Genomic DNA, 335,537 nt, shown 5'->3' with positions numbered 1-335,537 from the left:
GCGTTAAGTGGTGAACAACGCCAACCACCAAACCTAAGCCATTGTACCTTAAACACTTAAGTTAACTTGAACTGAAATCGCCAAGCGTTGTGAATCCGTCTTAAACGCCTTGTTAGGCGAAGTTGCCCAGTAATGTTTAAGTTTGTTTGAAAGCAGATTACCCGAAACCATATAAGCAACCAAACACCTACTGACTTTTTGTGAATCAAGAATCACAAAAGTCACTATGTTTCAGCCAAGGTTTCAACAACCACGAAATACAGACTTTCAGCGATCAAATTGCTTTTGAGGAAGCGAAACGTAAAGCTGCAAACTTAAAGCGAGGACGAAAGCCTCGATTAACTTGCCCCTTCCACACTTTGAGCCAGTGAGATTTACAACTAACCGACTGTGAAAACCAATGAGGCAACCCGCGAACCTTTGCATGTTTTACGGCCAGAGAGATTCAAGAATTTGAGCCGATAATGCTGAATTGCCGAATTAGAAAACGAATGCTAAAAGAGAATTAAGAAGATGAGAACAAAGAAATTTCCTGCCCGTCGCCTAACGCTTTCTATCAAACAACAAGCCGAACTAATCCAGCACTCTTACGTTTCGCCACTCATTTAATAGAACAAAATACTATCACATAAGCCTATGAAAATAATCAACTTGTTGGCGTAGAGATTGTATGCGAGATCCCAATTAGACGGCAAAGTGTCAACTAATTATTGATTCCTGCCAAATTAAAGATAACTGTATATAAACACAGTTTAAATAACTAAAAAATTACCAATGAAAAGCCAGTTTTTACTAAGTGTAAAAGAGCATATGATTGGTCGACATTATGCTCCCAAAACGATTCAAGCATATCTACTCTGGATCACAAAGTTCATCTTATTTAACGACAAAGCTCATCCATCCAAATTGAATGAAAGTCATGTGGAAGCTTTTCTAACTCATTTAGCGGTTGACTGCAAAGTAGCTGCCAAAACACAAGCTCTGGCACTCAACTCTATTAGCTTTCTTTATAGGGAATATTTTCGAACCCCACTTTCAGTGGAAATGAAATTTCAGAAATCGCAGTTAGATAGGAAATTGCCTGTTGTGCTAACCAAAGACGAAATGCGGCGCTTTCTGATGCATATAGATCCTAGATATAAGTTACACATTATGTTGCTTTATGGCTCAGGTTTACGTGTTATGGAGTGTGTCCGCCTGAGAGTTCAAGACATAGATTATGATTATAAGGCACTTCGTGTGTGGCAAGGAAAAGGAGGAAAAAATCGCGTTGTGACGCTAGCGAGTGAAGCTATTTCACTACTAAAAGAGCAGCAGGGCATCGCGTTAAGATACTACAAGAAGGATATCAATTCGCCTGGATATGCTGGTGTCCACATACGGCCGTCGTTGCAAAGAAAATACCCTGAAGCAGAGTTAGACTTTAACTGGCACTTTTTATTTCCCTCCCACCGGCTATCAGTTGACCCAAATACTGGAGAGCTTAAGAGGCACCATATAAATGAAACTTCTCTACAAAGAGCAGTCAAGCGTTCTGCCAAAGAAGCAGGGATAACTAAGGCAGTGACATGCCACACATTGAGGCATAGCTTTGCGACACATTTGCTCGAGTCAGGAGCAGATATTAGAACGGTTCAAGAGCAGCTCGGTCATAGTGATGTAAAGACGACGCAGATATACACTCACGTGATAGAGCGAGGAGGCGGAGGAGTTAAAAGCCCGCTATCAAACTTGTAGTTGAATAGATAAGAAAAAAGGAGAGCCTAAAGCTCTCCTTTCCTTAATCCTAATAACTGACTCTAATTAAAGAGCAGCTTTCGCTTTTTCAACTAGAACTGCGAATGCAGCTTTGTCGAATACCGCGATGTCAGCAAGGATCTTACGGTCGATCTCGATAGATGCTTTCTTAAGACCGTTGATGAAACGGCTGTAAGATAGACCATTTTGACGAGATGCCGCGTTGATACGTGCAATCCATAGTTGACGGAATTGACGTTTCTTGTTGCGACGGTCACGGTAAGCGTATTGACCAGCTTTAGTAACTGCTTGGAAAGCTACGCGGTAAACACGTGAACGTGCACCGTAGTAACCTTTAGCTTGTTTTAGAACTTTCTTATGACGTGCACGAGCTTGTACACCACGTTTTACGCGAGGCATTATGCTTCTCCTAAACTAAACGATTAATAAACTAAAAAGAATTATGCGTATGGTAGCATACGAGCAACTGCAGCCACTTCACACTTAGGAAGGATTGCATTTGGACGAAGCTGACGCTTGTTCTTAGTAGTACGCTTAGTCAGGATGTGACGTTTAGTAGCGTGCTTAAACTTAATACCACCAGCAGTTTTCTTGAAACGCTTAGCAGCACCTTTGTTGGTTTTCATCTTAGGCATGATGAATAACTCCGCATTGTTGAGTTGTATTAAACAATAGTAATTAGGGCGAACAAAACTCAGCTACCTTACGGCAGCTGAGTTTTATTACTTGCAAAGCCGTTAATTACTTCTTTTTAGGGGCAAGAACCATGATCATCTGACGACCTTCGATCTTCTTAGGGAAAGATTCCACTACTGCGATTTCAACAGTGTCTTCCTTAAGACGATTTAGAACGTCAACACCGATGTCTTGGTGTGCCATTTCTCGGCCACGGAAGCGAATTGTTACCTTCACTTTGTTGCCTTCTTCAAGGAAACGCGTCAGGTTGCGTAGTTTTACCTGATAGTCTCCAATATCAGTTCCAGGACGGAATTTTACTTCCTTAATCTGAACCTGCTTTTGCTTTTTCTTCTGCTCTTTAGCAGATTTGCTCTTCTCAAAGAGGAATTTACCGTAGTCCATTACACGACATACTGGTGGCTCAGCGTTTGGACTGATTTCTACCAGATCCATACCAGCTTCTTCAGCTGCGGCTACTGCTTCTTGAATAGAAACAACGCCAACTGATTCGCCATCAGCGCCAGTTAAACGAACTTCACGAACGCCACGAATTTCACCGTTTAAACGATGAGCATTTTGTTTGGCCGGTACTTGGCCGCGTCTTCCGCCTTTAATAGTTTATTCCTCCAGATTGAGCTTACGGGTAGAGATCTCGTCTTGGATGTAAGAAATAAAATCATCCACTTTAAACTTACCGAGGTCTTTACCTTTACGTGTACGTACTGCGATTTCACCGGCTTCCATTTCTTGGTCACCACAAACAAGCATATATGGTACACGCTTCAAAGTATGTTCGCGGATTTTAAAGCCTATCTTCTCATTTCTCAAGTCCGCTTTTGCTCTAATTCCAACTTTTTGTAGTTTTTGAGCAACTTCTTGTGCGTAATCAGCCTGTTTGTCAGTGATATTCATGATAACAGCCTGCTCTGGCGACAACCACGTAGGGAAGAAGCCAAAGTATTCTTCGATAAGAATACCAATGAAACGCTCAAGTGAACCTAGAATCGCACGGTGAATCATAACAGGAACTTGGCGTTCATTGTTTTCATCAACGTAAGATGCGCCTAAGCGACCAGGCAAGTTGAAATCTAGCTGAACCGTACCACATTGCCATGCGCGATCGAGACAGTCATATAGAGTGAACTCAATCTTAGGACCGTAGAACGCACCCTCACCTTCTTGAATCTCGTATGGAATGTCCATCGCTTCGAGAGAGTGCTTCAGCGCTTCTTCTGATTGGTCCCAGATCTCATCAGAGCCAACGCGCTTTTCAGGGCGAGTAGATAGCTTCACAACGATGTTATCGAAACCAAATGTTTGGTATGTATCGTATACCATCTTGATACAGCCCGTCACTTCCTCTTGGATTTGACTCTCGGTACAGAAAATATGAGCATCATCTTGAGTAAAGCCACGCACACGCATAATACCGTGTAGTGCACCTGATGGCTCATTACGGTGACATGAGCCGAACTCAGCCATACGTAACGGTAAGTCACGGTACGATTTTAGACCTTGGTTAAAGATCTGAACGTGACCTGGACAGTTCATCGGCTTCAGAGCGTAATCACGGTTTTCAGACGCAGTTGTAAACATCGCATCTGCGTACTTGTCCCAGTGACCAGAACGTTCCCAAAGCACGCGGTCCATAATGAGAGGACCTTTAACTTCTTGGTAGTTGTATTCCGTCAGTTTTTCACGCACAAAGACTTCTAGATCGCGGAAGATAGACCAACCGTTATGATGCCAGAACACCATACCTGGTGCTTCTTGTTGCATGTGGAACAGGTCTAGCTGCTTACCAATCTTACGGTGGTCACGCTTCGCTGCTTCTTCAAGGCGAGTTAGGTGAGCTTTAAGTGCTTTCTTATCATGGAAAGCGGTACCGTAGATACGTTGCAGCATCTTGTTGTCGCTGTTACCACGCCAGTATGCACCTGCTACGTTTAGTAGCGTGAAGTGCTGACAGAATCCCATATGCGGTACGTGTGGACCACGACACATATCTAGGTATTCTTCATGATGGTATAGACCCGGACGATCATCACGAGAGACGTTTTCGTCTAGGATTTCCATCTTGTACGTTTCACCGCGAGCTTCAAATGCATCGCGAGCTTCCTGCCAGCTAACCTTTTTCTTGATAACTTGGTATTTGGTCTTCGCAAGCTCTTTCATACGCTTTTCAATCTTTTCAAGATCTTCTTGCGTTAGAGACTGCTCAAGGTCGATATCGTAGTAGAAGCCGTTGTCGATGGTTGGACCAATCGCCATTTTCGCTTCAGGGTAAAGCTGCTTAATTGCGTGACCAAGAAGGTGAGCGCATGAGTGACGAACGATTTCTAGACCGTCTACTTCATCTTTTACGGTGATGATTTCAAGGCTTGCATCTTGTTCGATAAGGTCACATGCATCAACACGCTCGCCGTCTACACGACCTGCGATGGTTGCTTTCGCAAGACCTGGACCGATAGATTGAGCAACTTCAAGAGTAGAAACAGGGTTGTCAAATTGACGCTGACTGCCGTCAGGAAGGGTAATAATAGGCATTAAAATATCCTTTACAGTGGTGTTGCACACCAAGCAACACATGCAATTCAAATTATGTCTTTAATATCAAATTCAAACGATTAAAGACCAGAACCGGCTCCTTTTATATGCAAATACGGATGCACAACTCAGGAGCGAACGAGCATTGTAACGGAATCAGATAAAATAACAATCGAAGTCACAAAAAAGCATCATATGCGATTTAGTACTAAGACTTGTGGATACCATTGAGGAGACGACGGATCTGCGGACCTAGATCACTTGCAGTCAGACCAATCTGGCCATGGGTCGAGACCAAATCATCTGCGGCTTGGCTATGGACGAGAACCCCAAGTCGAGCTGCTTGCGAGATAGATAGCCCTTGTCCGATGAGCGCCGCTATGACTCCCGTTAACACATCGCCCATACCACCAGAAGCCATACCCGCATTGCCTGCGGCACAAATAAAAACAGTCTGACCATCGAATATCAGCGTACCCGCGCCTTTTAGCACAACCACACCACCGTACCTCTGATGGAGCGCTTTCACCGCAGCGTAGCGATCACTCTCGATATCGTTGATACTTACAGCTAGCAATCTTGCTGCTTCTCCAGGATGAGGCGTGATCACTCGATTTCCATCACGGTTTGGACTTTGCGCGAGAAGATTAAGGGCATCCGCATCAACCACCTTAGCTATCTGGAGCTGGTTAACGGATTGAACTGCTGTTTTGGCCCAATCGTCCATGCCTAGACCAGGGCCTATCGCAACCACATCTTGACCGTTTAGCCGATCAGAGAGAACACGCTTACTCCCATCCCAATCTCGCGCCATCACCTCTGGACAAACAACTTGGAGAGGAAAAATCGAGGCCGAGTGGCACAAGGCACTGATCAATCCTGCCCCACTTCTCACTGCAGCTTGAGCGCAAAGCCGAATAGCGCCCGCATAGCCAAGGTTACCACCAATACAAGTGACACGTCCGTGATCTCCTTTATGGGCCACCGGGGATCGCTGTGGCAACAGCTCCGCTACGCTTTGGTAATCAAGCAGCTGCGCCGATGGAGAGTAAAGCTCGATAAATTGCTCTTCGACTTCTAAGCCAGCAAAGTGAAGTCGACCTGTCACCGACCTTGCGTCCCCCGTGAAGAGCCCTTGCTTTAATCCAATAAACGAAATGGTGTGATTCGCACAGATGGCAGCCCCAAGTATTCTCCCGGTATCTGCACATAGTCCCGAAGGGAGATCAATCGCGACGATTGGTTTATTTGCTTGGTTGATGGTTTGAAATAGAGACACCAAATTAGCCCGAACGTCTCCTTTTAGACCCGTTCCTAAAATACCATCAACAATAACGTCACAGCTCTGAAGGCTCGTCTCAAATTTGTCGAAAGACGTTAGCCTACCACCAGCAGTTAGCCATGCCTGATAGGCTTGAGCGGCATCGCCCAATAAACGGGTCGCATCGCTTGTGAGAAAGAGGTCAACATCAAGGCCCGCCTCCTTAGCCAAACGCGCCACCACAAAGCCATCACCGCCGTTATTACCAGCACCGCACACCACCGCAATGTGCGCAATCTTGGGGTACTGCTCTTGCAACAGCGCAAAGGTCGCTTCCCCCGCTCGTAGCATCAATTGATATAACTCGATTCCAGCTTGCTGAGCCGCGACTACTTCGCCACGTTTAACCTGCTCTGCGGTATAGAGATAAAGAGGAAGTGTCATTACAAGCGTCCATGAAAAGAGAACCGCTATTGAGCATAAACCACAACGCCAAGAAAAACCTTGGCGTTGTGGTCAAATTAGCTGTTTTTAGAGACGAGTGCTTCCGCTGTCGCATCTTGTATTGATAGGAATAAAGAGCGCACCTCACCAGTCGGGGTTCGCATTGGGTTCAGCGTGATATTTTGGTACATGAAATCGGCTTGTTGAGTGACAGGTCGCACGTTTCGGCATTTGAATAGGTATGGACGTTGCTGCCAGGTAATAAAACTGCGACAACCTAAGTCGTAGACTGGCTTAGTTTTGAGCTTGAACCAATCTTGCGGAATTTCGGGGAACAGCTCAAAGATAGACTTATCGATGGCTTCATGGGCTTGAATCCCGCTGTGATGGGTCATAAACCCGTTCCAAACTTGAACCTTGTAATCGCGATCCAACACCACCAGACCTAAATCGACATTTTGCACCATGTCTACCATCCAGTGGAATTGCTCGAATTCTGCAGGAAGAGATATCATTAAAAGTCCTCCATGAGGTAGGCCAGCTTGTTATCGAGAAGTGGTAATGATTCATCGACAAACATAAACAGAAGATCACAACGTATAGACGTTCCATCGATGTTGTAGCTGACTTCAAATGTCATTGTCTTTTTAAACGAGCCGGTCGTAGACTGAATAACAGAGTCGATCGAAATATGTTGCCCTAACAACACTGGCGAGCTTTGGAAAAAACGAACCTCAGCCTGTTGCCCTAAGCCATTTAGAAACGAACCAACGAGAATATTAGAGACATCCATCAGCAGCTCAAGCTCTTCAAGCTCTTCACTGTCTGCTGGCACTTTCATCAGCTTTTTAAGGTCAGAGACACTGGAGTCACTTAAAAGGACTAGCGCCTCCCCCGCGATACCTTCACCACTAAAGCCTTGGCATACTCCTGACACTTGATCGTTTTCCGCTAAGTCTCGCAGCGCCATGTGAAGCTCACTGACTTCAAAGATGTTTACGTTAGGAAGCGGTAAGTGAACAAATACATCAAAATGACGAGCGAGAGCGTCAGCAGCGCGGCCAATCGATACGTTGGCGACTTCCATATAGATGTCGCGGCGACGTAGAATCGGCAACTCAATAGAGACGGGCGTGATGACTTGAGGACGCTCAGCAGGCTGAACCAAGCTTCTAAGCACTTCGTTTAGCGCATCTTTATCGATCGGCTTTTGAATAAAGGCTTTTGCTCCAAGCCCCATCACACGCTCTTTGGCTTTAGGCTGAATATCGCCCGAGACCACAACGACTGGCACATCAATGCCACGTTTACCAATCTCTTCAAGGGTACCGAAGCCATCGAGTTCTGGCATCGTCAAATCGAGGAACATCAGCTTAAATTGATGTTGCTCTAACTGCTCAAGTGCATCCAAACCATGAACAGCGAAGGTGATATCGGCATTTAGCGAAGCGGGCAATGAACGAGCCATCTGTTTTCTTGCTAAGGCGGAGTCATCACATATTAAAACTGGGTAAGACATTCGTACACCTACTGCCATTCGTACAATTAATAAATTCAGTTTAACAGATAGTTAGCGCATCAGGTACGGGAAGTTGTTGAATTATTAACTTTATCAAAGGTCGTAAAAACGCTGGCCAAACGGTTTACTCACCGACCACTTTGACCCAAAAACCTTCACTAGCCCTAGCCGCTGCTATCTATTTTAAGGGTAGCTTAAAACTATCGAATTTCAGCAAGTTGCAGCGCCAATTTGATCCAGCGAGAGAAGAGGAAAATTGGCTAATGGGCGCAACCATACCCAAAACCACGTACTAGAACGAGCCAGTTCAGCAGTAAACCTTTGCTCTAGCCTAGATACAAAAAAAGCCTTCAAGTGAAGGCTTTTTCATAGCGATAGTACGACCTAGACCATACGAACCAGCGATTTACCAATCAGCCATTCCAGCTCTTTCTCGCTGCCTTGACCAAACTGAGTTTCAGTCATTTTGTACAAACGCTCAATCCCATTTGTCGCAAACTCGTGAGTGCTTTGAGAGGTAACGATATGGTGGAAAAGCAAACGCAAAATCGCGCGAAACTCTTCATTGTCTAGCGCTTTCACCCAGCTTGAAGAAAACGCTTCTAAACCGTTATCAAAATCAACATGCTCAACAAACATCTTGAAAATGCGACCGTCTAACGCGGCAGTGAAGTCCGTTTTCTTTGGAAAGTGGTGGCTAATGCCCGTTCTAGAAACGCCAGTCTGCTGGCTTAGAGTGGTGTAAGACATTTTGTCATAACCAAGACGCAACAGTTGATCAACAACCGCGTCCATGATCTTTTGTATAGTGATCTCAGTATCTTCTTTACTACGCTTTGGCATGTTCAGGCTCTTCTCTTTGTAAATCCGTCTGTCTAACTCAATAAGAGTCATGCATAAAAAAACCTCTTCTCTGTCGCCTACCTATACTGCGCTTGCATCAGATAAACCGTACAAGCAATCTAATTATGGTGTAAGCTAACCAACACAAGTACGCATTCCACGAACTTATGAAATGAAAAGGCATCATCTTTTCTAGATATAATTTGATTGCCGATAGTCTAATAATTTACTTTAGCTGACAACTAACTGAATGGCATTCTGACGCGTAAATGACATTAAATTTCGCCAATTAGTGATCTAGATCTCATGGCGTAGATCCTCCGTTCGAAATCCATCCAGTTAGTAACTTGGAAACAACATAAAACGCAGCCTTGAAACAAATTCAACACCCTTTGCTTTTTATAGATAAACCGATCATTAGTCGCTAAAATGACCCTAATTTAAGTAAGAGGATATATTGAGATGAGCACTGAACAACAAGACGTTTGTGAAGCTTGCGGTTGCGCTGGAGAAATGGGTTTCATCATCAAAGAAGGCGACGATGTCGCTGAGGTGACAATCTATGCGCAAGGCAAAGCACTGCTTGAGAGTGAACTGGCTAAATACATTGAACTGGCGCAACAAGTCTGCGCAGCAGTGCAATATGAAGTGTCCCCTATCGAAGAAGAGTCAAACGAGCTAACCGCGCGTTTTAAGTTCGAAGTCAGCGCAGAAAAACTGATCTTCGAATTGAAAACTCGCTCACTGGCACGATAACTTTCCAAGTGGACTATAAAACGGGCATCACGCCCGTTTTTTTATGTCTGCAGCCCTCTCAGATTGACCCAAGGTTGTGAGTCAATCCATACTTAACATAGTTTGAATCGTAAAGGCAAGGTATGCGCACAATAGCTCTGGCGATGTTGTTAACCCTCACGACGGGCTTTAGCCACGCCGCTCCATTAGATCAGTTTCGAATACTCAATCATCTTGATAACTACGGCAACCTTGATCTGCGAAATAAGCCTTATGATGAGCTCCCTCCAGGTCTTGTCGTAGATGGAAACTTAAACATTGCAAAGACTGGTATTAAAACGCTCCCTGAAGGATTGGAAATTCATGGCAGCCTTGATGCGTCAAATAGCGCCCTGAGTCGATTGGAGAAAGGGGTGAACATCAAAGGATTTGCCAACTTACTCGGCGCCAATATCAAACGCTGGCCGCCCGGTATTCAACTTGGGGGTTACCTCAACCTAACTGATACGCCGCTCACCTCTCTGCCACCAAGACTCAGAGTAAAAGGCGATTTGAGTGTCATTCGCACGCCATTAACGAAGCTCCCTGAAGGATTGGTCGTGGAGGGTAATTTGTACATTGGTGGCTCAAAAATTACCGAGTTCCCAAATACAATGACGGTACGGGGAAACATCTTTTTAGGTGGTAACCGGATCAGTAAATGGCCAACCAAACTCAACCTTGGTGGTGCTGTTGCTCCCTAATGGGGTGGTTAAACGATAAAGGGATGCGCTGCGGCATCCCTTTATTCATTTTTGTCACTAATTTTGGTTATTCACCGGATTCGCATAGCTGGCAATCAAATAAGGCTGAGCAGCTTCTGGCAATTGGACCAACTTATCTTTCAGGCTCTGCTTGACGCCTTGATCAACGTCCTCATTTCCTGCTGCCAGTTGGTTGATCGGAAACAGCTTGTAGTGAAGATGAATTTGGCGATCAATTTCTTCTGCGAGCGCTTCTGGCGTGTCATAGGTCTGGTCGATAACGTCACCAAACGCAACGTGGACACGCCCCTTTTCTCCCACGATGCCTTGAATGATGCTCTCGATGTCTTCGAACTCACCTTTTTCGTAGCTTCCGTGCTCTGCTTTTTGCCATAGCTCTAACGCTTTTGCGATGTCACATGGATCATTTTCGTAAGAAATAGACACCGGAACAATCTTCAACGATTTAATGTACTCAGAAAACTCAATTTTCTGCTTACGTCCTTCAACGTGGAACATCTTTAAAATCGCTGGATCGGTAAAGTCATTGCCATCTTTCGCGCGTCCTTCTTTTTGCGCAATCCAGATCGAATGCCCCGTATCCAACGAGTGCTTGATATAAGCAGATAATGTTCCAAGCGCCTTCATCATTTCACGCGGGCCTTTCGCTGAGCGTTTCACGATAAAACTCTTGTTCAAACGCATCAGTTCTGTTGCACACGGTTTTTTCAGTAAGTTGTCGCCAATCGCGATACGAACCGTTTTGTGTTCGCTTTGGTACAAACCGTAGTTAACTAAGGCAGGATCCATCGCAATGTCACGGTGATTGGAAACAAATAGATAGGATTCCTGCTTATCAAGCTTCTCCAAACCGCTATAAGTCACCCCGTTTGTTGTGGTGCTAAGGGTTTGTTCAAGATATTTTTTTACTTCAAACTGTATCGCTTCAACGGAGTTGAGCTTGGACCATTTCATTCTTAAGTACACTTTCACCAACGGTGACATCAGTGCCTTAAACCAGCCAGCGTGGTTAGAGAAACGGTGCTGTAAAATAGCGCTAATAAATTCTTCGTCGTTTACCAGTCGATCAATCGCCGCTGGAATCTCGTCATCATTGTAAGGACGGATATCAATAAATGGATCGTTAGTTTTAGTCATTTCTAGTTACATCAAACAAAAAGCTGGCCTATTCTACGCATAGATGGCGATCTTAGCAGCTATACTTCTCTCAGATTTACAAAGGTCAGACCACGTTTTTACCTTAACTTGATTTGATATTGGATTTTGAGACGAAACACGTTACTCTTAGCGCCCCATTTGTAATGAGTATTCCCATGCACTACGCCATCTCACATCAGACTTCGCGATACGACTTTCTCCACTCCACTGCAAGACGAAAACTGTTAAAGCACACTCTTTTTCAGGTCAAAGAAGGTTTGGTATTGGTCAAGTTAGGCAAGTTAGAGTATGCCGTAGAACCTGGCCAGAGCTTCTGGTTGCCGTTTGATACTTTATGTGCAGTCAGCTACTTCCCAAACACTCACGTTCAATGTATTGACATCTCGAGTCGAGTCCAAGTGTCGTTGCCGAAACAAGGTGGATTTGTGTCCCTGACTGAACTTGCTCAGGCGATCATCAGCCGCTTATCGGACGACTCACGAAACCCTCAAAACGATGCCGATCTGCTCACCGTTCTGAAAGCCGACATCGCTCAGTTAACCCCCGCGCTGCAAGAGAGTACATTGACCCAACAGATCAATCAATGGGCGTGGGATAGCTCAGATTCTGCACTGCTAAATGAGCATCAGTTGGTATTGAAAATCCGTGAAGCGAAAAAGAGACTTCTATCAGGTAACAAACGAGCGCAAGTTATCAAGCAAATGTTTGATGGAAACGAAGCGCTATTCACGCAACTGGAATCCATCACGCTAGGTGACTAGTAGAAAAGTTTAACGAATTACTGGCTGAATAGTCATTTACTAACTATAAATCTATGAGTAACTGCTCATTTTTTATAGATAGGGATGACCGAATGAAATTCAGCCATAAAATCGTGGCAGCATCATCTGCTCTCTTGCTTGCCACTGTCACTTTGCTTACGCTCCAACAATATTACACCGTTAAAAGTGAAATCCGCTCGCAAGTCACCTCCAGTGTCAACGAAATCGTTGATGGGGTAAGGGACACGACTGGTGCAGAAATCAACGGCCGTAAGGCGATCGCGGCATACGCGACAAGCATGCTTGAAGTCGACTTGTCGCCGGATGCGATTGAAGCGGTGCTAACAAGACCCGTAGTCAAAGAGACATTTTTACTGGCCGGTTTAGGCTTCGAGAAAGATGGTTCGAACATCAATAATGACCCTTCTTGGAACCCCGGACCAACGTGGGACCCACGCGTTCGCCCTTGGTATATTGACGCTAAAAACTCCGGCAAACTGATCATTACCGCGCCCTACGCCGATTCTGCTACTGGCGAGATTCTGGTCTCGATTGCCACCCCTGTTCGTGATAACGGCCAGTTCATTGGTGCTATTTTCTATGACGTAAGCTTGGCCGCCCTTGCCGAGTTGGTTAATCGAGTCCAACTTTTCAACGCCGGTTATGTATTTATCGTATCTGGAGACGGTACGACCATTGCCCACCCTAAAACGGAGCTAAACGGTGCTCCGATGAGAGATTTCCTCGGCGACGCTCAAATTAAAGAAGAGCCCCAACAAGTCATGTTGGATGGAAAGCAGTTCACCCTCGACTTTTCTAAAGTGTCCGGTGAAGACTGGTACATTGGTGTGATACTTGACGAGGAAGTGGCGTATCAATCCCTCGCAGACTTACGAAACAGCTCGATTGTCTATTCGATTATCGCGCTTGTCGTCAGTGTCTTTTTACTACTGTTGCTGATTCGTGTTCTGATGAAGCCTCTAGATACATTAAATGATGCTATCCAAGACGTTGCCTCTGGGCAAGGTGATTTGACCAAGCGCCTAGACACTAAAACAGACAAAGAGTTTTCAGTGCTGGCTTCTGGTTTTAATGATTTTACAGGAACCCTGCAACAACTCATCACCCAGTCGAAAGCCATCGGCTCTGAAATTTTGCGTGGCTCGGAAATGACATCAATGGGCCTGCAAGAGTCAGCAGCTGCAATGCAAGATCAACTTCATGAGTTGGAACAGCTTGCCACCGCAATGCACGAAATGGCCACGACCTCTGGTGAAGTCGCCAACAATGCCCAAGGCGCAGCGGCAGCGGCAAAAGAAGCCGACGACGCAACGAGCTTGGGAACATCGGTTGTCAGCGATACGACAGGTGCAATTGATAACCTGTCGCAAAAAATCGATGAGGCAGTAGAAGAGGTCAAAGTCTTAGAGTCAGCGACTGATAACATTGAAACCATTCTGAAAGTGATCAATGACATTGCCGATCAAACCAACTTACTTGCCCTTAACGCGGCGATTGAGGCGGCTCGAGCGGGCGAATCTGGTCGCGGCTTTGCGGTGGTTGCCGATGAGGTGCGAACCTTGGCTCAACGTACCCAAGAGTCGACCACTGAAATCCGCAATATGATTGAACAACTTCAAGCCGGTGCAAGCTCAGTCGCCAACGCAATGAACATGAGTAAATCCACTGCGACCGATGCCGTTGCACGCGCGCAAGAAGCCAATGTCGCGCTCAACAGTATTCGCGATGCTATTCAACGCATTAGCGATATGAATATCCAAATCGCCTCTGCGGCAGAGGAGCAAAGTTTGGTCGCAGAAGAAATCAATAACAACACTGTGAAGATAAAAGATCTCTCCACACAAGTGGCGGATGCGGCTGAAAACGCTAACATCGCGATGCAAGCCCAAACAGAGAATATTCGTGAGCAGGACTCTATATTGAACAAGTTCACCGTCTAAGCTCGACGCTAATCAACCCTATATTAGGGCGCAATCTATGCGCCCTTTTTGATTTATTCAGTGCTGACCGCCATTATGCTGCTTATGCCAGAAACACGCATTTCGACACATCCTTTCGTCGAGGAGTACTCGCGTCCGGAGAGCAAATCAGTCCAATTGTGCTCAGAGGTCAACTCTATCGTTTGCGCCCGTTTCGATTTGTTGATGATAACAACGCCCTTCTCCCCGCGAGAGAAGACCAAGACGTCATCCGATGCTTCAATAACCTTCATAGGTTCACCGTGAACAGAGTTGTGGAACCTGATCGCGGCGACCATCTTAGGGTCATTCCACGCATTTAACCATCTTGGGTTGCCGCATTTATCCAAGTAACCACTGGTATCTAGGTCAGTGTAGATGAGTGGCACCCCACCATCTCGCCCCAATATATAGCTGTAGGCTAGCCACTCCAACGCTTCGTCCATCACGAGGTTTTCAAAAACTTGGTTATTGGGGATATCATGTGTGATGGCAAAAGTAATGGCACGTCTTTGTGATAGCGCCTGCCCAAAACAGTATGGATCAACCCAGCTTTTCAGACTCCCGCCGGCTTCGAGCGCGTCGTACGTCACCTGGAACAATGGAAAATCGTAAGCACCGAAGCGGGTATGAGCGAGAAAAGGCTCCAAGAATAACTCGTACTCAGGTTTAGTCGCGCCGCCACTGGTAATGATCTCACCGAAAATATGCGTGTCTTGGCAAATATCCTCAGTCCAAACTTGTTGTAGATGCTCTAGAGTCATGTGCTTTGCGGCATCAATGCGAAATCCTTTAAACCCTAACTTTTTGAGCGCTAAAAGGTAGTTTTGCTGTTGGGTCACAACGTTGTCGCAGACTCGTAAGGTCGGTAATCCTGGATCTTGCGGGCCTCCAGTAATACGACCATTTTGGACTTGCCATTTATCTTCCCAGTCCTTGATGCCGAACGCTTCAACAAAATCAGGATAGTCAAATAAAGGCTCAGTCAGATCGCCAAACAGCTTCTGTTGTTCGAAGTAGTCCGCTTCTGTTTGATAGTCTGCTAACTCTTTATCACTTGGGTATTGTAAATCGGTGCGTACGGACGACTCATTGGCCATGTGGTTAAACACCACATCGGCATAGACGCGAACGTCGTATTGCTTTAACTCTGCAATCATTGTCTTGACGTCGTCAGTATTACCTAGCTGGTTATCAATAACGCGATAATCTTGTGGTTGATAACGTTGCCACCATTGAGTTCCCGCCTTTGTTTTTAGTGATTTCATTGGTGGCGAGACCAATACGGTTTTATATCCAGCTTGGGCAATTTCTTTCGCTCGCTTGGTCACCAGTTCGTAGGGCCAATCAAACGCATGCAAAATGACATCAGTTGCGTGAATGTTACACATCACCTGTTCCTTTGGTTGTTCTTCTTTATTGAACGTAATCATTTCATTGTCATCATAGTAGCAAACAGGATAACCCTTCCTATCCCCCTAAGATGCACTTTTTGCGTAGTAGCCATAAGGCGTAGAGATAGCGAAACAGTGACCCTTCCAATAAAATTGCCTCCAAGACGAGGCTATACTGATAGAGAAGTTAAGTAAGGGAAGCACAATGAACAAAGTTCGTATTGATATCGTCTCTGATGTGGTTTGCCCATGGTGCATCATCGGCTACAAACGTTTAGAGCAAGCCTTGATGACACTGTCTGATGAAGTGGAAGCCGATATTAACTGGCACCCTTTTGAACTCAACCCAGCAATGGGCGTAGAGGGGCAAAATCTCAAACAGCATTTACAGGAAAAGTATGGCACCAACGATGAAGCGAGTGACGCCGCAAGACAAACATTGACCCAACTTGGGAATGAAGTTGGATTCCCATTCCATTTCACTCCGGATATGCGTATCTACAACACGCGCAAAGCACACCAGTTGCTAATGTGGTCATCGAGCGAAGAGAAACAGTTGGAGTTACAACTTGCACTTTTCCACTGCTACTTCACCGACAATCAAGATATCGGAGACGGAGAAGTCTTGATCCAATGCGCTCAAAGCGTCGGTCTAGACCCAAGTGTGGCCGAAGAGGTTATCCGTGATGAAGGCTGGGCAGAGAGTGTTGCCACTACGGAGCAGCAATGGCTTGAAGCCGGGATCAACGCCGTACCTGCGATTATCATTAATCAAAAACATCTGATCTCAGGGGCGCAAACAACCGAACTCTTGATTTCAGCGTTACAACAAATCACACAAGAGTAAAAAGGAGAGCCTTGGCTCTCCTTAGTTTATCGGTTTTTAACTCGCCCAATCAGCCACCAAACAGAGACCACGGCCAAGCCAGCAACCACACCAATTAAGCCATTTAACAAACTAGGAAACAGCGCTTTTGCCAAAGAGATATTGGGAATGTCCATAATAATCGGCTCTATCCAGTGGTGAATCATCGGAACGTTGTGGACTACAATCCCGCCACCAACAAGAAACATAGCCGCTGTACCGACGACCGCCAGCACCTTCATCAGTTTAGGGGCAAAAGCTATCAAACTTCGTCCGACTGTCGCCATCATCCCTTTGCCTTGGCTTCGGCGCTCTAAGTAAAAACCAAGATCATCGAGCTTAACGATACCCGTAACTAGACCATAGACACCGATGGTCATCAATACCGCTATTAAGCTCACCACCAGCACTTGGGTAAGTGTGGACTGACCTTGCACTGTCCCTAACGCAATCACAATGATTTCCGCTGAAAGGATAAAATCAGTTCGAATTGCACCGGCGATCTTTCGCTTCTCATATTCTTCAATGGACAACTCATTGTCCAGCTGCGTTTTCTCTTGCTCAGGATGCTTACTATGAAACAGCTTCTCAATGATCTTCTCTGCACCTTCAAAACACAGAAATAAGCCGCCAAGCAATAGCAACGGCATAATCAGCCAAGGGACAAAAGCACTAATCAATAGCGCCGCAGGAACCAAGACAAGCTTGTTGCGAAATGACCCTTTCGCCACACTCCAAACAACGGGGATCTCACGCTCTGCTGTCACGCCCGATACTTGCTGTGCGTTTAGCGCAAGATCGTCTCCTAGTACTCCTGCGGTTTTCTTCGCCGCGACTTTCGACATTAATGCAACGTCATCAAGAACGGTTGCAATGTCATCCAACAAGGTTAAAAGGCTTGCACCTGCCATAAGTCCATTCTCATTAGGATCGTCAATCAATGTAAGCAAATGTAACACTAGAATTAGAAAGGACAAATCCAATTGACGCTCAGACGGGGAAAAACTGGCCATTCTTACCGCCTAGTGATTGCGAGACTGCGCATTGCACACTATGCTGTGGCGGTATTTTAATAACCTCAAAGGCAAGGTAATGCGCAGTTCTTACACCTACCCTATCGGCACCCCAGGACAAAAATGGGGAGATGCGGAACGAATCGCTTGGCGTGAACAGACCACCATCAAACGCGAATACCAACAAGAAGTCGTGCCTAAAATTCAAGCGCTAGCTGAACGTTTTAATGTTGAGCAATATGGCGCGCTCTCTTATGACCCAGAGCGCTACCCTCTTTTGTGCATCAAGAGCAAACAATGGGACGCAGCGAAACCGGCGGTTTTGATCACAGGCGGCGTCCACGGCTACGAAACCAGCGGCGTACATGGCGCTCTGCTGTTTGCTGATGAACAGATGGAGAAATATAGCCAACATTTCAATATCATCGTCGCACCCTGTGTTAGCCCTTGGGGTTATGAAACCATCAATCGTTGGAACCCACTGGCCATCGATCCAAACCGTTCTTTCTACGCAAACAGTCCTGCTGAAGAGTCTGCAAACCTAATGGCTCTTGTTACGACAATTGAAGGCGATGTGCTGGTTCATATCGACCTGCATGAAACAACGGATACAGATGAGAGTGAGTTTCGACCAGCGCTCGCTGCAAGAGAGGGTATCGAATACATCGAAGGCATGATTCCTGATGGGTTCTACACCGTGGGCGATACGGAAAACCCACAACCTGAGTTCCAAGCCGCAGTGACTGCATCGGTGAGCAAGGTCACTCACATCGCACCTGCCGATGACCAAGGCGAAATCATCGGTTCACCGGTTGTCCAACATGGCGTGATCAATTACCCGATGGTGAAACTTGGTCTGTGCGGAGGCGTAACGACCTGCACCTATGGCACCACAACCGAAGTGTATCCAGATAGTGACAAAGTCACAGACAACGAGTGCAACCGCGCGCAAGTCGCTGCGATCATCGGTGGGCTAGATTTTGTATTAGAGCAGCTATAGAGATCGACTCACTACAACAAAGGCGCAGACATTCTTGCGCCTTTTTGGTATCTAACGAACGTACCTAGCCTGCGTACAAACCACAGACTTACAGCAGTTTGTTTTTGTACTGCTCTGGTGTCTGCCCAGAGTACTTTTTAAACATGGCAATGAACGGACTCGCTTGGTTATAGCCTAAGGTGAGCGCCACCTCTTTTACCGAGTGACCTTTACGCAAAAGATCCATCGAATAGAGATAACGAACACGCAACCGCCACTCCGTAAAGCTCATTCCCAGTTCAGATTGGCAATGGCGCGCGAGCGTACGCTCCGTGGTGTGAACGTGCTCCGCCCACTCCGATAGGCTGCGGTTGTCGATGGGGTTTTCTTCTACCGCTGCTAATATCGTCGCCAGATACTTATTGTCCGTAGACGGAAGAAAGTGATGTTGCGTATCCCGCGTAGCGAGTTGATCAAGCAGCACTTGAACCAATCGCCTATCCTGCTCAGTCTGCGCCACATTGACCCCACGCTGACGAAAATCGTCGATAATCGCCGACACAATCGGCGTCACTTTGATCAAGCTTGTACAATCAGGAAAATTTGTGGTGAGGGTATGATCGATGTTCAACGAGCAATAGGATAAGGGCTTTCGGTTATAACTTGTGTGTTTTACCCCCGCAGGTACCCAAATCGCTAAATGAGGCGGCGCGAGAAATCGAGTATCTTCCGCCTCCATCTCTAAAATACCACCACTGATCAATTGCACCTGCCCCCACGGATGGCTGTGCATTCGGGTTTCTGTGTTGGACAAAAACGCCTCAAAATTCATAAATACATCGGATGGTGCTTTATCGATTGATAAAGACGGATGAAGATGTTTCGCTGACTTTCTCAAACTTGTCTTCCTACAACGCCTAATGTCTTTTTAAAGATATTTGCAATCATATAGACCTGTCACACTATATTCCATCAAAATAACGCGATGGCAGTCACATGGTTTACCTGTTACCCCTCATTACCGTTTTCATTTGGGGCGGAAATGCAATCATTAACAAGATGGCGTCAGAGGTCATTGAACCAAGCTCAATGGCTTTTTACCGTTGGCTACTGGCGATTTCCTTGTTGACCCCTTTTTGCCTAATCAAAGTGATTAAGCAGTGGGGCGTCATCAAACCTTACTTGGCAAAAATCGCGTTTTTGGCATTGCTTGGTATGGTACTCAACCAGACCCTAGCGTACTACGCCGGACTAACCACCAGCGCATCAAACATGGCACTGATTTCATCACTGGTTCCTTTACTCAGCGTTTTCCTAAGCGTGCCATTATTGGGTAAATCCATCTCACCTTTAAGCATCATAGGGGGCGTTTTGGCGCTCGCTGGGTTAGCGCTGATGCTGGGTCAAGGTGATGCCACCTTCTTCTTGCATAACTCTATTTCGTTTGGTGACGGGCTGATGGTGATCACCGCAGTATGCTACGCCGCCTACTGTGTCCTGCTTAAGCGTTGGAAAATGCCAATCTCGAATTGGACTATGGTTTACATGCAAGGCGTATTGGCACTGTTGATGCTCACTCCACTCTGGTTAACCAGCGATCAACTACTGCCGGCCACTGAATCTTTACCACTCATCGCGTATGCAGGCGTTGCGGCGTCGGTTCTTGCACCTTGGATGTGGGTTAAAGCGATTGACATCATAGGCGCAGATTCAAGCGCGATGTTTATGAACCTAATGCCGGTCGTAGCGATAACCCTTGCAGCAACGTTACTTGGTGAAACTATTCAACACTATCACCTGTTTGGTGGGTTGATGGTGATCTCTGGCGTACTACTTTCTCAGTTAAAACTCAAACGTAAGACACAACAAGCGCTACAAAACGTTAACCAGATATAGGTAGTTACTGACAATTCGGTATATGGTTAAAGGGCGAGCTAAAAATGTACTTTATAATTAGATAAGATTATTAGTTGCACAAACGTCAGTAAAAATGGGCTAGACCTCACTCACGTTGGGAGGTTTTATGATAGAGCTGGAGCGCATTGAAGACATCTACAACCATGACCACTTCACATTGCATGAAGTGGTCTTGAATGAAATAGGCTCTTACGTGTTCGTCAAGAACCGTCATGGAGAGTACCTATACGCCAATCAACTCACGCTGGAGTTATTCAACACGAGCCTTGAGACGCTAAAAGGGAAAACCGATCATGACTTTTTCGACCCCGAACTGCTCGACGATATTCTTACCAGCGACCGAACCGTGTTTGAAACGGCGAATACGGTCATTCACGAAGAGCACACCAAAGCCATTCCCGACGGCAAACTGCGCATCTACCGAGCCATCAAAAAGCCCATAATTTGCATCAACACGAAGAAGGTCATTGGCTTAATTGGCGTTTCAACGGATATAACCGATTTGGTCAACATGCGGGAGAAATTAGCGGAACTCGCCAATACCGATGAACTCACCAAATTGTGCAATCGACGTAAGCTGTGGCAGTTTTTTTCCAGCGCTTACCACCAAGCGTCTGAGTTAAATACACCGCTCTCTTGTATCCTTATCGATATTGATCATTTCAAGAAAATAAACGACGCACACGGACACGATTTTGGCGACAAAGTGATTGTCGAGCTAGCTGATATTATTCGCCGCAACTTGCGCAGTGCTGACTGCTGTGGACGAATTGGCGGTGAAGAGTTTTTGATTGTATTGAGCAACACCTCAGCACAAGGTGCGCATGAGATTGCTGATCGCTTACGAGTTAACTTTCAGAACTCGCCGATCAATCATGTGACTGCTCCGTTTACCATTTCATGCGGAGTGACTGAGCTCACCCCCGAAGACTGCGATTTTTTCGCGTTGTACCGACGCGCCGATCAAGCGCTTTATGGCGCGAAGCACAACGGACGCAACAAGAGTGCGATCCGCTGATTATCGAGATGAAAACGAAAAGCGCCTCAAAAAGAGACGCTCATCTTGGTTAGTTAACGATATCAAGGTCGGTTTCTGGGACGCAGCAACAAGCTAACGCGACCCCCATATTGCGCTCTTCCTCTGTGATAGCTGGCACATCAGGTTGATGCACTTTCCCTGACTCTACCGTCACCTTACAAGCGCCACACAGCCCCGCACGACAACTGTTTGCGATGGGTAAACCGGCATCTTCAGCTTGCTCAAGCAACGTTTTTTGGTTGTCCCCTGTAAACATATTGCCATTTAACGAAATCGTGACTGACTTGTGCTCTTTCACGGCGACAGTCGCCACACCAAATGCTTCTTGGTGATAACAAGACTCAGGCAGCCCCTGTCTTAACAGCAAGTTCTTCGCTTTTTGCATGAAGCCATCAGGACCACACACAAACACCTGACGCTGATCTGGATTTTTAATTTGCTTGAGGTGAGAAAGGCTTAATCTTCCTTTCAAGCCAAACCAGTCAATCGGCGCTTGAGTCAACGAGATAAAGACAGTCAACCCTTCATGCTTGCGCTTTAACTCATCCAGCTCTTCTTTATACGGAATGTCTTCCACACTGCGACATTGATGGTAGAACACGACATCATTGACTTGGTCATGATCTGAAAGATAACGAAGCATAGACATCATCGGTGTAACGCCACTCCCAGCCGATAGCAACAACATCGGTAAACCTTGCTTATTGCCAATATGAAAACGTCCATCAGGGTCTTCGCAGCTCAATGTATCGCCGACTTGGAAGTGGTCGGCTAGCCAGTTAGACACACGACCACCGTTAACTCGCTTAACAGAGATAGCCAAACGACCAGGTCTTGATGGACTAGATGACAGCGTATAACGGCGCGCCACTTGCTCACCGTCAATCTCCAACGTAATCGGCAGATGTTGACCCGGTTGATAAATCGGCATGTCTCCGTGCTGAGGCTCTAACCAAAATGTGGTGAAATCTCGGGCGATATCTTCTCGCTCTACGCATGTCATGAGACGCTGTACCGGAGAATTGTCTTCGTAGACCTCTTTCTCTTTATACTCGAGGACCTCGACTTGATCGCCCTGGCGAATCATTCCTTCATTCTTCGCCACTAAGTTCTGACCAAAGAAAACGCCACCCCGTTCGTTCGCTCTGAACTGTGACAAAGTACTTAACGGCTCTTTGGACGCACGAAACTGGCCTTTCTCAACGTCTACCGTCGTCAAAACGCAGCGCTCACAAGGCTTTACCGCTTCAAACTCGACTTCGCCAATGCGAATTCGCTTCCAGCTATCTTCAACAAAAGGTTCGCTGGCACTGACCACCAAATTAGTACGAAACTGGTCCATCGAATGTGTCTCTGAACTGCGTCGGTTCAACTCATCCAATGACGCTTCGCTGATCACCAACAGCGGATAACCATCAGCAAAGCTCACGTTATGTCCGAGCTTTTCCCTGACACGGTTCGACTGTTCACCTGTAAACAGTAACTCCACACGCTGGCCAAGTACTTCACTGAACCAATCATCTGCGTCATCCGTCGTTGTGTAAGCAATAAAATTGTCTTTCCAGACCTGAGCTGGCGCCTCTTGCATTTTAAAGTCTTGATAACGCAAGCGTAGCGGCTCGTATCCTGCAGCGGTAAAAATCAACCCGTCCGGTGTTAATGTTGAGGTAACAAGTACCATTTGAGGGTATTTACGCGCGGTCACCATAGAACCATCAGAAAGGGCAAGCATAAAGCGGCGATCAAAGGCGAGACCTTGCTTTTCCACCCATGCAGAAGAGAGTGAGATACCACCAACAGATTTAACCGGAAAAACATTGATTTGAGAAAGAGTTGAAGCTGACATTGCTAATCCTGAGCTTGTAATAATTTGGCTATATTATACTCATCTCGACTCGACTGTCTTGGAATAGATAATTCCCTTAGATTGTCGTCATTGTTTTGTACAGATAAGGTTTGCGTTTCAATCTATCTTAAGTTTGAGACAGCATTGCTTTCTCTAAACAAAAAACACCAAATATTTAAAAAACTCTATAGTGTTGTTATCTATTCTATCAACAAGGAAACTCTTATGAACAAACTGGTCATGATTCTACTTTGTATCTTCTTGCCGCCACTCGCGGTATTTCTCGACAAAGGACTCAATAAAGACTTCATCATCAACCTCGTGTTAACGATCTTTTTCTTTCTGCCCGGTAGCATCCACGCATTATGGCTTACGATGAAATAATCGAGTAAAAGCCCAGCGATTATTTACGCCCGCAAAAAAAGGGGTGAAATACAAAGCTGATTGCTCTATCATCCTGTCGCCTAAGCGTAAGCGTTTGCTTTCACAGTTTTCGCTGGCTTGGGCTCCAATCAGACAACTTACTAATGGTGGGAGCAATAATGACAACACTTACGATCACACGTCCTGACGACTGGCATGTTCATCTTCGTGATGGCGACGTTCTAAAGGATACCGTGCGAGATATTAGCCGCTACAATGGCCGCGCGCTAATCATGCCAAACACTGTCCCACCTGTGACCAACACTGAAATGGCGCTTGCGTACCGTGAACGTATCATGGCAGAAAAACCAAGTGCGCAGTTTGAGCCTCTTATGGCGCTCTACTTAACGGATAACACAACGCCAGACGAAATACGCAAAGCGAAAGAATCCGGTGCTGTAGTTGCGGCTAAGCTCTACCCTGCGGGGGCAACAACCAACTCCGACTCTGGTGTGACTAACGCCAAAAACATCTACCACGTGCTAGAGGCAATGCAAGAAGTCGGCATGCTACTGCTCGTGCATGGCGAAGTGACTCACCATGATATTGACATTTTTGACCGTGAAAAAGAGTTCCTTGATACGGTTTTAGCGCCTATCGTCAATGATTTCCCAAATCTTAAAATTGTTTTAGAGCATATCACGACCGCAGATGCGGCAACGTTTGTGAAAAACGCAAATGACAATGTGGCAGCGACGATCACCGCCCATCACCTGCTGTTCAACCGCAACCACATGCTGGTTGGCGGAATCAAGCCACACTTTTACTGCCTACCTATTCTAAAACGCAATACTCACCAAAAAGCGTTAGTTGAAGCCGCGACGAGTGGCAGTAAAAAGTTCTTCCTTGGTACAGATTCAGCGCCACATGCGAAAGGCATGAAAGAAGCGGCTTGTGGCTGTGCGGGTTCTTACACGGCGCATGCAGCGTTAGAACTTTACGCAGAAGTGTTTGAGTTGGAAGGTAAACTAGAGAATCTTGAAGCGTTTGCCAGCCATAATGGCCCAGATTTCTACGGCGTGCCTCGCAATACAGATACCGTAACGCTTACTAAACAAGAATGGTCTGTCGCTGAATCTATGCCATTTGGCAATGATATCGTTGTGCCGATTCGCGCAGGCGAAACCATCGGTTGGACCGTTAAATAGAAAACCAATCTTGTAAATAGTTGAAAGCCCCTTAGCCATGCTCGGGGCTTTTATTTATTTACGGCGACTGCCAAAATCAACTGCTCACATTCTTCTTGCTGCATATACTTGGGCACAGGGTAATTCCACCTCGCCTCATGTAGAGATTGCTTCGCCAATTCCGTAACATGCTCTTGCAAAATTTGGTCAAAACTTGACGGCAGATCTAGCTGCTTCTGTAAACGCTTAACATAGTCAACCAACGCTTGCGCCTTTAACGAGTCTGAGACATGGCTGTCGGTTAATGCCAAGGTATCGGCCAACTTCGCCATTCTTTCTTTTGCCGCGCACTGAGAAAACGCGAGTACGTGCGGCAGTACGACTGCATTTGCTAACCCATGAGGAATACCGTATTTCGCCCCGAGCGTGTGAGCAATCGCATGAACATACCCAAGACTGGCTTTGGTAAACGCGAGCCCCGCATAGTAAGAAGCCAGCGCCATGTTCTGCCGAGCTGTCGCGTTTTGGCCAAACTTGACCGCTTTTTCGAGGTTTTCATCAATCAAGGTAATAGCCGCTAACGCGTAGCGATCGGTTTCTTGAGTAGCATTGCCTGAAAGATAAGACTCAATAGCATGAGTTAGTGCATCCATCCCAGTTTGCGCAGTGATAGTCGAAGGTAAAGCGAGCATCAAACTTGGATCCAGAGCTGCTGCAATTGGCACAAGTTTCGGGTCCATGATGGGTGTTTTTTGGTGAGTATCAGGATTAGATACCACAGCAGCAACGGTCACTTCTGATCCTGTGCCTGCCGTTGTCGGAATGACGAAGATTGGGGCAGGTGCCTTCCATACCTTGAGCAAACCGACCAAACGTCGAATCGGTTTATGGTTGGTTGCACAAGCAGCAATCACCTTCGCGCAATCGATAGGAGAGCCGCCGCCAAGCGCCACAACAGCTTGACATCGATGCTTTCGATACAGAGACAGCCCTGCTTCCACATGATTGTATGTCGGGTCAGGCTCAACCCCATCATAGATATCGCAGTGCACACCGACACGTTCAAACTCAAACGCGAGCTTTTTCGCTAAGCCGAGTTTTATGATCCCCTTGTCGGTCACAATCAGCACTTTTTTGATGTCCATGATAGAGACACTGTGGCAAAGCTGTTTAAGCGCTTCTTTACCCAAGAAAAGGGTCGGTTTGGAGATAGGAAGCACTTTGGCTGCCACTTTTAGCCCCAACATGTAGGCTCGATGTAGCCAGTAATAGAGCTTTTGTTCCATTATCGGTCTCTTTGTGATGAGGGATATACTGATAGCCTAGTCTTTACAAAGAGTTATCTCTAGTCTTGAAGCAAAACTTTTGTCGATAGTTTGTACGCAAGCCTAAAACTGGGCAATGAGCCGACTTACCCAAGTAATTTCACCGAAAGCGATAAGATCATAAAGGGTAAAAAAGACCGCACAAATCACGGCTAACTTAATCAATCGATAAACAATAAACATTTCTGTCGTCCAAATAATAAAAGCCGCCATTGGCGGCTTTCGAAATGCAATCACTACGAATTAATGAACAGGTCTGTCGTTCTTCGCGTAAAACTTACCAAAGTACTGTTCAAGTACTTCCGGAGTGAGTTTGCCTTCTGCCTCAAGCTGTTTTAGCTCTGCTGCAATCGCCTTTTGCTCGTCAATTGTTGGCAGCGCGACTTCTGGCTGGTCACCCATTTCTTGAGACATTTGCTCTAGTTCTTTCTCGAAATCACTCATGATTCAACGACCCTATATTTCAAACTTACCTAAAAATAATGGGGCTAAGTGTAACCCACTTAGCCCCATTTTTTCTAGCTTGGCGTGCAGTTTACAGTTTAAAACTGCCAACCATACGATCAAGACGCATCGAGAGATCTTTCAGCTCCGCACTTGCTGCCGCCAGTTCTTCTGCCGTGCCCGTGGTCACTTCGTTGATTGCATTAATCTCTTCGATATTTTGGTTAATGGTATGAACAACCGTTGACTGCTCTTCGGTCGCCGTTGCCACTTGCGTGTTTCGATCTGAAATATCATGAATACGTTCAGAAATAGAGATCAATACTTCCACCGCTTCATCGGAAGAGGAAACGCCCTCACCCGTTACCGCTTTACCTGCTTCCATCGCGGTTACCGCATCTTTTGCGTCGCTTTGCAGCTGGTTAATCATCTTCTGAATTTCTTCTGTCGAGTCTGCGGTGCGGCTAGCAAGGTTACGAACTTCATCCGCAACCACCGCAAAGCCTCGACCTTGCTCACCAGCACGCGCAGCCTCGATGGCCGCGTTAAGTGCAAGCAGGTTGGTTTGCTCTGAAATGTCACGAATTACGTCTAAGATTGAGCCAATATCCTGCGTGGTAGACGCTAGCTGCTCTACAACTTGGCCGGTACTCTCTATATCTGAAGCAAGTCGACTGATGGCATCTTTGGCTTTGTTGACCACATCTTGACCCACTTGAGTGTTGTCTGATGCTTGTGAAGCCGTTTCAGCAGCGGTCGCGGCATTCGAAGCAATCTCGCTGATCGTCGCGCCCATTTGGTTAATCGCTGTCACTACTTGGATTGTTTGATCGCGCTGCATCTGACTGTTGTTGTGCGTAGTATGGGCTTTGGTTGAAACCCCATCCGCAGCCGACTGAAGCGCACCACTGGTCGATGCCACTTCTTTCATCGATTCGTGAATCTTCTCGATAAAGCCGTTGAAACCTTCCGAAAGCTGGCCAATTTCATCGCTGCCTTTCACTTCGATACGCTGAGATAAATCACCATCGCCTTTTCCGAGGTCACTGAAACGCTCTGCAATCGCTCGAATTGGGCTCGCAATGCTGTTGGCAAGGAAGATACCCATAAAGATAAACAAGCCAGCTACCACAACAGTCGTTACCATCATTTGCTTAGCAACACTGTTTAGATCGGCGAACACTTCATCGACAGGTACAACACCAACAACAAACCAATTCATTGAAGGTATGTAAGTGCTGGCAACGAACACGCTTTGTCCATCTGAATCTGCCTCGATGAGGTTAAAACCTGATTTGCCTAATAGATCTGCCGATTCACGACCAAACAACTGAGACAGAGAAGATTTTGCTTTGCTGCTGTCACGGTGGATTTGAACGTTACCTTCTGCGTCTGTCAAAAAGACATAACCAGTTTTCTCAATCTTAAAGCCGTTTAGCAAAGAGACCATATCGTCCATTGATTTCGACAAGCCGGACATGGTCAACCCATTGGTTAGCTGGAAATTGGTGAACATTTTCACGTCGCCATTCGCCTCTTGGAAAATGCTGACCGACGTCGGCTTACCTGACTGCGTAAAGCCAAAGAACCAACCATCTTGTTGTTGGTTTAGTTGGCGTAAGAAGCCGTTTTGATTCCAATAGTATGCGGTGTTTCGGTTCGCGACAGACGCATCATTCAACTGATATTGACTACGTACGTTATTAAGCTCTTTCACCAACAAGGCTTCGGTTTGCGCATCAATGGATGTGGTATTGACCGCTTGCTTAATAAATTCGTTGTTCGCGACTTGTTCTGCGGCTAACAAAAGCTGCATAACTTCGCGGTCAATCTGCGCGTTGATTTGCTCAAGCATTGACGGGAGTTCGATGTCAATAAGACGATGTTCAAGAACGCTTCGCGCTTGTCGTTGCGCCATAACACCAACAATAATGGTGGACGCTAGTACAGCGAAGGTAATCCCTGCAACGACCTTTTGCTTGATACTAATGGAGTTAAATTTCATTGGTTCTCTGCCTTCTGAAAGCAATGGTTGTAAATGTTTGGCCTTCACACTGACGACATTCGCCGATGCTCTCCCCACGTGAGGCCTATCCAATCTTCTAAGTATATCGACGTTTTGACACATTCCTTTACTAATTTGTAGTTAACCGGACATTTTTCCTGCAAAACTTTGATATCTAGTTTGAGATTTGTGATTTCACTAATGAAATATTGTTTCTCTAAATTTTAGCCCCATATCTTAAGCTGCTGACCGATAAGGCTTTATCGACATGGCTTGTTCTTATTGATGCTTTTATCGCCAAGTGAGGTAAAAACACCTTAAGGGACGGAACTTTTCTAAGTTGCAAATCACTAAGTGAAAAAATGAGGAGAAAATGGAATGCAATCACAGGCACTTTTACAGCTAAGAGAGTACTTAAACAGCCAAGTTATTGGTCAAAGTGAATTGGTCGAGCAATTGTTGGTCGCACTGTTGGCAGATGGCCACATCTTAGTTGAAGGGCCTCCTGGCTTAGCCAAAACTCGCGCAGTAAAATCACTCGCCGACTGTATTGAAGGGGATTTTCACCGTATTCAGTTTACCCCTGACCTCCTCCCCGCCGACCTAACGGGCACCGACATTTATCGCCCTGAAACTGGCGAGTTCACCTTTCAAGCGGGTCCGATCTTCAATTCGCTCATTCTGGCTGACGAGATCAACCGTGCTCCGGCAAAAGTGCAAGCAGCCATGCTCGAAGCGATGGCAGAAAAGCAGATCACCGCAGGGCGTAAAACCTATACCTTGCCAGCGCTCTTTTTGGTTATGGCGACTCAAAACCCGATCGAGCAGGAAGGCACCTACCCACTCCCAGAAGCTCAGTTGGATCGCTTTTTGATTCACCTTGATGTCGACTACCCAGACGCAGAAAGTGAATTGGCTATATTGCGCTTAAATCGAGGCGAAGCGAAAGGTGACAGCAGTGCTAAGCCGCCAAGATTGAGCCAAGAGGATATTTTTGCTGCGCGCCAAGAGGTGCTGAATATTCATATGGCTGACACGATTGAGCAATACATCATTCGCTTAGTTATGGCGACTCGCCAACCGTCGCAGTACGACGATACATTGAACCAATGGCTTGAAATGGGTGTCAGCCCGCGCGCGACCATCGCCTTAGACCGCTGCGCTCGTGCTCACGCTTGGTTAAACGGACGTGATTTCGTCTCACCTGAAGATGTCCAAGCGATGGCATTCCCTGTCTTGCGTCATCGTCTGCTACTCAGTTACCAAGCACAAGCGGAAGGGATACACCCGAATCAAGTCATCAACAAGATTTTATCGTTAGTCGGCAGCGCATAGAGGTGAGTATGACACCAGAACTCGCGCCTTACAGTAACGGCGTTAACCTCAACTTGGATGAGTTGCTTTACTATAAGCAGCAATGTGTCCAATGGTTGCCCCCCGCCAAAAGTCTGTGGTCACAGATGCTTGGTCAACACCAAAGCCGACAACTTGGTCGGGGGATGGATTTTAGTGAGGTTCGCCAATACCAAAGTGGTGATGACATCCGCGCGATTGATTGGCGAGTAACCGCTCGCACCGGAAAACCTCATACCAAGCTGTTTACGGAAGAACGAGAAAAGCCAATAGTGCTCTACCTTGATTTAAGTGCAAGTATGCTATTTGGTTCTCAGCTAATGCTTAAATCGGTCCAGGTGGCACACATGGCGAGCCTAATCGCTTGGCTGAGTGTCTCTGCGCAAGACAGAGTTGGCGCATTGTTGGATTTGGGAAACCAGCTTATTGAGCTAAAACCGACATCGCGTAACAAAGGGGCATTGGCGATTGCCCAAGCCCTAGTGACGCACCATCAAGCTCAACTTACCGACCCCAGCAGCGCTGACGAAAACATGGCCAAAGGGCTTCAAGCCTTGGCGCGCATGTGTCCGAAAGGCAGTGAGATTGTCCTGTTAAGCGACTTCATTCGACTCAGTGAAGAAGATCAAAACCTGCTTCGCCGTTTGGGTCAGCATAATCGGGTTCGTCTGATTCAAATCTGTGATCCGCTTGAGCAAGGCATTACGGCTTTTCGTGGCACAGAACAAGTATCAGACAGACACACAACACGTTGGCTCGACTTCTCATCAAAGAAAACGCGCCAAGGTATTGAGTCTGCCTTCAATCAACAGCAGCAGCAACTCAAGCTCCTTGCCCATCGCTTGGGCATGAGTTTTTCGACGCTCTCTAGCGACACTGCGCTTATTCACCAGCTACATGGATTCCAATCATGAGTACAGATACTCAAGCTTCACCACTCTCACTCCAACCTCTGCATTTACCAGAGGCCCCAGCTTGGTTTCCACTCGCATGGGGATGGTGGGCAGTTTTTGCAGCAGTCCTTTTATGCTTGCTCGTTATGTGGCTACTGCTGCGTTGGAACAAAAAGCGCCTTGCGCCCAAGAAAACGGCTTTGCGACTGTTAACTCAAGGAACTAAACCGTCAGAAGCGATTGAACTCGTTAGGCAAGCGGCACTTTGTTACTACCCTCGTGAAGAAATCGCCCAGTTAACCGGACCAACTTGGTATGAGTTTTTAGACAGTCAACTCAAGGCACCGCGCTTTACGCCCAATCAAACACAATGGCAGCAGGCGCTGTACAGCAAGCAGCCTATCTCTAATGGCGATGAACTGCTCCAAGATTGCAAAGATTGGGTAGAGCAAGCACTGCCACCGAAAAGAAGGAGAACATAGTTGGCTAGTTTTGATCTTGTTTGGTGGTGGAGCTTATTGCTACTACCTTTGCCACTGGTCATTTACTACTTTGCGCCAGCGGCTAAACATCAATCACCCATTTATCTGCCGTACGTCCCAAGTCATGGGCAAGGAAACGCGCCGAAAAATGGGTTGGCAAAAATCATCGCCGCCATTGTTTGGGTTGCCCTGGTTGCCGCAATGGCAAGACCCGTGTGGTATGGAGAGCCGGTCACCACTCAACCGAAGCATCGAGATTTGATGTTGGTCCTCGATCTTTCTTACTCCATGAGCAAAGAAGATATGCTTGATGATGGTGACTACGTCGATCGCCTCACCGCGGTAAAAAAGGTCGTAAGTGACTTCGCGAGCAAACGAGAGGGAGATCGCTTGGGATTGGTCTTATTTGCCGATCACGCCTATTTGCAAACCCCTCTGACTCTCGATAGAAAGACCATCGCCGAGCAGGTCAATCAGTTGGTATTGCGCTTAATTGGGGAAAAAACGGCCATCGGTGAGGGCATTGGTCTTGCCACCAAAACCTTTGTCGATAGCGATGCGCCGCAACGCGTAATGGTTTTGCTTAGCGATGGTAGCAATACGTCAGGCGTGCTGGATCCGCTAGAAGCCGCCAAGATCGCCAAAAAATACAACGCAACGATCTACACCATAGGCGTGGGCGCTGGAGAAATGGTCGTGAAAGAGTTTTTCATGACCCGCAAAGTCAACACCGCCCAAGACCTTGACGAAAAAACACTGATGGACATTGCACAAGTGACTGGCGGGCAGTACTTCAGAGCCCGTGACGCCAAAGAGCTCGCGACAATTTACGACACCATCAACAGTTTGGAGCCAATTTCTCAGGCAACACAAACTTGGCGTCCACAAAAAGAGTGGTTTCCACTGCCGCTGAGCATTGCCTTGCTTGGCTTTGTTTTTCTGATCTTATTGAGGAGAAATCATGTCTAATTTCGTTCTCCTTAACCCGATGTGGTTAATCGCATTGCTACCATGGTTCGCCCTCATATTCTGGATAAAGAGTAGAGCGCAAACACAAACCTTAATCGCGCCCCATCTAGCAAAAGCGATGGGAGTTCAAGCCACAACGCTCAATCGCCGCCGATTCGCTCTCATCGCATTGAGTGGGGTGGTTGCAATAGTTGCGCTGTCCGGCCCTAGTTTTCACGCCCTTGAGCGTCCAAGCTTTGCCAACACCAGTGCCCGTGTCGTTGTGATGGATATGTCGATGTCTATGTACGCCACCGACATTAAACCCAACCGACTCACTCAAGCACGCTACAAAGTGACCGATATACTCTCTCACTGGCTAGAAGGGAGCACGGGTTTGGTCGCTTATGCAGGCGACGCCTATATGGTTAGCCCAATGACAAGTGATGCCAACACCATCGCCAACTTGGTGCCTAACTTATCACCTGAACTTATGCCCTACCCCGGCGCGAATGCCGCCAGTGGTGTAAAGCTCGCCATCGAGATGATGCAAAACACTGGCCTCGCAACCGGTCATATCGTATTGGTTACTGACGATATTGATGATACCGAGCGAAACGCCATCGAATCCCTGCTGAGCAACTCAAACTGGCCCCTATCGATACTCGGCATAGGGTCTCGTGCAGGCGCGCCAATAAAACTGGACAATGGCAGCCTAATGACGCTAGACAACGGCCAACCTGTTGTTGCGAAATCCAATTTTACCAATATGCAAACACTAGCTTTCGAGACGGGTGGTCAATTTGTTCCCGTGCAAGTTACCAACAATGATGTGTTGCAAATTGCTCGCTCCACATCCCAAGTCGATGAAGCAAGTGCAACCAAAAGCGATCAAATGATTGAAGAACGAATCAATCAAGGGTTTTGGTTGATTCCACTGCTGATTATTCCAGCGTTGATGATGTTTCGCCGAGGAGTCTTCTTTGCGGTTGCACTGGTAGTTTTGCCACTTGCTCACTCACCGTCGGCCCAAGCGAGCCCATGGTTAACAAAAGATCAGCAAGCAATGCAGCATTTCGAAAACAAACAATACCAACAAGCCGCAGACTTGTTTGAGGATCCTAATTGGAAAGGCATTGCCCAATATGAGTCGGGCGACTACCAAGGCGCAGCAGAAACCCTAGCGCCACTCTCTGGCCCGCAGGCAATGTACAACCGAGCAAATGCCTTGGCTCAACTCGGAAACTATCAAGATGCGATTGACCTCTACGAATCGGTTCTAAAACAAGAGCCCGATAATCAAGACGCACGCACCAATTTAGAGTGGGGAAAGAAGCGCCTGCAACAGCAACAGCAACAGCAACAGCAACAGCAACAGCAACAGCAACAGCAACAGCAACAGCAACAGCAAGGCGATTCTAGCCAGTCACCTGAACAAAACAATCAAAATGCTCAGCAAAACCGTTCATCTTCAGAGCAGGAAGAAGGTCAACAAACGCCCTCTGAGCAGCAGTCGAACCCTGAGCAAGCCTCTGACACAGGAGAGCCACAACAGCAATCGACACAAGAGGGAAAAGCCCGACCTCAACAAGGTGAGCAAGCGCATGATGACCAAGATGGCATGCAAAAAAGCAAGCCAAGCGGTCAACAAGAAGATAAGCCACAAGGTCAACAAGAGGACAGTGAGCCAAGCCCTCAATCGCAGGCTCAACCCTCAACCAACGAGCCGCAAACAGACTCTGACGCTCTTGCTGCCGAGCTCAGCCAAGATAACCAACAACCGATTGATCCCGAGTTGAGAAAACTCCAGCAAGTGGAAGCAGCAAGAGATCCAAGCCGTTTGCTGCGAGCGCAAATGCTGCTACAAGCACAACAAAAACAACCACCACAACAAACAGGTAAGAAATGGTAATGATGAACCTCAACACACGCATTTTTATCAGCTTACTCGCCACCTTACTCGCGTTGGTGAGCGCTCCGTCGTCTGCCGCGAACATTTGGGTGACGGTCAGCAAAAACAAAGTGGTTAAAAACGAAGTGTTTCAACTGCGTATTGTGGTAGACGAGAAAGTCGACTCAGATGAGATTGACTTTAGCGTATTAGAACAAGACTTTTACGTCGGTCGACCAAGTTTTGGTACCTCACTCAACATTATCAACGGCAGCCGAACAACGAGGAGCGAGTGGAATGTGTCTCTCGCCGCTCAGCGCTTAGGTATCACCCAAATCCCGTCATTTTCAGTCGAAGGGGCGAAATCTGATCCTATCGCCATTGAAGTAAATATGGACAGTGAAGCGCCAAAGGCTAGCGATCTTGTCGAACTGCAGAGCACCCTCAATAAACAAACTCTCTATCCAAGTGAGAGCGCTCTGCTCAAAACGCGATTGATCATTAAAGCGGACCCAAGAAGGCTGCAAAACCCAAGCGTACTTCCGCCGAAAGGCGAAGGGTTAACGTTGGACGCGATCGGGGAACCGAATCAGTACCAAAGCGTTTTAGACGGTGTTGAGGTGACGGTTCTCGATCAAAACTACCGTATCACCGCAGATAAGCCCGGCGACTTTGTTCTCTCTGGGATTGGCTTTGCAGGTAGCGTGATTGTTGGCGACAATCGTAGCGGCACCACCAAACTGGTATCGGCCAACACCGAACCAAAAACCTTCACTATCAAGGTTCACGCGATCCCAGATAGCTTTCAAGGACACTGGTTACCCGCGTCGAAACTATCAATGACCCAACGTTGGATGGACAGTGAGGGCAACAATCTCACCTCCACAACTCTAGACACCAAAGTAGGAGACTCCATTAGCCGCGAGATTACCCTTGATATTCAGGGGCTTTCTAGCGAACGCTTCCCCGACATCAAGGTCAACTACCCAAGCTCTGTGCGTGTGTATCAAGAAAAACCGCAGTTTTCCGCCTTAGGTGACGACCTCACGCGTATGACAGTCAAGCAGGTGTTGATCCCTCAGCAGCAAGGAAGCATTGATCTCAACGCGATTCAACTCAATTGGTGGGATAGCCAAAAAGAAGCCGCTGCAACGGCCAGCATTGAAGGTATCACGCTAAATGTAGGCCCAGGCGAGCAAATCAATACTGGTGAACCAGTTTTACTCAATACACCGCAAGTGACGCAAGAGACAGTGACGATTGTTGACCGAGGCTATTGGCCCCACGCAACAGCCTTGTTTGCCTCTCTTTGGTTGATGACTCTTGCATGGTTATTGAAGCTGAAACGAGCGCCGCGCCAAGCTCAAGGCACCTCGCCAAAAGCGCAATCGAGCCTCGACACATTGATGGATGTAATTAAAACCCAAGACTTGGTTCAGGTCGGTTACCGCTTCAATCTTTGGTGGTCAGAAATTCAAATTCAAGATGACGATTTGAAACGCCAAATCGATTTAGAGCTTGAGGCAATGAACCAAAGCCAATACTCGTCAAGCTGCGCAACCTGGGATAGCCGTCAGCTTGTGAAACTCATCAAAAAGGTGGAAAAAATACAAAAGAAAAAGCTAGCAGCTAGTACAGAACTTGCATCGTTGTAATAACGAGAAAAATAGAGGCAGCCATCTAGAGGCTGCCTTGCTATTCTCGGGGCTCAGTTACGCAACTTCAATCAAACTCACGCTACCACTAACCGTATTTCTGCCTAGCTCTTTTGCCCGATAAAGCGAGTCATCAGCTTCGACATACAAACGGTCGAAACTGAACTCGCTTTGATCAAGCTCCAGAACCGCATACCCTACAGAGACGGTGAGAAACTCGCTGCACGTATTGAGGTGATGCGGGATTTGCTCATCCTCAATGCATCTTCGGATACATTCCGCCAAATGGGCAACACGTTCTGGAGATTGATTTACCACTAGCAAAGCAAACTCCTCGCCACCAATTCTGCAAAACACTTCGTTTTCTGACTGAGTATGATGCTGCAAAATATTGCCAATTCGCATCAATGCGATATCGCCTTGCATATGGCCGTAATGATTGTTGTATAAACCAAAATGATCGATGTCGACCAGGATTAAACCGTAGTGTTGGCTCCCATCCTCGCAACTCGTACACAACTCTTCTAACGTCGTTTCGAGCATGCGACGGTTACCCAATCGCGTCAACGGATCCATCTTTGCCATCATTTCAAGCTGTTCGTTCGCTTTCTGTAGGTCCCGAGTACGCGCTTTCACTTCTTGCTCTAGATTCTCATTCATCTGATGGATCTCTTCTTGAGCCCGAATGCGCAACAGAACTTCCGTCAGATTGGACGCAAACATACGAATGACCTCTCGCAGTTGGTGTGTGAGAGGGGTTCGCTTAATCAGGTTATCTGCTGCGATAAACGCAATAGGCTCCCCGTTGTTGTCGACAAGCATCGTCATCGCAGTCCAACCAAAACCTACAATATGGAAGTCATGGTAGATGGGAACCGACTCTTCAAACACCACATCGTTTGGGCTGACTTTAGCCGCATTAACGATTGAGCGCTCGACCGTATCTGAACGGTAGTAGGATTCGTCCACCACATTGCCTTGAATATCAGTACCCCAAGTACCTTGCATGTGGGTACACTCTTTATCGGTCAAAAATACCGCAAAACGATCAATACCCAAGCGGTTAATAGCAAACGTGACCGCAGATTTGCACACTTCGCTCACCGTCATACAGCGCGACAACTCAACCATACTGGCGTGTAACATGCGCACATTTTGTTCTTGACGTTTACGAATATAAATCTGGGAAAGGAGCGAGCCAAATGACTCGAGCATTTGGCGTTGATAGGAGGTAATAGGGTTACGATTAATATAATTGTCGAGCGCAATCCAACCAATGATCTCTTCGCCATCACGGAGGATGAGCATGCCATTCCAGCCCTGACCAATCACGTTGCCAGCGGTGTACAATGGCGCACCGTCAACAATCACTAGGTTTTCTTTCCCTTCAAACAAGGCATTAATGTAGGTTTCTTCAAGCTGATGCAAATCATATTGGGTATGGTGCTCACTGGCTGTGTTACCGAACTCGTCGGTGCCGTAAGTCCCACTAAAGCAGCGCTTTTTAATGTCGAGCAGCATAAACACAGCGCGGTCAAACCCTAGTTTATCTCGCACTGACTCAACAGCCATTCGATACAACTCATCAAGATTAGATGGGTTAGAAATGTCCACCGCCACTTGCTGGACAAGTTTCATATTCTCAATAAATAGCTCGCGCTGTTTGATGACATCTAAGTATTTGGCTTCTTTAATGTCTCGCTGTTTGAACTCTTTCGCGGCTTCGGTTTCTGCGCGAACACATTGCCAGCGCGCGGCGATAATCTGTAGCGCCTCCAGTTGATTGCTCTCATTCGACTGGCTGATACGCTGAGGATCCACATTCTCGGCAATAAGGTAGGTACGCATTTCAGGACGATTGTCGAGCATAAACACATAGCTCTCAGATGACATGTGCTGTTCGTATGCCCATTGACACGTGTTCATTTTTAGAGGCAGAAGACCATCAGAGGTGTCAAATTGCGATACCCAAGTCCAGAAGGTTTTAGGGTATAGTTCTAAGTCAGCGGGTTCCCCTTTCTTGTAAAGGAATTCGGCGGAGTTGCCGCCTTTCGGTTCGCTGAACACACCGATGTGCTCTACACCCAAGAGTTCATCGATATACTGGAACAACGAATTAGCGAGAAACCGTTGGTTCCTAGCTGATAAGATGTTTTTGAGTAGCATTCGTGGGAACATAATCCTAGCCTGGACCTTTTTTATTATCTTTTTTCGATTAAAAAAGTAACAGTTACCAAGGTGCAATCAAATGTTATTCAGGGCCATTGTTAAGTGCCTCGCATTTCATATGAAGCAAGTTTACGAGATATGATACGACTTACATTTTTTATGATCTTATTTCCAAAACTTACATCAGTGAGCAAGATGTAATTTGTTTATCCGATACGACCTCGAAGAAAGAGGATCATCCCTAAGTTTGGATCGGTATAAAATAAAAGTACCAAGGGCGCACACCCCCAATACCTCTGGAGAGACCATTGAAAAAGCTATTGTTGATGACGTTACTGACTCTGTTTTCAGCGGTGTCCATCGCAGGCGTAGACTTAGTTAAAGTGGATAAATCTAAACGCCGAATGTACCTGATGGATGGCAAAGAGGTAGTGCGGGAGTATAGAGTCGCTCTGGGGCGATCACCAAAAGGGCATAAGAGACAGGAAGGCGATCAAAAAACCCCAGAAGGTCGCTACTATCTCGATTTTGTTATCGAAGACTCGCAATATTATAAGTCGATCCATATTAGCTACCCCAACCTACGGGATAGAACGTATGCAAGGGTGCACAACCTCGATCCAGGCGGAGACATCAAGATACACGGTTTGAAAAACGGAGAGCGTCGTCCAGCCAATTATGTGCAAAGCTTTGACTGGACGGATGGCTGTATCGCAATTACTAATCAAGAAATGGACGAGTTACTCAGCCTAGTGACTATTGGCACGCCTATCGAGATTGTTTGGTGATCGGTTTATCTCGTGTCACCCACCAGCACATCAACGACCCCAAGGTCACCATCACGACACCCTGTAGAAAACTAGACGACAGTGCAATCCCTAAAATAATCGACGAGATAATGGTCGATAAGACAGGGGTAAAATACGACAACGTCGCCAGTAGCACCATGTTCCCACCAATGATGGCGTAGTTCCATAACGCATAGCCACTGCCCATAAACACCCCAGCCACTAAGAGTAAGCTGCCCGACTCTAACGTCACACTCATTCCAGTTTCAGCGCTTAGGGCGTATTTAATCCAGAGAGAAATCGCCGTCATGATGAAAAACAGCGTGATAGCATTTTGCCCGTTAGAAATTCGCTTGGTCAAGTTACAGTAGATTGCCCACAGAAAAGCGCCAACAAACGCCATCGCGTAGGTCGTCGGGTTAGTGGCAATGTTGGCACTGATTTGGGTTAAAGAGAGTCCTTGATCGCCAGAAATACTCCATGCAACGCCAACAAACGCCAGTGCCACGCTTGGATAAACCAGCACATTGGTTTTCTTGCCACTCACCAACACCGCTAAAAGCACGGTTAACGCTGGCCACAAGTAATTAATCACCAACATTTCAATGGCTTGTTGGCGATCATTCGCCATTGCCAAAGCCAGAGCTAAACACATCTCATAGGCGACAAAAAGCCCGCCGCCGAGCAGCACGTAACGCAGAGAATATTGGCGCCATTTGGGCACGCCCATCACCGCGACAAGAAAAAGGGCAGCAACGGTGTAAATCGACGCGGCTCCACCAACAGGGCCAAGCATTTCCGTCACCGCACGGGCAACGCCCATCACACTGCTCCAAAGCAGAATGGCCGCAATACCGGCGATGGTAAATTTATGGGTTTGAAACATAGTGATTATCTTCGTCAAAAAAGCCGAGCTAATTGCTCGGCTAGTTATGAGGTGAGCGTGAAACTAGATGATTTCCCAACTGTGTGTCATCTCCACACCTTGGCCAAGCATCAAACACACTGAACAATACTTTTCCAGAGAATCGGCAGCGACTTTGGCGACAACCTCTGCATCTAGGCTCTCTCCAGACACTTCAAAATGAATATTCACCTTAGTAAAAATACGTGGTGCCGTTTCACGACGCTCTGTGGTCAACTTGGCAATACATGCTGTCACAGCTTGGCCCGCTTCTTTGAGCCCATCGACAACGTCTACCGAGCTACAACCACCAGCGGCCATCAACACCATTTCCATTGGGCTCGGCGCGGTCGCACCTCCGTTGCCATCCATTACCACGGAATGCCCCGACTGGGAGTGACCTAAAAACTTAAACTCATCAATCCATTTCACTTCAGCTTGCATCTGTTTTTCTCTTATTTGGTTGAGCTAATCGTATCTGTAGGGAACTTCACACCGGTTTGGCGGCGAATTTCCTCAAGTAATTTTGCCACAATCAAAGATCGTTGCGTGCACTTTTCATCTGCTGATTTCTGCTTGAACTGCCTAGCAAACTCTTGTGCTTCGTAATACATTGGGTTGGTCTCTTGCTTAACGCTCAGATCCACTCCTAAATCACTGCCTCGAGTGAATTTGGTGAGCTTCTTCGCTGTCGAGATCATATCAATCAACAGTGCCCCCTCTTCCCCTTGAATTTCACTCGGTAAGTAGGAATCACTGATTTTCGAGTGTTGCAAGACCACTTCAAAGCCATCGTAGCTCATAGTGACACTGCCACTGCCGTCCACTCCTGATTCCAAAAGGTGCGCTTGCGCATTTACTGCCAAGGGCTCACCAAACAGCGCAACCGCCGAACTCAAACAGTAGAAACCAATATCCATGATGGAACCGTTGGCAAACGCTGGATTGAACGTATTGGGATTTTCTCCCGCGAGGTACTTTTGATAACGCGACGAATACTGACAATAGGTGATCAAACCTTTGCGAATCTTACCGATTGACGAGAGAGCGTCTTTCAAACGCTTAAAGTTAGGCATATGACAAGACATAAAGGCTTCAAACAGAATCACATTGTGTTCTTTTGCCACCTCAAACATCTGCTTTGCGAGTGCAAAACTTGAGGCCATCGGTTTTTCAACGATGACGTGCTTACCCGCTTTCATCATTTGAATTGCTTGTGGGCCATGTAGGCTATTGGGGCTCGCTATGTACACAACATCGACTAAAGGTGATGTCGCTAGCGCATCAAGATCATCAAACAGTGCAGGGTTGTCATACTTTTCCGCGAATTTTTCTGCACTTTCGAGTGAACGCGAATATACTCCTGAGAGTTGATACTCCCCAGATTTCAATGCCGCTTCAACAAACTGGTCTGTGATCCAGTTGGTTCCAATGACCGCAAGTCTTATCATTATTTTCTCCCTGATTGCCCATTCTAACGTGGGCATGGTTGTTATCTAGACTGTGAGCACGACTCGGATAGCAAGCAATATGAGTACCGCGCCAGACAATCTGTCGATCAACTGTGCTTTGGAACGAATTCTATCAATTATTTTCGGGCTGGATAGTAAAAAAGTAATCAAGGTATACCACAAGCCATCAACCACCAGAGGTGTAGCAACGATCACCGCTTTTGCCGCATAGCCATCCCCAACTGCAACAAACTGGCTAAACAGTGCGATAAAGAAAAGAGCAATCTTCGGGCTAAGCAGTGAGATCAAGAAGCCTTCTCGCGCCGACTGCCAAAGGCTAGTTTGCTCACCCGATTCCAGCTTAGCGGCAACACCACCTTTCGAGCGCAGCGCATTGAATCCCAAGTAGGCTAAGTAGCCTGCGCCCGCGTAACTGATACTCTTAAACAATAGTGGGGATTGCTGCAGCACCACAGCCAAGCCGATAAGGGTAATAAACGCATAGATACCAATCCCTGTCGCGTGAGCCCACGCCGCCGCGAGCCCATTCATACGGCCTCCTGCCAAGCTGTGTTTCGCCACGAGCGCCAAACTTGGCCCAGGCGACATCGCACCTAATAGGCAAATAGTAAACAGTGAAAGCCAAACCGTCAGAGTCATCTTTTTTTCCTAATTGTTGTGTCCTTTTATCAAGGTAAATGACACAGGTTATGATTTGAAATTGTCATTAATCATACCAATCATGATGTCAAATCATACCTATCGAATAAGGGCATGTTTGCATGACATGGAGGACCCGCTCTCTCATCCATTGATGCGCGCTATCGAGGTCATATTTAGGGTGCCACATCAGCCAATACTGGTGTGCCTGAGTATCAAAAGGGAGAGTCGCGTAAGTAAGTGGATACTCACGTGAGAGATTAATCGCAATATGCTCAGGTACAATCATCAAATAATCACTCGCAAGTAAGGCGTTAATGGCAGCCGAAAAGAACGGCACTTTAAGTGCAATTCTGCGCTGATAACCCAATGCATTCAGGGCAATATCTGCAGGGCTGTCTTTGTCTCCTCCCCCCGTCACTTTGAGATGTGAATACGCCGTTATCTGGTCACAACTCAGCGATTCAATGCTCGCCAATGGGTGGTTTTTTCGCATCAAGCAAAGGGATTTATCTTCGCCAATTTGAACACTGCTCAGATGTTTGGGCGGCTCTGGCAACATGGTCGATGCTAAATGTATGCCTTGCTCATTCATTTTGGAAAGATAATCAGGCTGCCATAGACGATACGCCAGATTCACCTTCGGCGCATGCTCAGCACCGAGGGCGACAATACTTGGCAGAATATACTGCGCCACATAGTCACTCGAGGAAATGACAAATTCTTGTTGCCACAGCAAAGGATCAAATGGTTTATCATTGAGCAGTTGGTCCACCTCACCCAGCAGTTGAGCCAGCTTTCCTCTCATAGCCATCGCCTTTGGTGTCGGGATCAACTGATTGCCATCACGAACTAATAGGGAATCACCGCACAGTTCTCTCAGTTGGGACAGCTGTCTGCTTACTGCCGATTGAGTTAGATTAAGCTTCTGGGCGGCGCGACTCACATGGCACTCATCTAACAGCACTTGCAATGAGCGAAGCAGGTTTAGGTTGATCTGGTCAATGGCCATGGGTATTGAAAAACTCCGTTAAGACGGTATGGGTCATTAAATGTCGTAACTCAGGGATGGTTTGCAGTTCATCACGGACTTCATTCAACTGCTGCATGGTTGGCACTTCCACAAAGAGCATCATGTCAGTCTCGCCACTGATCGCATGACACCACTTCACCCCATCAATCTGATAGATCTTTTCTGCGTAAGTCTCGCAGTACTGAGTCGTCGAGGACATATCGAACTTAAGCGCCAAATAGGCTTGAATTTTAGGAGCGTCGCTTTGTTTGTCTGCAAGTTGAGCGTGATAGCCCAAAATAACCTTTTCCTGCTCCAGCTTAGCAATGCGTGCCGTCACAGCCGAACGCGACAGATTGACCTGACGAGCAATGTCACTTACGGAGGATCTCGCGTTGCGTTTTAGTATCTCTATGATTTGATGATCAAATTTGTCCATATTCTTCCAGCTCATTACCCAACTTATCCTGTTGATTAAAAGTAATGTGACACAAACGCCCGACAGGGGAAAGTGATCAATTTGACTTATCTAACAGGAATTTCCGTCATATTGACTTTTATCTACGACGAATTGATGGCTGCCATCATGCGGGTAATTGATTAAGCTGTAATTCACTAGCACAGGAAGCAATGCAATGAGCGAACTCAGAAGGGACATCACCTTAATCTCTGGCATAGGCCAACTCTCAACCACGTTACTCGGCACGGGTCTATTTATGGTGCCTGCCATCGCCGCGGGTATTGCCGGCCACTTTTCTCTCTGGGCTTGGTTGATTCTGTTTGTCGCCATTTGCCCAATCGCCCTAACGTTTGCCCAACTTGGAAAACGTTACCCAAATGCAGGCGGCACTGCCTATTTTGTCAGACAAGCGTTCAATAAACGGTTAGAAAAAAGCGTCGCTTGGTTGTTTGTTAGCGTCATTCCTGTTGGCGTTCCCGCTGCGATTGCCTTGGCGGCCGGTTTTTTACAACAGCTTCTTCCACAGCCAATCAATAGCTCTCTTATGGCGCAAATTATCACCGTCGGCCTGCTTGTCGCGGTTAACCTCGCGGGGACCAAATCCTCTGGAAGGTTACAAACGGTCATCGCGCTGAGTATTTTCGCTCTCATCGCGAGCTTTTGGTGGCAAGGTTCAATTGATACATCAGACATGGTTATGCCAGAACTTACTCAAGAGTCCCTCTGGAGTATCGGCGCGGCGCTTGGTGTGATGTTTTGGTGCTTTGTCGGTATAGAAGCATTTGCGCATATGGGAGAAGAGTTTAAAAACCCACAACGTGATTTCCCTATCGCGATCTTGATTGGATGTTTTATTGCAGGCGCAACGTACTGGGCTTGCTCGGTCGTGATTCTTAAATACCAAGCCTATGGTTCAGCGGGCTTTGACAGCGCCTCGATTCCTTGGCTGTCTGAGCAACTGTTTGGTGAGAAATTTAAGCTGTTGATCAGTGGACTTGGATTCGCAGCCTGCTTTGCTAGCGTCAACCTTTATACACAAAGTTTGTCGAGAATGGTCTGGGCGCAAGCAAGGGATTACCGCCCAAATAGTGCACTGGCAAGACTCTCCATTCGTGGCGTCCCAGCGAATGCGACGATTGCGATTGCAGTCGTGCTGCTCATTTCCTGCGTGATTGGTGAAATCTCAGGACTCGATTTGGAGTTTTTCCTCAAGCTAGCTAATGGCATCTTCGTTCTGGTGTATCTGCTGGCCATGCTCTCTGCGTTCAAACTTTTGACAGGAGCTGGCCGTTGGCTAGCTGCGGTTTCGCTAATGCTTTGTGTGCTCGTCTTCGCTTGTTTGGGTTGGTCCATGCTTTACGCTTTGTGCGTATTCGGGCTGCTCTGTTTACCGTGGCAAAAGTATTCTGGCAAAAAAGAGACCCAAATCGAGCCGAACTAAGCCTTCGCCATTAGTGAGTCAAATATTCGCGCTAACTTGGCGATATTTGACTCTATGTCGTCCAATGCAACGTTACCAAACCCGAGCACAACACCTCCCCAATCTCGGGTTATTCCCTGCTTAACCGCGCTGTCTTCGTAGTAACTGAGCGCACGAATGACTAGCCCATTTGCCGCGGCCTGCGAGACAAACTCCGCTTCGTCCACAGAGCAGAGCCAGCTAAGCGTCACGTGCAAACCTGCCGCTTGGCTGATCACCTCAACCTGTGGAGAAAAATGGCGGTGAATCGACTGACAAGTCAGCGCATGCTTATGTTGATACAGACGACGCATCTTGCGAATGTGGCGCAATAAATCGCCCTCACGAATAAAATCTGCGAGCGCTTCTTGAGTATGCGTTGGCGTATCACCTCCCATTGCATCTTTGACCACTAGGCATTGCTCGACCGTCGATTCAGGGACCACCATATAGCCAAGCCTCAGTCCGTTGAACATCACTTTACTAAAGGAACCGATGTAAATAACGCGGTTCGCGCCTCCCACATCACTGGCAAGACCTTGCAAGCTTGTATAGGGACGATGAGCAAACTGAAACTCACTGTCGTAGTCGTCTTCAACAATCCAGCTCTTGTTTGCCACAGCCCATTGAATAAGTGCTAAACGCCGCTCTGTATTTAACGTTGTTCCCATCGGGTATTGATTACTGGGAGTGATATAGAGCGCTTTGGCACGGCTAGAGAAGACCTGCTGCAAGTCAAACCCTTGATGCTGACGCACGCAAAGCGGCTCGACCTGAACTCGGTTCAAATCGAGAATTTTACTCATTTGCGTATAACCCGGCTGCTCCATTAAAAGTGCATCGCCCGATTGCAAAATCACTCGACTTGCAATGTACAACGCCTGTTGAGCGCCCGAGGTGATCACTATCTGGCTTGGCGAGCAAGAGACACTGCGACTGGTCGCTAAGTAATCGGCAATCGCGCTGCGCAGTGCCATACTCCCTTGCACGTCTTGGCAACCAAGCAAACTCAAGCGTCCCGAGTGGCGCTGCAAGAAACGCTGCCACTTTTCGATTGGAAACTGCGCCAAATCAGGAATGCCGGGGGAGAATGGTTGATTCAACAATGGCCGCTCTCTGCGCACAGAAGAAGCAGACGGTGTGGGGTTCCTATCCTTCACATTTAAGTAGTGTTCCGGAAGCTCTACAGCAACAAAGAACCCTGACCCTGGGCGGCTTTCAAGATAACCTTCTGCGACGAGTTGTTCATAGGCAGCGATCACCGTATTGCGGCTAATGGAGAGCTCGAGTGCCAGCTTTCTCGTTGATGGCAGCTTGCCTCCAAGCGGCCACAAATGGCTAACGACTTTACTGCGAATGGCTTGAAAAAGCTGCTGTTGCAAGGGGCTATTTTTGCAACTTAGGGTTAAATCCCCACTGTCGATTGGCGTCAAAACTGGATCCATCCATCATAAAAAACTGGCTCTAATCAAAGTACCACTTCAACGATACCTTATCACCTATGGAGCAATAAGAAAGGAAGTTTTGCGATGCTATCGACAACGAAAAGAACCGAAATCAACAAAGGACAGCACAAAGCGGTCTTTGACCCAGACCAACTGGACGCAATCATAGATGAGTCGTTGATCGCACATATTGCCATTACGACGGAAAGCGGCCCCGTGATCATTCCCATGCTGGCATGGCGAGTCGACCGCCACATCTACGTTCATGGGGCAAACAACAGCAGACTGATGCGCAATCTAAGCAAAGGAGAGCCAAGTTGCCTCACTTTTACCTTATTTGATGGATGGGTGCTTGCTCGATCGGCTTTTCACCACAGCGCACACTATCGCTCAGCCGTGATTTTTGGCACCTTTGAGCGCGTTGAAGACAAGCAGGAAAAGGATCAGGTGCTAAACCACTTTATCGAACACATCGCACCTGGTCGAACCGATCACGTTCGACTCAGTAGCGATAAAGAACTCGCAGCGACCATGGTGCTTCGTATTCCTCTCACGGAAGCCTCGGTGAAAATAAGTTGCTCAGGCGTGAATGACGACAAAAGTGATTTGGAGCGACCTGTTTGGGCGGGCGTCCTGCCCTATCGCACCGTCGTCGGGCCGCTTGAGCCAGCAGATGAGCTCGGAGACCTGCCAGAGCCCGACTACAGCACGGCTTATGGAGACCGCTGGCACCATTCATAGAAGGCACGTCGGGCTAAAAAAGATCTTGAAAGTGCTGCACATATTGTTTGGGCGTCAAACCGCGATGTTTTTTAAACATGCGATTGAAACTGGCGCTGTTTTGATAGCCCAAATGTGACGCGACTTCGTCAGGCGATAAACCGCGGCTGAGCAACCTCACCGCGGTATTACTCAGCACATACCCCATCACTGTCGTAAAGTTCATTCCAAATCCATGCAGCTTACGCTGAAACTGCTGAGTAGAGAGCCCCAGTAAACCCGAGACTCGTTCCAAGGTCGGCAGCCCGTAATGACGACTGTAATTAATGACCTCATAGATCACCTTCACCTCATCGTCCGGTTCCGGCATATTCAGGAACTCATCCAAATCAGAGAAGTTCATCGCTAAACGTTGCTGAGGGAACAAGTTTTTCTGTTGTGTCGCCAAGCGTAAATCAGAGTGGAACCAAATCTCGGTTTTGCAATGGCTCCACTCCACAGGGCAGCCGAAATACGCTTCATATTTTTCGCGGTTTTTACGCGTTCCCGACACCAGAACTCGCATTGGCGTAAAGTCCTCTCCGAGGTAGCTACGTAGGATCTTCGTCATAAAGACCGCTACTCGAATACTGTCGTGAATCTTACACTGCGGCTCAATGTATGGGTTGTGGTAGATCCATTTTAAGATCGCACCACTTTGCGCCCCGGACAGATAGGCACCAGATTGAAGTGAGCTAAGCCCGTGGTTGATGCGACGAATGGTTGAGGCAAGATCGTAGCCGGACAAAAACCAACGAGAGATAGCGCCAAGTTTGCTGAGGTCTATTTCTCGACTCAACTCCAAAATCACATCGCTGTTTTCACTCTGTTCTTCGAGCTTTTCATACCAACGGTTGACCTCTGACAAAGGGAGCAGTGTCATTGGGTTCTCTAACGCGCTTTCAGGAATATAAAGCCCACCTTGCCTAATGCCATAGCGATGCTTCGCGAGTAAGTGGAGCTGCTTGATGCCAAGCGCACGAATAAATCGAACTTGATTCATACTGATTACATCATAAATCACTAAGTTGTGATTTAATCTGTCACAAAAAATCGATATAGGCAAATCTCAAACACACTGGCGGCTCTCAGAATGATTGGAGACCTCAATGAGTTTGTTAAGCGTTCCTTTTGTCGGCACTGGCGCAGACACTGCACTTCATGTTGTTGCCGCTTTTGTCCTTATCGCCAGCGTTGGCGCCGCGATCGTTGGCTTTTGGAAGTTTCATGAACTGCCCATCAACAAAGCGCACAGTAAGGATCACCATCAAATAGGCTTAATCACCGCCCTCACATGGATCGGTTTCTTGTGGCATTGGGTTTGGGTTATCGCCGTGATTCTTGCCTTTGTCGATATGGAAAAAGCGATTGTTAACCTTCGCGACACGTGGCGACATGCCCCAAAAACTGAAACACAACACGAGGAAGCATAATGTTAGAAGGCTTGGCCGTTTGGGCATTATTTATCTACTTACTTCGCCTAGTGGGAATGCCTTGGAACAAATTCACTCAAGGGTTCGCTTACCTCGGGGGCGCGTCTTGGCTAATGTTTGTCTGGGTTGGACTGATCAATTTCACTCCTATGGACTTATCCGGCGGTTCGGTGGTTCAATCACCTCATATTCAGCTTCGTCCTGACTCTGCCAATGTTACTGGCAAAGTCGAAGAGATATTTATTAGACCCAATCAGTCAGTTAAAAAAGGGCAAGCGATTTACCGCCTTGACGATACCCAGTATCAAATCGCCTACAATCAAGCCAAGGTGTCGGAAGAAGCCACCAGCGTGGCGAAAGAAGTCGCTCAAGAAGATGTGGCTATTGCCAAGGCGACCTACGCTTCAATGCAGCAAGACTTAACCACCACAGAGCGCCAGCTTGAAATGGCTAAAGTCGACTATGAACTGCAACAAAAGATGCTTAAACGCTACAAAGAGCAAAATCGCGTCGTCGAAAACACCATTACCGCCAGTGACATCGACAAACAAGAAACCTTAGTTGCGAAAACGAAGCTCAATATCGAAACCATTGAATCTCAACTGCAAACCAAGCAAGTGGAAACGGATAAAGCGAAGCTGGCGATAAGCAAAGCGACACTCGCGGTAAAAGCCAAACACGCCGACTGGTTAAAAGCGCAAGAGCAGCTCGCGAAAGCAAAATGGGATCTCGACAGTACTCTGGTTCGCGCGCCAGCAGATGGGTTTGTGACTAACTTCATTCTGCGTGAAGGGCAGCGCGTTTCCATGATGCCTCGCCTGCAAATGTACACCGAAGAAAAATACGTTCTGATGCGCGTCAACCACCAAGCGATTCGAAACGTGAAACCAGGCCAAGTGGCAGAATTTGCTTCTTCCGTTTATCCAGGAAAAATTTTTTCCGCAGAGGTTGAAGGCATCGTCGAAGGCACTGGGGAAGCCCAAAGCAACTTGCTGGGTTTGGATCAATCGGTGCGAAAAACAACCGGACAAAACCTCCAAAACAAGCACCATTTCGTGAGGCTTAAAATCGAAGAGCCTGAGGGGTACGATATCCCCGTCGGGTCTGTAGGGCTCGCATGGGTAAGTGGTGAAAAACCCATTGGGTTTATGGCTTTTCTTGATGCCATACGTGGAATCATCATCCGAATGAAATCACAGCTCTACTTCTTCTATTCCATTTAAGGATCACCAAAACCGCTCAGAAATGAGCGGTTTCTCATTCTTATTGTGTCCAAATGCGTTTTTCTACCGTATAAACAAGGAGATTTAATCAACTAACTCAGCGGGAGAAGTTCATGTCAACTAAGGAACGCAGCCTTCCTACTCATCGCATCTCGAGGTTCAGTAAGTTTGCCTCATTGGCAACACGGGTGACCGGAAACGTCATTGCCGAAGGCACCAAGCAAATCGCTCAAGGTAATAAACCGAATGTGCGCGATCTCCTGCTCACACCAAAAAACATTCACCGCCTAACTCAACAATTGGCGCATCTTCGGGGCGCTGCGATGAAAATGGGCCAAATGCTATCAATGGATGCGGGTGATATTCTTGAGCCAGAGCTCGCTGAAATCTTAGCAAAATTGCGTTCCGACGCCGACCCAATGCCTTCAAAGCAGTTGAGCCAAACGCTCGCGGACGCGCTAGGGGCAGAGTGGAAATCTCAGTTCCTCGCCTTCAATTTTAAGCCCATCGCGAGTGCGTCGATTGGTCAGGTCCACCAAGCATACCGTGATGATGGCGATAACATTGCAGTAAAAGTTCAGTATCCTGGCGTGCGTAAAAGCATCGACAGCGATGTAGACAATGTCGGGACCTTGCTAAAAATGGTTGGACTGATCCCCGACTCTGTGGATTACAAAGGATTGCTGGAAGAAGCGAAGTGGCAACTTCATGATGAAGCAAACTATGTCAGAGAGGCGGAGTTTGCCCATCGCTATCGGGAAGCATTGAAAGACTCCCCCCACTTTGTCGTGCCGAAAGTATATTCGCAGATAAGCTCAGAATCTGTCCTTGCAATGGAATACCTTGAAGGCGAGCCCATTGAGACTCTAGTCAACGAGCCTGAAGCAGTGCGAGACCGCGCCATGACAAACTTGCTCGACCTTCTGTTTAAAGAGCTGTTCGAGTTCAAAATGGTTCAAACCGATCCCAATTTTGCCAACTATCTCTTCATGCGAGAAACAGAGCAAATCGGGCTTCTGGATTTTGGCGCAACGCGTGAATATAGCGAGCGATTCAGTTCCGGCTATCGGCAAGCGTTTCGTGCAGCCCTTAATCAAGATGAAACTGGGTTAAACAGCGCGCTCGAGCAAATTGGCTTTTTTAGCCAAGGCATTTTGCCCGAGCAACGCAGTGCGATTCTCAACTTAGTCAACATGGCGTGTGAACCTATGTTGGTTGACGAGGCGTACGACTTCAAACGCAGTGACTTAGCAACGCGATTGCGGCAAGCAGGTTCGGTGTTGAGTATGGAGCAAGACTACTGGCACACCCCTCCCGCAGATGCTCTGTTCCTACATCGAAAAATCGGTGGTTTGTACCTTCTTGCAGCAAGGATTGGCGCGAAAGTCAACATTCATCAACTTGTCACGCCCTATCTAGACACTTAGCCACCTTAGGGGATTGTTTTTCTTCCACTTTAGAGTACCTTGATCATCAGTTTCTATTACATTGAAATTCGAGGTACTCAGTGAGCCAATTGCAAGACCTCTCCGTACTGATCGAACAAATTGTTCAAGCGGAAGACGGTGAACAAGTTGCTATTTTAAATGACTCTATCGAAGACGGATTGGAACCCGGTGCAGTCGCCCTCATTCTTGAAGCTTTTCCCATTGACGAGCGTGTCCGTCTTTGGCGAAGCCTGCCTTTAGAACTGCATATTGAGGTCCTTACTGAAGCGCGTGCGGAAGTACGCTACTCGATCATTGAAGAGCTGTCGGAAATCGAGCTAAAGCTAACGCTTGCAAAGCTAGATAACCTCTCCTTAATCGAGTGGTCGGATTCTCTCCCAGAAGAGATCATCAACGACGCCTTATCTCTAATTGAAAAGGATGAACTTGAGCTCTACGACCAAGCCAATGAGTACGAAGATGATGAACTCGGTCGATGGGCAGAGCGAAAAGTCGTTACACTACCGTTCAATATATCGGTTGAGAAAGCCAACATCTTGATGGAGCGATACAGCTACGACGCGCCGCAACAGATCTATTTAATCAACAAACGCAAACAGTTCCGTGGGGTTGTCAATTATATTGATCTACTTCGCGCCGAGCCGACCGAGCGCCTTAAAAACATCGCCATAGAAAACGCGGTTACACTGGATGCGAAACTCTCGCTAGCAGAAACCATTGAAGCACTGGAGCACTCGTCGGTTTCCGCCATGCCCGTCACGGATGAGACTCAAATGCTGGTCGGCGAAATTGATTGGCAGTTTGCGTTAAGTACCCAAAGAGAAATCTACGAATCTCGATTGATGGCGGGTACCGGTATGGACGAAGGCGATGACCTGTTTGCGCCAGTGATGAAAAGCTCACAAAAACGTGGAGTGTGGTTGGGAATTAACCTAATGACCGCGATTTTGGCGTCTGTAACCATTGGACTTTTTGAAGATGTGATTGCCCAAGTGGTCGCGTTGGCCGTTTTGATGCCGATTGTCGCGTCTATGGGTGGCATTGCGGGTAGCCAAACGCTGACCCTCATGATTCGTGCGATGGCGTTAAACCAAATTACGCCGGGTAACCGCTGGGCGCTGCTTAAAAATGAGATTGGAATCGGTTCGATAAACGGCTTGCTGTGGGCGCTAATTATTGGTGCGATGGCTGGGCTTTGGTTTCAATCGACGATACTCGGCGCCACTATCGCACTGGCGATAATCGTCAATATCATTACCGCAGCGCTATTTGGCGTGTTAATCCCAATTGCGTTGGATAAGCTGAAACTCGATCCTGCCCTCGCAGGCTCGGTGGTATTGACGACGGTTACGGATGTTGTTGGCTTTTTCGCCTTCTTAGGCACCGCAAGTTTGGTCATGCTGTAATCATATAGCTATTAAATATATCATTAGCAAATGTATGGTTAGTTGCATTTTGCATTTTCATATTGCAAAGGAAAACGAAAAAAACGCTTATTTTGGCTAAAAATAGCGCAATTAAGCGCTATAAAAGTTGGCACATATACTGCAATAGTATTCATGACCCTTTTTAAGCCGAGGGTCACCTAGCCAACTGACGTTGTTAGTGAACTCAATTGTTCACACTTATATCAGCCAATCTCACTTATTGAGGTTGGCTTTTTTTTATCTTCAACTTTTTCATCTTCAACAATGGTAGGCAAAGAATTGTTAAGTGAGGTATCTCGATGAGAAAAGCAGAAAAAAGAAAACCCCACTAAGCTTTCGCCTAGTGGGGTCTAATCTTACTCGCAGCAATCCGGCTACTAATAGGTGCTCCCTGCATCTATTCCTTGATAGCACGCTGAATCCTTCAGCACTTTCCTTATCATCGCCATCCTAGCGGTGTCCTTGGCAATCCAGCCCGTTAACTTTCCTAGTTAACTCACATCACTTAATCCTTAAGCGGTGTCCCTGTTCTATCATCCTGATAGCATTGCCTTAGTCCGTTAAGCGTCCATTGTCTTTCCTTGTGTAACCATCCTAGTTACTAGCGTCCAGCCAATGTCCTTCGCTTTCCTTGCCGACCATTCATCCTGAATAATCGAATCTTCGTCCTGAAGATGACCTATCCTTGGGTCTTTCCTGTTCCGTGTCTGCTCCCTGCTGACAACTTAAGATTAAGCAATCGACCAAATTAAACAATCAAATAATGGACAAAATCACCCTATCAAAACTGAACAAAAAGCAAACAAAACCATATAAAACAGATACTTAAATATTGTTTTAGAGATTTTCTCAGGCTAGATTCCGCTTTACGCTCACGCCTTTGTAAGAGATCTCGCACAAGAAAGCGGGCAATACGTCATGTTCTGAAGTTTGAGCACACTTAGCTTTGTGTGATCCAGATCGTCTAATATCGTTGCAAACACCCGCCGCCGAGAGAATCAACACGCATTTTCTGGACTAAAGCGGAATAAATTAGGATATTATTAGCCGATCTCTATCACATTAATCTTTTTCTTATTCAACCTCGATTGGATAAGAGGTCATCTCCAGAGGACAAACTTAATGATATCGAAGTGGGCACAACGCTTTTACCAAATGGCGGAACTTGTTGGCTCTTGGAGTAAAGACCCCTCAACACAAGTTGGCGCGGTCATTACTAAACAAAATCGTATTGTTTCCGTTGGCTTTAATGGCTATCCACATGGCATTTCAGACAGTGCAATGACAGACGATAGAGAGATGAAATACCTCAAGACTCTCCATGCAGAAGAGAACGCCATTCTATTTGCAAAGCGCGATTTGGACGGCTGCGAGATTTGGGTTACCCATTTTCCTTGTCCAAACTGTGCGGCTAAGATTATTCAAACAGGCATCTCTGCGGTCCACTGCCCTGAGCAAACCCCAGATTTCCTCTCTCGATGGGGAGACAAAATCAAGGTCAGCCAAGAGATGTTTTTGCAAGCTGGCGTTAAAGTAAACTGGTTGCCTTTAAGTGACCTAGAAGGTGACGCTTAGTTTCTCAAAGATGTCAAAAAGCTGCTTTGATTTGTAGGGCTTGGGGAGATAAGCGTCCATACCCGCATCAAAGCAGCTCTGAATCTCCTCAGGCAATACGCTGGCGGTGAGTGCGATAATTGGCACCGGCGCTTTTTGATTTTCCCGTTCCCAATTACGAATCTCTTTCGTGGCCGTTAATCCATCCATAATCGGCATCATGCAGTCCATTAACACCGCGCAATACTCTTTGCCACTCTTGACTAAACTTAACGCCTCTAAACCGTTACTGGCTATTGCAAACTCAATCCCTACCTTACTAAGAAAAAAGCTGGCTATTTTCTGGTTCATTAAGTTGTCTTCAACAATCAGTACCCGCTTAACATCCCCGGTGTCTGGCATGGGCGGCGGGACCTGCCGAGCAATGCGAAATCGAGAGTCGTTTTGACATTGACTCAGTACATTTTCAAACCTTTTACCTAAAATCGGTAGTGTCACTTGCGCGACAAGTAGTCCTTCGAGATCGGGCTCAATGTACAAATGATGCTGAAGGCCGATAATGTCCGCAGACGTAAACTGCGCTCTTAACTTAGCTAAGTCTTGTCGGGACTTTGAATGACGCGCTAAACAATACACCACAAGGTCAAAATCATCAGATAGATCCGTCACTTGCTGACAGTTTTCACTCTGCGTGACACTGCTACACAAGCGCACACATTCTTTATATGCAAGCTGCTGGTGAGTGGCTTGATTGGAAATGAACAGGACTTTAAGATCGTAACAAACTGGAGCCGGTGACCGCTGTGGTTTTACTAACGGCAGAATAACGGTAAATCGACTGCCCTCTCCAACGCGAGATTCAACCACCAGCTCACCACGCATCAATTCAACCAATTGACGACAAATGGCTAGCCCAAGACCCGTGCCACCAAAACGACGAGTAATGGTGCCATCTTCTTGCGTGAACGGTTTGAAGATGTCGCTTAGTTTATCTGCGGCAATGCCGACACCGGTATCCAATACCTCGATATTTAAGCGATGCTGCCCATCAACCGAGTGTCGAACCAATACAGACCCATTCGCACTGAATTTGATCGCATTGCTCAGCAAATTCATCAGAATCTGTTTGACGCGAAATTCATCCATTTCAGCATACACAGGCACATCATCAGCAAACTCCACTTTCAACGTGACTTCCTGCTTGAGCGCCTGAGCATTAACCATATTCATGGTGTCAAAAATGATCTCACGTAAGTTTGCAGTGTGCGGTGACAGCACCAAATTACCCGATTCAATTTTAGAGAGATCAAGTATGTCGTTGATCAACACCAACAAGGCATGAGACGACGCATCAATATCATTAAGGATCTCTTTCTGACTGCCGTTTAACTGGCTATCTGAAAGAATTTCTGTCATGCCGATAATGCCATTCAGTGGAGTTCGTATCTCATGGGACATGTTGGCCAAAAACACACTTTTTGCCTGATTGGCCGCTTCTGCGTGCTCCTTGGCTTCAACGAGTTTGGTTTGATACGCTTTTTGCCGCGCAATGGTGTCATTCAACTCATGGGCGAAACGAGTAAATTCATCATTCCCATCGATAGGAATTTGATCAACATGTCCGCTGTCTCGCATATTGCTCATCACCGTTAAAATGCGGGTGAGTTTAGAATTGATCCGATATAAGGTACTGGCTCCCCACGCAAAGAGGAGAAAGAAAACCGCTATTCCAGCGCTCGCGATACCCCACATGGTGTATTGATTGGTTTCTATTTCATCAATAAGTTCTTGCTGAAGTTGCCTAGAATAGGTGATGAGTTGTTTTTCAAGAAGTTGGTTTCGTTTCTCTACAATCAGAACAGCCTGCTGAACCTCTTGCTGAGAAAAGCGATTGTAGAGGAGCTGCTCTTTGACAAACGCGCCTTGCTGAAAGTCTGGGCTCGTAAAGCTTTGCAGCAGCCCTTGGAACTGTTGAGTATCCGCGCCAAGGCTGATGAACTTATCTAAATAATACTGTTGGCGCTCGCTAATGCGAAAGTACTCCGGCGCAAAATCGGCGTAAGGCCAGCCTTCTGTTTCGACTTCCTTAACCAACCACGCCTCTCGCTCCATCCAAAAATGAAGCCAACTGAGGTCACTGAGAATGATATCAAGCTGGTGTACTCGGCTATTAAAATGAGCACCTTCAGTAAAAAGAATGCTGGAATAGAGGTCGTATAAGATGTCATAGATCAGGCGACCAAGTTCCACGGTTTGCTGCGGACTTGCTTGATTTAACTCTGTAATCAACTGATGCAGTTCCACCACATAGCTTGACGACACCTCGCGTTCTGCTTTGTTCGACAGCATCTTGTTTTGTTTGGTGAGTAAGAGATCTAAAGCGCTCTGTGCGAGTGCAATCGACGTTTGCCCATCTTGGCCACTCAACTGCTTAGACAAGGCTGCATAGCTATGATGCGAATACTCCATCAAGAGATTAATGGACGCATTTTTTTCACTGATGACCTGATAGCTTTCAAGTCGCTCTTGTATCTGATGAACCTGATTAGCACTGAGTAAAACAATCACAATAGTTGGAAGCAAGCACAGGATCAGCAGTCGACTTTTTATAGACATTCTTGTCAAAAGCATTTTGATTTCAATCCTTGAATCAAATGAGCAATCTAGAAATTCAATTGTAGGAGGTTATTCAATGGTATTCACACTATTGTGAGAATTTGCTGACGAGATAGCGCTAAGTTTTCAATGTATTGAATGAAAGCAAGCAACGAAACGGTTAAAACTTAGAGTCGACGATACGATTGCGAGCATACGCAGCGTAATAAACCAATGAAACAAGCACACTATTTATCGACTAACCTGAGTAGACGAATCATACAATCGCAAATCTCGGACACGAAAAGGTGATCTCTGCCAGCATTGACGCGAGCCACTGATGCAGGGACACAGCACCGCGAAAGTCTAACCCTCAATTTGGCCTGTTTTGTTTACATTTAGCGTTGATAAGTCACGTAAGATCACAGAATTAAATAAACAAAAGATTAAGCGTTACACTATTTATGTGCTACTGGTATTTTTCTTCACGAAATAACTATCAAGATTTGAAATTGTCAATAAGCATAACCACTGAGAAATCTTCTGCTAATTCACCAAAATACTCCACAAAAACAGTAACATCACCTGTCATTAATTTTGCTAGCAGAATAAGATGTTAAGCATTACAATCCTGCCGCATAAAAATTACAAAATTCAAACACTGCAACCATCTCTACTCGCTCCCCTACAAGCAAAGTAGAGTCAGCCCCCAAAACGTGAAAGGTCCAAACGAAACATGAGTCCAGAGAAACATCTTTTAGAGTGGCAAACAAGCCAAACGATTGCGGAATCAATTTCTCCCCTACTTGGTCAGCTTTACCGTCAAAAAGGCGTAGAAGTGTTACTTTTCGGTAAAACACTCGTCAACGCAGCGACCATTGATATTATTAAATCGCACCGCCTCGCACGCCGTTACACCGGCACGCCTCTCACCCCAGAACAGACTCTTCCTCTAATCAAAGCCTTGTCAGAAATGGAGCTGTCTCCATGTCGTATTGATGTAGGGCAGCTGGCTCACCAATTCTGGCAAGGCCGCGACGACGCTCACGGTGTGAAAGACTTTTTACACACCTCTTTGATGGGTGCAATGGACGGCCAAACCGTCTCAGAACCTCGTGATGTTGTGCTGTATGGCTTTGGCCGTATTGGCCGTCTTCTTACTCGCCTGTTGGTAGAGAAAAGTGGCCCGGGTTACCCACTTCGATTGCGCGCTGTTGTGGTACGTGGTGGTAAAAAAGGTGACCTAGAGAAACGTGCAAGTCTACTGCGCCGCGACTCAGTCCACGGACAGTTCAACGGTAGCATTGTTGTTGATGAAGAACGCAAAGCGATCATCGCTAACGGTAACTACATTCAGTTCATCTACGCGAACAAACCAGAAGACGTTGATTACACAACTTTTGGTATTAAAAATGCGCTTGTTGTCGATAATACGGGTGTATGGCGTGATGCAGAAGGCTTAAGTCAGCACCTAGCTTGTAACGGTGCAGAGAAAGTCCTTCTTACCGCGCCAGGCAAAGGTGACATCAAGAACGTTGTATTTGGTGTGAACGACAAGGTGATCCAAGCAGAAGATACCATCGTTTCTGCGGCGAGCTGCACCACAAACGCGATTACCCCAATCTTAAAAGCAGTCAATGATAAGTACGGCGTGCTTTCAGGCCATATCGAAACGGTACACTCGTTTACCAACGACCAAAACCTGATTGATAACTTCCACTCAGGCGAACGTCGCGGACGCAGTGCTTCACTGAACATGGTTCTTACAGAGACAGGTGCAGCTAAAGCCGTCGCAAAAGCACTCCCAGAGTTGGCAGGTAAGCTGACAGGTAACGCGATTCGCGTCCCAACGCCAAACGTGTCGATGGCAATTGCTAACCTAAACCTAGACAAAGGCACCGACAAAGAAGAGCTCAACGCTTACTTGCGTGAAATGGCATTAACGTCTGAACTATCAGCCCAAATCGACTACACAGAGTCTACCGAGATCGTTTCAACTGACCTTGTAGGTTCACGCTTTGCAGGCGTTGTCGACGGTGCGGCGACCATTGCTCAAGACAACCGCTGCGTGCTTTACATTTGGTATGACAATGAATTTGGCTACAGCTGCCAAGTTGTTCATTGTATGGAGCAGATGATGGGCGTTCGCTACAAAACGTTCCCAACAAAATAATCTGCCTATAAATGGATATCGCCCCGTGCATTGCTCGGGGCAAAACTCCACAACACTATAACGTATAATAATCCCCCGTATTTGCCACCTTCGTTTAACGATGGTGGCTTTTTTGCGCCTTGTTCATGTTTCATTCATTTACGCCGTCTTATTCTGGTTATCAAATTAGAAGAGGTATCCAATATGAATAGAATTCTCACCAATGTGTTCGCCTTGTTTATCGGCATATTTACCATTCTGTTTGGCCTAATCTTAGCAATCCCATTGACGATTGCCGCGCTTATCACGGGCAAAAAATTAGAGAAGTCGTTAAAAGCAAACCACTTTAATTTTAGAGACGTAAAACAGGACAAAGAACGCGTGCTTGAAGGCGAGTATGAAGAAGTCACAAAGTAAACCAGAACAAACCGAATACACAACGCGAAAGATATCTGCTTTCGCATTTTACCTTGCCGCAACAATGACCGCATTGATTGTCGGCTGCAGTTCACCAGTCGAAGACCCTGCCTATGAAAAGGCTGCTGCGTTGCCAGACTATAGCCAAGATAGCTTTGCCCAATACGTCGCTGAAACAAAGAGTTGGCTAGAGCAACATCGCCTTTTCATCACCGAAGACAAACAAGCCGAGCTAGCAAGTGTATTGCCCCACGAATATCGCCCCGCTCAACCAAACGGTCAAGGTGTGCTTTTGGTGCACGGACTGGGTGACTCTCCGTACTCTTTTCACGATATCGCCACACACCTTGCCGAGCAAGGGTACTTGGTCCGAACAATACTCCTTCCTGGTCACGCCAGTAAAGTGGGAGATTTACAACTTCCAACCTTGCAAGACTGGCAGGGAGTCGTCAATCATCACATTAAATTACTCAAGCAAGAAACGGCTCAACTGTGGCTAGGGGGTTACTCTACAGGGGCGAACCTTGCGACTTCTGCAGCGCTATCCGATGAGTCTATCCAAGGGCTGTTGCTCTTTTCTCCGGCTCTGGAACCCGGTTCAGGGGTGGTGAAATTTGCAGAACTTGCTAGCCACTTTATTACGTGGGCAGACCAAGACCCAGAGGATAATCCGCTACGTTACAACTCTCTGCCGATGAACGCGGCGGCCATTTATTACCAGACTTCCGCCATCGTCAGAGAACAACTGGAAGCCGCAAATTACTCTCGCCCCGTCTTCATGTTACTCAGTGAGGGGGACAAAGTGATCAATACCGAATATGCAGTCTCAACCTTTAGTGAAAAGATGCCAAACGCAGCAAACCATATTGTATGGCAAGGCGAGCACGATCTCAGTGAGCCCCGCTCGACTCGGTTCAGTATGAGGATACCCGAACAGCGCATCTCCAATGGCTCTCACATGGGGTTGCTCTTTTCACCCACAAACCCAAATTATGGCGTTGGTGGTAGCAACTTGATTTGCAGTAACGGTCAACCAGAAGAGACATTGAACTCATGCGCACAAGGAGAAGACATTTGGTTTTCTGCTTGGGGGTACGTTGAACCGGGAAAAACCCATGCTCGACTCACCTATAACCCCTATTTCGAGCAGAGTATGGCGATAATGGACAAGGTAATGTCTGGCCAACGTCAATCTTAGCGCTTTTAAGCCCAGCAAGATGCTGGGCTTCGTTTTACACCGCGACACTCGCTTATCTACCGATACCCACACTAAATCTCAATAAATCCAAGCTACACTCGAATATAGGTTGCACGTAAGTAACAGCTTTGTTATTTAAGAACGACAGCCAATAACAATAACACTGAAAGCACGAAGGATTGACAGATGAGTACCGGTCAACGAGATATTACGCTACGTTTTTTAGCCGAACCTGGTGATGTAAACTTTGGTGGCAAAGTCCATGGTGGCGCCGTCATGAAATGGATCGATTTGGCTGCCTATGCCAATGCAGCAGCGTGGAGTGGCAAATACTGCATTACTGCCTATGCAGGGGGAATCCGCTTTGTTCAACCTATCCATGTTGGCAACTTGGTCGAGGTCAGCGCGAAGGTCATTTATACCGGACGAAGCTCAATGCATATTGCGATTGATGTGCAAGCTAGTGACCCTAAAGAGTTGAAAAACCGCCTCACGACACACTGTATCGTGATCATGGTAGCGGTCGATGAACATGGAAAACCAACCGATGTACCAGAGTGGGTTCCACAGACTGAAGAAGACATTGAGTTAAGAGACTCCGCCATTCGCCTAATGAATATGCGTAAGCAGATCGGTGAAGAGATGGAAGCGCATGTTAAGTATTTAAAATAAGCATCTAAAGCAAAAGTGGGGCCAAGCGCGCCACTTTTTGCACTTCATCAAACCACTATTACCACGTCCTCTATTTCCCCCCAACCTCACACTGTCACGTAATTCATGCTCAGCTAATTCTCATTTTGTTCACTTTTTTAGGTTCATTAGCTTGTTTTATGTCAGCCGTTTGTAAGGCAATGAAACTGTCATTTTTCTTTCATCTAATTTTGATTAAATCCGCTAACTATCTTTAAGTCGGAAGGAACATTCGTGAGCTTAACTGACATTACACTCAGTGAGACGACATTAGTAAACCCAAAGGCGGTTGAGTATCAGTGGGTACGCACCATGTACGTTGAAGGGTATGCAGAGCAAGAGATCAATCACTACATTCGCACCTGCTTCGGAGGAGATGACACCTTTGCTGACCTGTTTAGAAAAGTGGCGTTATCACAAGAGAGTGTCTACGTTTTGCTGCGCTATCTGGGTTGCGCCCCTTCAAGCCGAGAATTTTAGTTCGTTTTCAACTATTGAGCCCAACTTACCAATGTAACAAAGTGCTTTGTTGCATATTCATTTGAACACTGCGTCGCATCCAAGCCCCAATTGCATATCTTTCCGTGTCTTAATTCTTATACTTGCAACTGGCGATTAGGCATAAAAAAACCCGGGACAAACCGGGTTTTGGTTACAAAAACTGTTAGAAGTAAACAGTAAGGAATCTCACTAACAGCCAGCTATGCGTAACGCCAGAATTGCGCTCTTCTTAACTGATCGGCGGCCAAACCAAAATTGTTAAGTCGAGATACAAAATGGGCGACCTCGCGGTCGCCCTTATCGTTCTTATTAACCTTTCACACCGCCGGCGGTTAATCCTCCGACCAACCAACGCTGCGCAAGTAAGAATACGATGGTAATTGGTAGTGCAGACAATACTGCTGCTGCTGCAAAATCACCCCACAGATAGTTCTGAGGGTATAGATACTGCTGCATACCAACCGCTAATGTATATGAGTTTACATCAGAAAGTAGTAGAGATGCTACTGGAACTTCACCAACCACCCCGATGAACGACAGAATAAACACCACCGCAAGAATAGGTACTGAAAGTGGTAGCAGCACTAATCTAAAGGCTTGCCAAGGCGTCGCGCCATCTAGAGCAGCCGCTTCTTCTAGCGAGTTATCAATCGTTTCAAAGTAACCTTTGATTGTCCATACGTGCAGAGCAATACCACCTAGGTATGAGAAGATCAGGCCGCCATGCGTGTTCAAACCAAGGAATGGAATGTACTGTCCAAGCTTATCAAATAGCGCATAGAGTGCTACCAGAGCCAGTACCGCAGGGAACATCTGGAAGATCATCATCGCCTTTAAGATGGTATCTTTGCCTTTGAAACGCATACGAGCAAACGCGTAAGCAGACGTAGTTGACAGTGCCACAATCAGGATAGATGTAATCCCCGCTACTTTCACAGAGTTCCATAGCCATAACAAAACTGGGAATGGCGGTGGTGTTACAGAGCCATCTGCATTGGTCACAGAGAAGCCAAGCGCCAATTTCCAGTGCTCCAGCGATGGATTGTCTGGAATTAGACTACCCGTCGCGAAGTTACCTTCACGGAATGAGATAGCCACAATCATTAACAGTGGGAAAATAATCGCTGACAGGAATATCCAAAGCGCAGCGTGTGTTGCCCATACACGGTATTTAAGAGATTTACCTTGTACCATTGCCATTGTCGGTACTCCTTAATCCTGAGACAGCTTAGTGAAACGTAGGTTGAGTAGTGCGAGACCACCGACCAATAGGAAGATAAGTGTCGCGATAGCACTTGCTAGACCGAAGTCTTGACCGCCGCCACCTTCAAATGCGATGCGGTAGGTGTAGCTAACGAGTAGGTCTGTGTAACCCGCAGGCTCTGAAGTTCCGATCATGTTCGGACCACCTTGAGTCAATAGTTGGATTAACACGAAGTTGTTGAAGTTAAATGCAAAGCTGGCAATCAGTAGCGGCGTAAGCGGCTTGATCATCAGTGGCATGGTAATACGACGGAAGTTATCAACAAAGTTAGCACCGTCAATGGCAGACGCCTCATACAGATCATCAGGAATCGCTTTCAGCAGACCCATACACAGAATCATCATGTAAGGGAAACCAAGCCAAGTGTTCACAAAGACAATCATCACTTTCGCCATCAATGGGTCAGAGAACCAAGAAGGGCTTAAACCAAACAGCGCCTCTAACACCATATTGATCTCACCAAAGCTTTGGTTAAAGAGACCTTTAAAAATCAGAATCGAGATGAAAGCAGGGACCGCATATGGAAGGATAAGCAGTACGCGGTAAATCGCGCGGCCTTTGATTTCTTCCCACTGAACTACGCTCGCTAGGACCAAACCAATGATAACGGTAAGACCAACCGTCAGCGCAGAGAATACAACCGTCCAAATAAAGATGCTAACAAACGGTTCTTTGATGCCATCATCTTTCCAGACACGCTCAAAGTTTTTCGCGCCGATACCGACGACAAAACCTGGAGATACCGTTGAGCCTGTGAACTGGCCGTTTTCATCAACAGGTTGATAGAAACCCACTTCCATATTTGGACGCAGTGTTTCACCCGTACGATTACTGTATAGCGATTCGCCATCATCTTGCAGTGTGTACAAAGGAACAACCGCCGCAAACTTACGTAGACCGCTCATACGAATGTCTTCACCTGATGGCAGGTGCAAATCGACTTCGCCTAAGCTGGTTTTGTTCTTGATGATGGTTTTGATCTTTTCTTTTTCACCGCTCACAGACTCGACTGGAGCCAAATCCATATCGGCACTTGGTGCAGCAATATTAAATTCGTCAGTCGCTAACAGTTGATCACCTTTTTTTACAGCGATTCGGTGACCGTTGTCTGTCTTGTAGAGGGTGAAAGGATAGCTGTCACCACTTTGGAACGTTCGATCGAGCAATACGGATTGGGCTCGGTCGAAGGAAAGCTGGTTTTTGGCACTGTAGTTGGTGAAGGCGAGGTTTACCGTGTACGCAAGAGGGAACAGGATAAACAGGATCATCCCTGCAATACCTGGATAGATGTAACGGTGCGCGTAAGTCTTTTTACTACCAAAGATATACAACGCCAGTGCGGTTAGAATGAGAGTAAGCAGCGCGAAGGCTGTCTCACCACGAGAATACATTAAGACAGTGGCGTAGCCATTAACGATACCGACAGAAGCCAGAATTGCCCATTTAATAAAGACGTTTTTACTTGATGGCAAGCTCGTTGTTGTAGATGTCATCGCATCTGTACCTTGAACTGACTGCATAAGAGAACCTGCTAGCGATAATAAAACTGAGAAAGGAGGAGAGGTTACCCTCTCCTCAAAAGGGTATTACTGAAATTATTTGGTCATTTGCTTTTCTGCATCTGCAAGGGCTGCATCTACAGTTTGACGACCGTCAACAACGTTAACGATAGCATTCTTCGCTGCGCCCCAGAACGCACTCATTTGAGGGATGTTTGGCATGATTTCGCCGTTCATCGCGTTATCCATAGTAGCGGCAATGCGCTTGTCTGCATCTAGCTCACGTTGGAAAGAGTTAAGTGCTACCGCACCTAGTGGTTTGTCGTCGTTCACTTTACGCAGACCGTCGTTAGTCAGTAGGTAGTTCTCGATAAACTCAACCGCTAGGTCTTTGTTTGGAGAAGCAGTGCTGATACCCGCAGTCAATACGCCAACAAATGGTTTAGAAGAGTGACCGTTGAACTTCGGCAGCGTCGTTACACCGTAGTTGATGCCTGACTTCTCGATGTTGCCCCACGCCCAAGGACCGTTAATGGTCATCGCTGTTGTGCCTTGGTTGAACGCTGACTCAGAAACAGAGTAGTCCATATCAGAAGAGATCACGCCTTTCTCAACCAAGCCTTTAACGAAGTTCATTGCGTCTTTCACGCCATCTTTCGCGATGCCCGCATCTTTAACGTTGTAACCCTCTGCGCCGTATTTAAACGCGTAACCGCCATCTGCAGCCATCAGTGGCCATGTGAAGTACGGTTCTTTTAGGTTCCACATGATCGCAGACTTGCCTTCTTTCTTAAGTTTCGCGTCTAACGCTTCCACTTCTTCCCAGCTCTTAGGTGGGTTTGGCACTAGGTCTTTGTTGTAGATTAGAGACAGTGACTCTACCGCTACAGGGTAGCCGATCAGCTTGCCATCATATTTCACGGCATCCCATGCAAAATCAACGATGCCTTCTTTGATCTCTTTTGATGGTTTAATTTCAGCAAGAAGACCAGATTCTGCGTAACCACCGAAACGGTCGTGCGCCCAGAACACAATATCAGGACCGTCGCCTGTTGCTGCAGTTTGAGGGAACTTGTCTTGTAGACCATCTGGGTGAGCAACGGTCACTTTAATGCCAGTGTCTTCTTCGAACTGTTTACCTACTTCAGCAAGTCCGTTGTAACCTTTATCGCCATTAATCCAAATGGTTAATTGACCTTCTTCGATAGCAGCGTTTGCACCAAATGAGCCAAGAGCAACTAATGTTCCTAGTGCCACTGTGCTTAGGGCGTTTTTCATGTTCATATCCTTTTTAATTTTTGTGTTGTAGGGGTCAACCGAGAGGCTTCACCGTATTTCGACATATATTTTCAGCCAAACTGACTAACAGCTCATCCTCCTACTCCCTACGCCCTCAGTATTATGGACTATTTTCGTGATCCCCATCGTTTGAGGTTGGAGAGCAAAATCACAAAAACGACTCTTTATGTGACCGATTTCAATGTTACGGCGAGAAATTATTTGAACTGGATCTAACTGCGCCTTTCTCCCCCTCCTACCCCTCCTCCTTATCTACTACCCCCATAAAAATTTCAGTCGGGAGGATGTACCCAGCGCTGAATCAACGCAGACTACAGACATCCAAGAGTGGATAGTAAGAACCCTTAACAGTCAGTTCTTTTACAAGAGCGCGCTGATTTGCAACGCCGCAGGGGTTTGCTGTGATAACGTAAGCATTCGTAGGGTTGTAATCGCAAGATTTCACAAAAACGGGGGAGATGCTTATGCTATACGGGGGAAGCAAACTCTACATTGGCTTTGGTGGGTGATGAGAGAAATCCATCACCCAAATTTTCTTACTAACTGAAAGAATCCATTCCTTACCAAATTCCTACTGTTATTGCTCGCACGATAATTCATATAATGATGAGCAGTACAAAATAAAAATATTGATCGAGGGCGAGCTAGATGGCGAGTGTCACGTTAAAAAATGTATGTAAAGCTTACGGTGACGTACTAATTTCAAAGAATGTTGATTTGGAGATCAAAGAAGGCGAGTTTGTTGTCTTCGTTGGCCCATCGGGTTGTGGTAAATCAACACTACTGCGCTGCATTGCTGGTCTAGAAGACATCACTTCGGGTGATCTTTACATTGGCGACCAACACATGAACGATGTTGAGCCGTCAAAACGCGGCGTGGGCATGGTATTCCAATCATACGCACTGTATCCGCACTTAAACCTATACGACAACATGTCGTTTGGCCTAAAGCTTGCGAAGGCAGACAAAACAGAGATCGACAAACGTGTCGAGCATGCCGCTGAAATCCTGCAATTAAGCCACCTACTAGAGCGTCAACCTAAAGCCCTTTCTGGTGGTCAACGTCAACGCGTTGCGATCGGCCGTACCTTGGTGTCACAGCCTAATGTTTTCCTACTGGATGAGCCTCTCTCTAACCTAGACGCCGCGCTACGTGTTCAAATGCGTTCTGAAATCACCAAGCTGCAGCGTAAACTGGGCTGCACCATGATTTACGTAACACACGACCAAGTGGAAGCGATGACCATGGCTGACAAGATCGTGGTTCTCGACGCGGGTTTTGTTGCTCAGGTGGGTAAACCTCTTGAACTGTACCACTACCCGCAAAACCGTTTTGTTGCTGGCTTTATTGGCTCTCCTAAAATGAACTTCATGAGCGTGTTCATTGAAGCGGTAGAAAAAGATCGCGTAATGGTTCAACTGGCTAACGGTACGACCTTCTGGATTCCAGTTGATGGCACAACAGTGACCGCTGGTGAGCGCATGTCTCTTGGTGTTCGTCCAGAGCACTTGCTGCCAGCCAATCAAGGTGACGCAACCATTGAAGGTGAAGTGAATATCGTTGAAAAACTGGGTAATGAAACTCAGGCGTACCTACACATTGACGCCGCTGATGCAGATATGATCTATCGTCAACCAGACACACTGGATGTCGAGCCTGGTGATAAGCTATCGGTAGGTATTCCTGCACACCGCTGCCACTTATTCCACAGTGATGGCATAGCGTGCCGACGCCTACACCAAGAAGCTGGTGTGGATTTACCTGCTTAATCTAGACGTGTGAAATAACAACCCGAGCCTGACTGCTCGGGTTTTTTTATACTCATTTAACACACGCTGTCATCTAAAACTCTATTCAACTCACATCACGAGAAAAATAAGCAACAAGGTTCTTATGAAGATTCTACACTTACAGTGATTTTATATGCATGAGAACTTACTTTGATCAAACAAGGCAACTACGTTAACAGGCCCTTACCTTGGGTTATCTGCGCGTCAGTGTTTCTGAACGTGCTGTTTATCGTATACCTTGTGGTTCAAACCAATGCGATTAATCGCCTAGAATCGGTCGCTCTGGAACAATCACCGATTAGTGTTGAAATGACACAGAAGCTGACCGACATAGAGCGAGCCATCGGTTATGTAGGCTTCATCCACCATTTTAAAAACTATGTTATTCGACGAGATGAACGGTATTACCAACTGGCACTGGCAAGCTACGCCGATGCTGTTAAAAAAGTCATCGAGTTCGAAGCTCTCACCAACAGCAACGAATTGATTGTCGAACTAGAAAGCATGCGCGCTTCTCGGGTACAGTGAAACCGAACTAAGAAACCTCCCTTTGGAACAACTTGTTACGTCGGAGTATCAGGCCTTTTGTTCCCATTACCGAGAACATGTGTTTAACAGTGACAAGCCCTATGCCGAATACAAACCACGCCGAGTTAAAGCACTCACCCAATCCCAGCGAGAAATTGAGTTGGAGATCGCTATAGCCTCTCAGCGTATTGGTGATGAAAATCGTAGCGTTTGCATCATTCGCGATATGACTTATCACAATGAACTTAAACTTAAAGCGGAAAAAGATAGCCTAACCCAATTGCTAAATCGGTGGATGCTCGATGAGTTGTTACAAAAAGAGATCGACCGATGCAACAGAAGCGACCAGCCGCTCTCACTGCTCTTGGTCGACATTGATAACTTTAAGACAATCAATGACAAACTGGGACATGATATAGGTGACGTCATTTTGAGGGAAACAGCAAACTTCCTTCAACAAAGCACCCGTTCATACGACCATATTGGTCGCTGGGGAGGTGACGAGTTTATTTTGGTGTGCCCCAATCTCAGTGTGAAAGACGCAGAAACATACGCACATCGACTATTAAGGCACTACCGTAAACTCAAAGAAATATTACCTCACAATATCTCCTTAAGTATTGGTATCGCGACCATGTCGTCAGAGGTATTCAATCAACAAACGCTCTTTAAAAGGGCTGATGTTGCACTGTACCACGCCAAAAATGCGGGCAAAAACCGCTGTGCGCATAGCGACAAACTGCCCGCTCGCAATGCGCAAAAAACTCGATATAGCCGAGCGTAACTCATGCTTCACATAACTTTCGCGAAGGCCAAAAGAAAAGAGAGCAGCGATGCTCTCCTTCAACAGTTTTATTTGATTGGCGTGTAGCCATATTCTCCGATCAGTGCTTTTGCTTCGCTGCCAGTGAGGTAGCGAATAAAGGCCAATGAATCCTTATCCACTTTTTCGGTTTTATACAGCACAAGGAAAGGACGAGACAGTTCATAACGGCCCGTTGCGATGTTTTTCTGGTTAGCTTCAATCCCCTCAAATTGAATCGCCTTGATTGAGCGATCCACCGAGCCAGTCGAAATAAAACCTATCGCTTGCTTGTTATGATTAACGATGGTTTTCACCATGCTATTGCTGTTGACCACCAAGTTGTCTGGATTAATATCCGACACTAAACGCCCGTTGATAACTTTCGTTAGACCTAAAAGACTTTCAAAACTGTAACGTGAGCCTGACGATGCCTCGCGGGTGACAACGGCGATTTTTTGATCGTGGCCACCAACTTGCTTCCAGTTGGTAATTTTTCCCTTGTAGATGTCGTACAACTGCTCACGAGTCACATTTTGAATTGGGTTCGATGGGTTCACCACAACGGCTAACCCATCGAAAGCTATTGGTGTCACCGTCAGTGATTCATCTTGCTCGCTCTCTGTTAAGTAACGTGAGCTCATCCCGATGTCTGCGACGCCTTTCTTAATTAACGTGATACCAGCCGTTGAGCCAACACCTTGAACGGCAATGTAGCTGTCAGAATGAACTTGATTAAACTTTTCGGCTAAAACGTCCATTACACGAGCAACAGACGTAGACCCAGATACGTTGACTTCTTTAGCCGTCACAGAGGGGACTACAAATGAGAAAGACACCAGTGCAGCAAGCACAACACGAACCATAATTTTCTCCCATTAAAACTTGGTAAGCTTCCAAACAGGCTGTCATCTTATTGCGGTTACATGACATTTTTGTGAAAAGCTATGCAGACAGCAAAATTCCGGTTACATAGTATAGGGAGTGCATCTGAACACTAACGAACTTGGTGGTGCGTTAACGGTAAACGTCCAATCAGGTGCTAAACCAACTAAGGGAGCCACAATGAGCGTAGTGAGTTTGCTACAAAGGCAAGTGGAGAGTCGAGCGCAGCTCATTTGCCAACAACGCAACCAAAGCTTGCCAGCAGAGCTTGGTAAGGCGAGCTATGAAACGATCGAAAACGGCGTTGTGTTCATCAAACAACATTTTCTGCTCGACTCAAGCCACTGTGATTACATGTTGCCTGTCGCAAAGGTCGCATGGTCGGAAGGAAAAAGCAGCTGGGAGCTTTACTTACCGGACCAATCAACCTTAGAAAGCTGGTTGCCCTATCCGTTTCTTGCTCAAAGTAGTGATCTGACAGCAATCATGCGAGAAATAGATAAAGATCCAAAATCGATGTTTTGGGAAGATTAAAAAAGGGTGCGACCTGCGCACCCTTTTAGCCTTTCGAATCGGTTATTCAGCGTCTGAAGTGACTTCCTCAACCGTTTTAACCTCTTCAAATATCTGAGTCGGTTTAGCAACAATGCTGCGGCTTTCTTGGTTTACGTCAGAAAGAACCACTTCCAGAACGTCACCCAAACGGTAAACCACTTCTTTATCGATGGAAATCGTACCCTCGTCTGCATTGCATTCTAAACGTTCTTTATTCGCCAGAATCAGAGAACCAGGAATAAAGGCGGCAGCGCCATTCTCCACCAAACGAACGCGCATTCCTGCTCGGTTGATGTCAAAAATCTCACCGTGGAACTTCGTCTCTTTTGCTGGCTCATCGGCAAGCGTACGAGCGTACAGCCAATCGCCTACATTGCGTTCAGCAATCTTGTGATGTTTACGGTGAAGCGCTAGCTCCTCACCTACAGTTTCATCGGCTGTTTGCACTGGCTCTTTACCCAAGATATGTGCTTTAAGCATACGGTGGTTGATCATGTCGCCGTATTTACGGATAGGTGACGTCCACGTTGCGTATAGCTCAAGACCCATTGCGTAATGTGGCAGCGGTTTGTTGCCAATTTCGCTGTACGCTTGTGACTTACGGATACGATTATCAAGGTAAGAGGTTTCTTGCTCAGCTAACCAGCGACGTAGCGCAGCAAAACCTTCAAGAGTCGCAACAGACTCAGCGGTAAACGGCAGTTCACCATCAGGATTAACCAGTTTCACTACGTCTTCAATCTTTTCTGGTTTGAAGCCTGCGTGAGTGTTGAATACGCCGGAATCAAACGTCGCTTGAAGCGTTGTACCCGCACAGATGTTCGCGGTAATCATCGCTTCTTCAACAAGTCGGTTGGCACTACGGCGCATATCTGCATGAATGGCCACAACATCGTTATCTTCACTCAACTCGAAGCGATAGTCTGGGCGATCTGGGAAAACAACCGCGTTCTTTTCACGCCAATCCGCGCGCGCAAGTGAAAACTCATACAAGTCGCGAACCACTTGAGCTATCTCATCACTTGGTTGCCAAGCTTCAGACGCGCCATTCTCGATCCAATCAGAAACGTGGTCGTACGCGAGACGCGCATGAGATTTAATGTTTGCCGCGAAGAAGGCAATGTCATCGCCAATCACACCCTCTTTGCTCACCGTCACGCGGCAACATAATGCAGGACGCTGCTGGTTTTCGATCAAAGAACATAACTCGTCAGCAAGATCACGAGGCAGCATTGGAATGTTGCGGCCAGGAAGATAGATCGTAAAGCCACGTTCACGAGCCACTTTGTCCATTTCACTGTCTGGCGTGATGTACGCCGTTGGATCGGCAATCGCAATCGTCAGCTCAAAGTCACCTGCTTCGCTCTTTTTGGCGTAGAGCGCATCATCCATATCTTTGGTTGATTCACCATCGATAGTGACAAACGGGATATGGGTCATGTCGAGACGTTCAAGATCTTCGTCATCTATGATTTCCCAGTTATCGATACCTGCTGGCTCGCTGTTTGGCAAATCGTTTTGCGCCAATGTCACCCACCAAGGCGCGATCTTGTCATCGGCATCAGTGATCTTCTCGGTAATCTCGACGAAAAAGCCGTTGTCACCTTTCAGAGGATGGCGAATAAGCTGCGCGACAACCCAGTCACCTTCTTTTAGATCGTCACTCTTAATGCCTTTGCGAGTCTTCGCTTTCAGTGACAACTTCTTTAGTTGAGGATGATCAGGAGCAACATTTAGCTTACCCTTAAACAGCTTTACACGACCAATGAAGCGGTTGAGTCCTTGTTCCAATAACTCTTCTGGCTCAGCTTGTTCACGCTCTTTTTCAGTGCGAATGATCGCCTTAACCTTATCGCCATGCATACACTTTTTCATGTACGGAGGTGGGATGAAGTAGCTTGTCTTGCTATCCACTTCTAAAAAGCCGAAGCCTTTTTCCGTTGCTTTGATGGTGCCTTCTTTTTTTGGAAGGTTTTCTTGAATCTGCTGCTTCAATTGAGCCAGTAACGGGTTATCTTGGAACATCTCTACATTTCTTACTGAAAAAATTGCCCACACTATATCACTGGCACTATAGCCAAGCCACCTTGAGCTGATAACTAATCATTCAATTGTCAGTATCGAAAACCATTTTTGGCTAAGGTTTCAGCGCCGCAGCGCACATCTTAGCCAAGATTCTCTCTGCTGAGAAAAATTTGTGATGTAATTCAATTTTTTCTGGCTTTTTTTATGCTTTTAGGGAATAATCCGCCCCCTTATATCAATGCCCCTCTTGATGTGCGACAACTTTGTGCATCCATTTATTAGCGGCATCGATGTGTTTTATGTCCCTAGTGGCTTGATGCGATTTACGACTTGTCCGCATCTGAATGGAATCAGCTCTTATCTGGATTGGTATTGGAATTGGTAGAGCTCGTGGGACCTTTTGTTGACATAAAAATAGTAGGATCCCAATGACAGATTCTGTAATTCAGTTTAGCGATCTAGCGCTTAACGACTCTATCCTTTCAGCTCTTGATGGTATGGGTTTTGTTTCACCAACTCCAATTCAGGCTGCTGCTATCCCGCACCTGTTGGCTGGTAAAGACGCGCTAGGTAAAGCTCAAACTGGTACTGGTAAAACGGCTGCTTTCTCTCTACCTCTTCTTAACAAACTAGACCTTGGTCAACGTAAGCCTCAAGCTATCGTTCTTGCACCAACTCGCGAGCTTGCAATTCAGGTTGCTGCGGAAGTTAAGAACCTAGGTAAGAACATTGCTGGCCTTAAAGTGCTAGAGATCTACGGTGGTGCATCTATCGTTGATCAAATGCGTGCTCTTAAAAACGGTGCTCACATCGTTGTAGGTACGCCAGGTCGTGTTCAAGACCTTATCAACCGTGACCGTCTACACCTAGACGAAGTACACACGTTCGTTCTAGACGAAGCTGATGAAATGCTAAACATGGGCTTTGTGGATGACGTAACTGAAATCATGGAGCACGCTCCTGAATCAGCACAACGCGTTCTATTCTCTGCGACTATGCCTCCAATGCTTAAGAGCATTGTTGAGCGCTTCCTACGTGACCCAGAAACCATCGACGTTGCGGGTAAAAACCACACGGTAGACAAAGTAGAGCAGCAATTCTGGGTTGTTAAAGGCGTAGAAAAAGACGAAGCAATGTCTCGTCTTCTAGAAACAGAAGAGACTGACGCGTCAATCGTATTCGTACGTACTCGTCAAGATACTGAGCGTCTAGCTGACTGGCTATGTGCACGTGGCTTCAAAGCGTCTGCACTACACGGTGACATTCCTCAGTCTCTACGTGAGCGTACTGTTGATCACATCAAACAAGGTGTTATCGACATTCTAGTTGCAACTGACGTTGTAGCTCGTGGTCTTGATGTTCCACGTATCACGCACGTATTTAACTACGACATCCCATTCGATGTTGAGTCTTACATCCACCGTATCGGTCGTACTGGCCGTGCTGGACGTAAAGGTAAAGCGATCCTTCTAGTTCGTACTAACCAGCTTCGTATGCTTCGCACTATCGAGCGTGTTACTAAGTCATCAATGGAAGAGATTCAACTTCCTCACCGTGACAAAGTTGCAGAATCTCGTCTAGCGAAACTGGGCGCTGAACTAGAAACTGAAAAAGAACACAAAGCACTAGAGAAGTTCTCTGAACTGGTTGAAAAACTGCAAGAATCTCTAGAGCTAGATGCAGCGACACTAGCAGCCATCCTGCTTAAGCGTCAGCAAGGTAAGCGCCCACTATTCTACATTGGTGAAGATCCAATGATTGAAGCGATTGAGCGTGATAAGCAACGTCGTAAAGAGCGTCGTGAAGGCGGTCGTGATGGTCGTCGTGAAGGTGGCCGCAGCTTCGACAACCAAGATTGGGATACTTACCAATTCCAAGTTGGTCGTGAGCAAGGCGTACAAGTTAAAGACATCGTTGGTGCACTAGCAAACGAACTTGGTCTAACAAAAGGCTCTATCGGTGCGATCAAACTAGCACAAGGCGAAACTTACGTTCAGCTACCAAAAGCAATGTCTTCAGATACAGCGGGCAAACTGCGTAAGCTACGTATCCGTCAGAAGCAAGTTGACGCGGTTGTGTGTGACTTCAACGATTTCCGTGAACCTCGTCGTGGCGGTGGCCGTGATGGCGGTCGTGGTCGTCGCGATGGTGGCGGCTACCGTGGTAACCGTGACGGCAACCGTGAAGGTGGCTACCGTGGTAACCGTGAAGGCGGCCGTGATGGTGGTGGCTACCGCGGCAACCGTGATGGCAACCGCGAAGGTGGTCGTCGTGATGGCGAGCGTCGTTTTGACCGTAACCGTGGTGGCGACCATCGTGGTAACTACCGTGGCGAACGTGGCCATGGTCGTGACCGTCGCAGCGAAGGTTAATCAACCTCTGAACATGAAAAAAGGGTACGCATTGCGTACCCTTTTTGTTTATGTTGACTCGCCGCTTAGTCATAAAGGCAAGTAGTAATAGTCTTAATTACTCTTTCCGAAAATATACTTATCCATCAAAGTGACCATACGGCCAATCTCAGGTTTGGTAATTGTATCATTGGCACCTAACGCTAATGCCTTCGCGCGGTTATCTTCACTCATCAATGAAGAGAACATGACGATCGGAAGCGTAGCGTATGCATCACTTTCTCTCAATCTTTTCACTAAGTGCATACCGTCCATACGTGGCATTTCAACGTCGGTTACTACACCATCGATAAACTCACTGATCGGTAGGTTTTCTTCCTTAGCGACTTCAATTAAGTTCATCAGTTTATCGTGTGCTTCGCCACCGTCTTTACACGCAATAATGTTATAACCAGAAGAACTTAGCGTTTCTTGAATCATTGAACGAATAAACGCTGAATCATCAACCACCATAACGGTTCTGGCATTACGTTTTTGCACCATACGCTGGTTGAGGTCGACACTCTTGTCCAACTTCACATCGTATTTTTCCATGCTAAGTTCAGGGTTGATGTCGGCAATGATTTTTTCAAAATCCAATATCATGATCAGGTTGCCATCTTTACGCACCACCGCCACCACGCAATCCTGCTCGCCCGCTTCTAAGAACTGGCTCGGTGACTCTACGTCATTCCAAGAAATACGGTGGATGCGACTGATTGAGTCAATCAGGAAACCATTTGTCATATTGTTAAAGTCTGTGACGATTACAAACTTGCGACTCACATCCTTATCGGTAGGAACCCCCAACCAACCCGCCAAGTCGACTAGTGGAGTAAGAACATCACGCGACGAAAATACCCCGACCATATGTGGCTGAGCATTGGGGTAATCGGTGGTTTCCGGTACTTGAATTACCTCACGGACTTTCGCAACGTTAATACCGTAATAACAGGTCTTCTTGCTGCCATCAGGCATCTGCTTGACCAGATGAAACTCGATAATTTCTAACTCGTTAGTACCACTTTCCGTGAGTATCGTACTACTTGATACACTCATATTTTCTTTTTGCCTACGCTAAACTTTCGGGGTATACACCTTTGTAACTACTATTAAGTCATTTGTAAATTTCATTTGCAACGGTTACCCATTGTTGTGATTGACTCAACACCGAATTACTCTAATCAATCGCTTGCCAATGACTTGGAGGCGTCAACCCCCACTTTGCCATCGCCGCCTTCGAATAGATTGCGTTTCCCTGATTTCCGATTTGAATCGGTATACTGCGAGCCGATTCGCCATTTACTATTTTATTCACCAATTGCCCTGCCGTCACGCCCTGACTTTTGCCAAACAGCACCACGCCACCCGCGGCTTTATCATTTGCGACAGCAAAATCCCAAAAGCCAAATACTGGGATCGCAGAGTTCTGGTTCGTCCAGACGATGACCTCGTCTGCAGGTACGTTTTCACCCGCGCTATCAACCAGAGTTTGATAGAGGCCGACAATCACCACAGAGACCCCATCATCGGGCGCGCTTAAAATGGACTCCTGCCACGCATTTTGTGTCCTTGCGCTGACAATCTCGACATCCACGCCGAGGTTAGAGTGAATCATGGAGTACTGGCGCTCGATGTACCGCCGAGCAATGTGTGAAGTCACCCCCGAGTCAAACATGATTCGTACACTCATTTGCTCACCGGGTATCAGACGCTTTAATTCACCAATCGTTTTAACAAACAATGGTCGCTCTAATACACCTGTAATTTGCGCTTGACCTCGATAACTCTTTAATAACTCTCGAGGATTAGAGTTGATGCCTAAAAACACCACCGAGATGGGCTCATCATAGAGTTTGGGCCACAGGTACTTTAGCGCATTGTCATCGCCCAGAATCACGGTATCCGGTTTGTACTCGGTGTATTTGACGAAAGCGAGCTCCGCCATTTTTTCATAGTCAGTTGGCGGTACTCTTTTGGTATCCATTTGAAACGAGTCAAACTCAATACCCGCTTGCAACGTTTGCTTGATGCCCTCTACATAGCTTTTATCCCAAGCGTACTCAGAATGGTAACTTTCAATCAGCAGCACCTTGTTCGCAAGAACTGGGAAGGACAACAAAAAGAGTAGGCATAACCATGGTCGCATAGGCGATCTCCACTGAATACTTCATTTCAGTTTAGTCAGCATACGCGTATTTACCTAACCAAAACGCGCATTGATTAAAAAGAGCTAGCTATACTGGTACTTATAGTCCTTTTGCAGCAGATCATTATGAGCCGAACCAAACAGTTTGAAGAGAGTATAGATAACCCATTTTACAGTCGAATTGGACGACGTATTATTCTGATTATGATTCTGCTCAGTGGCGCCATCACGTTGCTAACGACGCTAGTGCAACTCTCATGGGAGTATTCAGAGCAGTTTGATTCTATCGATCAACGTCAGCTTGAAGTGCGTGATATTCATGCCCCTCTTCTCGCTTCGTCACTTTGGTCATTTGACCTTGTTGGGTTGCAACAACGCCTTGATGGCTTGGTGAACTTGCCGCGAATCGCTTACTTGAAAGTCGTCGCGGATGGGTACGTGTTTGAGGCGGGCACAAGCATACAAGAGAACTCGATACAGTCGCAGTACCCTTTGTTCCATAAAAACCCTGACTCTTCAGTTCTTGAGCGAGTTGGGCAAGTCTACGTCGAGTCCGATGCCAACGAGGTCTACGACTACCTAATTCGCGAGTTTATCTACACGCTTTTACTCAATATGTTCCGAACGCTCGTCGTCTGCGCCATCTTGCTGATCGTCTTTCATCGCAGCATCAACCAAAGAATCTTTGCCATAGCGCAGTACCTTCGCACCTACAATCCTCGTCATCCCGCAAAGCCACTAGAACTACCCACTTCATTTTGGGTATCAAGTCGTGGTGATGAGCTGAGTTGGCTTGGCGAAGAAACCAATAAAATCACTACCAATGTATCACTCCTCTACCAAAACATTCGCCAAGAGCAAATTAGGCTCAATGATTTTGCAATGGTCTCTTCCGATTGGCTGTGGGAAACCGACGAGACAGGGCGAATGATCTATTGCTCTGAGCAAATGCAAGTGGCACTCCAAATCGACATTGAACAAAAGCCTACTATCTCAAACATAGAAGCATTGAAAACGTGTCATGAACTGCATCGCCACCTGCTCAGGCATTCTGATTTTTCTAAATGCGAACAACAAATTACTCTCAATTGCATCACCCACTACTTCATGTTTCAAGGACGAGCAAACTTTGATGGCGATAAGTTTTTGGGTTTTCGGGTGTCGACCATTAACATTACGGACCTCAAATTAGCCCAACTCAATTTGCAAGAGTTAAATCGAAACCTTGAATATACCGTTGCCGAACGTACGGTCGATTTGAAGCAAAGCATGGAGCAGTTACACCGAGCACAAGACCAACTCGTTGAAAGAGAGAAACTTGCCGCGCTGGGTGGTTTAGTCGCGGGCGTCGCACACGAAGTCAACACACCACTCGGAATTGCCGTGACCGCGACGTCGGTCATTCGAGATGCTGCCAACGAACTCAATACCGCATTCAGCAGCCAAACTCTCACTAGCACCCAATTTGAGCAAGTCATGACGCGCTTAACCGATGGCGGCTCCATGCTTGAAACCAATTTAGACCGAGCGGCGAAACTGATTCGCGATTTCAAACAAACCGCGGTGGATCAAGTGTCCGAAAGCCGTAGCCAGTTCCGTATTCACCATGTGCTAGACGCTCTGATCGCTAGCTTGCACCCAGAAACGCGTAAAGTTCCTGTTGAGCCGATTCTAAGTGGTAACCAGCAACTACAAATGAACAGCCTTCCCGGTGTGTTGACGCAGGTGATTTCAAACCTCATCCTCAACAGCGTCAACCATGCGTTTGAGCAGCAAGAGGCCGCTCAAATTGACATCCACTATTACCAACAGGGCGATGACATCATCTTTGAGTACAAGGATAATGGGTGCGGTGTAGACAAGTCACTGCATCAAAAAATATTTGAACCCTTCTACACCAGTAAGCGGGGAACTGGTGGTTCAGGGCTAGGCTTGAACTTAGTCTTCAACCTTATTTCGCAAAAACTTAAAGGTGAACTCAGTTTCGATTCTGAAGTGGGCAAAGGGGTTCAAATGATCATTACTCTGCCCAAAGATTTACCTTACGAACCCGACGAAAGTGAATGAACCTCACCTATTCTGGACACAGAGCCTGCGATCTTAATCAGGCAGAGAATTGCGTATATCGATGAAGTCTTGCCAATTGTCCAGCATCAACTCAACGAGTTTAGGTTCGAAATGGAGGCCACTCTGGGAAATAATTTCTTCTCGGATTTTTTCTTCGCTCCAAGGCTCTTTGTAACTGCGCTTTGATCCCAAAGCGTCAACCACATCCGCTAATGCAGCAATTCGACCACTTACAGGAATCGCCTCACCAGCAAGACCATTTGGGTAACCGCTGCCATCCCATTTTTCGTGATGATGACCCGCGATTTCTTTGGCAACGGCAATCAATCGACGTTTCGATTTACTCAATATATCGACCCCATAATCGACGTGCTTTTTCATCACTTCCCACTCTTCAGGCGTGAGTTTACCGGGTTTGTGTAAAATCGAGTCCGGGACGGCGACTTTACCCACATCATGTAAAGGTGCGGCAAGTTTAAGCATCGTCACCTGATCGTCATCGAGGCCATACAACTGGCCGAGTCGCTCACAGATAAGAGCAACCCTTTGAACATGCGCGCCCGTTTCTTTACTGCGCGCTTCTACTGCGTTGGCCAAGTTGTACACTAGCTCTTTTGATGTTTCTTTGATGTCGAGAAGTAGGCTGAGATTTTCAAAGGTTAGGCCAATGTTGTGCATGTAGATCTCCAATAATTGGACATCTAACTCGTCGAGGTTTCGGTTGTAGTTCACATAGAGAATGCTGTCGACGCCTTGATGATCATGGGCAAACAAAACAAAAGCATCATCAAAATTTTTAGAACGTCGTTCCTCTAGCGCTTCTTTGCATCGGTCTGCTACCTCCTGAGGCAACTTTTCGAACATACATTCGCTGTAACAGTCCACGTAGTCGCCCGAGGCTGCTAGCGTCATGGAACGTGATTCTTCACCGTGAGCACGAGGCTTCACCACGCAATAAAATGCAGATTCTTCGAGCTGCAGTAAGGACGTTAACTGCTCTAAAACAGAACTGGCATACGCTTGAAGCGTAGTGGTATTTTGCACTTTAGCAGAAGATTCAATCACTTTACGTAAGCCATTTTTTTGCGCCTCAATGAGTTTGAGGTCGCGATAGGCGCGCAGCATAGAATACAGGACGGTTTTTAGTTTTTGGGTTGTCAGTTCGGTTTTTTCTTTGTAGTCGTCAATTTCATATTCACGAATGACGGTATCTTCCGGAGCTTGCCCAGCTTGCCCAGTGCGAAGCACTAATCGAATGACTCTATTTTGTAGCTCATCTCGAATATAACGAACCAGCTCTAGCCCTGCGTGCTCCGTCTCCATAACAACATCGACCAGAGCAAGAGCTAGATCCGTTTCCTCACGGCATATCTGTTGCGCTTGGTGACCAGAATAGGCAGAGATCAACTCCAGTTGCTTGCCATCAAACTCAAAACCGGAAAGTGCCAAACGCGTGACCTGATGCATTTGTTCATCATCATCCACCAGCAGCACTTTCCATTTTTCTCGCTCCCATAGTGACTGAGCTGATTTTTGCTCACTCGACGCGTTTTTTTCTCGATGATCGGCAAACAAATCCATTGCGTTACCCACTTATCCTTCCTACTAAGTTAGGTTTAGCACATGCTATAGAAGTTGCTCACTCTTTATAACCAATATGTTAACTCACATTGCAACGTGACCTACGGCAAGAATCCAACCACAATCACGAGGATTGTTTGGGTGCAGAGACCGATTGCCGCTCCACTAAACTTGGCTCAAGTTGTACTACCTGAGGGTCCAAATAGCTGTTGTTTAAACGTTGTAATAACGCCTCAACCGCCGCCTTACCGAGACGGTATTTGGGTTGGTGAATGGTGGTGAGTGCTGGAGTCATAAATTTCGAGATTTGGATATCATCATAGCCAATGATCGACAAATCCTCGGGGATTCGAATGCCTTTCTCGTGGGCGGCATTGATCACGCCCATTGCCATCATGTCATTTGACACAAATATCGCGCTAGGCAGTTCCCCTTTGGCAAACATTTGGTTGAATGCGTCAAAGCCACCTTCACATTCAAAGTCAGATTCCACAATCCAGTTGGGGTTAAAATCCAACTCTGCTTCATTTAGCGCGCGTTTGTATCCTTCATAACGCATTTGAGCCTGATGTTTAATTAGAGGCCCCGTAATACAACCAATCGATTTGTGTCCGACATCAATCAGGTGTTTCGCCGCAATGTAGCCTCCGCGGAGCGAGTTATCTTGAATTTTATCGCTAGTAAATAACATCGGGCCCCAGTCCATGACCACCACAGGGATATCTGAGTACTTCTCGAACACATCAATGCGCTCCCCTTCTAACGAGGAACACATCAAAATCAGCCCATCGACCCGCTTTTGTAGTAGCGTGTTGATCGATTCACGCATACGCGCATTGTCACCTTCGGTATTACACAGTATTAAGTTATAGCCTTGTTGATAGCAGCTTCGCTCTACCCCTTTTACGACTTCACCAAAAAACGGATTGGTTGAGGTGGTCACCAACATGCCAATGGTTTTAGTCCGGTTCACTTTCAGGCTTCGAGCCAGTGCCGAGGGGGTATAGTTGAGCTCAGTCGCCGCCTTGTTGACGCGTTCTGAGATTTCTTCACTGACGAATCGCGATTTGTTGATGACGTGGCTAACGGTCGACGTCGATACTCCTGCCAACTTCGCGATATCTTTCATTGTAGCCATGTAATCCTCTCCGTCGATAGGCTTGGGCAATTGCCCTTAATTAATGGCGCTCAGCGAGAAAAGCATCGACTTCGCCACGCGTTGGAATTGAAGTCTGAGCACCAAATCTTGTTACAGAGATTGCGGCCGCCGCATGAGCAAACTTGATGGCTGATTCTAGAGGTAAATCTTCCAATAGACCAGTGACCAATGCCCCATTAAACGTATCACCAGCAGCCGTGGTATCGGTAGCCTCTACTTTAAAGCCCGGAATCAACTCACCACGACCATTTTGGCTCAACCACACGCCTTTAGCGCCAAGAGTAATCATTACGATTTCAATGCCCTTACTATGAAGTGCATTCGCCGCCTCTTGCGCGGTTTCGTTATCGTTAACCGTGATACCTGTTAGCACTTCCGCTTCGGTTTCATTTGGGGTGATCACATCGACGCAAGCCAACAGTTCATCAGACAACTCACGAGCCGGAGCAGGATTTAAGATCACGTTGGTCTTCGCTTCTTTCGCGACACGCGCAGCCTTTTCAATGCCGCACATTGGCGTTTCAAGTTGCATCAGTAAGTACTTAGCTTGGCGAATTCGCTCCAAATCAGGTTCAATCGATTCTGCTGTCAGCTTGGCATTCGCCTCTGCGGAAATACAAATACTGTTTTCACCACTGTCCGCAACTTGGATCATTGCGATCCCCGTAGGGCAATTGGGCTGCATTTTGACGCCATTGATATTGATGTTGTCCATTTTGAAATTTTCGCGAATGTTAATGCCGAACGCATCATCACCCACACAAGCGATAAACCCAGTGTCAGCATTCAGTCGTGCTGCCGCGACCGCTTGATTCGCCCCTTTCCCGCCAGGAATCACTTGATAGTTGCGGCCGTGGAGCGTCTCGCCAGGACGTGGAAAAGAAGGCACTTGAAGAACATGGTCAGCGTTAACACTACCTAAAACCACTAACTTATTCATACGGTTTTCCTCGACTCGAATGAGCCCTTATCTATTTGAACAGGAATAATAAGTTTGTACTCTCGCAAGAACACAAACTTAAGTGCCCTCCTCTCCCCTACGACAGATAAAAGAGAAGAGGAAGGCGAACAGATTACTTAGCGATCACTTTAAGTGGTACAGGAATGTAAGCGTCTACAGAGCCGCCTTTAAGCACTTTGTCTGCCGTTTCAATACCCAGTGAACCAATCAGATCCGGCTGCTGAGCAACTGTCGCTGCCAATTTGCCACGGTTAACCGCTGCGATGCCGTCATCGGTGCCGTCAAAGCCTACGATCATTACATCTTTGCCTGACGCCTGTACCGCACGAAGTGCACCTAACGCCATCTCATCATTTTGCGCAAATACCGCTTGCACGTCTGGGTTGGCTGCGAGCAAGTTTTCCATTACGTTTAGACCTTTAGTACGGTCAAAATCCGCAGGCTGGCTAGCAAGCAGTTCCATCTCACTGCCTTTTACGGCGTTCATGAAGCCTTCACCACGCTCACGTGCGGCAGACGTCCCTGCAATACCTTCAAGCTGAATCACTTTCGCTTTTTCACCCACTTTTTCCATGATGTAGTGACCCGCCATTTCACCACCGACTACGTTGTCAGAGGCAATGTGGCTGACGACCTCACCACGACTTGCGCCACGGTCTAGCGTCAACACTGGAATGTTTGAGCGGTTTGCCATACGAATCGCATTCGATACTGCATCTGAATCTGTCGGGTTGATAAGAATCGCTTTTACGCCGCGAATAGTAAGATCTTCCACGTTAGAAAGTTCTTTGCTCGGGTCATTTTGCGAATCAAGCACGATCAGGTCATATCCCAACTCTTTCGCCTTTGCTTCTGCGCCATCTTTCATCGTAACGAAGAAAGGGTTGTTTAGCGTAGACAGGACGATCGCCATGGTATCTTGCGCCTGCGCTGAAACAGAAACGGTGGAAGAAAGAAGTGCAGCAGAGATAAGCGTTGCTAATTTTTTCATTGTGTTAGTCCTTGTGTAGGGTGGTGGTTCGGAGTCCTTTCCTCCGAACCTGTTATGAATAGGTCTGTTGTGTTACTTGTTCTTGTTGTCAACCAATACCGCAAGAAGGATAACCACTGCTTTTGCGATCATTTGGTAATAAGAGGAAACGTCCAGTAGGTTTAACGCATTGTTGAGGAAACCGATGATGAGCGCACCAATGAGCGTACCCATAATGCGACCTTTACCGCCCATCAAGCTTGTTCCACCAAGTACTACCGCGGCAATAGCATCCAACTCATACCCCATACCAGCGGTCGGCTGAGCAGAAGAAAGACGAGAGGTAATGATGATGCCAGCCAGCGCTGCAAGCAGACCGCAGATGGCGTACACGCCGATTTTTACTCGGTCAACATTGATGCCTGATAGGCGTGTTGCAGACTCATTGCCGCCTAAAGCGTAAACGTAACGACCAAAGCGAGTGTGGTTAAGCAGGAACCAAGCCGCAGCAAATACGATCACCATTAGCCATACTGGAACGGGAATGCCTAACGCGTAGCCCGTACCAAACCAAGCGAATGCATCCGCTGTATCGGTAAAACCTGTAGAAATTGGTCGACCGTCTGTATACACCATGGTTACACCGCGAAGCAATGTCATGGTCACCAGCGTTGCGATAAACGCTTGCACCTTGCCTTTAGCGATGATGATGCCACTGATCGCCCCAAGCGCCGCACCCGCGACAAGCGCAGTAGGAACCGCGATGAGCACTGGCACTTCCATAGCGATTAAGCTGGCGGCAAATGCTCCACAGAGGGCAAGCACCGAGCCGACGCTCAAATCGATACCCGCCGTTAAGATAACCAACGTCATCCCCACGGCGATAATCGCGTTGACTGACGTTTGACGCAGTATGTTAAGAATGTTGTCTACGGTAAAAAAGTTAGGGTTAAGGAACGAGACGACAACAATTAAAAAGAGTAGAGCGATTAGAGATTTCTGTTCAATCAGCCACTCTTTGCTCAATAGCTTTTTGCCGCCTGTTTCATTTGGTTTGCTCATGGTATTGGTACTCATGCTGCTTCCTCGTTAATCTTTTTGCCAACGGCACACGCTAATAGTTTTTCTTGGTAAGCCTCTTTGGCATCAAACTCACCGCTGATACGACCTTCATGCATCACCATGATGCGGTCACTCATTCCCAGAACCTCTGGCATTTCTGAAGAGACAAGAATGATACTCATGCCATCTGCTTTGAATTTGTTGATCAGCTGGTAGATCTCTTTTTTGGCACCGACATCGACACCGCGAGTTGGTTCATCAAGAATCAGTACCTTAGGCTTGGTCATTAACCCTTTCGCAATCGCCACTTTCTGTTGATTACCACCAGATAGGTTGCCAATGATTTGGTCACGGGTTGGGGTTTTGATATTGAACAGCTTGATGAAGTCTTCCACCGCGATCACTTCTTCGCTGTGTTGGATTCGACCACCTTGCGTTAACTTATCCAATGAACACAAAGACATGTTCTCTTTCACCGATAAGCCAAGCACCAAACCATCGCCTTTACGGTCTTCAGAGATGTAGGCAATGCCATTCGCAAGACCATCTTGGGGGCTCACAGGGTTAATGGTTTTGTTGTTCAAGTTGATCACACCACGCTCACTGGGCAAGGCTCCGTAGATCACTTTCATCAGCTCAGTACGACCCGCGCCCATTAAGCCCGACACGCCAAGAATTTCTCCTCGTTTAAGTGTGAAACTGACATCGTGAACGCCCGAGCCAGTCAGACCGATAACTTCCAAACAGGTCTCACCGTGCTGAACATCAATGCGTGGGTATTGCTCGTCTAACTTTCGCCCGACCATCATTTCAATCAAGCCGTCTTCGTCCGTCTCTGCGACTTGGCATTCACCGATGAATTTACCGTCGCGAAGTACCGTAATGTCATCACAGATTTCGAAGATTTCTTTTAGGCGATGCGAAATGTAAACAATGCCGCAATCTTGTTCGCGCAACTCGTTAATCACTTTGAAAAGCGACTCGGTCTCGGTATCGGTCAACGCATCTGTTGGCTCATCCATAATGATGACTTTCGACTTAAACGAAAGTGCTTTGGCAATCTCTACCATTTGCTGCTCACCGAGACTCAAATCGCCAAGCAAGGTTTTAGAGCTGTGCTTAACATTCAGGCGCGCAAGTAACTTATCGGCTTCCGCGTACATGGTCTCCCACTGGATACGACCCAATGCGCCTGTAAATTCGCGACCTAAGAAAATATTTTCCGCAATTGTTAGCTCTGGAATCAGGTTCAGCTCCTGGTGAATAATACTGATCCCCGCTTCTTGAGAGTCTCTTGGTCCATGAAAGGCGGCTGCTTGTCCCTGATAGTGAATCGTACCCGCATCTTTACTGTAGATGCCGGTTAAGACTTTCATCAGAGTGGATTTACCAGCGCCATTTTCTCCCATCAACGCCATAACGCGTCCCGGGTAAACATTTAAGCTGGCTTTATCAAGCGCCTTTACTCCCGGAAAAGCTTTCTCAATATCACTCAGTTGTAAGATGGCTTGAGTCATACTCTGTCCTCAATCATTGGCGGGCTTTAAAAAACCACACCAGCTTGGAAAATCACGTTTGCATACGGCGTGCACTCGCCGGTACGTACAACCGCGCGGCTTGACGAAGTACGCGCTTTAAAGGCCTCGTGAGAAAGGTAAGTAACCGAAATGGCTTTTCCGCTTGCCTCTTGCTCCGCTGAAATCTCAGCAATCAATGCGTCATGATGGGCAGGGCTAACCTCTTTAAACTCGTCGGCAAGAATAATGCCCTCTACCTGAGATTCGCTGAGCATTACTTTGACCGTTTCAAGAAAGCTCGGGACGCCGTGAGTAAGAGCAAGATCAATGCGCTGAACGTCGTCAGAAATTGGTAAGCCAGCATCACAAATCGTGATTTCATCGGTATGACCTAGTGTGGCCACTAGGTAAGAAAGCTCAGCGTTGATTAGGGTACTTTTTTTCATCTCATTGACCTATCGAATACACGATCAAACTAAATAAAGTCTGTCGGCTTCTATGCAAATTATTATTGATACAAATCTCATCGAAACGTTTCGATTGCATCATAGCCCTTCAGCATAGAATTACGATAGCCCACTTTTCAGAGTGTGAGGTGGATCTTTACCTTAATCGGTTAAACGCGACAAAGAGTGATCGAACTCACCCATCGAAACGTTTCGATATGCCAAATTTCGCCATAATTAACCGAAATAGCACACACTTTCTCACGGTTTTTAGGTATAGTTGCGCCAGATAAATTTAGGACACTATTATGAAGAAATTACCCCTTGTTTTGTTTGCCCTAGTTGCTCTGTCTGCGTGTAAAGATGAGGTAGGTACCCAAAATTGGTGTGATAACAAAGCACAAGGTCCCAAGAGTGAATGGAGCGCTCAAGATGCCCTCGATTATGCAAAACACTGCGTGCTGCAAGATGCTGTCGGCAGTCAATCATGGTGTGAGTCAATGAGTGACAAACCCAAAGGTGACTGGAGCGCGAACGAAGCCAAAAACTTCGCAACACACTGTATTCTCTAAAGTCACTTATTGACTGAGTCAGCAAGAAGCCGATAACCTAGTGACACTGTAAACCATCAACAAGGACGATGATGAAAAAACTGACTGCACTTCTATTTTTGGCAATGTCACTTACCGCTTGTACGGAAGTTGGAAGCGAAGCCTGGTGTAACGACTTAAAAGAGAAACCGAAAGGCGACTGGAGTGCTAACGAAGCAAAAGATTTCGCTAAGCACTGTATCCTTTAGCAATAAAAAGAGCAGCTCACTAGCTGCTCTTTTTTGATTTCTTTATTTTTGCAAAGTCTCTATGCTCGCTCTTCCAAAGCAATGTTATTGTTGGCCCAGAGCAATGCTTGAAGGCGATTCTTAGCGTTAATTTTCTTAAAGATGTTATGTAAGTGCGTTTTGACCGTATTTTCGCTCACAAACAGTTCGTCGGCGATTTGTAAGTTGGAAGCACCATGCCCCAATAAACGCATGATCTCTTTTTCGCGTTTCGTCAGATTTGCGTACGCTTGCGATGTTGTCACGGTATTTGCACAGCGGAAATATTCAATATAGTCTTGAGCCACTTTGCGCGACAGCCACATTTCGTCATTCATGATCTTTTCCATACCCTTGATCAGCAACGAAATATCATCTTCGATGTAGAACACTCCAACAAGATTACGCCATTTGAACAGCTGAGTCGATGTCACATCTTTAGGGCAGTTAATGACGATTTCTTTGATCGCGGTTTCACTCGCCGCTTTTATTTGGCTGTACTCGTTGAAACGGTCATCATCTAGGTATTGAAAATCGAACAACACAAAATCACCCAGTAGGCGAGACGAACCATCATGTGTACGAAGATCATCGACAGAAACCATGTTGACGGTAAGCTGAAGCCCTCTCTCTAGCGAATCTTTAAATAGATTCGATTGCATGCTCACATCCGACAAAAGTGTGATTTGATAGTTTTTGCTTTCTGTCATTGAGGAATTCTCCAGCTCCACCCTATAGATAAGTTAAAACTATCGTTTAGATAAGATTAGTCAATATAGCAGGTCTTATAATCGCGACACCTACCTAAGTAAAACCCTTATATATCATAGAGGTATAGTTAAATCTCACTTTTGAGAAAGGTACTTTTTACTTCGAAAAAGCGTAAAACTACCATTTTATGCTTCGTTTGAAAGCAATGAGAAGTAGAACCAAGAGACCGTAAAACCCCCCTCCTCCTCCACTGCTGCTTGTGGTTAACTGATCCGGAGTAACTTCCACTTGGCTGCTGCCGTTTTCGTTATTGATCAATCTTCTTACACCATCTTCAACCAAGACATATGCCTTGGGTTCCACTTCACCTGCAAGCACTTGATCTATCCAACCTTGGTAATCATAAAGGTCGGTAAACACGGAGGTCACACTGTAGCGGTTGTCTCCACACAATGCAGGGCCAAAGCTCGTCAACCCAACTTGGATATAATCGAGGCCGTTGTAATAATAGACTGGCCCTCCAGAATCTCCTGAACAAGTCGAATTTTGATAACCATCTTTTTCAGGCCCACCAAAACACAAATGTTTATCAGTGATCGCACTGCCAAACTCCGCTTGGCAAGCAGATGTCGAAATATACTCCAACTCGGTTTCGAGCAACTGCCCCCCTCCGGGTTGGTTGCCTTCTATATAACCATGGCCAACCGCAATAAACTCGCCGTTAGAGGGAAAACTGTTGTTGATCGTAGTGTTGAGCAAGTATTTAAAGTCACCAACACCTAAAGTCGTTTCGAGCTTTAATATGGCAATATCGTCGCGCCATAAATCAACCGGCGAGTCAGAATAGGTATCTGGGTAATAAAACTCGACAACTCGGGCTTGAGGGCTCGATAGAAACTGGCTTTCATCTTCGAGTTGCGGCGCAACCACGCTATAGAGCATGGTTTCGTTTTGACCGTAAATACAATGCGCTGCGGTAAGTACATACTCACTATTAATTAGCGTCGCACCACAGAAGCTGCTGGTGCTATAAAGCGTGTTACTGCGGTAAAACAGACTGGCAAATGTAGGATAATTAGAAATGTTGGCAGTAGTGCCATTGACGATATACGGAGTAGCTTCAAAGCTATAGGCGAACGAACTCCAAGCTGTTATCACGCTCGCTAGTAGAAATCGAACCATGATCACTTTCTCCGTTCGTAAGCATCACTCTTAAGTTTAGTTTACGAACGGGGAGAGCAAAGGTTTAATCGTGTTAGCGGAGGATTTTCTTTCTAAGAGACAATGCGCCTAGTAGCAATAAAGAGAAGAAGCCCAGTGAGCCGCCGCTAGAGCCAGAAGAACCAATTGAGCTTGTTGAGCTAATTTTTGGCATCGAGGTTTCATCCGATAGCGCTGAAGATGATCTCATCACCCAACCCGTAGAAAAGTTGACCAATGAACGAACACCTGATGATCTTCTAACTTCAAAAGTAGGATCGACTGCACCATTCACAACACCGTTTATCCAGTTTGCGTAGTCGTATACCTCCGTAAAGACCGAAGTGTACGGACGGTCTTGATCCCCACAGGTCCCCGGGCCGTAGCTTGTAATACCTATCTGTTGGTATTTAAAACCGTCATACCAATAAACTGGTCCACCGGAGTCACCATTACAGGTTGAATTCTTGTAACTACCCGATAGCGGGCCATCGAAACACAATTGTTTACTAGTAGAATTACAGATTCCGCTAGTGGCAAAGGTTAAACTGGTCTGCATAACAACATTCGTCGTCGTCCTTGTAACAGTTTGACCTTTATCGTTAGCAACATGGTTGGTGTAGCCTCGACCTACAGCTTTAAACGTATCCGCTCCTCGCGTGTTAGCGTAAACATCATTCGTTATTGTGTTTAAATAGCTACTGTAGTTGCCAATGGATAGTGGCCTTTCTAGTTTAAGAATAGCAATATCATCAGGAAGAACAGGCCCCTTCGAAGGATCTAAGTTGGGACTGTAAGAGCTTTGATAGTAAATTTTCTCAACTCGTGCAGATTGATAACCGCCATTATTGTACTTGGTTTGGTCCGCAAGACCGGGAACAACCCAAGTGTGAAGCATGGCTTCATAATCTCGATAGATACAGTGAGCCGCAGTTAACACGTGTTGAGCATCAATGATGGTGCCGCCACAGTAGTTACCAAACTTCGACCCATCATGAAAATACAGACTGGTAAACGTAGGGTAATTACCACTCAGTTCACTGTCGGTCGTCGGGCTACCATTAATAATGTACGGGTTTACATCCCCCGCTTGCACTCCAGCTGAGAGCATAACGGCAAGAACTGCAGTAAGCCTTTTCATAAAAATATCCTTTGTAAAACTACTGCCGACATCATACATATAAAAAAACCTCTCAGTCGAGAGGTTTGATTCACAATTTAAATGATGCTTACAAATGCTTAACCGCGATAATAACGCTGCGGCACAAATGGCATTTTCTCAACAGTCATTGGCAATTTTTTACCGCGCACGTCGGCGAATAACTCAGTGCCAACGGCCATTAAATCAGCTCGAATATAAGCCATGGAAACCGGCTTGCCAGCATTAGGTCCAGCCGTGCCACTGGTAACAATCCCTACTTTGTTATCATCAGCGTCGAACAGCTCGGTGCCTTCACGAACTGGGGCTTTGGTTTGGCCAACTAAACCAACACGCTTACGCGTCACGTCTTTAGTCTCAATTTGCTTGAGGATGATGTCCGCACCTGGGAATCCACCTTCGCGCTCACCGCCCGTGCGACGCACTTTTTGGATGCCCCACAGAAGACTTGCTTCAACAGGTGTTGTCGTTGTGTCGAGATCATGACCATACAAACACAATCCACACTCAAGACGCAGAGAGTCACGAGCGCCAAGGCCGATCCACTCGACTTCCTCTTCAGCTGTTAGCTTTTGTGCTAGCTCTTGTGCATGCGTGTTTGGTACAGAGATTTCGTAGCCATCTTCACCCGTGTAGCCACTGCGGCTCACGATGCACTCAACACCTAAAATCTCAAGCTTCTTCACATCCATAAATAGCATGTCTGCGACCTCAGCATTGAATCGCTTGAGGACATCCACGGCTTTAGGGCCTTGCAATGCCAGTAGTGCTCGGTCATCAATCACTTCTAGCTCTACGCCCGACGGAAGGTGGGCTTCAAGATGGTTAATGTCTTGCTCTTTACACGCCGCATTGACGACAACAAACAGATGATCCCCAAGGTTTGCCACCATAAGGTCATCCATAATGCCGCCTTGTTCATTGGTGAAAAACGCATAGCGCTGGTTGCCAACTGATAGGTCGATAATGTCTACTGGGACCAAAGACTCAAGAAACGCCGCAGCCCCTTCACCGTGCAGACGTAATTGCCCCATGTGAGATACGTCGAACAGACCCGCCGCATCACGGGTGTGCAGGTGCTCTTTTTTCACGCCGAGTTTGTATTGCACTGGCATATCGTAGCCTGCGAAAGGAACCATTTTCGCGCCAGCTTCAACATGTAAAGAGTGAAGTGGTGTTTTTAGTAGATCTTGAGTCATTGTTGTCTCCGTTTAATCAGGTTCGTTTTCCACTCTAGGAAACCTTGTTTCCAATAATAAACACGAGTGGAGAATTTTTGCACCATTAACAAGTCGAGAACAGTTCAAAATGTGACATTTAACATTAAATTCACATCAACAGAAGGGAAAGAGAAGCGCCATCTTGAACCTATGTCGCTCAAGATGGCGCTATTGTACTCAGAAAAAACACAAAAGCAATCGTTTGCTTTTATTATAGGAAAACTAAGAGCACGTTACGTTATTTAGCGGTCACCCACAAAATATGTGCATCTTCTTCGCTGGTAGAAATCAGCATATGGCCCATATTGGCATCATAATAGACACTGTCCCCTTCACTCATTTCCACTGGCTCATAGAACTCAGAATAAAACCGAACCGTTCCTGAAAGAATAAGCAGAAACTCTTCGCCATCATGACGCACCCAATCTCCGTACTCGTCAAAGCTCCGTGCATGCACTTGGCTTTTGAACGGCATCATCTTTTTGTTAGACAGTTGAGTGGCGAGCAGTTCGTGCTCATAAGTAGGCGTTGGGTGCGGCTTTCCTTGACCGGATTTAGTGATATCTCTGCGCCCTGTTGCAACTTTTTTTCTTGGTGGTTCAAAGAGTTGCGGCATATCTATCTGCAACCCCATAGCCAACTTCTGCATCGCTTGGAAGGTAGGCGAAATCTGTTCGTTTTCAATCTTACTTAGTGTTGAACGCGCTAATCCCGTGCGTTGGCTTGCCTCTTCAAGGGTAATCCCTAACTTGCCACGTATGTCTTTGATTTTCTCGCCAAGCTTCAATGGTTCGATGTTTTGATCGTTCGATTCCTTGGCTAACGTCAATGATGGGTATTCATCATAGATATCTTCGGGCATGCTTCCCTCTTCTTATATTCTGCTACTTCCTGTTTCATTTTCATTGTGCCCGAAGGCGATCAGAGAAAAAAGATTAGAACAAGAAATAAACCGTGCTCTCGATAACAAAATTAGAAACCTTGTTTCCAATAGGAAATTTTTGGTTGATTGTTGTTACGACAACCGCTATGTTACCAACTTGTTAGTTGTAGAGATGCTATTTCCGAATCGGTTGCTTGATAGATTTAACAATTGTTTTCGGTTTTGCCCCACGGATTGAATACTGAGTTTTGGGGCGTTAAATGTCGCTTTGCTCTTACATAGAGAAGAGCAGTACTAGAAAAAGACTGATGAGAACTACAAACCTAAATAACTATCTCATCGGCATCAATGGAAGGTCATCTACCATGAACAAAACGTACCAAAATCACAGCCTAGAGAATTTTTTCTCGACTAATCTTGCTGCTACTGACGACGCTGTGTTCGCTGGGATTCAAGCGGAAAACACACGTCAAAACGAACAAATTGAGCTGATTGCTTCTGAGAACATTGTATCTAAAGCAGTCATGCAAGCCCAAGGCACCTGCCTTACTAATAAATATGCAGAAGGTTACCCGGGTCGTCGTTACTACGGTGGCTGTGAACACGTTGATACAGTAGAGGCGATCGCTATCGAACGCGCAAAGCAACTTTTCAAGTGTGGCTACGCAAACGTTCAACCTCACTCCGGTGCTCAAGCAAATGGCGCGGTGAAGCTGGCTCTTCTTCAACCAGGCGACACTATTCTTGGCATGTCTCTAGATGCGGGTGGCCACCTTACCCACGGTGCTCGCCCAGCGCTTTCTGGTAAATGGTTTAACGCCGTTCAATACGGAGTGGATCGCGACACGCTAGAAATTGATTACGACGCGGTTCGCGAACTGGCTCTTGAGCACAAGCCAAAAATGATCATCGCAGGTGGTAGTGCAATTCCACGTACCATCGATTTTGCTAAATTCCGCGAAATCGCAGACGAAGTTGATGCAATCTTGATGGTCGACATGGCGCACATTGCCGGTCTAATTGCGACAGGTGCACACCCTAGCCCACTGCCGCATGCTCACGTTGTTACGACGACAACACATAAGACATTGCGCGGCCCACGTGGCGGTATGATTCTGACTAACCACGAAGATATCATCAAGAAAATCAACTCTGCCGTGTTCCCTGGCCTACAAGGCGGCCCATTAATGCACGTTATCGCGGCTAAAGCCGTCGCGTTTGGCGAGGCGCTCGGCCCAGAATTTTCAACTTATATTGATTCAGTGATCAACAACGCAAAAGTTCTTGCTGAAGTATTGCAAACTCGCGGGTGCGACATTGTGACCGGCGGTACAGATACTCACCTAATGTTGGTTGACCTTCGTCCTAAGGGCTTGAAAGGTAACGTGACAGAAGAAGCACTAGAACGTGCGGGGATCACATGTAATAAAAATGGCATCCCATTCGATTCAGAGAAGCCTATGATTACATCGGGCATCCGATTAGGGACGCCTGCGGGCACAAGCCGCGGCTTTGGCGCTGAAGAATTCAAACTCATCGGTAATTGGATTGGCGACGTTCTTGACGGGTTGGTAGAAAACCCAGAAGGCAACCCAGAAGTTGAACAACGCGTTCGCAAAGAAGTGAAAGCACTGTGCACTCGCTTCCCACTTTACCAATAAACAATTTAATCAAAGTTATTTTTGGAGATTAAGCAATGGACAAAACACTGAAGTTTGCAGATAGCCACGAGTGGGTACGCGATAACGGTGACGGCACAGTAACGATCGGTATTTCTGAGCATGCACAAGAAATGTTGGGTGACGTTGTATTCGTTGACCTACCAGAGGTTGAAGACGAAGTTGAAGCAGGTGAAAGCTTCTCACTGGTTGAATCTGTAAAAGCAGCGTCTGACATCTATGCACCAATCACCGGTGAAATCGTAGAAATCAACGAAGAACTAGAAGACAGCCCAGAGCTAATCAACGAAGAACCATATGAAGGCGGTTGGATCGTGAAAGTGAAGATGTCTGATGCATCTGAACTCGACAACCTAAAAGACGCAGAAGAGTACCTAAACTCAATCGAAGACGAGTAATTAGGAAAATTAGCAAGGCTGCCCCTGTTCTCAGAGGCAGCTTTTTTTCAAAGTTCGGACGTATAAGCAATATTGTCAGTAGTGACAACCGATAACCGAACGATGGAGTAGGTAAAGGACAATGACTGAATTACTTCAAAGCCTCAGCACACAAAATGAGTTCGTTGCTCGCCACAACGGTCCAAACAAATCTGACCAACAAAAAATGTTGGAAGCGATCAACGTTGCAAACCTAGACGCGTTGATTGATGAAACAGTTCCAGCGCAAATCCGCCTAGAAAAACCAATGACACTGGCCGAAGCAAAAAGCGAAGCTGACATGTTGGTTGCCATGCGCGAATTTGCCGACCAAAACCAAATCAAACGTACGTTCATCGGTCAAGGTTACTACAACACTTTCACGCCAAACGTAATCCTACGTAACGTGCTTGAAAATCCAGGTTGGTACACAGCATATACCCCTTACCAGCCAGAGATTTCGCAAGGCCGCCTAGAAGCTCTGCTTAACTTCCAACAAATGGTGATGGACCTAACCGCAATGGACATTGCTAACGCCTCACTGCTTGACGAAGCAACAGCAGCGGGCGAAGCGATGACGCTATGTAAGCGCGCTGGTAAGAGCAAGAGCAACGTTTTCTTTGTGGCAGATGATGTTCACCCTCAAACGTTAGAAGTAGTGAAAACTCGCGCTAAGTACATCGGCTTTGACGTACAAGTCGGTGCATTAGAGTCGCTACCAGAACAAGACGTGTTTGGTGCGCTTGTTCAATACCCTGGAACAACGGGTGAAGTTCGCGACCTAACGGACATCATCGCTAAAGCGCAAGCTAACAAAACCCTAGTCACGGTTGCTACAGACCTACTCGCTTCAGCTCTACTTAAACCTGCAGGTGAAATGGGTGCAGATGTCGTGATCGGCTCAGCACAACGCTTTGGCGTACCTATGGGTTACGGTGGTCCACACGCTGCATTCATGGCAACACGTGACAAGCACAAACGTACGATGCCTGGTCGCGTTATCGGTGTTTCTATCGACTCGAACGGTAACCAAGCACTACGTATGGCGATGCAGACTCGTGAGCAGCACATCCGCCGTGAGAAAGCGACATCAAACATCTGTACTGCTCAAGCGCTGCTTGCAAACATGGCATCGTTCTACGCGGTTTACCACGGTGCAGAAGGCTTGCGTACTATTGCGCGTCGTACTCACCACATGACTGCTATCCTTGCTGCTGGTCTAACTAAAGCTGGCTTCGAACTCGCGCACAACAGCTTCTTCGATACCATCACCATCAATTCTGGTGAACAGACTCAAGCGCTGTACGCAAAAGCTCAAGCAGCTGACATCAACCTGCGCAAACTGCCAACTCAACTCGGTGTTAGCTTAGATGAAACAACAACCGTTGCTGACGTTGAAGCACTATTTGCCGTATTTGGCGTAGAACAAGACGTAAACGCACTGTCATCAGAAATTGCGAGCAACGAATTTGCAGCGATTCCTGAAGCGCTTCGTCGTACTTCTGAATACCTAACTCACCCAGTATTCAACACGCACCACAGCGAAACGCAGATGATGCGTTACCTAAAACAGCTTGAGAACAAAGACTTCTCACTGACTCACGGTATGATTCCGCTAGGCAGCTGCACAATGAAGCTGAACGCCGCCGCTGAGATGATCCCAGTAACATGGCCAGAGTTTGGTTCGATTCACCCATTCGCACCAATCGAGCAAGCGGCGGGTTACTCTGCGCTAGCGAAAGATCTAAAAGAGAAGCTGTGTGAAATCACAGGCTACGATGACTTCTCACTGCAGCCTAACTCAGGCGCATCAGGTGAGTACGCAGGTCTAATCGCGATTCAACGCTACCACGAGAGCCGCGGCGAAGGGCACCGTAACGTATGTTTGATCCCAAGCTCAGCGCACGGTACAAACCCAGCGACTGCTTCAATGGTTTCAATGAAAGTGGTTGTGGTTAAGTGTGATGAAGATGGCAACATCGACATGACAGACCTAGCAGCGAAAATCGAAAAGCATGCTGAAAACCTATCAAGCATCATGATCACTTACCCTTCTACGCACGGCGTTTACGAAGAGCAAGTGAAAGAAGTGTGTGAAATGGTTCATGCCGCTGGCGGTCAAGTTTACCTAGATGGCGCGAACATGAACGCTCAGGTTGGTCTAACGTCTCCTGGTCTTATCGGCTCTGACGTTTCTCACCTTAACCTGCACAAAACCTTCTGTATTCCACACGGTGGTGGTGGTCCGGGTATGGGTCCTATTGGTGTAAAATCGCACCTAGCACCTTTCCTACCGGGTCACATCGAAAACGGTGTTGAAGGCGAAGACTTTGCGGTATCAGCAGCAGATCTTGGCAGTGCTTCTATCTTGCCTATCTCTTGGGCTTACATCGCAATGATGGGAGAAGAAGGACTAACAGAGGCGACTAAGGTAGCGATTCTAAACGCAAACTACATGATGGAGCGTCTGCGCCCACACTACCCTGTTCTTTACCGTGGTACTAATGGCCGCGTCGCGCACGAATGTATTATCGATATTCGCCCGCTTAAAGAAGAAACAGGCATCAGTGAAGAAGATATCGCCAAGCGTCTAATGGACTACGGCTTCCATGCACCAACCATGTCTTTCCCTGTAGCAGGTACGCTAATGGTTGAGCCCACAGAGTCTGAAGATCTTGAAGAGATCGACCGCTTCTGTGACGCAATGATCGCGATTCGTGAAGAGATCACAGCGGTTCACGAAGGTGCATGGCCATTAGACAACAACCCACTAGTGAACGCACCTCACACGCAAGTTGACCTTGCAAGTGAAGAGTGGGATCACCCATACCCTCGTGAGATGGGTTGCTTCCCTTCTCCTGCAACTAAGCAGTGGAAATACTGGCCAACAGTAAACCGCGTAGACAACGTTTATGGTGACCGCAACTTGATCTGTTCGTGTCCAAGCATCGACAACTACGAAGAGTAATTTTTCTGGTTGAACACAGATAACCAAGTTGGAAACTCACTTAAATAGCCAAAGGCGAACCACAAGGTTCGCCTTTTTGTAATTGCTGCAGCGTCAATTTCCCGAAGTGGCACAGTGAATTGGGTTCTTCTAAACTCAAGGCTGAGTGGGTTGTTTTGCAAGCCAGTCTAAAGAACTACCTGTCTAGCATAACGGTAGGAGGGGCGACCCAGCTTGTCATCGTTTCAAAGCGAGAATCAGTAGACAGTACCAAACTAAGATTATCGATAAAATCAAATAACCGACACTTTGCACCAACGAATTGATGTGGAAAAGTGATAATTGTAACTCTACGGAAAGAATTGAATGCGCTCTCTATTCGTTGTACTTGTGATGTGGATGTCCGCTTTTAGTGCTTATGCCTCATCGCCTAAAACCATCAGACTTGCCTACTCTGACGTTGAATCATTTCCGTTCCAAATAGGCAACGGTAATGCGGTCGCCTCGCCGCCTGGGCTATCCGTCGATATCATCGAACAGGCCGCTGATACCTTGGATTTAGAAATCGAATACGTTCGAATCCCGGGCAAAAGAGTCCTTCAGCAAATCAAAACTAATCAAGTCGATGGCGGTTTTATTTTCTCTTATAGTCCAGAACGAGCCCGTTACGCTGCTTATCCCACCAAAGATAGCCAAGCTGACAGCGCATTGCGTATCGCGACACTCGATTACTTTTTTTATCGCCTTCGTGATCAATCACTGGAGTGGGACGGGATAAACCTGTCGGAAAGTATCAGAAGTCCAATCGGAGTGCACAACGGATTTTCTATTCAGAAGGTGTTATCTGATAAAGGTATAGAGACATTGGAGATGCCAAGTACCGCTCAACTGTTCGAATTGTTGAAGAAGCGGCGTGTATCGGCAGTGGCGATCCAAAGTAACATCGCCGACAGTTACATCGAAAAGAACCAATTACCCAATATCGTGAAGGTCAACCCACCAATACTCAGAAAGTACTACTATCTGATTTTCAGCCAGCGCTTCGCGGCAGAGAACCCAGAGTTAGTGGGTCAGATGTGGTCAACCATTGGTAATGTTCGCGATGAGATCATTTCCGATAATTTGGTTAAATATCTTGTTGAAGGCAATCCATTGTAAAATGGCAACTTTAGGTTGGCTCGCTCAGTTTGCGTGTACAAAACGTTCCGTGTTAGCAAAGAGTTTGTCGCATTTAGCTTTTTGTTTCAGGTAGTCGGCACTGCCTTCTTCCATCAAGTCAAGAGTCTCTTTTTCTTTTTGGTAGGCGGCAACCATGAAAGATAGACGCTCTTCAAAGTCATTTTTGCGCATTTTTTTAACGGGTTTCTTTGCTGCTTTTCTCATTTGGTTCTCACAAGTCCCATAGTTTTTTCTGCTCGCGTTCTAAAAGAATGCTCTCAATTTTCTTTCTGATTTCATGAATGGTTTCTTGTCGTTCAGTTGACGACTCTTCGTTATCATGACCAGTTTTTTTCTTACGACCATTTATTTTCTTCAATATAGATACTCACTCTTCTATAAGAGGTAAAATTCGCCCAGAACCTTTCCTTCAGAACTCTTAATTTCACCCACACTCTCTCTTTCACAAAATGAAAAATTCAGCATTAAATCGGAAGAGTTTAATTTAGGAAGGATATGGCGCTTTAACACATCACTATTTAGTTGATTTATTGTTGCAGACCAATAGATATTATTTTGATGAAGGTGGTATCTAATTTGGTACAATTGATTTTTGCTCTTGTGTGACTTTTTGCTCGCGTTGAACGTAGTACCAATAAATTTTTCGATTACTTTTTCTAATTATATTACTCCTTTTAAGATTGTTAGAGAGATCTCACCACTGTGAATGCATGGGTAAGATCTCGAATATCTTTTACGCTAGGGTAACGTTAGCTGCCTGTGGGCCTTTGCCACCTTGCTCTACGTTAAAAGCGACTTTTTGACCTTCAGCAAGTGTTTTGAATCCATCCGTTGCAATAGCACGGAAATGAACAAATACATCAGCACTGCCATTGTCTGGAGTGATGAAACCAAAGCCTTTTGATTCGTTAAACCACTTTACTAAGCCAGTTGTTTTATTTGACATATATATCTCGATAGATTGATGAGTTAAAAATAAAGCTACTAAATAAGGAATGAAGAAAAAGGTATCGCAGGATAGATATGACGAGTCAAAAGAATACTGAGAAGATCTTGAACTAAATAGTTATCAATAGCTCTGTGTTTGAGCTGTCACCACTATACATGATGTCTGTATAATAGATAGACATTTCTACTTTTATTTTTATAAGCCAATAAATTCATAGAGTTATGAGATAATATGAGCCATGTCTTTGAAAGAGATAAATGGATTGAACATAGGCTAGCTAAAAATGTTGCTAGCCTATCAATGACTATTTTAGCGGATCATTGTCTGGCAGCGCACTGTGTATCCAAAGTGCCAGTCTGTGTTTGATGTTTGCACCATCCAATTTACTTTCTGGCAATGGCGTAATTTGTTTGGCATCAACTAAGAACAAGTAGATGGCTTTGACTCGTACAGGCTGAGGGGACTGCGGTAAATCAAACCCTTGCATCTTGGCCATCTTGCCACCAATTTCGAGCGCTTTTTTTACCAGTTTGTCTTCATGCTGTAGTTTTGTGCTTTTCGACATCGATGGTGTCCTCTCTCTATCACTAGTCCACTTTAGAGTACCTTAAACTCTGGTTTTGTCGTGTTAATCCAATCGCAGATAGTGACGCACCACACAACATCACTTCGCATCGCCTAACCCATGCTGACGGTTTTGCGTTTTCTACACCCATCTGAGCAATAGATCACATTGGCCCAGTTATTTCGCCACTTTTTGCGCCAACTGAATGGACGCAGGCAAACAGGGCACACCTTGGTGTCGAGGTGCGTTTTGAATCCTTTGGCAGTGGTTGATTTTCTCATCTCATGGTCGCTTTAAGATTGTTTTAATCTGTTACCGATAATGTCAGCAATGAGATCAAAAAAGCGAACCCGAAGGCTCGCTTGTGTTTGTTACTCTTCGTCCGCCACCAGCAAGACACCGAGTTTTGATTGAGACATGCCGTAGCTAAAGACCTCCGCGTTACGCGTGTCAAATGTCATGATTCTTTGCGTGCCTGGAAAATGGTGGTTACTCCACAAGTAAGACGTCAGATCAGCATCATCTGTACGTGTGTCGAAGGCGCCACGGAAAGCTTTGGTGTTTAGCGCCGGCGTACGACAGGAAAATTCAGCCAAGCTCACCAATTCTTTGATATTCGGCATGCGCCATTTTTGCTTGCCGCCAAATTGGTGTAATTTGTGGCTCTCACTTTGGTTGATCGACACCACTTCATTTAGTGCTGCCTGCCAAAACATACCTGTTGCGTTGCCCGTACAAGTCGCTTGCTTTGCATTCCATTCTTGCCCCACTGCACAGCGCATCCAGGTTAACCCTGTGACTTTGTCTTTTATGGTGCCATTGTCATTAAATTCGTAACGAATATTCGGCGCACTTTTACTAAAATCAACATGACACTCTTGAGCGGCCATAGAAAAAGTGGATACCAAACTTAACGCGATACCGATTGTCAGTTTTTTCATTATTTGTTCTCCGGGAATGCCACTAAACGAACCGCAAATTGATAAGAGTCGGAGTTATCCGTTGGCGTCTCGCTGGTGTATATTTCTTGCGGTGAAATCGAACCACGAGATTTACCTCGAGTCTCAATCGCATTAAAGAAGTGCCCATTCGCAGCGGCTTGATCCGAGTACTCAGAGAACGATGCGAACTTGGTCCAAATCACGCCCGTTTCGTAGTAACTCGCTTTGCTTTGCAGCGGGAAAAACTGCTTGGTAAAACCGTAGGCTTGGTTGTCAGCGTCCGTTTCTGTCTCACCGAAATCAATCAAGTCATATACTTCATGAGAGGTCGGCAAACGCCAGTTGGTGATGCCACACACCGCCTCTTTGTTTAGGTAGTTCACGTACTCTTCTGTGGTACAGATGTTGTCCGTACTGCGACAACCTAAGATGTTAATGTCTTCGATGTAAGGTTCAATCACTCCACTTTCTTGGTAAGCAAACAGACGATCAAAATGGCGGGGAGAGCCTGCGTTATCTAGCTTCGATTCCCAAATCAAACCACTGCGTTGATCCTGTACACACGACCACTCGGCAGCGTCTTCAGAGAGAGCTTTGCCTGACGCATCCAGCTTCACAAATTTAAAGCCGTCATCGTTTTTATCATGACCAAAGTCGGCGTCTTGACCCGGGTAATCGGCTGGTGATTGATCCACATAACCACCATCAGTTACATAAGATGTAATCCCAGTATCATTGTGATCACGGTATGCAATTTGAGATAACGTAATCTGAGAAGCGAGTTTTACCATCATCGCTTTCGCGCTTTGATCCGTTAACAACTCTTTGCCTAACGTGGTGGTCTGGTCATCAAGTTGAACCGCCAACGCAAACACTTGATCGTTTCGATTAGACTCTTCCATCGCGCTGGTTAGCGTAAGAATGTTTTTTTCCAGAGTCTGAAACGCTGCGTCGTCAACTTGCTGCATGATGTCGTCTGAAGGTAAACCCAGCGCTTTAAAGTGTGATTCTACGCGAGCCACTGACGTTGCTAAGCTCTCACCAGAAGCTACGTATCCAGCCACTAGAGTCGATACCGCACTGATATCGTTGCCCGCTAATTTGTTCTGCGCCGGCGCAACCAAGATCGCGGTTTGGTTAGCGGCATCCGCGCGCGTGTTCAGCGCCGTCGAACCTGTGTCAATTTCAACCACGATTGGGTTTTCCAAAATGGCCTTGCTCGTACTGGTAATGGAGTACTGACCATTGTTGGCTGTCGTGCTTGGCTCACCTGAACCGCACACAAAGTCTTGGTTAAGGTCAGCACATACTTTTTCATTGCCTTGAATAGACTGTGCTTTCACTGTTCCGGAAAGAGTATAGGTTGGAGCACTCTCATCAGAGCCTCCTGAGCCACCACAACCTGCTAACATCACAGCTGCGGCAAGCAAAGTAAGTTGAGTTTTCATATTGCTGCTTTCTAAATTAATGAGTGTGTTTTTGCTCACGACGCCAGAGTAATAGTCCTCCAAGAAGCCAAAGCCCCCATGAGAACGCGCCTCCCCCTGTGCCGGATTTATTGTTGGTGTTGTTATTTTCTGTACTGTCGGTCGTCTGCTCACAGCTATAACGCTCGACTAAACCGATTGCCCATTCGACCAATGTCCCGGTATCGCCTAAACCGACATCGGACACTTCCAGTCGCCAAGTGCCATTAAGCGGCTCCCCAACAAAGGCTCGAAGCTGCGGATCATGTTTCGCCACCCAATAGAAATGCTTTTCACTCAGTGAATAGCGGGGATTGGCGATCAATGTTTGCCTAACTCCCGATGGCGAGACGAGCTCCACCTGCAAATCGCTCATTTGTTGGTGTTGGAACTTGAGATAGACACCGAAATCCTCAGTGACCGTTTGTTTGTCATTGATGATGAAGTTAAAGCTCTTGAACCCAGCGTTGAACGTACCGTTACTTGCCAACGATGCGTCTGGCAACGCGGAGTTTTGAACCTTTAATGGCTGGCTAAGCTGTGGAATGCCCATAATCAGTGTGCGATTGTCGGTCCAGTTGAGCATGCGTAAATCAGGACCGTACTGGTAACCAATATTCGCATCCAGTTCAAACGGCTTGGCGCACAACGCCTTACCATCGAGCTGAATCCTTTGGTTTGCGACAGAAAACTTGTCTTGCTTAATGACAGCTTGATGGCCGCTCGAGGTCGTCACCGTTCCATCAACCGAGGCTTGGCGACCATTGGCAATCAAACGAACCGCCATCGGCTGAGCGGGATCAACGTAACGGCTGTCGACTTCAAGCACAAACGGCGCTTTCTCTAGACCATGAGTGGCGAAGTTGCGCTTGAGAATGTCGTAATACTCTTTCTCCGGATAAAGCGTCTTGGCGGTGTACAACATGCTCTCAACTAGATCGTGCATCTTCATACCGCGGCCAAGGCCAAACATCGACTCCAAGACTAGGGTATCTATTTCGGCGAACGCCTCTTCTCCGTATTTTTCAACGCCCTGTTTTAAGGTTTGGAATAAAGGTGTCGACCATAGCTCGTCCCCGAGCTCACCACCGACACTTTCGTGAGCGCGATATTCACTGGTCTCAAAATACTTCGCGCGTTGGTTCCAAAGACTGCGTGTAGAAATACGATTGCCAAAATAGCCATCCCAGTTAAATACGGTGTCAATTTCAAATTTTGAGCCTTGCTGGTGAAGCTTTCTGTAACTTGCCGATCCTGCCCAGTAATCAGCAAACCCTTCTGCGATGGCACCGGTGTGACCATATGCCCAGTCAGGAACTATTTGATAATGGATGCCATGGGCAAGTTCGTGAATGACGATATCCGCATCAATCGCATCAGGAGAGCCACCAATGCCAAACATCGCCGCCTTTGGGCCAAGGAAGTAGCTTGAGTTGTTGTTGGATAGCCCTCGGCCATCAAACACCACAGGCTCTGTAAACAGCGAATAGCCCAGAGATTCAACATATCGCAACGATTCATCGATATGGTAAAACGCCATCACTTGAGTAAAGTCATTGCTGGCAAAGGTGAGCGTGTTTAGCTCGCTGAGTTGGCGAAACTGCACAATACCTTCCGGTGGCAAAAATGACGCGCTGCCACTCTTTACCCAGGTATTGCTATCTGCCTGATACTCTTCCAAATACTCCGCATCCACTTGCGTCACACGCGAATTCGACAAGTAGTAATGCTCACCACTTTTTAAGACTTCAACGTTGCGTTCAAAAAACCTTGGGGTATTTGGGTAGTCTGCCACATCAAGCCAAGGCAGTTCTGGCGCAACGTGTCTGTCCATGGTTCTCAGGTCTGGATCCACCACATTCACTGTCGCAGTGACCACCTCCCCAGAAGCCAAAGAGGGTGGATACTGGGCTTTTAAGCGGCGGGGTGATTCTAACTCAGACGCTTTTGTTGCCTCGCCGTTGCGAAGAATGGTGTCGTGCAAACTCTTGAAGACACGTCGTACGATGCCATCTTGGTCGGTATGGACCACTAAGGCGCGCTGCGGTTGGTATTCGCCGTTCACAGCAATATTGAAATTGTACTGGTGGCCGAGTTTGCTCTCCGTTTGATAGCGTAATGACACCGTCCCTGCCTCAGGATAATGGCGTTGCAAATAGTCTTGCGCCGCCGCTGCGTCACTCACCACTTGGTTGCCTGCTGGATAGTCCCACTCTCCTGCGCTAACGCCTGTAGAAATCAGCGCCGCAGCGATCAATGAATAACGTCTCTTCATGCTCAATCCTTAGAACGCGTAACGTGCGTTAACAGTGAAGTAACGACCGGACTCTGTTTGGAATGCCTCGTGTAGGCTTTCGAGACCCGCGATATCTTGATAGCGGATGTACTCGCGATCGAATAGGTTGATGACATTGACACTAATATTGGTATTGTCGCCAAAGTCATAGCCAAGACCGATGTCAACGGCACCCCAGCCCGCGGTAGTCGCACAGTCAACCGCGATTTTTTGCTGGTTCACACATACGCTGGTGCGATTCATTTGGTCAGCCCAGTTAAGCTGCACGTAACCGTTAAGCGCTCCGTTGTCGTAGTTAAGCGCCACATTACCTTCTAGTGGCGTGATGGCACGAACGTAATCGCCTTCTTTATCTTTTCCATCAACGATACCGATGTTGGTGCTGGCGATAATCGTATTGGTGAGGGAATATTCCACCGACGCTTCAGCACCGTAGGTTCGAACACCATCTAGGTTGTCAAAGGTCACCTCGGTGATATTGGTTCCTGCGCGTTTACCAACCGTCTTTTGCTCAATGAAGTTTCTGAATACGTTGTAGAAAACCGCCCCATACACGCGCATAGCGCCATCATCGTACTTGGCACCAATTTCAAAACTGTCACTGGTTTCTTCCTCTAGCTCGAAGTTAGGCATAATGATGAATGCGCTACCTTGCACGAAATCATGATTCACTAAGCCATAGGTTTTTGAGTACTCTGGCGCGCGATAGCCATGCTTGTAGCTAAAGTAGCTGTTAAATGCTGGGGTAAATTGATAGGCAATCGACGCACTTGGCGACACCTCACTGCTGTTGTTATCAGGCAGGTCTTCCATCCCAATTGAACGGCCGCTGTCAGAGCTCAAGCGATAGGAGTCATAGCGAAGCCCCAACATTGCACGCCAGTTGCCCACTTCAATAGAGTCTTGAATAAAGGCGCCCACTGAATAGCTGGTTGCCGGAGCAAATGGATTGGTTTCGGTCACTTTCACGCCATGCCAGTCCGTAAGTCTTTCATCGACTGGGCGCTCATGATAGGTCGTTTCAAACTTACCGCCATAAACAAGCGTATGTTTCAGCTCGCCTTGATACAGTTCTTTCATCATATCTGCAGACCAACCAACGAGTTGATCTTGGAACTGACGATTTTCGATTTCACGACGTAATAGACGCACACCATTGGAATCACGGTACATGAGCTTATTGGAGTCCTCGTTGAACAAGGTGTGTCGGTAGTACACTTTCGTCTCTAGCGTATCGAGGAGCAAGGTTTCTGACTCATATTCAGCACCCAACCAAAATAGGTAATTAGATAGCGTTTCCTCTTCGTAAAACGTTTCGATATCCATTTTTGCGTCACGTTGAGGAGGAGCAATCCCCTCTTCACGGATCATTTGTTCACGATAGAAGTCTGCTTTGGCTTTCAGCATCCATTCATCGTTTAGGTAGTGCTGAATGGTGTAAGCGGCGCTAAGGCCTTCGATTTCACGGTTCCACAAATTCTCGTCGTACGATTTGCTCTCTTCACCACTCCAATACGCGGCTTGAACCAAGGAGCTTGTGTCGCCAAGTGCGAACGCCAAGTTGGATGAGAGCCTATAGCGACCACTGTTGTCGGAATAGTTCGTGGCACCGTCCACATAGAAAGCTTCACCGTCGAGTAGATCTTCTGGAGAGAGCGATTTAACGATGATCACACCACCAAGCGCGCCAGAACCAAAGCTTGTTGAACTTGCGCCCTTCACGACTTGAATCTCTTTTGCAGATGAAACATCAAAGGAGTTATGACCCATCACATCGTTCAAGTCATTGGCACCATAGCCATCTGATGTTGAAATGCCATCTTTCACTACAGAAACGCGGTTACCCGACATACCACGAATCGTAATGTTCTGTGCGGTACCCGCCGAGCCAGTGACACTCACACCCGGCTCGTTTTTAAGCACTTCGTACAGTTCGGTCGCGCCCTTTTTACGCATCTCTTCACTGTCAATGACCGAGACAGAGCCTGCGGTTTTTGACAATGATTCTTCGTATTTATTGGCAGTGACGACCACCTCTTCAAAGGTGCTGACGTTAGATTCCGCGTGTACAAGGCCTGCCGCCAGTGCAGTCAGCACAGCGACATTGACTCGTGAAAGTTTCATGATGGCTCCGGTTCGTTATTCCGATTTTTGTAATTGTTTAATAAGAAATGCGTATTCCATCGCTTGGCGTTGTGAAGACTTGCGCTGATCCGTAGCGTGTCCACTTTCAAAATCTGTCTCGAGAAGATAGGGACCAGTGCCTGAGCTGATCGCTTCTAGTTGTGAGAGGTATTTGGCGCCCTCCCAATAAGGCACTCGGCGATCATGCCAACCAACGCGAACAAGCGTCGCAGGATAGTTAGCAGAGGTAAGATTTAAGATGGGATCGTACTGCGCCATTTTCGCCCGCTCTTCAGGAATCGATGGATTTCCCCACTCCTGAAACTGCTGCGCTGTCAAAGGTAGCGTCGAATCTGACATACTCGCGACAACATCGACAAATGGTACCGTCAGGCTCACCGCGCTGAACAACTGTGGAGCTTGGTTGAGCGCACCAGCGACCAAGGTTCCCCCTGCGCTCGAGCCAATTGCCGCCACTTTTCGCTGACCCTTTTGGTAAGTCGACATCGCTTTCGACACAGCAACAAAGTCTTTGATGCCGTTGATTTTATTGACCCCGCGCCCCGACTGATGCCAAGCATCACCAAAGTAGCCACCACCACGAACATGAGCAATCGCATAGATGATCCCGCGATCCATCAATGAGATTGTCTGCGGCATAAAGTAGGGTTTCATCGTAAACCCATAAGCACCATATCCGTAAACCACCACAGGCGATCGCTCAGTCAGCATTGACTCCTTGTACGCCAAAGTCACAGGAACCTGAACACCACCCGATGGGATGAATATCGTTTCTGTATGGTACTCATCGGATTGGTATGACGGGTACGTATCTTCGCTCAATCGGCGACGGGTTAACGTAGAAACATCGAACTCTTCCCAAAGCGCAGGTTGGGTCATCGACATTGAACGAATACGCAGTTTGTCGCTGGCGTAATCCCCAACTCGACTCAGCCAAGCGACGCTGCCTGAAGGAGAAAGTAATTCTCGATGTTGCTCCCGACCTCGGTGGTTTAAAATGACGAGACTTTTTTGTCCTTGTTTTTGTTCAATCGCCGCAAGGCCAGATTGGAAAACGTAGTAAGTTTGTAATTCTACGTCGAGACTAGGCGCGTAGATGATCTGCCAGTCCGAATCCTTCAGCGAGCTTGAGTATAGAGCGAACTGACCATCACGGTTGCTTTGTACATACAGCTTGCCCTTGGCGACGTCTGCGTAGTACTCGAAGCCCTCACGTCTTTTGGCTAGCGGGGCTGACAACTCGCCATTCGACAGATCAAGAACGCGCTGCTCGCTGGCAGATTCAGAGTTACTTTGCACAATGGCAAATTGGCGATCGCTAGCTAGGTAGGCAGAGACAAGCCATGTTTGATCCGTCTCGGTGTAAACGTCCGTGACTTTTCCACCCACTAACGAATATCTCACCAATCGACTTGGTCTGGCATCCTGAACCGTTTTCACGATGCCGTACACACTCTTGCTATCGGCAGACCAAATCACAGTAGTGTCGCCGTTGGCATTAAAGCACTGCTCTTTACCAGAGGCCACTTCAACCACCGCCATTTGGTACTGCTCATTACCAACTAGGTCTTCAGTAAGGGCAATTTTTCGTCCATCCGGACTGACTGACCAGCCACCAAGCTGATAGTAGTCATGCTGGTTTGCTCGCTGTTCGATGTTGAGTAGATCAACGATTTGAGATGAATTGGCGTCTCTGACTCTTAGCCATCGTTGACCTTCTACGCGGGTGACCAGATACTCTTTTCCATCACGGATCAGCCATGGCTGACTGCCACGCTGTACGCGATGCTTTGCCCACTCGTCTTGAAGCGCATCGCTCAGAGGTTGTAGGGCTTGTTGGAATTGTTCGACTTGACGATTGCGCTGCTCAAGATAGCGAATTACCTTGGCATTTGAGCGAGAATCGTCTCGAAGCCATTGATGGTTTTGCTCACTCTCTTCACTCGCAATAGCATTTGATGCTAATACTGAAAAAGAAAGCAAAATAATATTCACTAATCTCATTATAAACAACGCAACATACAAATTATTAATAGGCGCCGAAGTTTGCATGAGAATGGTAATGAGATCAATTATCGTTTACAGACAAATGTGATTTAGATCTCATTGGTGAGCAAATTTTATAGAGTAATTGCTTTATCTGGTGAAGAACTGTTCCTGTGTTTTATCAGGAACACCAATGATGTGGGTGAATAGTTATCCCATAATATGCAGCGAATCCGTTATTGAATTAGTCTAACGACCAACGATCCCGGCGCTCGAACTGACTCGACATTGTGGCTTATGACGGTACCGTTAATCGGCGAGTAGTAAACCTCGATTTCATCACCGAAACTATTGTATTGCGTTGCCAATTTCTCCCCTTCACAAACCGTTTGCATTAAGTCGACATGGCAGATTACGAAACCACCTTGGCTTGCTCTGACACTGACAATTTGCTCGCCTTCCACGCAAGGCACCTCAGATTCGTCCACATTGCCTGACAACGCTTCATAAGACTTAAGAATGTTCATCACCCCTTTGGTTGCTCGCTCTACCATCACTAAATCGGTGTAGCGGCCAATGCCAACCTCTATCGTGATCGAAGGAATGCCGGCGCGGTTGTAAACCGTTTCCAAAATGCCAGGGTCACCGGGATCATTAAGAATAACGTCGGGGTTAATGAGCCTAGCCATACGAATCGCATCTTCTAGGCGGTAATCAGCAAACGCATACAAGGGGTAAGCACTACCGCTGGTTTGGGAATGGAGATCGATAGCCAGATCCGCATTGGGTTTGAGCAGATTCTCCCACAAACTGTTTGCGTAGCGGCTTGCGTCATCACCAGTAGGACTTCCTGGGAAGACGCGATTAAGATTCGCAGATGAGCTATCCGGCGCGGCGGAGTGAAAGTCTCGGCTATGGCGGGCAATGCCTGACAGGTTAACCGTAGGAACAATCGTCACGACGCCCGCAATTGCTTTGCCGACGAGCTCCCGAGCGATTTGCTGCGCCGTTAAAATACCGTTTTGCTCGTCACCGTGAACACCTGCTGTGATCATAAATCGTTTACCCGGATTTTGACCTTTAAACACTCTCACAGGCAGTGTTTGCGGATGGCCAATAGCATCCGTTGCCACGGCAAACCAAAACTTGTGCTCCCCCGCCTCTAACGCGTTAACATCTAGCGCTTGAATGGTTGGGTACATAGGGACGATACACTCGTTCAAAGGTTTGCTCATTCTTTACTCCGATTGTTCTCTGGGCAGGCCATTGCCTCTTAGTTCGCCTTCATAGTAACCGATGTGTAAAGAAGATCCATCCTCTGAGTATTTGGCTTTATTTTACGGTGAGGATTCAACGCGTTAGAACGTGATGCAGGAAAAAGAAAACCGGGCATTCGCCCGGCTTGGTTAGCTTTCTCTGGTTGAAGTGACTATCACACTGAACAAGATAAGTGCCCCACCAGCAAGTTGGGTTACACTCAACGTTTCTTGCAGCCAGACCATAGCGAAGATCGCACCAAACAACGGCTCACTGCCCATTAGCAAGGAAACACGAGTAGGCGAGGTTCTGCGCACCGCGTAGTTTTGGACATAAAAGGCAAACAGCGTACAAAACAGCACTAAGTACGCAACCGTAATCCAAAACTCCGTCGAGGTCGGCAACACAAACTCCGACGCAGGTAGAAACGCGACTGCGCCAACAATCGCACATGACGCCACAACCAGCGATTGAAGTGAGGTTAATGTTGAGGTGGTAATCTCCTTACCCTCAGTAAACCGTTTGGTTAACGTCACCATCAGCGCGCGCAGCAGCGCCGCCGTCAGAATAAAGTAATCGCCCGTATTTAACGAAAACTCGATCCCTTGTTCACTGGTCAGCAGCAAAACCCCCACCACACTACAGACGGTGAGACCAAGTAGGGTATTGCTTACGCGCTTTTTGTTAATTATCAGTTCCGCGAAGGCCGTTAAGATCACGGTCAAGCTGATCAAAAAGGCCGCATTGGATGCCGAGGTCTGTGAGACCCCAAACACTTCGCAGAAAAAAATCGCCGATAGAATAAAGCCGGTCGGTATTGCTATCTTCCAATCTTTATTGAGCCCTCGGCGAAAGTCTCGAATCACTACAGGTAGCATACATAAAAAAGTGATTGAGAAACGTATCGTAATGAAGAGTAAAACACTGGTATACACTAAGGCACTTTTTGTGAGCCCGTAACTGGTTCCCCAAAATACCGCCACCAAAAGCAGCAATGATTCTGTTACTGGAAACTTAAAACTTCCCTTTTTTAACGAACTCGTAGCCGTAGTCATACTATTCCTCCATTTTTGTAAAAGCGATCACGAGTACATCCCGGTACGCGCATTTGTCTGAACTCTCAGGTCGAATTGGTGAGACTTCGTGCATGGTTTGCTCATCGTCCGCCATAACGACATCAAACGTTTTATCCAACACTAAGGTCTCCAACTCTTGTTTGTTTGCATCGGTGATGGTAGTCAGCCCTCCCATCACATTAATTTTGTTGATCATCAGCGACGCAATGTAGGTGACACCATCACGATGCAAACCTTCCGGTGTGGGCTGCCCCAATTCGGAATCGTCAGCAATGATTCGGTAAGGGTGGAGCCGAATATTCCACTTGGTTGGCTTACCTTCTGCGCCATCGTAAATGTCACTCATCAATTGCAGCAGTCGCTCCAATATCGGCGACGTCACAAAGCGGTCCGTCAACGGTTCAAAGTGGCGTTCAATATCACCATTGAGCTGGTTAATGTAAGAAGGCTGAACATAAGGTTCATGAGGCAACATGGTAATCTCATGGCTACCCGGCAACTTCATAAACTGGCCATATCGGCGATAGCGATACGTACCGCCGTCTGCCATGTATTGATCCCTTTCCAAGTGATTCCAACAGTTTTTAAAACGAATCACCTCATCGACATTGGTTTGCAGCAAGGACGTCATGTGCTTACCGCTAACAAAGACATACTGATTTTGTGCCAATATTTGCGTAATCACTGAAACGTTACGACTCGCGACCTGTTTAACGCTCTCCATAAATTGCACCTCTCTACTACACGGCTTGATGGGCTTTTTGCGGTTGAGTATCCAACGGTAAGGAGCGCTGGCTTCGTTCATGAGCCACTTCCATTTCCCAACGGTCACGATCACACAGATACCTTGGGTTTTCCGCCACGATACTTGTCGCCAGAGCACTTCCTCTGGTGAGATTGAATAGAACACTGCCAGAAATGAATTCCGCAGTGTGGGCGATGAACGCATAGCTGGCATTTTGCATCATGCTGCCAAAGCGACCTTCAACCGCTTCTTGTGTCCACATGTCGTTATGCATTGCTTTTGCTTTGAGAACATCGGTAGGTAAAGCTGCTGTTTCCAGCAGCTTGTAAGCCTTCATCAGGAGTGTTGCGGCGGGTGCTTCGCGCACCTCTAATACCTTTTCGTCCTGATCGAGATGGTCGAACCCTACATATCGGCCAATCTCGTACGCGCCAACGTGGTTGTTAATGAAGGTAATTAACTCAAGTAAATTAATTGGCTGATCGTTCAAGGTGACAGGGTAGCCTTGACGAAAGCCAATCTTAATTTGATCGTTTTCTAGATGTTTTTCTGGCTGCCAACGCGACCAGGTAAACAAAGATTCTGAAACGGTGAATTGTTCAGGGTTGTCGAGAACGCCAGACTCAAACTCACGACACCACAAATTGGAGTCACCGCTCACATTGCGGCTTTTAAAACCAACTAAACCTGAATGGAAAAGTGCTTTGGCTTTCTCTTCTCTTGTAAGCGCGGAATACTCATAAGGAGAGCCATAAAACCCATCAAAGCCCGAGCGCTCAATCGCGCCATTAAGGCGACGTAAACTGTTTTGTGACTGGTTGGCGGTATGAATAATCGCATCACAGCCAAGGATTTCCGCCAGCTCTACCGCTTTTTTGACAATAATTGGGCGTGAGAGTGACGAGCTAACAGGGTAATCCCCTAGATACATGGATTGCGCCTGAATAGCGGACACTAAGCTGTGTTCAACGAACTCCTGCTTTGCATCGATGATCTTAAGATCGAAGCCGTAGTGATCGGTGATGAGCTTTAGGTTCGATTCTTCGATACCATCACCCAAGTCGACCGCGACAGCCGTGACTTTTGCGTGACTATTTTTAAGTAGTTCTAATACATATGAGCTATCTAGCCCCCCACTGAATAAGGTCAAAATATGCTTCGAAACGTCGGCAACTGCCTGAACATCCTCGATACTTCTGATCTTCTTCATGTTTCACGTCCTTTATTATTTTTAGTTGTTGTCAATTGACTTAATTAGTATCTATAAGTAACTTGAGCGAAACAATATAGCCATAATGCAAAGGATAATTGCGCCATGGACACAAATAAGCTTATTCCGCTACTTTCAGAGATGGCAATCTTCGTAAATGTTGTGGAGTCGGGCAGCTTCTCAAAGACCGCCAAAAAACTTGGTGTGTCCCCGTCATCCGTGAGCCGATCGGTCACTAGGCTAGAGAGCGCGTTGGAAGAAAAACTGCTAGAGCGCACCACTCGCCAGATGCGTCTTAGCTCAACCGGGCAAGAGGTTTATAGCCTGTGTAGCGACATGATGAACTCAGCAAAAATGGCGGTTTCTGCGGCGCAGGTCGATAAAACCGATGTTTCAGGTAGCCTACGTGTTGCAGCGCCAAAAGCATTGTCTCGCCAAGTACTTATGCCGATGATCCTCGACTTTATCGACGACTACCCCCACGTGTCGTTGCAGCTCAAAGTCGCCGACCACTACATTGATCCGATTGGCGATGAAGTGGACATCATCATCATGATCACCAACAAACCAACCGAAGGGTTGATCGCCAAACCTTTAGGTCAATGTCGATTGGTTTTGTGCGCAAGTCCAGCCTATATCGAAGAATATGGGATGCCGATTCACCCAGAAGACATTTCAAGCCACAACTGTTTGTGTTTAGGGGAGAATCCTCGCGACCGAGTTTGGGAATTTACTAACAATAACAAGCGTGTATCGATTAACGTTAACGGCTCATTTGTTGTGAACCACAGCGAAATTCGCCGTGAAGCTGTGTTGCGTGGGGTAGGAATTTCGGTCTTTCCAGAGTTCGCCATTCAATCGTATATCGACTCTGGGCAAGTGGTAGAAGTTTTGCGGGACTGGCACGTAGGCGGCAACTATCAAGGCAAAATCATCGCCCAATACGCGCAATCGAAGTACATCCCAAGCCAGATAAAGACTTTTATTGAGTACTTACAGCAAAGATTAGTGTAATCCAACTAAAAAAGTGAAGCCTGAGACTTCACTTTTTAGGTGCGAACGCTTGGGTGTCCTTATCGCTTCGACGCGTTCAAACGAGCGACAAGCGCCTCTGCAAGTTGATGGGTAGCAATGTTGCGCTCGACGATATGGCTCGCCAATTGCCCCGCCTTAATCACCGACAACCAGTCTTGTATCATTGCCGCAAACCCCTTTGTCGTTAGCATTGGTGTCCAGTCTTTCAAAGCTAAAGCCACCTCTTGCCCCTTTTCCCATTGGCGACCAGCCATAAAGGAATCAAATTGCAGCGCCTTATTTTGGTAGGTTGCCGAGACCCTTTCTGTTGTAACACCAAACTGACGATTCATTGAAGCATGAAGCAGTGTTTCACCGGCCTGCCACTGAATATCTAGCCGACCTAAGTGCTCACCCACCCATTGTTGGGTTATATAGGCGTCGTTTATGTCCGCTCGACAATCTAAGTTAACGCTATCAAGTGGATGGATAAAATCATCAAATACGAACGTTCTCACCTCACCAGATAGATTATGACGATGCTTCTCCCAACGAAGAGAGGTTAATGCCCCACATCGGCCATTAGCGACTTCCGGCAAGTAGTGATTATAGAGAGGAATATGACGACGATTAAAACCGACATAAAGCGGCGCGTTGTGCTTGCTCGCGATGTCATACAGTTCCATGACATCTGCGGCATTGTCCGCTAATGGCTTATCGACAAACGTTGGGATGCCTAGCTGCAAAAAATAACTCGCGATCTGCTTATGCACACTCGTGGCAGCATGAATCATTACGGCGTCGACCCCGAGCCGAGGTAAATCGCGATAGTCATGACAGGTTTGCCCCACTCGATATTGCTGAGACAATGCCTGCAAAGCGTCTGAGCTTCGGGTACAAAATATAGGCTCAACATCAGCCAGTTGAGTGATAATGGGAAGGTATGCCTTCTGAGCGATATCACCTAACCCAACAACGCCAATTTTCATCATTGTTTTAACTCCACTTAAGCATACGTACTTCATTGCCCTCTTCAGGCTTTCTTGGGATATTGAGCGACAACAACAAACTTACCATCGCCATCCCAGCACCGATATAAAACACGGCAGAGGGAGAGATTAACCAAATAAATCCAAACGACACTGGAATGAATACCGCAGCAATATGGTTGATGGTAAACGATACACCCGCCGTAGAGGCCATGTCAGCAGGGTCGGCGATTTTTTGGAAATAGGTTTTAATCGCAAGGGCTAAGGCAAAGAATAGATGGTCGATAACATACAGCGCGGCCGCCCATTCTGCGGTTTGAACCATTGCGTATCCAACAAACACACCAATTAAGCCAACATACTCAAAAATCAGCGCTTTTCGCTCGCCCACTTGACCAATGAATTTACCGATTCTTTTTGCAAACAAGAAGTTAAACAGATAATTGATAAGAAATAGCAAGGTAATATCCGCAGCCGAATAGCCAAATTTTTCGACCATCAAGAACCCTGCGAAAACGGTGAAAATTTGTCGACGAGCACCACTCATAAAGGTTAATGCGTAGTAAAGCCAATATCGCTTGCGCAACACCAACTTTTTATTCTGAGGGACTTTCGACTGAAACTCGGGAAAGGCAAACGCCATCCAAACCACCAGCAAGAATCCGACCCCACCGAACGTTAAATAAACCCATTTGAAGTCCATATGAAAGACTTCAAGGCAGAACCACAGAGCCCCATAAGTGCACAGTGAGGCAAGCGCGCCTATCGATATAAACTTACCCAACATTTCCGGCGCTTCATCTTTCGATAACCACTGAAGTGACAGCGATTGCTTGAGGGTTTCGAAGTAATGGAAGCCAATCGACATGAGCAAGGTCGTCATCAGCAAGCCAAATAGCGTGGGAAAGAATCCGGTAATCGCGGTGCCTAGAGTGAGCGCCGCAAGCGAGAGTAAAATAAAACGCTGCTCACGAATAAAAAGAAGGACGAACACAGCGGTAAACGCAAGGAAACCGGGGATTTCACGTACACTTTGCAACAAGCCAATATCGGCGCCATCAAAGCTCGCTTTTTCTATCACAAAGTTGTTTAGCAACGCCATCCAGCTTGAGAAAGCGATAGGGACAACAATGGAAACCACCAACAGGAAGTTCTGCGGCGTTCTCCACGATGTGGATTCAGAATTCATAAATCATCCTTGGTTTGACGAATCGCTCTGAAACGAATACTCGTTTTCAAACATTCAGAGTCATAGGTTTTGATGCGCCATTCAATATGGAATAAAGTGCGCAACCTCAGCGAACTCTAACACGTTATTCTCGTTTGTTCTGGTCAAATGTGACGTCTAAGGTCTCTCAAAGCAGAATCCATTCATATCTTCAAGAGCGCTAAAAGAAGACACCTCCAATAGGCTTTGCAACCTAAGTGGAGGTGTTCATTGGTGAAGTGCTACTGGTTATTGCTTATCGAGCTGCTTTAACATGGCCTCCACTGCAACTTCAAGTTGGCGATCTTTATTCTTGGCGACATCTTCTGGCGATTTGTAGACCAAGATGTCAGGGACAATTTCTTGGTTTTCAAACCAATTGCCGTTGTCATCTTTGAAGCCCAACTGCGGCACACCATAGTTGATCCGAGACTCTTGCAGGCTTGGCCAAATTACCGCGGTCCCCGTCCCTGGTACGCGCTCGCCGACTAACATTCCGAGTCCCTCTCGCTTATAGAAGAATGGCGTGATCGAACCATCAGAGTAGCTGTTCGCATCGGCAATCATAATGCTTGGTTTTGCCCAGCGTCTTTCTGGGAATGATGTCAATTTATACCCATCACGAGTTTCAATTGAGCTGTGACGTACACCAGAAAGCACCTCCATCAATTGACTTGTCAGGTTGCCGCCCATATTAAAGCGCACATCCACGACCACCGCTTCCTTGTCGCGGTACTTGCCAAACAGATCATTCTGCATTCGCTCAAAGCTATCTGGCCCCATTTCAGCCAAGTGGACATAGCCAAGTCGACCATTCGACAGTTTTTCCGTCAGCGCTTGACGCTCCTCAACCCACGCATCATAAGTCAGTTGCCCTTCTTGCCAAACGCTAATTGGAACAAGCTTAAAGTCTTGTGCTGATTCATCACCCGGCTTCAATACATTGAGTTTGGTGACTCGCCCCTTCTTAAAATTGAGGTGGGAGTAAATGTCTTGATTTGGCGCGATCTCTACCCCATCTACCGCGTAAATGATACTACCCGCTTTGATTGGAGACTGGTAGGTATCCGCAGGCCCGCCTGCCAATACCGCTTTTACTCGCACGCCTTTGCCTCGGTAATTGTGATCATAAAACAGACCGAGCGAAGACGGCTCTTCCCAAGTACTTAGCGAATCATCAAACTGGGATCCCGTATGAGAGGCGTTCAATTCACCGGCAAGCTCGCTCAGTAGCTCAGCAAAATCAATGTAGTTGTGAATACCCGGAAGCTGCTGTTTGTACAACTCACCATATTTATCCCAATCAACGCCGTGCATGTTCGGATCGTAGAACTTCACTTTGGTCAACTGCCACACATGGTCAAACATGGCGCCAACTTCGGCTGAAAAGTCGTAATTGGCCTGTGCCGCGTAGTCAATGTATTCGCTCTCGGCTGTCACAACATTGAGCTTCTCGATGCCTTGGTCACCAATGATTACCAAGGTTTCATCATCGGGCGCCATAGCTGCAGCGCGAACGTCGTAGTAACTGCGTGTGAACAGAGGTGTGCGCTCTCCGGTTGTTAGATCAATCTCAAAGATTTCCGCATTATCCCCTTCAGCACTGATGACCACCATATACTGATTGTTTGCCGATAAGTGAGTGAACATCGGTGACGTCGAGTAAGCAGTGACGCGCTCAGTTCGATATTTCAGTCCCTTCTCTTCAATGACGGTCGGCTCAGGTGGCGAGTTTTCAGCATCACTCTCTTGGTTTGCAGCAATCTCTTCATCAAGCCAACGCTGTTCATCGGTCTTATTGGCATTGAACTGCGCTTGCTGGTTTAAGTAAGTGATGTAGATATCTTGCTGCTGGGCGAAGCCATCAATGCCATAGGTAGAATTGGCGTTACTCAACCAATACACCGCTTGGCCATCTTGGGAGAATTTCGGGCGATTTTGGGTAAACCCGCTCTTAGTGATATTGATTGGCGCTTCACTGCCATCGGCTTTGATCAGAACAACGTCACTGTCTAACTCAGAGTTGTTGCGCGTCGCCACATATTCACTATCTGGGGACCAGCTGTAAGACAAGTCCCCATCCATGTAGGAATAGAGCGCTTGATTGTCCAACAATGTATACGTTGCATCTTGCTCAAGATCGTACACTTTCAGCGTATTGCGATCTTCTCGATACAACACGCGCTTACCGTTCGGTGAATAGAGCGGCTGGAACTCATCGACAGGTTTATCAGACAGCTGCTCTTCGACAATATCATACGATGTCGAGAAGCTTTTCCCCGTGTCATTCACATAACTTTGGAATACATCCCAGTTACCGTTTCGCTCCGACGCATACATGATGGAGTAGCCGTCGTTTGAAAATGAGATGTCTCTCTCTGCCGCTGGTGTGTCGGTAATTCGTTTCGTCATGCCAGATAATAGCGACACAACGTACACATCCCCACGGGCAACAATCGCCACTTCAGGCGCATATGGTGAGACCGCGATTTCCGTCGCTTCATGATTCAAAGTCACAAAGCGTCGTCCCTGATTCAGCGAGGTTTGACGAATAAACACATCAACAGGCTTTGCGTTTGCCTGCTCTGCTTTTTTAAGCCAAATTTGGCCGTTATAACCGTAGGCGAGATCACCGCTTAAACTCGCACTGAGGAAACGAACTGGTAAGGTGTCATGGTTGGTGATTTGCTCTGGCTCAGCGCCATCCTCCATGCGCTTTTTCCACACATTGAATGACCCAGAACGTTCAGACAAATAGTAAAAGCTTGAGTCATCACTCGCCCAAACGGCATTTCGGTCTTCGCCGCGAAACGAAGTGAGTTTACGATGCTGCTTCGTTTGCGTGTCGTAACGCCAAATGTCACGAGTAGCGTCGGAAACTGCTCGCTTTCGCCACTCTTGCTCAAATGAAGGCTCATCAGTGTAGAGATATGCGGTGCCATCCGGCTTCATTGACAACGCACTCACTGGGTTTGATAACAGCAGCTTCTCGCGTCCACCTTCGCTTGATACGGAGTACAAGCGCTTGCTGCTATTGCCCATAAAGCCGTTATTTAGCGTTGCGTCACTGTCACCAAGTCGTCTTGAACTAAACAACACCTCTGAACCATCAGAACTAAAAGCGTATGGCACATCGGCGCTTGAGTGGTAGGTCAACCTTTTCGCTTGTCCGCCAGTAACGGGCACAATGAACACATCACCAGAACCAAACCGTTTCGATTGAAACGCAATTGACTGACCATCAGGAGACCAAACCGGGTGCTCGCTATACACATCACTCCCGGTCAATGGCGTCGCTTCTCCCCCGTTCGCGCTGATAAGCCATATCTGCCCGGCATAGGTAAATGCGATCTTTTCGCCGTCTGGAGACATCGCGATATCTCTTAACCATTTTGGGCTCGTATTTTGAATGTCTGAAGCAGTGGCAACATTGGGTAATGCAAGTAACAAAGAGAGGGCAAGAAGGCCCTTTCTACGACTGAAGCGTAACATAACGTTCCTTTGTTGTTATTTTTAAAAGATAATTACTTATCGTATTACGATAAGTTTTTAATGACAACGATTAATTGAAAATTCGCATGGATTAATTAATACAAATAAGCCTTCTTAATGTACGACATAATTCAAAAGAGTGCATATCTGAGCACCTTGAGAAGCCCGTCTCAATTAGAGCATTCGTTCTGTAACGCTATGTAAGGTATCCGTACAAAAAAATACAAAACGTATAGAATTCTTTCTTACAAAAACGTTGGTGGCTCTATGAAAAGAATAATTGTTGTGTGTATTGCAGTGGCGGTATTAGGTAGCATGGCTAACTCATCAACCACTACGAACAAAAAGATACTCCACTTAAAGCATGATGGTGAAGTTTACGTCTTCGATCGCGAGGAGTACGCGATGCTTCAATGCCAGTATGTTCTGAATGAAAAAACCTGTAACGAACTTGAAGTTTATTATGCTGAAATGGATTCCACGCCGGAGCAATAAGTGCTAAACGCAAGACTTAATACGTTGACTCTCCGCCAGCTAAACGTTTTTCATAATTTGGAAAGCAAAAAGTAGCGACCTATTTTTCGCTGCTTTACCCCCAATAACTGTCCGTATTTGTGGGGCTCGTACTTGGTTATACTCAGCCCGAAATTAAACAAAAAGCTCTGGATTTACGATTCAGCTCGCTTACAGGAATGAATATGACGAATTACGTAGTGTGCGCACTGTACAAGTTTGTGCGACTTGAAGATTATGTTGACCTTCGCCCCGCTCTAAAAACGTTAATGGATGAAAATGACATTCGTGGAACGCTACTTTTAGCAAATGAAGGCATCAATGGCACTGTGGCCTCCACTCGAGAGGGGATCGACGCACTGCTTGCTTGGTTTAAGCAAGATCCTCGCTTGGCGGATATTGTTTACAAAGAATCATTTGAAGCCAATCAGCCGTTCAATCGCAGCAAAGTTAAGCTGAAAAAAGAAATTGTGACCCTGGGTGTCGAAGGTATCGATCCTCGCCATGTGGTTGGCACGTACGTAAAACCGAGCGAATGGAACGACTTGATCTCCGATCCTGAGGTATATGTTGTCGATACTCGCAACGACTACGAAATTGAGATTGGCACATTCAAGCATGCCGTAAACCCAAAAACAGACACCTTCCGAGAGTTCCCTGACTACGTTGCTCAAAACATGGACCCAGCAAAGCATAAAAAGGTGGCGATGTTCTGTACGGGCGGCATCCGCTGTGAGAAGTCCACGGCCTATATGAAAGAGCAAGGTTTTGAAGAGGTTTACCATCTTGAAGGTGGGATACTCAAATACCTGGAGGAAGTGCCAGAAGAAGAGAGCTTGTGGGAAGGTGATTGTTACGTCTTTGACGGACGGGTCGCGGTAGACCACAAACTAGAGAAAAGCGGTTACGAGATGTGCAACGCGTGTCGCTTACCGATAACGCTAGAAGACATGGCTTCTGAAGCCTACGAAAAAGGCGTAAGCTGCCCGAAATGTGTCGATAAACACACTGATGAACAAAAAGCACGTTTTCGCGAGCGCGAGCGCCAAGTTCAGTTAGCGAAAGCACGTGGCGAAGTGCATGTTGGCGGTGAAGCGGATCAAGTGATCGCTCAAAGACGCAAAGAGAAACTTGAGCGCAAAGCCGCACAACGTAAATCGAAATAATGTTGTGCCCAAACAACATCACTATTTAGCGTAAAAGGGAGCCTCGCTCCCTTAATTTCCTTCTGAAAGCCTCATCATCCAATGCGTTCCCCCTCTGACAGATACCTTATCGTTATAAATAACAATTATTCACTGAAAATTTATTTTTAAACAATACTTTAACAATTCAATTTTTCCAGTTATGGTTGAGCGATGTTTAACCCGTCGTGAGATAACATTATGGAAATATTGATCCGTCCTACGCTTGTCAGTGATGCTGCGGCAATTTGTGACATTTACTCGCAACCGAGCGCTCAAAGAGAGACGCTGCAACTGCCAAAACCATCGGTTGCCATGTGGACCCAACGACTGGAAAACATCCCCGCTGGTGTATACAGCTTTGTCGCTGAAGTTGATGGAAAAGTGGTGGGAAATATTGGTTTTGAGCACAATCAACGCCCTAGAATTAGCCACTGTGCCACTTTTGGTCTGGGGGTTCACGATGAGTATCAAGGGATTGGGGTTGGCAGTAAACTTATCGAAACGGTACTCGACCTTGCCGACAACTGGTTACAAGTGAAGCGAATCCAAATTGAAGTCAACACAGACAATGAAAAAGCGATTGCCTGCTATAAGAAGTTTGGCTTTGAGATAGAAGGAGAAGCAAAAGCACGTTCATTCCGCGATGGAGAGTACATCGACACTTACTACATGGCACGTTTACGCTTCTAAATACAAAACACCAACCTAGACAATAACGGTTTAGGTTGGTTCTATACTGCTCAAAAAGTTGAGTGCCCGCTCAGTTAAACGCTCAGTATAAGCATTAATCTTCCAGTGGTTGGGGCTCCACCCTTTTACAAATCGTTGAAAATCTGCCCAAGCGACCATAAACATGGGTCGAAGCTTTTGTTCCACATCCTTACAGTTCAGTTCGGGGCGATATTGATTTAACGCACTCCTAAGCTGCTTGAAGTATTCGTCCAAAATCCATTCTTCCATCGCCTCACACTCTTCCGGCGGTACCGCGCTGCTCATAAAAAGGGCGATATCCTTCATGGCGCAACCGTTGCCAACGTATTGGAAGTCAACGGCAGCCGCTCGCTCGCCGCTTGGATCAAAACAGAAATTGGCCAACTTTCCATCGCCGTGGACGAGTGTCGAATAAGGGGCAAGCTTTAGTGTCCGATCAATCTTTTCAGCCGCATGTTTCAACCGAAGATCGCTCAGGGCGGCGAACTCATCTGGTCGAGTGTCTAGATGCCAATATGTTCCTGTAGGCCACAATCCATCAGCTCTGCTCGACATGTGTTGGGCATGAAAATGAGCGAACCATCGCAGCGCAGCACGCAAATGGATCTTGGAGGCTTCTTGAATCACTTGGGAAAAGCCGATTTGGCTCAGATCTTCCATCACCAAAAGGAGCTCATTATCTCCCTGCTCCACCAATAAGGTTTGAGGCACCGTGGCATAGCTCTCGCATCGGCTAGCGACATGTTGGTAGAAGTTCATTTCGACTTGATAGGAGTATAACTTGCGTTTGTGGGAAAGCTCGGTGTTCCAACCTCTGGGGTGATGTTCAGGCTTAGGAAGCGTGATGTGTTTGACTACAACACTGGTCGAGTCAATCCATAACCGAACCAACTCGCCATACCCACCCCAGAGTGATTGCAATACGTCGATACGATGAAGAGTGTTAAAACCTAGCTGTTTAACAATCGCCTGATAGCGGCCTTTTTCCATCATGCTTTTAAATGCGCCCATTCAGGGTGGCGATCTAGATAGTGCACCACGTAACTGCAGACAGGCACAATCTTCACATCCAACTCTTCTAGTTTGGGCAGTACCGCTTCCATCATCACCTTGCCATACCCTTTCCCTTGCAAAGCATCAGGCACGCGCGTTGAGGTAATCTGGTACACCCCGTCCTCAATTTTGAATTTAACGGTCGCATAGTGTTCAGACTCTAAATGCACGCGAAACTGGCCTAATTCAGGCTCGAAAAGTACGGAATGCTGCATAGTAAACTCCTAAATTGATACATAGCTCAAAAAAATCATCACATTGATGTTTGAACAAACGCTCAAGCATAAATAGAATTTATATCAGTCTGAGCATTTAGACGTGAAAAGATAATAACCTGCGGCAAACATAGCACGCAGAGCTAATGGAGGCTAGATGAGTACTCAGGCGGTGGCAATGAAGGAACAGTCTTCAAGTCCTTATAACAAACAGAGAAATGTCGTCACAGTCAATAGTGTCGATGCCCTAGCCATGGTTGAACATGGTGGTGAACTTACCATGAGTATCACGACACCTGTCGGCCGTACTTTTCGCTGTAAAACGGCGTTTATTGGCACTCACTCAGACAGCATGATTCTTGCCGAACTTCCGAAAGTCTCCGATGAAGATTTGAATTTCTACTTTCAAGAAGGTTTTTGGACCACAGTGCGCGCTATTTCTCCACGAGGGGAAGGCGCCATTATTCATTTTAGAAGCCAACTCCAGCATATCCTCAAAGAGCCGATGCCATTGGTGATGATGTCTGTACCAAAAGACATGCAGGTATCGCAGCTGCGTAAAGAGCCGCGCTTTGATGTAAACCTAGAAGCCAAAGCCAGCACTGAAAATAGAAAGATGGATTGCGAGATCCGTGATTTATCGAAAAGTGGTTGTCGATTCTTCGCGCCGCCTTTGAGTCGGCCTTTCCAAGTCGGTGACGAGATTGAGCTTATCGTTCAGGTACGAAACGGCAAGCAGATTCAGTTCGAACCTCTCTTTGGTACTGTGTGTAACTTGCAACGCTCGATGCACTACGCCAGATATGGCGTCCAGTTCAATGAAATGGGCAGAAACAACGCCAAGACGCTACTTAGCCATCTAAAGTTCGATGGCACCAAGCTCGCATTACGAACCTAGCAAACGAAAAATCCCCGCACGGTGCGGGGATTTTTGTTTTTAAGCCAGTCTAACCTTCAAACCAGACTAACCGATGAAGGAAATGTAGCCTTGTAAAATAATCAAGTTAACGATGTCGATAAAAAACGCCCCGACAATAGGCACAACCATAAACGCCTGCGGGGAAGGACCAAATTTGTTCACTAAAGAACCCATGTTCATCACTGCCGTCGGAGTGGCTCCTAAACCAAAACCACAATGCCCACCAGCAATGACCGCTGCATCATAGTTTGCACCCATAACTTTGAACGTCACGAAGTAAGCAAAAATACCCAACACGAGTGACTGAACGGCCAAAATCACCAAGAATGGTACCGCCAGATCGAAAATATTCCACAGCTTTAAGCTCATCAACGCCATTGCTAAAAACAATGACAAAGAGACCGTACCTAAAATATCAACCGTCTCTGCATCCACCTTGTGGACTTTCGTCACCTCAAGCAAATTGGTAATGAATACACCAATAAACAGCGCATAGACAAAGTCAGGGATCATCAGCCAACTGATATTAAAACTGCTTACCCACTGCTCTAGATATTTCGCGCCAGTCACACAGATAAGCAGGATAAACAGCACTTCAATCACTTTCTTGGCGGTAACTTTATCTTCCTCGTACTCGTTATAGGTCACGAGCTCAGGGAATCTTTCGTGGGTTTGAGTGCCACGACCATACTCGGACTCAATGCCATTTTTATCGATAAGCTTTTGAGCCACCGGACTGCCGATGATACCACCGATAATCAGACCAAAAGTCGCGGAAGCCATGGCGATTTCAAGCGTGTTGCTGATGCCGTAGTTTTCTGAAAACGTCTGCGACCACGCCGCACCGGTACCGTGTCCACCCGATAGAGTGATAGAGCCGGCAATAAGTCCCATTAAAGGATCAAGCCCCAACGCGGTGGCCAACGACACACCAACACCATTTTGAATGATGATGTAAAAAGATGCGACAGCCAAAAAGACAAAGACCTTTGCGCCACCTTTCATCAGCTGCGTGTAGTTTGCAGCAAGACCAACGGTACTAAAGAACATCAACATAAAGGTGTTCTGCAGCGGAAGCGAAAACTGAAGATCGACCCCGTTAAAATGCAAAAAAGTGATGACAACAGCCACAATTAAGCCACCTACGATCGGCTCTGGGATGTTGAACTTTTTCAATACGGGTAGTTTGGAATTAACAAAATGACCTAAGAATAGAACGCTGATGGCGATTAAGAAAGATTCTAATGGTCCAATTGAAATTATCTGATTCATATAACCTCTTCATTGTGTGTCACCCATCTTCCTTAACGAGTTAAGAGCCCTTTGGCTCAACGTTTAAGTTCTGAGTCGTCGCCTCCCGGCGGCTGACCTAAACGCGATTAATCACATTTCTCTATTGAAAAAATCCTCTAAACAGTGGGACACCCACTCTATTTCAACAGTAAAAACCCTACAAAAATCGGTAGAGTTGCGAAAGAAAGCCGCCATTATTAATAAAAATGGAGCAACTTGTCGAGTATTGACTCCAAAAACGTGCCTAGGCTAGATGTAAAGTGTGAAGAAAAACGACACTAACGAGCTGTTATTTGAGGAGTTTCAGGCAAAAAAATAGCCAATCGCAAAAAGGGCGATTGGCTTATATATAGTGTGAACAAATGTTATTCACTAACAACGTCAGTTGGCTAGGTGACCCTCGGCTTAAAAAGGGTCGATTTAATTAATGCAGAATGCGTGCCAACTTTAAAATCGCGATATTTGATGATCCAGCCGCATTTTTGGCTAATTTTTGATTATCAAAATGCAATATGAAAATTGCAAAATGCAAACCTTTGCAAATTAATATTAAACTAGATTCTTATAAACAGTTCTATCAGTTTATTTTTTCATACTTTTTTTTATCCAGAATCGATATACTCCGTGCACCTAAATTTATTTACTGAGTAGCATGAACTATTTTTCGACATTTCTAAAAGGCATGGCGATGGGTGCAGCTGATGTTGTACCTGGTGTATCGGGTGGTACTATCGCGTTCATCACTGGCATTTACGACACTTTGCTAGAAAGCATCCGTCGCATTAACCCAAAAGTATTGGGAATTTGGAAACGTGATGGATTTAAAGCCGCATTTGACCATATCAATGGCTTTTTCCTGATCGCCTTGTTTGGTGGTGTCCTTACCAGCATTGCCACATTAGCGAAGCTGATTTCATGGCTATTGGTAGAACACCCTGTGCCAATCTGGTCTTTTTTCTTTGGCCTGATTTTGGTATCAGTGTTCCATATCTTAAAGCAAATTGAGCAGCGCTCCGCTAGCCGATTTGTCTTTTTGTTGCTGGGTGTGGCGTTCGCCTACAGCATTACCGTACTGCAACCTCTACAAATGGACCCGACCAGCGTCAACATCGTTATTGCAGGAGCAATCGCGATTTGCGCTATGATCCTTCCGGGCATTTCAGGCAGCTTTATCCTACTTTTGATAGGCATGTACACGCCTGTCCTTGGCGCTGTAAAATCCTTCGATTTAGCTGTCATTGCACTATTTATGAGTGGCTGTGTGCTTGGCTTACTGAGCTTCTCCCACGTTCTGTCTTGGCTACTAAAGCGCTTCCGTGACTTCACTCTTGTCTTTTTGACTGGCCTGATGATCGGTACGCTACCTAAGATTTGGCCTTGGAAAGAAACGCTCACATGGCGTACAAACTCTAAAGGCGAGCAAGTGCCATTGATTCAACAAAACCTTTCACCATTTGACTTCGAATCGGTGACGGCTCAGCCTGCGCAGCTAGGTATTGCGATTGTCATGATGATCTGTGCAATTGCCTTAGTTTTAGGTTTAGAAAAATTCGCGGAGAATCGAGACATCTAATTGTCACGAAATGGAAAAAGGCGACTCGAAAGTCGCCTTTTTTGATTGGATATTGTTGAGCTGGTTACGCAGCAACAGATTGATAGTTCCCTAGCAGCGCTTCATAAAACTCGCTGTCATTGAGTACCCCGACCAACTCTCCATCTTCTATCAACAGGATTGGTTGACCACTGCGCTGTTTCAGCTCAATCGCTTCGCGCATGCCAATGTCTGGGCTGGTCACAATCACTGTCGAGCTATCCACTTCCTCAATTTGGCTGCTATTTAAATCCCAATGCAGCAGCTTTAACGACTCGTCAGTTTTGATCAAACTGAGCTTTTGCTGATTTTGCTCGACCCAAATCGGCTGAGAGGTGCACACTTGCAACTGGGTATCTTGGCTGTTCAGTTCACTGACTGGCTGCATGAGCGAGCGACCTTTTAAGACATTTAATGGATTGGTGTGAGCAACGAAATCGCGCACATAATCATTTTTAGGCGCCAATATGATCTCTTCTGGTTTTCCATGCTGAATCAAACGACCAGATTCCATAATCGCGATGTTATTGCCGATTTTTAACGCTTCGTCGAGATCATGACTAACAAACAAAATCGTCTTGTTGAGCTTCTCTTGCAGCACCAATAACTCATCTTGAAGTTGAGCGCGGATCAATGGGTCTAACGCAGAGAAAGGCTCGTCCATCAACAAGATGTCGGTGTCCATAGCAAACGCACGGGCGAGCCCAACTCGTTGCTGCATTCCGCCTGAAAGCTCATGGGGGTATTTTTCTTCCCATTCTGCCAGATCGACCATCTCCAGTTGCTCGCGTGCTTTTTTACGGCGCTCAGCTTTTCCCATACCTTGGAGCTCAAGGCCAAACGCGACGTTGTCGAGAACCGTCAGCCAAGGCATTAGGGCGAATTTTTGAAACACCATAGACACTCGATGCGTGCGAAGGTGACGCAGCGTCTCTTCGTCACAATTTGCCAAATCGACCGCTTGCTCTCCATCTTTGATTTCTAGGTGACCGCGTGAGATTGGGTTCAGACCATTCACCGCGCGGAGTAAACTCGACTTCCCCGAACCAGACAGCCCCATCAGGACACAGATTTCCCCTTCTTTGACGGCCAATGAAACCTTGTCCACACCAACAACTTGCCCTGTCTGGTCAATGATCTCTTGACGAGTGTGGCCTTGGTCTAGTTGCTGTAATGCCAGTTGTGGTTTATCACCAAAAACAACATCAAGATCGGTAATTGTGATTGCATCCATTGTTATGCTTCCTTTTGATTCGGTGATTTACACAAGCGATCCAAGATGATCGCAACCAGTACAATCGCAAGACCCGCTTCAAAGCCCTGTGAGATGTTCACAGTATTGAGTGCGCGAACCACTGGCTTGCCGAGCCCATCCGCCCCAACTAATGCTGCAATCACAACCATAGACAACGACAACATGATGCACTGAGTCACCCCCGCCATAATGGACGGCATCGCAGCGGGCAGCTCCACTTTGAATAGAAGCTTCATTCTGGTCGCACCGAATGCTTTACCCGCTTCCACCAGTTCCTCTGGTACTTTTGTAATACCAAGATACGTCAGTCGAATCGGCGCAGCGATAGCAAAAATGATGGTTGAGATTAACCCTGGGACAATACCCAAGCCAAACAATACAAGCGTTGGAATTAAATAGACAAACGTTGGCACCGTCTGCATTAGATCTAGAATGGGTCGCAATAGGGTATAGAGCCAAGGACGGTGCGCCGCCATAATGCCAAGTGGCACACCAACCAACACCGAAATCGTCGTCGCGGCGAAGACTAAAACGAAGGTTTCAAGCATCTCTTCCCAGTACCCAAGATTTAGAATGGTCAACAGCGCTGCCACAATAAATAGGACTAACGGAATACTTCGGTGGAGATACCAAGCGATCGCTGCGGTCATCATGATTGGCATTGCCGGTGGCATCCATTTAAAACCATCTACAACAAAAAGAATGATGGTTTCGAGGAAGATAGAAATCGCATCAAACAAGCCAGCAGCATTGTCCGTCAACCAATCAACACCGGCTTCCATCCATTGACCCAGCGGGATTTTGTTGTCAGTAATAAAATTCACATTACAACCTTTGTTTTATTTGTGTTTGCTGAAAGGGTCGGTGGGCAATACCCACCGAGCTGGCTTACGCCTTAGAACCAATGTAATTTTGAACCTGTGATACCGCGTCTTTGCCATCTAGCGTCTTCACGCCCTCTAGCCAATTTTCCACTTGCTCAGGGTTGGCTTGCAGCCACTGTTGTGCCGCTTTCGAAGGCTTGACGTTCTGGTTCAAAATGGCTTCCATCAATTGGTTTTCCATTTCTAAGCTAAACTCAAGATTCTTAAGTAGCTGACCAACGTTTTGACACTCATTTAGGTAATTAGCGCGTACATTGGTGTAGACATTGGCACCACCATAATTTGGACCAAAGAAGTCGTCACCGCCTGCTAGGTACTCCATCTCAACATTGCTGTTCATTGGGTGCGGAGCCCAACCTAAATAAACAATCCATTGGTTACGGCGTACTGCACGGGACACCTGTGAAACCATTCCCGCCTCACTCGACTCCACTAAGTTAAAGTCCTTTAGACCAAAAGAATTGCTGTCAATCATCGATTGAATCAGGCGGTTACCATCGTTCCCTGGTTCGATGCCATAAATGCGGTCGCGAAACTTATCGGCGTGAGTGGCGAGATCAGCAAAGCTCTTTACGCCAGCGTCGTACACATATTTCGGCACAGCTAACGTGTACTTCGCCCCTTCTAAGTTGGCACGCACGGTTTCAACCGTTCCCGCTTCACGGTATTTAGCGATATCTCCCTCCATAGTTGGCATCCAGTTGCCAAGGAAGATATCGATATCACCGTTCGCCATTGACGAGTATGTTACCGGCACAGAGAGCAAATCCGTTTTGGTTTTGTAACCCAAACCTTTCAGCAGCTCTGAGGTGACCGCCGTTGTCGCCGTAATGTCCGTCCAGCCCACATCGGCAAAACGAACCGTTTCACACTGATTCGCGTGGGCATTCATAGCCATAGTACTTAGAGCGAGTGTTGAGAGTGTTTTTGTCATCATAGACATAGTGTTTTCCTTGTAATGATTACTGACTTTAGTTATTTGAATGCTCTTCTCGGAGAGTTCATTCGTTGTTTGTTTTGCCACTGCGGCGCTATCCAAACTGACACGTCTTGCTCAGCTAACATAGGCTTGCCGAGGATCATGTCGGACGCTCGTTCAGCGACCATCATGGTCGGAGCATTGAGGTTGCCATTAGGGATAGTGGGAAAGACAGAAGAGTCGACCACGCGCAAGCCATCGATTCCTCGTACTCGGCACTGTTCATCCAGTACCGCCATCGGGTCGTCATCTGCGCCTATTTTGCAACTACATGAAGGGTGATAGGCGCTCTCGACATTGGCTTTCACCCACTCATCAATCTCTTGGTCACTGGTGATAGCGATGCCTGGCTGAATCTCCTCACCTCGATATGAGTCCATGGCGGGCTGCATTAAGATCTCTCGAGTCAGGCGAATACAATCACGCCAGTCTTGGCGATCTTGCTCGGTAGAGATGTAGTTGAATTCAATATGTGGTTTCACCAAAGGGTCTGCGGATGTGATCGCCACATGACCGCGACTCTCAGGTTTGTTTGGTCCAACATGCACTTGGAAGCCGTGCCCATCGAAGGCGGCGCGACCGTCATATCGCATTGCAGCAGGCAAAAAATGATACTGAATGTTAGGCCACTTCAGACCTTCACGAGAACGAATAAAGGCGCAAGATTCAAAGTGATTGGTAGCCCCCAATCCAGTGCGGGTTAAGATCCACTGAGCGCCGATCATCCCCTTGCTGACTAACCCTAATTTGCTGTTAAGAGTAATAGGCTGAGAGCAGTGATACTGGAAGTAAATCTCAAGATGATCTTGAAGATTTTGTCCCACACCCGGAAGATCATGAACAAGGTCAACACCCGCTTTATTAAGCACATCTTTAGGACCAATGCCCGAAAGTTGCAGTAGCTGAGGCGAACCAATGGAGCCTGCGCTAGAAACCACTTCTTTTTCGGCAAAGCATTGCACCACTTTGCCCGACTTTTGAAACTCAACACCGACCGCGGTTTTACCTTCCAGAATCACTCTTCGAGCGACAACGCCTTTGATCAACGTGAGGTTTGAGCGCTTCAGAGCACGTCGCAAATACGCGTTCGATGTCGATGCGCGAACGCCTTTGTCAACGGTCATGTGCATTGGGCCAAAGCCTTCTTGCTGATAACCATTGTAGTCCTTGGTCTCTGGGTAGCCGGCCTCTTTTCCTGCATCAACAAAGGCTTGGTACAAAGGATTGAGCACCATATCATTCCCGTTACAGGTTCCGACAGGACCTTGTCCACCCCGGTACTCGTCTTCGCCACCAGACCAAGTCTCCGTTCGGCGGAAGTAAGGTAAACACGCAGAATAACGCCAACCTTTGGCACCTTGCTGTTCCCACTCATCAAAATCGCATGCATGTCCACGGACATACACCATTCCGTTGATCGAAGAGCTTCCCCCAAGCACTTTACCTCGCGGGCAATGGAGTTTGCGCCCATCAAGTCCCGCTTCCGCTTGAGTTTCAAATTGCCACGCGTAACGGTCACTATTCATTGGGTAGGACAGCGCCGTCGGCATTTGAATGAAAATACTCTTGTCTGTTCCGCCAGCCTCAAGCAATAGAACGCGATGTTCACCACTCTCTGTAAGGCGATCTGCCAAAATACAGCCGGCCGAACCCGCGCCGACGATAATATAATCGTAGCGTTGTTCCATGTTATCTCTCCGTGATTGGGTTAAGCGTATGGGCTTGGGTAATCACCCAACTCGATCAAAATACTCTTCGTTTGGGTGTAGTGATGCAGGGTTTCGACCCCGTTTTCGCGGCCAATTCCCGAGGATTTATAGCCACCCACTGGCATTTCAGCAGGAGAGTCACCCCAAGTATTTACCCAACAAATACCCGCTTGCATTTGATGAATCACGCGATGTGCACGCGCTAAGTTTTGGGTGAAGACACCTGCGGCCAATCCGTAGTCAGTATTGTTGGCACGTTGAATCACTTCTGATTCATCTTTGAACGTCATCACTGACATGACAGGGCCAAAAATTTCTTGCTGTACATGCGCCATATCGTCAGAGCATTGAGTAAATACTGTCGGCGCGACAAAATTACCGTGTTTTAGGTCGCCCTCTGTAACTTGGTAGCCCCCCGTAATCAGCTCTGCACCGCTCTGTTTTGCCGCTTCAATCGCGCCAAGTACTTTTTCCAAGTGAGGTTTGGAAATCAGTGCGCCGATTTGTGTTTCCATCGACATTGGATCACCGACACGCAATTTTTCTGTGCGCACTTTCAACTGTTCAATGAACTCTGGGTAAATCGACTCGTGAACAAATACGCGTGTGCCGTGAGTACACACTTCGCCTTGAGTATAGAAATTCGCAACCATTGCCGCCGACACAGCATCATCAAGCTTGGCATCATCAAAAATGATCATTGGCGATTTTCCACCCAGCTCCATGGTCACTTGTTTGAGTGAAACGGCACTATCTGCCATCACCTTTTTGCCCGTACCTGACTCACCCGTGAACGAGACTTTGGCGATATCAGGATGCGCTGTGAGCATTTGCCCGACGCGATAATCGCCTTGTACTACATTGAAAACACCATCTGGCATACCAGCTTCAGTGAAGATTTCCGCCAGTTTAACGGCAGTAAGTGGCGTCTCTTCGGAAGGTTTAAACACCATCACATTTCCCGCGGCCAACGCTGGGGCAGATTTCCACATCGCGATTTGGATCGGATAATTCCACGCACCAATACCAGCGCAGATGCCGAGCGGCTCTCTGCGAGTGTAAAAAAACTGGGATTCGCTAAGCGGTTGCTGCTCACCTTGCAGCGCGGGCGCAAGGCCAGCAAAGTACTCGATCACATCCGCGCCTGAAGCCACATCAACCTCAATTGCCTCTTGGAGTGGCTTCCCGGTGTCTTTCACCTCGAGTTTTGCCAGTTCATCGTTGCGCTCGCGAAGAATCGCCACTGCTTGAAGTAAGATTCGACTGCGCTCGACCGCACTCATCTTCGACCAGATCGCAAAGCCGCGTTTTGCTGATGCTATCGCGCGTTCCACGTCTTGCTGGCTCGCTTGGCCAATGTCGGCAAGCGCCTCTCCCGTTGCTGGGTTGTATGTCGTAAATAGCTCACCCGACGTCGCAGAGTGAGTTTTACCATCGATAAAAAGTGATTTCGTTTCCATGTAAAGATCTGACTTAGTAGTTATTTTTTAGAATAAAAAGTGAGCTGTTTATCAAGATAATCGTTGATGATGAAGCGAGCCTTCGTCGCATCAATCCCTGAAGGGTTCAGGGTGCCACGCAGCCAGATACCATCAATCAGAGAAGCAATGCCAAACGCAATCAGTTCGGCTTGCTGCGGGTCAAAAAGCCCTTTGAGTTCTAATTTCAAATGAGACAGCAAACGCTTTTCATTGACTGACTGTAGGCGCTTCAATTGAGGGTCGTGCATAGAATGTGACCAGAAAGCCAACCAAGTTTTCGCCACTTTGTTTTCCGCTTGGAAACCGACAAAATTGCCGTCAATGATGGCGTTGATGCGCTCTAGATGTGCCTCTTTGGGAATCTCTTTTAGTTGGCTGGTAATGGTTGAAGAGAGCTGACGCAAAATCGCCCGCATCGTCTCCTCGAGCAAACCGTGCTTGCCGCCAAAATAGTGGTTAATGATCCCAGTCGACACCCCTGCTTCTTTGCTGATCAATGAAATGCTCGCGGCGTGCAAACCCACCCGATCAATCACCGCCATTGTCGCTTGAACAAGCTGAGGTTTTCGTATTTCTGGCATACCCACTTTTGGCATGTTTTAGCCCTTTGTTATTTTTAATTGAACGATTAGTTAAATATAAAATGCCTGAAAATTAATTCGAACTCAAATCAATTTTCTATAAATTCAATTTAAAATCAGGAAAAATTGCCGTTTTTTGGTTAGTGTACAAAATCATAAACAGCAACTAATACAGAGCTAAAATTACAGAAGCCAAGTTTTAAGAAATCACAAGAACTTGATTTTAATCAACGATATACAAGGAAAACAAAAGAAAAATTTCACCACCTTCCATCACCCCCCAAAGAAGCAACAACAACTCAAAACTCCCAAAGAAAAGCCCAAATCATAAAAAATAATTAGTGCACTAATCTTTGAATTTTGCAGAAAAATTTCGTGTAACAAATATCCAAATCACATTTCACTTACACATACCTCACCTCATTAAAATGATAATCAATTGCATTTAATTGATGGGTTAATTAGGCTATCCACTCTCACAGCAACAACCAATAAGCCATTCATGAGCACGAACTCTTTTTTTGATCATTTATTTCAACACGCTCAGCAAGTCACCCCTTACTTAGCAGGGAAGGTCGAATCACTACCCGTAGACTTGCAATCTGAGCGCCTTATCCATATCAGCCAGCCTTGCTCTGAACAAATAGAACAGCTTTACCTCTCTTTGCAGTCTGCACATCCTGAGGCAGGCAGCGCCTATTGGCTCACTCGTACTTGGACATTACTCTGCTGGCAACCTGTCTATGTGGCGTTTATCTCGATCTATGCATGTCAGGGACTACCTCACCTCACCCAGATGGCGCAGCAAGTTCAAGAGCGGTTTATTGGTGGATTTCAGTTCGAAGAGGATGAGGTTAGAACAGGAACGAGCGAAGCATTAATCGAGCTGGCAGGGCGTGAACTCATGGTGTTGTTTGACCACTATCGTCAAGAGATGAATCAATGGACGCGCATCAGACCTGGGTTCACCAAGCACCTGATCGCAGATGGCATCTTAGGCTGCATTGTTCGTCTCCACCAATTCGCTCCCGACTTAAGTCACGATTACCTCAGACAACAAGCCCTGCTCTGGTTGAAAGCCTGTAACTTGCCCGACAAACTCGTTGCGACCTTGCACAGCGACCAACAAGATGGCCACTTAAAACTGGTACGCACGAGCTGCTGCCTTGTCTATAAATGTGCCGGTCGAGAGCTGTGCAGTGATTGCCCAAGACACCCTAAAAACAAAAAGGTGCTTACCGTTTAGCAAGGCGCAAACGTTCAGACCAAGGGCGAAATGCGACCATACCGATGGCAAGAGAAAAACCAAGACATAAATAGATCGGATAGTTTGGCGACAGGGTTGCGGTAAATGCGAGTAAAGACGCTAACCCATAGCCAATGGTGTGAGACATAGAAACGTAGCCCGATACCACACCGGGCGTGTCCGGCATCTTCTCTGTCGCCATTGAAGTGTACGCTGGCACCAACAAGGCGGCGCCGACAGAAACAACGGCTGACGCGAGCATGAACACGCCAAAGTCACCGGACAAGAACAAGCCAAACCCAATCAAGAGCGTAATCGAGCCAAGTCGATACATGCTCACTGCCGTCAGACGTTTCTTTTTAATAACAAATACTTGCGACAAAAATGTTGCCGCCGCACTGACCGTCAGCAATACCCCAATCGCATCACTGATTTCACTGGTCGACCATTGGGTTACGCTGCCAATCAGCGGAGAAAAACTGTATTGCAACAAGGCAATGACCGCACACAAAAGCAGACCGCTCACTAAAAAGGGCATCAAGACGACATCAGGTAGCCAAGGTGCAGAGGTACGTTTACGCGAATCGGAATCAAGCGAGTTGGGGTTAGGTAGCCATGCTGCCGCAAGCAAGGCGATAAGAGGCAACAGAATCATTAGCATTAAAGGGGCAAAAGGAGAAAGCTTCAGCGCTAACACGGCAACAAGTGGACCAATCAAACGGCCAACACTTAAGCCAATGCTGACCGATGTAATGGCTTGCAGGCGGTTCTCTTTGCCACAAAGAAGAATTGCCCAATGCTGACTTGCTGGCACCATACCTGCGACTGTGCAGCCGTAAATGACCCTTGCCACAATCAAGCCGGTCAGTGTCCAGCCCATTGCCCATTCTCCGTCACTGCTCGCCATTGCAAAAAGACAGAGCAGCAGAAAGCTCGCCGTCATTCCTGCAAGTGCTTGGAGGACAACATTTTTTGGCCCGTGGCGATCGCTCACTCTTCCCCAAAAGGGTGCCGAAGGTAAAAACAAGAAACTTCCTACCGCGATCAGCAGTGACCACGTCGAGAGACTGAACGCAGATTGTTCGACCAAAAAAGGAAGTGAGACCAATAAGCCATTTTGCCCCACTCCCATTAGCGCTGCGACCAAACCAATAACCACGAGCTGGAACTGAGAAGATTTTACCCCTGACATACTAAGATACTCTTGAAACGTCAATGTGATGGAATAACACACTGATAGTGATGAAAAATTACCACTTATGATTTTGAAAATCATTATCATTAAGATTAAGTTATGGTAAGGTTAGCGCCTTGTAGACAATAACTCAACTTGTAATACCGCTATGTTCCAGTTGGTCGATGCATCATTCCATATTGATGATAGAGCGATTCTATCCCCGACATCCTTAACGTTTTCGCCAGGTAAGATTACGACACTACTCGGTCATAATGGCTGTGGAAAGTCGACCTTAATGAAGCTACTCAGTCGCCAAAATGCCCCTTCAACGGGCGAGGTAACGCTTAGTGGCAATCCTGTCAGCCAATTAACGCCGTTGGAATTCGCCCACCGCGTGGCCTATCTACCTCAGCACCCGCCGCTGACTGACGGCGTCACCGTTAGAGAGTTGGTCAGCTTTGGTCGTTATCCTTGGAAAGGATCGTTTGGCCGTTACGGAGAGGCAGATAATCGGCTGATTGACCAAGCAATCGACAAAGTTGGCCTCAATTCATTTGCAAACCGTTTTGTCGCCACCCTCTCTGGAGGAGAAAGGCAAAGAGCGTGGGTAGCGATGTTACTGGCTCAGCAGAGTGAATGCATTTTGCTCGATGAACCCACTTCTGCACTCGATGTTGCCCACCAATACGAGCTTCTTGCCCTCATCAGAGAGCTCAATGAATCAATTGGTCTTACTGTGATTATGGTGTTGCATGACGTCAATATGGCCGCAAAGTTTAGCGATCACCTCATTGCACTCCATTCAGGAAAAGTGATCGCGCAGGGCACGCCTGAATCCATGATGACACCAGAAACATTGCTCAAGATTTATGGAATGGAGTTGGCTCTGTTCCCACACCCGGAGACAGGGCAACCCATTAGCTACGTCCCGTAAGTCAACTACCGCTATACACTCAAACTCAAAAGGAACTGTTGTGAAAAGAATCATTCTAGCGCTCACTGCACTGCTTACCTTCCATGTTAATGCGATTGAAATCGAACACGAAATGGGCGTTGCGTCCTTTGAGCAACGTCCAGAAAAAGTCGTAGCACTTGATTGGGCGTTAACTGAAACCGTACTTAGCCTAGGCATTGCGCCGCAAGGGATCGCTGACGTCAAAGGTTACAACACTTGGGTGGTTGAACCTGCGCTATCCCCTAACGTGATCGATGTCGGCTCTCGTCGTGAGCCCAACCTAGAGCTACTGACTGAAATCAAGCCGGATGTCATCTTGATCAGTAAGCACATGGCCCCTGCCTATGAACAGCTACAAAACATCGCCCCTGTGGTTGTGTTTAGTGTCTTTAGCGAAACTAAGCAGCCGATTGAGTCCGCGAAATCTATTACTCTGGCTCTAGGCAAGTTACTTGATAGAGAAGCTCAAGCTCAGCAGGTTATCGCCCAAACAGAGCAGCGTTTGCAGCAAAATGGTGACAAGGTTCGCGCCGCCAACAAAACCGATAAACCGCTATTGTTTGCGCGTTTTCTAAATGAAAAAACACTGCGCATTCACAGCGATGGCTCATTGGCGCAAGCGACCATTCAAGGTATGGGACTCAAAAACGACTGGAATGAAGAGACCAACGTTTGGGGCTTTACCACCGCGGGTACCGAGAAGCTCGCTGAACATCAAAAAGCCAACGTGATGTTATTTGGCCCACTCAAAGCGTCTGAGCGTGAACAGTTAGACAGTAATGCACTGTGGCAAGCGATGGAGTTCACTCGAACAAACTCGGTTTATGAGCTGCCTGCCATCTGGACTTTTGGTGGCTTAATCGCTGCACAACGCTTTAGTGACCATATCACCCAACAACTTATTGCACAGTAATGAACACCATAAGCTTGAATAGACCGACCGGGCACTCGTGGAGAGTGCCTTTCTTTGCCATTGCTGGCATGGTTGTATTACTTGGTCTGATCAACTTCTCGGCTCCCTACTCTGGCGGTATCCGTCTTGTGTGGGAGACGATCACACAGTTTGATGCCACCAACTACCAACACTTGATCACCCATCTGACCTATCTTCCCAGATTGGCTGTCGCGGTGCTGTGTGGCTTTGCGCTAGCGGTGGCAGGCTGCGTAATGCAGTTTGTGCTGCGCAACCCAATCGCGTCTCCGACAACCTTAGGGGTGGCTGCCGGTGCAGAGCTTGGGTTGGTACTCGGTCTCTTGTTTATTCCAGCTCAGATAGCCGTGTCTGGTTTTATCCCTGCCTTTTTAGGCGGGTGTTTTGCGACAGGACTGGTTTTTCTACTCAGTGCATCTCGAGGGTTTGCTCCTTTGCACATGGTGCTTGCTGGCATGGTCATCAGCCTATTTTTAGGTTCATTGAACACCATGCTTATCATGCTCAATGAACAGCAACTGACCAGCGTGTTTGTCTGGGGAGCGGGCGCGCTAAACCAGAATGACTGGTCAAGTACCAACGCTTTGCTGCCACTCGTGATTATCCCGACCGCTTTACTGCTGATGTTACAAAGGCCGCTTTCGGCGCTGCAGTTTGGTGACACGGTCGCGACCTCTATCGGGGTCAATATCAAGCACATCAAACTGGTGTGCTTATCATTGGCGATCTTTATTACGGCCGCCGTTGTCAGCGAAGTGGGTCTTATCGGCTTTGTCGGCATCGTTGCCCCCGCTGTCGCTCGTATGCTTGGCGCTAGAAAGCTACTCGCGCAAATTCTCACCAGTGGATTGATCGGCGCGGCAATGCTGCTAGCCGTCGATCTACTTATTCAGCCGTTTTCTGGCGTTGGTGGCGAAATGCTTCCGACCGGAGCAATGACGGCACTCATTGGCGCACCTTTCTTATTGTGGCTGCTGCGCAGAACTTCGCTACAAAGCGATCTAAAAGCGCGAACAGAAACGGTTCAGCATTATCAACATGTCCCTACCATTAGAATCGCGACGGTGTTAACGTTACTGCTGTCTCTATTTGTCGCAGGCGCCATTTTTATCGGTAGAAATCAGTACGGCTGGTCAACCAGCTTGAGTTTGCCACTGTTTGAGCTGCGTGCGCCTCGCGTTTTTGTCGCTCTTCTCGCGGGTATTGGGCTAGCGTTTGCTGGCACCATTATTCAACGTATTTCCAATAACCCTATGGCAAGCCCAGAAGTGCTTGGTATTAGCTCGGGCGCTGCGCTGGCATTGGTTCTTGGTACCTTAATTGGCGGTGCCGTCAGTCGAGAGCAGCAAATGTTCATCGGCACCATTGGCGCGTTAAGTGTAATTGGTGTGGTTTGGTTGATGGGTCGAAAGCACCAGTTCGCGCCCACCCAAACCTTGCTCACTGGCATCGCCTTGAGCGCGGGCTTAGACGCCTTTTTGAGAATTGCGATGAGCTCTGGTCACGATGACGTGCGCGCGTTACTCACTTGGCTTTCTGGCTCAACATACTTGGTTTCAAGCCAAGACATCGTACTCCTTTTGATGGGCGTTACGGTACTTGGTGCCGCTTCCCTTGTTGTCAGTCGGTGGATTGAAATCATGGGTCTAGGCGAGGTTACCGCCAGCGCAATTGGTGTCAACTGCACCAGAGTCAGGCTACTGCTTTTGCTCCTTGTCGCCGCCTATACCACGCTTTGTACCATTGTTATCGGTCCATTGAGTTTCATTGGTTTGCTGGCTCCCCATATGGCCCGTTCACTTCACCAATACCGCGCGGCACCACAAATGTTAACCGCAGCTCTGATTGGTGCGCTCATTATGGTCACCGCAGACTGGGCAGGACGAACGCTTTGGTTCCCATGGCAATTTCCCGCAGGCTTGCTCGCTTCGATTATTGGCGGGGGATATTTCCTCTATCTTATGAGGCGCTAAAACCTACTTGCTCATTCAGGCACTTCACTCGCCGATGGTCTCGAAGTGCCTGACATTCCTCCCAATTGTTAAAAATATTCACGAAACATAAAAAACCAGTTGATCATAGTAATGATAATAATTAGCATTCGCATGTCAGTTTTGTTAATAAATATCGAGAACTATAATGAATCGTACAAACGATCTGCTCAGCACCTCATCGATAATCGATGACATACCCAAGAAGACGAATAGAAATGCGCCTCCCATCGCCTGCTTCCTCAATGCGCTTGCTCGTGAGTGTGAGGCTGTTCAAGTTGTCCATACCGAGACCCAGTCGCGACTTAACATCCCACTAAGTAACCTGCGAACCATTCAAATCGGTTTGCAGTATTTTTCTTCGCTGGGCAGTCATGAATACCAACTTCCGGCACAACTTGTTGATTCAAATAGCTCACGTGACATTGAGTTTAGTGAAATGCTCCAACTCATTGTCAGTGACCAGGGCTTAGTGGGCATAGTCAGCCAAGAGCAGCAACAGATTTTTGTTCAACGTGTGCTCGAAAGCGTGCGAAATACCTATCAAGCAATCGAGCACTCGCCATACCAACGCCAGTTATTCGAAGACCGATTAGATTTTAAGACTGCCGAGCAAGGCCTGCTGATTGGTCACTCATTCCATCCGGCGCCCAAGAGCCGCGAGCAGTTTTCTCTGCAAGATGCCAAACGTTACTCCCCTGAAATGGGCTCTCACTTTCCGCTACACTGGTTGGAAGTCCGTTCTCACCGCCTCCAGTTTGGCAGCTCCGCCGATGTAAGTTTCGATGAGAGAATGGCGCAATTGGTCGCCCACCATCCGCAGTTGGTTGAGGCACACCAAAACGCAAAAGCCAGAGGAAATCAGCTACTGCCTGTGCATCCATGGCAATGGCAAGTGATGCGCGAGCGAGAAGACATTCAAAATTTCATCGAGCAAGGTGAAATAACACCACTTGGCCAACTTGGCGCTCCTTGGTATCCGACCTCTTCAACGCGTTCACTGTACGCGCCAACGCTGCCTTATATGTTGAAGTTTTCGTTGAGCGTAAAACTGACCAATTCTGTTCGTAATCTTTCACTCAAAGAAGTGATTCGTGGAACGCGATTAAATGACCTGTTCCACTCAACCGAACTAAACAACCAGCTTGGTTCTGAGCGCGGCTTTCAGTTAATGCAAGAGCCCGCATTTGTCGGCTTAATCGACAAAACAGGGGCAATGATTGACGAAAGTCTTGTGGCATTTAGAGACAACCCTCTTGCAACGAAACCACAAGAAGAGGCCGTTGTCCTTGCAACGCTTACCCAACAAAACCCTTATGCCTCATCTTCGCTGGTTGCCCGACGCATTAAAGACTACGCTGCGACTAAACGCATTCCTGAGCCTCTTGCCGCGCAGCAGTGGTTTGATGCGTACTGCCAACACGCTGTCGTCTCTTTGTTTGATTTACAGGCCAATCACGGTGTGGTGTTCCTCGCCCACCAGCAAAACATCGTCATGCAGCTCAAAGATGGTTTCCCTATTGGCATGTATTACCGCGATTGCCAAGGCACTGGTTATACAGATCTTGCTTTTACACGCTACAGCGACGCTCTATCCAACGACAAAGAGAGTCTTGAGAACTACTGGAATCAAGAAAAAGTCAGACGCTACTTTGCGTACTACTTGATTATTAACTCCACCTTCAATGTCATCACCGCTATTGCCTCAGCGATCAAAGTGGAAGAAGCAGACTTGGTGCGCATCTTAAGAGCTCAACTGCAAGCGCTGCTTGATTCGGGCGTCGAGGATGCAGCCTGCTTGAATTACGTACTTGAAAGCGACGTTCTGTGCTGCAAAGGGAATTTCTTCTGCTATCTACAAAATTTCAACGAGAACTCAATCCCTGACCCAGCGGTGATCTACTTCGATCTCGACAACCCATTGGTACAAGTAAAGGAGTCTTCTCATGCATGATTTCACTACCTTTATCTTTGAATCTCAACCTGAGCCGACAATACAGCTAACGCTGCAATCCACTGACGTTGAAAACCGAGCGACTCAAGTTGTGTTGATAGATGAAATCGATCGACTGTTTACCCAAGAGAAGTCGCTTACCTCTGTTGCAGTGAGTGCCTCAGACCCTATGACTTGGTCCTACCTTGCACACCAACTGCCTCTGCTTGATCAAACACTGACTCGTGAAGCCTTCTACCAATCAGGGTATCACTGGCATAAACATACGCCCTCTGCCAATTTCCCACTGCAAAGGGTTCAGTCTGACAGCCGCTATCGTTCTCACCCTTTACGACCAAATAAACCCACAGGAGAAGTGTACAAGCGCACCGATCTTGATGCGGAACTCGACGTTAGTTTTCGTCTACTCGACATCACTCAAGATATGCCAATGTTCACACGTTGGATGAACGACCCTCGTGTCGCACACTTTTGGGAACAAGCATGGAGTGAAGAAAAACTGACCGAATTTGCACAAGAGCGACTCAATGACCCACACATACTGCCCTTGATTGGTGAGTTCAATGGCCAACCCTTTGGCTATGTTGAAGCGTATTGGGTTTGTGAAGATAGATTGAGCCCTTACTACGACGTGCAAGATTTTGACCGTGGCATCCACCTGCTTGTCGGAGAGCAAGCATTTCGTGGTCCTCGTTTCTTTAACGCTTGGATGCGCGCAATGAGTCACTACTTGTTTATCGACGACAACCGTACACAGCGTATTGTCCTTGAACCCCGCTCTGACAATGAGCGCCTCTTCAATCGCATTCTTCCTTTGGGGTACACGAAATGTTTTGAGTTCAATTTCCCTCACAAACGCTCAGCACTATTGATGCTTCAACGCGAAGCATTCTTTAAGGAGCAGTGGTAATGGAACAAATCGCGCTACAAAAATACTGGGCGACGGCGAATAAAGCGTTGGTGGGCAAAATCCTCTCTGAGTTTGAGTACGAGCAAGCTTTCCAATTTCAACCTAATGGTGATCGTCTTGATCTCCATTTAGCGAAAGGCGTGAGCTACAGCTTCTGCGGGGAGACGAACATCTGGGGACAAGTCCGTATTGACCCAACCACGATCGTCCGTATTGCTGACTCCGAGCCACCCAGTGGTATAACCGCAGCACAATTGATGCGGGATCTTCAACCTTTGCTCAATATGTCCGATGATGCATTTGCCGAGCACCTTGAAGATCTCAATGCCACCCTGCTGGGCGATTGCAAAATCTGGCTGCGCAAAGAGACGATGACGGCAAGAGATCTGGCTCTGCTTGGCGGCGAGCAACAGCAGAGCTACTTCGATGGCCACCCAAAGTTTGCCTTCAACAAAGGACGCAGAGGTTGGGGTTTACACGATCTTCGAGACTATGCGCCGGAAGCAGAAAAAGCCATTCAACTCGATTGGGTTGCAGTACATCGCGATATTGTTCAATTGGCGACCAATGAACACGTCAATTGGCAAGAGCTTATATCGGCGTCGATCTCGCGTGATGAGCTCAATGAAATGGATCGAATCGTCGCGGCATTTAACGTCGATATCGCGGATTATCACTACGTTCCCGTCCATCCATGGCAGTGGGAGAACAAAGTCGCCATGCTCTTCACCCGAGAGCTCGCACTGAAACAAATGCTGTTTATCGGCTCATTTGGCGATGCGTTCTTACCGCAATTATCGCTGCGCACTTTGAGCAACCTCACCCGCCCCAATAGTTTCGATATTAAACTGCCACTTACGGTCATGAATACTTCTTGCTATCGAGGTATTCCTGGACGGTACATCTTGGCAGGCCCTATGGCATCCGATTGGATCGATTCTGTGTTTCAAAGCGATCCTGTATTAGTTGAAAAAGGTGCGCAAATCCTGCAAGAACCGGCAGCGGCTTTCGCTCATCAGCACGACTACCAACAGCTTACTGATGCGCCCTACCGCTATCACGAGTTGCTTGGGGTCATCTGGCGCGAGTCTGCGGCAAGCAAGTTGGCACCAAACGAGCATGCCGTTTTAATGGCTGCGCTAATGGAATCTGACAATCAAGGACAACCATTAATTGCCGAGTATATTGCGCTGTCTGGCCTCTCAACCGAGGCATGGCTAACGCAGCTGTTCGATAGTGTGGTTATCCCCTACTACCACTTGTTATGCAAATACGGCGTGTCACTGATTGCTCACGGACAAAATGTCACCCTAGTGATGGAGAACCACCAGCCAAAACGAATCCTGCTTAAAGATTTTCAGGGAGACATGAGATTGGTCGACCAAGATTATCCAGAACATGCGTCGCTTCCTGACCCAGTAAAACAGGTGACCGTGCGCTTACCTGAGTCGTTGATCATTCACGACCTACAAACGGGTCACTTCGTCACTACGCTGAGATTTATCTCTCCATTACTTGCAAAACTGGGCTTCAGCGAACATGAGTTTTATCGATTGTTGGGCGATCGAATCAAACACTACATGGCGGAAAACCCAGAATACCAACACCGATTTGCCAAGTTCGATCTGTTTAAACCTCAGATTTTACGAATTGGACTTAACCTCGCTAAGTTCAGACACAGCACAGACTCAAGTGCTTCAAGAATGCTTCCAGACATGGATGACATGTTGGACAACCCACTCTATCTCGCTCAAGCGAAAGCAGAGACCAAACAATAACTATAAAAACATTTAACGCCCGTTTAAGCCCATAGTAAAGGATGATTCAAATGGACAACACTAACAACGTCAAACTCGATCTTGCAGGTATTGGGGTCGGCCCCTTTAACCTCAGTGTCGCCGCACTTTTAGACACGCAGCCTCAAATCAATGCCACATTTTTTGAAGGTCGTGAACGCTTTTCTTGGCACCCTGGTTTGCTATTAGATAACACCAACATGCAGACCATGTTTTTAAAAGATTTAGTCAGTGCCGTCGATCCGGAGAATCGTTACTCCTTTCTCTCGTATCTGGTTAGGAACAAAAAGTTCTACCGTTTCCTCTCGGCGGAGCTGAACTGCATCAGCCGACATGAGTTCTCAGACTACCTTGCTTGGGCAGCACACCAAATGGGAAACGTTAAGTTCTCAACTAAGGTAGAGCACGTTGATTACGACGGCGAGCAGTTCACCCTTCATACCAATCAAGGCGCTTACCACGCCAACAACTTATGTATCGGAACAGGCAAGGTGCCGTCATTCCCTGACTGCAGCAAAAAGTTCATTAGCGACAAGGTGTTTCATGCAGCCGAGATTGGGCTGCGAGATCGAGATTTCACCAACAAACGCGTCATGATCGTTGGTGGAGGTCAAAGTGGCGCGGACATTTTTCTCAATGTATTGCAAAGCAAATGGGGCAAACCTCGCTCATTGGATTGGCTATCGCGTCGTTCCAATTTCCAACCGCTCGACGAAGCCGCGTTTACTAATGAATTCTTCGCACCGGATTATGTGAATGCATTCATCAACCTATCGCCGGACGTTAAACGCAACGAGATTACTCAGCAAAAGCTCACCTCAGATGGCATAACACAAAAGGCCCTACTGACGATTTATCAAGAGCTCTACCACCGCTTTGATGTTCTCAAAGAAGAAAAGTGGGTGAGATTGCTGCCTCATCGTACTTTAACCAATATGCGTGAAATCAATACTGGCTACGAGCTCTGCGCGGGCAATGCGCTAAGCCAGCAAACAGAATACCACCAAGCGGACATCGTTATTCTCGCCACCGGATTTGAAGCGCCAACACCTACTTGTCTGAACGGGATTTTGCCACTGCTCGATCTCGATGAGAACAACCGCTATCAGCTCACCGCCAACTTTGAGCTCAAATGGGCAGGTTCTGAAAACAACAAGATTTTCGCCGTAAACGCCGGCATGCACAGTCACGGCATTGCCGAGCCACAGCTCAGTTTAATGGCGTGGCGAAGTGCGCAAATCATCAACCAGCTCGCTGGACAAACTCTTTACGCCACCGACTCGGGGCAAGGCATGATTGAATGGCTCTCCCCTGATAGCGCCATCAGCAAGGTGGTGGCGTAAGTCAGAAAGTTTTCGTTATTTGCAGGTACTCAACTTGCTCACACAAAGCTGAGTACCCGCTTTTTGTAGCAACATTGGAAGCCATAAAACCCGACACATGGTTTGGCTTTCTTCATTTAAAAACAGAGATAAAAATGAAACTGAACAAAGGAAGTTTTCCTCTATCAACCATCGCATTAGCGATAGCTTCAACAACAGCCGCAGTTGCGGTACAAGCGCAAGACACCACCACGTTTGATGAAATGGTCGTGGTGTCGAGTCGCCTACCGAAAGCGATCAGCGATATTCCAGGCACCGTCTGGTACATCGAATCTGAACAGGTTGAGCAGGAATATCGTGGTGGTAAAACCTTAGGGGAAATCCTCGCGACCGCCATTCCGTCACTGGATATTAGCAGCGGCGCACGTACAAACTATGGTCAAAACCTTCGTGGACGCAAAATGCTAGTGATGATCGATGGTGTCTCGCTGCAATCTTCGCGTCCAATCAGCCGCCACCTAGATTCCATCGACCCGTTCAACATTGAACGCATCGAAGTGCTTTCGGGTGCGACATCGATTTACGGCGCAGGCGCATCAGGCGGCGTCATCAACATTGTGACCAAAAAAGGCTCTGAAGATGGCCTTGAGCTTGAAACGCTGGTTGGCGGTGCAACCGGATTTAACTCAAGCAAAGATCTCGACTACCGATTTGCTCAGTCCATTGCTGGCGGCAACGAAAAAGTTCAAGCTCGTACCTCGATCGTGTACTCAAAGACACAAGGTTTCTATGATGCTGATGGTGACATCATAACTCCTGACATCTCGCAAGGTTCACTTCAATTTAACGAAACTTTTGACGTGATGGCGAGCGCCAACATCAACCTCACAGATACGCAAAGCCTCAGCTTATTTGGCCAGTACTATGACAGTGAACAAGACTCACCGTACGGGCTGTACATTGAGGGCCGAAACTTTGTCGATGTGCGTGATGGGTTTAAATCTGACCGTCAACACGGTACAGAGCGCATTATGCTGAGCGCAGTCTACAACAATGAAGCCTTCTTAGGTCATCAGTTAATCGCCGAGGCCTCTTATCGTAAAGAAGACCAAACCTACACCCCATACTACCAAGGTGCATCGCAACAAATTACCGATGTGCTTACGTTGAAAACAGCACTTTCCAAGCAGTTTGGTGCCGTAAACCTTATCTATGGTGTCGATGCTTATCGCGACAAACTGGACAGCAACCAAGCCTTATTCGATCCGACCATTGCTGGCAACTCTGGTAACCTAATCAACGAGACGTACGCGACAACGGGTCGTTACCCTGGTGTGGAAGTCGGCTCCGTCGCAGGCTTTATCCAAGCGGATTGGGCAATCACTGACGACTGGCAACTGCAAGGTGGCTTCCGTTACCAGTACATGAACAACAAAATCGACGACTTCGTTGCCTACAGTGTGCAAAAGAAAATCGCGGCAGGGAATGGCACATCAGCAGATGCGGTTCCGGGCGGTGAAACAAGCTACAACATTGTTCTTGCAAACCTAGGGACCATCTACAGCTTAAGCGATGCAACGCAGATCTGGGCAAACTTCTCGCAAGGTTTTGACTTAGCCGATCCAGCGAAGTACTACGGCCAAGGTAGCTACTCGTCGGCGCCAGATGCTAACGGCCACTGGTCTTTGCAAAACAGCATCAACGTTGACTCTTCGAAAATGGAAGGTGTGAAAACCAACAGTGTCGAACTTGGTTTCCGTACTAACCAAAACAACTTTAATGTCCAAACGGCAGCTTACTACTCACAATCTGACCGCAGCATCAAATACAACCGCACCACGCTACTTATCGAGAAGTTGGACGACAAGCAACGCGTCTACGGTGCTGAAGGTATGGCCTCTTACTGGGTAACGAGCAACCTGCAACTGGGCGCTTCAGGTCACTATGTGATTTCTGAAGTTGAAGCAGAGAGCGGCTGGGACAAGATGAGCGCAGGAAATGCAAGTACATCAAAAGCCAGCGCTTGGTTGGGTTGGTACGACGACAACCTAGCAGCGAAACTGCAAAGCCAAACCATGTTTGACTACGAAGATGACGCGGACAACAAACTGGAAGGCTACACAACATTCGACCTTGTTGGTAGCTACCAACTGCCTGTGGGTAGCTTAGGTTTCGGTATTCAAAACCTTCTAAATGCAGACTACACGACGATTTGGGGTCAACGTGCTCAAATTCTATACGCGCGCCACTACGCAGCAGAAGCGTACGATTACCGCAGCCGCGGCCGTACATTCACGCTGAACTACCAAGTTAAGTTCTAAGCAATAAAAAACCGCCCAACTGATTGGGCGGTTTTTCTTTTGTATAACGCTCAACTGCGATTAAACAAACTGCATCAAGTGCTTCTTCACATCATCTGAAGCAAATGCTTGTTCAACACTCGCCGTGTAAATCTGCTTGTAGTCTTCAGCAGTTAGCTCAAACTGCTCCATCACCTTGGTCACTTCATCCGTCATTGTTGTGTTCGATACCGTGCGGTTATCCGTGTTGATCGTCACAGCCAGGCCATCTTTGTGGAAATCGTTTAACGGGTGCGCTTTCAGTTCAGGAATCGCTTTGGTTTGAACGTTGCTGCTTGGGCAAGCTTCTAAGCCAACCACATCTTCTTTAACGCGTTGATAAGCCTCAGCGTGATCTTTAATTGCAACACCGTGGCCAATGCGCTCTGCGCCTAGCAACTCAATCGCGTCGTACACGTTTTGACCGCAACCTTGCTCACCAGCGTGAATGGTAATGCGATAACCCTGCTCGCGCGCATACTGAGTGTACTCAACGTAATCGTGAGCGAAGTTATCCAGCTCTGCGCCTGCTAAGTCAAAAGCGACAACGCCTTTGCCTACAAATGGTACACCCGCATCAATGATGTCGTTTACCGAATCGATTGGCAGCAATTTGACCAATGACAGAATGTAGTTGCCATGAATGTCGTACAACGCTTCTGCACGCTTCATGCCCTTAACCACACTGTCGATGATTTCCGCGTAAGTTAATCCTTGCTGAGTATGTAACTGAGGTCCAAAACGCACCTCTAGGTACTTAACGTTTTCTTTCGCTGCGTCTTCAAACAGTTCAAACGAAATACGTTCAAGACTTTCTTTGGTTTGCATCACTTGAATCGGCAAAGCAAAACGGTCTAGATACTCTTGTAGATTAGGGCAAGTTTCAGGCGCAACCATCATCTCTTTGATCACTGCAGGATCTTGGCTAGGTAACTCAATTTTTTGCTCCGCCGCCAAATCAATAACGGTTTGCGGGCGAAGGCTACCATCTAGGTGGCAGTGAAGATCGATTTTTGGAAGATCAAAGTAATTCATCTGTTTACGTCCTAACTTTTACTTTTTATTCGATAAAACGCCTATCGTGGTCACACTATAACTATAGTCACCGTCAGGTAAATCACGCTTTATCTTTTGTTTTTGATAACGATAAAACTCATGTTATATGATCGACCAAGGTTAGCAACACGACAATTGTCCGGTAGAACAAAAAATTTCACTTGGGCATTGTAGATAAATCACTATGGATAAAAGCAAAATATTGGCCGAAGGGTTGAGCAAAATCCGTCAATGGGTCAAAAACCAAGAATATCGCACCATTCAAGTCTCCAAAGGCGACTTCATCATCAAGCAACATACGCAAGTAAGCGAGGTCTACTGGGCGGACAACGCGCAGTTTTCTGTGTTGCACACAGCAGAGAACGGCAAGACGCTCAGCTTGGGTGACTACCATCTCGCAGACAATTTTTTTGGTGAAATGGAATTCTTTTCTGACGGCCCCAGCCCATTCAGTGTGGTAGCCACATCAGACGTAGAATTGATCGCCATTCCCATGGACCAGTTTGCTGAGCTACTACTTCAAGATGGGCATATCGCATTTTGGATGAACCATAGAATGTCGAACATCTACCTCAACACCATGGGCATTGCGATTGAACGATCCTTATATCCACTGAAATACAACATCATCAAAGATATAGTTGATCGTCATACGTGTAACGAGAAGTCTCAAGGTCACAGCTATATGTATCAAGAAGCGCAACGATTTGGCTGTACCGAACGGGCATACACACGCATCATCCGCGAGCTGATTGATGAAGGTTTGGTCGAAAAGGAGAGCGATAAATCAGGCGTCGTGCCAGTGAATCTAGACGCTCTGACTCAATCGTTGGAAAAGTATTACCAATAGCCCAAAAAAACAAAAGCGCTTTCCCAATTGAGAAAGCGCCGCTATCTATTTTATTGCTGATCCAACCGCCACTACAAAATGCGAGAGCGGCTTGGCAAGAACACTTCACCCAACATGCAACGGACGCTTCCCCCGCCGATGTTTTCAATCGTCTGGACGTTAAATGGCATCAAACGGCCGTGGGTAGAGAGTTGGACACGCTGCGCCGGCGAAAACGCATCGTAAGCTGACTGCGACATTGCAATCACTTTCTCACCATTGATGGTCTCTAGTTGCAGTATATTTCCACAGAATTGATTCATCTGCTCCATCGAGATGGAGATTACTTGCTTGTCTTTAGCCAATGACTTAATCACGAATCGACGTTCAAACTCCGGGATCACTTCATCGCATATGACACAGAAATTCTCACCGATCGCCATCATCACATTGGTGTGATAAATCGGCTTGCCAGAAGGCAGCGCTGTCTGGAAAGAGACCACACGGCTATATCCAATTCGCTCTGCGTAATCTTCTAGCACTTCACGATCGCAGCGCTGGGAAAGTGCTGCGTAAATCGTCTTGTTTGGGTGGTCCATCACCATCACACCGGTGCTTTCCAAGTGCGCGTCAATCTCTAGATAAGAGGTCAAAGAGTCAACACTGCTTACTTGGCGTCCCGCCAGTTCAAGTGTTTCTCGAAGCGCATCCGGTTTGACTTCTTGCTGGCGATTATGACAGGCCATCGGGAACGTAAAGAGCTCTCCACTTGGCGTTGTGCTGAACCAGTTGTTCGGGAAAACAGCGTCTGGCGTTTCAACATCACCAGTTGGGTAATCAAATACCACCACCTGAACACCAGCATGACGAAGCTGGTCAACCATGTGGTTGAACTCTTGCATCGCCATATGACGAATATGTTCATTGGTATCATTCACCTGATGCTGGAATTCGTTGTCCTTCGCCGTTTCCGCGTTAAACGCAAATTCTTTTGGTGGCACCATCACTACGCAATTAGCGTTTTGAACCACTTCTGATTGTTTTTTTAGTCGGGTTTGCTGTTTCAACATCGTGACAAACTCATTTTTCCTCACTCAATGAAGCCAATTGTAGACATATTGTTAAATCAAAAATCACTGAAGTTAAGGGGATGAACACGCTCAATTCAGTAATATTTACTGAAATTTAAATTTTATATAGGGAAATTTATTGCCACAAAGACGGTTTGCTCTATTGGGTTGGATATTATGCAAAATTAAGAATATTCCACTAGTTACATTTTAATTACGAAACGTATACCATTGATAAGCCTTCCCCATTAATGGACGAACACACTCGTCGTATCGACACATTCAGTGTCATTTGTGCGTTTAGGAAACATGTATGTTTAAGAAATTTGAAGGGTTTACCAAACCTTTTCCCGATGAAGAACCCGGGCAGCCCCCTACGGGTATTTTTGCCTTTTGCCGTTACTACACACGTGGATATGAAATTCCACTGATCATCATGTCTTTCATGGCTATGATCGTTGCTATTGTGGAAGTGTCACTGTTCGGTGCCATGGGTAACCTTGTAGATTGGCTATCAACCAGCAACCCGGAGACATTTTGGCAAGACAACAAAAGTGAGCTCATTTTTTACGCCATTCTACTTTTGGTTGTGATGCCAGTTTTGGTCACCAGTTACTCACTCTTGGCGCACCAAACCCTGCTTGGTAACTACCCAATGTCGATTCGTTGGTTAGCACACCGATACTTGTTAAAGCAGAGCATCAATTTCTACCAAGATGATTTTGCCGGACGTGTCGCAACCAAAGTGATGCAAACCTCGCTGGCAGTAAGAGAAACCGTGATGAAAACCATGGACGTTTTTGTCTATGTCTCGGTTTACTTCACCGCAATGATCGTATTGCTGGCGCAAGCTGATATTCGTCTGATGATCCCGATGATGATTTGGCTAGGCTGTTATGTCGCGATCCAAATCTATTTTGTGCCGAAATTGAAAAAGGTCGCTTCGGAACAAGCAGATGCGCGTTCGACCATGACAGGCCGAATTGTGGACAGTTACACCAACATCGCGACGGTTAAGTTATTTTCCCACAGCAAACGCGAAACCGAGTACGCCGAAAAAGGCATGCGTGGCTTCCTTGATACGGTGTACAAGCAAATGCGCTTGGTCACCGGTTTTGACGTTGCGGTAGAAATCACCAACTATTTATTGGTCTTTTCCGTCGGCGCACTGTCAATTTATCTTTGGATGGATGGCTCGATTAGCGTGGGGTCAATAGCCATCGCGATTGCATTGGCGCTACGTATTAATGGTATGTCGATGTGGATCATGTGGGAAGTCGGCGCGCTATTTGAAAACATGGGTACCGTGGTTGATGGCATTAAGACGCTTTCAAAACCCATTGATATTCAAGACAAGGACAACGCTAAACCTCTGACTGTCGAACAAGGCGGCATCGAGTTCGATAACGTTAGTTTCCACTACGGGGATAAAACCAAAGGGGTTATTAGCAACCTAAACTTGAACATTAAGCCCGGAGAGAAAGTCGGCTTAGTGGGGCGCTCTGGTGCAGGTAAATCGACCTTAGTGAACTTACTGCTGCGTTTCCATGATGTAGAAAGCGGCAAGATCAAGATTGATGGCCAAGTGATTTCTGACGTTACTCAAGATTCGCTGCGCGCGAAAATTGGCATGGTGACTCAAGATACCTCACTGCTGCACCGCTCGATTCGCGATAATATTCTCTACGGCAACCCAGATGCCACGGAAGACGATCTACTGCGAGCCACCAAACAAGCGCACGCTCATGAGTTTATCGAAACCCTGAGCGACCCATTTGGCAACACCGGATACGATGCTCAAGTGGGTGAGCGAGGCGTGAAATTGTCTGGCGGGCAACGTCAACGTATCGCAATCTCTCGCGTGTTACTCAAAGATGCGCCATTGCTGATTCTTGACGAAGCGACTTCAGCGCTGGATTCGGAAGTCGAAGCGGCCATCCAAGAGAGCTTGGATGAACTGATGGAAGGAAAAACCGTTATTGCGATTGCGCACCGTTTGTCTACCATCGCAGCGATGGATCGCCTGATCGTGCTTGATAAGGGCGAAGTCGTCGAGCAAGGCACTCACCAAGAGTTGGTGCAAAGTGGTGGCATTTACGCCCAGCTGTGGAACCATCAAACAGGCGGGTTTATAGGTGATGAAGAGCCGGCTCAAGAGCTCTCTGCATAATCCTTACATCAATGCCTATCACACTCAAAAGGAAGCTTCGGCTTCCTTTTTCGCGTTAAACCGCCACAAAAAAGCCGCCCATGTGGGCGGCGGTGCGAAAAAGCTGCAGCAGTGGATTGAAGCAACAATTGCATAAAAATGGCATTAATAGGTTTCAAATAGCCCATCGTTGTAGTCGCGAATGGTCTGTTCAATTTCAGCCATGCTGTTCATTACAAACGGGCCATAATGGACCACCGGCTCATCGATGGGTTCGCCACAAAACAGCAGTGCTCCACTACTTTGCGTTGATTTAAGCTCAACTAAATCGCCTTGCGAAAGGATGGCTAATTGCCCGCTTGAGACTGAGTTTCCTGACACCTCAAGCGCGCCTTGGTAAACATAAATCATCATATTGAAGTGCTCTGGCGTTTGAATCTGTGACGCTTGATTGTCACTTGCTCGCCAATCGGCCACACTCAACGAAACACCCGTTTTGTCTAGCGGCCCTTTTAATATTTCACCATCGGCATGAAGAGCCCCTGCGAGCACACGGTGTAATCCCGTCTCAGAAGATTCTCTCTCGGTAATCATTTCAGGTTGGAAATCGAAATACTGAGCTGGCTTCATCTTGTCTCGAGCCGGTTGGTTGATCCAAATCTGGAAACCATGCAGATCGCCCTCTTGCATAATCGGCATTTCGCTGTGAATCACGCCCCGACCCGCGGCCATCCATTGGGCGCCGCCTGATCTCAGCTCACCGACATTGCCCATGTGATCGCGATGCTGAAAATGACCCTTCATCATATACGTTAGAGTCTCGATACCTCGATGAGGATGAGGAGGAAAACCACCCACATAGTCTGAACGCTGATCAGACTTGAGCTCGTCCACCATCAGAAATGGAGAAAAGTGTTTGTTATTGAAACCCGCCACACGGGAGATTTTTACCCCATCGCCGTCTGAAGTAGCGTGCGAACGAATTATTTGGGTGACTTCTCTTAACTTGCTCATCATTCTTCTCCTTCTCACTATAGGAATGAGTGTATCGGGCTGAGACAAAATGATGAGCTAAGGGATTGGAGGCTCTTATTCGAAAAAATCGAACAAGACTGGGGCCGCTATTGGTATTGACGCTCTAACGCCTTGAGGCTTGAAGGCACAATAATCTTATGCATCGGCGCCACTGGCAGCATATAGACTCGACCTAGCCAGTTTTTTATATGCACGACCGTTGTTACATGCAAGGTGACCCACTCTCCGTTTGGAACCAGCAAAAAAGATAATCGAACGTTTAAATGCGTATCGCAATCTTCCGCCAGCAACTCATTGGGCGTGAGCGACACTAAGGTAAAAATTCCTATGCGGTCGCCGGGCTTACATGCCGTTTCATCTAAATCAGTACTTAGCTCATTCATGCTGCCAAGGTTCTTTAAACCCAACTTCGAGACAATAAAGTTTCGCAGTTCCATCAGGCGATTTACCCAACGAGGGGAGCTTTTCATCAGCGCTTTATAAACCTCAAACGCAGATTGCTGCTGATTTGGTAAAGTCACCGAGAAACAGTCAGAAAAATGGGCGTTTTCGAGATAGGGTTCAATTAAAGACGGCTTAGACATATCGTGGATTATCCATTCTGTTGCACGTAGTTCTCACCATAGCGAACATTCAAGGTATTGAATACTAATGGCGATTCAATACCTTGGCTATCTCACTTAAGAGTCAACCTTGTACAAGGGTATGTCGCCAATAATCGTACAGCGCACAAATATCTGCGGAGCATAAGTGACGCATCGCCCCTTTGAGTTGTTCGTCTGACCAATTCCACCACTGCATTTCTAGTAACATCTCGATCTGCTCTGGCGAAAATCGAAACTTGATATGCTTGGCAGGATTAGATCCGACTACCTCGTAGGGAGCGACATCTTTGGTTACGACCGCTCGACTGGCAATGATGGCACCATCGCCAATTGTCACCCCAGCCATAATCATCGCCTCTGAGCCAATCCAAACATCATTGCCAATCACCGTATCACCTGCGCGAACGAAACCATCACTTGCAGCGGCAAAATTCTCATCGTCTTGATAGAAGAATGGAAAGGTACTTATCCAGTCGCTTCTGTGGCCTTGGTTGCCCGCCATCATAAAGACCGCACCTGAGCCAATGGAGCAGAAATTCCCAATAATCAGCTTATCAACGTCGTCTCGATCAGGGTTGAGGTAACGTGCGCAATCATCAAAGCCATGACCATGATAATAACCAGAATAGTAGCTATGTCGCCCTACTAGAATATTGGGATTGGTCACTTGCTCAGACAAAGGCTTGCCTGAAAATGGGGATTCAAAATAGTTCATAATTTCATTCTTTTCGTTGTCTATGAGTCGTATTCAAGCCTAGGCTTGGCCTCTGAGGATAAGGCAAAATAGGATATCGGTCACCCACAATTCGACTGTCGCTAACCAAGCACACACAAACTCACACAGACGTTGGTATCACTCCGACAAAGCGCTAAGATACCGCATCACTCACGTCACGGATGTACAAATACAATATGAATGCTCAACCGTTTATCGATGCTGGAGTCAAATACACTCCTCACTATTTTCAAGTGCCACTCAACTATGCCAACCCAGACCAAGGGTCGATCGAAGTGTTTGCCCGCGAACTTTCATTGGTTGCCGATGGCGATAACGCAAAGCCCTTCCTAGTCTATTTCCAAGGCGGCCCTGGCTTTCCGTCTCCGCGCCAAAACGGCTGCAATGGCTGGGTCAAACGCGCATTGCAACAATACCGAGTTTTGTTGCTTGATCAGCGTGGCACGGGCAACAGCACCGTCATCAGCCATCAGACGTTAGCCCCTCTATCACCACAAGAGCAAGCTGACTATTTGGCACATTTCCGTGCGGACAATATTGTGCGTGACGCAGAATTTATTCGAGAGCAACTAGGCGCAGAGAAATGGGCCATTCTCGGTCAAAGCTTCGGCGGGTTCTGTTCACTGACCTATTTATCGCTGTTTCCTGAGAGTTTGTCGCGCAGCTACATTACTGGCGGTGTGCCTTCTATCTCTCGCCATCCTGACGATGTCTACCAAGCGACGTTCAAACGGACAATGGACAAAAACCAAGCCTTCTTCCAGCAATTCCCGCAAGCACAACAGATGTGTCAACGCATCGCGGAACATTTGCTTGAAAACGATGAGTTCTTGCCTAACGGCCAACGCTTTACTGTTGAGCAGTTCCAGCAGCTTGGCATCAACTTCGGTATGAGTGACACCTTCTTGCCCACTTACTACCTATTGGAAAACGCCTTTGTGGAAATCAACGGCAAGACCCAACTGCGTTATGAGTTTCTAAACAGCATGTTGATGGAACAAGGCTTCCACACCAATCCGATTTACGCCATTTTGCATGAGTCGATTTACTGCCAAGGCTTTGCGTCTAACTGGAGTGCGCACCGCGTTAGACAGACTCGCGACGAGTTTAACTACCAATCTGGCAAGCCCTTCTTGTTTACCGGTGAAATGGTCTTCCCTTGGATGTTCGATCAATATGAGAACCTAAAGCTGCTCAAGCACGCAGCAGAACTGTTGGCAGAAAAACAAGACTGGGCGCCACTTTACAACGCTGATGTACTGGCGAACAACAAGGTCCCTGTCAGCTGCGCAGTGTATGCCGATGACATGTTTGTTGAAATGGATATTAGCCGTGAGACGCTTGCGACAATACCTAATGCGAAAGCATGGATCACCAATGAGTATGAACACAACGGATTACGTGCGGATGGCGAACGCATCTTAGACACGCTAATCGCAATGGGCGAACAAACCGCCGCGACATTGAAATAATGAAAACGCCCCAGCGTTAGCTGGGGCGTAAAATCTAGCTCATGGAGTGGAGACCGATTGTGTTTCCTTCAGAGTCTGAGACAACCGAGATAAACCCGTGCTCACCAATCGAAAATTTTTGCGCGACCACCTTACCGCCAGCGCCCTCAACACGCGATTCTTCAACCGCGCAATCCTGACAAGAAAAGTACACCATAGTACTGTTGCCACCAGCAGATACGCCCTTCATCTTAGCTAATGCACCGGACGCCCCATACTGTTCCATGTTTGACGGAAAGCCCCACATCTCGACGCCCACTTTCGCTTCATCAGTGAGCTGTTCAAACGATACACCAAGCATTTCACCGTAAAAGGCTTTCGCTCGTTCCATATCATCAACATAAATTTCAAACCAACCAACTGGATTCATTTGCATAACCGTCTCCTTGCTATTATCGACTCCCCCTTTAAGTTAGTCGAAGCAAAGCCAGTTTTCCGAGCAATTGAACAAAGATTAATTCGCGTCTCAGTTTCGGTATTTAGGGAACCTAAGTAATCCATTGATAATCAATACGCCAGAACTCCATGCTCCCAATCGAACTAACCTTTAAGGTACAATAGGCCCCTCTACTTATTTGTTGACGCCCTGACTTATGCTAAAAATCTCAAACACCGTGACCCTGCAAGCTTGGGAGATCCAACTGACGGCGATTCGAGCTCAAGGAGCTGGCGGGCAGAACGTCAATAAGGTTTCTTCCGCGATCCACCTACAATTTAGTGTGCCTCATTCAACGCTTCCTGATATCTACAAAGAAAAGATCCTGGCGCTGCGAGATTCCAGGATTTCGAAAGAAGGCGTCATTACGATCAAAGCGCAGCAATATCGCACGCAAGAGCAAAACCGCGAAGACGCCTTGGAACGACTCGCAGAGCTTATCCGCTCAGCGATGGTGGTTCAGAAAAAACGCCGTGAGACCAAGCCGACCCGAGCATCCAAAGAACGCCGCCTTAAAGGCAAAAGCATCAAATCGCAAACAAAGTCATTGCGTGGTCGCGTTAAGCATTAACCTCTCGTGCAAATCCACCTATACTGTTCTAAATTCATATAAGCATCAGATTTAATTCGGGTTTCAGGTCCAGTCTTATGAATAAACCATTATGCTCTCTCGCCGTTAGTGCACTTATCGTAAGCGCTCACTCGCTGGCAAGTAGCAACCTTTATTGGCAATTTGAGGGCGATAATGAAGGCATTAGCGTTTATTCACGTGAACATACCGATGGCTTAGTCGAGATTAAAACACAGATGTTCACGCCGACCAGCTATGGGGCGTTTTTAACGCTGTTGGAAGACTCGGAAAACGTTTCGAACTGGGTCGATAACGTCAGCTCAAGCCGCATATTGAATCAACTGTCGCCAACAGAAAACATTGTCTACACCCAGTTCTCTGCGCCTTGGCCAGCCAAAGACCGTGACATGGTCACGTACTCCCGATACACACAAGATGAGCTCGGATTTACCTTAACCATTACTGACGCGCCACCGGCAACTTTCCCTCTCCAAGAAGGTTACATTCGTATTGAATCGGTAAACGCTCAGTGGCAACTGCAGAAGCTCACCTCTGGCACCACCCTAATTGAATACACAGCTTTTGCCGATCCTGGGGGCGCACTGCCCAATTGGCTGATTAATAAGCTAGCGAAAGAGAGCGCTCGTAAAACCTTTGAAAACCTAAAGGCTCAGTTACCACGTTACCAAGCCTTTCAGCATCCAAATGTGGAGGAGTCGCCTAAACAGAGCGCGGTTTTAGAATAAACATTTGATAGTCAACCTGCCCTTTGCGCGCTTTAGATACTAGGATTTCATGCTCTAAGTCGTTCAAAACCGAAGAATCTGTCAATGACTCCCTTAACTCGGCCACGCGTTTGGCGAGTGGGTGATAGTAGTTATTCCATGCTTGCTCACTGAGGGCAAACATGTCCACAACGTCGTACCCCGCGAATTTGGCTTCTGCCAGTCTCTGCTCGGCACTCACCATTTGAGGATACTCTCGCTGCCAAAACTCTTTAACCATGGCATCTGGCTGCTTTGTAGACCACACAGCATCACTTATCACGAGAACCCCTTCGCTTTTTAGTAGTGGTCGCCATGCTGCCAGTGCTTGCTCGAACCCCATTAGGTAAGCGCATCCCTCAGCCCAAATCGCATCAAAACTTTGCCCTTGAAACGGAAGTGATGCCATATTGGCACACACCGTCGTGATAGTGTCGCTAAACCCTTTTTCGATTGCGCGTGTCGTCAATGCCTCCAGTGCCGAAGGTTCGTTGTCAACCGCGATAACATGACAAGTGAGATGCTTTGCTAACCACTCTGTTGAGAGTCCTTTACCGCAACCAATCTCCAATAACTCCAAGTGTGAAGCAGGCAGCAGAGAGGCCGCTCTAGCGGTATCTTCATCACTTCCCGGCCCCCAGCGAGACAAGGGTTCAAAAACACGCATAAAGTCATCCATATACAGATCGTGTTGATTCATGTCTTTCGATAACCAGCGTAAACGTTGAATTTGCTTGTCATCAAAACCCTGATTCTTTAACCACTCCACATGGGCATCGGGCGCAACATCATCAAGGTTTTCATGCCATTCGGTCATCGGCGCTTCCCCTACCAATGCCGCGAGCAGCTCGCGAGACTTTTGTTTTTCTGCGATTTCTTGATCTAGCTGGTGCAAACGCTTTAGCAACATCTCGCGCTCAATCTTTTCCTCAAGACATGCTTGGCACTCTTTTAGCGTCAAGCCACCCGCTTGTAGCTTCTGAATCAACCGAAGTCGCTGCAGATCTTTATCGCTGTAAAGTCGATAACCGTTGTCCAACCGCTTGCCTTTAATCAAACCAAGCTTTTCGTAATAGAGAAGAGTGGTCCTCGATAGCCCCAGTTTCTCACCTAGCTGAGAGATTTTATACATTGAACTCGCCTTTATCGCCCTTGTTTGAATGAGCGAGATTGTTGCTGGACCGTATTAACCATTTTGCCAAACGCTTTATCTTTGGCGCGTTTTTCCGCCAGTGTTGCACTATTGAAGGCTTGCTCACGCATCAGCTTTAGATAGCTGTCTAAACGGCGTTGTTCCAGTTTCCCTTCCTCTAGCGCACGTAAGATCGCACAACCCGGCTCAGAGGTATGGCTACAATCTGAAAACTTACACTGCTCGGCAAGCTCAGTAATCTCACTAAACGCTTCGCTGATCCCTTGTTCACAAGCACTCAGTTGTAATTCGCGCATCCCCGGTGTGTCCATCAACAATCCGCCATGTGGCAGCCATTGAAGTGAACGATAGGTCGTGGTGTGGCGGCCTTTACTGTCATCTTCTCGAATTGCTCCGGTCGCCATGGTTTCTTTACCCATCAATCCATTGACCAGCGTCGACTTACCCACACCAGAAGATCCAAGCAGGGCGATGGTTTTTCCTGTGGCGCAATAACCGGACAGCTCGTTGAGATGCTCTGCGTCCAATGCGTTAATCGCGTGAACCAGCAACAAAGGATCCAGCTTTTGTACTTGGCTCTGTTTCTCACTCACCTCTTCACACTGATCCGCTTTAGTCAGCACGATGATCGGTTCAACTTCTGCCTCTTTAGCTAATGCCAAATAACGCTCGATGCGGTTTAAGTTAAAGTCATCATTGAGCGAGCAGACGATAAAAACACTATCAATATTGGCAGCAATGAGCTGAGTATCTAACTTGCTACCCGCCGCTTTACGCTGAAACAGCGAGCGACGTTCGAGAACTCGGCTGAGTCGATGTTGATCATCAAACGTGACCCAATCTCCAACGCACACTCTGTCCGACTTAGGTGTCAATGTTAAGGTTACACGTCCAGAATCGGTCATCACAATCACTTGGCTTCGGTGCTGTTCAATGACACGACCGATTGATTGCGTCTCCAACTCAGTAAGGTCTAACTGCTGCTGGAAATAGGGCTTCCAGCCGAGTTGTTGCAATGAAGGATGTTCACTATCCATTCGATGTTCTCCAAAAGCCTACCAAAACTCAGGCTTGTTAAATGCCGCCACGCAGTGGCTTGAACCCTGAATCGCAGAAAGTGGTTGCTCTGTTAAGGATTGAGCCAACCAACCATGCGGATAGCTAAGTGGTAACGGAGCCGCATAATCGCTTTCTAACACAGCTTCAAACCCTACCTTAGCGTAGTAATTAGGGTCACCGTAAGTAAAAGCCAGTGACACACCTTCTTGACGCAGAAGCTGCAACCCATAATTGAGAATCGCCTGACCAACGCCTTTACCTTGCACTTCAGTTGCCACCGCCACTGGCGCGACTAAAAATGCTTGCTCTGGTGAATCATAGCTCAGACGCGTTAGCAGAATGCTCGCAAGGATCGCATTTTCCTTTTCGGCAACCACCACATATCTGTCTTCACAACTTGTCGTCGCTAAAAGGTCTGCGACGAGGCGACCAATCGCCTTGCCTTCCGACTCCCCTTCCGAGTCACTAAACGTACGCGTAAACAATTCAATAATCTGCTGCGTTTGTTCTGGTCTAAATAGTTTGTATTCCACAATATAACCCTCTATTGATAATAGCTCGAGGATAAACTGTAAAGCTGTAGACAGGTCAAGACTCTAAGAGTAAATATTTCTTCGCACTCATAAGCCAGTTATGATGAGTCGTAATTGACCGATGTTAGGAAACAAGATGGATCTCAATCTACTCAAAACCTTCGATGTAGTAATGAAAACACGCAGTGTTAATGAAGCAGCAGACAGCCTTGGGATTACGGCACCAGCGGTCAGCCAAGCATTGAATCGGCTTAGAGAGCAATATCAAGATCCGTTGCTGATCCGCAAAGGGCGTGGCATTGCCCCGACCAACTTTGCCGTAGAGTTGCATGAGGAAATTCAAGAGCCACTCAATCTACTGTTAAACGGCGCTAAATCGAGGCAGCAATTTAATCCGTCACTGAGCAACCGAACATTTCGCCTATCAAGCCACAAAGATCTCGACTTGATGATTGTGCCGCCTTTGATTGATTATCGTGACCAGCATGCACCAAACGTCAAGCTGAGTGCCGACATTGAGCATACCGATGAATCTAATCGTCAAGCTGATTTGCGCATGCGTCGCGTCGACATCATACTCGCTACCACACCACTGGATGAGCACGGTTATCATAACGAGCTTTTGTTTGAGCTCCCACTTGTCGTGATTTGCCGACATAATCACCCGAGAATCCGCCAAGAAATAAGCCACCAGCAGTTTTTCACTGAGCGGCACTTGTTGTGGGGTACGCAGAGATTAAACCAAGACATCGTCGACTCACTGAGTATTGATACTCAGCCGCAACGCAATATCGTCTATAAAACGGATTCTATCTGCAACGCCGTTATGATGGCAGCGCAAACCGACTGGCTCTGTGTGACTAGCCAATGGCACGCCAATCTATTAGCGCCTGCCAACCAGATGCAGATTCTTCCCCTTCCCTTTGAGCTCAATACCCTTCCCGTCTATATGACGTGGCACGAATCACAGCGACAAGACAGTGGTCATCAGTGGCTTAAAGAGACCTTACTCAACGTCACAGCTCAGTTTCGAAATTTCTTAGTGGATTAAATAAAACTTAATCCACTTTTTAGCTTTATTCTATCGATTGATTAATCCGCCAGTTCTACTATCTCTCCATCGACGAGCGCTGGTCCGCTCGCCCAAAAAGAGAGAGATAAATTATGAAACTTCAAAAATCTATCGTGTCATTGGCAATTCTCGCTACCCTTGCGCCAACTCTTAGCTTCGCCGCACCAACCACGAGTGCGCCGAAGGAAGCATCAAACTTCACTATCGCGAAAAATGAACAACTCAAACAATACCTAAACTTCGCCAACCAAAGTGACTTTGATAATGCCTCTCGTGGCTTCATTGCTACCTGGCCAGAAAAAACCATCAAAGACGCCGATGGTAACGTCATTTGGGATTTCTCTAAGTATGACTTTATCGACCAAGACACAAACACCGACACCATTAACCCGTCACTGCTGCGCCAAGCCAAACTGAACAATATTGATGGTCTATTTAAAATTAAAGAGGGCGTTTACCAAGTGCGCGGCTTTGATCTTTCCGTCATGTCCTTTATTCGTGGCGACAAGGGCTGGGTAGTAGTCGATCCTTTGATCTCTCCCGAAACCGCGGCAGCGGGCTTGAAACTGCTGCGTGACAACGTGGAAGACCTTCCGGTAACTGGCGTTATCTTTACCCACTCGCACGTTGACCATTTTGGTGGCATCTTAGGCGTCACCAGCCAAGCAGACATCGATGCAGGTAAAGTCGATATTCTTGCTCCTGAAGGCTTCTTCGATCACTCGATTGCTGAAAACCTAATGGCAGGCAATACCATGTCACGCCGCGCTTCCTACATGTACGGCAATTTGCTAGAGGCCAGTCGCAAAGGTCAAGTCGATGGCGGCTTAGGCAAAACCACATCGTCTGGTGCGCCGGGTATTGTCAAACCGACCCATATTGCCAACATTACCGGCCAAGAGATGGAAGTTGATGGCATAAAACTTGAGGTAGTCATGGCGCAAGAGTCAGAAGCGCCGTCGGAGTTCATGTTCTACTTCCCTCAATACAAAACCATGATGGCTGCGGAAGTGATGACGCACACTGTGCACAATATCTCTACACTGCGCGGTGCCAAAACCCGTGATGCTTCCTCTTGGGCGGAGTACATCGACGACGTTCTCCATGCCTATGGTGACAAAGCCGATACCATGATTGCGTCTCACCACTGGCCAACCTTTGGCAAAGAGAACATTCAAAATCAGCTAGAAAAAACGCGCGATATGTATAAGTTTGTCCACGACCAAACTCTGCGTCTCGCCAATAAAGGCTACACTCCGAACGAGATTTCCGCTTCTATTCAGTTGCCAGATTCACTCGGTAAAGAGTGGTACAACCGCGGCTACTACGGCACGGTGTCACACAACGCACGTGCGACCTATGACTTCTACTTTGGCGCATGGTGGGACGGCAACCCAGCTAACCTAAATCCGCTGACACCAACAGAGCAAGGCGCCAAATACGTCGAAGCCATTGGTGGCGAAGAGAAAGTGATCGAACTGGCAGAAGCCGCGATAGCGAAAGGCGAATACCGCTGGGCAGTGACGCTACTCAACAACGTAACCTTTGCTAACCCTGATAATATGGACGCTCGTTATCTTGAAGCGGACGCAATGGAGCAGCTCGGTTACCAAGCCGAATCTGGCCCATGGCGCAACTACTACCTAGGTGGCGCTAAAGAACTACGTGAAGGAATTAAACCTGTCGCAACGCCGAACACCGCGGCGATTGCTAAAAACATGCCGTTTGATCAGTTTATGAACTATCTCGGCGTCACAGTAAAACCGGACGCGGCGAAAGGGTTGGATATCAAAGTGAATATCGATGTCAAAGGCGATGGTCAATACGCCATGGATTTGAGCAACTCGGTATTAAAGTCCTACTCTGACAAGCAATTTGAAGCGGCCGACTTAACGATTACTATGTCACGCCAAGTATTCGAGAACATGATGACGAAGCAATCTACTCTTGAAGAGGAAATCAAATCGGGTCACTTTAAAGTGTCTGATCAAGTTGAGTTCAACAGACTCATGTCTGTGTTTGACCAGTTTGATATGTGGTTTGGCGTGGTAACACCTTAACCCAAGCCCAATGTCCAAATAGTTGTATAAAAAAGCCCGCGGTCCGCGGGCTTTGTTGTTATTGCACTTTAAACTGGCCGACGACGCTGCTGAGATTGCGCGATGTGCCGCTCAATTCGTCACTGACCGCAGCGGCTTGTGATGCGTTGCCATTGAGCGTGTGAATAATGTCTTGAATCGCCACCATATTGCGGCTGACTTCATCGGTCACTTGACGCTGCTGCTGAGCGGAAGTGGAAACGTGAATATTCACTTCATTAATTTCGGTCACCGAGTCTGTCACTTCATTGAGCGATAGCATAACTTGTTCGGTATGCTCTGCGGTGGCTTCACAACTTTGACGCGTCACGTCCATCTCATTAACAACACTGTTGGTCGTCTCTTTAAGCTTTTGCAGCATCTCATTGATTTGAGACGTGCTCTGTTGAGTGCGTCCAGCCAATGCGCGAACCTCATCCGCAACTACTGCAAAGCCTCGACCTTGCTCACCAGCACGCGCCGCTTCAATCGCAGCGTTCAGTGCGAGTAAGTTGGTTTGCTCGGCAATTTCACCAATCACTTGCAGTACCGTGCTGATTTGCTTGGTGTCTTCATCCATGGTGCTGATGGTCGACGACATAGAGGTCACTTGCTCAACTAAGTTACTCACGCTCTCCACAGCGTTGGCAACAGTTTGCTTCGATTGCTCAGAGTAACGGTTTGCTTGCTCAGTCAATTGGGCGGCGTTTTCTGCACTTTGCGCGATAGAGACGGCGCTGGCGCTCATCTCTTCCACTGCCGTGATGACTTGCTCTGTCTCTTGCGTGTGCTGATTTAACGTATGCAAATTCGACGATGACTGCTGGCTAATATCACGCACCGCAGAATCAATGCCTTTCGAAGAGTCCGACACCTCAATAAACATGGTCTGCAACTTCTCGATAAACTGGTTAATCGAGCTGGAAATCTCGCCAATTTCATCTTGCTTTTCTACGTTCAGGCGGCGAGTCAAATCGCCATTTCCTTGCGCCAAATCCGCAACCAGTTCTTTCAGGCGCATTAGTGGTTTAAACGAGTAATGAAGCAACAACACACTCAACACAACAATCACGACGCCGATTACCACTAGCGCAATAGTCACGTTCCAACTCAGCGACGCGGTGTTGGCTGCGATGCTGTCATTGTCAATGTAACCGGTCAGTTGCCAAGTTTGCTCACCCAGTTCAATCGAGCGATTTACTGGCGTAAAGTTACCCGCCTGAGTGTTTGAAAAGATTTTAATGTTACCTGCGGTCAACTCCGCATAGCTGCCTTGGTACGTGTAGACATCGATCACCTTGCCAAGATCGGTCAAGTTAAGCACAAAAAAGTCGACCGAATCGTCCAAGCGTTTGATTGAAAAAGTAATCACAGGTAAGCCGTCCATCATGGTAACGGGGCTGATTTTGATCTCTTCCCCGTGTGATTCCGCTTGTGCGATAAACTGCTCAGCGGCCTCATCACTCATGTTGCCACTGTCATCAAATGCATAACCATTGACAATTTTAACGATACGATAAAAGCCTGAACTCTCTTTCGTTTCACTAATATCCATCATGCTAAAGTTTAGGCTAGTTGCGAGATTAAGCTTGCTTTGCAGATCCTTTTCTAGCTTCTGCTGAATGAGGTCAATACTGTGAGTAATGCTTTGTGTATCAGTACGTTGTATATAGTGACTAATGAAATAATTTACGCTGATAAATGATGTGAGAATCGTAGTAAAAATAATAGATATGATGAGTACTACGATTTTATTCTTGAACGAAATGTTCTTCATGACACTTTACATCCTTAAAAGTGAAGATTGAATAAACTTGCATCCTTGATGGGAAAATATCTAATTTATTTAACCAGTTAGATAACGTTCCGCTGACAATGGTAAGCCAGCGAAAACGTTGGCGCAATGACCAATCGTCTCTTTTACCGTCACCCTTCTATTAAATTGCAGCCCATGCCACACTTCATTGAGCGGACGTGTGATTACACACCGCGCATCATTAGATCACAATTTGATAACATTTTTGCTTCTCTGCTTCTAAAACCAATTAGAATAAAAACTCAATATTATAATTCTGATTAGGTGAATAATGGACGATTTACTCAAAGACTTTCCTGTTATAACGAAAGTACCAGTTGCTTGGGGTGAGATGGATGCCCTGCAACACGTCAATAACGTGGTTTATTTCCGCTATTTTGAAACCGCTCGCTTGGAGTACTTTGATAAAATCAAGCTTTTGGTCAATATCGCCGACAGTCACATTGGTCCTGTGCTTGGGGAAACAAGTTGTCGTTATAAGTTGCCCATCACTTACCCAGATACCTTGCTGATTGGTTCTCGCGTTGTGGACCTGCAAGATGACCGTTTTACCATGGAGTATCAGATTGTTAGCCAAAAACTTGGGCAAATCAGCACCGTGGGTAAGGCAACCTGTGTGATGTTCGACTTTAAAAACAACCGCAAAGCGCTCGTCCCAGACTTGGTCAAGCAAGCAATACTGGATTTAGAAGAGCCGCACTAAGCCCTTGACCTTAACCCTAGGGTAAGCTCTACACTCAACAAATCTTTCTGGTTTAGTGGTGCGACATGAGCGTTTCTCTGACTCGCAAAATTTGGATTTCTCTATTCAGTATTCTCGTAATGCTGATGTCGAGCTTTGCATCCAGCGCACCACTGATGACGTTTCAAATGCTGCCTGGCAGTTACGTTGAAACCGAAGCGGCCACGCATTGCGCGATGACCTCTTCCCCCGAGATGAGCCATCACCAAACCAATCAAACACATTCCAATGCCCCCGTGCAGCCGTCATGTGATTCGGGCAGCGACAAAGCCCACAACTGCTGTGGATCGGTTTGCATGACTGTGTTTGCATTGTTTTCGCCACATGACCAACTCACTCACCTCACCTCTTATCTCGCCCTGATCCACCCAGAAGCCCATGGCCACGCAATCTATCGCCAAGCTTCGCTCTATCGCCCCCCAATAGCGTAAATCCGTTCGTTTTTTGTCCTCTTCTCAGCCTTGACTGAGGAGTCGTTTACTCGTGCGCTTTGCACATAACAACGGATTACACTGTGAAAAATATTGCGACGATAGCAGCGCTCTCTGTCAGCTCTGCACTATGGGCGTCCAATGCTTTGGCGGCAACACAACCCGTAACGCAACAGCATTTGGTACCACCGAAACTCCCTGAATTAATTCACTCAGCTCTGAGCAATGACGCGACTCGTTATCAGTTTTATGCTCAGTCACAAGCCATGCGCGAAACCGGCGTGGCTGCCTCAACGCTCATGGACCCAAAACTAAAAATGGGCTTTGGGGGCTTGCCTGTCGACAGTTTCAAGTTTGATGAAGACCCAATGACCAATGTGTCAGTTGGGTTGATGCAGCAATTTGAACGCGGCTCAACCTTAGAACTGCAACAAAAGAAAGCCAATACACAAGCCGACGGTATAGCGGCTCAAGTTCAAAATCGGGAGATCGATGTCGTCAACCGTATCACTCAGCTTTGGATTGAACTTGGCTACCAACAGTCGGCGCAACGCATCCTTGAACAAAACAAAGGATTGATGGGTGAGATGGAACATTTCATTCAGACCAACTACGCCATTGGTAAAAGCGAAGCGCAAGACCTACTCAATGCCCAACTGCAGATCGCCAAACTGGATGAAAAACTCCAAGCCAATGGCCAAATGCAGCGCCGCATTATCTCGCAACTCTCAGAATGGCTAGGATCTGAGTGGATTCGCTCAGCGCAAAATATCCAAGCTGACAATCAGCTCGATTGGCATAAACTTGAGCGAATTGTGGAGCCCAATTCCGTCGACCACTACCGCCGCTTAAACCAGCATCCAATGGTCAAAATGGCAGACATCAACATAGCGGCAAACCAAACGCAAGTCGACATCGCTGAACAAGCCTATACGCCCCAGTTTGGTGTTGAAGTCATGTACGCGCACCGCCAAGCGAACAATATGATGGGCGAACCGGCTTCCGATCTTGTCAGTGCCTATTTGACGATGGACATTCCGCTGTTTACGGGCAACCGCCAAGACCGAAATCTCGCGGCGGCTCAGCATCAAGTTGGGGCGGCGCAGTCTCAAAAAGATTCACTTCTTTCGCAAATGAATGCACAAGTGAATGCACTGCTTGTTGATCGCGAGAACCTTCAGCAACGTCTCGACCGCTATACCGACACGCTTCTCCCTCAAGCAAACGCGCGCATCAAGGCCGTAGAAAGGGGTTATCAAAACAACACTGCGCAGTTCAATGATGTGATTTCAGCCACCACCGACGAACTCGCTCTTCGAGTCGAACAAGAGAGGTTGATCGCCGATCTCAATATCACCAACAGCAATCTTGCAGCCTTGCTGGGTGGTTTCGAATACCAAGTTTCTCAACCTCAACTCAGCAAATAGAAGGTAACCCAATGAAAACATTACAAGTGGCAACTCTTGCCTTGCTGGTTGGCGGCGCACTCGGCTTTGTAGCCAATCAGCATTTCATTTCCGCAAATCATGATATGACGGCGATGACATCGGCAAACGCAGCCGACAGTAACGAACCGCTCTACTGGGTTGCGCCTATGGATCCCAATTACAAGCGTGACAAGCCAGGTAAATCTCCCATGGGCATGGATTTGATTCCCGTTTACGCAGAAGACCTTGCCGGAGGAAACAGCCAACCGGGCACGGTCACCATCTCTCCTGAAGTTGAAAACAATTTGGGGGTAAAAATGGAATCCGTACTTCGCGAGCCATTGAGCCCACGCATTGAGACTGTCGGTTACATTGCCTTTGACGAAAGTCATTTATGGCAAACCAACGTCCGCGTTGCTGGCTGGGTCGAGAAACTCAATATTAACGCAGTAGGAGAAAAAGTAGCCAAAGGCGATGTGCTGTTTAGCTTGTACTCGCCAGAGCTGGTAAAAGCCCAAGAAGAACTGCTCAACGCCTACCGAACAGGACGCAGTGGCTTAGTGAAAGGAGCAACTGAACGTTTAGTTACGCTTGGCGTCGATCGCAGCCAAATCCAAACCATTAAGCGCAGTGGCAAAGCCTCACAAACCATTGAGATAAAAGCCCCCGCGGACGGCGTGATTGCCAGCCTAAACATCCGTGAAGGTGGTTACCTTTCACCTGCTCAAGCTGTGATTAGCGCAGGCCCACTCGATAATGTCTGGGTCGACGCAGAGGTGTTCGAGCGTCAGACCCATTGGATGAAAGCGGGCAGCCAAGCAACCATGACACTCGATGCGATTCCGGGCAATGAGTGGCAAGGCGTGGTCGATTATGTTTATCCCATTCTCGATCCAAACACTCGCACATTGCGCGTACGCCTCAAGTTCCCCAATCCAAACGGTGAGCTCAAACCCAACATGTTTGCCAATATAGCTCTGCAACCTGTGAGCGACGAATCTGTACTGACGGTCGCGAAATCGGCGGTGATTCGCTCTGGGGGCATGACCCGAGTCGTGCTTGCTGAAGGAAAAGGCAAATACCGCTCTGCACGCGTCGAAGTGGGCCGTGAAGCGGGCGACAGAATTGAAGTGTTGCAAGGGCTGACTCAAAACGATCGTATCGTCACTTCTGCCCACTTTATGCTCGATTCAGAATCGAGCCAGTCGGCCGACTTATCGCGCATCAACGGTATTGAGCCACCCGCTGAAACCGTGTGGGCCAAAGGCGAAATCATGGATGTGATGGCAGGGCACCGCATGTTAACCCTCAACCACCAGCCTGTCCCAGAGTGGAACTGGCCAGGGATGGTGATGAACTTCAATCTGGCAGAAAACGTAGACATGAGCGATCTCAACAAAGGGCAAGCGATTGAGTTTGAGATGAAGAAAACCAATTCTGGCCAGTATGAGATTGTCGATATCAAAGCAGACAACAGCATCATGGCCGCAGAAGTATGGGTGACGGGTGACATCACCATGTTGATGGCAGATTTTGGCATGATCACACTCAAACACTTGCCGGTCGCCGAGTGGAACTGGGAAGCGGGGGAAATGAACTTTTCGGTCGGTGAGGAGGTGAACTTATCTGGATTTGAAGAAGGACAAAAGGTTCGCTTTCTAGTTGAAAAACAAGGCTCTGACTATCAGTTGAAGAAACTTAAAGCGGTAGAGGGCTAACCATGATCAGTGCAATCATTCGTTGGTCGATTAACAATCGATTCTTAGTGTTACTTGCGACATTCGCGATCGTATTGGGTGGACTTTACAGTGTAAAAAATACCCCAGTAGACGCGATTCCCGATTTGTCGGATGTGCAAGTTATCATCAAAACAAGCTATCCAGGTCAAGCGCCGCAAGTGGTTGAAGACCAAGTCACCTACCCGCTCACCACCGCAATGCTCGCGGTTCCGGGAGCAGAGACGGTACGCGGCTATTCGTTCTTTGGCGACTCCTACGTCTATATCATATTCAACGATGATACAGACATGTATTGGGCTCGCTCTCGAGTACTCGAATACTTGAGCCAAGTAGCGCCTAAGCTGCCGCCAAGCGCTAAGCCCACACTCGGGCCTGATGCGACGGGTGTGGGCTGGGTCTACAGCTACGTCCTACAAGATAAAACCGGGCAGCATGACCTTGCCCAGCTGCGCAGCCTGCAAGACTGGTTCTTAAAGTACGAGTTGCAGACCGTAGCCGGCGTTTCAGAAGTGGCGACTGTCGGCGGCATGGTCAAACAGTACCAAGTACAAATCGACCCCGCTAAGTTGCGCGCTTACGATTTGACGCTGCAACAGGTAAACATGGCGATTCAAAACGGCAACCAAGAGACGGGCGCGTCCGTCATTGAAGTTGCAGAAGCTGAGCACATGGTACGCACGACCGGTTACCTCAGCAGCATCGAAGACATCGAATCTTTGCCGCTCAAAGTGACCAGCAAAGGCACACCACTCTTGCTTGGGGACATTGCAGACATCAATCTTGGCCCACAGATGCGTCGTGGCATTTCCGAGTTCAACGGTGAAGGCGAAGCAGTGGGTGGCGTGATTGTGATGCGATTTGGCGAAAACGCCAGTGAGGTGATCCACAATGTCAAAACCAAACTGGCAGAGCTTCAACGCAGCCTGCCAGACGGTGTGGAGATCGTCGCCACCTACGATCGTTCAACCTTGATTGATGCCGCAGTTGATAACCTATGGAAGAAACTGGCGGAAGAATTCATCGTTGTGGCGGTTGTCTGTGCGCTGTTCTTGTTCCACATTCGTTCATCACTGGTGATCGCCCTCAGTTTGCCTGTTGGGATCCTGTCTGCATTTATCGTCATGCACTGGCAAGGTATTAACGCCAACATCATGTCTTTGGGCGGCATTGCGATTGCGATAGGCGCGATGGTCGATGGCGCAATCGTAATGATAGAAAACGTTCACAAACACATAGAGCGTACCCCGCTAACGGACAAAAACCGCTGGCAAGTGATCGGCAAAGCGGCAGAAGAAGTGGGGGCTCCCCTGTTCTTCTCACTGCTTATCATCACGCTAAGTTTCGTGCCAGTGTTCGCACTGGAAGGTCAAGAAGGCAAGATGTTCTCACCGCTTGCTTTTACCAAGACGTATGCGATGGCCGCAGCGGCAGGCCTCGCTATCACCTTGGTGCCGGTTCTGATGGGTTACTTTATCCGTGGCAACGTACTCCCAGAGCATAAGAACCCGGTGAACAAAGGGTTGGTCGCGCTATACCGACCTCTGCTGAACCTGAGTCTGCGCTTCCCTAAGACAATGATCCTGTTAGCGGTGGCGTTAATGGCATCGGCTTACTATCCAACCAGCAAACTGGGTAGCGAGTTCATTCCGCCATTGGACGAAGGTGACTTGATGTACATGCCGACCACTTACCCCGGCATCTCCATTGGTAAAGCACGTGAGCTACTGCAGCAAACCAACAAGCTCATCAAAACCGTTCCTGAGGTGGAAACGGTTTGGGGCAAAATTGGCCGCGCCGAAACGGCAACCGACCCTGCCCCATTAACCATGATCGAAACCGTCATTCAGCTCAAACCGAGAGAAGAGTGGCGCGTCGGTGTGACCACGGAGTCGCTGCGCAAAGAGTTTGATCAGTTGGTGCAGTTCCCGGGATTGACCAACGCATGGGTCATGCCAATCAAAACTCGCATCGACATGTTAGCTACCGGTATTAAAACACCAATCGGTATCAAGATTGCGGGACCTGACCTCAAGGTAATCGAACAAATTGGCTCAGAGTTAGAGCCCATTTTGAACCAGATTTCAGGTACGGCATCTGTCTATGCGGAACGTGTTGCGGGTGGACGCTATGTCACCATTGACATTAAACGTCGCTCCGCGGCTCGCTACGGCTTAAGTATCAAAGATGTCCAGCAAGTCATCTCTACAGCGGTGGGCGGAATGAACGTGGGTGAAACCGTTGAAGGACTGGAGCGTTACCCAATCAACGTCCGCTATCCACAAGATTACCGTGACTCGGTAGTGAAACTGCAAAACTTGCCACTGGTGACTCCGAACGGTGCACGTATCGCACTCGCCGATGTGGCTGACATTCGCTACGAAGATGGCCCACCGATGATCAAAACCGAGAATGCACGTCCGAATGGCTGGGTATTTGTCGACATTGATGGCCGCGACTTGGGCTCTTACGTGGTTGAAGCGCAGCAAACTGTCGCAGAGCAATTGCAGCTTCCTGCGGGTTACTCGCTCACTTGGTCGGGTCAATACGAATACATGGAGCGCGCCAAAGAGCGGTTGAGTGTCGTGGTGCCTATCACTATTGCCATCATCATGCTGCTGCTTTACTTCAGTTTCCGCCGCGTCGGAGAAGTGATGATCATCATGCTTACACTGCCGCTCGCGATGGTAGGCGGGTTATGGCTGATGCACTACCTCGGCTACAACTTCTCCATTGCGGTTGGCGTTGGCTTTATCGCTCTTGCCGGTGTCGCGGTTGAGATTGGCGTGATCATGCTGGTTTATCTCAACCAAGCGTGGCACTACAAAAAACTCCACGCAGAAGAAGAGCAAAAAGCGCTCACTGCGAAAGACCTTACCGATGCCATTCGCGAAGGCGCGGGGCTACGCGTTCGCCCCGTGATGATGACGGTGTTGACTGTCATCATTGGCCTTATCCCAATCATGTACGGAGACGGCACAGGCTCAGAAGTGATGCAGCGAATCGCCGCGCCAATGATAGGAGGCATAGCTTCCGCGCTTCTACTCACGCTGTTGGTCTTACCGGCTTTGTTTAAGCTCTGGAAACAACACGAAGTTAACTAACACCAAGCAATCGTATGTCGAGCCAATGAGTTGCTCGACATACGCAATACCCGATTAAAAAAGGAACACACCATGAAAAAAAACCTGATTACCCTAGCGATTACTATGTTCAGCACAGGCGTACTTGCAGATGCAATGGATCACTCAAAAATGGACCATTCGAATATGGACCACGGTGAGATGAAGATGGATCATAGTAAAATGGAGCACTCGAACATGATGAATATGGAAGGTATGTCTGAGGTTGGAATGCCTGCCAAGGGCGCAAAACCAGACAAGGTCGTGCACGTTATTCTGACTGATGACATGAAAATCAACTTCAAAAAAGAAGTGAAGATCGAGCCAAATGACGTGGTGCAATTTGTGGTGATGAACGTTGGAAAAATTGACCACGAGTTTTCCATTGGTTCAGCACAAGAGCAACTGAAACACCGTGAAATGATGAAGAACATGGGCAGCCACGCGCACGATTCTGGCAGCACTGTCACTGTGAAACCGGGCAAAGCAAAACAGCTTTTATGGCACTTCCACGGCGATAACAACGTTGAGTTTGCCTGCAACATTCCCGGCCACGCAGAAGCGGGTATGGTGAAGAAGATCACCTTGTAGTGATCAATAAAGTCGCCAGCAAACTCTGGCGACTTTTCGTGAGAACTTTATTTTCGGCTATTAATAGCGTTTTCTAAACTCTCAATTTTACCGACTACATCCAGCGAAATAGGCTCTATTTGCTCAAATAGTTTATTGGCTTGTTCGTGTTGACCGCTGTCTATCCGGTCCAAAACATCCTTTATCACCCCATGCAGTTTAGCATGCGGCGCTTCCAGCGCTTTGAATGTGGGCTCTGAGCCATACAGGCTCTTTCCTTTGCCGTAATACCATTTACCCAGCGCGCACATATGATGATCACAGGCGACTTTTTTATCGAGTGCTCCATGATCGCCGTTTAAATAGGATCTTACTTTCGTTTTCCAAGCGAGATGCGCATTCTTTACATCAGTAAAGTCCACGCGCTTTTCCGAACCAAGCTTAAAGTCTGCCAACTGAGCTCTCAAATCCAGCGCTCGCTCACTTAACCCTTTCGCTTTTGCTTGCAAGTGCAGAGCGCCCTCCTCGGTATGAGCGCTTTTTTCACTAATCTCTTCTACTGATTTGTTCATATCTTGAACAACCGTAGACTGCTCTTCTGAAGCCGCCGCGATCTGAGCACTCATATCATTTACACTGCTCACCAGATCAATGATGTCTGAGAAGGTCTCTCGTGCTTTGCACACGCCTTCATAAGCATCTTGCGCCAGCACATTGTTATCAGAAATTCGAGTTGATGAGTTCTGCACACCCTGCTGCAAGTTTTCCAACATAGATTTGATATCTTCTGTCGCGGTCTGTGTTCTCTGAGCGAGATTACGCACTTCGTCAGCCACAACCGCAAAACCTCGACCTTGCTCACCCGCACGTGCCGCTTCGATTGCAGCATTAAGTGCTAGCAGATTGGTTTGCTCCGCAATATCGCTAATTGTGTTAATGACTTGGCCAATACTTTGGCTTTGCTCCGATACCGTGGCAATTTGCGCAATCGTCGCGTCGAGTTCGGTTAAAAAGTTAGACAGTTTATCCAGCCCTTCACCAATCAATTGGTCTCCCACTTCGACGTTTTGCTTGGCTTGAAGCGCTTTATGAGAAGAGGACACCGTACTTTCAGTTACCTGCTGGACCGTCGCTGCCATTTCAGTCATAGCGCTGGCAATTTGAGCGGTATGCGATGATTGAGAAGCCATCATGGTTTGCATACTGTAGCTGTCAGATGAGACTTGATCCGAATCCTGCACAACAGCCTGTGCGGTACCGACCACTTGACCTAAAATGGCTTTATAGCGTGCTTGCACCATTTTGGCCGCTTGGGCCAATAAACCGACTTCATCTTGCCGACCAAGCACAATATTGCTGGAGAGATTTCCTTCAGACATGCTTTTTATCATTTGCTCGACATCCGAAATCGGCTTGAGAACTCGCGCACCGATTATGAACCAATTGAGCAACGCAATCGCCACCAAGACAAAAGCGATGACGGCTGACGTAACGTCTTGAGATAAGAAAGATCGTATCGCAAGAAAAGCTCCGCCAGCCAGCAGGAGAAGATGAGATACCGCAAAAACATGCCTAAAACTTAGTTTTTCAACCCATGAAGGGCCAGGCAACTCCAGGGAAGAATCATTTCTCATTTTCTTGTACAGCGCTTCTGCTTCTGCAACTTGTTGTTTAGAGGGCTCCGAGCGAACAGACTGTATGCCAACCACTTTACCCTGTTTCATAATGGGCGAAACGAACGCATCAACCCAATAGTGATCACCATTCTTACATCGGTTTTTTACGATGCCGCGCCACACTTTGCCGTCTTTAACCGTGGCCCACAAACTTTTGAACGCCGCTGGCGGCATATCCGGGTGCCGAACGATATTGTGATCTTGACCGATTAGCTCCTCGCGAGAAAACCCACTGATTGATACAAACTCATCGTTTATGAACTTAATTTTTCCCTGCGTGTCTGTCACTGACACCAAATCACTGCGGCCAGCAAAATGCACTTCTCGCTGGTTAACTGGACCATTATTCTTCATATTGCGCGTTCCTAAAACCTTCCTATCAAAGAAAGCCAACGTCTTTTATTATTTATTATTAGTCACGTAAGTGTAGTCACGACTTGGGCAGTTTTCCCATCTGGGGGGTAAATGTGTGAGCTGAATTCCTCTTTAAAGCAACAGAGGGGCAAGATACCATCGACGTTGAGCGACTGGCTGCGATGACAGCCAATACGCGTTCTAAAACCACATCACTTGTAGACAAGCTCAAAAGTCACAAGGACAAGTTCCGTGGAGTCGTTAAACTCAATGCCATACGCAGACGCGCAATCTTTGGTGAAAAAGTCATTGTGTGCTTTGTACCACCACTCGTAAGTGCCATCCCCTTCGCCTTCCGACTCAGCGAACTCGCGGCTGACCTGCCCAAACGGACAAAAATCCACATCAGTGATTTTGACAATACAGACTGGGTTCTTTTCCCAGTCCAATACAATTTGGTGCTGACCAACTTTTGGCAGCGGCTCTCCTTCAATCTTGTAGGCCTCTTTCACGCTGCACGTCGCGCGCTTTTTGCCAATTGAAACAAGTCTGGCACACTCATTGGTGTTGTACTCATCATCACAAAAATAGGTGGTTTCTACGCCATCAATCTCCGCAAGCTGAGACGCTGATAAAGTGCTAGTGTAAGACTGAAAATAGTCTTCATATCTTGCTTCCATGACTCATTCTCCATTGAATCTCTAGTATTAGTTTGAATGACAGAAAAGCCCGCACAAACGGGCATTAGTAGGGCTGCGGCTTAATTCTTGCCTCAACGATTGTACTTCTCTTTATTAAGCACTTCTTTCATGGTGTGGGTAGCCTCCAGATCCACACCGTGAATATTGGCAAGCGCGCAGACATAGTACAGAACATCATATAACTCTTCTGCTACCGAGCCTTTAAGTTCTTCAAAGCTTGGTTGCCCACCAGTGCCACTGCGAATCGCTTCCGACAACTCCCCTACCTCTTCAATCAGTTTTAAGAAGTAGTGCTCGGATTGTTCAGGGGCATAATCGAACTCTTTTATGTGGTTTTGCAGCTCCGATAACTTCATAACATCCTTTTCTTTGGTCTATCCTTCGCTTGGTGATGCATTTTATAAACCTTAATCACATAAAATCAAACACTTGATGAGCAACCCTACGCTTAGGTCGTAAGAGTAAAAATGTGTTCAACCCCACTCTCACCAACAAAATCCTCATCGTGGCTGACAAGAATAAAGGCACCTTGGTAGCGTTTTAACGCATCAGCCAGCATCTGCTTCGAGTCGAGATCTAAGTGATTGTCTGGCTCATCGAGTAGTAAAATAGGTGATTGAGGTTGATGACTGACGATCAGCATCGCCAATTTCATCTTCTCTCCGCCACTGAGCTCACTCACCAACCGAAATACGCTGTCCGTACGAAAGCCAATCCCGGCAAGCAATGTTCGCGCGTCACTTTCTAACATCCCTTCACAGTGGTGCGTCATGTTGCTAAGGAGTGAGTGCTCCAAACTCAGCAAGCCAAAATGCTGGTCAAGATAACAAACTGCACGATTGACATGCAGCTCTCCGCTTTTTAAGCCCATCTCCCCCGACAACACTTTGAGTAGCGTAGATTTCCCCGAACCATTCCCACCTGAAAGATGCAACTTGCTGCCCGCCTCCAGCGCGAGATTAAAAGGGGTACCCACTCCAAAAGGAAGCACCGCCGCCACCATGTTGAATACATTACCGCGCCCAGATGCCCCTTGTTCAAGGTATAGCCTTTGCTGCTTAACTTGTTCATAGCGTTCACTGAGCGCCCGCTCTTTTTGCTCAAGCTTGGTTCGGCGACTGTTCTCGTTTTTGTGTCGATTCGACACCGAATTTTCCGCGCTGTTCTTCATGCCATCGAGGATCAACTTGGATTGACTGCCTGATTTGCGTATTTTGTTCCCTTGAGACTCTCGCTGCTGCGCTTTTTCGCGATTTTTCTGCGCTTGAACCTCCAGTCGATACTGCTCTCCTCTTACCGCATCAAGTTGGCGTTCGAGTGCACTACGTTCGCGCTGTTTTTGCTCCTCATACGCATCGAAATTGCCCCCATATTGGGTTAGCCCCAGTTGGCTCAGCTCCCAAATCTGGTCCATTTGCCGTAGCAACTGTCGATCGTGACTGACCAACACAAGTTGGCCTTGGAATTGATTCATCTGCTCGCTCAACCACTGCTTTGCCAATTTATCAAGGTGGTTAGAAGGCTCATCCAAAATGAGCAGTTCGACGTCTGACTGAAACAGCTTCCACAGCTGCAATCTGGCCAGTTGACCACCACTCAAGCTCTTGCAAGAAAAATAGGGGTTAGGTGGTAAGCCAAGGGCTTCTAACTCGTTATTTAACGCCTGTTTAAGCTGCCAATTTTCACCGACAATCTCGAACCATTTAGGATCACAATCGCCCTTCTCAATGCGTTCAATCGCGTGGAGCCTCTCTTGATAGCCGAGAAACTCGGCAATACTTATCGAGCTTTCAAGTAGCCGAGACGGCAATTGGCTGTAGCACGCGACATTGGCCGAAGTAACGACGCTTCCCGAGGTCGGCGTGCGTTTTTGAGAGAGCATGTCCGCAAAGTAGGATTTACCAATCCCATTTCTTCCGACTAAACCCACTCGCCTTGCTGACAGAGTGCATGAGATATTTTCGAACAGCACATCGCCGTTGTTGAACTGATAACTGATTTTGTGCGCTTGTATAACTGGCATATTTGCCTCCTGTAAAACAGGATTAGGCGTAGCGGCCACAATGAGTTCGATCCAATTTGTGCTCTACGAGCCAACATGGACGCGCACCTATAAAGGTACATAACGTGTTGATGCTATTGATAAGCTAAGACGAAGCTACGCCGACTAACCCTGTGAAATCCAAAATATGATGTAAAGGTGGATAACAGGTGTTAGTTGTTCATATTGGCGTAAACTCCTAAAGAAATGATGCAGCGATTATAGAGCAGTTTTTCGCCACATAGCAAATGAAAAGCGACCAGTTGCAACACAGCTTCAATCTATTTGATAAAAGCCAGCTAAAAAGGGATTGTGGTTAATCAATCTGCTTTACTGTAATTCGATTTTGAAACTCAAACACGCGCTCAGCACACACATCAATACACCGCCCGCAACTGATGCAATTCTGGTCTAAGACGCGTTTATCACCTTCTTTCAGCGGTTGGCGTAGCACATCCGGTTCAGAGCAAACGTTATAGCAGTCCATACATTTAGTACAATCTTCACGGCGAACAGCAGCCACTCGTAGCAAGCTCTTGCGCCCTATCACCCCGTATGTCGCACCCAGTGGACATAAATGGCCACACCAGCCGTGTTCAACCAAGAGTAAATCGAGGACAAACACCAAGCCAACCAGCACCCAACTCGCTCCAAATCCAAATACCAGCCCACGATGCAGCGCGGCAACAGGATCTATCCACGCCCATAAAACACTACCTGAAACAGCGCTGCCAATAAGCAATACGGGAATCAACCAGTAACGCAATTGAGAGGACCAACGGTAGCTGGTTTTGATATTGAGTTTACGACGCAAAAACGCCGCCAGATCGGTGACCATGTTCATCGGGCAAACCCAGCCACAAAATGCTCTTGGGCTGATTAGCGCATAGAAAACTACCACAATGGCTACACCCATTAGCGCCGTCATTTCAGGTAAGTGCCCTGCCGCTAGGGTTTGTAATGTGATGAGAGGGTCACTCATTGGAATCACATCAAGCAAGTTACTTGAGGAGAGATTGCCTTTTAATACTCCTAGCGTTGGTCCTGCCATAAACAAAGCGACGATCGTTAACTGACAGAGTCGTCTAAGCAGCAAAAAACGGTGCGCTTGCCAACAACCTAAGGTTTTTATTGCATCTTTTCCGGCATCTTTAGCGAGGTTCTTAGCCATTACAACTTCCCTCCCAAGGTTTCCAGCGCTTCGGTCGGCACTTCTGGTGCACTGTTCTCTAGTGGCTTTTTGATCTCTTCCCAACCAAGTTGGTAGTGAGCGCCCATTTTCCCTTTGGCCAGTTCTGTCGGGATAATTTTAATCGCCGCTACTTCAGTGACACATGCCTCTTCACATTTACCACAACCGGTACATTTGTCAGAGTGGACGGTGGGAATTAATTTAGCGTGATAACCGGTTCGCTCATTACGAATATGTTCAAGCGTGATTGCTTCGTCAATCAAGGGGCAAACTCGATAGCAAACATCACAGCGCAACCCCTGCCAGTTCAAGCAGCTCTCATGGTCGATAAGCACCGCGGTGCCCATGCGAGCATCGTCAATATTGGTTAAGTTGGGGTCTAGCGCACCAGTCGGACAAACGGGGACACATGGAATGTCTTCACACATCTCACACGGGATTTCCCGCGCATTAAAATACGGCGTGCCTGACTCGACCGATGACAGGAGTGTGGCAAGCTTTAGGGTATCGTAGGGACAGGCTTGTACGCACAATCCACAGCGAATGCACGCTTTTTCAAACTCGCCTTTTGGCAGAGCACCCGGTGGCCTTATCGGCACACCAGAACCATCTCTCGCTTGGCTTTGCATCGACTGAAGCCCAAGTACCGTCGCAGCCGCACCGACTCCAGCTGCCGTTCTTGCCGCATCTCGTAAAAACCGACGTCGGCTTTGCGATGTTTTTGATTTTGCATCTGTCATGGCTTACTTCCTTACCCCAGCAGACTCACTTCGCTCAACGAGAACGTTAAGCATAGCAACCACAATTATGTTAAGGATATTTTCACGGCACGTGATAAGCGCATATACCTCCAAAGAGGTGTATGAGAGATGACTTGATAAGAATCAACTAATGGGCTTGTTTGAGGGCGCATATTGGTCAACTAGCACGGAAGCAGAGCGCTGAAAACAAATACAACACCAGTGGTCAAAATGATAAAAATGCAATAATTGAGTTTTTTGTCACACGAACTTTCCTTGCTAGGCATTATCCTTATAGAATGTAAGGCTTTGTGAATTACGCCCGGGGGTCTTATGATAGAAATCATAATCGACGGCAAATATCGAATTGTGGAAGAGGGTTCAACCCTTCTAGAAGCAGCCAAAGTATGTGGGGTAGAGATCCCTTCTTTATGCGGGCTAAATAAATCTAATCAGAAAGTGCCTTGCGACTTGTGTGTGGTAGAGGTAGAAAGCGGCGGTACTCAGCGCGCCTGCGAACTCGAAGTCTACCGCGGTCTGAATGTTAAAACGCAATCAGACCAGCTCAGCGAGCATCGCCGTCAAGCACTCAACCGCATCATGCAAGATCACTATGCAGACTGCGAAGCACCGTGTAAAACTGCCTGCCCAGCAGGGGTAGACATCCAATCGTACCTTTACTTCATCGCACAAAACGATCATAAAAAAGCGATTGAAGTGATTAAACGCACGCTGCCGATGCCACTATCGATTGGCCGCGTTTGCCCTGCTTTTTGTGAAAGTGAATGTCGCCGCTCCTTAGTGGATGAGTCAATTGCCATTCGTCAATTAAAACGCCACGCCGCAGATGCCGACCTAGCAGCACAAGAAGCCTACACGCCTGAAAAGAAAGCCGATAAAAACCTCTCTATCGCCATTGTCGGCAGTGGGCCAGGTGGTTTAACGGCGGGCTATTACCTTTCCAACGAAGGGTATGACGTAACCGTATTTGAGTCGATGCCAAAAGCAGGGGGTTGGCTTCGATATGGCATTCCTGAATATCGACTACCAAAAGCGATTCTCGACAAAGAAATCGAACTAATGTGCCGTAATGGTATGCAGATAAAAACCGAACAAAAGCTAGGCGAAAACCTCTCTCTGAGCCAGTTGAGTGACGACTATGACGCGGTCTGCCTTGCGGTGGGTGCTTCGTTAGCGGTCGAGATGAAATACCCTGGCAGTGAGCTTGCTGGCTGCTACCTTGGGGTTGACTACCTAAAAGACTTTGTCACCGAGCAAACCTACACCACAGGTGAAAAAGTGGCGGTGATTGGTGGCGGGAATACCGCGATTGACTGCGCGAGAACCGCTCGCCGCGCAGGTGCAGACACCACAATTATCTATCGCCGAACGCGTGAAGAGATGCCCGCCGAAGATTACGAAATTGAAGAGGCGGAGCACGAAGGCGTTAAGTTCCTGTTTCTAACCAACCCTGCTGAAAACATTGCAGATGAAAACGGCCACGTTAAAGAAGTTCGCTTAGAACGAATGGCGCTGGGCGAGCCCGATGCGTCAGGTCGCCGCAGACCAGGGCCAACCGGAGAGCTTTTCACTCAAGCATTTGATACCGTCATTGCCGCTGTCTCACAAAAGCCTGATTTAAGCTTTCTAGAAGGTGACGATTTATCGATTCCATTATCTCGATGGAACACGTCCGAGTCTGATCCACAAACCATGCACACGGGTACAGGCAATATTTTCAGTATTGGTGATTTTCGCCGCGGCCCCGCAACCGCCGTTGAAGCGGTTGGAGACGGCCGAATCGCCGCCAAAGCGATCGACCTGTTCCTCAATGGCGACATGGCCGATATGCCAGCACCTGCCTTCAACTCGCGTAAAGAACAAAAACTGGCGCAAGTGGACCCAATCCACTTTGAGAACTTCCAAAAAGTGGCTCGCTCAATCATGCCAGAGCTCACCCCTGCTCAACGCGAACAGAGCTTTGATGAAGTCGAGCTCGGCTTTGACAACGAAGAAGCCATCAAAGAAGCCGCGCGCTGCCTTGAATGTGGTTGCCAAGCCAACACCAGTTGCGATCTGCGAGACTACTCAACTGAATATGGTGCCGAGCAGCACTTTGATCTCGGCCTTGAGGTGAAGAGTCATCAAGATTGGCTGAATGTAAGAGCGAAAGATCCGCGCCATAAATTCAGCGTCGACCGCAGTTCAGAGTTCATTGAGTTCGATGCCAACCGCTGCATTAGTTGCGGTCAATGTATTCAAGCCTGTAGCGAACAAGCGGTGCATGGCATTCTCAACTTTGTCCATGACCAACATGGCCGCCCTGCACTGCGCCCTGATGACAGACCGCACTTTAGTTCAAGCAAAAATGGGCGCTTGCTGATGGGCGATTCCAACTGCGTTCAATGTGGAGCCTGCGTTCAAGCGTGTCCAACCGGTGCCATGGTAGACGGCCGTGACCGTGCTCAAGGGCGAGAAGAAGTATTGAAGAAGGTCGACACCATTTGTACCTATTGTGGTGTGGGCTGTAAATTGACCATGCATGTCGATGAGGCAAACAACCAAATCATGCATGTCACCGGGGCACACTCTCCGGTAAATGAGGGCATGCTTTGTGTGAAAGGGCGTTTCGGCTTCGATTTCATCAGTGACGATGCCCGTTTAACCACGCCTCTGATTCGTAAAGATGGTTGGCTACAACCAGCAAGTTGGGATGAAGCCATTGCGCTTATCGCCAAAAAGTTCACCGCCATCAAACAAGACTTTGGCGGCAACGCACTCGCTGGGTTCTCATCCGCTAAAACTACTAACGAAGACAATTACGCTTTCCAGAAGTTTATTCGTCGTGAGCTTGGCACCAACAATATCGACCACTGCGCACGCTTGTGCCACGCCTCCAGCGTTACTGGTCTTGAAGCTTCTCTAGGTAGTGGTGCCATGACCAATGACATCCCAAGCATCAAACACTCGGATGTGATTTTTATTATCGGCTCAGACACCACCTCTGCTCACCCAATCATTGCTTCTCACATCAAGCAAGCGATTCGCCACCACGGCGCGCGTTTGATTGTGGCTGATCCTAAGCGCATCGATATGGCCGATCACGCCGAGCTCTATCTTGCTCATCGACCGGGTACTGACGTGATGCTGCTTAACGGTATCATGCAGCAAATCATCAAAAATGGTTGGTACGACCAAGAGTATATCGAAGAGCGCGTGGACGGCTTTGACACCTTACTCCAAGAAGTGATGTCTCCTGCCTATGCGTTAGACAAAGTGGAGCTAGTCACTGGGGTCAGTGGCGACGACATCTTTGCCATGGCGCGTATGATTGGTACCGCCGAGCGCACTGCGGTCTACTACTCCATGGGCATCACCCAGCATACTACTGGGCACGACAACGTGCGCTCGATTGCTAACTTACAGCTTCTTTGCGGCAACATCGGTATTGAAGGCGGCGGTATCAACCCGCTGCGTGGTCAATCCAACGTGCAAGGCGCCTGTGATATGGGCGCGCTACCCAACAATTACCCAGGCTATCAGAAAGTCTACAACCCAATGACTCGTCAGAAGTTCGCTATTGAATGGGACGCACCAAACCTTCCTTCAGAGCCGGGGCTGACACTAACCGAAATCATTGATGGTGCCTGTAATCGAGATGTGCGCGGTCTTTATATCATGGGGGAGAACCCTGTACTGAGTGACCCGAACCAAGCTCATGTTATTGAAGGATTGGAGACGCTCGACTTCTTGGTGGTGCAAGACATCTTCTTAACCGAAACCGCTCAATATGCAGATGTTGTATTGCCATCTTGCTCGTTTGCCGAAAAATCAGGCCACTTCACCAATACAGAGCGGCGAGTGCAGCGAGTCAATCCAGCAGTGAAAGCGCCGGGAGAAGCCAAAGAAGATTGGTGGATCATTCAACAAATCGCTAACGCCATGGGTGGGGATTGGCACTACAAAGAGGTGTCAGACATCACCTGCGAAATCGCTCGCGTGACGCCACAATATGCTGGGCTTCGTTGGGAGGCGATCACCCCAGATGGCGTGCAGTGGCCAAGCAACAAAAACAACCCGAACGGCACGAGGATTATGCACCAAACCCAATTTACTCGCGGCAAAGGACAAATGGTTGGGGTGCCATTCCGCTATGCAGCCGAACTTCCGGACGAGGATTTTCCTTTAGTTCTCACTACTGGACGTGTACTTGAGCAATTCCATACCGGAACCATGACGCGCAAAACCAAAGGTTTGGATAACTTAGCCGGCCCAAGAGCCATGATCAGCGTCCAAGATGCAGAAGCGCTAGGAATTCGCAATGGTCAACGCTTGCGAGTATCAACTCGGCGCGGTTCGATTGAGATTGATGCCTTTGTGACCAAGCGAATTCAACAAGGTGTGGTCTTTATTCCATTCCATTTTGTTGAGTCGCCTGTGAACCGATTAACCACCACCGCAACTGATCCCCATGCGAAAATACCGGAGTTTAAAGTGGCAGCGGTCAAGGTAGAGACAGTAGAGCCTCAAGCTACGCACTAAAAGCAAAAGCCGACGTTATCGTCGGCTTTTTCATATGGTTAAAAACAATTAAAAGTGCTCGCGTACAAAGTCTAACGCGTCTTCGCTGTTATTATAGACATGACTGTCGATCCCCATCGCTTTGGCGGCAGCCACGTTAGCCTCACTGTCATCAATAAATACCGCATTGACGGGATTGCCTCCGGCCAGTTGCAGCGCAATCTCAAAAAACAGTCGGTCAGGCTTAGCGACACCAATATGTGAGGAGCTAACAACAAGATCGAAGCTATCTTGCAGTGAGACAGAGGCGAGGTCTGCTTCTAGCTGAGACGTACCGTTGGTCACCAATACAAGTTTACTCTCAGGGGTATATTGACGAATCCCTTCTATTAGCGGCGTATCAATAAACCACTCCGCTTGATTCCATATTTTAACCAACTGTGCCGCAGCCTCCTCACCCCAGTGGCGCGCCAGTTGCTCAGTGACTCTGTCACACCATTGCTGATGAGAAATCTCACCGCATACCGCTAAATTCAACAGTTCGGTAGAAAACGCACACGAATACAATGCGCCCTGAGAAATCCCTAGCACCGCTTCTGCCTGAGAAACTTCATTACCGGGCCACTGCCTAATCACCCCATCAAAATCAATTAATACAATACTCTTCAACGCTCACCTCCATGTGATTGTTTCACGCTTTCGCTTTTTCTATTTGTTTTACTACTTTATAGCCAAAGCCAGAGATTAACTCATTGATACGATGCACATTTCCACACTCCCCTTGCGCTAAACGCAAACAAAGTTCTATGGATGTGACATCATCAGGGTAGTATTGGCGCAAAACCTTGGCGATGGAGTCCAAATCACTCAACCAGCTATTGTCTTGCTCTGCGACAAGTAAATAGGCACTGCGCAGCAGTTTTTTGCCCAACACTTTAGCACTAGCTTTTCCATCTTGAGTTTGAATAGACTCACGTCCAGATTCCAGTACCTGCGAAAGATCCTCATTGAGCTGCCAAGCGATCCGTAAGCTTGGTTTATGAAGACGAAATCCAGTCGATAGGTCTTTTCCCCATAAGCAGCAACAGCAATGTTTGAGCCAAAACTGCCAACGATACTCTTCCTCTTCAGCCAGCACTTCTTGTAGGTGCCCAGGGTCAAAGTCCAGCTTGCTAATGGCGGAATATTGCGAGGTTAGCTCATTGGCAATGCGTTGCAGTTGCTTATGGCCATTCGAAGAAAGCGGTTGATGGAAAACCACTGAGACATCCAAATCTGACTGGCCAAACACAGCCTTTCCCCTTGGCACACTGCCATAGAGATAAACGCTATGCAGCTGGTCTGGAAAGGTCGCATTCAAGCGCCGCAGCATTTGCTCGACTACCGGAGCAAACTCCGGCTGGATGTGTTCAACGCTGTATGGGTTATCAATATAGCCTTGGCTGGTGAGTCCTTTATATGAATGATGTTTGGCTTTCAAAAACTCGGATTGAATTGGTTCCCACAAAGTTAAGTAGGGAGAAAAGTCCATAGCCGGGATAAAATTCTTGGCAGCGTTATTTCCTTTGAAGTACGCCTCCTCGTAGGGCCAAATATGATGATCTGAAAACAGAGACCATGCTTTAGCGCCATCTTGCAACTCACATTTAGATAATGGGAAAAGCTCATCGTACCCACGCAGAAAGTTCAGAGAAAGTTTCACATCCATTTGAAACATATATTGGCAAGCCCGAGCCAACTCGTAGCCTCTAGGCATGTTTTGCACTAAGTCCCAATCGATAACGGCACTGATTGTTCCATCATTGTGAAAAAAGACGTTCAACCAATGATAATCACCATGTATCAATTGACGTTGTGTTACAGGTCGATAGCTATGTTCTGTTTCCCACAAAGCTAAATAGGAGCGCTGTGCCATCACTCGTTTAAGAGCATGCGCATCAATCTGAGTCAGTGTTGGTTTAGCTTGCAAATACAGTATTATCTCATCAATTCGAGCAAGCCATTCCTGCTTGTTCCACTTGAGGTCAATGCTGGGAAACCTCTCTCCACTTTGTTCTACAAGATCAAGGTGAAGTGTGCCAAGTGCGCGGCCAGCCTGATATGCATGCTTCGCAGTGACACAGCCACTATCCACTTGATGTCCTTTAGCACTTGGGTACAACGCAAAATACGCGTCTTGATAACGAACCCAAGTTTTTCCTTCCTGCGTCTTCATTGGCGCAATAATTTGGGGCAGGGACAATGACAGCTGGGTGACCAAAGCATGTTCAGATTGAATCTTTTCAAGATCTTTCGACCGATAACATCTAAGATAAAATCCATTTTTGTAGTCGATATGGAAAACTTGATTCGTCGCCCCAAGGCTAGTCAGCGTGATGTGTAGATCTACGTCATTTCCTAACCATGATCGCGTGATCTCCTTTAACTCTTCAACATTCATCAAGATCCCCACTCCGTGTTGATTTACCTAAACTAACAGCTCCTGATAGCTGCTGATTTGTTTAATCGACTGGCTCAAATCATTATTGCCATTAAAGCTGTGATGAATAGCAATCACATCACAGCCTGCCGCGACACCCGCGCTTACCCCTGCGTGAGAATCTTCGAAAATCACCGCCGCCTCTGTAGGTAAATCCAGTTGGGAAAGTGCCAATAAATAGGCTTCAGGGTCAGGCTTATGCTTGGAAACATGCTCTTGAGTGATCACAACATCAAACAGTTCATCAAGATCTAGCGCGCGTAAGATGTTGTCGACCATCCAAGTGGCCGCAGAACTGACGACAGCGCATGTTTTTCCTTGCTCTTTGAGATATTGAAGGTAAGTTAGAGCCCCATGATTGAGCTCCAATTCACTGGCAAGCAGTGCCTCATAATGAGCTCGAAAATGCGTATTAAATTCAGCTAAATCAGGCGAAATACTCGCGTGTTTAAAGAATTGCCCTGTGACCGCAGGCCAGCTTTCCCCCATCACTTGCTTGTAAATATTGAAATCGACCTCTGCGCCATAGTCTGCGCACGCTTTTGCCAGCGCCAACCCTTTTAATGGCTCAGAATTGACTAAAGTTCCGTCCATATCAAACAAAAACGCTTGGTATTGCTCCACAGTTATCTCCATATACAACGACTTTTATGAACAGGTTCTCACATATACAGATTCATGACGTTAATTGCAAAGATATCAGCCAAACAAATGATAACATTAGACTTTATAACTGATAACAATTAAGTCACAATGCAAACTAAACTACTTACTCTAGCAGCAATGCTGCCAATTTTGGGCGGCTGCGCTTCAAACTCCTTAACTCCTGCCAATGGTAACGGAGCTCTGCTGATAGGCTCCGATGTACATAATAACGGCGGGCATCACCCATGCAGAAAAGTGGTCGTCTCTCTTTATGAAATGATCAGTGGCGGCGAATATAGCGAAACCCCAATTGAATTGGAGTTTATGCCCAAACAAAATGAAAACTACTATATTTTCTCAGATATCAAACCGGGATATTACGTTGCCAAGAACATGCGTTGTTATTCTCAAGCCGGACGCTATTTCAATGATGGTGAACAATTTCTGGATGAAAGTCAGAGCTTTGGGGAAACCGTCGAAGCTAATAAGATCACTGTAATGCAGTACTCTTATTACGGTAGAAAGTATAACGATGGCAGCTTCTCTGCCTATCTCACTTATGATAAGCCTGATTTGAAAGAAACGGGCATTTCAGCCGAACTCCAAAGTGACCCAAACTTTGCTGGTTGGAGCATTCGCGACTAAATCACGCCAGAGAGATTACAGAGCGCCAAAACGAACAAAGCCGACCTAGTGGTCGGCTTTTCGATTTACATCAGCTTATTTAGTGGCATCAAGTAATGCGCTCGTCACATTCATTGACGAAGTCGCATTCCCGTTTGTTAGCGTAAACTGGACAATTTGTGACGTCATTTCCATGTTTGCAGGGCCATCAGCATCATTTTGCGACGAAATGACTGTGGAGTGTTCTGCTTGACTCACATCCTTGCTGAAGTAAGAAGCAAGTTTTTGGCCTGATGTATCAGTCGCGCTATTGATTAAACCGAGTTTCTTAAACAGTGGCTCGGTACCGGATGTTTTAGACGTCGATACCGTGTTTGGAATCGTTTGATCATCTTCTGCTTGGATTCCCAGGACAGGCGCACCGGTTAGATTTACCATCGACGCGATATTGTAGGGATCAACGTTATCAAGCACAGTTTGAGCTGCGAACGTGAATTTGCTTAATGTATTAGAAACGGCGGCTTTCTCCGCAGCCGATGCCTGACCAAGATAATTATTTAAGCAATCCGGACCCGCGGTAGAGGCTGGTACACATGTTGTACCATAGTAAGTCTGATAACTCGCCAATGACAATGAAACGCTGTGTTTAATCACCCCAGAGAAACTGCCTGACTCTAGCAAGAATGGCGCAATACCGCCGCCTGGGTTCGCTAAGGTTGCACTAGTATATTTAAAGATATTGCCTTCAAGTGGTGATACAGGCGTGTTACCAATCGCATAAGAGCTGATACCCGTGATCGCACCGATGGAGTGACCAAACAGAGAGACATTGCTTTTATCTAGATTAGCAAATGCCGCGTCAGTTGCACCGTTAAGCGCATAACGCACACCCAGGCCATCGATCGCACTTTGACGAATGTTGTCACGCGCAACAGGTAGGTACTCTAAGTTCATGTACACCATTGGGTTTGATGGCGTAGTAACCACATTCTGGCTCAATAAGCGTTGACCATGAAGCGGTTGGTCAATGGCGATAATGGCATAAGGTTTAAACGGCATCTCACCTTGCATTGCCGCGCCAATATGCTGCATTGCAAAAGCATATGCACTCTCTTTGATGCTAGTGATGCCATGTTGGTATTGAAGAATTGGAAGATTCTCGCCCATAACAGCACCTTCAGGTACAAACATCAAAAACGGAACCTCTTTCACAGCACGAATCTGAGGGACTGCGCTGTATTTGGTCATGATACGCTCAGGGTCAAGCTGAGAGCCGTCAGCTAGCGTCAGTTTCTGCCCCACTAGAGCCGCCACTTTGCTCGGGTCTCGTAGGTCTACAGCAGGATCAGTGAAACCCAACAATGCAAGCTGTTGGCCAATTGCGGCTTTATCAGCGTCACTCCCAGAGCTTAGTGTCGATAAGATCTTAGCGACACTTGGCATCGCACTTCGCCATGGTGTCTTCTTCCAAGCATCCCCTGATAGTGAGTCAGACAAGAAGTATGGCAACTTAACGGTGCCCTTAACCACCTGAATCGAAGCGATCGCTTCATTGGCAAAGTTTTGGTTGTAACCCGCCTGCAATAGCGCAGCACTATCAGCGCCAAACCCGCTAGCGAACATAGGATCACTTGCAACGGCATCACCAAAGCTTTGTTTGCTAGTGACCGTCATCTGATAGATTGAATCTAGGGTGTCTGCATCGATCCCTGTTGGGTTGGCAATCGATCCGCTCCATATATCGGAAGGATTAACCGTTGGTAGAGCAGTCTGAGCAATCGCACTCTTGGTTCCCAGTAGCACCTGACCTGCAGAAGAAGTGGTAAACCATGAGGAGTAGATGATGTCATCGGTACTCGCGACCTGACCATTATCAGCAAACGCTTTTTCTACGTTTTGAATAATGACTTGAGGAGTCGCCAACGAACCCGATTGGGTAAACTCCGTTGTTTTGAGCATCGCATATGAGCTCGACGTCCCGATCGGGTCACCATTGCTGTCGGTAATAGAGTCGGTCAGCGCGTAGATGTAATTGCTTCCCGAATCCAAGCCTGTTATCGGAACAATGTTGAAAGAGCGCTTATCGTCACTAAGGACGACCACAAAATCAACGCCCGGGGTCAGCGCTTCAAAATTCGTCACTTCTTTGGTCGATAAATCGATATCAACCTTAGCCACACGAACACCTGCTGTTAGACTTGGGCTGACTAAAGCACTGCGAGTGCTCGTTGGTGCAGATGTATCATCAAACAAGGTAACGCCAGACGGCAATTTCAAGTCAATCACAAATGGCATTTGTGGACTCCAGCCATCCACCTCACCCAATGCCACTTCTGGGTTGTCTAGACCGGTAGACTGTCCCTCAGTCACAGGGATATTTAACGTGCTGTCAGAAGTATCCAATAGCAAGAATGAAGGCAAAGGGACCGCGGCGTTATCGCCTAATAAGGTAAAGTCAATTTTCGAGCTACGCGAAAGCATCTCATTAATCGCTTCATTCGAGTATGGCTGGTCCGTACTTGCACCGCTGCTTTTTGTATCATTTCCACAACCCGCCAGCAGGACAGCAGAGCAAACAAGTGATAGAGAAAATTTGTTATTCATTGTATTTACTCCCAATACTACTTAAAGGTGTAGTTCAGCTGAACTGCGGATAAGAAGGCCAGTGCGTCTGCATCAAACGTAAGCTCGTTGCCCGCTGCATCTGTTTCTTTAAAGCTGCCACTCTTGCTCTGAACTAGAGTAAAGCCCGCATCTAGACTTAGATTATCTGACCATAGGTAGGTCAAGCCCGCGGAATACCAGAAACGGTCACTATCAGGAATGCTAAGCGTCGCCTCGCCTGCTTGCTCGTCGTAAGCCAGACCTGCGCGAAGTGTCCATTCTTTGTTTAGGGTGTACGTTGTACCGACAGACCAACGTTGGTTGTCTTCATAGTGTTCTGTTTTCTTGAAGCACACGCCGTCTTTACACTCTGAGCTGGTCGCTTTTAGCTCTTTAAAACTGCTCCATTGTGTCCACTGCCAACCGTAATGAACCGCCCACTGGTCGTTAAGTTGATGGAAAGCAGACAACTCCAAAATTGCTGGCAACGTCAGTTGAAGCTGACCTTTAGTTTCATTCTTGTTCGGGTCAAGAATCACCCCGCCATAGTGATCGGTAAACTCACCATCATCAAAGTTTAAGTTCACCGCAGAGCGGTAACCAAAGCCAAAACGGTTCTCTTGATCCAGTTCGTACAGAGCGCCAATATTCCAGCCAAAACCAACAGTTTCACCTGTCATACTAATGATTTTGTCGCTTGGTTTGCCTCCAAGTGGAAGACCACCTTGGTGACGGTCCAACTTAGCTTCTGCGTACACTAGGTTAAGACCCGCACCCACACTGAACTGCTCGTTCAGTTTGAACGCCACATTCGGATTGAGGTTAACAGACAAGAGCGAGGTGTTACCCGCCAAATCACCAGCATAGATATCATCGGGGTAATCGGTCGCGACACCATAAGTTGTAAATGAAGCAAAACCCACGGCAAACTTATCACTGACTGGGTGGATGAAATAGGCTGCTGGTACAAATTGCATTGGCGCAACGTCGCTCGATTTCTGTTTGAAATCTGCGTCCCCAATTTTGGTTTGGGTGACATTCACCTCTGGATCAACGATCGACAGCGCACCAGAAAAGGTGGTGTTTTCAAAAAGTGTCATGGCAGCGGGGTTACGTGCTAATACACTCGCATTATCGGCGACCGCGCCTTCACCAGAAAACGCGCGACCGAGGCCCGATGCCGAGTGTTCTGCGACTTGGAAACCTGCGGAATGAGCGTTACACGCAAACAATATGGAGATTGTCAGCAGAGAGCAGTGCTTTTTATTCATCCTTGACCCTCCTAGGGTACGTTCTTTTTCGAATGGCATTGTTGTAGTTTTTGTTGTGCGACACTATGCGGAAATCGGATGTGAATACGCACAATGTTAATTAGATGTTATTTTTTGTATATCGAAATGTCAAAAAATAACCAACATTGGCGCATCAAAAATGACGCATTAGTCATAGCAATATTTTAAGACGCTGTATTATCTACACTTATCTATAGAAAGTGGTCAGATCAGATTTGTTATCGATTACATTGTTTAGATATCGAACCAAGTGAGCAAAAAATCAACAAACACCCTGAGCCGAGTGACTTTTCTGAGGCGCTTTCAACAACAACACTAAATCGATGATAACGTTTGCTTCTCATCGTTGCGGTTAATCGTTACAATCCCTTACGCGACTTACGCAACTTTATTTATTCTCAGGGCGGGGCGAAATTCCCCACCGGCGGTAAGTGTTCTTCACTATTAATGAAGAAACCACAAGCCCGCGAGCGCTCGATTCGTCGAGGTCAGCAGATCTGGTGAGAAACCAGAGCCGACGGTTACAGTCCGGATGAGAGAGAATGAAAAAACATCACCACGGTCATCTTTGGTGATGCATTTCGTTTTGGCTGGAGTTTTAGGACTCTAGTGCTCATATATGCCCTGATTCTGGTGATATTTTAGGAGTTAACCATGAATCAGTCCTCTTTACTTGCCGAATTCGGCGACCCAATTAGCCGCGTTGAAAATGCACTTATCGCCTTAAAAGAAGGTCGTGGTGTGTTGTTACTCGATGACGAAGATCGTGAAAACGAAGGCGATATCATTTATTCGGTAGAATCTCTGACCACCGCTCAAATGGCGTTGATGATTCGCGAATGCAGCGGCATCGTTTGCCTTTGCTTACCAGAAGAGCAAGCGGATCGTCTAGAGCTCACGCCGATGGTTGCCAACAACAACAGCGCCAACCAAACCGCATTTACCGTGTCAATTGAAGCGAAAGTGGGCGTGACCACAGGTGTCTCCGCGCAAGATCGCGTGACAACGATCAAAACGGCGGCAAACCCAACCGCTAAACCGTCTGATCTGGCTCGCCCGGGTCACGTGTTTCCGCTTCGAGCACGCAAAGGTGGCGTACTGACACGTCGTGGGCATACAGAAGGTACTATCGATCTAATGCAGATGGCAGGGCTACAGCCTGCTGGTGTGCTTTGTGAAGTGACCAACCCAGATGGCAGCATGGCAAAAACGCCAGAAATCGTCGCCTTCGGTAAGCTGCACAATATGCCAGTGCTGACGATTGAAGATATGGTGCTATACCGCCAACAGTTTGACCTCAAACTGGCGTAAACCACAGCCAAGTGCGCGGACTCTCCTGCGTGCTTGGCATTTTCTCGCTAACGAACTGCGGCAGTGACGACCTTGAACATCCAATTACAACGCCTTATTGAGCAAGACTCGCAACGCATGGCGATTCTACGCCTAGTCTCTACCTTCAACTTACCTCAAGGCTGTGTCGCCGCTGGATTCGTGCGAAACCTTGTCTGGGACACGCTTCATCACCACACAAACTCAACGCCGTTGAATGATATCGATGTGATCTATTTCGACTCCGAAAACCTTGAAGCGGCGCGAGATCTGGCGATTGAAGCGCAACTTAGTGAACAGATGCCAGAGCTTAATTGGCAAGTGCGAAATCAAGCCCGCATGCACGAGCGAAATGGGGATAAGCCCTATTTGGATGTTGTTGATGCCATGAGTTACTGGCCAGAGAAAGAGACCGCTGTCGCTGCGAAAATTAACGCGGATGGAATGGTCGAATGCATCAGCGCGTTTGATTATGAGTCCTTGTTCGCTCTACATATCACGCATAACCCCAAGCGAGACATCAGCAGCTTTGACCAAAGAGTCACGAGTAAAAACTGGTTAACACTTTGGCCAAAGCTTACTGTCGTAAGGAACTCGGTTTAAGCAGCGACGACGTTGCTTTGTGACTGACGATACTTCGTTTCTATCGCGGCAAACAGTGCCAATAAAATCAGTGCTGCAATGGAACCTGCGAACGAGACATACAAGGTGCTGTAGTAGTTAAACAGCTCTCCAACCACACCGACGGAAAGACTCGCCACCAGCATACTGACGTTAAGCATATTTGAGAACAAGGTTGATGCCGTACCCAAGCGATCTTTCATCATATCTTGAAGCACCACCATTCCAAGCGTGGCGCACACGCCGATAAAGAAACCATTCAGCAATTGCGCGGCAAGCATGGCGGCGAAGCTGGTACTCATCAGCATCACAAAATAGAACGCGATGCCACTTGCAATGCCCATCATCAACAGTTTGATGGTCCCTACCCGCTCTGCCAGCCTACCTGCGCCAAGCATGATTGGGATTTCACACAGTGCTCCCGCGCCAAATAGAATCCCTAGCCAACTTGGATCCACCATTAATTCTTGCGATAAGTAAAGCGGCATACTGGTGATGTAGAGGTTGTTCGCTGCGAAGGCAAACACCACCACCAAGCAATAGACAGCAATCAAATGATTGGCCGTTTGAGGAGCTTTAGTGACCGCTTGTTGTTCTTCTGCTGAATCTTGTTTAACAACACCATTGGGCAAGTACTTAGCAATCACCAAAATGGAGACACTGACAATCGTCGCCGAAACACCAAACGACGCATTGTAGCCAAAGCTCGCTTTAAGCATAAATGCCAATGGAGGACCGAACACCCACGCAATGGCAATACCTGCACGCATGGTTGACAGGAAGGTGGTGCTGTCTTCGACATAGCGATCGCCGTACTCGCGCCCCAAAGCAAACAGCTGCCCAAATGCGGCGCCACTGACGCTACCAAACACGGTTGCGATGGTGATGGCGAGCCAGTAATCTCGCACCACGATAAAGCTCGATACAGTAATGAGATAGCAAGTCAGCGCCACCAGCAAAATCGTTTTACGCTTCCAGTTCTTATCTGACTGTCTTGCGATCAGCTGCGACACAACCACAGCACTGACAACCGCCATCACCATATAAAGGCTCAGCATCATCGGCGATGCACCCAATTCTTCGACAATGAACAAACTCGATAGCGGATAAAAAAAGGCCCCGCATAAACCAGTAACGAACGCGGTGATGATAAACAACAATGCTGTTTTATCTTTCAACATATGTGGGGCTCCTTTGAGTTAAGTGTGTGAGTTAGTGAGGCTACAGTTTAATCAAAGATATGCAGGCTCATTGATAGTATTCGAGCCACCTCTAATACTAATCCTTCAACTTACCAAACTCCTTTGACAGAAAAGCAACAGTTACCCTAACCTTGGTTGGTCAGATAAGGAGCCGAGCGATGAAGCCGTATATTGAAAATGTGATGGACACACCGAGCAACGATTGGATCGTGCGCGAGTATCATTGTCGAATCAAAAAAGAAGAATTTGCCTGCTCATGGCACTATCACACCGAATACGAACTGGTGCTTTATCAAGACCCTGATAACGTCTTTAACGGCAACTATTTTGCCGGAGATTCGGTCGGCTCAATTGGCCACAACACCCTATTGCTTTATGGACCAGGCCTGCCACATATGATCACAGGCCAGCTCAATGGCTCCGATGAAAAGCCGCATCACTCCGTCATTGTCTGGCTCAAACATCACTGGATAGAAAAACTGCAAGCCACAATTCCAGAAGCTCGAAACATCAAACGCTTACTCGAAGATTCTGCCTATGGCCTCAAATTCAGCCCTAGCGTTTCACAGCAGGTATCTGACCTATTGACTGGGGTTGAAAATTTAAATCGAGCCTTTCAGGCGGTTCGAGTGATTGAAGTGTTGCTGCTACTCGCCAGTGATGGAGAGTCAGAGAAACTTTCCACCTCTCCTTACCGAATTAGCCAGTTATCTGGCAACCGCGAAGCGCGGCAAAAAGTGCAGTTAGCCACTCACTATATTGAGGAAAACTACGCCAAAGCGATACGCATCTCCGATTTAAGCAAGAGCCTGCACATGAGTGAAAGCTCTGCGTATCGTCTGTTTGAAAAGCACTATGGGGTGAGCTTTTCGGATCACATCAAACAGTTTCGCATCGGCAAAGCCTGTGAGCTGCTAGCAAGTACATCGTTACCTATTGCGTTGGTGGCCGAAAATACAGGGTTTCAAAACCTCTCGAACTTTAATCGCCAGTTCAAAACGGTGAAAGAGATGACACCAACCCAGTTTCGCAACCAGTTCCAACAGGCAATTAAATAGGACACACTTTCCGTCAAAGCACGTCATTGCCTGATCCCAATAGAGCACCGATGCGTAAGGGTATTAAACTCTGTTAAGCAAATGAATGAACATGACCACCATCCGCCTCATCTTAGGTGACCAACTCAATATCAAACACTCTTGGTTTCAGCACCAAGACGACAGCGTGTTGTATGTTATCGCTGAACTCCACCAGGAAGCGAGTTACACCACTCACCACATTCAAAAGCACTGCGCCTTCTTTGCAGCCATGACCAGTTTTGCCGACGAGCTTAAGCAACTCGGCCATCAGGTGCTCTATCTCGACTTAGACCAGAGTGAACAATACCAAGATTTGCCTCACTTGCTTGCAAGCCTTGTCGAGCAACATCAAGCCACTCACCTTGAGTATCAACGCCCCGATGAATACCGCTTGCTCAAGCAGCTAGAGGCGCTCGCTATTGAAGGGGTGAAAATCACTATGGTGGAGAGCGAGCACTTCCTGTTCCCGTTTGAGGAAATTGCCGAGGCTTTTCCGGCTGGCAAACACATCTTGATGGAGCACTTTTATCGCAAAATGCGCCGACGCTTCAATCTACTCATGGAAGGTGACAAACCGGTCGGGAGCAAATGGAACTTAGATGCCAACAATCGCAATGCGTTTAAAGAGGACGACCTAGAGGCGATTCCTAACCCACTGATGTTTGCCACAGATGTCAGTGATATTTTGGCAAGGCTTGCACGCCATAAGGTGAGAAACATAGGTGATGTCTCCAACCCATTGATTTGGCCTATCAATCGTAGCCAAGCTCTTAATTTATTGGCGCATTTTTGCCAGCACTGCTTGCCGCGATTTGGTTTTTTCCAAGATGCCATGACAGACCGTCACCCAGCAAGTTGGAGCTTGTATCACAGTCGACTTTCTTTCGCCCTTAACAGCAAGCTAATTTCCCCTCTTGAAGTTGTCACGAGTGCCATCACCTATTTCGAAAAGGCCAACGGCGACATTTCACTATCGCAGATTGAGGGGTTTGTGCGTCAAATCATCGGTTGGCGGGAATACATTCGCGCGGTCTACTGGGCAAACATGCCCCAATACAAAACGCGAAATCATTTTGATGCAAAACGCCCAATGCCAAATTACTTCTGGACAGGCAAAAGTGGGATGAACTGCCTTAACCAAGCGGTTGGCCAATCTCTGGAGCATGCCTACGCTCATCACATCCAGCGCCTTATGGTGACTGGCAACTTTACACTGCTGGCGGGGATCAACCCTGACGAAGTTGATGAGTGGTATTTGGGTATTTACATAGATGCCATCGAGTGGGTTGAGATGCCCAACACCCGTGGCATGGCACTGTACGCCGATGGCGGGATCGTAGGAACCAAACCCTATGCAGCCAGTGGCGCTTACATCAATCGAATGAGTGACTACTGCAAATCGTGCCGCTACAAAGTAAACCAAAAAAGTGGCCCAACGTCGTGCCCACTTAACAGCCTCTACTGGCATTTTATGGTCAGACATCGCGATCGAATTGGCACTCTTCCTCGCATCGGCATGATATACCGCAATTGGGACAAGATGAGCGATGAAGCACAACATGCCATTTTAGAGACCGCAGAGCGTAATCTTCAACGTTTGGAGGAGCTGTAATGAAAGTACTCGTAATCGGAGGAAGCGGCGGTATCGGTCAGGCCATCGTCAACCATCTCGTTAGCCACTACCCGCAAGTTGACGTCGCTGCTACCTATCACCGTAACCAGCCCGAGCATCAGCAGAGCCTAGTTCGCTGGTATCCACTTGATGTCGAGGACGAAGCCAGCATTAAGCAACTTGCCCAGCAGTTTGAGCAGTTGGATTGGATCATCAACTGCGTGGGAATGCTGCATACACAACACCAAAAACCAGAAAAGAACCTTGCCTCAATCGACCCAGAGTTCTTCCTCAAAAGTATGGCGGTCAACTGTTTGCCTACTCTGCTAATTGCCAAACATTTCCAAGCTTTGTTGAGAAAAAGCGCTCACCCCTGCCTTGCTACCGTCTCGGCCAAGGTCGGCAGCATTACCGACAATCAACTCGGCGGTTGGTACAGTTACCGAAGTTCCAAAGCAGCCCTTAACATGGCACTTAAATCCATCTCCATTGAATGGGGTCGCTTAATGCCCAAAAGCGTGGTGGTTGCGCTTCACCCTGGCACCACCGATACCCAATTGTCTAAGCCGTTCCAAACCAACGTGCCTGAGGGAAAACTCTTCACGCCAAATTATGTGGCGACTCAGTTGATAACTATTTTGCACTCACTCAAGGCGAGCGACAGTGGCAGCTTTATCGCCTATGACGGAGAGCGATTGCCCTGGTAGCGAGATAGTTTTTAGGCTTTAAACTTGTCTGTATTCCACACAAATCAATTACGTGACGTGTCATCATCCCAAACCGCTTTGCGTTCGTTGCACCCAACAGGGATGAAAAAGCCAACCTCGGGCGAGGTTGGCACTCTTACCAAATTAGGGGGTCGGTAAGATTAAGACAGTGCGAGCACACCATGAATATCCATTTAGATCACTTCTCATAACCACACATCAAACTTTCCCAATCGAGCCGCATTGAGAGCGTTCAAAGAGCGTGAGCCAAAGATGCTCATCTGCACAGTGACCAGCTTTGGGTAATACAAGACGTTCGGCGTTGCGAGGTCAGAAAGATCTTAACCAGTTGTCGCGCCTTCAAGGTTACAAAACACTGCGGGTTTGTAAGTGATGACTTACAAAATCGTCCCTTTGTAACCCATAATTTAGAGCCAGTTCGATTGAGAATTTCGGTCGAAAATAGCATCATATTGAAAACTCGCAGCAGGGACGTAAGGTGATGGAAAACAAGCAGATACTCGTGGTTGACGACAACTTGGATCTTAGAGAGGCGTTGTCTGACTATCTTGGTCGAGCTGGGTTTGAAGTTATTGGTGCGGGCAATGGACGCGAGATGTGGCAACTGCTCAAAAAGCATACTCCAGATCTTATTATTCTCGATATTATGATGCCAGGTGAAGACGGATTTACCTTGTGCCAGAAGCTGCGCCGAGATTCCCAAATCCCGATCATTATGCTCACCGCCGTCACCGAAGAGGCGGACCGCGTCGCCGGGCTAGAGATGGGCGCCGATGATTACATCACCAAATCGTTTAGCCCAAGAGAACTGCTGGCAAGAATCAAAACAATCTTACGCCGCAGCCAACTTAATCCTCAAACTCAGTTGGCCAGAAAAGTCCGCTTTGATGGCTGGTCCCTCGATACCGTTACTCGGCAACTCACCCATCTTGAAGACCATCAAGTCAAACAACTGAGTGGCGCTGATCTCTCCTTGCTCGGCTTGTTCGTCAACAACGCCAAATCAATCTTATCCCGTGATGATATCGCACGTGAAATATGGGGCAGAGATGCCGACCCATTTGAGCGCGGTATTGACGTCCAGATCAGTCGGCTACGCCACCACTTGGAAGACAAAGATCGTTCCTTGATATTAACCGTGCGCAACAAAGGCTACATGCTGACAACGGACGTCCACTATGAGAGTTAAAACCTGGACTCGTTCACTGGTATTTCGCACCAGTATTTTCCTGCTATTAGTGATCATTCTTGCTCAACTTCTGTCGGGTATGATTTGGTATCAACACGCCAACGAACGGGACAGACAAGGCTTAACCAATACGGTGAAAAGTTTGGCACTTAGTGCTTCATCGACCATCTCCTTTTTCCAAACCTTGCCCTCTGAATACCGACACCTTGTGCTCAATCAACTACGCAATATGGGCGGCACGCGTTTTTTTGTTTCACTCAATAACCACCATATTGAGACGCCTCCTCTGCCCGATAGCGAACGAAAAACCTTAGTCCTGAACGAAGTAAAACAAGTACTCTCATCTGAGCTACACGACATCCCCAATATCTCGGTCGAGTTTACTCAACGCGATAATTTGAGGGTGTTCAACAACGAGCTCCCTATTGATGAACTGCCGTTACTTTGGGCGCATTACTCGCTCTCATTTGGCGACCTGAACCCCCCGATATTGGTAATGCAGGTAGAGGTCGACGAAAACGAATGGTTCTACCTAGCTGCTGTTTTACCCGCACCTTACGTCAATCTAGAAACCAACTACTTTGATATTCGAGAGTGGCTTACCTTACTCTTGTCGGCGTTACTGCTACTGATTTGTACTTGGTTTGTCGTTCGTAAAGAGATTCAACCTATTCGCGAACTCGCCAAAGCCGCTACCTTAATGTCGAGCAGGCTCGATATTCCTCAGGTCGAAGAGCGCGGCAGCAACGAGCTCAAAGCCGCTATCCGAGCCTTCAACAAAATGAATCGGCGTATCGATAGCCACATTAAGGATCGCGAAATGCTGTTTGGCGCGATCTCCCATGACTTAAAAACGCCCATCGCTTGCCTCAAACTGCGCGCAGAAATGCTTGATGATGACACTGACAGAGAACGCTTTACCCGACTCGCGAATGACCTCGACTTGATGGTCAAAGGGGCTTTGCAATGCATCAAAGAGACGGACATCCACGAAGAGATTGAACCCATAAACTTCAATCAGTTAATTGAGCACATCGCCACCACAGTGACGCCGGAAACCGAGCGTATTCAAATTCAAGGTTCTATCGAGTCTGAGGTTGTCGGAAAACCCCTAGCGATTAAGCGCTGCATTCAAAATCTCGTCGATAATGCGTTGAAATATGGCGATAAAGTCAATATTCAGCTATTCGATAGTGCCGATGCCGTGAACATCATCATTGATGATCATGGTGAAGGCGTCGATGGGGCGATCCTCGATAAACTGTGCCAACCCTATTACCGAGCCAATAAAACACAAGAAGGCTCTGGGTTAGGACTGACTATTTCCCAAAGCATTGCGAAAGCGCACGGTGGCTCTCTTGCTCTTAGCCACTCTTCATTTGGCGGGTTGCGCGCCACGCTATCTTTCCCAAGAGACTCACTATGAACAAATTGGCGATTTATCTTTCGACCCTGTCACTGACCGCCGTTGGGCTCACCGCCCCTCGCGCAGCAGAGGTTGAATTCCTTCATTGGTGGACATCCAAAGGGGAACAACACGCGATGGACGTGTTAACCCAACATTTAGAAAAACACGATATTCAACTGGCACCGAAACCCGTCTTGGGCGGTGGCGGTGACAGTGCGATGACGGTATTACAAGCACGAGCGTTGGCAGGAAATCCACCCAGTTTTGCACAAATCGAGGGCCCAAGTATTCGAGCATGGGATGCAATTGGCATACTCCATGACATGAACGCTGTCGCTAAAGACCATCAATGGGACGCCACCCTCTACCCCCTTTCACAACAGATCAATCAATCTGCCAATGGTTATGTTGCCCTGCCGTTAACTCTGCATCGACTCAACTGGTTGTGGGTGAACCACCAGCTATTGTCTGAGCTCAACCAACCGGTGCCGACCACTTGGCAAGCAATGTTTGAGGTAATGGAACATGCCAAAGCCCAAGGAATCAACCCACTCGCCGTCGGCGAACAACCGTGGCAAATTGCACAGTTATTTGAAAATTTGGTGATTGCCACGGGCGGGGTGGATTTCTATACCCGAGCAATGGTCGACCTCGATCCAGACAGCATCGATAGTAACACCTTACGCGCTGCATTAGCTCAGTTCCGTCGCCTAAGTTTGCTGATTGATAACACCTTGCCCAACACAAGATGGGACACCGCGACGAAAGCACTCGCAAGCAACCAAGCCTTGTTCCAACTCGGGGGCGATTGGATTCTTGGTGACCTGATTGCGAAAGGCGTAGAGGTGCCGAATCAGATAGGCTGCTACCCTGCCCCCGAGAGCGACGACGTTTTCCTTTATAACATGGACAGCTTGATCTTTATGGTGAGCAAATCGTTCACTAAAGACCAAGCCAACCGTGTGGCCAATGTGTTGGCAGACCCAGAGTTTCAGGCGCAATTTAACCTACACAAGGGGTCCATCCCGGTACGTACCGACATTGCACTCACCGACTTTAACCCCTGTCAAATCAAAGCCTATCAAGCATTTAAAAAGGGAGTGGCACAAAACAAAGCGGTGCCAAGCATGATCGACTCCATGGCCGTCAACCCTGTCGCCCAACAAGCCATCAACTCGGAGATATTTCGCTTCTACCGCAACAAGTCGCTCACCGAAGAGAGGCTGATTAAGCGTATTATTGCCATCGCAGAGAGCAACTAGTCGTGAGCTGACCGATCGACTAATCTGAAGCAGACACTATGTTGCGGCCATTTTGTTTAGAGTTGTATAGCGCTTTGTCAGCTCGCTCGACACCGTCTTGCCAGTGTTCATTTATCGAGAGTTCGGCAATGCCAAAACTGGCCGTTATACGCAACGCTTCATGATTTGGCAGCGTCAGTTGGGAAACCGATTGGCGGATTTTCTCGGCACATCCTCTTGCGCCTTCTAAATCAACACACGGAAGAATCACCAGTATTTCATCCCCCCCAAGTCGAAAAGCTTTGGACTGCGGGGCCAACCAGTCTAACGTGATTCTGGCAACAGACTTAACAACCTCATCGCCAACGAGGTGACCGAACTGATCATTGATTGATTTGAAATTATCAATATCGCAGATGATGATGCTCACAGGTGTTTGCTCAACTTGAGTTTCTATCTCTAACATCGCCTCATCCAAAGCTCTGCGATTGTTCAACTCGGTGAGTGGGTCTTCGTAGGAGAGGACATGAATAGATCGAAGCAAACGAGCATTAATCAGCCACAACATCGAAAAGCTCATGGACACAATTAAGAAAATACTAAAGAGAAATGCCAGTTGGTGCACAAACGCGGCATCCATAAAATTCAAGATTTCTGTGTCAATCAGCGTAACGAAAACTCTCACTAGCATAAAACAACCAAATGAGAAAAAGGACATCGCCATCATCCGGGTAGCAAGCGATAAATCTTCTTTGCGGCCATTCAAGGTCACCAGTGCAGTGCTCAGCGTAGCAAAAGACAAATACGCACAACTGATCACAACTCGGCTATTGATAGAAGGCTCATAGTAAGTGAAGTAAATGAACCCTAGCAGGTAAAAAGGAATAAGCGCCGCTGTAATGCGAGAGTAAATCAGGTTGGCCTCTCGGAACAAAGACAGACTATAGAGCGTAAAATAGAATCCTAATGCGATGAGTAAGTTTGCTCCAATGACACTGTATAACTCCGGTATCTCACCTCTAAAGCTGATAAGAAAAGGTCCACTACCAATAATCAAAATCGACAGAGAAAATAGCGATAACCCTTTTATTGGCTTTTGAGTCGCCTGAAATAAAAGCAGCCCCACGCTATAAATGACCGAAAAAAGGATCGTGATAAAGTTCAACGTTCTAATGTCTAACGAAACATCACCCATATAGTACCTGTTTCTCAAATTGCATTTTCAGGACTAACATAATAGCTGCCAGTTTCCGTATTCTTTAATTGTGAAAAGATTAACGGCTGATTTCTCATAACATTCAAGAAACACACTTATTTGCGTAAATAAGTTTGACTCTCATCACAGATAGTGAGTCGCTACGGCCGTAAACCGCAACTCCTTCACTCTTCGGTGAGAGACGCAAGCAGCAAACAATTGACCTATCCCCCAAAAACGGGGCGAGTTAAAAGCGGAAAGTCGCAATCCCAATCACCAATAGTATATTGAATACAATTTATTGTAATTTAGATATACCGGAGACTGGGATGTCGCAAAAACCCGTTTTTAAAACTTGAACGCAGTTAATTGAAGAAGCCATTCGCAGCAAAATTCTCAAAGGTGAGTTAAAAACTGGCCAGCCTCTGCGCCAAGATGCCTTAGCCAAAGAGTTCAATGTCAGCCGAATTCCCGTTCGTGAAGCCTTAATGCAGCTTGAAGCGCAAGGACTCGTCAGCTTCGAAGCCCACAAAGGGGCGACTGTGACTGAGCTTTCTCCAGACAAGATCGACGAACTGTTTGAGCTAAGAGCCGTTGTCGAATGCCACATCCTCGAGCGTGCGATTCAAAACATGACCGATGAGGACCTGGCGCGTGCCAATGAGATTCGCGCTAAGTTTGATGATTTGGTCAACCGTGGCGATGAAGTTGAAGAGTGGAGCAATTACAACTACGAGCTGCATAAAGCCCTCTATGCCCCTGCCAACATGCCAGAGACCATGGGTGTTATTTACAACTTAAACACCAAATGCGACCGCTATATCCGTATGCAATTGCTGTTTACCGAGGGAACAGCCAAAGCCGATAAAGAGCACAAGGCTCTACTCGAGATGTGCCAAAATCGCGATATAGAGGGCGCAAAATACATGCTGAAAAAACATATCCTTGAAGCGGGCGCAGCCATTCGCGATCTGCTGCTAGAGCGTCAAAGCTGAACATAAAAAGACAAAACCCACATGGAATAAGTGAGTACCCACTATGCACATTGGTCCAGATTTTTTGCTTGCAGCCATTCGGCAAAAGATTCGTGATGAAGGGCTTTGCTACTGCGCACTTTCCGATAAAACCGGCGTGCCGCTGTCAACAATCAAGCGACACTTACACAACCCTGCATTGGGTCTCGACAAAATACTGATGTACACCACGCACCTCAACACCAACTTAGTGGAGTTGTCGACGCTCGCCATTCAAATCCAAAGAGACAACGAGCAATTTTTGTCCGATGAACAAAACGCGCTATTTGTCGAATACCCTTACCTGTTGGATTTCATCTACTTAGTGACCTCCTGCAATCGGTCTCCAAAAGAGATCGCGCAAGAGTACCAACTGTCGGATACCAGCCTACGCTTTTACCTCAGCATTGCTGAGATCCTCGGCTACATGGAGAACCACGGAGACAAAATCTTCTACCGTTCGGGTCGCCGCTTTATTATGGAAGAAGGTACAGAGCTCGATACATTGTTTAAACGACGATTCGAACAGATCTCAATGGCAGACGATACCGTCTCTCAAGTGTGTCAGGCTCGGGTTCGCCTCACCGCCGAACAGAGGCTGAAACTTGAGCAGGAGATCGATCAGAAGATCAGTGAAATGCATGCAGCCAACTGCGCAAATGAGACGGGTGAGTTGACTAACGTGATGCTGCGCAGTGTTCCCGGTCAACAGATATTTTTTGCTGATACGCTGCCAGAAATTACTGGAGAATTACTCAAAGAAGTCTCCGCTCGATTTCGCCGCCAATAATCTGCTCACACTTAAATGAGCAAAAAGATTTTTTGCTCATTTTTTATTCAGCTTCACTTTCTAAGACCAGCAGTCTCTGTTTCTGCCACCTTGTTAAAAAGATGTTAACTAGTGTTTGTTGCATAGTTTTATACAATATACATTTCTCTTATCCCCTTAGTTATTTGTGCCAGTGGTTCATGCCGTTTGAACGCACTATCATCCCACTCAAATACCACCTAAGGGGCCACTCCGATAAGGACATAACGAGGAAGCTATGAAAGCTAAAAAACTACTCGCACTGAGTGCGATCGCAACCGCTCTAATAACAGGAAGTGCCCTAGCCAAACCTTATCCTGCTGGAACGCAGCTCGCGGACAAACAGGAGATCACTCTAAATAATGGCGCAGAAGAACCCTACAGAACTAGAGAGTATGGAAGAGACGCTACGCAAAGATGGCGTCGCCATGGTGAAGTTCATGAAATGGCTCGATGAGCAAGTGCCAAGCGGCCAAGTCACCGAACTCAACGCCGAGCAAGCGTTAATGGGGTACAGGAAACAGATAGACGACTATGTTGGCGAGAGTTTTCGCACCATTGCTGGCTTTGCCGAGCACGGCGCCAAAATGCACTATGCTGCCGACGGTGAGAGCAGCTATTCCATAGACGAGTCGAGTTTCTTATTGGTCGATTCTGGCGGCCAGTACCTCGGCGGAACCACAGACATCACCCGAACATTCCACTTTGGCTCACCTAGCCACCGTGAAAAGCACGACTATACCTTGGTTCTTAAAGCAGCGATCCGCTTAACGCAGACTCGATTTTTGCAAGGCTCAACAGGCGCGAACCTCGATATCATGGCTCGCGGCGTACTCTGGCAACACGGCATTGATTACAAATGTGGAACTGGCCACGGTGTCGGGATGTGCTTAAACGTGCACGAAGGTCCGCAAAACTTCTCGCAAAATCCCGCAGAAGTCCCCTTAAAACCCGGCATGGTCATCACCAACGAACCCGGCGTTTATCGTCAAGGCGAGCACGGCGTTCGCATAGAAAACATCATGAAGGTGGTTGAGGTCGAACAGAATGAATTTGGCAGCTTCTATGGATTCGAGACCATAACCCTTGCCCCAATCGCGACAAACATGATTGATAAATCCATGCTCGATAGCAGCGAAATCGCTTGGCTCAATCAATACCACCAACGCTGCTGGCAACAGCTCAGCGTTGACCTGAACGAGGATGAAAAACGCTGGCTTAAACAGGCCACACTCGCTATCTAACAGCACCGGACCAAATGCCGATTGTGTATTTGGTCCGTTTAAACGTATGCAGACTCGTATCTCAATGATAACCGCTCTTATAATTGAGACAGAATCTAATAATCAGAATCAATCTCAAACTTCTTGCTATCCGGTGAGATTTTAATCGCGCTCTATTTTATAAATACCCATCAAAACATTCCTAAAAATAATAGTAAAAGTAAGTCAACCGACCGAGCTAAATGGTGATTTCACTGTTTCTGCTTGTTGGTAAACGCCTATCAAATAAGGATAATTTCATGAAACACTTCGCGTTGGCATTTGCAACCACACTGACACTCGCAGGCTGTTCAAGTAACGATATCAATGATGCCGTCAGCGACGGCGTCAATGGCGCAATCAACGGAGTCTTGGGCTCCGTCAGCAGCAGTAACGGTACCGTCGTCAAAAACGGTAAGAGCTACAGTGTCGAGAAAGAGAGCATGTACACCACACAAGCAACACGCTTGAAGAAAAACTACGGCAACATTGAGCTCACGAGAACCGAAAAGAACCCAAAATCAAAAACAGAGCTTGTCTTAGAGAGCTGTGTTCATCCGCGTATCGGCTCTATCGGCTGTGAGGGCTTTATCTTTGAAGTGACAAAAGAGGGCTGGCTAGTCGAAAAACCGATCACATTTAACACCAATTACAACAAAGATATCTCTATTGCTTCAGGTACGTACTATTTCAAGATGAAGTCAAAAGGAACGGGTGACAGCTACTACGTGGCTAACGAAATAACCATTCAGCCGTTTGTGACCAACTATGTTGCGTTAACAGTAGAATAAACAAAGAAGAGAAAAATCATGGCCGATTGACTGACAGAATAGTCAATCGGCCATTGAGCTAAACACTCAAACGGATTCCAAGTTCCATAAAATCTTGGGGCATCCTTGCCCACAAAGAGAAGTTACCAACGGTAAATTACATTTTGAACAATAATCGCGCTACCTGAATCAAATCCACATTTCTCCAGCTATCTAGCTCCTATTGGAACATCAACTGTTTTCATGTCTCAGCAATTCTCGGTGAGGCAAAGTATCAACGCGGATAATAATATCAATAAATTCCCCCTTACACTGTAAGACCATGTAAGCGAGGACATTTATAAAGTTGAATTTTGTAAGGGACGTAAGCGATTGCTTTATAAAGCCGGCTAGCCAGCGCTTTACATTGTAAATTGAGTTCAGAATAGACTGATTATTGAGGCTAATACAGCGATAAAGAAAAAGGACGCTGTGCGTCCTTTCGTTATTATCTTCGTTACTTTTGGGCTCTTTGCCACTGCACTAACCACTTATCCAAATGATTGGCAAATTGCTGGCGATCCGCTTGGCTTAACGGTGCTGGGCCACCAGTTTGAATGCCACTGCTGCGCATGGTTTCCATAAAGTCTCGGATGTTGAGCCGTGATTTGATGTTCTCTTTGGTGAACATCTCGCCACGAGAACTTAACGCGTGGCCACCTTTGGTGATGACTTCATCCGCCAGTGGGATATCGCTGGTGATCACCAAATCACCCGGCTCACACCGCTTCACAATTTCGTTGTCCGCCACGTCAAAGCCAGCCTGAACTTGAAGCATGGTTACTTTTGGTGAGGCTGGTGTGCGGATAAACTGATTCGCCACTAAGGTCACCTCCACACCGGTTCGCTCAGAAGCTCGAAATAGAATATCTCTTACCACAACAGGACACGCATCCGCATCAACCCAAATTTTCATAGTTCTGTTCCTAGCTTCACATTGATTGCGGTATTAGACCTTAAATTTCACCGCAGTACCACTGACACTGACCATCATCATACTGCCGCCACTGCCAATCACTTCATAATCGATATCGATACCGACAATGCCGTCCGCACCCATTGAGCGAGCCTGCTCTTCCATTTCTTGGAACGCTATTTCACGTGCGCGGCCCATTTCCCGCTCATACGCACCTGAACGTCCGCCAACCACATCACGAATGGCACCAAACATGTCTTTAAAAATGTTCGCGCCCAAGATGGCTTCGCCAACAACCACGCCCAAATAATCTTGTACAGGCTTTCCTTCCACGACTGAAGTTGTAGTTTTAATCATCACTTTTTCCTTATCTTGGCGGAGTTAATGACAGCGATAACCATCGAGAAACAGCTGTACAATATCCGCAATGATCTGTCTTCTGCGTTCACGAGACGGAATCTCTTGGCTCGCGACCAACTGAGGCCACATGAAATTCCCGTTCAATAAGCACATTAGCATACTGCTCATCTGGGCTGGATCTTGCATTTTGAGTTTGCGATCTTCGATAGCATCGGCAAACCACTGCTCGAGCTTATCGTCGTGGTTTTGCAGTTGATGAAGATACTTCTCCGACAATTCTGGCGCTCGAATAAATTCGCCTATCACCATCTTTGCCAATGGCATACCAAAATCATGGTAGAGGAAGTCCAGCTTTTGTAAGAGATAGTCAGCAAGTTGTTGCTCCACAGAAATCGACGGGGTGTAGATTAGCGCCAACGCGTCATCACGGGCCGTGAGCGCCGATTTGACCGCTGCAAAGAACAGCACTTCCTTACTCGAAAAATGCCGATAAAGGGTTCGTTTCGACGTTTGAGCGCGTTCGCAAAGACGATCCATGTTCGCGGCAGCGTAGCCAAATTCGATAAATTCCGCCTGCGCACTTTCAATCAATGCGAGTCGCTTTCTATCGGACAATTTCATGGGCAGATTCTTCCATCTTCAGCTCAAAGAGCGCGGATTATAAGCGAGAACAACTAAAAGTATACTTTAAAGTTTACTTTTTTGATTTGAGGAGTATGATGCGCTCACTTTTTATCGAGTCGGCGCCTTGCTGGCTCACCTAGGATCGCCCAGACACGGTTTTGGCGGCTTGATTACTTCGTAACGGCTCACGTATAAGCACGGGTCTGACCCGCAGAGTCCTCGTTACACGCATTGACGTACACTATGAAACACAGCTTCTTTCTTCTTACTGCTTGCAGCCTATTCTCTTCTTACGCTTTCGCTGACTCGATTTCGCTTCCTATTTGGAAAGAGCAAGTACAGGCTCTAGGCTATGAGCTACCAAAGCCTATTGGTTTCAATCTCAGTTACATGGGGATGCAACAAGGCATCAACGTTGACTCCATCGGCTTAAACAATTTAAAGGTGGGCCGCCCCCTGCTCGACAAGCTGATCGACAAGTACGCGGATATCCAAATGGAAGCCGAGCCGGGAAAACAGGTGACCAACGTCGTCACTCTCCGGGCGGATGTCTGGCTATTCCCATTCCTTAACCTGTATGCATTGGCGGGGAAGTTAGACGGCTATTCTGAAACGGATGTGAACGTCTCGGTGGGAATAAAAAACACCGAGAAGCCTTTGCTCAATACCAAGATTAATGACTTCCGATTGGATCTCGACGGCTATACCTTTGGCGCTGGGATGGTCCTTGCGGGCGGAATAGACAACTGGTTTTCACTGGTTGATGCAAGCTATACCCAAACCACATTGACGGTTGTCGACGGCACCATCGACGCCATAGTGGTCTCACCTCGTATCGGTTATGACTTCCACAACATGGGTGTTCCACTGCGCGTTTGGGTGGGCGGCATGTACCAAAATGTCGAACAATACTTAACTGGCTCGATCGCGGATCTCGGTGGCAACTTCAGCGGTCTACAAGGCCAATTCGAAGTCAAACAGCATTTAACCTCTCCTTGGAATACATTGGCAGGCTTTCAATATCAACTGTCTCCCAACTGGTACGTTTTGGGTGAAGCAGGCTTTGGTGAACGGCAAAGCGTGTTCCTCTCACTGGATCGCCGATTCTAGGAGGCGATATGAAAGCAAACCTTACCCTTGCAATTGCGGCGTTACTGTTTGTACCAGCCAGCCTAGCGAACGAGGAAGACAACGATTGGATAGACACGCTGCTTACTCAATTAGGCTCTAGTGAAACGGTCGATCACACTAAGCCTATCGATTGGGGCGTGCTGCCCGGTCCATTCGTCAACCCTGAGCAAGGGCTGGGTATTGGTGTGGCCGCCGTCGGACTTTATCGCCCCATGGATTGGCAAACCGGTGTTCCCTATTCAACGTTAACTGTGACGTCATACGGCTCTACGTCTGGTTCATACGGGCTGGGCATTAACAATCGAACATACTTGCAACAAGACTCGCTGCGACTGCTTGGTGAAGCCTGGATCAGTCACGAGCCCGGTTATTATTGGGGAGTCGGCAAGCAATCAGCGCAGGACAATGCCAACAAAACCCCGTATCAAGGTCAAAAGTTACTGATTAACCCTAAGTTGGCTTTAGAAGTCGCAGATCATGTTTACGTCAAGGCAGGATTCAAATGGCACTCTTATCGTCATATGGAAGAGGTGGACAATAAACCGCTGGCACACGGCCTTGAAGACGCCACCAGTAGCGGGGTTGTGCTGGGGATGGAGTTTGACAGCCGAGACTTTGAACCAAACCCAAGTCGCGGACAGTTTATCGATATTGAATGGATAGCTAACCGTGGCGTCGTTGGCAGCGAGCAGAGCTACGATCACCTCACCATCAATGCAAGGCACTACGCTCAATTCGACGCCAACACCGTGTTGGCAATGGAAGTCTATTCACAATCCATTTTTGGCGACGCCCCTTGGTTTGACTATGCCCAGCTTGGCGACGACAAACGTATGCGTGGCTATTACCAAGGGCAATATCGCGACAAGCATCAGTTGTCGACGCAAATCGAGCTGCGCCGAACACTGACGGGTCGACACGGTATGGTTGCTTGGTTGGGGGCAGGAAATGTGGCGCCGAGCTATCAAGCCCTGTTTGAAGAACGCTGGTTGCCGTCTATTGGCGTCGGCTATCGATTTGCGTTCAAAGCCAAAATTAACGTCCGTATTGATTTAGGTGTTGGCAAAGAGAGCAGCGGATTTTATTTTCAAGTCAATGAGGCATTTTAGACATGGGAAGATTAAAAATTATCCTCCTTGCCGTGATTGCGGTCATGGGGCTTAACGTTCACGCAAACGAGCTTAACGCGCCTGTCGGTGTTCGACCGTGCTGCGCATTCGGCGTGGATCTCAAAGCTCAACTTGGTAGCGTGCCAGTGCCATTCTTCTCCTTGGAGAATGTCGTCGATAAAGGCAGTGTTGGCGACCATCACTACAATGATGGCAGTGCTTCTATCTCCGGCAGTTTGCTCGGGCTCGCAGATGAAACCAACGGGCTTGTGTTTACCAAGCAGGGCGGTTTTATCGACACGGCACATGTTCGTGATACAGCTGACTACACTTACTACATTTTCCAGCTCAACCAAGGCTATTTGGGTACGTCTCATCACATCGACTTACCTGCAGAATTGAGACTTCGCCGCGTAACTTGGCACCCGCAAACTCAGCCACTGAGTAAAGAGCAGAAAATCACCTACAGCGCCGAGGCCGCCGCGTTGACCGCCTTTCGCTTAGCGCAATGGCACGAAATTGCTCAATGGTTTGGTATGGTTTCTGTCGGTGGTTTTGATGAGCTCGCTTCGGCTTTCTCATCGGAAGATTTGTACTCCAACATGCTTGGCGCCCATCTCGCGAAACAGATATTAATCGCGACCCCAACGCTAAACACCAAGCAGTTTTCAGCGGCCATGGACCACGCGCTTGAAACGGCGTTATCCGAGCTCAACGCGGCAACGAAATCGGTCACCAAGGAGAAAATCCAACAACTCGACGGCATTTGGTGGGACAGCAGCAAACGCCTGCCAAACAAGTGGGCACTTATCTATCGTGACTACCATTTGTCCTTGTCCTTGATGCCCCATTATCCAACGACCACTCACCGTCTGCAGTTGAGTGGGACCTTTGACAATAACCAGCCCATAGAGCAGTGGCTCTCCGTCAGCTTCATCGCGGCAGACGAAGAAAACGCGTTTGATAAACTGCCAAGTGCTATCCGAACCAAGTCTTCATGGTCGAGTCAGGATTTTCAATCACTCGCAAACTATGCACAGCAAGTCGATAAAAACACCATGAGCAAGTTGGGGATTCAAGCGCACAAGATAAAACCGTAAACCTAGCGCACTGCTATACGGGGAAACCCATTAATAAAAATGCCAAAGCCAATTGCATAACGCCTGACTATATATGCACTTTGGGTCGAATGACATCGTTATATGCACTCACTTTCTCAAGTAATGAGAAGTAACAAAGTATTAATGAGCAGCATTTTACATGTTAAATATAATAGAAATCAGAACAATAAATTGAACAATACCGTTATCAAACTGTTAAATACCACAAAATGACAGTGACCCAGATCACATCTATAAATCGATAACGCTTTTTTGATTTCTGAATTGTCGACTCGCCTGATAACCTCCTGCTCGCCTTGAAGTGATCTCAAGGTGCATAACTATAAGGAGTGTTCACTATGAATACCAAGAAACCGATGTCGCTGACAGCTCGAGTAATTCTGGGTATGGTCGCGGGTATCTTGACAGGATTTGCAATTCGCACCCTCTTTGCCGACAACGGATTTGTCGACACATACATCGTCAATGGACTGTTTGAAGTTGGTGGGCAAATATTTGTTGCCAGCTTAAAAATGCTTGTTGTACCACTGGTGTTTGTTTCACTAGTCTGCGGTACAAGCTCTCTAAAAGATCTTTCTACACTTGGTCGAATGGGCGGTAAAACTCTCGCGTTTTACGTCACAACAACGGCTGTTGCTATCACGCTAGCACTGACCATGGGCAATCTGTTCCAACCAGGCGCAGGCGCTGATCTAACTGCAGCAAGCTCATTCAAATCGGCGGAAGCACCGTCGCTGGGCCAAGTCATCATCGATATGTTCCCAACCAACCCAATCAGCGCGATGGCTGAAGGCAAAACCCTTCAAGTTATCGTGTTTGCGGTCTTGTTTGGTATCGCGATCAGTGCCGCGGGTAAACCAGGTGAGCGTATCGCCGCGTTCTTCTCTGACTTAAACGAAGTCATCATGAAGTTGGTTGCTATTTTGATGAACCTAGCCCCATTTGGCGTGTTCTTCCTCATGGCGAAGCTGTTTACCGGCCTTGGTCTTAGCGCCATCGTCAACCTAGCAGAGTACTTCTTGGTACTAGCAGGAACCTTGGTTCTTCATGGTCTCGTGACCTACAGCGTGATGCTAAAAGGCTTCACTGGTCTTAGCCCAATCACCTTCTTGAAGAAGATGGAAGATGCGATTATGTTCGCGTTTTCGACCGCATCATCTAACGCTACGATTCCAGTGACGATGGAAACAGCGAAGAACCGTATGGGCGTAGACAACCGCATATCTTCATTCACCGTGCCACTAGGGGCGACAGTGAATATGGATGGTACGGCTATCATGCAAGGTGTGGCGACAGCCTTCATTGCTCAAGCGTTCAACATTGATCTCACTATGGGTGACTACCTGATGGTTATCCTAACAGCAACATTGGCGTCTATCGGTACAGCAGGTGTTCCTGGTGTTGGTCTAGTGATGTTGGCCATGGTGTTGAACCAAGTGGGTCTGCCGCTAGAAGGCATCGCGCTTATCATGGGTGTTGACCGCCTATTGGATATGATTCGTACCGCGGTAAACATTACCGGTGATAGCGCAGTAACTGTGATTGTTGCTAAGTCAGAAGGTGCGTTGAACGAAGAGCGTTTCAACGATCCAATGGCCGGTGTCGAGGAAGAAGAAGTGCATCTAAAACGCCAAGAAGCATAACCCGCTCACTTCTCAAGAAACAAAAAACCAGCGACACACGTCGCTGGTTTTTTTCTATCTGAACTAAATGATGGCTCGTTCGTAAAACCCGTTAAATTTCATTAGGTCAGGTCACTATGCATCGTATCAATCCCGCTAAGCTCCATCACAGCAAGTGGACAGCAGTAAAGCCACAACGAAAAGAGAAACACTTTTTAATTTCCGAGGTTGAGTTCGACGAAGACGGCAGCGTTAGTCGCTGCGTCTTAGAATCGGTCATGTCGAAAAACGAGTACGAAATAAACTGGAGAGAGCTCAAAGACAGCAGCAAATGGCAACAAGGATGGAAGTAACGCTCAAAACGAACGGCGTTGCAACCTAGCCATTTCGTTCATCATACGCCTGACGTGCAGCTCTGATATCACTTTGGTGGTCATCAGCCCAACTGACTAGCTGATAGAGGGGCTTAACTAAATCACTGCCCATTTCCGTCAGGCAATACTCAACTTTAACGGGTACTTCAGGATATACGGTTCTTAACACGTACCCTTCACGCTCCAAATCTCGCAGCGTTTGAGTCAACATTCGCTGTGAAATCCCTTCAATACGCGATTTGAGCGCATTAAATCTATCTGGACCATCCACCAATGCAAACAGTATGAGCATTGACCATTTATCGCCGATCTGAGCGACAACATTGCGCACAGGGCAATCTTCATTATTGTAAAATCTGCGTCTTTCGACTTTGTCACGCGCGGCCATATCCCACCCTTTGTTGTCGTTAAAACTGTATTTCATGGTTACCAAAAAGTGCCTACCGCACATTTTGGTGCCTTCTTGCGCAGCAGGTTACTATTAATTACCATAGTTATCAATGTATACCTAACCAATGAATTAATACTAAGGGAACACCATGTTAAAATCCATTATTACCGTACTTCTTCTTACCGTGAGTGCCGCAAGCTTCGCTCAACAAAAACAGACACAGCACATTGACCTGACCTCTCTAAGTAAATCGAGTTGGACAGAACAAGAGCGCGAGAATGCTCGCATCATCACCGATTTTGTTCAGCACCTAATGAACAACCATGACTTTGAATATGTATTAGAGCACTACAACGATAGTGCCTATGTACAGCACAATCGAAACCTTCCAGACAAAGTCACAGGGCTAGTGGGATTTTTGCAAGAGTTTGTTGAGGACTACCCAGAATACAGCTATGACGTGAAGCACATATATGTGGATGGTGACTACGTTATATTCCACTCTCACGCCACACTTGAAAAAGAAGACCGAGGCAACGATCAAAAAGGAATGAACATTATCGATACGTGGCGACTAGAAGATGGACGTATCGTAGAGCATTGGGACGCAATCCAAGCATTGGACTTTTCAATGCGTATGTACGCACTGTTTAGCGGCGGGGATATCGCCAACGAAAATGGCGTTTTCTAACTCGCTTTCCATCATAAAAGAGGTCCTTGGCCTCTTTTATGATGACGATTACCAAGCAAAGGCAACGTTGACGCCAGCACCATTGCTAGTAACCCAAGGCAGGATTTGAACCGAACTGTCGTAGGCCTCGGTAAAGATCCATCCTGACACCATTCCCAGCGCAGCACCCGCGGCGACATCTCGCCAATAATGTCTTTCAGCTTGCACTCGACCAACGCCCACCAAAGTGGCAATGCCGTAAGCAGGTAAGCCCACTTCCCACCCATAGCGCAAGTGCAAGGTGGTCGCCGAAGCAAACGCGTTCGCCGTATGATTGGACGGGAAACTCTTATTATCGCTACCGTCAGGTCGCTCGGCATCAATGGTGTTCTTGGCGATCAAACCGACCCCGGAAGCCGCGCCGATACTAAAACCCGCTTGCTTAAAGCCTTCCCAATCGCCTTTGTAGAGTGGCACAGCGGCGGCAATCCCCACTAATCCATAGGCGCCCACATCACTGAACGTTTCCCAACTCTCTTTGTTGCTGGCATAAGAGGCGCAAGATAGAACCAGACCACCAACAATAATACTTACCTGTTTTAACTTCATGATGATTCCTACGTATTTTGGGCGAATCGAACCATACAGCAGGGATAAGTTTGTTGTCAAAGTGGCGAGCGTAATGGTTTGTAAAAAAAGAAAAATGCCCCTCAGCGTGTCACACTGAGGGGCATCGAATGAGCGCCTTAATTATTTCGTTGGCATTGGCAATATTTCAAACATACCATCAAAGTCATCTAGCGTTGCCGCAAGTTGGGTAACTAAATTAGCCTCCCCCGTAAGCTTCGCTTTGCCTGATTTGACCAAGCTCTCTAAGGTCGTTTGACCTAGCACCATCGCCGTCATATCGGTTTTGGTGATCTCCAACGTGACGTCTGTTTTTGGTAGGCTTTCCACTTCAATGTTCGCCATATTTGAGTTCGATACTTCACCAAAGTAAGACTCGTTCAAGTCAGGGTGATGAATACCGAAGCTAAAGTCGAGACCCGCTTGCTCTGCTTTTTCTGCATTCAATCTCACCGCCAAGAAGTCGAGGAACATGCCAGTCGGGGTGTTTGCGATAACATCTGCCGACGCCAGTTTAATCGAAGGTTGAATTTCACCCGTACGCAGCTCTACCGCACCTTGTAAGTAAGAATTACGCCAAGCCATGGTTTCCGATTGGTAGCCTTGCTGTTCAAAGCTATCCGCTAACGCAAAACGGTAGTTGATGTTGCTTGGGTCACACTGCACGAGATCATTGAACAGCTGTGATGCCTCTTGGTATTCCCCATTGTCAAAGTGCGTTTTACCCGCTTTGAACAGTGTTTCTGCGCCTGCAGCTTCCACGTAAACACACGACTTTTCTTTGGTTTGCAGTGGATTCGTGTTCACTGGGTTCATGTCGTGGTAGCCCAAGTACAGGTTCACAACCGCGCGAGCATTATGACTGTATGAACCATGGTAACCATTAGTGTGCCATGTCTCTTTTTGTGATTGCGGAATGATTTTATCTATCTCACGACCCACATCATGAATAGTCACACCATGATTAGCTAAGCGCATCGCTTGGTTATGAATAAAGCCATAGTTGTCGCGTTGCAGCGTCATGTAGTCAGCAATTTCATTGGTTTTGGTGTTGGCGTCATTCCAAACCGGCGCAGAGTGCGCAGCATGGATATTATCAACCAAACCACTATCAACGTAACGCAACTTGAGTTCGGTTAGGTATTTCGTCCACACCAAGGCATCGCGCACTTTCGCTCCGCGGAAGGTGTAGATGTTGTGCATGCCATCGTAGGTGAGCTCTGCGGTATTCAATGAGCGATACTCTGGAATGTAAAGCACAATCTCAGCTGGTGCTTCCGCGCCAGGCATGTTGATCGCGTGGAACTCCAAGCCATCAATGGTAATGACTTTCTCTCGCTCTTCAATTTCTTGCGTCGGAGCCACTAAGGTAACTTCACCACGAGAGGTACCCAGACCTAGCGCGTTATCAACAATGCCTTGCGTGTTGTTGTCGAGTGTTGTGCCGTATTGGTAGTTGGCACGGCGTCCCATCGCAGCCCCAGCAATGACGTTTTCATCAGCCAGCTCTTTAATAAAGTCGTTTGGTGCATAGATCGGAGCCCCTTCTGCAAAGTCGCCAGACTCAAAAATCCCACGTGAGCCGCCAAAGTGATCGGCATGCATGTGCGAATAAATCATGCCAGTAATCTTATGTTCACCGTTGATCTTAGGTAGGTGCATTTTCGCAAACTCCCAAGACGCTGCCGCCGCTTGCTTTGAAAGCAGTGGGTCGTGAATCACGTAGCCATTGTCAGTACGGTAGATGGTCATATTCGACAGGTCTGCGCCACGAATCTGGTACACACCATCAGTCACTTGGTATAAACCGCCTGCTGCGTAATTCAGCATCCCTTGACGCCAAATGGAAGGGTTAACCGACGCTGGCAGCTCGTTGACGCTCATGTCAGCCATGTATTCAAAGCGATTTTTTAGCTCGCCTGCTTCATGGGTTCCAAACTCCGCAATCAATCCTTTTTGCGTGCGCTCAAATGCACTGACATCTTGCCAAGGTAACGATTTAGCGAGTGTCGCATTCGCTTGTTGAGTGTGCGTGGTCGCAGGCTTTCCTTGGTAAGTCTCTAGGCTGGCATAATCTGCCGATGCTGAGAATGAAACCATAAGTGCAAGTGAAATAGCTGAAGGTGCAAAACGGTGTGTCATAGGGAACCTCGTAGTGTCTCTTTATTGGGTACAGGACTAATGTACTCATTTGACACATCAGGATATATGCATGAAAATTTATACAAAACATCGCGAGCTGTTATGTATTAGGAAGAAGTATGAATGACGCCCCCATCGATCTGAATCTGTTTAAAGTCTTTCTTAACGTCTATCAGCATCGTTCAATCACCGTTGCCGCCGACGTAATGGGACTAACGCAACCCGGCGTAAGCGGCGTTTTAAAACGGCTTCAGCAACAGTTGGGGGTTCAACTCTTTATCCGCTCCGGCCGAGGGATCGCGCCAACCCACCAAGCCCATGAATTGGCGCGCCAAATCGAGCCAGCACTAAACCAAATTCACAATGCCATCGAAGGGATAGAGTGTTTCAGCACCGACAACTCTCGCCGCTTTGTGGTGTACACCAGCGAGCCGATGATGCTGATGTTACTGCCAAAAATTGAAGCGGATCAGACTCTAGGCAATGTTGAAATTGAACTGCATCCGACACTGTCTAGCGAAGAAAAGCTCATCCATAACCTCAACCAACAGAAGGCCGATCTTGCCATCGACTTTGCTAACTACTCCGCGCCCTCGTTCTTCTCAGAATTTTTCTGTACCGACGAGATCTGCATTATTGCTCGCAAAGATCACCCAAGAGTTAAGGGAGCTCTGACACTTGAGCAGTTCTACGACGAAAAGCACGTCACGCTCAAACTCAGACGCGAAGATGCCTATCTGGCCGACTATTTTACCGAAGAGTCCATAGGCGAACGCAAAGTTGCGGCAGAGTGTGATTCTCTGGTATCGCAAATGACGATGATCGCCAATACCAATTGCCTTGCTGCGATGGTCAAAAGCATCGCGAATCAGTTTGCAGACCGACTCGATCTGCAGGTACTCGACGCCCCATTTACCAGCATCCCAGTCAAGTACCGACTGTTAACGCATAATCGCATGAAACACAGCCCAGCGAATTTATGGCTAAGAGAAAAACTTAAGTCTTACTTTGTCAGTGAATAGAAAAAGCCCCAAAAATTTGGGGCTTAGTTTTAAAATGAAGGCATTGATTACTGAGCAATTTTCTCGATAACTCGCATCAACAATCGAATACGCGGTTCAATCGACTCAAGCAACAAGTACTCTTGGTCACTGTGGAAACCCGCACCGATTGGCCCTAAGCCATCCAATGTAGGTACGCCTAGAATCGCGGTGTTGTTCGCGTCTGAACCGCCACCGACTTCTTTCCAGTTGATATCAATGTCAAGCTCATCGGCAGCTTGTTCGACTAGCACCATTAACGCTTCGGTTTGCTCGCTTGGCACCATAGAAGGTTTGTACGCTTCGCGCTCTAACGTAATACGCACACTAGCATCAAACGCTTGTTGAGATAGAGCCGTTAACTCGCTATCGACATCATCATATTCGCCGTTGTTCCAGAAACGGACATCAACAATAGCCTCTGCGTGCGCAGGGACGATATTGGCTCCCGCGCCACCCGACACAATCCCCACGTTCAGTGTTGTGCCAGAGTCAAAGTTGGTCATCGCGTTGATGGCTAGGATCCAGTTCGCCATTTCGGTAATTGCACTGTGGCCCTTCTCCGGTTCATTACCTGCATGTGCGGCAACGCCATCAAAAGTGATTTTGTAACGCGCCATACCTTTGCGAGCCTTGACCAAGCCACCATCTGCACGCGCAGCCTCTGCCACCAGAACGTGTTTTGCTTGTTTGGCGGTGGCCTGAATCCAATCGACAGAGTCAAGAGAGCCTGTCTCTTCGTCTGGGTTCATACAGATACAGATTGAGAGCGAATCTAAAACACTGCGATCCAAATTGCGCATTGCATAAACAATATTGAGCAAACCAGACTTCATGTCAGATACGCCGGGACCGTAGGCTTTATCGGAATCGGTTGTCATTGGGCGCAATTCTGCAGTCCCGACAGGAAAGACCGTATCCATATGGCCAATCAGCATAACATCAATATCGGATGCCTCTGGCTTGTTGCGAATTTCTAAGCCAACGCCAGCTTTACCACAATCGACACGTTTGACGTGCCAACCTTGCAGTTGTTGAAACTTACGCTCAAATTGAGTGGCGATACATTCGATCCCCTCGACCGTGTACGTACCACAGTCGACATCAATCAGCGGGCGGAGCTCTTCGAGGTAGTCATTCAGTGAAAACGTCATCATTCATCCCTACACAAACAAGTTCATGACTAGCATGGCGCCAAAAGCGTTCAATACTGAAATCGCGATCATCACAGGAATGTAACGGCCTTCAGTACCGATTGGTCCCATGATGCGTCCCATGTACTGAACTTGAGAGCCCATGAGGTAGATAGCAGGGGCTAAGATAGCGATGTGCGCGCCATTTAAGATACCTTGGTCAAACAGCGTGATCACAACGCCTACCGCGCCGCCCATCGACATCCATGCACCAATCAAAACAGCCGCCGCCTCACCCGGCAAACCAAAAACAGCCATAATCGGCGCAAATACTGTGCCCATCATGTCGAGCGCGCCCGTAATCTGTAGCGCTTTGATGATCACAAACGCCATCAAGACATTCGGTACGGTAGAGGTCGTTGCAATTACCCAACCTTTCTTTGCGCCTTCAACGAAAATGTCCGTCACCATTGGCTTTCTTGCTTTTACTTCGCTCATTATGCTGTCTCCTCTTTTAGGTTTTGCGCATCACGCTTATCTTGCTTGTCTTCTTTGCCTTCCGTGATGTTGAGGTAAATACGGAATAAGTTCGCCCCGACAAATTTGAAGACAAACATGATGGCAACCGCCAAACCAATCGAAGAAGTAACGGCCAAAGAGCCATCAGCCAGCGTTAGAGTAAACAGCACAGCGCCCGACGAGAAAAAGTTAACAATGGTCGCGCCAGCGGTGAACTGGAACATAGTGAATACGTCGGTTTCGCGTTTAGTCAGCCTACCTTCGTCTTTAAGTTGACGGGTCATGGCAGCACCTGCATCGGTACTTTGTAAAGAAGCTATCAACGCGAGGCCGGAGCTACCTGGAATACCCATCAGCGGGCGAAGAAGAGGCGTCAGAAGTTTGCGTGCGGCATCCAGCGCACCGTAGTGCTCAAGCACATTGATCACACCCAATGCGAACATAACGGTTGGGATCAGAGTTAACGCGAAAATAAAACCATCGCGCGCGCCACTGCCACCTTTACCGCGCAGGGATGTGGTTGCTGCTTCTACGCCTTCAGCGGTTTCTGTGACATCGTAAGCGACCTTACCGAAAGAGCCATTCAGCGTGGTAAAGTCAAGCACACCATACCAGTCATTGGACTTCATCAGCCCGGAAAAAAAGACAACGGCGAACGCCAAAGCAACGTAGCAACCCCACGTGACTTTGCGCTCCTTTTGATTTGAATCAGACATAATTCACCTATGCATTAGTTTATGTGGAACAGAACGCATAGGATCTTGAATTAAATCGTATGGCGTTAGGATGATCCTTATCAAATAGTGAAACGAACTATTAATATCTTTTAACTTGCCATTATGTTTTGTGATAACGAGCGTAAGTGGCAGATTTTCCCAACCACATAAATCAACATTGCATATCACTCGAGTTCATAAATTCTTCACCAATCGTTAAAAAATGATGCAAATTCAAACAGATCAAACCTATCTCACAAACCAATAGGTAAAAGCCCATTAGACTATGAGGCCATTGCTTATACCCAAGTGACTTCTAAATGCGCGCAGACGTGAGGTTACTTGGGTATAACAACAATCATCTTTCAAAGGAGTGGAAGTATGAAACTGCAGTGGTCAGTCTTTATTGCTTTAACGCTATCCCCCCTCACCGCCTTTGCTGCCAACGCTTCAGGTGAGATTTTGCCCCTAACCCAATCGACCATCGGCTATGCCGCGTTGCTCATTTTTGCCATTGCGTACACCTTGGTCATGCTCGAAGAGTATTTGCAATTGCGAAAATCAAAGCCCGTTCTTCTTGCAGCGGGCATCATCTGGGCAATGATTGGCTACGTCTATTCTCAGTATGATCAAATAGAGGTTGCTAAAGCCGCCTTAGAACACAACTTGCTCGAATACGCGGAATTGCTGCTGTTTTTGCTGGTTGCCATGACATACATAAGCGCGATGGAAGAACGGCGACTGTTTGATGCACTTCAGGCTTGGATGGTCGGCAAAGGATTTAACTTTCGCGCGCTGTTTTGGTTGACGGGTATTCTCTCATTCTTTATCTCGCCGATTGCCGATAACCTGACGACTGCATTACTGATGTGCGCTGTGGTGATGAAAGTTGCTGGAGACAACACTCGATTTATCAATCTTGCATGTATCAACATTGTTATCGCCGCCAATGCCGGAGGCGCGTTTAGCCCGTTTGGGGATATTACAACGCTGATGGTTTGGCAAGCGGGTCATGTCTCCTTTGCGGAGTTTATGCCGCTGTTTTTGCCCTCAGTGGTCAATTACCTGATCCCTGCTTTGATCATGTCGTTCTTTGTTCCGGACACTAAGCCGAATGTGGTCCACCAGCATGTTGAACTTAAACGCGGAGCGCGCAGAATTGTCGCCTTGTTTATCCTCACGATTTCGACGGCCGTCGCCTTCCATGCGGTGCTGCACTTCCCACCTGTCATTGGCATGATGATGGGGCTTGCTTATTTGCAGTTCTTTGGTTTTTTCCTGCGCAGAACACTCAAAGCATCGCTGCATAAAAAGGCGGCCATGGCCATTGCTAACCGAGATGATCATGCGTTAAAACGCCTTGGGTCTGTTGTCCCGTTTGATGTATTTAGACGAGTCTCCCATGCCGAGTGGGATACGTTGCTGTTTTTCTACGGCGTGGTTATGTGTGTAGGAGGCTTGAGCCTGTTGGGTTATTTAGGCTTGATTTCAGAAGTCATGTACACCCAATGGGATCCTGTCTGGGCAAACGTGATGGTGGGCATCTTGTCCGCAATTGTAGATAACATTCCAGTCATGTTTGCTGTGCTTACCATGGAGCCGACAATGTCGATGGGGAACTGGCTGTTAGTCACACTCACTGCCGGAGTGGGAGGGAGCTTGCTATCGATAGGTTCTGCTGCGGGCGTAGCGTTGATGGGCGCGGCTCATGGCAAATATACCTTCTTCGGTCACCTTAAGTGGATGCCCGTCATCGCCCTTGGATACACCGCAAGTATCCTCGTCCATATGATGCTCAACACCCACCTGTTTACTTAATTAGATTCCACTGGCAAAGGCGTGAAATTGCGCTTTTGCCAGACACTAGCCAGTTGATACTTGGCACATGTGCTACATGTAAGCAACTCGTTTTGGCCGTGAATCCTCATCACGATGTCTTCTCGCTTCTCTTTCGAGCTATTTCGCATCGTGATGGTCAGGTCGTTTCCTTTCACTTCAAAGGGCTTGGTCATGTTGAGTTCACCTTCACGAACAAACGTGACTTGAGCGTCCGAAAACTTCAGCAAATCTTGGTTGTATTGGTTTTCAAAAGTGCCCGTAAACTCATAGGTCTGCTTATTGAGCATGCGTACCGCTTTTTCTTCCGAGCAGCCAACAAGCAGCATCAACGCAATGATGCCAACAACGGACAAGATGGTTCCAAAACGCTCGGTTGCCATTAACCTACTCCTTTTGTTCTAGTTTCAACAGTTGCGCTTTGCGCTCGACGCCACCGGCATACCCTGTCAACTTACCATTTTTACCAATCACTCGGTGACACGGAACAATCACAGAGATCGGGTTCTTACCATTGGCTAAGCCGACAGCTCTCACCGCTTTCGGATTGCCTATCGCATTTGCCAACTCTTGATAGCTCCACGTCTCTCCGTAAGGGATGGTGGTCAAGGCATGCCAAACCTGCTGCTGGAATTGCGTACCTTGGGCAGACAAAGGCAAATTGAACTCGGTTCTTTCACCGCAAAAGTATTCTTGTAACTGTTTGATTGCATTATTAAGTATAGAATCAGATTCTGAGTATTGTCCGAGTTCTTTTGGTTGTGTTGTCTGAGTTTCAAACCACGCGCCAAGTAAACCGTCAGCGTCCGCTTGCAGCGTCATCTCTCCTAGTGGCGTGGTAAGAATAGTGTAGTAAGTGCTCATGCGTGACTCCAGCAGTGAAAAGTGGCGTAGCTACCCCAAGGAGAGACCGCCTCTTTAGTGATCGAAGGAAAATGGACCAGCGCCTTTTTGACCACCAAGTCTCCCTCTAAAAAACAGTTTGGCTCAGATGCGCCCCGTAGACGAGCATAGTTGACCGTCCAAGGGCCAATACCTTTGATTTCTAGCCACTCTTCCAGAGCGATATCCGGTGTTTGACTCATGATTTGGGCAAAGCGCGCTAAGGTCTCTTTTCGACTTTGTGGCATACGTAAAAAGTTCAAATCAGAACCAGCAATGTCTTGCGCGGTAGGGAAGTGAGTCACCCCTTCAGGCTGCAATGTCTGAGCCAATAAATTAAGCTGCCCGATCGCCGCTTTTATCGACACTTGTTGCCCAAGAATGGCTCGAACCCCCGCTTCCCAGCAGTTCCATACCCCCGGAATACGAATGCCGGAGTACTGAACGAAATTGGCATCGAGTTGATGAAGCTGATTTTCAATACTCAATACATCACTGTCCAAATCAAACATGCGCCTTAGCTGATTAACCAGCTTTTTCACCAGCTTGGTGTCCTTAAGGGTGAACTCGACTCGCATCACCCCCACTTTGTGTTGGGAAATGCGAAACCAACCCGCGCAGCCGTCCAGCAAGAATGCGCGTTGGTAGCTTCCGTCATCAACCTTCTCTAACCCTTCGATTGCTCGCAAGCGATAGAAATCAAGCATCCTCGGCCAATCTAAAGGCCCTTGGTAGGCGAGATCAATGTAGTTTGTATCCATGTTTTCCTGTTTTTGTTTGCGTACTTGGCTCGGAGTTAGCTTCAATATTTGTTTAAACGCATCGTTAAAACGTCTCACACTATTAAAGCCACTCGCAAAGGCAATATCCGTGACGTTCATTGAGCTTGAGTGAAGCAAGTGTTTAGCAAACATGAGTTGTTGGTACTGCGCATACTGCTTTGGCGCCATCCCCAAATGGGTTTGAAATAGCTGACGCAAATAGCGATCACTGATACCCAAGCGTGTCGCAAGTTGCGTCAAGCTGTGGCTCTGCAACTCCCCTTGCTCGATAAGCTGTAGCGCCCGATAGAGAGTGGTTTCGACCCCTTTCCACGCCCAGGAGCTCGGAGCGCTATCTGGCTTACATCGCAAACAAGGTCGATAGCCTGCTTGCAGTGCTTGCGCTTTGTCGATGAAATACTCGACATTTTCTTCCTTGGGGAGGTTGGCAGGGCATATCGGTCGGCAAAATATCCCGGTACTTTTTACCGCAACATAAAATCGACCATCAAATCGCGCATCTCGAGCCATTCGAGCTCGCTGACATTCTAACGTCGATAAGGTAGCTAAACCGCTCATACTCTCGTCCTGAATCGTTATGATGCCTCCAGTCTAAATCACCCTCGGCACATTACTAGCCATTTTCGGAACTCAATGAATTTGCGATCTGTTGAAACTCTTCTAAATTAAAAAATGCAGATGATAAATAATAAGGAAGTTGGCTATGAACCTGCACTCTTGCACCCTTGTCCTTGGTGACAATGTGGTAATGACGTGTGATAACGTCGAACAAACACTAGGCATTATTGATGAGCATGGCGCATCCAATATCAACCGAATACTGATTGATGCGACTGATGGTCAAAATGTTCATTCGTTCCACCATTTAAGCATTGAAGAGTCGATAGAGAGTTTAATGAGCCTATGAACAAATAAGCCTCTCGTTTGAGAGGCTCATTTTATTCTTCCACTGGAAAATCCGCCATTTGCTGCAATGTATAGGCAGTGACAGGATCGATGTGTTTGACTAACTCTTCAACTTGCTCGATCGCTTCAATCGAAGTACTGGCCTTACGATAGCTAAGATAAATCGGGCGACACCAATCTTCGACGCCTTTCACCTTATAAAGCTGTTCGTTGGTCAAAAATGGCTCAACCATCGACGCAGGAAGATAAGCGCTGCCGCCTTTCTCCAATATGAAGTCCAAGGCAATACGCGCAGTAGATGTGCGCAAATAAGGGGCTGGAATTTTTGGGTGACGCTCAGCATGCTCTGAGGCAAATTTCGTCCCCCAATCAACATAAACGTACTTATCTTCGAACACGTGCTCTAGGTCTTGCTCTTCTGTAGACACAAGAACCAGCACCACATCCGCCACTTTTTTGCAGTTGAGTTCATCGGCTTTGATTTGGTCAAACGCAAACGCCATGTCGAGGGTGCGCTCTTGCAAGCTGCGATTTAATGCTTCACGGCCCATAATCTCGGCCATAAAGCCATAACCTTCAAACTCATCAGTGACAAGGCTTAGACAGTTTTGTAAGTAAGCATCCCATACGTTTGGCGTCCCACCCAGAGTCAACTGCAAAGCTTTTCCACTTTCAAGCGAGAGCTCGAGCTTGGCTTGCTGCAGCGTGCTTACCATGACCTCGGCGTAGCCAATTAAACGCTCTCCGGCAGAGGTCAGTTTGATGTTGTTTCGATCGCGAATAAACAATTGCGTATCAAAATAGCTTTCAAGCTGCTTGATTCGGGCACTTACCGCAGCTTGAGTGATGTAAAGGTTCTCAGCGGCACGGCCGAAGTGGCGAACGTTGGCTAATTCCAAAAACGTTCTAAAGACTTTTACGTCCATCTAATTTCCTCTAGGTGTAATCTTTCACAATAGCAAAAACTGAAAAATTACGTAGTTCACATTAAACAAATTGTTACCTAAGTTTCATAAAACTGTTCAATAGTCACGATAAAAAGGTTTTGTTTTTCTTTTGTTAAATTTACGCCTAACTTTCGCTTTGTACCGCTCTGGGTATTTCATCAATGTAGGTTATAGAGGCTACTATAATGTCTGACACACAATTTCGTCACGGCAAAAAACGTTTTTACGACAACACTAAGTTTCCAAGAGGCTTCGCGAAGTCTGGTGATTTTACGCTTGCAGAAGAAGAAATTCTAACGCTTTATGGCGACACCATGCTAGGTCTAGAATCTGGTGAAATTGTGCCGGACAACTCGGAAGAGAAACACTTCGTTAAAGTACTGGAAAACCCAGGTAAAGCGAAGACAAAACTTGAAAGAGTTTGGCTAAAATACGTCCAGCTTGCCCGTGGCCGTAAACGCTTCCATACGTTAAATGGTCGCAACAAGCCAGAGGCTACCGATGACTTTTCTGAAGATTCGGTAATGGCTGAAGAAGATTAAAAAATAGAGTCCCTCGCGTTTGCCAGGGGCTCTGTTTTATTATTTTGCTAAGGATGCCACTTTCTTTAAAAAGCTGTCACGCAGGTGTTCTTGGTCATAGTCTAGGTGATAGGTGTTGTGGAAACCGACTTTGAGCTCTACCCCATTCCCACGCATATAGACGTTGTACCCATCGTAGTCAGCAAACGCTTCAACCCCTTCATACATTTTCCCGTACTCAGTAGGCGTTCCTTTTGCCATGACCGTTTCGTAAGCCTGCAACACTTTGGTCGGATCAAGTTCGTTTTTCATCGCTCACACTCCTCGTCAACTTTCTTAAAGTATGAACAGAGAGCGACGATTTAGCCAACTTTTCCCTTTGAGAAACATCAAACTAGGCGTGAGTTTTTTCTGCTCGAATTACCTCGGCCAGAGTGTTCAATCGTTGCTGACTGTTTTTAACATATGGGTTTGTTGTATCCCAGGCATAACCGGCCAAAATAGAGCTGATCATCGCTTTAATACGAGGATTCGGATCTTGATGGAAGATGACGTCTTGTAGAGTACCTTTGTACCACCCTTCAACATAGGTACGGAAAGTGTTCACGCCAACCATCAATGGCTCGGCATACTCTTTCTGCCAATCCACAGGTTCTCCTTCAAGCTGTTTGACCACGCATTGTGCCGCAAATTGAGCAGATTTCATGGCAATCGTGACTCCAGATGAAAACACAGGGTCCAAAAACTCGCCCGCATTGCCAAGCAGTGCGTAATGAGCTGTGGCTAGATGTTTTACGTTGGCTGAGTAACCGCCAAGCTCTCCAGCGGGGTTCGGGTACTCTGCGTTCGCAAGCAGTTGCTCAAGGCCCGGCTCTTGGTTCACAATCTGCTTTAGCACATCCAGTTTGTCGCCTGAGTAATCAGCAAAGAAGTTAGGCTCACCCACCACGCCCAGTGAACACACACCATTGGAAAAAGGAATCAACCAGTACCACACATCATGGTTAGTCGGATGGACAGAAATCAGAATCTTGTTGCGATCGTAGTGGATCGATTGACCATCTATGTTGTCGACAATATGCGTGAAAATCGCTTTTCGCGGAGGCAAGCAAGACGGCTCTTCCAGATCCAGCATTCTAGGCAACACTCGACCAAAACCGCTGGCATCTAACACATAAGCCGCATCAATTTGGTAAATTTCATCGTGTGCGTCTTTCACTGTTAGCAAAGAGCGCTCACCGACAAAAGCCAAATCCATCAACTCATGCTGGTAACGAATTTCAACACCTTGCTGCGCTGCGCTGTCAGCCAAGACTTTATCAAAATGACCACGTTGTACTTGATAAGTTGTCCCTGGGCCTGGTGTGAACTTATCGGTAAAGTTGAACTGGGTGTATACGCCATTACGACGAAACGCTGCCCCATCTTTAAACTGAAAACCATGTTCCGCCACAGCCTGTGTCATCCCAGCTTGCTCTACAACTTCCATGCACGCCGGCAACAGGCTCTCTCCGATAGAAAATCTCGGAAACTCGGCCTTTTCTATCACGATCACATCCACACCCTGTGCTTGCAATAGCGCAGAGACCGTCGAGCCAGAAGGGCCCGCACCAACAACAACAACTTGAGTAGATTCTGTTTTCATAATGATGACTGTTCTTTCTGCGTACTATTGCGCTTTAAGTTTAAGTAAGGTGTGACCTAGGCCGATGTTATCGGTTCGCTCCTCAATCACTAATCCCGCTGCTTCGATAATTTCTAAGAAGTCGTCGCTGCGATAGAAACGGCTGTTTCCGTTCGCCAAACAGGTAAAGTAAAGCGATGTCGCATTCAAACTGTATGATGCGGCGTCATACTTTTGTGCGTCCCAGAACAGCTCCAAGATGTAGACAGCATCACCCGCGCGTAATTGCTGCTTCACGCGTTTCAGAATGCTCAGAATCTCCATCGGTGAAAAACAATCAAGGAACTGACTCATCCACCAGACATCGGCATGTTCCGGAAGCGATTGAGATTTATCCAGCATGTTGGCAGGGTATGGGTGGACACGATCCGCGTAGCCTTTCTCCTTCGCGTTTTGCATGGCCATTTCAAGTTGCTGCGGCAAATCAACAATCGTAATCTCAACATCCGGATTATGACCACAACACTGCATCGCCCATTTGCCGGTGTTACCCCCAATATCGACGATCGTTTTTGGCTCTGATTTGAACACTTCTGCTAGCAGAATCGGAAAAGAGCGATCCGAGTAAAAATGGTCAAATTTGAACCAGCTCTCTTTTGCTTTCTCAGGCAAAGTCGATAACCCTTGGTAGATGGTTTCCCAGTCACCTAACTCTTTCAAACCGGCAGGTTTCCCCTCCGTGATCGATTCTGTGAGGTGCATCATCGCGGCGTAACAAACATCCGCAGTGAAATCCATGTTCGCTTGGGTCATGCCATCGTGGAGCAAAAAGAAGCCTAGATTCGCAAGTGAATAATTAGGTTTTTCCCACATCACAATATGCGCGCTAATCGCCATGTCTAACAAGACTTTGACGCCATATTCAGACACCCCAGTTTGCTCTGCAATTTCAGGGGCACTCAAGCCCTCTTTTCCAGCTTTATCTAACACAGCTAATACACCCAAATCACGCAATGTACGTGCCGTATGAAATACGATAGGTGCAAAAGAGAGTTTTTGAGCTTCTGTTTTCGCTTCTAGAGCGTTAAACGGGTCATTATTTTTATGTAACACGGAAAAAACCTAATTCCTAATTAATAGTAAGAGTAAAAATTACTGCGCCGCGGCGATAACAGACAGTTGACGTTTAATATCAACGTTTAAGTTATTCACCCAACGGTTGTAGTTGCGGTGAATTTTGCCATCGCTCGCTTTTAAATTTACTGAGTTGAGATAAGTAATGGAGTAAAACTTGTCGTTATATGTAATTTTGGCCTCGGCAAAATGGCTACGTACCGTTAATTTGGCACTAAGCTCACTTGGGCTGATTTCTTCGATGACCCAGCCTCGATTGGATGCCGCTTGCATAATTGCCAACTTAACTTGTTTGCTTTGAAGATTATACCCAACTGGAGTATCCTCGACGTTCAATACTGGTTGTACACGTCCACAACCGACAAGTAATAGTGCCAACAACGAAGCGCTTAGCCATTTTAATGGTGACATAGTAATGTTTCCTTTAATTTATGTGTAGTTCAGCACTAGTATTTCGCTGCAACAACAACAATTCAATATCTTATGCCCGATTCAAACATAATTCTTTCATTTAACATCGATGCATGGCTTGCCCATTCCGATGGCATTTCGCAGCCCGGTGATTGGCAGCAGTGGTCAAAAACACTCGCATGGCCCGTAGATGGTAAAGCGCCAGTTAACGCAATTCCGCCAATGATGCGACGACGCATGAGCAGCTTGAGCAAACTCGCAGTGCAAACCAGTATCGAACTGCTAGAGCAACAGGAAGTGGACTACCTTGTCTTCGCTAGCCGTCATGGAGAACTCACTCGAAGCGCTCAACTCATTCAAGACGTAGTGGCAGGAGAAGAAGCCTCACCCATGGCGTTTTCGCAGTCAGTCCACAACACAGCGGCCGGTCTTGCGACGATTGCAACCAAAAAGACGATTCCTCTTACCTCCATTGCCGCTGGCGACAATACCTTTCAAAGTGCCCTGTTAGAAGCTTGGGTGTATTTGAAGAGCAATCCAGAGCACAAGGTGATGTTGGTTGATTTCGATGAACCTCTGCCTGAGGTTTACAATCAATATGAAGAGTTTGAATACCGAGGCTACGCATTAGGTTTAATCCTCTCTGCTGGCGATGAGATTCGTGTGGCAAGTCAATCAGGTTCAGACTTTAAGCCACAGCTTCCGCAGGCTCTGGACTTTATCCGGCACTATGTTTCTGATGATTCATCATGGCAGACCCACTCGCGGACTCAATCTTGGGTATGGCAGCGATAATGAACAAACTGAGTCAATATTGGCGAGTCGTCGCTACCGGGTTTTGTTTTTCGGTCTTTGGTTTAGGTGGATTAGGGCTCAGTTTTTTAGCCAATCCCTACATCCGCCTAACAAGTAAAAACCAAATTGAGCGAGAGTACCGAGTTCAAGGAGCCATTCAACGCAGTTTTGACCTTTTTTGCCGTCTCATGAAATTTACGGGCGCTATCGACTACAAAATCGTGGGCGCTGAAAAACTCAAGGCTGACCGAAACTGCCTCATCGTCGCCAATCACCCCAGTTTAATAGACTATGTTCTAATCGCTTCTCAACTCGAACGTTGCGACTGCCTAGTAAAATCGGCCATCTGGTCCAATCCTTTTATGAAACACATTGTCAAAGCGGCGGGCTATATCCCTAACGAAACACCGGATGATTTGCTCACTATGTGTTCTGAGCGTTTTGATCGAGGCAACGTTTTGTTGGTATTTCCCGAAGGCACACGTACTACGCCAGGTAAAGCATCCAAATTACAACGTGGTTCTGCCCAAATTGCGGCTAGAACAGAAACGGACCTACGTCTAGTACATATTACGGTAACTCCTAATTTTCTCACAAAAGAGAAAAAGTGGTATCAAGTTCCCCCAACTAAACCTTTTTTCCTTGTTGAAGTTAAGGATAAAGTTGAGGTTAAGCCATTTATAGAGCAAACTACGTCCCCTAATATTGCTGCACGACGTTTGCAGCAACATTTAAGTGAAGCTCTCTTCCCAGAAAACCAATAGTTACAAGCAGGTCCCAGTGGAAACATTACACAACGAAATTAAACAACTTATTATTGATGCATTGAATCTTGAAGATCTCACCGTAGAAGATATAGAGACTGAAGCGCCGCTGTTTGGTGATGGCTTAGGTCTAGATTCGATTGATGCGCTAGAACTGGGTTTAGCTATCAAAAAGCAATACAATATTGTGATCGACGCGGATGACTCGAATACGCGTGAACATTTTGCTTCCGTTAGCAATTTAGCAAAATACATCTCTTCGCAAGTTAGCGAGTAATTCTTAGGTACTTTCTCATGACAGATTTAAACAAAGAACAAGTATTTAACCAAGTTAAAGAAGCACTTGAAGAATTATTTGAGATCGATTCTGCTGATATTGTTCCAGAAGCGCACCTTTACCAAGATCTGGATTTAGATAGCATCGATGCCGTTGATCTTGTCGTACACCTGCAAAATGTAACTGGCAAAAAAATTAAGCCTGCAGAATTTAGCGCCGTACGCACCGTTGATGACGTTGTAAACGCAGTCGCAGAGCTTCTTAAGGAAGCATAATGCGCCAATTGCTGACAGCTCTGTCTGCAGTTGTCTTACTCGCTTATCCATTCGCCGTTTACTTCGGCATCGATAAATTCGGGCTCTCTCTGGTGGGGATAATACTTATCTCCGCCTTACTTTTGCGGGTACTGACCGCTCAACGAAGCAAAGTCAAAGAACTCAAGCAAATCGCACAGATAAGCGCCGTAACTGGGAGCATTTTGGTCGGATTGGGCATTGTGTTCAGGCAGCACGGCTGGCTAACGTTTTACCCGGTTGTGGTCAACATGTGCATGCTTGTTTTGTTTGCTGGCAGTTTAAGACAGCCTCAAACGCTGATTGAGCGCTTGGCTCGACTCCAAGAGCCAGATTTACCAGAAAGTGGGGTGCGCTATACACGCAGCGTGACAAAGATATGGTGCATCTTTTTCACACTCAATGCACTCATCGCACTTTACACCTGTTTTCAGCCACTGGAGATTTGGACGCTGTACAACGGATTGATCAGCTACCTACTTGCAGGCAGCCTGTTTGTCGTCGAGTGGATCGTTCGCCAGTTTGTTCGTAGGAATCCATAGTTAATGAGCTTAAACGCCACATCATTTACCTCCATTAGCGATCTTTTTACCGCCAATAGAAGCGGCTGTAGTAAAGTGGCTTTCACGGCTAGCAGCGCGATTTCTTGGCAGACGTTCACCAGTGATGTTGCGCACAACAGCGCAAGAATGAAAGCCAACCATGCTCAACGCATCGCTCTGTGCTTCGAAGACAGCTATCTATTCGCCGTTGGCTTTTTTGCTGCGTGCCTGGCGAACAAATCTCTCGTCTTGCCAGGAAACTACCAGCCAGAAGCAGTACGCGAACTCAGCGAGCACTTTGATCTTTTATTACACGATGATGTCATTGCCCTCAACTCTGGGATTGAAACAAGTCAAATCGAGCCTGCGCCAGCTGGCGTCGAGCTAGAAAAAACAACCCTAGCTAGCGAAGAAATCGCGTTGGTTCTGTTTACCTCTGGCTCTAGCGGTCAACCAAAAGCGATCTCAAAAACCCTGCATCAACTGGAAACCGAAGTTGAGATACTCGAATCTTTGTGGGGTGAAAAGCTGACGGCGTCAAACATCGAAAGCACGGTTTCTCATCAACACATCTATGGATTACTGTTTCGCGTTCTGTGGCCATTGTGCGCAGGGCGCCCTTTTGCGACGCGCAACTTAGAGTTTCCGGAACAAGTTGTTCATCACGCGAATCCAAATACCGCATTAATCAGCAGCCCCGCCCTGTTGAAACGTCTGACTCAAGAGCATCAGAGCGCCGAGGTACGTGCGGTGTTTTCATCGGGTGGTCCCTTGCCAACGACCGCTGCTGAGCATTGCTTAGCTTTGTTCAACCAACGTCCGATTGAGGTGTTTGGCAGCACAGAAACAGGGGGCATTGCTCACCGTCAGCAGCTGTCCGCTTCGACACCATGGCAGCTTTTTCCCGGCGTTACAGCTGAGCTAAACAGTGAACGCTGCCTACGACTTAAGTCACCGCACATCGACGGGGACAACTGGTATCAAACCGCAGATGAATGTCGCTTTCATGATAGTATGACGTTCGAATTACTTGGTCGCACCGATCGAGTCGTTAAAGTCGAAGAAAAACGAATTTCATTAGTCGAAGTTGAAAAACGTTTAGATCAGGTGAACTGGATTAGTGAAAGCGCTGTCATTACTATGACGGAAGGAAATCGCCTCTCTTTATATGCCGTCATCGTCTTGACCGCATCTGGCGAAATGGAAATCGAGCGACTGGGCAAGGGTAAGTTTTGGCTGGCATTGCGTAAAGCACTGCGTGATTGGCTCGAACCCATTGCTATTCCAAGAAAGTTTCGCTTGGTAAAAGAGATACCATTAAACAGCCAAGGCAAACGACAGGTTGCCGAGATTGAAAAACAATTCCAATAAGCAAGTTTGACCGTTATATGGAAAAAAGAAAACCAACCATCATCCGCACGGATATCAAAGAGCACCAAGCGACTCTAGAGCTTAAGGTGGATGCTGATCTGTTAGATTTTCAGGGGCATTTCACTCATTTTCCCCTGCTCCCAGGCGTGACTCAGATTGATTGGGCGCTGCATTACGCCATTGAAACACTCAATGCGCCAAGGGTATTTAAAGGCATGGAAGTGATCAAATTCCAAGAGCCCATTCGTCCCAACATGTTAGTGACACTCGAGTTAACATGGGATAGTGCGAAACAAAAACTTGCCTTTAAATACGCTTCGACACGAGATGAACAAATCATTGTTCACTCTTCTGGCAAAATGAGATTGGGTGACAAGAGTGAGTAGTTACCAACCCTGCTTCCTGATTCCTTGCTACAACCACGGCAGTACCATCGCAGCCGTGGTGTCGTCTCTGACCCCTTTTGACATCCCTTTTATCATTGTAGATGACGGCAGCAATCACCAAACCAAACAAGCGCTAAACGACCTCTCTAATAGCCAAGGTGTCACACTACTTAGCTTGGCAGAAAACCAAGGCAAAGGTGGCGCCGTCATGGCTGGTATCCGCCGAGCCCACGAGCTTGGCTACAGCCATGTCATCCAAATCGATGCAGACGGCCAACACGATGTGGACGCTCTGCCTAAACTGATTGAAGCCTCACAGGCTAACCCGACTCACCTTATTTCAGGTCAACCGGTTTACGATGACAGTGTGCCTAAATCTCGTTTATATGGTCGATACGCGACTCATATTTGGGTTTGGATTGAAACTCTCTCTTTTGCCATCAAGGACAGCATGTGTGGTTTCAGGGCTTACCCTGTCGACGCCACCATCAAGGTGCTCAACCAGTACCGCATTGGTACACGAATGGACTTTGACATCGAAATTCTGGTGCGGATGTACTGGGAAGGTGTCGAAATCGATTTTGTGGAAACCCGCGTTATCTACCCTGAGGGCGGCATTTCTCACTTCGATGCCTTATGGGACAACGTTAAAATCAGTTGGATGCATACACGCTTATTCTTTGGCATGTTGCCGCGCATTCCGAAGCTCATCGCAAGAAAGAAACGCAATAATTCAAACGCTCACTGGTCTAAACGTCAGGAGCAAGGCACCATCATTGGCATTAAGCTGATGTTGGCAGTCTATAGCCTGTTGGGTCGGGGCGCATTTAACCTCATTTTGAAGCTAGTCATGCGTTACTACCACTACACAGGCAAAGACGCAAAACAAGCATCCGAGATCTATCTGCAGCAACTTAAAAGCTACGCCAAACAACAAGAGATTGAACTGCCACCAAACCTAGATAGCTACCATCACTTGCTCTCTTTTGGCCATACCATGCTGGATAAACTGGCGGCATGGAAAGGCGACTTTAACGTAAATAACCTAACCATTCACGGTCAAGACCAATTTCAAGACATGGTCGATAATAAACAAGGTGTACTCATCTTGGGTTCCCACCTTGGGAACATTGAGCTATGCCGCGCACTCGGCCGACGCCATAAGCATGTCAAAATCAACGCGCTGGTGTTTACAGAGCATGCCGAACGCTTTAATACGGTCATGAAAGCGGTCAACCCAAATTCAGAACTCAACTTAATTCAAGTCAGTTCCATGGGACCAGATACGGCCATTTTGCTTCAGCAAAAAATCGAACAAGGTGAGTGGGTGGTCATCGTTGGAGACAGAACCTCCACCAGCAAAGAGAGTCGTTCGGTATGGGCCGACTTTCTTGGTAAGCCTGCCCCCTTCCCGCAAGGTCCTTTTATGCTGGCTTCTGTACTTAAAGCGCCAGTGTACTTACTTTTCGGGTTAAGGGATGACACCAGCAAGACACCACATTTTAACGTCTATTTCGAGCATTTCAGCGACAAGATCGTTCTGCCGCGCAAGGAGCGCCAACACGCTTTAGAACAGGTTGTTCAGAACTACGCAAACCGACTCGAACACTACACCCTGCAAGCACCTTTGCAGTGGTATAATTTTTTCAATTTCTGGACTCTAAGTAATCAGCAAGATGACAACGCAAACCAATAACGCCATTACTTTCGGCGCGCAATCATTAACGATCGAAGACGTTGTAGCCATCGCGCAAGGCTCGAACGCAAAACTCAACAACTCCGCTGAATTTACCGCGAAAATTGATCGTGGTGTCGCTTTTCTTGAACGTTTGCTTAAAGAAGAAGGCGTTATCTACGGCGTGACGACGGGTTATGGCGATTCCTGTACCGTTGCGATTCCACCAGAGCTGGTTGATGAGTTGCCGTTACATTTAACTCGCTTCCATGGCTGTGGCTTGGGTGACATTCTGACCCATGAACAAGCAAGAGCCGTACTCGCGACTCGCCTTTGCTCTTTATCTCAGGGTGTCTCGGGAGTCACTCACGATTTGCTCAATCAAATCGTTACCTTGATCAATCAAGACATTGCGCCGCGTATCCCTCAAGAAGGTTCGGTGGGTGCAAGTGGCGACTTAACACCACTTTCCTACTTAGCAGCTGCACTCATCGGCGAACGCGACGTGCTGTACAAAGGTGAAGTACGCCCAACGGCGGAAGTGTATGCCGAGCTTGGCATCAACCCGATTCAGTTGAAGCCGAAAGAAGGCTTGGCACTGATGAATGGCACATCTGTGATGACAGCTCTTGCTTGTTTGGCATACAAACGCGCGGAATACCTTGCTCAATTGTGTACCAAGATCACCGCGATGGTTTCTGTGGGCATGCATGGCAACGACTTCCACTTTGATGAAGCGCTTTTTGCGGTGAAACCTCACCCAGGTCAACAGCAAGTTGCGGCTTGGTTGCGCGATGACCTCAACGCAGAGCGCCCACCACGCAACAGCGATCGCCTGCAAGATCGCTACTCACTGCGCTGTGCTCCACACGTTATTGGTGTCGTACAAGACTCACTGCCTTGGTTACGTTCAATGATTGAAAACGAGCTCAACAGTGCGAACGACAACCCAATCATCGATGGCGATAACGAACGTGTACTGCACGGGGGGCATTTCTACGGCGGCCATATCGCGATGGCAATGGACACGCTGAAAACGGGTATCGCAAACTTGGCGGATCTTCTCGACCGTCAAATGGCGCAACTGATGGACTACAAATTTAACAATGGCTTACCGTTCAATTTGACTGGCGCTGAAGGCGAACGTAAACCTATCAATCACGGCTTTAAAGCGGTTCAGATTGGTATTTCCGCTTGGACAGCAGAAGCGCTGAAACACACCATGCCTGCTAGCGTTTTTTCTCGTTCAACTGAATGTCACAACCAAGATAAAGTCAGCATGGGCACCATCGCAGCCCGTGATTGCTTGCGTGTTTTGGAGCTAACAGAGCAAGTTGCAGCGGCATCCCTACTGGCAAGCGTTCAGGCAATCGAAATCCGTCGTCGTCACAACGAGCTGGATGAACACCATATGAGCGACAACCTCAAGATGATTCGTGATGCCGTATTGAGTGAGTTTGAATTTGTCGCGGAGGATCGCCCTCTAGAGCACGATTTACGTCACTTTATCGGTCGTATTCAACAGCGTCATTGGCCACTTTACGCGGAGGCTTAATGAATCCAGAGATTCAATTTGCGTTGGAATCGGAGGTGACACTGATCACCTCCTTCCAAGATGCCGATCCTATGGGCGTCATTTATCACGGTAACTTCTTCCGTTTTTTTGAAGAAGCTCGCCGAGTGTTAATGGACAAGATTGATTACGGCTACCTCAAGATGAACGAATCAGGCTACATGTGGCCTATTATCGACACGCGCGTGAAGTATGTAAAAGCGATCCCTTTTAATCATCAAATACGTGTCCATGCAAAATTGACCGAGTGGGAAAACCGCCTGCGTGTCGATTACATCATCTATGATGCCCAAACCAACCAAAGGATGTGCAAGGCTCACACCACCCAGGTTGCGGTCTCTATCAAAGAGCAAGAAATGTGCTTTGCTTCTCCTAAAGTGTTTATCGATAAGGTCAACCAGTGGCATCAACATGGGAAGCTCGCATGACATTGATTAAGAAGTGCTTATCCGCTGCGCTACTCATCTGCTCGCCGTTCGTTACCGCGCAGGTGACAGACCTAGACTCACTGCAACAGCAGCTAGCGAAAAATGAAACGGTGCGTGGCGATTTTGTTCAGTCACGTCACCTAGAGATGTTTGACCAACCGCTAAGCTCGCAAGGTCAGTTTACATTGAGCAAATCTCGTGGATTACTGTGGCAACAAGCGAGCCCCTTTCCTGTCAGCTTAGTGTTGACCGAAGATAAGTTACGCCAAACCTTTGCTGGCCAAGCGCCCCAAACCATTACCGCAAAAGATAACCCGATGGCGTTCTACTTTAGCCACGTGTTCTTAGCCGTCTTTCATGGCGATACCGCCGCGCTTGAGGAGCAGTTCGCCGTCGATTTCAAAGTCGATACAGGCAACTGGACGATTACGCTCATCCCAAATCAGGCGCCATTGAACGCCGTATTTAAGCAAATCACACTGACAGGGCGCGATGACATCGAGCATTTAGAGTTGCAAGAGCTGCGCGGTGATAAAACGGACATCTTCTTCTCGAACCAAACCTCAGAGCCACAAGGTCTGACCGATGCTGAACAAGCGCAATTTAATTTCTAATCTAACACTGAACCAGCGTGCTATCGCGCTGGTTTGGCTGGTATTGGTCGCCCTTTTCGTCGCTATGCTTGGCAAGCAATGGCTCTACTCAGAGCACGCGCCCGTAGAAACCATTATTCTTAAGCTGTTACCCAAGAACCAACAAAACCCTGTGGCTGAACAAGCGTTCGAAGCCGTTTCCAACAGCATGAGCGATAAAGTCGTCTTTCTACTGACGGCGCCAGAAGAGGACTCTTTATTCTCCGCAGCCACCGAACTCGCAACGGCTTTACAAGGCACGCAGCTATTTGATCAAGTGACGGGCAAGATCAGCGCAGAACAACAAAAACAGTGGGCTGCATATTACTTTGAACACCGTCACCAGCAGTTAACCCCTGAACAAAGACAACGACTGACCAGTACGCCTCAAGAGCAAGTACAACTTGTGGTTCAGTCCATTTACAACCCTTTCTCAGGCGTGACAGGACAAGAGCTGAAAAACGACCCTTTTCTTCTGTTTCGTGATTATTTAGCCCAAGTGTCTGCGCAAAATAGTGTCTTCACATTAAAAAATGGCTTCCTAACGACCCACTTTCAGGGTCAAGAGTATGTGCTGGTCACCGCTTCGCTGACGGATTCCCCATACAGTTTGGCGGCGCAGCAGGGCGTTGCTGACATCCAACAGATTGAACAGCAAATCGAAGAGACTTTCCAAGCAACTATCCACCATACGGGGGTGTTGTTTTACGCCGAGTTTGGGACAGAAAGTGCCAAATCAGAGATCAGCACCATCGGCCTATTCTCACTGCTAGGCGTCATTGGCTTGTTTGTCGCTGTCTTTCGCAGTGTCACACCCTTAGCCTTGGCACTATTGTCGATTTCTATTGGTCTGCTTGCCGCTCTTGCAGTCACAACCTGGCTGTTTGGACGCGTTCACTTGTTTAGCCTTGTATTTGGAGCAAGTTTGATTGGGGTGTCGATTGACTACGCGTTTCACTACCTCACTGAGCGCTTAGCGGAGGGCAAGCAGTGGGACAGTCGCAAAGGGCTCACGCACATTTTTGCCGCCATCACCATGGGCCTGGCAACCAGCTTGATTGGCTATTTGGGGATGCTGATTGCACCGTTCCCTGGCTTACAGCAACTTGCGCTGTTCTCATCCATTGGATTGATCGCCGCCTACATTACCGTCGTCGCTTGGTACCCAATTCTGGCGAAAAAACCAAGCCCTTCACGTCCATTGCCCGGAGATTCCCTTTGGCGGTGGTGGCTCAACGTGTGGTCTAAACCGACCTATCGCATTGCGCTACCGATTATTTGTCTCGTAGCCACGGCCTATCCGTTAAGCCAACTTCGCTACGACGATGATATTCGCCAACTTCAAGCCATGCCTGACTCATTAAAGCAACAAGAGCATCGAATAAGCGAAGTGAGTGGATTAAAGTCTTCTCAGCAGATGCTTGTGGTAACGGCGCATGATGATGATTCTTTGATGCAAAAACTCGAAGCGATTACGCCTCAACTCGACAAGTGGCAACAACAAGGCGTCATAAAGCAGTATCAAAGCTTGAACCAATTTCTCAGCTCCGAGCAGATGCAGCAGCAAGATTTTACCTTGACCGCGCAGTTGTATCAGACTCAAGCTAAGACCTTAGCCGCAAGTTTGGGACTGGTCGAGACGCCTGATTTTGCGGCGGAGTTCTCGCCTATCTCGCTCCAAGCGTATCTGGCAAATCCTGTCTCGGAGCCAATCCGCTTCCTCTACATTGGCCAATTCGATGACAGCGTCGCCAGTGTGATTGTCTTAACCGAACTCAGCGATCCCGAGCTTGTGATAAGTTGGGCGCAAGAGGATAACAACATCAGTTATCTCAATAAGGCGCAAGAAATCTCCCTGCTGTTTGCCAAGTATCGAACCCATGTGATGGAGTTGCTTGCCCTCGCAATCACCATTATTAGCGCACTGCTTATCAAACGCTACGGCCTTCAACATGCCATCAGCATTGTGTTGCCTTCGTTGATCGCCTGCATTGCAGGGCTCTCGGCAGCGTCGGCTCTGGGATCGACTCTGAACTTATTCAACCTACTGGCGCTTATTTTGATCATCGGTATCGGCATTGATTACACCTTGTTTTTTGCCGAGAAATCACGCAGCCACAGCACCTTGCTCGCCATTACCTTATCAGCTATTACTACCCTGCTCTCGTTTGGACTATTGGCACTGAGTGACACCCATGCAATTCATAGCTTTGGGATTACCGTGCTCAGTGGTATTTTTGTCGCTTGGCTACTCTCACCGTTAGCCATCAACCTAAAGGATGAGACATAATGAGCGTTCGATCATTTCAACAGCTGGTCAGCAGTTTCGCCATCGCTTTGGTGCTTACCGCCTGCGCATCAGCACCAAAAGAAGTGACGCCAAAAGTCCAAATCAGTGATGAGATTGCGGTGACCTTGCCGCCCCCAGAACAGCTGGGCTACACCTTAACCGCGAGTCAGTTAATCAGCGCCACTTGGGTCACATCTACTTCCGAGCGCAGCGAACAATTGCCCGTTCAACTACAAGTTGATCAAGACAAGCTAGTGTTAGCCGGATTTTCATCTTGGGGCACCAGAATTTTGTCGTTAAATTATCAATCCGAGATGATCACCACCGATGTGCTTGCAGGATTACAAGGCGTACTGCCTCAGCCTGAACAGGTGCTTTTTAACCTGATGATCACGCTCTGGCCGGGTTCTGCTTGGGAAGGCCCTCTAAATGAGGTAAGGTGGCAGCTTATTGATAAAGGCAATTCAAGAAGCATCTTCAATAGCCAAGGTGAACAAGTCATTGATATTCAATATAGCAGTGACGAACGGCTTGATGGGGACATCCGATTCCATCAGTTATCTGACGACTACACCATCATCATTAAAACGCTGCAATACCGAAAAACGCCATTTACACCATAGATAGTTAGCATGACAACACGCGCTTCCTCACCTGTTTATATTCAAGACTGTGGCTTCCACTCCGCGATGGGAAGTGAGCACCAGCACATTCACCAATGTCTATTGGGCGAAAGAGCGTCCAATATGGTGCGAGATGACGACATCCTGAATACTCAACGCTCAACCTACGTAGGACGAGTGGCGGAGTCGCTTCCTCCCCTTCCAGAGTCTCTGTGCACATACAACACTCGAAATAACCGTCTCGCCCTCTCTGCGCTTATGCAGATTGAGCCAAGTGTCAAACGCGCAATTGAGCAATACGGCAAGCAAAGAGTTGCCGTGGTGGTGGGCACAAGTACATCAGGCATCTCAGACGGTGAAAGGGCAATCGCGCATAAAGGGCAACATGGCAAGTTCCCAGACCATTTCCACTATAGCCAACAAGAGCTGGGCAACAGCAGTGATTTTGTTGCGCGCTACTTTGGTTTAGAAGGCCCATGCTACTCGATCTCTACGGCGTGTTCGTCGAGTGGTCGCGTCTTCATCAGCGCAAAACGACTGCTTGAGAGCGGCATTGTCGATGCTGTTATCGTCGGTGGTGTCGATACCGTCTGCAAACTCACCTTAAACGGTTTTAATGGTCTAGAAGCGCTGTCAGACCAACTTTGTCGTCCATTTGATGCGCAGCGTAACGGCATTAATATCGGAGAGTCGGCGGCCTTTATGTTGTTAAGTCGCCAACCTACAGACATCGCCTTACTTGGCGTCGGTGACAGCTCTGATGCTCACCATATTTCTGCGCCGCACCCAGAAGGCAATGGCGCAGAACAAGCCATGAGCAAAGCCCTAAAAGACGCAGGACTTGCGCCCAATGACATTGGTTACATCAACGCTCACGGCACAGCGACTCCGCTCAATGACAGCATGGAAAGCAAAGCCATCTATCGCCTATTTGGCCAATCGGTACCGGTGAGTTCCACCAAGCCGCTGACAGGCCATACTCTAGGCGCCGCAAGTGCAACGGAAGCCGCCATCGCATGGCACCTTTTAAAATACGATCTACCACTGCCAAAGCAGCACTGCCAAGACAAAGCCACCGATATCGACGTTTCATTGGTCGAAAGTTTGGCTAAACTCGAAGGCAAAGCCATTTTAAGTAACTCTTTTGCTTTTGGCGGTAACAATATTAGTCTCATATTCGGTTACACCCATGACTAGCTATCCTTGTATCTCGCAACTACTCCCACATGATGAGCCCATGATCTTGATTGATCAGGCTATCGATATTCAGCAAGACTCCATTCATTGCCAAGTTGACATTGGGCCGAAAAATCCCTTCTTTGATACTCAGTCAAAGACAGTTCCAGCTTATGTTGGTATTGAGTTTATGGCGCAATCTATCGCCGCATGGTCTGGATATCACGCTATGAAGAAAGGTGAGCAACCGCCGATAGGTTTTTTACTCGGCAGCCGTCGCTATACCTCTCACTGTGACACGTTTCAAGCAGGTTCACGTTTGGACATGTACGCTGAACAAGTGATGGAAGATAACGGTATGGCGGTATTCTCCGCTCGTATAGAAATCGACAGCCAAGTTGTCGCCAGTTGTCAGCTTAACGTTTATGTTCCGTCCCAAGAAAAATTAGAAGAAATGAAAACTAGGAGTCAATTATGACCCGAAATGTCTTAGTCACTGGTGCCAGTAAAGGTATCGGCAAGGCAATTGCCATCCAACTTGCAAAGGATGGGTTTACTATTGCAGTTCATTATATGGGCGACCAGAACGGTGCGCAGCAGACCTTAGATACCATTGTTGAAAATGGCGGTAGCGGCCGTCTTATTCAGTTTGATATCAGCAACCGTGAAGAGTGCCGCGAAAAGCTAGAAGCAGACATCGCAGAAAATGGCGCATACTACGGTGTGGTTAACAACGCAGGCATTACCCGTGATACCGCCTTCCCAGCGATGACGGAAGAAGAGTGGGATGGCGTGATCCACACCAACTTGGATAGCTTCTACAACGTTTTACACCCATGCGTGATGCCAATGGTACAAAAACGTAAAGGTGGACGAATCGTGACGCTTGCGTCCGTGTCTGGTCTTATGGGCAATCGTGGTCAAACCAACTACAGCGCCGCGAAAGCCGGTATTATCGGTGCGACCAAATCCCTCGCCCTAGAGTTGGCTAAACGCAAAATCACCGTCAACTGCGTCGCGCCCGGTCTCATTGACACGGGAATGGTCGATGAGCATGTCAAAGAGCACGCAATGCCGCAAATCCCTCTTCGTCGAATGGGCGAACCGGAAGAAGTCGCAGGCCTTGTTAGTTACTTAATGTCTGACATTGCTGGTTATGTGACGCGCCAAGTCATCTCTGTAAATGGAGGCTTAGTATGAGTCGTCGCGTAGTAGTGACAGGCATGTCGGGCGTCACGGCCTTCGGTAATGATTGGGACAGCATCGAGCCAAAGCTGCGCGCATGCGAAAATGCCACTCAATACATGCCCTCTTATGAGCAGTACGAAGGTTTAAACACCAAATTGGCAGCACCCGTTGACCACTTTGAGCTTCCTAAACACTACAAAAGAAAGCAAGTCCGTGGAATGGGGCGCGTTTCTAAACTCGCAACCGTCGCGACAGAAAACGCGCTAAACCAAGCAGGGTTAATCGGTCACGACGTGCTAACCAATGGCCAAACGGGTATTGCTTACGGCTCATCAACGGGCAGTACCGATGCGATCGGCGCTTTTGGTGTCATGCTCAATGAGAAAACCACCAAAGCAATCACCGCAACTACCTACGTACAAATGATGCCGCACACGACCGCGGTGAATGTTGGCCTGTTCTTTGGTCTAAAAGGCCGAGTGATTCCGACCAGCAGCGCGTGTACGTCCGGTAGCCAAGCCATTGGATATGCGTATGAAGCGATCAAACACGGTTATCAAACGGTGATGGTTGCCGGCGGTGGCGAAGAACTCTGCCCAACGGAATCTGCCGTTTTCGATACGCTATTTGCTACCAGCCTGAAGAATGAATCTCCAAAATCGACCCCACGTCCGTATGACGCAGGTCGAGATGGCCTCGTGATTGGTGAAGGCGCAGGAACCTTAGTACTCGAGGAGTATGAGCATGCCGTAGCGCGCGGGGCAAAGATTTACGCTGAAATCGTCGGTTTTGCCAGCAATTGCGACGCCGCCCACGTGACACAACCTCAAATGGAAACCATGCAAATCTGTATGGAAATGGCGCTACAAGATGCAGGCATAGAGCCAGAAAGAATCGATTATGTCTCTGCCCACGGCACGGCAACTGACCGTGGCGACATTGCAGAAAGCAATGCTACCGCTAATGCACTAGGTAAAGTGCCAATCAGCTCTTTGAAGAGTTATTTTGGCCATACGTTGGGTGCTTGCGGCGCGATCGAAGCATGGCTGAGCCTAGAGATGATGCATACAGGCTGGTTTAGCCCGACATTAAATCTCGAAACATTGGATGAACAATGCGGTCATTTGGACTATATTACAGGTGCAGGCCGCGAATTAGAGGTCGAATACCTCATGAGCAATAATTTTGCTTTTGGTGGTATCAATACGTCTATCATCTTTAAAAAGTTAGCGTGATAGCTCGCTTTTTCTTATTGATGACGTACTTATAGAGGAAGGGGCTTATTGCCGAATTCGATCACGAATATGGTCAATCTGGAAAATAAGCCTTTACTCCTCCGAGGCGCTGACATACTATTGCGTCGCTCTGTTATTCAGGGTTATTAGTGAAACTCAAGTAAAAGTAAATCATTCAGAATGTTCGCATTCTGCTGCAGTACAGTTAGATTTTCCCTTAGCTTCATAGTTACATTTAATAGTTCAATTTTTCAGCGCACCAAACATTTAATTAAACTTATACAAGGGACACATCATGTCTAACAAAACTACTGGCACAGTAAAATGGTTTAACGAAGAGAAAGGCTTCGGTTTCATCACTCAAGAAAACGGCGGTGCTGACGTATTCGTACACTTCCGCGCTATCACTGGCGAAGGCTTCAAAACTCTAGCTGAAGGCCAAAAGGTTGCTTTCGAAGTTGAGCAAGGCCAAAAAGGTCCTCAAGCTGCTAACGTTGAAGTACTATAATTTTAGATTGACTCAAGCGTCAATTTTCTAAGATTTCAAAAACCAGCCCAAGTGGCTGGTTTTTTTATGCTTTGCATCCTACCAACCTCTAGCTCATATCCCTCGCACCACTTTATCCATGTTTAGGCAAAAAAAACGCCCTGCCAATGCAGAGCGCTGTGTAAACCTATCTTGCTGCCATTACCACATCAGGTCATCTGGCACGACGAAATCTGCGTACGGGTCATCTTCCGCAGGCATATCCTCCGCTGGGGCGTTTTGCTCGATGATCACACTCTCATCACGCAGAGCAATCTTCTTCGCTACGCTGCTAGGAATAACGACATAGGTATCGTCTGTACGCGCAATCGATAGAATGCCTTTCGCTAGCTGATCACGCGTCAATGGCTCAACGTAAAGCGCTTTAACAAGTGTTCCATCGGTAAAGTTGTATTTAATCTCACCCTCTTTCTGTTCGATGGTGTTCATTTCGATAAGCTGTTTAATTTGCGCTTTGATCTCTTTGGATAGACGCTGCTCTTTCTGCTCTTCACTCAGCGCCTTATCACGCTCTTGCTGTAAGCGTTTGTTTTCTTCAACAGCTGCTTTAACTTCGCGCGCTTGGACACGAGATTTCTTCGAGCCTTTCTTCGCTTTTTTGAGTTTTTTCTCGTTCACTAAGCCTGCTTTTAGCATCTGCTCTTGAAGTGTCAGTTTTGCCATGGTTCTTCCAAAGGTAATCAATTTGCGTCCATTTTAGCGGTTCAACTAACGCAAATAAAGGTTGATAGCCGTATTCCCACTTCTGATTTAAGCCGATTTAATCATAATTTTTATCTATATAAGCTTGGCTATCTTTTCGACAAAATTAATTTGTTAGACTCTGACGGCTTTTTGTCCGTTAATGCGCTCAACCCGGCCAAAAGCGTCCCATGACTCCTGCCGTGTTAGGTATGACTTCAGGTTCTTCTGATTCATGTTTCACTCTCCTTATTCTATGAGAGACTAGACGTGGAAAATATTTCCAAACTCGATCGTGTTCGCGCGGACTACAACGTACATTACTGGAGCCAAGGCTTCTATGGCATTGATAATCAGGGCGAAGTGTATGTGTCGCCTCGTAGCGACCAATCGCACCAGATTCCGCTCAGTAATATCGTTTCAAAGCTGGAAGAACAGCAACTTAACTTGCCTGTACTGGTTCGATTTCCTCAGATCTTGCACCAACGCGTGCATGGCATTTGTGATGCATTTAACCAAGCGATCGACGAGTATCAATACACGAACAACTACTTGCTGGTTTACCCAATTAAAGTGAACCAACAAAAAGAAGTCGTCGATGAGATTTTGGAAAGCCAAGCACAATTAGAAACCAAACAGCTAGGACTGGAAGCTGGCAGCAAACCTGAGCTTCTCGCGGTGTTGGCTCTCGCACAAAAAGCGAGCTCCGTCATCGTGTGTAACGGTTACAAAGACCGTGAGTATGTTCGGTTGGCGCTGATTGGTGAAAAGCTTGGTCATAAGGTCTTTATCGTACTTGAGAAGTTGTCCGAGCTTGATCTTGTGCTTAAAGAAGCGAAAAGCCTTGGCGTGAAACCGCGCATGGGGATTCGTATTCGCCTTGCGTCACAAGGTGCAGGGAAATGGCAATCCAGCGGTGGTGAAAAGTCCAAATTTGGTTTGGCCGCGTCTCAAGTTCTGACTGTGATTGACCGTTTAAGAGAAGAAGACCAGCTCGATGCATTGCAGTTAGTGCATTTCCACCTAGGCTCTCAAATGGCCAACATTCGCGATATTCGTAATGGTGTGAATGAGTCTGCACGATTCTACTGCGAACTACGTGGCATGGGCGCCGACATCCAGTTCTTTGATATCGGCGGCGGTCTTGCGGTTGATTATGACGGCACTCGTAGCCAGTCATCAAACTCAATGAACTACGGCTTGATTGAGTACGCTCGTAACATCGTTAGCACCGTGGGCGATGTGTGTCAGCAGTATGAGCAACCAGAACCAGTCATTATTTCTGAGTCTGGCCGTTCTTTGACTGCTCACCATGCTGTACTGATCACAAACGTTATCGGCACAGAGGCGTACCATCCAGAAAGTGTGAGTGCACCTGACGCCCATGACCCAATTTTGCTACAAAACATGTGGTCGAACTGGGAAACGTTACAAAATGACAGTAATGCACGCGCACTGATTGAAATTTACAACGACACGCAAAGCGACTTAGCTGAGGTGCATTCTCAGTTCGCGATGGGATTGTTGAACTTGTACCAGCGAGCATGGGCAGAACAACTGTCGCTGCGTATTTACTACGAATTGAGTGGACAACTCAGCGCAAAAAACCGTTTCCATCGTCCAATTTTGGATGAGCTAAACGAGCGTTTAGCCGACAAGTTTTTCGTTAACTTCTCGTTGTTCCAATCGCTTCCAGACGCATGGGGCATTGATCAGGTCTTCCCTGTTCTGCCACTGTCAGGATTGGAAAATGTGGAAGATCGCCGCGCTGTGATGCTCGACATTACCTGTGACTCCGACGGTGCGATTGAGCAATACGTTGAAGGCCAAGGTATCGAGACCACATTGCCAGTACCTGCTTGGACGAAAGACAAGCCATACTTAATGGGCTTTTTCTTGGTCGGTGCTTATCAAGAGATTCTTGGCGACATGCACAACCTATTTGGCGATACCCATAGTGCAGTTGTGACCGTCAATGAGAGCGGAGAAGCAGTCATTGAACGCATCGATGAAGGCGACACGGTAGAAGACATGATGCGTTACGTGCACATAGATGTGGATAATATTCGCAGCAACTACCGCGAGCTGGTGTCAGAACGTGTTGACGCAAGTGAACAGCAAACCATACTTGAAGAATTAGAGGGTGGCCTGTCTGGTTACACCTACTTAGAGGATTTCTAAATGAATGATTTGTTTACCAAGACTGATTATTCACTCTACTCAAACTCCATGAGTTTTATGCGCAGACCGTATCTGCGCAACCCTGTCTCATCAGACGCTGATCTCGTGGTACTTGGCGTGCCACTCGACATGGCGACATCAGGTCGCCCTGGTGCGCGTATGGGTCCAGATGCGATCCGCCGCGCTTCGGTTAACTTGGCGTGGGAAGGAAAGAAATTTCCATGGGATTTCAACGTATTCGACCGAGCAAAAGTCATTGATGCCGGCGATTTGGTGTTTGATTGTGGTGACGCCGAAGATTTTACTTACCGCTTAGAAGCGGCCACCAGTGAAATCTTGAAAAGTGGCAAAACCATGCTGGCGTTAGGCGGTGACCATTTCATCACTCTGCCTATTTTGCGCGCCTACGCGAAGCATCATGGGGAAATGGCGTTGATTCACTTTGACGCCCATACCGATACCTATGCCAATGGCAGCAGTTACGATCATGGCACTATGTTTTACCACGCCCCAAATGAAGGGCTAATTTCGCCAAAACATTCGGTGCAGATTGGTATTCGTACAGAGTACAAACGCGACGAACACGGATTCAACGTGATCAATGCGATGGAAGCGAACGAGCTAAGCGCTGAGGATATCGTGGCACGCATCCGAGACATCATTGGTGACAAACCTGTTTATGTCACCTTCGATATTGATTGTCTAGACCCAGCGTTTGCGCCGGGCACTGGCACTCCTGTTTGCGGCGGCCTTAACTCGGACAAGGTGCTTAAAATACTGCGTGCTCTTGCCGGAATTAACATTGTGGGTATGGACGTTGTCGAAGTCTCACCACCGTACGATCACAGCGACGTTACAGCGCTTGCAGGCGCCACCATTGCGTTGGAGTTGATGTACGCTTGGGCGTTTAATCGAGAAAGCGAGTAATCCCTTGCAACCTAAAAGCTGACGTTAATGCGTCAGCTTTTTTGTTTTTGGCGCGCTCGAACCATCATCAAGACTTGTCGGCCGAATCAACATGACGCTCTAACCGCTTTGCAATCTCTCCTTGTTGGTTGGAGATGGAGTCTAGCGCATCCGCAGTGGTTTTGATTGCGCCCGCCATCGAAGCGATGTTCTGAGTCACCGCAACCAATGACGACTGCATCGGCCGCAGAATGAACCAGCCTATCGCAGCAATCACTAACACAACCACCAATCCGATCGCCGCGACAACAAGCAATACCTTAAAGCGTAGGTCATCCATAAATACTTTACTTTCATCAGAGATCGTCTGTTTAGAGCGCTCAAATGCTTGAGGCAATGACTCAACCGACGACTTCGACAAGTGCACCAACTGATTTAGATTTTCAATCGTATCGCCCAGCATGCGCTGCTGATCCGCGTTAAGATTATCACTTTGAGCTATTTGGCCGAGCGCCACTCCAATTTGGTCCAGCGATTCACGCGTTTGATCAATCGACCGTTCAACACCATCAAGCTCAAGCGTCATGTTGACCTTAATGAACGACTCAGTCGGCTCCTCTTTTACCACTTCAGCAAAAAGCAAGCTGCTCCAAACCGCGACCAGTATCCCTACACTCCATTTCATTGGCTTTCCTTAACCCGTTGTCTTTGTCGTTGCGAAAACTGCATTGAGCAATCTTACGAATCTAATCGTAAAAAAGCGAGGCCATTTGCCTCGCTTTAGTTTTTATTGCGTGTTGTTAAGTCCACAAACTCAACGCGATAAAGGTTAGTGCACCAATACACGCGAGGTTCAAAATGATCCCGACTCGCATCATCTCACTTTGCTTAATGTGACCAGAGCCAAACACAATCGCGTTAGGAGGCGTGGCAACAGGCAACATAAAGGCACACGACGCCGCAACAGCGATCAATACCGATAGGACCACAGGCGACATACCGAAGGCTTCTGCGACACTTGCGAATACCGGAATCAGTAGTGCCGCGCTTGCAGTATTACTAGCAAACTCGGTCAAGAAGACGACAAATACAGCGATGACCGCAATAATAAAGAAGATGCCTAAGTGAGCAATCATTTCACTTAAGCCATTCGCCAAGAATACACTGGTTCCTGTCGCTTTTAATACGTTGCTCAAACAGATACCACCACCGAACAACAGTAACACCCCCCAGTCAGCGGTTTTTTCAATGTCTTTCCAGTGCACAACGCGTGCAAAGTTCACCGCTACGATCGCGCCTAACGCCACAACGGTATCAAACTTGGCGTAGCCGCCTAACATGGCGTTAATTGGCTTGCTAAAAATCCATAAACATACGGTTGCAGCGAAGATAGCCAAAGTCACCACTTTGCCCTTATCCCAGTTGACCGCTTCTCGGTTTAGTTCAAACTGGCCATTTAAATCTGGCTTGAGTACGAAGAACAGCACCGCAATCGAAACAGGCAAGAGCACTAATGTTGTCGGCACACCAAAGCTCATCCATTCGGTAAATGTTAAGCCGACTTCAGCAGCAGCAATGGCGTTTGGTGGGCTACCTACGATAGTTGCAATACCACCAATACTGGCGCTGTAAGCAATACCAAGCAGCACGAACACATAGGTCTTGTGGCCGCTTTCTGAGTTCACTTTGCTTAATACGCCTAATACCAATGGCAGCATCATCGCGGTGGTTGCCGTATTGCTGATCCACATCGAAAGAGCAGCGGTGACACCAAACAGCATAAATACCGCGACGCTCATCTTACCCTTGGCAAGAATGAGTACTTTGTCAGCAATCACCTTGTCGAGCCCTTGGCGATGCATAGCCGCAGCGAGAGCAAAACCACCAAGGAACAAAAAGATGATCGAGTTGGCAAAGTTGTTCAGTGCGGTTTGGGTATCAAACACACCAAACAATACCGCCATGATGGGGATTAGGATAGCAGTGACGGTGACATGCAAGGCTTCGGTCAACCACAAAATGGCCACAAACGTCAGCATACAGATCCCAAGTACCACTTGGGGATCAAAAGGTAGGGTGAAGTACAGAGCCGCAAACAGCGCGATATTCGCCAAAATAATCATGCTGTTGCGGTTAAAAAACCATTCTCGGGTATTGCTAGGTAAAGGGACACTATCATTTCTATTCATTATTATATTTCCTTATGAGGGCCTTGTGGCATAGCAAATGATCCCACACAACCCTGCTCGGAAATATTTTTTATTGCGAATTTGTTAACCACATCAAAATCATGGTTAACAATGTTAAGTTAATGAATACACTTGATAAGTTTCCATCATTTCTGTTGATTAAATACCGTTCAATTTATCAAAACTCTGCATCACTTCTGCACACTTCATCACTCTGCCGTGGCCCTGACCTTGGGTTGCAACTAATGTGACATTTGGCATCTCTTCAGCGGCGCGTTGAGAGACCGAGAACTTGGTAAACTTATCGCCTTCATCATGAACAATAATAGTCGATGCAGCGCGAAGTTTGAGTTTGTTGTAAGGATCGACCGATTGAATCGGGTAGCGATATTCCTCTTCCACCTCAGAAACTACCGCATTGAACAAACGCATTGAATAGCCAGAGCGAGCGACGCTGCCAAATAGATTATCCAGATAGTCGAGGACAGGTGCGATCAGCAAAAACGGCTTATCCACCAGCTTCTTGTGATGACATTCAATCGACGAAGCGGTCCCCATACTATGGCCGACTAACCCCGCAACTTCGTCAACACTATCCAGTATCGCTTCCAAGCCGTGAACAAAAGCGGGGATATGGCCATAAACACCACCACTTTGCCCATGACCTGGGTGATCATAAGCCAATGCGGCATAGCCTCGGCTGGCGATATGCTCCATTAATGGGTAGAACTGGCTCGCACTGCCCGACCAACCATGAGTCAACACCCACACAGGACCAGAGCCAAGTTGATAGGTCTTGAGCACACCTTCTTTTGAAGTAACCTCACCTTTAACTAAGCCAGCAGGCTCGGCGTTTTTCGGCTGAGTGCGAGCAGGAGTGAGCAGCAATTTGCGCGCGGTATTTTTTGCATGACTTGGCGCCAACGTATGATGCAGACGGGTGGTCAAGTTGACTAGGCTCTTTTTGACGCTGAACTTCTGCGAGGTGTTAAAGTAAATCTTCTCACTCATTTTCTTTTCCTTTCTTTGCCAGTCCTTACCTCTCGAAAAAGCGAACGACCGTGCTATTTTTAGTTAAATAATAAGCCAAGTAGAAATACTCAGCTTACTTTGTTCTATTTCCAGCTTTCAATCAGACGGTTAACGCCTTGCCAGAAATGCTGATAACTCGCCTCTTCTCCGTGCAATGAGTAAAAAAGGTGAGCGCTTAAATACAACCCATACAGTTCAAAGGTGGCTTGTTTAGGATCCAGTTGCGAATCAAATTCACCATTCTCCACCCCTTTCGCTACCTGAATACGCAAGTACTCAACCCACGTCGCGATGGTTTTTTTCAGGACTTGTTGGGTTGGAGGTGTCTCGCACCCCGTTTCTTTCCATGCATCGAGAAACATGCAACTGCCTTGAAAAGAGTGGTTCCAGCCTAGCCAGTTATCAAGCAGCATCTTTAGTTTCTGCTCGATCGATATGGCGTTGTGTTCTCTCGCAGGTGCAATCACTCTCTGAGTAAAGATATGATTTGCATGCTCTAAAACCGAAATCTGCAAGTTGTCTTTAGAGTTAAAATGAGCAAACAGACCGCTTTTCGACATCCCGCACTGCTTGGCCAATTCACCAATCGTTAGACTCTCTAAACCATTCTCACTTGCCAGCTCGAACGCCTTGGTCAAAATATTTTCTCGGGTAACTTTGCCTTTACTCATAGAACACTCTTACACAACTACTTGCTCTTTTTAGCACACTCGTACTTTTTTTCCAATAGCGAAAACCAACCAGCCTGAATACACCCAACTCAGTTTAGCGTGAAGCGTTTCACTTGCAGATCGAGATTCTGCGCCACTTCCGTCAGTTCGTTGGCGGCCACCGACACTTCCCCCACGGATTGGCTGTTCTGAGTGGATATTTCATTGGTTTCTTGTACGCTGCCACTGACATTGTTCGCCACCAAGCTCTGCTCCTCAACCGCTGCCGCAATTTGTAAGTTCAGCTCGTTAAGCTCAAAAATGGAGTCTTTGATCGCTTGGAGTTTGTCGGTCGCTGAAATCGCACGCTGAGACGTTTCAAGTACTCGATTATGGCTGCCCGTAATCGAGTTTGTCGCGGATTCTGCCCCCGCTTGCAAGTTGGTAATCAAAGTTTCAATTTGATGGGTCGCTTCTTGTGTGCGCTGCGCCAGCGTTCGAACTTCATCTGCAACAACGGCGAAACCTCTTCCCTGATCCCCCGCTCTCGCAGCTTCAATGGCAGCATTTAATGCAAGCAGGTTGGTTTGCTCAGCAACGCCTCGAATCGTTTCGAGAATCGAGCCAATGTTGATCGACTCCTGATAGAGCCCTTGAATCTGCTCAACACTTGCTGTCATTTCGTTCTCTATGACTCGAATATCTTGCAAGGTTTGCCCAACGACACTCAAACTCTCTTCGGCATTAAATGTGGCTTGCTGGGTAAAGTTTGCGGCGCCTTGTGCGCTGGTTGATATTTCTAGCGTACTTGCAGACAGTTGCTCCACTGCGGTCGCGATTGAATCCATCTCCTGCTTCAATGCCTGAGAAGACTCACTCGTGGTACTGGTGATTTGGGATAACTCCTCTGACATAACACCCGCGCGACTGCTAGACGTCGCCACTTCGCTGATGATGTCTCGCAACGAGAGGATCGTCACTTGCATATCATTGAGCAATTCGCCGAGCTCATCTTTGCTATTGCTTTCTATCTTAATCGCCAAGTTGCCATTGGATAAGTGCTGAGATACCACCTTCACCCGTGCAATGCCTTGCAAAATGGAGTGACGAACCCACACAGCAAACACCACCCCTATCACAATGGCAGCGGCAGATGCGAGGAAAATCGCTGTCACCGTCTGCTCTTTTCGCTCTTGCAGTTGAGGGATGAGCTTCTCTTGCTGAGCGATCGCGGTGTATTTGATTTCTTCAAGCTCTTGCGAAATATCTTCACCGAGTTGAATCAATGCTCGACTCAAGACTTGCTCTTGCTCCTTAAGCATCACGACATGCTCAAAATCTTGGTTGTATTTTTCTCGCTCGCCCTGATAAGTAGACAATAACGATTGCTGCTTGTCGGTCACTAAGTATTTTTTGAGCGCAGCCTCCGCTTCAGGGAGCTGCTGTTCAAGATAACGACGAGGAGTCTCTAACGGTGTTTTTTGCGGATCTTGAAGGAAGTTTGATACGGAAATTTTGGCGAACAAGAAGGTCTCCATCAATATCGCGGAGTAATACTCAATATCAGCATCACCGCTGTTATGCGCGTCTTCCAGCAACGAATCGATGGCAATGAGGGCCACTTTTTCTTGCTCACGCATCGTGCCGTTCAAAGAAGCATCAAACTCATGGACTTCCTTCTGCAACAGATCGAAGTTGCGGGCATAATCCGCCACTTCTACTTTAACTTTTGCTAAATGACGCAAGCTCTCTTCATCATGAAGATACGCTTCCAAGTCCAAAAGCAGAGTATTGGTCCGATCCAAGCGTTTGTTAAATGCCTGCATGTACTTATCATCGTGGGTTGCAAGAAACTCATTCACCCCTAGGCGCGTTTGCAACATATTCGCTTGGACTTGGCCAATGAGTGTCGTTTCTTTCGATAAGTTGCTAAAGGTTTTAAAACTTGAGCTGGCATTTTGCATGCCTTGGTAGCTGACATACGCCGAGATACCAAAGCAGATAAAACATGCCAAAAACGCGATGATGATTTTTGTACTGATCTTAATTCCGTTTACCATCTTGCTCTCCAAGTTGCCTTTTCCTATGTCTACTCCACCAGCTAATGAATACCTACAACAAAAGCATTCACACCACTTATCACAATGATTAGCAACAATATTTTATTGATAACGAAGTCGGTTACAAAAAAGGGATACGCCTCTCAAATCCGCTAAGAAGTGCTGTTTGCATCCACATAAAACCTCATCCAAATCATGATTCTTCGGCAAAAGAGTTGTTATCTTTCGCCACTCTGTTTCCATAGAAAGTCACTTATGAATAACGATAAAATCATCAGTATTGAGTTTGGCCGCGTCGTCGCTATTCTCGCGATAGTCGCAATGCACTGCCAAATGTTTCTCACTTATTGGCAGTTTGACGGCACACCTTGGCTGGGCTTCATCTTCAACCAAACCACTCGATTTGCGGTGCCCCTTTTCTTTCTAATTTCTGGCTACTTGATTCAACCTAAGTTAATCGTAGACCCTATCTCGACGTTGAAACAGTACCTCACCCCATTACTGAGGATTTTTGTTGTTTGGAGCATCATTTGTTTGCTGATGCCGTTCAACCTTCAGCGAGTCGCAGAGCAAGGCTACCTAGCAGAGCGTGAAGGATATTGGCAGTTTTTAGCGGAAACGCCACTTAACTCTGTTTTGGAGGGGGGATTGGTTCACCTGTGGTTTATTCCTGCTCTTATGTTTGCCGCGCTTATCGCAGGTGTACTCGCCAAGCTAAACAAAACGACGTGGTTATTGCCGATCGGTGCAATCCTATACGTATATGGCGTGCTCGGCGGTAGCTATCAAAACCTGACCGAACTATGGACCCCATTCTTTACTCGTAACGGTCCATTCTTTAGTTCATTGTTGTTCGCCATTGGTTTTGCCATCCGTCAACACAGCATATCTATTGGCGCAAGACACGCCGCCTTATTGGCATTTGTCGGCATGATGATTCATTTTGGTGAGGCAGCGTGGCTCTATCAGTTTGATCAACCGTTCAACGCTAACGATTTTCTTTTTGGTACAGCTCTATGGGGCACAGGTTGCTTCTTGTGGCTATTATCGAAGCCAGAGCTTGGGGAAGATCGACGAATCACGTCGCTATCAAAGTTCGTGCTGCCCATCTATGTGGCGCACTTACCTGTCATAATCTTGATGATGAACGTTGCACGATACTATGAGATTACCGACCTTGCCAAAGATGGCTTAGTACTGTTCGGGACGCTCATCACAACGCTCATTTTGGTGGTTGGCTTATCAAAAACACCACTTTATCGCTGGTTATTTAGATAATTTGCTCATACGGCAAGTAGACCAAGTTAAGTATGATTAAGCCGACAATGACAAGAAAGGTGAGCTTCATACCAGTGATGCGTCCTTTTAATTTGTCGGCAAGAATACTTTTCGCGTGAAGGATGCGCCCAATAACAAAGAGCGTACCAAATAGATGAATAAGCCAAACAGACGCCCCATTGTATTCGACCATAGCCATCAGTATTAAGGTAATGGGAACATAATCAACCGCATTACCATGAGCACTGCGTGCGACTTGCAACGCGTCCACACCTCCATCGGCATATTTTATTTGTGCTTTGCGACGCTGTTTGATGACTTCAATCGAAAGCCAGATCATCAAACCAGCCAATATTGAAGCGTAAAGTGCTGTAACCATGGTCAACATCCTCTGTTGTGTGAGTGTCCAATAAATCACAAAAACGCCTCGCTGAACAGCGAGGCGTTACTGGGTAGCTTGTTAAACTAACCACACTCAGTGCCACAAAGTATCAAATACTTGCCTGTTTCCACCGTTATCTAAAAGGGGTTACTTTCCTTTTGCATCGGCGCAGCACTCGGCGCGCAAAAAGCCAATCACACCCTCAAGGCATTGATACTCTGCAACGCAGTAAAGGGTACGACCTTCGCGACGCTGGCTGATTAAACCCGCTGACGCCAAACTCGATATATGATGGGAAAGGGTAGAGCCTGGAATGGCCATTTTTTCTTGCACTGCACCAACCGCAACACCTTGATGGCCTGCTTTGACGACAGTTTTATAGATAGATAGCCGCGTTGGGTGGCCCAGCTCTTTTAGTGCTTTCGCGACAGCGTCGAGTTCCATAGTCACTCCAAATAATCGTATATTTCCAGATTAATCGAAGTGTCTATTGAGTGCAACACCCCAAGAAAGTCAGGGATGTAGAGAAACTGCGCAAATCAGACTAATACCAGCCCATCAGTATCGAGCTAGCTAGAATTCTAATCATAAAACTTGGAGCGTGAAAGGACTCCGAGGATGTTCGATAGTACTCTTTTTGCGCTTCTTCTTGATAGCTCTTGATCGCCAACTCTTTGACATAATTGTTCTGCATAATTCTCACTCCTTGTTGATTTAACAACAGGATAAAACCTCAAGTTAACTTTAGGTAAAGCGTTATTTTGCTTTTTTGTTGGCGGCGACATCGGCCCAGTAGGTTAAGAGAAAGGGTGTGATTTTTGACGTCGTTGTCGACATAAAGACAGGGTGTGCTTTTGTTGAGCCTGAGTCATCTGATTCCAACCCAAGATTTCCTTTAGGGTACGAAAACAGCCAAGGCAAACATCATCGTCATCGAGACAACAATTTCGCACACAAGGGTTGGTTATTTTGGTTTCACGCAACGACATCGGTTTCCCAATAAGATCTTAAGTCACTGCCTAAAGTGTAGTCATATTTGCGATAGCGAAGGCGACCGTAAATCTCAAGCTGGATAGCGTACCATCACCAAAAGCTGAACCACGCTCATACCGATGTTCACAATGGCTGCCCCTCAGACCCTAACTCAAACGCACGATACAAGTGATCTAAAAACAGTCGAATTCGCTTGGGTAGATAATCGCGGCTTTGATAGATAACGTGTAAATCTGCGCTTTGGCCGACACTAACCTGACTAAAATTCTTCGTATAGCCATCAAGCAAGGTGACCAAACGACCTTGAGCAATGTCTTGTTGGACATCTAGAATCGACTTCATGACGATCCCTTCACCGTCAATCGCCCACTGACGAAGCACCTCCCCATCATCTGAATACCGTTTTGGCATGATAGAAATGGATTGCTGCTCCCCATTAGCGGCAAAATACCAATGCTGCAGCGCTTCATTCCCTCTTATCAATGCAAGACATTGATGAGCCATCAACTCTGTCGGGCTTTCTGGCTCTCCGTAATCTGCAAGGTATTGAGGAGAGGCACACAGCACTCGCTGGCTAGTTGCTAACTTGCGCGAAATCAGTTGGCTATCTGCTAGCTCCCCATAGCGAATCACTAGATCCAGCCCAGATTCTGCCATGTTGCTTAACCCATCATTCAAATAGAGAAAGGGAATCACATCGGGGTATTTACGACAAAAAGAGGAGAGCAATGGCGCAATGTATTGCTTACCTATATCTTTCGGAGCTGAGATTTTAAGCGGTCCTTTTACCTCTGTGGTCCCGGTTTGAAGCACATTCTCAGTCGCTCGAACGCTTTCCAATATTTCAATACACGATTGGTGATAAAGCGCCCCTGCATCCGTCAAAGACAAATGACGAGTGCTTCGATTCAGCAGCTTCACACCATAGCGCTGCTCTAAATTTTGCAGCCTCGCCGTCACGGTCGCGGGCGATAGCCCCAAAGCTCTCCCTGCTGATGCCATGCCTCTGTGATGAACAATGGCAACAAACATTTCCATATCGGCGAACTTGTCCATCTTCCTACCTCATTATTTGGAATGACTGAATAATAAATTCAAATAATACCCAATTATCAAATTTTTTCGAATCAATATACTGACGCTATTCAGACAAGTCCCTCGACTTGCCATCGAAACCCAAAATGAGATTGCTATGAAAAATGAAAAGATGCCACTGCAGGTGTGGATTCTAACCTTAGCTGCCTTCGCAATTGGCACAGCAGAATTTGTTATCGCGGGCATATTGCCTCAAGTTGCTCACACTCTTTCAATTACTGAAGGTCAAGCGGGCTACCTAATTAGTGGCTACGCACTTGCGATTGTGTTTGGCGGCCCACTACTCACTATATACCTCGCTCGTTTCAATAAGAAGAAGGTGCTGGCTGGGCTAATGGTGCTATTTATTCTTGGTAACCTACTTTCTGCTTACGCCCCAAACTATTGGATATTGATGACCAGCCGCGTAATCACAGGTTTGGTTCAAGGTCCGTTTTACGGTATTGGTGCTGTGGTTGCGACAGGACTGGTTGCCAAAAACATGGCTGGCCGCGCCGTTGGACAGATGTTTGCAGGCTTAACCTTAGCAAACGTGTTAGGAGTGCCAGGGGGCACTTGGATTGGTCTGCAATTTGGATGGCATACTACCTTTCTTACCGTCGCGGCCTTCGGTGCCATCGCTTTGTTCTTTATTGCGGTTGTGATTCAATCAAATGGACACGAGCAAGCAAAAGCGGTCAAAACTCAGTTAATTGCATTTAAGAATCCTCTACTTCTCATCAGTTTAACGGTTACTGTATTGGTTTGGTCGGGCTTTATGACCTTGTATGGTTACTTAGCGCCTATCGCTATGCACGTTAGCGGATTTGATGCGCAAGACGTAACATGGATTCTGGTTATCGTTGGGATTGGTTTGATCATCGGCAACCACCTGGGTGGACGTTCCTCGGATAGAAATCTTCATAACGCTTCCATCTATTGGGCTCTGGCAATGATTGTTTCACTGCTTTTGGTTGGGCTAAGCCTTAGCCATTCTTGGCTCTTTATCGCTGCAGCCTTTGTATTCGGCGTCGCCTCTTTCGCGAATGTTCCAGCTATGCAGTTACGAGTCATGAACCACGGTGGCGAAGGACAAGAACTCGCGGCAACAGCAAACATCTCCGCGTTTAATTTGGCCAACGCATTTGGCGGGTTCTTAGGAGGTGTCGTGATAGACAGCCACTTGGGCGCAGGCATGATTCCATTTGCCGCTGTAGTGGTCCCTTTGATCGGCGTGATATTTATCGTCAGAGCCAACCGCAGAGAAATACTGAGCCCCCTCAGTCAAGCCTAACGAATGAGCTGCCTCTGGCAGCTTTTTTAATGCCAATGCTGACGTTGTCAGCAAAAATCATCGAGTTTATTAAGCCAGATCAATCTTGGTATTTATTTCGAGTAGCGTTCAAATTCCCTATCCTACACTTGCTTAAATCCCCGTTCACAATAGCAAGGAGCCGCTTATGATTTCCGTACATAGAGACTATCAACTTCATGATCAAAACCATGCTCATGTGGAGATCAATCCTGTCGGCTTACTCGATGTCGACATTAAGGAAAACAAGGTTCATCACCAAGCCGAATTTTCTGAACTGAGCTTTAGAAAAGTTGGCCGACATACTCGATTGTCAGCTCAGGGCGAGCAAAAACCTTGGCAACTTGAGCTAACTAACAAAGACGCGGAAGAAATCAACCGCTTGATTGATTCAGCCAACGAAGAGTTAGAGACGCTAATGCGGGATCTCTAAACAAACGCTGTATTTGAGCTGGTCTATTTGTGAGTCAAGATTGGAAGCTTGAGGAGGATCTTTTCGCTCAATGTATGGAACTGAGGCACCAATAGATAAACCGCGGAAACAAAGACGATAGAACCTACAAGGTCTATCGGTCGGTGCATTCCGAGCCACAGTCGGCTATACGCGACACCGAGTCCCCACAACATGAGCGCAGCCGCGAGTCCGTACTCTCTTGATTGCACAAATAGCCCACCAAAAAACGCGATACAGATGGCCACAAAAATCGTATGTCCTGAGGGAAACGAGTAATCTTTTTCGCCTTGCCAGTGACGAGTTCTCCATTGGCTTACTTGGGTCGAAATGCCATCAATAACTTCAGCTTTTTGTGTCGAGTTGAGCTTGTAAAAATGCTCCGGCTGCGGAATGAGAAGCTGGTGAGACAAAAGTTCCGTGTAAGGTCGAGGGCTTTCTGTCATGATTTTCAGCCCGGTTTTAGCCGCAAAACCAATCAACAAAATCACCCCCAGTTGGACGCCGTTGGCAAGCAAGTTTTGAGTAGACGGGCGTTTTCTCCAGACCAACAATGACAGAACTAGTAAGGTAATGAGAAAGCCTTGTGAGCCAGCGGAATCAGTGAGCAGAGTATAAAAAAGCCCTTCTTCGAAAGAGACGTCGCCCAGTAAATCGATATGACTAACTAGCAGTGACATTGGAGAAACCAATAGCACCAAGATGGCCAATAACCCCAAGCCATACTGCTTTTTCATCAGATAGTTTTTCACTCGAATTCACCGCTCCACAACTCAACATGAATCGTATTAAACGCCTGTTTGTTACGAGCTTTATCAACACTATGTCAATTCGATGAAAGTTCATTTCAGCAGCCAAAGATGATCGCAAAACGACGTCAATTTCCTCTTTCACTCGAGTCGATAAAGGGCTATCTCACATTGATATGACCGGGGAAAAAGTGATGGACTGGGCCATGGCCACGACCCACTGTGAGCTCATCAGCATGAGAGATCGCTTGAGAAATATATTGCTTGCCAAGATACACCGCCTTGTGAAGACGGTTCCCCTGAGCGAGATAAGACGCAATCGCTGATGACAAGGTGCAACCAGTGCCGTGGGTATTTTTCGTCGCAAAGCGTCGCGCGCGCAATAAGTCACTACTGTTGGCTTCAATCAGTAGGTCGTTGCTGTTGTCATCGCTCTCAAGGTGCCCTCCTTTGAGTAAAACAGCATTCGCTCCGAGCCCTCTCAGTTGCTCAATCATCGCCCCCATATCATCTTCGCTTTCAGGCACTTGCCCGCCAATAAGGGCGGCGGCTTCTGGCAAATTAGGGGTAATGAGATCGGCCAATGGCAGCAATTCACGCTTCAAGACCTCTATCGCGCGGTGTTTTAGCAACAAGTCGCCACTGGTCGCGACCATCACAGGGTCCACCACGAGATGCTTTGGTTGATATTGACGAATCTTTCTCGCGACCATGTCGATGATTTCGCTGTCTGCGAGCATCCCTACTTTTACGGCAATGATGTTGAGATCTGAAAAAACGGCATCGAGCTGACTTTCAATATGAGCAACAGGGATAGGATGTATGGCGGATACGCCGAGGGTGTTTTGTGACGTAATGGCAGTAATGACCGAACACGCATAGCTTCCGGTTGCAGAGATGGCTTTGATGTCGGCTTGAATGCCCGCGCCGCCGCCGCTATCTGAGCCAGCAATGGTCAATACGATGGGGATATTGTCTTGTGAATGTGGCATGAGTGCTCCTATTACAAGACGTACAGGAACTCTCATCCAGCAGAGAAATTGCCAGCGAGTGCGGACACTCTACCCAGTGTCACGCGAATAGTTCCCTACGTCAGTGTTAACTGAATCAGGTTCAACGGGTCTCGCAGTGCGATCTCAGCCATGCCATCGATGATGGTCAGGCCCCCCGACTATTTGCTGAGAATAATAACAGCAATCATAAGCGTGATGCACACAATAATTTTTCCGTTCAGGCAAAGGTTGCTACACAAACTAGCAATTATCGCTTAACCTAATTTTCATAATGGTATTTTATGAAGTAAGCATCATGCTCAACCCTACTTGGTTAAAAACGTTTACCACTCTTATCGATACAGGTCACTTTACCAAAACGGCAGATAAGCTGTTTATGACTCAGCCAGGCGTCACTCAGCACATAAAAAAGCTTGAGGAAGCATGCGGCTATCTATTGATTAAGCGAGATAAGAAAAGTTTCTCGATTACCGAGCAAGGAAGCGCCGTTTACGACTACGCCAAACGTCTTGAGAAGAGTGAACAGCAGCTCCTTGCCTCATTGGGCGAAGACGATCCTTATGCCGGAGCCGTGTCGCTCTCTTGCTCCGGTTCAATGGCCCTGATGCTTTACCCCGCCTTGCTGGAGTTGCAAAGCCGCTACCCAAAACTCATTCCACAAGTCGAGGCAGCACCGGAGCATAAAATCCTCAATGACATACTCGACGATCGCGCCGACCTTGGGATTGTGACACGAGTGCCGAATGACGCTCGCTTCCACAGCGAAAAACTCGGGCATGAGCCTTTGTGCCTGATGTTACCCGCCAGTCATCCTGCGAGTAAGCAGCCACTGAGCGTAGACACTCTCAAGCAGCTAGGGTTTATCCGTCACCCTGATGCCGCCCACTACTTCGCGCTCTATTTTTCACAATTCGATGATCCCGAGCTCGCTAGCCTAGCCATGAACAACGTCCCAATGACGGGCTACGTCAATCAGATTGCGCAAATTCTTCTGCCTGTATCGAAAGGGCTAGGGTTTACTATTTTGCCAAAAAGCACGTTGGAAAGTTTTACCCACCGAGAGCAGGTCACGGTCTATCCATTACCAAGCTCAATAACCGATAGCCTCTACTTACTTTCAAAAAAGAACCGCGATTGGCCGGCAAGGTTTAAGACCGTTAAGGAGATCATTGAGCACAGTATTGCAAAGAGAGAATAACGGGGAGTATATATAGTAAGGCAGGCACTAGGAGGACCCGTGGGTGCCCCCTGCGCGACTGAGTGGGTAGCTTATGCTTCTAGAACTTCTTCACCGAGCACTTCCGACAATAGAAGTTGGTCGGTCTCATCGAGCTTCATTCCTAACACAGGTAGACCGTGTTGGGCAGTCCAACAACAGAAGAAAACCACAATTGCTAATGCGAATAGAATCACTGATATCATAGCCTAATCTCCTCCATGGTTAACATCACCAGTACCTGGCTAACCATAAGATGCCGCTAAATCGCGAAGGCCGTCATGCAATACTTTATTCTTTTACGTTTGGGAATCACACAGCGCGAAATCGCGCAAAGTTGTGTTTCTGTATCGTGCAGTGTATTCGTATTAACTATTGAAATTGACGTGGTCTAAACACCTTTGGTTAGTTTGGGTACTCTTTCAATATAGACATACCGTACAAATGAAGCAACTAGATTTAGTAGCAAATTTATACAAAGTCACACTTTTCTTGCTTTTGAGCTTGCATCCCACTCAAGACGGCAAAATTACCACTTAAACTTGCGCTAAATTTCCTCTTGAGAGAGCAATTAATTGACAAAAATGTGACTGAGAGTTGACGTTACAACCTTGTAAAAAACCAAATCTAGCACGTAATTAACTCCCAACAAGGCACGATATTTCAATATTGTCCTGTCATTGCGGAGAGTAATTAGTAAAAAACAGCCTAGCCATTGCCGTTTCAATATTGGAGATATTATCAATTTTTGGCTTTTAGGCTTTGTGCAGTACAGATAGTCGCGCTGGCATCAATTTTTAACGAGTTGAGAATAAAAAAAGCTCCAGAGTCAGGCACTCTGAAGCTTTGATTGCACCACTTTAATTGTGATTATGCGCCAATCACGCCGCCATCTTCACGGGTGATCGCCATGATCGTTGAACGCGGCTTGCTGTTACCACCACCAGGGAAGTGAGAAGGCGCGCCTTTTTCACCTGGGTGCTGGACACCCACAAACATCGTTTTGTTGTCTGCTGAGAAAGTCAGCCCCGTGATTTCACACGCAATTGGTCCAGTCAAGAAACGACGAACTTCGCCAGTCATTGGGTCACCACACAGCATTTGGTTGTTGCCTTGTCCTGCAAAGTCCCCTTTGTTCGAGTAGTTACCATCGGTTTGAATCCACAAACGTCCGGCAGAGTCGAAACCAATCCCGTCTGGGCTATTGAACATGTTGTCTGCGGTAATGTTGGCACTTCCTGCATATAGGTTACCTTTGTGGACCTCAGGGTTACCTGCAATTAAGTAAAGGTCCCACTCAAATCCCGCATTGGTATGGTCACCGGCTTGCGGTACCCAGCGTACAATTTGGCCATAGTGGTTTTCTTTACGAGGGTTAGGACCACCAACAGGTTGACCTTCTTTCACACCTCGGTTCTTGTTGTTGGTTAGCGTACAGAACACATGTTTGTTGTCTGGGTGCACCGCAACCCACTCAGGTCTATCCATCGTGGTGGCTCCAACTTGTGTCGCAGCACGGCGAGCAAAAATCATCACTTCTGCTTGGTCGTTAAAACCGTTGTCTTTGGTTAAACCGTTCTTGCCGTGTGTCAGCTCAATCCACTGACCTTTGCCTTTGAGCTCATTATCATCCATTTCAAATTTGGCGACAAACAGAGTGCCCTCTTCTAGTAGGTTGCGGTTTACTTTGTCGTTGCCTGGCTGATACTTGTTCTTCGACACAAACTTGTATAAGTGCTCTCCGCGCTCATCGTCACCGAGATACACAACCACGTGACCGTCATCGTTGATCAGTAACGCTGCATTTTCATGCTTAAAACGACCTAAAGCCGTTCTCTTTAGCGGTGTTGATGTTGGGTCATTCGGGTCAATCTCAACAACCCAGCCGAAGCGATGTGGTTCGTTCGGGTGTTTTGCCACATCAAAACGTTCATCGCTGTCATGCCATTGATACTTGCTCTTCGCCGCTTTCACACCATAACGCTTGTGATCATCACTTAGCTCTGTGCTCGCGCTAGTACCAAAGTAGCCGTTAAAGTTCTCTTCACACGTAAGGTACGTTCCCCAAGGAGTCTGGCCATTCGCACAGTTGTTGAATGTGCCAAGCGGCGTCATACCTGAAGGGTCTAGCTCGGTTTTCATCAGATCGTGCCCCGCAGCCGGGCCGGTTAGCTGCATAGGCGTGTTTGCGGTGATGCGTCGATTGCGTGCGCCGCTTTTGTCGAGCGTCCAACCGTTATCGGATTTGATAATTTCAAACACGGTAACGCCATGCGCTGCTTGCGCTTTAAGAACGTCGTCTGCTGTCATCGCCTTTCCGCCGTGATCAAACAGCAAATCGTAATTGGTGTACTCGTTGTTTACCGCGATCACTGCGCGGTTTTCATTGATTGGGAAAAAGCTCATGCCGTCGGTGTTGTCACCAAACTGACGAAGCTGCGCGTCAGAGCCTTGCTTACCACTTGGGTCAAACTCAGGCGCGCCATTAAAGATTGGGTCTCCCCAAGAAAGTAATGGGGTCGCTTTATAACCTTTAGGTACGATGAATGCGTCAGCTGTCGATGCTGGAACCGCTTCAAAGTTGAGCAGAGCACTTTCACTTTTTGCAGCGAAAGCCTTTGTGATCGGGTTTAGCGAAAGAAATGCACTTGCACTTACTGCCGCTGTTCCAGCTAAAAATCGGCGTCTCGACAGACGAGCATCGATCATTTGGCTGAACTCAGAATCCTGATTATCACGCTTATCGCTTGAAACTGGACACATTGCTGACTCCTTGCTTAGTTTTAATAAAAATTGCCAAGGAATGGTAGAAGCCGTAAATGACAGAGAAATTAACTTATTGTTTCTTATGGGTTAAGAACCCTTTACAGAAAAACGACACTTACATGGCAAACTCATTAAAGTGCGCTATGGTTCAATTTTGGTAAATAAGGTACGGCATACATGCAAAAAAATGTGAACCAAACCCTAGCTTTTTTAAAAATTGGCGGCTAAATTGAGTCTTGTTCATGAGGAACTTGATTCACATTAGCTCAGTGAAGAGCGGATTTGTATTTACGTGAGGGAATATCATGAAGAAAATGAGAAAAGCACAATTGCATCGCGTTCGTATTCAGTATTGGAAAGAGTCGAACAAAAACGCGAACAAAGAATCTTAATGTGCTAACCCAAAAAACTAAGCTGGCTTAATCGCCAGCTTTTGCGTTTTTAGGCTCTGTAAAAATGAGAAAGCAGAACTTCACTATCGACAGCACAACGGGATACTTATCCCTTAAAAACAAAAAAGCCCCAACGCGTGTCGGGGCAAGTGGCTGGAGAGAGCCTATTTCAAATAGGTAGATTGGTTGGCTTTATCGACTTCCTCAAGGAATAGATTGAGAAGTTCGGTACCTTTATCACCGTGTGTTTCTTTCACGTAAGCAATCACACCAGGCTGCGTTGCTTTTCGCATTGACTCACGCTGCTCAGCCGTCAACGAATTAACCTTCATACGTTTTTTCAGCCCTTCTAGACCGCGATCACTTGATGCCTCAATCAAACGAGATAGACCACGGTTAGCGCTCAATGCAATCTCGACCGCATCGGAAACAATCTTCTTCTCTTGTTCCGTTAACCCATCGTAGAAGCTTTTGTTCACCATGAAAGTGTATGGGGCAAACAAGTGATTCGTCAGGGTTAGGTATTTCTGCACTTCGTTAAACTTAGCGAAAGAGACCGTAGGTACTGGGTTCATCTGACCATCAATCACGCCTGTCTGCAGAGATGAATAGACTTCGCCCCATGAGAGCGGATACGCTTCAGCGCCCAGAGACTGAATGATTTTTTGGTGTGTTGGCAGCGTCATGGTACGAATGCGCAGACCTTTAAAATCATCGAGATCTTCAATGGCGCGCTTAGAGTTAGTCACTGAGAAGAAGCCGCCTGTATCTGGGAAGCCTAAGATTTTGACATCTTTCAGTTCTGCCTCTATGTCACCCGCTAAAGCTTTGCCAAATTTGCCATCAAGCACTTCATAGGTAGACGCGTTGTTATCAAATGCAAAAGGCACATCCAATACACCAATACGTGGGTAGTAACCGGCAAGAGGACCAACTGGCGAAAGTGTCCCTTGCAGCTGACCATCACGCACCATCTGAATGTGCTCTTTCGCCGTCCCTAACTGGTTGCTAGGAAATACTTGAACCTTAATTTCACCGTTGGTTGCCGTTTCAACAATGTTTTTAAACACCCCAGTAAACGCATGGGCAGGGTTCTCCATGATGTCAGCTTTGTTGTCATGGCCGATACGCAGAACCTTTTCTGCCATAGCAAAAGGGGCGGTAAAAAGACTGGTTGCCAGAGCAGTTGCGATCAGTGATTTGGTTAGCTTTTTCATAATAACTCCATTATGTATGAATTTTAGTTATTACCTGGCTAGGCTAATGCGATAGCCAGGATTTGTAGGGTCAGGGTGTTGCAGTGCTAGTAGCCCAGCAGTCGTGGGATAAACAGCACTATGTCAGGGAAAAATGCGATTGCGAATAACAGCAGCAGTTGGCCGATAAGGAACGGCATTAACTCTTTCGATATGCCTTCTATTTTTGCTCCAGTGACGGATGAAAGGACGAACAAGCAAGCCCCTATTGGCGGTGTCATCAATGAGATATTAAGAGCAAGAATAAAGACGATACCTGCATGCAGCGGGTCCATACCGATTTCCATCGTCAATGGCACTAAGATTGGCGCTAGAATAATCAACATCACATTGATATCCATGATCATGCCAACCGTGAGTAAAAGCGCGATGATCAGCGCTAAGATCACATGTGGGTTATCCGACAGTGAAATAAACATGTCCGCAATCATCTGTGGGATTTGATTGAAGCTCAGCCACCAGCCAAGAATCGAAGCGGAACCAATGATGAGATAGATGACCGCCGAGATTTGTGCCGTGCGAATCACCATTTGAAAGAGTGCACTTAGCGTAAGGTTCCGGTAGATAAAGGTACCAATTACCAGCGCGTAAGCCACCGCGATTGATGCCGCTTCCGTTGGCGTCACAATGCCAAACACAATCCCGCCAAGAATAATAAGTGGCATCAGCAATGCTAAGGCTGAGTTTTTAAAGTGATCCAGTACTTCAGCGAGCGTCGCTTTTTGGCTCATCTTTGGTAGGTTTTTGCGTTTACCCATTGCGCCAATGATTGCCATACATACCAGACACACCAAGATGCCCGGTAAAATACCCGTTGCAAATAAGCCGCCAATAGACACCCCCATAAGCGAGCCATAAACCACCATAAGCCCTGATGGTGGAATGGTAGGGCCGATGATTGAGCCCGCTGCCGTTACTGCGCAAGCGTAATCTTTCGAATAACCTTGTTTCTCCATAGCTGGCACTAGCGTTCGACCAAATGCCGCGGCATCCGCGGTGGCTGAACCGGTAATACCTGAGAAAAACACCGATGCCACCATGTTTGAATGCGCGAGACCACCACGAAAGTGACCAACCAGAGCTTCCGATAAATAAACCAATCGATTCGTGATGCCAGTGTGGTTCATGATCTCACCCGCTAAGATGAAAAACGGCATCGCTAAGAAAGGGAAAATATTTAAACCATTAAAGATCTTACTTGGTGCCAGCGACGCAAAGTGTGCACCACCCATATCGTACATCCCGGTGATACCAGCCACACCTAAGGCGATAGCAATCGGAGCGCCAATCAGCATTAACAATAAAAACACTACGCCGACAATCATAACTGCTCTCCTTGCACATCAAACTTTTCAGACGCTAAGTACAGCTTCAGCGCGTAGATATCTTCAAGCCAAACCAAGAAAGCTTGGAAACTGGACAGAGCAAAAGTGACGGGGATTGCCGCATAGGCATAAGCCATTGGCATAGAAAAGACCGTTGAAAGTTGATTTGCGCCCTTCTCTGCAAAGGTATAACCCAAGTAGGCGATGTAGCCAAAGAAGCTAAAAGTCAGTGCGCCAACGCCAATCTTAACCATTTGTTGGGCGACATAGGGAAAACGTTTAGTGACAAATTCTAACCCCATATGTTCTCTGCCGGCGGTACAGCATGGCACCGCCATTAAAATTGCCCATATCATGATGTAACGTGCCAGCTCTTCAACCCACACCAATTGCAGCTTGAGTACGTAGCGGTCCAACACGCCTAGCCAAACATCTAAAATCAATAAGACAGTCAAAATTCCCACTGCAAATTGATTGGCTTTATTTAGCCGATTTTTTGTTGTTGTAATGATGTTATTCGGTAATGTCATAAACCCATTGTCCTTCCTTTTTGACAGCATTCCTTGGAGGCGCTTCCGCATAAGTTTTGCTCACTAAAGTGCGGATAAATTAACCATACCGATAAGATAATTGTGGTGAAGTGTTCACGATCACAAAAACAAATTTGTGTGATAGTTTCTAACACAAGATCAACAAGGTAACTTTAAGTAATTGTTTTTAAATGGATTTGTTTTTGAGTAACTTATGGAGAGCAACTTAATTGTTAAAAAGTAACATGGCGCGAGACACGTCAGATCAAAGGGTTAGTGACAAAGGTATAATTAGTTTGGAGAAAAGTAACACGGCACAAAGAGTAAGGACTTTGTTGCGAAAAAGTGAATTTGGTCACACTCAAAAATGACGGGTAATTATGGGGAAAGGGACAAAACGGAAGACAAAAATGCGCAACAGGCTATGGCTTGAGCCCCGACAAGCAAGGCTCATTATTACTCATCAATTCATCGCTTACACTTAGCGCTGACATCGCTTAGCCTTTCCTCGCATAAGAAAATTGCGATGTTAGAAAGTAACATTAAGCTGCGCAGTTGTTCGATGGGAACATTTGGGCAAGCTCATGGAAAATGGCCTGAGTTTGTTTGGAGAACAGGTGTTTATCTTTATAGCCGACCAACTGAATTTGGCGCACCTTTCCTGAAATCAAGATTTGTCTCAACATACGGCTGACCATTTGAATATCCAATGCGCTGCCTTGCTCCAAACGAGAAACTGGGTATAGGCAAGCAAGATCAATGTTGAGTATCACCTCTTCACAATGGGTAAGATACGTCGCGATCTGCTGCTTCACTTGAAAACGATGACTAAAATTGCACTCTGGCAACGTTAACCAATCACAGCCAAGATCTTCTGCATACTCAATGGTTCGCTCGTCAATGTTGGCACTGTCGATCCCTAAACAGAACAATCGGCATTCATTATAGCGTGACAATGCAAAGTGAAAGGCCGAGCCTTGGTCAGGCTCTAGTGACGCTTTTAACTCAAACTGCCGACCAATATGAATAATGCCCAAATCTCGCTGCGAAGAATGAAGAAGAGGTAAGCTGTAGAGCAAACTCTCGCTATTGTTTGTCAGCGCAACGGGCAACGTATCAGAGCCTAAAAAACGGCTGAGGTGCAATTGGAACTGATTAGCAGACTGCTCCATGAGATTGTAGTGACCACCATTTAACCAGTGCGATTGATCCAGCGACACTAGCCAGTCAAACATCTCTTCTAAGCTCTGATCGGCTATCTCAAAGTCCACCTGTTTCATCGGCTTAATTCGTTCCGATACGGTCAACAACGCTAACCGATGTGAAGAAATACCTGTGATACTGTGTGTTTTGTTACGTCGAAATAGCCCAAACATCGCATTACCTTTCTGGGGGCAAAGCCCTTGCTGCTTGAAGAACGTGCAAAATTATCTTTTGCCGGTTTTGTTCTACCCTATGGGCAGGCGCCATGACCGAAATCGCTCCGACCAATTTTGTTCCTTTCATCACTGGTGCGCTGATCCCTGACACACCTGAGTCGATCTCCGAAGTACTGAGCGCGTATCCTTGATTGCGGATTTGCGCCAGCTCTTCTTGCCACTGCGAAATATGGTTGTATTCGCCAAAGTAACGTAAGATCTTTTCGCATCGCTGCGCAGGCATATACGCAAGCATCACCTTTGATGAGGCGCCTCGTAGCAGAGGTTGACTTTGACCCTGGACGTAGCTGCAACGAAGCGCCTGCATACTCTCTTTACGACTCACACACAGTGCTCTGTAGCCTACAGGCACCATGTACGCCGCCATTTCACCGGTCTGTTTTTGCAGCCGATTTAGCACAACATCAACCGCATCCAAATCGTGCTGGCTGGTTTCGTAACTGCGCATTAGCATCAATGCAGCCGGACCGATGATCAAGGTTTTGTCTGATGGACTCTCTTCAATCAGGTTCCACTCTTTTAACAGTTTAAGATGACGATATAAGCTACTGATTGGTGTTCCTACTTGCTCGCTGAGCTGTTTGGCTGTCACCGGCTCATCATTCACCGCCACTTGCATTAATAACTGCAGAACCTTCTCGTTTACTTGTCCACTACTCTGCTTCATAGAGTTCACGCTCTTGTTGTATCGCTAGAATTGGTTGATGATCAAATTGTATTCTTATCCTGTAGGAATTAATAAGCATTAGTCACAATAGTTTCTCATAATCCGAGAATTAACCCGTACCGCTGTTTTCTGGTCTTAACCTTGTCTCACTCTTGAACCTGCCAATAACTTTACTTAACGGTAAAGTTAAAATATTCTTGGGAGCGATAATACAATCAGCACCATTTACCAATCCAATAAGCCAGAACAATAATAATCCAGGGACAGACATGAACAAACTCGCCCTTTCTGTTGGCCTTACTTTTACTCTTGCTCCGATTCTGTTTTTTACTTGTCAGCGTTCAGAAGCTGGACCAAACGCGCAGCCCACCGCTTACGTAGTTCAGTTTCCAATCGAGCGACAAGTCACCAAGTTAACCCCACTCGATGGAGAAATTAAGCCATCGCAATTCACCCAAATCATTGCTGAGCATAGCGCGAAAATCGATACGATTTATGTTCAAGATGGCGAATACGTTGACCAAGGAGAGCCGATATTTAGCTTTGATGATGCTTTGCCCTCCCTCGCGGTTAAGGCGGCAGAGTATGAGTATCAAATGGCGACAAGAAACATCATTGAGCTCACCCGTACCGCTCATGAAAACGATCCAAGGCTCAATACCGCTGTGAAAGCCGTCGACGCAACACGAAACAATTTACTCAATGCGCAAAAGGCGCTGAAGTCGACCACGGTTTACGCGCCATTTTCGGGCAAAATGGGCCAAATTCGCTTTAATACGGGCAACCTTGTCAATGCGGGAGATCTAATTTCTGAACTGGTGGCCACTGATACGGTTGAAGTGCACTTTATGGCATCACCAGAGGTGCTCAATACCTTCCGCCAAGTCCTTAATAACGAACCCGATACGCTAAAAGCGTCGCTTCAATCAGCGGAGGGGAGCTTTATTGATGGCAAGCTCAAGTACGTCGACTCAAGCCTATCTGATCAACATGCAAAGTTATCCGCCTATGCGGTGTTTGACAATGGTAATGGCGAACACCTGATTGGCTCGAAAACGACGCTCTACCTCAATAGCCCAGAGCCAAACCCCCAGCTGTTTGTGCCAGAAATCGCGCTACATACTGAGGACGGTATCCCGACTCTCTTTGTCCTTGACGAGCAACGGATTGTGCGCCCAAAGCAAGTGACCCTTGCAACAATCAAAGAACGCTATACAGGTTATGTGCCCATCGCCGAGGGGATTGAAGCGACCGACTTTGTGTTATCGACACCTGATGCGCCGCAACTCGTTGGTAAAAAAATCGACCCTATGGTCAATATCGTCAACCAGCTTAACGAAATACTCAATCGCGCACCTTGATGCTAAAAGCAGCGAACGAGCGACTAAAAGATGAAAAAACTCTCAAAACACCGCGCCAATAGTAGAAGGAACGACAAACTATGGTAGCTTCTCAGCTTTCCCCATCCTGTACGGATAAAGGTATGGATAAACGAAGTCAACGCAGCGAACGAACCAAGCTGAGTATTATTTTAGCGGCAATTGAATGTTATAAAGAGCTTGGCGTTCAAGGCGCCTCTTTGGAGGTCATCGCCAAGCATGCAGGGACAACCAAACCAACGGTCTATTCTCACTTTGGGTCAAAGGAGAATCTCTACCAAGCGGTTGTTGAGCACATTATGGAAGAAGAGAAGCTCAATCACGCATTACCGCCGTTCGACCCCAACCTGAGTTTACGCCAACAGCTGATCGACATTTTTTCCACTCAGCTTGAGCGAGTGATGAAGTGCGAAAGACGCCGTTTGCTGGTTGCCATTACGATTGAAGCTATGTGCCAAGGTCAATGTCACTTGAATAATGTTGAGAGCATTAAAGCGTGTCCAATGGAGGCTTGGTTAGATTCTGCTATTCATCATGGTGCTCTACCGCCGCAAAACAGTTCGGAACTGGCGACCAATTTATGGGCGTTGATAAAAGGGCGAACCTTTTTCCCTGTTTTCTTGGGAATGGCACCCAATGATCTAAGCGAGCGACAACGCAACTTAGAATCTGCCATTGATTTTTTTCTGTCCTGTCAAAAAGCAAAATGAGGAGCCCATTGGCTCCTCATTCGTTTATTTGCTCAATGTCTGACCATGACTGCGGATGACGTCCTGATACCAATAGAAGCTTTTCTTGCGCTTACGTTCAAGCGTACCGCTTCCATCATCATGACGATCCACATAGATGTAGCCGTATCGTTTACTCATCTCTGCGGTCGAGTTCGCGACCAAGTCAATCGGTCCCCAGCTGGTAAAGCCCATCAAATCAACGCCATCGAGTATCGCCTCTTGAGCCTGTGCGAGGTGATCGTTTAAGTATGCGATGCGATAGTCATCAATAATCTCGCCCTCTGGTGTCACTTCATCGCGCGCGCCCAACCCGTTTTCAACAATAAACAACGGCTTTTGGTATCGGTCGTATAAAAAGTTGAGTAACACTCGCAGCCCTTTCGGGTCAATCAACCAACCCCACTGGCTTTTCTTAAGGTAAGGATTCGGCACACCTGAAACGATGTTGCCGACCTCTTTATCTTTGGGATCGGCGCTAGCACAGCCACTGGCGTAATAGCTAAACGAAATAAAATCGACACTCGCGCTGGCCAGCAGTTCGAGATCGCCGTCTTGCACATCGAGGGTAATCCCATTTTCGCGGAAGTAACGTTGCATGTACCCAGGGTACTTACCACGTGTTTGCACATCCCCGAAAAACAACCATTGATTATTTTCATGCATCGCTGCCAGAACATCATCTGGGTTACAGGTGTACGGATAATAAAGCGCCCCCAGCAACATATTGCCGATTTTGGCATCTGGGATGATTTGGTGACACAAGTTCACCGCTTTGGCATTAGCAAGCAGTTGGTGATGAATCGCTTGGTAGATCGCTTGCTCACTCGCATCTTCTTGAAGACCAACCCCCGTAAAAGGCGCGTGCAAGGACATGTTGATTTCATTGAAAGTTAGCCAAAGTTTGACCTTGTTTTTATAACGCTCAAACACCGTGTGCGCGTAACGTTCGAAAAAGGTGATGAGCTCTCGGCTCCCCCAGCCACCGTAGTTTTCCACCAATGCGTAAGGCATCTCATAGTGCGATAAGGTGACAAACGGCTGCATCCCGTGTGCGGCTAACTCATCAAACAACTTGTCGTAGTAGGCAAGACCGGCTTCATTGGGTTCTAACTCGTCACCATTTGGAAAAATGCGCGTCCACGCAATGGACAAACGTAAGCAGTTGAAACCCATCTCTTCAAACAACTGAATATCTTCTGGGTAACGATGGTAAAAGTCGATGGCGAGATCTTTAATCCCTTCGTTTCGTTCTTCCCGTGTTTGGTGAGGGCTCAAAATACCACTTGGCAACATGTCTGAGGTAGACAAGCCTTTGCCATCTTGATTGAAGGCGCCTTCGACTTGGTTGGCAGCAATCGCGCCGCCCCAAAGAAAGTGTTTTGGAAATGACATAATCTGTGCTCTTCGAATGATTGTTTGGATTAGTCTACGCCGATATTCGACGTAAAATAGGGCCAGTTTTTTAGATTACCCTTTCCTAGTTTGTAGACGCTCTTCAATAATCTGAGAGTAGCTATTCGCCTTAACCCCGTAAATGATTTGCACATGTTGCTCATCTAAGATCACAACGCCAAATGCGCCGCTGTCCGTCAGGCGTTTTTTATCAATCAGAGCGGTCTGCTTAAGTGTCAGTCGAAGGCGAGTCGCACACGCGCCAGGCTCCAAAATATTGTCAAGACCGCCAATCGCGTCGACGATCTCGGTGACTTCTTGCTCATAGTTATTGTTCGTTGAGCCTAAGCGTTTTATGGTTTGAATAATTTTACGAAACATAGCCGTGCCGTATTAAGCGAAATAAACCTCACATGTAATACAAACACTGTCGCGCTTCTCTGACTCAAAGCAAGACCTAAGCAAAAAGACGATTACGAGCGTATAATGCCCCGTTGATTCAGCAGGTCGCACACGTGTTGTGTCTTCTCGCGGAACATATCACGCAGCAAGCGCACAGTAGGTGTGATAGAGCGACGACTCGGACAGACCAACCACAACTCACTGCTTGTGGGCTGGTAGTCAGACATGATTTCCACGACATTTCCCGCCAACAAATCGTTCGACATATCCAGATAGGATTTTATCGCGATCCCTTTTCCGGCCACGCACCAGCGTCTAACTAAATCCGCATCATTTGATGCGCGGTTTCCCGACATTTTTACTTTGATCTCTTGCCCATCTTTGACAAATTCCCACTCATCTTTCAGCACATCACGTAACTGATAAAACAGCCCATTATGATGCTTTAAATCATCAGGATGTTTGGGTTCGCCATGTTTGGCTAAATACTCAGGGCTGGCACACAATACTTTTCGGATGTCACATATCTTAAACCCATAAAGGTTTGAGTCTGTCGGCGAACCATAACGCAGTGCGATATCCACGCCATCACGGTAGAGATCGACATTGCTATCACTCAAGTGCGTGCGCAACGACAACTTAGGATGCGCGTCTAAAAACTCATCCAACCAAGGGACAACAACATTGCGCCCAAGGTCTGAGGAGAGTGAAATTCGCACCTCACCATCGATCTCCCCTTGTTCTTCTCGCATATGCTGTTTCGCTTGCGACAATAGCTCCAACGCCTTTTCGCACTCTGGGATATAGCGCTCACCGGCACTTGAGAGCCTCAATTGCCGTGTTGTGCGGATAAACAGCTCGCTGCCAAGTGACGCTTCAACACGTTTCACCGCTGCACTCGCCGTTGCGGTCCTCATATCTAGCGCGGTGGCAGCTCTAGTAATACTGCGCATCTCGGCCACTTTCAGTACTACGTGCAGATCTTCAAGCAACATATTATCTATTCCTGTTTGATAATTATCGAAAGATTACACCGCCTTTGATGAAAAGCTCAAGCTGACAAAGATCAATATCAAATGAAATAGATTGAGTATTTATTCAGAGCGAGATCGAGTTAGCAATCTTTGCTCCTTGGAGCGTCTACTCTCTGTATATGTGTATTGATTAGGAAGAGGCTGGTTATGCATTACAAACATATCCTTGTCGCATTAGAGATTTCAGAAGAGAGCAACATCCTTATTGAGCGCGCTGTTTTTCTTGCTAAACAGCTTGATTCACGTATCTCCTTTATTCACATCGACGGGACGCACGGCGAAATCTACCCAGATATTGTCGACATCAAAGCGACCCCAGATCTAAGGCCACTCGATAGCCATAAAATGGAGCAACTCAAGGCATTTGAAGAGAATGCCAACTTCCCCATCAGCCAGTTTTTTATCGGAACCGGGGATTTGAGCAATAAACTGCATGGTGTGATTCAAGACAGCCGAGTGGATCTTTTAATATGCGGCCACCACCAAGACTTTTGGAGTCGCATTGTTTCTTACTCGCAGCACCTCATCAACAAATCTCCTGTGGATATACTCGTGGTTCCGATTGAATCTTGATCGAGCAAATACACGAAAAGGCCCAAACTCTTTGGGCCTTACTAAAAATATGCATTACTGATCTATGACCAGTAATCGAGTGAATCAGTTGCCCCACGCAAAAGGTTGGAACATAGGATCCAATGGCGTTTTCGCCACGTGATTTACATAGTTACTGATCACTTTCTGCGACAAACCCAGAATCACTTCTAGCACTTGCTGCTGGCCGTAACCCGCTGCATAAAACGCTTCCAGATCTGCCTGAGTAACGTTGCCTCTCGCACGGACCATGCTCAAGGTAAAGTCATGCAAGGCTTGCAGTTTGTCTGTTGGTAGCAGAGTCCCGTCTCGCAGCGCCTGCGTAATATTCTCATCCACCTTCATTGAGTTAGCGATCAATGTATGCGCAGGAACACAGTAACGGCATTCATGTTCTACGTTGATGGTTTGCCAAACAACAGTCAGTTCTTCAGCAGTAAATGAGCTGTTGGCGAAATGAGAATGAAGCTGATTGTACGCCTTAAGCGTTTCTGGTGATTCAGCCAATGTCGCAAGTAAATTCGGAACCGCGCCCATGTTTTGCTGCGCACCTTGCAAGATGGCTTTCGACTCTTCTGGTGCTGATTCAATAGTGTGGCGTTTGAACTCGTTCATTTTCTTTCCTTCCTGTCTTTGTTTTTCAGTGCTAGATACGCCCTAGCGATGGACATACGATAGATCTATTTGAACGATCGCTCAACAACTAATTTGAACAATCGTTCAAATAATTTTAAAGCCATTAAAAATCAGTAATTTATTTTTAGGTACGTAGTATCACAGGCGACAAGGATGCATGATCACCGCTTTACCGCCCCCAACAAACCACCTATAATTTGAACTGTCGTTCAACATTGAGTTTCAACAGCATGGGCAAAACCGCAAAATTCGACCGAGAGTGGGTCATCAATCAAGCCACCGATCTCTATTGGCAAAAAGGCTTTCACGCCACCTCAATGAGAAACCTGCAAGACGTGATCGACATGCGCCCAGGCAGCATTTACGCAGCATTTGGCAGCAAAGATGGGCTGTTTAAGGAAGCGTTGAACAACTACACGCAGATGGGTATTGAGAACTTGAATACCTGCCTAGAAGTCTCCTCTTCTCCACTGGATGGTCTGAAAGAGTTTGTGAAACAAGTGGTGATAAATACAAAGCATCATGCGCCCAATGGAATGTGCATGTTGGCCAAAACCATCGCAGAACTGACCGACGAACACCAAGCACTGCTAGAACAAGCACAAGCCTGTTTTCGCAAGATGGAAGAGACATTTGCCCAAGTGATTGCTCAAGCTCAGCAGCATGGTGAACTTTCACCAGAGAAGGATGCCAACAAACTTGCTCGGCATCTCCAAGTGCAAATTGCGGGGCTGCGTACCTACGCGAAAGCCAACGACGATGACACGCTGCTTGAAGAAATGATCGACGATATTTTTACTCATCACCCGTTCTAAGCGTTGAGTATTGCAAAGACGACAAAGCCTGACGCTAAGGTCAGGCTTTGTCGTCTTGTTCAGGGGTGTTGTGATTACAGCACTTCAATCACATCATCCATATGCATACGCGCTTTCGGTAGGCCATGGTTGTAGTCTTCCCCATCTTGGTGGTAGCCAATCGCCAATGCCACTTCACAGATATGCCCATCTAACTCTTGCTCAAAGATCTGGCCGATAAGCTCTGGATCGACCCCTTCCATTGGCGTTGAATCAATACCAAGGCGAGCCAAGGTGTGCAGTAAGTTACCCAATGCAATATAGACTTGTGCTTTTGTCCAAGTACCATTGAAGCCATTTTCGTCGGTATTCGCTTCTGCAAACCCGTAAGCGCCATCAAGCATCATGTGGTAACGCTCTTCCGGTAAGTGGCCTGATGTCACTTCGGCATCAACACGCTTGGCGTATTTCTCTTTAGTGAATTTTGGATCGTAAGCCATGAGAATGGTGTGTGAGGCTTCTTTCGCATGCGGTTGGTTAAACTGATGCTTATTGGCAAACGTATCGTGGAAACGCTGTTTAGCTTCATCGCTTTCCAATACGATGAATTTCCAAGGCTGCGAATTGATAGACGAAGCCGATAGACGCAAAGCCTCTTTAATCACTTGGATATCGTCAGCAGAAATGCGCTTCGTCGCATCGTATTTTTTCGCGGTGTAACGAGTGTTTAGGTCTTTAATGATTGGATGTGTCATGTTCGTGCCTCAGTATAATAGGGGTTGCGTTACGCAATATGGGTCAATTCGTTGAGATTAAATGATTCAACCGCGCCTGCTGTTGCGGCTTTGTATGCGGCAATGTGCTCACTTTGCAGATGTTTTTGCAGCAGATCGCGTGATGTCCAATTCTCTAGGAAGACAAAATGCGCTGGATTCTCATTGTCTTGGTGCAAATCGTAATCAATGCAGCCCTCTTCCAAGCGAGTTGGCTCTATCAGCTTGATAAGCTCACTTTTCACCACTTCGATTTTGTCTTGCTTAGCAATAATATTTGCCACAATTGTTAACTTACTCATCGACTTAGCCCTGATATTCATCGTCCACAACCACGTTGATTGCTTATGCTTTATGTTTGCTTGAAAGTGATATTAAGGCAGGATAAGAGCGCGATAAAGCGTCTAATTTTTGAATTATTATCAATTTATTTTTGATAATAACTTCGCTTATTGACCCAGATTAATAAAAAGTGAACTAGAGCTACATCACATTTTTGAACCCCGTAGAATGCGTGCTCATGTTCATGTTGAGTAAGAGATAACTAGTGACACGCGATCAATTTGAGTTATTAGCCCCGGGTGGCGATCTGGATTCCATCAAAGCGGCTATTGCTGCAGGTGCCGATGCCATATACTGCGGACTAGACCGCTTTAATGCCCGCAACCGAGCGACCAACCTCACCTTAGATAACTTAAATGGCGTGTTGCAGCTCGCGCATCAGCACAACTGTAAGATCTTCCTGACTCTGAACGTGTTGATTCTGGAAAGCGAAATTCCAGCCATCGTGCGTTTGCTTAGCCAATTAAACACCACCGCAATTGATGGCGTGATCGTGCAAGATCTTGGTTTGGCTTACATTCTCAAGAATCATTTTCCAGATTTAGACGTACACGCTTCCACTCAGCTCAATACCCACAATGAAGGTCAGATCCTGTTTCTTAACCAGCTAACAGCCAGCCGTGTAAACCTCTCTCGTGAACTGAACATCAATGAGATCAAGCATCTGGCTCAGTTTGGTCGTGAGCATGATGTGATGATGGAAGTGTTTGTCCATGGCTCTTACTGCATTGGTTTCTCTGGCATCTGTTACATCAGTTCAGCGCGCAACGGCGCTTCGGGCAACCGTGGGCGTTGCAGCCAGCCTTGTCGTGAACAGTACGAAACCACCAAAACAGGCAACAGTTACCCACTCAACATGAAAGACAATTCAGCATTTGGCGATTTAGAGGCGCTTGCCGATGCGGGCGTGTATTCACTAAAAGTGGAAGGTCGAATTAAGAAGTCGCACTACGTCTATACTGTGGTCGATAACTGGCGTAAGCAGATTGATCGCTTATGTGATGGTATGGAACTTTCGAGCGACACCACTGAGCTTTACACCGTTTTCAACCGTGATTTCTCCAACGCGTTTTTGCAAGGCGACTTCGGTAAAGCGATGTATATCGACAACCCTCGCGATCACGCCGTTAAACACTTCTCGAAGATCTACAAATGTGAATCCGCTGATGATGTACAAGGCGTGAAGAAAAAGCTCTACGACGACAAAACCGCAATCATTGAGAAGGTTGCAGAGAAGACGCAAAACTTTGACGTAACCTCAACGCAAGCCTCTGGCAGTAGCCTAAAGGGTGCGATTGATGTGCCGACTTTACCAACGCTGCCCGAGCCACTAGTGCGTGAAGGCGCTCCGAAGCTATCGGTATTGATTTCATCAGTAGAAGATACCGCACTATGCGAAGACAGCAATGTCGATGTGTACTTCCAGTTACCAATGGGATTGGCCGGTGAGCTGAATGCGATGACCGAGCTGTTCCAAGCAAATTCGACATTGAAGCCTTGGTTCCCAGCCATTTTAATTGGTGACGATTACCAAGCGGCACGTGCATTCTTAGAAGCCGTAAAACCAGAATTGTCGATCACCAATAACTCTGGCGTGGGCATTTTGGCTCAAGAGCTAGGATTAGGCTGGGTGGCAGGCCCGCAGATGAACACAGTCAACTCATACTCGTTCAAATGTTTACAACAAGAGTTCGCCGCGAGCGGTGCGTTTATCTCCAACGAGCTAAACATGAAGCAGATGCGCCACATTAAGCGACCACACAACATGCGCAGCTACTACAGTATTTACCACCCAAACACTCTGCTCACCAGTCGCCAATGTTTGTTCCAACAAACCGAAGGTTGCCGCAAGATTAAGGTCAACAAAGGCTGTTTGAAGCGTTGTGACAAGCGCACATCGATCATCAACCTAAAAGACAACCCGTACGTAGTGCAAAAGCAAAAAGGCAGTCATAACGCTATCTACAGCGAGTACAACGTACTCAATCTGCAAGTGCTGCAAGATTTGCCGCAGCTGTTGACTGACGTGTTGATTGACCTGCGCGATATTCAAACAGAAACCAGAGTATCGGTGAGTAAGCCAGAGTTAGTCGATGCATTTTTGCTTGCGCTAAAAGAACCAAACTCAGACCGTGCCCAAACGCTCAACGATATAATTCAACCTACGGCAAACGCACAATATTTAAAGGGGTTGTAGCAAAAGCTTTGCTCGCTTCTAATTCGCGTCATTTGATGGCTTGAACCAAGACCAAGCTATGACTACAATGGCGCACTTTTTCTACGGACTTCAAGGTCACAAAAAATGACAGATACAGCTAAACCAGCTCTACCAGATCGCCTATCAGGCAACCCACGTAGCCCATTCTTTGTAAAAGAGTGCTTCGATCACCAGATCGGTATTCGCTTTAAAGGCAAAGAGCGTACAGACGTTGAAGAGTACTGCGTAAGCGAAGGCTGGGTAAAAATTGCGTCTCCAAAAGCAAAAGACCGTTTCGGCAACCCTATGCTTATCCAACTGAAAGGCGAAGTAGAAGCGTACTACATCTAAGTCAGACTTAGCCTAATTTAACGAAAGCCACTCAGTTGAGTGGCTTTTTTGCACACGCTAAATACCGCATGTAACTGGTCAAAATTTGTCTCAAGCCGCCAATGATGGCAGTATGCACCAAAATGAATATAACTTTACGGACGAAGATATGAAGCTTACATTGAGAAAAGCGCTCCCCTCAGATTTAGATTTTCTGATAAATCTACGCCATGCAACCATGCGTGATTACCTCGAAGATGCCGGTATGCCAACCACTTACGAAGCGTATGTAGACCGAATTCAATACAAATTTGATTGCGCGCAGATCATCAACCTTGATGACACTCCGATTGGGTTGTTTAAAACCGAGTACCAAAAAGAACAAAACCTGTGGTACCTGATCCAAATTCAAATCCACCCAGGCTATCAGAACTTACAAGTTGGTAGCCAACTGATCTACTCACTGATAGAAAAAGCAAAAATAACCAATGCAGTGGTTGGTTTAAGCGTTATCAAAACCAATCCCGCTTACAAGTTGTATCAACGACTCGGTTTTGAGAAAGTAGGTGAAAACAAATTTGAGCACGAGCTAGAACTCTATCCATAGCCCAGCGCTCTAGCAGTAATGATAAGGACATCTATGCTCTCCACTCAGCACCTAATTCTCAAACCCGCAACAGAAGGTGATCTTGATATCTTCCTTGAGATTCTAGGCTCAGATGCTTTAACCAAATACCTTCCCAAAGGCAGCGCGTATACGGAAGATGAAATTAGGTTATACACGGAAAAACGCCTTGCTCATTGGCAGCATGGCTATGGCACCTACATCATTTATGAAAAAGCAGAACCTAGCATTAAGATTGGGTATGTCGGTGTAGAACAATGCGCCGATCCAAGGTTTAGTGATGTGCGCTACGCTATCCTTCCCAGTCATCAGGGCAAAGGTTATGTCTTTGAAGCCGCCAACGCCGTGATTTCAGAAACCTTCAAGACCCAACCGCTAGACAAGATTTATGGTGTCGCCTTAAAGCAAAACTTAGCCTCACTGGCGATCATCAAAAAGCTGGGAATGACGGCAGATCCCAATACCGGACTTTATGGCGAGTTTGACGATCTTTTGACTTACTCCGTCGCCCGATAATTAGAGGAGCCCGCTATGAAACATGTCATGCTAGATATTGATGGTACGCTGATTCAGTCCTACGAGCTCGATGAGCAATGTTTCGTATCCGCGGTACAAGAAGTCACAGGTATAACCCTTTCGAGCGATTGGGAGGCTTATCCCCACGCAACCGACAAAGGCATTCTGCAAACCTTTGTCGAAAGGCAGGCTCCCCACTACTCTTTCGAAACGTTAGAACGATTGGTAAAACCTGTCTTCATTCGCAATATCGCCAATACGCTAAGCAATGAGCCAGCTAAAGAAATCCCAGGTGCAAGAGATTTTGTTTCTTATCTACTGCAAAGCGACCAACACATAGTGTCAATCGCCACGGGCGGCTGGGGAGAAACCGCTAAACTCAAGTTGGAGTCTGCGGGGTTCAACCCGAATGGCTTAGTGATGGCCTCTTCTAACGATCATCACTCTCGCACTCAAATTATGCGCGTGGCGCAATCTAAGGTTGACCAAAGCGCTGAACTGCCCGTGACCTATTTTGGTGACGCGAGTTGGGATGTGAAAGCATGCAAAGAGTTGGGAATCAACTTAGTCATCGTCGGCAACCGCACTCAACATCACCAGCAAATCAATGACTTCTCATGCCTAAATAGTGTGCTACGTTATCTTTAAACTAACATCGATTGTGACTCACTTTTCTTTAAAACCAGTATAAGAGTTTTTGATCGCCACACTTGAAAGAGTCAGGAGAGGAAATGGAAAGCCCACTTGTCACACTCAAACACGCCAGTAAAAGCTTTGTTGATGGCAAAGAGACACATCACGTGTTAGAAGGCGTCGACTTTACGTTGAACACAGGAGCGAGTGTTGCGCTGACGGGCGCCAGTGGCAGCGGCAAAAGTACTTTACTCAATATCATCGCTGGCTTTGAGCCGCTTTCCGAAGGTGAGTTGTGGTTAGATGGCGATAACACGGCGGCTTGGAAAGACCCACAATGGAGCCGATTTCGACACCAAAAACTCGGTGTTATCTTCCAGCAATTCAACCTATTAACGCCACTCAACGTGCAGCAAAACATCGCCTTCCCTCTGCATTTGAATCAGCAGAAATGGAACGACTGGTGCGATTATTTGGTCGAGACTCTAGGCATCAGCCAACTGCTCGATAGACATGTTTCTGCCCTTTCCGGTGGTCAACAACAACGAGTCGCTATTGCGCGCGCCTTAGCACACAAACCTAAACTGCTACTTGCTGATGAACCCACAGGTAACCTCGACCAAAAAGCGGGGTTAGAAGTGATGAAACTACTGAGTGAAATCACCACACAAGGTAACACTGCCGTGCTGTTAGTCACCCACAGTCCTGACTGCGCTGAGTTCATGCAAACCCAATTACGCTTAAAAGATGGGCGTTTAGAAAATAGTCAGCTGCACAACAGTCACCATTTAGACAAACATGAGCTTCGCCATGAAGCAAGCTAAGCTCCCAAACACCAGATTTACTCATACTCGACTCGCACTGAGTCTGTTTGCAGCACATTATCGACAAGCGCCGCTGCAAGCCGCTGCGATTCTGGTCGGTATCGTGTTGGCTGTGACCTTGTTTGTTGCGGTTCAAGCCATCAACCTCAATGCCAAGCGCAGTTATGCGGAGTCTACCGAGCAGCTTAGCGCACAAGCTCAGAACCTAATTATTCCACCAGCAGGGCAAAACTATCTGCCCGAATCGCTCTACTTCACCCTTAGACAAAACGGGCTCAGTGCAGCACTACCTGTAATCGAAGGGCGAGTGAGAGATGAACAAGGGCGTCGCTGGTCAGTACAAGGCAGCGAGTTGATTGCCGCTATCTCTTCACGTTCTCGGTATTCTGCAAACGGAAAGTCAGCAGAAAACCAACAGAACGTCTCTTTGTTCGACAGTGCGTTACCTTTACCTGAGCTTTTGGCTGGCAAGCCAATCGTAATGATGAGCCAATCTCAACATCAAAACTTAGGAGAGGTAGAAACCCTAACTCTGGACGACACTCCAACCCAAGTGGTGGTGCTGCCTGACGAATGGCAGTTAGGTAGCCGAATGTTGATGGACATTGGTTTTGCGCAGCAACTGCTCAATAAGCAAGGACAGCTCAGTTACATTGCGGTTTTCCATTCGGGTGATAAAGGGAATAAAGACACGCAAGCAAAATGGCAGAAGCTGATTGGCGAGCAAGGGCAATGGATTTCCAATAATCAAAGTACAGACCTTGGCTCGCTGACCGACAGCTTTCACCTCAATCTCACCGCAATGAGCTTACTTGCCTTTTTAGTCGGGCTGTTCATTGCCTACAACGGCGTAAAATACAGCTTGCTGAAACGCAATCGGCTGTTAGTGCAGATTCAACAGGCGGGCGTTGCGCCGAGCATTGTGTTCTCTGCGCTGTTAGTTGAACTCACGATTCTCGTTACCATCGGCGCTTCGCTGGGTTTTGTATTGGGGATGCAACTTAGCCATTGGTTGCATCCGACCGTGGCACTGACTTTAGAGCAACTTTATGGTGCGACACTGCTGCCTGGCACTTGGCAATGGCAATGGTGGGCGCAAGCCCTGCTGCTCACATTAGCCGCAACCATATTGGCATGTTGGCAGCATTTTAAACAGCGAGTGCGCCAGCCGCTTTCCTCTCATGGCGGATTTTATCAAGCACCTGAAGCCTCTAACGAAAACCAATTGTTCTTGATAGGTGCTGCGTTGACGGCTCTCGCACTTGCAGGGTTATGGCTGAGTGAGCATCACCGCTTCACCATGGCGTGGCTCGGCGTGCTTGTAGTGTCGATTCCTTTGTATCTACCCAAAACACTCAGTGTATTAGCCAATTGGTGTGAAAAGCGCACCAGTTCTGGTTTGATGCAGTATCTGTTTGCTGAGCTGCGCGAGCTGATTTCTCCGCTTTCTCTCGCCATGATGGCACTGCTACTCGCCGTTACGGCCAATATGGGCATGAACACGCTAGTTGGCAGTTTTGAATCCACCCTAAAACAGTGGTTAGAACAAAGGTTACACGCCGATATTTACGTCAGCCCTGCCCAAGGAGAAATCGCCAATGTGGAGCGCGCGTTAGGGCAGTTCGACAAGGTTGAGGCCGTCTACAAGCAATACTACGTCGATGATAACCTGCAAGGTTTACCGATTTTACTTGGCACCAAAGACAAAGACACCTTAGAGCAAACCATGGTGTTCAAATCGCATTTGGAGAACTTCTGGCAACGCTTTTACCAAGGTGAGTTAGTTGCCATCAGTGAACCTACTGCGGTCAAACTGGATTTGTCACTGGGTAGCGAGCTCACACTTGATGCCATTCCAAATAACAACCTGCTTGTGGGGGCGGTATTTCACGATTACGGCTCACCCAACGGTGAAGTCTTATTAGCACCAAAGTTATGGCAAGAGAGTGGCTTTACCGACCTGCCAACAAGCCTTGGCATTAAAGTCTCAGGGGACCCACAAATCGTCTACGACCAACTGCGCGAGCAATTGAATCTGCATCCAAGTCAGCTCTACGATCAGGCGCAAATCAAATCCATCGCGTTGGATATTTTCTCGCAGACCTTCGCCATTACGCGCGCGCTCAACGGCGTGACCTTGATGGTCGCGGTGATTGGTTTGTTCAGCGCTTGTTTCATGTTACTCGACGCGCGCAAAGCCGCCATTGCAAGGCTGTATGCACTTGGTGTTAGTCGTCGACAATTAATGACCATGGTGGTCGGACAGATCGTCGCTTTGGTCAGCTTTACTCTGGTTATCGCCCTACCTTTAGGAGCCATGGTGGGTTATGTGCTGACAGATATCGTCACCTTGCGCGCTTTTGGTTGGAGCTTAAATTATCTGTGGAATTGGAGTGATGCCCTCAGCATTGCGGCGATCACCATCTTAGTGGCAGTGATTGCGACCTTGATTCCGCTGTGGCGATTAGTCAGCAAGCCTGTCGTGTCCAGTTTGCAAAGCGAGGTGTTGTGATGGTTCGATTGGCAAGCAAACTTACTCTACTCATAAGTAGTCTGTTCCTGCTCGGTTGTGGAGATGCCCAACAAAAACATAGGGGCACGCAAAATATGGGTATGTTGCTGGGCAGTGGAGAAACGCAAAGCGAGAGCAACCTATTCACACCTGTAGAAAAAGGGGTTGAACTCACCTTTCCGACCGATCATCAAGCGCACCCAAACTTTCGTCATGAATGGTGGTACTTAACCGCCAACTTAATCGATGAAGGCGGCAACCCACTTGGCGTTCAATGGACACAATTTCGCTTTGCTGCTGCGCCGCCAACGGACGAAGATGACGTGAAGAAAACCGAATGGCAAGCTCAACAAATCTACATGGCGCACAGCGCGGTCACGACAACGAACAAACACTACGCCGATGAAAAATGGTCACGCGATCAAGCATCTCTCGCTGGCGTCGACACTTCACCATTTCGGGTTTACCTCGATGATTGGCAATGGGCGTCTTCAAGCAACGACCTTTTCCCTGCCACGCTAAATGCCAATTCAGAGCAGTTTGGCTACTCACTCAAACTGACCAGCAGCGCACCGTACCAAAAGCAAGGCGAGCAAGGGTACAGCACCAAAAGCACCGATGGTCAGGTGGCTTCGTATTACTACAGCCAACCGTTTATTGATGTCTCCGGTGAGGTCACTATCGACGGCAAAACCCATCAAGTGTCGGGCAAAGGTTGGATAGACCGAGAGTGGAGCTCGCAATTCTTACTCGACTCACAACAAGGCTGGGACTGGTTTGCTCTAAGGTTGAGTGACGACACCAGCTTGGTGGTGTTCCAATTGCGTGATTCCAAAACCGGATCAGCCAGTTACTCCAGCGCGAGGCTGATGCAGCACGATGGTTCTGGCATCGCCATTTCTCAAAAAGACATTCAGTTAGAGGCAACCAAGCAAACAGAAATCCAAGGTCGAAAGTATCCAACCGAGTGGCAAGTGTCGATTCCTAACCAGCAAATCGAGCTTACCGTTTCTGCTCTCAACCCGAACGCGAAAATGCCGCTTTCTGTGCCTTATTGGGAAGGTCCAGTGCGTATTGAGGGCTCTCATTCGGGGACTGGCTACATGGAACTCACTGGCTATTAGTCAAAATAAAAGCCGTGCACGATATAAGTCATTCGATTAATAATAAAGCCATTATCTCCACGAACGGTTGAAACTTCATGAGCAACATCACTCTGCCTATTCCAAAATTACAGCTCATTTTAGGAGAGCCGTTCAGAGCGCTCGAGTTTTCAGGCATCCAAGAAGCGCCGTTTATCGAGCCGCATCGTCACGAGTACTGGGAAATCGTGTGGTGTTTGGATAATAGCGGAACGCAGAGCATCGATTTCATCGAATACCAAAACCGCCTCGGCCGTTTATTTACCATTTCACCGGGGCAGGTTCACCATTCTGAGTTTATGGGCAAAAGCGTTCGCATGTTGATCTTCAGCCCCGGCTTCGCTGAAACTAATCCACGCAGCACGCAACTGGTGAATACCGTATTTTCTACGATTGATCGTCCACCGTACCTTGATTGCAACGAAGAGGGTTTTCCCTACCTAGAATCGATTTACACATTGCTCCAAGAAGAATGCGAACGAGAGGCGTGCGACTGGGATCTTGTAGAATCACTCCTCAACAGCTTTCTACGCTATGCATTGCGCTTTTCTAAAAAGCCATTCCAAAAAGGGGAGCAGAAAGATGCTCGCATTGTTCAATTGATCGAATTGATTGAACTGCATTATCGCGAACAAAAGAAATGCCAGTTCTACTCCGATGCCTTAGCGCTCACAAGCAAACGTCTAAACGAATTAGTGAAAGCCGACAGAGACAAGACGGTCACGCAACTGATTCATGACCGAATCATATTAGAAGCGAATCGAGAGCTGGTGTTTTCGACCAAAACCGTCAAGACCATAGCCTTTGAATTGGGCTTTGATGACCCTGCTTATTTCAGCCGTTTCTATCGAAATCAAAAGGGCGAAACGCCTGCAGAATTTCGCCACCGATGTTTAGATAGTACAACATAAAGGGCGGATAATCCCTTTTCGCCACGCTTGAATGTACTGATAATACCCGAACATAAATCCACCACATTCGGGTATTTTTCTAATCCATGGCTATCAATCTAAAAACTGATCCCATTTCAAAATCCTTTTATCAGTATCTATGGCCAGCGCTGACTGGAATGTTAATAAAATCCTTGTTCATAATGGGCGATACACTCATCGTTGGGATGGGCATCGGCTCCGAGGGAGTCGGAGCAATGGCATTAATTGTTGCGCCATTCTCCATTTTTACCGCCATTGCAATGATGGTTGGAATTGGTGGCGCCGCTAAAATGTCGATAGAAATTGGCAAAGGAAAATCCAGAGCCAGCCAAATCTGGTTTAGTCAATCAATCTTGCTCACAGCGCTGCTTTCGAGCATAACGGTTGGAGTTGGCATAGTCTGGCTAGATGAAATCATTGCATCAATTGGAGCCACAGGCTCTATAGCGAAACATGCTCACGATTATATGTCTGCAATACTACCTTTTTTCGTCGTCTACTCACTCGCTTGGGTTTTATCCTGCTTTGTACGCAACGATACAAACCCTAAACTGGCCACTTATGCCATGTCTTTTGGTGCGATAGCTAACCTAGCATGCGATTATTTTTTCATCATAAAAATGGACATGGGAATGGCAGGGGCAGCCTATGGAACGGCAGTAGCACAAACACTAATTGCATTAATTTTGATCACTCATCTCGCCAGAGAGAAAGGCACGTTGAGGCTTAATTTAAAAGGCATCGGATTAAGTAAAGCGAAAGAAATTTTAAGTATAGGTACACCGACTTTCTTTCTTGAACTCACATCAGCAATGACCATTATTTTGTTCAATTATGTCCTACTAAACCAGTTCGGTGAGGGCTACATTATCGCCTACGGTTTGACCACAAACGTTGGTATATTTGCCCTATTTGTCATGGTAGGCATCGCACAAGCATGTCAGCCAATCCTCAGCTTTAACCACGGCGCAGGGCGACCAGAGCGCATTGACGAGATTCTAAAATTGGGGATGAAAGCAGCTATGGGCAGCGGCACAGTCTTTCTTTTAGGTATCTGGCTGTCAGCGCCACTGATTGCCTCAGTTTACTTGGGTAACGCAAATAATTTGATCCCAATCGCCGCAAGCGCACTGACGTCCTACTTCTTCGGCGTCCCTTTGATGGGGTTAAACATGGTAATTGCCAACCTGTTCCAAGCCATTGCCAAGCCAAAACAAGCGACGCTCATCTCCTTATGCCGAGGATTTGTGTTTGTCGCGCTAGGTGTCTTGCTACTGCCTAATTTCTTCCCGCAAGACGGCATTTGGGCGAGCATTGTCTTTGCAGAAACACTCACCGCGGTGATCAGTTTGAGCATGTTATTCAACTACCGAAAACGCGCAGTCGAGCTAACAACTTCCGTGGCGAGAAGTTCCTAGTTCAACCAAGCTCAGCCAAATGATAAACTCGGGTTCTATTTCATTCTGTGATTAAAAGGAAATACGATGAACCCGATTATTGCGCTGCTAAAAGAGAACAACATCAGCGACGAACAAATCAACGAGATTTTTCAGACTCTGACGCAAAACCCTCTAGCGGCAATGGCAACAATCAGCCAACTAGGTTTGCCACAAGACAAGCTACAAATGCTGATGGCGCAAGTGATGCAAAACCCTGCGCTAATCAAAGAAGCCGTAGACGAGTTGGGATTGGATTTCTCAAAGGTTGAAGAAGCAAAAGAAAAGCTTCAAAGCCAAAACCAAGGCAACTAAGTCTTAGCCATTTAGCGCTGAATATAGAAAAGGCCGTTAACCCGAACATGTGGGTTAACGGTCTTTTTTGTTCGCTAATTTGTTGTTAGCTACTTTTTTGTTAGCTAATTATTAGCGATTTAAAAACGCGAATTGTCCTGCGGTCATACCGTAGTAAAGCTTGTCGTCAAAGCCTTGCTCTCGTTTGTAGTAGTCTTTCTGACGGCCTTCTTGAGTAAAACCATTTTTCTCTAACGTCTTGTAAGAACCAGCATTAGAAGCGTAGCAATCGGCACTGACTTTATGGGCGTTTAGCTCAGTAAATCCAATCTCGGTCATCATTTGGCAAGCGCGAGTCGCAACACCTTTGCCCCATGCACAAGTTGGTAACTGATAACCCACTTCGTAGTTGCCAGTTAAGAACATCACTGCGGTCACTGCACACATTCCCATGTACTGACCTTGTTGGTCACGAATCACGAACGTTGGGCTATCTGGCCAAACATCGTCTTTAATCGCTTGTGCCGTATTTTCAATAATAGGGCCAAAGAAGCCTTCATATAGGCTGTTGTCAGCAGGTGCGAAGAACAGATATTGATTGACCTTATCGTCGTTCAACATCTCGATAATATCTTGTAGATCAGAGCCTTGAATCATTTGGATAGTCAACGATTCGTTAAATGGGATGGCTTCGCCTTGTTTTAGTTTTTGATATGACATGTGTTACCTCGTTATCTGCTGAAAATAGTAGCCCAGCGGATAAGAGAAAAATTGGATTTTTGCGACAACTTTCGGGCTGATTAGCAATGTATTACGACTCAAAGTCGCCATAGATATCGATGGTTAAGTCACGCTTTTTCAAGTATTTGCTTGGCGTTTTTCTTAGCTGCTGTTTGAGGGTACGAATCAAATGCGATTGGTCACTGAAACCAAATTGTTGGGAGAAACTCGCCCAATCAATCGCTTCTTGTTGCTTGTAGAGAGTCAAAATCATCTGCTCCAGACGTGCCATTTGTTGATACTGCTTAACGCTCAACCCCACCACCTGCTTGAAACTACGCTCAAGCGTTCTGCGAGAACAGACGCACTGTTTGGCTATCTCATCAATATCCATCGCTAACTCAGGTGAGCGTAGCGCCTGAGCATCCATCACGGACACCGCTTTTTGCGATGCCAAAAACGGTTTGCTGCGGCAAGGTTCGATATCTAACGCATCTAAATGTCGCTTGATATAGTCCAGCAAACATTGCGGTGAATCTTGCAACTCCAACTGCCATAGACCCAGCTGAAAGCGCTCATCAAACACCGTGTTGAGCCAATCAAACCATTCGCACTGGTTAATTGCAGCTACTTGGGATGCATCACTAAACCGTGATTCAATGGCATACAAACCCTCTGGGCGAAAGGTGATACCAATACGCTTGATTGGAGCTGTATCTTCCAACAACAGCAAGTGTTCGTTAGCCGTTAATAAGTGACAGCCTTTGCCAGCAAGCTTTGTGTCTCCCGTGTCGTAGCTGTAGCCTTGCTCTGATGGCGTAAAGAGTAAATGAGCACGCGGGTTTGGGATAAGGTGCGGCTTGGGGTCAATGACTTCACCCTCTGGCACTTCCAAGTACCAAATTTGATGAATGAGCCATTCGTACTCTGGCAGAGACTGTTTCCAAGCTATCATGATTGTCCTAGCGGTTAGTAAAGATAATGAGCGCAACGTTTTTGCTTAAACATCTGTTCGTTGAGTGTGACTGATTGACGCGCATCTCGCCACGCATTTCTCACCCTGATCCCTTGCAAGCTTGTTGGATTGCGGTAGGCTTTGAGCAGAGAATACAAGCTGAAAAGAACAAGGAAATACCACGATGCGCGTCGACTACCACCAACGACTGGTTCCTGTGATTCGTTATTTAGAACAACACTTTAATGAACCACTCAACCTACCAGAAGTGGCTGCGCTGGCGAACCTTTCCCCTTATCACTTTCATCGCACCTTCAAAGCCGTGCAAGGCGAGACATTGGCTGATTTCATTCGACGTTTACGTTTAGAAGCCGCCGCCGATGACTTATTCAAATCCAAGCAACCGGTATTAAACATTGCTCTAGAGTACGGATTTTCTAGCTCACAGAGCTTAGCCAAAGCCTTCAAACAACATTATGGCGTTACACCTACGGCCTTTCGCGACTGCGAAAACTATCAGCAGTTTTCTGAATTAGCACGAAACAGCAAGATTGGACACACGTTGCGCAAGAATGGAAACGAAGTAACACCAAGCGATTCATATACTGGCTCTGAACTCACCAAATGGAGCACGACAATGGAAACGCAAAACTTTGAAAAAGCAAAACTGGCTTACATTCGTGTAAACGGCCCTTACGGCCAAGGCTATGAAGAGCCATCAGGTCACCTGTATCACTGGGCAGGAATGAAAGGTTTGGCAGGCAATACCTGCATCTTCATCTACCATGACAACCCAGAAATTACACCAGACGAGAAGTGTCGCACTGATATCTGCTTGATGGTGCCAGAAGATACCGAAGTACCAAAAGGCATTGAGCTACAAGACTTCCCTGGCGGTCAATACGCGGTGATGCGCCAACAAATTACCGAATTCAGCCAATACCCTAAAGCATGGGATGACTTGATGAGCAAAGTCGTTGAGTCCGGCATTGAAAACGACTGTCGACCTTGCTTCGAACTTTATCATAGCTACGATCCACAAACGCATCATGCAGACGTCAGCTTCTGCACCGCCATCAAATAAACCAAAAGCCTGCGTACTTGCAGGCTTTCTTGTCTTTGTGCAGTGGTAAGAACCGCTTAAATTGCTTCGCCGTTTACCGTTACTGCCACATCAATGTTGCCACGAACTGCGTTTGAGTATGGGCAAACTTGATGTGCGATGCGCGTTAGTTCTAGCGCTTGTTCTTGTGGCATGTCTAGCTCTACCGCTAGGCTCACTGTTAGTGCAAAGCCGCCGTTATCGTTCGGACCAATGCCCACTTCCGCTGTTACGGGTGCGCTTTTCAGGTTTACTTTACCTTCACGTGCTACGTGCAGAATCGCGTTAGAAAAACACGCTGAATAGCCCGCTGCAAACAGCTGCTCTGGGTTAGTTGCTGCGCCTGTGCCGCCCATTTCCTTCGGGTATGACAGCTCTAGATCGAGAAGACCGTCATCTGTTTTTACTTGACCATTACGACCAGCCAAAGCGGTAGCTTGAGTTTTGTATAGAGTTGTCATGCTAGTGTCCTTCTTAATTTAAGTTGTGCACAATTTAATTGCTTGCAATCTTATATCAAAGTAAAGATAGTTTGCAACTATATTGTGCACAATTTATTTTATAACTCTCTTTCTCTGTAAGCAGGTAGGCAACACCAATGAGCCAGTGTTACACCGACAACACCATGACCGACGACGATAAACTCTTACTCGAAAACCAAGTTTGCTTCCCGCTCTACAGCGCAGCAAATGCAGTGATCCGAGCTTACCGCCCGTTGCTGGACGAGCTTGATCTGACTTATTCGCAGTACTTAGTGATGATGGTGCTGTGGGAGAAAGATGGTGCCAGTGTGAAAGAGTTGGGGTCACAACTGCATTTGGACTCAGGCACACTCACGCCGCTACTTAAACGCTTAGAAGCAAAAGGCTATGTAGAGCGTGGTCGCAGTGAAACCGATGAACGCGTTCGCGTACTCAACCTAACCGAGCAAGGTCGTGACCTAAAGAGCAAGCTAAGTCAGTGCCAAACGCCATGATGTGTAAAATCACCTTAGAGCTGGATGAAATGATCATGCTGAAGAAGTTGTGCGGCAAAGTGCTCGACAATCTGAGCTAACAAAATAGAAGCATCAGCGTACCCACTCCCTATTAGAAAGAGCCTGCCGAGATGCAGGCTCTTTCGATCTTATTCAGATCATCCACTTAAGGTCATCATCAGTATTCTCTATTGCTACTCTGCCTTCATCTTCAATAAAACCTATCAACGCAAACCTACTTACATCGGATTTCCCTATCAAGTGAAATAGGAATTGGCTATCAATAGGATAGATACAAGCGATTTTCCTTAGACACAATCCGATGAGAATATACTTTCCGAAAGCAAGAAACGGCTCAGCCTAATACATTCAGAGGAAAGTAAAAATGATTAACACTCAAATCAAACCATTTGCAGCAACAGCATACAAAAACGGCGAATTCGTTGAAGTAACTGAACAAGACGTTCTAGGTAAATGGGCAGTATTTTTCTTCTACCCAGCAGACTTCACGTTTGTATGTCCAACAGAACTGGGCGACCTTGCAGACCACTACGAAGAGCTACAAAAACGTGGCGTAGAAGTTTACTCAGTATCAACTGACACACACTTCACTCACAAAGCATGGCACGACAGCTCAGACACAATCGGCAAGATTCAGTACTACATGCTTGGCGACCAAACAGGCAACATCACAAACAACTTCGGTGTGATGCGTGAAGGTCAAGGTCTTGCAGACCGTGCAACGTTCCTAATCGACCCAGAAGGTACTATCCAAGCAATGGAAATCACTGCTGAAGGTATCGGTCGTGACGCAGAAGACCTACTACGCAAAGTAAAAGCAGCTCAGTACGTAGCAGCACACCCAGGCGAAGTTTGCCCAGCAAAATGGAAAGAAGGTGAAGAGACACTAGCGCCATCTCTAGACCTAGTTGGCAAAATCTAAGCCACTGATAGCACACGCTAAGCGCGCACTGAGTTCCTAGCTAGCTTAGCGTCTTAATTAGAGAGCATTCCAGGTTAGATACTTTGACGACCTTCGGCCTGGTTTGCTCTCCCCTCGCTCCAATTTTATCCAGAGTAACCATTTAAGTAAGGCATGATTCTCTATGTTAGACCAAGCGATCCAACAACAACTCAAACAATATCTGGCTAATGTAAAACAAGAAGTACGTTTAGTGGTTAGCCTAGATGAAAGCAAAGCATCAAACGACATTCTCTCTCTAGCGAATCAAATCGCAGAGATGAGCGACCTCATAACTGTTGAACGTGACGACAACGCAAGCGCACGTAAACCAGTGATGGCGGTAACTAACCCAGCTAAAGGCACAGCACTGCGCTTTGCAGGCTTGCCAATGGGTCACGAATTTACCTCTCTAGTATTGGCGCTGCTTCACTCTGGCGGTCACCCAATCAAACTAGAACCAGAAGTGATTGAGCAAATCGCAGCACTAGACAAAGATCTAGACGTAGAAATCTTCATTTCACTGTCGTGCCAAAACTGTCCGGACGTGGTTCAAGCGTTCAACATGATGGCGGCGATCAACCCGAAAGTAAAAGCAACCATGATCGACGGTGGTTTGTTCCAAGATGAAGTGAAGAAGCGCGACATCATGGCAGTACCAAGTGTATTCGTGAACGGTGAGCTATTTGGTCAAGGCCGTATGTCTCTAACTGAAATCCTCAACAAAGTGGATGACGGCGCGAGCGAGAAAGCGGCGAAAGCACTGAGCGAAAAAGACCCATACGACGTACTTGTTGTCGGCGGTGGCCCTGGTGGTAGCGCAGCGGCTCTATACGCTGCTCGTAAAGGTATTCGCACTGGCGTTGTTGCTAAACGCTTTGGTGGTCAGGTTATGGACACTATGGCAATTGAGAACTTCATTTCGGTAAAACGTACTGAAGGTCCAAAACTGGCCACTGACCTAGCAGAACACCTAAAAGAATACGATGTAGACGTCGTGACTGAGCAACAAGCTGAGAAGCTAATGGGCGCAGCACACACAGAAGATGGTTTGATTCACATCCAACTTGAAAGCGGCGCAACGCTGAAGAGTAAGAGTGTCATCCTTAGCCCTGGTGCACGCTGGCGTGAAATGAACGTTCCGGGTGAGCAAGAGTACCGCAACAAAGGCGTCGCGTACTGCCCACACTGTGACGGCCCGTTGTTCAAAGGCAAGAAAACCGCAGTTATCGGTGGTGGTAACTCAGGCATCGAAGCGGCTATCGACCTTGCTGGTATCGTAGAGCACGTAACGGTTCTTGAATTCGCAGACGTACTTCGCGCAGACCAAGTACTTATCGACAAAGCGAACTCACTACCAAATGTAGACATCATCACGATGGCGCAAACAACAGAAGTCGTGGGCGACGGTACTCGCGTAACAAGCTTGAAGTACAAAGACCGCAACACAGATGAAATCAAAGAGATTGAACTGTCAGGTATCTTTGTTCAAATCGGTCTAGTACCAAACACAGAATGGCTAAAAGATTCAGAAGTCGCCCTATCTGAGCGCGGCGAGATTGAAGTAGGTAGCCGTGGCGATACTAGCCTAGAAGGTGTGTTCGCCGCCGGTGACGCAACCACCGTTCCTTACAAACAGATCATCATTGCGATGGGTGAAGGTGCAAAAGCAAGCTTAGGCGCATTTGACTACCTAATCCGTCAGCAAGGTTAATTTTCGCAGAACAAGCGGTGAGGGTTTGAACAAAATCCATCGGGTCACCGTAGAATTCGACGAGAACAACTAAAATAAAAACTGGAAGCCCAAAGTATTGCCAGCAGGTATTCAACTGCTGGCTTTTTTGGTGTTTGGTAGGTGATATGCCTATCGAGACAGATTGGTTAGAACTTATCGACAAGTTTCTTTAAATGGCACTTTGCCAGTTCATGATTTCCACGACTCATCCACTTAATACAATCAAACAGCTCCCAAGTCAGCCCTTCATCACCGTTGGTATAGGCGGGAAAGTCCTCATGTTTTGGGGCGGGCGCATCCGTTACCCTCTGCTCGATGATGTCATTTTTGTCGAATAGCACTTTAAAAGGCTTTGAGATACAAAATGGTTCACTCACATCTAAGCAGTGGATTTCAGCACTGGTTAAGTCATTGAAAATGTATTTCTTAAAGTACGCATTGTCATTGTGAAAACCATCCAGCAGATAGAAGATTTCTTTATCACTCTCGAAAATGGAAAAGCACGAGTTTGCCGCTTTATGAAAGTCATTTTGAGTAAAAACGAGAATGTCAGCGTCCGAGACTCGATCGCCTTTCCCTGCCGCCAGCGAGCCTAGCAACACAGCGGCAACTACGTCATCTTCAGATATAAATGCCGCGCACGCTGATCGAACTAGCTCATTTTGCAAAGGTAGCGACTCTAAATTACGCTTTTCTAAACTCACAACGTCCTCCATTTGTTCTGGCTAATTTTTGACGAGCTTTGTCATTGCCGTCTCTGAGACCGACTGACCATCAATTCTATATTGATCTTTGAACTCACCGACAATATCGAACCCAGCTTTAAGGTACAGGTTCTTTGCGGGCGTGTTTGCTGACAAGACACAAAGGTCGAGCCAATCAATACCCGATTGTTGTTGGCAATACTCGACAACGGTACCAATGAGCTTTTGACCCAAGCCTTGTTTACGACACGTCGCGTCTACACCCATACCGAGTAACACTCTGTGGCAGCAGCTTGTATCCTCATGGTGGCGAAGATCAATATGACCTTTGATACTTCCGCACCTATCTTTCACTAGCCAAAGTTTTCGCCAACCCACCTCTCCAAGTTGATGGGAAAACCCTTGGACAAATTTATCTTTTGTTGAATCTGGTACGTCTTTTTGTTTTCGGGATATTGGCTGGAAAAGCGGATTTTTTCCGTTGCCGTTTTCAAACAACTGATTTCCAAGGTAAATAAAGAACGAATCTAAATCCGATTTTTCTGCTGCTACGACTTCCATCTCATACTCTGCATTTTATTAAGACTGTTGCTTGGACTTCTGGCGCTCAATTTTGCCGTCAAAGATCAAACTCGGAGTTGTACACTTTAAAGACATTGACCAAAGGCTCTTCCCAACCGAGGCACACACGAAGCTGATCAACAATAGGTTTCACTTGGTGCTTTGCCACGTTGATTTCCACCTTTAGCAGAGGGTAGTTTTCTACTGTACCTTGACCACCGAATACCGGCTGTGAGCCATCAAGAGCGCGGTGAGATCCCATCACCGAGCCGATGGCCCAGCAGTGGTCGTAGTTTCCGATTTTATCGACGCCTGACTCATGTAAAGTACTTAACACCCGGTCTTGTTGCTCTGGCGTACAGAAGATTTCTAGTTTATACATCTGGTATTTAGACTCCAAAATAGCGGTTCCCGCTAACGAGCGGAATTGCTATAAACTTTGCCTCAAATGGTTTGTCAGAACGAAAGGTATTGTCCAACTCTGAAAAACTCTGCGATCGCCAATCTGTCTGCATCAATACCCACAGGCGCTGACGATAATGGATACCAGTGCACGCTCTCGGCTTCTTGGGCTGAAATTTCTCCTGTCCAGCGGTCAACGACATAGTAATGGATTAATTGCAGCTCGCGTGTGGGATGATAAAGCGAACAAAGATGTTGGTAGGATTCAGGGCTCACATTCAACTCTTCGTCCATTTCACGGAACAAGGCTTGGCGTTGGTTTTCACCACCTTCCATATGACCGCCAGGAATGTTCACGATGCCTGCATCTGTTTCTCTGGTCTCGCTGCGTTTTTCGAGTAACACACGGTTATTGTCGATCAACATAAAAGATACGCATTCGTGCACTTTCATCAAATGTCCCTATTAGTGTTAACGCCCAACTAAGTCGTCCATACTACACCGACCAAGCGGAGCATTCATCTATAAACGCAGAGCATGAAACGCTGCGAATCACCCTTAAGCATCTCCTGACGAGATCGACTTAATGGCTTCGGCAATGGATAGGAACTGTATCTTGGTAAGGCACATTTCTGCTTTCGCAAACTCATGCTCTTGAACCAACTTGGTTACTTCCGACAAAGTAAGCATGACACCTTCAGGCTCAAACGCATAACTATCGCTTTCTACACAGACTGAGTAACACTGCCCGTGACTGTCAATGAGACGGTCTGAGCTATCCCAAATTAAACCTTCTAATTCAGTAACTAACTGATGGACGGAGTCCATATACAGAAGTTCTGAATCCCCATCTAACTTGAAAATACAAGGCCAAATAATCATTTTCTATCCTGCTAACGTAGAGTTATAGCCAACGCCATCACCTAATTGAACCATGGCGCCGACCGCATCAAACCCAACGATAGGACAAAAGTTCTAACGTTGGGAATTTGATTTTAGTTCCTTGCTAGACTGTAATTACATTTCACCAGACTTTATTTTTGCTTGCGCTTCTTCCGGTGTTGATAGCGAGAACAGCAGATCCATCATGGCCATTATACGTTTGCGGTCGTCTCCCCACTTATCGGGGTTTGAGTTGTTTGCTGCTTTGAACTCGACATTACCAACTTTCTGATCATTCTTATATGCTTTAATATTTGCATCGGCAATAAAAGTACTAAAATCCCAACTCCACCGCGATATATAAGTTAGAGTCAACTCCGGAGCTTCAGGTGGCGTTCCATCATTAACAACTTTACATCTGTGGGCATTATCAAGGCACCACTCCTGCATCGATTGTAAAAATATGTCTCGAGTAGCGTCGTCTCTTACGATTGTAATTTCTTTACTTTGCTTGTCTTGAGGAATCGGGTCTACCGTATATTTGGGTGCGGCACATGCTGCAAGTAAAAATGGAATAGCAACAATAGTAAGTTTCTTAAACATATAAACAGCCTCTTATATTTTATTTATGAAAGCACATATCAAGTCCGCACAGCAGAATAAGAATGCTATCTAAGGCAATAACGCGTGATACCTATATGCATCACGCCGTCTTTATATGCCTTTTAAATTAATAATCAATAGCTTATTCACCACTATGTGAGCTTAAATGGCTATATAGTTTTTACTGTTGTCGCCTGCGCAGAAGCCGAACGGAAGTCGTTATGGGTGAGTTTGCTCTCAAATGAAGCGAGAGATGAAATGAATAGGATGTTGCACGCAACTTGATACAAAAATGCCTGCAGAGTTGCAGGCATTTATTCAACTATAAACGATACTCTTTGAGTTCACCTTTATCAGTGATGGTGGCATTAGCGAGCTTGTTGCCATAGATATCTTTAAAACCTATATCGATGGAGTTGCTCGCGTGAACAATTTTCGTAATCAAGATTTCGCCTACATCATTGCTAAGAGTGAGGTAGTAATGCACATTGCGGCTGCAAGGAATCACTTTTTCTTTAAAGGTTTTACTGATGTAGTACATGGATTCGCTATTTAGCTCTACGCCATGCTTTTTAACGATATCCACTAAGCTGCCAACGATAGTGCCGACTTTTTTCAATTCACCGGTTAAAATCATCATTGCCTCCAATCTATTCTAGAGCCCAATCGCCCATCCAAAAACAAGCATGAATGCGCTTGAGCGCTGCGCTTGCTACTGCGATAAGAAATAGACAACTCTGAAATTGTGGCCACAGCAGCGAGAACATTCTGTTTATTCATATTTATATTGATAATTATGTTGTGTCCTCACCAAGCTATCTTGAGAGCATTTACCGAAAAAGTAATTTAAAGTTGCATTTTTACTCGGTATTTTCGAAGTGTTTACTCTAAATGATCAAATATCTTTAATTTTCAACCAGTAAGAAGGCCTCTTCTACTCCATTTATGGGGTAACCCCGTGAGCAAGCGAATTTAAATAACTCACTTACCATGATCTAGGTCAGACCTACAATTATTACTCACAGAAAAATAAAGTATTTATATTCAATGACTAGAGGAAATAAACCTAAGAATCGTTAAATCAAATTCAGGCTAGAAAGGTTGTCGGAATTAGGCAAAAAGTGCCGCTTATCAGACTTTGGTGAACTCAGGTGTTGAGGAAGCGGTTGAAATGGTACCACCCGCAATTTGAGGCGCGACGCATTGATGTGGATAGATTGAACAAGCCCCTCTGCCGCGTTAGTCGAAGCAGAGGGGCTATCTGTGTAATCTAGACTCAGTCATTTTGGAGTATTCGCTAGGCAACCTTAGTGGCGTTCGCTGGCTTGCTATCAAAAAATACACCGTGCAAGGCACAAATTGAGGATTGGTACTGGTTGTCATCAACAACAAACTGGACATTGACATTGCGCATTGATGAATGAACCGCGATCGGAGTAATGTCCCTGTCCATCAAAGCCAGTACGCCTTTTGCCAGTGCTTCATTCGTATCAAACTGCGAACCAATCGCAGAGATCAAGGCAACCATTCGGCCTTTGATGTTGGCCTGCGGGAATCGCTTCTCCGTTTTGTAGAGCACTTTATTTAACGCATCGGTACTGCCCGTTAAGTAGTAAGTCATGGAGTTGGCATTCATCTCTTTTCCGACTAATCGCACGCGAGTGTCTGTGATGATTTCCATCAAGTCATAGCTGACATTGTCCACGCACCCGACCATCGCTTGGTCAAATAAATGCAGCGCGAATACTTTCTCTTTCCCCGCGATGATCTCCACTTTATCCATCGTTGGACGAAACTCCCCCGAGATCAGGGTGCCAGGATGAAGAGGTTCGAACGTGTTTTTGATTTGTAACTCAATGCCGCTCTCTCTCAGACCCGCTGCTGCGTTCGGATGAATGGCTTCCATACCAAGGTTGGCAAGTTGATCGGCAACGTCGTAGTTTGTTTCTCCCAGAGGAAGCACTTTCTCAGACCCAACCACACGAGGATCCGCCGAACTGAGGTGGTACTCTTTGTGAATAATGGCTAAGTCGGCACACGTTAGCGACGCAATTCGGCTAAACGTCATTTCACTGTAGCCACGGTCATAGGTCGACATCAGTCCTTCTTTGCATGACGCGTATCCGGTCACGATCGGCAGCTCTTTGGTTGTGTCGATATCAGCAAAGGCTTTGAGAATGCAATCGTCCAAACTTGCTGGCACTTGCGTATCCCAACCGGATAAGTCGACAAATCGTGCATTGTAACCCATGTTTTTCAGCTTTAGCGCTGTGTTGTAGGCACTGTGCGCTTCACCAATGGAAGAGAGAAATTCTCGAACCTGAGGAAGATAGTGACGAAGTGAAAACTGTCCATACTGGCAGGTCTCTAATATATTCGAAATACACACTTTCGCTTCTGAAATCCGAGAGCGAATAAACTTATCCGCTCGCATGCGGTTCATTGGATCCGCAAAAATATTCTCGTTGGCGAGTAACATTCGCTGCTCAACGTAATCTAGTGCCTGTTGCCAGCTGTCATCTCGCTTAGCAACCAATTGATAAACGCCGGGTTTACTGGTTTTTTTGCATTCGAGTAAGGCATCAGTAATACCTGCGTAAGCCGATACGACAAACACTCGGTTGTACATTTCCTCTTCGCTATCTTTGATTAAAATATTATCTAGAACAGCATCGAATGCGGTCATGGAAGTACCGCCGATTTTCTCTACGGTATAAATCATGTTAAAGCCTTTTGTTTGGTTTTGAATTGGGTAGGTGGCTAGACGAAATCGCCTAGCCAGAGATCGTTTGTCTAGTCGATAAGTGGGTACACACCATTTTCATCGTGCGTCTCTTTACCGGTGATTGGCGGGTTAAACACACATGCCATCACCATCTCTTTATTCTCATAGGCGCGAAGATAGTGCTCATCATGCTTATCTAAAATATAGAGCGTTCCGGGTTTGATCGGATAAGTCTTACCACCCACCACTTCAATTTCGCCCTCACCACTCATGCAGTAAACAGACTCCAAATGGTTTTGATAGTGGATGTGTGTCTCGGTGTTTTCAAAAATGGTGGTGATATGAAATGAAAAGCCCATGTTGTCATCTTTCAACAACATGCGAACACTCTCCCACGTTTCGGACGCAACTCTGCGCTCGCTGTCTCGACATTCATCTAATGTACGTACAATCATCTTGCTTCCCCTAGTTACGACGCTTTTTTAAATTGTTTTTCAACGACAGATTCAACCGCGTTTTTAAAGATATCTAGACCTTGTTGCAGCTCAGACTCTGTGATGGTTAGCGGCGCAAAGAACTTCACCACTTCATCGTTGGGGCCCGCAGTTTCAATAACTAAGCCGTTATCAAAACAGTTCTTGACGATGTCGCTAGCCAACTCACCACTGCGACACTCAATCCCCATCATCATCCCGCGACCTTTGCGAGTGACGAACATCTCTGGGTAACGGAGCAACGTAGACTCAATCACCTCCGAAACCAGCAGTGAACAGTTCGAAATATGCTCCTCGAACGGTGCGCTGTCGGCCCAATACGCTTCAATTGCCTTGGTCGCCGTGACAAACGCATGGTTGTTGCCTCGGAATGTGCCGTTATGTTCTCCAGGATTCCAAATATCTAGCTCAGGTTTCATCAGAACAAGCGCCATTGGCGATCCATAGCCGCCAATGGATTTCGATAATGTCACCATATCCGGTTTGATACCTGAAGATTCAAAACTAAAGAAGGTTCCAGTTCGGCCGCAACCTGCTTGAATATCATCCACAATCAGTAAAATATCGTGCTTCGAACAAAGCTTGCTCAGTCTCTTTAACCAAGCGTCAGAAGCAACATTCAAGCCACCTTCACCTTGCACCGTTTCAACCAGTACGGCAGCAGGTTTGTCGATCCCCGCAGAATTGTCATTCAACATGGTTTCAAATAATTTCAGCCCATCAATGTCGGCATAACCCTCAAACGGAATGCGCGTTACATCGTTCAAGCTTGTTCCTGCGCCTTGGCGATGGTGCTGGTTTCCTGTTGCGGCAAGGGCTCCCGCGGTACACCCGTGAAAACCGTTAGTAAACGCAACAATAGAACTGCGACCTTTGGCTTTTCTCGCCAGTTTAAGCGCAGCTTCTACCGCGTTGGTTCCGGTAGGGCCTGTAAACTGGACTTTATAGTTCAGACCTCGTGGCTGAAATACATGCTTGTACAGCGCTTTCAAGAAGTCCGCTTTCGCAGCAGAGTGCATGTCTAGCCCGTGCGTAATACCGTCAGACTCAATGTAGTTGAGCAACGCCTGTTTAAAAATCGGGTTGTTATGGCCGTAGTTAAGAGACCCAGCACCAGCAAGAAAGTCCAGGTACTTTTCACCTGATTCCGTCTCTAGCCAGCACCCTTTTGCTTTAGTGAATACGACTGGGAAGCTGTTGCAGTAAGAACGTACTTGTGATTCTTGTTTGTCAAAAATATCCATGATTAGACCGTTTATCTATCCTGTGGTTTGAATGGGTTTTAGCGGGATACGATACAAATACTCCGTATCGTGCTTCCCTTTGAAGTGTGTTGTTTGGTCGAGAAATGTTGAAACACTGCCTTGCTGACCATTTTCTTTATCGATCTTTTTAAACAGCGCCCAAGAGGCACCATTTTCTTGCGTAATCGTGGTTTCAATGGCCGCTATATTTCGCAAAGCCTTTCTCGCGAACAGCGACTTAAGCATCTGATAAGCCAATCCTTTCCCGCGGTGATTGGGAGAAACCGCCACCTGCCAAATAAATAGCGTAGTGGGATCGTCAGGCTTGAGGTATCCAGAAACAAAACCTGACACCTCACCATCACAACGGGCAAGCAAACAAGTTTGGCTAAAGTGCGTTGATTGCAAAAAATTGCAGTAGGAAGAATTGGTGTCGAGTGGTGGACACTGGGCGATTAAGTTAAAAATTTCGTCGCCATCCTCTGCAGTCGGCTCTTCAAATGAACCATGAGAATGGGCTTGCTCATCAATTTCAGGGTAAGCAACCCAAGGTGCTGATACGATCATAGGAATGTGCATTTACTTCGAACTCTAAACAAACTTGCTATTTATTATCACGCAGAAAATGCCCCAAAAGGCAAATTTGACCTCAAAAAAGCCCTATTTATGTGATAAATATCACACAAAGCACCGAGTTAACCAAATTATCACTAATTTCGACATCTAATGTTTTGACCAGTAAATTTTAAAACTCAGCAGAATAGAACAAAATTAAAACCATAAACGACCGATTAAAATTTCATCTTTTATCCAAAAACAAAAAACCTTTAACAAAAACAAATAAAATCATTAAATATCAGCAACTTAACAATTAGCCAATACACAAAACAGAGAGTTAACGAGACGATAATCTTACTGCTCATCAAGAAAAAACCTCTCCAATCCGTTTGAAAGAGTTTAATTTTTTATTTAGAGTACAAAACATCGATGCAAACAGGCATCAAAACACAGGACAATGACTATGACTCCCATACTGGAAGTTAAGGGACTCTATAAGGTGTTTGGAGAGGACACCGAACGCGCTTTTTCCATGATGGACGCTGGCGCAGACAAAGAACAAGTATTCGCCAAAACGGGATTAACAATAGGTGTCAATGACGTCTCCCTCTCGATTAACGAAGGAGAGATTTTCGTTATCATGGGACTGTCTGGCTCAGGCAAATCCACACTAGTCCGCCTGCTTAACCGCCTTATCGAACCAACGAAAGGCAGCGTTTTGCTCAAAGGGCGAGACATCGCCACAATCTCAGCCGAAGAGCTCAGAACAGTTCGACGCAACAACATCTCCATGGTGTTTCAAAATTTTGCGTTAATGCCTCATATGACGGTGATAGAAAACGCTGCATTCGGGTTGGAGTTGGCCGGAATGGATCTGGAGACACGCCAAACATGCGCATCACAAGCCCTCGAAAGAGTCGGATTAGGCGCTTACAACGAATCCTTCCCTGATGAATTATCAGGCGGCATGAAACAGCGAGTTGGTCTCGCGCGGGCCTTAGCTTGCGATCCTGATATTCTCTTAATGGATGAGGCTTTTTCTGCACTCGACCCATTAATTCGAACCGAAATGCAAGACGAGCTCATTCGCCTACAAAACGATGACAAACGGACGATCGTGTTCATTTCCCATGACCTAGATGAAGCGATGCGTATTGGCGATCGCATTGCCATCATGCAAGACGGTGACGTCGTGCAAGTCGGTACACCGGATGAAATTCTTCATAAGCCAGCTAACGACTATGTGGCCGCTTTTTTCAGAGGGGTTAACATTTCGAGCGCGTTGACAGCCAAAGATATCGCGAAGAAAACCCCCGCTGCTGTGTTCAAGAAATCGGAACATGACGGCCCCGCCTCCGCATTGCAATTACTTACCGACAACGACCGTGAGTACGGCATCATCGTCGATAAAAGCAATCGTTACTCGGGAATTGTATCAATGGAATCCCTGCGCTTGGCATACAAAGAGAATCGCTCCCTATCAAGCGCGGAGCTTGATTCGACCATCACTCTCAGCCCGGAGGAACCCATCAATGACATCCTAGGTTCTGTGGCGCAAGCCCCTTATCCGGTCCCTGTCGTGGATGATTCAGGTACCTACTTCGGGATGATCAGTAAATCAAGATTGCTTCAAACTTTGGACAAGGAGTAGCACCATGTCATCAGAACAAGTTCAACATGACCCGTGGGCACAAAGCAGTGAAGCATCCACCAGCGATCCATGGGGATCAAGTCAAACCACAGCATCAGCAGACTGGCTAAGTAGCGAAACAGTCGAGCAAAAGCCTTTTGATATTCTAAATCCTTTTGAGGAATCAGTTTTACCACTGGACTCATGGGTGGAGTCAGGGCTCAACTGGCTGGTTGAACACGGGCGCCCACTCTTTCAAGCGATTCGAGTACCCATCGACTTTATTTTAACGTCATTTGAAACTGCATTAGTTTCTACACCTGCGCCAATCATGATTGTGATTCTGTTTCTGCTCGCATGGCAGTTTTCGAGTTTACGTCTTGGCGTTACGACCTTCCTATCACTGATTTTTATTGGCTTGATAGGTGCATGGTCTCAAGCCATGACAACCCTCGCTCTGGTGATGACATCGGTATTTTTCTGTTTGTTAATCGGCCTCCCTCTTGGTATCTGGCTAGCACGTAGTGACACCGCTGCCAAGTTTGTTCGCCCGATTCTTGATGCCATGCAGACGACCCCAGCCTTCGTTTACTTAGTTCCCATTGTGATGCTTTTTGGTATCGGAAATGTGCCTGGTGTAGTCGTGACAATCATATTCGCTTTACCGCCAGTGGTAAGGCTCACCATTCTTGGCATACAGCAAGTTCCAGAAGAGCTCATTGAAGCGGGACATGCTTTTGGTGCCAGTGACAAACAAATGCTTTACCGCATCCAATTACCTCTCGCACTGCCGACCATTATGGCCGGAGTGAACCAAACTTTAATGCTCTCTTTGTCGATGGTCGTCATCGCTTCGATGATCGCTGTGGGAGGGTTAGGTCAAATGGTTCTTCGAGGCATCGGACGTCTAGACATGGGCTTAGCTGCCGTCGGCGGACTAGGTATTGTTGTGTTGGCTATCTTATTGGATCGCATTACCCAAGAGCTCGGCCAAAACGTGGGAGATACCAAGACACGTTGGTATCAAGCAGGACCAATAGCCCTTGCTTTAAGTCTATTCAAGCAATCTAAACCTTCAAAAACATCATTTAAGGAGAACTACAAATGAGCGACTCATGGAAGAAAGCAATGGTAGTCAGTGCGTTGTCAACCATTGCCCTGTCTCATTCAGTAACGGCAAATACACTTCCGGGAGAAGGCGTTTCTGTCCAACCTGTCCAATCAACCGTGGCAGAAGAAACCTTTCAGACTTTGATTGTTAACCGTGCTCTTGAAGCCCTCGGTTACGATGTCAAAGACACTAAAGAAGTGGACTACAACGTAGCTTACACGTCGATTGCCAAAGGTGATGCAACGTTTCTTGCTGTCGGTTGGTTCCCGCTTCACGCAGACAAATACACTATGTCGGGTGGTGATGAGAAATTCTATCGTCAAGGTAACTATGTCAGTGGTGCCGCACAGGGCTACTTGATTGACAAGAAAACCGCCGACAAGTACGGCATCACCAATATTGGTCAACTAAAAGATCCAAAACTCGCCAAACTGTTTGATGCCAATGATGACGGTAAAGCGGACTTGACTGGATGTAACCCTGGCTGGGGTTGTGAAATGGTGATTGAAGAGCAGCTCAATGCCTTCGAGCTGAGAGATACTGTTGCACACAACCAAGGCAACTACGCAGCCATCATTGCTGACACCATTTCTCGTTACAAGAAAGGCGACCCTATCTTGTACTACACATGGACACCTTACTGGGTGAGTGGCGTACTTGTTCCTGGGAAAGATGTGGTCTGGTTAGAGGTACCTTTCTCTGCACTACCTGGTGAACGCAAAAATGTCGATACTACCCTTGCAAATGGCAAAAACTACGGCTTTGAAATGAACTCCATGCGCATTGTTGCCAATAAAGCGTTTGCTGAGAAAAACCCAGCCGCAGCAAAACTGTTTGAAGTTATCAAACTCAACATCAACGATGTTAGCGCGCAAAACATGATGATGAGCCAAGGCAAAAACAGCTCAGCTGACATTGAATCTCATGTAAATGGCTGGATTAAAGCAAACCAAGCCCAGTTCGATGCGTGGATCACTGAAGCTAAAAAAGCCGCTCTTTAGACGTCACATCCGTCCAAGATATAAGTGCCTGTCTCGGGCGCTTATATCACTTCGATTTACCCTCATAAATCTATGACTATACAACGGAGGTATAAATGGATAGGCACGAAGAGGTTCTCGTTTCAATTCGCCAAATCATTCGTGCAATTGATTCACACTCTAAAAAGCTCAACAAAGAATCTGGTTTGACGACATCTCAGTTGATCATCATGCGTGCAATTAGTGAACTTGGCCAAGTCACGATCAGTGAACTGTCGGCCAGCACTAACATGAGCCAAGCAACCGCAAGCACCATTCTCGACCGATTAGAAAAACACATGTTGATAGAACGAGTGAGAAATGCGTGCGACAAACGAAAAGTGCATGCATACCTTACCGAGCAAGGAAGTCGATTACTCATTCAGACCCCCACCCCCTTGCAGCAGAGTTTCATCGATAAATTTCAACAGCTCGAAGAGTGGGAACAATCGTTGATTCTCTCGTCATTACAACGCTTGTCTTCAATGATGAACGCTGAAGAACTCCAAGTCGCCCCTGTCCTAGAGATCGGCAATATTGCTAAGTCATAACGACCACTGCCTCGTGGTCGTCCTTCTGGCATAACACCAACCAACTAAATCATAGACTGTTTGGTTACCGCAACCTCGTCGAGTGACACATGAGCCAATGCGCCATTAACTAACGTAAGGTTGGGCGGTAAGTGACCAATATCATAGATTACCGGAATCCCCACATTGGCTAGGCCAGTTTAAATGTACGCAGTGATAAGTCACATGCTCGGCCCTTTGTAGTTTGCCCCAAACATACATAGACTTAAGTCACTCTACCTCTATGTTGTATTGATAAGCCAATGACCCGACTCTCTAGCACCGCTCTCGCAATCAGCCTGATTCTTTCAGCCAATGCTGCCTTTGCCCAAACTGCTGATATGCTGATCTCAAATGCAAAGATCTATCGGCATCCGGATGCCGACACCCTTGTGATTGCGCAAGGGAACATTGTTCATATTGGTACCAAACACTCAGCCGCTGTCTATAAAACGTCGACCACTCACATGATTGATGCTGAGCAAGCGTTTTTGATGCCAGGGTTTATCGACAATCACAATCACGTATTTGAAGCCACCTCTGAAGCTGGCGGACAGTGCGAGTTGAGCATGAGTGCCTCTTTGCAAGAGCAACGCCCTTATCTCGAAGCATGTAAAGCTCAGCACACTGTAGAGGGTTGGCTGATTGGCTATGGATTCTCATTAGAGGCGATTCTAGGTGAGCACAACCACGACACCCCACTAGACGTCATTGATTCTGTCTTCCCAAATCAACCTGTCATCCTTATGGAGCAAACCTCGCACTCTATGTGGGTTAATTCTGCGGCGCTTGCCGAAGCGGGTATCACATCGTCAACGCCAGATCCTCAAGGCGGAAGAATACTCAAAGATGAGTACAGCCAAAAACTTAACGGCATCTTATTAGATAACGCAGGTGATCAAGTGATGGAGATAGCGTGGAATGCGTTGGAAAATCAGTTTGAGCAAAGCTATCAGGGATTAATGAATGGCCTGGAAGAAGCCGCTTCTCACGGCATTACCACCATTGGGGACGGGCGACTATATTGGAAACGAGGCTGGTTTGATGTCTGGAAACAAGCAGAAAAAGAACAAGATTTAACCGCCAGAGTCTCATTACGTCCATGGATATATCCGGCAGATCCTGTGAAACCGCAACTTGATTTCCTTAAACGAGTCCACTCTAACGACACCTCGCGTCGACTGCTGGTCAATCAGGTAAAAATGTACAGCGATGGCATCTTCATTAATGGCACCGCCAAGACTCTCGCGCCCTATTTAGACACTTACTTACCCAATGATCCGTACGGTATTAATTACATTCCACCAAAACAGATGAAAACGTGGCTCAATGAGCTAGATCGAATCGGATATGGCGCTCACATTCATGCCATTGGCGATGGGGCGATCCGCGAATCATTGGACGCCATCGCCAGCGTTCGCTCCCAATCCCCTCATCGCCCTTACACGCTGACTCATGTAGAACTGGTCAACGCCAAAGACAGATCCCGCTTTAAGACACTTGATGTAACCGCGGATTTTCAGGTGGGATCGGATTACGTCGCCTACCACGATCACCAATGGGCGCAGGCGTTTTTGGGGGCAACACGGACACGAGCGCTAATGAACCTAAGAGCCCTATTTAACGCAGGCGCTAACGTGACATTAAGCAGCGATTGGAACGTGCACGATATCAACCCTCTCGTTGGTATCGCCAATAGCGTAAAAATGGGAGAGACCGGGCTGCCATCCGTCGATGCGGCGATAAAGGCTTACACCATCAACGCAGCGAAAAGCTTGGGAATCAGTGATATCACTGGCTCCATCGCAATCGGCAAATCCGCCGATTTGGTCCTAATCGATGATGACATCACACAATTAATGCCCAACGACATCGCGAAAGCCACCGTGTTAATGACCATGCTGCAAGGTGAGATTGTGTATGAAGCTCAGTAAGCACTCGACTCTATGCCCGCAATCTGAGCGAGTTGACTTTCAGATGGTGGACATAGAGTCATTATGATTAATGAAGAGTTGGTAAGTATCGTTGTACAAATGTCACGACATGAGGCACATACTTTTCGGTATCGAAAACTGGCGCACTATGACCACCCCCCTCTTCAATCCACAGCTGATTCTCGACGCCAAACGCGTCCAACTTAGCTTTTAGCTGCTCACTCTGTGCTAGAGGCACGCGCTTATCTAGTGTGCCGTGAAGCTGAATGAATGGTGGCGTTTTTTCATTAACGTACGTCGTCGTCGATGCCTGTTTCGCAATTTCTGGGATCACGCTAGGCGTATTACCCAGGAAACGAGAGACCGAGGATTTGTCACTAACCGCTTTCCCTCCTTTGTAACCCAACGCCAGTAAATCCGTTGGTCCAAAGAAGCTCACGACTGCGCTAACCTGATATCTCGGTTGGCGATAAAGCGCGACGTCATCTTGTGAGTTTGTCACACCAATCAAGCCCGCCAAATGCCCACCAGCCGAGCGCCCCATCATCACCACATTATCTGCAGCCACATTAAACAGCTCGGCGTGATCATGAAGGTAGTTTAGGGCATCGTTGATATCCACAATGGCAGCCGGAAAGGTCGCTTCTCCACTTAACCGGTAGTCGATAGACGCCAACGCATAACCTTTTTGCATCATAGAGCGTAAAAGTAATGGATTCTTTGTCGGAATCGCGTCTTTACTGCCTCGTTTCCAAGCTCCACCGTGAACCCAAACTAGCAGTGGATAGGGTTGCTCTGCCATTTGCTTCGGTTTGTACAGGTCGAGCATAAGCGTACGACCATCAAGAGTCTTATAGACAATGTCTTTGGTGACTTCGAACTCATCACTTGCATGGGTGCTACTCATACCCAGCAATGATATGGCGAAGAGCGCGACTGCTCGATTCCAGCGTTTTAACTTCGACATTAGAATGACGCCTCTGCTGCAATCCAGTAACGACGACCATCCTCAACATAGCCGTATTCATCGTAGGTTGTTTCTACATCAAAGACGTTATAGACGCCTGCCATTAGCTTAAGTTGTTGATGGACCTGCCAGTTTCCGCCGAAGTCGACATAGGTGATCGAGGGTGCAGAAACATTACGCGAATCAACAGTAACAGGCTCCGACTCATTACTGCGATAGGATGCACGTAACCAAGCATTGACGTCTTCGCGAACTACCCAATCTGAATTAATCGCTACAAGGTGTTTCGGCGCTTGCGTTAAAGGTTGCCCTTTGTCATCGCCAGACAACTTTTCACTGTAGGTATAGGTGTAAGTTGCTCCTAGACTAACCGTCTCAGTAATGGCTTTTTGAATCGAGCTTTCCGCACCATAAGTTTTCGCGTCTTCAATGTTTACATACGTAGAGTCACATGCGCGTCCAGAGCAGTTTGGATCCAGCTTCACCTTGTCAATTTTGTCTTTAAACTCATTGTAAAACACCGTCAAACTAGAGTTAAGCTCATTGATACCCGTGTAGTAGAGGCCCAACTCGGTGTTCACCGAAGACTCTGGTTTAAGGTCTGCGTTGCCGTAGATCTCGCATCGACCATTGCAACTCTCTTGCACCCACTCCTCTTCCATTTCCGTCAGACTCGGTGAGCGGTAGCCCGTTGACACTCCGCCTTTCATTGTCCAGTCTGGACTCAAGCTCCAAACACCGTAAATACGTGGGCTCAAGTGAGAGTTGAATTGCTCATTGTCGTCATAACGTAAGCCGAGTGTCAGGGCAAAATCGTCGGCCAGATACCACTCATCTTCCGCGAAAAGAGACCACTGAGTATTATTGAAAACGAAATCGCCATTATCGAGCTCTTCACTCTGATACGCTACGCCAAACGATACGTAATGCATGCCTAACGCTTTCGACCATTGTGTATTTGCGTTGATATTGTGTACGGCTAAATCGCGCCCAACATTCTCCACCTTCTCGCTACTCACGTAAGACGAACCCGTGATGGATTCATAATTTGCGTCATGGGATAAGCCCAAAGATCGGCGGTTATTGGTCGTCTCGGAGCTCTTGGTGCGTGTTTTGCCTTCGGTATTAACACGCTCTTGATCGTGGTATGTGTAATCGAGGGTAATAGTATCAGTCTCTGTCGGCGTTAGATAAACAGACGCTCGATAGTTTTCTAGCGTTTTTCCGCCATTAGCATAAAGAATCTCATCTTCAATTCGCTCTTGGTACATGCCTGAGATGGCCGTGCTGAGCAAACCATCGATCAGAGGCCCAGCCAAATAGACTTCACCTTGATAGAAATGACCAGACTCGTCATTTTCTTGTAACGTGGCTTCCGCTCGAGCACTGCCTGTCCAGCTTGGGAAATCCTTGCGCGTAATGATATTTATGACGCCGCCTATCGCATCAGAGCCGTACAAAGTCGACATTGGTCCGCGTACCACTTCTATACGCTCAATCGCATTTAATGGTGGCAGCCAATCTTGCTCAAAGCCACCACCACTGCTCACTTGTGTCTCTCGGCCAGATTGCTTGCGACCATCCACCAAAATAACTGTGTATTCAGACGGCATACCACGCAATGAAATCTCTTGACGCGATCCGCCTCCCGTAACAACAACACCTGGAATGTCCTTCATAGCATCGGTGAGATCTTTATATGAACGTGTTTCAAGTTGCGCTCGGTCAATGACACTGATCGATGCGGGAGCCTCGAGTGTCGACTGTTCATAGCCAGAGGCCGTAACCACAACGGTTTCCATAGTGGTTGTATCGTTATCTGATGGAGATTGTGCAAAAGAAGCAAAAGGGGTCACAGCCGTGAAACTCAGCGCAGCATAGACGACTGAATTCACGTTTAAAGGAAGATTCTTGAGCATGGTGATAGTTAACTTACTTGCAATTGATAATTGTTATCAATTAGATGTTAATTACCCCACAGTTTCAATCAATAACGTATTCACAATGTAAAATCTCGCTATGCAGGATCTGAAACGTTGTCAGGATATCTTGTATCCAGTTAGGCAGACAACGCTTCTTCGTCAAACAATTCATTGATCAATTCACGCACCCAGACACACATAGGATCATCATGAAAACGCTTGTGCCAGTATAGATAAACCTGTGAAAAATCCAGACGCAATGGCTCTGGCACCTCTCGCGTAATCAAACGTTCATCTTGGCACGCAGCTTCTGCGAACGGAGTGGGTAAATGGAAGATAATGTCTGTTTCCGCAGCAATGCTTGGCGCCGAAGTAAAGTTGGTAAGCTGCACTGGTGCCGACAAACGCTGCTTTTTGTTTGCAAGCCCAAGCTCAATGAACTTATGTTCGAAAGAGAGGGTTTTCTCTCCCTGTAATGAGATCTGCCCAAAATGGCAATTGCACAGTTTTTCCGCTGTCAGCTCTTGCTCAGCCAAAGGGTGATTGCGGCTCATCAATAGGCGAAAGTCTCTCTTAGCTATCGCCTTTCGATAAATCGTATTTTCCGACGTTGGTGGCTGATGAGAAGAAAGTGAAAAATGAACATCACCCGATACAAGATCCTCAAAATGACGCTTTGGTGTGGTATCAATACTGACGACAAGATTCGGCGCCCGTTCACGTATGGCCGCCACAAGCCTAGGCATAATCGTATTGATTTGTGGTTGAAGGCCGTAAAAACGAAGGGTTCCTTCCACTTTACTCGGCTCGAAAGAGTTAGTGTTAGAAAGTTTTTCTAAGCTAATGATTAACGACGAAATATCCTTTTTGATGACTTCCGCTTTGGAAGTCAACTCATAGCCAAAACTGCTCCGAACCAAGAGCTCATCATCGAAAAAGACCCGCATTTTTTGCAATGCTCGACTGACTGAAGATTGACTGGTATTCAACAACAACGCCGTGTTAGATACATGTTTTTCTTCGAGTAAGTATTTCAAAATATAGAGGGATGTAACATCGACTTGAGGGATTTGCATACGCTGCTCTTGCTTCCAAAATGGGGTCACTGCTTAGCCAAACACTCGGCTCACTATTCACTTTATCAATAAATAGTTTGCAGAGATAGCGCTGCTAATTCCGGCCATTTCGCAATGGCTCGCTTACCACATATGTAAAGTCCCACTTGTGGTACGCAACAAAAAAGCCAGCATGGCAGACATACTGGCTTTTTGGGCTGCTTAAACATACGTTAAGCTGGCTTGTGATTATATTGAGCCTTACTTACCACCAATGCTCAAACGAGCAAAACGAACGTCTGGCGAGAAGAAAGTGCGGCTATCGTTAATTAGCTGAGTATCACCCACAGCCTCAACTTCTTGCAGCATCTTGTAGAAGTTACCCGCTACCGTGATCCCACGTACTGGTTGAATGCGCTCACCATCACGGCACAAGAAGCCACTCGCACCAAATGAGAAATCACCACTCACTGCATCCGCACCAGAATGGACACCTTGAAGTTCGACTAACTCTAGGTACTCACCCGCTTTTACTTCTGACGCACTGCTGTTGCCTGTCGCAATCACTTTGTGATTCGCTGATACGTCTAAGCTCGATTTTGCACCGCGAGCAGCACTTGCTGTCGAGACTGCGCCCAAGTAACTTGCGGTCTGGCTGTTGTGTAGCAAGGTTTTCAACTCACCATTAGCAATCATCACATTGCCTTGAGTAGCAAAGCCTTCACTATCAAAACTCGCGATTGCCATACCATTTGGCATGTAAGCCGCGTCGGTAAAGGTAATCAAATCACTCGCAACACGTTGACCAAGCTTGTCACCCAATGGAGTAATGCCTTTCATCGCGCTTACGCCAGAGAAAGCACTGCCAAAAGCACCGAATAAACTTGCTAGCGCATTGATATGGAAGATAGCAGGGTAGTTACCCGTCGCAACCGGTGCACCTTCAAGAAGATCTCGAGCAAGGTTGTAACCGCCTTCGATACAGTAAGTTGGATTTAACTCATCAAAACGACGACCCAGTGACATTCTGCCCGCCATTGACTGTTTGCCGTCTTTTTCAAACAAGGTATACGCGTAACAAGTGAACGAGCGCTCGAAGTGTTGACACAACGTGCCTTGAGTATTGGCAATGATCAGTTGTGTTTCGCCATCACTATAACCATTGTAAGGTGCGCTAGAAGCGTGAGGCAGAGCGACTACGCCTTGCTCAAGTGCGAGAGACAGTTCAATTTTTTCATCAACAGAAGTCGTGTCTTCTTGTGAAATCTCAGCAACATCCGTCGTGATTTGGCGGTTTACGCAGCTAATAGTCTGATGTTCATCTTGCTTGGAAAAGCGAGCGCTTTGCAGTGCGTTAGTCAGCATCAAATCTAAGCTTGGTTGCTCTAACGACTCAGAATAGCTCGTTGCAACACGCGCATCTTTCACAACACGAACACCCAGAACTTGGCTTGAGCTTACTTTGTACTCATCCAGCTTTCCTTGGTTCGCTTTCAGAGAAAAGCTACTGTTGCGGTTTACAATGACATCCGCTTCTGCCCCTTGGCGTTTTGCTTCCGACAGGACGTAATCAACCGCATTAAGAAGTTGTTGTTCTTGGCTCATTAGTTACCGCCTCCTACCAGAATGTTATCGACTTTCAGCGTTGGCTGACCGACTGTTGTTGGTACTGAACCACTTACGGAACCACACATGCCCGGCGCAAGTGCCATGTCTTTGCCGACCATGCTGATTTCTTTCAACACTTTTGGACCCGTGCTGATCAGCGTTGCTGTTTTTAGAGGCTTGGTGATTTTGCCATTTTCAATAAGATAAGCTTCACGAACCGCAAAGTTAAACTCACCCGTACCCGGTTGAACCGAGCCACCGCCCATCTTCTTCGCATAGATACCACGCTCGATGCCTGCCAGCATGTCATCAAGTGAATGCTCGCCTTCTTCGATAAAGGTGTTACGCATACGCGAGGTTGGTGCGAACTTGTAGTTTTGACGACGACCAGAACCCGTAGGTTCGTAACCTGTCTTCATGCCACCCATTTTATCGACCATAAAGCTGGTTAGCTTACCGTCTTTGATCAATTGAGTGCGCTGAGTCTTCATGCCTTCGTCATCAACATGAATCGAGCCCCATTCGTTGGTCATGGTGCCATCATCGACTGCGTTCACGGCGGTATGAGCAACCATTTCGCCCATCTTGTCGTGGAAGACTGATGCTTTCTTTGCAACTGAAGTGGTTTCTAGTAAGTGACCACACGCTTCGTGGAAGATTACGCCACCAAAGCCGTTACCAATCACCACCGGCATTTCACCCGATGGACAAGCATCCGCGCCAAGTTTTACCAACGCTTGTTGCGCGATAGTTTGACCCAGCTCTTTCGCATCAAGCTGTTCACTGAACTCCCAACCAGCAAGAGCGCCAGGACCTTCCATACCAGAAGACTGCTCATTACCTTTTTGAGCGACAGTATTACCGGCAACTCGGATGTAGTGACGAGTATCGTCAACGTGTAGACCTTCTGAATTGAAGATAGACACTTGTTGTTCGCGCTGAAGCACGCTGCCGATGAACTGGCTGATATGTTCACTCTCTGCGCGAGCGGCTTTATCAACTTGCAATAGGAAAGCAATTTTAGAATCTAGGTTCGCGTCTTTGCCAAGTGGCATACGACAACCATGTTGAATTGGGTAGCGGTTCAGATTGAGAGAACCTGCTGACGCGATTTGCTCACGCTTGTCTTTTGCTGCAAGCAGTGAGGTTACGCGTTTTAGTTCGGCTTCATCGGTGCTGTTGGTGTAACCGTAAAGCACTTTGTGACCGAAGAAGAGACGAATACCGATACCAAAATCGATACCCGAGTTCACCTTGTCCACCTCACCAGAGGCGATCTGGACAGTGTTGGTTTGATGGTGTTCAACGAATAGCTCAGCGAAATCAGCCCCTAAAAAGAGGGCATGATCGATCACCGCTTTCGCTGTTACAGAATTAAGCATGAAATCTCCTTGCTTTTTAATCGTCCTAGCCACCGCTTTTTTAAACAATGTGGTGTGAGATTGATGATACAGTCCACATCTTCGACACTGGGTGGCAATGCAGGCGATTTTACCATTTTTTAACGTCTTCGACTCGATGATAAATTGTATGAAACAGTGACCAACAATCCATCCACCAAAGAAATAGCAATAGATTCACTCAACAGTGTCGCCGCGGACGTTTTTGCTTGTCCCTATTGGGGCGTCGGCAATTGCGTCTCAAGCCATTCAATAAACGCCGCATTCTTTGGTCTGTGTTGCTGCCCGTTTAGGCAAATCAAATCGTAACCTCGCTCTGCACTTACGCGCTCAAAAGGGGCGATGAGTTCACCGTTTTCTAGGCTGCTTTTCACTAAAGATTCACGAGCGATCCCCAACCCCATTCCGTTCTTAGCCGCTGTCATTGCCATATCGGCGTGATTAAACAAGTACGTTCTGTCCATCACGTTAAGTGTGTTGAGTAGCGGGTTAGATTGCTTGTCTAGCCACATCGCCCATTCTTGATTAGGTTCACTCGCCTCTAATGATTCAGAGCAATGAATAAAAGTCACGCTGGCCAACTGCTCAAGTAGTGGTGCTGGCTCAGTAAAATGGTCGTTAAAGTATTTGGGGCTACAAACCGGCAACAGCACTTCATCAAATAAACGCTGATGGTAAAAACCCGGATGTTCGCTATCGCTGTAGTAAATCGCGATATCGACGGGCTCATGTTGAAAGTCCAAACGGCTCGCTTTCACCCTCAGTTTTATATTGAGATGCGGGTACAAACGTTGGAAATCTGGCAACCTTGGCAGAAGCCAACTCTGGGCGAACGTCGGAGCTGCTCCGATATATAACTCACCGCGCAGTTCATTAAACTTGATGTCTTCGAGCTCAGAGAAAATAACTTCGAACGATTGGTTTAATGCATGGAGTAATCGCTCACCTTCTTTGGTCAGTTCTAATCGCCTCGTCATGCGCACAAACAAACTGAAACCCAGTTGCTCTTCTAACGATTTGATTCGTTGGCTCACCGCCCCTTGGGTAATGAAGAGCTCTTCCGCTGCTTTGGTAAAGCTAAGAAACTTACCTGCAATCGCAAAAGTGTACATATTGGAGAGCATCTGCTGCTTTCTGTCCATCATTCGACCTTCCATAAATTAGCTGTACTAATCCATAGCAAGATTTGTTTGGTTTGTGAAGCTAATCGGGATGCTTTTAAATCAAACTGTCTTATCCATAACGAGAACATCACGATGAAAAAGAATCTTAAAATTACCATCATTGGCGCAGGCTCTAGCTACACACCAGAGCTAATCGAAGGTCTGATCAAACGCAATCATGAACTGCCAATCGGCGAACTGTGGTTGGTTGATATCGAAGATGGCGCAGAGAAAGTCAGCATCATTGGCGATCTAACACGTCGCATGTTGGCTAAAAACGACATGTCGCATATTGATGTGCACGTCACTTTGGATCGCAAACCTGCTTTGAAAGACGCAGACTTTGTCTGTTCTCAATTTCGTGCTGGCTGCTTGGAGGGTCGAATCCGTGATGAACGCATCTCGCTGAAGTACGGCATGATCGGTCAAGAGACCAACGGCTTAGGCGGTTTTGCCAATGCTTGTCGCACCATTCCTATCGCTCTAGAAATCTGTAAAGAGATGGAAGTGTTGTGTCCAGATGCTTGGTTGCTCAACTTTACCAACCCATCAGGCATGGTGACAGAAGCGATTCTCAAACACACTAAAGTGAAAGCGGTCGGTTTATGTAACGTGCCCGTGATCATGCAAAAAGGCATCGCCCAAATGCTAGGTGCTAACGAGCACGAGTTTGTACTGCAAGTTGCGGGGTTGAACCACTTTATCTGGGCACGCCAGATCCTGCACGAAGGTCGAGACAAACTGCAAGAAGTGGTCGAAGAGATCCTGTCCGGCAACGATCCTTTGGTGCCGCAAAACATTCCTCCATTCGACTGGCCACAAGAGCTGCTGCGTAATATGGGGATGATCCCGTGTGCTTACCTACGCTATTACTACACCAGCGAAGACATCATGAGCCAAGAGATTGAAGAAGCGAACGGCGAAGGCACACGCGGTGAAGTGGTCAAAGCCATGGAGAAACGACTGTTCGATATCTACCGCAATCCAGAACTCAACGAGAAACCAAAAGAGCTCGAAAAGCGTGGTGGTCAATACTACTCAGAAGCTGCCTGCGAGCTGATGAGCTCTATCTACAACGATAAGCGCACCATCATGCACGTAAACACCCGTAACAACGGTGCCATTGCAGGTTTACCTGACGATTGCGCGGTGGAAGTCAGCTGTATGATCACAAAATCGGGACCTGTGGCCTTGAACGTCGCACCATTTCCAAGTGACACACTACGCTTGATTCAATTGATGAAAGACTTTGAATCACTCACGGTAGAAGCTGCTGTCACTGGCGACCGCAATACAGCGCATCGAGCATTGATTTTGAACCCGTTAGTAACCACCGGGACGATTCTTGAAAAGGCTCTAGAAGAGACAATTGAAGCCAACCTCGACTACATGCCACAGTTCCGTTAATCCTAACGAAAAAGGGATGGTGGATACCATCCCTTTACAAAACTCACGCCTAAACCGGCTGGCTCAGCATAAACACCACCACTAACGCAAGGCTGCTGCCCATACAGCGGTTTACCCAGACCACCTTTTGTGGTGACTGAATAAAACGGTTTAATACAGTGCCAAAGTACGCCCAAGCAAACATCCCCAGCACACCCGTTCCTACCATCACGCTAATAATGATCACCACTTGAGTCAGGTAATCATTGTTTGGCGAGATAAATTGAGAGAACACTGTCAGCGAGGCAACCCAACTTTTCGGATTAAGAATTTGCACCCAAACGCCAGATAAAAAGCCGGACTTTTTTGCATTCGAATCATTGTCGAGTTCCATCGTGGCAATCGACCATGCGAGATACAACAGGTACGCCGCACCAATCCACTTCAACGCCATGTACAAGTCTGGGTAAAGGGTAAACAAACTGACAAGCCCCACACTTGCACCAACCAACATGATGATCACCCCGACGGCATTACCCAACACAAATGGCACTGTCGCAGAAAACCCATATCGGCTCGAAATACCTAACAGCGCGACGTTACCTGCTCCCGGCGTTAAAGAAATAGAAACGGCAAACAACAAAAATGCCGCCAACAATTGAGCACTCATGCACTCTCTCCCAAAAACTAATCAACGAATATGGCAACAGTCTAACGATTTGGGTAGAAAGAAAATTGCTATCTGCGCTACGATAGAAGCCAATTTGAGCAGACTATTTCTAAAACAATTATGAAAAAGAAAGAATCCACCAATTTTGAATTAGATAGTACCGATTTCGCCATTCTTGACCATATTCAGAAAGATGGTCGCATGAGCAATTCCAAACTCGCCGAGACGGTTAACCTAAGTGAAACGCCCTGCTGGCGACGCTGGAAAAAGATGGAAGAGGAAGGCTACATTGAGGGTTACGCCGCAAAGCTGAACCGTAAAAAGCTCGGCTTCCAAGTCTCTGGTTTTACGCTAGTGACACTAGGCAGTCATGAAGTAGAAAATACCGAGCCTTTTGAAGACTTTGTCGCCGATGCAAACTGGATTCTCATGTGTCATTGTATCGCGGGCGGTGCTGACTACATTGTCCAAGTCGTCGCGCATGATCTCGACGAATATTTTGAACGCATAAGCTCGATGAGACGGGTAAAAGGCGTTAGCGCGATTCAATCCAACGTATCCGTCAAAGAGATCAAAAGCACCTTTCAATTACCATTGGCGTAGTCTAGTAAGAGCACTAACTTCATTCGTTATTGGCTAAAGAACTAAAGGCGAAGAGCGAAAACATGAAGGGTCTAGACAGGAGCCCACTAGATTCTCAACTTAATCGAACTTAAAACGCTCAATCAAGAAGTCCAAAAACAAACGAAGTCGCTTGGGTTGATACTGGCGGCTCAGGTAAATCACGTTCAAACCTGCGCCAGCAGAAGAGGTCGATGCGTTGAAGTTCTTCATATAGCCATTTAACACCGTCACTAAACGCTGTTGCTTGATGTCTTCTTGTACATCAAGAATCGATTTCAACGCAATCCCCGCCCCATCTAACGCCCATTGACGAATCACTTCGCCATCATCAGAAAAACGCTTCGGTACGACAGTAACAACATTGTGCTGCTCTTCATCTTGAAAGTGCCATGTTTTCAACTCTTCATTGCTGCGAACCATGGCTAAACAATCGTGCTGAGCTAAATCTTGTGGAGTGATCGGCGTGCCTTTCTTTGCCAAATACTGAGGAGAAGCGCAAAGCACTCGGCGATTGGACGCCAGTTTACGAGAGATAAGGTTGCTGTCGGCTAACTCCCCATATCGAACAACGATGTCCAAACCGGACTCCGCCAAGTTGGATAAGTTATCGTTCAAATACAGATAAGGGATCACATCGGGATAGAGCTGACTAAATTCCGACAGTATTGGCGAAATGTATTGCTTACCAATATCACGAGGAGCCGAGATTTTAAGTGTGCCGCGCACTTCTTTGGTTGGAGTAAGTTCTCCGTCTCTTTGACGCTGTCGATGATTTCCAAGCATGCCTGATGGTACATAGCGCCAGAGTCCGTCAGTGAGATATGCCTTGTACTGCGATTAAGTAATTTCACCCCATAACGGTCTTCCAGCGACTGCAATCTTGCCGTTACTGTTGCTGGCGATAAGCCGATCTCTCTGCCAGCCGCCGCCAGCCCTTGGTTCTTCACTATGCTGACAAACAGCGACATATCCGAAAACTTGTCCACATTCTCTCCTAAAACCTCATTATTCGACTGAGCTGAATAATCAATTCAAATATTACCCAATTATCAAATTTCTTCTACCTAATATACTGAGCCCATCAAATACGACTGGATAAACGATAATGAGCAAACTATTTGAACCAGCACAGCTAAAACAACTGGATCTACAAAACCGTGTAGTCATGGCACCAATGACCCGAGCGCGCACTAGCCAACCGGGAAACATTCCAAACCAAATGATGGCGACTTACTACAAGCAGCGCGCTAGTGCAGGCTTAATTATCTCTGAAGCCACCCAGATTTCAGACGATTCGCAGGGTTACTCATTCACACCAGGCGTCTACACTGATGAACAAGTGGCAGGCTGGAAAACCGTCACTCAAGCAGCAAAAGAGCAAGGCGCAGCGATGTTTTGTCAGTTGTGGCATGTCGGTCGTGTATCACACCCGACATTCCAAAAAGGCGAACAGCCTATTGCCCCATCAGCACTAAAACCTGTAGAAACCCAAGTGTGGATTGCCGACGAACAAGGCAATGGCAACATGGTCGATTGTGTAGAGCCAAGAGCGATGACTCAAGCCGATATTGACCGCGTTGTGAGTGATTTTGCCCATGCAGCGAAACGTGCGATTGAAGCAGGCTTCGATGGCGTTGAAATCCACGGCGGTAATGGTTACCTGATTGACCAGTTCCTACGTACCAATTCAAACCACAGAACCGATAACTACGGCGGAACTCGCGAAAACCGACTTCGCTTTTTGTTAGAAGTGGTCGATGCGGTGAGCGAAGCCATTGGGGCCAACAAAGTGGGAGTGCGACTCGCACCTTTCATCACTTTCAAGGACATGAACTGCCCAGACATTGTGCCAACCATTCTCGATGCGTCGAAACAACTTCAAGCTCGTGATATTGCGTACTTGCATCTGTCTGAAGCGGATTGGGACGACGCACCAGTGATTCCAGAAAGCTTCCGCATCAAACTGCGCGAATACTTCACCAATACGATTATCGTGGCTGGCAGTTACACCCAAGATCGTGCTGACGAGGTACTTGAAAAAGGTTATGCGGATTTAGTCGCGTTTGGACGCCCGTTTGTGTCTAACCCAGATTTGGTGGCGCGTTTACAGCACCAACGACCTCTGGCCGAACTGGATGGCTCAACCCTCTTTGGTGGGGATGAACGTGGGTACACCGATTACCCACTGCTTAATAGTCTACTAAACAAGTAAAAAAGGGAGTGCAGTATGTATTGTATAAATCGTACTGCCTCCAGTGGGTACTTTGTAACGAGCTCTAGGCATAAGACTACGACGACTAATGGGTGTCGCCGATAAGTTCGCAGTTTGTTGATTTAACTCCATCGATTTAACCAACATAGCCGACTATATCTTTGCGTTGGAGTTTGGCCGCTTCCCCTGAAACTGCTTAATACTCTTTTTACTGTTGGTACGGCGATTGGCTTTTTTGTCACGTGGGGCGCGTTTGCTTTCGCCTGTCGAGGGTTTATCGGTAACAGGAAAACCCTCCAGTTCTTGAACCGGTAACTCACGCTGAGTCAGGCTACGAATAGCATTTAAAGCCTCTGTTTCGCCGTGGCAGACTAGCGATATTGCCACCCCTTGCTCGCCTGCACGGGCTGTACGCCCAACTCGGTGAACGTAAGTCTCTGCGTGCATTGGCAACTCAAAGTTAATCACTACTGGTAGTTGTTCGATGTGAATGCCACGGGCGAGCAAGTCTGTAGCAATCAGCACTTGAGTCTGACCAGATTTGAATTGTGCTAGCGTCTCTTCACGCTCAGATTGACTCTTATTGCCATGCAAAGCACTGGTGGTGATAGCGGCTTTATTGAGCTTTTTCGCCAAGCTATCGGCATTCTCTTTTGCACCAATAAATACCAGTGCTTGAGACCAATGGTTCTGTTTAATCAGCTCAATCAGCGCTTTCGCTTTACTGCCTTTGTTGACCAAATAAAGCGTCTCCGCAATGTCTTTGTTGGTGCTGTTTTCTTGGTGAGCCGTCAACGCAACATGCGCACTCATCAAAGCCGTCGCTTTTTGTTTTAATGCGTCAGAGAAGGTGGCAGAGAACATCGCCGTTTGTCGTTGTGCAGGTAGTTTTTCCGCAATCGCTTGGACATCTGGCCAAAAGCCCATATCCAATAGACGGTCCGCCTCATCCAAGATTAGCGTCTTCACCTGCTTTAGCGACAGCTCTTCAGCGCTTAGCAAATCTAACAGTCGCCCTGTCGTGGCTATCAATATATTTGGCCTCTTCGCTAACTTAGCTTGCTGCTGCGCTTTATCGACACCGCCACACAATACCACCGAACTCAAACCAAGCGGCTCAGTGATTTCACCTACCGAATCATTGACTTGAAAAGCCAGTTCGCGAGTTGGAACTAAAACTAAAGCTTGTTGATCAGGGTTTGGCAAAAGGCGCTGTAACAGTGGCAGTAGGTAAGCGAGTGTTTTACCACTGCCAGTATTCGCCTGCGCTAGCACGTCTTTCTCTTCCAACATTTGTGGAATCACCAAAGCTTGTATATCCGTCGGTTTGACCACGTTTTGCGGCAGTGCCTGAACAAGTTTTGGAACAAGAGATAAGGAAGAAAAAGACATCGAGTGGATTCCTAGATAAAAGTTAACAGGCTAACGGACGCGGTGACTTGACCACATAACCGAATGCCGAAGTGAGTCGACTTGGGGAGTATATCATTGAGCGCGCCCCAAAAGCCGTTAAAGAATGTAGTGCAGAAGATCGGCGGCTAAAATCGCATCAAAAGGCGTTTCTATCTAGCGCGATTTACACTGTAATTTCTCCAGTAGCGGGCTGAAAAAACGAGATTCATTTCCCAACAATAGGAAGAAGTCAGAGCATTCACTCAGAAATATAAAACTAAATTGCCAATAAATTGAAATGGTTAAAACCTAGTCTATGTTTAGATATAAAAGTTTGTTCATATAATAAGGACTAGGTATGAAACGTTTCACCCTCTCCCTTCTAACCATTGCAATGTCCGTCAATAGCTATGCCGCTGTCGACTCTAAACCGGCTACTAAGGCGACTATCAAAGCCAACCAAGCTCTCTATAAAGTCTTGCCGTTCAACGACACAAAGGATTTTGAACGCGCGCAGAAAGGCTTTATTGCCAAGCAAGATGTCGTGACAATCACTAATGACAAAGGCGATGTCGTTTGGGATCTCGAAGAGTACAAGAAGTTCATTACTCTTGACGCAAAAGCACCTGATAGCGTTAACCCTAGTCTTTGGCGAAATGCTCAGCTCAACGTGATCAATGGTCTTTTCAAAGTCACGGATGGAATCTACCAAGTACGTGGTTACGACTTAACCAATATCACTTTCGTAGAGGGTAAAACTGGATGGATTGTGTTTGACCCACTGATCTCGCAAGAAACCGCCAAAGCGGCGCTCGATTTTATCAACTCGGAGTTAGGGGAAAGACCTGTCACCGCTGTGATCTACAGCCATAGCCATATCGACCACTTTGGCGGCGTGCGTGGCATTGTCGACGAAGCAGACGTGACCGCCGGTAAAGTCCAAATCATTGCTTCCCACGGATTCACAGAACACGCCGTATCTGAAAACGTGATTGCAGGTAATGCAATGGGTCGACGCGCCATCTATATGTACGGAGCCTTATTGCCTAGGAATGCGCAGGGAGGTGTCAATGGTGGCTTAGGACAAACCACGTCGACGGGGCTAGCAACACTCATTAGACCCACACTCGTCATCGAAAAGACGGGCGAAGAGCACATTGTTGATGGCGTAAAAATGGTATTCCAATACACGCCAGGGTCGGAAGCACCTACTGAAATCAATACCTGGCTACCAGAGAAGAAAGCACTCTGGATGGCAGAGAACAGTACCAATACCATGCACAATATCCTGACTCTACGCGGTGCTCAGGTGCGCGATGCGCTGAAGTGGTCATCGTACTTGAATGAAACTATCGAAATGTGGGGCGACGAAGTCGAGGTCAAATTCCAAAGTCACCATTGGCCGATGTGGGGGCAAGCAGAGATTGTCGATTACTTCAAACTTCAACGTGATATGTACAAATACACTCACGATCAAACGGTTCGACTCATGAACCAAGGCTACATCGGTTCCGAAATTTCCGAGATTATTCAGTTCCCGAAAGAGATCGATCAGAACTGGAATACTCGTGGTTACTACGGCACGCTCCGACACAATAGTCGCGCGGTCTATCAACGTTACATGGGTTGGTATAGCGGCAACCCATCTGATCTGAACAATCTTCCACCAACCAACGCTGCCGTCAAATACGTCGAATACATGGGCGGTGAAAATGCGGTCATCGATAAAGCGCAACAAGACTTCGACAAAGGCAACTACCGCTGGGTGGCTGAAGCACTTAAACACGTCGTCTTTGCCAATCCACAAAGCAAAAAAGGCAAACTGCTGCTCGCTGATACCTATGAACAGCTAGGTTACCAAGCAGAGTCTGGACCTTGGCGCTCGGTCTACCTCCAAGGTGCCTATGAGCTACGCAACGGTACACCTTCTTCTGGTGGGACAAATACCGCGTCTCCAGACATCATCAAAAACATGCCACCTGAAATGCTGTTTGACTACTTAGCAGTACGTCTGCTCCCAGAAAAAGCGGCGGGCAAAGACTACACCATCAACATAAACTTCACCGACCTTGATGAGCAATACACGCTTTACATCGAAAACTCGGTGTTAAACCACACTACCAAACAATCGGACGATCCGGACGTCTCTTTAACCCTAACAAAAGAAGCATTAGACAAGGTACAGCTTGGCGAGATGACGCTTGAGCAAGCCATTTCGAGCGGTGATTTAAAACTGAAAGGCGACAAAAAAGTGTTCAAAGACTTTGTGGGCATGCTAGATACCTTCAACTTCTGGTTTAACATTGTCACGCCATAGGAAACCATAATGAAGCAACTCAATATGCTGGTTGCGATTTGCCTGAGCAGTGTCAGCCTCGCTGCTCAGGCATGTACCTACGATGGTCAATTTAGCAATCCATTTACCGAAAGTTACCCGGGCTCTCTAGATGTCGCGATGTCAACGTACGACGCACTAGACAGCCAGACAATTGATACGATTTCGTCTCTCAACGGGCCTTCTGGTTTACGAAGAGCCAGTTGGTGGCTGAAACTAATGGCAGACAAATACGCCAGTGAGTTGCAGTCAGTTGGCTACATTTATCTTGTCGACAGTCATTTATGGAGCAAGGTTGAACATGGTCAATCCATTACCGTTCACTCGGCTCCAAGTGATGAGTCTTCATCAAGTCGTGTCCTTCTCCTCAGTGAAGCAGCTCTTAACGCGCTCGTTCAGGGGAAAGTCAGCTTTGAGCAAGGCATCACTCTAGGCGTAATCCAAAAGGCGGGTTAATAAAAGTAGCCCTGCGGAAAGTGTAAACATTTTGCCCCACATAGCGTGTTCTATGTGGGTGCACCTTGGTCTGAGGAGCCGCAGAACATGGGGTTATAATGCGTCTTATTCTCGACATAAAACATACGATGTTCGTAGAGTGGGCTTTACAACTCAAGACAATATGGATCTCGCCTATCACTCCTAACGCCCTCTAAAGCATGCGATAATGACCTGTTTTTTATCGAACACATTTGAAGGAACCAAATGACCGCTACAGAATATCTCAACGATCTGAATCAACGTTACCTCACCATCCACCGTACTAAAGAAGACTTTTTCTGGGAGACTTACATGGGCATCAGTGATGATCATGACGGGTCGACCAAAGCGCAAACTGAGTGGACCAACTTTCTTAGCAATGCCGAGCAAATCGCTGAGATCAAACACCAGTTGGAAGCAGCCGAATCCATTACCGATGATGCCGAGAAAAAGGCGACCCAAACCGGGCTAAATGGTTGGTTAAACACATTCCAAGCTCACGCGATTGAAGGGAATGAAGCGCAAGCTCTCAAAAACCAGTTGATTGAGTTCGAAGCAGGACTGTTTGAACGAAAGCAGAACCATGTTCTCACTTTTACCGATGAGCATGGCAAACAAGTTGAAGGCTCACTGCCTGTATTGGCCTCAACCATTCGTACCAACAACCATGAAGACGTCCGTCAATCGGCGCACCAAGCGCTACTTGGACTAGAGCAGTGGTTGCTACAAAATGGCTTCATTGAGCTGATCAAACTGCGCAATCAATTTGCGCGTTCTTTAGGTTACGACACATTCTTCGATTACTCCGTAGTTAAAACGGAGAAGATGACCTCAGATGAGCTGTTTGCCATTCTTGACGACTTTGAAGCTCGCACTCGTGATACTAACCTTGCTAGCCTCGCCAATCTCGCTAAAGAAAAAGGGGACAACGCGCTGACGGGCCACAACTTCGTGTACTCGTACTCAGGTGACGCTATGCGCGATCTGGACCCGTATGTGCCCTTCTCCAAGTCACTTCGCCGCTGGGTTGAATCGTTTGGTCGTTTGAACATTGACTATTCTGGCGCAGAGCTCACGCTGGATCTGCTCGACAGAAAAGGCAAATACCCGAACGGCTTCTGCCACGGTCCTATTCCTTCATTCTATAACCAAAACGAGTGGGTTGCAGCCAAGGTTAACTTCACCAGCAACGCCAAGCCAGACCAAGTTGGCAGCGGATATTCTGGTATCAACACCTTGTTCCATGAGGGCGGTCACGCTGCGCACTTTGCAAACGTCAAAATGAACGCGCCGTGTTTCTCTCAAGAGTTTGCGCCTACCTCTATGGCTTACGCAGAAACTCAATCAATGTTCTGTGATAGCTTGCTCAACGATGCAGACTGGTTAAAACAGTACGCACTGGACGCACAAGGCAACCCTGTGCCAGACGACGTGATTAAGGCAATGATCAACAGTCGTCAGCCGTTTGCTGCTTTCTCAGAACGTAGCATCTTGGTTGTGCCTTACTTTGAGCGTGCGCTATATCAACTGAGTGATGAAGAGCTCACTCCTGAGCGCATTACCGCTCTTGCGCGCCAGTGTGAAAAACAGATTCTTGGTCTAGAGTGCAGCCCGCGTCCGCTTATGGCAATCCCTCACCTAGTGTCAGATGAAGCTGCTTGTGCCTATCACGGCTACCTGCTAGCACATATGGCGGTGTACCAGACACGTGCTTACTTCCTTGATAAATTCGGCTACCTAACCGACAACCCTGAAATAGGCCCACTGCTAGCCAAACACTACTGGCATTCAGGCAACCAGCTTTCTCATAACGAGACCATTGTGAGCTTAACGGGTGAAGGGTTTAACGCTAAGTATTTGGCGGATGCGTGTAACCTCTCTTCAGAAGAGGCTTGGGCAGCCC

Annotated in this window: 306 protein-coding genes, 3 pseudogenes and 2 riboswitches (1 of these 311 running past the window's edge); of the genes and pseudogenes, 149 read left to right on the top strand and 160 right to left on the bottom strand. The window is 47.1% G+C overall.

Features of this window, described 5'->3' with window-relative positions:
• The first annotated feature begins 774 nt into the window (after positions 1-774).
• Positions 775-1,737 (top strand): integron integrase, encoded by a 963-nt coding sequence (locus OH458_RS10420; protein WP_269978264.1) that lies wholly within the window; start codon positions 775-777, stop codon positions 1,735-1,737.
• Positions 1,738-1,803: 66 nt separating this feature from the next.
• On the opposite strand, the gene rplT is transcribed toward OH458_RS10420, so the two are convergent.
• The 8 genes from rplT to OH458_RS10380 all read right to left on the bottom strand — a co-directional run bounded on the left by rplT (position 1,804) and on the right by OH458_RS10380 (position 9,050).
• Positions 1,804-2,157, bottom strand: coding sequence for a 50S ribosomal protein L20 (rplT, locus tag OH458_RS10415; RefSeq protein WP_004401084.1), 354 nt, complete (start codon positions 2,155-2,157; stop codon positions 1,804-1,806).
• 41 nt (positions 2,158-2,198) lie between these two features.
• On the bottom strand, positions 2,199-2,393 hold the full coding sequence (rpmI, locus tag OH458_RS10410) for a 50S ribosomal protein L35 (RefSeq protein WP_004411425.1): 195 nt from the start codon (positions 2,391-2,393) through the stop codon (positions 2,199-2,201).
• Between the two features lie 106 nt (positions 2,394-2,499).
• The gene (gene infC / locus OH458_RS10405; RefSeq protein WP_071985915.1) at positions 2,500-3,051 is read right to left on the bottom strand and encodes a translation initiation factor IF-3; all 552 of its coding nucleotides are present in this window, start codon (positions 3,049-3,051) and stop codon (positions 2,500-2,502) included.
• A gap of 3 nt (positions 3,052-3,054) precedes the next feature.
• Positions 3,055-4,983: a threonine--tRNA ligase gene (gene thrS / locus OH458_RS10400; RefSeq protein WP_269978263.1), complete on the bottom strand. Its 1,929-nt coding sequence runs from the start codon at positions 4,981-4,983 to the stop codon at positions 3,055-3,057.
• A gap of 208 nt (positions 4,984-5,191) precedes the next feature.
• Entirely contained in the window at positions 5,192-6,688 is a 1,497-nt protein-coding gene (locus OH458_RS10395; RefSeq protein WP_269978262.1) for an NAD(P)H-hydrate dehydratase, read from the bottom strand.
• A 77-nt stretch (positions 6,689-6,765) separates the two neighbouring features.
• Positions 6,766-7,203, bottom strand: coding sequence for a PAS domain-containing protein (locus OH458_RS10390; RefSeq protein WP_038141603.1), 438 nt, complete (start codon positions 7,201-7,203; stop codon positions 6,766-6,768).
• The gene (locus OH458_RS10385) at positions 7,203-8,207 is read right to left on the bottom strand and encodes a response regulator (RefSeq protein ID WP_038141605.1); all 1,005 of its coding nucleotides are present in this window, start codon (positions 8,205-8,207) and stop codon (positions 7,203-7,205) included. Before OH458_RS10385 ends, OH458_RS10390 begins: the two co-directional genes overlap by 1 nt.
• Before the next feature lie 384 nt (positions 8,208-8,591).
• Complete coding sequence (locus tag OH458_RS10380; RefSeq protein WP_038141606.1) at positions 8,592-9,050, bottom strand: TetR/AcrR family transcriptional regulator; 459 nt, start codon at positions 9,048-9,050, stop codon at positions 8,592-8,594.
• A gap of 462 nt (positions 9,051-9,512) precedes the next feature.
• Here OH458_RS10380 and OH458_RS10375 point away from each other — a divergent pair, with 462 nt between their 5' ends.
• The gene (locus OH458_RS10375; RefSeq protein WP_038141607.1) at positions 9,513-9,806 is read left to right on the top strand and encodes a YfcZ/YiiS family protein; all 294 of its coding nucleotides are present in this window, start codon (positions 9,513-9,515) and stop codon (positions 9,804-9,806) included.
• Between the two features lie 122 nt (positions 9,807-9,928).
• Entirely contained in the window at positions 9,929-10,528 is a 600-nt protein-coding gene (locus OH458_RS10370; RefSeq protein ID WP_269978261.1) for a hypothetical protein, read from the top strand.
• A 57-nt stretch (positions 10,529-10,585) separates the two neighbouring features.
• On the opposite strand, the gene OH458_RS10365 is transcribed toward OH458_RS10370, so the two are convergent.
• The gene (locus OH458_RS10365; RefSeq protein WP_269978260.1) at positions 10,586-11,686 is read right to left on the bottom strand and encodes a 1-acyl-sn-glycerol-3-phosphate acyltransferase; all 1,101 of its coding nucleotides are present in this window, start codon (positions 11,684-11,686) and stop codon (positions 10,586-10,588) included.
• Positions 11,687-11,862: 176 nt separating this feature from the next.
• Here OH458_RS10365 and OH458_RS10360 point away from each other — a divergent pair, with 176 nt between their 5' ends.
• Complete coding sequence (locus tag OH458_RS10360) at positions 11,863-12,468, top strand: AraC family transcriptional regulator (protein ID WP_269978259.1); 606 nt, start codon at positions 11,863-11,865, stop codon at positions 12,466-12,468.
• 92 nt (positions 12,469-12,560) lie between these two features.
• Positions 12,561-14,429 carry a methyl-accepting chemotaxis protein gene (locus tag OH458_RS10355; protein ID WP_269978258.1) on the top strand — a complete coding sequence of 623 codons (1,869 nt, stop codon included), beginning with the start codon at positions 12,561-12,563 and terminating at the stop codon, positions 14,427-14,429.
• Between the two features lie 53 nt (positions 14,430-14,482).
• Here the strand turns inward: OH458_RS10355 and OH458_RS10350 are convergent, their stop codons facing one another.
• Entirely contained in the window at positions 14,483-15,838 is a 1,356-nt protein-coding gene (locus OH458_RS10350; protein ID WP_269978257.1) for an alpha-amylase family protein, read from the bottom strand.
• A gap of 208 nt (positions 15,839-16,046) precedes the next feature.
• Between OH458_RS10350 and OH458_RS10345 the strand changes: the two genes are divergently transcribed.
• A complete protein-coding gene (locus OH458_RS10345; protein ID WP_269978256.1) occupies positions 16,047-16,688 on the top strand; it encodes a DsbA family oxidoreductase in 642 nt (213 codons plus the stop codon).
• 26 nt (positions 16,689-16,714) lie between these two features.
• Here OH458_RS10345 and OH458_RS10340 read toward each other — a convergent pair whose 3' ends face one another.
• Positions 16,715-17,617 carry a DUF808 domain-containing protein gene (locus tag OH458_RS10340; protein WP_269978282.1) on the bottom strand — a complete coding sequence of 301 codons (903 nt, stop codon included), beginning with the start codon at positions 17,615-17,617 and terminating at the stop codon, positions 16,715-16,717.
• 181 nt (positions 17,618-17,798) lie between these two features.
• On the opposite strand from OH458_RS10340, the gene OH458_RS10335 reads away from it, so the two are divergent.
• Positions 17,799-18,719: a M14 family metallopeptidase gene (locus OH458_RS10335; protein WP_269978255.1), complete on the top strand. Its 921-nt coding sequence runs from the start codon at positions 17,799-17,801 to the stop codon at positions 18,717-18,719.
• A gap of 88 nt (positions 18,720-18,807) precedes the next feature.
• Here OH458_RS10335 and OH458_RS10330 read toward each other — a convergent pair whose 3' ends face one another.
• A complete protein-coding gene (locus tag OH458_RS10330) occupies positions 18,808-19,596 on the bottom strand; it encodes an AraC family transcriptional regulator (RefSeq protein ID WP_269978254.1) in 789 nt (262 codons plus the stop codon).
• Positions 19,597-19,694: 98 nt separating this feature from the next.
• Between OH458_RS10330 and OH458_RS10325 the strand changes: the two genes are divergently transcribed.
• Positions 19,695-20,594: a DMT family transporter gene (locus OH458_RS10325; protein WP_269978253.1), complete on the top strand. Its 900-nt coding sequence runs from the start codon at positions 19,695-19,697 to the stop codon at positions 20,592-20,594.
• A gap of 127 nt (positions 20,595-20,721) precedes the next feature.
• Complete coding sequence (locus tag OH458_RS10320; RefSeq protein WP_269978252.1) at positions 20,722-21,633, top strand: GGDEF domain-containing protein; 912 nt, start codon at positions 20,722-20,724, stop codon at positions 21,631-21,633.
• Positions 21,634-21,682: 49 nt separating this feature from the next.
• On the opposite strand, the gene OH458_RS10315 is transcribed toward OH458_RS10320, so the two are convergent.
• Positions 21,683-23,500 carry a hybrid-cluster NAD(P)-dependent oxidoreductase gene (locus OH458_RS10315; RefSeq protein WP_269978251.1) on the bottom strand — a complete coding sequence of 606 codons (1,818 nt, stop codon included), beginning with the start codon at positions 23,498-23,500 and terminating at the stop codon, positions 21,683-21,685.
• Between the two features lie 225 nt (positions 23,501-23,725).
• Here OH458_RS10315 and OH458_RS10310 point away from each other — a divergent pair, with 225 nt between their 5' ends.
• The gene (locus OH458_RS10310) at positions 23,726-23,884 is read left to right on the top strand and encodes a YqaE/Pmp3 family membrane protein (protein ID WP_005469665.1); all 159 of its coding nucleotides are present in this window, start codon (positions 23,726-23,728) and stop codon (positions 23,882-23,884) included.
• A 158-nt stretch (positions 23,885-24,042) separates the two neighbouring features.
• Positions 24,043-25,071 (top strand): dihydroorotase, encoded by a 1,029-nt coding sequence (gene pyrC / locus OH458_RS10305; protein ID WP_269978250.1) that lies wholly within the window; start codon positions 24,043-24,045, stop codon positions 25,069-25,071.
• 50 nt (positions 25,072-25,121) lie between these two features.
• On the opposite strand, the gene OH458_RS10300 is transcribed toward pyrC, so the two are convergent.
• From OH458_RS10300 to OH458_RS10290, 3 genes are all read right to left on the bottom strand, one after another.
• Positions 25,122-26,336 carry an iron-containing alcohol dehydrogenase gene (locus OH458_RS10300; RefSeq protein ID WP_269978249.1) on the bottom strand — a complete coding sequence of 405 codons (1,215 nt, stop codon included), beginning with the start codon at positions 26,334-26,336 and terminating at the stop codon, positions 25,122-25,124.
• Positions 26,337-26,618: 282 nt separating this feature from the next.
• Positions 26,619-26,819: a hypothetical protein gene (locus OH458_RS10295; RefSeq protein WP_005469882.1), complete on the bottom strand. Its 201-nt coding sequence runs from the start codon at positions 26,817-26,819 to the stop codon at positions 26,619-26,621.
• A gap of 91 nt (positions 26,820-26,910) precedes the next feature.
• Positions 26,911-28,824, bottom strand: a complete 1,914-nt coding sequence (locus OH458_RS10290; RefSeq protein WP_269978248.1) for a methyl-accepting chemotaxis protein — start codon at positions 28,822-28,824, stop codon at positions 26,911-26,913.
• 378 nt (positions 28,825-29,202) lie between these two features.
• Between OH458_RS10290 and OH458_RS10285 the strand changes: the two genes are divergently transcribed.
• The 6 genes from OH458_RS10285 to OH458_RS10260 are packed head-to-tail and all read left to right on the top strand — an operon-like array spanning position 29,203 to position 36,046.
• Positions 29,203-30,159 carry an AAA family ATPase gene (locus tag OH458_RS10285; protein ID WP_038141642.1) on the top strand — a complete coding sequence of 319 codons (957 nt, stop codon included), beginning with the start codon at positions 29,203-29,205 and terminating at the stop codon, positions 30,157-30,159.
• Positions 30,160-30,167: 8 nt separating this feature from the next.
• Entirely contained in the window at positions 30,168-31,091 is a 924-nt protein-coding gene (locus OH458_RS10280) for a DUF58 domain-containing protein (RefSeq protein ID WP_269978247.1), read from the top strand.
• Positions 31,088-31,552, top strand: a complete 465-nt coding sequence (locus tag OH458_RS10275) for a DUF4381 domain-containing protein (protein ID WP_269978246.1) — start codon at positions 31,088-31,090, stop codon at positions 31,550-31,552. Before OH458_RS10280 ends, OH458_RS10275 begins: the two co-directional genes overlap by 4 nt.
• Positions 31,553-32,521 carry a vWA domain-containing protein gene (locus OH458_RS10270; protein ID WP_269978245.1) on the top strand — a complete coding sequence of 323 codons (969 nt, stop codon included), beginning with the start codon at positions 31,553-31,555 and terminating at the stop codon, positions 32,519-32,521.
• On the top strand, positions 32,514-34,412 hold the full coding sequence (locus OH458_RS10265) for a VWA domain-containing protein (RefSeq protein ID WP_269978244.1): 1,899 nt from the start codon (positions 32,514-32,516) through the stop codon (positions 34,410-34,412). The genes OH458_RS10270 and OH458_RS10265 overlap by 8 nt, the downstream gene beginning before the upstream one ends.
• A gap of 2 nt (positions 34,413-34,414) precedes the next feature.
• Entirely contained in the window at positions 34,415-36,046 is a 1,632-nt protein-coding gene (locus tag OH458_RS10260; RefSeq protein ID WP_269978281.1) for a BatD family protein, read from the top strand.
• Between the two features lie 57 nt (positions 36,047-36,103).
• On the opposite strand, the gene OH458_RS10255 is transcribed toward OH458_RS10260, so the two are convergent.
• Complete coding sequence (locus OH458_RS10255) at positions 36,104-38,224, bottom strand: sensor domain-containing diguanylate cyclase (protein ID WP_269978243.1); 2,121 nt, start codon at positions 38,222-38,224, stop codon at positions 36,104-36,106.
• A gap of 317 nt (positions 38,225-38,541) precedes the next feature.
• Between OH458_RS10255 and OH458_RS10250 the strand changes: the two genes are divergently transcribed.
• Complete coding sequence (locus OH458_RS10250) at positions 38,542-39,003, top strand: L,D-transpeptidase family protein (RefSeq protein WP_269978280.1); 462 nt, start codon at positions 38,542-38,544, stop codon at positions 39,001-39,003.
• Here OH458_RS10250 and yddG read toward each other — a convergent pair.
• The 6 genes from yddG to OH458_RS10220 form a co-directional block, all read right to left on the bottom strand.
• A complete protein-coding gene (gene yddG / locus OH458_RS10245; protein WP_039477032.1) occupies positions 38,984-39,889 on the bottom strand; it encodes an aromatic amino acid DMT transporter YddG in 906 nt (301 codons plus the stop codon). The genes OH458_RS10250 and yddG overlap by 20 nt on opposite strands.
• A gap of 63 nt (positions 39,890-39,952) precedes the next feature.
• Positions 39,953-40,351: an OsmC family protein gene (locus OH458_RS10240; protein ID WP_269978242.1), complete on the bottom strand. Its 399-nt coding sequence runs from the start codon at positions 40,349-40,351 to the stop codon at positions 39,953-39,955.
• Positions 40,352-40,362: 11 nt separating this feature from the next.
• Complete coding sequence (locus OH458_RS10235; protein ID WP_269978241.1) at positions 40,363-41,358, bottom strand: Gfo/Idh/MocA family protein; 996 nt, start codon at positions 41,356-41,358, stop codon at positions 40,363-40,365.
• 45 nt (positions 41,359-41,403) lie between these two features.
• Complete coding sequence (locus OH458_RS10230; RefSeq protein WP_038192193.1) at positions 41,404-42,018, bottom strand: LysE family translocator; 615 nt, start codon at positions 42,016-42,018, stop codon at positions 41,404-41,406.
• An 88-nt stretch (positions 42,019-42,106) separates the two neighbouring features.
• Positions 42,107-43,030, bottom strand: coding sequence for a LysR family transcriptional regulator (locus OH458_RS10225; protein ID WP_269978240.1), 924 nt, complete (start codon positions 43,028-43,030; stop codon positions 42,107-42,109).
• On the bottom strand, positions 43,020-43,469 hold the full coding sequence (locus OH458_RS10220) for an Lrp/AsnC family transcriptional regulator (RefSeq protein WP_269978279.1): 450 nt from the start codon (positions 43,467-43,469) through the stop codon (positions 43,020-43,022). The genes OH458_RS10225 and OH458_RS10220 overlap by 11 nt, the downstream gene beginning before the upstream one ends.
• A gap of 196 nt (positions 43,470-43,665) precedes the next feature.
• Between OH458_RS10220 and yjeH the strand changes: the two genes are divergently transcribed.
• Entirely contained in the window at positions 43,666-44,931 is a 1,266-nt protein-coding gene (gene yjeH, locus OH458_RS10215) for an L-methionine/branched-chain amino acid transporter (RefSeq protein ID WP_269978239.1), read from the top strand.
• Here yjeH and pdxR read toward each other — a convergent pair.
• Entirely contained in the window at positions 44,928-46,382 is a 1,455-nt protein-coding gene (gene pdxR, locus OH458_RS10210) for a MocR-like pyridoxine biosynthesis transcription factor PdxR (protein ID WP_443088504.1), read from the bottom strand. The genes yjeH and pdxR overlap by 4 nt on opposite strands.
• A gap of 96 nt (positions 46,383-46,478) precedes the next feature.
• Between pdxR and OH458_RS10205 the strand changes: the two genes are divergently transcribed.
• The gene (locus OH458_RS10205) at positions 46,479-47,135 is read left to right on the top strand and encodes a pyridoxamine 5'-phosphate oxidase family protein (protein WP_269978237.1); all 657 of its coding nucleotides are present in this window, start codon (positions 46,479-46,481) and stop codon (positions 47,133-47,135) included.
• A 13-nt stretch (positions 47,136-47,148) separates the two neighbouring features.
• Here OH458_RS10205 and OH458_RS10200 read toward each other — a convergent pair whose 3' ends face one another.
• Positions 47,149-48,156, bottom strand: a complete 1,008-nt coding sequence (locus OH458_RS10200; protein ID WP_269978236.1) for an AraC family transcriptional regulator — start codon at positions 48,154-48,156, stop codon at positions 47,149-47,151.
• Between the two features lie 106 nt (positions 48,157-48,262).
• On the opposite strand from OH458_RS10200, the gene OH458_RS10195 reads away from it, so the two are divergent.
• The 5 genes from OH458_RS10195 (at position 48,263) to OH458_RS10175 (ending at position 54,259) form a co-directional block, all read left to right on the top strand.
• Positions 48,263-48,586, top strand: a complete 324-nt coding sequence (locus OH458_RS10195) for a hypothetical protein (protein WP_038212659.1) — start codon at positions 48,263-48,265, stop codon at positions 48,584-48,586.
• On the top strand, positions 48,586-49,809 hold the full coding sequence (locus tag OH458_RS10190; protein ID WP_269978235.1) for an HlyD family secretion protein: 1,224 nt from the start codon (positions 48,586-48,588) through the stop codon (positions 49,807-49,809). Before OH458_RS10195 ends, OH458_RS10190 begins: the two co-directional genes overlap by 1 nt.
• A 113-nt stretch (positions 49,810-49,922) precedes the next feature.
• Positions 49,923-51,236 carry an ABC1 kinase family protein gene (locus OH458_RS10185; RefSeq protein ID WP_269978234.1) on the top strand — a complete coding sequence of 438 codons (1,314 nt, stop codon included), beginning with the start codon at positions 49,923-49,925 and terminating at the stop codon, positions 51,234-51,236.
• Between the two features lie 80 nt (positions 51,237-51,316).
• On the top strand, positions 51,317-52,663 hold the full coding sequence (locus tag OH458_RS10180) for a magnesium transporter (RefSeq protein ID WP_269978233.1): 1,347 nt from the start codon (positions 51,317-51,319) through the stop codon (positions 52,661-52,663).
• Positions 52,664-53,806: 1,143 nt separating this feature from the next.
• Positions 53,807-54,259: a dCMP deaminase family protein gene (locus OH458_RS10175; protein WP_038134952.1), complete on the top strand. Its 453-nt coding sequence runs from the start codon at positions 53,807-53,809 to the stop codon at positions 54,257-54,259.
• Here the strand turns inward: OH458_RS10175 and OH458_RS10170 are convergent.
• Entirely contained in the window at positions 54,242-56,869 is a 2,628-nt protein-coding gene (locus tag OH458_RS10170; RefSeq protein ID WP_269978232.1) for a hybrid sensor histidine kinase/response regulator, read from the bottom strand. The genes OH458_RS10175 and OH458_RS10170 overlap by 18 nt on opposite strands.
• A 700-nt stretch (positions 56,870-57,569) precedes the next feature.
• On the opposite strand from OH458_RS10170, the gene OH458_RS10165 reads away from it, so the two are divergent.
• The 5 genes from OH458_RS10165 to OH458_RS10145 all read left to right on the top strand — a co-directional run bounded on the left by OH458_RS10165 (position 57,570) and on the right by OH458_RS10145 (position 61,770).
• A complete protein-coding gene (locus tag OH458_RS10165; RefSeq protein ID WP_269978231.1) occupies positions 57,570-59,006 on the top strand; it encodes a glyceraldehyde-3-phosphate dehydrogenase in 1,437 nt (478 codons plus the stop codon).
• Positions 59,007-59,189: 183 nt separating this feature from the next.
• Positions 59,190-59,402, top strand: coding sequence for a hypothetical protein (locus tag OH458_RS10160; protein WP_005469857.1), 213 nt, complete (start codon positions 59,190-59,192; stop codon positions 59,400-59,402).
• Positions 59,383-60,600 (top strand): alpha/beta hydrolase, encoded by a 1,218-nt coding sequence (locus OH458_RS10155; protein WP_269978230.1) that lies wholly within the window; start codon positions 59,383-59,385, stop codon positions 60,598-60,600. Before OH458_RS10160 ends, OH458_RS10155 begins: the two co-directional genes overlap by 20 nt.
• A gap of 186 nt (positions 60,601-60,786) precedes the next feature.
• Positions 60,787-61,272: an acyl-CoA thioesterase gene (locus OH458_RS10150; RefSeq protein WP_038134947.1), complete on the top strand. Its 486-nt coding sequence runs from the start codon at positions 60,787-60,789 to the stop codon at positions 61,270-61,272.
• Between the two features lie 252 nt (positions 61,273-61,524).
• Positions 61,525-61,770, top strand: coding sequence for a hypothetical protein (locus tag OH458_RS10145; RefSeq protein ID WP_005469500.1), 246 nt, complete (start codon positions 61,525-61,527; stop codon positions 61,768-61,770).
• A 330-nt stretch (positions 61,771-62,100) separates the two neighbouring features.
• Here the strand turns inward: OH458_RS10145 and malG are convergent, their stop codons facing one another.
• From malG to malE, 3 genes are all read right to left on the bottom strand, one after another.
• Positions 62,101-62,991 (bottom strand): maltose ABC transporter permease MalG, encoded by an 891-nt coding sequence (malG, locus tag OH458_RS10140; protein WP_005469620.1) that lies wholly within the window; start codon positions 62,989-62,991, stop codon positions 62,101-62,103.
• A 12-nt stretch (positions 62,992-63,003) separates the two neighbouring features.
• A complete protein-coding gene (gene malF, locus OH458_RS10135; protein ID WP_005469628.1) occupies positions 63,004-64,575 on the bottom strand; it encodes a maltose ABC transporter permease MalF in 1,572 nt (523 codons plus the stop codon).
• A gap of 75 nt (positions 64,576-64,650) precedes the next feature.
• Positions 64,651-65,832, bottom strand: coding sequence for a maltose/maltodextrin ABC transporter substrate-binding protein MalE (gene malE / locus OH458_RS10130; RefSeq protein ID WP_038134944.1), 1,182 nt, complete (start codon positions 65,830-65,832; stop codon positions 64,651-64,653).
• Positions 65,833-66,501: 669 nt separating this feature from the next.
• Between malE and malK the strand changes: the two genes are divergently transcribed.
• The 3 genes from malK (at position 66,502) to OH458_RS10115 (ending at position 68,956) form a co-directional block, all read left to right on the top strand.
• Positions 66,502-67,623 carry a maltose/maltodextrin ABC transporter ATP-binding protein MalK gene (gene malK / locus OH458_RS10125; protein WP_269978229.1) on the top strand — a complete coding sequence of 374 codons (1,122 nt, stop codon included), beginning with the start codon at positions 66,502-66,504 and terminating at the stop codon, positions 67,621-67,623.
• Positions 67,624-67,794: 171 nt separating this feature from the next.
• Positions 67,795-68,172 carry a hypothetical protein gene (locus OH458_RS10120; protein ID WP_269978228.1) on the top strand — a complete coding sequence of 126 codons (378 nt, stop codon included), beginning with the start codon at positions 67,795-67,797 and terminating at the stop codon, positions 68,170-68,172.
• A gap of 22 nt (positions 68,173-68,194) precedes the next feature.
• Positions 68,195-68,956, top strand: coding sequence for a GGDEF domain-containing protein (locus OH458_RS10115; RefSeq protein ID WP_269978227.1), 762 nt, complete (start codon positions 68,195-68,197; stop codon positions 68,954-68,956).
• Between the two features lie 68 nt (positions 68,957-69,024).
• On the opposite strand, the gene OH458_RS10110 is transcribed toward OH458_RS10115, so the two are convergent.
• Complete coding sequence (locus OH458_RS10110; protein WP_269978226.1) at positions 69,025-69,840, bottom strand: phosphate ABC transporter substrate-binding protein; 816 nt, start codon at positions 69,838-69,840, stop codon at positions 69,025-69,027.
• 199 nt (positions 69,841-70,039) lie between these two features.
• On the opposite strand from OH458_RS10110, the gene OH458_RS10105 reads away from it, so the two are divergent.
• Positions 70,040-70,393 carry a DUF3024 domain-containing protein gene (locus OH458_RS10105; protein WP_005469533.1) on the top strand — a complete coding sequence of 118 codons (354 nt, stop codon included), beginning with the start codon at positions 70,040-70,042 and terminating at the stop codon, positions 70,391-70,393.
• A gap of 42 nt (positions 70,394-70,435) precedes the next feature.
• On the opposite strand, the gene rnb is transcribed toward OH458_RS10105, so the two are convergent.
• A complete protein-coding gene (gene rnb, locus OH458_RS10100) occupies positions 70,436-72,439 on the bottom strand; it encodes an exoribonuclease II (protein ID WP_269978225.1) in 2,004 nt (667 codons plus the stop codon).
• 428 nt (positions 72,440-72,867) lie between these two features.
• Between rnb and OH458_RS10095 the strand changes: the two genes are divergently transcribed.
• A complete protein-coding gene (locus OH458_RS10095; RefSeq protein WP_005469478.1) occupies positions 72,868-74,811 on the top strand; it encodes a DEAD/DEAH box helicase in 1,944 nt (647 codons plus the stop codon).
• Positions 74,812-74,904: 93 nt separating this feature from the next.
• Here OH458_RS10095 and OH458_RS10090 read toward each other — a convergent pair whose 3' ends face one another.
• Both OH458_RS10090 and OH458_RS10085 read right to left on the bottom strand, forming a co-directional pair.
• Entirely contained in the window at positions 74,905-75,888 is a 984-nt protein-coding gene (locus OH458_RS10090; RefSeq protein ID WP_269978224.1) for a chemotaxis protein, read from the bottom strand.
• A 121-nt stretch (positions 75,889-76,009) separates the two neighbouring features.
• Positions 76,010-76,978 (bottom strand): ABC transporter substrate-binding protein, encoded by a 969-nt coding sequence (locus tag OH458_RS10085; RefSeq protein WP_269978223.1) that lies wholly within the window; start codon positions 76,976-76,978, stop codon positions 76,010-76,012.
• Between the two features lie 126 nt (positions 76,979-77,104).
• Between OH458_RS10085 and OH458_RS10080 the strand changes: the two genes are divergently transcribed.
• Positions 77,105-79,045 carry a sensor histidine kinase gene (locus OH458_RS10080; RefSeq protein ID WP_269978222.1) on the top strand — a complete coding sequence of 647 codons (1,941 nt, stop codon included), beginning with the start codon at positions 77,105-77,107 and terminating at the stop codon, positions 79,043-79,045.
• A 33-nt stretch (positions 79,046-79,078) separates the two neighbouring features.
• Here OH458_RS10080 and OH458_RS10075 read toward each other — a convergent pair whose 3' ends face one another.
• The 7 genes from OH458_RS10075 to rbsD all read right to left on the bottom strand — a co-directional run bounded on the left by OH458_RS10075 (position 79,079) and on the right by rbsD (position 86,741).
• Positions 79,079-80,626, bottom strand: a complete 1,548-nt coding sequence (locus OH458_RS10075; RefSeq protein WP_269978278.1) for a response regulator — start codon at positions 80,624-80,626, stop codon at positions 79,079-79,081.
• Positions 80,627-80,750: 124 nt separating this feature from the next.
• The gene (locus OH458_RS10070; protein ID WP_269978221.1) at positions 80,751-81,764 is read right to left on the bottom strand and encodes a substrate-binding domain-containing protein; all 1,014 of its coding nucleotides are present in this window, start codon (positions 81,762-81,764) and stop codon (positions 80,751-80,753) included.
• A 40-nt stretch (positions 81,765-81,804) separates the two neighbouring features.
• A complete protein-coding gene (rbsK, locus tag OH458_RS10065; protein ID WP_269978220.1) occupies positions 81,805-82,725 on the bottom strand; it encodes a ribokinase in 921 nt (306 codons plus the stop codon).
• A 133-nt stretch (positions 82,726-82,858) separates the two neighbouring features.
• Positions 82,859-83,737: a ribose ABC transporter substrate-binding protein RbsB gene (gene rbsB / locus OH458_RS10060; protein WP_005469673.1), complete on the bottom strand. Its 879-nt coding sequence runs from the start codon at positions 83,735-83,737 to the stop codon at positions 82,859-82,861.
• Positions 83,738-83,809: 72 nt separating this feature from the next.
• A complete protein-coding gene (rbsC, locus tag OH458_RS10055; protein WP_005469899.1) occupies positions 83,810-84,793 on the bottom strand; it encodes a ribose ABC transporter permease in 984 nt (327 codons plus the stop codon).
• A complete protein-coding gene (rbsA, locus tag OH458_RS10050; RefSeq protein WP_269978219.1) occupies positions 84,790-86,295 on the bottom strand; it encodes a ribose ABC transporter ATP-binding protein RbsA in 1,506 nt (501 codons plus the stop codon). Before rbsA ends, rbsC begins: the two co-directional genes overlap by 4 nt.
• Positions 86,296-86,321: 26 nt before the next feature.
• Positions 86,322-86,741 carry a D-ribose pyranase gene (rbsD, locus tag OH458_RS10045; protein ID WP_269978218.1) on the bottom strand — a complete coding sequence of 140 codons (420 nt, stop codon included), beginning with the start codon at positions 86,739-86,741 and terminating at the stop codon, positions 86,322-86,324.
• A gap of 308 nt (positions 86,742-87,049) precedes the next feature.
• Between rbsD and OH458_RS10040 the strand changes: the two genes are divergently transcribed.
• Complete coding sequence (locus OH458_RS10040) at positions 87,050-87,313, top strand: DUF3012 domain-containing protein (protein WP_269978217.1); 264 nt, start codon at positions 87,050-87,052, stop codon at positions 87,311-87,313.
• Between the two features lie 71 nt (positions 87,314-87,384).
• Complete coding sequence (locus OH458_RS10035) at positions 87,385-87,540, top strand: DUF3012 domain-containing protein (RefSeq protein WP_072016674.1); 156 nt, start codon at positions 87,385-87,387, stop codon at positions 87,538-87,540.
• A 59-nt stretch (positions 87,541-87,599) separates the two neighbouring features.
• Here the strand turns inward: OH458_RS10035 and OH458_RS10030 are convergent, their stop codons facing one another.
• The 5 genes from OH458_RS10030 to OH458_RS10010 all read right to left on the bottom strand — a co-directional run bounded on the left by OH458_RS10030 (position 87,600) and on the right by OH458_RS10010 (position 92,710).
• Positions 87,600-88,268 (bottom strand): LuxR C-terminal-related transcriptional regulator, encoded by a 669-nt coding sequence (locus OH458_RS10030; RefSeq protein ID WP_005469623.1) that lies wholly within the window; start codon positions 88,266-88,268, stop codon positions 87,600-87,602.
• A gap of 178 nt (positions 88,269-88,446) precedes the next feature.
• Positions 88,447-89,451, bottom strand: coding sequence for a S1 family peptidase (locus tag OH458_RS10025; protein ID WP_269978216.1), 1,005 nt, complete (start codon positions 89,449-89,451; stop codon positions 88,447-88,449).
• A gap of 73 nt (positions 89,452-89,524) precedes the next feature.
• Entirely contained in the window at positions 89,525-90,610 is a 1,086-nt protein-coding gene (locus tag OH458_RS10020; RefSeq protein ID WP_269978215.1) for a S1 family peptidase, read from the bottom strand.
• Positions 90,611-90,708: 98 nt separating this feature from the next.
• The gene (gcvT, locus tag OH458_RS10015) at positions 90,709-91,827 is read right to left on the bottom strand and encodes a glycine cleavage system aminomethyltransferase GcvT (RefSeq protein ID WP_269978214.1); all 1,119 of its coding nucleotides are present in this window, start codon (positions 91,825-91,827) and stop codon (positions 90,709-90,711) included.
• Positions 91,828-92,086: 259 nt separating this feature from the next.
• Positions 92,087-92,710 carry a helix-turn-helix domain-containing protein gene (locus tag OH458_RS10010; RefSeq protein ID WP_269978213.1) on the bottom strand — a complete coding sequence of 208 codons (624 nt, stop codon included), beginning with the start codon at positions 92,708-92,710 and terminating at the stop codon, positions 92,087-92,089.
• 386 nt (positions 92,711-93,096) lie between these two features.
• Here OH458_RS10010 and OH458_RS10005 point away from each other — a divergent pair, with 386 nt between their 5' ends.
• The 4 genes from OH458_RS10005 to OH458_RS09990 all read left to right on the top strand — a co-directional run bounded on the left by OH458_RS10005 (position 93,097) and on the right by OH458_RS09990 (position 98,931).
• Positions 93,097-94,392, top strand: coding sequence for a serine hydroxymethyltransferase (locus OH458_RS10005; protein WP_269978212.1), 1,296 nt, complete (start codon positions 93,097-93,099; stop codon positions 94,390-94,392).
• A gap of 35 nt (positions 94,393-94,427) precedes the next feature.
• Positions 94,428-94,808, top strand: coding sequence for a glycine cleavage system protein GcvH (gene gcvH / locus OH458_RS10000; RefSeq protein ID WP_005469554.1), 381 nt, complete (start codon positions 94,428-94,430; stop codon positions 94,806-94,808).
• 121 nt (positions 94,809-94,929) lie between these two features.
• Positions 94,930-97,794 (top strand): aminomethyl-transferring glycine dehydrogenase, encoded by a 2,865-nt coding sequence (gene gcvP / locus OH458_RS09995; RefSeq protein WP_269978211.1) that lies wholly within the window; start codon positions 94,930-94,932, stop codon positions 97,792-97,794.
• A gap of 345 nt (positions 97,795-98,139) precedes the next feature.
• A complete protein-coding gene (locus OH458_RS09990) occupies positions 98,140-98,931 on the top strand; it encodes a substrate-binding periplasmic protein (protein ID WP_269978210.1) in 792 nt (263 codons plus the stop codon).
• Between the two features lie 24 nt (positions 98,932-98,955).
• On the opposite strand, the gene OH458_RS09985 is transcribed toward OH458_RS09990, so the two are convergent.
• The 13 genes from OH458_RS09985 to OH458_RS09925 form a co-directional block, all read right to left on the bottom strand.
• A complete protein-coding gene (locus OH458_RS09985) occupies positions 98,956-99,156 on the bottom strand; it encodes a hypothetical protein (protein WP_269978209.1) in 201 nt (66 codons plus the stop codon).
• A 529-nt stretch (positions 99,157-99,685) separates the two neighbouring features.
• A complete protein-coding gene (cspE, locus tag OH458_RS09980) occupies positions 99,686-99,898 on the bottom strand; it encodes a transcription antiterminator/RNA stability regulator CspE (RefSeq protein WP_269978208.1) in 213 nt (70 codons plus the stop codon).
• Positions 99,899-100,205: 307 nt separating this feature from the next.
• Positions 100,206-100,466 (bottom strand): DUF5062 family protein, encoded by a 261-nt coding sequence (locus OH458_RS09975; RefSeq protein WP_005469730.1) that lies wholly within the window; start codon positions 100,464-100,466, stop codon positions 100,206-100,208.
• A gap of 113 nt (positions 100,467-100,579) precedes the next feature.
• Positions 100,580-100,747 carry a DUF2256 domain-containing protein gene (locus OH458_RS09970; RefSeq protein WP_269978207.1) on the bottom strand — a complete coding sequence of 56 codons (168 nt, stop codon included), beginning with the start codon at positions 100,745-100,747 and terminating at the stop codon, positions 100,580-100,582.
• A 90-nt stretch (positions 100,748-100,837) separates the two neighbouring features.
• Positions 100,838-101,407 carry an Lcl C-terminal domain-containing protein gene (locus OH458_RS09965; RefSeq protein ID WP_269978206.1) on the bottom strand — a complete coding sequence of 190 codons (570 nt, stop codon included), beginning with the start codon at positions 101,405-101,407 and terminating at the stop codon, positions 100,838-100,840.
• Positions 101,407-102,855: an Lcl domain-containing protein gene (locus OH458_RS09960; RefSeq protein ID WP_269978205.1), complete on the bottom strand. Its 1,449-nt coding sequence runs from the start codon at positions 102,853-102,855 to the stop codon at positions 101,407-101,409. The genes OH458_RS09965 and OH458_RS09960 overlap by 1 nt, the downstream gene beginning before the upstream one ends.
• Positions 102,856-102,871: 16 nt before the next feature.
• Positions 102,872-105,148, bottom strand: coding sequence for a proprotein convertase P-domain-containing protein (locus OH458_RS09955; protein WP_269978204.1), 2,277 nt, complete (start codon positions 105,146-105,148; stop codon positions 102,872-102,874).
• 9 nt (positions 105,149-105,157) lie between these two features.
• A complete protein-coding gene (locus OH458_RS09950) occupies positions 105,158-107,293 on the bottom strand; it encodes a TonB-dependent hemoglobin/transferrin/lactoferrin family receptor (protein ID WP_269978203.1) in 2,136 nt (711 codons plus the stop codon).
• 15 nt (positions 107,294-107,308) lie between these two features.
• Positions 107,309-109,318, bottom strand: a complete 2,010-nt coding sequence (locus OH458_RS09945) for a prolyl oligopeptidase family serine peptidase (RefSeq protein WP_269978202.1) — start codon at positions 109,316-109,318, stop codon at positions 107,309-107,311.
• A gap of 218 nt (positions 109,319-109,536) precedes the next feature.
• A complete protein-coding gene (locus OH458_RS09940) occupies positions 109,537-110,535 on the bottom strand; it encodes a succinylglutamate desuccinylase/aspartoacylase family protein (protein ID WP_005469612.1) in 999 nt (332 codons plus the stop codon).
• A 171-nt stretch (positions 110,536-110,706) separates the two neighbouring features.
• Positions 110,707-111,612, bottom strand: a complete 906-nt coding sequence (locus OH458_RS09935; RefSeq protein WP_039485783.1) for a DMT family transporter — start codon at positions 111,610-111,612, stop codon at positions 110,707-110,709.
• A gap of 1 nt (position 111,613) precedes the next feature.
• Positions 111,614-112,357: a 2OG-Fe dioxygenase family protein gene (locus OH458_RS09930; RefSeq protein ID WP_005469689.1), complete on the bottom strand. Its 744-nt coding sequence runs from the start codon at positions 112,355-112,357 to the stop codon at positions 111,614-111,616.
• Between the two features lie 16 nt (positions 112,358-112,373).
• Positions 112,374-113,588: an argininosuccinate synthase-related protein gene (locus tag OH458_RS09925; RefSeq protein ID WP_269978201.1), complete on the bottom strand. Its 1,215-nt coding sequence runs from the start codon at positions 113,586-113,588 to the stop codon at positions 112,374-112,376.
• 105 nt (positions 113,589-113,693) lie between these two features.
• Between OH458_RS09925 and OH458_RS09920 the strand changes: the two genes are divergently transcribed.
• Positions 113,694-114,602, top strand: a complete 909-nt coding sequence (locus OH458_RS09920) for a LysR family transcriptional regulator (RefSeq protein WP_269978200.1) — start codon at positions 113,694-113,696, stop codon at positions 114,600-114,602.
• A 59-nt stretch (positions 114,603-114,661) separates the two neighbouring features.
• Here OH458_RS09920 and OH458_RS09915 read toward each other — a convergent pair whose 3' ends face one another.
• From OH458_RS09915 to OH458_RS09905, 3 genes are all read right to left on the bottom strand, one after another.
• Entirely contained in the window at positions 114,662-115,591 is a 930-nt protein-coding gene (locus OH458_RS09915; RefSeq protein ID WP_269978277.1) for a Gfo/Idh/MocA family protein, read from the bottom strand.
• A gap of 7 nt (positions 115,592-115,598) precedes the next feature.
• Positions 115,599-116,780 carry an MFS transporter gene (locus OH458_RS09910; RefSeq protein WP_269978199.1) on the bottom strand — a complete coding sequence of 394 codons (1,182 nt, stop codon included), beginning with the start codon at positions 116,778-116,780 and terminating at the stop codon, positions 115,599-115,601.
• Between the two features lie 267 nt (positions 116,781-117,047).
• Positions 117,048-120,290 carry a S41 family peptidase gene (locus tag OH458_RS09905; RefSeq protein ID WP_269978198.1) on the bottom strand — a complete coding sequence of 1,081 codons (3,243 nt, stop codon included), beginning with the start codon at positions 120,288-120,290 and terminating at the stop codon, positions 117,048-117,050.
• Between the two features lie 267 nt (positions 120,291-120,557).
• Between OH458_RS09905 and OH458_RS09900 the strand changes: the two genes are divergently transcribed.
• From OH458_RS09900 to OH458_RS09890, 3 genes are all read left to right on the top strand, one after another.
• Positions 120,558-120,785 (top strand): hypothetical protein, encoded by a 228-nt coding sequence (locus tag OH458_RS09900; protein WP_269978197.1) that lies wholly within the window; start codon positions 120,558-120,560, stop codon positions 120,783-120,785.
• A 203-nt stretch (positions 120,786-120,988) separates the two neighbouring features.
• Positions 120,989-121,969 (top strand): oxygen-dependent tRNA uridine(34) hydroxylase TrhO, encoded by a 981-nt coding sequence (trhO, locus tag OH458_RS09895; RefSeq protein WP_269978196.1) that lies wholly within the window; start codon positions 120,989-120,991, stop codon positions 121,967-121,969.
• Positions 121,970-122,188: 219 nt separating this feature from the next.
• Positions 122,189-122,680 carry a GNAT family N-acetyltransferase gene (locus OH458_RS09890; RefSeq protein WP_038187380.1) on the top strand — a complete coding sequence of 164 codons (492 nt, stop codon included), beginning with the start codon at positions 122,189-122,191 and terminating at the stop codon, positions 122,678-122,680.
• A 30-nt stretch (positions 122,681-122,710) separates the two neighbouring features.
• Here the strand turns inward: OH458_RS09890 and OH458_RS09885 are convergent, their stop codons facing one another.
• Positions 122,711-123,694, bottom strand: coding sequence for a phosphotransferase (locus tag OH458_RS09885; RefSeq protein ID WP_269978195.1), 984 nt, complete (start codon positions 123,692-123,694; stop codon positions 122,711-122,713).
• The gene (locus OH458_RS09880; RefSeq protein WP_038212558.1) at positions 123,691-123,969 is read right to left on the bottom strand and encodes a GNAT family N-acetyltransferase; all 279 of its coding nucleotides are present in this window, start codon (positions 123,967-123,969) and stop codon (positions 123,691-123,693) included. The genes OH458_RS09885 and OH458_RS09880 overlap by 4 nt, the downstream gene beginning before the upstream one ends.
• Positions 123,970-124,126: 157 nt before the next feature.
• On the opposite strand from OH458_RS09880, the gene OH458_RS09875 reads away from it, so the two are divergent.
• Positions 124,127-124,867, top strand: coding sequence for a flagellar brake protein (locus OH458_RS09875; protein ID WP_005469575.1), 741 nt, complete (start codon positions 124,127-124,129; stop codon positions 124,865-124,867).
• A gap of 66 nt (positions 124,868-124,933) precedes the next feature.
• Here the strand turns inward: OH458_RS09875 and gltS are convergent, their stop codons facing one another.
• A complete protein-coding gene (gltS, locus tag OH458_RS09870) occupies positions 124,934-126,160 on the bottom strand; it encodes a sodium/glutamate symporter (RefSeq protein ID WP_005469512.1) in 1,227 nt (408 codons plus the stop codon).
• Between the two features lie 673 nt (positions 126,161-126,833).
• On the opposite strand from gltS, the gene OH458_RS09865 reads away from it, so the two are divergent.
• On the top strand, positions 126,834-127,754 hold the full coding sequence (locus tag OH458_RS09865) for a DUF368 domain-containing protein (RefSeq protein ID WP_269978194.1): 921 nt from the start codon (positions 126,834-126,836) through the stop codon (positions 127,752-127,754).
• 64 nt (positions 127,755-127,818) lie between these two features.
• On the opposite strand, the gene choV is transcribed toward OH458_RS09865, so the two are convergent.
• The 6 genes from choV to betI all read right to left on the bottom strand — a co-directional run bounded on the left by choV (position 127,819) and on the right by betI (position 134,676).
• Positions 127,819-129,006, bottom strand: coding sequence for a choline ABC transporter ATP-binding protein (choV, locus tag OH458_RS09860; protein ID WP_269978193.1), 1,188 nt, complete (start codon positions 129,004-129,006; stop codon positions 127,819-127,821).
• A gap of 2 nt (positions 129,007-129,008) precedes the next feature.
• Positions 129,009-129,851, bottom strand: a complete 843-nt coding sequence (choW, locus tag OH458_RS09855) for a choline ABC transporter permease subunit (protein WP_269978192.1) — start codon at positions 129,849-129,851, stop codon at positions 129,009-129,011.
• Positions 129,852-129,915: 64 nt separating this feature from the next.
• Positions 129,916-130,854 (bottom strand): choline ABC transporter substrate-binding protein, encoded by a 939-nt coding sequence (locus OH458_RS09850; protein ID WP_269978191.1) that lies wholly within the window; start codon positions 130,852-130,854, stop codon positions 129,916-129,918.
• 32 nt (positions 130,855-130,886) lie between these two features.
• Positions 130,887-132,578: a choline dehydrogenase gene (gene betA / locus OH458_RS09845; protein ID WP_269978190.1), complete on the bottom strand. Its 1,692-nt coding sequence runs from the start codon at positions 132,576-132,578 to the stop codon at positions 130,887-130,889.
• A 20-nt stretch (positions 132,579-132,598) separates the two neighbouring features.
• On the bottom strand, positions 132,599-134,059 hold the full coding sequence (gene betB / locus OH458_RS09840) for a betaine-aldehyde dehydrogenase (RefSeq protein WP_269978189.1): 1,461 nt from the start codon (positions 134,057-134,059) through the stop codon (positions 132,599-132,601).
• A gap of 20 nt (positions 134,060-134,079) precedes the next feature.
• Positions 134,080-134,676 (bottom strand): transcriptional regulator BetI, encoded by a 597-nt coding sequence (gene betI, locus OH458_RS09835; RefSeq protein ID WP_039623881.1) that lies wholly within the window; start codon positions 134,674-134,676, stop codon positions 134,080-134,082.
• Positions 134,677-135,163: 487 nt separating this feature from the next.
• Between betI and OH458_RS09830 the strand changes: the two genes are divergently transcribed.
• Positions 135,164-135,907, top strand: coding sequence for a siderophore ferric iron reductase (locus OH458_RS09830; protein WP_269978188.1), 744 nt, complete (start codon positions 135,164-135,166; stop codon positions 135,905-135,907).
• Here OH458_RS09830 and OH458_RS09825 read toward each other — a convergent pair.
• A complete protein-coding gene (locus OH458_RS09825; protein ID WP_269978187.1) occupies positions 135,897-137,099 on the bottom strand; it encodes an MFS transporter in 1,203 nt (400 codons plus the stop codon). The two genes, OH458_RS09830 and OH458_RS09825, sit on opposite strands and share 11 nt — an antisense overlap.
• Before the next feature lie 151 nt (positions 137,100-137,250).
• On the opposite strand from OH458_RS09825, the gene OH458_RS09820 reads away from it, so the two are divergent.
• The 8 genes from OH458_RS09820 to OH458_RS09785 all read left to right on the top strand — a co-directional run bounded on the left by OH458_RS09820 (position 137,251) and on the right by OH458_RS09785 (position 149,264).
• Complete coding sequence (locus tag OH458_RS09820) at positions 137,251-138,018, top strand: ABC transporter ATP-binding protein (RefSeq protein ID WP_269978186.1); 768 nt, start codon at positions 137,251-137,253, stop codon at positions 138,016-138,018.
• A 40-nt stretch (positions 138,019-138,058) separates the two neighbouring features.
• Positions 138,059-138,952: an ABC transporter substrate-binding protein gene (locus OH458_RS09815; protein WP_269978185.1), complete on the top strand. Its 894-nt coding sequence runs from the start codon at positions 138,059-138,061 to the stop codon at positions 138,950-138,952.
• Complete coding sequence (gene fhuB, locus OH458_RS09810) at positions 138,952-140,943, top strand: Fe(3+)-hydroxamate ABC transporter permease FhuB (RefSeq protein WP_269978184.1); 1,992 nt, start codon at positions 138,952-138,954, stop codon at positions 140,941-140,943. Before OH458_RS09815 ends, fhuB begins: the two co-directional genes overlap by 1 nt.
• Before the next feature lie 166 nt (positions 140,944-141,109).
• On the top strand, positions 141,110-142,915 hold the full coding sequence (locus OH458_RS09805; protein ID WP_269978183.1) for an IucA/IucC family protein: 1,806 nt from the start codon (positions 141,110-141,112) through the stop codon (positions 142,913-142,915).
• Entirely contained in the window at positions 142,908-143,825 is a 918-nt protein-coding gene (locus OH458_RS09800) for a GNAT family N-acetyltransferase (RefSeq protein ID WP_269978182.1), read from the top strand. The genes OH458_RS09805 and OH458_RS09800 overlap by 8 nt, the downstream gene beginning before the upstream one ends.
• Positions 143,825-145,603 carry an IucA/IucC family protein gene (locus OH458_RS09795; protein ID WP_269978181.1) on the top strand — a complete coding sequence of 593 codons (1,779 nt, stop codon included), beginning with the start codon at positions 143,825-143,827 and terminating at the stop codon, positions 145,601-145,603. The genes OH458_RS09800 and OH458_RS09795 overlap by 1 nt, the downstream gene beginning before the upstream one ends.
• Positions 145,604-145,653: 50 nt before the next feature.
• A complete protein-coding gene (locus OH458_RS09790; protein ID WP_269978180.1) occupies positions 145,654-146,964 on the top strand; it encodes a lysine N(6)-hydroxylase/L-ornithine N(5)-oxygenase family protein in 1,311 nt (436 codons plus the stop codon).
• A 134-nt stretch (positions 146,965-147,098) separates the two neighbouring features.
• Entirely contained in the window at positions 147,099-149,264 is a 2,166-nt protein-coding gene (locus OH458_RS09785; protein ID WP_269978179.1) for a TonB-dependent receptor, read from the top strand.
• 60 nt (positions 149,265-149,324) lie between these two features.
• Here the strand turns inward: OH458_RS09785 and add are convergent, their stop codons facing one another.
• A complete protein-coding gene (gene add, locus OH458_RS09780) occupies positions 149,325-150,317 on the bottom strand; it encodes an adenosine deaminase (protein WP_038134810.1) in 993 nt (330 codons plus the stop codon).
• A 205-nt stretch (positions 150,318-150,522) separates the two neighbouring features.
• Between add and OH458_RS09775 the strand changes: the two genes are divergently transcribed.
• Positions 150,523-151,188 (top strand): Crp/Fnr family transcriptional regulator, encoded by a 666-nt coding sequence (locus tag OH458_RS09775; protein WP_269978178.1) that lies wholly within the window; start codon positions 150,523-150,525, stop codon positions 151,186-151,188.
• 71 nt (positions 151,189-151,259) lie between these two features.
• On the opposite strand, the gene OH458_RS09770 is transcribed toward OH458_RS09775, so the two are convergent.
• Complete coding sequence (locus OH458_RS09770) at positions 151,260-152,237, bottom strand: arginine deiminase-related protein (protein ID WP_039477153.1); 978 nt, start codon at positions 152,235-152,237, stop codon at positions 151,260-151,262.
• A 313-nt stretch (positions 152,238-152,550) separates the two neighbouring features.
• On the opposite strand from OH458_RS09770, the gene OH458_RS09765 reads away from it, so the two are divergent.
• Both OH458_RS09765 and OH458_RS09760 read left to right on the top strand, forming a co-directional pair.
• Positions 152,551-154,407, top strand: a complete 1,857-nt coding sequence (locus tag OH458_RS09765; protein ID WP_269978177.1) for an ABC transporter ATP-binding protein — start codon at positions 152,551-152,553, stop codon at positions 154,405-154,407.
• The gene (locus OH458_RS09760) at positions 154,376-154,543 is read left to right on the top strand and encodes a hypothetical protein (protein ID WP_269978283.1); all 168 of its coding nucleotides are present in this window, start codon (positions 154,376-154,378) and stop codon (positions 154,541-154,543) included. The genes OH458_RS09765 and OH458_RS09760 overlap by 32 nt, the downstream gene beginning before the upstream one ends.
• Before the next feature lie 8 nt (positions 154,544-154,551).
• On the opposite strand, the gene OH458_RS09755 is transcribed toward OH458_RS09760, so the two are convergent.
• The 3 genes from OH458_RS09755 to catB form a co-directional block, all read right to left on the bottom strand.
• Positions 154,552-155,400: a pirin family protein gene (locus OH458_RS09755; RefSeq protein ID WP_269978176.1), complete on the bottom strand. Its 849-nt coding sequence runs from the start codon at positions 155,398-155,400 to the stop codon at positions 154,552-154,554.
• A 107-nt stretch (positions 155,401-155,507) separates the two neighbouring features.
• The gene (locus tag OH458_RS09750; RefSeq protein WP_269978175.1) at positions 155,508-156,005 is read right to left on the bottom strand and encodes a DUF2867 domain-containing protein; all 498 of its coding nucleotides are present in this window, start codon (positions 156,003-156,005) and stop codon (positions 155,508-155,510) included.
• A 103-nt stretch (positions 156,006-156,108) separates the two neighbouring features.
• Entirely contained in the window at positions 156,109-156,741 is a 633-nt protein-coding gene (gene catB, locus OH458_RS09745) for a type B chloramphenicol O-acetyltransferase (RefSeq protein WP_269978174.1), read from the bottom strand.
• Between the two features lie 197 nt (positions 156,742-156,938).
• Here catB and OH458_RS09740 point away from each other — a divergent pair, with 197 nt between their 5' ends.
• Positions 156,939-158,234, top strand: coding sequence for an alpha/beta fold hydrolase (locus OH458_RS09740; RefSeq protein WP_269978173.1), 1,296 nt, complete (start codon positions 156,939-156,941; stop codon positions 158,232-158,234).
• 34 nt (positions 158,235-158,268) lie between these two features.
• Here OH458_RS09740 and OH458_RS09735 read toward each other — a convergent pair whose 3' ends face one another.
• Positions 158,269-158,649: a VOC family protein gene (locus OH458_RS09735; RefSeq protein WP_038187440.1), complete on the bottom strand. Its 381-nt coding sequence runs from the start codon at positions 158,647-158,649 to the stop codon at positions 158,269-158,271.
• Between the two features lie 217 nt (positions 158,650-158,866).
• Between OH458_RS09735 and arfB the strand changes: the two genes are divergently transcribed.
• Both arfB and OH458_RS09725 read left to right on the top strand, forming a co-directional pair.
• Entirely contained in the window at positions 158,867-159,280 is a 414-nt protein-coding gene (gene arfB, locus OH458_RS09730; RefSeq protein ID WP_005469583.1) for an alternative ribosome rescue aminoacyl-tRNA hydrolase ArfB, read from the top strand.
• 77 nt (positions 159,281-159,357) lie between these two features.
• A complete protein-coding gene (locus OH458_RS09725) occupies positions 159,358-160,026 on the top strand; it encodes an START domain-containing protein (RefSeq protein ID WP_269978172.1) in 669 nt (222 codons plus the stop codon).
• Here the strand turns inward: OH458_RS09725 and OH458_RS09720 are convergent.
• From OH458_RS09720 to OH458_RS09710, 3 genes are read right to left on the bottom strand one after another with little or no spacing between them, the layout of a single operon-like run.
• Positions 160,001-161,176 (bottom strand): MerR family transcriptional regulator, encoded by a 1,176-nt coding sequence (locus tag OH458_RS09720; RefSeq protein ID WP_269978171.1) that lies wholly within the window; start codon positions 161,174-161,176, stop codon positions 160,001-160,003. The genes OH458_RS09725 and OH458_RS09720 overlap by 26 nt on opposite strands.
• An 11-nt stretch (positions 161,177-161,187) precedes the next feature.
• Positions 161,188-162,234, bottom strand: coding sequence for a ribosome small subunit-dependent GTPase A (rsgA, locus tag OH458_RS09715; RefSeq protein ID WP_269978170.1), 1,047 nt, complete (start codon positions 162,232-162,234; stop codon positions 161,188-161,190).
• A gap of 18 nt (positions 162,235-162,252) precedes the next feature.
• Positions 162,253-162,789, bottom strand: a complete 537-nt coding sequence (locus OH458_RS09710) for a GNAT family N-acetyltransferase (protein WP_269978169.1) — start codon at positions 162,787-162,789, stop codon at positions 162,253-162,255.
• Positions 162,790-162,925: 136 nt separating this feature from the next.
• On the opposite strand from OH458_RS09710, the gene OH458_RS09705 reads away from it, so the two are divergent.
• Together OH458_RS09705 and OH458_RS09700 are read left to right on the top strand one after the other, a co-directional pair.
• Positions 162,926-163,840 (top strand): LysR family transcriptional regulator, encoded by a 915-nt coding sequence (locus OH458_RS09705; RefSeq protein WP_269978168.1) that lies wholly within the window; start codon positions 162,926-162,928, stop codon positions 163,838-163,840.
• A 113-nt stretch (positions 163,841-163,953) separates the two neighbouring features.
• Positions 163,954-165,921, top strand: coding sequence for an alkyl/aryl-sulfatase (locus OH458_RS09700; RefSeq protein ID WP_269978167.1), 1,968 nt, complete (start codon positions 163,954-163,956; stop codon positions 165,919-165,921).
• 58 nt (positions 165,922-165,979) lie between these two features.
• Here the strand turns inward: OH458_RS09700 and OH458_RS09695 are convergent, their stop codons facing one another.
• A complete protein-coding gene (locus OH458_RS09695) occupies positions 165,980-167,716 on the bottom strand; it encodes a methyl-accepting chemotaxis protein (RefSeq protein ID WP_269978166.1) in 1,737 nt (578 codons plus the stop codon).
• A gap of 310 nt (positions 167,717-168,026) precedes the next feature.
• Between OH458_RS09695 and OH458_RS09690 the strand changes: the two genes are divergently transcribed.
• From OH458_RS09690 to copI, 6 genes are all read left to right on the top strand, one after another.
• Positions 168,027-168,458: an acyl-CoA thioesterase gene (locus OH458_RS09690; RefSeq protein WP_269978165.1), complete on the top strand. Its 432-nt coding sequence runs from the start codon at positions 168,027-168,029 to the stop codon at positions 168,456-168,458.
• Positions 168,459-168,523: 65 nt separating this feature from the next.
• Positions 168,524-168,928, top strand: coding sequence for a hypothetical protein (locus OH458_RS09685; RefSeq protein WP_269978164.1), 405 nt, complete (start codon positions 168,524-168,526; stop codon positions 168,926-168,928).
• An 83-nt stretch (positions 168,929-169,011) separates the two neighbouring features.
• Positions 169,012-170,355 (top strand): TolC family protein, encoded by a 1,344-nt coding sequence (locus OH458_RS09680; RefSeq protein ID WP_269978163.1) that lies wholly within the window; start codon positions 169,012-169,014, stop codon positions 170,353-170,355.
• 11 nt (positions 170,356-170,366) lie between these two features.
• The gene (locus tag OH458_RS09675) at positions 170,367-172,073 is read left to right on the top strand and encodes an efflux RND transporter periplasmic adaptor subunit (protein WP_269978162.1); all 1,707 of its coding nucleotides are present in this window, start codon (positions 170,367-170,369) and stop codon (positions 172,071-172,073) included.
• A gap of 2 nt (positions 172,074-172,075) precedes the next feature.
• The gene (locus tag OH458_RS09670; RefSeq protein ID WP_269978161.1) at positions 172,076-175,195 is read left to right on the top strand and encodes an efflux RND transporter permease subunit; all 3,120 of its coding nucleotides are present in this window, start codon (positions 172,076-172,078) and stop codon (positions 175,193-175,195) included.
• A 72-nt stretch (positions 175,196-175,267) separates the two neighbouring features.
• On the top strand, positions 175,268-175,804 hold the full coding sequence (gene copI, locus OH458_RS09665) for a copper-resistant cuproprotein CopI (protein ID WP_269978160.1): 537 nt from the start codon (positions 175,268-175,270) through the stop codon (positions 175,802-175,804).
• 47 nt (positions 175,805-175,851) lie between these two features.
• Here the strand turns inward: copI and OH458_RS09660 are convergent, their stop codons facing one another.
• The 6 genes from OH458_RS09660 to napG all read right to left on the bottom strand — a co-directional run bounded on the left by OH458_RS09660 (position 175,852) and on the right by napG (position 182,487).
• Entirely contained in the window at positions 175,852-177,813 is a 1,962-nt protein-coding gene (locus OH458_RS09660) for a methyl-accepting chemotaxis protein (RefSeq protein ID WP_269978159.1), read from the bottom strand.
• A 212-nt stretch (positions 177,814-178,025) separates the two neighbouring features.
• Positions 178,026-178,493, bottom strand: a complete 468-nt coding sequence (locus tag OH458_RS09655; protein WP_269978158.1) for an ASCH domain-containing protein — start codon at positions 178,491-178,493, stop codon at positions 178,026-178,028.
• A 92-nt stretch (positions 178,494-178,585) separates the two neighbouring features.
• Positions 178,586-178,870: a MazG nucleotide pyrophosphohydrolase domain-containing protein gene (locus OH458_RS09650; RefSeq protein WP_005469508.1), complete on the bottom strand. Its 285-nt coding sequence runs from the start codon at positions 178,868-178,870 to the stop codon at positions 178,586-178,588.
• A gap of 92 nt (positions 178,871-178,962) precedes the next feature.
• Entirely contained in the window at positions 178,963-180,537 is a 1,575-nt protein-coding gene (locus tag OH458_RS09645) for an ATP-binding cassette domain-containing protein (RefSeq protein WP_269978157.1), read from the bottom strand.
• Positions 180,538-180,871: 334 nt separating this feature from the next.
• Complete coding sequence (napH, locus tag OH458_RS09640) at positions 180,872-181,726, bottom strand: quinol dehydrogenase ferredoxin subunit NapH (RefSeq protein ID WP_269978156.1); 855 nt, start codon at positions 181,724-181,726, stop codon at positions 180,872-180,874.
• Entirely contained in the window at positions 181,726-182,487 is a 762-nt protein-coding gene (gene napG / locus OH458_RS09635) for a ferredoxin-type protein NapG (protein ID WP_038136000.1), read from the bottom strand. The genes napH and napG overlap by 1 nt, the downstream gene beginning before the upstream one ends.
• Positions 182,488-182,820: 333 nt before the next feature.
• Here napG and fdhF point away from each other — a divergent pair, with 333 nt between their 5' ends.
• The gene (gene fdhF, locus OH458_RS09630; RefSeq protein WP_269978155.1) at positions 182,821-187,029 is read left to right on the top strand and encodes a formate dehydrogenase subunit alpha; all 4,209 of its coding nucleotides are present in this window, start codon (positions 182,821-182,823) and stop codon (positions 187,027-187,029) included.
• Positions 187,030-187,077: 48 nt separating this feature from the next.
• Here the strand turns inward: fdhF and OH458_RS09625 are convergent, their stop codons facing one another.
• Genes OH458_RS09625 through OH458_RS09615 form a run of 3 tightly spaced genes read right to left on the bottom strand, consistent with a single transcriptional unit; the run spans position 187,078 to position 190,123 of the window.
• Positions 187,078-187,677 carry an HAD family hydrolase gene (locus OH458_RS09625; RefSeq protein WP_269978154.1) on the bottom strand — a complete coding sequence of 200 codons (600 nt, stop codon included), beginning with the start codon at positions 187,675-187,677 and terminating at the stop codon, positions 187,078-187,080.
• Between the two features lie 22 nt (positions 187,678-187,699).
• A complete protein-coding gene (locus OH458_RS09620; RefSeq protein ID WP_269978276.1) occupies positions 187,700-189,448 on the bottom strand; it encodes a phosphotransferase in 1,749 nt (582 codons plus the stop codon).
• A gap of 27 nt (positions 189,449-189,475) precedes the next feature.
• Entirely contained in the window at positions 189,476-190,123 is a 648-nt protein-coding gene (locus tag OH458_RS09615) for an HAD family hydrolase (protein ID WP_269978153.1), read from the bottom strand.
• Positions 190,124-190,240: 117 nt separating this feature from the next.
• On the opposite strand from OH458_RS09615, the gene OH458_RS09610 reads away from it, so the two are divergent.
• The gene (locus tag OH458_RS09610; RefSeq protein ID WP_269978152.1) at positions 190,241-190,777 is read left to right on the top strand and encodes a hypothetical protein; all 537 of its coding nucleotides are present in this window, start codon (positions 190,241-190,243) and stop codon (positions 190,775-190,777) included.
• A 75-nt stretch (positions 190,778-190,852) separates the two neighbouring features.
• Here the strand turns inward: OH458_RS09610 and OH458_RS09605 are convergent, their stop codons facing one another.
• On the bottom strand, positions 190,853-193,360 hold the full coding sequence (locus OH458_RS09605; protein WP_269978151.1) for a VolA/Pla-1 family phospholipase: 2,508 nt from the start codon (positions 193,358-193,360) through the stop codon (positions 190,853-190,855).
• Between the two features lie 17 nt (positions 193,361-193,377).
• A complete protein-coding gene (locus OH458_RS09600; protein WP_269978150.1) occupies positions 193,378-194,631 on the bottom strand; it encodes an outer membrane protein transport protein in 1,254 nt (417 codons plus the stop codon).
• Between the two features lie 411 nt (positions 194,632-195,042).
• A riboswitch (FMN riboswitch) is annotated at positions 195,043-195,200 on the top strand.
• Positions 195,201-195,306: 106 nt separating this feature from the next.
• Between OH458_RS09600 and ribB the strand changes: the two genes are divergently transcribed.
• Both ribB and OH458_RS09590 read left to right on the top strand, forming a co-directional pair.
• On the top strand, positions 195,307-195,963 hold the full coding sequence (gene ribB, locus OH458_RS09595; RefSeq protein ID WP_038212462.1) for a 3,4-dihydroxy-2-butanone-4-phosphate synthase: 657 nt from the start codon (positions 195,307-195,309) through the stop codon (positions 195,961-195,963).
• Positions 195,964-196,080: 117 nt separating this feature from the next.
• Positions 196,081-196,584 (top strand): nucleotidyltransferase family protein, encoded by a 504-nt coding sequence (locus tag OH458_RS09590; protein ID WP_269978275.1) that lies wholly within the window; start codon positions 196,081-196,083, stop codon positions 196,582-196,584.
• On the opposite strand, the gene OH458_RS09585 is transcribed toward OH458_RS09590, so the two are convergent.
• Positions 196,581-197,783: a sugar efflux transporter gene (locus tag OH458_RS09585; RefSeq protein ID WP_269978149.1), complete on the bottom strand. Its 1,203-nt coding sequence runs from the start codon at positions 197,781-197,783 to the stop codon at positions 196,581-196,583. The two genes, OH458_RS09590 and OH458_RS09585, sit on opposite strands and share 4 nt — an antisense overlap.
• 179 nt (positions 197,784-197,962) lie before the next feature.
• On the opposite strand from OH458_RS09585, the gene OH458_RS09580 reads away from it, so the two are divergent.
• The 6 genes from OH458_RS09580 to OH458_RS09555 all read left to right on the top strand — a co-directional run bounded on the left by OH458_RS09580 (position 197,963) and on the right by OH458_RS09555 (position 205,082).
• Positions 197,963-198,862 carry a helix-turn-helix domain-containing protein gene (locus OH458_RS09580; RefSeq protein ID WP_269978148.1) on the top strand — a complete coding sequence of 300 codons (900 nt, stop codon included), beginning with the start codon at positions 197,963-197,965 and terminating at the stop codon, positions 198,860-198,862.
• 85 nt (positions 198,863-198,947) lie between these two features.
• The gene (locus OH458_RS09575; protein WP_269978147.1) at positions 198,948-200,495 is read left to right on the top strand and encodes a cryptochrome/photolyase family protein; all 1,548 of its coding nucleotides are present in this window, start codon (positions 198,948-198,950) and stop codon (positions 200,493-200,495) included.
• Positions 200,495-201,202 carry an SDR family oxidoreductase gene (locus tag OH458_RS09570; protein WP_269978146.1) on the top strand — a complete coding sequence of 236 codons (708 nt, stop codon included), beginning with the start codon at positions 200,495-200,497 and terminating at the stop codon, positions 201,200-201,202. Before OH458_RS09575 ends, OH458_RS09570 begins: the two co-directional genes overlap by 1 nt.
• A 502-nt stretch (positions 201,203-201,704) precedes the next feature.
• A complete protein-coding gene (locus OH458_RS09565; protein ID WP_269978145.1) occupies positions 201,705-202,412 on the top strand; it encodes a response regulator transcription factor in 708 nt (235 codons plus the stop codon).
• Positions 202,402-203,838, top strand: a complete 1,437-nt coding sequence (locus OH458_RS09560; protein ID WP_269978144.1) for an ATP-binding protein — start codon at positions 202,402-202,404, stop codon at positions 203,836-203,838. The genes OH458_RS09565 and OH458_RS09560 overlap by 11 nt, the downstream gene beginning before the upstream one ends.
• Positions 203,835-205,082: an ABC transporter substrate-binding protein gene (locus OH458_RS09555; protein ID WP_269978143.1), complete on the top strand. Its 1,248-nt coding sequence runs from the start codon at positions 203,835-203,837 to the stop codon at positions 205,080-205,082. The genes OH458_RS09560 and OH458_RS09555 overlap by 4 nt, the downstream gene beginning before the upstream one ends.
• Before the next feature lie 19 nt (positions 205,083-205,101).
• Here the strand turns inward: OH458_RS09555 and OH458_RS09550 are convergent, their stop codons facing one another.
• A complete protein-coding gene (locus OH458_RS09550; protein WP_269978142.1) occupies positions 205,102-206,256 on the bottom strand; it encodes a GGDEF domain-containing protein in 1,155 nt (384 codons plus the stop codon).
• Between the two features lie 368 nt (positions 206,257-206,624).
• On the opposite strand from OH458_RS09550, the gene OH458_RS09545 reads away from it, so the two are divergent.
• From OH458_RS09545 to OH458_RS09530, 4 genes and pseudogenes are all read left to right on the top strand, one after another.
• The gene (locus OH458_RS09545) at positions 206,625-207,251 is read left to right on the top strand and encodes a GntR family transcriptional regulator (RefSeq protein WP_269978274.1); all 627 of its coding nucleotides are present in this window, start codon (positions 206,625-206,627) and stop codon (positions 207,249-207,251) included.
• A gap of 43 nt (positions 207,252-207,294) precedes the next feature.
• Positions 207,295-208,059 (top strand): transcriptional regulator, encoded by a 765-nt coding sequence (locus OH458_RS09540; RefSeq protein WP_269978141.1) that lies wholly within the window; start codon positions 207,295-207,297, stop codon positions 208,057-208,059.
• 383 nt (positions 208,060-208,442) lie between these two features.
• Positions 208,443-209,321 (top strand): annotated as a pseudogene (locus tag OH458_RS09535) (M24B family metallopeptidase); the annotation flags it as partial.
• A 278-nt stretch (positions 209,322-209,599) separates the two neighbouring features.
• Entirely contained in the window at positions 209,600-210,130 is a 531-nt protein-coding gene (locus OH458_RS09530) for a hypothetical protein (RefSeq protein ID WP_038212416.1), read from the top strand.
• A gap of 475 nt (positions 210,131-210,605) precedes the next feature.
• Here the strand turns inward: OH458_RS09530 and OH458_RS09525 are convergent, their stop codons facing one another.
• Genes OH458_RS09525 through OH458_RS09515 form a run of 3 tightly spaced genes read right to left on the bottom strand, consistent with a single transcriptional unit; the run spans position 210,606 to position 212,045 of the window.
• Positions 210,606-211,064 (bottom strand): YaiI/YqxD family protein, encoded by a 459-nt coding sequence (locus OH458_RS09525; protein WP_038212413.1) that lies wholly within the window; start codon positions 211,062-211,064, stop codon positions 210,606-210,608.
• 33 nt (positions 211,065-211,097) lie between these two features.
• On the bottom strand, positions 211,098-211,421 hold the full coding sequence (locus OH458_RS09520; protein ID WP_038135923.1) for a heavy metal-binding domain-containing protein: 324 nt from the start codon (positions 211,419-211,421) through the stop codon (positions 211,098-211,100).
• 24 nt (positions 211,422-211,445) lie between these two features.
• The gene (locus OH458_RS09515) at positions 211,446-212,045 is read right to left on the bottom strand and encodes a TetR/AcrR family transcriptional regulator (protein WP_269978140.1); all 600 of its coding nucleotides are present in this window, start codon (positions 212,043-212,045) and stop codon (positions 211,446-211,448) included.
• A gap of 246 nt (positions 212,046-212,291) precedes the next feature.
• Between OH458_RS09515 and OH458_RS09510 the strand changes: the two genes are divergently transcribed.
• The 5 genes from OH458_RS09510 (at position 212,292) to OH458_RS09490 (ending at position 217,384) form a co-directional block, all read left to right on the top strand.
• Positions 212,292-213,158: a TonB-dependent receptor gene (locus tag OH458_RS09510; protein WP_269978139.1), complete on the top strand. Its 867-nt coding sequence runs from the start codon at positions 212,292-212,294 to the stop codon at positions 213,156-213,158.
• An 8-nt stretch (positions 213,159-213,166) separates the two neighbouring features.
• Positions 213,167-214,288: a BamA/TamA family outer membrane protein gene (locus OH458_RS09505; RefSeq protein WP_269978138.1), complete on the top strand. Its 1,122-nt coding sequence runs from the start codon at positions 213,167-213,169 to the stop codon at positions 214,286-214,288.
• 2 nt (positions 214,289-214,290) lie between these two features.
• Positions 214,291-215,388 carry a DUF4056 domain-containing protein gene (locus tag OH458_RS09500; protein WP_269978137.1) on the top strand — a complete coding sequence of 366 codons (1,098 nt, stop codon included), beginning with the start codon at positions 214,291-214,293 and terminating at the stop codon, positions 215,386-215,388.
• Between the two features lie 359 nt (positions 215,389-215,747).
• On the top strand, positions 215,748-217,052 hold the full coding sequence (locus tag OH458_RS09495) for a dicarboxylate/amino acid:cation symporter (RefSeq protein WP_269978136.1): 1,305 nt from the start codon (positions 215,748-215,750) through the stop codon (positions 217,050-217,052).
• 116 nt (positions 217,053-217,168) lie between these two features.
• Complete coding sequence (locus OH458_RS09490) at positions 217,169-217,384, top strand: TIGR02450 family Trp-rich protein (protein WP_269978135.1); 216 nt, start codon at positions 217,169-217,171, stop codon at positions 217,382-217,384.
• 25 nt (positions 217,385-217,409) lie between these two features.
• Here OH458_RS09490 and OH458_RS09485 read toward each other — a convergent pair whose 3' ends face one another.
• Positions 217,410-217,829, bottom strand: coding sequence for a winged helix-turn-helix transcriptional regulator (locus OH458_RS09485; RefSeq protein ID WP_005469835.1), 420 nt, complete (start codon positions 217,827-217,829; stop codon positions 217,410-217,412).
• Between the two features lie 115 nt (positions 217,830-217,944).
• Here OH458_RS09485 and OH458_RS09480 point away from each other — a divergent pair, with 115 nt between their 5' ends.
• Positions 217,945-218,487 (top strand): nuclear transport factor 2 family protein, encoded by a 543-nt coding sequence (locus tag OH458_RS09480; RefSeq protein ID WP_269978134.1) that lies wholly within the window; start codon positions 217,945-217,947, stop codon positions 218,485-218,487.
• Between the two features lie 48 nt (positions 218,488-218,535).
• Here the strand turns inward: OH458_RS09480 and OH458_RS09475 are convergent, their stop codons facing one another.
• Complete coding sequence (locus tag OH458_RS09475) at positions 218,536-219,075, bottom strand: phosphatase PAP2 family protein (RefSeq protein ID WP_269978133.1); 540 nt, start codon at positions 219,073-219,075, stop codon at positions 218,536-218,538.
• Between the two features lie 141 nt (positions 219,076-219,216).
• A complete protein-coding gene (locus tag OH458_RS09470; RefSeq protein WP_269978132.1) occupies positions 219,217-221,235 on the bottom strand; it encodes an alkyl/aryl-sulfatase in 2,019 nt (672 codons plus the stop codon).
• Between the two features lie 119 nt (positions 221,236-221,354).
• Between OH458_RS09470 and OH458_RS09465 the strand changes: the two genes are divergently transcribed.
• Entirely contained in the window at positions 221,355-222,257 is a 903-nt protein-coding gene (locus tag OH458_RS09465) for a LysR family transcriptional regulator (RefSeq protein ID WP_269978131.1), read from the top strand.
• A gap of 47 nt (positions 222,258-222,304) precedes the next feature.
• Here OH458_RS09465 and OH458_RS09460 read toward each other — a convergent pair whose 3' ends face one another.
• From OH458_RS09460 to OH458_RS09450, 3 genes are read right to left on the bottom strand one after another with little or no spacing between them, the layout of a single operon-like run.
• Complete coding sequence (locus OH458_RS09460) at positions 222,305-223,429, bottom strand: M20 family metallopeptidase (RefSeq protein ID WP_269978130.1); 1,125 nt, start codon at positions 223,427-223,429, stop codon at positions 222,305-222,307.
• Between the two features lie 9 nt (positions 223,430-223,438).
• Positions 223,439-223,906 carry a YjiG family protein gene (locus OH458_RS09455; RefSeq protein WP_005469822.1) on the bottom strand — a complete coding sequence of 156 codons (468 nt, stop codon included), beginning with the start codon at positions 223,904-223,906 and terminating at the stop codon, positions 223,439-223,441.
• Positions 223,906-224,643 (bottom strand): nucleoside recognition domain-containing protein, encoded by a 738-nt coding sequence (locus tag OH458_RS09450; protein WP_038135894.1) that lies wholly within the window; start codon positions 224,641-224,643, stop codon positions 223,906-223,908. Before OH458_RS09450 ends, OH458_RS09455 begins: the two co-directional genes overlap by 1 nt.
• 381 nt (positions 224,644-225,024) lie before the next feature.
• Between OH458_RS09450 and nhaD the strand changes: the two genes are divergently transcribed.
• Positions 225,025-226,461 (top strand): sodium:proton antiporter NhaD, encoded by a 1,437-nt coding sequence (gene nhaD / locus OH458_RS09445; protein WP_005469864.1) that lies wholly within the window; start codon positions 225,025-225,027, stop codon positions 226,459-226,461.
• Here the strand turns inward: nhaD and OH458_RS09440 are convergent.
• Genes OH458_RS09440 through OH458_RS09430 form a run of 3 tightly spaced genes read right to left on the bottom strand, consistent with a single transcriptional unit; the run spans position 226,458 to position 228,701 of the window.
• The gene (locus tag OH458_RS09440) at positions 226,458-226,862 is read right to left on the bottom strand and encodes a hypothetical protein (protein WP_269978129.1); all 405 of its coding nucleotides are present in this window, start codon (positions 226,860-226,862) and stop codon (positions 226,458-226,460) included. The two genes, nhaD and OH458_RS09440, sit on opposite strands and share 4 nt — an antisense overlap.
• A 4-nt stretch (positions 226,863-226,866) precedes the next feature.
• Positions 226,867-227,343 carry a methylated-DNA--[protein]-cysteine S-methyltransferase gene (locus tag OH458_RS09435; protein WP_269978128.1) on the bottom strand — a complete coding sequence of 159 codons (477 nt, stop codon included), beginning with the start codon at positions 227,341-227,343 and terminating at the stop codon, positions 226,867-226,869.
• Positions 227,340-228,701, bottom strand: a complete 1,362-nt coding sequence (locus OH458_RS09430; RefSeq protein WP_269978127.1) for a DNA-3-methyladenine glycosylase 2 family protein — start codon at positions 228,699-228,701, stop codon at positions 227,340-227,342. The genes OH458_RS09435 and OH458_RS09430 overlap by 4 nt, the downstream gene beginning before the upstream one ends.
• Before the next feature lie 145 nt (positions 228,702-228,846).
• Between OH458_RS09430 and OH458_RS09425 the strand changes: the two genes are divergently transcribed.
• The gene (locus tag OH458_RS09425) at positions 228,847-229,050 is read left to right on the top strand and encodes a hypothetical protein (RefSeq protein ID WP_269978126.1); all 204 of its coding nucleotides are present in this window, start codon (positions 228,847-228,849) and stop codon (positions 229,048-229,050) included.
• Between the two features lie 31 nt (positions 229,051-229,081).
• On the opposite strand, the gene OH458_RS09420 is transcribed toward OH458_RS09425, so the two are convergent.
• Positions 229,082-229,975, bottom strand: coding sequence for a LysR family transcriptional regulator (locus tag OH458_RS09420; RefSeq protein WP_038212383.1), 894 nt, complete (start codon positions 229,973-229,975; stop codon positions 229,082-229,084).
• A 206-nt stretch (positions 229,976-230,181) separates the two neighbouring features.
• On the opposite strand from OH458_RS09420, the gene OH458_RS09415 reads away from it, so the two are divergent.
• A complete protein-coding gene (locus OH458_RS09415) occupies positions 230,182-230,538 on the top strand; it encodes a DUF413 domain-containing protein (protein ID WP_038135878.1) in 357 nt (118 codons plus the stop codon).
• 39 nt (positions 230,539-230,577) lie between these two features.
• Here the strand turns inward: OH458_RS09415 and OH458_RS09410 are convergent, their stop codons facing one another.
• The 4 genes from OH458_RS09410 to OH458_RS09395 form a co-directional block, all read right to left on the bottom strand.
• Positions 230,578-230,829 (bottom strand): DUF3081 domain-containing protein, encoded by a 252-nt coding sequence (locus tag OH458_RS09410; RefSeq protein WP_005473996.1) that lies wholly within the window; start codon positions 230,827-230,829, stop codon positions 230,578-230,580.
• 82 nt (positions 230,830-230,911) lie between these two features.
• On the bottom strand, positions 230,912-232,162 hold the full coding sequence (locus OH458_RS09405; RefSeq protein WP_269978125.1) for an NAD(P)/FAD-dependent oxidoreductase: 1,251 nt from the start codon (positions 232,160-232,162) through the stop codon (positions 230,912-230,914).
• Positions 232,163-232,186: 24 nt separating this feature from the next.
• Entirely contained in the window at positions 232,187-233,254 is a 1,068-nt protein-coding gene (locus tag OH458_RS09400; protein ID WP_269978124.1) for a methyltransferase, read from the bottom strand.
• Between the two features lie 39 nt (positions 233,255-233,293).
• Entirely contained in the window at positions 233,294-233,686 is a 393-nt protein-coding gene (locus OH458_RS09395; protein ID WP_269978123.1) for a hypothetical protein, read from the bottom strand.
• Positions 233,687-233,758: 72 nt separating this feature from the next.
• On the opposite strand from OH458_RS09395, the gene OH458_RS09390 reads away from it, so the two are divergent.
• The 18 genes from OH458_RS09390 to cspE (OH458_RS09305) all read left to right on the top strand — a co-directional run bounded on the left by OH458_RS09390 (position 233,759) and on the right by cspE (OH458_RS09305) (position 249,442).
• Positions 233,759-234,481: a beta-ketoacyl synthase chain length factor gene (locus OH458_RS09390; protein WP_269978122.1), complete on the top strand. Its 723-nt coding sequence runs from the start codon at positions 233,759-233,761 to the stop codon at positions 234,479-234,481.
• Positions 234,481-235,245 (top strand): lysophospholipid acyltransferase family protein, encoded by a 765-nt coding sequence (locus OH458_RS09385; RefSeq protein ID WP_269978273.1) that lies wholly within the window; start codon positions 234,481-234,483, stop codon positions 235,243-235,245. Before OH458_RS09390 ends, OH458_RS09385 begins: the two co-directional genes overlap by 1 nt.
• 16 nt (positions 235,246-235,261) lie before the next feature.
• Positions 235,262-235,522 carry a phosphopantetheine-binding protein gene (locus OH458_RS09380; protein ID WP_005473995.1) on the top strand — a complete coding sequence of 87 codons (261 nt, stop codon included), beginning with the start codon at positions 235,262-235,264 and terminating at the stop codon, positions 235,520-235,522.
• A 17-nt stretch (positions 235,523-235,539) separates the two neighbouring features.
• The gene (locus OH458_RS09375; RefSeq protein WP_269978121.1) at positions 235,540-235,797 is read left to right on the top strand and encodes an acyl carrier protein; all 258 of its coding nucleotides are present in this window, start codon (positions 235,540-235,542) and stop codon (positions 235,795-235,797) included.
• The gene (locus OH458_RS09370) at positions 235,797-236,357 is read left to right on the top strand and encodes a hypothetical protein (protein ID WP_269978120.1); all 561 of its coding nucleotides are present in this window, start codon (positions 235,797-235,799) and stop codon (positions 236,355-236,357) included. The genes OH458_RS09375 and OH458_RS09370 overlap by 1 nt, the downstream gene beginning before the upstream one ends.
• 3 nt (positions 236,358-236,360) lie before the next feature.
• The gene (locus tag OH458_RS09365; protein WP_269978119.1) at positions 236,361-237,728 is read left to right on the top strand and encodes an AMP-binding protein; all 1,368 of its coding nucleotides are present in this window, start codon (positions 236,361-236,363) and stop codon (positions 237,726-237,728) included.
• Positions 237,729-237,745: 17 nt separating this feature from the next.
• Positions 237,746-238,114, top strand: coding sequence for an ApeI family dehydratase (locus OH458_RS09360; RefSeq protein WP_269978118.1), 369 nt, complete (start codon positions 237,746-237,748; stop codon positions 238,112-238,114).
• Positions 238,107-239,810, top strand: coding sequence for a glycosyltransferase family 2 protein (locus tag OH458_RS09355; RefSeq protein ID WP_269978117.1), 1,704 nt, complete (start codon positions 238,107-238,109; stop codon positions 239,808-239,810). Before OH458_RS09360 ends, OH458_RS09355 begins: the two co-directional genes overlap by 8 nt.
• Positions 239,791-241,344: an HAL/PAL/TAL family ammonia-lyase gene (locus OH458_RS09350; protein ID WP_005473872.1), complete on the top strand. Its 1,554-nt coding sequence runs from the start codon at positions 239,791-239,793 to the stop codon at positions 241,342-241,344. The genes OH458_RS09355 and OH458_RS09350 overlap by 20 nt, the downstream gene beginning before the upstream one ends.
• Complete coding sequence (locus OH458_RS09345) at positions 241,344-241,790, top strand: acyl-CoA thioesterase (RefSeq protein WP_039483903.1); 447 nt, start codon at positions 241,344-241,346, stop codon at positions 241,788-241,790. The genes OH458_RS09350 and OH458_RS09345 overlap by 1 nt, the downstream gene beginning before the upstream one ends.
• A 5-nt stretch (positions 241,791-241,795) precedes the next feature.
• The gene (locus OH458_RS09340; RefSeq protein ID WP_443088507.1) at positions 241,796-242,404 is read left to right on the top strand and encodes an outer membrane lipoprotein carrier protein LolA; all 609 of its coding nucleotides are present in this window, start codon (positions 241,796-241,798) and stop codon (positions 242,402-242,404) included.
• The gene (locus tag OH458_RS09335) at positions 242,376-244,712 is read left to right on the top strand and encodes an MMPL family transporter (RefSeq protein WP_269978115.1); all 2,337 of its coding nucleotides are present in this window, start codon (positions 242,376-242,378) and stop codon (positions 244,710-244,712) included. Before OH458_RS09340 ends, OH458_RS09335 begins: the two co-directional genes overlap by 29 nt.
• Positions 244,712-245,335 carry a DUF3261 domain-containing protein gene (locus tag OH458_RS09330; protein WP_269978114.1) on the top strand — a complete coding sequence of 208 codons (624 nt, stop codon included), beginning with the start codon at positions 244,712-244,714 and terminating at the stop codon, positions 245,333-245,335. The genes OH458_RS09335 and OH458_RS09330 overlap by 1 nt, the downstream gene beginning before the upstream one ends.
• A gap of 9 nt (positions 245,336-245,344) precedes the next feature.
• Positions 245,345-246,532: a beta-ketoacyl-[acyl-carrier-protein] synthase family protein gene (locus OH458_RS09325; RefSeq protein ID WP_269978113.1), complete on the top strand. Its 1,188-nt coding sequence runs from the start codon at positions 245,345-245,347 to the stop codon at positions 246,530-246,532.
• The gene (locus OH458_RS09320; protein WP_269978112.1) at positions 246,525-246,989 is read left to right on the top strand and encodes a hotdog family protein; all 465 of its coding nucleotides are present in this window, start codon (positions 246,525-246,527) and stop codon (positions 246,987-246,989) included. Before OH458_RS09325 ends, OH458_RS09320 begins: the two co-directional genes overlap by 8 nt.
• A complete protein-coding gene (locus OH458_RS09315; protein WP_269978111.1) occupies positions 246,986-247,711 on the top strand; it encodes a 3-ketoacyl-ACP reductase FabG2 in 726 nt (241 codons plus the stop codon). Before OH458_RS09320 ends, OH458_RS09315 begins: the two co-directional genes overlap by 4 nt.
• Positions 247,708-248,934 (top strand): beta-ketoacyl-ACP synthase, encoded by a 1,227-nt coding sequence (locus OH458_RS09310; protein ID WP_269978110.1) that lies wholly within the window; start codon positions 247,708-247,710, stop codon positions 248,932-248,934. The genes OH458_RS09315 and OH458_RS09310 overlap by 4 nt, the downstream gene beginning before the upstream one ends.
• Positions 248,935-249,229: 295 nt before the next feature.
• Complete coding sequence (gene cspE, locus OH458_RS09305) at positions 249,230-249,442, top strand: transcription antiterminator/RNA stability regulator CspE (RefSeq protein WP_005473978.1); 213 nt, start codon at positions 249,230-249,232, stop codon at positions 249,440-249,442.
• A gap of 180 nt (positions 249,443-249,622) precedes the next feature.
• On the opposite strand, the gene OH458_RS09300 is transcribed toward cspE (OH458_RS09305), so the two are convergent.
• Positions 249,623-250,144 (bottom strand): DUF2058 domain-containing protein, encoded by a 522-nt coding sequence (locus OH458_RS09300; protein ID WP_269978109.1) that lies wholly within the window; start codon positions 250,142-250,144, stop codon positions 249,623-249,625.
• A 288-nt stretch (positions 250,145-250,432) separates the two neighbouring features.
• On the opposite strand from OH458_RS09300, the gene speA reads away from it, so the two are divergent.
• The gene (gene speA / locus OH458_RS09295) at positions 250,433-252,343 is read left to right on the top strand and encodes an arginine decarboxylase (protein ID WP_269978108.1); all 1,911 of its coding nucleotides are present in this window, start codon (positions 250,433-250,435) and stop codon (positions 252,341-252,343) included.
• Positions 252,344-253,270 carry an agmatinase gene (gene speB, locus OH458_RS09290; protein WP_038135828.1) on the top strand — a complete coding sequence of 309 codons (927 nt, stop codon included), beginning with the start codon at positions 252,344-252,346 and terminating at the stop codon, positions 253,268-253,270. It begins immediately after the preceding gene.
• 67 nt (positions 253,271-253,337) lie between these two features.
• Here speB and OH458_RS09285 read toward each other — a convergent pair whose 3' ends face one another.
• The 5 genes from OH458_RS09285 to OH458_RS09265 all read right to left on the bottom strand — a co-directional run bounded on the left by OH458_RS09285 (position 253,338) and on the right by OH458_RS09265 (position 259,180).
• Complete coding sequence (locus tag OH458_RS09285; protein ID WP_269978107.1) at positions 253,338-253,934, bottom strand: hypothetical protein; 597 nt, start codon at positions 253,932-253,934, stop codon at positions 253,338-253,340.
• Positions 253,935-254,049: 115 nt separating this feature from the next.
• A complete protein-coding gene (locus OH458_RS09280) occupies positions 254,050-255,438 on the bottom strand; it encodes an SLC13 family permease (protein WP_269978106.1) in 1,389 nt (462 codons plus the stop codon).
• 159 nt (positions 255,439-255,597) lie between these two features.
• A complete protein-coding gene (locus OH458_RS09275) occupies positions 255,598-256,449 on the bottom strand; it encodes an alpha/beta hydrolase (RefSeq protein ID WP_269978105.1) in 852 nt (283 codons plus the stop codon).
• Between the two features lie 104 nt (positions 256,450-256,553).
• On the bottom strand, positions 256,554-257,141 hold the full coding sequence (locus tag OH458_RS09270; protein ID WP_005473968.1) for a TetR/AcrR family transcriptional regulator: 588 nt from the start codon (positions 257,139-257,141) through the stop codon (positions 256,554-256,556).
• 89 nt (positions 257,142-257,230) lie between these two features.
• A complete protein-coding gene (locus OH458_RS09265) occupies positions 257,231-259,180 on the bottom strand; it encodes a HAMP domain-containing methyl-accepting chemotaxis protein (protein WP_269978104.1) in 1,950 nt (649 codons plus the stop codon).
• A gap of 255 nt (positions 259,181-259,435) precedes the next feature.
• Between OH458_RS09265 and OH458_RS09260 the strand changes: the two genes are divergently transcribed.
• On the top strand, positions 259,436-260,458 hold the full coding sequence (locus tag OH458_RS09260; RefSeq protein ID WP_269978103.1) for an acyltransferase: 1,023 nt from the start codon (positions 259,436-259,438) through the stop codon (positions 260,456-260,458).
• Here the strand turns inward: OH458_RS09260 and OH458_RS09255 are convergent.
• From OH458_RS09255 to OH458_RS09235, 5 genes are all read right to left on the bottom strand, one after another.
• Positions 260,451-260,837, bottom strand: a complete 387-nt coding sequence (locus OH458_RS09255) for an MAPEG family protein (RefSeq protein WP_269978102.1) — start codon at positions 260,835-260,837, stop codon at positions 260,451-260,453. The genes OH458_RS09260 and OH458_RS09255 overlap by 8 nt on opposite strands.
• A gap of 150 nt (positions 260,838-260,987) precedes the next feature.
• A complete protein-coding gene (locus OH458_RS09250) occupies positions 260,988-261,284 on the bottom strand; it encodes an ArsR/SmtB family transcription factor (protein WP_005473959.1) in 297 nt (98 codons plus the stop codon).
• 100 nt (positions 261,285-261,384) lie between these two features.
• Positions 261,385-261,534 (bottom strand): hypothetical protein, encoded by a 150-nt coding sequence (locus tag OH458_RS09245; RefSeq protein ID WP_269978101.1) that lies wholly within the window; start codon positions 261,532-261,534, stop codon positions 261,385-261,387.
• A gap of 103 nt (positions 261,535-261,637) precedes the next feature.
• Positions 261,638-261,829, bottom strand: coding sequence for a DUF1289 domain-containing protein (locus OH458_RS09240; RefSeq protein WP_269978100.1), 192 nt, complete (start codon positions 261,827-261,829; stop codon positions 261,638-261,640).
• Positions 261,830-261,956: 127 nt separating this feature from the next.
• Complete coding sequence (locus OH458_RS09235; RefSeq protein WP_269978099.1) at positions 261,957-262,889, bottom strand: LysR family transcriptional regulator; 933 nt, start codon at positions 262,887-262,889, stop codon at positions 261,957-261,959.
• Between the two features lie 136 nt (positions 262,890-263,025).
• Between OH458_RS09235 and OH458_RS09230 the strand changes: the two genes are divergently transcribed.
• A complete protein-coding gene (locus OH458_RS09230; protein WP_269978098.1) occupies positions 263,026-264,201 on the top strand; it encodes an MFS transporter in 1,176 nt (391 codons plus the stop codon).
• Positions 264,202-264,367: 166 nt separating this feature from the next.
• Positions 264,368-264,652, top strand: a complete 285-nt coding sequence (locus tag OH458_RS09225; RefSeq protein ID WP_269978097.1) for a hypothetical protein — start codon at positions 264,368-264,370, stop codon at positions 264,650-264,652.
• Positions 264,653-264,675: 23 nt separating this feature from the next.
• Here OH458_RS09225 and OH458_RS09220 read toward each other — a convergent pair whose 3' ends face one another.
• Entirely contained in the window at positions 264,676-265,422 is a 747-nt protein-coding gene (locus tag OH458_RS09220; RefSeq protein WP_038212335.1) for a phosphatase PAP2 family protein, read from the bottom strand.
• Positions 265,423-265,580: 158 nt separating this feature from the next.
• Entirely contained in the window at positions 265,581-266,411 is an 831-nt protein-coding gene (thiD, locus tag OH458_RS09215; RefSeq protein WP_269978096.1) for a bifunctional hydroxymethylpyrimidine kinase/phosphomethylpyrimidine kinase, read from the bottom strand.
• A gap of 75 nt (positions 266,412-266,486) precedes the next feature.
• Positions 266,487-266,599, bottom strand: a riboswitch (TPP riboswitch).
• A 128-nt stretch (positions 266,600-266,727) separates the two neighbouring features.
• Here thiD and OH458_RS09210 point away from each other — a divergent pair.
• Positions 266,728-267,630 (top strand): LysR family transcriptional regulator, encoded by a 903-nt coding sequence (locus OH458_RS09210; RefSeq protein WP_269978095.1) that lies wholly within the window; start codon positions 266,728-266,730, stop codon positions 267,628-267,630.
• Positions 267,631-267,701: 71 nt separating this feature from the next.
• Here OH458_RS09210 and OH458_RS09205 read toward each other — a convergent pair whose 3' ends face one another.
• From OH458_RS09205 to OH458_RS09175, 7 genes are all read right to left on the bottom strand, one after another.
• On the bottom strand, positions 267,702-267,854 hold the full coding sequence (locus OH458_RS09205; RefSeq protein WP_005473982.1) for a hypothetical protein: 153 nt from the start codon (positions 267,852-267,854) through the stop codon (positions 267,702-267,704).
• Positions 267,855-268,518: 664 nt separating this feature from the next.
• Positions 268,519-270,411 (bottom strand): PhoX family protein, encoded by a 1,893-nt coding sequence (locus OH458_RS09200; RefSeq protein WP_269978094.1) that lies wholly within the window; start codon positions 270,409-270,411, stop codon positions 268,519-268,521.
• Positions 270,412-270,970: 559 nt separating this feature from the next.
• Positions 270,971-272,023: a TRAP transporter substrate-binding protein gene (locus tag OH458_RS09195; protein ID WP_269978093.1), complete on the bottom strand. Its 1,053-nt coding sequence runs from the start codon at positions 272,021-272,023 to the stop codon at positions 270,971-270,973.
• An 86-nt stretch (positions 272,024-272,109) separates the two neighbouring features.
• The gene (locus OH458_RS09190) at positions 272,110-273,387 is read right to left on the bottom strand and encodes a TRAP transporter large permease (protein WP_038135785.1); all 1,278 of its coding nucleotides are present in this window, start codon (positions 273,385-273,387) and stop codon (positions 272,110-272,112) included.
• Positions 273,384-273,917 carry a TRAP transporter small permease gene (locus OH458_RS09185; RefSeq protein ID WP_269978092.1) on the bottom strand — a complete coding sequence of 178 codons (534 nt, stop codon included), beginning with the start codon at positions 273,915-273,917 and terminating at the stop codon, positions 273,384-273,386. Before OH458_RS09185 ends, OH458_RS09190 begins: the two co-directional genes overlap by 4 nt.
• Before the next feature lie 542 nt (positions 273,918-274,459).
• A complete protein-coding gene (locus OH458_RS09180) occupies positions 274,460-275,293 on the bottom strand; it encodes an arginase (protein ID WP_269978091.1) in 834 nt (277 codons plus the stop codon).
• Positions 275,294-275,297: 4 nt separating this feature from the next.
• Positions 275,298-276,023 (bottom strand): IclR family transcriptional regulator, encoded by a 726-nt coding sequence (locus OH458_RS09175; protein ID WP_005473990.1) that lies wholly within the window; start codon positions 276,021-276,023, stop codon positions 275,298-275,300.
• Between the two features lie 269 nt (positions 276,024-276,292).
• Here OH458_RS09175 and OH458_RS09170 point away from each other — a divergent pair, with 269 nt between their 5' ends.
• Together OH458_RS09170 and OH458_RS09165 are read left to right on the top strand one after the other, a co-directional pair.
• Positions 276,293-277,384 (top strand): efflux RND transporter periplasmic adaptor subunit, encoded by a 1,092-nt coding sequence (locus tag OH458_RS09170; protein WP_269978090.1) that lies wholly within the window; start codon positions 276,293-276,295, stop codon positions 277,382-277,384.
• A gap of 122 nt (positions 277,385-277,506) precedes the next feature.
• Positions 277,507-278,112: a TetR/AcrR family transcriptional regulator gene (locus tag OH458_RS09165; RefSeq protein WP_269978089.1), complete on the top strand. Its 606-nt coding sequence runs from the start codon at positions 277,507-277,509 to the stop codon at positions 278,110-278,112.
• A 24-nt stretch (positions 278,113-278,136) separates the two neighbouring features.
• On the opposite strand, the gene OH458_RS09160 is transcribed toward OH458_RS09165, so the two are convergent.
• The 3 genes from OH458_RS09160 to OH458_RS09150 form a co-directional block, all read right to left on the bottom strand.
• Positions 278,137-279,528 carry a glycoside hydrolase family 1 protein gene (locus tag OH458_RS09160; protein ID WP_269978272.1) on the bottom strand — a complete coding sequence of 464 codons (1,392 nt, stop codon included), beginning with the start codon at positions 279,526-279,528 and terminating at the stop codon, positions 278,137-278,139.
• 72 nt (positions 279,529-279,600) lie between these two features.
• On the bottom strand, positions 279,601-279,906 hold the full coding sequence (locus OH458_RS09155; RefSeq protein WP_005473891.1) for a PTS transporter subunit EIIB: 306 nt from the start codon (positions 279,904-279,906) through the stop codon (positions 279,601-279,603).
• A gap of 92 nt (positions 279,907-279,998) precedes the next feature.
• The gene (locus tag OH458_RS09150) at positions 279,999-280,922 is read right to left on the bottom strand and encodes a LysR family transcriptional regulator (RefSeq protein WP_269978088.1); all 924 of its coding nucleotides are present in this window, start codon (positions 280,920-280,922) and stop codon (positions 279,999-280,001) included.
• 186 nt (positions 280,923-281,108) lie between these two features.
• Here OH458_RS09150 and OH458_RS09145 point away from each other — a divergent pair, with 186 nt between their 5' ends.
• The gene (locus OH458_RS09145; RefSeq protein ID WP_269978087.1) at positions 281,109-281,534 is read left to right on the top strand and encodes a universal stress protein; all 426 of its coding nucleotides are present in this window, start codon (positions 281,109-281,111) and stop codon (positions 281,532-281,534) included.
• 84 nt (positions 281,535-281,618) lie between these two features.
• Here the strand turns inward: OH458_RS09145 and OH458_RS09140 are convergent, their stop codons facing one another.
• On the bottom strand, positions 281,619-282,167 hold the full coding sequence (locus OH458_RS09140) for a carboxymuconolactone decarboxylase family protein (protein ID WP_269978086.1): 549 nt from the start codon (positions 282,165-282,167) through the stop codon (positions 281,619-281,621).
• Between the two features lie 251 nt (positions 282,168-282,418).
• Between OH458_RS09140 and OH458_RS09135 the strand changes: the two genes are divergently transcribed.
• Positions 282,419-283,003: a TetR/AcrR family transcriptional regulator gene (locus OH458_RS09135; RefSeq protein ID WP_269978085.1), complete on the top strand. Its 585-nt coding sequence runs from the start codon at positions 282,419-282,421 to the stop codon at positions 283,001-283,003.
• Positions 283,004-283,077: 74 nt separating this feature from the next.
• Here the strand turns inward: OH458_RS09135 and OH458_RS09130 are convergent, their stop codons facing one another.
• Both OH458_RS09130 and OH458_RS09125 read right to left on the bottom strand, forming a co-directional pair.
• Positions 283,078-283,737, bottom strand: a complete 660-nt coding sequence (locus tag OH458_RS09130; protein ID WP_269978084.1) for a nitroreductase family protein — start codon at positions 283,735-283,737, stop codon at positions 283,078-283,080.
• A 29-nt stretch (positions 283,738-283,766) separates the two neighbouring features.
• Entirely contained in the window at positions 283,767-284,057 is a 291-nt protein-coding gene (locus OH458_RS09125) for a putative quinol monooxygenase (protein WP_269978083.1), read from the bottom strand.
• Between the two features lie 245 nt (positions 284,058-284,302).
• On the opposite strand from OH458_RS09125, the gene OH458_RS09120 reads away from it, so the two are divergent.
• From OH458_RS09120 to OH458_RS09070, 11 genes are all read left to right on the top strand, one after another.
• A complete protein-coding gene (locus OH458_RS09120; RefSeq protein ID WP_269978082.1) occupies positions 284,303-286,294 on the top strand; it encodes a peptidase U32 family protein in 1,992 nt (663 codons plus the stop codon).
• 105 nt (positions 286,295-286,399) lie between these two features.
• Entirely contained in the window at positions 286,400-286,645 is a 246-nt protein-coding gene (locus OH458_RS09115) for a DUF3297 family protein (RefSeq protein ID WP_005473870.1), read from the top strand.
• A 148-nt stretch (positions 286,646-286,793) separates the two neighbouring features.
• Complete coding sequence (locus OH458_RS09110; protein WP_038136152.1) at positions 286,794-287,231, top strand: GNAT family N-acetyltransferase; 438 nt, start codon at positions 286,794-286,796, stop codon at positions 287,229-287,231.
• 33 nt (positions 287,232-287,264) lie between these two features.
• On the top strand, positions 287,265-287,765 hold the full coding sequence (locus OH458_RS09105; RefSeq protein ID WP_269978081.1) for a GNAT family N-acetyltransferase: 501 nt from the start codon (positions 287,265-287,267) through the stop codon (positions 287,763-287,765).
• Between the two features lie 15 nt (positions 287,766-287,780).
• Positions 287,781-288,413, top strand: coding sequence for an HAD family hydrolase (locus OH458_RS09100; protein WP_269978080.1), 633 nt, complete (start codon positions 287,781-287,783; stop codon positions 288,411-288,413).
• A gap of 83 nt (positions 288,414-288,496) precedes the next feature.
• The gene (locus tag OH458_RS09095; protein ID WP_269978079.1) at positions 288,497-289,222 is read left to right on the top strand and encodes an ABC transporter ATP-binding protein; all 726 of its coding nucleotides are present in this window, start codon (positions 288,497-288,499) and stop codon (positions 289,220-289,222) included.
• The gene (locus OH458_RS09090; protein ID WP_269978078.1) at positions 289,209-291,734 is read left to right on the top strand and encodes an ABC transporter permease; all 2,526 of its coding nucleotides are present in this window, start codon (positions 289,209-289,211) and stop codon (positions 291,732-291,734) included. Before OH458_RS09095 ends, OH458_RS09090 begins: the two co-directional genes overlap by 14 nt.
• Entirely contained in the window at positions 291,734-292,858 is a 1,125-nt protein-coding gene (locus tag OH458_RS09085) for a lipocalin-like domain-containing protein (protein ID WP_269978077.1), read from the top strand. The genes OH458_RS09090 and OH458_RS09085 overlap by 1 nt, the downstream gene beginning before the upstream one ends.
• A 77-nt stretch (positions 292,859-292,935) precedes the next feature.
• Positions 292,936-293,787 carry a helix-turn-helix domain-containing protein gene (locus OH458_RS09080; RefSeq protein ID WP_269978076.1) on the top strand — a complete coding sequence of 284 codons (852 nt, stop codon included), beginning with the start codon at positions 292,936-292,938 and terminating at the stop codon, positions 293,785-293,787.
• An 86-nt stretch (positions 293,788-293,873) separates the two neighbouring features.
• Entirely contained in the window at positions 293,874-295,226 is a 1,353-nt protein-coding gene (locus OH458_RS09075; RefSeq protein WP_269978075.1) for an MATE family efflux transporter, read from the top strand.
• Between the two features lie 66 nt (positions 295,227-295,292).
• On the top strand, positions 295,293-295,559 hold the full coding sequence (locus OH458_RS09070) for a DUF2999 family protein (RefSeq protein ID WP_004746427.1): 267 nt from the start codon (positions 295,293-295,295) through the stop codon (positions 295,557-295,559).
• 111 nt (positions 295,560-295,670) lie between these two features.
• On the opposite strand, the gene OH458_RS09065 is transcribed toward OH458_RS09070, so the two are convergent.
• Both OH458_RS09065 and OH458_RS09060 read right to left on the bottom strand, forming a co-directional pair.
• Positions 295,671-296,258, bottom strand: coding sequence for a GNAT family N-acetyltransferase (locus OH458_RS09065; protein WP_269978074.1), 588 nt, complete (start codon positions 296,256-296,258; stop codon positions 295,671-295,673).
• Between the two features lie 91 nt (positions 296,259-296,349).
• Complete coding sequence (locus OH458_RS09060; RefSeq protein ID WP_269978073.1) at positions 296,350-297,213, bottom strand: helix-turn-helix domain-containing protein; 864 nt, start codon at positions 297,211-297,213, stop codon at positions 296,350-296,352.
• 184 nt (positions 297,214-297,397) lie between these two features.
• Here OH458_RS09060 and OH458_RS09055 point away from each other — a divergent pair, with 184 nt between their 5' ends.
• Positions 297,398-298,297, top strand: a complete 900-nt coding sequence (locus OH458_RS09055) for an AraC family transcriptional regulator (protein WP_269978072.1) — start codon at positions 297,398-297,400, stop codon at positions 298,295-298,297.
• Positions 298,298-298,353: 56 nt separating this feature from the next.
• Here OH458_RS09055 and OH458_RS09050 read toward each other — a convergent pair whose 3' ends face one another.
• A complete protein-coding gene (locus OH458_RS09050) occupies positions 298,354-298,776 on the bottom strand; it encodes an organic hydroperoxide resistance protein (protein WP_005374640.1) in 423 nt (140 codons plus the stop codon).
• 137 nt (positions 298,777-298,913) lie between these two features.
• Between OH458_RS09050 and OH458_RS09045 the strand changes: the two are divergent.
• The 3 genes and pseudogenes from OH458_RS09045 to ahpF all read left to right on the top strand — a co-directional run bounded on the left by OH458_RS09045 (position 298,914) and on the right by ahpF (position 301,966).
• Positions 298,914-299,371, top strand: a pseudogene (locus OH458_RS09045) (MarR family winged helix-turn-helix transcriptional regulator).
• 305 nt (positions 299,372-299,676) lie between these two features.
• A complete protein-coding gene (gene ahpC / locus OH458_RS09040; RefSeq protein ID WP_005374632.1) occupies positions 299,677-300,234 on the top strand; it encodes an alkyl hydroperoxide reductase subunit C in 558 nt (185 codons plus the stop codon).
• 163 nt (positions 300,235-300,397) lie between these two features.
• Complete coding sequence (ahpF, locus tag OH458_RS09035; RefSeq protein WP_269978071.1) at positions 300,398-301,966, top strand: alkyl hydroperoxide reductase subunit F; 1,569 nt, start codon at positions 300,398-300,400, stop codon at positions 301,964-301,966.
• A gap of 167 nt (positions 301,967-302,133) precedes the next feature.
• Here the strand turns inward: ahpF and OH458_RS09030 are convergent, their stop codons facing one another.
• The 11 genes from OH458_RS09030 to ectA all read right to left on the bottom strand — a co-directional run bounded on the left by OH458_RS09030 (position 302,134) and on the right by ectA (position 310,181).
• Complete coding sequence (locus OH458_RS09030) at positions 302,134-302,703, bottom strand: nucleotidyltransferase domain-containing protein (RefSeq protein ID WP_443088503.1); 570 nt, start codon at positions 302,701-302,703, stop codon at positions 302,134-302,136.
• A 9-nt stretch (positions 302,704-302,712) separates the two neighbouring features.
• Positions 302,713-303,252: a GNAT family N-acetyltransferase gene (locus OH458_RS09025; protein ID WP_038212295.1), complete on the bottom strand. Its 540-nt coding sequence runs from the start codon at positions 303,250-303,252 to the stop codon at positions 302,713-302,715.
• Positions 303,253-303,310: 58 nt separating this feature from the next.
• On the bottom strand, positions 303,311-303,634 hold the full coding sequence (locus OH458_RS09020) for a hypothetical protein (protein ID WP_269978069.1): 324 nt from the start codon (positions 303,632-303,634) through the stop codon (positions 303,311-303,313).
• Positions 303,635-303,708: 74 nt separating this feature from the next.
• The gene (locus OH458_RS09015) at positions 303,709-304,107 is read right to left on the bottom strand and encodes an NUDIX hydrolase (RefSeq protein ID WP_269978068.1); all 399 of its coding nucleotides are present in this window, start codon (positions 304,105-304,107) and stop codon (positions 303,709-303,711) included.
• Between the two features lie 105 nt (positions 304,108-304,212).
• The gene (locus tag OH458_RS09010; protein ID WP_043886382.1) at positions 304,213-304,536 is read right to left on the bottom strand and encodes a DUF4144 family protein; all 324 of its coding nucleotides are present in this window, start codon (positions 304,534-304,536) and stop codon (positions 304,213-304,215) included.
• A 135-nt stretch (positions 304,537-304,671) separates the two neighbouring features.
• Positions 304,672-305,139: an Sbal_3080 family lipoprotein gene (locus OH458_RS09005; RefSeq protein WP_269978067.1), complete on the bottom strand. Its 468-nt coding sequence runs from the start codon at positions 305,137-305,139 to the stop codon at positions 304,672-304,674.
• Between the two features lie 322 nt (positions 305,140-305,461).
• Positions 305,462-305,779 (bottom strand): hypothetical protein, encoded by a 318-nt coding sequence (locus tag OH458_RS09000; RefSeq protein WP_005469335.1) that lies wholly within the window; start codon positions 305,777-305,779, stop codon positions 305,462-305,464.
• Between the two features lie 657 nt (positions 305,780-306,436).
• Entirely contained in the window at positions 306,437-307,861 is a 1,425-nt protein-coding gene (locus OH458_RS08995) for an aspartate kinase (RefSeq protein ID WP_269978066.1), read from the bottom strand.
• A gap of 71 nt (positions 307,862-307,932) precedes the next feature.
• Complete coding sequence (locus OH458_RS08990; protein WP_269978065.1) at positions 307,933-308,319, bottom strand: ectoine synthase; 387 nt, start codon at positions 308,317-308,319, stop codon at positions 307,933-307,935.
• A gap of 14 nt (positions 308,320-308,333) precedes the next feature.
• Positions 308,334-309,602 (bottom strand): diaminobutyrate--2-oxoglutarate transaminase, encoded by a 1,269-nt coding sequence (gene ectB, locus OH458_RS08985; RefSeq protein WP_269978064.1) that lies wholly within the window; start codon positions 309,600-309,602, stop codon positions 308,334-308,336.
• A gap of 15 nt (positions 309,603-309,617) precedes the next feature.
• Positions 309,618-310,181: a diaminobutyrate acetyltransferase gene (gene ectA / locus OH458_RS08980; protein WP_269978063.1), complete on the bottom strand. Its 564-nt coding sequence runs from the start codon at positions 310,179-310,181 to the stop codon at positions 309,618-309,620.
• 442 nt (positions 310,182-310,623) lie between these two features.
• On the opposite strand from ectA, the gene proV reads away from it, so the two are divergent.
• From proV to OH458_RS08955, 5 genes are all read left to right on the top strand, one after another.
• Positions 310,624-311,811 (top strand): glycine betaine/L-proline ABC transporter ATP-binding protein ProV, encoded by a 1,188-nt coding sequence (proV, locus tag OH458_RS08975; protein ID WP_269978062.1) that lies wholly within the window; start codon positions 310,624-310,626, stop codon positions 311,809-311,811.
• Positions 311,812-311,815: 4 nt separating this feature from the next.
• Entirely contained in the window at positions 311,816-312,898 is a 1,083-nt protein-coding gene (proW, locus tag OH458_RS08970) for a glycine betaine/L-proline ABC transporter permease ProW (protein WP_269978061.1), read from the top strand.
• On the top strand, positions 312,895-313,902 hold the full coding sequence (proX, locus tag OH458_RS08965; RefSeq protein WP_269978060.1) for a glycine betaine/L-proline ABC transporter substrate-binding protein ProX: 1,008 nt from the start codon (positions 312,895-312,897) through the stop codon (positions 313,900-313,902). Before proW ends, proX begins: the two co-directional genes overlap by 4 nt.
• Before the next feature lie 95 nt (positions 313,903-313,997).
• On the top strand, positions 313,998-314,471 hold the full coding sequence (locus tag OH458_RS08960) for a MarR family winged helix-turn-helix transcriptional regulator (RefSeq protein WP_269978059.1): 474 nt from the start codon (positions 313,998-314,000) through the stop codon (positions 314,469-314,471).
• Between the two features lie 281 nt (positions 314,472-314,752).
• On the top strand, positions 314,753-316,423 hold the full coding sequence (locus OH458_RS08955; protein ID WP_269978058.1) for an amidohydrolase: 1,671 nt from the start codon (positions 314,753-314,755) through the stop codon (positions 316,421-316,423).
• Between the two features lie 67 nt (positions 316,424-316,490).
• On the opposite strand, the gene OH458_RS08950 is transcribed toward OH458_RS08955, so the two are convergent.
• The 6 genes from OH458_RS08950 to OH458_RS08925 form a co-directional block, all read right to left on the bottom strand.
• Positions 316,491-317,390 carry an alpha/beta hydrolase gene (locus OH458_RS08950; protein WP_269978057.1) on the bottom strand — a complete coding sequence of 300 codons (900 nt, stop codon included), beginning with the start codon at positions 317,388-317,390 and terminating at the stop codon, positions 316,491-316,493.
• Complete coding sequence (locus tag OH458_RS08945) at positions 317,390-319,309, bottom strand: TonB-dependent receptor domain-containing protein (protein ID WP_269978056.1); 1,920 nt, start codon at positions 319,307-319,309, stop codon at positions 317,390-317,392. The genes OH458_RS08950 and OH458_RS08945 overlap by 1 nt, the downstream gene beginning before the upstream one ends.
• Before the next feature lie 140 nt (positions 319,310-319,449).
• Positions 319,450-320,388, bottom strand: a complete 939-nt coding sequence (locus OH458_RS08940; RefSeq protein WP_043886397.1) for a LysR family transcriptional regulator — start codon at positions 320,386-320,388, stop codon at positions 319,450-319,452.
• Between the two features lie 240 nt (positions 320,389-320,628).
• Positions 320,629-321,972 carry a TldD/PmbA family protein gene (locus OH458_RS08935; protein ID WP_269978055.1) on the bottom strand — a complete coding sequence of 448 codons (1,344 nt, stop codon included), beginning with the start codon at positions 321,970-321,972 and terminating at the stop codon, positions 320,629-320,631.
• Positions 321,972-323,357 carry a TldD/PmbA family protein gene (locus tag OH458_RS08930; RefSeq protein ID WP_269978054.1) on the bottom strand — a complete coding sequence of 462 codons (1,386 nt, stop codon included), beginning with the start codon at positions 323,355-323,357 and terminating at the stop codon, positions 321,972-321,974. The genes OH458_RS08935 and OH458_RS08930 overlap by 1 nt, the downstream gene beginning before the upstream one ends.
• Before the next feature lie 233 nt (positions 323,358-323,590).
• Positions 323,591-324,517, bottom strand: a complete 927-nt coding sequence (locus OH458_RS08925; RefSeq protein ID WP_269978271.1) for a LysR substrate-binding domain-containing protein — start codon at positions 324,515-324,517, stop codon at positions 323,591-323,593.
• A 114-nt stretch (positions 324,518-324,631) separates the two neighbouring features.
• Here OH458_RS08925 and OH458_RS08920 point away from each other — a divergent pair, with 114 nt between their 5' ends.
• On the top strand, positions 324,632-325,945 hold the full coding sequence (locus OH458_RS08920) for a 6-phospho-beta-glucosidase (RefSeq protein WP_269978053.1): 1,314 nt from the start codon (positions 324,632-324,634) through the stop codon (positions 325,943-325,945).
• A 49-nt stretch (positions 325,946-325,994) separates the two neighbouring features.
• Here OH458_RS08920 and OH458_RS08915 read toward each other — a convergent pair whose 3' ends face one another.
• Complete coding sequence (locus tag OH458_RS08915; RefSeq protein ID WP_049535287.1) at positions 325,995-326,594, bottom strand: LysE family translocator; 600 nt, start codon at positions 326,592-326,594, stop codon at positions 325,995-325,997.
• A gap of 120 nt (positions 326,595-326,714) precedes the next feature.
• Between OH458_RS08915 and OH458_RS08910 the strand changes: the two genes are divergently transcribed.
• Positions 326,715-327,197 (top strand): Lrp/AsnC family transcriptional regulator, encoded by a 483-nt coding sequence (locus OH458_RS08910; RefSeq protein ID WP_269978052.1) that lies wholly within the window; start codon positions 326,715-326,717, stop codon positions 327,195-327,197.
• Between the two features lie 99 nt (positions 327,198-327,296).
• Here the strand turns inward: OH458_RS08910 and OH458_RS08905 are convergent.
• Positions 327,297-328,204: pseudogene (locus tag OH458_RS08905) on the bottom strand (LysR family transcriptional regulator).
• Between the two features lie 119 nt (positions 328,205-328,323).
• On the opposite strand from OH458_RS08905, the gene OH458_RS08900 reads away from it, so the two are divergent.
• Entirely contained in the window at positions 328,324-329,430 is a 1,107-nt protein-coding gene (locus OH458_RS08900) for an alkene reductase (RefSeq protein ID WP_269978051.1), read from the top strand.
• A gap of 153 nt (positions 329,431-329,583) precedes the next feature.
• Here the strand turns inward: OH458_RS08900 and OH458_RS08895 are convergent, their stop codons facing one another.
• The gene (locus OH458_RS08895; RefSeq protein WP_269978050.1) at positions 329,584-330,822 is read right to left on the bottom strand and encodes a DEAD/DEAH box helicase; all 1,239 of its coding nucleotides are present in this window, start codon (positions 330,820-330,822) and stop codon (positions 329,584-329,586) included.
• 358 nt (positions 330,823-331,180) lie between these two features.
• On the opposite strand from OH458_RS08895, the gene OH458_RS08890 reads away from it, so the two are divergent.
• The 3 genes from OH458_RS08890 to OH458_RS08880 all read left to right on the top strand — a co-directional run.
• Complete coding sequence (locus tag OH458_RS08890) at positions 331,181-333,139, top strand: alkyl/aryl-sulfatase (protein WP_269978049.1); 1,959 nt, start codon at positions 331,181-331,183, stop codon at positions 333,137-333,139.
• Positions 333,140-333,148: 9 nt separating this feature from the next.
• Positions 333,149-333,613 carry a hypothetical protein gene (locus OH458_RS08885; RefSeq protein WP_269978048.1) on the top strand — a complete coding sequence of 155 codons (465 nt, stop codon included), beginning with the start codon at positions 333,149-333,151 and terminating at the stop codon, positions 333,611-333,613.
• A 246-nt stretch (positions 333,614-333,859) separates the two neighbouring features.
• Positions 333,860-335,537, top strand: the 5' portion of a protein-coding gene (locus OH458_RS08880) for a M3 family metallopeptidase (protein ID WP_269978047.1). The gene runs 170 nt beyond the window's last position; 1,678 of the gene's 1,848 nt are visible here — the first part of the coding sequence; its start codon is at positions 333,860-333,862; the stop codon falls past the right edge of the window.

The organism is Vibrio sp. MarTm2 (assembly GCF_027587055.1).
GTDB lineage: Bacteria > Pseudomonadota > Gammaproteobacteria > Enterobacterales > Vibrionaceae > Vibrio > Vibrio sinaloensis_D.
The sequence above is the reverse complement of the archived record's forward strand: the minus strand, read 5'-3'. Positions and strand labels throughout refer to the sequence as shown.

Coding starts and splice junctions, on each gene's coding strand:
- catB (WP_269978174.1), bottom strand. CDS start 156,741: ATGAACTATTTTGAATCCCCATTTTCAGGCAAGCCTTTGTCTGAGCAA.
- OH458_RS09185 (WP_269978092.1), bottom strand. CDS start 273,917: ATGACATTACCGAATAACATCATTACAACAACAAAAAATCGGCTAAAT.
- OH458_RS09285 (WP_269978107.1), bottom strand. CDS start 253,934: ATGAAATGGAGTGTAGGGATACTGGTCGCGGTTTGGAGCAGCTTGCTT.
- OH458_RS09170 (WP_269978090.1), top strand. CDS start 276,293: ATGAACAAACTCGCCCTTTCTGTTGGCCTTACTTTTACTCTTGCTCCG.
- OH458_RS10310 (WP_005469665.1), top strand. CDS start 23,726: ATGAACAAACTGGTCATGATTCTACTTTGTATCTTCTTGCCGCCACTC.
- ribB (WP_038212462.1), top strand. CDS start 195,307: ATGAATCAGTCCTCTTTACTTGCCGAATTCGGCGACCCAATTAGCCGC.
- OH458_RS09760 (WP_269978283.1), top strand. CDS start 154,376: ATGAAGAGCCGGCTCAAGAGCTCTCTGCATAATCCTTACATCAATGCC.
- OH458_RS09280 (WP_269978106.1), bottom strand. CDS start 255,438: ATGAATAGAAATGATAGTGTCCCTTTACCTAGCAATACCCGAGAATGG.
- OH458_RS09950 (WP_269978203.1), bottom strand. CDS start 107,293: ATGAAACTTTCACGAGTCAATGTCGCTGTGCTGACTGCACTGGCGGCA.
- OH458_RS09385 (WP_269978273.1), top strand. CDS start 234,481: ATGAACAAACTGAGTCAATATTGGCGAGTCGTCGCTACCGGGTTTTGT.
- OH458_RS09150 (WP_269978088.1), bottom strand. CDS start 280,922: ATGTTGCTTGAAGATCTGCACGTAGTACTGAAAGTGGCCGAGATGCGC.
- OH458_RS09430 (WP_269978127.1), bottom strand. CDS start 228,701: ATGAGCGGTTTAGCTACCTTATCGACGTTAGAATGTCAGCGAGCTCGA.
- OH458_RS09645 (WP_269978157.1), bottom strand. CDS start 180,537: ATGCCAGTTATACAAGCGCACAAAATCAGTTATCAGTTCAACAACGGC.
- OH458_RS09480 (WP_269978134.1), top strand. CDS start 217,945: ATGTTAAAATCCATTATTACCGTACTTCTTCTTACCGTGAGTGCCGCA.
- OH458_RS10295 (WP_005469882.1), bottom strand. CDS start 26,819: ATGAGTGATTTCGAGAAAGAACTAGAGCAAATGTCTCAAGAAATGGGT.
- OH458_RS09830 (WP_269978188.1), top strand. CDS start 135,164: ATGAGCACGAACTCTTTTTTTGATCATTTATTTCAACACGCTCAGCAA.
- rbsA (WP_269978219.1), bottom strand. CDS start 86,295: ATGACTCAAGCCATCTTACAACTGAGTGATATTGAGAAAGCTTTTCCG.
- OH458_RS09405 (WP_269978125.1), bottom strand. CDS start 232,162: ATGAAAACAGAATCTACTCAAGTTGTTGTTGTTGGTGCGGGCCCTTCT.
- OH458_RS09300 (WP_269978109.1), bottom strand. CDS start 250,144: ATGGCAAAACTGACACTTCAAGAGCAGATGCTAAAAGCAGGCTTAGTG.
- OH458_RS08910 (WP_269978052.1), top strand. CDS start 326,715: ATGAAAAAGAAAGAATCCACCAATTTTGAATTAGATAGTACCGATTTC.
- OH458_RS10260 (WP_269978281.1), top strand. CDS start 34,415: ATGAACCTCAACACACGCATTTTTATCAGCTTACTCGCCACCTTACTC.
- OH458_RS10350 (WP_269978257.1), bottom strand. CDS start 15,838: ATGTGTAACATTCACGCAACTGATGTCATTTTGCATGCGTTTGATTGG.
- OH458_RS10205 (WP_269978237.1), top strand. CDS start 46,479: ATGCTATCGACAACGAAAAGAACCGAAATCAACAAAGGACAGCACAAA.
- OH458_RS10300 (WP_269978249.1), bottom strand. CDS start 26,336: ATGGAACAAAAGCTCTATTACTGGCTACATCGAGCCTACATGTTGGGG.
- OH458_RS09755 (WP_269978176.1), bottom strand. CDS start 155,400: ATGAGCAAGTTAAGAGAAGTCACCCAAATAATTCGTTCGCACGCTACT.
- OH458_RS09175 (WP_005473990.1), bottom strand. CDS start 276,023: ATGAAGCAGAGTAGTGGACAAGTAAACGAGAAGGTTCTGCAGTTATTA.
- OH458_RS09515 (WP_269978140.1), bottom strand. CDS start 212,045: ATGAAATTGTCCGATAGAAAGCGACTCGCATTGATTGAAAGTGCGCAG.
- malK (WP_269978229.1), top strand. CDS start 66,502: ATGGCGAGTGTCACGTTAAAAAATGTATGTAAAGCTTACGGTGACGTA.
- OH458_RS09370 (WP_269978120.1), top strand. CDS start 235,797: ATGCGCCAATTGCTGACAGCTCTGTCTGCAGTTGTCTTACTCGCTTAT.
- OH458_RS09585 (WP_269978149.1), bottom strand. CDS start 197,783: ATGTTGAAAGATAAAACAGCATTGTTGTTTATCATCACCGCGTTCGTT.
- OH458_RS09520 (WP_038135923.1), bottom strand. CDS start 211,421: ATGATTAAAACTACAACTTCAGTCGTGGAAGGAAAGCCTGTACAAGAT.
- OH458_RS09705 (WP_269978168.1), top strand. CDS start 162,926: ATGGATCTCAATCTACTCAAAACCTTCGATGTAGTAATGAAAACACGC.
- OH458_RS10005 (WP_269978212.1), top strand. CDS start 93,097: ATGAACAAAACGTACCAAAATCACAGCCTAGAGAATTTTTTCTCGACT.
- OH458_RS09990 (WP_269978210.1), top strand. CDS start 98,140: ATGCGCTCTCTATTCGTTGTACTTGTGATGTGGATGTCCGCTTTTAGT.
- OH458_RS10085 (WP_269978223.1), bottom strand. CDS start 76,978: ATGCGACCATGGTTATGCCTACTCTTTTTGTTGTCCTTCCCAGTTCTT.
- OH458_RS09195 (WP_269978093.1), bottom strand. CDS start 272,023: ATGAAAAAGCTAACCAAATCACTGATCGCAACTGCTCTGGCAACCAGT.
- thrS (WP_269978263.1), bottom strand. CDS start 4,983: ATGCCTATTATTACCCTTCCTGACGGCAGTCAGCGTCAATTTGACAAC.
- OH458_RS09650 (WP_005469508.1), bottom strand. CDS start 178,870: ATGAAGTTATCGGAGCTGCAAAACCACATAAAAGAGTTCGATTATGCC.
- OH458_RS09985 (WP_269978209.1), bottom strand. CDS start 99,156: ATGAGAAAAGCAGCAAAGAAACCCGTTAAAAAAATGCGCAAAAATGAC.
- OH458_RS08960 (WP_269978059.1), top strand. CDS start 313,998: ATGGATAGGCACGAAGAGGTTCTCGTTTCAATTCGCCAAATCATTCGT.
- OH458_RS09000 (WP_005469335.1), bottom strand. CDS start 305,779: ATGATGATTTTAACCGGTGAATTGAAAAAAGTCGGCACTATCGTTGGC.
- OH458_RS10105 (WP_005469533.1), top strand. CDS start 70,040: ATGAGCGTAGTGAGTTTGCTACAAAGGCAAGTGGAGAGTCGAGCGCAG.
- OH458_RS09470 (WP_269978132.1), bottom strand. CDS start 221,235: ATGACACACCGTTTTGCACCTTCAGCTATTTCACTTGCACTTATGGTT.
- OH458_RS09975 (WP_005469730.1), bottom strand. CDS start 100,466: ATGTCGAAAAGCACAAAACTACAGCATGAAGACAAACTGGTAAAAAAA.
- OH458_RS10315 (WP_269978251.1), bottom strand. CDS start 23,500: ATGTCAGCTTCAACTCTTTCTCAAATCAATGTTTTTCCGGTTAAATCT.
- ahpC (WP_005374632.1), top strand. CDS start 299,677: ATGATTAACACTCAAATCAAACCATTTGCAGCAACAGCATACAAAAAC.
- proV (WP_269978062.1), top strand. CDS start 310,624: ATGACTCCCATACTGGAAGTTAAGGGACTCTATAAGGTGTTTGGAGAG.
- OH458_RS09970 (WP_269978207.1), bottom strand. CDS start 100,747: ATGAGAAAATCAACCACTGCCAAAGGATTCAAAACGCACCTCGACACC.
- OH458_RS09225 (WP_269978097.1), top strand. CDS start 264,368: ATGATTTCCGTACATAGAGACTATCAACTTCATGATCAAAACCATGCT.
- gltS (WP_005469512.1), bottom strand. CDS start 126,160: ATGAATCAGATAATTTCAATTGGACCATTAGAATCTTTCTTAATCGCC.
- OH458_RS09350 (WP_005473872.1), top strand. CDS start 239,791: ATGACAACGCAAACCAATAACGCCATTACTTTCGGCGCGCAATCATTA.
- OH458_RS10250 (WP_269978280.1), top strand. CDS start 38,542: ATGACGTTACTGACTCTGTTTTCAGCGGTGTCCATCGCAGGCGTAGAC.
- OH458_RS09410 (WP_005473996.1), bottom strand. CDS start 230,829: ATGAAAAACGAACTTGATCCGACCAAAGTGTTGCAGGCTTACGAAACG.
- copI (WP_269978160.1), top strand. CDS start 175,268: ATGAAAAAAAACCTGATTACCCTAGCGATTACTATGTTCAGCACAGGC.
- ahpF (WP_269978071.1), top strand. CDS start 300,398: ATGTTAGACCAAGCGATCCAACAACAACTCAAACAATATCTGGCTAAT.
- OH458_RS09075 (WP_269978075.1), top strand. CDS start 293,874: ATGGCTATCAATCTAAAAACTGATCCCATTTCAAAATCCTTTTATCAG.
- OH458_RS09560 (WP_269978144.1), top strand. CDS start 202,402: ATGAGAGTTAAAACCTGGACTCGTTCACTGGTATTTCGCACCAGTATT.
- OH458_RS09965 (WP_269978206.1), bottom strand. CDS start 101,407: ATGAAAAAACTGACAATCGGTATCGCGTTAAGTTTGGTATCCACTTTT.
- rbsD (WP_269978218.1), bottom strand. CDS start 86,741: ATGAAAAAAAGTACCCTAATCAACGCTGAGCTTTCTTACCTAGTGGCC.
- OH458_RS09930 (WP_005469689.1), bottom strand. CDS start 112,357: ATGGAGAGCGTTAAACAGGTCGCGAGTCGTAACGTTTCAGTGATTACG.
- OH458_RS09315 (WP_269978111.1), top strand. CDS start 246,986: ATGACCCGAAATGTCTTAGTCACTGGTGCCAGTAAAGGTATCGGCAAG.
- rplT (WP_004401084.1), bottom strand. CDS start 2,157: ATGCCTCGCGTAAAACGTGGTGTACAAGCTCGTGCACGTCATAAGAAA.
- OH458_RS09655 (WP_269978158.1), bottom strand. CDS start 178,493: ATGGAAGCAAGATATGAAGACTATTTTCAGTCTTACACTAGCACTTTA.
- OH458_RS09685 (WP_269978164.1), top strand. CDS start 168,524: ATGAGCGTTTCTCTGACTCGCAAAATTTGGATTTCTCTATTCAGTATT.
- OH458_RS09925 (WP_269978201.1), bottom strand. CDS start 113,588: ATGAAGAAGATCAGAAGTATCGAGGATGTTCAGGCAGTTGCCGACGTT.
- OH458_RS09155 (WP_005473891.1), bottom strand. CDS start 279,906: ATGTTTCGTAAAATTATTCAAACCATAAAACGCTTAGGCTCAACGAAC.
- OH458_RS09090 (WP_269978078.1), top strand. CDS start 289,209: ATGAAGCAAGCTAAGCTCCCAAACACCAGATTTACTCATACTCGACTC.
- OH458_RS09605 (WP_269978151.1), bottom strand. CDS start 193,360: ATGAATAACAAATTTTCTCTATCACTTGTTTGCTCTGCTGTCCTGCTG.
- betB (WP_269978189.1), bottom strand. CDS start 134,059: ATGGAAACGAAATCACTTTTTATCGATGGTAAAACTCACTCTGCGACG.
- OH458_RS09360 (WP_269978118.1), top strand. CDS start 237,746: ATGGAAAAAAGAAAACCAACCATCATCCGCACGGATATCAAAGAGCAC.
- OH458_RS09110 (WP_038136152.1), top strand. CDS start 286,794: ATGAAGCTTACATTGAGAAAAGCGCTCCCCTCAGATTTAGATTTTCTG.
- OH458_RS09670 (WP_269978161.1), top strand. CDS start 172,076: ATGATCAGTGCAATCATTCGTTGGTCGATTAACAATCGATTCTTAGTG.
- yjeH (WP_269978239.1), top strand. CDS start 43,666: ATGAGCGAACTCAGAAGGGACATCACCTTAATCTCTGGCATAGGCCAA.
- OH458_RS09700 (WP_269978167.1), top strand. CDS start 163,954: ATGAAACTTCAAAAATCTATCGTGTCATTGGCAATTCTCGCTACCCTT.
- OH458_RS09335 (WP_269978115.1), top strand. CDS start 242,376: ATGCTGAACAAGCGCAATTTAATTTCTAATCTAACACTGAACCAGCGT.
- OH458_RS09415 (WP_038135878.1), top strand. CDS start 230,182: ATGTCTGACACACAATTTCGTCACGGCAAAAAACGTTTTTACGACAAC.
- OH458_RS09800 (WP_269978182.1), top strand. CDS start 142,908: ATGCATGATTTCACTACCTTTATCTTTGAATCTCAACCTGAGCCGACA.
- OH458_RS09890 (WP_038187380.1), top strand. CDS start 122,189: ATGGAAATATTGATCCGTCCTACGCTTGTCAGTGATGCTGCGGCAATT.
- OH458_RS09935 (WP_039485783.1), bottom strand. CDS start 111,612: ATGACTACGGCTACGAGTTCGTTAAAAAAGGGAAGTTTTAAGTTTCCA.
- OH458_RS09270 (WP_005473968.1), bottom strand. CDS start 257,141: ATGAGTAAAGGCAAAGTTACCCGAGAAAATATTTTGACCAAGGCGTTC.
- OH458_RS09740 (WP_269978173.1), top strand. CDS start 156,939: ATGAATGCTCAACCGTTTATCGATGCTGGAGTCAAATACACTCCTCAC.
- OH458_RS10395 (WP_269978262.1), bottom strand. CDS start 6,688: ATGACACTTCCTCTTTATCTCTATACCGCAGAGCAGGTTAAACGTGGC.
- OH458_RS10275 (WP_269978246.1), top strand. CDS start 31,088: ATGAGTACAGATACTCAAGCTTCACCACTCTCACTCCAACCTCTGCAT.
- OH458_RS09900 (WP_269978197.1), top strand. CDS start 120,558: ATGAAAAGAATAATTGTTGTGTGTATTGCAGTGGCGGTATTAGGTAGC.
- betA (WP_269978190.1), bottom strand. CDS start 132,578: ATGGAACAACGCTACGATTATATTATCGTCGGCGCGGGTTCGGCCGGC.
- OH458_RS09875 (WP_005469575.1), top strand. CDS start 124,127: ATGAGTACTCAGGCGGTGGCAATGAAGGAACAGTCTTCAAGTCCTTAT.
- ectB (WP_269978064.1), bottom strand. CDS start 309,602: ATGGATATTTTTGACAAACAAGAATCACAAGTACGTTCTTACTGCAAC.
- OH458_RS09200 (WP_269978094.1), bottom strand. CDS start 270,411: ATGTGTCCAGTTTCAAGCGATAAGCGTGATAATCAGGATTCTGAGTTC.
- OH458_RS09575 (WP_269978147.1), top strand. CDS start 198,948: ATGAACATGACCACCATCCGCCTCATCTTAGGTGACCAACTCAATATC.
- OH458_RS08920 (WP_269978053.1), top strand. CDS start 324,632: ATGAAAAAGAATCTTAAAATTACCATCATTGGCGCAGGCTCTAGCTAC.
- OH458_RS09880 (WP_038212558.1), bottom strand. CDS start 123,969: ATGCAGCATTCCGTACTTTTCGAGCCTGAATTAGGCCAGTTTCGCGTG.
- OH458_RS10185 (WP_269978234.1), top strand. CDS start 49,923: ATGTCAACTAAGGAACGCAGCCTTCCTACTCATCGCATCTCGAGGTTC.
- OH458_RS10035 (WP_072016674.1), top strand. CDS start 87,385: ATGAAAAAACTGACTGCACTTCTATTTTTGGCAATGTCACTTACCGCT.
- OH458_RS09265 (WP_269978104.1), bottom strand. CDS start 259,180: ATGGTAAACGGAATTAAGATCAGTACAAAAATCATCATCGCGTTTTTG.
- OH458_RS10110 (WP_269978226.1), bottom strand. CDS start 69,840: ATGGTTCGTGTTGTGCTTGCTGCACTGGTGTCTTTCTCATTTGTAGTC.
- OH458_RS09330 (WP_269978114.1), top strand. CDS start 244,712: ATGAGCGTTCGATCATTTCAACAGCTGGTCAGCAGTTTCGCCATCGCT.
- gcvP (WP_269978211.1), top strand. CDS start 94,930: ATGACTGAATTACTTCAAAGCCTCAGCACACAAAATGAGTTCGTTGCT.
- OH458_RS09180 (WP_269978091.1), bottom strand. CDS start 275,293: ATGTTTGGGCTATTTCGACGTAACAAAACACACAGTATCACAGGTATT.
- OH458_RS09325 (WP_269978113.1), top strand. CDS start 245,345: ATGACAACACGCGCTTCCTCACCTGTTTATATTCAAGACTGTGGCTTC.
- rbsK (WP_269978220.1), bottom strand. CDS start 82,725: ATGAATAAGTTAGTGGTTTTAGGTAGTGTTAACGCTGACCATGTTCTT.
- OH458_RS09550 (WP_269978142.1), bottom strand. CDS start 206,256: ATGGGTGATGTTTCGTTAGACATTAGAACGTTGAACTTTATCACGATC.
- OH458_RS10075 (WP_269978278.1), bottom strand. CDS start 80,626: ATGGATTTGTTTGCCGATCATCGAGAAAAAAACGCGTCGAGTGAGCAA.
- OH458_RS10345 (WP_269978256.1), top strand. CDS start 16,047: ATGAACAAAGTTCGTATTGATATCGTCTCTGATGTGGTTTGCCCATGG.
- napH (WP_269978156.1), bottom strand. CDS start 181,726: ATGGCTAAGAACCTCGCTAAAGATGCCGGAAAAGATGCAATAAAAACC.
- OH458_RS09460 (WP_269978130.1), bottom strand. CDS start 223,429: ATGACGTTTTCACTGAATGACTACCTCGAAGAGCTCCGCCCGCTGATT.
- OH458_RS09015 (WP_269978068.1), bottom strand. CDS start 304,107: ATGAAAGTGCACGAATGCGTATCTTTTATGTTGATCGACAATAACCGT.
- OH458_RS10420 (WP_269978264.1), top strand. CDS start 775: ATGAAAAGCCAGTTTTTACTAAGTGTAAAAGAGCATATGATTGGTCGA.
- OH458_RS09485 (WP_005469835.1), bottom strand. CDS start 217,829: ATGAAATACAGTTTTAACGACAACAAAGGGTGGGATATGGCCGCGCGT.
- OH458_RS10265 (WP_269978244.1), top strand. CDS start 32,514: ATGTCTAATTTCGTTCTCCTTAACCCGATGTGGTTAATCGCATTGCTA.
- OH458_RS09025 (WP_038212295.1), bottom strand. CDS start 303,252: ATGGAAGTCGTAGCAGCAGAAAAATCGGATTTAGATTCGTTCTTTATT.
- OH458_RS08930 (WP_269978054.1), bottom strand. CDS start 323,357: ATGCTTAATTCTGTAACAGCGAAAGCGGTGATCGATCATGCCCTCTTT.
- OH458_RS08940 (WP_043886397.1), bottom strand. CDS start 320,388: ATGCAAATCCCTCAAGTCGATGTTACATCCCTCTATATTTTGAAATAC.
- OH458_RS09765 (WP_269978177.1), top strand. CDS start 152,551: ATGTTTAAGAAATTTGAAGGGTTTACCAAACCTTTTCCCGATGAAGAA.
- OH458_RS09190 (WP_038135785.1), bottom strand. CDS start 273,387: ATGATTGTCGGCGTAGTGTTTTTATTGTTAATGCTGATTGGCGCTCCG.
- OH458_RS09030 (WP_443088503.1), bottom strand. CDS start 302,703: ATGGAGGACGTTGTGAGTTTAGAAAAGCGTAATTTAGAGTCGCTACCT.
- gcvT (WP_269978214.1), bottom strand. CDS start 91,827: ATGACTCAAGATCTACTAAAAACACCACTTCACTCTTTACATGTTGAA.
- OH458_RS09905 (WP_269978198.1), bottom strand. CDS start 120,290: ATGTTACGCTTCAGTCGTAGAAAGGGCCTTCTTGCCCTCTCTTTGTTA.
- OH458_RS10025 (WP_269978216.1), bottom strand. CDS start 89,451: ATGGTTCGATTTCTACTAGCGAGCGTGATAACAGCTTGGAGTTCGTTC.
- OH458_RS10195 (WP_038212659.1), top strand. CDS start 48,263: ATGAGTTTGTTAAGCGTTCCTTTTGTCGGCACTGGCGCAGACACTGCA.
- proW (WP_269978061.1), top strand. CDS start 311,816: ATGTCATCAGAACAAGTTCAACATGACCCGTGGGCACAAAGCAGTGAA.
- OH458_RS09105 (WP_269978081.1), top strand. CDS start 287,265: ATGCTCTCCACTCAGCACCTAATTCTCAAACCCGCAACAGAAGGTGAT.
- OH458_RS10040 (WP_269978217.1), top strand. CDS start 87,050: ATGAAGAAATTACCCCTTGTTTTGTTTGCCCTAGTTGCTCTGTCTGCG.
- OH458_RS09420 (WP_038212383.1), bottom strand. CDS start 229,975: ATGGACGTAAAAGTCTTTAGAACGTTTTTGGAATTAGCCAACGTTCGC.
- OH458_RS08945 (WP_269978056.1), bottom strand. CDS start 319,309: ATGCTCAAGAATCTTCCTTTAAACGTGAATTCAGTCGTCTATGCTGCG.
- OH458_RS10095 (WP_005469478.1), top strand. CDS start 72,868: ATGACAGATTCTGTAATTCAGTTTAGCGATCTAGCGCTTAACGACTCT.
- cspE (WP_005473978.1), top strand. CDS start 249,230: ATGTCTAACAAAACTACTGGCACAGTAAAATGGTTTAACGAAGAGAAA.
- OH458_RS09080 (WP_269978076.1), top strand. CDS start 292,936: ATGAGCAACATCACTCTGCCTATTCCAAAATTACAGCTCATTTTAGGA.
- OH458_RS09695 (WP_269978166.1), bottom strand. CDS start 167,716: ATGAAGAACATTTCGTTCAAGAATAAAATCGTAGTACTCATCATATCT.
- OH458_RS09675 (WP_269978162.1), top strand. CDS start 170,367: ATGAAAACATTACAAGTGGCAACTCTTGCCTTGCTGGTTGGCGGCGCA.
- OH458_RS10355 (WP_269978258.1), top strand. CDS start 12,561: ATGAAATTCAGCCATAAAATCGTGGCAGCATCATCTGCTCTCTTGCTT.
- OH458_RS09725 (WP_269978172.1), top strand. CDS start 159,358: ATGAATAAACCATTATGCTCTCTCGCCGTTAGTGCACTTATCGTAAGC.
- OH458_RS09495 (WP_269978136.1), top strand. CDS start 215,748: ATGAATACCAAGAAACCGATGTCGCTGACAGCTCGAGTAATTCTGGGT.
- OH458_RS09865 (WP_269978194.1), top strand. CDS start 126,834: ATGAACTATTTTTCGACATTTCTAAAAGGCATGGCGATGGGTGCAGCT.
- OH458_RS10385 (WP_038141605.1), bottom strand. CDS start 8,207: ATGTCTTACCCAGTTTTAATATGTGATGACTCCGCCTTAGCAAGAAAA.
- OH458_RS09345 (WP_039483903.1), top strand. CDS start 241,344: ATGAATCCAGAGATTCAATTTGCGTTGGAATCGGAGGTGACACTGATC.
- OH458_RS09915 (WP_269978277.1), bottom strand. CDS start 115,591: ATGAAAATTGGCGTTGTTGGGTTAGGTGATATCGCTCAGAAGGCATAC.
- OH458_RS10170 (WP_269978232.1), bottom strand. CDS start 56,869: ATGCTTTTGACAAGAATGTCTATAAAAAGTCGACTGCTGATCCTGTGC.
- OH458_RS10200 (WP_269978236.1), bottom strand. CDS start 48,156: ATGAATCAAGTTCGATTTATTCGTGCGCTTGGCATCAAGCAGCTCCAC.
- OH458_RS09130 (WP_269978084.1), bottom strand. CDS start 283,737: ATGACACATCCAATCATTAAAGACCTAAACACTCGTTACACCGCGAAA.
- OH458_RS09165 (WP_269978089.1), top strand. CDS start 277,507: ATGGATAAACGAAGTCAACGCAGCGAACGAACCAAGCTGAGTATTATT.
- OH458_RS10285 (WP_038141642.1), top strand. CDS start 29,203: ATGCAATCACAGGCACTTTTACAGCTAAGAGAGTACTTAAACAGCCAA.
- OH458_RS09375 (WP_269978121.1), top strand. CDS start 235,540: ATGACAGATTTAAACAAAGAACAAGTATTTAACCAAGTTAAAGAAGCA.
- OH458_RS09580 (WP_269978148.1), top strand. CDS start 197,963: ATGAAGCCGTATATTGAAAATGTGATGGACACACCGAGCAACGATTGG.
- OH458_RS10370 (WP_269978261.1), top strand. CDS start 9,929: ATGCGCACAATAGCTCTGGCGATGTTGTTAACCCTCACGACGGGCTTT.
- OH458_RS09570 (WP_269978146.1), top strand. CDS start 200,495: ATGAAAGTACTCGTAATCGGAGGAAGCGGCGGTATCGGTCAGGCCATC.
- rpmI (WP_004411425.1), bottom strand. CDS start 2,393: ATGCCTAAGATGAAAACCAACAAAGGTGCTGCTAAGCGTTTCAAGAAA.
- OH458_RS08895 (WP_269978050.1), bottom strand. CDS start 330,822: ATGTCTTTTTCTTCCTTATCTCTTGTTCCAAAACTTGTTCAGGCACTG.
- OH458_RS09245 (WP_269978101.1), bottom strand. CDS start 261,534: ATGCAGAACAATTATGTCAAAGAGTTGGCGATCAAGAGCTATCAAGAA.
- arfB (WP_005469583.1), top strand. CDS start 158,867: ATGCTAAAAATCTCAAACACCGTGACCCTGCAAGCTTGGGAGATCCAA.
- OH458_RS08955 (WP_269978058.1), top strand. CDS start 314,753: ATGACCCGACTCTCTAGCACCGCTCTCGCAATCAGCCTGATTCTTTCA.
- OH458_RS09510 (WP_269978139.1), top strand. CDS start 212,292: ATGAAACACAGCTTCTTTCTTCTTACTGCTTGCAGCCTATTCTCTTCT.
- OH458_RS09205 (WP_005473982.1), bottom strand. CDS start 267,854: ATGATATCAGTGATTCTATTCGCATTAGCAATTGTGGTTTTCTTCTGT.
- OH458_RS09490 (WP_269978135.1), top strand. CDS start 217,169: ATGCATCGTATCAATCCCGCTAAGCTCCATCACAGCAAGTGGACAGCA.
- OH458_RS09785 (WP_269978179.1), top strand. CDS start 147,099: ATGAAACTGAACAAAGGAAGTTTTCCTCTATCAACCATCGCATTAGCG.
- OH458_RS10320 (WP_269978252.1), top strand. CDS start 20,722: ATGATAGAGCTGGAGCGCATTGAAGACATCTACAACCATGACCACTTC.
- rsgA (WP_269978170.1), bottom strand. CDS start 162,234: ATGGATAGTGAACATCCTTCATTGCAACAACTCGGCTGGAAGCCCTAT.
- gcvH (WP_005469554.1), top strand. CDS start 94,428: ATGGACAAAACACTGAAGTTTGCAGATAGCCACGAGTGGGTACGCGAT.
- napG (WP_038136000.1), bottom strand. CDS start 182,487: ATGACAGATGCAAAATCAAAAACATCGCAAAGCCGACGTCGGTTTTTA.
- OH458_RS10165 (WP_269978231.1), top strand. CDS start 57,570: ATGAGTCCAGAGAAACATCTTTTAGAGTGGCAAACAAGCCAAACGATT.
- nhaD (WP_005469864.1), top strand. CDS start 225,025: ATGAAACTGCAGTGGTCAGTCTTTATTGCTTTAACGCTATCCCCCCTC.
- OH458_RS08885 (WP_269978048.1), top strand. CDS start 333,149: ATGAAGCAACTCAATATGCTGGTTGCGATTTGCCTGAGCAGTGTCAGC.
- OH458_RS10380 (WP_038141606.1), bottom strand. CDS start 9,050: ATGCCAAAGCGTAGTAAAGAAGATACTGAGATCACTATACAAAAGATC.
- rbsB (WP_005469673.1), bottom strand. CDS start 83,737: ATGAAAAAATTAGCAACGCTTATCTCTGCTGCACTTCTTTCTTCCACC.
- yddG (WP_039477032.1), bottom strand. CDS start 39,889: ATGTTTCAAACCCATAAATTTACCATCGCCGGTATTGCGGCCATTCTG.
- OH458_RS09955 (WP_269978204.1), bottom strand. CDS start 105,148: ATGAAGAGACGTTATTCATTGATCGCTGCGGCGCTGATTTCTACAGGC.
- OH458_RS09115 (WP_005473870.1), top strand. CDS start 286,400: ATGACAGATACAGCTAAACCAGCTCTACCAGATCGCCTATCAGGCAAC.
- OH458_RS08915 (WP_049535287.1), bottom strand. CDS start 326,594: ATGAGTGCTCAATTGTTGGCGGCATTTTTGTTGTTTGCCGTTTCTATT.
- rnb (WP_269978225.1), bottom strand. CDS start 72,439: ATGTTCCAAGATAACCCGTTACTGGCTCAATTGAAGCAGCAGATTCAA.
- OH458_RS09005 (WP_269978067.1), bottom strand. CDS start 305,139: ATGTTTAAGAAACTTACTATTGTTGCTATTCCATTTTTACTTGCAGCA.
- OH458_RS09435 (WP_269978128.1), bottom strand. CDS start 227,343: ATGAGCACTTACTACACTATTCTTACCACGCCACTAGGAGAGATGACG.
- OH458_RS09910 (WP_269978199.1), bottom strand. CDS start 116,780: ATGAATTCTGAATCCACATCGTGGAGAACGCCGCAGAACTTCCTGTTG.
- OH458_RS09465 (WP_269978131.1), top strand. CDS start 221,355: ATGAATGACGCCCCCATCGATCTGAATCTGTTTAAAGTCTTTCTTAAC.
- OH458_RS09145 (WP_269978087.1), top strand. CDS start 281,109: ATGCATTACAAACATATCCTTGTCGCATTAGAGATTTCAGAAGAGAGC.
- OH458_RS09620 (WP_269978276.1), bottom strand. CDS start 189,448: ATGAATGTTGAAGAGTTAAAGGAGATCACGCGATCATGGTTAGGAAAT.
- speB (WP_038135828.1), top strand. CDS start 252,344: ATGAATGATTTGTTTACCAAGACTGATTATTCACTCTACTCAAACTCC.
- OH458_RS09500 (WP_269978137.1), top strand. CDS start 214,291: ATGGGAAGATTAAAAATTATCCTCCTTGCCGTGATTGCGGTCATGGGG.
- OH458_RS09365 (WP_269978119.1), top strand. CDS start 236,361: ATGAGCTTAAACGCCACATCATTTACCTCCATTAGCGATCTTTTTACC.
- cspE (WP_269978208.1), bottom strand. CDS start 99,898: ATGTCAAATAAAACAACTGGCTTAGTAAAGTGGTTTAACGAATCAAAA.
- OH458_RS09750 (WP_269978175.1), bottom strand. CDS start 156,005: ATGTCTAAGCCGTCTTTAATTGAACCCTATCTCGAAAACGCCCATTTT.
- OH458_RS09590 (WP_269978275.1), top strand. CDS start 196,081: ATGGCGATTCTACGCCTAGTCTCTACCTTCAACTTACCTCAAGGCTGT.
- OH458_RS09525 (WP_038212413.1), bottom strand. CDS start 211,064: ATGAAAATTTGGGTTGATGCGGATGCGTGTCCTGTTGTGGTAAGAGAT.
- OH458_RS09775 (WP_269978178.1), top strand. CDS start 150,523: ATGGATAAAAGCAAAATATTGGCCGAAGGGTTGAGCAAAATCCGTCAA.
- OH458_RS10235 (WP_269978241.1), bottom strand. CDS start 41,358: ATGATAAGACTTGCGGTCATTGGAACCAACTGGATCACAGACCAGTTT.
- thiD (WP_269978096.1), bottom strand. CDS start 266,411: ATGCCACATTCACAAGACAATATCCCCATCGTATTGACCATTGCTGGC.
- OH458_RS09020 (WP_269978069.1), bottom strand. CDS start 303,634: ATGTATAAACTAGAAATCTTCTGTACGCCAGAGCAACAAGACCGGGTG.
- ectA (WP_269978063.1), bottom strand. CDS start 310,181: ATGCACATTCCTATGATCGTATCAGCACCTTGGGTTGCTTACCCTGAA.
- OH458_RS09210 (WP_269978095.1), top strand. CDS start 266,728: ATGCTCAACCCTACTTGGTTAAAAACGTTTACCACTCTTATCGATACA.
- OH458_RS10335 (WP_269978255.1), top strand. CDS start 17,799: ATGCGCAGTTCTTACACCTACCCTATCGGCACCCCAGGACAAAAATGG.
- OH458_RS09735 (WP_038187440.1), bottom strand. CDS start 158,649: ATGCAAATGAATCCAGTTGGTTGGTTTGAAATTTATGTTGATGATATG.
- OH458_RS09275 (WP_269978105.1), bottom strand. CDS start 256,449: ATGAGTGAGAAGATTTACTTTAACACCTCGCAGAAGTTCAGCGTCAAA.
- OH458_RS10070 (WP_269978221.1), bottom strand. CDS start 81,764: ATGGCTACAATGAAAGATATCGCGAAGTTGGCAGGAGTATCGACGTCG.
- fhuB (WP_269978184.1), top strand. CDS start 138,952: ATGAACACCATAAGCTTGAATAGACCGACCGGGCACTCGTGGAGAGTG.
- OH458_RS09240 (WP_269978100.1), bottom strand. CDS start 261,829: ATGTCGTTGCGTGAAACCAAAATAACCAACCCTTGTGTGCGAAATTGT.
- OH458_RS08995 (WP_269978066.1), bottom strand. CDS start 307,861: ATGATTTATACCGTAGAGAAAATCGGCGGTACTTCCATGACCGCATTC.
- OH458_RS09440 (WP_269978129.1), bottom strand. CDS start 226,862: ATGGCAACCGAGCGTTTTGGAACCATCTTGTCCGTTGTTGGCATCATT.
- malG (WP_005469620.1), bottom strand. CDS start 62,991: ATGGCAATGGTACAAGGTAAATCTCTTAAATACCGTGTATGGGCAACA.
- OH458_RS09255 (WP_269978102.1), bottom strand. CDS start 260,837: ATGGTTACAGCACTTTACGCTTCAATATTGGCTGGTTTGATGATCTGG.
- OH458_RS09795 (WP_269978181.1), top strand. CDS start 143,825: ATGGAACAAATCGCGCTACAAAAATACTGGGCGACGGCGAATAAAGCG.
- OH458_RS09555 (WP_269978143.1), top strand. CDS start 203,835: ATGAACAAATTGGCGATTTATCTTTCGACCCTGTCACTGACCGCCGTT.
- OH458_RS09100 (WP_269978080.1), top strand. CDS start 287,781: ATGAAACATGTCATGCTAGATATTGATGGTACGCTGATTCAGTCCTAC.
- malF (WP_005469628.1), bottom strand. CDS start 64,575: ATGCAGTCAGTTCAAGGTACAGATGCGATGACATCTACAACAACGAGC.
- OH458_RS09010 (WP_043886382.1), bottom strand. CDS start 304,536: ATGATTATTTGGCCTTGTATTTTCAAGTTAGATGGGGATTCAGAACTT.
- OH458_RS09250 (WP_005473959.1), bottom strand. CDS start 261,284: ATGGAACTCGACGCTGTCGCGAAAGCACTAAAAGAGCTGGGCCACCCA.
- OH458_RS08990 (WP_269978065.1), bottom strand. CDS start 308,319: ATGATTGTACGTACATTAGATGAATGTCGAGACAGCGAGCGCAGAGTT.
- OH458_RS10150 (WP_038134947.1), top strand. CDS start 60,787: ATGAGTACCGGTCAACGAGATATTACGCTACGTTTTTTAGCCGAACCT.
- OH458_RS10220 (WP_269978279.1), bottom strand. CDS start 43,469: ATGGACAAATTTGATCATCAAATCATAGAGATACTAAAACGCAACGCG.
- choV (WP_269978193.1), bottom strand. CDS start 129,006: ATGGATGCAATCACAATTACCGATCTTGATGTTGTTTTTGGTGATAAA.
- OH458_RS09235 (WP_269978099.1), bottom strand. CDS start 262,889: ATGGACAAGTTCGCCGATATGGAAATGTTTGTTGCCATTGTTCATCAC.
- OH458_RS10280 (WP_269978247.1), top strand. CDS start 30,168: ATGACACCAGAACTCGCGCCTTACAGTAACGGCGTTAACCTCAACTTG.
- OH458_RS09260 (WP_269978103.1), top strand. CDS start 259,436: ATGAATAACGATAAAATCATCAGTATTGAGTTTGGCCGCGTCGTCGCT.
- OH458_RS09095 (WP_269978079.1), top strand. CDS start 288,497: ATGGAAAGCCCACTTGTCACACTCAAACACGCCAGTAAAAGCTTTGTT.
- OH458_RS09825 (WP_269978187.1), bottom strand. CDS start 137,099: ATGTCAGGGGTAAAATCTTCTCAGTTCCAGCTCGTGGTTATTGGTTTG.
- OH458_RS09455 (WP_005469822.1), bottom strand. CDS start 223,906: ATGAGCGAAGTAAAAGCAAGAAAGCCAATGGTGACGGACATTTTCGTT.
- OH458_RS09660 (WP_269978159.1), bottom strand. CDS start 177,813: ATGAAGAATAATGGTCCAGTTAACCAGCGAGAAGTGCATTTTGCTGGC.
- OH458_RS09600 (WP_269978150.1), bottom strand. CDS start 194,631: ATGAATAAAAAGCACTGCTCTCTGCTGACAATCTCCATATTGTTTGCG.
- OH458_RS09310 (WP_269978110.1), top strand. CDS start 247,708: ATGAGTCGTCGCGTAGTAGTGACAGGCATGTCGGGCGTCACGGCCTTC.
- OH458_RS09320 (WP_269978112.1), top strand. CDS start 246,525: ATGACTAGCTATCCTTGTATCTCGCAACTACTCCCACATGATGAGCCC.
- OH458_RS10225 (WP_269978240.1), bottom strand. CDS start 43,030: ATGGCCATTGACCAGATCAACCTAAACCTGCTTCGCTCATTGCAAGTG.
- OH458_RS09450 (WP_038135894.1), bottom strand. CDS start 224,643: ATGTCTGATTCAAATCAAAAGGAGCGCAAAGTCACGTGGGGTTGCTAC.
- OH458_RS10175 (WP_038134952.1), top strand. CDS start 53,807: ATGATATCGAAGTGGGCACAACGCTTTTACCAAATGGCGGAACTTGTT.
- OH458_RS09565 (WP_269978145.1), top strand. CDS start 201,705: ATGGAAAACAAGCAGATACTCGTGGTTGACGACAACTTGGATCTTAGA.
- OH458_RS09390 (WP_269978122.1), top strand. CDS start 233,759: ATGCCCGATTCAAACATAATTCTTTCATTTAACATCGATGCATGGCTT.
- OH458_RS10020 (WP_269978215.1), bottom strand. CDS start 90,610: ATGAAAAGGCTTACTGCAGTTCTTGCCGTTATGCTCTCAGCTGGAGTG.
- betI (WP_039623881.1), bottom strand. CDS start 134,676: ATGCCAAAAGTGGGTATGCCAGAAATACGAAAACCTCAGCTTGTTCAA.
- trhO (WP_269978196.1), top strand. CDS start 120,989: ATGACGAATTACGTAGTGTGCGCACTGTACAAGTTTGTGCGACTTGAA.
- OH458_RS09070 (WP_004746427.1), top strand. CDS start 295,293: ATGAACCCGATTATTGCGCTGCTAAAAGAGAACAACATCAGCGACGAA.
- OH458_RS10010 (WP_269978213.1), bottom strand. CDS start 92,710: ATGCCCGAAGATATCTATGATGAATACCCATCATTGACGTTAGCCAAG.
- OH458_RS09850 (WP_269978191.1), bottom strand. CDS start 130,854: ATGTCTATGATGACAAAAACACTCTCAACACTCGCTCTAAGTACTATG.
- OH458_RS09050 (WP_005374640.1), bottom strand. CDS start 298,776: ATGACAACTCTATACAAAACTCAAGCTACCGCTTTGGCTGGTCGTAAT.
- OH458_RS09125 (WP_269978083.1), bottom strand. CDS start 284,057: ATGAGTAAGTTAACAATTGTGGCAAATATTATTGCTAAGCAAGACAAA.
- OH458_RS09820 (WP_269978186.1), top strand. CDS start 137,251: ATGTTCCAGTTGGTCGATGCATCATTCCATATTGATGATAGAGCGATT.
- OH458_RS10160 (WP_005469857.1), top strand. CDS start 59,190: ATGAATAGAATTCTCACCAATGTGTTCGCCTTGTTTATCGGCATATTT.
- rbsC (WP_005469899.1), bottom strand. CDS start 84,793: ATGAGTACCAATACCATGAGCAAACCAAATGAAACAGGCGGCAAAAAG.
- OH458_RS10325 (WP_269978253.1), top strand. CDS start 19,695: ATGGTTTACCTGTTACCCCTCATTACCGTTTTCATTTGGGGCGGAAAT.
- OH458_RS09720 (WP_269978171.1), bottom strand. CDS start 161,176: ATGTATAAAATCTCTCAGCTAGGTGAGAAACTGGGGCTATCGAGGACC.
- OH458_RS09230 (WP_269978098.1), top strand. CDS start 263,026: ATGAAAAATGAAAAGATGCCACTGCAGGTGTGGATTCTAACCTTAGCT.
- OH458_RS09395 (WP_269978123.1), bottom strand. CDS start 233,686: ATGTCACCATTAAAATGGCTAAGCGCTTCGTTGTTGGCACTATTACTT.
- OH458_RS08925 (WP_269978271.1), bottom strand. CDS start 324,517: ATGGACAGAAAGCAGCAGATGCTCTCCAATATGTACACTTTTGCGATT.
- OH458_RS09085 (WP_269978077.1), top strand. CDS start 291,734: ATGGTTCGATTGGCAAGCAAACTTACTCTACTCATAAGTAGTCTGTTC.
- OH458_RS10155 (WP_269978230.1), top strand. CDS start 59,383: ATGAAGAAGTCACAAAGTAAACCAGAACAAACCGAATACACAACGCGA.
- OH458_RS10255 (WP_269978243.1), bottom strand. CDS start 38,224: ATGTTCCCACGAATGCTACTCAAAAACATCTTATCAGCTAGGAACCAA.
- OH458_RS09805 (WP_269978183.1), top strand. CDS start 141,110: ATGAATCGTACAAACGATCTGCTCAGCACCTCATCGATAATCGATGAC.
- OH458_RS09540 (WP_269978141.1), top strand. CDS start 207,295: ATGCACATTGGTCCAGATTTTTTGCTTGCAGCCATTCGGCAAAAGATT.
- OH458_RS10360 (WP_269978259.1), top strand. CDS start 11,863: ATGCACTACGCCATCTCACATCAGACTTCGCGATACGACTTTCTCCAC.
- OH458_RS10090 (WP_269978224.1), bottom strand. CDS start 75,888: ATGAGTGTATCAAGTAGTACGATACTCACGGAAAGTGGTACTAACGAG.
- OH458_RS08890 (WP_269978049.1), top strand. CDS start 331,181: ATGAAACGTTTCACCCTCTCCCTTCTAACCATTGCAATGTCCGTCAAT.
- OH458_RS09530 (WP_038212416.1), top strand. CDS start 209,600: ATGAAACACTTCGCGTTGGCATTTGCAACCACACTGACACTCGCAGGC.
- malE (WP_038134944.1), bottom strand. CDS start 65,832: ATGAAAAACGCCCTAAGCACAGTGGCACTAGGAACATTAGTTGCTCTT.
- OH458_RS09885 (WP_269978195.1), bottom strand. CDS start 123,694: ATGATGGAAAAAGGCCGCTATCAGGCGATTGTTAAACAGCTAGGTTTT.
- OH458_RS09135 (WP_269978085.1), top strand. CDS start 282,419: ATGGGCAAAACCGCAAAATTCGACCGAGAGTGGGTCATCAATCAAGCC.
- OH458_RS09505 (WP_269978138.1), top strand. CDS start 213,167: ATGAAAGCAAACCTTACCCTTGCAATTGCGGCGTTACTGTTTGTACCA.
- OH458_RS09920 (WP_269978200.1), top strand. CDS start 113,694: ATGGACACAAATAAGCTTATTCCGCTACTTTCAGAGATGGCAATCTTC.
- OH458_RS09065 (WP_269978074.1), bottom strand. CDS start 296,258: ATGTCATATCAAAAACTAAAACAAGGCGAAGCCATCCCATTTAACGAA.
- OH458_RS09055 (WP_269978072.1), top strand. CDS start 297,398: ATGCGCGTCGACTACCACCAACGACTGGTTCCTGTGATTCGTTATTTA.
- OH458_RS10030 (WP_005469623.1), bottom strand. CDS start 88,268: ATGACAGAAAGCAAAAACTATCAAATCACACTTTTGTCGGATGTGAGC.
- OH458_RS10365 (WP_269978260.1), bottom strand. CDS start 11,686: ATGACTAAAACTAACGATCCATTTATTGATATCCGTCCTTACAATGAT.
- OH458_RS09140 (WP_269978086.1), bottom strand. CDS start 282,167: ATGAACGAGTTCAAACGCCACACTATTGAATCAGCACCAGAAGAGTCG.
- OH458_RS10390 (WP_038141603.1), bottom strand. CDS start 7,203: ATGATATCTCTTCCTGCAGAATTCGAGCAATTCCACTGGATGGTAGAC.
- fdhF (WP_269978155.1), top strand. CDS start 182,821: ATGATAGAAATCATAATCGACGGCAAATATCGAATTGTGGAAGAGGGT.
- pyrC (WP_269978250.1), top strand. CDS start 24,043: ATGACAACACTTACGATCACACGTCCTGACGACTGGCATGTTCATCTT.
- OH458_RS08950 (WP_269978057.1), bottom strand. CDS start 317,390: ATGTCGAAGTTAAAACGCTGGAATCGAGCAGTCGCGCTCTTCGCCATA.
- OH458_RS10230 (WP_038192193.1), bottom strand. CDS start 42,018: ATGACTCTGACGGTTTGGCTTTCACTGTTTACTATTTGCCTATTAGGT.
- OH458_RS09610 (WP_269978152.1), top strand. CDS start 190,241: ATGCAAACTAAACTACTTACTCTAGCAGCAATGCTGCCAATTTTGGGC.
- OH458_RS10240 (WP_269978242.1), bottom strand. CDS start 40,351: ATGCAAGCTGAAGTGAAATGGATTGATGAGTTTAAGTTTTTAGGTCAC.
- OH458_RS09790 (WP_269978180.1), top strand. CDS start 145,654: ATGGACAACACTAACAACGTCAAACTCGATCTTGCAGGTATTGGGGTC.
- OH458_RS09690 (WP_269978165.1), top strand. CDS start 168,027: ATGGACGATTTACTCAAAGACTTTCCTGTTATAACGAAAGTACCAGTT.
- OH458_RS10375 (WP_038141607.1), top strand. CDS start 9,513: ATGAGCACTGAACAACAAGACGTTTGTGAAGCTTGCGGTTGCGCTGGA.
- OH458_RS10190 (WP_269978235.1), top strand. CDS start 48,586: ATGTTAGAAGGCTTGGCCGTTTGGGCATTATTTATCTACTTACTTCGC.
- OH458_RS09770 (WP_039477153.1), bottom strand. CDS start 152,237: ATGTTGAAACAGCAAACCCGACTAAAAAAACAATCAGAAGTGGTTCAA.
- OH458_RS10290 (WP_269978248.1), bottom strand. CDS start 28,824: ATGAAATTTAACTCCATTAGTATCAAGCAAAAGGTCGTTGCAGGGATT.
- OH458_RS10340 (WP_269978282.1), bottom strand. CDS start 17,617: ATGGCAGGTGCAAGCCTTTTAACCTTGTTGGATGACATTGCAACCGTT.
- OH458_RS09945 (WP_269978202.1), bottom strand. CDS start 109,318: ATGAGATTAGTGAATATTATTTTGCTTTCTTTTTCAGTATTAGCATCA.
- add (WP_038134810.1), bottom strand. CDS start 150,317: ATGAATTACTTTGATCTTCCAAAAATCGATCTTCACTGCCACCTAGAT.
- OH458_RS09475 (WP_269978133.1), bottom strand. CDS start 219,075: ATGAAGTTAAAACAGGTAAGTATTATTGTTGGTGGTCTGGTTCTATCT.
- proX (WP_269978060.1), top strand. CDS start 312,895: ATGAGCGACTCATGGAAGAAAGCAATGGTAGTCAGTGCGTTGTCAACC.
- OH458_RS08935 (WP_269978055.1), bottom strand. CDS start 321,972: ATGAGCCAAGAACAACAACTTCTTAATGCGGTTGATTACGTCCTGTCG.
- OH458_RS09615 (WP_269978153.1), bottom strand. CDS start 190,123: ATGGAGATAACTGTGGAGCAATACCAAGCGTTTTTGTTTGATATGGAC.
- OH458_RS10080 (WP_269978222.1), top strand. CDS start 77,105: ATGAGCCGAACCAAACAGTTTGAAGAGAGTATAGATAACCCATTTTAC.
- OH458_RS09060 (WP_269978073.1), bottom strand. CDS start 297,213: ATGATAGCTTGGAAACAGTCTCTGCCAGAGTACGAATGGCTCATTCAT.
- OH458_RS09960 (WP_269978205.1), bottom strand. CDS start 102,855: ATGAAAACTCAACTTACTTTGCTTGCCGCAGCTGTGATGTTAGCAGGT.
- OH458_RS08900 (WP_269978051.1), top strand. CDS start 328,324: ATGAGCAAACTATTTGAACCAGCACAGCTAAAACAACTGGATCTACAA.
- OH458_RS09940 (WP_005469612.1), bottom strand. CDS start 110,535: ATGAGCAAACCTTTGAACGAGTGTATCGTCCCTATGTACCCAACCATT.
- OH458_RS09425 (WP_269978126.1), top strand. CDS start 228,847: ATGAACCTGCACTCTTGCACCCTTGTCCTTGGTGACAATGTGGTAATG.